Annotated in this window: 426 protein-coding genes, 6 tRNA genes, 1 pseudogene and 1 riboswitch (2 of these 434 only partly in view); of the genes and pseudogenes, 231 read left to right on the top strand and 202 right to left on the bottom strand. The window is 69.7% G+C overall.

The window, feature by feature from the left end:
* Positions 1-74, top strand: partial view of an FG-GAP-like repeat-containing protein gene (locus ACGFNU_RS02935; RefSeq protein ID WP_392589605.1) — the 3' portion only. 1,369 nt of this gene lie to the left of the window's left edge; the window shows 74 of its 1,443 coding nt (coding positions 1,370-1,443); the start codon falls outside the window, past its left edge; its stop codon occupies positions 72-74.
* 534 nt (positions 75-608) lie between these two features.
* Here the strand turns inward: ACGFNU_RS02935 and ACGFNU_RS02930 are convergent.
* Positions 609-980 carry a hypothetical protein gene (locus ACGFNU_RS02930; protein WP_392589603.1) on the bottom strand — a complete coding sequence of 124 codons (372 nt, stop codon included), beginning with the start codon at positions 978-980 and terminating at the stop codon, positions 609-611.
* A gap of 322 nt (positions 981-1,302) precedes the next feature.
* On the opposite strand from ACGFNU_RS02930, the gene ACGFNU_RS02925 reads away from it, so the two are divergent.
* The 3 genes from ACGFNU_RS02925 to ACGFNU_RS02915 all read left to right on the top strand — a co-directional run bounded on the left by ACGFNU_RS02925 (position 1,303) and on the right by ACGFNU_RS02915 (position 4,280).
* Positions 1,303-1,638 (top strand): STAS domain-containing protein, encoded by a 336-nt coding sequence (locus ACGFNU_RS02925; RefSeq protein WP_392589601.1) that lies wholly within the window; start codon positions 1,303-1,305, stop codon positions 1,636-1,638.
* A gap of 78 nt (positions 1,639-1,716) precedes the next feature.
* Positions 1,717-2,448, top strand: a complete 732-nt coding sequence (locus tag ACGFNU_RS02920; protein ID WP_392589600.1) for a glycosyltransferase family 2 protein — start codon at positions 1,717-1,719, stop codon at positions 2,446-2,448.
* Positions 2,445-4,280 carry a hypothetical protein gene (locus tag ACGFNU_RS02915; RefSeq protein WP_392589598.1) on the top strand — a complete coding sequence of 612 codons (1,836 nt, stop codon included), beginning with the start codon at positions 2,445-2,447 and terminating at the stop codon, positions 4,278-4,280. Before ACGFNU_RS02920 ends, ACGFNU_RS02915 begins: the two co-directional genes overlap by 4 nt.
* On the opposite strand, the gene ACGFNU_RS02910 is transcribed toward ACGFNU_RS02915, so the two are convergent.
* Positions 4,162-6,255: a hypothetical protein gene (locus ACGFNU_RS02910; RefSeq protein WP_392589596.1), complete on the bottom strand. Its 2,094-nt coding sequence runs from the start codon at positions 6,253-6,255 to the stop codon at positions 4,162-4,164. The two genes, ACGFNU_RS02915 and ACGFNU_RS02910, sit on opposite strands and share 119 nt — an antisense overlap.
* Before the next feature lie 368 nt (positions 6,256-6,623).
* On the opposite strand from ACGFNU_RS02910, the gene ACGFNU_RS02905 reads away from it, so the two are divergent.
* The 10 genes from ACGFNU_RS02905 to ACGFNU_RS02860 all read left to right on the top strand — a co-directional run bounded on the left by ACGFNU_RS02905 (position 6,624) and on the right by ACGFNU_RS02860 (position 17,948).
* On the top strand, positions 6,624-8,030 hold the full coding sequence (locus ACGFNU_RS02905) for a glycosyltransferase 87 family protein (protein WP_392589595.1): 1,407 nt from the start codon (positions 6,624-6,626) through the stop codon (positions 8,028-8,030).
* Positions 8,030-8,485, top strand: a complete 456-nt coding sequence (locus ACGFNU_RS02900) for a DUF4446 family protein (RefSeq protein ID WP_392590980.1) — start codon at positions 8,030-8,032, stop codon at positions 8,483-8,485. Before ACGFNU_RS02905 ends, ACGFNU_RS02900 begins: the two co-directional genes overlap by 1 nt.
* Positions 8,486-8,563: 78 nt before the next feature.
* Positions 8,564-9,487 (top strand): prephenate dehydratase, encoded by a 924-nt coding sequence (pheA, locus tag ACGFNU_RS02895; protein ID WP_392589593.1) that lies wholly within the window; start codon positions 8,564-8,566, stop codon positions 9,485-9,487.
* 59 nt (positions 9,488-9,546) lie between these two features.
* On the top strand, positions 9,547-9,972 hold the full coding sequence (locus tag ACGFNU_RS02890; protein WP_392589592.1) for a hypothetical protein: 426 nt from the start codon (positions 9,547-9,549) through the stop codon (positions 9,970-9,972).
* Between the two features lie 97 nt (positions 9,973-10,069).
* Positions 10,070-11,980: a hypothetical protein gene (locus tag ACGFNU_RS02885; RefSeq protein ID WP_392589591.1), complete on the top strand. Its 1,911-nt coding sequence runs from the start codon at positions 10,070-10,072 to the stop codon at positions 11,978-11,980.
* Between the two features lie 65 nt (positions 11,981-12,045).
* Positions 12,046-13,977: a hypothetical protein gene (locus ACGFNU_RS02880; RefSeq protein ID WP_392589589.1), complete on the top strand. Its 1,932-nt coding sequence runs from the start codon at positions 12,046-12,048 to the stop codon at positions 13,975-13,977.
* Between the two features lie 69 nt (positions 13,978-14,046).
* Positions 14,047-14,850 (top strand): class I SAM-dependent methyltransferase, encoded by an 804-nt coding sequence (locus tag ACGFNU_RS02875; RefSeq protein WP_392589587.1) that lies wholly within the window; start codon positions 14,047-14,049, stop codon positions 14,848-14,850.
* A 27-nt stretch (positions 14,851-14,877) separates the two neighbouring features.
* Positions 14,878-15,519 carry a hypothetical protein gene (locus ACGFNU_RS02870; RefSeq protein WP_392589585.1) on the top strand — a complete coding sequence of 214 codons (642 nt, stop codon included), beginning with the start codon at positions 14,878-14,880 and terminating at the stop codon, positions 15,517-15,519.
* 73 nt (positions 15,520-15,592) lie between these two features.
* Positions 15,593-16,852 (top strand): serine--tRNA ligase, encoded by a 1,260-nt coding sequence (gene serS, locus ACGFNU_RS02865; RefSeq protein WP_392589584.1) that lies wholly within the window; start codon positions 15,593-15,595, stop codon positions 16,850-16,852.
* Positions 16,853-17,138: 286 nt separating this feature from the next.
* Positions 17,139-17,948, top strand: a complete 810-nt coding sequence (locus tag ACGFNU_RS02860; protein WP_392589583.1) for a Cof-type HAD-IIB family hydrolase — start codon at positions 17,139-17,141, stop codon at positions 17,946-17,948.
* A gap of 308 nt (positions 17,949-18,256) precedes the next feature.
* Here ACGFNU_RS02860 and ACGFNU_RS02855 read toward each other — a convergent pair whose 3' ends face one another.
* Entirely contained in the window at positions 18,257-18,790 is a 534-nt protein-coding gene (locus ACGFNU_RS02855; RefSeq protein ID WP_392589581.1) for a bacterial proteasome activator family protein, read from the bottom strand.
* Between the two features lie 13 nt (positions 18,791-18,803).
* Positions 18,804-19,760 carry an NAD(P)H-quinone oxidoreductase gene (locus tag ACGFNU_RS02850; RefSeq protein WP_392589579.1) on the bottom strand — a complete coding sequence of 319 codons (957 nt, stop codon included), beginning with the start codon at positions 19,758-19,760 and terminating at the stop codon, positions 18,804-18,806.
* 189 nt (positions 19,761-19,949) lie between these two features.
* Between ACGFNU_RS02850 and ACGFNU_RS02845 the strand changes: the two genes are divergently transcribed.
* From ACGFNU_RS02845 to ACGFNU_RS02810, 8 genes are all read left to right on the top strand, one after another.
* Positions 19,950-22,361, top strand: a complete 2,412-nt coding sequence (locus tag ACGFNU_RS02845) for an AAA family ATPase (protein WP_392589578.1) — start codon at positions 19,950-19,952, stop codon at positions 22,359-22,361.
* A gap of 67 nt (positions 22,362-22,428) precedes the next feature.
* A complete protein-coding gene (locus ACGFNU_RS02840) occupies positions 22,429-22,800 on the top strand; it encodes an SCO4225 family membrane protein (protein ID WP_392589576.1) in 372 nt (123 codons plus the stop codon).
* A 403-nt stretch (positions 22,801-23,203) separates the two neighbouring features.
* Positions 23,204-23,569, top strand: a complete 366-nt coding sequence (locus ACGFNU_RS02835) for a signal peptidase I (protein WP_392590978.1) — start codon at positions 23,204-23,206, stop codon at positions 23,567-23,569.
* 12 nt (positions 23,570-23,581) lie between these two features.
* On the top strand, positions 23,582-24,472 hold the full coding sequence (gene sigJ / locus ACGFNU_RS02830; RefSeq protein WP_392589574.1) for an RNA polymerase sigma factor SigJ: 891 nt from the start codon (positions 23,582-23,584) through the stop codon (positions 24,470-24,472).
* Positions 24,473-24,520: 48 nt separating this feature from the next.
* Complete coding sequence (locus ACGFNU_RS02825) at positions 24,521-25,684, top strand: NAD(P)/FAD-dependent oxidoreductase (RefSeq protein WP_392589573.1); 1,164 nt, start codon at positions 24,521-24,523, stop codon at positions 25,682-25,684.
* An 83-nt stretch (positions 25,685-25,767) separates the two neighbouring features.
* Positions 25,768-25,856 (top strand) — tRNA-Ser (locus tag ACGFNU_RS02820).
* Positions 25,857-25,957: 101 nt separating this feature from the next.
* On the top strand, positions 25,958-26,869 hold the full coding sequence (locus tag ACGFNU_RS02815; RefSeq protein ID WP_392589571.1) for a metal-dependent hydrolase: 912 nt from the start codon (positions 25,958-25,960) through the stop codon (positions 26,867-26,869).
* A gap of 33 nt (positions 26,870-26,902) precedes the next feature.
* Positions 26,903-27,070 carry a hypothetical protein gene (locus ACGFNU_RS02810; RefSeq protein WP_392589570.1) on the top strand — a complete coding sequence of 56 codons (168 nt, stop codon included), beginning with the start codon at positions 26,903-26,905 and terminating at the stop codon, positions 27,068-27,070.
* A gap of 73 nt (positions 27,071-27,143) precedes the next feature.
* Here ACGFNU_RS02810 and ACGFNU_RS02805 read toward each other — a convergent pair whose 3' ends face one another.
* Entirely contained in the window at positions 27,144-27,872 is a 729-nt protein-coding gene (locus tag ACGFNU_RS02805) for a M15 family metallopeptidase (protein ID WP_392589568.1), read from the bottom strand.
* Between the two features lie 200 nt (positions 27,873-28,072).
* On the opposite strand from ACGFNU_RS02805, the gene ACGFNU_RS02800 reads away from it, so the two are divergent.
* Positions 28,073-28,471, top strand: a complete 399-nt coding sequence (locus ACGFNU_RS02800) for a hypothetical protein (RefSeq protein WP_392589566.1) — start codon at positions 28,073-28,075, stop codon at positions 28,469-28,471.
* Positions 28,472-28,485: 14 nt separating this feature from the next.
* Here ACGFNU_RS02800 and ACGFNU_RS02795 read toward each other — a convergent pair whose 3' ends face one another.
* Positions 28,486-28,947, bottom strand: a complete 462-nt coding sequence (locus ACGFNU_RS02795; RefSeq protein WP_392589564.1) for a MarR family winged helix-turn-helix transcriptional regulator — start codon at positions 28,945-28,947, stop codon at positions 28,486-28,488.
* 157 nt (positions 28,948-29,104) lie between these two features.
* Here ACGFNU_RS02795 and ACGFNU_RS02790 point away from each other — a divergent pair, with 157 nt between their 5' ends.
* The 7 genes from ACGFNU_RS02790 to ACGFNU_RS02760 all read left to right on the top strand — a co-directional run bounded on the left by ACGFNU_RS02790 (position 29,105) and on the right by ACGFNU_RS02760 (position 36,728).
* Positions 29,105-30,115, top strand: coding sequence for a pirin family protein (locus ACGFNU_RS02790; RefSeq protein ID WP_392589562.1), 1,011 nt, complete (start codon positions 29,105-29,107; stop codon positions 30,113-30,115).
* Positions 30,116-30,646: 531 nt separating this feature from the next.
* The gene (locus tag ACGFNU_RS02785) at positions 30,647-31,840 is read left to right on the top strand and encodes an ATP-binding protein (protein WP_392589560.1); all 1,194 of its coding nucleotides are present in this window, start codon (positions 30,647-30,649) and stop codon (positions 31,838-31,840) included.
* 350 nt (positions 31,841-32,190) lie between these two features.
* A complete protein-coding gene (locus tag ACGFNU_RS02780) occupies positions 32,191-33,405 on the top strand; it encodes an amino acid ABC transporter substrate-binding protein (RefSeq protein ID WP_392589558.1) in 1,215 nt (404 codons plus the stop codon).
* Complete coding sequence (locus ACGFNU_RS02775) at positions 33,402-34,289, top strand: branched-chain amino acid ABC transporter permease (protein WP_392589556.1); 888 nt, start codon at positions 33,402-33,404, stop codon at positions 34,287-34,289. The genes ACGFNU_RS02780 and ACGFNU_RS02775 overlap by 4 nt, the downstream gene beginning before the upstream one ends.
* A 38-nt stretch (positions 34,290-34,327) precedes the next feature.
* Positions 34,328-35,266 carry a branched-chain amino acid ABC transporter permease gene (locus ACGFNU_RS02770; protein WP_392589554.1) on the top strand — a complete coding sequence of 313 codons (939 nt, stop codon included), beginning with the start codon at positions 34,328-34,330 and terminating at the stop codon, positions 35,264-35,266.
* A complete protein-coding gene (locus tag ACGFNU_RS02765) occupies positions 35,263-36,012 on the top strand; it encodes an ABC transporter ATP-binding protein (protein ID WP_392589552.1) in 750 nt (249 codons plus the stop codon). Before ACGFNU_RS02770 ends, ACGFNU_RS02765 begins: the two co-directional genes overlap by 4 nt.
* Entirely contained in the window at positions 36,012-36,728 is a 717-nt protein-coding gene (locus ACGFNU_RS02760; RefSeq protein WP_392589550.1) for an ABC transporter ATP-binding protein, read from the top strand. The genes ACGFNU_RS02765 and ACGFNU_RS02760 overlap by 1 nt, the downstream gene beginning before the upstream one ends.
* Here the strand turns inward: ACGFNU_RS02760 and ACGFNU_RS02755 are convergent.
* Positions 36,706-37,602: a MauE/DoxX family redox-associated membrane protein gene (locus tag ACGFNU_RS02755; RefSeq protein ID WP_392589548.1), complete on the bottom strand. Its 897-nt coding sequence runs from the start codon at positions 37,600-37,602 to the stop codon at positions 36,706-36,708. The two genes, ACGFNU_RS02760 and ACGFNU_RS02755, sit on opposite strands and share 23 nt — an antisense overlap.
* 3 nt (positions 37,603-37,605) lie before the next feature.
* A complete protein-coding gene (locus ACGFNU_RS02750) occupies positions 37,606-38,871 on the bottom strand; it encodes a hypothetical protein (RefSeq protein ID WP_392589546.1) in 1,266 nt (421 codons plus the stop codon).
* Positions 38,872-39,165: 294 nt separating this feature from the next.
* Between ACGFNU_RS02750 and ACGFNU_RS02745 the strand changes: the two genes are divergently transcribed.
* The 3 genes from ACGFNU_RS02745 to ACGFNU_RS02735 all read left to right on the top strand — a co-directional run bounded on the left by ACGFNU_RS02745 (position 39,166) and on the right by ACGFNU_RS02735 (position 43,485).
* Positions 39,166-39,687, top strand: a complete 522-nt coding sequence (locus ACGFNU_RS02745; RefSeq protein WP_392589545.1) for a SigE family RNA polymerase sigma factor — start codon at positions 39,166-39,168, stop codon at positions 39,685-39,687.
* Between the two features lie 111 nt (positions 39,688-39,798).
* Positions 39,799-41,421: a long-chain fatty acid--CoA ligase gene (locus tag ACGFNU_RS02740; RefSeq protein ID WP_392589543.1), complete on the top strand. Its 1,623-nt coding sequence runs from the start codon at positions 39,799-39,801 to the stop codon at positions 41,419-41,421.
* Positions 41,422-41,724: 303 nt separating this feature from the next.
* Positions 41,725-43,485: an RNA polymerase sigma factor gene (locus ACGFNU_RS02735; protein WP_392589541.1), complete on the top strand. Its 1,761-nt coding sequence runs from the start codon at positions 41,725-41,727 to the stop codon at positions 43,483-43,485.
* Between the two features lie 65 nt (positions 43,486-43,550).
* Here ACGFNU_RS02735 and ACGFNU_RS02730 read toward each other — a convergent pair whose 3' ends face one another.
* The gene (locus ACGFNU_RS02730) at positions 43,551-44,381 is read right to left on the bottom strand and encodes a MerR family transcriptional regulator (RefSeq protein WP_392589539.1); all 831 of its coding nucleotides are present in this window, start codon (positions 44,379-44,381) and stop codon (positions 43,551-43,553) included.
* A 39-nt stretch (positions 44,382-44,420) separates the two neighbouring features.
* Between ACGFNU_RS02730 and ACGFNU_RS02725 the strand changes: the two genes are divergently transcribed.
* Positions 44,421-45,524 carry an adenylate/guanylate cyclase domain-containing protein gene (locus ACGFNU_RS02725; RefSeq protein ID WP_392589537.1) on the top strand — a complete coding sequence of 368 codons (1,104 nt, stop codon included), beginning with the start codon at positions 44,421-44,423 and terminating at the stop codon, positions 45,522-45,524.
* Positions 45,525-45,599: 75 nt separating this feature from the next.
* Here ACGFNU_RS02725 and ACGFNU_RS02720 read toward each other — a convergent pair whose 3' ends face one another.
* The 3 genes from ACGFNU_RS02720 to ACGFNU_RS02710 all read right to left on the bottom strand — a co-directional run bounded on the left by ACGFNU_RS02720 (position 45,600) and on the right by ACGFNU_RS02710 (position 48,926).
* Positions 45,600-47,030 (bottom strand): hypothetical protein, encoded by a 1,431-nt coding sequence (locus tag ACGFNU_RS02720; protein ID WP_392589535.1) that lies wholly within the window; start codon positions 47,028-47,030, stop codon positions 45,600-45,602.
* Between the two features lie 127 nt (positions 47,031-47,157).
* Entirely contained in the window at positions 47,158-47,757 is a 600-nt protein-coding gene (locus ACGFNU_RS02715) for an NAD(P)H-dependent oxidoreductase (RefSeq protein ID WP_392589533.1), read from the bottom strand.
* A 38-nt stretch (positions 47,758-47,795) separates the two neighbouring features.
* Positions 47,796-48,926 (bottom strand): TDT family transporter, encoded by a 1,131-nt coding sequence (locus ACGFNU_RS02710; protein WP_392589531.1) that lies wholly within the window; start codon positions 48,924-48,926, stop codon positions 47,796-47,798.
* 336 nt (positions 48,927-49,262) lie between these two features.
* Between ACGFNU_RS02710 and ACGFNU_RS02705 the strand changes: the two genes are divergently transcribed.
* From ACGFNU_RS02705 to ACGFNU_RS02695, 3 genes are all read left to right on the top strand, one after another.
* A complete protein-coding gene (locus ACGFNU_RS02705; RefSeq protein WP_392589529.1) occupies positions 49,263-50,171 on the top strand; it encodes a LysR family transcriptional regulator in 909 nt (302 codons plus the stop codon).
* Between the two features lie 189 nt (positions 50,172-50,360).
* Positions 50,361-51,332: an anti-sigma factor RsbA family regulatory protein gene (locus tag ACGFNU_RS02700; protein WP_392589527.1), complete on the top strand. Its 972-nt coding sequence runs from the start codon at positions 50,361-50,363 to the stop codon at positions 51,330-51,332.
* A 35-nt stretch (positions 51,333-51,367) separates the two neighbouring features.
* Complete coding sequence (locus tag ACGFNU_RS02695) at positions 51,368-51,925, top strand: SMI1/KNR4 family protein (RefSeq protein WP_392589525.1); 558 nt, start codon at positions 51,368-51,370, stop codon at positions 51,923-51,925.
* A 53-nt stretch (positions 51,926-51,978) separates the two neighbouring features.
* Here ACGFNU_RS02695 and ACGFNU_RS02690 read toward each other — a convergent pair whose 3' ends face one another.
* Both ACGFNU_RS02690 and ACGFNU_RS02685 read right to left on the bottom strand, forming a co-directional pair.
* Positions 51,979-52,821 carry a hypothetical protein gene (locus tag ACGFNU_RS02690; RefSeq protein WP_392589524.1) on the bottom strand — a complete coding sequence of 281 codons (843 nt, stop codon included), beginning with the start codon at positions 52,819-52,821 and terminating at the stop codon, positions 51,979-51,981.
* A 40-nt stretch (positions 52,822-52,861) separates the two neighbouring features.
* Positions 52,862-53,323: an ATP-binding protein gene (locus ACGFNU_RS02685; protein ID WP_392589523.1), complete on the bottom strand. Its 462-nt coding sequence runs from the start codon at positions 53,321-53,323 to the stop codon at positions 52,862-52,864.
* A 111-nt stretch (positions 53,324-53,434) separates the two neighbouring features.
* Here ACGFNU_RS02685 and ACGFNU_RS02680 point away from each other — a divergent pair, with 111 nt between their 5' ends.
* Positions 53,435-54,265, top strand: a complete 831-nt coding sequence (locus ACGFNU_RS02680; RefSeq protein WP_392589521.1) for a helix-turn-helix domain-containing protein — start codon at positions 53,435-53,437, stop codon at positions 54,263-54,265.
* Entirely contained in the window at positions 54,256-54,558 is a 303-nt protein-coding gene (locus ACGFNU_RS02675) for a DUF397 domain-containing protein (RefSeq protein WP_392589519.1), read from the top strand. The genes ACGFNU_RS02680 and ACGFNU_RS02675 overlap by 10 nt, the downstream gene beginning before the upstream one ends.
* On the opposite strand, the gene ACGFNU_RS02670 is transcribed toward ACGFNU_RS02675, so the two are convergent.
* Genes ACGFNU_RS02670 through ACGFNU_RS02655 form a run of 4 tightly spaced genes read right to left on the bottom strand, consistent with a single transcriptional unit; the run spans position 54,555 to position 56,464 of the window.
* On the bottom strand, positions 54,555-55,052 hold the full coding sequence (locus ACGFNU_RS02670; protein ID WP_392589517.1) for a hypothetical protein: 498 nt from the start codon (positions 55,050-55,052) through the stop codon (positions 54,555-54,557). The genes ACGFNU_RS02675 and ACGFNU_RS02670 overlap by 4 nt on opposite strands.
* Positions 55,053-55,066: 14 nt before the next feature.
* Positions 55,067-55,651, bottom strand: coding sequence for a hypothetical protein (locus ACGFNU_RS02665; RefSeq protein WP_392589515.1), 585 nt, complete (start codon positions 55,649-55,651; stop codon positions 55,067-55,069).
* On the bottom strand, positions 55,644-56,138 hold the full coding sequence (locus ACGFNU_RS02660; protein WP_392589513.1) for a hypothetical protein: 495 nt from the start codon (positions 56,136-56,138) through the stop codon (positions 55,644-55,646). The genes ACGFNU_RS02665 and ACGFNU_RS02660 overlap by 8 nt, the downstream gene beginning before the upstream one ends.
* On the bottom strand, positions 56,138-56,464 hold the full coding sequence (locus tag ACGFNU_RS02655; RefSeq protein WP_392589512.1) for a hypothetical protein: 327 nt from the start codon (positions 56,462-56,464) through the stop codon (positions 56,138-56,140). Before ACGFNU_RS02655 ends, ACGFNU_RS02660 begins: the two co-directional genes overlap by 1 nt.
* A 114-nt stretch (positions 56,465-56,578) precedes the next feature.
* Between ACGFNU_RS02655 and ACGFNU_RS02650 the strand changes: the two genes are divergently transcribed.
* The 4 genes from ACGFNU_RS02650 to hisC all read left to right on the top strand — a co-directional run bounded on the left by ACGFNU_RS02650 (position 56,579) and on the right by hisC (position 61,942).
* Positions 56,579-59,725 carry a DUF4132 domain-containing protein gene (locus ACGFNU_RS02650; RefSeq protein WP_392589510.1) on the top strand — a complete coding sequence of 1,049 codons (3,147 nt, stop codon included), beginning with the start codon at positions 56,579-56,581 and terminating at the stop codon, positions 59,723-59,725.
* 19 nt (positions 59,726-59,744) lie between these two features.
* Entirely contained in the window at positions 59,745-60,437 is a 693-nt protein-coding gene (locus tag ACGFNU_RS02645) for an NUDIX domain-containing protein (protein WP_392589508.1), read from the top strand.
* Between the two features lie 113 nt (positions 60,438-60,550).
* Positions 60,551-60,823 carry a DUF6401 family natural product biosynthesis protein gene (locus tag ACGFNU_RS02640; RefSeq protein WP_392589507.1) on the top strand — a complete coding sequence of 91 codons (273 nt, stop codon included), beginning with the start codon at positions 60,551-60,553 and terminating at the stop codon, positions 60,821-60,823.
* 39 nt (positions 60,824-60,862) lie between these two features.
* Complete coding sequence (gene hisC, locus ACGFNU_RS02635; RefSeq protein ID WP_392589506.1) at positions 60,863-61,942, top strand: histidinol-phosphate transaminase; 1,080 nt, start codon at positions 60,863-60,865, stop codon at positions 61,940-61,942.
* On the opposite strand, the gene ACGFNU_RS02630 is transcribed toward hisC, so the two are convergent.
* From ACGFNU_RS02630 to murA, 4 genes are all read right to left on the bottom strand, one after another.
* The gene (locus ACGFNU_RS02630) at positions 61,907-62,362 is read right to left on the bottom strand and encodes a hypothetical protein (RefSeq protein WP_392589505.1); all 456 of its coding nucleotides are present in this window, start codon (positions 62,360-62,362) and stop codon (positions 61,907-61,909) included. The two genes, hisC and ACGFNU_RS02630, sit on opposite strands and share 36 nt — an antisense overlap.
* A gap of 57 nt (positions 62,363-62,419) precedes the next feature.
* A complete protein-coding gene (locus ACGFNU_RS02625) occupies positions 62,420-63,070 on the bottom strand; it encodes a hypothetical protein (RefSeq protein WP_392589504.1) in 651 nt (216 codons plus the stop codon).
* A 96-nt stretch (positions 63,071-63,166) separates the two neighbouring features.
* The gene (locus tag ACGFNU_RS02620) at positions 63,167-64,495 is read right to left on the bottom strand and encodes a transcriptional regulator (RefSeq protein ID WP_392589502.1); all 1,329 of its coding nucleotides are present in this window, start codon (positions 64,493-64,495) and stop codon (positions 63,167-63,169) included.
* 650 nt (positions 64,496-65,145) lie between these two features.
* Positions 65,146-66,432, bottom strand: a complete 1,287-nt coding sequence (gene murA, locus ACGFNU_RS02615) for a UDP-N-acetylglucosamine 1-carboxyvinyltransferase (protein ID WP_392590977.1) — start codon at positions 66,430-66,432, stop codon at positions 65,146-65,148.
* A gap of 426 nt (positions 66,433-66,858) precedes the next feature.
* Between murA and ACGFNU_RS02610 the strand changes: the two genes are divergently transcribed.
* Entirely contained in the window at positions 66,859-67,917 is a 1,059-nt protein-coding gene (locus ACGFNU_RS02610; protein WP_392589500.1) for a suppressor of fused domain protein, read from the top strand.
* Positions 67,918-67,929: 12 nt separating this feature from the next.
* Here the strand turns inward: ACGFNU_RS02610 and ACGFNU_RS02605 are convergent, their stop codons facing one another.
* The 4 genes from ACGFNU_RS02605 to purD all read right to left on the bottom strand — a co-directional run bounded on the left by ACGFNU_RS02605 (position 67,930) and on the right by purD (position 72,729).
* Positions 67,930-68,724 carry an MOSC domain-containing protein gene (locus ACGFNU_RS02605; RefSeq protein ID WP_392589499.1) on the bottom strand — a complete coding sequence of 265 codons (795 nt, stop codon included), beginning with the start codon at positions 68,722-68,724 and terminating at the stop codon, positions 67,930-67,932.
* 24 nt (positions 68,725-68,748) lie between these two features.
* The gene (gene purB, locus ACGFNU_RS02600) at positions 68,749-70,059 is read right to left on the bottom strand and encodes an adenylosuccinate lyase (protein ID WP_392589497.1); all 1,311 of its coding nucleotides are present in this window, start codon (positions 70,057-70,059) and stop codon (positions 68,749-68,751) included.
* Positions 70,060-70,243: 184 nt separating this feature from the next.
* Positions 70,244-71,401 carry a low temperature requirement protein A gene (locus tag ACGFNU_RS02595; RefSeq protein ID WP_392589495.1) on the bottom strand — a complete coding sequence of 386 codons (1,158 nt, stop codon included), beginning with the start codon at positions 71,399-71,401 and terminating at the stop codon, positions 70,244-70,246.
* A gap of 83 nt (positions 71,402-71,484) precedes the next feature.
* Entirely contained in the window at positions 71,485-72,729 is a 1,245-nt protein-coding gene (purD, locus tag ACGFNU_RS02590) for a phosphoribosylamine--glycine ligase (RefSeq protein WP_392589493.1), read from the bottom strand.
* A 358-nt stretch (positions 72,730-73,087) separates the two neighbouring features.
* Here purD and ACGFNU_RS02585 point away from each other — a divergent pair, with 358 nt between their 5' ends.
* Entirely contained in the window at positions 73,088-74,212 is a 1,125-nt protein-coding gene (locus ACGFNU_RS02585) for a magnesium and cobalt transport protein CorA (protein ID WP_392589492.1), read from the top strand.
* Positions 74,213-74,323: 111 nt separating this feature from the next.
* Here the strand turns inward: ACGFNU_RS02585 and ACGFNU_RS02580 are convergent, their stop codons facing one another.
* From ACGFNU_RS02580 to ACGFNU_RS02565, 4 genes are all read right to left on the bottom strand, one after another.
* A complete protein-coding gene (locus tag ACGFNU_RS02580; RefSeq protein ID WP_392590975.1) occupies positions 74,324-75,238 on the bottom strand; it encodes a glycerophosphodiester phosphodiesterase family protein in 915 nt (304 codons plus the stop codon).
* 159 nt (positions 75,239-75,397) lie between these two features.
* Positions 75,398-76,681 carry an adenylosuccinate synthase gene (locus ACGFNU_RS02575; protein ID WP_392589490.1) on the bottom strand — a complete coding sequence of 428 codons (1,284 nt, stop codon included), beginning with the start codon at positions 76,679-76,681 and terminating at the stop codon, positions 75,398-75,400.
* Positions 76,682-76,867: 186 nt separating this feature from the next.
* Complete coding sequence (locus tag ACGFNU_RS02570; protein WP_392589489.1) at positions 76,868-77,287, bottom strand: DUF3151 domain-containing protein; 420 nt, start codon at positions 77,285-77,287, stop codon at positions 76,868-76,870.
* A gap of 25 nt (positions 77,288-77,312) precedes the next feature.
* The gene (locus ACGFNU_RS02565; protein ID WP_392589487.1) at positions 77,313-77,891 is read right to left on the bottom strand and encodes a GNAT family N-acetyltransferase; all 579 of its coding nucleotides are present in this window, start codon (positions 77,889-77,891) and stop codon (positions 77,313-77,315) included.
* Between the two features lie 119 nt (positions 77,892-78,010).
* Here ACGFNU_RS02565 and ACGFNU_RS02560 point away from each other — a divergent pair, with 119 nt between their 5' ends.
* Positions 78,011-78,499, top strand: a complete 489-nt coding sequence (locus ACGFNU_RS02560) for a winged helix-turn-helix transcriptional regulator (protein WP_392589485.1) — start codon at positions 78,011-78,013, stop codon at positions 78,497-78,499.
* A gap of 94 nt (positions 78,500-78,593) precedes the next feature.
* On the opposite strand, the gene fbaA is transcribed toward ACGFNU_RS02560, so the two are convergent.
* Positions 78,594-79,616, bottom strand: coding sequence for a class II fructose-bisphosphate aldolase (gene fbaA, locus ACGFNU_RS02555; protein WP_392589483.1), 1,023 nt, complete (start codon positions 79,614-79,616; stop codon positions 78,594-78,596).
* Positions 79,617-79,928: 312 nt separating this feature from the next.
* Between fbaA and ACGFNU_RS02550 the strand changes: the two genes are divergently transcribed.
* A complete protein-coding gene (locus ACGFNU_RS02550; RefSeq protein ID WP_392589481.1) occupies positions 79,929-80,657 on the top strand; it encodes a DedA family protein in 729 nt (242 codons plus the stop codon).
* Between the two features lie 96 nt (positions 80,658-80,753).
* Positions 80,754-81,137 (top strand): hypothetical protein, encoded by a 384-nt coding sequence (locus tag ACGFNU_RS02545; protein ID WP_392589479.1) that lies wholly within the window; start codon positions 80,754-80,756, stop codon positions 81,135-81,137.
* Positions 81,138-81,214: 77 nt separating this feature from the next.
* Here ACGFNU_RS02545 and pyrE read toward each other — a convergent pair whose 3' ends face one another.
* A complete protein-coding gene (gene pyrE, locus ACGFNU_RS02540) occupies positions 81,215-81,751 on the bottom strand; it encodes an orotate phosphoribosyltransferase (protein WP_392589478.1) in 537 nt (178 codons plus the stop codon).
* Between the two features lie 91 nt (positions 81,752-81,842).
* Here pyrE and ACGFNU_RS02535 point away from each other — a divergent pair, with 91 nt between their 5' ends.
* Positions 81,843-82,382 (top strand): hypothetical protein, encoded by a 540-nt coding sequence (locus ACGFNU_RS02535; RefSeq protein WP_392589477.1) that lies wholly within the window; start codon positions 81,843-81,845, stop codon positions 82,380-82,382.
* Between the two features lie 222 nt (positions 82,383-82,604).
* Here the strand turns inward: ACGFNU_RS02535 and ACGFNU_RS02530 are convergent, their stop codons facing one another.
* From ACGFNU_RS02530 to ACGFNU_RS02505, 6 genes are all read right to left on the bottom strand, one after another.
* Entirely contained in the window at positions 82,605-83,246 is a 642-nt protein-coding gene (locus tag ACGFNU_RS02530) for a tol-pal system YbgF family protein (protein ID WP_392589475.1), read from the bottom strand.
* 75 nt (positions 83,247-83,321) lie between these two features.
* Positions 83,322-84,773 carry an NYN domain-containing protein gene (locus ACGFNU_RS02525; protein ID WP_392589474.1) on the bottom strand — a complete coding sequence of 484 codons (1,452 nt, stop codon included), beginning with the start codon at positions 84,771-84,773 and terminating at the stop codon, positions 83,322-83,324.
* A 411-nt stretch (positions 84,774-85,184) separates the two neighbouring features.
* Entirely contained in the window at positions 85,185-87,632 is a 2,448-nt protein-coding gene (locus ACGFNU_RS02520) for a sigma-70 family RNA polymerase sigma factor (RefSeq protein WP_392589472.1), read from the bottom strand.
* 343 nt (positions 87,633-87,975) lie between these two features.
* On the bottom strand, positions 87,976-89,601 hold the full coding sequence (locus ACGFNU_RS02515; RefSeq protein WP_392589471.1) for an alkaline phosphatase D family protein: 1,626 nt from the start codon (positions 89,599-89,601) through the stop codon (positions 87,976-87,978).
* A 104-nt stretch (positions 89,602-89,705) separates the two neighbouring features.
* Complete coding sequence (locus ACGFNU_RS02510) at positions 89,706-90,857, bottom strand: MalY/PatB family protein (RefSeq protein ID WP_392589470.1); 1,152 nt, start codon at positions 90,855-90,857, stop codon at positions 89,706-89,708.
* 42 nt (positions 90,858-90,899) lie between these two features.
* Positions 90,900-91,550 (bottom strand): class I SAM-dependent DNA methyltransferase, encoded by a 651-nt coding sequence (locus ACGFNU_RS02505; RefSeq protein ID WP_392589468.1) that lies wholly within the window; start codon positions 91,548-91,550, stop codon positions 90,900-90,902.
* Between the two features lie 90 nt (positions 91,551-91,640).
* On the opposite strand from ACGFNU_RS02505, the gene ACGFNU_RS02500 reads away from it, so the two are divergent.
* The gene (locus ACGFNU_RS02500; protein ID WP_392589466.1) at positions 91,641-92,378 is read left to right on the top strand and encodes a TetR/AcrR family transcriptional regulator; all 738 of its coding nucleotides are present in this window, start codon (positions 91,641-91,643) and stop codon (positions 92,376-92,378) included.
* A gap of 236 nt (positions 92,379-92,614) precedes the next feature.
* On the opposite strand, the gene ACGFNU_RS02495 is transcribed toward ACGFNU_RS02500, so the two are convergent.
* The 4 genes from ACGFNU_RS02495 to ACGFNU_RS02480 all read right to left on the bottom strand — a co-directional run bounded on the left by ACGFNU_RS02495 (position 92,615) and on the right by ACGFNU_RS02480 (position 96,160).
* The gene (locus ACGFNU_RS02495) at positions 92,615-93,973 is read right to left on the bottom strand and encodes an SPFH domain-containing protein (protein ID WP_392589464.1); all 1,359 of its coding nucleotides are present in this window, start codon (positions 93,971-93,973) and stop codon (positions 92,615-92,617) included.
* A 175-nt stretch (positions 93,974-94,148) separates the two neighbouring features.
* Positions 94,149-94,352 (bottom strand): hypothetical protein, encoded by a 204-nt coding sequence (locus tag ACGFNU_RS02490; RefSeq protein WP_392589462.1) that lies wholly within the window; start codon positions 94,350-94,352, stop codon positions 94,149-94,151.
* Positions 94,353-94,470: 118 nt separating this feature from the next.
* Entirely contained in the window at positions 94,471-95,181 is a 711-nt protein-coding gene (locus tag ACGFNU_RS02485; RefSeq protein WP_392589461.1) for a hypothetical protein, read from the bottom strand.
* A gap of 289 nt (positions 95,182-95,470) precedes the next feature.
* A complete protein-coding gene (locus ACGFNU_RS02480) occupies positions 95,471-96,160 on the bottom strand; it encodes a lysophospholipid acyltransferase family protein (RefSeq protein WP_392589460.1) in 690 nt (229 codons plus the stop codon).
* 398 nt (positions 96,161-96,558) lie between these two features.
* On the opposite strand from ACGFNU_RS02480, the gene ACGFNU_RS02475 reads away from it, so the two are divergent.
* Complete coding sequence (locus ACGFNU_RS02475) at positions 96,559-96,912, top strand: STAS domain-containing protein (protein WP_392589458.1); 354 nt, start codon at positions 96,559-96,561, stop codon at positions 96,910-96,912.
* 16 nt (positions 96,913-96,928) lie between these two features.
* Here ACGFNU_RS02475 and ACGFNU_RS02470 read toward each other — a convergent pair whose 3' ends face one another.
* The 7 genes from ACGFNU_RS02470 to ACGFNU_RS02440 form a co-directional block, all read right to left on the bottom strand.
* Entirely contained in the window at positions 96,929-97,753 is an 825-nt protein-coding gene (locus ACGFNU_RS02470) for a glutamate ABC transporter substrate-binding protein (RefSeq protein WP_392589457.1), read from the bottom strand.
* Between the two features lie 21 nt (positions 97,754-97,774).
* Positions 97,775-99,400, bottom strand: coding sequence for a hypothetical protein (locus ACGFNU_RS02465; RefSeq protein ID WP_392589456.1), 1,626 nt, complete (start codon positions 99,398-99,400; stop codon positions 97,775-97,777).
* A 13-nt stretch (positions 99,401-99,413) separates the two neighbouring features.
* Positions 99,414-99,818: an FHA domain-containing protein gene (locus ACGFNU_RS02460; RefSeq protein WP_392589454.1), complete on the bottom strand. Its 405-nt coding sequence runs from the start codon at positions 99,816-99,818 to the stop codon at positions 99,414-99,416.
* Positions 99,819-100,252: 434 nt separating this feature from the next.
* Entirely contained in the window at positions 100,253-101,617 is a 1,365-nt protein-coding gene (locus ACGFNU_RS02455; protein WP_392589452.1) for a VWA domain-containing protein, read from the bottom strand.
* Positions 101,614-102,876, bottom strand: coding sequence for a protein phosphatase 2C domain-containing protein (locus tag ACGFNU_RS02450; protein ID WP_392589451.1), 1,263 nt, complete (start codon positions 102,874-102,876; stop codon positions 101,614-101,616). The genes ACGFNU_RS02455 and ACGFNU_RS02450 overlap by 4 nt, the downstream gene beginning before the upstream one ends.
* Before the next feature lies 1 nt (position 102,877).
* Positions 102,878-105,394, bottom strand: coding sequence for a tetratricopeptide repeat protein (locus ACGFNU_RS02445; protein ID WP_392589449.1), 2,517 nt, complete (start codon positions 105,392-105,394; stop codon positions 102,878-102,880).
* Positions 105,391-106,602 carry a hypothetical protein gene (locus ACGFNU_RS02440; protein WP_392589447.1) on the bottom strand — a complete coding sequence of 404 codons (1,212 nt, stop codon included), beginning with the start codon at positions 106,600-106,602 and terminating at the stop codon, positions 105,391-105,393. The genes ACGFNU_RS02445 and ACGFNU_RS02440 overlap by 4 nt, the downstream gene beginning before the upstream one ends.
* A 530-nt stretch (positions 106,603-107,132) precedes the next feature.
* Here ACGFNU_RS02440 and ACGFNU_RS02435 point away from each other — a divergent pair.
* The 3 genes from ACGFNU_RS02435 (at position 107,133) to ACGFNU_RS02425 (ending at position 112,509) form a co-directional block, all read left to right on the top strand.
* Entirely contained in the window at positions 107,133-108,794 is a 1,662-nt protein-coding gene (locus ACGFNU_RS02435; protein ID WP_392589445.1) for a CNNM domain-containing protein, read from the top strand.
* The gene (locus tag ACGFNU_RS02430; protein ID WP_392589444.1) at positions 108,782-109,786 is read left to right on the top strand and encodes a hemolysin family protein; all 1,005 of its coding nucleotides are present in this window, start codon (positions 108,782-108,784) and stop codon (positions 109,784-109,786) included. Before ACGFNU_RS02435 ends, ACGFNU_RS02430 begins: the two co-directional genes overlap by 13 nt.
* An 806-nt stretch (positions 109,787-110,592) precedes the next feature.
* Positions 110,593-112,509 carry a hypothetical protein gene (locus ACGFNU_RS02425; protein WP_392589442.1) on the top strand — a complete coding sequence of 639 codons (1,917 nt, stop codon included), beginning with the start codon at positions 110,593-110,595 and terminating at the stop codon, positions 112,507-112,509.
* A 90-nt stretch (positions 112,510-112,599) separates the two neighbouring features.
* Here the strand turns inward: ACGFNU_RS02425 and ACGFNU_RS02420 are convergent, their stop codons facing one another.
* Together ACGFNU_RS02420 and ACGFNU_RS02415 are read right to left on the bottom strand one after the other, a co-directional pair.
* Positions 112,600-112,971, bottom strand: a complete 372-nt coding sequence (locus ACGFNU_RS02420; RefSeq protein ID WP_392589441.1) for a phage holin family protein — start codon at positions 112,969-112,971, stop codon at positions 112,600-112,602.
* A gap of 100 nt (positions 112,972-113,071) precedes the next feature.
* A complete protein-coding gene (locus ACGFNU_RS02415; RefSeq protein WP_392589440.1) occupies positions 113,072-113,611 on the bottom strand; it encodes a hypothetical protein in 540 nt (179 codons plus the stop codon).
* 198 nt (positions 113,612-113,809) lie between these two features.
* On the opposite strand from ACGFNU_RS02415, the gene ACGFNU_RS02410 reads away from it, so the two are divergent.
* On the top strand, positions 113,810-114,493 hold the full coding sequence (locus ACGFNU_RS02410) for an HAD family hydrolase (RefSeq protein WP_392589439.1): 684 nt from the start codon (positions 113,810-113,812) through the stop codon (positions 114,491-114,493).
* Here ACGFNU_RS02410 and ACGFNU_RS02405 read toward each other — a convergent pair.
* Complete coding sequence (locus ACGFNU_RS02405; RefSeq protein WP_392589438.1) at positions 114,478-115,431, bottom strand: SDR family oxidoreductase; 954 nt, start codon at positions 115,429-115,431, stop codon at positions 114,478-114,480. The genes ACGFNU_RS02410 and ACGFNU_RS02405 overlap by 16 nt on opposite strands.
* A 90-nt stretch (positions 115,432-115,521) precedes the next feature.
* On the opposite strand from ACGFNU_RS02405, the gene ACGFNU_RS02400 reads away from it, so the two are divergent.
* Both ACGFNU_RS02400 and recQ read left to right on the top strand, forming a co-directional pair.
* A complete protein-coding gene (locus ACGFNU_RS02400) occupies positions 115,522-116,115 on the top strand; it encodes a TetR/AcrR family transcriptional regulator (RefSeq protein WP_392589437.1) in 594 nt (197 codons plus the stop codon).
* Positions 116,116-116,155: 40 nt separating this feature from the next.
* Entirely contained in the window at positions 116,156-118,150 is a 1,995-nt protein-coding gene (gene recQ / locus ACGFNU_RS02395) for a DNA helicase RecQ (RefSeq protein ID WP_392589436.1), read from the top strand.
* A gap of 78 nt (positions 118,151-118,228) precedes the next feature.
* Here recQ and ACGFNU_RS02390 read toward each other — a convergent pair whose 3' ends face one another.
* Both ACGFNU_RS02390 and ACGFNU_RS02385 read right to left on the bottom strand, forming a co-directional pair.
* Entirely contained in the window at positions 118,229-119,008 is a 780-nt protein-coding gene (locus ACGFNU_RS02390; protein ID WP_392589435.1) for an MBL fold metallo-hydrolase, read from the bottom strand.
* A complete protein-coding gene (locus ACGFNU_RS02385) occupies positions 119,005-121,380 on the bottom strand; it encodes an alkaline phosphatase family protein (RefSeq protein WP_392589434.1) in 2,376 nt (791 codons plus the stop codon). The genes ACGFNU_RS02390 and ACGFNU_RS02385 overlap by 4 nt, the downstream gene beginning before the upstream one ends.
* A gap of 290 nt (positions 121,381-121,670) precedes the next feature.
* Between ACGFNU_RS02385 and ACGFNU_RS02380 the strand changes: the two genes are divergently transcribed.
* Both ACGFNU_RS02380 and ACGFNU_RS02375 read left to right on the top strand, forming a co-directional pair.
* Positions 121,671-122,210: a hypothetical protein gene (locus tag ACGFNU_RS02380; protein ID WP_392589433.1), complete on the top strand. Its 540-nt coding sequence runs from the start codon at positions 121,671-121,673 to the stop codon at positions 122,208-122,210.
* Between the two features lie 203 nt (positions 122,211-122,413).
* Entirely contained in the window at positions 122,414-122,611 is a 198-nt protein-coding gene (locus ACGFNU_RS02375) for a serine hydrolase (protein WP_392589432.1), read from the top strand.
* Between the two features lie 393 nt (positions 122,612-123,004).
* On the opposite strand, the gene ACGFNU_RS02370 is transcribed toward ACGFNU_RS02375, so the two are convergent.
* Positions 123,005-123,077: transfer RNA gene (locus ACGFNU_RS02370), tRNA-Arg, on the bottom strand.
* A gap of 210 nt (positions 123,078-123,287) precedes the next feature.
* On the opposite strand from ACGFNU_RS02370, the gene ACGFNU_RS02365 reads away from it, so the two are divergent.
* Both ACGFNU_RS02365 and ACGFNU_RS02360 read left to right on the top strand, forming a co-directional pair.
* Positions 123,288-123,737 carry a hypothetical protein gene (locus ACGFNU_RS02365; protein ID WP_392589431.1) on the top strand — a complete coding sequence of 150 codons (450 nt, stop codon included), beginning with the start codon at positions 123,288-123,290 and terminating at the stop codon, positions 123,735-123,737.
* Between the two features lie 114 nt (positions 123,738-123,851).
* Positions 123,852-123,943, top strand: a tRNA-Ser gene (locus ACGFNU_RS02360).
* 568 nt (positions 123,944-124,511) lie between these two features.
* On the opposite strand, the gene ACGFNU_RS02355 is transcribed toward ACGFNU_RS02360, so the two are convergent.
* From ACGFNU_RS02355 to ACGFNU_RS02330, 6 genes are all read right to left on the bottom strand, one after another.
* The gene (locus ACGFNU_RS02355) at positions 124,512-124,787 is read right to left on the bottom strand and encodes a hypothetical protein (protein ID WP_392589430.1); all 276 of its coding nucleotides are present in this window, start codon (positions 124,785-124,787) and stop codon (positions 124,512-124,514) included.
* Between the two features lie 144 nt (positions 124,788-124,931).
* Positions 124,932-125,270, bottom strand: a complete 339-nt coding sequence (locus ACGFNU_RS02350) for a hypothetical protein (RefSeq protein ID WP_392589429.1) — start codon at positions 125,268-125,270, stop codon at positions 124,932-124,934.
* 24 nt (positions 125,271-125,294) lie between these two features.
* Positions 125,295-125,969, bottom strand: a complete 675-nt coding sequence (locus ACGFNU_RS02345) for a Crp/Fnr family transcriptional regulator (RefSeq protein WP_392589428.1) — start codon at positions 125,967-125,969, stop codon at positions 125,295-125,297.
* A gap of 454 nt (positions 125,970-126,423) precedes the next feature.
* On the bottom strand, positions 126,424-127,203 hold the full coding sequence (locus ACGFNU_RS02340) for an ABC transporter permease (protein WP_392589427.1): 780 nt from the start codon (positions 127,201-127,203) through the stop codon (positions 126,424-126,426).
* Positions 127,203-128,165, bottom strand: a complete 963-nt coding sequence (locus tag ACGFNU_RS02335; protein WP_392589426.1) for an ATP-binding cassette domain-containing protein — start codon at positions 128,163-128,165, stop codon at positions 127,203-127,205. The genes ACGFNU_RS02340 and ACGFNU_RS02335 overlap by 1 nt, the downstream gene beginning before the upstream one ends.
* 28 nt (positions 128,166-128,193) lie before the next feature.
* Positions 128,194-128,862: a DUF4097 family beta strand repeat-containing protein gene (locus tag ACGFNU_RS02330; RefSeq protein WP_392589425.1), complete on the bottom strand. Its 669-nt coding sequence runs from the start codon at positions 128,860-128,862 to the stop codon at positions 128,194-128,196.
* A 273-nt stretch (positions 128,863-129,135) separates the two neighbouring features.
* Here ACGFNU_RS02330 and ACGFNU_RS02325 point away from each other — a divergent pair, with 273 nt between their 5' ends.
* A complete protein-coding gene (locus ACGFNU_RS02325) occupies positions 129,136-129,900 on the top strand; it encodes a helix-turn-helix domain-containing protein (protein ID WP_392589424.1) in 765 nt (254 codons plus the stop codon).
* Here the strand turns inward: ACGFNU_RS02325 and ACGFNU_RS02320 are convergent.
* The 8 genes from ACGFNU_RS02320 to ACGFNU_RS02285 all read right to left on the bottom strand — a co-directional run bounded on the left by ACGFNU_RS02320 (position 129,886) and on the right by ACGFNU_RS02285 (position 135,197).
* The gene (locus ACGFNU_RS02320) at positions 129,886-130,245 is read right to left on the bottom strand and encodes a hypothetical protein (protein WP_392590973.1); all 360 of its coding nucleotides are present in this window, start codon (positions 130,243-130,245) and stop codon (positions 129,886-129,888) included. The genes ACGFNU_RS02325 and ACGFNU_RS02320 overlap by 15 nt on opposite strands.
* Complete coding sequence (locus tag ACGFNU_RS02315) at positions 130,236-130,556, bottom strand: hypothetical protein (RefSeq protein ID WP_392589423.1); 321 nt, start codon at positions 130,554-130,556, stop codon at positions 130,236-130,238. Before ACGFNU_RS02315 ends, ACGFNU_RS02320 begins: the two co-directional genes overlap by 10 nt.
* Before the next feature lie 25 nt (positions 130,557-130,581).
* Positions 130,582-131,343 (bottom strand): DeoR/GlpR family DNA-binding transcription regulator, encoded by a 762-nt coding sequence (locus tag ACGFNU_RS02310; protein ID WP_392589422.1) that lies wholly within the window; start codon positions 131,341-131,343, stop codon positions 130,582-130,584.
* 288 nt (positions 131,344-131,631) lie between these two features.
* Positions 131,632-131,892, bottom strand: coding sequence for a DUF4235 domain-containing protein (locus ACGFNU_RS02305; RefSeq protein WP_392589421.1), 261 nt, complete (start codon positions 131,890-131,892; stop codon positions 131,632-131,634).
* Between the two features lie 5 nt (positions 131,893-131,897).
* Complete coding sequence (locus tag ACGFNU_RS02300; RefSeq protein ID WP_392589420.1) at positions 131,898-132,587, bottom strand: DUF3618 domain-containing protein; 690 nt, start codon at positions 132,585-132,587, stop codon at positions 131,898-131,900.
* Positions 132,584-133,018: a phage holin family protein gene (locus tag ACGFNU_RS02295; protein ID WP_392589419.1), complete on the bottom strand. Its 435-nt coding sequence runs from the start codon at positions 133,016-133,018 to the stop codon at positions 132,584-132,586. Before ACGFNU_RS02295 ends, ACGFNU_RS02300 begins: the two co-directional genes overlap by 4 nt.
* Positions 133,019-133,159: 141 nt before the next feature.
* The gene (locus ACGFNU_RS02290; RefSeq protein WP_392589418.1) at positions 133,160-133,345 is read right to left on the bottom strand and encodes a YegP family protein; all 186 of its coding nucleotides are present in this window, start codon (positions 133,343-133,345) and stop codon (positions 133,160-133,162) included.
* Positions 133,346-134,120: 775 nt separating this feature from the next.
* Positions 134,121-135,197, bottom strand: coding sequence for an RNA ligase (ATP) (locus ACGFNU_RS02285; RefSeq protein WP_392589417.1), 1,077 nt, complete (start codon positions 135,195-135,197; stop codon positions 134,121-134,123).
* A 227-nt stretch (positions 135,198-135,424) separates the two neighbouring features.
* On the opposite strand from ACGFNU_RS02285, the gene ACGFNU_RS02280 reads away from it, so the two are divergent.
* Together ACGFNU_RS02280 and ACGFNU_RS02275 are read left to right on the top strand one after the other, a co-directional pair.
* The gene (locus tag ACGFNU_RS02280) at positions 135,425-135,817 is read left to right on the top strand and encodes a nuclear transport factor 2 family protein (protein ID WP_392589416.1); all 393 of its coding nucleotides are present in this window, start codon (positions 135,425-135,427) and stop codon (positions 135,815-135,817) included.
* A 71-nt stretch (positions 135,818-135,888) separates the two neighbouring features.
* Positions 135,889-136,680, top strand: coding sequence for an SDR family NAD(P)-dependent oxidoreductase (locus ACGFNU_RS02275; RefSeq protein WP_392589415.1), 792 nt, complete (start codon positions 135,889-135,891; stop codon positions 136,678-136,680).
* Here ACGFNU_RS02275 and ACGFNU_RS02270 read toward each other — a convergent pair.
* Positions 136,607-137,233, bottom strand: a complete 627-nt coding sequence (locus ACGFNU_RS02270; protein WP_392589414.1) for an NAD(P)H oxidoreductase — start codon at positions 137,231-137,233, stop codon at positions 136,607-136,609. The two genes, ACGFNU_RS02275 and ACGFNU_RS02270, sit on opposite strands and share 74 nt — an antisense overlap.
* Positions 137,233-138,225: an NADP-dependent oxidoreductase gene (locus tag ACGFNU_RS02265; RefSeq protein WP_392589413.1), complete on the bottom strand. Its 993-nt coding sequence runs from the start codon at positions 138,223-138,225 to the stop codon at positions 137,233-137,235. The genes ACGFNU_RS02270 and ACGFNU_RS02265 overlap by 1 nt, the downstream gene beginning before the upstream one ends.
* A gap of 112 nt (positions 138,226-138,337) precedes the next feature.
* On the opposite strand from ACGFNU_RS02265, the gene ACGFNU_RS02260 reads away from it, so the two are divergent.
* Entirely contained in the window at positions 138,338-141,703 is a 3,366-nt protein-coding gene (locus ACGFNU_RS02260; protein ID WP_392589412.1) for a BTAD domain-containing putative transcriptional regulator, read from the top strand.
* 269 nt (positions 141,704-141,972) lie between these two features.
* On the opposite strand, the gene ACGFNU_RS02255 is transcribed toward ACGFNU_RS02260, so the two are convergent.
* The 3 genes from ACGFNU_RS02255 to ACGFNU_RS02245 form a co-directional block, all read right to left on the bottom strand.
* Positions 141,973-142,779 carry an SDR family NAD(P)-dependent oxidoreductase gene (locus ACGFNU_RS02255; RefSeq protein ID WP_392589411.1) on the bottom strand — a complete coding sequence of 269 codons (807 nt, stop codon included), beginning with the start codon at positions 142,777-142,779 and terminating at the stop codon, positions 141,973-141,975.
* Positions 142,780-142,900: 121 nt separating this feature from the next.
* Positions 142,901-143,092 carry a DUF397 domain-containing protein gene (locus tag ACGFNU_RS02250; RefSeq protein ID WP_392589410.1) on the bottom strand — a complete coding sequence of 64 codons (192 nt, stop codon included), beginning with the start codon at positions 143,090-143,092 and terminating at the stop codon, positions 142,901-142,903.
* A gap of 95 nt (positions 143,093-143,187) precedes the next feature.
* A complete protein-coding gene (locus tag ACGFNU_RS02245; RefSeq protein WP_392589409.1) occupies positions 143,188-143,406 on the bottom strand; it encodes a hypothetical protein in 219 nt (72 codons plus the stop codon).
* A gap of 264 nt (positions 143,407-143,670) precedes the next feature.
* Here ACGFNU_RS02245 and ACGFNU_RS02240 point away from each other — a divergent pair, with 264 nt between their 5' ends.
* Entirely contained in the window at positions 143,671-143,886 is a 216-nt protein-coding gene (locus ACGFNU_RS02240; RefSeq protein WP_392589408.1) for a hypothetical protein, read from the top strand.
* A 74-nt stretch (positions 143,887-143,960) separates the two neighbouring features.
* Here the strand turns inward: ACGFNU_RS02240 and ACGFNU_RS02235 are convergent, their stop codons facing one another.
* The 6 genes from ACGFNU_RS02235 to dnaK form a co-directional block, all read right to left on the bottom strand.
* Positions 143,961-144,152 (bottom strand): hypothetical protein, encoded by a 192-nt coding sequence (locus ACGFNU_RS02235; protein WP_392589407.1) that lies wholly within the window; start codon positions 144,150-144,152, stop codon positions 143,961-143,963.
* Between the two features lie 445 nt (positions 144,153-144,597).
* Positions 144,598-147,201, bottom strand: a complete 2,604-nt coding sequence (gene clpB, locus ACGFNU_RS02230) for an ATP-dependent chaperone ClpB (protein WP_392589406.1) — start codon at positions 147,199-147,201, stop codon at positions 144,598-144,600.
* A gap of 94 nt (positions 147,202-147,295) precedes the next feature.
* Positions 147,296-147,742: a heat shock protein transcriptional repressor HspR gene (locus tag ACGFNU_RS02225; RefSeq protein WP_392589405.1), complete on the bottom strand. Its 447-nt coding sequence runs from the start codon at positions 147,740-147,742 to the stop codon at positions 147,296-147,298.
* A 2-nt stretch (positions 147,743-147,744) separates the two neighbouring features.
* Positions 147,745-148,917 carry a molecular chaperone DnaJ gene (gene dnaJ, locus ACGFNU_RS02220; RefSeq protein ID WP_392589404.1) on the bottom strand — a complete coding sequence of 391 codons (1,173 nt, stop codon included), beginning with the start codon at positions 148,915-148,917 and terminating at the stop codon, positions 147,745-147,747.
* 102 nt (positions 148,918-149,019) lie between these two features.
* Positions 149,020-149,670, bottom strand: a complete 651-nt coding sequence (gene grpE / locus ACGFNU_RS02215; RefSeq protein WP_392589403.1) for a nucleotide exchange factor GrpE — start codon at positions 149,668-149,670, stop codon at positions 149,020-149,022.
* Positions 149,667-151,532, bottom strand: a complete 1,866-nt coding sequence (gene dnaK / locus ACGFNU_RS02210) for a molecular chaperone DnaK (protein ID WP_392589402.1) — start codon at positions 151,530-151,532, stop codon at positions 149,667-149,669. The genes grpE and dnaK overlap by 4 nt, the downstream gene beginning before the upstream one ends.
* Positions 151,533-151,988: 456 nt before the next feature.
* Between dnaK and ACGFNU_RS02205 the strand changes: the two genes are divergently transcribed.
* From ACGFNU_RS02205 to ACGFNU_RS02185, 5 genes are all read left to right on the top strand, one after another.
* A complete protein-coding gene (locus tag ACGFNU_RS02205) occupies positions 151,989-155,321 on the top strand; it encodes a S8 family peptidase (protein WP_392589401.1) in 3,333 nt (1,110 codons plus the stop codon).
* 107 nt (positions 155,322-155,428) lie between these two features.
* On the top strand, positions 155,429-156,040 hold the full coding sequence (locus tag ACGFNU_RS02200) for an RNA polymerase sigma factor (RefSeq protein ID WP_392589400.1): 612 nt from the start codon (positions 155,429-155,431) through the stop codon (positions 156,038-156,040).
* Positions 156,037-157,137, top strand: coding sequence for a hypothetical protein (locus tag ACGFNU_RS02195; RefSeq protein WP_392589399.1), 1,101 nt, complete (start codon positions 156,037-156,039; stop codon positions 157,135-157,137). Before ACGFNU_RS02200 ends, ACGFNU_RS02195 begins: the two co-directional genes overlap by 4 nt.
* A gap of 69 nt (positions 157,138-157,206) precedes the next feature.
* Complete coding sequence (locus ACGFNU_RS02190) at positions 157,207-157,800, top strand: RNA polymerase sigma factor (protein ID WP_392589398.1); 594 nt, start codon at positions 157,207-157,209, stop codon at positions 157,798-157,800.
* The gene (locus ACGFNU_RS02185; protein ID WP_392589397.1) at positions 157,793-159,097 is read left to right on the top strand and encodes a CU044_5270 family protein; all 1,305 of its coding nucleotides are present in this window, start codon (positions 157,793-157,795) and stop codon (positions 159,095-159,097) included. Before ACGFNU_RS02190 ends, ACGFNU_RS02185 begins: the two co-directional genes overlap by 8 nt.
* A 52-nt stretch (positions 159,098-159,149) precedes the next feature.
* Here the strand turns inward: ACGFNU_RS02185 and ACGFNU_RS02180 are convergent, their stop codons facing one another.
* Positions 159,150-159,923, bottom strand: coding sequence for a TetR/AcrR family transcriptional regulator (locus tag ACGFNU_RS02180; RefSeq protein WP_392589396.1), 774 nt, complete (start codon positions 159,921-159,923; stop codon positions 159,150-159,152).
* A 110-nt stretch (positions 159,924-160,033) separates the two neighbouring features.
* On the opposite strand from ACGFNU_RS02180, the gene ACGFNU_RS02175 reads away from it, so the two are divergent.
* From ACGFNU_RS02175 to ACGFNU_RS02165, 3 genes are read left to right on the top strand one after another with little or no spacing between them, the layout of a single operon-like run.
* Positions 160,034-161,557, top strand: coding sequence for an MFS transporter (locus ACGFNU_RS02175; protein WP_392589395.1), 1,524 nt, complete (start codon positions 160,034-160,036; stop codon positions 161,555-161,557).
* Positions 161,558-161,594: 37 nt separating this feature from the next.
* Positions 161,595-162,239: an RNA polymerase sigma factor gene (locus ACGFNU_RS02170; protein ID WP_392589394.1), complete on the top strand. Its 645-nt coding sequence runs from the start codon at positions 161,595-161,597 to the stop codon at positions 162,237-162,239.
* A 2-nt stretch (positions 162,240-162,241) separates the two neighbouring features.
* Positions 162,242-163,291: a CU044_5270 family protein gene (locus tag ACGFNU_RS02165; protein ID WP_392589393.1), complete on the top strand. Its 1,050-nt coding sequence runs from the start codon at positions 162,242-162,244 to the stop codon at positions 163,289-163,291.
* Positions 163,292-163,311: 20 nt separating this feature from the next.
* Here ACGFNU_RS02165 and ACGFNU_RS02160 read toward each other — a convergent pair whose 3' ends face one another.
* Both ACGFNU_RS02160 and ACGFNU_RS02155 read right to left on the bottom strand, forming a co-directional pair.
* Positions 163,312-163,422: an acyl-CoA dehydrogenase family protein gene (locus tag ACGFNU_RS02160; protein WP_392589392.1), complete on the bottom strand. Its 111-nt coding sequence runs from the start codon at positions 163,420-163,422 to the stop codon at positions 163,312-163,314.
* An 11-nt stretch (positions 163,423-163,433) separates the two neighbouring features.
* A complete protein-coding gene (locus ACGFNU_RS02155) occupies positions 163,434-164,984 on the bottom strand; it encodes a 3-hydroxyacyl-CoA dehydrogenase (protein WP_392589391.1) in 1,551 nt (516 codons plus the stop codon).
* A gap of 164 nt (positions 164,985-165,148) precedes the next feature.
* Between ACGFNU_RS02155 and ACGFNU_RS02150 the strand changes: the two genes are divergently transcribed.
* Positions 165,149-166,363 (top strand): acetyl-CoA C-acetyltransferase, encoded by a 1,215-nt coding sequence (locus ACGFNU_RS02150; RefSeq protein ID WP_392589390.1) that lies wholly within the window; start codon positions 165,149-165,151, stop codon positions 166,361-166,363.
* 135 nt (positions 166,364-166,498) lie between these two features.
* On the opposite strand, the gene ACGFNU_RS02145 is transcribed toward ACGFNU_RS02150, so the two are convergent.
* Complete coding sequence (locus ACGFNU_RS02145) at positions 166,499-168,034, bottom strand: MFS transporter (protein ID WP_392590972.1); 1,536 nt, start codon at positions 168,032-168,034, stop codon at positions 166,499-166,501.
* 195 nt (positions 168,035-168,229) lie between these two features.
* Between ACGFNU_RS02145 and ACGFNU_RS02140 the strand changes: the two genes are divergently transcribed.
* From ACGFNU_RS02140 to ACGFNU_RS02120, 5 genes are all read left to right on the top strand, one after another.
* Positions 168,230-168,586, top strand: coding sequence for an LLM class flavin-dependent oxidoreductase (locus ACGFNU_RS02140; protein WP_392589389.1), 357 nt, complete (start codon positions 168,230-168,232; stop codon positions 168,584-168,586).
* The gene (locus ACGFNU_RS02135; RefSeq protein WP_392589388.1) at positions 168,499-169,209 is read left to right on the top strand and encodes an LLM class flavin-dependent oxidoreductase; all 711 of its coding nucleotides are present in this window, start codon (positions 168,499-168,501) and stop codon (positions 169,207-169,209) included. The genes ACGFNU_RS02140 and ACGFNU_RS02135 overlap by 88 nt, the downstream gene beginning before the upstream one ends.
* A gap of 100 nt (positions 169,210-169,309) precedes the next feature.
* A complete protein-coding gene (locus ACGFNU_RS02130; RefSeq protein ID WP_392589387.1) occupies positions 169,310-169,876 on the top strand; it encodes an RNA polymerase sigma factor in 567 nt (188 codons plus the stop codon).
* Entirely contained in the window at positions 169,873-171,081 is a 1,209-nt protein-coding gene (locus ACGFNU_RS02125) for a CU044_5270 family protein (protein WP_392589386.1), read from the top strand. The genes ACGFNU_RS02130 and ACGFNU_RS02125 overlap by 4 nt, the downstream gene beginning before the upstream one ends.
* 405 nt (positions 171,082-171,486) lie before the next feature.
* Positions 171,487-173,643 (top strand): (Fe-S)-binding protein, encoded by a 2,157-nt coding sequence (locus tag ACGFNU_RS02120; protein WP_392589385.1) that lies wholly within the window; start codon positions 171,487-171,489, stop codon positions 173,641-173,643.
* An 81-nt stretch (positions 173,644-173,724) separates the two neighbouring features.
* Here ACGFNU_RS02120 and ACGFNU_RS02115 read toward each other — a convergent pair whose 3' ends face one another.
* Both ACGFNU_RS02115 and ACGFNU_RS02110 read right to left on the bottom strand, forming a co-directional pair.
* On the bottom strand, positions 173,725-174,864 hold the full coding sequence (locus ACGFNU_RS02115; RefSeq protein ID WP_392589384.1) for a glycoside hydrolase family 5 protein: 1,140 nt from the start codon (positions 174,862-174,864) through the stop codon (positions 173,725-173,727).
* A 14-nt stretch (positions 174,865-174,878) separates the two neighbouring features.
* Positions 174,879-176,027, bottom strand: coding sequence for a glycoside hydrolase family 5 protein (locus ACGFNU_RS02110; RefSeq protein ID WP_392589383.1), 1,149 nt, complete (start codon positions 176,025-176,027; stop codon positions 174,879-174,881).
* Positions 176,028-176,227: 200 nt separating this feature from the next.
* Here ACGFNU_RS02110 and ACGFNU_RS02105 point away from each other — a divergent pair, with 200 nt between their 5' ends.
* The gene (locus ACGFNU_RS02105; protein WP_392589382.1) at positions 176,228-176,977 is read left to right on the top strand and encodes a ZIP family metal transporter; all 750 of its coding nucleotides are present in this window, start codon (positions 176,228-176,230) and stop codon (positions 176,975-176,977) included.
* Between the two features lie 139 nt (positions 176,978-177,116).
* On the opposite strand, the gene ACGFNU_RS02100 is transcribed toward ACGFNU_RS02105, so the two are convergent.
* The 3 genes from ACGFNU_RS02100 to dcd form a co-directional block, all read right to left on the bottom strand.
* Positions 177,117-178,886: an ABC transporter permease/substrate binding protein gene (locus ACGFNU_RS02100; RefSeq protein ID WP_392589381.1), complete on the bottom strand. Its 1,770-nt coding sequence runs from the start codon at positions 178,884-178,886 to the stop codon at positions 177,117-177,119.
* Positions 178,879-180,078, bottom strand: coding sequence for a glycine betaine/L-proline ABC transporter ATP-binding protein (locus ACGFNU_RS02095; protein WP_392589380.1), 1,200 nt, complete (start codon positions 180,076-180,078; stop codon positions 178,879-178,881). The genes ACGFNU_RS02100 and ACGFNU_RS02095 overlap by 8 nt, the downstream gene beginning before the upstream one ends.
* Positions 180,079-180,241: 163 nt before the next feature.
* On the bottom strand, positions 180,242-180,817 hold the full coding sequence (dcd, locus tag ACGFNU_RS02090) for a dCTP deaminase (protein WP_392589379.1): 576 nt from the start codon (positions 180,815-180,817) through the stop codon (positions 180,242-180,244).
* Positions 180,818-180,928: 111 nt separating this feature from the next.
* Between dcd and ACGFNU_RS02085 the strand changes: the two genes are divergently transcribed.
* Positions 180,929-181,002, top strand: a tRNA-Gly gene (locus tag ACGFNU_RS02085).
* 88 nt (positions 181,003-181,090) lie between these two features.
* Here ACGFNU_RS02085 and ACGFNU_RS02080 read toward each other — a convergent pair.
* From ACGFNU_RS02080 to ACGFNU_RS02030, 11 genes are all read right to left on the bottom strand, one after another.
* Complete coding sequence (locus ACGFNU_RS02080) at positions 181,091-182,437, bottom strand: tyrosine-type recombinase/integrase (protein WP_392589378.1); 1,347 nt, start codon at positions 182,435-182,437, stop codon at positions 181,091-181,093.
* The gene (locus ACGFNU_RS02075; protein ID WP_392589377.1) at positions 182,437-182,694 is read right to left on the bottom strand and encodes an excisionase family DNA-binding protein; all 258 of its coding nucleotides are present in this window, start codon (positions 182,692-182,694) and stop codon (positions 182,437-182,439) included. Before ACGFNU_RS02075 ends, ACGFNU_RS02080 begins: the two co-directional genes overlap by 1 nt.
* A complete protein-coding gene (locus ACGFNU_RS02070; RefSeq protein ID WP_392589376.1) occupies positions 182,691-184,343 on the bottom strand; it encodes a replication initiator in 1,653 nt (550 codons plus the stop codon). Before ACGFNU_RS02070 ends, ACGFNU_RS02075 begins: the two co-directional genes overlap by 4 nt.
* A complete protein-coding gene (locus ACGFNU_RS02065; protein WP_392589375.1) occupies positions 184,340-184,561 on the bottom strand; it encodes a KOW motif-containing protein in 222 nt (73 codons plus the stop codon). The genes ACGFNU_RS02070 and ACGFNU_RS02065 overlap by 4 nt, the downstream gene beginning before the upstream one ends.
* A 145-nt stretch (positions 184,562-184,706) precedes the next feature.
* Positions 184,707-186,212, bottom strand: a complete 1,506-nt coding sequence (locus ACGFNU_RS02060; RefSeq protein WP_392589374.1) for an FtsK/SpoIIIE domain-containing protein — start codon at positions 186,210-186,212, stop codon at positions 184,707-184,709.
* 86 nt (positions 186,213-186,298) lie between these two features.
* The gene (locus tag ACGFNU_RS02055) at positions 186,299-186,583 is read right to left on the bottom strand and encodes a hypothetical protein (RefSeq protein WP_392589373.1); all 285 of its coding nucleotides are present in this window, start codon (positions 186,581-186,583) and stop codon (positions 186,299-186,301) included.
* On the bottom strand, positions 186,583-187,014 hold the full coding sequence (locus tag ACGFNU_RS02050; RefSeq protein WP_392589372.1) for a plasmid replication, integration and excision activator: 432 nt from the start codon (positions 187,012-187,014) through the stop codon (positions 186,583-186,585). Before ACGFNU_RS02050 ends, ACGFNU_RS02055 begins: the two co-directional genes overlap by 1 nt.
* Positions 187,015-187,136: 122 nt before the next feature.
* Positions 187,137-187,841, bottom strand: coding sequence for a GntR family transcriptional regulator (locus tag ACGFNU_RS02045; RefSeq protein WP_392589371.1), 705 nt, complete (start codon positions 187,839-187,841; stop codon positions 187,137-187,139).
* A gap of 332 nt (positions 187,842-188,173) precedes the next feature.
* Positions 188,174-188,425, bottom strand: coding sequence for a hypothetical protein (locus tag ACGFNU_RS02040; protein ID WP_392589370.1), 252 nt, complete (start codon positions 188,423-188,425; stop codon positions 188,174-188,176).
* Positions 188,409-188,588 carry a hypothetical protein gene (locus ACGFNU_RS02035; RefSeq protein WP_392589369.1) on the bottom strand — a complete coding sequence of 60 codons (180 nt, stop codon included), beginning with the start codon at positions 188,586-188,588 and terminating at the stop codon, positions 188,409-188,411. The genes ACGFNU_RS02040 and ACGFNU_RS02035 overlap by 17 nt, the downstream gene beginning before the upstream one ends.
* Positions 188,585-189,010 carry a hypothetical protein gene (locus ACGFNU_RS02030; RefSeq protein ID WP_392589368.1) on the bottom strand — a complete coding sequence of 142 codons (426 nt, stop codon included), beginning with the start codon at positions 189,008-189,010 and terminating at the stop codon, positions 188,585-188,587. Before ACGFNU_RS02030 ends, ACGFNU_RS02035 begins: the two co-directional genes overlap by 4 nt.
* A 282-nt stretch (positions 189,011-189,292) precedes the next feature.
* Between ACGFNU_RS02030 and ACGFNU_RS02025 the strand changes: the two genes are divergently transcribed.
* Positions 189,293-190,339, top strand: a complete 1,047-nt coding sequence (locus tag ACGFNU_RS02025) for a helix-turn-helix domain-containing protein (protein ID WP_392589367.1) — start codon at positions 189,293-189,295, stop codon at positions 190,337-190,339.
* Here ACGFNU_RS02025 and ACGFNU_RS02020 read toward each other — a convergent pair.
* A complete protein-coding gene (locus tag ACGFNU_RS02020) occupies positions 190,336-190,554 on the bottom strand; it encodes a hypothetical protein (protein WP_392589366.1) in 219 nt (72 codons plus the stop codon). The two genes, ACGFNU_RS02025 and ACGFNU_RS02020, sit on opposite strands and share 4 nt — an antisense overlap.
* A gap of 962 nt (positions 190,555-191,516) precedes the next feature.
* Complete coding sequence (locus tag ACGFNU_RS02015; protein WP_392589365.1) at positions 191,517-191,900, bottom strand: DUF5997 family protein; 384 nt, start codon at positions 191,898-191,900, stop codon at positions 191,517-191,519.
* A gap of 39 nt (positions 191,901-191,939) precedes the next feature.
* Here ACGFNU_RS02015 and ACGFNU_RS02010 point away from each other — a divergent pair, with 39 nt between their 5' ends.
* Entirely contained in the window at positions 191,940-192,623 is a 684-nt protein-coding gene (locus ACGFNU_RS02010) for a LysR family substrate-binding domain-containing protein (protein ID WP_392589364.1), read from the top strand.
* Between the two features lie 82 nt (positions 192,624-192,705).
* Here ACGFNU_RS02010 and ACGFNU_RS02005 read toward each other — a convergent pair whose 3' ends face one another.
* Entirely contained in the window at positions 192,706-196,752 is a 4,047-nt protein-coding gene (locus ACGFNU_RS02005) for a S8 family serine peptidase (RefSeq protein ID WP_392589363.1), read from the bottom strand.
* A gap of 147 nt (positions 196,753-196,899) precedes the next feature.
* Here ACGFNU_RS02005 and ACGFNU_RS02000 point away from each other — a divergent pair, with 147 nt between their 5' ends.
* Complete coding sequence (locus ACGFNU_RS02000; protein WP_392589362.1) at positions 196,900-197,916, top strand: helix-turn-helix domain-containing protein; 1,017 nt, start codon at positions 196,900-196,902, stop codon at positions 197,914-197,916.
* Positions 197,917-198,156: 240 nt separating this feature from the next.
* Positions 198,157-199,140, top strand: a complete 984-nt coding sequence (locus ACGFNU_RS01995) for a helix-turn-helix domain-containing protein (RefSeq protein WP_392589361.1) — start codon at positions 198,157-198,159, stop codon at positions 199,138-199,140.
* Positions 199,141-199,664: 524 nt separating this feature from the next.
* Here the strand turns inward: ACGFNU_RS01995 and ACGFNU_RS01990 are convergent.
* On the bottom strand, positions 199,665-200,429 hold the full coding sequence (locus ACGFNU_RS01990; RefSeq protein WP_392589360.1) for a phytanoyl-CoA dioxygenase family protein: 765 nt from the start codon (positions 200,427-200,429) through the stop codon (positions 199,665-199,667).
* A 126-nt stretch (positions 200,430-200,555) separates the two neighbouring features.
* Between ACGFNU_RS01990 and ACGFNU_RS01985 the strand changes: the two genes are divergently transcribed.
* Together ACGFNU_RS01985 and ACGFNU_RS01980 are read left to right on the top strand one after the other, a co-directional pair.
* On the top strand, positions 200,556-201,377 hold the full coding sequence (locus ACGFNU_RS01985) for an AraC family transcriptional regulator (protein ID WP_392589359.1): 822 nt from the start codon (positions 200,556-200,558) through the stop codon (positions 201,375-201,377).
* Positions 201,378-201,488: 111 nt separating this feature from the next.
* Positions 201,489-201,818: a VOC family protein gene (locus tag ACGFNU_RS01980; RefSeq protein ID WP_392589358.1), complete on the top strand. Its 330-nt coding sequence runs from the start codon at positions 201,489-201,491 to the stop codon at positions 201,816-201,818.
* A gap of 422 nt (positions 201,819-202,240) precedes the next feature.
* Here the strand turns inward: ACGFNU_RS01980 and ACGFNU_RS01975 are convergent, their stop codons facing one another.
* Positions 202,241-202,645: a hypothetical protein gene (locus tag ACGFNU_RS01975; protein ID WP_392589357.1), complete on the bottom strand. Its 405-nt coding sequence runs from the start codon at positions 202,643-202,645 to the stop codon at positions 202,241-202,243.
* 191 nt (positions 202,646-202,836) lie between these two features.
* Here ACGFNU_RS01975 and ACGFNU_RS01970 point away from each other — a divergent pair, with 191 nt between their 5' ends.
* The 8 genes from ACGFNU_RS01970 (at position 202,837) to ACGFNU_RS01935 (ending at position 209,769) form a co-directional block, all read left to right on the top strand.
* Positions 202,837-203,052 carry a helix-turn-helix domain-containing protein gene (locus ACGFNU_RS01970; RefSeq protein ID WP_392589356.1) on the top strand — a complete coding sequence of 72 codons (216 nt, stop codon included), beginning with the start codon at positions 202,837-202,839 and terminating at the stop codon, positions 203,050-203,052.
* Between the two features lie 96 nt (positions 203,053-203,148).
* Positions 203,149-203,676 carry a hypothetical protein gene (locus ACGFNU_RS01965; RefSeq protein ID WP_392589355.1) on the top strand — a complete coding sequence of 176 codons (528 nt, stop codon included), beginning with the start codon at positions 203,149-203,151 and terminating at the stop codon, positions 203,674-203,676.
* A gap of 23 nt (positions 203,677-203,699) precedes the next feature.
* Positions 203,700-204,026 (top strand): hypothetical protein, encoded by a 327-nt coding sequence (locus ACGFNU_RS01960; protein ID WP_392589354.1) that lies wholly within the window; start codon positions 203,700-203,702, stop codon positions 204,024-204,026.
* Positions 204,023-204,862 (top strand): hypothetical protein, encoded by an 840-nt coding sequence (locus ACGFNU_RS01955; RefSeq protein ID WP_392589353.1) that lies wholly within the window; start codon positions 204,023-204,025, stop codon positions 204,860-204,862. Before ACGFNU_RS01960 ends, ACGFNU_RS01955 begins: the two co-directional genes overlap by 4 nt.
* A gap of 177 nt (positions 204,863-205,039) precedes the next feature.
* Positions 205,040-205,606 carry a hypothetical protein gene (locus tag ACGFNU_RS01950; RefSeq protein ID WP_392589352.1) on the top strand — a complete coding sequence of 189 codons (567 nt, stop codon included), beginning with the start codon at positions 205,040-205,042 and terminating at the stop codon, positions 205,604-205,606.
* A 94-nt stretch (positions 205,607-205,700) separates the two neighbouring features.
* Positions 205,701-208,178, top strand: a complete 2,478-nt coding sequence (locus ACGFNU_RS01945) for a phage/plasmid primase, P4 family (protein ID WP_392589351.1) — start codon at positions 205,701-205,703, stop codon at positions 208,176-208,178.
* A gap of 311 nt (positions 208,179-208,489) precedes the next feature.
* Entirely contained in the window at positions 208,490-208,855 is a 366-nt protein-coding gene (locus tag ACGFNU_RS01940) for a hypothetical protein (RefSeq protein ID WP_392589350.1), read from the top strand.
* Between the two features lie 8 nt (positions 208,856-208,863).
* Positions 208,864-209,769 (top strand): hypothetical protein, encoded by a 906-nt coding sequence (locus ACGFNU_RS01935; RefSeq protein WP_392589349.1) that lies wholly within the window; start codon positions 208,864-208,866, stop codon positions 209,767-209,769.
* A 1,126-nt stretch (positions 209,770-210,895) separates the two neighbouring features.
* Here ACGFNU_RS01935 and ACGFNU_RS01930 read toward each other — a convergent pair.
* Complete coding sequence (locus ACGFNU_RS01930; RefSeq protein ID WP_392589348.1) at positions 210,896-211,030, bottom strand: hypothetical protein; 135 nt, start codon at positions 211,028-211,030, stop codon at positions 210,896-210,898.
* 356 nt (positions 211,031-211,386) lie between these two features.
* Here ACGFNU_RS01930 and ACGFNU_RS01925 point away from each other — a divergent pair, with 356 nt between their 5' ends.
* From ACGFNU_RS01925 to ACGFNU_RS01795, 27 genes are all read left to right on the top strand, one after another.
* Positions 211,387-211,980 (top strand): hypothetical protein, encoded by a 594-nt coding sequence (locus ACGFNU_RS01925; RefSeq protein ID WP_392589347.1) that lies wholly within the window; start codon positions 211,387-211,389, stop codon positions 211,978-211,980.
* Positions 211,967-213,241, top strand: coding sequence for a PBSX family phage terminase large subunit (locus ACGFNU_RS01920; RefSeq protein WP_392589346.1), 1,275 nt, complete (start codon positions 211,967-211,969; stop codon positions 213,239-213,241). Before ACGFNU_RS01925 ends, ACGFNU_RS01920 begins: the two co-directional genes overlap by 14 nt.
* A gap of 2 nt (positions 213,242-213,243) precedes the next feature.
* A complete protein-coding gene (locus ACGFNU_RS01915) occupies positions 213,244-214,752 on the top strand; it encodes a phage portal protein (RefSeq protein WP_392589345.1) in 1,509 nt (502 codons plus the stop codon).
* Between the two features lie 195 nt (positions 214,753-214,947).
* The gene (locus ACGFNU_RS01910; RefSeq protein ID WP_392589344.1) at positions 214,948-216,072 is read left to right on the top strand and encodes a phage minor capsid protein; all 1,125 of its coding nucleotides are present in this window, start codon (positions 214,948-214,950) and stop codon (positions 216,070-216,072) included.
* A 117-nt stretch (positions 216,073-216,189) separates the two neighbouring features.
* On the top strand, positions 216,190-216,519 hold the full coding sequence (locus ACGFNU_RS01905; RefSeq protein WP_392589343.1) for a hypothetical protein: 330 nt from the start codon (positions 216,190-216,192) through the stop codon (positions 216,517-216,519).
* 43 nt (positions 216,520-216,562) lie between these two features.
* On the top strand, positions 216,563-217,291 hold the full coding sequence (locus ACGFNU_RS01900) for a hypothetical protein (protein ID WP_392589342.1): 729 nt from the start codon (positions 216,563-216,565) through the stop codon (positions 217,289-217,291).
* Between the two features lie 20 nt (positions 217,292-217,311).
* On the top strand, positions 217,312-218,271 hold the full coding sequence (locus ACGFNU_RS01895) for a major capsid protein (protein ID WP_392589341.1): 960 nt from the start codon (positions 217,312-217,314) through the stop codon (positions 218,269-218,271).
* A 210-nt stretch (positions 218,272-218,481) separates the two neighbouring features.
* A complete protein-coding gene (locus tag ACGFNU_RS01890) occupies positions 218,482-218,856 on the top strand; it encodes a hypothetical protein (RefSeq protein ID WP_392589340.1) in 375 nt (124 codons plus the stop codon).
* Positions 218,853-219,164, top strand: a complete 312-nt coding sequence (locus ACGFNU_RS01885; protein ID WP_392589339.1) for a hypothetical protein — start codon at positions 218,853-218,855, stop codon at positions 219,162-219,164. Before ACGFNU_RS01890 ends, ACGFNU_RS01885 begins: the two co-directional genes overlap by 4 nt.
* Positions 219,165-219,206: 42 nt before the next feature.
* Entirely contained in the window at positions 219,207-219,557 is a 351-nt protein-coding gene (locus ACGFNU_RS01880; RefSeq protein WP_392589338.1) for a hypothetical protein, read from the top strand.
* Positions 219,554-219,985: a minor capsid protein gene (locus ACGFNU_RS01875; protein WP_392589337.1), complete on the top strand. Its 432-nt coding sequence runs from the start codon at positions 219,554-219,556 to the stop codon at positions 219,983-219,985. The genes ACGFNU_RS01880 and ACGFNU_RS01875 overlap by 4 nt, the downstream gene beginning before the upstream one ends.
* A gap of 107 nt (positions 219,986-220,092) precedes the next feature.
* Positions 220,093-220,545 carry a phage tail tube protein gene (locus ACGFNU_RS01870; protein WP_392589336.1) on the top strand — a complete coding sequence of 151 codons (453 nt, stop codon included), beginning with the start codon at positions 220,093-220,095 and terminating at the stop codon, positions 220,543-220,545.
* Positions 220,545-221,108 (top strand): hypothetical protein, encoded by a 564-nt coding sequence (locus tag ACGFNU_RS01865; protein WP_392589335.1) that lies wholly within the window; start codon positions 220,545-220,547, stop codon positions 221,106-221,108. Before ACGFNU_RS01870 ends, ACGFNU_RS01865 begins: the two co-directional genes overlap by 1 nt.
* 159 nt (positions 221,109-221,267) lie before the next feature.
* Positions 221,268-223,574 (top strand): hypothetical protein, encoded by a 2,307-nt coding sequence (locus ACGFNU_RS01860; protein ID WP_392589334.1) that lies wholly within the window; start codon positions 221,268-221,270, stop codon positions 223,572-223,574.
* Positions 223,574-224,443: a phage distal tail protein gene (locus ACGFNU_RS01855; protein WP_392589333.1), complete on the top strand. Its 870-nt coding sequence runs from the start codon at positions 223,574-223,576 to the stop codon at positions 224,441-224,443. The genes ACGFNU_RS01860 and ACGFNU_RS01855 overlap by 1 nt, the downstream gene beginning before the upstream one ends.
* Before the next feature lie 32 nt (positions 224,444-224,475).
* Positions 224,476-225,447 (top strand): hypothetical protein, encoded by a 972-nt coding sequence (locus ACGFNU_RS01850; protein ID WP_392589332.1) that lies wholly within the window; start codon positions 224,476-224,478, stop codon positions 225,445-225,447.
* A gap of 2 nt (positions 225,448-225,449) precedes the next feature.
* On the top strand, positions 225,450-226,436 hold the full coding sequence (locus ACGFNU_RS01845; protein WP_392589331.1) for a hypothetical protein: 987 nt from the start codon (positions 225,450-225,452) through the stop codon (positions 226,434-226,436).
* 22 nt (positions 226,437-226,458) lie between these two features.
* On the top strand, positions 226,459-227,424 hold the full coding sequence (locus ACGFNU_RS01840) for a hypothetical protein (RefSeq protein ID WP_392589330.1): 966 nt from the start codon (positions 226,459-226,461) through the stop codon (positions 227,422-227,424).
* The gene (locus ACGFNU_RS01835; RefSeq protein ID WP_392589329.1) at positions 227,424-228,401 is read left to right on the top strand and encodes a hypothetical protein; all 978 of its coding nucleotides are present in this window, start codon (positions 227,424-227,426) and stop codon (positions 228,399-228,401) included. The genes ACGFNU_RS01840 and ACGFNU_RS01835 overlap by 1 nt, the downstream gene beginning before the upstream one ends.
* A 14-nt stretch (positions 228,402-228,415) precedes the next feature.
* Positions 228,416-229,363, top strand: a complete 948-nt coding sequence (locus tag ACGFNU_RS01830; RefSeq protein ID WP_392589328.1) for a hypothetical protein — start codon at positions 228,416-228,418, stop codon at positions 229,361-229,363.
* Positions 229,363-230,562 (top strand): hypothetical protein, encoded by a 1,200-nt coding sequence (locus tag ACGFNU_RS01825; RefSeq protein WP_392589327.1) that lies wholly within the window; start codon positions 229,363-229,365, stop codon positions 230,560-230,562. The genes ACGFNU_RS01830 and ACGFNU_RS01825 overlap by 1 nt, the downstream gene beginning before the upstream one ends.
* A gap of 2 nt (positions 230,563-230,564) precedes the next feature.
* The gene (locus ACGFNU_RS01820; RefSeq protein WP_392589326.1) at positions 230,565-231,686 is read left to right on the top strand and encodes a hypothetical protein; all 1,122 of its coding nucleotides are present in this window, start codon (positions 230,565-230,567) and stop codon (positions 231,684-231,686) included.
* Positions 231,687-232,142 (top strand): hypothetical protein, encoded by a 456-nt coding sequence (locus tag ACGFNU_RS01815; protein WP_392589325.1) that lies wholly within the window; start codon positions 231,687-231,689, stop codon positions 232,140-232,142. It begins immediately after the preceding gene.
* Between the two features lie 6 nt (positions 232,143-232,148).
* A complete protein-coding gene (locus tag ACGFNU_RS01810) occupies positions 232,149-232,463 on the top strand; it encodes a hypothetical protein (RefSeq protein WP_392589324.1) in 315 nt (104 codons plus the stop codon).
* Positions 232,464-232,614: 151 nt separating this feature from the next.
* Positions 232,615-232,752: a hypothetical protein gene (locus tag ACGFNU_RS01805; RefSeq protein WP_392589323.1), complete on the top strand. Its 138-nt coding sequence runs from the start codon at positions 232,615-232,617 to the stop codon at positions 232,750-232,752.
* Positions 232,736-233,449, top strand: a complete 714-nt coding sequence (locus tag ACGFNU_RS01800) for a CHAP domain-containing protein (protein WP_392589322.1) — start codon at positions 232,736-232,738, stop codon at positions 233,447-233,449. The genes ACGFNU_RS01805 and ACGFNU_RS01800 overlap by 17 nt, the downstream gene beginning before the upstream one ends.
* Positions 233,450-233,459: 10 nt before the next feature.
* The gene (locus ACGFNU_RS01795; RefSeq protein WP_392589321.1) at positions 233,460-233,669 is read left to right on the top strand and encodes a hypothetical protein; all 210 of its coding nucleotides are present in this window, start codon (positions 233,460-233,462) and stop codon (positions 233,667-233,669) included.
* Between the two features lie 146 nt (positions 233,670-233,815).
* On the opposite strand, the gene ACGFNU_RS01790 is transcribed toward ACGFNU_RS01795, so the two are convergent.
* Positions 233,816-234,262: a hypothetical protein gene (locus ACGFNU_RS01790; protein ID WP_392589320.1), complete on the bottom strand. Its 447-nt coding sequence runs from the start codon at positions 234,260-234,262 to the stop codon at positions 233,816-233,818.
* Between the two features lie 135 nt (positions 234,263-234,397).
* On the opposite strand from ACGFNU_RS01790, the gene ACGFNU_RS01785 reads away from it, so the two are divergent.
* Positions 234,398-235,342 carry a TIGR02996 domain-containing protein gene (locus ACGFNU_RS01785; protein ID WP_392589319.1) on the top strand — a complete coding sequence of 315 codons (945 nt, stop codon included), beginning with the start codon at positions 234,398-234,400 and terminating at the stop codon, positions 235,340-235,342.
* Complete coding sequence (locus ACGFNU_RS01780) at positions 235,339-237,282, top strand: hypothetical protein (RefSeq protein ID WP_392589318.1); 1,944 nt, start codon at positions 235,339-235,341, stop codon at positions 237,280-237,282. Before ACGFNU_RS01785 ends, ACGFNU_RS01780 begins: the two co-directional genes overlap by 4 nt.
* Here ACGFNU_RS01780 and ACGFNU_RS01775 read toward each other — a convergent pair.
* The 4 genes from ACGFNU_RS01775 to ACGFNU_RS01760 form a co-directional block, all read right to left on the bottom strand.
* A complete protein-coding gene (locus ACGFNU_RS01775) occupies positions 237,279-239,195 on the bottom strand; it encodes an ATP-binding protein (protein ID WP_392589317.1) in 1,917 nt (638 codons plus the stop codon). The two genes, ACGFNU_RS01780 and ACGFNU_RS01775, sit on opposite strands and share 4 nt — an antisense overlap.
* On the bottom strand, positions 239,192-240,766 hold the full coding sequence (locus ACGFNU_RS01770) for a hypothetical protein (RefSeq protein WP_392589316.1): 1,575 nt from the start codon (positions 240,764-240,766) through the stop codon (positions 239,192-239,194). Before ACGFNU_RS01770 ends, ACGFNU_RS01775 begins: the two co-directional genes overlap by 4 nt.
* A 142-nt stretch (positions 240,767-240,908) precedes the next feature.
* Complete coding sequence (locus ACGFNU_RS01765; RefSeq protein WP_392589315.1) at positions 240,909-241,313, bottom strand: DUF4259 domain-containing protein; 405 nt, start codon at positions 241,311-241,313, stop codon at positions 240,909-240,911.
* Between the two features lie 60 nt (positions 241,314-241,373).
* Positions 241,374-242,606 carry an oxygenase MpaB family protein gene (locus ACGFNU_RS01760; protein WP_392589314.1) on the bottom strand — a complete coding sequence of 411 codons (1,233 nt, stop codon included), beginning with the start codon at positions 242,604-242,606 and terminating at the stop codon, positions 241,374-241,376.
* Between the two features lie 166 nt (positions 242,607-242,772).
* Between ACGFNU_RS01760 and ACGFNU_RS01755 the strand changes: the two genes are divergently transcribed.
* Together ACGFNU_RS01755 and ACGFNU_RS01750 are read left to right on the top strand one after the other, a co-directional pair.
* The gene (locus ACGFNU_RS01755) at positions 242,773-243,456 is read left to right on the top strand and encodes a TetR/AcrR family transcriptional regulator (protein ID WP_392589313.1); all 684 of its coding nucleotides are present in this window, start codon (positions 242,773-242,775) and stop codon (positions 243,454-243,456) included.
* A gap of 994 nt (positions 243,457-244,450) precedes the next feature.
* Positions 244,451-245,341 carry a DUF3455 domain-containing protein gene (locus ACGFNU_RS01750; protein ID WP_392589312.1) on the top strand — a complete coding sequence of 297 codons (891 nt, stop codon included), beginning with the start codon at positions 244,451-244,453 and terminating at the stop codon, positions 245,339-245,341.
* Positions 245,342-245,443: 102 nt separating this feature from the next.
* Here the strand turns inward: ACGFNU_RS01750 and ACGFNU_RS01745 are convergent, their stop codons facing one another.
* Positions 245,444-245,944: a MarR family winged helix-turn-helix transcriptional regulator gene (locus ACGFNU_RS01745; RefSeq protein ID WP_392589311.1), complete on the bottom strand. Its 501-nt coding sequence runs from the start codon at positions 245,942-245,944 to the stop codon at positions 245,444-245,446.
* Between the two features lie 107 nt (positions 245,945-246,051).
* Between ACGFNU_RS01745 and ACGFNU_RS01740 the strand changes: the two genes are divergently transcribed.
* Both ACGFNU_RS01740 and ACGFNU_RS01735 read left to right on the top strand, forming a co-directional pair.
* Positions 246,052-247,023, top strand: a complete 972-nt coding sequence (locus ACGFNU_RS01740) for an EamA family transporter (RefSeq protein WP_392589310.1) — start codon at positions 246,052-246,054, stop codon at positions 247,021-247,023.
* A 147-nt stretch (positions 247,024-247,170) separates the two neighbouring features.
* Positions 247,171-247,680, top strand: coding sequence for a hypothetical protein (locus tag ACGFNU_RS01735; RefSeq protein WP_392589309.1), 510 nt, complete (start codon positions 247,171-247,173; stop codon positions 247,678-247,680).
* Between the two features lie 58 nt (positions 247,681-247,738).
* Here ACGFNU_RS01735 and ACGFNU_RS01730 read toward each other — a convergent pair whose 3' ends face one another.
* Entirely contained in the window at positions 247,739-248,008 is a 270-nt protein-coding gene (locus ACGFNU_RS01730; RefSeq protein ID WP_392589308.1) for a carboxypeptidase-like regulatory domain-containing protein, read from the bottom strand.
* Positions 248,009-248,026: 18 nt separating this feature from the next.
* The gene (locus ACGFNU_RS01725; RefSeq protein ID WP_392589307.1) at positions 248,027-248,947 is read right to left on the bottom strand and encodes a trypsin-like serine peptidase; all 921 of its coding nucleotides are present in this window, start codon (positions 248,945-248,947) and stop codon (positions 248,027-248,029) included.
* Between the two features lie 371 nt (positions 248,948-249,318).
* On the opposite strand from ACGFNU_RS01725, the gene ACGFNU_RS01720 reads away from it, so the two are divergent.
* From ACGFNU_RS01720 to ACGFNU_RS01710, 3 genes are all read left to right on the top strand, one after another.
* Positions 249,319-249,807, top strand: coding sequence for a DUF5666 domain-containing protein (locus tag ACGFNU_RS01720; RefSeq protein WP_392589306.1), 489 nt, complete (start codon positions 249,319-249,321; stop codon positions 249,805-249,807).
* A gap of 94 nt (positions 249,808-249,901) precedes the next feature.
* On the top strand, positions 249,902-250,606 hold the full coding sequence (locus ACGFNU_RS01715) for a response regulator transcription factor (protein ID WP_392589305.1): 705 nt from the start codon (positions 249,902-249,904) through the stop codon (positions 250,604-250,606).
* Entirely contained in the window at positions 250,603-252,009 is a 1,407-nt protein-coding gene (locus ACGFNU_RS01710; protein WP_392589304.1) for a sensor histidine kinase, read from the top strand. Before ACGFNU_RS01715 ends, ACGFNU_RS01710 begins: the two co-directional genes overlap by 4 nt.
* A gap of 203 nt (positions 252,010-252,212) precedes the next feature.
* On the opposite strand, the gene ACGFNU_RS01705 is transcribed toward ACGFNU_RS01710, so the two are convergent.
* A complete protein-coding gene (locus tag ACGFNU_RS01705) occupies positions 252,213-252,518 on the bottom strand; it encodes a hypothetical protein (protein WP_392589303.1) in 306 nt (101 codons plus the stop codon).
* 169 nt (positions 252,519-252,687) lie between these two features.
* On the opposite strand from ACGFNU_RS01705, the gene ACGFNU_RS01700 reads away from it, so the two are divergent.
* Entirely contained in the window at positions 252,688-253,518 is an 831-nt protein-coding gene (locus tag ACGFNU_RS01700) for an NAD(P)H-binding protein (protein WP_392589302.1), read from the top strand.
* A 10-nt stretch (positions 253,519-253,528) separates the two neighbouring features.
* On the opposite strand, the gene ACGFNU_RS01695 is transcribed toward ACGFNU_RS01700, so the two are convergent.
* From ACGFNU_RS01695 to ACGFNU_RS01675, 5 genes are all read right to left on the bottom strand, one after another.
* On the bottom strand, positions 253,529-254,758 hold the full coding sequence (locus tag ACGFNU_RS01695; protein ID WP_392589301.1) for a PucR family transcriptional regulator: 1,230 nt from the start codon (positions 254,756-254,758) through the stop codon (positions 253,529-253,531).
* Between the two features lie 121 nt (positions 254,759-254,879).
* Positions 254,880-255,284, bottom strand: a complete 405-nt coding sequence (locus ACGFNU_RS01690; RefSeq protein WP_392589300.1) for a gamma-glutamylcyclotransferase family protein — start codon at positions 255,282-255,284, stop codon at positions 254,880-254,882.
* Positions 255,281-256,609: a pentapeptide repeat-containing protein gene (locus tag ACGFNU_RS01685; protein ID WP_392589299.1), complete on the bottom strand. Its 1,329-nt coding sequence runs from the start codon at positions 256,607-256,609 to the stop codon at positions 255,281-255,283. Before ACGFNU_RS01685 ends, ACGFNU_RS01690 begins: the two co-directional genes overlap by 4 nt.
* A gap of 261 nt (positions 256,610-256,870) precedes the next feature.
* Positions 256,871-257,260: a DUF3618 domain-containing protein gene (locus tag ACGFNU_RS01680; RefSeq protein WP_392589298.1), complete on the bottom strand. Its 390-nt coding sequence runs from the start codon at positions 257,258-257,260 to the stop codon at positions 256,871-256,873.
* Positions 257,247-257,651 carry a phage holin family protein gene (locus tag ACGFNU_RS01675; protein WP_392589297.1) on the bottom strand — a complete coding sequence of 135 codons (405 nt, stop codon included), beginning with the start codon at positions 257,649-257,651 and terminating at the stop codon, positions 257,247-257,249. Before ACGFNU_RS01675 ends, ACGFNU_RS01680 begins: the two co-directional genes overlap by 14 nt.
* Positions 257,652-258,009: 358 nt before the next feature.
* Between ACGFNU_RS01675 and ACGFNU_RS01670 the strand changes: the two genes are divergently transcribed.
* Both ACGFNU_RS01670 and ACGFNU_RS01665 read left to right on the top strand, forming a co-directional pair.
* A complete protein-coding gene (locus tag ACGFNU_RS01670) occupies positions 258,010-260,100 on the top strand; it encodes an RNA degradosome polyphosphate kinase (RefSeq protein ID WP_392589296.1) in 2,091 nt (696 codons plus the stop codon).
* On the top strand, positions 260,087-261,010 hold the full coding sequence (locus ACGFNU_RS01665; RefSeq protein WP_392589295.1) for an NUDIX domain-containing protein: 924 nt from the start codon (positions 260,087-260,089) through the stop codon (positions 261,008-261,010). The genes ACGFNU_RS01670 and ACGFNU_RS01665 overlap by 14 nt, the downstream gene beginning before the upstream one ends.
* Before the next feature lie 43 nt (positions 261,011-261,053).
* On the opposite strand, the gene ACGFNU_RS01660 is transcribed toward ACGFNU_RS01665, so the two are convergent.
* A complete protein-coding gene (locus tag ACGFNU_RS01660; protein WP_392589294.1) occupies positions 261,054-261,605 on the bottom strand; it encodes a hypothetical protein in 552 nt (183 codons plus the stop codon).
* 48 nt (positions 261,606-261,653) lie between these two features.
* Positions 261,654-262,238, bottom strand: coding sequence for an NADPH-dependent FMN reductase (locus ACGFNU_RS01655; protein WP_392589293.1), 585 nt, complete (start codon positions 262,236-262,238; stop codon positions 261,654-261,656).
* Between the two features lie 110 nt (positions 262,239-262,348).
* Here ACGFNU_RS01655 and ACGFNU_RS01650 point away from each other — a divergent pair, with 110 nt between their 5' ends.
* Entirely contained in the window at positions 262,349-265,633 is a 3,285-nt protein-coding gene (locus tag ACGFNU_RS01650) for a BTAD domain-containing putative transcriptional regulator (protein ID WP_392589292.1), read from the top strand.
* Here ACGFNU_RS01650 and ACGFNU_RS01645 read toward each other — a convergent pair.
* On the bottom strand, positions 265,523-266,986 hold the full coding sequence (locus tag ACGFNU_RS01645; protein WP_392589291.1) for a CHAD domain-containing protein: 1,464 nt from the start codon (positions 266,984-266,986) through the stop codon (positions 265,523-265,525). The two genes, ACGFNU_RS01650 and ACGFNU_RS01645, sit on opposite strands and share 111 nt — an antisense overlap.
* A gap of 136 nt (positions 266,987-267,122) precedes the next feature.
* On the opposite strand from ACGFNU_RS01645, the gene ACGFNU_RS01640 reads away from it, so the two are divergent.
* The 5 genes from ACGFNU_RS01640 to ACGFNU_RS01620 all read left to right on the top strand — a co-directional run bounded on the left by ACGFNU_RS01640 (position 267,123) and on the right by ACGFNU_RS01620 (position 273,459).
* The gene (locus ACGFNU_RS01640; protein ID WP_392589290.1) at positions 267,123-267,458 is read left to right on the top strand and encodes a PadR family transcriptional regulator; all 336 of its coding nucleotides are present in this window, start codon (positions 267,123-267,125) and stop codon (positions 267,456-267,458) included.
* Entirely contained in the window at positions 267,458-268,357 is a 900-nt protein-coding gene (locus ACGFNU_RS01635) for an HAAS signaling domain-containing protein (RefSeq protein WP_392589289.1), read from the top strand. The genes ACGFNU_RS01640 and ACGFNU_RS01635 overlap by 1 nt, the downstream gene beginning before the upstream one ends.
* A gap of 37 nt (positions 268,358-268,394) precedes the next feature.
* Positions 268,395-270,707, top strand: coding sequence for an ATP-binding protein (locus ACGFNU_RS01630; protein WP_392589288.1), 2,313 nt, complete (start codon positions 268,395-268,397; stop codon positions 270,705-270,707).
* Positions 270,708-270,850: 143 nt separating this feature from the next.
* On the top strand, positions 270,851-272,338 hold the full coding sequence (locus ACGFNU_RS01625; protein WP_392589287.1) for an aldehyde dehydrogenase family protein: 1,488 nt from the start codon (positions 270,851-270,853) through the stop codon (positions 272,336-272,338).
* A 17-nt stretch (positions 272,339-272,355) separates the two neighbouring features.
* On the top strand, positions 272,356-273,459 hold the full coding sequence (locus tag ACGFNU_RS01620) for an NAD(P)-dependent alcohol dehydrogenase (protein ID WP_392589286.1): 1,104 nt from the start codon (positions 272,356-272,358) through the stop codon (positions 273,457-273,459).
* A 133-nt stretch (positions 273,460-273,592) separates the two neighbouring features.
* Here the strand turns inward: ACGFNU_RS01620 and ACGFNU_RS01615 are convergent, their stop codons facing one another.
* Together ACGFNU_RS01615 and ACGFNU_RS01610 are read right to left on the bottom strand one after the other, a co-directional pair.
* Positions 273,593-273,883, bottom strand: a complete 291-nt coding sequence (locus ACGFNU_RS01615; RefSeq protein WP_392589285.1) for a hypothetical protein — start codon at positions 273,881-273,883, stop codon at positions 273,593-273,595.
* Positions 273,884-274,000: 117 nt separating this feature from the next.
* On the bottom strand, positions 274,001-274,471 hold the full coding sequence (locus ACGFNU_RS01610; protein WP_392589284.1) for a GNAT family N-acetyltransferase: 471 nt from the start codon (positions 274,469-274,471) through the stop codon (positions 274,001-274,003).
* A 111-nt stretch (positions 274,472-274,582) separates the two neighbouring features.
* On the opposite strand from ACGFNU_RS01610, the gene ACGFNU_RS01605 reads away from it, so the two are divergent.
* On the top strand, positions 274,583-274,903 hold the full coding sequence (locus tag ACGFNU_RS01605) for a WhiB family transcriptional regulator (RefSeq protein WP_392589283.1): 321 nt from the start codon (positions 274,583-274,585) through the stop codon (positions 274,901-274,903).
* Between the two features lie 16 nt (positions 274,904-274,919).
* On the opposite strand, the gene ACGFNU_RS01600 is transcribed toward ACGFNU_RS01605, so the two are convergent.
* Together ACGFNU_RS01600 and ACGFNU_RS01595 are read right to left on the bottom strand one after the other, a co-directional pair.
* On the bottom strand, positions 274,920-276,059 hold the full coding sequence (locus ACGFNU_RS01600) for a hypothetical protein (protein ID WP_392589282.1): 1,140 nt from the start codon (positions 276,057-276,059) through the stop codon (positions 274,920-274,922).
* Between the two features lie 82 nt (positions 276,060-276,141).
* Complete coding sequence (locus ACGFNU_RS01595) at positions 276,142-277,068, bottom strand: NADPH:quinone oxidoreductase family protein (RefSeq protein ID WP_392589281.1); 927 nt, start codon at positions 277,066-277,068, stop codon at positions 276,142-276,144.
* A gap of 155 nt (positions 277,069-277,223) precedes the next feature.
* On the opposite strand from ACGFNU_RS01595, the gene ACGFNU_RS01590 reads away from it, so the two are divergent.
* On the top strand, positions 277,224-277,835 hold the full coding sequence (locus tag ACGFNU_RS01590) for a rhomboid family intramembrane serine protease (RefSeq protein WP_392589280.1): 612 nt from the start codon (positions 277,224-277,226) through the stop codon (positions 277,833-277,835).
* A gap of 546 nt (positions 277,836-278,381) precedes the next feature.
* Entirely contained in the window at positions 278,382-278,729 is a 348-nt protein-coding gene (locus tag ACGFNU_RS01585) for a MerR family transcriptional regulator (RefSeq protein ID WP_392589279.1), read from the top strand.
* Between the two features lie 95 nt (positions 278,730-278,824).
* On the opposite strand, the gene ACGFNU_RS01580 is transcribed toward ACGFNU_RS01585, so the two are convergent.
* The 8 genes from ACGFNU_RS01580 to ACGFNU_RS01545 form a co-directional block, all read right to left on the bottom strand.
* The gene (locus ACGFNU_RS01580; RefSeq protein ID WP_392589278.1) at positions 278,825-279,592 is read right to left on the bottom strand and encodes an SDR family oxidoreductase; all 768 of its coding nucleotides are present in this window, start codon (positions 279,590-279,592) and stop codon (positions 278,825-278,827) included.
* Between the two features lie 27 nt (positions 279,593-279,619).
* Positions 279,620-281,077, bottom strand: coding sequence for a hypothetical protein (locus tag ACGFNU_RS01575; RefSeq protein ID WP_392589277.1), 1,458 nt, complete (start codon positions 281,075-281,077; stop codon positions 279,620-279,622).
* Positions 281,078-281,135: 58 nt separating this feature from the next.
* Positions 281,136-281,921 carry a sporulation protein gene (locus tag ACGFNU_RS01570; RefSeq protein WP_392589276.1) on the bottom strand — a complete coding sequence of 262 codons (786 nt, stop codon included), beginning with the start codon at positions 281,919-281,921 and terminating at the stop codon, positions 281,136-281,138.
* A 166-nt stretch (positions 281,922-282,087) separates the two neighbouring features.
* Positions 282,088-283,419, bottom strand: a complete 1,332-nt coding sequence (locus tag ACGFNU_RS01565) for a UDP-glucose dehydrogenase family protein (RefSeq protein ID WP_392589275.1) — start codon at positions 283,417-283,419, stop codon at positions 282,088-282,090.
* Positions 283,410-284,609, bottom strand: a complete 1,200-nt coding sequence (locus ACGFNU_RS01560) for a nitrous oxide reductase family maturation protein NosD (protein WP_392589274.1) — start codon at positions 284,607-284,609, stop codon at positions 283,410-283,412. The genes ACGFNU_RS01565 and ACGFNU_RS01560 overlap by 10 nt, the downstream gene beginning before the upstream one ends.
* A gap of 58 nt (positions 284,610-284,667) precedes the next feature.
* Positions 284,668-286,545 carry a right-handed parallel beta-helix repeat-containing protein gene (locus tag ACGFNU_RS01555; protein ID WP_392589273.1) on the bottom strand — a complete coding sequence of 626 codons (1,878 nt, stop codon included), beginning with the start codon at positions 286,543-286,545 and terminating at the stop codon, positions 284,668-284,670.
* Between the two features lie 113 nt (positions 286,546-286,658).
* Entirely contained in the window at positions 286,659-288,788 is a 2,130-nt protein-coding gene (locus tag ACGFNU_RS01550; RefSeq protein WP_392589272.1) for a right-handed parallel beta-helix repeat-containing protein, read from the bottom strand.
* A 1-nt stretch (position 288,789) separates the two neighbouring features.
* Positions 288,790-290,058: a glycosyltransferase family 2 protein gene (locus tag ACGFNU_RS01545; protein WP_392589271.1), complete on the bottom strand. Its 1,269-nt coding sequence runs from the start codon at positions 290,056-290,058 to the stop codon at positions 288,790-288,792.
* Between the two features lie 533 nt (positions 290,059-290,591).
* Between ACGFNU_RS01545 and ACGFNU_RS01540 the strand changes: the two genes are divergently transcribed.
* From ACGFNU_RS01540 to ACGFNU_RS01530, 3 genes are all read left to right on the top strand, one after another.
* Positions 290,592-292,427 (top strand): acyl-CoA dehydrogenase, encoded by a 1,836-nt coding sequence (locus tag ACGFNU_RS01540; RefSeq protein ID WP_392589270.1) that lies wholly within the window; start codon positions 290,592-290,594, stop codon positions 292,425-292,427.
* Between the two features lie 145 nt (positions 292,428-292,572).
* On the top strand, positions 292,573-294,135 hold the full coding sequence (locus tag ACGFNU_RS01535; protein ID WP_392589269.1) for an OmpA family protein: 1,563 nt from the start codon (positions 292,573-292,575) through the stop codon (positions 294,133-294,135).
* 90 nt (positions 294,136-294,225) lie between these two features.
* Entirely contained in the window at positions 294,226-294,468 is a 243-nt protein-coding gene (locus ACGFNU_RS01530) for a DUF6458 family protein (protein ID WP_392589268.1), read from the top strand.
* Between the two features lie 71 nt (positions 294,469-294,539).
* Here ACGFNU_RS01530 and ACGFNU_RS01525 read toward each other — a convergent pair whose 3' ends face one another.
* From ACGFNU_RS01525 to ACGFNU_RS01505, 5 genes are all read right to left on the bottom strand, one after another.
* On the bottom strand, positions 294,540-295,325 hold the full coding sequence (locus tag ACGFNU_RS01525; protein ID WP_392589267.1) for a hypothetical protein: 786 nt from the start codon (positions 295,323-295,325) through the stop codon (positions 294,540-294,542).
* Between the two features lie 146 nt (positions 295,326-295,471).
* A complete protein-coding gene (locus tag ACGFNU_RS01520; RefSeq protein WP_392590971.1) occupies positions 295,472-296,893 on the bottom strand; it encodes a dihydrolipoamide acetyltransferase family protein in 1,422 nt (473 codons plus the stop codon).
* Between the two features lie 5 nt (positions 296,894-296,898).
* Complete coding sequence (locus ACGFNU_RS01515) at positions 296,899-297,909, bottom strand: alpha-ketoacid dehydrogenase subunit beta (RefSeq protein ID WP_392589266.1); 1,011 nt, start codon at positions 297,907-297,909, stop codon at positions 296,899-296,901.
* Positions 297,906-299,051, bottom strand: coding sequence for a pyruvate dehydrogenase (acetyl-transferring) E1 component subunit alpha (gene pdhA, locus ACGFNU_RS01510; RefSeq protein WP_392589265.1), 1,146 nt, complete (start codon positions 299,049-299,051; stop codon positions 297,906-297,908). Before pdhA ends, ACGFNU_RS01515 begins: the two co-directional genes overlap by 4 nt.
* 347 nt (positions 299,052-299,398) lie before the next feature.
* Complete coding sequence (locus tag ACGFNU_RS01505; RefSeq protein WP_392589264.1) at positions 299,399-301,018, bottom strand: hypothetical protein; 1,620 nt, start codon at positions 301,016-301,018, stop codon at positions 299,399-299,401.
* 165 nt (positions 301,019-301,183) lie between these two features.
* On the opposite strand from ACGFNU_RS01505, the gene purS reads away from it, so the two are divergent.
* The 5 genes from purS to ACGFNU_RS01480 all read left to right on the top strand — a co-directional run bounded on the left by purS (position 301,184) and on the right by ACGFNU_RS01480 (position 306,699).
* Complete coding sequence (gene purS / locus ACGFNU_RS01500) at positions 301,184-301,426, top strand: phosphoribosylformylglycinamidine synthase subunit PurS (RefSeq protein ID WP_392589263.1); 243 nt, start codon at positions 301,184-301,186, stop codon at positions 301,424-301,426.
* Between the two features lie 330 nt (positions 301,427-301,756).
* Positions 301,757-302,203 (top strand): ATP-binding protein, encoded by a 447-nt coding sequence (locus tag ACGFNU_RS01495; RefSeq protein WP_392590970.1) that lies wholly within the window; start codon positions 301,757-301,759, stop codon positions 302,201-302,203.
* 122 nt (positions 302,204-302,325) lie between these two features.
* The gene (purQ, locus tag ACGFNU_RS01490) at positions 302,326-303,006 is read left to right on the top strand and encodes a phosphoribosylformylglycinamidine synthase subunit PurQ (RefSeq protein WP_392589262.1); all 681 of its coding nucleotides are present in this window, start codon (positions 302,326-302,328) and stop codon (positions 303,004-303,006) included.
* Between the two features lie 916 nt (positions 303,007-303,922).
* Positions 303,923-306,199, top strand: coding sequence for a phosphoribosylformylglycinamidine synthase subunit PurL (purL, locus tag ACGFNU_RS01485; RefSeq protein WP_392590968.1), 2,277 nt, complete (start codon positions 303,923-303,925; stop codon positions 306,197-306,199).
* 161 nt (positions 306,200-306,360) lie between these two features.
* A complete protein-coding gene (locus tag ACGFNU_RS01480) occupies positions 306,361-306,699 on the top strand; it encodes a hypothetical protein (protein WP_392589261.1) in 339 nt (112 codons plus the stop codon).
* 56 nt (positions 306,700-306,755) lie between these two features.
* Here ACGFNU_RS01480 and ACGFNU_RS01475 read toward each other — a convergent pair whose 3' ends face one another.
* The 3 genes from ACGFNU_RS01475 to ACGFNU_RS01465 all read right to left on the bottom strand — a co-directional run bounded on the left by ACGFNU_RS01475 (position 306,756) and on the right by ACGFNU_RS01465 (position 311,215).
* Positions 306,756-307,691 carry a coiled-coil domain-containing protein gene (locus ACGFNU_RS01475; protein WP_392589260.1) on the bottom strand — a complete coding sequence of 312 codons (936 nt, stop codon included), beginning with the start codon at positions 307,689-307,691 and terminating at the stop codon, positions 306,756-306,758.
* A 2-nt stretch (positions 307,692-307,693) separates the two neighbouring features.
* Positions 307,694-307,880, bottom strand: a riboswitch (cyclic di-AMP (ydaO/yuaA leader).
* Positions 307,881-308,031: 151 nt separating this feature from the next.
* On the bottom strand, positions 308,032-309,207 hold the full coding sequence (locus ACGFNU_RS01470) for a S8 family peptidase (RefSeq protein WP_392589259.1): 1,176 nt from the start codon (positions 309,205-309,207) through the stop codon (positions 308,032-308,034).
* Between the two features lie 205 nt (positions 309,208-309,412).
* Complete coding sequence (locus tag ACGFNU_RS01465; RefSeq protein ID WP_392589258.1) at positions 309,413-311,215, bottom strand: serine/threonine protein kinase; 1,803 nt, start codon at positions 311,213-311,215, stop codon at positions 309,413-309,415.
* Between the two features lie 167 nt (positions 311,216-311,382).
* Here ACGFNU_RS01465 and ACGFNU_RS01460 point away from each other — a divergent pair, with 167 nt between their 5' ends.
* Together ACGFNU_RS01460 and ACGFNU_RS01455 are read left to right on the top strand one after the other, a co-directional pair.
* Positions 311,383-311,826: a sterol carrier family protein gene (locus ACGFNU_RS01460; RefSeq protein WP_392589257.1), complete on the top strand. Its 444-nt coding sequence runs from the start codon at positions 311,383-311,385 to the stop codon at positions 311,824-311,826.
* Between the two features lie 76 nt (positions 311,827-311,902).
* Positions 311,903-312,529 carry a LamG domain-containing protein gene (locus tag ACGFNU_RS01455; RefSeq protein WP_392589256.1) on the top strand — a complete coding sequence of 209 codons (627 nt, stop codon included), beginning with the start codon at positions 311,903-311,905 and terminating at the stop codon, positions 312,527-312,529.
* Here the strand turns inward: ACGFNU_RS01455 and ACGFNU_RS01450 are convergent, their stop codons facing one another.
* The 7 genes from ACGFNU_RS01450 to ACGFNU_RS01420 form a co-directional block, all read right to left on the bottom strand.
* Positions 312,530-312,907: a hypothetical protein gene (locus ACGFNU_RS01450; RefSeq protein WP_392589255.1), complete on the bottom strand. Its 378-nt coding sequence runs from the start codon at positions 312,905-312,907 to the stop codon at positions 312,530-312,532. It lies immediately after the preceding gene.
* A gap of 128 nt (positions 312,908-313,035) precedes the next feature.
* Positions 313,036-314,181, bottom strand: a complete 1,146-nt coding sequence (gene xerC, locus ACGFNU_RS01445) for a tyrosine recombinase XerC (protein WP_392589254.1) — start codon at positions 314,179-314,181, stop codon at positions 313,036-313,038.
* 205 nt (positions 314,182-314,386) lie between these two features.
* Positions 314,387-314,572: a helix-turn-helix domain-containing protein gene (locus ACGFNU_RS01440; protein ID WP_392589253.1), complete on the bottom strand. Its 186-nt coding sequence runs from the start codon at positions 314,570-314,572 to the stop codon at positions 314,387-314,389.
* A gap of 154 nt (positions 314,573-314,726) precedes the next feature.
* The gene (locus ACGFNU_RS01435) at positions 314,727-316,541 is read right to left on the bottom strand and encodes a cell division protein FtsK (RefSeq protein WP_392589252.1); all 1,815 of its coding nucleotides are present in this window, start codon (positions 316,539-316,541) and stop codon (positions 314,727-314,729) included.
* Positions 316,538-316,795, bottom strand: coding sequence for a hypothetical protein (locus ACGFNU_RS01430; protein ID WP_392589251.1), 258 nt, complete (start codon positions 316,793-316,795; stop codon positions 316,538-316,540). Before ACGFNU_RS01430 ends, ACGFNU_RS01435 begins: the two co-directional genes overlap by 4 nt.
* Positions 316,796-316,903: 108 nt before the next feature.
* Positions 316,904-317,095, bottom strand: coding sequence for a hypothetical protein (locus tag ACGFNU_RS01425; protein ID WP_392589250.1), 192 nt, complete (start codon positions 317,093-317,095; stop codon positions 316,904-316,906).
* Positions 317,096-317,281: 186 nt separating this feature from the next.
* Complete coding sequence (locus tag ACGFNU_RS01420) at positions 317,282-317,491, bottom strand: hypothetical protein (protein ID WP_392589249.1); 210 nt, start codon at positions 317,489-317,491, stop codon at positions 317,282-317,284.
* A gap of 176 nt (positions 317,492-317,667) precedes the next feature.
* On the opposite strand from ACGFNU_RS01420, the gene ACGFNU_RS01415 reads away from it, so the two are divergent.
* Positions 317,668-318,411: a helix-turn-helix domain-containing protein gene (locus ACGFNU_RS01415; RefSeq protein ID WP_392589248.1), complete on the top strand. Its 744-nt coding sequence runs from the start codon at positions 317,668-317,670 to the stop codon at positions 318,409-318,411.
* 3 nt (positions 318,412-318,414) lie between these two features.
* Positions 318,415-318,891 carry an NUDIX domain-containing protein gene (locus ACGFNU_RS01410; protein ID WP_392589247.1) on the top strand — a complete coding sequence of 159 codons (477 nt, stop codon included), beginning with the start codon at positions 318,415-318,417 and terminating at the stop codon, positions 318,889-318,891.
* Here ACGFNU_RS01410 and ACGFNU_RS01405 read toward each other — a convergent pair.
* The 3 genes from ACGFNU_RS01405 to ACGFNU_RS01395 all read right to left on the bottom strand — a co-directional run bounded on the left by ACGFNU_RS01405 (position 318,881) and on the right by ACGFNU_RS01395 (position 320,426).
* Positions 318,881-319,444, bottom strand: a complete 564-nt coding sequence (locus ACGFNU_RS01405; RefSeq protein ID WP_392589246.1) for an HD domain-containing protein — start codon at positions 319,442-319,444, stop codon at positions 318,881-318,883. The two genes, ACGFNU_RS01410 and ACGFNU_RS01405, sit on opposite strands and share 11 nt — an antisense overlap.
* Before the next feature lie 53 nt (positions 319,445-319,497).
* On the bottom strand, positions 319,498-319,968 hold the full coding sequence (locus ACGFNU_RS01400; protein ID WP_392589245.1) for a GntR family transcriptional regulator: 471 nt from the start codon (positions 319,966-319,968) through the stop codon (positions 319,498-319,500).
* Positions 319,969-320,096: 128 nt separating this feature from the next.
* The gene (locus ACGFNU_RS01395; protein WP_392589244.1) at positions 320,097-320,426 is read right to left on the bottom strand and encodes a MerR family DNA-binding transcriptional regulator; all 330 of its coding nucleotides are present in this window, start codon (positions 320,424-320,426) and stop codon (positions 320,097-320,099) included.
* Positions 320,427-320,478: 52 nt separating this feature from the next.
* Here ACGFNU_RS01395 and ACGFNU_RS01390 point away from each other — a divergent pair, with 52 nt between their 5' ends.
* Complete coding sequence (locus tag ACGFNU_RS01390) at positions 320,479-321,255, top strand: transposase (protein ID WP_392589243.1); 777 nt, start codon at positions 320,479-320,481, stop codon at positions 321,253-321,255.
* A 69-nt stretch (positions 321,256-321,324) separates the two neighbouring features.
* Here the strand turns inward: ACGFNU_RS01390 and ACGFNU_RS01385 are convergent, their stop codons facing one another.
* Genes ACGFNU_RS01385 through ACGFNU_RS01375 form a run of 3 tightly spaced genes read right to left on the bottom strand, consistent with a single transcriptional unit; the run spans position 321,325 to position 322,688 of the window.
* Positions 321,325-321,762 carry a hypothetical protein gene (locus ACGFNU_RS01385; protein ID WP_392589242.1) on the bottom strand — a complete coding sequence of 146 codons (438 nt, stop codon included), beginning with the start codon at positions 321,760-321,762 and terminating at the stop codon, positions 321,325-321,327.
* Positions 321,755-322,072 (bottom strand): hypothetical protein, encoded by a 318-nt coding sequence (locus tag ACGFNU_RS01380; RefSeq protein ID WP_392589241.1) that lies wholly within the window; start codon positions 322,070-322,072, stop codon positions 321,755-321,757. The genes ACGFNU_RS01385 and ACGFNU_RS01380 overlap by 8 nt, the downstream gene beginning before the upstream one ends.
* Positions 322,065-322,688, bottom strand: a complete 624-nt coding sequence (locus tag ACGFNU_RS01375; protein WP_392589240.1) for a hypothetical protein — start codon at positions 322,686-322,688, stop codon at positions 322,065-322,067. Before ACGFNU_RS01375 ends, ACGFNU_RS01380 begins: the two co-directional genes overlap by 8 nt.
* Before the next feature lie 533 nt (positions 322,689-323,221).
* On the opposite strand from ACGFNU_RS01375, the gene ACGFNU_RS01370 reads away from it, so the two are divergent.
* The 3 genes from ACGFNU_RS01370 to ACGFNU_RS01360 all read left to right on the top strand — a co-directional run bounded on the left by ACGFNU_RS01370 (position 323,222) and on the right by ACGFNU_RS01360 (position 327,813).
* A complete protein-coding gene (locus tag ACGFNU_RS01370) occupies positions 323,222-323,959 on the top strand; it encodes a multiprotein-bridging factor 1 family protein (protein ID WP_392589239.1) in 738 nt (245 codons plus the stop codon).
* Between the two features lie 95 nt (positions 323,960-324,054).
* Positions 324,055-326,193 carry a pentapeptide repeat-containing protein gene (locus ACGFNU_RS01365; RefSeq protein ID WP_392589238.1) on the top strand — a complete coding sequence of 713 codons (2,139 nt, stop codon included), beginning with the start codon at positions 324,055-324,057 and terminating at the stop codon, positions 326,191-326,193.
* Positions 326,194-326,517: 324 nt separating this feature from the next.
* Positions 326,518-327,813 (top strand): hypothetical protein, encoded by a 1,296-nt coding sequence (locus ACGFNU_RS01360; protein ID WP_392589237.1) that lies wholly within the window; start codon positions 326,518-326,520, stop codon positions 327,811-327,813.
* Between the two features lie 441 nt (positions 327,814-328,254).
* On the opposite strand, the gene ACGFNU_RS01355 is transcribed toward ACGFNU_RS01360, so the two are convergent.
* Together ACGFNU_RS01355 and ACGFNU_RS01350 are read right to left on the bottom strand one after the other, a co-directional pair.
* Complete coding sequence (locus ACGFNU_RS01355; protein WP_392589236.1) at positions 328,255-328,863, bottom strand: DUF2637 domain-containing protein; 609 nt, start codon at positions 328,861-328,863, stop codon at positions 328,255-328,257.
* The gene (locus ACGFNU_RS01350) at positions 328,856-329,158 is read right to left on the bottom strand and encodes a hypothetical protein (protein WP_392589235.1); all 303 of its coding nucleotides are present in this window, start codon (positions 329,156-329,158) and stop codon (positions 328,856-328,858) included. The genes ACGFNU_RS01355 and ACGFNU_RS01350 overlap by 8 nt, the downstream gene beginning before the upstream one ends.
* 263 nt (positions 329,159-329,421) lie before the next feature.
* Between ACGFNU_RS01350 and purF the strand changes: the two genes are divergently transcribed.
* Genes purF through ACGFNU_RS01335 form a run of 3 tightly spaced genes read left to right on the top strand, consistent with a single transcriptional unit; the run spans position 329,422 to position 332,611 of the window.
* Positions 329,422-330,876, top strand: a complete 1,455-nt coding sequence (purF, locus tag ACGFNU_RS01345) for an amidophosphoribosyltransferase (RefSeq protein ID WP_392589234.1) — start codon at positions 329,422-329,424, stop codon at positions 330,874-330,876.
* Complete coding sequence (gene purM, locus ACGFNU_RS01340; protein ID WP_392589233.1) at positions 330,873-331,898, top strand: phosphoribosylformylglycinamidine cyclo-ligase; 1,026 nt, start codon at positions 330,873-330,875, stop codon at positions 331,896-331,898. Before purF ends, purM begins: the two co-directional genes overlap by 4 nt.
* A 23-nt stretch (positions 331,899-331,921) precedes the next feature.
* Positions 331,922-332,611: a vancomycin high temperature exclusion protein gene (locus tag ACGFNU_RS01335; protein ID WP_392589232.1), complete on the top strand. Its 690-nt coding sequence runs from the start codon at positions 331,922-331,924 to the stop codon at positions 332,609-332,611.
* Positions 332,612-332,825: 214 nt separating this feature from the next.
* On the opposite strand, the gene ACGFNU_RS01330 is transcribed toward ACGFNU_RS01335, so the two are convergent.
* Together ACGFNU_RS01330 and ACGFNU_RS01325 are read right to left on the bottom strand one after the other, a co-directional pair.
* Positions 332,826-333,041, bottom strand: a complete 216-nt coding sequence (locus tag ACGFNU_RS01330; RefSeq protein WP_392589231.1) for a DUF3073 domain-containing protein — start codon at positions 333,039-333,041, stop codon at positions 332,826-332,828.
* Positions 333,042-333,464: 423 nt separating this feature from the next.
* Positions 333,465-334,550, bottom strand: coding sequence for a Glu/Leu/Phe/Val dehydrogenase (locus tag ACGFNU_RS01325; RefSeq protein WP_392589230.1), 1,086 nt, complete (start codon positions 334,548-334,550; stop codon positions 333,465-333,467).
* A 136-nt stretch (positions 334,551-334,686) separates the two neighbouring features.
* Between ACGFNU_RS01325 and ACGFNU_RS01320 the strand changes: the two genes are divergently transcribed.
* Positions 334,687-335,634, top strand: a complete 948-nt coding sequence (locus ACGFNU_RS01320; RefSeq protein ID WP_392589229.1) for a hypothetical protein — start codon at positions 334,687-334,689, stop codon at positions 335,632-335,634.
* A 236-nt stretch (positions 335,635-335,870) separates the two neighbouring features.
* Positions 335,871-336,074, top strand: a complete 204-nt coding sequence (gene bldC / locus ACGFNU_RS01315; protein WP_012850682.1) for a developmental transcriptional regulator BldC — start codon at positions 335,871-335,873, stop codon at positions 336,072-336,074.
* A gap of 433 nt (positions 336,075-336,507) precedes the next feature.
* Here the strand turns inward: bldC and ACGFNU_RS01310 are convergent, their stop codons facing one another.
* Complete coding sequence (locus tag ACGFNU_RS01310; RefSeq protein WP_392589228.1) at positions 336,508-337,224, bottom strand: TetR/AcrR family transcriptional regulator; 717 nt, start codon at positions 337,222-337,224, stop codon at positions 336,508-336,510.
* Positions 337,225-337,501: 277 nt separating this feature from the next.
* Here ACGFNU_RS01310 and ACGFNU_RS01305 point away from each other — a divergent pair, with 277 nt between their 5' ends.
* From ACGFNU_RS01305 to ACGFNU_RS01290, 4 genes are all read left to right on the top strand, one after another.
* Positions 337,502-338,518 carry a LacI family DNA-binding transcriptional regulator gene (locus ACGFNU_RS01305; RefSeq protein ID WP_392589227.1) on the top strand — a complete coding sequence of 339 codons (1,017 nt, stop codon included), beginning with the start codon at positions 337,502-337,504 and terminating at the stop codon, positions 338,516-338,518.
* A gap of 392 nt (positions 338,519-338,910) precedes the next feature.
* Positions 338,911-339,147 carry a hypothetical protein gene (locus tag ACGFNU_RS01300; RefSeq protein ID WP_392589226.1) on the top strand — a complete coding sequence of 79 codons (237 nt, stop codon included), beginning with the start codon at positions 338,911-338,913 and terminating at the stop codon, positions 339,145-339,147.
* A gap of 171 nt (positions 339,148-339,318) precedes the next feature.
* A complete protein-coding gene (locus ACGFNU_RS01295; RefSeq protein WP_392589225.1) occupies positions 339,319-340,131 on the top strand; it encodes an N-acetylmuramoyl-L-alanine amidase in 813 nt (270 codons plus the stop codon).
* Positions 340,132-340,188: 57 nt separating this feature from the next.
* Positions 340,189-341,682, top strand: a complete 1,494-nt coding sequence (locus ACGFNU_RS01290) for a methyltransferase (RefSeq protein WP_392590966.1) — start codon at positions 340,189-340,191, stop codon at positions 341,680-341,682.
* A 50-nt stretch (positions 341,683-341,732) separates the two neighbouring features.
* On the opposite strand, the gene ACGFNU_RS01285 is transcribed toward ACGFNU_RS01290, so the two are convergent.
* Together ACGFNU_RS01285 and ACGFNU_RS01280 are read right to left on the bottom strand one after the other, a co-directional pair.
* Entirely contained in the window at positions 341,733-342,965 is a 1,233-nt protein-coding gene (locus ACGFNU_RS01285) for a sodium:proton exchanger (RefSeq protein ID WP_392589224.1), read from the bottom strand.
* 239 nt (positions 342,966-343,204) lie between these two features.
* On the bottom strand, positions 343,205-344,281 hold the full coding sequence (locus ACGFNU_RS01280) for a quinone-dependent dihydroorotate dehydrogenase (protein ID WP_392589223.1): 1,077 nt from the start codon (positions 344,279-344,281) through the stop codon (positions 343,205-343,207).
* 253 nt (positions 344,282-344,534) lie between these two features.
* Here ACGFNU_RS01280 and ACGFNU_RS01275 point away from each other — a divergent pair, with 253 nt between their 5' ends.
* Positions 344,535-346,070, top strand: a complete 1,536-nt coding sequence (locus ACGFNU_RS01275; protein ID WP_392589222.1) for a hypothetical protein — start codon at positions 344,535-344,537, stop codon at positions 346,068-346,070.
* A 56-nt stretch (positions 346,071-346,126) separates the two neighbouring features.
* On the opposite strand, the gene ACGFNU_RS01270 is transcribed toward ACGFNU_RS01275, so the two are convergent.
* Positions 346,127-347,311: a hypothetical protein gene (locus ACGFNU_RS01270; protein ID WP_392589221.1), complete on the bottom strand. Its 1,185-nt coding sequence runs from the start codon at positions 347,309-347,311 to the stop codon at positions 346,127-346,129.
* Between the two features lie 142 nt (positions 347,312-347,453).
* On the opposite strand from ACGFNU_RS01270, the gene ACGFNU_RS01265 reads away from it, so the two are divergent.
* Entirely contained in the window at positions 347,454-348,467 is a 1,014-nt protein-coding gene (locus ACGFNU_RS01265; RefSeq protein ID WP_392589220.1) for a hypothetical protein, read from the top strand.
* Positions 348,468-348,572: 105 nt separating this feature from the next.
* On the opposite strand, the gene ACGFNU_RS01260 is transcribed toward ACGFNU_RS01265, so the two are convergent.
* Entirely contained in the window at positions 348,573-349,880 is a 1,308-nt protein-coding gene (locus ACGFNU_RS01260; RefSeq protein WP_392589219.1) for an ammonium transporter, read from the bottom strand.
* A gap of 340 nt (positions 349,881-350,220) precedes the next feature.
* On the opposite strand from ACGFNU_RS01260, the gene ACGFNU_RS01255 reads away from it, so the two are divergent.
* Genes ACGFNU_RS01255 through ACGFNU_RS01235 form a run of 5 tightly spaced genes read left to right on the top strand, consistent with a single transcriptional unit; the run spans position 350,221 to position 355,895 of the window.
* Positions 350,221-351,531 (top strand): extracellular solute-binding protein, encoded by a 1,311-nt coding sequence (locus tag ACGFNU_RS01255; protein ID WP_392589218.1) that lies wholly within the window; start codon positions 350,221-350,223, stop codon positions 351,529-351,531.
* A 51-nt stretch (positions 351,532-351,582) separates the two neighbouring features.
* Complete coding sequence (locus tag ACGFNU_RS01250) at positions 351,583-352,515, top strand: carbohydrate ABC transporter permease (protein WP_392589217.1); 933 nt, start codon at positions 351,583-351,585, stop codon at positions 352,513-352,515.
* Positions 352,515-353,345, top strand: coding sequence for a carbohydrate ABC transporter permease (locus ACGFNU_RS01245; protein ID WP_392589216.1), 831 nt, complete (start codon positions 352,515-352,517; stop codon positions 353,343-353,345). The genes ACGFNU_RS01250 and ACGFNU_RS01245 overlap by 1 nt, the downstream gene beginning before the upstream one ends.
* Before the next feature lie 2 nt (positions 353,346-353,347).
* Positions 353,348-354,655, top strand: coding sequence for an ABC transporter ATP-binding protein (locus ACGFNU_RS01240; protein WP_392589215.1), 1,308 nt, complete (start codon positions 353,348-353,350; stop codon positions 354,653-354,655).
* A 4-nt stretch (positions 354,656-354,659) separates the two neighbouring features.
* Positions 354,660-355,895, top strand: coding sequence for a DUF4032 domain-containing protein (locus ACGFNU_RS01235; RefSeq protein ID WP_392589214.1), 1,236 nt, complete (start codon positions 354,660-354,662; stop codon positions 355,893-355,895).
* A gap of 12 nt (positions 355,896-355,907) precedes the next feature.
* Here ACGFNU_RS01235 and ACGFNU_RS01230 read toward each other — a convergent pair whose 3' ends face one another.
* A complete protein-coding gene (locus ACGFNU_RS01230; protein ID WP_392589213.1) occupies positions 355,908-356,516 on the bottom strand; it encodes a TIGR03086 family metal-binding protein in 609 nt (202 codons plus the stop codon).
* A gap of 129 nt (positions 356,517-356,645) precedes the next feature.
* Between ACGFNU_RS01230 and ACGFNU_RS01225 the strand changes: the two genes are divergently transcribed.
* The 4 genes from ACGFNU_RS01225 (at position 356,646) to ACGFNU_RS01210 (ending at position 362,524) form a co-directional block, all read left to right on the top strand.
* Entirely contained in the window at positions 356,646-359,408 is a 2,763-nt protein-coding gene (locus tag ACGFNU_RS01225) for an ATP-binding protein (RefSeq protein ID WP_392589212.1), read from the top strand.
* A gap of 109 nt (positions 359,409-359,517) precedes the next feature.
* Positions 359,518-360,741 (top strand): FAD-dependent monooxygenase, encoded by a 1,224-nt coding sequence (locus tag ACGFNU_RS01220; protein WP_392589211.1) that lies wholly within the window; start codon positions 359,518-359,520, stop codon positions 360,739-360,741.
* Between the two features lie 47 nt (positions 360,742-360,788).
* A complete protein-coding gene (locus tag ACGFNU_RS01215; protein ID WP_392589210.1) occupies positions 360,789-361,739 on the top strand; it encodes an ATP-binding cassette domain-containing protein in 951 nt (316 codons plus the stop codon).
* Positions 361,736-362,524 (top strand): ABC transporter permease, encoded by a 789-nt coding sequence (locus ACGFNU_RS01210; protein WP_392589209.1) that lies wholly within the window; start codon positions 361,736-361,738, stop codon positions 362,522-362,524. The genes ACGFNU_RS01215 and ACGFNU_RS01210 overlap by 4 nt, the downstream gene beginning before the upstream one ends.
* Here ACGFNU_RS01210 and ACGFNU_RS01205 read toward each other — a convergent pair.
* From ACGFNU_RS01205 to ACGFNU_RS01185, 5 genes are all read right to left on the bottom strand, one after another.
* On the bottom strand, positions 362,502-365,690 hold the full coding sequence (locus ACGFNU_RS01205; protein ID WP_392589208.1) for a BTAD domain-containing putative transcriptional regulator: 3,189 nt from the start codon (positions 365,688-365,690) through the stop codon (positions 362,502-362,504). The two genes, ACGFNU_RS01210 and ACGFNU_RS01205, sit on opposite strands and share 23 nt — an antisense overlap.
* Before the next feature lie 150 nt (positions 365,691-365,840).
* Positions 365,841-367,058: an Ig-like domain-containing protein gene (locus tag ACGFNU_RS01200; protein WP_392589207.1), complete on the bottom strand. Its 1,218-nt coding sequence runs from the start codon at positions 367,056-367,058 to the stop codon at positions 365,841-365,843.
* Positions 367,059-367,166: 108 nt separating this feature from the next.
* A complete protein-coding gene (locus ACGFNU_RS01195; protein ID WP_392589206.1) occupies positions 367,167-368,930 on the bottom strand; it encodes an FAD-dependent oxidoreductase in 1,764 nt (587 codons plus the stop codon).
* 102 nt (positions 368,931-369,032) lie between these two features.
* Entirely contained in the window at positions 369,033-370,169 is a 1,137-nt protein-coding gene (locus ACGFNU_RS01190) for a glycerate kinase (RefSeq protein ID WP_392589205.1), read from the bottom strand.
* Positions 370,170-370,187: 18 nt separating this feature from the next.
* Complete coding sequence (locus ACGFNU_RS01185) at positions 370,188-371,846, bottom strand: L-lactate permease (protein WP_392589204.1); 1,659 nt, start codon at positions 371,844-371,846, stop codon at positions 370,188-370,190.
* A gap of 120 nt (positions 371,847-371,966) precedes the next feature.
* Here ACGFNU_RS01185 and ACGFNU_RS01180 point away from each other — a divergent pair, with 120 nt between their 5' ends.
* Both ACGFNU_RS01180 and ACGFNU_RS01175 read left to right on the top strand, forming a co-directional pair.
* Positions 371,967-372,617: a GntR family transcriptional regulator gene (locus tag ACGFNU_RS01180; RefSeq protein ID WP_392589203.1), complete on the top strand. Its 651-nt coding sequence runs from the start codon at positions 371,967-371,969 to the stop codon at positions 372,615-372,617.
* Between the two features lie 22 nt (positions 372,618-372,639).
* Positions 372,640-372,951, top strand: coding sequence for an L-rhamnose mutarotase (locus tag ACGFNU_RS01175; RefSeq protein WP_392589202.1), 312 nt, complete (start codon positions 372,640-372,642; stop codon positions 372,949-372,951).
* Between the two features lie 30 nt (positions 372,952-372,981).
* Here the strand turns inward: ACGFNU_RS01175 and ACGFNU_RS01170 are convergent, their stop codons facing one another.
* Both ACGFNU_RS01170 and ACGFNU_RS01165 read right to left on the bottom strand, forming a co-directional pair.
* Positions 372,982-373,419: an SRPBCC family protein gene (locus ACGFNU_RS01170; RefSeq protein WP_392589201.1), complete on the bottom strand. Its 438-nt coding sequence runs from the start codon at positions 373,417-373,419 to the stop codon at positions 372,982-372,984.
* 389 nt (positions 373,420-373,808) lie between these two features.
* Positions 373,809-374,498: a sulfotransferase family protein gene (locus ACGFNU_RS01165; RefSeq protein ID WP_392589200.1), complete on the bottom strand. Its 690-nt coding sequence runs from the start codon at positions 374,496-374,498 to the stop codon at positions 373,809-373,811.
* Positions 374,499-374,590: 92 nt separating this feature from the next.
* On the opposite strand from ACGFNU_RS01165, the gene ACGFNU_RS01160 reads away from it, so the two are divergent.
* The 7 genes from ACGFNU_RS01160 to ACGFNU_RS01130 all read left to right on the top strand — a co-directional run bounded on the left by ACGFNU_RS01160 (position 374,591) and on the right by ACGFNU_RS01130 (position 383,384).
* Complete coding sequence (locus ACGFNU_RS01160) at positions 374,591-376,084, top strand: class I adenylate-forming enzyme family protein (protein ID WP_392589199.1); 1,494 nt, start codon at positions 374,591-374,593, stop codon at positions 376,082-376,084.
* A gap of 114 nt (positions 376,085-376,198) precedes the next feature.
* Entirely contained in the window at positions 376,199-377,764 is a 1,566-nt protein-coding gene (locus ACGFNU_RS01155; RefSeq protein ID WP_392589198.1) for an NAD(P)-binding domain-containing protein, read from the top strand.
* On the top strand, positions 377,748-378,791 hold the full coding sequence (locus ACGFNU_RS01150; protein ID WP_392589197.1) for an alpha-hydroxy acid oxidase: 1,044 nt from the start codon (positions 377,748-377,750) through the stop codon (positions 378,789-378,791). Before ACGFNU_RS01155 ends, ACGFNU_RS01150 begins: the two co-directional genes overlap by 17 nt.
* On the top strand, positions 378,788-380,107 hold the full coding sequence (locus ACGFNU_RS01145; RefSeq protein WP_392589196.1) for a cytochrome P450: 1,320 nt from the start codon (positions 378,788-378,790) through the stop codon (positions 380,105-380,107). The genes ACGFNU_RS01150 and ACGFNU_RS01145 overlap by 4 nt, the downstream gene beginning before the upstream one ends.
* Entirely contained in the window at positions 380,070-381,416 is a 1,347-nt protein-coding gene (locus tag ACGFNU_RS01140) for a cation:proton antiporter (protein WP_392589195.1), read from the top strand. Before ACGFNU_RS01145 ends, ACGFNU_RS01140 begins: the two co-directional genes overlap by 38 nt.
* A 67-nt stretch (positions 381,417-381,483) precedes the next feature.
* The gene (locus ACGFNU_RS01135) at positions 381,484-382,167 is read left to right on the top strand and encodes a response regulator transcription factor (RefSeq protein WP_392589194.1); all 684 of its coding nucleotides are present in this window, start codon (positions 381,484-381,486) and stop codon (positions 382,165-382,167) included.
* Positions 382,164-383,384 (top strand): sensor histidine kinase, encoded by a 1,221-nt coding sequence (locus ACGFNU_RS01130; RefSeq protein ID WP_392589193.1) that lies wholly within the window; start codon positions 382,164-382,166, stop codon positions 383,382-383,384. Before ACGFNU_RS01135 ends, ACGFNU_RS01130 begins: the two co-directional genes overlap by 4 nt.
* Positions 383,385-383,388: 4 nt before the next feature.
* Here the strand turns inward: ACGFNU_RS01130 and ACGFNU_RS01125 are convergent, their stop codons facing one another.
* The 4 genes from ACGFNU_RS01125 to ACGFNU_RS01110 all read right to left on the bottom strand — a co-directional run bounded on the left by ACGFNU_RS01125 (position 383,389) and on the right by ACGFNU_RS01110 (position 387,836).
* A complete protein-coding gene (locus ACGFNU_RS01125; RefSeq protein ID WP_392589192.1) occupies positions 383,389-384,951 on the bottom strand; it encodes an FAD-dependent oxidoreductase in 1,563 nt (520 codons plus the stop codon).
* A 133-nt stretch (positions 384,952-385,084) separates the two neighbouring features.
* Positions 385,085-386,257: a hypothetical protein gene (locus ACGFNU_RS01120; protein WP_392589191.1), complete on the bottom strand. Its 1,173-nt coding sequence runs from the start codon at positions 386,255-386,257 to the stop codon at positions 385,085-385,087.
* Between the two features lie 141 nt (positions 386,258-386,398).
* Positions 386,399-386,851 carry an ATP-binding protein gene (locus ACGFNU_RS01115; protein ID WP_392589190.1) on the bottom strand — a complete coding sequence of 151 codons (453 nt, stop codon included), beginning with the start codon at positions 386,849-386,851 and terminating at the stop codon, positions 386,399-386,401.
* 502 nt (positions 386,852-387,353) lie between these two features.
* The gene (locus ACGFNU_RS01110) at positions 387,354-387,836 is read right to left on the bottom strand and encodes a MarR family transcriptional regulator (RefSeq protein WP_392589189.1); all 483 of its coding nucleotides are present in this window, start codon (positions 387,834-387,836) and stop codon (positions 387,354-387,356) included.
* 94 nt (positions 387,837-387,930) lie between these two features.
* On the opposite strand from ACGFNU_RS01110, the gene ACGFNU_RS01105 reads away from it, so the two are divergent.
* Positions 387,931-389,136: a PP2C family protein-serine/threonine phosphatase gene (locus ACGFNU_RS01105; RefSeq protein ID WP_392589188.1), complete on the top strand. Its 1,206-nt coding sequence runs from the start codon at positions 387,931-387,933 to the stop codon at positions 389,134-389,136.
* Here ACGFNU_RS01105 and ACGFNU_RS01100 read toward each other — a convergent pair.
* Genes ACGFNU_RS01100 through ACGFNU_RS01090 form a run of 3 tightly spaced genes read right to left on the bottom strand, consistent with a single transcriptional unit; the run spans position 389,111 to position 392,506 of the window.
* Positions 389,111-389,548, bottom strand: a complete 438-nt coding sequence (locus ACGFNU_RS01100) for a response regulator (protein WP_392589187.1) — start codon at positions 389,546-389,548, stop codon at positions 389,111-389,113. The genes ACGFNU_RS01105 and ACGFNU_RS01100 overlap by 26 nt on opposite strands.
* A complete protein-coding gene (locus tag ACGFNU_RS01095; RefSeq protein WP_392589186.1) occupies positions 389,541-391,337 on the bottom strand; it encodes an ATP-binding protein in 1,797 nt (598 codons plus the stop codon). The genes ACGFNU_RS01100 and ACGFNU_RS01095 overlap by 8 nt, the downstream gene beginning before the upstream one ends.
* Positions 391,334-392,506 carry a PP2C family protein-serine/threonine phosphatase gene (locus ACGFNU_RS01090; RefSeq protein WP_392589185.1) on the bottom strand — a complete coding sequence of 391 codons (1,173 nt, stop codon included), beginning with the start codon at positions 392,504-392,506 and terminating at the stop codon, positions 391,334-391,336. Before ACGFNU_RS01090 ends, ACGFNU_RS01095 begins: the two co-directional genes overlap by 4 nt.
* Positions 392,507-392,935: 429 nt before the next feature.
* On the opposite strand from ACGFNU_RS01090, the gene ACGFNU_RS01085 reads away from it, so the two are divergent.
* The 3 genes from ACGFNU_RS01085 (at position 392,936) to ACGFNU_RS01075 (ending at position 394,950) form a co-directional block, all read left to right on the top strand.
* Positions 392,936-393,457 (top strand): hypothetical protein, encoded by a 522-nt coding sequence (locus tag ACGFNU_RS01085; protein WP_392589184.1) that lies wholly within the window; start codon positions 392,936-392,938, stop codon positions 393,455-393,457.
* Between the two features lie 86 nt (positions 393,458-393,543).
* The gene (locus ACGFNU_RS01080; protein ID WP_392589183.1) at positions 393,544-394,626 is read left to right on the top strand and encodes a hypothetical protein; all 1,083 of its coding nucleotides are present in this window, start codon (positions 393,544-393,546) and stop codon (positions 394,624-394,626) included.
* A gap of 84 nt (positions 394,627-394,710) precedes the next feature.
* On the top strand, positions 394,711-394,950 hold the full coding sequence (locus ACGFNU_RS01075) for an EF-hand domain-containing protein (protein ID WP_392589182.1): 240 nt from the start codon (positions 394,711-394,713) through the stop codon (positions 394,948-394,950).
* A 50-nt stretch (positions 394,951-395,000) separates the two neighbouring features.
* Here the strand turns inward: ACGFNU_RS01075 and ACGFNU_RS01070 are convergent.
* Positions 395,001-395,258, bottom strand: a pseudogene (locus tag ACGFNU_RS01070) (DUF4328 domain-containing protein); the annotation flags it as partial.
* A gap of 240 nt (positions 395,259-395,498) precedes the next feature.
* Here ACGFNU_RS01070 and ACGFNU_RS01065 point away from each other — a divergent pair.
* A complete protein-coding gene (locus ACGFNU_RS01065) occupies positions 395,499-396,362 on the top strand; it encodes a peptidoglycan-binding protein (RefSeq protein ID WP_392589181.1) in 864 nt (287 codons plus the stop codon).
* 176 nt (positions 396,363-396,538) lie between these two features.
* Here ACGFNU_RS01065 and ACGFNU_RS01060 read toward each other — a convergent pair whose 3' ends face one another.
* Positions 396,539-400,099: a protein kinase gene (locus ACGFNU_RS01060; protein WP_392589180.1), complete on the bottom strand. Its 3,561-nt coding sequence runs from the start codon at positions 400,097-400,099 to the stop codon at positions 396,539-396,541.
* A gap of 110 nt (positions 400,100-400,209) precedes the next feature.
* Here ACGFNU_RS01060 and ACGFNU_RS01055 point away from each other — a divergent pair, with 110 nt between their 5' ends.
* Positions 400,210-400,404, top strand: a complete 195-nt coding sequence (locus tag ACGFNU_RS01055; RefSeq protein ID WP_392589179.1) for an SRPBCC family protein — start codon at positions 400,210-400,212, stop codon at positions 400,402-400,404.
* Between the two features lie 331 nt (positions 400,405-400,735).
* Here the strand turns inward: ACGFNU_RS01055 and ACGFNU_RS01050 are convergent, their stop codons facing one another.
* The 3 genes from ACGFNU_RS01050 to ACGFNU_RS01040 form a co-directional block, all read right to left on the bottom strand.
* A complete protein-coding gene (locus tag ACGFNU_RS01050; protein ID WP_392589178.1) occupies positions 400,736-400,972 on the bottom strand; it encodes a hypothetical protein in 237 nt (78 codons plus the stop codon).
* Entirely contained in the window at positions 400,973-401,284 is a 312-nt protein-coding gene (locus tag ACGFNU_RS01045; protein WP_392589177.1) for a DUF6247 family protein, read from the bottom strand.
* A 689-nt stretch (positions 401,285-401,973) separates the two neighbouring features.
* Positions 401,974-402,444 (bottom strand): hypothetical protein, encoded by a 471-nt coding sequence (locus tag ACGFNU_RS01040; RefSeq protein ID WP_392589176.1) that lies wholly within the window; start codon positions 402,442-402,444, stop codon positions 401,974-401,976.
* A 1,030-nt stretch (positions 402,445-403,474) separates the two neighbouring features.
* Here ACGFNU_RS01040 and ACGFNU_RS01035 point away from each other — a divergent pair.
* A complete protein-coding gene (locus ACGFNU_RS01035; RefSeq protein ID WP_392589175.1) occupies positions 403,475-404,128 on the top strand; it encodes a GntR family transcriptional regulator in 654 nt (217 codons plus the stop codon).
* Positions 404,129-404,145: 17 nt separating this feature from the next.
* On the opposite strand, the gene ACGFNU_RS01030 is transcribed toward ACGFNU_RS01035, so the two are convergent.
* Genes ACGFNU_RS01030 through ACGFNU_RS01015 form a run of 4 tightly spaced genes read right to left on the bottom strand, consistent with a single transcriptional unit; the run spans position 404,146 to position 407,367 of the window.
* A complete protein-coding gene (locus ACGFNU_RS01030) occupies positions 404,146-404,952 on the bottom strand; it encodes a hypothetical protein (protein ID WP_392589174.1) in 807 nt (268 codons plus the stop codon).
* A gap of 47 nt (positions 404,953-404,999) precedes the next feature.
* The gene (locus tag ACGFNU_RS01025) at positions 405,000-405,821 is read right to left on the bottom strand and encodes an aminoglycoside phosphotransferase family protein (protein WP_392589173.1); all 822 of its coding nucleotides are present in this window, start codon (positions 405,819-405,821) and stop codon (positions 405,000-405,002) included.
* Positions 405,818-406,501, bottom strand: coding sequence for an HAD family hydrolase (locus tag ACGFNU_RS01020; RefSeq protein WP_392589172.1), 684 nt, complete (start codon positions 406,499-406,501; stop codon positions 405,818-405,820). Before ACGFNU_RS01020 ends, ACGFNU_RS01025 begins: the two co-directional genes overlap by 4 nt.
* Positions 406,498-407,367, bottom strand: coding sequence for a GntR family transcriptional regulator (locus tag ACGFNU_RS01015; RefSeq protein WP_392589171.1), 870 nt, complete (start codon positions 407,365-407,367; stop codon positions 406,498-406,500). The genes ACGFNU_RS01020 and ACGFNU_RS01015 overlap by 4 nt, the downstream gene beginning before the upstream one ends.
* Before the next feature lie 135 nt (positions 407,368-407,502).
* Between ACGFNU_RS01015 and ACGFNU_RS01010 the strand changes: the two genes are divergently transcribed.
* The 17 genes from ACGFNU_RS01010 to ACGFNU_RS00930 all read left to right on the top strand — a co-directional run bounded on the left by ACGFNU_RS01010 (position 407,503) and on the right by ACGFNU_RS00930 (position 421,061).
* Complete coding sequence (locus tag ACGFNU_RS01010) at positions 407,503-407,646, top strand: hypothetical protein (protein WP_392589170.1); 144 nt, start codon at positions 407,503-407,505, stop codon at positions 407,644-407,646.
* Positions 407,647-407,747: 101 nt separating this feature from the next.
* Entirely contained in the window at positions 407,748-408,044 is a 297-nt protein-coding gene (locus tag ACGFNU_RS01005; RefSeq protein ID WP_392589169.1) for a WhiB family transcriptional regulator, read from the top strand.
* The gene (locus ACGFNU_RS01000) at positions 408,044-408,511 is read left to right on the top strand and encodes a transcriptional regulator (protein ID WP_392589168.1); all 468 of its coding nucleotides are present in this window, start codon (positions 408,044-408,046) and stop codon (positions 408,509-408,511) included. The genes ACGFNU_RS01005 and ACGFNU_RS01000 overlap by 1 nt, the downstream gene beginning before the upstream one ends.
* A gap of 1 nt (position 408,512) precedes the next feature.
* Positions 408,513-409,349 (top strand): NUDIX domain-containing protein, encoded by an 837-nt coding sequence (locus tag ACGFNU_RS00995; protein WP_392589167.1) that lies wholly within the window; start codon positions 408,513-408,515, stop codon positions 409,347-409,349.
* 1 nt (position 409,350) lies between these two features.
* Positions 409,351-409,569: a hypothetical protein gene (locus ACGFNU_RS00990; RefSeq protein ID WP_392589166.1), complete on the top strand. Its 219-nt coding sequence runs from the start codon at positions 409,351-409,353 to the stop codon at positions 409,567-409,569.
* Positions 409,570-409,655: 86 nt separating this feature from the next.
* The gene (locus tag ACGFNU_RS00985; protein WP_392589165.1) at positions 409,656-410,213 is read left to right on the top strand and encodes a hypothetical protein; all 558 of its coding nucleotides are present in this window, start codon (positions 409,656-409,658) and stop codon (positions 410,211-410,213) included.
* A 35-nt stretch (positions 410,214-410,248) separates the two neighbouring features.
* Positions 410,249-411,190 (top strand): DUF4097 family beta strand repeat-containing protein, encoded by a 942-nt coding sequence (locus ACGFNU_RS00980; RefSeq protein ID WP_392589164.1) that lies wholly within the window; start codon positions 410,249-410,251, stop codon positions 411,188-411,190.
* Between the two features lies 1 nt (position 411,191).
* A complete protein-coding gene (locus ACGFNU_RS00975; protein ID WP_392589163.1) occupies positions 411,192-411,590 on the top strand; it encodes an RRQRL motif-containing zinc-binding protein in 399 nt (132 codons plus the stop codon).
* Complete coding sequence (locus ACGFNU_RS00970) at positions 411,587-411,880, top strand: hypothetical protein (RefSeq protein WP_392589162.1); 294 nt, start codon at positions 411,587-411,589, stop codon at positions 411,878-411,880. The genes ACGFNU_RS00975 and ACGFNU_RS00970 overlap by 4 nt, the downstream gene beginning before the upstream one ends.
* Complete coding sequence (locus tag ACGFNU_RS00965) at positions 411,877-413,043, top strand: hypothetical protein (RefSeq protein ID WP_392589161.1); 1,167 nt, start codon at positions 411,877-411,879, stop codon at positions 413,041-413,043. The genes ACGFNU_RS00970 and ACGFNU_RS00965 overlap by 4 nt, the downstream gene beginning before the upstream one ends.
* A complete protein-coding gene (locus tag ACGFNU_RS00960) occupies positions 413,043-415,298 on the top strand; it encodes a cell division protein FtsK (RefSeq protein WP_392589160.1) in 2,256 nt (751 codons plus the stop codon). The genes ACGFNU_RS00965 and ACGFNU_RS00960 overlap by 1 nt, the downstream gene beginning before the upstream one ends.
* A 145-nt stretch (positions 415,299-415,443) precedes the next feature.
* A complete protein-coding gene (locus tag ACGFNU_RS00955; RefSeq protein WP_392589159.1) occupies positions 415,444-415,719 on the top strand; it encodes a hypothetical protein in 276 nt (91 codons plus the stop codon).
* Between the two features lie 486 nt (positions 415,720-416,205).
* A complete protein-coding gene (locus ACGFNU_RS00950; RefSeq protein ID WP_392589158.1) occupies positions 416,206-416,808 on the top strand; it encodes a DNA cytosine methyltransferase in 603 nt (200 codons plus the stop codon).
* Positions 416,808-417,827, top strand: coding sequence for a bifunctional DNA primase/polymerase (locus ACGFNU_RS00945; protein WP_392589157.1), 1,020 nt, complete (start codon positions 416,808-416,810; stop codon positions 417,825-417,827). The genes ACGFNU_RS00950 and ACGFNU_RS00945 overlap by 1 nt, the downstream gene beginning before the upstream one ends.
* Positions 417,824-419,443 (top strand): YfjI family protein, encoded by a 1,620-nt coding sequence (locus tag ACGFNU_RS00940; protein ID WP_392589156.1) that lies wholly within the window; start codon positions 417,824-417,826, stop codon positions 419,441-419,443. Before ACGFNU_RS00945 ends, ACGFNU_RS00940 begins: the two co-directional genes overlap by 4 nt.
* 14 nt (positions 419,444-419,457) lie before the next feature.
* Positions 419,458-419,655, top strand: coding sequence for a helix-turn-helix transcriptional regulator (locus tag ACGFNU_RS00935; RefSeq protein ID WP_392589155.1), 198 nt, complete (start codon positions 419,458-419,460; stop codon positions 419,653-419,655).
* Positions 419,655-421,061 carry a tyrosine-type recombinase/integrase gene (locus ACGFNU_RS00930; protein ID WP_392589154.1) on the top strand — a complete coding sequence of 469 codons (1,407 nt, stop codon included), beginning with the start codon at positions 419,655-419,657 and terminating at the stop codon, positions 421,059-421,061. Before ACGFNU_RS00935 ends, ACGFNU_RS00930 begins: the two co-directional genes overlap by 1 nt.
* Positions 421,062-421,151: 90 nt before the next feature.
* Here the strand turns inward: ACGFNU_RS00930 and ACGFNU_RS00925 are convergent, their stop codons facing one another.
* The 4 genes from ACGFNU_RS00925 to ACGFNU_RS00910 form a co-directional block, all read right to left on the bottom strand.
* Entirely contained in the window at positions 421,152-421,733 is a 582-nt protein-coding gene (locus ACGFNU_RS00925; RefSeq protein ID WP_392589153.1) for a hypothetical protein, read from the bottom strand.
* A 95-nt stretch (positions 421,734-421,828) separates the two neighbouring features.
* Positions 421,829-422,041 (bottom strand): hypothetical protein, encoded by a 213-nt coding sequence (locus tag ACGFNU_RS00920; RefSeq protein WP_392589152.1) that lies wholly within the window; start codon positions 422,039-422,041, stop codon positions 421,829-421,831.
* A 347-nt stretch (positions 422,042-422,388) separates the two neighbouring features.
* A tRNA-Phe gene (locus tag ACGFNU_RS00915) sits at positions 422,389-422,462 on the bottom strand.
* A gap of 18 nt (positions 422,463-422,480) precedes the next feature.
* A tRNA-Asp gene (locus ACGFNU_RS00910) sits at positions 422,481-422,558 on the bottom strand.
* Between the two features lie 507 nt (positions 422,559-423,065).
* Between ACGFNU_RS00910 and ACGFNU_RS00905 the strand changes: the two genes are divergently transcribed.
* Complete coding sequence (locus tag ACGFNU_RS00905; protein ID WP_392589151.1) at positions 423,066-424,475, top strand: amino acid permease; 1,410 nt, start codon at positions 423,066-423,068, stop codon at positions 424,473-424,475.
* A gap of 56 nt (positions 424,476-424,531) precedes the next feature.
* Here the strand turns inward: ACGFNU_RS00905 and abc-f are convergent, their stop codons facing one another.
* A complete protein-coding gene (abc-f, locus tag ACGFNU_RS00900; protein WP_392589150.1) occupies positions 424,532-426,169 on the bottom strand; it encodes a ribosomal protection-like ABC-F family protein in 1,638 nt (545 codons plus the stop codon).
* A 643-nt stretch (positions 426,170-426,812) separates the two neighbouring features.
* On the opposite strand from abc-f, the gene ACGFNU_RS00895 reads away from it, so the two are divergent.
* The 8 genes from ACGFNU_RS00895 to ACGFNU_RS00860 all read left to right on the top strand — a co-directional run bounded on the left by ACGFNU_RS00895 (position 426,813) and on the right by ACGFNU_RS00860 (position 434,011).
* Positions 426,813-428,654 (top strand): adenylate/guanylate cyclase domain-containing protein, encoded by a 1,842-nt coding sequence (locus ACGFNU_RS00895; protein WP_392589149.1) that lies wholly within the window; start codon positions 426,813-426,815, stop codon positions 428,652-428,654.
* Between the two features lie 101 nt (positions 428,655-428,755).
* Positions 428,756-429,664 carry a glycerophosphodiester phosphodiesterase gene (locus ACGFNU_RS00890; protein ID WP_392590964.1) on the top strand — a complete coding sequence of 303 codons (909 nt, stop codon included), beginning with the start codon at positions 428,756-428,758 and terminating at the stop codon, positions 429,662-429,664.
* A gap of 58 nt (positions 429,665-429,722) precedes the next feature.
* A complete protein-coding gene (locus ACGFNU_RS00885) occupies positions 429,723-429,986 on the top strand; it encodes a hypothetical protein (RefSeq protein WP_392589148.1) in 264 nt (87 codons plus the stop codon).
* A 52-nt stretch (positions 429,987-430,038) separates the two neighbouring features.
* On the top strand, positions 430,039-430,329 hold the full coding sequence (locus tag ACGFNU_RS00880; RefSeq protein WP_392589147.1) for an SH3-like domain-containing protein: 291 nt from the start codon (positions 430,039-430,041) through the stop codon (positions 430,327-430,329).
* Positions 430,316-430,915 (top strand): nitrile hydratase subunit alpha, encoded by a 600-nt coding sequence (locus ACGFNU_RS00875; RefSeq protein ID WP_392589146.1) that lies wholly within the window; start codon positions 430,316-430,318, stop codon positions 430,913-430,915. The genes ACGFNU_RS00880 and ACGFNU_RS00875 overlap by 14 nt, the downstream gene beginning before the upstream one ends.
* Positions 430,916-431,086: 171 nt before the next feature.
* The gene (locus tag ACGFNU_RS00870; protein ID WP_392590963.1) at positions 431,087-432,394 is read left to right on the top strand and encodes a sensor histidine kinase; all 1,308 of its coding nucleotides are present in this window, start codon (positions 431,087-431,089) and stop codon (positions 432,392-432,394) included.
* Positions 432,395-432,451: 57 nt separating this feature from the next.
* Complete coding sequence (locus tag ACGFNU_RS00865; RefSeq protein WP_392589145.1) at positions 432,452-432,823, top strand: hypothetical protein; 372 nt, start codon at positions 432,452-432,454, stop codon at positions 432,821-432,823.
* Between the two features lie 63 nt (positions 432,824-432,886).
* Positions 432,887-434,011, top strand: coding sequence for a M20 family metallopeptidase (locus ACGFNU_RS00860; RefSeq protein ID WP_392589144.1), 1,125 nt, complete (start codon positions 432,887-432,889; stop codon positions 434,009-434,011).
* Here ACGFNU_RS00860 and ACGFNU_RS00855 read toward each other — a convergent pair.
* The 4 genes from ACGFNU_RS00855 to ACGFNU_RS00840 all read right to left on the bottom strand — a co-directional run bounded on the left by ACGFNU_RS00855 (position 434,005) and on the right by ACGFNU_RS00840 (position 438,368).
* Positions 434,005-435,441, bottom strand: a complete 1,437-nt coding sequence (locus tag ACGFNU_RS00855; protein ID WP_392589143.1) for a hypothetical protein — start codon at positions 435,439-435,441, stop codon at positions 434,005-434,007. The genes ACGFNU_RS00860 and ACGFNU_RS00855 overlap by 7 nt on opposite strands.
* Positions 435,442-435,592: 151 nt before the next feature.
* On the bottom strand, positions 435,593-436,732 hold the full coding sequence (locus ACGFNU_RS00850) for a hypothetical protein (RefSeq protein WP_392589142.1): 1,140 nt from the start codon (positions 436,730-436,732) through the stop codon (positions 435,593-435,595).
* On the bottom strand, positions 436,725-437,228 hold the full coding sequence (locus ACGFNU_RS00845) for a SigE family RNA polymerase sigma factor (protein WP_392589141.1): 504 nt from the start codon (positions 437,226-437,228) through the stop codon (positions 436,725-436,727). Before ACGFNU_RS00845 ends, ACGFNU_RS00850 begins: the two co-directional genes overlap by 8 nt.
* A 150-nt stretch (positions 437,229-437,378) precedes the next feature.
* Positions 437,379-438,368 (bottom strand): ornithine cyclodeaminase family protein, encoded by a 990-nt coding sequence (locus ACGFNU_RS00840; RefSeq protein ID WP_392589140.1) that lies wholly within the window; start codon positions 438,366-438,368, stop codon positions 437,379-437,381.
* A 214-nt stretch (positions 438,369-438,582) separates the two neighbouring features.
* On the opposite strand from ACGFNU_RS00840, the gene ACGFNU_RS00835 reads away from it, so the two are divergent.
* The 4 genes from ACGFNU_RS00835 to ACGFNU_RS00820 all read left to right on the top strand — a co-directional run bounded on the left by ACGFNU_RS00835 (position 438,583) and on the right by ACGFNU_RS00820 (position 443,306).
* The gene (locus ACGFNU_RS00835) at positions 438,583-439,830 is read left to right on the top strand and encodes a branched-chain amino acid ABC transporter substrate-binding protein (RefSeq protein WP_392589139.1); all 1,248 of its coding nucleotides are present in this window, start codon (positions 438,583-438,585) and stop codon (positions 439,828-439,830) included.
* 61 nt (positions 439,831-439,891) lie between these two features.
* Entirely contained in the window at positions 439,892-440,791 is a 900-nt protein-coding gene (locus ACGFNU_RS00830) for a branched-chain amino acid ABC transporter permease (protein WP_392589138.1), read from the top strand.
* Entirely contained in the window at positions 440,788-442,587 is a 1,800-nt protein-coding gene (locus tag ACGFNU_RS00825; RefSeq protein WP_392589137.1) for an ATP-binding cassette domain-containing protein, read from the top strand. Before ACGFNU_RS00830 ends, ACGFNU_RS00825 begins: the two co-directional genes overlap by 4 nt.
* Positions 442,584-443,306, top strand: coding sequence for an ABC transporter ATP-binding protein (locus tag ACGFNU_RS00820; RefSeq protein WP_392589136.1), 723 nt, complete (start codon positions 442,584-442,586; stop codon positions 443,304-443,306). Before ACGFNU_RS00825 ends, ACGFNU_RS00820 begins: the two co-directional genes overlap by 4 nt.
* 250 nt (positions 443,307-443,556) lie before the next feature.
* Here ACGFNU_RS00820 and ACGFNU_RS00815 read toward each other — a convergent pair whose 3' ends face one another.
* From ACGFNU_RS00815 to ACGFNU_RS00805, 3 genes are all read right to left on the bottom strand, one after another.
* Positions 443,557-444,051, bottom strand: a complete 495-nt coding sequence (locus ACGFNU_RS00815) for a ricin-type beta-trefoil lectin domain protein (protein ID WP_392589135.1) — start codon at positions 444,049-444,051, stop codon at positions 443,557-443,559.
* 150 nt (positions 444,052-444,201) lie between these two features.
* Positions 444,202-446,334, bottom strand: a complete 2,133-nt coding sequence (locus ACGFNU_RS00810) for a thiamine pyrophosphate-dependent enzyme (RefSeq protein ID WP_392589134.1) — start codon at positions 446,332-446,334, stop codon at positions 444,202-444,204.
* Between the two features lie 133 nt (positions 446,335-446,467).
* Entirely contained in the window at positions 446,468-447,532 is a 1,065-nt protein-coding gene (locus tag ACGFNU_RS00805; RefSeq protein ID WP_392589133.1) for a hypothetical protein, read from the bottom strand.
* Positions 447,533-447,695: 163 nt separating this feature from the next.
* Here ACGFNU_RS00805 and ACGFNU_RS00800 point away from each other — a divergent pair, with 163 nt between their 5' ends.
* From ACGFNU_RS00800 to ACGFNU_RS00790, 3 genes are read left to right on the top strand one after another with little or no spacing between them, the layout of a single operon-like run.
* Positions 447,696-449,237, top strand: a complete 1,542-nt coding sequence (locus ACGFNU_RS00800; RefSeq protein ID WP_392589132.1) for an aldehyde dehydrogenase family protein — start codon at positions 447,696-447,698, stop codon at positions 449,235-449,237.
* 13 nt (positions 449,238-449,250) lie between these two features.
* Positions 449,251-450,396, top strand: a complete 1,146-nt coding sequence (locus ACGFNU_RS00795) for an NAD(P)/FAD-dependent oxidoreductase (protein ID WP_392589131.1) — start codon at positions 449,251-449,253, stop codon at positions 450,394-450,396.
* On the top strand, positions 450,389-451,540 hold the full coding sequence (locus tag ACGFNU_RS00790) for a Glu/Leu/Phe/Val dehydrogenase (protein ID WP_392589130.1): 1,152 nt from the start codon (positions 450,389-450,391) through the stop codon (positions 451,538-451,540). The genes ACGFNU_RS00795 and ACGFNU_RS00790 overlap by 8 nt, the downstream gene beginning before the upstream one ends.
* 11 nt (positions 451,541-451,551) lie before the next feature.
* Here ACGFNU_RS00790 and ACGFNU_RS00785 read toward each other — a convergent pair whose 3' ends face one another.
* Positions 451,552-452,481, bottom strand: a complete 930-nt coding sequence (locus ACGFNU_RS00785) for a LysR family transcriptional regulator (protein WP_392589129.1) — start codon at positions 452,479-452,481, stop codon at positions 451,552-451,554.
* A gap of 219 nt (positions 452,482-452,700) precedes the next feature.
* Between ACGFNU_RS00785 and ACGFNU_RS00780 the strand changes: the two genes are divergently transcribed.
* A complete protein-coding gene (locus tag ACGFNU_RS00780) occupies positions 452,701-453,543 on the top strand; it encodes a hypothetical protein (RefSeq protein ID WP_392589128.1) in 843 nt (280 codons plus the stop codon).
* 26 nt (positions 453,544-453,569) lie between these two features.
* Positions 453,570-455,384, top strand: the 5' portion of a protein-coding gene (locus ACGFNU_RS00775) for an FAD-binding and (Fe-S)-binding domain-containing protein (protein ID WP_392589127.1). The gene runs 1,095 nt beyond the window's last position; only the first 1,815 of its 2,910 coding nucleotides appear in the window; it begins with the start codon at positions 453,570-453,572; its stop codon lies beyond the right edge, outside the window.

Here is a 455,384-nt window from a genome sequence, read left to right as displayed (position 1 = left end):
CGTTCGCGTTCGGTCCTGGCTCGTTCAAGCTGGCAGGCAAGACCGCCCAGCTCGGCCTCCGCCTCGGCGACTGACCACAGACCTCGGCCCCTCTCCACGTCAGCACACTGTACGCGCATGTGGAGAGGCGGCCGGATCGTGTGGTCGGGCCCGCTCCAGATCTGCGCGCCCGACCGGATCGCTGCCCAGCCCCGGGCCGCCGAGGTTGGCCAAGCACGCGCCTCTGCTGTGGCACGGCGGGCCAGGTTGAGACCCTCAGTCTGCTGCGCAGCTTCAAAGGCCGCTGCGCCGACCGACTGTTTGCCTGTATCTACGTGCCTGGTGCCCGATCGTCTGCGTGTCCGCTTGAGTGTGGGGCCTGCTCTGCTGTGTGCCTGACCGACTGTCTGCTCGTCCAAGTTGCGTGTCGTCGACGTCGTGACCGGCTGACCGTATGCCTGCTCCGTCGCAGTTGCTTTCGTGTGGTTCCGCTGGCCGGGGTTGTTCGCGGCTTGCCCTGCTGCGGGGCCGTTTGCGGCTTGCTCAGTTATTGCTGGCGGGGCTGCTCGGCGAGGTAGGCGCTTGTGTCGGGGCCTGCGCGGGATGGCGTTGGAGTGATCCCGGACGGGTCAGCGGTCTACGGCTTCGTCTATTGCGCGGAACGTGGGGCAGGGCCAGCGCCACATGCAGGCTCGGCAGCGGCGGATCGGGCTGTCGGGGTTGCTGGTGATGCCGCCGGCGTCCTGCGGCTGGTGCAGGTCGAGGAGGCGGACGCCCAGTTCGGCGAATGCGATCACTTCGTCGCGGGCGCCGGCCAGAAAAGTGAGGTCTTCACGGGAGAGCCTGGTACGGATCGGGACAAAGCCGGTCTTATTGATGAGGCGGGACAAATACTGCGTGGACGAGCGCCACGAATTCGACTTCTCCGAGCGGACCCTGATCGTCTCCAGGCGTTCCCGGAGCCGGATCTCGCGCGGATCGGTGCGTCGTTCGGTCTTCATGTGCGGCGCACCCCCCGGTGTGCGACGGTCGCCGCGTGCCCTTGCCGCTGTTTCACCTGTTCAGCCTCCCTTACTCCGCGTCATCATGAAGGCGGAATCTCGCACTAGGGCGCGCCGGTGACGGTCAGCTGTCCGGGCGGTCAGTCGTTCGGGCGGATCGTGACCCGGATGCGGGCGTCGGCGAACGATACGGATGTAGTCGGGACGAAAAGGCGTGTAATCCGCGAAATGGTGCGGTGTTTCTTGCCCGGACGGCATCGTGCGTTACGGGAGTTGGCAAACTCTCTGGCTCGGTGGCCGTCGGCCCGATAGTGTGCCGAGCGTGGAGCTAAACGTCTCGACTTCGTCGCAGGGAGGTCACGCCGTCGTCACAGCGACCGGCGAACTGGACCTGTACACCGCGCCTCGGCTGCAGACCGCGCTGGCGGGGTTGCTACGCGATCAAGCCGACCGCATCGTGGTCGATCTGAGCGGCGTCGAGTTCTGTGACTCGACCGGTATGAATGTGCTGCTCGCGGCCATGAAGCGGCTCAAGGAGCGGGGTGGCACGCTCGAGCTCGCCGCGCCGCGTCCCGCCGTCAAGCGGATCCTGCAGGTCACCGGTCTGGACACGGTCTTCTCCGTGACCGACGCGGTGCCCGCGCTGGACGCCGGCTGACCGTTCACCCATCGATCCACGACCCGCGGGGGGCCCATCCCCTGCGGGTCGTCGTATGCCGTCGCTACGATCGCCACCATGCAGGATGTAGCGGTGATCATCCCGGCCAAGGACGAGTCGGAACGGATCGCGGCCACCGTCAAGGCCGCGCTCGAACTCCCCGGTGCCGACCTGGTCGTGGTGGTCGACGACGGGTCGGCCGACGGCACCGGCCAGGTCGCCCGGGAGGCGGGGGCCCGGGTCGTGCGGCACAGCCGCAACCGCGGCAAGGGCGCGGCGATGGAGAGCGGCGCCGAGGCCGTACGGCTGCTGGACGAGGGCCGCGACCAGCCTCGCCACCTGCTTTTCCTGGACGCCGACCTGGCCGCGACCGCGCGTGACGCCGCGCCGCTCGTCGAGCCGGTACGGGCGGGCGAGGCGGACATGACCATCGCGGTGTTCTCCTCGACGGTCAAGCTGGGCGGGCACGGCTTCGTCATCCGGCTGTCGCGCGACGGCATCCGGCGGGCGACGGGCTGGGAGGCGACCGCGCCGCTGAACGGGCAGCGCTGCCTGACCCGGGCCGCGTTCGAGGCCGGCCGGCCGCTCGCCGCCGGGTTCGGCGTGGAGACCGCGCTCACGATCGATCTTTTGCGCCAGGGCTTCCGGGTGCAGGAGGTCGAGGTGCCGCTCGCGCACCGCGCCACCGGTACCGACTGGCGATCCCAGGTGCACCGCGCGCGGCAGTTCCGCGACGTGGCGCGCGCGCTGGCCGTCCGTGATCCCGCCGTGGTCGGACGGGTGGGCCGGCTCCTCGGCCGCCGCCCGTGACCCCTGCCGAACGGGATCCCCGCAGCCTGGGCACGGCCGGGCTGATCTCCATCGGGGTGAGCGTCGGCTGCTTCCTGCTCACCGCGCTGCTGGGCCCGTCGGCGATGGAGCCCGCGCTGCCCGGCGAGGCGGGGCAACCTCCGTACGCGCTCGACGTCCACCCTTCGCCCTACCTGGTGATCGGCCTGGTGGTGGCGGGCATCGCGGCGGGGGTCGCGGGGCCGGGGCTCTGCTTCGCCGCCGTCCGGGGTGGCTGGCGGCCCCGGCCGTTCCCGCTGCTCATCGCGGGGCTGCTGGTGACCGCGGCGTTCACCCTCACGCCGCCCATCGGCTCCGGTGATCACCTCAACTACGCCGCGTACGGGCGGATGGCGGCCACCGGGCACGATCCGTACACGACGCGGGCGGTCGACCTGCCCGGCGACCCGGTGATCGGGGCGGTGGAGGAGTGGCGGACGACCCCGTCGGTGTACGGGCCGATCGCCACCGCGCAGGAGGCGTTCGCGGCCTGGATCGGCGGCGGGTCGATGCGGCTGACCGTGTTCGTGTTGTCGGTGACCAACGCGCTGGCGTTCGTGATCACGACCTTGATCCTCTACCGGAGCGCCGCGGGGCCGCAGGGGCGGCTGCGCGGCGTCCTCCTGTGGACCTGCAACCCGCTGCTCCTCTTCCACCTGGTCGCGGGCGCGCACAACGACGTCCTGGCGATCGCGCCCATGGTGGCCGCGGTGGCTCTCTTCTCGGCCCGCCGTCGCCGCGGGGGTGCGGCAGGCGTGCTGCGCGTGCTCGCCACCGGTGCCCTCGTGGGAGCCGGGGCTGCGATCAAGCTCCCCGCCGCCCTGGTGGGCGGCGGACCTGCCTGGGTCCTGGCCCGCCGCGCCGCACCGACGCGCGGCGGTCTTCTGGGACGCGGCGGTCTTCTGGGACGTGGCGGTGCGGGGCGTCGTGGTGTGGCGGACGGCGACGTTGCGGACGGCGGTGCGGCGGGCGGTGGCGGGACAGACGGCAGTGCGTGGGACGGCGGTGCGGCACGCGGTGGTGCGGAGGGGCGTGCTGGTTTGCGGTGGCGTAGTGGTGCGGCAGGCGGTGATCTGGCGGACGCCAGTGCGGCGGACGGCGACGTGGTGGACGACGGTCCGGCGGGGGGCGGCGGTGCTGCGCGCGCGGGGGACAGTGGTGTGGCGCGTGGTGGGGGGAGTGGTGGCGATCTTGGGGCGTTGCTTCGGGTGGTGGCGTTGTTCGGGGCGGCTGGGGGTGTGGCGCTGGTCTCGTTCATGCTGGCCGGGTCGCACGCGTTCGACCAGCTTGAGAAGGCCAGCAACATGGTCTCCTTCGCCACCCCCTGGCACCTCGTGGACACGCTGCTGGGCAAGGGCGGCCAGCGCACGATCATCAAGATCGGCTTCTTCGTCCTGGCGGTCGTTCTGGTCTGGCTGCTGGCTCGTGCTCTTCCGCGGGACGGTGGGGCGGACGAGAGCAGGCGGATCGCGGCCGCGCTCGTGCTGGCGTGGTTGTTCGCCGCGCCCTACGAGCTGCCCTGGTACGACGGGTTCGGCTGGGCGGTGCTCGCGTTCCTGCCGTGGTCGCGGTTCGACTGGATCCTGCTGGCGCACACCGGCGCGCTCAGCCTGGCCTATCTTCCCGCCCGCGACCCCAAGCTGATCGGGTTGCCGGACGGGCTGTCGTGGCTGTTCAGCGTGGTGCGGCCGGTGGTCATCCCGCTGGTGCTGACCGGGGTTCTGATCGTTCTGATTCGGGAGTGCCGGCGGTCTGGGAGTCCAGTTCGAGCGCCCGGACGGTCGCCGCGAGCATCAGCGGAATCGCGAGGCTGAACGCGACCGAGATGATCACCACGCCGGAGTCGTTCACCAGCGTGCCGATCACGCCGACGGTCAGCGAGCAGATCAGCGCCGGGCGCATGGTCCGGCTGCGCGCGTACGCCCGTTCCATCAGCGAGGCCTGGCGGCTCGTCGGCCGGATGAGCACGAAGAAGAGGAAGCCGACCGCGATCGCCACGGCGATCGTGTAGGGCAGGCGTTCGAGGCTGCCGAGCATGGACGTGAACTTGCGGGCGACGATGTCCCAGGCGTCCCCGTTTGCAAGGTCCTGCCAGAACCGCCCGAGATGCGTCGGGTTGGCGCTCTGCGCGTTCACGTACGAGATCAGCAGCACCAGCGCCGCCCCGGCCAGGCCGAACAGCCCCACCTTGAGCGCCGACACCCGGCGGCCCGAGATCATCAGGCCGAGGATCGCGAACGCGGGAACCATCGCCAGCACGCCGCCGAAGTCGGCGCCCCAGGCGGGCAGGCCGTCGACCGCGATCGCCGCCGCGCCGATCACCGCGACGAGGGCGACCGCGGCGAGCCTGCGTCCGGCGCGCAGCGGGCACTCCGCCAGCCAGGCCGCCGACAGGACGGACGCCACCGCGAACAGCGAGAACGCCTGGTTGCCGAAGCCGTAGAAGCGTCCCGCGACGGTGGCGGTGTAGCCCATCAGAGTGTCCATCTGCAGCCGCGACCCGGTCATCACGTCCAGCATCAGGACCAGCGCGGTCACCCCGGCGATCACCAGGCTGGGGGCCGTCACCGACCGCCGCCACGGCCCGGCCAGCGCGAGCGCCGTCAGCAGGCCGCTGAACGCGAGCACGGTCAGGACGAGGACGGGGGATGGATGGCTCACCTTCCACCACGGGACGAGCCCGGCGAGGAACGAGGCGCACGGCACCGACCCGCCGAACAGCGCCATGATTCTGGTGCCGCCCAGGATCTTGAGCCGGGTGCCGGGCGTCTGCCGTTGCCGCTGACGCCGCAGCGCCAGCGCCGCGAGCCCGAACACGACGAGTTGTGTGCCGCCCAGCACCGAGAAGTAGGAGCCCTGCACGTTGCGGATCGCCTGCGCCGCGACGTCCTGCTCGGTGAGCGCATCGATCTTCTCGGCGGCGGTGTCCTTGCTGGGCTTGTTCTTCCAGACCGACCCGACGGCGTCCTGGGGCTCGGGGAGCGCGAGGAGATCCAGCGTGGTCGTGGTGAGGTCGGTCAGCGTGACCAGGGCGGTCTGGCGGGTGGAGGGCGAGGTGAGGACGCCCGGGCCGTACGCGGGGCCGCTGGCGATGGCGACCCGCAGATGCGCCTTGACCCCCACGTCGGCGAGCCCGGCGACCAGCACCGTGGCGTTCGCCGGGAGCGCGGCGAGGACCTTGGCGATCTGCCGGTCGGCGGAGGCGGCGGCCGCGTTGCGCTTGCCGGCCGGCACCGGAACCTGGACGCCCTGGGAGTCGACCCCCGCCGACATGAAGACGCGGAAGACGTCGTCCACGTCCACGGCGGTGAGGGTGCATTTCGTCCAGTCGGCGGCGGCGGCCTTGTCGACGGAGGCCACGTAGTGATCGACCTTGCCGGAGCCGTCGGCCAGCCCGAACACCGCGCCCGGGCCGATCGCGGTGGTGCACTGGCCGCCCTGGTGGACGGCGTCGCCGAGGAGCCCGACCTTGGCGTGGTACGTGCTGTTCGCGTTGTCGTCCTTGATCGACGGCCAGCCGGGCGCGAGGGCCCCGCCCGCGGGCGGCGCCACGCCGCCGGAGGTCTGGGGGGCGACGACGGGAACGGAGGGGAGGGCGCAGTCGGCGTTCGCCAGCCTGGCCCGCTGCCCCGCGGACAGCGTCAGCCAACCGTCCATCGGGCACGTGTTGGGACGGGTCGTGCGGACACTGAGCGCGCCCGCGCCGCCCTTGCCGGTCAAGCCCCAGAGCGCCGGAGTGCCGCTCTCGGTGACGTCGTTCCACCGCAGCCCCGGAACCCCGATGATCACGGTGGGCGCCGGCGCCTTAGAACCGCCCGCCGCCCCTGAGGCGGCGGCTGGTGCGGCGGAGGTAGCGGCAGCAGGTATGGAGGTGGCGGCGCTGCCAGCGGCAGGTGCAACGAAGGCGGCAGCAACAGGTGGGGAGGCGCTGGTGGTGCCAGCGGCGGCGCCAGCCGGTGTGGTGGTGCCAGCGGTGGCGGAGGCGGCGGCAGGTGCGGCAGCGGCAGCAGGTGCGGCAGCTAGCAGCGCGGCCAGTGCGATCATGCACCTGACCACGGAGGCTCTGTACATGCCGATTTCCGCCCCCCGTTTCGCCATGCGTCAAGGGTAGTGGGCTGCTGTCTCAGGGAGTTGGCAAGTTGCGCCAGGATGGGAACATGCGTGCAGGCATCGGTGTCCGCGGGGAGGCCCCACCGCCCCGGGCATCTCGACGGCGGGGCGGCCCGGCGGATCTCGCGATCCTGCTGATCGGGGTCGCCGTCGCGGTGGCGGCGATCACCCCGATCGCCGTGCACTGGCTGACCAATCCGCCCGACCAGCGCATGGTCGACCTGGAGGTCTACCGGGACGGAGGGGCCGCGGTCCTGCGCGGCGCGCCGCTCTACGATGTGCTCACGCAGCCGCCGCAGTTGCTGCCGTTCACGTACCCGCCGTTCGCGGCCCTGCTGGCCGTGCCGTTCACGCTGCTGCCCTGGCGAGCCGCCCAGGGGTTGTGGACGGTCCTCATGTACGCGGCGTTGACGATCGTCATCTGTTACGCGTTCCGCGACCTGATCCGGCGCGCCGGCCGCTGGACGCCGGTCGCGGTGGGCGCGCTCGTTGGGGCGGCCGCGTGGATGTGGCCCTCGTACGACCAGATGCGGTTCGGGCAGGTCGGCTTCTTCCTGCTGGCGCTGTGCCTGGCCGACTGCGCCGCGCGTTCCGCCCGCTGGCCGCGCGGCATGCTCGTCGGCCTCGCCATCGCGATCAAGCTCGTGCCCGGCGTCTTCCTGATCTACTTCCTGATCACCGGTCGCTGGGAGGCGCTGCGCAACGCGGTGCTGACGGCCGTCGTCGCCACCGTCGGCGCGTTCGCGCTGCTGCCGGCCGACTCGGTCGACTACTGGTTCGGGGCGCTGCTGGAGGGCGGGGAACGGACCGGTTCGATCACCGCCACCACCAACCAGGCGCTCAACGGGATGATCGCGCGGATCGTCCCGGAGGGGCCCGTCCGGTCGCTGCTCTGGCTCGTCCTCCTGCTGGGCACGGCGTACGTGGGGTTCAAGTTCGCCCGGCGCGCCGCTCTCGCCGCCGACGACCTCGCCGCCGCCGGCGGTCTCGGCACGGCCGGGGCCTTGCGGCCGTTCAAGGGCACGGATCTGACGCGGGCCGCCGACCCGGCCGCAGGTCCCGCGGCCTACAGCCTGCTGCTCACGGGCATCGGGATCACCGGCCTGCTGTCGGTCCTGCTGTCCCCTGTCGGCTGGATGCACCATCTCGTCTGGATGATCGTGGTACTCGCGGCTTTGCTCGGGGACGGGCGGGACGCGCGAAGATGTCTGGTCACCGCGGCCGTCTGGATCTTCTTCCTCTTCCCGCTCCCCTGGTACGGCGCCGCGATGTCGGGCAGGGAGCATCGTCTGATCACACGTTTCTTCGGCCGGATCGTCCAGGACGCCTTCGGTCTGGCGGCCGTGGCAATGATCATGATTCTCGGGATCTGGCTGGTGAATCGGCTGGTTGCGGCCAAGGATCGGCCGGATCCTTCGCGTTCGGAGCCTCCTGTCGGTACGCTCGCCCCGTGATGCTTGTCGCGGTGGCCGTCGCCGGTTTGGTTGCCGGGGTGGCCGGTCTGTCCATCGCGGTGGTGGCCCATAACAGGGTGAACCAGGTCGTCGAGGAGTGCGCCGAAGCGCTCCGGCGGCAGTTGAAGGTCGCGAGCGGCGCGGTGGACAACCAGGCGCTGCGCGATCTCGCCATCGTGCACTACGACGCCCTCAAGGAGATGTCGGGGCACCGGTCGTTCTCGCTCGCCCTGATCAACGCCGCCGGTGACGGCATCGTGGTCAGCTCGATCAACGGCCGGACCGAGACGCGCACCTACGCCAAGGTCGTCCGGGACGGCCACGCGATCGAGACGCTCTCCCCCGAGGAGGACCAGGCCCTGCGCGCCGCCCGGCTCGGCAAGGGCCCGGTGGTCACGATGGACGACCCGTTGCCCGACTTCGGCGGCAATCGCACGACGTCCGCGCAGACCTGACGCGTACACTCGTTCATCTCGACTCGTTCCCCGCCTCAGACCCGCCGTGCGGCCGCACGGGCGGAGGAGTAGACGTTCATGCGATACGCGTACCTCGGACCCCAGGGCACCTTCACGGAGGCGGCGCTGCGGTCCCTCCCGGACGCCGCGGGCGCCGAGCACCTCCCCTACTCCACCGTGCCCGCCGCTCTGGACGCGCTCCGCCGCGACGACGTCGACGCGGCGGTCGTGGCCTTGGAGAACTCCGTCGAGGGCTCGGTCCCGACCACCCTCGACGAGCTGGCCATGGGCGACCCCCTGCAGATCGTCTCCGAGATCCACCTGCCGGTCTCGTTCGCCCTCCTCGTCCGGCCAGGCACGGGCTTCGGCGACGTCAAGACGGTCGCCTCCCACCCGCACGCCCAGCCGCAGTGCCGCCGCTGGCTGGCCGAGCACATCCCCGACGCCGAGTGGCGCGCCGCCACGTCCAACGCCGAGGCCGCCCAGCACGTCGCCGACGGCCACTACGACGCCGCCCTCGCCGGCTCGTTCGCCGCCGCCCGCTACGGCCTGGAGATCCTCGCCGAAGACATCCACGATGTCGCCGACGCCGTCACCCGCTTCGTCGAGCTCCGCCGCCCGTGCGCGCCGCCCGCCCCCACCGGCACCGACCGCACCACCGTCGCCGCCTTCATCGGCGAAGACCACCCCGGCGCCCTGCTGGAGATCCTCAACGAGTTCGCGATGCGCGGCATCAACCTGACCCTCATCCAGTCCCGCCCCACCGGCGCCGGCCTGGGCTCCTACCTGTTCTGGATGGACTTCGAGGGCCACGTCCAGGACGCCCGCGTGGGCGAGGCCCTGATGGGCCTCCGCCGCGTCGTCGCCGACGTCCGCTTCCTCGGCTCCTACTCCCGCGCCGACCAGGTCCGCCCCGAGATCCGCCGCGGCACCCACGACACCGACTTCACCGAAGCCGCCGCCTGGCTCACCGCCGTCCGCCAAGGCCACCCCGAACCCTAAGCGATCACCTCGTGATCATTTGGACGGTAAACCGGGCATAGCGTCCCAACGTCATCTTCGTGCCGCTCACGAGCATGGAGGTCCCGTTGCGGAGGCTCTTCGCCGTTCTCATCGCCCTGATCACGGCGACCGTAGCCGTCGCCGCCCCGCCGGCGTCCGCCTCCGCTGAGGACCTGGCCATTCACGCGGTGATCCGGGACCACAGCGGCGCCAACTGGTCCGACCACCTCCTTGTCCATGTCACTTCCGGTCATGACGTGACCCAGGTCAAGGTCTGGATGACGCCGGCCGGGGCCACCGAGCCCGTCACCTCCATCGATACCTTCCCCTTGTCCTCGGGCACCCCGCGTGACAGGTGGTGGAAGAGCAAAGAGAGGGTGGAACTGCTCAAGGCATCCCGGGACGGCACGTGGCTGGCCACCTACAAGGGCAACTCCGCCTACCTCGGCGCCTGGAGCCCCACCGACCACGTCGACGTCCGCTGACCAGTGATCATTTCGTGATCATTTCGACCATCCGGAACGTAAACCTGTGATCGGGCCTAACCGTCTTCTCCGTGCTGACCTGCATCGGAGGAGTCACATGCGTCGTCGTCTGGCTTGGATGTTGCCACCCATCGTGGCGGCGGCCTTGCTTTCCGCGGCTCCGGCGGTAGCTGACAGCGGCGTTCCCTACGTTCACTCCGAAGCGTTCTTCTACCGGCTCGATCCCGCACACCCGTTGAAGATCAGAGTCACGGCCCGGGCGGCGGCGGGGATCGACCGCGTCGAGGCCAAGTTGCGCCGCCAGAGCGAGGAACCGTACGCCACGGTCACCGGCTTCACCCTCGTCTCGGGCGACAACCGGGATGGGGTCTGGGAAGCCACCTACTCCGTGGACATCGACGCCCATACCGGCACCAACTACGTGCAGACGGTCGCGACCAGCGGCGACGCGTCAGGGACCTCCACCGCGGGCTTCACCGCCTGCTATCAGGCGACCTACGCGGACCTGACCATGACGCCCGAGACGGTCGACACCGACCACAGGGACGTCACGGTACGCGGACGCCTGCTGATCCAGAAGAGCCGGGACGCAGCCCCCGAACCCGCGCGCGGCACCGAGCTCAGCGACGGCGTCAACGAGCCGAGCGCCGTCACCGCCGCCGACGGCACCTTCGCGATGCCCACGAAGGCCAAGCCGCAGGTCGTGATCCAGAGCCGGTCCTCGCCGGTCGCCGCGTGCCGGGTCGGCCAGGGGCTGACCCCGAAGATCACGGTGCAGAACTCCGAGCTGACCGAGGCACGCCTGGTCGGTGCTGCACAGCCGGTCGAGGTCGGTACGGAGGTGACCGTCGAAGGGCACGCCACCCGCCAGGCGCCTTCCGGATGGGTGTCCGCGGGCGGCTCCCACGTCACCGTCTCCCTGGACTCCGGGGAGGGCGCTTCCGAGCTGGCCTCCGGGCAGGCCGACGCCGACGGAACGTTCCGGATCACGTTCCAGCCCCCGAGAAGCGGCCGGATCGTGGTGGGAGTGCAGGACGAGGGCTGGCTGACGCCGAGTTCCCGTGAAGCGGGCGGCCTCACGCTCTTTCACCCCAGCCAGATCGACGACTTCGCCCTGGAGCCCTCCGGCAGGTACTACATCAACCTGATCGGCGCGCTGCGGCGGAGCGAGCTCAACGGCACGACTCCGATTGCGAACGCACCGATCGAGTTGGAATGGTCCCCCGACGGCAAGAAATGGACGCGGAGCGCGACGACGACCACGTGGGGAGACGGCAGGTTCAGCGGGTCCGTGGAGCTCGAGCAGAACGGCTACTGGCGAGCGCGTTACCGGGACGACGGCACCCAGCCGGGCACCGTGAGCGAGGCTCGCTGGTATCGCGCCATCACCCCGACCCGCCTGGTCGAGTTCGACGCGTCCCCCGAACCCGTGGGCCGCGGCAGGCCGGTCACTGCCAAGGGACGCCTGCTGTACCAGCGCGCCGACGGCACATGGGCTCCCCTCGCCAATGAGTACGTTTCGCTGGAGAGCCGCATCGGCAAACGCGTCTCCGGTGCGGCCTCCGGGTGGACGCGCGCTGATGGGCGCGTGACGATCAGCGCCCCGGCGCACGCCGACGGCCACTGGCGGCTCACGTTCGGTCCCGGCAGGGGATACGGCGCGGCGAGCACCGCCGAAGACTTCGTGGACACGAAGTACAAGACCAACATCAACTCGTTCGACGCCTCCCCGGAGCCGGTCAAGAAGGGCCGCACGCTCACGGTCAGGGGCAGGCTCAACCGCGATCTCGGCAAGTGGCAGGGCGCTCCCCGCACGACGGTCCACATCTACTTCAAGCCCAAGGGCTCCTCGAAATGGGCCCGCATCGGCGCAGTGAAGACCGATGGCTACGGCTGGTTCCGGAAGGCGTTCAAGGCCTCTCGCGACGGCACGTGGCTGGCCACCTACAAGGGCAACTCGGCCTATCTCGGCACCTGGGGCCCCACCGACTACGTCGACGTTCGCTGACGCTTGATCATTGGTTAAAGGACGTGTTGAACCTCCGACTTTCACTGCCCGGTGTGGTGGGCGTCGTGGCGTCGACCTTGGTCGCCACGGTCCTCGGGCTGACGTCTCCGGCCGCGGCCGACGCCGCGGTGAACATCTCTGTGGTCGGCATCGCACAGCCCGACGCGCAGGGCATGGCCAAGGTCGGCCTCAGGGCCGCCTCCGCCGACGGCATCGATGAGATCACGATCAAGTTGCGCGGTCGTGACGACGCCGAGCCCTATGCGGTGCTGCGCGACTTCGTTCGAACCGGAGGCACCGACGAGGCGGGGACGTGGACGTCCCGCCAAGCGGTTCAACTGCGCCGGGGGCGGACGTACGCCGACGCCGAGGTCGTGGATCGCGCCGGTGACCGCACGAGCAAGGTTTCCGCGGCCTACGAGGACAACCCTCGTCTCCCGCCCTATGAGGTTCAGGTCGCCGGGGTGGATGCGGACAACGTGCCCCGCGAGATCGTGGGCGGCGGTTTCCGGCTCCGGCTACGCCTGTGGAGCGACTGGACGGTCGCGCGGGTGGTGGCGCGGCTCCGGCCCGCCGGACGTGACGAGGTCGTGGCCACGGTCGACGAGTTCGCCGAGGAGCAGACCGGATCGACCTGGCGGGCGTTCAGATCCGTCTCGGAACTCGACCTGCCGGTCGGCGACTACGAGGTGGACGTCAGCGCGTTCAACGGCGCCGGTGACGAGGCGGAACGGGCAGGGGCGGGCACGATCCGCCAGCGGCTGAGGACCGCGTTCGCCGATGTCAAGGTGAGTCCGAGCGTCAGCGACATCGAAAACCCCGCCATCGTGACCGGACGGATCGACTACTTCGATCGTGCAGGGACGCGCCATCCGTTGCCCAACGCCAAGGTGGACCTGGGCAGCCGGAGTGTGGTGGCGGGCCCGGACGGCGTGTTCACCGCGCGGTTCGAGGGCGACGTCCAGGGAACCTACGCCGCGGTACCTGCCGATGAGACCTACGCCCGTTCGGAGGCCTTCGTCAGGATCGCGTTCGCGTACCTCAAGACCCGGGTGTCGATCGGCGTCCCGGCTCGCACCATCGTCGGCGATCGGTTGACGGTGGCCGGACGGCTCGAACGTGCGGACCTCGCCGGACGCTGGGCGGGCCTCGCGGGCAAGCCGGTCGTCGTCGAGCATCTGCGGCCCTATCTCGGTGATCACATCGTCGACCTGACCTGGCAGGCACGGACGGGAGTCGACGGCTCGTACTCGATCACCACCGCGGCTCCGGTCTCCGGTGTCTGGCGCGTCCGGTTCGGCACCGAAGGAACCGCGAGTGCCACGGGCGGCTATCAGCCCGCACAGGCTGAGAGCACAAGCGTCGCTCGCCACCTCACCAGGATCAGCGATTTCGACGCCGGTCCCGAACCCGTCGGCAACGGATCGTTCGTGACCCTCAAGGGACGAGCCGCGCGACGCTTGGTGATGGGGGCCTGGGCCCCGGCGGAGTACAGGGTCGTCAAGTTCGAGTTCTCGCCGGACGGCAGGCGTTGGTCGGTGATGGCCAGGATCGACACGGATCGGCAGGGCACCTTCTCGAAGCAGGTGCGTGCGACGCGCGACGGTTTCTGGCGGGCCCGGCTCGTCGCGGCGGCGGCCGACCTCGACTCCGCCCCGTCGTCCAGCGATCATGTGGATGTCCGCCACCGGACGGCCTTCGCCTCGTTCAATGCGTCTCCGGAGCCGGTGAGGAAGGGCCGCACGCTGACGGTCTCCGGCAAGTTCAATCGCCACATCGGCTCCTGGAAACCCGGCGCCGGGGTCACGGTCTCCATCTACTTCAAGGCCAAGGGCTCGGGGACGTGGCGCCGGATGGCCGCGGTGCGGACGGGTCCTCAGGGCTCGTTCCGGCGCGTGTTCAAGGCGTCGATGGACGGGACGTGGAAAGCGTCCTATCGAGGTGGCACGACCTACTTGGGCGCGTCGAGTCCTGGTGACTATGTGGACGTTCGCTGAATGACCGTGGCCCGGGGAAGTCCCGGGCCACGGTCATTCTCCGGGGCACCGCAGGCTTAGCCTGCTGATGTGGTGGACTTTGATGCTTACGAGCGGGAGTTGTGGGACGGGCGGGCGTCGGCTTACGAGCGGGGGTTCGCGCGGCTGACCTCGTACACGGTCGGGCCGTTGCTGGACGCGGCGGGCGTCCGGGCCGGGGCTCGGGTGCTGGACGTGGGGACCGGGCCCGGGGTCGTGGCCGCGGAGGCCGTGCGGAGGGGCGCCGAGGTCTCGGCGATCGACGCGGAACCGGGGATGGTCGAGACGGCCGGACGGAACGTGCCGGGCGCGGACGTGCGGCTCGCGGTGCTGCCCGAGGTGCCGTTCGGGGACGAGAGGTTCGACGGGGTCGTGGGCAACTTCGTGATCAACCATGTGGGGGAGCCCGGGGCGGCGTTGAAGGAGTTGCGGCGGGTGGTGCGGCCGGGTGGGCGGCTGGCGCTGACCTGCTGGCGGATGCCGGGGAGCGGGGCGCTGGCGGTGGTCCGGGACGCCATGGAGGTTGTGGGCGTGCCTTGGCCCGACGACATTCCGGTCACGCCGTTCATGGAGTACGGCGAGCCGGAGGCGTTCAAGGAGCTGGTCGCGGGGGCCGGGTTCGGGGATGCCGGGGTTGAGGAGGTCGACTGGGAGCACGTCGTCGATCCCGAGGAGTGGTGGGAGACCGGCGCGCTGGCCAGGGTGGGGTCGAACGGGGTCATCCTCAGCCGGCAGAGTCCGGATGTGGTCGCGGCGGTGAAGGCGGCGTACGACCAGATCATGGCGCGGTACGCGGTGGGCGACGGCATGGTGTCCTTGCCCGCGTTCGCGTTGCTGGCGCACGGGACGCGCTGAATCGGGCCGGGGTGGCATGCTCCGATCATGGATAACGAAGCCCCCCTCGGCGGCGCCGACCTGTCGACGGTGTTGCCGATCATCACGACCGAGCATTTCAACCTGCAGACCGTCCGGTCCTCCACGACCTCGGAGGCGGTCGGGCGGGCCAGCATGTTCCTGGCGACGGTGTCGACGGCCCTGGTGGCGTTGAGCTTCGCCGGGCAGGTGACGGACTTCGGCGGATCGTTCGCCGTCTTCGGCGCCGTCACGTTCCTGTCGTTGTTCTTCCTGGGCGTGGTGACCTTCGACCGGACGTTGCAGGTCTCCATTGAGGACATTCAGGCCGCGCAGCGCATGAACCGGCTCCGGCGGCTGTACTTCGAGGTGGCGCCGGGCCTCGCGGACTATCTGGCGCCGCCGGCGGCCAGCGATGAGGTCGGAGAGGTACTGCGGAGCGGCGGTATGCGCGTGGTGCGGGGGCAGATGCTGCTCACCGTCGCCGGCATGGTCAGCGTGGTCAACAGCGTGATTCTGGGTGTGCTGGTGGGCACGCTCGTGGCCCGGCTGGATTCTGACCTGATGTGGCTGGCGGTGGCTTCCGGCGGGGTGGTCTTCGCCGGGAGCGTGGCGATCCACCAGCGCATCCAGCGCGTACGGCGTTCGCGCGCCGAACAGCTCGTGCCATAGCGGGCCGGACAGCTCGTGCCGTAGGGCGATACTCGCGCGCGGAGGGGGTGTCCGGGCCGGTAGCCTCGGGTCTGTGATTGACCTGCGAGCTCTTCGAGAGGATCCCGAGCGGTTGCGCGCGTCCCAGCGCGCCCGCGGCGAGGATGAGGCCGTCGTCGACACGCTGCTCGACCTGGACGAGCGGCGGCGTTCCGCGCTGAGCGGTTTCGAGTCACTGCGCGCCGAGCAGAAGAGTTTCGGCAAGTCGGTGTCCAAGGCGCAGGGCGACGAGCGGCAGGCGTTGCTGACGCGCGCCAAGGAGCTGGCGCAGCAGGTCAAGGAGGCCGAGGCCGGCGCCGACCGGCTGGCGGCCGAGCTCGACGCCGTGCTCAGGACGGTGCCCAACCTCATCGAGGAAGGCGCCCCGGCGGGCGGCGAGCAGGACTTCGTCACGCTGGAGTACGTGGGCGAGATCCCCACGTTCGACTTCGAGCCCAAGGACCACCTGGAGCTCGGCGAGAACCTCGGCGCCATCGACATGGAACGCGGCGCCAAGGTGTCGGGGGCACGTTTCTACTACCTGACCGGCGTGGGCGCGCGGCTCCAGCTGGCGCTGCTCAATCTGGCGATGGAGCAGGCGATCGAGGCCGGCTTTGTGCCGATGTACCCGCCGGTGCTGGTCAAGCCGGAGGCGATGGAGGGCACCGGGTTCCTGGGGGCCCACGCGTCCGAGGTCTACCAGCTGCCGCAGGACGACCTCTATCTCGTGGGCACCTCCGAGGTGCCGCTGGCGGCGTACCACATGAACGAGATCATCGACGCGCTGCCGCGACGGTACGTGGGCTGGTCGTCGTGCTTCCGGCGCGAGGCCGGGTCGTACGGCAAGGACACCCGGGGCGTCATCCGGGTGCACCAGTTCGACAAGGTCGAGATGTTCTCCTACTGCGACCCGGCGGACGCGCACGAAGAGCATCTGCGTCTCCTCAACTGGGAGAAGGAGATGCTCGCCAAGGTCGAGCTGCCGTACCGCGTGATCGACGTCGCGGCCGGTGACCTGGGGTCGAGCGCGGCGCGCAAGTTCGACTGCGAGGCGTGGGTGCCGACGCAGGACGCCTTCCGCGAGCTGACCTCGACGTCCAACTGCACCGAGTTCCAGGCGCGGCGCCTGGCGGTCCGGCACCGCGATGACAAGGGCAAGACCCAGCCGGTCGCCACGCTGAACGGCACGCTGGCCACGACGCGGTGGATCGTCGCCATCCTGGAGAACCACCAGCAGGCCGACGGGTCGGTGCGGGTGCCGAAGGCCCTGCAGAAGTACCTGGGCCTGGAGGTCCTGGAGCCCGTCAAGCGCTGACAGACGGACGACGGGCCCCGCCGAGCTGATCGGCGGGGCCCGTCGTCCGTTCCGGGACCGCGCACCGGGACCGCGCACCGGGACCGCGCACTGGGACCGTCCACGGTGGGAGCGCCCGAAAAGGCCTAGATGTGGCCTATGGGGCGATGGGGTCGCCTAGGGTGGGTTTTCGCTGCGGCGGAGTGCCGCGGGCGCGGCTTTGTCGGTCGAAGGTGGTTGGCTGGGGGATGGCTTTCCGCCGAGGGGATGCGGGGAAGATCAGTATGCGGCGAGACTGGTAGGTGTCATGTCCGACCTCACGCCGCGCTTGATCGCCACCGATCTCGACGGGACGATCGTGCGTTCCGACGGGACGATCTCCGCCCGTACCGTCGACGCCCTCGCCCGCGTCGAACGCGCCGGCGCGACCCTCGTCATGGTCACCGGCCGACCGCCGCGCTGGATGCACGAGATCGCGAACGCGGTCGACCACCACGGCATCGCCATCTGCGCCAACGGGGCCGTGGTCTACGACCTGCACACCGAGACCGTCGTCCGGGCCCGCATGATCGAGCCCGACGTGATCGCCAAGGCGGTGGAACGGCTGCGCGCCGCTGTCCCCGAGCTGCGGTTCGCGGTCGAATACCCCACCGGCTTCGTCTTCGAGGCCCGCTACAACCTGGGCCGCTGGGACGCCGAGGCCCTCGGCGGCCGCCCGGTCGACGGCGAGACCCTGGTCAGCCGCGGCGGCACCAAGCTGCTCGCCTTCCACCCGAACGCTGACCCCGACTCACTCGCCGAGAAGGCGGAGAAGGCCGTCGGCGAGCTCGTCACCGTCACCCACTCGTCCGGCCGCGGCCTGCTGGAGATGAGCGCCCAGGGCGTCACCAAGGCCAGCGCGCTCGCCGAGCTGTGCGCCGAGTACCAGATCGCCGCGGCCGAGGTCGTCGCGTTCGGTGACATGCCCAACGACCTGCCGATGCTGACCTGGGCCGGCACGTCCTACGGCGTCGCCAACGCCCACCCGCTCGTTCTGTCGACGGTCACCGGCACCACCGCCCGCAACGACGACGACGGCGTAGCCCAAGTCCTGGAACGCCTCTTCCCCGAAGCCTGACCCCGAACGGCAGACAGCGCAGACCCCAGCCCGCGGACGGCTGAGGCAGCGTGGCCTGGCCCTCGGACGGCTGACGCCGGGCACGCTCTGGTCTTGGCGGCTGGCCTGTGGCTTGGATCCTGGCTCTCAGTTGGCGGAGGCCGCGGGCGGCTTGGTCTTTGGACGGCTACGGCGTAGGTCCTGGTCCTGGACGGCCGAGGTTGCGCAAGCCCCGTCTACGGACGGCAGGGTTCTGCGGGGCGTGGTCGTCGAACGACCATGCCGTGATCATGGAGCGGAGGGCTCCATGATCACGGCGGTAGGGCCTTTTACAGGTAGGGGCCTGAGTGGCGGGGGTTCTCTTCGGCGGCTTCGGGCGGGAGCATGCCGGCGGGCAGGGCGCGGCGCATCTGCTCAAGTTGGGCGCGGGCCGCCATCTGCTGGGCGAACAACGTGGTCTGGATGCCGTGGAAGAGGCCCTCCAGCCAGCCGACGAGCTGGGCCTGGGCGATGCGCAGCTCCGACTCGCTCGGCACCGTGCCCTCGGTGAACGGCAGCGAGAGACGTTCGAGCTCCTCGACCAGCTCCGGGGCCAGGCCGTCCTCGAGTTCCTTTATCGACGACTTGTGGATCTCGCGCAGGCGGGCGCGGCTCGCCTCGTCCAGCGGAGCCGACTTCACCTCTTCGAGGAGCTGCCGGATCATGCCGCCGATCCGCATCACCTTGGCGGGCTGCTCGACCATGCTGGTGATCGACTTCTCGTCGCCCTCGCCCTCTCCGGGGCCCTCCAGCGCGATGCCGTTCGGGCCGATCACGAGAACCTGAGGCTCCTGCTCGGACTGGTTGTTCGAAGGCTCGTTCATGATGTCTCCAGTTTCACACGGTCAGCAGAATCTTGCCGATGTGGCCGCTGCCCTCGAGGATCCGATGGGCCTCGGCGGCCGCCGGCATGGGCAGCGTGCGGTCCACCACCGGCTGTACCTTCCCCGACTCGATCAAAGGCCACACGTGCTCGCGCACCGCGGCCACGATCGTGCGCTTCTGGTCCAACGGACGGGACCGCAGTCCCGTGCCGTGCACCTTGGCCCGCTTGGTCAGCAGGGCGCCCATGTCCAGCTCGGCCTTGGTGCCGCCCTGCAGCCCGATGACCATCAGCCGGCCGCCGGTGGCGAGGGCGGAGACGTTGCGGGCCAGGTACTTGGCGCCCATGTTGTCGAGGATCACGTCGTACGGGCCGGACGGCACGAAGTCGTCCTCCCGGTAGTTGATCACTGTGTCGGCGCCCAGCTCCCGGCAGCGGGCGGCCTTCGCCGCGGTGCCGACCGTGCAGGCGACCGTGGCCCCGTTCGCCCGTGCGAGCTGGATGGCCATGGTGCCGATGCCGCTGCTGCCGCCATGCACGAGGAAGGTCTCCCCAGCCCGCAGCTCGCCAAGCATGAAGACGTTGGACCAGACGGTGCACACGACCTCGGGCAACGCGGCGGCCTGAACGAGGTCGACCCCCTTGGGGACGGGCAGCACCTGACCGGCCGGGACGGCGACCCGTTCGGCATAACCGCCGCCCGCCAGCAACGCGCAGGCCTCGTCGCCGACCTGCCACCCCGTGACGCCTTCGCCGAGCGCCGCGATGCGTCCGGAAGCCTCAAGCCCCGGATACTCGGACGCGCCAGGCGGCGGCGGATAGAAGCCGAGCCGCTGCATGACGTCGGCCCGGTTGACGGCGCTCGCCACCACGTCGAGGAGGACTTCCCCAGGTCCGGGCTCCGGATCGGGCACCCGCGTCCACTCCAGAACGTCGGGATCTCCAGGCTCGCGGATCACGATCGCATGCATACGGAGCACGCTACCGGGGAGGGCGGGGACGGTGGTGACCGCGGCGGGCCGGGAAGCTCGACGAACAGGGGGGAAGTGGCCGCACGTCTGTGGATGCGTGGTATTGGCGCACAGGTATCCTGCCGTGAGGCTATTGCCGACCAAACTCCGGAATTGATCTACGTAGGCATGGCCGAGGGGAGAAATTCGGTGGCAAAGAACGAGCACGACGGGCGTTCGCTGGAGGAGCGCCTGGCCTCCCTCGACGCGATGAACAGCGAGGCCACAGGTCCTGCCGCCGCCGTGCCGCCGTCCCCCGCACCCGCGTCCGCGCCCGAGGAGGACGAGGCGACGCCGACGACGGTGGTCAAGCGTTCCGGCACCGCGCCCGCCCCCGCTGAGCCGGCCCAGTCCGACGCCGAACCCGCGCCCGGGCTCGAGACCACGCAGCCGCCACCGCCGCAAGGTGGGCAGGCGCCGCCGTCCGAGGCGGAGCTCAACCCGTGGCTGGCCGCGCCGCCGCCCTTCCAGGGGCCGAACGACCAGGCCCCGGCGCCCGGATCCGAGCCCGGTGCGGTGCCGCCGCCGCCCGGATTCCCGCCCTACGGCGAGTTGCCGGCGCCGCCTCCGTACGGCGCGACTCCTCCGCCGTTCGAGGGCCCGCAGCAGCCGTACGACGGCAGCCCCATGCCGCAGCCCTTCGACGGAGGCATGCTTCCCCCTCCGTACGGTGGCTTCCCCTCGTACGACCCCACGCAGATGCCGCCGTACGAGGGCGGCCAGCCCCCGCGGGCACCGCACCCGCAGCAGCAGCCGTATGAGAACGACAACCAGGCACCCCAGCCTCCTTACGAGGGCAACAGCCACGCCCCCCAGCCTGTGCAGCAGCCTCCGTACGAAGGCGCGCCGCAGCCGCCGTACGAGGGTGGCCCGCAGCCGCCCTATGAAGGAGGTCAGCCGTCGCCGCAACCTCCGTACGACGGTCCGGGGGCGCTGAAGCAGGACGGTTTCAGCCAGCCCGCGCCGCAGCCTGAGCCGCAACCCGGGCCTCTTCCGGCCTATCCGCCGGAGCAGTTCGGCGCGCCCGGTCCTCAGCCGCAGCCGTACCCCTACCCGCCCGCCGACCAGCCTCAGCCGCCGGTCGGCGAGCCCCAGTACGGACCGTCCGGCAATCAGGCGCCAGCACCGGGATATGGCGGTCCGGGCTACCCCGGCACTCCCGAGGGCTATCCGCCTGGCCCGCCGAGCCCGCCCGAGGGATTCGACGGTTACGCGCCTGCTCCACAGGAGGGTTACGCGCCCGGCCCGCCTGAGGGATATGCCCATGGCCCGCAGGAAGGTTACGCCTCCGGCCCTCAGGAGGGCTACGCACCCGGCCCGCCCGAGGGTTACGCGCCTGGTCCGCAGGAGGGCTACGCGCCCAGGCCCCAAGAGGGTTACGCGCCCGGTCCGCAGGAAGGTTACGCGCCTGGCCCGCCCGAGGATTACGCTCCCGGCCCCCAAGAGGGTTATGGGCCGGGTCCGGCTGAGGGGTATGTCCAGGGGCCGCCTCCGCCGCAGGGGCCGCCCGCCGCTTACCCGCCGCCTCCCGGGCAGCCGTACGGCCCGCCGCAGGGGCCTCAGCAGGGGCCACCGCCCGGATACGGGCAGGGCCACCCGCAGCAGCAATATCCCCAGCAGCCGCAGAACCCCGAGAGCCTCAGCTCCGAGAACCTCCTCGGCGAGCGTCGCATCGCGCCGTCGGCGGGCTGGCGTCGGGCGGTCTACAAGGCCACCGCGGGCAACATCCACCCGGGTGAGTCGCAGGCCGAGACGCGCCGCAAGGACCTGATCACGCGGGCCCGCACGAACGTGGCCGGGGGCCATCACCGGGTCGCGGTCATGTCGCTCAAGGGCGGCGTGGGCAAGACCACCACCACGACCGGCCTGGGCTCGATGTTGTCGTCGATGCGCGGTGACCGGGTGATCGCGGTGGACGCCAACCCGGACCGCGGCACCCTGTCGGACAAGGTCAAGCTGGAGACCGCGGCGACGGTCCGTGACCTGCTCAACAACCGCGACAAGATCAGCCGCTACGCCGACGTCCGCGCGTTCACCTCGCAGAACGAGGCGCGCCTCGAGGTGCTCGCCTCCGACCGTGACCCCGCGGTCAGCGAGGCGTTCAGCGCGGAGGACTATTCCGCGGTCGCGGTCGTGCTGGAGCAGTACTACTCCGTCTGCATCACCGACTGCGGCACCGGTCTGCTGCATTCGGCGATGGCCGGTGTGCTCGCGCTGGCCGACCAGCTGGTGCTGGTCAGCTCGCCTTCGGTGGACGGCGCCCGGTCGGCGAGCGCCACCCTCGACTGGCTGGAGGCGCACGACCACGGCCATCTCGTCCGCAACGGCGTGGTCGTGCTGTCCATGGTCCGCAACCGCACGCGCAGCCAGGTGGACCTCGACAAGCTGCAGTCCCACTTCGAGAGCCGCTGCCGCGCGGTCGTCCGGATTCCTTACGACGACCACCTTGAGGAGGGCGCCGAGGTGTCGCTGGAGCAGCTCGCTCCGGCCACCCGCGAGGCCTACCTCACGCTGGCCGCCGTTGTCGGCGACGGTTTCGCCTACCAGCGCCCGACCGAGTGATTTAAGGGCCCTCACCTGAGTATCCGTACTCAGGTGAGGGTCGCCGGGTCACCGGATCATGGGAAGCATGTTCAAACGTCTCTCGCGTGCCGCCGCCGCCCGTTCCACCGGATGGCTCGGGATCATCGTCCCGGCCGCCTACGCCGCGCTCGTGATCGTGGTGACCTTGGTGGTCATCGCCGACCGGGTGTTCGTCGACCATGAGGACGCGAGCCTCATCGGCGTCTGGCTTATCGCGGTGACGTTGCCGTTGTCAGGGGCAGGCCTGCTGGCTCTCGCGGGCCTCGAAGGGATCTTCGGCGAGATGCCCGGGCCGCTCGGCTTCGCGCTCTTCATCGTGGCCACGACCGGCCCCGGCCTCGCGCAGGTCTGGCTGCTCCGACTCGTCACCCGTGGCCGCCTCCGCGAGCCCACCGACCACCACGCGCCCGCGCCGTGACTCCACCCAGCCGCACGGCCCGTCCAGCGGAGTAACCCGCCCTGCGGTGCGGCGCGTCCGGCGTTGCGGTCCGTCTGGCGGCGCGGGCCCTGCCCAGCGGCGCGGCCTCGCGGAGTGGTGTGGCTCGTCTAGTGGCGCGGCCGCGCCCGGCGGTCCGGTCCGCCCGGCGGCGCGCCCCGTCCGGCGGTGTGGCTCGGACGGCGGTGGTGCGGTCCGTCTGGCAGCGCGGCCTGTCCAGTGGCGCGGGCCTGCCCAGCGGTGTGGCTCGTCTAGCGGTGCGGCCTGTCTGGCGGTGCGGCCTGTCCTGTGGTCCGGTCCGTCCTGTGGCGTTACTTCGGGCTGTGTTGCGGGGGCGGGGCGATTTACGAGGCGTTAGGTGGGTGGGCTAGCGTCACCGATCGTGATGGATGGGGTGTACGTGGGGAAGGCCGCCGTCGATGCCGGCGGTGACAGCGGGTGGTTGCTGGGCCATTTCAAGCCCGAGGGCGACATGCGGCACAGCGACGAGGTCGAGATCAAATGGGGTGTGCACCCTCAGGGGGAACGGCGCGCGCGATGGGCCACGGGTGAGAAGCGCACGGCCCTGCTGGTTCTGATCAGCGGCCGTTTCCGGATGGAGTTCCCCGACGGCGACGTTGTTCTGGCGAACCAGGGCGACTACGTAGTCTGGGCTCGCGGCGTTGACCACTCCTGGTGCGCCGAGGAGGAGTCGGTCGTGATGACGGTCCGCTGGCCGTCCATCCCCGGCTACAAGGTCCCCGAGATCTGAGGGGAGTTCGCGGTGACCACGGCGGCGCTCGAGGGCGAGTGGGAGCAGCACAGGTCGGCGGTCTTCGGCGTCGCGTACCGGCTGCTCGGCGGGGTGGCCGACGCCGAGGACGTGGTCCAGGACGTGTGGCTGCGCGCGTCGGCGGCCGATCTCTCCGCCGTCCGGGATCTGCGCGCGTGGCTGGTGACGATCGCCGCGCGCACCTCGTACAACATTCTCAAGTCCGCCCGGGTGCGGCGGGAGAGCTATGTCGGCCCGTGGTTGCCCGAGCCGCTGCTGACCGGGCCCGACGCGGCCGAGTCCGTGCTGGTGGACGAGTCGGTGAGCACCGCGATGCTCATCGTGATGGAGGAGCTGACGCCGCCCGAGCGGGTCGCGTTCGTGCTGCACGACGTCTTCGAGGTCCCGTTCGAGCTGATCGCCGAGGTCGTGGATCGGTCTCCTGCGGCGACCCGCAAGCTCGCCTCGCGGGCGCGGCAGCGGGTGGCGGAGGCCCGGGAGCGCCCGCCGGTGCCGCGGGCCCAGCGCGATCGGGTGCTCGCCGCGTTCCGGGCCGCGACCGAGGCCGGTGACCTGGACGCGCTCATCGGCGTGCTGCATCCCGAGGCCGTCTACATCGCCGATGGCGGCGGCAAGGTCCTCGCGGCCCGCAAGCTCGTGCGCGGCGCCGCCCGCGTCGCGGCCCTGCTCGCCAACGTGGGACGCCGCCGGATCGGCCGGGCGGACGAGGGCGACGTCGGCCGGGTGGAGATCGTCGAGGTGAACGGGGAGCCGGGGCTGGTGAGCTACGACCCCTCCGGCGAGCTCCTGTGGATCGACACGTTCGAGATCGTGGACGGCCGGGTGCTGACGATGTGGCGGCAGTCCAATCCAGAAAAGTTGCGGCACATCGGTCACACCTGACGCCTTCGTCCTGTCTCCCTGGCGAATTCCGAGCAGAGGGAGATGGGAATGTCCCACATCGTTGTCGTCGGGGGCGGTTTCGCCGGGATGTGGAGCGCCGCGGCGGCGGCCGGCGTGCGTGCCGACGCAGCCGCTGCCGCCGGTGAGCCCGCGGCTGCCAGTCCGAGCCTGGGCACGGACGGCGGGCTTCGGATCACGTTGATCGCGCCCAATGAGGATCTCGTGCTGCGCCCGTGGTTGCACCAGGCGGACCCGGATCGGGCGCGGGTCGCCCTCAAGCGCGTCCTGGAGCCGATCGGCGTCGAGCAGCTGCGCGCGGCCGTCACAGAGATCGACGCGGAACGGCGGCTGGTGACGCTCGACGACGGCCGGACGGTCGGCTACGACCGGCTGATCCTGGCGACGGGCAGCCGCCTTGTCCGCCCCGATTTCCCTGGCGCGGACCGGGTGTTCGATGTCGACACCCTGGCGGCGGCCGACCGGCTCGACGCCCATCTGCGTGCGCGAACGCCGTTCCGGGCGGTCGTGGTGGGCGCGGGTTTCACCGGCTTGGAGGTGGCGACCGAGCTCGCCGAACGCGGCGAGGTGGTGCTGGTCGATCTCAGTGAGGTCGTCGGTTCCGAGCTCGGGCCGGGCCCGCGCCCGCACATCGAGGCGGCGCTGGACGAGCTCGGCGTCGAGCGGCGGCTCGGCGTCACCGTGACCGAGGTCGGTGACGGATACGCGCGGCTCTCCGACGGCACCCGGGTGGACGCGGACGCCGTGGTGTGGACGGCCGGGATGCGGGCCGACTCGCTGACAGCGCAGGTCGGCGGCGCCCGGGACGGCCTGGGACGGCTGGAGGTGGACGCGGAGCTGCGCGTGTCCGGCGAGATCTTCGCCGCGGGGGACACCGCGGCGGCGCGTGTGGAGTCCGGCCAGGTGGCGGTCCAGAGCTGCCAGTACGCGATCCCCCTCGGCAAGACGGCCGGTCACAACGCGGCCGCCGACCTTCTCGGGCTGCCGCTCAAGGAGTTCGCCCCGTCTCCGTACGTCACGTGCCTCGACCTCGGAGCGGCCGGTGCGGTCTACACGCAGGGTCGGGACCGAGAAGTCCAGGTCGCGGGCGCCGAGGGAAAGGAGATCAAGAAGCTGATCCTGGAGGTGATCCGGCCGCCGCTGGACGACGCGGAGGCGATCTTCGCGGCCGCCGCCCAGGTGAGGACGCGGTAGCCCCGGACGGCCGACGGCCCTGGGCGTCACCTCATATGAGGTCGATGCCAGTCGCGTACGACCGCTATCGTGGTCTCCGGCCAGGAGGGTTCGCATAGTGGACTAGTGCAGTCGCCTTGAAAGCGACCACGGCTGGGGACAGTCGTCGTGGGTTCGAATCCCACACTCTCCGCAGGGCAGCGCGCCCCCGGCAGGCTCCGTGCCCGCCGGGGGCGTTCCGCGTTTCGGCTGGTAGCGTCGATGGACGTGGGGGAAATCGGGGGATCGACTCACGTGACCTTCCCGGCCGGGGCCGTGTCAGGGCACTCCACGGTGCTCGTGGTGGTGCCGCTGGACGGCGGCGGCTTCGGCGTGGTGACGGAGCAGACACCGTTCCACCCGCTCGATCACTCCTGGCCCGACCAGCCCGGCGACACCGGCCTCATCCAGGTGGACGACATCGAGCAGCGGGTCGTCGACTGCGTAACCGGCGGAATGCCTGCCGGGAGCGACAGGATGTCTGCCGGGGGCGAGGGAGTGCCCGCCGGGGATTATGGCGAACTGCTGCTTGGGGCCGATATTCCGGCTCGGCGGGGGGACCCGGCGTGGCACTGGCTGGTCGTTCATGTGGTCGAACGGGGGGTGCCGGTCCCGTCCGAGGTCGAGTTGATCGTGAACGCCGAACGGCGGCGGGCCTTCTCGGCGGGGCACACGGCCTGCCACCTGACGGCGCTGGCTTTGAACGCGGCGCTGGCCCCGCGCTGGTGCCTGGCTCCGTCCCGGATCGACGGCCTCGGGCACCCCGACTTCGACGCGCTGGCGATCGCGACGTCGCGGATCGTCCCCCACGGCAGCCGGGACGTCTACCGGATCGGCACGCCGCTGCGGGAGAAGGGGTTCACGGCCGGCGGCCTGGCGGGCGCGCTGCCCGAGATCACCGCTGAGGTGAACGGCCTGCTGGCCGAATGGATCGCCGCGGACGTTCCCGTCCGGATCGAGGTGCCGTCGCCGGAGCTGACCGCACGCCGGACATGGCATTGCGAGCTTCCCGGCGGAACGGCCGAGATCCCCTGCGCGGGAACGCATCTGAGCCGGGTGGGAAACCTGTCGTCGATCACCGCGGCACTCGAACCGTCGTCCGGAGGAGACGAGCTCGTGGTGGAAACGAAGGTCGTCGAGATGGAGCGATCGGGTTATCCAGCATGAAAATCGCCTAAATCATCCGTTACCCTCTGGGCCATGTCTCAGAATCCGCAAGATCCAGCCGGCACGACGCAGCAGTTCCAGCGCTTTCAGCAGCAGAGTCAGACCGAGAAGTCCGGCCCCAACATCGGCATGATCATCGGCGTCGTCGCCGTGGTGGCCATCGTCGCCGTCCTCGTGGTGGCCCTGCTCGCCCTCGGATGAGGGCAGGTCACCGCCCGGAGCGCACCGCCAGCCCGCCGCCCGCGTTCACGCGGGACCCCGTCGGCGGGGCGGCTCAGCGTCCGCTGCTGGAGAAGTGCTGGTAATCCTTCGTACCACTCCATTCGCCGCCCCAGCCCCAGTCGATCGCCGCGAAAGCCCGCACGACCTTGTCTCCCTTGTGGACGACCCCGGGATCGCGGTTGCCGCGGTTCTTGTATTTCACGCAGTCCTTGTGCGCGACCTCGCCGCTCGCCGTGACGTAGGGGTTCTCGCAGGGATTGATGTCGATCGCCAGGCCGTACGCGTGTTGTGACCAGTTGCCCGATCCGGTCGCGTTCCGGCAGTTGAACGCCGAGGTGTTGTCGGCCTCGATCGAGTCGAAGTCGCTGCCCTTGTAGACGTCCACCGGCTCCATGCGCCGGATCGGGTAGCGCTTGTCGAACAACGTCCGGAAGACTCCGACCAGGTCCTTGGCGGCCTTGGCGTTGACGACCAGCTTTCCGCCCTCGTGCGGCTTGCCGTCCATGCCCCAGTACGTCATCTCGATCATCCGCAGGCCGGACGGGCTCACCGGGCAGCCCTTGCGCCAGGAGTGCTTCAGATCCCCGGCCGTGACGGTCTTGATCTCGGAGCGGAATCGTTGCGAGGTCTCACTCGGCGAGGGTGCCGCGGGCGTGGCCGAGGTGGCGGATGGGGCGCCGGTGGCGGTGGGAGGCGTCGCGGAGGCGGACGAGCCGGATCCGGAGTCGGAGCCGTTGCCGCACCCCGTCGTCGCGGCCGTCACGGAAATGAATGCGGTCATGAACGCTACGGAGTGCAACAGCCGTCTGCCTGCCATTTCAGCAGGATCGCACGTCGGGCCGTCTTCGTGTTGGACCTTGGATTCGCTACGGTGCGTCTATGGGCATGTCCGTCGAAAAGGGACGGGGAGCGGACGTGCCACGCCGTTTGGCTGATCCCCCACCGGGCATCGTCCCGGCGTCCCCGGCCGAGGGAGTCGGCATGGCGGAGCCTGAAAACCTCCCGAGTCTCGAAGACGAGATCTTCTCGGTGGCCTCCAGGGTCGAGAGCGCGCAGGACTTGTCGCCGCGTATCCGACTGCCCCGGGACAAAGTTCCCCAGGTGCCCGGCGGCCGCTTCCTGGTCTTCGTCGGGGCCGGCTTCGGCACGTTCACGTTCGTCGACGCCATCATGATGTGGGCCCCGCTCATGATGGCGCGCCGCCCGAGCCTGTTGCCGCAGATGGTGACGCTGCTCCTGCTGGCCTTCGGCCTGGGCAGCCTGCTGATCTGGAAGGTCGGCGGCTCGTGGCGCCCCTTCGGGATCGGCATGATGCTCGCCTGGATCTTCCTGACCCTGGTCTCCGTCGGCTTCCTCACCGGTCTCCCCCTGGCCGGCTGAGGCCGGAGGCGCGGCTAGCCGGCTTCGCCGATGCGCTTGTTGACGGCGGTGAACGCGCGTCCGATGCTGGCCAGATCGGACGGGTCGATGATGTCGATGAAGAAGTCCCGGACCGTCTCGACGTGGTCGCGCGCCGCGCGGTCGAGGGCGTCGAAGCCCTCGTCGGTCAGGTGCGCGTAGACGCCGCGTTTGTCGTTGGGGCAGCCGCCGCGGAAGACGAGCCCCTTGGACTCCAGCCGGCTGCAGGTGTGGGACAGGCGGCTGCGTGACTGGCTCGCGTGTTCGGCCAGTTCAGCCATGCGCAGACGGCGTTCGGGGGCCTCGGACAGCCGTACCAGGATCTCGTACTCCGACACCGACAGACCATGCTTGGCCTTGAGGTCACGGTCGAGGAGTTCGGTGAGCCGGACGCTGCCGTCCACGAACGCCCGCCAGTCGCGCTGTTGGTCGGCATCGAGCCAGCGTGGTTCGCTCATGTCCGGCAGTATAGGGCACCTGTTGAAGATTCAACTAATTCTGCTACCGTGGGATCTACCAGGCATGGAGCGGCATCCCGGGCATCCGGAATAGTTTATCTTTCAACTACGTTCCCCCTGGCACACAGATCGGTCGGTCCCCTGAGGAGGAGACGAGATGCCTGCCGTGATGGCGGATCCGCTGACACTGCCACGCCTGCCGCGCCTGCCCGAGGAGACGACCGGCTGGCGCCGCGTCGCCAAGGTCGTCACCGCCCAGCGCCACCTCGAGGGCGAGGGATTCCAGGTGCGGCGCCCGTTCCCGAGCGTCGACCTGTCGCTCGCCGACCCGTTCCTGCTCCTCGACCAGATGGGCGAGGTCGAGTACGCGCCCGGCGAGGCCAAGGGCACGCCCTGGCACCCGCACCGCGGGTTCGAGACCGTGACGTACATGATCGACGGCACCTTCGCCCACCAGGACACCACCGGTGGCGGCGGTGTGATCACCGACGGCGCCACGCAGTGGATGACCGCCGGTGCCGGGATCCAGCACATCGAGCAGCCGCCACCCGAGCTGGTCACCAAGGGCGGGCTCTTCCACGGCGTGCAGCTCTGGGTGAACCTGCCGCGCGCCCAGAAGTGGGTCAAGCCGCGCTATCAGGACATCGAGGCGCGCGATGTGAAGCTGCTGGCCGCCGAGGACGGCGCCTCGCTCGTCCGCGTGATCGCCGGTTCGGTGGCGGGCTACCAGGGGCCGGGTTCGACGTACACGCCGATTACGTACCTGCACGCCACCATCGCTCCCGGCGCACAGCTCACGCTGCCCTGGCCGAGGGAGTTCAACGCGATGGCCTACTCCCTGTCTGGCCGCGGCACGGCCGGCGTGGAAGAGGTCGCCGTCGGCGACGGGCAGCTCGCCGTCTTCGGTGGCTCGCACCACAAGGGCGAGACCGACGGCCTGGTGCTGCGCGCGGCCGAGAGCCAGCCGCTCGCGAGCAAGAACGGCTGGGAGGTCCTCATCCTGGGCGGCCTGCCGATCCGGGAGCCGATTGCCCGGTACGGGCCGTTCGTGATGAACACCCGCGAGGAGATCGTCCAGGCGTTCGAGGACTTCCAGGCGGGACGGATGGGGACGATCCCGGCGGAGAGGGTCCCGCACCTCTCCACGGCGGACGAGTCGCTGGCCTGACGACCGTCCTTCGGCGAATCGGTGGTGCGTGAGGCTCCGTCCACCGGTTCGCCCAGCTCCAGGCCCACGCGCGGCCGAGTCTCGGGCACCCGCCGGTCCAGCCCGAGCGTGACCGTCATGTCCAGACCGTGCGCGACGTCGTGGATGAGGGCGGTATGTCAGGAGAGGTGATGGCGGGGCGTCTTTCTCTTCGAACGTATTGGCGAGAACCGCGTGACCGGAGTGATGCCGTGCGCTAGTGTGTTCGAATAGTCGAACAGAGATTCGACTTGTTCGTTCGAGCGCGCTCGCCCATGAGCCCAAGCGAAGCTTCTTCCTTGCCGGGCGGCGGGCCCGGGGTCGTGGGGAGGCGGCATGGTGGCGACGGTTTCCGCAGGCCGTCCGGTGGCCGGGGGCGGCCATGGCGACCTCGAAACGCGCGGTGCGCCCGCGTCCGCCCGGTGCGGGCCGGGACGCCCGAGCGCGACACGCCGCATGAGTTTCTACGCAAATCTACGGCCACAGCTATATCGCCTCATAGAGTCCGAGACCGTGGACCCCGTGCGCAATCCCTATGCCCCAGGCGCCGGGCAGCGTCCCCCCGAGCTGGCCGGCCGCGACCGCGAACTCCAGCAGTTCGAGGTGGTACTCGAACGGGTGGCCCGCGGCCGTCCGGAGCGCAGCATGATCATCACGGGGCTGCGCGGGGTCGGCAAGACCGTGCTGCTCAACGCGTTCCGCTCGATGGCGATCCAGCGGCTGTGGGGCACCGGCAAGATCGAGGCGCGTCCGGACCAGTCGATCCGGCGCCCGGTCGCGTCCGCGCTCCACATGGCCATCCGCGAGCTGGCCCCCCGGCATCGCGCCCCCGACCGGATCGAGGAGTTCCTCGGCGTCCTCAAGGCGTTCGCCCAGGCGGGCGAGGAGCCGGCCGGCAAGGGCAAGGCGCGGGTGCACCGCTGGCAGCCCGGCATCGACGTGCCCGCCGCGCGCGGCCGGGCCGACTCCGGCGATCTGGAGATCGACCTCACCGAGCTGTTCGTGGACGCCGCGTCCGTCGCCACCGATGTCGGCGTCGGCATCTCGTTGTTCGTGGACGAGATGCAGGACATCCCCGCCGACGACGTCTCCGCGCTCTGCGCCGCCTGCCACGAGCTGTCGCAGAACGGCGGGCCGCTGATCGTCGTGGGCGCCGGGCTGCCGCACCTGCCGGCCGTGCTGTCGGCGAGCAAGTCTTATTCGGAGCGGCTCTTCCGCTACGCCCGCATCGACCGGCTCGATCGCGAGTCCGCCGACTTCGCGCTGCTGGCCCCGGCGCAGCGCGAGGACGTCACGTTCACCGAGGAGGCCCTGGACGCGCTCTACGGGGCGGCCGACGGTTATCCCTATTTCGTCCAGGCCTACGCCAAGGTCGTCTGGGACGTCGCCCCCGACACCCCGATCACCGCCGACGACATCAAGGTCGCGGCGCCCGAGGCGGAGAGCGAGCTGGCGGTCGGGTTCTTCGGCAGCCGCTACGACCGCGCGACTCCGGCCGAACGCGACTACATGCGGGCGATGGCGACCCTCGGCGACGAGCCGGTGCCCACGTCCGCGGTCGCCGACGAGCTGGGCCGCAAGCCCTCCAGCCTGTCGCCTGCCCGCGACGGCCTCATCAAGAAGGGCCTGATCTACAGCGCCGAGCGTGGCCTTGTCGCGTTCACCGTCCCGCACTTCGGCAAGTTCCTGAGGGCCCAGCCCGCCTGAGCCCAGTTCACCCAGTCCCCACTCGTCCTCGACCGCCACTACCCGGATATACCGCTCTCTAGCGTCAGCGCTAGAGGCTCATATAAGGCTGCATCGAAGCGGCTTGTCACAGAAATCTACGGTTCTCTAGCGCTGTCACTAGAGACTCGTAGATTCGGCAAGCGTTGGTTCTCTCTTATTCTCTAGGGCTCTATGAGGCTGGAGCTAGAGAAGGCAATAGAGCTTCAGAGAGTGCCTCAACGTGACGCTGGCCACACGCGGACACTGCCGGAATCGGACAAACAGGCGATCTTCCGGCTTGCTTGAAACATCCTCGGAGAGCCGTCGCGCACGATCTCCCTGGAGGTCTCATGGTCAGGAACCTCTCGTTCGCCGCCGGCGCCGTGACCGTGGCACTCCTCGCCACCGCATGTGGTTCCAAGGGGGAGTCGGGGGGCTCTTCCGGGGACACGCTGGTGCTCGGCGCCCCCTACTCCAACACCGGCGCGCTCGCCCGGGAGGGCCAGCTGACCAAGCAGGGCTACGACCTCTGCAAGGAGACGATCAACGCCAAGGGCGGCGTGCCGGTCGGCGGCCGCAAGCTCAAGATCGACATCCGGTACTCCGACGACACGTCCAAGGCCGACGTGGCCGCCCGCATCGTCGACCGCCTCAACGACGACGGCGTCAAGCTCGTCCTCGGCCCGTACGGCTCGGCGAGCACGGCGGCCGCCGCACCCGTGGTCGAACGCAACAAGCAGGTCATGGCGGACGCGGCCGGCGCCGACGACAAGATCTTCCAGCAGGGCTACAAACGTTCGTTCGCCGTGCTCTCCCCCGCCACCGAGTACGCGGCGTCGATGGTCAAGGCGATCGACGAGCTCGCCGTCCCCAAGCCGAAGACCATCGCGTTCCTGTCCGCCGACGATGGCTTCTCCAAGACGGTGGCCGAGGGCGGCGTCGCCGAGGCCCGCACGCGCGGCTACACCGTCTTCCCCACCGAGTACTTCCCCGCCCAGGCGACGGACGTCAGCGCCGTGCTCACCAAGATCAAGGGCAAGAAGCCCGACGTCATCGTCGGCTCGGTGCACCTGGTCGAGGGCATCGCGATCATCAAGCAGGCCAACGAGCTCGGCGTGAAGCCCAAGATGTTCGCCGAGTCGGTCGCGCCGCCCACGCCCGACTTCCGCAACACGCTGCGCGGCCTGGCGAACGGCGTGATCGGCTCCAGCCAGTGGACCGCCGAGGTCAAGGGCTCCGAACCGTTCTTCGGCACCGCCAAGGACTACGCGGCGGCGATCCAGACCAAGTACGGGCATCCCGCGCAGTACCACAACGCCGAGGCGACGGCGGCCTGCCTGGCCCTCGCGACGGCGGCGCAGAAGGCCGGTTCCACCGAGCCCGACAAGGTCCGCGACGCGATGGCGGCGCTCGACACCGCGTCGTTCTTCGGCCGGATCAAGTTCGACGCGACGGGCCAGAACAAGTTCAAGCCCATGTCGGTGATCCAGGTGCAGGCGGGCAAGGTCGTGACCGTGTGGCCCAAGGACGCAGCGGCCGCGAAGCTCAGCTGGCCCGGCCGGTGAGTTCGTTCCTGCAGGCCACCCTGAACGGGCTGCTCCAGGGCGGCCTGTTCGCCCTGATCGCGGTCGGCTTCTCGCTCGTGTGGGGCGTCGTGAACGTGATCAACCTGGCCCACGGCGCGTTCGTGGTGCTCGGTGCGTACATCGCCCTGGGGCTGTCGAACGCGCTCGGCCTCGACCCGTTCGTCGGCATGTTCGGCTCCGCCGCCTGCCTCTTCGTGCTCGGGTACGCGATCCAGCGCGGGCTGATCAACCTCGTCGTGAACGCGCCCATCTTCATCACGCTCCTGCTCACGTTCGGGCTGGAACTCGTGCTCGTCCAGGGCATGAACATCGCCTTCACCGGAGACTTCCGGTCCATCCCCACCTCGTACGCCTCGCGCGGCATCGGGCTGCCTGGCAGCGTGCAGGTGCCTCTCGGCCGCCTTCTCACGTTCGCCGTCGCGGTGGTCGTGGCGATCCTCCTGGTCGCCTTCATGAACCGCACCCGCACCGGCCTGGCGATCATGGCCACCGGCATGGACCGCGGCGCCGCGCGGCTGATGGGCATCAAGGCCCGGCACGTCTACGCGCTCACGTTCGGCCTCGCCGCCGCGCTGGCGGGCGGGGCGGGCGCGATGGCAGGCACGATCGGCACCTTCCACCCCGCCGACGCCGGCCGCTTCACACTGTTCAGCTTCGTGATCGCGGTGCTCGGCGGGCTCGGCAACATGTACGGCGCGCTGGCGGGCGGGCTCGTCCTGGGGCTGGCCGAGTCGTGGGCGGGCCAGTATCTGTCCGGCACGTGGGCCAACGCGGTCGCCTTCGCCGTCCTCGTCCTGGTCCTGGCGACCCGCCCCTCCGGGCTCCTCGGCAGGGCGTTCTATGAGGCCAGGCAGGAGGTGTGATGGCCCGGGTGGCGCCTTGGGGCGCGGGCGGAGTAGCTGTGCTTGGGTGCGTTTTCCTGCAGACGCAGCTTTATACGGGGCAGGTACGGGTCGTCACTGCGGTGTTCATGTTCATCGTCCTGGCGCAGTCATGGAACCTCATCGGCGGCTTCACCGGGTACGCCTCGTTCGGCCAGGTCGTCTTCTTTGGGCTTGGCGGTTATACGACCGCGGTGCTGATGTCCCATGCCAAGTGGTCGTTCTGGCCCTCGATGGTGGTCGCGGGGCTCGTCGCGGCCGGTTTCGGGGCGCTCATCGGGTTGCCCTTGCTGCGGCTAAGGGGGCACTACTTCGCCATCGCGACGTTGGGCGTGGCAGAGGGAATGCGTGAGCTGGTCATCAATGCGCCCGACCTCACCGGCGGCGGCGCGGGCATCACCATTCCGACGTTCGGTGCAGACGTCCCGACGCCCTACCCAGGGGTGGACGGGTTCTACGTCATCTTCCTTGTGCTGGCCACGGTGACCGTGGTTGTCGCGGCGCTGGTCACGCGCGGCCGGTTCGGGATGGCGATGCGGGCGATCCACCAGGATGAGGAGGCGGCGGCCTCGATGGGGATCAACACCACCCGGACCAAGGTCGCCGCGTTCGCGCTCTCGGGGCTCTTCGCCGGGCTGGCCGGGTCGGCCTACACGTTCCAGCTGGTCACGGTCTATCCGGACCGGATGTTCGACGTGGAGATCACCGTCCTCATGGTGATCATGGTGGTGATCGGCGGTGCGGGAACCATCCTCGGGCCGCTGCTGGGCGCGGTGGGCCTGCAGTTCCTGTCGGAGTGGCTGCGGCAGTCCTTCACCGAGTACCACACGTTCATCCTCGGCACGATCATCATCCTCGTCGTCGTCCTCATGCCAGAAGGAGTGGTGACGTACGCACGGGACGCCTGGCGCACCCGCGACTTCTCCCCGCTGGCCAACGTCCGGAGGTACCGGCTATGACCCCGCCCATGCTGGAGGTGCGCGGGCTCACCCGGCGGTTCGGCGGCCTGGCGGCGCTGTCGGAGGTGAACGTGAGCGTGCCCGCCGGACGCACGCTCGGCGTCATCGGGCCGAACGGCTCCGGCAAGAGCACGTTCATCAACGTCGTCACCGGCCACCTGAAACCGTCGGCCGGGACCGTGGTCATCGGCGGCCGTGATCTCACCGGCGCCCGGCCGTGGACCGTCGCCAAGGCGGGCGTCGGGCGGACCTTCCAGGTGGTGAAGCCGTTCCGCGGCATGTCCGTCCGCGAGAACGTGTCGGTCGCCGCCACGTACGGAGCGCGCGGCCGGACCGCCGCCGGGGCCGCGAAGCTCACCGCCGACGTGCTCGAACGCGTCGGGCTCGCCGGCCAGGCAGAACGGGCGCCGGCCGAGCTCTCGGTCGCCGATGCCCGCCGGCTGGAGCTCGCCAAGGCGCTTGCCCTCGAACCCCGGCTGCTGTTCTTGGACGAGGTGCTCGCCGGGCTGCGTCCCGTCGAGATCGACCCCGCCCTGGCCCTCATCCGCGAACTGGCCGCCGAGGGCGTGACGGTCGTGGTCGTCGAGCATGTCGTACGCGCGATCGTCGAGGTCAGTGACGAGGTGCTCGTCCTGCACGAAGGCAAGGTCCTGACATCGGGGCCGCCCGATCGTGTCATGGCCGACCCGCAGGTGATCGAGGCCTACCTGGGTCATCGCTACGCGCGGCGCGGGGGCGAGGGCTGATGTTGGAGGTGCGGGGCCTCACGGCCGGCTACGGCCGTGTCCTGGTGGTGTGGGACGTCGACCTGAACGTGGGCGAACGTGAGATCGTCGCGCTGATCGGGCCCAACGGGGCGGGCAAGACGACATTGCTGCGGGCCTTGTCAGGTGTGATTCCGCTGGCATCCGGCTCGGCCGTGCTGGCGGACCGGCCGTTGGGCGGACGGTCGATCGAGGCGATCGCGGGCCTGGGGATCGCCCACGTGCCAGAGGGGCGGCGGCTCTTCCCGGGGCTCACCGTCCGGCAGAACCTCCTCCTCGGCGGCTGGCGTCACCGCAAGGGGGGCGCGACCGAGATCGGCCGCGTCCTGGAGCTGTTCCCGCAGCTCGCGTCGCGGCTGAACCAGGTCGCGGGCAGCATGTCCGGCGGCGAGCAGCAGATGTGCGCGATCGCCCGCGGTCTCATGAGCCGGCCCCGGCTCATGATGATCGACGAGCTGTCGCTCGGGCTCGCGCCGATCGTCGTGGACGAGATCGTCGCGCGGCTGCCCGCCATCGCCGCCGACGGCACCGCGGTGCTGCTGGTCGAGCAGGACGTCGACACCGCCCTGTCACTGGCGTCGCGTGCGTACGTCCTGGAGACCGGACGGATCGCGCTGGACGGCCCGGCCGCCGACCTGCTGGCCGACAGCCGGGTCCAGGAGAGCTACCTCGGCATCACCCCGCCGCCGCGGGCGTGACGCCGGCGGCCGACACCGCGGGCGCACCGCCCGCGACCGGCGTCTCGCCCACGGCGGAAGCCATGCCCGCCGCGGGAGGCGAGATGGCGGAGCGCACGGCCCTGTCGCGGGCGGCCGTGGAGACCGCGAACACGACCTCCACGTCCTGCCCGTCCACCCGCGCGAGGAAGACCAGGAATCGCCAGCAGCCCTCGCGCCAGACGTCCAGCGGCGCCGCGCTGGACACCGACTCCTCGTACCGCAGCCACTCGGCGCTGTCGTAGAGCGTCGCGTACGTCTCCGCGAGCGGGCTGCGGCGCCGCTCGCACGGCTCCGGGGACTTACGCAACCCGTGCCGTTCCAACAAAACGGACAGCTCGGGCGACAGTGCGGCGAACAGCGCCAGCTCCAAAGCAAGGATCAGCACGACCTGGGCCTGGCCGCTGCGCAGCACGTCCACTCCCGCGTGCGGCGCACCGAACGCGGCCACCGCGGCCGCGGTGAACAACACCGCGCGGATGACGCTGCGGCGCCCCACACGCTTGGCGCTCAGCCCGCCGAAACAACCACATCCCGCGTCCGGACGGCGGACGCGCAGCTCCCCGACCACCCACGTGGCCGCGGCGAACGTCACCGTCGTGGCGAGCCGCACGGAGAAATGCGAGCTCACCAGCAGGCCCAACCCGAGGACGCCCTCGGTGAGGCCGAGGCCGACGTTCACGGGCCTGCTCTGGCGCAGCGCCGTCGCCCGCCCGAGACCCGCGGGCACCGGAACGCCGTGCACATGCTCGGGCGCCGCCCCCACCGGCTCGCGGATCATCAACTTGGCCAGGCACGCCGCCAGGAGCACCGCGGCAAGAAGGAGAACCTGCGTGTTCTGGACGACGGTGACCACCGATCAACCCCCCATGCCCGGGCGCACGACCGCGTTGAAACATCCGGCCTCCAGGTCGCCGCCCAGGCTGACGAACGCGGCCGGCGTCAGCTCGACCACCCGTCCGCGCGGCGACGTGCCGCACTCCACGCACCGGTCGCAGTAGAGCGCCGCCGCGCACCCGCACTCGATGACCGGGACGGCCGCCGTACGCCCCGTGCACTCGCTGAGGACCGACAAGCCGCTGCCCAACGACAGATAGGGGAGAGCGACACAACCGGCAGGCGCCCCAGGACACCCGCCCGAATCCCCCTCAGAGTCCACCGCCGGATAAGCCGCCCCCACCACCCCGTAAGCGCCCCAACCCCCGCCAAACCCGCCACGACCCCCGCCGTAAGCGCCACCTGCCCCATACGCGCCGCTGCCTGCCCCATACGCGCGTCTACCAGCGCCGTACGCGCCACTACCCCCGCCATGCCAGTCGCTGCCCGCGCTGCCTGCGCCGTATGCGCAACTGTCCGCGCCGTATACGCCACTGCCTGCCCCATACGCGCCGCTGCCCCCGCCGTACGCGCCTCTACCAGCGGCGTGTGCGCTGCTGCCTGCGCCGTGCGCGCCGCTATGCGCGCCGCTGCCTCCGCCACATGCGGCCCTGCACGCGCTGCTGGCTTTGGTGTGCGCGCCGCCGAACCAGGTGGCGGTGCCGCGGATCGGGTCGGGGACGCGGGCGCCCGGTTCCGGGGCAGCCAGGTCGTCGGCGCGGTAGCCGGGCTGGGAGGTGCCCGGACGGACCCCGTGCTGGCCGTCGGCCGAACGGACGCAGATGACGTCGATGAGATAGCCGGGTTCGAGCCGGGGGTGGCGGACGAGGACGCGTCCGAGGGCGTGCGGGGGGAGCACCACATGGGCACGTCCGCGGTGAGGGCCCATGTCCACCTCCACGGTGTCCCGCCCGCACGCCAAGATGACGCCGCTCACCCTGCCGATGTCCACCCAGACGCGGTCGGCGCGCAGGCCGTCGGCGGCCGGTCGTACGATCGCCTCGCGGCCGGGCCGGAGGGCGGCGAAGGTCCCCCGGCCGCCGTGCCAGACGGCGGTGGCGTCGGTCATCGGCAGCCGTACCTCGCCGCCGGCCGTGTGCAGCACCAGGAGGTGCGGGCTGGCGTCGAGGATCGTCCCGGAGACGGGACGGATCGGGGCATGGCTCGCGTCAGCGGGAGCGGCGCGCCGGGTCGACGGCACCCCGAGCACGGCCTCCTGCTGGCGGAGGCGCCTGGCTCCAAGCGGCATGGCGGAACTCCGGCATCGAATCTTGACTCGTGGCCACGGCTGTTAGGGCAGTGAGTCAAGAGTCACGCGCGGTGACACCGCTGTCGACGGATTTATCCGATAAGTCATCCAGCGGGTTGAGATTTACGCACCGCGTTGGTGCATTCATCTCCTGGTTGACCCGAATATGCCTTTTTTGTTGGCCCGGAATTACGATCTCCGTGCCATCGTCGAGAGCGTCAGGATCTCGGGTCCGCAAGATCACAACATCGGCGGCCCGACGCGATCCCCGCCAACCCCTGGCTCGGTGGTGACTTGAACAAGACGCGGCACGAGGAGTTCCGTGAGTATGTCGCGGCTCGGGGCCCGGCGCTGCTGCGCCACGCGACGCAGCTGACCAGCGATCGCGCCGAGGCCGAGGACCTCCTCCAGGCCGCGCTCGCCAAGACCTTTCTCGCCTGGGAGCGCATCAGCGACCGCGCCGCCGTGGACGGTTACGTGCGGCGGGCCATGGCCAACACGCAGATCTCCTGGTGGCGGCGGCGCAAACTGGAGATCTATCCGACGGACGAGCTGCCCGACCAGCCCGTCGACGACCACACGCGGCGCAGTGAACTGCGCGACGCCCTGGGCCGCGCGCTCGATCGACTTCCGGCCCGGCAACGGCTCGCTGTCATGCTCCGCTATTACGAGGACATGCCCGAGTCGGAAATCGCAGAAGTGCTCGGGGTGAGCGTCGGCACAGTCAAGAGCACTGTTTCGAGGGCGATGGCCAAGCTCCGCGACGATGCCGGTCTGGGCACCGACTTCCCCGACGTCCCCCCGCAGCGCCCCTGATCTCGCCGGCGGCGGGCCCGCGAAAAGAGGGGCCACAAGTGCTGACAATTCGGGGCGATTGCGGCAAGAATCCCATTCTGGAATCCGCAGAGCTGCTGCTGGAGGCGCGCCGTGTGGAGCACGATGCAGGACTTCCCGCTGACCATCACCTCGATCATGCGCTACGGCACCGAGGTGTTCGGCGCGAGCGAGATCGCCACCTGGACCGGGGACGGCACCCGGCGCCGCACGTACGCCGAGGTCGGTGAACGCGCCGCCCGGCTGGCGGGAGCACTGCGATCCCTGGGCATCGACGGGGACCAGCGCGTCGCCACGTTCATGTGGAACAACACCGAGCACCTTGAGGCCTACCTCGCCATCCCCTCGATGGGCGCCGTGCTCCACACGCTCAACCTGCGGCTCTTCCCCGACCAGCTCGTCTACATCGCCAACCACGCCGAGGACGAGGTCGTCCTCCTCGACGGCACGCTGATCCCGCTCATCGCCCCGATGCTGCCGCAGTTGAAGACCGTCAAGCACGTCATCGTCGTCGGTCCCGGCGACACCGCCCCGCTCGCGGACGCGGGCAAGGAGCTCCACTCGTACGAGGACCTGCTCGCCGCCGCGCCCGCCTCGTTCGACTGGCCGGAGATCCGCGAACGCCAGGCCGCCGCCATGTGCTACACCAGCGGCACCACGGGCAACCCGAAGGGCGTCGTCTACTCCCACCGGTCCGCCTACCTGCACTCGATGGCGATCTGCGCCGGCAACGCGATCGGGCTGACCGCCGCCGACCGGGTGCTGCCGGTCGTGCCGATGTTCCACGCGAACGCCTGGGGCCTCCCGTACGCCGCGGTGATGGCCGGCGCCGATCTCGTCATGCCGGACCGGTTCCTGCAGGGCGAACCCCTCGTCCGCCTCATCGAGACCGAGCGGCCGACGGTCGCCGGCGCGGTGCCGACCATCTGGGCCGACGTCCTGCGCCACACGCGCGAGCACGGCTCGGACCTCAGCTCGCTGCGCCTGGTGCCCTGCGGGGGCTCCGCGGTGCCCGAGGCGCTGATGCGCGGCTTCGACGAGATCGGCGTCCAGATCGTGCAGGCGTGGGGCATGACCGAGACGTCGCCGGTGGCGACCGTCGCCCACGCGCCGGTCGGTGCCGAGGGCGAGGAGATGTGGCGGCGCAGGGTCACCCAGGGCCGGCTGCTGGCCGGGCTGGAGATGCGCATCGTCGGCGACGACGACACCGTGCTGCCGAACGACGGCGAGGCGGTCGGCGAGGTCGAGATCCGCGGGCCCTGGATCACCGGTGCGTACTACCTGGACGAGGACCCGGCCAAGTTCCACGACGGCTGGCTGCGGACCGGCGACGTCGGGACGATCTCACCCGACGGCTATCTCGTCCTCACCGACCGGGCCAAGGACGTCATCAAGTCGGGCGGTGAGTGGATCTCCTCGGTCGAGCTGGAGAACCACCTCATGGCCCACCCCGACATCATCGAGGCCGCCGTCGTCGGCGTCCCGGACGACCGCTGGCAGGAGCGGCCGCTCGCCTCGGTCGTCGTCCGCGAGGGCGCGACGGTGACCGCCGACCAGCTCAAGGAGTTCATGTCAGACCGGATCGCCAAGTGGCAACTGCCCGAACGCTGGACGTTCATCGCGGAGGTCCCGAAGACCTCTGTAGGAAAGTTCGACAAGAAGGTCTTGCGCCGGCGGTACGCGGACGGCGAGCTCGACGTGACCCGCGTGGACTGAGGGTTCGCGCGCGTGGACTCGGCGGCGGGAGACTTTTTCGGCGTGCGGTTGACCCATTGCCGTGCCGGAGTTGACTGATCACGTTGGGCATCGGCATCATCACATTTCGTCTTCGTCATGTCGTATTCCGTCATTGGCCACTGAAACAACGCGGGCAACACAGTGCTCACCACCTAGTCACCCTTCGTCGCCATTTCAGGGGATCATGTGGTGCACATGGGGCAAGTGGGTGTATGCAAGGTGGGCCGATTGTCCAGATAGCCCGTGACGGGGCAGACTCGCCCGTCAGTGCCGGGAGCTGAAATGCCGAGGTGGTCCTCCTTCGACGTCGCCGCCGACCGCACGCTGGTCCAGCGACTGAACGAAGGTGACGAGGGTGCGCTGGGCGCGCTGTACGACGCGTACGCAGAGCGTCTCTATGACTACTGCCTGACCATGACCGGCGAGCACAAGACCGCCGCCGACATCGTTCACGACACGTTCATCGACGCTTTTCGCCGGGCGCCGCGAATGCGCGATCAACTGCGCCTGCGACCCTGGTTGTACGCGGCGGCCCGGCGGCGTTGCCTGCAGCGTGGCCGGGCCCGGGGATTGACCTGGGAGAAGGACGGCGAATTTCCTGAGACGTCCCATCTCGAACTGCGCGAGTTGCTTGAGGCCTCACTGGCGCGTCTGGGCTTTTCCGACCAGGAGGCGCTGCTGCTCGCCATGCGGCACGGTTTGCGTTCGATCGAGCTCGGTGCCGCGCTGGGGTTGTCCCCCCGGCGCGCCACCGCCCGGCTGGCCCGTGCTCAGGCGCGGCTCCAGACCGCGGTCGAGGCGGAGCTCCTCGTCCTCGAACGTCGCTGCGCCCACGGCGAGCAGCCGATCCGCGCGCACGGCGAGCCGGCCAGCGCCCGCGAGCCGGTCGATGCCCGCGAGCTGACTGGAGCCCGTGAGCTGGCCGACGCCGAAGCGGAGCTCGAAGAGCACGCCGAGGCCCTCGAATCCCCGTCGGAAGAAGACGCGGCCGAGAGCGATGCGCCGTCCGGGGTAGAAGTGGTCCTGGCCGCGGCGCACCCTCAGGTGCGCCCGCAGGCCCGTCGCGCGCTCCCTGGAACGCTACGCCGGACGATCCGCCCGCGCGCCATGGTCCGGTTGGACGATTCCCCTGCAAGCCGCGTGGTCGAAGCTGAGCCGCTGGCGCGCACCGGCGAGGCGTCGTCGCGACGGCCCGCCGCCGACTGCCCGAGCTGCCTGGAGCGCGGCGAGCAGGCCCCGGTCGCGCTGCTCGTGATGGCGCCCGCTCCGGTACTGCCCGCGGCGTTGCGCCATCGCGTCATCCACACCGGCTCCGACCCGGAACTCGCCGGCTACCGCACCGACATCGTCGCCCGCGGCGGAACGCTGACGCCGGACGGGCTGCCCAGCCAGCCGGACGTGCCGTCGCCGGTGACCCGCCGCTGGCTGTTCGCCGGGGGAGGGATGGCGGGGGCGCTGGCCACCGCCCTGATCGCCGCGGTGCTGATGGGCCCGGGCAAGTCGATCATCCACTGGTCGCCGTTGGAGATGCGCCCGCAACCCGGGCTCACCGAGCAGCGGCCGCCCTCGGGAGGCGTGGCGCAGGGGCAACAGCCCGGGCAGGGTCAGGGTCCCGGCGACGGACGGGGCGGCGGAGGCGGATCGTCCGATTCGCCGCAGCTCGGCGGCCAGCGCAAGACCGTGCCCTCGCCCACCCCGCATGATCCCGGGACGCCGCCGCCGTCCCCGTCGCCGCCCGTCCAGCCGAAGATCCCCGGCCAGCTGACGGCCGCGCCCGGCAAGGTCGAGCTCTACGGCACCAAGACCGCCCGGGTGGTGCTGACCGCCCACCGCGGCCCGGTCACCTGGAGCTCGGCGACCTCCTCCGGACAAGTCACCGTCATTCCCTCCCAGGGCAGCCTCCCCAAGGGGAGCACGACCGAGCTGACCATCAAGCTGAGCACCGGCCTGGTCAACCTGCCCGGCCAGAGCACGCTCACCTTCACCGACACCGAGGGCCGCCGCCAGGAGGTCACCGTGGTCTGGGGCATCTCCCTGCTCTGACCGGGCTCCGGCCAGCGGCCGCCCGGAGCGCCTGACCGGAGCGGCCGCCCGGAGCGCCCGCCGGGTCAGCCTTCGGCGGCGGAGGGGTGGTTCTCGGCGGTCAGGTGGTCCCGGATGAGTTCGAGCTGGGTGCCGAGGGCGGCCTGGACGCGGGTCTCCATGGCACGGGCGATGAACGGGTCGACGACCATCTTGACCAGGGGGCGCATCCGGCGGACGACCGCGGCGATCTCGGAGACCTCGTCGGTGGTCGGGTTCGCCTCGTCGTGCAGGGGCGTGAAGACGTGGTCGTACACCAGGTTCACGAAGCGGCCCGCGATGACGTCGCAGTCGTCGCGGATCTGGGCGGCGATCTCCAGGACCGAGTCGATGGGGATCCCGGCCGCGACGAGCTCGGCGCCGACGTGCAGGAGCCGCGGGCTCGGGACGCGGTAGTGGTCGCCCTCGGGCTCGATCAGGCCGAGCTCGACGGTGCGCTGGAGCGTGCGCTCGACGGTCTCGTCGTCCGCCCCCGGGGTGAAGGTCGCGACCAGTTCCTCGACCCGGGCGGTGCCGGGGATCTCGTCCGACCAGGGGTCGGTGAGGACCTTCTCCAGCCCGAGGACCTCGCCCACGTCCTTGCCGGTCTCCCACGCCGAGATGAGGTCCTTGATGATCGCGAACGTGTAGCCCCGGCCGAGCAGCTTGCCGATGAGCCGCAGCCGCGCCAGGTGGGAGTCGTCGTAGATCCCGACCCGGCCTTCGAGCCGGGGCGGTGGCAGCAGCCCGCGGTCCTGGTATGCCCGGATGTTGCGCACCGTGCTGCCCGCCGTGTGCGCCAGCTCGTCGATTCGGTACTCGGCCATGCCCCCGCCCGCGGACTCGTCCACCTTGACCGGCACGATCTTACGCGCCACGATTGTGACATCAATCAATGTCACATAGAAGGCGGTTCCATGGCGGATCCCAGGCTCCCCGCGGATCTCGAGGTCACCCTGCTCGGCGGGCCCCTCCGGTACACGCGCGGGCAGGTCGAGGAGCTTTCCGGGATCGATGACGACCATGCCCGCCGCATCTGGCAGGCCCTGGGCTTCCCCACTCCCCCTGACGAAGAGATCGCTTTCACCGATGGCGACGTCGACTCGCTGCGCGAGATCAAGGAACTGCTCGACCACGACCTCGTCGACGAGGACCTGGTGCTGCAGCTTTCGCGGGCGGTCGGCCAGACCATGGGACGCCTGGCGAGCTGGCTGGGCGACGTCTGGCTGCGGCGCCTCAGCGAGCAGCTCCCCGCGGACGAGCCGATCACCCCGGACGCCGTCGTCGCCGCCCTCGCCGCCACCGAGGAACTGCGCGCCCCGTTCGAACGCCTCATGCTGCACGGCTGGCGCCGCCAGCTCACCGCGGCGGGCCTGCGCGCCGCCGCGAGCACCGCGGCCGCGAGCGCCGACCCGGTCGCCGGCGTCGCGCACCTCGCCGTGGGCTTCGCCGACGTCGTCTCGTTCACGCGCATGAGCAGGCGCATGGACGGTGACGCGCTCGCCGCGTTCGTGGAACGTTTCGAGTCGGTCGCCAGCGAGATCGTCGCCGAACTCGGCGGACGCATGGTCAAGACGCTGGGCGACGAGGTTCTCTTCACCGCCTCCGACGCCGTCGCCGCGGCCGAGATCGGCCTCCGGATCGCCGAACGTTGCGAGGAAGACCCCGACTTTCCGCGTGTACGAGTCGGACTGGCGTACGGCGAGGTGCTCCCGCGTCTCGGCGACGTCTTCGGGACGCCCGTCAACCTGGCGGCTCGTCTGACCGCCACCGCATACCCGGGCTCCGTCCTCATCGACGGTGCCCTCGCCGCCGAACTGGACGCTTCCGAAGTGGACGCCTCCGGCGCGTTCGACATCACTCCTCTGCGCCCGCGTCCGCTCCAAGGCCTGGGTCGCGTCCGGCCCCGCCTGCTTGCCAGGGCGTCCAGCGAGCAGTCGCCACGTCGCGGCAACTCGCGCGACCCGCGCTCACGCCGCGCCAACACCGTCCGCTCACGAAACCTCCCCCCGACCCACTGATCCATTTGGAAATGCGAAGGGGCCGCCTGGTCTCCGGAAGGGAGAGCAGACGGCCCCAGGTGTCTTGCTGAGGGGTCAGCCGATGCGGGTCGTGCCGCCGGCGTTGCCGGTGCCGCTAGGGGCGGGCACCGGGAGGGTGAACGGCGTCAGGAACGACTGGACGCCCGCCTGGCGCTGCGTGCCGGGAAGACCGTAGGTGTCCACGTACTTGTCGTTCGGCGTGCTGGTGGCCCAGTGGTACTGCGAGCCGTGGAAGAGCGCGGCGTAGTAGCCGTCGCCGTACGCGCGGACCTTCTTGCTGAAGCGGCCCTTGCGGTCGGTCTTGGCCCAGGCCAGGTGGTACCAGGTCTTCTTGCCCTTGTAGCGGAAGATGATCCGGACGTTCTGGCCGCTGTACCCCACGTACTTCTTGGACGTGGGCGAGTAGCGGACGAGAGAACCCTTGGCCGTCACGTACTTGAGCTTGCGGACCTTGCCGGGCGACACCGAGATCTTCGACATCTTGGTGGTCCAGCGCCAGGTCTTGACCGACTTGCCGGTGGCCGGCATCGCGTCCGCGGTCCCGGCGAAGCGGAACCGCCAGTAGCTCGACTGGTTGACGGTGAACTGCGCGTTGACCCAGCCGTCCACGCCTGCGCGCAGCGTCTTGTGCGTCCACCAGCTACGGCCGTTCCAAGAACGCTCGAGCAGGATCTGCTTGCCGCGGAAGTCGCGGTAGACACGATCGGTCTGGGCCGCGCCGGAGGCCTTCACGAGCCCGTACGGGTCCATGCTGACCTTGACGTCGTGGAAGAACGTGCGCGGCCGGACGATGACACCGTTCACCAGCTGGGCGGTGGTCGGGTCGAACCACGGCTCGGTGATGGTGGCCTCGGCGTTGACCGCGCTGCCGCAGGTCAGCGAGGTGCTCTTCGCGTAGCGGCCGTCCTTGTCCGTGGTGGCCGTGGCCGCGGGGACGTTCGCTCCGCACTCGCTGTCGTTGAACTCGATGCGGACGTCGGCACCGGCCAGCGGCTTCCAGCCGCCCGTCGTCTCGGCCGACTCGTACTCGACCACACCGCTCAGGGTGAACGGGGCGCCCACGTCCGGCCTGGGCTTGTCCGTGGCGAGGGTCATCCGGGTCTTGGACTTCACGGCCTTGATCGCCAGCGGCCCGGCCTGCCCGGCCTCCAGCTCCTCGGTCGCGGCGGTCTGGGCCGTGACCTGGCCGTCGACGCCGGTCGAGCTGTACTTGGCGGTGAACTTGCCCTCGGCGTCGGTCACCGGGTCGTCGATGGCCGGCTGGCCGGTCGCGGTGAGATCGACCTTCAGGCCCGCCACCGGCTTGTTCTCCGCGCCCGCGGTCACCAGACCGGTGATCGTCGCGTCGCGGTGGTCGGCGTCGACGGTGGTCCGGTCGGCGCTCAGCGTGATGGTCACCTTTTCGGCGGCCAGGGCGGGAGGCGCGGCGATCGCGGCGGACGCGAGGGTGAACGCGCCGGCGATGGCCAGGGTGGTACGTCTCAAGGAGTGTCACCTCAGGAAGATGTCGCATCGCGAAGAGATCATTCGCGTGAAGGGGAGACGCGCGGTTCGCCCGGCAGGTTGACCGCTATGAGATGCGATATCCAGGTTGAGACTGTTCTGTGATCTATCAGGCCTCGGCCAGGAGGGCGGCGGCCTGGTCGCGCGCCTCCTGGAGCCAGGCGGCCCGTTCGGCGCCGGTCGAGTCGGTGACCGTGCGGAAGACCACGCGCCTGACGTCGGTGACGCCCACGTACGGCAGCACGCAGGCCGCCCAGATCCGCTGCAGCGGATCGCCGAACTCATCGCGCTCGCGGTCGGCGGGCGTGTCGGAGGTGTTGAGCACGAGGGCACGGCCGGCGCGCAGCAGCCCGGCGGGCTCGCCGTCGGCGGTGCCGAGCTTGTACGCGACGCCCGGGGCGAGCACGCGCTGCACCCAGCCGGTGAGGATCGCGGGCGGCATGCCCCACCAGTTCGGGTGGACGAAGACGAGCGCGTCCAGGTCGGCGAGCTCCGCCTGGTAGCGAGTCACGAGGTCGTCGGCGGAAGGGGCGGCCGCGCCGACCGTGCCGGTCTCCACCCCGGTGAGCGCCGGGTCGAAGCCCTCGGCGTACAGGTCATGCGCGATGACCCCCGCCCCGCGCGTGCGCAGCTCGTCGATCACGGCGTCGGCCAGCGCGCCGTTGAAGCTGTCCGGCCGGGGATGGGCCAGGTAGACGGCGATGCGCATCGGCGAGCTCCGGGTTCGGTGGGAAATGTCGAGCTTGATCACGCTAGCGCGCGACCCCGGGGACCAGCGCCCAGCCTCATGCCGCCGTCGGCGGGCTTGGGCGTGGCGGCGGGCGGCAGAAGCAGCCTGCCGATCAGCACTCCGCGCAGCGTTCGCGTCGCGGTCACCGCCCAGGCGACCAGCAGGAGGACGTAGAGGCCGGCCGCGATCGCCGTCATCGCACCCAGATCCAGGCGCCGGGCGAGGGCGGAGGCGCCAGTGACACACGTGCCGAGCGGAAAGGTGTACGCCCACCAGGTCATCGCGAACGGCATTCCGCTGCGGAGAGCCCGTATGGACGTGGCCACGGCGATGGCCAGCCACAGAAGCGCGAAGCCGATCACAGGGACTCCGTAGAGGACGGCGAACGCGGCCATGGCGTCCGCGTACTGGGGCGCGGCGGCCGGTGCGGCGTCGGCGAGCTGGTTGACCGCGGTGACCGACTGCCCGAGCGGCCCGAGGACCAGGAACAGCGTGGGCACGAGAGTGATCGGGAACGAGCGGTCGTACACCAGCCGCGCCCAGACCCCCGGCAAGAGGATCAGCGTCGCCAGCAGGCTCCCGCCGAACATCGCGTAGCACGCGAACACCATCAGCGAACGCGGCTCGCCCGCCGGCAGGTGGGGGATCAGCGCCGGACCGAGCGCGGCGGCCACCATCGGCGCCACCACCGGCAGCAGCCAGGTGGGAGCCGCGCCGTCCCGGCCGACCGCATGCCTGGTGATCATCAGATAGGGGATGCCGAACGCGACGGCCAGGGCGTAGAGCGTCCCCGCCGTCCACAAGACCGCGTCCGTCCACACCGCGGCCGTGGTCCCGATGACATCGCGTCCGAGCACGAGCGTGCCGTATCCGACCGCGAGCAGCGCCATCGGCGGACACCCGTAGAAGACGGCGGTGGCCGGGTCGTCGAGAAGCTGGGCCCGAGCCTCGTCACGGTGCCGGACGAGGTGCGCGGTGCGGGCGGCCGCGACGACGACCAGGAGGCTGAACGACATCATCCAAACGACGACCGCGAACGCGTGGAGGCCGGGCACCCGGACCGGCAGCGCGTTGGCCCCACTGGCGACGATCGCCGTCCCCATCACGCACGCGTACCAGTTCGGCCCGAGATGCCGGAACGCCTCCAACGAAACCCATGCTGAGGCAGACCTCTCGCCGTCCGCAGTCAAGGACGCGGACGCCGTGAAAGACACATCAGCGACGGAAACCGCAGCCGGGGCCACCACTCCCTTGGACGCGGCAGTGCTGGACGCGGCGGTGCTGGACGCGGCATCCCTGGATGCTGCAGCCGCAGACGTTCCACCCACGGATGTTGTGGCACTGGGTGGGACGGGCGTGCGGGGCGGGGGAGCGGGGACCGTCGAGGGCATACCTCGACTCTCCCGGCGCCGCAGCGGCATCAGTAGAGGTCATTGCCCTATGGGTGCATAAGCTCAACTTATGGCTCTGCCTAGACTGCCAACATGACCCTGTCGCGTCGCGTTCCGGAGCTGAGCGCTCTGGAGCTGCTGCTGGCCGTCGTGCGGCTGGGCAGCCTGGGGCGTGCGGCGGACGAGCTGGGCATCACCCAGCCGGCGGCCAGCGGCCGGATCAAGTCGATGGAACGGCAGCTCGGCGTGAGCCTGCTGGAGCGTTCACCGCGCGGCTCGCGGCCCACCAAAGCGGGCTCTCTGGTGGCCGAGTGGGCCCAGCAGGTGATGGACGCCGCGCACGCCCTCGACGCCGGGGTCGAGGCTCTCCGAGAGCATCGCGACAGCCGCCTGCGGGTGGCCGCGAGCATGACGATCGCCGAGTACCTGGTGCCGGGCTGGTTGCTGGCCCTGCGCCAGGCGCTCCCGGAGACCGCCGTCACGCTTCGCGCCGCCAACTCCGCGGCCGTGGCGGAGCAGGTCCTGGCCGGTGAGGCCGATCTGGGCTTCGTCGAGGGCGCGAACATCCCCGAGGGGCTCGGCGGCTCCGTTCTGACCACGGATCGGCTCCTCGTCGTGGTCTCCCCCGCCCATCCGTGGGCCCGTCGCCGTCGAGGTGTCGCCGCCACCGAACTCGCCGCCACTCCGCTGCTGCTGCGCGAGGAAGGTTCCGGAACGCGCGAGGTGATCGATCGCGCGCTCGGCCCGTACGGCGGCACCGCCCCGCCGCTCCTCCAGCTCGGCTCGACCACCGCGCTCAAGGCGGCCGCCGTCTCCGGCGCGGGCCCGGCGGCCGTCAGCGAACTCGCCGTCGCGGAGGAACTGAGCGACGGTCGTTTGATCGCCGTGCCGGTACCGGAGCTCGACCTGAGCCGTCCCCTGCGCGCCGTCTGGCCGTCCGGGCAGCGCCCCACCGGCCCCGCGCGCGACCTGCTCGCATTGTCGCGCCGCCCACGCCGCTGAATCCCGCCCGCGGTCCAGATATCCAGATGGCACGCTCAGTTAAGCCCGGACGTACCGCCGGCCACCCGCTGTATTCGCCGGTTGGCCGTTGGTTTATTTCGTCTTGTGGCAACTCGGGTTATTACTCGACGCAAAGTCGGTGCCGTCTTACAATGCGAGACGTGAGCGCCGATCGTGCGAGGATCTGCAATGGTCGCCACGCGGGTCTCTGAGGCAGACGGCTTCGGAAACAATCGCCGGTTCGTTCACCAGGCGTTCCTGTACGACTCAGACGAATTGTTCGCCGAACGGGCGAGTGCCTTCCTGCGTGACGGTCTGGCCTGCAGTGAGCCGGGGTTCGTCGTCGTCACCCCGTACAACATCGCACTGCTCAAACATGCCCTGCGCGATTCACGCGACATCGTCTACGTGAACTCGGCGGACTGGTACATCTCGCCTGGCCGAACGCTCAGCGCCTACCTTCGCCGCGTTCGCGAACACACCGGTCCTGGCCGGATCCGAGTCATCGGTGAGCCGATGTGGGCGGGCCGTACGCCATCTCAGATCCTCGCCTGGCAGCGCTACGAGTCGGTCATCAATCTGACGCTGGCAGAGAGCCCCGCCTGGATCCTGTGTCCGTACGACACCCGCGTCCTCCCCCGTGAAGTCGTCGAGGGCGCCCGGCGCACCCATCCCGAGGTCATCGATGCTCAGCGCACCATCCCAAGCAGCGCCTACATCGAGCCCGCCGCGTTCTCCGCCGAGTGCGACCAGCGGCCCCTGCCGCCGGCCCGCCCGCCGGTCATGACCTACCGCATCAGCCGTCCCGAGCTGCGGCGAACGCGTCGGCTGGTGACGCTGGCCGCGCTCGACCACGGCCTGATCGGTGATCGGCTCGACGATCTCGTCGCCGCCGTCCAGGAGATCGCGACGAACGTGGTCGAACACGGCGGCGGCCACGGGTCGGCGAACGTCTGGCTCGACGGGAACGACGTCGTCTGCGACGTGATCGACAGCGGATCGGCGTGGAACTACCACCTCATCGGCCACCGTCCACCCCCTCCCGACTCGACCAGCGGCCTCGGAGTGTGGATCGCGCGCCGCCTCTGCGATCAGGTGGAGATCCGCAGCGGCCCGCACGGCTCCATGGTCCGCCTCCGCATGGGCCTTCCAGATCGGTGATCCGCCCTGGGCGCGTGGTGATACCTCTGGTCCGCATGGACCCCGACCCCGCTGATCTGACCGCCCTCCAGGCAGCCTTCGACATGGACTCCCGCCAAGCGCCGCTGGGGTGGAAAGCCGTGCGCGCCTTCGAGGCGGAGCACGGAATCGTCCTGCCCGAGCCGTATCGAACCTTCGTTGCGGAAATCTGCGACGGCTATGCCCCAGGACCGCCGTTCTACGGACTTCTGCCTTTGGCGGAGGAGCCTGATTACTGGGGAGATGACCGCCCCGAGCGGACGCTGGCCGAACCGTTCCCGCTGACCACGGCGTGGCTGTGGGAGGGAGACGAAGACGACCCGCGGTCAGCGGAGGAACTCGACGCGGCGCTCGGCCAGGTCTTCGATCATGGTTCGATCGTTCTGGGTACCGACGGCTGCGGCATGGACTGGCATCTCATCGTCACCGGGCGGCACCGCGGACATGTCTGGAACATCAGCGGCGAGGGCGCCGCGCCCTTCGGTACCGAGTTCGGATACACGACGGGCTCCCCCGGATTCGCCGGATGGGTAGCGCACTGGGCCGCCGGCAAGCCCTGGTTCGACGTCACATGAAGCCGGCCAGAGGCCTTCAGCGCTCCACAGTGCGCAACGGCTGTCGTGGCCGTTCAGCTGAAGACGTCGGCGGTGGCTTCCGCCGTGACCGCGCGTTTAATCCAGTCCCGAAGCTGCGCGACGTCGGAGCACGAGGTGATGCGCTCGCGCTCCGCAGCACTCACTTCCATGCCGCGGGCGTTCAGAACGGTCAACAGGGATTGCTGCGCTTCCGACACCTTGCCGCGGCTTTGTTGTTCTTTAGCCCACGGGCTGGTCGCAGGCCAGGGAGTGGATTTCATGATCTTCTCCAGGAGGTGTCGGACCGGTGGCGTGGCCAGGCTGTAAGTGTAATCGTAGTATCGCTGAGCGTCATGATTCTTCTCTAGCCCGCTGACGAACGCCTCAGCGGCTTTCTCGTCGGGGTCATGCGCCATGATGCCCAGAACTGCCAGCTCCGGATGTGCGGCCACCTCGCTGGGGTCCGTGATCACCGGGATCTGATGTGGACCCAGGACGTGCGGCCTGCATACATAGCCGGGCAGATCGGTCTCGATCGGTTCGGTGTAGCGGGTGGCGACGGCGGCCTTGGGGCAGATCACCAGAAGGGTGACCGGGCGCTGCAGTCTCAGCCACAGCGCCGCGGCGTATCGAGGTAGCTGATCACGCTTGCGCGCGTCCCATTCCTGCTGGAATTCGATGATGATCGCGTGAACTGGGTCCTGCGGGGGGCCGAGCGCGACGACCTTGTCGGCTTGCAGGTCGGACGAGGGGCGGGTGTTGAACGTCCGATCCACCACGTGAGCCGAGACGTCGGCGGGGAGCTCGACTCCCAAGAGGTCGGTGAGGATTTCGGCGGCGAAGGCGGGGTGGTCGTCGAACAACGTTCCCAGCGCATCATGACGATTGGAGGGCATGTCGCGGAAAGTTATCATTTGTGTACGCATAGTGGTGAATCTATTGAACGGTCGGCCAGGCGACGAGCTCGAACCACACGACCTTGCCCGCCCCCTCGGTCAGGTGGACGCCGTGGTCGTGCGCCACCGTCGCGACCATGAGGAGTCCCCACCCGGATTCTCGGAGCTCACCGATCTCGTCCTGCGCGCACGGCATCTCGCGGCTCGGATCGTGCACTTCCGCCAGCAGGCGATCGCCGTCACGGATGAGCGACAGTCCAAGCTCTGTCCCGGGACGTTCGCGGCCGACGTGCACGACTCCGTTCGTCACGAGCTCCGACGTGAGCAGCTCGGCGTTGTCCATCGCCGTCGCGTCCGCCTCGTACAGTGCCAAGACGCTCCGCACCTGATGCCGCGCCACCTCGACCGCCGCCGGGCGTGCGGGCAACCGCACGCTGAGCAGGACGGATAGTTTTTCGCTGTGGCAGCGCCTTCGCTGCCCCGCACCATTCACGTCGTACACCGCCGGGCTCCCTTCGGATGATTTCCGAGGCTTCCCAGCCTGACCGCCACCGATTACCGTGGGTGCTCGGATCATTACACGACCAACAACCTTGAAGAACACCGCGCGCTCTTGAAGGTCGTTGAACTCCACCCCCGGGAGCTGACAATGACCGACCCCTACAGCCCGAAAGCCATCTGGGGCCGCGAGCTCCGCCACCTCCGCGAGGCCGCCGGTCTCACCCAGACCCAGCTTGCCGCACTGATCAACTTCGCCCCGTCGCTCATCAGCGGTATCGAGAACGGCCACGTCCCCGCCGTGCCCGAGTTCGCCGAGGCCTGCGACCAGGCCCTCAACACCGGCGGCACGCTGATTCGCGGGCTCGACTATCGCAAGTCCAAGGCGGAGCGCTACCCACCCTGGTTCGGCGAGTGGCCCATCATCGAGACGAAGGCCACGGTCCTCCGCAGCTTCCAACTGGCAGTAATCGACGGTCTGCTCCAGACCGTGGCATACGCGAGCAACTTGCTCGGGCACAACGAGGACGCTGTGGCTGGTCGAATAGAGCGGCAACATGTACTCACTCGCGAAGAGCCGCCCCCACCCAAGCTACGTTTTGTCATGGACGAAGGCGTCCTCCACCGACCAGTCGGAGACGCAAAGGTCATGTATGAGCAGCTCATCCATGTCGCCGAAGCCGTAGAGACCTCACCACGGGTCAGCGTTCAGGTCCTGCCGTACGGAGTGCATACCGGTCTCCCAGGATCTTTCGTCATCGCCTCACTTGGGGCCGGGAACGGGGAGGTAGCGTACGTGGAGACGGCCCTACGAGGCGAGATCAGCAGAAGCCCCGAAGCCCTCGAGGACCTCACCGACGTCTGGGAGTCAATTCGGACGGACGCACTCTCCGAGCGCGATTCCCTTGAGCTGATACGAAGAACGGCGGAAGAACGATGGACCTGACCGGCGCCATCTGGCGCAAGAGCAGCCGCAGCAGCTCCAACGGCGGTCAATGCATCGAAGTGGCCGCGTGGCGCAAGAGCAGTCACAGCGGGCCGAACGGCGGTGACTGCGTCGAGGTGGGCGTGTGGCAGACGAGCAGCCACAGCAGCTCCAACGGCGGTAACTGTGTTGAGGTGGCGCCGTTGGCTGGGGTTGTCGCTGTGCGCGACTCGAAGGACCCCGACGGGCCGGCGCTTGCGTTCAGCCATGAGGCTTGGCGCGCGTTCACCAGTCGGCTCAAGGACGCGGGCTAGATCAGGCCGAGTCGCCGGAGCGTCTCCTTGTCCCAGGGGAGGCCCGGCGAGTCGGTGAAGAGGGCGTGGAAGACCTTGGTGGAGCCCCATTCCACGTTGAAGAGCCGGAGATCGATCGGGCGTTCCAGTTCGTCCTGCGTGAGCGGCTTGAGACCCGCCTGCGAGACCTTGTGCACGAGCCAGCGTTCCTCGTCCGACAGGTCGGGGGTCGCCTGGGTGAGGATCGTGTCCCAGGCGTTGGAGACGCGGGCGAACGCGGCGTACGGGCCGACCAGGGAGAGCCACAGCACCCAGCGGCGGCCGCCGCGCTCTAGGCCGTACATGAAGCCGTGGTCGTCGTCGGGGTCGACGTCCTCCGCGACCTTGAAGACCGTGCCGATCTCCTCGGCGAGACGGTCGTAGGGCCGCGACTCCAGCCCGGCGGCGACCGAGCTGAAGTTCGGCTCGGTCAAGGAACCGTAGGTGTCCTCGATGCGCCGCAAGATCTCATCCACTGGTCTGACGCTTCCTACTTCGGATGCCCATGGATCGTCCCGTCGTCGTCCATGTGCACTCTGACTTTGCGCTGCGGCTGTCCCTGCGGGCTGTAGCCGGTGGTGTGGCCCGGCCCGAAGTCGTAGTCGCGCACGCGCGGCCGGTTGGGGTCCGGTGTCCCCTTGTACCACGCCTCATAGGTGTGGGAGTTGGCGAAGCTTTCGTCGCCCGCCCATGTGGACGTGGGTTTGTTCGCTCTCCTGCGGTTGTCGTACTGAGGGGTGCCACGGACGTGCCCCCTCTGCTTCTGCTGGTTGATGCCGGTCGGATGTTCTTTGGGCGCGCCGCGGGCTCCCGGCGGCGTGCTGGGCCGCGCGCCGCCTCCCGGGGCTCCCTTGCCCGGTTTGAACATGCCCATCCGGAGCGGCCGTGCGATCGGTCCCCGGCCGCCCTTCTTCCCGCCGTGGCCACCGCCGCGCCGTCCACCGCCGCGCCGTCCGGCTGTCTGGGCGGTCGGTGCGGTTGGTGCGGTGGGGGGAGTGGCGGCGTGGACCGCGCCCGGCAGGAGGAGGACGGCGGTCAGGAACGCGGCCGGGATCCGCCGTTTGAGGTCAGTCATTGAGCAGCGCATTGATGGCCTGGTCGATCAGGAGGTCGATGATGGCGCCGACGATGGTCTTGAAGATGGGGATCTCGGCGAGCGAGGCGCCGAAGGTGACCGGGGCGGTCGCGATGGCCTGGGCTATCTGGATCGCCAGCATGATCAGCTGCACGATCACCTGGATCTTGAGGGCGAGGACGATGGCGGCGGCGACCATCAGGCCCGCCGCGACCATCAGGCAGCCGTCCGCGGCTCCGGCGAGGTTCTGGGCGGCGGAGTCCTCGCCGGTCCACTCGGTGCGGAACGCGTCGAAGTCCTCGCCCTTGTTGTCGGTCCAGACCCGTTGCGCCACGGCGTCGGCCTCGGCGACCCCGGACCGCAGCGTCGAGGAGAGGCCCATCCACGTGTTGCCGAGCTCGAAGAGCTTCATCTCGTCGGCCTCGGGCCAGGTGTAGCCCAGCATGCCGAGGAGGCCGATCAGCTCGCCCGGCAGTTGCAGCCCCATCAGAGGACCTCGTTGATCTTGTTGACGTACAGCGTGTTGGTGTCTTCCATCTGCACGTAGTTGTCGGCGACCTGCCCCAGCACGTCGGCGCGGTCGGTGATCTCCGCGACGTTCGTGCTGAAGCACTCCATGGCGCCCTCGAACACCGCGGCGTGCGCCTCGCCGATGATCATCCCGATGTCGTCCCCGCCGAACGCGTCGCCGACGCCGCTCACCTCGGACTGGAACGACTGCACGGCCTCCGCCAGCCGGTCCGCTATCGCCCGGAGCGCGGAGGCCGACGAACGGACACCGTCGGCCGCGACCTCAAAGCCGCTCCCGGTCACCGGACACCTCCATCGCCGCCCTGCTGGCCCACCTGTCTCAGACGCCGCGTGCGCCGCCGGGGTTCACACAAGATCAGGGAATTGTGTCGGACACGAGCCCTACGGTGTGGCGGCATGGACGAGGACACATTGGTCGTCCCGCCGGCGTGGCGGCGGCGGTTGCATCCGCGGCGCGGCGGGACGCCGGTGGCGGTCACTCTCGACGCGGGGGCCGGGGCGGCGCTGCGGTCCAGGATCGGTGACCAGGCGAGCGAGATCGAGGAGCTGCTCGCGAACGCGCGGAGCGACCCCGGGCTGGTGGCGGCGGGGCGCCGCTATCTGGCCGGGGAGGACGACCCGCTCGGGGCCGCGGTGATCGGGCAGATCGTGATCCGGCGGGACGACTGGCGGGACGACCCGTACCCCTGGCTGGTGGACGCTTGGTGCGCGGAGCGCGGGCCTGCCTTCGCGGCGGCGGCGGTCGCAGGGATCAGCAAATGCGAACCCACCTGGCATTGGATCGAGATGGGCAAGGTGATGGAGGCGTGGGTGCGTCTCCGCGATCCCGAGGAGGTGCACGGCCATTGGTGGTCGACGCGCAGTGCCCTCCGCCGGATCAGGGCCGTGCTCGCAGGTGTGGACGACGCTGAGTACGAACGGGCCGTCGACCGTCTGGCGGAGTGCCGGGACGACTTCCGGCTGCGAAGGGTCACCGCCTACATCGTCCCCACCCGGCAGGACTGGGTGAACGAGTCGCTCGCAGAGCCGGGCCCCTTCACGTACATGTACGACTGGATGTTGTGGTGCTCTGTTCAGTCCGCTGAACAGTTGCCGGCCCTGGGGCCACTGGAGGGGACGGCCATGCAGGCCGACCTGCTGACGACGGCCGTGGAGGGTGTCGGTGTCGCCATGGCGCCTTTGCTGGCCCAGGCCTATGACTCCTTTTACAGGGCCGCCGGGAGACGGCACGCCGCTGAGCTTCTCGCGATCCTTCCCAGCGATGAGGCCTTTCAGGCGCTCATCGATCGCGCCGACAAGGATCGGGTGCGCCCGGCGCTGGCCGCCGCGATGAAACGTTTCCCTGACCGTGCGGCTCGATTGCTGCCGCCCGCCGCGGCGGGGCAGGGGAAGGCGGCCGCAGTCGTCGCCGAGTTGGTGACTCCGCGAGCCGCCTCAGCCGGGGTCGCGGAGGCTTCGGCGGCCGAGATCCCCCGGCTGCTCGTCGATCCACCGTGGACGCGCGAGGTGCGCGCACGCGAGCCGGTCGTGATCAAAGGCCTGGTGGCACCGGACTTCAGCGCCGTCAACTGGGCGTCGGGTGAACGCCATGCCGGGTCGTCGGACGCTCCGGGGGAGTACTGGGCCGAGCAGATCGCCGAGTTCGAGGCGGGCAGGCTGTCGGATTGGGAAGCCGCCATCCTGCTCACGGACGGGCCCGAGGCGCTGGTCCGGCCGCTTTTCGCTCACTGGCGGCCGAACAACCTTCGCACTGTCGAATGGCGGGCCAGGCAGCTCGGGGCCCGTTACGAGCTCGACGCCGTCCCACTGCTGATCGATATCGCCGTCAGCAACCCCGGCGGCAACGGCGAGGTGCTGCTTCCGTTCCTGACCCCCGAGATCGTGACCCTGATGGCGGACTGGGCGCTCCGGCTGAAGTCGGCGCGGCACATCGCGTTCCGCTGGTTCGATCGCCACCGGCTCGCCGCCGCACCGGCGCTGATACCGGCCGCGCTCGGCCAGGCCGGGCGGCAGCGGCAGGCCGCGGAGGGGGCCCTGCTGCGCATCGCCGGCGGTGCGGGCGCCGAGCCGGTCGTGGAGGCCGCCCGTCTCCACGGCGAACGGGCCGCCGCCGCGATCGCCGATCTCATGAAGGCCGATCCGGCCGACCTTGCCCCCGTCCGGGTACCGAAGATCGCGGACTGGGCCGACCCGAAACTCCTCCCACAGGTGCTTCTGAGCAGCCGCGACCGGGCCCTGCCTGAGGCGGCGACGCGTCACCTGTTGACGATGCTGGCGCTGTCGGAGCCCGGCATGCCGTACGCGGGCGTCTCCGAGGTCCGCGCGGCCTGCGATCCGGCGTCGCTGGCGGAGTTTTCCTGGGCGGTCTTCGAGGGCTGGCAGGCGGCCGGGGCTCCGGCCAAGGACGGCTGGGCGCTCACCCAGCTCGGCGTGATCGGCGGCGACCTGGCCGTCCGGCGGCTCACGCCGTTGATCAAGGTGTGGCCGGGGCAGAGCCGCCACAAGAACGCCTCGGCCGGGCTCGACGTGCTCGCCGAGATCGGCACCGACCTCGCACTGACCCACCTGCACGGCATCGCCCAGAAGTTGAAGTTCAGGGGCCTCAGGCGGCAGGCCCAGGAGAAGATCGACCAGATCGCCGAGGAGCTCGGCCTCTCGCCGGAGGAGCTCGCCGACCGGCTCGTGCCGGATTTCGGTCTCGGCCCCGACGGCGGTCTCGTCCTGGATTACGGGCCGCGAAGCTTCACGGTCGGCTTCGACGGGTTGCTGAAGCCGTACGTCCGTGACGAGCGGGGCAAGCCGCGCCAGACGTTGCCCAAGCCCGGCACGAAGGACGATCCCGTGCTGGCACCCGCCGCGTACAAGGCGTTCGCGACGCTCAAGAAGGATGTCCGCACGGTGGCGGCCGTCCAGATCCAGCGGCTGGAGACCGCGATGATCGAACGCAGGCGGTGGACGCTCCCGGACTTCCAGCGCCTTCTCGCGTCCCATCCCCTGCTCCGCCACATCGTCCGGCGGCTGGTCTGGCTCGCCGATGACGGCACCTCGTTCCGCGTCGCCGAGGACGGCACGTTCGCCGACTCCGCCGACGACGCCTGCACGCTGCCCGCCGCCGCGTCCGTCCGCGTCGCCCATCCCCTCGACCTGCCCGACTCCCTGACCGCCTGGGCGGAGGTGTTCGCCGACTACGAGATCGCCCAGCCGTTCCCGCAACTCGGCCGCCCCGTCCTCGCCCTCACCCCGGCCGAACGCGAGAGCGGCCGCCTTGAGCGATTCGAGAACGCTCCGGTCCCACTGGGGCGGCTTCTGGAACTCGAACGGCGCGGCTGGAAGCACGGCGACCCGGCCGACGCGGGCATCGTCGTCGGCATGTCCCGGCAGTTGCCCGGTGGCGCTCTCGTCGAGATCGGCTTCGACCCCGCCGTCGCCATCGGCGGCCGCGACCCGGCCCAGAAGGTCACCCTCGCCGTATGGGTCACGGGCGAACTCGATCCGATCATCGCCTCCGAGCTCCTCGCCGAGCTCACCGCTGTGACGGGCTGACGGCGGTAACGTTCATGCCATGTCCGTGCCCCGCCTCGCCGTAGTCGTCGACCTCGTCGTCCTCACCGTGCGGGAGCAGCGGCTCTGCGCGCTGATGTGGCGGCGTGACCGGGCGCCCTACGACGGCTGCTGGTCGCTGCCGGGCGGGTTCATCCAGTTGGACGAGGACCTGCCGGTGGCCGCGGCCCGGCTGATGGCGGAGCGGGCGGGCCTGGCGGACGTCCGGATCCATCTGGAGCAGCTGGCCACCTACGGCTATCCGGACCGCGACCCGCGGCAGCGCGTGGTGAGCGTCGCCTATCTGGGCCTGGCGCCCGACCTGCCCGCGTCGAGCCGGGCGCAGGTGCTGTGGTCGGCCGTGAGCGAGCTGATCAACCACGATCGGGCGGCGTTCGACCATCGCCGGATCCTGTGCGACGGGGTGGAGCGCGCGCGGGCCAAGCTGGAGTACACCTCGCTCGCCGCCGCGTTCTGCCCACCGGAGTTCACCGTGGCCGAACTCCGCAGGGTGTACGAGATCGTCTGGGGCACGCCGCTCGACCCTCGGAACTTCCATCGCAAGGTCACGGGCGCCGACGGCTTCCTGGTGCCGACGGGCCGGACGACCACTCGCGACGGGGGCCGCCCCGCGCGCCTCTATACGCGTGGCGACGCGGAACAACTACGCCCGCCGATGCTCCGCCCCTCCCCTCACGCCGTCGCAACGATCTGAACCCCCTCAAACGATCTTCCGACGCCGAGGTGGCGGCCGGACGTTAAAGAAATGGGCCCGGCGGACGGGGCATTCCGGGGGCGTTGCTAGTTTTTTGTCCTATGGATGGCGATATGTCCGAGGAGCTGACCCTCCTCGTCCGCGACATCGGGGACGCCGGGGTGGCCGAAATGGCCGGTGCGCCAGGGCTCGCGGCGGCGGTCGACCAGCACGTGGCCGCCGTCCGGGACCACATCGGGGCACGCCGGCCGCCGCAGGACGCGCTGATGGACTACCTGCACGGCTTCGCCGAGGACGCGTTCCGGCGGGGCTGGTGGCCGGGCAGCACCCGCGACTGGGAATTCGTGCGCATCGTCGCGATCTGCTGGATGATGCGCGAGAACTAGGCTGGGGCCCACCCACCCTGTACGACTTGGAGGACAACGGTGTCCGAGGCAACCACTCCGCGCTTCCGCTCCGTCCTCGACCGGTTCGTGGCCTACAAGCCCGGCAAGGTCGTGGTGTCGCCCGAGGGCCGCTCCTACAAGCTCTCGTCGAACGAGTCGCCGGACGGACCGCTGCCCTCGGTCGTGAACGCCATCACCGAGGCCGCCCGCACCGTCAACCGCTACCCCGACAACAACTGCACCGCCTTGATCGGGGTCATCGGCGCGAAGTTCGGGGTGCCGGACGATCACATCGCGGTGGGCTGCGGTTCGGTCGGGGTCACCCAGATGCTGCTGGAGGCGGTGGCCGAGCCCGGCGCCGAAGTGATCTACGCCTGGCGCTCGTTCGAGGCCTACCCGCTGCTGGTCTCGCTGTCCGGCGCCACGTCCGTCCAGGTGCCGCTGCGCGACGAGACCCACGACCTCGAAGCGATCGCCGCCGCCATCACCGAGCGCACCCGGCTGATCTTCATCTGCAACCCCAACAACCCGACCGGCACGATCGTCCGGCGCGCCGAGCTGGAGGCGTTCCTGGACCGTGTCCCGGCCGACTGCCTGGTGGTGCTGGACGAGGCCTACCGCGAGTACGTGCGGGACAAGGACGTGCCCGACGGCCTGGAGCTGTACGGCGACCGTCCGAATCTGGCGATCCTGCGTACGTTCTCCAAGGCCTACGGGCTGGCCGGGCTCCGGGTCGGCTTCATGGTCGCGCACCCGGTCGTCGCCGAGGCCGTCCGCAAGACCTACCTCCCGTTCAGCGTGAACGCCATCGTCCAGGCCGCCGCGATCGCGTCGCTCGCCGCCACCGACGAGCTCATGACGCGGGTCGACAACGCCGTCAAGGAGCGCGACCGCGTTCGCGACGCCCTCCTCGCCGACGGCTGGTCCGTCCCGCCGACCGAGGCCAACTTCGTGTGGCTCCGGCTGAACGAGCGGACCATGGAGTTCTCCGCCGCGTGCGACGCCCAGGGCATCAGCGTGCGTCCCTTCCTCGACGAGGGCGCCCGCGTCTCGCTGGGCACCCCCGAAGAAAACGACGCGTTCCTAGCCGTCGCCAGGGCCTTCCCCCACCGCAACTAGCCCATTCACGCCCCACACGGCGAGGCCGTAGGGGATTCCGCTCAGAGCCATGGTCATGAAGGTGCCGTCGGTCGTACCGGGGCCGAGCCAAGCGGTGATCAGGGCGGCGCTGAGGCCGTACACGCCGAGCATCCAGCCGGCGAATCCGGCCGCGAACACCATGGCGCCCCATGCCGTCCAGCCGCATGGCGTATGGCCCGACGCCCGGGAGCCGGTGAGACAGCCCGCGAGTGAGAACGCGAGGGTCACCACAGCCAAGGCTCCCAGGACGACGGCGGCCGACCGGATTTCGCCGCCCAGCGCCGTCCCCGCACCCATCAGCAGCGCGTGCGGAACATACGGCCCGACCAAGCCGCCGAGGACGTAGCCGGCGATGGTCTGGGCGATCCTGTGCCGGCATCGTGTGGCCGCGTCGCTCATCCGGACCTCCTGAACGCGTTCAAAACGCTACCTCAGGTTCGGGTGCCGCGGGAGAGGTCAGCTTCCGCCGGTCGGGTCTGCGGCGGGATCGCCGACGATGGGAAGGCCGGGCGGGATGATCACCGGTGGAGTCGTCGGAGCCGGGGCCGTCGTCTCGGGCGGATCCGGTGTCGTGGCCGGAGGTGTCGCCGGTGGCTTGGTGGTCGCCGGTGGCTTCGTGGTCGCTGGGGGCTTGGGCGTCGGGGTGGCTGAGGCTGAGGGGCGTTTGGTCTTCGGGACCGTACGGAGGCGGCTCGGCTTGGGGGTGGGCGCGACCGTGCGATAGGTGCGTGGTGCCACGGCGGGCGGGGGCGGCTCGACGTCGGGGGCGGTGCCGCCGACCTGGGTCTTGCGCGGGGGCTTGGGCTTGTCCTTCGCGGCGGGCGCGGGGCTCGGGGAGAGCTGGAGCAGGGTCGGGAGGCCGTTACGGATGGGCTGGTAACCGACCATCGCGGAGACGACCGCGCCGGAGCCGAGCACAAGGACCGCGACCCCTGCGGCGGCGACGATGCGCGCGCGTTCCGTCGTGAAGCCGTCCTTCGGATGCCAGGCGAAGATCTGGCCAGGCCGGTGAGAGTCGAGCTGCTCGCGTCGCGCGGACGCGGCGAACGACGTTCGTGTCGCTTCGGTCGTGAAGGGTTTCGGGGTCTTCGATCCGCCGCACCTCATCGGGTGCCCGCCGAATCACATGTCTCCATGCACTGTCCGACGCGGGATCAAGCGGCCGGGTTTGCCCCGGCCGCCCGATACCCAGCGGAATGTGCCTCAGGTGCTCGCTTTCGGCCCCAGCTTCTCCACGATGAGGCGGTAGAGCTGGCGCGGCCGGCCGGGCTGCGGCGTGCGGTTGGGCGGGAGGGGCCAGGCGAGGCCCTCCTCGACCAGCGTGCGCAGCAGGCGCCGGGCCGTGCGGGGCGTGACACCGAGCATCTTGCCGGCGTTCTCCGCGTCCACGATGAGGGGCTGGTCCTGGTCGCCGAGCTTGTCGGCCAGGCGGGCGAGGATCTCCAGGCCCTTCGGCTTGGCCTGCGGCTGTGCCCGGGGCGGCGTGCGCGGCGCGGGCACCAGGGCCCGGCCGTCGCGGTCGAGGGCGAAGCCCTGGGCGCGCTGCGAGCTCTGCGAGCGGGCCAGCGCGGCCCGGGCGTGGGTCTCGGCCTCGTGCGCCGTCCGGCCCATGCCGATGCCGACCTCGATCGCCAGCCCGAGCTCCTCCCGGACGCGCTCCACGAACGGCGGCGTACGGAAGCCCTCGGTGGACGCGGTGACCGACCCGCGCGTGGCGATCACCAGGTAGCTGTGGTCGTCCAGCGGCCACACCGACGCGTTCATCCGGTGCGCCTCCTGGAGGAGCACGCGGTGCAGCGCCAGCTTGAGCTCGTCGCGCCAGTAACGCGGCGTGACCCGGCGCGGCGTCTCGCGAAGCGTGGGCACGTCGACCAGGACGGTGACGAGCTGCGACTCTTCGAGACGGTGGTGTGCGCCCAGGAGCGCGGCGGTCTGCAGCGAGCTGCGGATCGCGGCACCGGTCGGCCGTACCCGGATGGTGGGCACGCCGGCCATCTCCATGCGCTCGGCGGTGGCGTGGACGCAGGTCATCGCGACCGTGGTCGCCCCGCGCCGCCACAGCCGCTCGTGGAACGCGGCCAGGGTGCCGGGCCCCGCCGCCTCCTCGCGCAGATGGACCTGTTCGGTGGCCAGATTGATCTCGGCGTACGCCTCCTCGACCTCGGCGCGGCCGAGCACGTCGATGCTCACCCGGGCCGGATCGAAACGTTCGTCGAGTGAGGCGCGCAGCAGCGCGCCCTGGAGTGCCGCCCCGTTCAGGGGCACGTAGGTGGCGGGCATCGTGAGCACGCCCGCCTTACGCGCGAAGTCGTACGGAACGGGGCTCGCGAACAGGCACACGTCCACGCCCGAGCCCAGCCGTACGACCTTGTCGGCCGCTTCCTGCTCATCGCGATACGCGGCGGCCACGAGCCGGCTCGGCACCGGCGTCGGGCCGTGGCCCATCAACATGACCCGTTCCACCAGGTCATGGGGACCCACGACGCCGATCGTCAGGTCGGGGGTCACCGACCCCGTCCTCGCTGCCGTCATCAGCGCCCGCTCGCTTCCCGGTCTGCCCTGTGTCGGGGGCCCGGCCCCGGCCATGCGTTCGCGCACGCTCCGCCCAACGGTTGACTCATGGCTTGTCGCCCCTGCCTTCTGACCCAGCACCGCAGTTCCCGTGCGATCGCCTTCCCGCAGCCCCGCCCAGCCATCCCTTTCGCTGGACGAGCTTCGCTCGGCGTCCTCCTATTGGACAGATCGGGTCAGGGCGACGATGTGTGACGCCCAGACGCGAAATCGAATCAAGAGTGCGGCGAAAAAGTAACCTACGCGACCCCTTGGTCAGTAATTTGTCACCATTCGGTCAGTCTTGATTCTGCATCTTCGGACGTCCGAAGCCTAAAAACAAGACCCGAAAACACCGCAGGGGTCTCCTCATGGCGCTGATGCGCATTGAGGAGACCCCTGCGGCGTCCGTTTGGTTTACGCGCGGCCCGAAAATCGACCGTCCCGGTAGCCACTGCACGGGAGCTGACCGTATCGGCTATGGGTTAGACGTTTGTCCGTGATTCGGGCCGGGTGTCCGGATGAAGATTGACCGTTTACGGTCAGATCGGCGACTCGGCCTGTCAGCCCGGCTTGTCAAGGCGGGCTGTCAGGCCACTCGGCTCCGGCGGCCGGCTCCGTTACCCGGACCGTTACTCGGCTTCGCGGACGATGTCGGCGCCCAGTTGCGAGAGCCGCTCGGCCGTGTGGGCGTGGCCGCGGTCGAGGTAGTAGGCCGAGGTGATGGTGGTCTCGCCCTCGGCGGCCAGCCCGGCGAGCACCAGGGCGCTGCCGCAGCGCAGGTCGTGCGCCTCCACCTCGGCGCCGCGCAGCGCGTTGGGGCCGTTGACCTTGGCCCGGTTGCCGTTGACCTCGATGTCGGCGCCCATCTTGGTGAGCTCCTCGGCCAGCTTGAACCGGCCGTCGAAGATGCGCTCGTAGATGTAGGACGGGCCGTCGGCGAGGCAGGACAGCGCCATGATCGGCGACTGGAGGTCGGTGGCGAAGCCGGGGTACTCGTCGGTGATGACGTTGATCGGCCGCAGCGGGCGCTCGCGGCGCACCTGCAGCACCGCGCCCTGCTGGTGGAACTCCACGCCCATCTGCTCCAGCTTGTCGGCCGCGACGCCCAGGTGCTCCAGGGACGCGCCGACCAGGCTGAGCTCGCCGCCGGTGATGGCGGCGGCCATGACGAACACGCCCGCGTCGATCCGGTCCGGCATCACGGTGTGCTCGATGCCGTTGAGCTCGTCGACGCCCTCGACGGTGATGAAGCCGGTGCCGCCACCGCTGATCCGCGCGCCCATGCGCTGCAGGATCTCGATGTTGTCGAGCACCTCGGGCTCCAGGGCCGCGTTCTTGATGAGCGTGGTGCCCTGCGCGAGCGCGGCGGCCATGATCAGGTTCTCGGTGCCGGTGTGCGACGGGGTGTCACAGTAGAGCGTGCCGCCGCGCAGCTCGCCGGCCTTGATGTGGATGATGCCGTCGCCGTTGTCGGCGATCTGCTCGGTGACCGTGGCACCCATCCGCTTGAAGCCGTTGTAGTGGAAATCGAGGTTGCGGCTGCCCAGATTGCAGCCGCCGACGCCCTCGATCACGGCCTCGCCCAGCCGGTGCAGCAGCGCCGGCACGAACAGGAACGAGCCCCGGAACCGGGAGGCGATGTCGGCCGGCAGCACCGGGCTGCTGAGCGTCGACGCGTCGATGACGAGCGTGCGCTCGGCCTCGTGGAGCTCGGCCTTGGCGCCGATGGCCCGGGCCAGCTCGACCGCGCGGCGCACGTCCTCGATGATCGGGACATTGCGCAGGACCGTCCGGCCCTTGGCCGCCATCAGCGAGGCGCCGATCATCGGCAGGACCGCGTTCTTCGCGCCCTGGATGAAGACGGTGCCCTGCAGAGGCCGGCCCCCGCGCACGCGGTAACGAACGTCTTGGCCCATGCTCATGCCGACTGACTCCTTAACTGCGGAAAGGGTGCTACCGGTTCAAATTGGGACTACCGACCCGACCGTTCACTTCCGGTCCAGCGGGTCACAAGGGCCGAGCACGCCGAACGGGTCCCTCCATCCGAAACGCGACCCCCAGTAAACCATCGCGCCGGGGGTGAGATGTTCGCCGCTCTCCCCTCCTGGCGGCGGTTTGGTCCCTCTTCCCGACACGTTCACTTGGACTGCGGCAAAGGCGGGAAAGTTCACGATTTGCCGCACTCGGAGTGCGGGTCCCGCCGCACGCGTCGTCCGCGTTCGGCCGGACGTGTCCGAACGTAACCCCTGTGACCAGGGTGGATCGTCACGCCACGCCCCATGGCAGGGTCCGAATCTCATTTACGTCTTGTGCGGTTACGGGTGCCTCTAGGGTGATCGTCCATGGGGATCGACGAGACGGACGAGTCGCCTGGCTGGGCGGCGATCGATGGGGCGCTGGCGGGCCTCTACGGCGACACCGAGCCGTACCACTGGGGCACCCTCCACAAGTGGGTGCTCGGCGGCCCCGACCCGCTCGACGGGATCAGTGTCTACGCGCGCGACGAGCCCGTCCCGCACTGGCACTTCGTCTCGTACGGCATGACCGAGCTGTACGAGAAGCAGTCCGAGAATCCGGAGGAGTCCGGCTGGGGGTTCGAGTTCACGTTCCGCCTGGCCCGGGATCCGGGCGAGACCGAGCCGCCGGTGTGGGCCGCGAACCTGCTGCAGAACCTGGGCCGGTACGTCTTCAACAGCGGCAACTGGTTCGCGTCCGGGCATCACATGAACGTCAACGGCCCGATCGCCGCCGACCGCGACGACTCGGCGATCCGCGCGATCGCGTTCGTCCTCGATCCCGAGCTCGGCGAGATCGCGACGCCGCACGGGAGCGTGCAGTTCTTGCAGGTCGTCGGGCTCGCTTCCGAGGAGTACGAGGCCGCCCAGCGATGGCGGACCGAGTCGCTCCTGGAGGTGCTCTCGCCGCGGATGCCGCTCTACGTCACCGACATCGACCGCGGCTCGCTGCTCGATGATCCGGAACTGGCGGCGACCGTGGCGGCGGGCGTCGAACGCGACGGTTCGAGCGTGGGCGTGCTGTACGTGACGACGGCGCACTGGGAGGTCGACTCCGGCACGACCACCCTCCGCGTCGGGGCGCTGCAGGCCCCGTCGATCGCCGAGGCCCTGCGCGGTCGGCTGGCGCACGGCAACGATCTGATCCTCAAGGCCGACGACACGATGTTGCGGTTCGCGCCGGGCGACACGTTCTCGGTGGAGGAGGACGGGCCGGAGTCGCTCGTCGTCGAGGTCCCCCTCACGGCCCTCGACGATCTCACCGCCGCCCTCCGCCCCGAGGCGGGCAGCAGGCCGGTCGCCGCCCTGCCCGGCCTGGTCGTGGAGGTCGTGCCCACCGCGATGCGCGACGAGTACGGCAACGAGACCGGCGAAGTGATCGGCTGAGCCTCCGGCCGCTCAGGCCCTTTCCAAGATCTCTACCGGGTCTCCGACGGAGAGCGTTCCGGTCGTCCGGGGGACGCCGTTCACCCCGAACCGGATGCCGCGGTCGATGGTCCGGTAGCGCGCCAGCGTCCGCAGCGGCTCGCGGCCGCGTTCGCCGCTCTCCTGGTCGGTGGTGGTGATCACGCACCGCGCGCAGGCCTTGACCAGCTCGATCTCGGTCGCGCCGATCCGCAGCCGCCGGACGGCGTCCTCGCCGAACGCGCCGAGCCCCGACACGACGAGGTTGGGGCGGAAGCGGTTCATCGGCAGCGGGTCGTCCAGCCGTCCGTTCAGGTCGGCCAGTGACTCCGCCGAGATCAGCAACAGGGGATAGCCGTCCGCGAAGGCGACCTCACCGCCGCCCCGGCTCGTGGCGCGGTGGCCGGTGAAGCGCACGAGGCGCACCTCGGTGTCGAGCAGCGCGCCGAACCAGCCGGCCGCCTCGTCGCCCTGGTCGATGCCCTGGCACTCCTTGCGGTGCACGGTCACGTCCAGCACCGGCCCGTCGTCCACAGGCTTGTGGAAAAGTGGCGTGAGCGCGAACGCCGGATCCGCCACCTCGACGTTCAGCTCGCTCCCGTCGTACGACGGCCGCAGCAGCGCCATCCGCGCGTGGTCACGCTGCGACAGGAACCGCCCCTCCGGCGTCGCCAGCATGAACTCACGGTCGTACAGCAGGCCCTTGGGCGTCAGCCGGGCGGTGCGAAGCGGCGTGCCGCCGCCGCTCTTGAGGGGAAAGACGTTCAGCTCGGTGAGGACCGCGCCCAAAGAGATCTCCCGTGGGATTCCGGCTCAGGTGAGCGCCGAGAGCTTGTCGAACATCGGGCGGAGGCGCTCCACGAACCGCTCCGGGCGGCACACCCCGTCGAGCCGCGTCTCGTCCAGCGTCAGCCCGGCCTCGGCCGCGTGCTCGCGGAGGGTCTCGCGGAACGTGACGCCGGTCTGCCAGGTCTCCATCGCGGCCTTCTGGACGAGCGGGTACGCCTCGTCGTCACGCGACATCCCGGCCTCGACCAGCTCCAGCAGCACCGTCGAGGTGTAGATCAGGCCGCCGGTCGACTCCAGGTTGGCCCTCATCCGGTCGGCGTCCACCACCAGACCGGACATCAGCCGGTTGGTGAGGTTGAGCATGTAGTCGAGCGCGATCGAGGCGTCCGGCAGCGCGATCCGCTCGGTGGACGAGTGCGAGATGTCGCGCTCGTGCCAGAGCGGGATGCCCTCCATGACAGGGACGATCTGCGCGCGGACGACGCGGGCCATCCCGGCCAGCCGCTCGGAGATGATCGGGTTCTTCTTGTGCGGCATCGCCGACGAACCCTTCTGGCCCTTGCCGAAGGGCTCCCAGAGCTCGCGGACCTCGGTGCGCTGGCCGTGCCGCACCTCCAGCGCGATGGCCTCCAGGACCGTCGCCATGATCCCCAGGCTGGACACCCACTCGCTGATGCCGTCGCGGAGGACCACCTGCGTCGACACGTCGGCCGACTTGAGCCCCAGCTTGCGCGCGACGTGCCGTTCGACCTCGGGGTCGATGTTGGAGTACGTGCCGACGGCGCCGGAGATGGCCATCACGCCGACCGCCTCGCGGGCCTTCTTGAGCCGGTCGCGGGAGCGCGCCGTCGCGAACGCGAAGTCGGCCACCCGGTGGCCCCAGACGTCGGGCTCGCCGTGGATGCCGTGCGTGCGGCCGACGCGGAGGGTGGCGCAGTGCTCCAGCGCGTGGTCGCGCAGGGTGGCGACGAGCGTGTCGGCCTTGGCGAGCAGGATGTCGGTCGCCTCGACCAGTTGCAGCGCCAGTGCCGTGTCGAGCAGGTCGGACGAGGTCATGCCGAAGTGCACGTAGCGCGCGGCCTCGCGGGGCTCGGTGTTGTCGGCCCAGGCGGAGAGGAACGCGATCACGTCGTGCTGGGTGACCGCCTCGATCTCGTGCACCGCCTCCGGGGTGGGCGGCGGGGCCTTGCGAACAGGCTCGACCACCTCCGCCGGGATCGTGCCGGCCTCGGCGTGAGCCTCGACCACCAGGGTCTCGACCTGGCACCAAAGCTCGTACTTGTGCGCGTCACTCCAGACGCGGCCCATCTCCGGAAGGGTGTACCGCTCAATCACAACCCGATTGTCCCAGGTGGCCCCGCGTACTCCCGCCGCCGGGGCCGAGTGTGACGAGAAAAACAGAAAGGTTTGTTATCAGTTACGCCTGGCGTGCCGTAGTGTTCTCCTGCCCAGGTGACCGTGAACTGCGGAAACAGGCCGTCGGCACGAGCGGGGGCCGTGCCGGCCAGGGCGGCTTTGGCTAGGACGACGCAGGCTTGGGTCCTTCGATTCGCGCGCGGGTGCGGTATTCGAGCAACAGTGCCGCCGTGATGACGAGGATCAGCGCGGCGAGCTCGGCGGCGGCCAGCCAGAGCCCCAGCGGGATGGCCGCCAGGGAGACGACGGCGGCGGCCAAGCGGATGCGGGACGGGCCGATGCGGACGATCCGGCGGTAGAGGACGTCGCCGGCCAGGTAGAGCGCGACGCCGCCCGCCAGAGCGACGGCGGGGCCGGTGGCAAGGCCTTCCCACGCGTGACCGACCGCCTTCTTCAGGCCCGCCGCCATCACGATCACGCCGACGATGACCGGCATGTGCGCGTAGAAGTATCCGAACATCGTCATCTGGGCGCGGCTGGGATCGTCCGCCGCGGCCAGGGACTCCTCCGCGCGCTCGTCGTCGCCGACGAAGTACGTCCACCAGATCGCCGCCGCCAGCGCCAGCCCGAGCAGCACGGCCACGACCAGGTCGGCGTCCAGCTCGACCCCCTCGGCGCCGATGCCGATCGCGATGATCGACTCCCCCAGCGTGACGATGACCAGCAGGCCGTGCCGTTCGACGATGTGCGCGGCCTGGATGATGAAACGGCCGCCCGGCGCGACGATGTAGGGCTGCACGATGGGCACGATCAGCGCGATCGTCCACAGCACGTACACCGTGACGCCGTCGAGCAGCCCGGCGACGATGATCAGCGCGGCCGCGAGCAGGTTGGCGGGCAGCACGCGCAGGATGTTGGGGTTGCCCTGGGCGAAGAGCGCGACATGGGCGAGGACGAGCACGAGATAGCCGAGCCCCCACACCACCCCGCCGTCCTTGAACGCGGTCGGCGTGGCCAGCGCGACCATGAAGAAACCGCCCATGCCGGTCAGGATCAGCAGCCGGCGCCGGGCGGAGGACGGGGCCAGCATGTTCGTCAGCCAGGCGTACCCGCTGTACATCCACCACAGGACGCCGAACATGAGGACCACCTGGAACAGCCCGAGCAGGCTGAGCTCCTTGACGAAGACGCCGGTGAGCTGCGTGACCGCGAAGACGAAGACCAGGTCGAAGAAGAGCTCCAGGGTCGTGACGCGGTAGATCTCCTCGCCCGGGGACGGCGGAACGGATGCTGGAGTGGTCGGCGAAGAGGAGGAAGACATGTCAGCCTCTCAAGAACCCGGACGCGAGGGGGGTAAGGCGTCCAAGGGTGTAATCAAGTAATCATACGCCCCCGCACGCTGCGCTAGCCCTGGGCGGCCTTGAGGGCGATGTCGGTGCGGTGGTGTGAGCCGCGGAGCTCGATCCTGGCGGCCGCCTCGTAGGCGGCGGCGCGGGCCGCGGCGAGATCGTCGCCTGTGCCCACCACGTTCAGGACGCGGCCGCCGGCGGCGACCAGGTCGCCGGCCTCGCGCTTGGTGCCCGCGTGCAGCACGTACGCGCCGGGTACCTCGGCGGCCGCCTCAAGGCCGGTGATCACATCGCCCTTGACCGGTGCGGCCGGGTAGTTCTCGGCGGCGATCACGACGGTCACGGCGGCACCGGGGTGCCAGGCGAGGCGGGTGTCCTTGGCCAGCCCGCCGATGGCGCACGCCTGCAGCAGGCCGCCGAGCGGGGTCGCCAGGCGGTCGAGGACGACCTGGGTCTCCGGGTCGCCGAAGCGCGCGTTGAACTCGACCACCCGCACGCCCTTCGATGTGAGCGCGAGCCCCACATAGAGGACACCCACGTACGGCGTCTCGCGGCGGCGCAGCTCGTCGACCGTCGGCTGGACGACGGTGGTCATCACCTCGTCGACCAGGCCCGCCGGGATCCACGGCAGCGGGGTGTAGGCGCCCATGCCGCCGGTGTTGGGTCCGGCGTCGCCGTCGTAGGCGCGCTTGAAGTCCTGGGCGGGCATCAGGGGCACCGCGTCCTGCCCGTCGCAGAGGGCGAAGAGCGAGACCTCGGGGCCGTCGAGGTAGTCCTCGATCACGACCCGTTCGCAGGCGCCGGCGTGGTCGAGCGCGGCCGTCCGGTCGTCCGTCACGACGACGCCCTTGCCCGCGGCCAGGCCGTCGTCCTTCACCACGTACGGTGGTCCGAACTCGTCGAGGGCCGAGGCCGCCTGCGCGGTCGTCTCGCAGACCCGGGCGTCGGCGGTCGGCACACCGGCGGCGGCCATGACCTCCTTGGCGAACGCCTTGGAGCCCTCGATCCGGGCCGCTTCCTTGTCCGGGCCGAAGCAGGGGAACCCCGCCGCGCGCAGCGCGTCGCCGACCCCGGCCACCAGGGGCGCCTCGGGGCCGATCACCACGAGCCCGGCGCGCAGCCGGCCGGCGAGCTCGACCACCGCCGTCGGGTCGGCCGGGTCGAGCGTGTGGTTGTCGGCGATCTCGGCCGTTCCGGGGTTTCCGGGCGCGCAGTGGAGCGCGGTGACGGACGGGTCGCGATGCAGGGCGCGGGCGATCGCATGCTCACGGCCGCCGGATCCAAGGACGAGTACTCGCACGTCGGAGGAGCCTAGTCGGCCGGGCGCCGGGACGGGCGGCCCGGGCGGGCTTTCCGGGGACGGCCGTGTGATCGGCGCCACCCGCCCCGGACGTGAACTTGGACGATGTCCACAACGTCATATATGTCGGCTGGTAAGCTCAACAGGCTTGCCGGCCTTGACGCCTAGGGGTGAAGGGAGGTGGTCGGGATGAGTCCTGGTGATCCTTGCAGTTCTGCGGAGCCCCCTCACAGTCCGAGCGGGACTGTTCATCCGACCGCCTCTACACGGCGTCCGGCCGCCGCCCTCGCGCGTTCCCCACGCTGACCGCATGGGTTGAGCGCGCTGCGCGCGTGTGGCCGGGGCAGAGGAGCACCTCATGGCCATGACACGAGTCCGCCCTGGCCGGGCGACCAAGTCGTTGTTCAAGACGCGCGGGCGTCCCGCCTCCATGACCGCCGCCGTCGCCCAGCGCGATTCCGCGGTCATCGACTGGGCCGCCTACATCGACGGCCATCGTGTGTCGACCGACACCATCGAGGACGCGGTACGCCTGATCCGTGACGGCCGCCTCCAGCCCGCCGCCGAGGCCGGCCGCCGGGGCGCGGAGGCGAGCGCCGGCTTCGTGTGGGTCGGCCTGCACGAGCCGTCGGAGACCGAACTCGCCGAGCTCGCCGAGGTCTTCGGGCTGCACGAGCTCGCCGTCGAGGACGCCATCAACGCCCATCAGCGCCCCAAGCTGGAGCGCTACGACGACGTGAACTTCTTCGTCATGAAGACGGTCGGCTACGTGCGGCGCGGGCCCGACGGCGCCGAGGTCGTCGAGACCGGCGAAGTGATGATCTTCTGTGGGCCGGACTTCGTGGTGACGGTGCGGCACGGCACGCACTGTGAGCTCGGCTGCGTCCGCAACGATCTCGAAGAGGACCCGGCCCGGCTGAGCCTGGGCCCGAGCGCGGTGCTGCACGCCGTCGCCGACCGCGTGGTGGACGGCTACGTGAACGTGGCGGACGCCGTGCAGGAGGACATCGACGAGGTCGAGGAGGCGGTGTTCTCGCCCGAGCGCACCGACGAGTCGCGGCGGATCTACCGGCTCAAGCGCGAGGTGATCCAGCTCAAGCGCGCCGTCGGGCCGCTGTCGGGGCCGCTGCGCAACTTGTCGGGCCGCCGGTTCGTGCCGACCGAGATCAAGGAGTACCTGCGCGACGTCGAGGACCACCTGACCCGCGTCCGCGATCAGGTCGAGGCCTACGACGAGCTCCTCAACCCGATCCTCCAGGCGCACATGACCCAGGTGACGGTCGCCGACAACCAGGACATGCGCAAGATCTCCGCCTGGGGCGCGATCTTCATGGTCCCCACCGCGATCGCCGGCATCTACGGGATGAACTTCGACTTCATGCCCGAGACCCAGTGGGAGTTCGGCTACCCGATGATCCTGGGCGTCATCGCGACCGCCTGTTTCTCCCTCTACCGTGGCTTCCGCCGCAACGGCTGGCTCTGAGCCACCCTCTGCCGTCCCTGGCCGTGCCAGCATGCCTGGGCTCGCGCCAGCCTGCTGCCTCTTGCCCGGCTGACCTTTGCGTGGGCTGGGTTTGAGGGCTGGGACGGGTTGTCAGTGAAGGATCGGGGTGGTGAGGGGTTGCGGCAGGGGGAGGCCGTGCTGCCGGAGGACGGTCCGCAGACGGTCGGGGTAGTCGGTCACGATCGCGTCCACGCCGTAGGAGACGAAGCGCGCCATGTCGGCGGGCTCGTTCACCGTCCACACCACCAACGGCAACGCCAGCGAGTGCGCGGCGGTGACCAGCTCGGGCGTGGTGAGGGTGCGCTCGGGCGAGAGGACCGTCGCGCCGACGTCGAGGGCCGCTCGCGCCGGGTCGTCCGGGGACTGCCCCGCGAGCCAGCGGGTGCCGAGGCCGAGCGTCTTGGCCTCGATCAGGGCCACCCGGCCCGCCTCCGGCGCGTACCGGCGCGCCTCGACGAGCACCCGCCAGTCGAACGCGAGCAGCCGGCTGCGGCCGAGCAGGTCGAACGCGCCCAGCACCTGCGCCACGGCCGCGGCGAAGAGCGCCACGTCGGAGTCGGGCCAGCCGGGATCGGTCTTGAGCTCGACCGCGAGTTCGACGTCCGGCACGCGTGACATCAGCGCGCACATCTCGGCCAGCGTCGGCAGCGGCGTCCGGCCGAGCGGCAGCTGGGTGAGCACGAACGGGTCGTCGTCGGTCGCGGGCCGCCGCACCCCGGCGTCCAGGGTCTTGATCTGGTCGAGCGTCAGATCGCGGATCGCCTTGCCCACGTACGGGTACATGGGGTCACCGGGACGGGCGGGGCCGGTGTCGGCGAGATTGACCGGGGAGAGCACCTGATCGTGGTTGAGCACGACGACGCCGTCCGCCGTCAGCCCCACGTCCAGCTCGATCGCGTCGACGCCGATCTCGAGCGCGTGCACGAAACCGGGCAGCGTGTTCTCCGGCCGCAACCCCCGGGCACCACGATGACCGTGGAGCTCAACGGGCCCCCCGTTGGACATCACGCCCTGGAGGCTACAGGCAGTCACCGATGTCCCGGTGGCCGATCGGTGAGAACCGGTTGAACGTTGGACGAGCCGAGCGCCGGTGAACCGGCGTTCACCGAGCCGACCTCAGCCGAGCCGAGCGTCCGGCGAGCCGAGCGTCCAGCGAGTGGACCGTCAGACCAGCGGCCGGAGCTGGAGGGTCTGGTCGCGGCCCGGTCCGACGCCGATGGCCGAGATCTGCGCCCCGGACATCTCCTCCAGCGCGCGGACGTAGGCCTGCGCGTTCTTGGGGAGGTCGTCGAACGTCTTGGCCCCGGTGATGTCCTCCTGCCAGCCGTCGAGGTGCTCCAGGATCGGCTTGGCGTGGTGGAACTCGGTCTGGGACGCGGGCATCTCGTCGTGCCGGACACCGTCGATCTCGTACCCGACGCAGACCGGCACCCGCTCCAGCCCGGACAGGACGTCGAGCTTGGTGAGGAAGTAGTCGGTGATGCCGTTGACCCGGGTGGCGTAGCGGGCGATCACCGCGTCGAACCAGCCGCAGCGGCGGTCACGGCCGGTGGTCACGCCGTACTCGCCGCCGGTCTTGCGCAGGAACTCGCCCTGCTCGTCGAGGAGCTCGGTGGGGAACGGTCCAGAGCCGACGCGGGTGGTGTAGGCCTTGAGGATGCCGATGACCCGGGTGATCTTCGTGGGCCCGACGCCCGAACCGGCGCAGGCGCCGCCGGCCGTGGGGCTGGAGGACGTCACGAACGGGTAGGTGCCGTGGTCGATGTCGAGCAGGGTGCCCTGGGCGCCCTCCAGCAGCACGACCTTGTCGTCGTCCAGCGCCTTGTTGAGCACGAGCGTCGTGTCGGCCACGAACGGCTTGAGGCGCTCGCCGTACTCCAGGTACTCCTGCACGATCGGCCCGGTGTCGATGCGGCGCCGGTTGTAGACCTTCGTGAGGACCTGGTTCTTCTCGCGGAGGGAGAGGTCGAGCTTCTGGGTGAGGATGTTGGGGTCGAACAGGTCCTGGACCCGGATCCCCATCCGGTTGATCTTGTCGGCGTACGCCGGGCCGATGCCGCGGCCGGTGGTGCCGATGCGCGCCTTGCCCAGATAGCGCTCGGTGACCTTGTCGAGGGCCCGGTGGTGGGGCATGATCAGGTGCGCGTTCGCCGAGATCAGCAGGCGTTCGCAGGAGATGCCGCGCTCCTTGAGCCCGTCGATCTCCGTCAGCAGCACGGCCGGGTCGATCACGACGCCGTTGCCGATCACCGGGATGACGTCGTCGGAGAGCACCCCGGACGGCAGCAGGTGCAGGGCGTAGCTCTTGTCGCCGATGACCACCGTGTGGCCGGCGTTGTTGCCGCCCTGGTAGCGGACGACGTAGTCGACATCTCCGCCGAGCAGGTCCGTCGCCTTGCCCTTGCCTTCATCTCCCCATTGGGCTCCGACAAGAACGATGGCCGGCATGCCACTTTCCTTCCCACGACGAAGGCCCCTGATCGCAAGCGCGAAGGGGCCTCTTGCGATCAAATCGTACCCATAGCCGGGGACTGAAGAAACCGCGCGCCGGTGTCACCAGCACATAAGTGACGAGTAAGCCCATATGGGTCAGGCGTTCAAAGCTCCCATGGTCAGGCGTTCAGGCCTTCAGGGTCAGGCGTTCAGGACGTCCGCCGCGGTGGCGCTGCTGTCGCGCAGGAAGGTCTTGCAGCGCTCGGCCTCGGCGTCCTCCCCGATGGCCGCCGCCGCCCGTCCCAGGGCGTGCAGGGCGCGCAGGAAGCCCCGGTTGGCCTCGTGCTCCCAGGGAACCGGGCCCTGTCCCCGCCAGCCCGCCCGCCGCAGCATGTCGAGCCCGCGGTGGTAGCCGGTGCGCGCGTAGGCGTAGGAGTCGATGACGCCGCCCCGGGCGAACGCGCGGTCGGCCAACTCGGCCCACACCCCCGGGTAGTCGGGATGGCGGGCCGCCACCTCGAACGGGTCGACGCCCTTTTCCAGGGCCTCGCGGGCCTCCGCGTTGTCCGGCAGTTCGGTCGGAGGCGGGCCGCCGAGCAGGTTCTGGGTCATGCCGGTCATCGTAAGTGTGCGGCCCCGGTGCGCATCAACCCGGGACCGCCGACCCGTCTCTCGAAGGGGCCGGAGCGGGCACGGCGAAGGCCGGTGGGAGCGGCAGCCGGTAGTGGACGGATCCGCCGTCGGCGGCGGGCTTCGCGGCTGGCCAGGCCGCGCGGATGGCGGACATGGCCGTCCGGTTGGCGAGCACGACGTCGGCGCCGAACTCGGTGATGCCGCGCCGTTCGGCGAGCCGGGACAGGAAGGCGACCATCCTGCTGCCCAGCCCGTGCCGCTGCCAGGGGTCGGTGATCATGACGGCGATCTCGGCCCGCCGGGGCTCCTCGCGGTCGCGCACGTACTCGGCGATGCCGAGCATCCGGCCGTCCAGAAGCGCCACCAGCGCCTCGCGGTCCCAGTGGTCGAGCCGATGCAGCGCGCGCACGTACGCCTCGGGGATGGCCGGCGTGCCCGAGAAGAACCGGGTGTACAGGCTCTCCCTGGACAGGCGGTCCGACATCTGCCGCAGAGCCTGCTCGTCGCCGATCCCGTACGGGCGAATGCGCACGTCGTGGACGGTCGCCGGAAGGTCAACGCGAGCGACGCCGCCCACATCGAGTTGTTTCATAAAACCCATTGGACCGTACTCGGTTGTGTGAAGCAACCCTGTAGCCGGCCCTAGGGCCGGGCCAAGCCTCACCTTGGAGGGGGTTCGTTGTGTGACACTACTCAGGTACTGTCGAGGACGTGTTGCCCCGCACGTACGAATCCCAGAACTGCTCGATCGCCCGGGCCCTGGAGGTGATCGGCGATCGCTGGACGATGCTGGTGATCCGCAGCGCCTTCGAGGGCGTCCGGCGCTTCGACGACTACCAGGACGGGCTCGGCATCGCCCGCAACGTCCTCACCGACCGGCTCACCCGGCTCTGCGACGAGGGCCTGATGCGCCGCGTCCGCTACCAGGAGCGGCCCGAGCGCTACGAGTACCGCCTCACCCGCAAGGGCGTCGAACTCTGGCCGGCCATGATGACCCTGATGCTCTGGGGCGATCGGCACTACGCGCCCGACGGCCCGCCCCTGGTGGTCGCCCACCGCGGCTGCGAGGGCGTGCTCACCGACCACCTCACCTGCGACTCCTGCGGCGCCCAGCTGGGCCCCAAGGACGTGGAGCCCCGCCCCGGCCCCGGCGCCCACATCGAGGCGGAACGCGCCGAGGCCGCCACCCAACGCACCTGACCACCCAGCGCACCTGACCACCCAGCGCGCCCCGCAAAGCGGCGCGCGGCCGCCGAGGGGTCGGCGGCCGCGCGGATGAACTTCGGCTGGGGTGTTACTTGAGCTTCTTGCCGGCGGAGAGCAGGTTCTCGCAGGCGGTGACGATGCGGGTGGCCATCGCCTCTTCGGCGGCCTTGCCCCACGAGCGCGGGTCGTACTTCTTCTTGTTGCCGACCTCGCCGTCCACCTTGAGGACGCCGTCGTAGTTGGCGAACATGTGCGCGGCGACCGGGCGGGTGAAGGCGTACTGGGTGTCGGTGTCGATGTTCATCTTGACGACGCCGTACGAGAGCGCCTCGCGGATCTCCTCCAGCGTCGAGCCGGAGCCGCCGTGGAAGACCAGGTCGAACGGCTTGGTCTTGTTGTACTTGGCGCCCACCGCGTCCTGGAGCTCCTTGAGCACTTCGGGGCGGAGCTTGACCGCGCCCGGCTTGTAGACGCCGTGCACGTTGCCGAACGTCGCCGCCAGGATGTAGCGGCCCTTCTCGCCCAGGCCGACGGCCTCGACGGTGGCCAGGGCGTCGCCGGTGGTCGTGTAGAGCTTCTCGTTGATCTCGTTCGCGACGCCGTCCTCCTCGCCGCCGACGACGCCGATCTCCATCTCCATGATCACGCGGGCCTTGGCGCACTCCTCGATCAGCTCGGCGGCGATCTCGAGGTTCTCCTCCAGCGGTACGGCGGAGCCGTCCCACATGTGCGACTGGAACAGCGGCTCCTCGCCGCGGGCGACGCGGTCCTGGGAGATCTTGACGAGCGGCCGCATGAAGCCGTCCAGCTTGTCCTTCGGACAGTGGTCGGTGTGCAGCGCGATGTTGACCGGGTAGCGCTCGGCCACCACGCGGGCGAACTCGGCCAGGGCGACCGATCCCACGACCATGTCCTTGACGGGGGCGCCCGACAGGTACTCGGCGCCGCCGGTCGACACCTGGATGATCCCGTCGCTCTCCGCCTCGGCGAAGCCGCGCAGCGCCGCGTTCAGCGTCTGGCTCGACGTCACGTTGATGGCGGGGTAGGCGAAACCGTCCTGCTTCGCACGGTCGAGCATCTCCGCGTAGACCTCGGGGGTCGCGATGGGCATTTGATCAACGTCCTTTCGTACGCGTGGTGCCGCCGGCATCCGGCCGGGCGGTGTGCTCCCGGCCGCCTGCCCGCACGGACATGCTTCCGGACCAGGTCAGGGCGCCGAGGAGCGCGAGGGCCAGGGATGGGATGTCGCCCAGGCCAGTATCTCGAATTTTTCCCGGCGGGCCAGCCGGGGACGGAACCCAGCGCGTCCGTGCCGGCCGATCATTTGGGGTGGATTCGGTGGAGAGTGACTGAGGAGCGCAGAGGAGCCCGCGAGGAGTCACTTCTCACGGAAACGTGACGCTGAGACAGGTACGCTCACGGTGTGGATCTCGCGCTCATTTCTCTCAACGTCACCGAGTGGCTGCACCCGACCGCATGGCTGCAGTTGTTCGGCACCTTCGCAACGATCGGCGTCATCGCGATCATCTTTGCGGAGACCGGACTGCTGTTCGGCTGCATCCTGCCCGGCGACTCCCTGCTGTTCACGGCGGGGATCCTCACCGCGGTCAGCACGGTCAACGGCCAGGAGTTCCAGCCGCTGTCGCTGCCCTGGCTGCTGATCGGCGGCCCGATCGCCGCGATCATCGGCGCGCAGCTCGGCCACTGGCTCGGCGCCCGGTACGGCCGCAAGCTCTTCGACCGCCCGGACTCCAAGATCTTCCGTCAGGAGTGGGTGGAGAAGGCCGAGTACTACTTCAACCGCTTCGGCCCGGCCAAGGCGGTCGTCCTGGCCCGCTTCATCCCGATCGTGCGGACGTTCCTCAACCCGCTCGCCGGGATGCTCGGCATGGACAGCCGCAAGTTCTTCATCTGGAACACCGTCGGCGCCGTGCTCTGGACCGACTCGCTGTTCCTGCTGGGGCACTTCCTCGGCGCCAAGGTGCCCGACATCGAGCGCTACATCCTCCCCGGCGTGGCCGTGATCCTCATCCTGTCGGTCATCCCAATCGTCCGGGAGGTCCTGAAGGGCCGCGGTGGTCAAGGCAACGGTCCGAATAAGAATGACTCTGAAGCGTCACGTCCGTCGCTCAGCGGTGACAGTTATCGCTAACCTCCCCATGTGGGACGTCATCGGTCGGACCCTAGGGGTCTCGCGCGCATATTGATCGCGGCCATTGCCGTGGTGCTCGCTTTAGCGTTGCTCATCGTGGGCGCCATCTCGTTGGTCAACGCTCTGACGTCCGACTCCTCCCAGCCCGGCCCCACCGGAACCGCCACCGAGAGCACCCGTGGCACCCGGTCCGGAAGCGCTCCGTCGAGTCAGGCACCGAAGTCGGCGACCGCGACCGCGGCGACCCCCCTGGTGATCCGTGTGGTCGGTTCCCCGACCACCGTGACGGTCACCGTCGCCGGTACGGGCGAGGTACTGCAGAACGGCGTGCTCGACACCAACGAGGCCCGGCAGTACGAGCAGGCGCCGCTGAGCGTCGTCGCCGCCGACGCCGGCTCGGTGGAGGTCACGATCTATGGGCAGCTGCAGCCGCGCGGGCAGGTCGGGCAGCGGGGCGAGTGGCGCGTGCCAGAACGCTGACGCGGACATGGAGAGGGCGGGGGCGCCCGATGACCCTGAGGGGTGCATCGGGCGCCCCCGCCCCTTGCCGCGCCGTCTCAGTCGAGGCCGAGGTCGGTGACGCTGTAGGGGTGCCGGTACTCCAGGCCCTCGGCGGCGATGCGCTCGGCGGCGCCCCGTTCCAGGATGGTGGCCACGGCGACGACCTCCGCTCCGGCGGCGCGCAGCGCCTCCACGGCGGTGAGCACGGAGCCGCCCGTGGTCGAGGTGTCCTCGACGGCCAGGACGCGGCGTCCGGCCACGTCGGGGCCCTCGACGCGGCGCTGCAGCCCGTGCTGCTTGTCGGCCTTGCGGACGACGAACGCGTCGAGCCGGCGGCCGCGCGCCGCCGCCGCGTGCAACATCGCGGTCGCGACCGGGTCGGCGCCGAGGGTGAGCCCGCCGACGGCCTCGTAGTCGAGCTCGGCGGTCTCGTCCAGCATCACCCGCCCGACCAGCGGCGCGACCGCGCCGTCCAGGGTCACCCGGCGCAGGTCGACGTACCAGGACGCCCGCTTGCCCGACGACAGCACGAAGTCGCCGTGCACGACGGCCTTCTCTTTGATCTCTCTCAGCAGGTCATCACGATCGCTCACATCGAGAACCCTATTCACCGCCGGTCCGTGCCCGCGTACGGCATCCCCGGTACGGTAACGGGGCGGATCCGACCGGCAGGAGGGCAGTGACGTGACGCCCGGCACGCTCGTCCTGCTGCACGCGCCGCAGGCCTCGTCCGTCGCGTGGGGCGACCTCCCGGAGATGTTGCGCTCGTACGGGATGGACGTGATCGCGCCGGACGTCCCCGACGGCGGCACGCGGTACGTGGCGCGGGCGTCTCTGATCATCGCCGCGACGGCGCCGTCCTCGCCGCTGGTCCTCGTCGCGTACGGCGCCGCGGGGCCGCTCCTGCCCGCGGTGGCGCTCGCCCAGCGGGCCGCTCACCGCAAGGTCGGCGGCTATGTCTTCGTCGACGCGGAGCTGCCGCGGCTGCGCCGCCAGCACGATCACGATGAGGCCGAACCGCCCGCGCCCGTCCCCACGGACTGGCCTGACGCCCCCTGCGGCTATCTGCTCACCCACGGCACCCGCAAGGACGGCAGCATCGCGCAGCCGGACGAACGTGAGCAGGCCATGCGAGAAGCGACGCTCCGCGGCTGGCCGGTGGTCGAGCATCGCCCGCCCTCGGCCGCGGCCCAATCCCTCAGCGAGCTGATAGCCACCCTCTGAGCCCCACCCCAGGCATCCTCGACACCCTCGGACGGAGCCTCAGGGAAATCACAATCCCCGAGGGTGTGCCTTCCTGGCCTGTCCCACGGCGCCTTGCGGACGGTGCGTCAGGCGTTCTTGTGCGGGGTGGTCTGGCCGCTCTCTGGGCGGTGCTCCGGACGTTTTCAAGGGCGGTGTCGTGTGCGGCGCCCTGGGGCGCCTCGGGCGTGCTGAGGCGGGGCCTCAGGCGTTCTTGAGGAGATCGTCCAGGAGGGCGTCGTAGTCGTCTTCGGCTTGGCCCAGGTCGATACGGGCGCGGTAGCGCAGCCTTAGGAGGGCCTCCAGGCTGTCTTCGGCCAGGGCCACGTCGTCCGGGCCAGGCGTGAAGGAGCCCGGCGCGTCATCGGCGGCCTCGCCGGAGACGATGCCGGTGCCCACGGCACGGTCGCGCAGGGCCAGGACCACATCGGCGCCCGTGGTGGCCCATTCGTGGGCCCCGGTGGCGTCACCCTGGGCGTACAGGACCTCGGCCACGGCCCGGTAGACCTCCGGGTCGCGGGGCGCGTCGGCGCGGATCGCCTCCACCAGCCGGCGGGCCTCGTCGGCGTCGCCCAGCTCGAAGAGCGCGTCCGCGAGGTAGGCGCGGGCGTCACCGTAGGTCTCGCCGCCGTCCTCGATGGCCTGGCGGTACAGCTTCGCGGCCCGGTCGTGATCGCCCGCGTGCTGCCACTGCTCACCGGCGCGCAACAGCACATTGGCACGTGACACCCCTCCGGACACCGACTCGGCCAGCTCGGAGAGCCGCCGGGCAGCCGAAGTGTGATCGCCCGTGCGCAGGGTGTCGAACTCCAGATCGTCGAGATCGTCTTCCGTCACATGCGTCACGCTTCAACGCTACCCGCCGCTCGACGGCCGAAGCGGGTGAATCGAGGATGATCGTGAATTACCTACACGTACGCGCTATCGGCGTGAGCGTTCGAGGGCGTCCCAGAAGCCGCGGCGCAGGGCGTGCCGGACCTCGTCGTGGAGCAGGAAGTCGATCGGCAGCGACGACCCCTGGAGGAGGCGTGCCTCCAGGTCAGAGGGCATCCGCGGCTTGCGGGCCAGGACCGCCTCCAGCCAGAGCGCCGGGGCGTCCCGCGCCACGGACTCGCCGAAATCCTGCCCCTCCTGGTGGGCCGCCTTGACCGCGTCCGACAGCGACGGCGCCGTCTGCTGCTGGACGGGCAGCGGCGAGATCTGCTGGGGCCCGGTGTACGGGCCGTGCGGCTGGCCGGGCGGCGCGGCGGACGGCGAGCCGTATTGCGGGCCCCCGCTCGGCATCGGGGGCGACGGGGTAGGCGTCGGCGCGGCCTGCAACGGGCTCGGCAACGGCGACTGTGGCGGTGTGGGCGGCGCCTGCGGCGGCACGCTCGCGCCGGCCCCGGTGTTGCCGCCGAGGCCGGGCGGCATGCCCGAGCCCAGCCCGTTCGAGCCCAGCCCATTGGAGCCGAGGCCGTTGGAGCCCAGCCCGTTCGACGCCAGACCGCTCGATCCCAGCCCGTTCGATCCGAGGCTGCCCGAACCCACGCCGCCGGCGCCGAGGCCGCTCGAGTTCAGACCGGACGAGCCCAAGCCGCCCGAGCCCACGCCGCTTGAGCCGAGACCGTTCGATCCCGCGCCCCCACCGGTGAGCCCGGCGGGCGAAGGGGCTCCGGTCGACTGCGCGCCCGTGGACGAGCCGGCCGACAGCTGCGGCTGACCGGTGATCGGGGACGAGGACGGCGGGCCGTTGTGCTGGCCGGACGTCAGGGCGCCGATCGACGCGCTGGTGTGCGTGCCGTGCCCGTTGGACAGCGGGCTCGTCGAGTACGAGCCGCCGACGGTGCTGTCGAGGCCGGAGAGCAGGTTGACGAACGGGCGCAGGTGGCCGGTGCCGATCTCGATGAGGTCGTCGCACTCCTGGCGCAGCACGCGCGAGATGGTCCAGTTGCCGTCGACGGCGACGTGCACGACGGTCACCCGGACCCCCAGGTCCTGGGCGTCCGCGACGACCTGGGCGAGGTCCTCGTCACCGCTCACCACGACCGCGTCCGCCAGCGCGCCGTTGCGGGCCAGCGCCATCAGGTCGCGGTGGATCTCGGTGTCGACGCCCTCGCGGCGGCCGGGCCGGATCCGGCCGAGCCGCAGCTTGAGGCCGGGCAGGTCGGCCAGCGCCTCGTGCTCGGGGGATCGGCGTCCCTCGACGGTCGCCTCGTACCAGTAGCACCGCAGAAGCGGGAGCCCGGTGCGCTCCCGCGCGAGGTTGCTCAGCAACTGGAGCAGCCCGCCGAAGTCCCAGGAGACGGTCTCGCGATGGCGGGTGCCGTGCACCGCCATGGCGCCGTCCGCCAGCAGGTAGCCGGCGTCTACGAACAGCGCGCAGCGATCCATGCGACACCGCCTTTCCTCAACACGGGACCTCTCCGGGTGCCCACTCCACGATCAGGGTGGTGAGGGGGACCATTTGCTGGGTGGCCTGCCCTTCATGCTCTCGGGGACGCGGTCCGTCAAATTGACCCCGGGCCTCTATAGCGTAGTGAAGCCCGTTAGTCCCGTAGGCCAATACGGCGATTCGCCACTCTTTCACGAGAGTAAGCCACGTGTAACCCTCGTCCTCGCGCTTCGCCGTCACGTCCGGTTCGGTGGTGTCCCATGCCGAAGGCCGACAGACGACAGCGCGGACGCTACCAGTCGTTCCGGTCTGTCCATAATGCTTCCTCATGATCTTTACGAGAAGAATCGGTGACCCGGTTCAGCCGTGGAGAGTGCCGAGGGGCCGGGCAGCACTTCGCGACCTGCGCTTCAGCTCCGCTTGGGCGCGGTGACCGTGACGACCCCGGCCAGGTAAGCGTCCCGGCGCGTCGTCAGGCTGAGTGTCCCGCCGCTGTGGAGTGGCGCCGCGAAGTTATCGACATCTATCCCGAAGGTGAGTTCCGTATCGATGGCGCCGTTCGCCGAGCCGTCGGCGATGTTGCGGGCCGACCGGTCGCCGCCCGCCGGAGCCAGCGGCCGGCCGTCGAGCAGCAGCCGGTCCCCGGTGAGATCGGCGTCGCCCTCCCAGAGCACGAGGCCGATCTTGGCCAGTTCCGTCGTGGTGAGCAGGCCGTTCACCGGGACGTCCACCCGGCTGGACGTGTGCGGCCCGAGCGACCGTGCGCCGTCGAGCACCATCGCCTGCTGGTAGGGCGCCTTCGGATCCGACACGACGACCACCAGGCTCCAGCCCGCGTAGCGCGACGCGCCCGGACTGGTGGGAACGTCGGCGCCCCACCATCGTCCACCGCCGTTGCGGCGCACGATCGCGGTCACGTCGGCGAACGCCTGGTAGACACCGAAGTGCGGAAGCCGTCCCCGCTGGATCGCCGCGGGCCGGACCTGCTGGTACGCACCGCCCGGCGGCCGGAGCCTCGCCGGGCCGCCGAGGCCCACACCCGACCAGTAGAGCCCGGCCCATCGCACCGTGCCGCCGGCGGGCAACTCCAGCCTGGCCGCGCTCGACGTCCTGGTCGAACGATCCTGGTCCAGATCGGACGGAGCCATCTCCCAGAGGTCGTTGTCGCGGCGGTCGCCCTGCCTGTGCAGCGCCCCGGCGCAACGTTCCTGGCCCTCATCGCAGCTGAGCAAGGCATTCCCCACCTGCACGACCCGCAGGTTGCCGTCGGCCGCGAACCTCGCGGGCATGCCACCGGCGACGACCCCGCCCGCCGCCCGGGCGCTCGCGCCGACACCCCCCGCCCGCAACGTGACCTGCGGCGCCGCGTTGAACGGAGCGTTCCCCGCGACGACGACGCGCAGATACGCCGAACTGGAAACCCCAGCCGACAACGGCCCATGCGTACACCGCACCTGGTTGCTCAATGCTCGCTGCGCGGCAGGCGCGACCGCCTGCCCAGCCGACCCGACGCCGGCGGGCCGGCAGCTCCAGTTGTTGCCGGGTGGCCGCCGGGGCTTGAACACCGCGTTGGGACCGGTGACAGCACCCGCGTAGGTCACCCCAGGAGGCAGGTCCACATTGGCGATCACGCTTTGGGACGTGCCGATGCCGTAGTTGGCGACCGACATCGCGACGATGCCGGACTGCTGCCGCACGAGGGCGCCGACCGTGGCTATGCGGGCCGTAAGCCGAGCGGGCAGGGGCAGAGGCACTAGTGGCTGGCGAGCAGGAGAAGCAGGCTTGAGCGAACGTGCGGCGGGCTTCGGCGGTAGGGGAAGAGGTGGCTTCTGCTTGGGCGCCACGGAGGCAGATGCTTGTGCCACAGGTGACGGCTGGCGTACCGGCTCAGGCGGTGGCTTGTCGGAGACGAGGACGAACCCGCTCACCACGGCGACTCCCAAGGCCGCCATGCCGCTTCCCAGTACTTGCTGCTGCCGCTTGGGCAGATGGTGGAACCAGTCGAGGACCTCGGCCGCGATGCCGCCCTTGGCCGCCATCCCCAGGTAACCGGTGACGGCGGCGCCGAGGATCAGCGGGCCGAGGGCCTCGCGCAGTGTGGTGTTGACGTCGGCGAGTTCGAAGTAGATGCCCTGGCAGCGTTCACACTCGTCGAGGTGGTGCTCGACGGCGCGCGTATCGCGTCTGGCCAGGCCGCCCCGTACATAGGAGCCGAGCTTGCCGAGGGCGGGACGGCACTGGTCATCGGCGGCCTCCGTTCCGACCAGCGCCAGACCGGCGTCGGATGGCTCCGCCAGGTGCATCTGGAGGTAAGCCTGGCGCAGGCCTTCGCGGGCGCGGTAGGCGAGCGCGGCGACCCCGTTCGCCGTGAGGCCGAGGAGCGGCGCGATGTCGGCGGGCTTGGCGCCCTCGACCTCGGTGTGCCAGAGAACGGCGCGCCAGCGTTCGGGGAGGGACCGGTAGGCACGGACGATCATCGTTCGTTCGAGGCGCTCCAGGGCGGGATCGGTGACCGGCATGCCCGGGTCGTACAGCTCGATCCGGCCGGTCGGCCGCAGCCGCTTCTCGGCGCGATGGCGGTCGTAGACCGTGCGGCGCACGGCGGTGAGGAGGTACGGCCGGAAGTCCGACCGCGGGCCGCCGCCCCGGCTCAGCACGTCCAGGATCTTGGTGAACGTGTCCTGGACCGCGTCCTCGGCGCGATCACCCTCGACGAGGCTGCCGGCGAGCTTGCGGGCCGCTTCCCGGTGCCGTTCGTACAACGTGCCGTACGCCGAGGCGTCGCCCGCACGGATGCGTGCGATGAGTACCGCGTCGCTGGACTCCTCCAGAGCCATGTCGGACGCGGCCTCGCCCACGGGACCCCCTGTTTTGCCTGCACATTGTGATCACATGACCACTGATTGTCACGGATGATGATTCCGCAACGCGCGGCATGGCTAAACCGGCTCGTCCGTCAAAGATCTGGGAGGACGCGTCGTCCGGGACAGGTCATCCATGCTTCCCCGGACGGCGAATAGTCACGGGAGTCGACGGATCATCCCCGATCAGCCGTCAGCCCAGCCGTCCGCCGGATCCCGGCCGCTTCACAGGGGCGTGGCCGAGAGCGGCGGCGGCCGACGGCTCAGCTCGGGTATGCCGTCCGTTCCGCCGAGAGGGCGGAACGGACGGCATCCCGCAACGGCATCCCCACGGCATCCCTCAGCTGATGTCGGCGCGGCCCATTTCGGTGAGGGAGGTCTCGCTCTCCGGGCTCTCCCAGCGGACGCGGCAGTCACGGTCCTTGAGCTCGACCGTGCAGATGGCGTTGTCGAACCACGGGCCTTCGGTGCGCTTCCACGACAGCGGCGGCTTGGGCACCTTCGAGAGCTTGGCCAGCAGCCGGAACGGGGCGCCGGTGGCCCGCACGGAGGCGAACCTGTTGGCCATGCGGAACTTCCCGACCAGCGGGTTGCGGAGCGGCGAGCACACGATCTGGGAGATCACCGACTGGGTGTGCGGGGCGGTGACCCGGGCCCGGTAGGAGTAGTGGATGTCGCCGGACAGGAACGAGATCGTCGCCGGCGCCGTGCCGCGCTGCCCGTTGCCGACGGCGACCACGTCCCGCGCCACCTCGCGGAACGACGTGTCGAACGCGGCCCAGTGCTCCAGGTCGGCGCCCTGCCGCAGCTTCTCGCCGAGCCGGGCGGCGCGCGGCCCCCAGGCGCCCTCCGCCATCGCCTCGTTCCACGCCTCGGCGTGGTGGATGGCGCGGGGCAGCAGGTACGGCAGCGAACTGGCGATCAGCAGGTGGTCCACGTCCCCCTGGACCTGCTCGTCCAGCCACTGGAACTCGCCGTCGTCGAGCATCCCCCGCCGCTCCTTGGTCAGCAGCCGCGAGCAGCGGCTGTCGACGACGATCAGCCGGGTGTTGTTGAGGTCGTGCGAGTAGCTCCAGCGGGCGGTCGCGGGCTCCTTGTCGGCCCGTTCGGCGAACTCGTCGAGGATCTTGCCCGCGTCCCCGCCCTCGGCGGACGCGGCCCGTACCGCCTCGTAGATCGGGTCGCTCGCCCGTTCCTCGGGCGACAGGTTGCCCAGGTGCTGGTAGACCCAGTACGCGCCGATGCCGCCGGTGATGCGGGCGCGCCACCACGGCTCGGCCCACATCTGCTGCCGCCAGGTGTAGGAGGTGTTCCAGTCGTCCCGGATGTCGTGGTCATCGAAGATCGCGAGCGTCGGCACCGTGGACAGCAGCCACCGCACCGCCGGGTCCTCGTGCCAGGCCAGCTTGTAGAGGTAGGTGTAGTCCTCGAAGTCGGCGAGCTCCCCGACCGGCGGCTCCGCCGGGTCCCGCCGGCTCCGGATGAACGCGCGCATCTCCTCGCTGAGCTCGTCGGCGTACACCTGGTCGCCGACCATCAGCAGCACGTTCGGCCAGTTCCCGGCCGAGTCGTCCTCGGCGAGCCGGTGCGCGTACGCCGCGAGCGCGTCGAGCCCGTGCTCGTTCACCTTGTCGGGCGAGCGGCGGCACGAGCCGAACGAGATCCGCAGTTTCCCGGCGGGATCCAGCGTCCGGATCCGGCTCCGCGGGAACCGCGTCACCTCCTCCGGCCACACCGTCTCACCGTCGATCGCCACCGAGTACGGCGTGTCCGAGCCGGGTTCGAGCCCGTCGATCTCGACGAGCGCGTAGTGGTGGCCGTGCACCGTGAACGTGCGGGCGGAGGCGTCGAGGCCGCGTTCCTCGTCGAAGACGCGGACCTCGCTGGGCCGGTCGGCCTCCACCCACACCGTCGCCGTCCGATCGCCGACGTGACGCAGCAGGGGGCCGAGAACCAAAGCGGTCATACTCCGCATCATTAGCGGAACGGGAGCCTTCCCGTCCATCGTTTCAACGGTTCGGCCCCCGTATGTCACCCCGCTCAGCCCCCGCGAACCGACGTCGGCGCTCGCTACAGGGATTTGTGATCTGCGGCTTTACGGATGCGGTGCAGGATCTCCTCCAGAACGGGGGCGGAGGTGGCGAAGTTGAGGCGGGCGAAGCCTTCGCCGCCCGGGCCGAAGCTCGGTCCTGGGCTGAGCAGGACGTCGGCGTGGTCGAGGAAGAACGTGCTCGGGTCGGCGCCGACGTCGAGCTTGCGGCAGTCCAGCCAGGCCAGGTAGGTCGCTTCCGGCACGTGAAGCCCGATGCCGTTCGGGAGGCCGTCGGCGACGAGTTGGCGGTTGCGGGTCAGGGTCTGGCGTGTCCTGGACAGCCAGTCGTCGCCGCGTTCCCACGCGGCGAGCGCGGCGAACACGCTGAGGAAGCTCACTTCTCCGAAGAGCGCGGGCGGCTGGGCGTCCAGGGCCTGGCGTACGCGGGCGTCGCCGATGTGGGCCACCGAGCAGCGGAGTCCGGCGAGGTTGAAGCTCTTGCTGGCCGAGGAGAGGGTCACTGTGCGGTCCGGAGCCAGGGAGGCCATCGGGATGTGCTGATGTGGCGCGTAGGTGAGCTCGGCGTGGATCTCGTCGGAGATGATCAGGAGGTCGTGGCGTTCGGCGAGCTCCGCGATCGCGGTCAGCTCGTCGCGGGTCAGTACGCGGCCGGTGGGGTTGTGGGGGTTGACCAGCACGAGGGCGCGGCAGCCCGAACGGGCGACGTCCGCCGCGAGGCGCTCGGTGTCGAAGATCCAGCCGTCCGGGTCATCGAGCATGGGGATGGGCACGAGCCGGCGTCGCATGTCGGTGAGCGTGCGCAGGAACGGCGGGTAGTTGGGGGTGTGCATCGCCACGGCGTCGCCCGGCCGGGTCGCGACGTGGAGCATGACCTGCAGCGATTGGATCAGCTCGGTGTGGACGCGGACGTGGGCCGGCTCGAACGTGAGGCCGTGGAGGCGGCGCATCCGTTCGGCGAAGGCCGCCTTCAACGGATGCGCCTCCGGTTCCTCGATCCAGGTCGGGTAACCGAGCGTGCCTCTGACGCTCTCTTCCAGCACTTCCCTGATCGGGGCGGCTACAGGGAAGTCCATGTCGGCGACCCAGGCGGGCAGCACGTCGGGCCCCGCCTTGGCCCATTTCACTCCGGGGCGGCTACGGAGGGCTTCGATGTCGAGATCGTCGAACATGGTGCTGAGTGTTTCCCTGGGCGCCGCCCGCTAGTCCCTGGCTCAGGCCTCGGGTTTGCGGGCCAGGAGGAAGGCTTGCGGCGTGGTTTCGACTTCGGTGATCGGCTCTCGTCGCGTGCGGGCGACCATGCCGAATCCTGCTTGTCGCAGAAGGTCGGTGATCTGGTCTGGCAGCAGGCGGTTGAAGTCGAGCGACACCTGGCGTCCGAACGGCTCCGCGAGGTGCATCGGCTCCTCGCCGACCTGGAAGGCGACCAGTAGATGGCCGCCGGGGGCCAGGACCCGATGGAACTCCGTGAACAACCCCGGCAGCCGTTCGGCCGGTGTGTGGATGATCGAGTACCAGGAGACGGCACCGGCGAGAGAGCCGTCCGCCGCGTCCAGCTCGGCCATGGAGCCCTGGACGAACCGCAGCCCCGGGTTCTCCCGCCGCGCGACGCCGAGCATCTCCGCCGACAGATCGACGCCGAAGACGTCCAGGCCGAGGGCGCGCAGATGCGCCGTGACGCGGCCAGGGCCGCAGCCGAGGTCGGCGACGGGCCCGGCGGTGTCTCCGACCATCTCGGCGAACGCGTTGAGGACGGCCACGTCCAGCGGGGAGTGGGCGATCTTGCCCTTGAAGTGCTCGGCGTAGTCGGCGGCGATGGCGTCATAGAACATGCGGGTGGTGCTCACGAAGATCGGCTCGGTCATGGGCGACGACCCTAGCGACCGGAAGAAGTGTGCGCAGTTGCGAACAGTGTGCGCTATGGTGGTGGAACCAGGAACGTCGAGGAGGTCACCGTGCCAGCTCCCGGGAAGCCGATCCCGTCCGTGTGGACGCGTCCGCGCAAGCAGAAGGAGCAACCGGCGCTGAGCCGGGAACGGATCGTCGCCGAGGCCGTCGCGCTGCTCGACGCCGAGGGCATCGACAACCTCAGCATGCGGAGCCTCGGCACCCGGCTCGGCGCCGGAGCCACCTCGCTCTACCGGCATGTCGCCAACAAGGACGAGCTGATCGAGCTGGTCGTGGACGAGGTCTACGGCGAACTGGAGGTGCCGGCCGCCGGCGGCCCCGAAGAGTGGCGCGCGGCGGCGGCCCGGACCGCTCACAGCGTGCGGGCGATGGCGCTCCGGCACCCATGGGTCGTCTCTCTCCTCGGCCAGGCCGGGCTGGCCTACCTGGGCCCGAACATGATGAGGCTGAGCGAGCGGATGCTGGCCGTCTTCGAGGCGGCGGGCTTCGACCTGGCCGAGGCCGACCAGGCGATGAGCACGATGTTGTCGTACGTCATCGGCCTGGTGACGAGCGAGGCCGCCTACCTGTCGGTGCTCGCCCGCAGCGGCCAGAGCGAGAAGGAGTGGCTGGAGAGCCTCCGGCCCGCCGCCGAAGAGGCCACCAAGGACTACACCCGCGTGAGCGAGGGGTACGACGCCCACCGCGACAGGGATCCCGCCGAGATCCGCGAGGAGACCTTCGTCTACGGCCTCGACCGCGTCCTCGACGGACTGGAGGTCCGACTGAGGTCCACGAACACCTGACGGGTCGGTGGAGGGTTTCGGGCGACCGAAACTAGTGCGCCTAGACGGGCGGGCATGCCGAGGGCCGTGGGCTACATGCCCACGGCCCTCGCGCGATCAGTCTCCGGACTTCCCGTCAGCCTCTGGCTTTCCGTCAGCCCTGGCCTCCCGTCAGCCTCGGGCTTCCCTCAGCCTCGGCTTTCCCTAGCCTCGGGCTTCCGGTCAGCCTCGGGCTTCCGTCAGCCTCGGGCTTCCGGTCAGTCTTCGGGCTTCTTGGGCGTCGGAATGACCACGGCCTCCTCGATGGGCTTGGGCGTGGCGCCGTTCGCTCCGTTCGCCCCGTTCGAGCCGTTCATGTTGTTGAGGAGCGTGCGGGCGACGCCCAGGCCGGTGCCACCCAGGGTGAGCGCCTTGGCGAGCATGTCCTCGATGCCCTCGGCGCCGTTGAGGACGACCATGTTGTCGACGTTGCCGAACACCTGCGCGCCGGCCTCGACGATCTGCGGCCACTGCTCGGCGAGCTGCTGGGCGATGACCGCCTCCTGGTTCACGGCCAGGGCCTCGGCGCGGGCCTTGATCGCCTCGGCCTCGGCGAGACCCTTGCGCTGGATCGCGTCGGCCTGCGCCTCACCGAGCAGGCGGGTGGCCTCGGCCTCCCGCTGCGCCTTGAGCTGGACCTCGGTCGCGGCGGCCTGCGCGTGCGCGATGCGCTCCTCACGCTCGGCCTCGGCCAGCTTCACCTGCTCGTACGCGCGGGCGTCGGCGGGCTTGCGGACCTCGCTCTCCAGGCGCTTCTCGGTGCGCTCGGCCTCCAGCTCGGCGTTGCGGGTCTCCTTGAGGATGACGTCCTGGCGGGCCTGCTGGGCCGCCTGCTGGACCTGCCCCTCGTACTCGGCCTTCTTCATCTCGGTGTCGCGGATCACGGCCGCGTTCTCCCGCATGGCCTCCTGCTCGCGCTTGGTGGCCTCCTGGTCCCGCTCGGCCTCGGCGATACGGGCGGCTGCGGCGATCTTGGCGGCGTGCGGCCGGCCCAGGTTGGTGATGTAGCCGGTCTCGTCGTCGATCTCCTGGATCTGCAGCGAGTCGACCACCAGGCCGAGCTTGTTCATCTCCTCGGCGGCCGAGCTGCGCGTCTCGCCGGTGAGGCGCTCGCGGTTGAGGATCAGGTCCTCGACGGTCAGGTTGCCGATGATCGAGCGCAGGTGGCCGGTGAACAGCTCGTGGATCGCGCCGTCCATCGAGCCCTGCTGCTCCAGGAAGCGGCGGGCGGCGTTGGCGATCGAGACGAAGTCGTCGCCCACCTTGTAGATGACCACGCCGCGCACCTTGACCGGGATGCCCTGCTGGGTGACGCAGCTGACCTCGAGGTTGGCGGCCCGGCTGTCGAGGCGCAGGCGGCGGGCGACCTGGAAACCGGGCAGCACCGAGGTGCCCTTGCCCGTCACGATCTTGAAACCGAGACTGTCCACCCCGTCGATCGGCTTGGACTTGGCCCCGAGCCCGGAGATGATCAGCGCCTCGTTCGGCTCGGCCACGCGCCAGACCATCTTGAACAAGATGATGAGGATGACGATCGCGGCGACGGCGGCGATCGCCACGACGAAGATCAAGGGCATAGAGGCCTCCTACATGACCGGGCTGGTGCGATGAGCGACCGGGTGCGCAAATCGACGTCGCACAATAGACGCAGAAGCGGTCTCACCGGTTCGCATCGTCGCAGGACGAACGATGTGGCCACCTGAGGCCGCCCGGAGCAGGCAACCGCCCAGAGGGGGCGACCGCCCGGGGGCGTCAGCCGCCGAGGGCCTGCGCCACGTAGACGGTGCGCGGCGGGTGGTATTCGACAACCACGACGATGGTGCCGACCGTGATCTCGTCCCGGGGGTCGACCGGATGGGCGTAGAACGCCTCGACCCCGCCGCGGACCGGGATCATGACCTCCCCGACCAGGCCGGGGCCGATCCTGCCGGTGACCCGGCCCTCCTTGCCGATCAAGGCCTCTCCCGTCCCCTCCATGGACCGCCCGCGGGCCGTGCGCGCCGCGGTGCGCGACGCCGGCGAAGCCCGCAGCTGAACGGTATCCGCTGGACGCGCCCGCCCGCGACCACGATCGTCAGGGCAGGATCCGCTGCGCCTGGTCGTACGCCTGGCGGGCCAGCAGTTCGGCGTCGGAACGGGTGGCGTTCGGGCCGTACAGGCTGACGGTGGCGAGGTAACGGCGGCCGTACAGCACCACGTACCACGCCCTGGTGTGCGAACTGCCCGACACGGTCGTCACCCCGACGGTGCGCGATCCCTCGCCGATCGTGCCGGGCGGCACCTCGACGACCTGATGGTCGGACCACTGCGCGCCGACCCGCGTACGGAACGTCGTGCACCCGACGGGCACGCGGTTGCGCACCAGGCGCTCGGCGGCCTCGGTGGGCATCGCCACCAGCGTCTGCGTCGCGATCTGACCGCTGCCGCGCGAGAACGCCGCGACGGCGGCCGGAAGGCCCGGGTCGACGGCGCGCATCGCCCCGCCCACGGCGTTCGCGCAGCGCGGCTTGTCGAGCCTGACCTGGCGCTGGAGCTGCGCGGAGTTCTGGACGGCCTTGAGCGCCCCGTACTCGCCGGAGTCGGGCTCGCCGGTGCGCTGGTAGCCGGCCACGTCGAGCAGCAACGCCTGCTCCAGCTGGTCGGAGGTGTAGCCGGTGCCCGCCAGCGCGGCCCGCCCTGTCGCCCGCACCGGCTCGAAACGTTCGTCCCCGCCGCCGCTGCACGCGGACACCGCCGCAGCCGCCGTCAGGATTACCGCGATCGGAAGAACCCTCTGCGCCGCCATGCGGGTGACCTTAGGCGCAGTCGGTGCAAGCTGGTGCAGACGACACGCCCTTGGTCCAAGTCGCCCCAGACACTCACGAACGGACCGCGGACATGGACCATCCAGGAAGATCATCTCGACGGGGACGGTCAGACCCCCGCAGGCGCGCCGCAGTCTGATGCGAGCGCTGCCAGCCACCCGGGTCGGTGGCCCGGGCCAGTCGGCGGCCGAGCCAGCGGCCGGGGCGGCCGGGCGGTGGCCGGGGCGGCCGGGCGGCGGTCGGGGCGGCCGGGCGGCGGTCGGGCTGGAGTCAGCCGTTGGTGGGGTTGGTCGAAGCGTTGGCGCGGTCGTTGTAGACGCCGGTGTACTCCTGGCCGGAGAGCTTCTGGATCGTCTCGACGACCTCGTCGGTGATGGCCCGCCGGGCCTTGGCCGGAGCCATGTCGCGATAGTCCGTGAAGTCCATCGGGGGACCGATCCGCACGGTGGGGCGCGGGCCGAAGAATCGCGGCAGCGAGGCCCCGATCGGCTGGATCTTCTCGGTGCCCTCGAGCCCGACGGGCAGCACGCGCGCGCCGGAGGCCAGCACCAGCCAGCCGAGGCCGGTGCGGCCGCGATAGAGCCGCCCGTCCGGGGACCGGGTGCCCTCCGGGTAGACGGCGAACGCGCCGCTGTTGTCGAGGATCTCGACCGCCTGCTCCAGCGCGCCCATCGCGGCGCGCTGGGCGCCGCGCCGCACCGGCACGTGCCCGAGATTGGTCATGAACCAGCGGACGAAGCGGCCCTTGACGCCCTTGCCGGCGAAGTAGTCGGCCTTGGCGATGTAGGTCACCGGGCGCGGGATGGCCAGCGGGATGATGAAGCTGTCGATGAACGACAGGTGATTGCTGGCCACGATGATCGGACCGTAGTCCGGAACGTTCTCGCCTCCGATGACCCGGGGCCGGAAAAGCACCCACAGGATCGGACGGACCACGCGGGTCATGAACGTGTAGAACACCCAGCCTCCTGAATTCGGCACCGACACTGTAACGCCCGCGCCGATCCGGGCCCGCTCCGCCTTCCTCCCTTTCCGCGTGACCGGACCACCAGGAATGGACCAGTCGCAGGTCAGGAGCGTTCCTCGAAAGATATCTCACACCAAGAACCGGTCATGAAACTTGTTCAATATTGGACCTCAGATCCAATCCGGCCCGCCATTTCCTACCCTTGAGTAAGTTTCTGGCGCGTAGGTTTTCGAGAGCGCCCCGGCGCCGTCCGTCCTCTCACGACCGTTGCCCAGAGGACCCGGACCTATTCCCTGGAAGCGCTTGGAAAGCGCCGGGGGGTGCGCAATCCTGAGGAGTCACGGGGCAGGGTCGCAGGTCCACTCCTGGCTAAGGGTGTGAGGTAGACCCCATGGACTTCGACGTAAATCTGATGCATCACGACCGTTGCACGCTCGTCCGGGTGCAGGGCGAGATCGACGTGGTCTCCCGCCAGCAGTTCGAGAAGGCCATGTTCGACGTGATCGACACGGGCGGGCCGATGGTCGTCGACATGCGCCAGGTCACCTTCTGCGACTCGACGGGGCTGAACGCGATCGTCGCGGCCAACCGCCGGGCGGGAGAACGCGGCACGGTCATCGCGCTGATCGCCCTGCCCGAACGCGTGCAAAGGGTGTTCCGCATCACCGGCATCGACAAGTTCGTCTCCGTCTACGAGACGCTCGGCGACGCCCTCAACGCGCTCCCCTCCAACGCCACGCCCTGACGACCGGCGGGTCCGGTCAGGTGCAGCCCTCGAACTGGGGGACGCTGGCCGAGATCCGCAGGCCGGACTTGCTGAACCACTTCTCGAGGAACTCCTTGGCCTTGCCCTCCTGGTACATCTGGATGACGGCCCGGTTGACGGCCTCGCAGGCGGCCAGGTCCCCCTTCTTGAGGCCGATGCCGTACTTCTCGTCGGTGAACGGCGAGTTGATGATCTTGAGGGGGCGGCCGACCGCGAAGCCCGCCAAAATAAGATCATCCGTCGAGATGGCGTCGACCTGCTTGGCGAGCAGCTTGGTCAGGCATTCGCCGTAGTTGGCGGCCTCGACCGACGTGGCGGCGATCTTCCGCTCCTCGGTGACGCGCTTCCAGGAGTTGGACCCCTTCACCGCGCACAGCCGCTTGCTCTTGAGGTCCCGCACGTTCTTGATCGAGGAGTCGTCGGCGCGGACCAGGGTGTCCTGGTGCGGCACGTAGTACGGCCCGGCGAACGTGACCTTGGTCTTGCGCTGGGCGGTGATGGAGTAGGTGGCGAAGATGACGTCGACCTTGCCCGAGGCGAGCGCGGTCTCCCGTACCGACGACGGCGTCGTCCGGAAGGTGATCCGGCTCGCGGGGAAACCGAGCTTGCCCGCGACGTACCTCGCCACGTCCACGTCGAAGCCCTCGTACGTGCCGTCGCTCCGTTTGAGGCCGAGGCTCGGCTGGTCCTCCTTGACGCCGATCACCAGCGACCGCTTGTGGAGGATCGAACCCTCGTCGGCCTCGCCGCTCAGCCCGCAGCCGGCCAGGCCGGTCGCGGCGATCAGGGTCGCGGCGGCGGCGACGCGTGACGTGCGCATGATTCTCGTCTCCTCGTCGCGTCAGCGGAACTCGGCGAGCCGGGGCCGGACCCCGGCGAAGATCAGCCCGGCGATGACGACGGCCGCGCCCGCCGGGATCACGTTCCAGCCGGCGAGCCCGCCGTCGCCGTCCTTGATGGCCTGGTCGAACGCGGTGCGGTGGGTCTCCGACAGCCGGTCCAGCGCCTTGTCGTAGTCGTCGAAGTCCTTGATCGCACCCGACTGCCGGCCCATCCGGAGCGAGATCGCCCCGTTCCGGTCGTCACCGGTGGCGAGCCGCCGCATCTTCTGGTCGTTCTCGATGACCTTCTGGTACGCGCGGAGCGTGTCGTTCAGCGCCGCCGTCTGCGGCCCGGGACGGACACGGTCGGTCTCGTCCCCGAAGAACCCGAGGAACGCGTCGCGGTCGCGGGCCGGGTCGAACGTGCGCAGCACCTGCGGCAGGCGCGTGTAGTACGTCTCCAGGTTGACCGGCTTGCCCATCGGGTCGACGAACAGCACGGCGAGCGACTTGTCGAGATAGGTCTGCTCGTAGGTGTCGGCCCGGCCGGGGTCGAGGAGGTACCGGCTCTCGTCGGCGAACGCGCTGTGGCTGATCGCCCGTGCCCGCGACAGCGCGAGGATCGAGTCGAACCCGTCCTCCTTGGCCTTGCGGAGATGGTCGGCCTGCGCCGACAGCAGGCCGACGCCCACCGCGACGAGCGCGAACGCGACGACCGTCGCCAGCGCGAGCGCCGGGTTGACCAGCCGCCGGAACCGCCCGGCGAGGTAGACCTGGACGACGATGAGCGCCGCCAGCAGCAGGGCGCCCGTGACCGCGACCCACGTGCGGCCGGACTCGATGGCCGTGCGCTTGCTCTCGTACGACTGCCGCACGGTCGCGCCGCTGTCCAGCGTGAGGTTGTACGCCTTGGGCAGCAGCTCCATCTTCATGAGATCCGTCGCGCGCCGGTAAGTGTCGACGACCTGCTGCGGAAGCTGCCCGGCGGCGTGATTGGCCTGCCTGTCGAGGAGCATGGCCTCGCCGACGAGCCGCTCGTACTGGCCGAGCCCGTCGAGCACCTCGCGCACGGTGCGCTGCATGTTGACGTTGTCGCCGGCGAGCTGCGCCGCCTGCACCGCCGCCTGCCCGGCCTCGACGCGGCGCACCTCGTACCGCCGCAACGCCTCGTCATGCCCGATGCCGAGATCGTGCTGCCGTCCGATCAGCAGGATGTTCGCCACCTGGGCGTCCATGTCGCTGAGCGCGAAGTAGAGCGAGCCGGTGGCCACGACCCGCGGCCCGGCGTCGTGCCCGATCGTCTGCACGCCGTCCCGCGCGTTCCCGATGGCGACGCTCAGCACCGCGAGCAGGAGGGCGACGGCCAGCAGCGCCAGGGCGGCGTACGCGCGGATCCGGCCCGGAATGGTGCCGAGCCATCGGGCGCGCAGGAACGTCTTCAGCCGCCCGGTGATCCCCGTCGGTCGCCGCAGATCAGGGAGTTGCTCGCCTGAGCCCGCACCCCCACCCGCCCCCGCGCTCGCACGGCCGCGGCGGCGCGCGGCGTGGCGGCCGGTGGGCGCGGAGGGCGGCGTCGCCGGGACGGTCGCGGACTCCGGCCGGACCCGGCTCTCGGGCTTCAGCTGGCTCTCGGGCTTCGTGGTCATGGGCGGTGCTCTGTCATCGGCGGTTCTCTCCTTCGAGGAACAGCGTGATGGTGGTCCAGGCGCCGACGTGGATCCGGTCGCCGTCGCCGACCGGGACGGGCACGTTGAGGGGGATCGGGTCCGTGGCGCCGTTCACCGACGTGCCGTTGGTCGAGCCCGGATCGACCAGCACCCACGTCCCGTCCGGCTGGGCGAGCAGGACCGCGTGGATGTGCGAGACCCCGGGATCCTCGGGCGGCGCCGACAGATCGATCTCGGGGAAGAGCGCCCGCGACGTGCTCCGCCGGCCGATGCGGATGTGCTCGCCGATCAGCGGGACCCAACGTTCGGGACAGTACGGGGGGAAGGTGAGAGCCGCCGCCTCAGGCCCGCCCAACGCCATCATCGCCTCGTAGTAGTCCCGGTCTGCGGCGACCAACGCCAACCAGCCCGTCGGCGACGAGATACCGATCGCAGGCCGCTGCCCACCAGAACCAGCCTCTTCCCTGAGCGCGGCCTGTGCCGCGGGCTCACGCTGGGCGGCTTCCTGCGGTGTGGGTGGTTTTTGTGGTGTCGGTGAGGGGGTCGGGGGAGCCGGAGGAGTTGGGGCGAAGGATGCCAATGGGTCCTGCAAGAGTTGAGTGGTCTGGCCAGTTCCTCCGGGCTCCGGGAAGGCAGGACGTGGAAGCGCCTTGTGTTCGAAGTCGTATCCGTCCTCCTCGCAGAACCGTCCGTTGCGAGGCGTACCGCAGTGCGGGCACGCTTCGGCGGCACCGGACGCGGCGGGTGGCGCCGCCGACATCAGGTCGCCGCAGACGTCGCAGTAGTCGTCGGCGTCCGAATTGTGTCCGCGTGGACAGACCGGCATGGTGGTCAGCCTCCGCCCTGCTGCTCGCCCGTCGCGGACTCGCCGCCCTGGCGGGTCCGCACCGTTCTGACCGAACGCGTGTCGAGGGACATCTCGTCGGCCTTCGACACGTCCTTCTTCAGGCGCACCGTCCCGGCCTCCGGATCGAGGACGTCGACCACGCGGTCGAGCAGCCCGGCGATCTGGTCGTTCCCGATCCGGTTGGCCAGCACCACCGCGCGCCCGAGCCGGGCGGTCGCCGTCTCCTCGTCGCCCGTGCGGCGGGCTTCGAGGCCTTCCTGGATCGCGTCGGCGAGCTCCGACTGGCCGGTGTGGATCGCGACGCGGCCGTTGATGCGGGTGGACTTGGCCTCGTCGTCGGTCCATTCGGCGAGCACGTTGCCAGACGCGAGCACCTGTTCCGCCGGCGCTCCCCCTCCGCCGCCGGTCGCGGTGCCGCCGCCTGGCACGACGAGCTTCACCCAGGCCGCGCGCATCTGGCGCCCCACGTCCCCTGGCTCCACCTCGACGCACAGGTGATATTCGCGGTCCTCGGCGCCCCAGGCCCCGAGCGGGTAGTCCGCCGTCTGCGTGCCGGACCGCCGCTGCCGTTCGGTCAGGTCCTCGACGGTCGGCGTCATCTGCTTGAGGAACTTCAGCTGGGCGAACTGCGGCGTCCACACCCGCAACATGACGTCGGCGACCTCCTTGCCCATCGCCGCCTCGGTCATCTCCAGGAAGTCGCGTTCCAGGTCACGCGGGTCGGGCACGTCCAGGAAGGTCCCCAGCAACGCCGACGCGATCTTGCGCAGCTCGGCGACCTCCCAGTCCGTTCCCACGCCGCGCGCGTCGCAGACGAAGCTCCCGGTGCACTGCGCCAGCGCCGCGTCGAGTTCCTCCGCCGGCTCGTGCTGGTTCTTGCCGTCGGTGAGGAGGATCGCGTGCCGGATCGCGGAACGGTGCTCGGCGAACAGCCGGTCCGCCATCCTGAGCCAGGTCCCGATCGCCGTGCCGCCGGCGGCGTCCAACTTGGCCACGGCGGTCTGCGCGTCCTGCCGGGTCTTGTCGGTCACTTTCACGAGTCGTTCGCCCAAGGGATAGACCATGCGCGGCTGGTTGGCTCCTGCGACGACGGCGAAATGCACGCCGTCGCGAAGCACGTTCAGCGCCGCCTTGGCCGCCCGCTTGGCGGCGGCCATCTTCCCGGAGTACGACATGGACCCCGAGGTGTCGATGATGATGATCTCCGCGGCCTCGGCGGCGGACGGCCGGGGGGAGCCGGGCGACCCGCCGATGGCCTCGACGGTCACGACGGCGTGCATCTCCCGGCCGCCGTCGGGGAGGAAGGGATTCTGGTCGACTTTGATCGTGAACTCGGGAAGGTCGCTCATGAGAGGGGCTCCCTGGCAGGTTCGGTCGGCGTCCTCTGTGATCGGTGGCCGGTGGCCGGCGGGTACGGGATGAGCGCCACCGTGACGTTGTCGTGCCCGCCGGCGTCCAGTGCGGCCTGGACGAGGCGCCGCGCGGTTCCGAGCGGATCGCCGCCCGCCTCACCCGACGCGGTGGCGGCGAGGGCGGCCGGCTCGGGAAGGTGGTTCCACAGGCCGTCGCTGCACGCCACGATCAGCCCCGGGCCGGCCGGCTCGAACGTGGTGAGGTGCGGCTGGACCGACGCCACGTCCGCCCCCAGCCAGCCGGTCAGCAGATGCGCCCGGGGATCGGCGAACGCGGCGTCCTCGGTCAGCTCACCGCGGGCCACCATCTGCACGGCCCACGAGTCGTCCAGCGTGAGCAGCGAAGGCAAGCGCGCGGGATCCGATCCGTTCGACGTGGCCGGAGGGTTCGGTTCGTCCGCCTCGCTTGCCGCCTTCGGTAGCCAGTAGGCGCGGCTGTCGCCGACCCAGCCGACGGTGACGGCGTCCTGCCCGACGACGAGCGAGACGTACGTGCAGGCAGGGGAGTTGTGGTCGGAGCCCGGGAGCCCCGCGACCGCTCGGGCGGATCGGGTCACCGCCGCGCGCGTGGCGTTCTCCGGGTCCGCGCCGAGCGACAGCCGGCGTACGAGCGTGGCGATGCCGGTGTCCGCCGCGATCTGCGCGGCCTCCTCGGATCCCGGCGCGGACGCCACGCCGTCGCAGACGACCGCGCAGACGAACCGCTCGGTGGGCGCCTTGTCCCGGGGCATCGAACCTCGCGCCGCCAGTTGCCCGCCGGGCGCCGGAACGGGCTGGGGGAGGACGAGGCAGGCGAGGGCGAGGGCGTCCTCGTTCCGGCTCCGCCGCAGGCCGCGGTCGCTGATCCCCGCCGCCGATCCGCCGGGCGCGGGATGCGCCGAGACCGTGCCGTCCCGGGACACCGTGAGCTCGATGCGCTCGCGGCCGCTGGGCTGGCGCAGCCCGCAGCCGCCGCAGTAGCCGTCCGCGTCGACCGTCGCGGCACCGCAGTCGGCGCAGGTCCGCCGTGGGGCACCGGCCGGCCTCCGGCGCGCGGCACCGGCGACCACGAGATCGCTCGGCCGGCCGCAGGCCTCGCAGAAACGGTCGCGGGCGTTCAACGGCTCGCCGCACTCCTGGCAGGCGGAACCGGCCGCGCTCGCCCGTCCTGCGCGGCCGTCCTCGTCGCCCCCGGCTCGCCCGGTGCCCGCCGCCATGTCAGAACAGCGTCCTCGGCCGTACGGAGTTGGCCCGTTTGACCAGCTCGTGGCGGTCGCCCGGCCCCTCGGCGAGCTTGGCCAGCATGCGGTACGTCGCCTCCAGCTTCTGACGCAGCGTGATCTCGGCGAGCGGGGCCCCGAGCAGCTCCGGATGCGCGGCGGCCGCTCGGGTCCGGTTGGCCCGCACCCAGGCGAGGCCCGCCTCCAGGACCTCGGCGGCGAACCTCGCGTAACGCTCGGTGTCGAGCCGCAGCGTCTCCAGCCGCCGTCCGGCCTCCACGAGTTCGTCGCCGCCGAGCTCGCCCGCTCCCCTGCCGCGCACGGCGGTCGCGACCGCGGCGAGCTGGGCGTTCAGGTAGTTGCTGGAGATCGGCGGAACGGAGTCGAGCACCTGCTCGGCGCCGGTCCGGTCACCGGCGGCAAGGCGTACGCGGGCCAGCCCGAACGCGGCGCTCACGTAGGTGGGATCGGTGCGCCAGACGAGTTCGTAGTAGTAACCGGCGGCCTCGGCTTCGGCCTTGCACTCGTTGGCGAACGCGAGGGCGAGTTTGGGTGCCGTCTCCCCCGGCATCAGGTCGTACAGCCGGTTGAACGTCCTGATCGCCTCGTCGAACCGCCGTCCGGCCAGGGCCCCGACGCCCCGGTACCAGTCCACTCGCCAGTCGTCGGGATTGTCGTCGGCGATGCCGTCGAGCATGCGGGCGGCCTCGTCGAGCTCGCCGAGCTCGATCCGGACGCGGGCCAGCGCCAGCGTGACCTCCAGCGATGGAACGGACGGAGTGGCCAGCGCCGCCGCCAGCTCAGCGGGATCACGTGCCGTCAGGCCCGTCAGGAAGCCCGCCGCCGGGTCGGCGCTGTTGACGAGCGGCACGGGCAACGCCGCTGCCGCCGCTCTCGGATCCAGGGCCGCCAATACTCGGCCTGATCCGTTGGGGCTCTGCGGCCCCTGGGCGGTCACACCGCTCTGCGGTGCCGTCCCGGTCGCAGTGCGGGGGGTCGCGATCGCGGCTACCTGAGCGGTGCCGGGGAGTTCAAGGGAGAACGCGGCGGCGGTGAACGCGTCGACGATCTCCGTACCGGCGACGGATTGCTCGGGGCCGAAGAGCGTCGAGGGCGCGGGACGCGGCCGGTCGTCCTCGGTGGCCAGAACCTCGCGGAGGACGCCGGTCAGCTGCTCGGCCATCTCCGGGGCGCTCTGGAACCGGCCGTCGGGATCGGGGTGGGTGGCCCGGCGCAGAAGACGGTGGAACGACTCGTGCCGCTGGAAGATCGGCACGTCGTGCCGGGGCGGCAGGCTGCGCAGATGGCGGCCGGTGTAGCCGCGGAAGGGGAAGCTGAGGACCGCCAGCGTGCGCCCGACCGTGTAGAGGTCGGACGTGATGGACGGGCCCCGGTCGGCGATCTCCGGAGCCTGGTACCCGGGCGTGCCGAAGATCGGGCTGTTGACGTCGAACGCGCGGCGGACCCCGCCCAGGTCGATGAGCTTGAGCTGCTCCTCGGACTGGATGGCGTTGTCGGGCTTGAAGTCGCAGTACAGCAGCCCCACGCCGTGCAGGTAACCGAGCGCCCGCAGCACTTCCAGGCCGTACGCGATGACCTGGCCGAGGGGGAGCGCCGCGTCCTCGCCCTCCCCGTGACGGCGGCGGACCAGGATGTCCTTGAGGGACTCGCCGCCGACGTACTCCATGACGATGTAGCCCGTGCCGCCGTGCTGCACGAAGTTGTAGATCTTGACGATGTTGGGGTGCTCGACCTCGGCGAGGAACGCGCGTTCGGCGGTGGCGGCGGCCAGCGAATCGGCGTCGCCGGTGTCGAGCAGGCCCTTGAGCACCACCCAGCGGGCGCTGACGTTGTGGTCGCGGGCCAGGTAGATCCAGCCGAGGCCGCCGTGCGCGAGGCAGCCGAGCACCTCGTACTGGCCGCCGATCAGCTCGCCCTTCCGCAGCTTGGGCGCGAACGAGAACGGATGGCCACAACTCCGGCAGAAGCCCTCCGTACGGCCGGGACGCCCGTCGCGGCCACGGCCGACCGGCTCGTCGCAGCGGCTGCAGAAGCGGCGGCTCTCCGGCACCTCGGCCTTGTCCATGACCGCCGAGGCCGGGTCGCGGTACGGGACCGGCGGCACCTCGACCAGTCCGGCGCCGAGCATGCCGCGTCTGGCGGAGCCGCTGGATCCCGTTCCCCGCGTCGCCCAGGAGGCTCCCGTACGTCCGGAGGGGCCCGAGCCGGTGCTGCCCGAGGCCCCGGAGCCTGCGCCGCCGGAGCTTGCGTCGCCCGCGGAACCTCCGGAATCCGGCGACGCCCAGCCAGGGATCACCGAGCCAGCGGCCACCGAATACGGCTTGGGGGCGCTCGCCGCCGCCATCGTGGGCGCATGGCCCACCGACGACGAGGAGATCTCGGCGGGGTTCGCGGGCGGCGGCTCCGGAAGGGGCGCCATCCCGCAGGAGGTGCAGAAGCCGTCCTCGTCTACCGTCCCGCCACAACCGGGCGAGGTGCACGACGTCGTGGTCATCGGGCCCTCCGCGTCTCGCTTTCACACGCCTTGATCGCACGCTGGTACTCCGCCACCGCGGCGGTCGCCCGCCGCAGGTCGCAGGGTGCCGTCCAGAGAAGTTCGCGGGCCTCCCCGTACAGTCGCGTGAGCAGTTCGTCCTCGGCGAATCCGAGCCGCGCGGCCTTGGCCCGGTAGGCCATCAGCCGCCCCCTCAGCTCGCCTCGCCGATCGAGCAGTCCGGTACTCAGACGCAGGGCGGCCCGAGCCTGTTCCAACGCCGCCGCGGCGGCCCGGTCGAGCTCGCCGGCGCGTTCGGCCAGCTCGGTCCAGCGGCAGGATTCGCGGAGCGCGTCGAGGCCCGCCAGCCGGTCGCGCAGCGCGGCGCCGGACTCCGGCGGCGCCGGCAGGGCCGTGCCGTCGATCTTGAGGAAGGCGGTCTCCCGCGCCTCGCGCGCGTCCCGTTCGGCCGCCTCGACCTGCGTGATCGACTCCGCCAGCCGGGCCGCGTGCTCGGCGTACCCGTCGCGGATCCGCGCCGCGTTCGCCAGCCCGGCTCGCAGCGCGTCGAGCCCCTCGCGCACGCGGTCGAGGCGCCCGGCGTCGGCCTGCCCGCCCCGGACCAGCGACAGCGGATCGGTGCGGACGAGGCGGCCGAGAGCGGTCAGCTCCCGCCCTAGGCGATCGAGCTCGACGTGCCGGACGTCCTCCAGCGTCTGGACGAGGCGCGCGGTGTCGCGCCAGCTCTCCTCCGCCTCCTCCAGGGGGACGAGCAGCGCCGTCCACGCCGCGTCCGCAGCCGCGATGACGCTGGCGGCCTTGTCGTAGGCGTCGGCCATCAGAGTGACCGTCTCGTCCAGCGTGAGTTTTTCCTTGGCGGGGCCGAGGAGCGTGCGCTTCTCCAGGGGAATCTCGCCAGGGAGCTCTACCGAGGGGCCGGACAGTAGCCGTGTCAGTTCGGCGAGGGAATCGTGGTCGGGACGGCGGCCGAGCCCGGCATGGAGCGCCGCCGCGGATTCGAGGACCCGGCTGTACTCGTCGAAGAGCCGCCAGAGCAACGTGAGCCGCTCCTGAGTCTCGCTCCACCGGTGCCAGGTCTCCCCGGCCAGCCGGGCACCCGCGAGCAGCCGGTACCCGTGATGGTCGTCGACGGCGAGCAACGCGGCCAAGATCCGGTCCTTCTCCTCGCGCAGGCCGTCCAGGGCGTGCTCGATCCCCTCCCGACTCATGGGCGCGGCCGCCCCGGCCCCGCTCTCACTCACCTTGGCCCCGCGTTCGCTCTTGCCATGTCCCCGCAGCCGTCACCCCGTCTTCGTCGCGGTGCGCCCCGGCCGCTGTGCCGTGATCGTCAGCGCCGGCGACCGGGCGGCGCGGACCTTTCCAGAATCAGACGTATGCCCTGTGAACAGTGTGATCGGTGACACTTTCCCCGACAAGACCACCGCACGACCGCTTGCCGGCCCCGCCGCAGGCGATCATCCGCCGCTGATCGCTCCGGACGGCCACCATCGGCCAGTTTCGTGGGGACGCCGGAAAGGGAACCGGTACGGGGCGTCCACATCCGCACGCCCCGAGGAGGACCTACCGCGCCGTTCAGCTCTGACCAGGCACTTCTAGGGCAGGATGAGGCGATCATCACCCGGGGGACCCTTGTGTCACGGGAACGTCCTGGTGTGAGGTGACGTTGCTCAGATAAGTCGTCGATCGAGAGGAGTTGAGAGTCCGCAGTGCCGGACCCTAGTCATAGACCCGGTGCCCCGTGCTGACCGCGGCATTCGGCGTCCTCGCCGTCGTCCTTCTCACGGCGGCGACCGGATACTTCGTAGCCCAGGAATTCGCCTATGTCGCCGCCGATCGCGCGCGGCTGACCCAGGCCGCCGACCAGGGCGACACCGGTGCGCACCGGGCGCTCAAGGTGATCGGCCGGCTGTCGTTCATGCTGTCCGGAGCCCAGCTCGGCATCACGATGACCACGCTCGTCGTCGGCTTCATCGCCAAGCCCGCGCTGGCCGAGCTGATCGAGCCCCTTCTGGACGTCGCGGGCGTCCCCGCCGGCGCGACGGGCGCGATCGCGCTCGCCACCGGCTTCGTGCTCGCGACCTTGATCCAGATGGTCCTCGGCGAGCTGTTCCCCAAGAACCTGGCGCTGGCCCGGGCCGAATGGCTCGCCCGCGTCCTCGCCCCGTCCACCCTGCTCTACCTGACGGTCGCCGGCCCGCTGATCCGGCTGTTCGACCGCACGGCCGAACGGCTGCTGCGCGCGGTCGGCGTCGAGCCGGTCGAGGAGCTCCAGGGCGGCGCCACCCTGGAGGACCTGGGCGAGATCATCGGCCGGTCGCACAACGCCGGGCACCTGCCCGCCGACCTGTCGGGCCTGCTCGAACGCGCCTTGTCGTTCGGCGACCTGACCGCCGACGAGGTGATGGTGCCGCGGCCCCAGGTCAGCACCCTCCACGCCGACGCCACCGTGGCCGAGTTGGTGGCGTTGATCCGCGAGACCGGCCACACCACGTACCCGGTGTACGGCCAGGAGGTCGACGACGTCATCGGCTTCGCCGGGGTCCGCGAGGTCGCCGACGACACCCTCGACCAGGACGCCCCGATCCGCCGGTTCGCGCGGCCCGCGCTGCTGGTGCCCGGCAGCCAGCCGCTGTACGGGGTGATCGAGCAGATGCGCGACTCCGGCGAGGAGTTCGCGTGCGTGGTCGACGAGTACGGCGGCCTGGCGGGGATCCTCACGTTCGAGGACATCGCCGAGGAGCTCGTCGGCGAGATCACCGACGAGGTCGACGCCCGCGACGCCGTGCCCTGCACCGAGGCCGACGGCTCCTGGCTGCTGGACGCGAGCCTGCGCATCGACGAGGTCGGCCGCATGACCCGCCTGCCGCTGCCCGAGAGCGACGCCTACGACACCCTCGCGGGACTCGTCATGGCCGAACTCCGACGCCTTCCCGCACGGGGCGACCGGCTCATCGTCGGCTTCGACCCGGAGTCCGGCGATACGGGCCAGGTAGAGCTGGAAGTGGTGAGCCTCGCGCGCCGCGTGGCGAGCCAGGTAAGGCTGCGCACACTGCCGGCCGGCGAGTCACCGGAGCTGCCGGCCTGCGATCCCCCCGCCGCGAGCCCAGTGCCCGAGCAGGCCCCCGCCATGACGTCCGACCAGACGCCAAAGCAGGCCGCGCAGGCGCTCAAGCACCTCGCTGAGCAGACATCGGAGCATGCCGGTCAGCAGGCGTCCGGGCAGGCGCCAGAGCACGCGGTTGAGCATGCCGCTGAGCGGGTCGCTGAACATGCCGCTGAGCGGCCGCCAAGGCAGGCGCCGCCGGACCAAGGGGCTGAGCGGGCGGGCGAGGAGTCGCCGGAGCAGGCGGCCGCCGTCGTATCCGCCGCCGCGGGCCAGGAGGTCTCATGGACCCGATGACCTCGTTCCTGGTGACAGTGCTGCTGCTCGTCGGCAACGGCTTCTTCGTCGCCGCCGAGTTCGCCCTGGTGGCGGCCAACCGTCCGCAACTCGAACGGGCCGCCGCTCGCGGCAGCAGGACCGCGGGGGCCGCGGTCGCCGGTGTCAAGGAACTGTCGCTCATGCTGGCGGGCGCCCAGTTCGGCATCACCATGTGCTCGCTCGGCCTCGCCATCGTCACCGAACCGGCGTTCGAGCACCTCCTCGAACCGCCCCTGCACGCCATCGGCATGCCGGAGGCGGGCACCAAGGCCGTCGCGCTGGCCACCGCGCTCGCGGTGATCACGTTCCTGCACATGGTCGTCGGCGAGATGGCGCCCAAGTCCTGGGCCATCGCGCATCCCGAACGCGCGGCGTTGATCCTCGCCCTGCCGTTCCGGGCGTTCGCGAAGGTCTCCCGGCCGGTGCTGTCCGCGCTCAACACCACGACCAACGGCCTGCTCCACCTGATCCGGGTCACGCCCCGGGACGAGCTGGACAGCCACGCCGACGCCCAGGGGCTCAACCACCTCCTCGGCGAGTCCCGCCGGCTGGGCCTGATCGGACGGCACGACCACGAGCTGCTCCGCCGGGCCATCTCGGCGCGCGAGGTCACGGTCGACCATCTGATCATCCCGGCGGGCTCGGTGACGACGATCGACGCCGACGCCACCGCGGCCCAGGTCCGCCGCACGGCCACCGCGCGCGGGCACAGCCGCCTGGTGGTCCGCGACGGCACCGGCGTCGTGGGCATCGTGCACGTACGCGCCGCCATCACCAGTGACCGCCCCGCGCGGGAGCTCGCCACCCCGGCACCGGCCCTGACCGCGGGCACCACGGTGCTGGACGCGGTCAGCCGCCTCCGCCGGGCCCGCGCGCAACTCGGGGTGGTCACCGACGTGAACGGCGACCTCGCCGGCATCGTCACCCTCGACGATCTGCTCGCCGAGCTCCTCGCCACCAACCCGCACTGATCGCGCATCGGTGTCCCGCCCTCGCGCGGGACACCGATGATCGACGACCTGTGAGACGTTATTCCTGGGCAGGAATGGAGACGACGGCCACGAGCCGACAAAGAACGGGGATGGCCGCGGTGCAGCATCCGGGAGACACCAACGAGACGGGCGACGAGCCGGCGACCGACGAGCCCCGCCCGAGACTGACCGCCCGGTCAGGCCGAGCGGACACCGCTGACCTGGTCCTCCCGCCCGACCCCACAAAGCCGCTCCCCACCCTGGAAGAGCCGGCCTCGGCCCGAACAATGGCCCTCCCCACCCTGGACGACCCAAGCGCAAGCGAACTCGACACATCTGAGCCCGCTCCCGCCACGTCAAACGACGACGAGCCCAGCACGAACGTCCCCGATGCCAGCGAGTCGAGCGCAGCAGTCTTGCCACAGCAAGACACGAGCGACCCAGCCCCGGCCGAGCCGGACGCGAGTGGTTCTATCTCGGACGAGGCAGACGCAGGCGGACCTGCCCTCGGCGAGCCCAGCATGGACGAGCTCAGCGAAGCCTTGCCCGAGGCAGGGGTGAGTGAGTCAAGTCCTGATCAGCCCAGCGAAGTCGATGGGGTTGGTGCGGATGAGCTTGCGCCTGGCTCTGACGGGAGTGACGTCGGAGAGGGCGACGCGGTCGCGGAGGGGCCGGAGCGGCTGAGGGAGCTGGTCGATGGGGCGTACGGGCCCCTGATCGGGATTTATGAGGAGCTGGAGGGCCGGCTTCGGGAGAGGTCGGTGCGCGGGGGCAGGCCGGTCGGGTGGGCGGCCCACCTTGAGGCGATGCGTTCGTTCCGGGAGGGGCGGGTCAGCGGGGATTGGGACGAGCTTGCCCGGTTCCTGGTGGAAGGCCTGGTGGGCCCGCAGATGCGGCTGGTCGAGGTCGATGACGACGAAGCTGCGGTGGTGGCGGCGGCCGAGGCCGTTGCTGACGGGCCGGTGCTGCTTCTCGCGCCGACCGCCGAGTTGGTCGAACGGGTCGTGCGGGCCGTCGGGAATGAGCGGTTCGTTGTGACGGTCGAGGCGGCCGAGCCCGTTCAGGCGGACGTCGGAACGGTCGTCGACCTCGAGTCGCCGACCAGGCCCGAGGCCGAGCCCGCGCCGGTGGGCATCGTCCAGGGCGCCGTGGTCAAGCCGGGCGGCGAGGCCTGGCGCAAGACGTGGCGGGCCGAGGCCAAGCAGCTCCAGCGCGAACTCCTCTGGCTCGAACAGTGGCCGCGCGACACCGAGGTCCTCGACAAGGTCAAGGCGGAGCGCGAGCGGCTGGACGAGCAGGCGCGGGCCGATCTCGAACGGCTGGAGCAGCAGCTCACGGACCTGCGTACGGAGGCCGCTCTCGCGGAGCACGCCATCGCCGAGATCCACGAGGAACGGGAGCGGCTCGCGGCCGAGGAGGAACGCCTCGCCGGGGAGACGGCCGAGCCGCGCGCCGAGGCCGGACGGCTTCAAGCATTGGCCGATGGGGCGGCGGCGGAGGCCGGAGAGCACACCCGCACCGCCGACGAGGCTTACGCACGCTGTGTCGCGCTCGACCAGGAGGCCGCCCGTTGCCAGGCAGAGCTTCAGGAGGCGCGCCAGGCGGAGGCGTCGCTCGTCCAGGAGCTCGCCAAGGCACGGGAGGATCTGCCCCGCGCGACAGAGGAGGCGGAACGCCTCAATGGCGCCGCCACAGACGCGGAGGCGGAGTGGCACACCCGCTACTACCGTCTCAAGTCCGCGGAGTCCGCCCTCGCCGCGCAGCGCCGCAAGCTGACCCTCGGCCAGCGCCTTCACGTCTCGGCCCCGCCGGCCAGAGTCGAGGAGCTGCGCATCGAGATCAAGGCCCAGACCCGTGAGGCCGAGGACGCGTCCATGCGCGCCCGGCAGGCGCACGAGGCGGCGGAACGGGCCGTGGTGCAGCACGCGGGGCTGGTCAGGTTCATCTCGGAGGGCGGCTCAGGGCTCGCGGCGGCTCAGGCCGCGCAGGAGCGGCTGACCGCCGATCTCACGCGGCTCGCCGCGGAACGAGAGACCGCCACCGCCGCGCACCGCGAACAGGCGCAGCAAGCGGCGGAGGCCGTCGACGTCGCCACACAGGCCGGCATGGCGGCACGCCAGGCCCAGCAGGTGGCCCGGGAGGCCGAGGAGAAACTGGCCGTCGCGTACCGCGCGCACCGGGACGCCGTGGCGGCAGCCGAACACGCTGAGCAGCGGGCCGAGACCGCGGCACACCAGGCCGCCGCGGCCGCGACAGAGCTTGAACGCCGCCGCGCCGAAACCGAGAGCGAGCTGGCCGCCCTCAGCACGGAGATCGACACCGCCGCCGAGGCCGAGGCCCGTTCCCGCGAGAACGTGCGGCAGATCTGCGGCTCAGAGTCGACCGAGGCTCACCAGACCAAGGCGATGGCGCGAATCGAGGAGCTCTCCGGCTTCCTCGAAGCCACCGAGTTCCCACTCCGCCTCCTCGACAAGGCGGAGCTGGTCTGCGGCACCCCCGAAACGATCGGCGCCTCCCCGGTGGTCACCACGGCCTACGACACCCTGGTGGTCGTCGGGGCCGGTCGCCTGAACGACGCGGACCTCCTCATCGGCGCCGTCCACGCACGCAACTGGATCCTGATGGGCGTCTCAGACCAGGCACCGCCCAAGTACGCGGAGTACGCCGACGTCGAAGCCAACGAGCGCCTGACGCAGAGCCCATTCGAACGAGCCATCACCTGAAGCGCCGCGGCCCCCTCTCGTCGCTGTCGGGGCCGCGGAGCTGCGGGGCCGCGGGCGGCGGGTGGCGGGTGGCGAGACGGGTGGCGGGCTTTAGTCGTCGTTCAGCAGAAGGTTGAGGATCCAGCCGACGACGCCCACCACGATCGCGCCCCAGAACGCGGGCCAGAAGCCGGCGACGTGGAAGGGGAGTTCGAGGCGTTCGGCCAGGTTGCTCGCGAGCAGCAGCAGGAGGGCGTTCACCACGAGCCCGATCAGGCCCAGCGTGAGCACGTAGAACGCGCAGCCCAGGGTCTTGACGACCGGCTTGATGATGACGTTGATCAGACCGAAGATCACCGCGACGCCGACCAGGGTGGCCGCGCGCCGCAGATCGGTGTCGCCGGCGACCGAGATGCCGTCGATCAGGACGGTGGCCACCCAGAGCGCCGCCGCGGTGATCGCTGTCTTGACGAGTATCCGCACACAACGATCATGCGTCGGGGCCGGCTGCCGTCCCATCGCACTGTGTGGCGATATCTCCCCGGCCGGTCTCATCTCCAGGGACCAGCGGGCGTCGTAGAGATCAGTCCGTGCGGTCGAAGAACGAGGAGTTGGCGGTGACCTGCGAACGGCTGGCGCGGGCGACGGGAGCGGGAGTCCCGGAGGTGGGGGTGGGGGGCAAGGCGGGGGCGGCCGGGGCGGCTGGCGCGACCGGCGCGTCCGCGTGCGGCTCGCGGCGGGCGGCGGCGCCTCGGCGTTGGCCCGAGGCGTCCGAGCGTTGCGCACGAGTCGCGCCGCCGGCCTGGCGGATGCGGGCGAGCTCACGCTGGAGTTCGCGCTTCTCCATCTCCAGGGTGGTCAGCGACTCCTCGTGCTCCTCGCGCAGGTAGCGGAGGTCGCGGCGGGTGCGGATCATCCTGCCCATCCCGACGAACGTGAACGTCAGCCCGAGGACGAAGACGACGGCCACCACCACGCCCGCGAAGAACACCTGCCAAACGTTCGTCACACCCGGCACCGTTTCGCCGAAGACGACCAGTTCGGCGGGGCCGGAGTTCTCCAATGCGATGCCGACACCGAAAACGGCGGCGGCGACGGCCAGGACCAGTCCAAGGAACACCATGGGCAGTCTCCTCTGCGGTACTCCGGAGGCGGGGGTCGGAGCGTCACCACCATGCCAGACCCATGGACCGTTCCGCCTTATTTGGCAAATATCTGCAGGTAGGCAGGGGTTCATCCGGAAGTGGGGTGGAGGTTCCGCCCGGTTTCGCCGGGGTAGTGATCGTGGCCAGGGGCACCCCGCCGTCCACCAGGAGGAACCATGTCCGTACAGGCCGTCGTGTTCGACCTGGATGGCGTCCTGATCGACACCGAACCGGTCTGGGAGGAGGTCCGCCGCGCCTTCGTCGCCGACCACGGCGGCCGCTGGCTGCCCGACACCCAGGACCGCCTCATGGGCATGAGCACTGAGGAGTGGGCGGACTACCTCGCCACCGACCTCATCGGGGGCCTCACCGCCGACGAGGTCGCGTACGGGGTGATCGACCGGATGAGCCGGCGATACGCCGAGGAACTGCCGTTGATGCCGGGCGCGGTCGAGACCATCCGCCGGACGGCTGAGCGGTACCCGCTGGGCCTGAACAGCTCGTCCCCGCGTGCCCTGATCGACCTCGTCCTCGGACGGCTCGGTGTGGACGGCCTGTTTCGCGCGACCGTCTCGACCGAGGAGGTCGACCGAGGCAAGCCGGCGCCCGACGGCTATCTGGCCGCCGCCGCGCGCCTGGACGTCCTGGCGGCGGAATGCGTGGCGATCGAGGACTCCAGCAACGGCCTGCGCTCGGCGTACGCGGCGGGCATGCGGGTGATCGCCGTTCCCCACCCGCGCTACCCGCCCGCCGACGACGCGCTGGCCCTGGCCTCGTACGTGGCCCCGGATCTCGACGCCGTGACCGCCGATCTCATCGCCAAGGTCGGCGCCGCGGAACGCCCTCAGCCGAGCGCGTGACCACCGTCGATGGTCAGCGCCGTGCCGGTGACGTAGTTGTTGGCCATCAAGAACAGCGCTGCCGAGGCCGCCTCTTCCGGCGTACCGAAGCGTCCTAGCGGCAGCGTTGCGCCTGCCTTCCGTACGGCCTCGTCGCCTTCCGCGCCCGCACCCTGACCGATCGCGCCGCGCGACAGCGGAGTGTCGAAGATCCCGTACCGCACCGTGTTGACGCGGAGGCGGCGCGGTGCGAACTCCACGGCCAGCGCGCGAGTGAGCCCCTCGACCGCGCCGATGCTCGCGATGCCGGCCGCCGCGCCGGGCACCGGACGCGTGAGGTAGGCGCCGGAGCTCAAGGTCAGCGAGCCCCCGGGGGGAAGGTGCTCGGCCGCCACCCGGGCCGCGGCGTACGCGCCCCAGAGCCTGGCGTTCACCGCGTCCTCCACGGCCGACCGCGGCGTCTCGCCCAGCGGCCCGCCGCCATAAGAGCCCGCCGTCACGAGAACGTGGTCCACCGAGCCGACCTGATCAAAGATCGACCCAAGCCGCCCCTCATCCCCGCCATCCGCAGCCACGCCGATAACGCGCTCAAGAGCAGCCACGCCGACACCCCCCTGATCAGCGCCCGCGCCGACACCACGTCCACGAGCGGCCGTGTTGTCAGCGGGTTCATAGGCTGGCACGCCGATAGTGCGTTCGTTGGAGAGCTGCGCTGCCGTTGATGAACTCTCGCCTGCGTTGCTGAAGGCAAGTGTCTCGGTGGCGGCGCGAACCTTCTCGGTGGCGGCGGCAAGGCGGTCGGGGTTGCGGCCTACGAGAACGACTCGGGCGCCGATGGCGTGGAGCAGTTGCCCGGCGGCGAGGCCGATGCCGGAGCTGCCGCCGATGATGACGACCGTCCCGCCGGCGAGCGCCTGCGGGAGGGGAAGACGGGTCGGAACGGGGGACGTGCTGCTCATCGTTGTGCCCTTCAGTGAATAAACCATCTGGTTGTTTTAGATCCTGGGCCCGTTCACGCCAAAAGTCAACTGGCTGGTTTAATTGGTGGCATGACGTACGACGCGGAGGCCACCAGGCGGCGGATCTTCGAGGCCGCCACGGCCGAGTTCGCCGAGCACGGCCTGGCGGGCGCGCGGGTCGAGCGCATCGCCGCGTCCGCCAAGGCCAACAAGCAGGCGATCTACCTCTACTACGGCGGCAAGGACAAGCTCTTCGGCACCGTCGTCCGCGCGAAGCTCGAAGAGATCTGCCACGCGGTCCGGCTCGACCAGGCCTCGCTGCCCGAGAGCGTCGGCCTGCTCTTCGACTGGTACCAGGAGCACCCGGAGCTGATCCGGCTCCTCCTGTGGGAGGCGCTCGAGACCGGCGGCGGACCGGTGGCCGGCGAGGACGAACGTCGCGAGGCCTACCGGGAGAACGTGCGGGAGATCCGCGACGGCGGCTTCGGTGCGGGGCTCGACGAGCCTCGCCGCACCCAGGAGGCCCAGGACTGGATGTTCACCATCCTCGGCCTCGTGGCCTGGAACTTCACGGTCCCGCAGTTGCGCCGCCTCGTCCTCGACGAGCCCGACGACGCGGTCGCGATCGCCCGCCGCCGCGCCGCCGTGATCGAAGCCGTCCGCCGCCTCACCCGCACCCCGTAACCCCGGCCCGCGCCAGATGGAGAGTCACTAGGATGAACCGGTGGCTTCCCCCGAGAGCGGACCCGACGTGAACGAGGCGTACGCACTGCCCGAGGAGCCGCCGCCGGACCCCTGGTTCGAAGAGGATCTTCCTCCGGACGACTACGACTACCAGGTGCCGGAGCAGGCGGGCGGGCAGGCCTCGGGCGAGCTTCCGCCGCTGGCCGCGCAGGCGCCCGGCTCGCCGCTCGAGGCGTTGCAGCGGATCTTCGGGTACGACGCGTTCCGCGATGGCCAGCAGGAGATCATCGATCACGTCGTCGACGGCAACGACGCGCTCGTCCTGATGCCCACCGGCGGCGGAAAGTCGCTGTGCTACCAGATTCCCGCGCTCGTGCGTAAGGGCGTCGGGGTCGTCATCTCGCCGCTCATCGCCCTCATGCAGGACCAGGTGGACGCGTTGCAGGCGCTCGGCGTCCGCGCCGGGTTCCTCAACTCCACCCAGGATCTCGACGAGCGGCGGGTGGTGGAGGCGCAGTTCGCTTCGGGCGATCTCGACCTGCTCTATCTGGCCCCCGAACGGCTGCGCGTCGAGTCGACCGTTCGCCTGCTCGAACGCGGCACGATCGCGCTCTTCGCGATCGACGAGGCGCACTGCGTCTCGCAGTGGGGCCACGACTTCCGTCCCGACTATCTGATGCTGTCCGAGCTGCACAAGCGCTGGCCGGACATTCCGCGCATCGCGCTGACGGCGACGGCGACGCAGGAGACGCGCACCGACATCGCGCGGCGGCTCGATCTGGAGGACGCGCGGCATTTCGTCGCGAGCTTCGATCGCCCCAACATCCAGTACCGCATCGAGCCGAAGACCGACCCCAAGCGCCAGCTCCTGCACCTGATCCGCAACGAGCACGACGGGGAAGCGGGCATCGTCTACTGCCTGTCGCGCAACTCGGTCGAGAAGACCGCGGAATGGCTCGTGCAGAACGGCGTCGAGGCCGTCCCCTATCACGCCGGCCTCGAAGCGCGGGTGCGTGCCACGAACCAGTCGCGGTTCCTGCGTGAGGACGGTCTGGTGGTCGTGGCCACCATCGCGTTCGGCATGGGCATCGACAAACCGGACGTACGCTTCGTGGCGCATCTCGACCTGCCGAAGTCGGTCGAGGGCTACTACCAGGAGACCGGTCGTGCCGGACGTGACGGGCTTCCGTCTACGGCCTGGCTCGCGTACGGGCTGCAGGATGTCGTCAACCTGCGCAAACTCATCGACGGGTCGGAGGGCGATGACGCCCACCGGCGCCGGCTGAGCACGCACCTCGACGCCATGCTCGCGCTTTGCGAGACCGTCGAATGCCGCCGCGTCCAGCTGCTCAACTACTTCGGCCAGTCCGGCGAGGCCTGCGGCAACTGCGACACCTGCCTGTCGCCGCCCGAGGCATGGGACGGAACGGTCGCCGCACAGAAGGTGCTCTCGGCGGTCGTACGGTTGGACCGGGAGCGGCGCCAGAAGTTCGGTGCCGGACACATCATCGACATTCTGGTCGGCAAGAAGACCCCCAAGGTGATCCAGTTCGACCATGACGCGCTGAGCGTCTTCGGGGTGGGCGCCGACCTGCGCGACACCGAGTGGCGGGGTGTCATCAGGCAGTTGCTGGCGCAAGGTTTGCTGGCCGTCGAGCCGAACTACGGGGCGCTCGTCCTCACCGATGACAGCAACTCGGTCCTGCGCAAGGAACGCCAGGTCAGGCTGCGTCGCGAGCCCGAACGCGCCGCGGCGACGGCCAAGACCGCGAAGGCGGCCAAGTCCCGCAAGGCACCGGTGGACCTCCCTGCCGAAGCCAAGCCGATCTTCGAACGGCTCCGGGCCTGGCGCGCCGCCACCGCCAAGGAGCAGGGCGTCCCCGCGTATGTGATCTTCCACGACGCGACGCTGCGTGAGATCGCGACCCTCGGCCCGTCCTCCCTGTCCGAGCTCGGCAAGGTCAGCGGCGTGGGCGAGAACAAACTGGCCAAATACGGCGAACAAGTCCTGGAGACCCTCGCCGCCGACTCCTAACCGCCACCGGCATCCGTCTGGCGGCGGGGCGTCTCGGGTTGCGTCTCTGGACGTCGGTAAAAGGCGTGAAGCTGGCGATCAATCGAGGGTCACGGCGGTGCCGGGATCGAGGACGTGGACGGCGATGTCCGGCGCGACGGCCTTGGTTCGCCGTTCGAACTCGCGTTCAGGCCCCAGGAAGAGCTGGGGCCGGACGCGGTTGAGCCCGACGGGCCAGAACGTTCCGTAGTGAATGGGGATCACGACCCCGGGCGTGGTCCGCCGCACCGCCTCGGCGGCGCGTTCGGGATCCAGGTGCCCAGGGCCCAGCGACGGCCCCCAGCCACCGATCGGCAGGAGCGCCAGGTCGAGACGTCCAAGGTCCGCCATGCCTTCGAACAGGTCCGTGTCTCCCGCGAACCACGCGACATGGCGCGGTCCCGTGACCACATACCCGAGCGCAGGGGCGCGATGTGACGACCACGGGTGCCGACGGCCGCTGTGCTTGGCCGGCACCGCCCGTACACCCGCACCCGCCGCCTCGATCTCCTTCCCCGCCACCATCTCCACGCACCGATCAGCGAGATCGTCGTGGTGCGCCGCCGCCAGCATCGCCCGGGTGCCCTGCGGCACCACCAGCATGGTGCTCTCCGGCAGGAGACGCAGAGACGGTATGTGCAGGTGATCGGCGTGAAGGTGAGAGATCAGAACAGCGTCGGCGTTCCGCGCGTCCGCTGCGGGAGTGGGCCCACGCCGCCGGTGCAGGTGGCCGACCCGGTTGGTGAGCAAGGGATCGGTGAGCAGCCGCACGCCGCCGTCCTCCAAGGTCACCGTGCTGTGCCCCCACCAGGTGACCCGGAACGAGCCGTCGCCGCTCATGCTCCTCCAGACTTCTCTGGCAGGTCGGTGCGGTGGCCGAGATGTTCCAGCCAGCGGACGAGCTGACGATGCACCGCCTCGGCTCCGACGAGGGGCTCCGGAGTGAGCGGCCAGTCCGCGGGATGGACGATCATCGCCTCCGTCTGCCAGCCGCCGAGACCGCCATGGCAGCCGACGAGCTCCTCGAACGCCGCGACCTCCGAGGTGACGGGATCGATCATGCTGTTCACATAGATGTCGGGCGCCTGCTCAAGGCAGGCGACCCGCAGCAGGTCGTCGGCGGCATTGGCGGCGAGCGCGGCGAGGGGATCGTCACCGTCGATACGGCCGTCCTGGAGGTGATGGATGCCCTGCCGGCCGATCGCGATCGGCCCCCACTCCTCGGAGGTGACGACGGCGAACGCGATGCCTGGATGGTTCGCCAGTGCTCCGACGAGGTCGGGCCAGTGTTGTTCGATCTCCTCGTAGGTGAGCCTGCCGGGATGGCGCGGGAAGTAGACGAGCCCCAGGTTTCCTGAAGCCGCGACCAGAAGCTCTGGCCGTTCCTCCGTTGGGACGGGAGCGTCATTACGTCGTCGCTTACGTTCGGCAGGCCCGTCCACGCCACTGGCAGTGGAACGAGCTTCAACGGCGCGTTCACTGGGCGCGCCTCCGTCGAGCTCAAGTTCGCCCGCCTCCGCCTCTGCATCGCCGCCCGAGTGAAGGCCGACCGCCTGCGCCTCGCCGTCCGAGCGGTCGTCTTGGCGGCCTGCCGCCTCGCCGTCTGAGCGGCCTGTCGCCTCGCCGTCTGAGCCGCGGCCTTCCGCCGGACGGCCTTCCGCTTGGCGGCCCTCGCGTTCGGAGGGGCCGAGGCCGGTCGCCGCGCGCTCGCGAAGAACGCGCCGGGCGAGGCCGGCGCTGACACTCTCCTGCTGGGTGAGCTGGCTGAGGAACGTGTTGACCGGCCCCCATTCTTCGAGGGGGCTGGTCACGGCCGCCACCTGCGCGGTTCCGCCCATGAGCTCACGGACGAGATCTTCCAGGCGCAGCCCGTACCGCTGGGAGAATGTGGCCCCCTGGCTCTGCCCATGATCGGACAACACCACGAACTCGTAGGGCCGGGGCGCCTGCGCGGCAACACGTTCGAGCTGCCCGACGACCTCGTCCAGCCCTTCCAGCGCGCGCAACGACTCCGGCCGGACGGGTCCCGCGTGGTGGGCGATCTCGTCGTAGTCCACGAAGTCGACGTAGATCGACTTGGCGCCGCGCATGAGCTGCTCGATGACCAGCGCCACGTTCAGGTCGCGGAGCATCACGTTCGTCACGCCGCGCAGCAGCACGTACGACCCGAGCCGCCGAATCCGCGGCTCCACCCCCCGGACGCGCTGCCGCCGAGCCTGGTACAGCTCTTTGATCATCTCGCCCACGGTGAGGATCAGTGCCCGGCTGAAGCCGAAGGGATGCGTGAAGAACGAGGCGTACGAGGACGACGGCCCGATCCCGCCGCTGCTCCTCGCGCCGCTCATCGACAGCAGCCGGACGGCGGCGTCGCCCGAGAACAGGTTGGCGATGCTCACCCCGTCGTCGGCGAGAAGCCCTCGGCCGTCGGACATCCGGGACTCGATCTCGGCGGCGTCGGCGGGACGGTTGGCGACGAGCATCCGCCCGGAGTCCTTCTCGTACCACCGGAACGCCGGGATGCCCTCGGTGGAGCCGTGCAACAGCCCCGCCTGCGAGACCGGCGTCGTCGACGGCACGCGCGCCGTCCAGCCTCGAACGGTGTGCCGCCCCGACCGGACCCACCGCGACAGCGTGGGAAGGTTGCCCGCGTTCAAGGCCCACTCCAGGACGGGGCGCGGCACCCCGTCGAGCTGGACGAACACCACTCCGGGCACAAGGTCGTCGCCGGCACGTCCGCCACCGCCGCGCGTCGCCTGCCGGACGCAATGGCCGATGAACGCGTCGTCGGTGTCGACCGCGAGGAGCCAGCCCAGAACGGTGGCGACCAGGGCGTACAGCCACGAGGCGACGAACGCGTCCAGGAATCTGTCGACGGTGATGCCCGGCGCGATCGCCAGTCCGATATAGGTGACGATCGCCTGCGCCAGCAATCCGATCACGAAGACGCCGAACCACGACAGCGCGATCGCCAGGGCCGTCAGCAACGGCCGCAGCACGGCATCGACCACGGCCACCACCAGCACCGCGACCGCCACACTGCCGAGGCCGTGCGCCTCGATCCCCCCGTGGACCGCGATGATCAGGCTGAGCGCCAGGATGCCGAGCAGCCAGGCCCACAGCAGGTTGAGGGCCTGCCGCCACCGCGGCCGCCAGCCACGCAGAAGCCAGCGGACGAGCCGATGCCTCCTGCCCTGCGCGGACGCCGGGACCATAAATTCGATCAGAACAGATCGGCCGAACGAAGTAAACCCATCGGGCACATGAGCGGCCTCCACCGCGGACCTGGCAGGAATCCGGCGAAGATTGGCAGCCCTCCGGCGGTTCGGGCCATTCCACATATGCGAGGATCGCTCACGCCCTGACACAGCCGCCGTTGTCACGATCATGGAACCGGCCGGCCCACACGTACGTCTAGGGTGCGACGAGGCCCAATGAGCCCGTCTCTGATTCATCCACAGTGGAGGACTCTTCAATGGTCAACCGAGTCCGCGTAATCGGCGCGGTGTCCGCGCTCACAGTCGCGGGAATCACCCTTACCGCTTGCGGAAGCGCCGAGCCGCAGGCAAAGAAGGTGTCCGCGAGCGACAACGCGGGCACCGTCGCGGCGGCCGCGAGCACTCGCGCGAAGATCTACGAATTCACCACCAAGAAGAAGCAGGGCTACTTCTATACGACCAACCGCAACGAAGCGGAGCAGGCGAAGAAGAAGTACAAGTTCACGCCGACCAACCGCAACCTCGGGTACGTCTCCACGAAACGCTTCAAGGGCGCGCTCACCCTGTACCGGCTGCGCTACAAGACCCGCTCGGCCTACCTCGTGACACTGTCCGCAAAGGAACGCGACAAGCTCGTCGCGTCGAAGCGCTTCGTCTACGAGGGCGTCCTGGGTTATACGTCCAAGGGCAAGGGCGCGGGCAAGTTCCAGATCTGGCGGGTGTCGAAGAACGGCTGGCGCGCCGTCAACACCGCCCAGGCGAAGGCACTGATGAAGCAGGGCTGGAAGCTGGACGGACCACTCGGCTACGTCTGGAAGAAGGCCTAACGATGGTGGGGAGGACACGTCCTCCCCGCCATTCCGCTCCTCTTCAGGAGCGAGCGCGTGCATGACTCAAACGACGGATGTACCGGTATGCCGCTACCTATCGTGACGATCCATAATCACCAAAAGCGTGCTGGCATCGATGGCGCTGACCCCAACGAGCCCCAGCAAGCTAAGTGTGACGAAATCCTTTTGTCGCCACCGTCGTGCTCCAGTTCGTCGACGAAAGACGGATCAAACTCGACGCTCCGGTGGAGCGATACGTCTCCAAGGTAGTGCGCGGTGACAACGACGGGCGGCAGATCACCATCCGCCAGCTGCTCCAGCGGTCTGCCGGACATCCTGAAGCATCAGCCCCCAACGGAGATCCTCAAAGACCCGCTCCGGCACTGGGAAGCACATGACCTAATAGGCATCGCCCTGCAGCGCCCGCGCGAATTCGACCCGACCGACTCACCCGACATCCCCAAGCCGCATCCCCAGGGATACGTACGGCCGGAGTCCGACCTTCTGGACATCACCCGCCTCAACCCGACCGTCGCCGGAGCCGGAGGCGGCATGATCTCCAGCACCTCGGACCTCAACCGCTTCCTGGAGGCGCTCCTGCGCGGACGTCTCCTAAACCAGCGCAACCGCGGGAAATGATGAGGACCCGTCCCACCGAAGGTCGTCCTGCCACAGCACGGCCGCCCACAGCTGCTGGCGATCGTCCACGCCGCGCAGTACACCGGGTCGGCACAGCCGCGAGCCAACGCAAAGACCCCCTCGCGATGATCGCAAGAGGGTCTTGACCTGTGCGCACCCGAAGGGATTCGAACCCCTAACCTTCTGATCCGTAGTCAGATGCTCTATCCGTTGAGCTACGGGTGCCTGCCGGGGATTACTGTACCGGCTGATCGGACCTAACCGCGAATCGGTTACCCGAAGTCGCGTCTGCGGGCTCCTGACGACTTGATCGAAGCTGTGACGCGGGTCATGGAACCGTTCGCTCGGCCAGAACGCCAAAGGGGTAACTGAGACGCCAGTGACCCCTGAGGTCTACTCTCGTCCGGATCAAACCCCCCTCAAAGGAGAACTCCCATGCGCATGTCTGCCACCAAGCTGGTCGGCGTCCTTGCCATCGGTGGCGCGATGCTCACCTCCACCGCCTGCGGCCCCCTGGACGCGGTGACCGGCGGCGGCGACAAGAAGGCCGCCTGCGACAACATCAAGTCGGCCGCCGAGCAGTTCGCCAGCTCGGGGATGGCGCAGCCGGACATGAACAACCCGACCGCCAGCATCTCGGCGAACGCGCAGAAGCTCAGCGACTTCGCGTCCAAGGTCCGCAGCGAGGGCCAGAACGCCGGTGGGGACGTCGAGTCGGCCGCCACCAAGTTCGCGGCCGACGTCGACGGTGCCGCCAGCGCCATGCGCCAGATGGCCTCGAACCCCAGCAGCGCCTCCAGCAGCATGTCCAGCATCAGCTCGATGCAGCAGAGTGGCCAGGCCCTCTCCAAGGCCTGCGGCATCGCCGGTTTCCGTCTCGGCTGACGCCTCGGCCGGCCGTCTTCCGTCGTGCGAGGACGGCCGGCCGTCGCTATGCTGGGCTCGCTTTGCCGGGTGATGCGAACACCCGGTAACCTGTTCTCGGCCTGTTGGCCTCCTGGAGGATTCGCCTAGTCCGGTCTATGGCGCCGCACTGCTAATGCGGTTTGGGTTCACGCCCATCCGGGGTTCAAATCCCCGATCCTCCGCCACCTGACCAGCCGGGTTGCGCCTCGTTGCGCAGCCCGGCTGATCTTGTTCTGACACCCCTAGTTGCTGTTGATTGCCCAGAGGGTCGTACACGAGGGGCGAAGTGAGCAGGGTGTAGCGTTCGGGCCCAGTTACCCAAGGTCCGGATCACCTGCATGTGCGCGGCCGCGAGAGTCGGCGGTGTGCCGAGCCTCATACAGCCGTCGGTCGTGGACACGGCCCGGCTCAGCCTGCTGCTGGGCGTTCTTGCGCAGCTGCGGCAGCCTGCTCATCAGGGTCGGCTTGTGCGGTCGGAAGACCGGTTCGCCACCAGAACGCTTCGGGAAGCGGTGGGCGGGGCCGGTGCATTCTTTCGCGCGCGGCCGTTATGGCAGGTGTCCAGGGCTGTTCATTGAGGTCTAGGCAGACCCGTTCTCGCAGGAACTAGCGCGCCCTGATCGTGTTTGGTTTGAGGTCACGCCCATCCGGAGCCGCTCCTGCTGCCGACGCGTGAGCGCTGCTGGGAACGTCAACCGGTCAGGACCTCTGCCGACCGGTACGCGCGGCCTGGCAGCCGGGTGGTTGTCACGCTCAGTTCTGCTGATCCTCACCAGGATCAGCTCGCTGGTCTCCCTCGGAATCTGCCGGCTCGTTCTCATCGGAATCGATCTGCGCAGGTCTGCTGGTCACGGCATACAGGGCTGCGAGGACTGTTGCGCCGACGTTGAGCGAGAAGCCGATCGCAGGGTGGGTGGCGGCGATGGCGGCTGCCCCGCCGGCACCGACGACGACCAGGACCGTCTCGAGGGGCCGGCCTCGGTGCCTGGACGGTTCAGGGTCGCCGTTTCGGAGGCGTAGTCTCAGCATGGTGGATACTCCAGATCCTTCATTCGCATGTGGTGGGCTGGGTGTCCCGGGCGGCTCACCTGTTGGCGCAGGTGGGCCGCCACCTTCTTCGTCTGGGCCTAGCGCCTCCTTCATCGGTTACGTGTAGGCAGCGGCTTGGGTTGGTCAGATTCTGTAGACCTGGTGGTACTTCTCCAGAATCTCTGGCGTTTGGCCCTGCATTCGCTCGGCAGCACGGGACCGTGCGATGTCGCTGATCTCGGCCGGGGTGTATTCGAGCCATCGCAAGAGGTTCAATGCGATGCTGATGACGTCGGTCGCCTCCCTGGCCGCCGCGGCGCGGTCGTCCATCCCCAGATGCTCCTCCAGCTCGTCGAACTGGATCTCGGTCGCCCGCCGATAATGGGAGAGCGGCTTGTTGAGGAGTTCCCCTCGTACTTCCTCCCAGGCATCCCACATATCCTGGAATGGGCCGAGTTCGGGAGTCGCGATCGCCTTCTCCATGCCATCTCCGTTCATGCCGCTACTTCAGAGGAGCGAGATCTGTCGCAGTGCTTCAAGGTCATGGATAACGATTTTCCTCCGACCTGTGGAGACCAGCTTCTGATCGCGGAACCGGCGCAACTCGATGGCCACAGCATCGCGGGAGGCCCCGATCCGCCCGGCGAAGTCCTGCTGGGAAAGCGCAGCGCCGATCGCCCAGCCGTCCTGGACTTTTTCACCGAGCTCTGCTTCGTCCGCCAAGGCCACGAGCCAGCGGGCCAGTCTGCTTCTGACATCCAACCGCGCGAGCATGGCGTAATGATCTGACTGGCGCCGTCGGCGAACAGCCGCGCGATACATCACCACCCACAGGTCGTAACGCTTGACGAACTCGATCAGGTCAGCGGCGCGGATGTCCAGAGCCGTCACAGGCGTGATCGTCGTGACGGTGGCCGACCGAGGTTCATCCATCAGGACGCCTTCCTCGCCGATGAGCTCGTCCTCACCGCGGATGGCGAGTATGACCTCACGGTCGGTGTCGCGTTGCGTCACCTTGAGATGGCCCTCCTGGATGAAGAGCACGGAGTGGGACGGTTCCCCTTCCAAGAAGATCGTGTGCTCGGCGGGGTACCGGACTTCGCTGCCCAGAGCCCTCAAGGCCTCTCGCTGCTCGTCATCGAGGACGTCCATGCGGATCGAGGCTTCATCAGCGTCTGCCATGATCGTGATTGTAATTTTCTACATATGAGTATGGATAGGTCCGTGTAGAAATAGGTATGAGTCCGCCAAGCTAGATCTTAGAAAACGCGTTCAGCTGCGTAGTCGGTTCGCTGCACGGTGTTGGACGGCTGGGAAAGCACGCAGGAAGAGATCTGCAAGGGGCGAGGACGCAAGATCGCCGCGTCCTCGTTGAGGTTGATCACTTCGGCGGGGTGTTCTGGCTTTGAGTGGCTCTGCCTTACGAGGCCTACGCCCCAGGCGTGCCTGGTGTTGGTGTTCACTCCATGGTGCGACTGGAGTGGTTCTTTCGGTTGAATGCTCGGTGTGGGGAGGGCGAAGCTGGCTCGTTCGGCAGACCGATCGCCTTCTTGGCGCCGAGTTCTCCGAGGGGGCTGTGGAAAGGCTTAGGGCCGTCGGACTGGGAGTCCGACGGCCCTGTCGGGGCGGTTCATGGTTATGCCTTGTTGAAGGTGTTCTTGGCCCAGAGGTAGGAGGCGGCGGTGATGCCGGCGCACCAGGCGGTGGCGATGGCGGCGCTGTTGCCGATCGGGGCGCCGAGCAGGAGGCCGCGGATGGTCTCCATGATCGGGGTGAAGGGCTGGTATTCGGCGAACCAGCGGATGGCGGTGGGCATGGAGTCGGTGGGGACGAAGCCGCTGCCGAGGAAGGGCAGCAGGATGAGGGGCATGGGCGCGTTGCTGGCCGCTTCGGGGGTGGGGGACTTCAGGCCGAGGGCGACTGACAGCCAGGTGATGGCGATCGCGAACAGGGTGAGTAGTGCGACGGTGGCCAGCCATTCGACGGCGGAGGCGTTGGGGCGGAATCCGATCGCCAGGGCGATGCCGATCAGGACGGCCATGCCGAGGAGTTGCTGGATGACGCTGGCGACGACGTGGCCGGTCAGGACGGCGGGCCGCCAGATGTGCATGGTGCGGAAGCGGGCGATGATGCCTTCGGTCATGTCGGTGGCGACCATCACGGCGGTTCCGGTGGCGGCGGTGGCGGCCGCCATGAGCAGGATCCCGGGGACGACGTAGTTGACGTAGGCCTGGCGGCCACCGGATCCGCCGAGGCCGTTGCCCAGGGTGCCGCCGAAGACATAGACGAACAGCAGCAGCAGGATGACCGGTGTGATGACCAGCTGGATGGTCATGGACGGGTAGCGGATCAGGCGTTTGAGCTGCCGGCGGATCATGGTGGAGGAGTCGCGGGCGGCGAGGGTGAGGGTGCTCATCAGGCTGCGTCCTGGGTGTTCTTGTGGCCGGTGAGGGTGAGGAAGACGTCGTCGAGGTCGGGGGTGTGGATGCTGAGGTGGGCGGGTTCGATGCCTGCGGTGTCCAGGTGGCTGAGCAGTTCGCGTAGTGAGGTGACGCTGCCGTCGGAGGGGGTCTGCAGGGTGAGGCGGTCGTCGTCGGCGGGGTCGACGAAGCCTTGGCCGAGCACGGTGAGCGCGTGGGTGAGGACGTCTTCGTCGGTGAACTTCAGTGACACGTGGCCGCCGGGGATGAGTTGTTTGAGTTCGTCGGAGGTGCCTTCGGCGATCAGCCGTCCGTGGTCGAGGAGGGCGATGCGGTCGGCGAGCTGGTCGGCTTCCTCCAGGTATTGGGTGGTGAGGAAGATGGTGACGCCGTCGGCGACCAGCTCGCGGACGATGCCCCACATGGAGCGGCGGCTGCGTGGGTCGAGGCCGGTGGTGGGTTCGTCCAGGAAGATCAGGCGGGGGTCGCCGACCAGGGTCATCGCCAGGTCCAGGCGGCGGGCCATGCCGCCGGAGTAGGTGGACGCGGGTTTGCGGGCCGCGTCCACCAGGTCGAAGCGTTCGAGGAGTTCGGTGGCCTTGCGCTTGCCGTCGCGGCGGGGCAGGTGCTTGAGGTCGGCCATGAGCAGCAGGTTCTCTTCGCCGGTGAGGAGCTTGTCGACGGCTGAGTATTGGCCGGTGACGCCGATGGCGCCGCGGACGTCGTCGGGCTGGCGGGCCAGGTCGAACCCGGCGACCTGGACCTGGCCGTCGTCGGCGTTGATCAGGGTCGACAGGATCTGGACGGTGGTGGTCTTGCCGGCGCCGTTGGGGCCGAGCAGGGAGAAGATCGTTCCTTCGGGGACTGCCAGGTCGATGCCGTCCAGGACGACCTTCTCGCCGGTCTTGTCGCGGTAGGACTTGCGCAGTCCCGTCGCCGCGATGGCCAGGTTGGTCATGGTGGTGCTCCTTGCGAGGGCTGCGAGGTCAGAGGCTGCGGGCGGCGATGTCGCCGTGGGAGGTGGTGGCGTGGATGGCCAGCTCGGCGGCACCGTCGTTCTTGAGGGTGTTGGTGATGCGGCCGTAGCCGGTGCCCGCGTCCAGGGTGGCCGAGAGGCCGGTGGCGGCGGTGACGGAGATGTCGCCGGACTGGGTGGACAGCACGACCTTGCCGCCGCCGGTGGCCTCGGCGATCTGGATGTCGCCGCGCTGGGTGCTGATCTCGGCGGGGCCGGTCAGGCGGCCGACCTGCACGTCGCCGTCGGTGGCGGTGAGGTGGACGCTGGTGGCCTCGTCCAGCTTGATCTGCCGGTAGGCGCCGTCGAAGGCGACCTCGCCGAGGCGGCCCACGCCGCGCAGCTCGGTGGCGGCCGCGGTGCCCTCCACCCTGGAACCGGCCGGCAGCTTGACCGTCACCTCGACCGAGCCCGACGAGCCCAGGTACTGGTTCTTGCCTGCCGGGGCCTGGACGCGCAGGACGCCGTCGGCGTACTCGACGCTGGTCTGCTCGGCGGCCTTCACATCGCGGCTCTTGCCGGCGTTGGCCGGCAGGACCTCGACCGCGGTGTCGGCCCGGTCGGCGGCGATGACCTGCACCCGCCCGGCGGGGATGTCCAGGACGGCGGTGATCGGGGCGGGGGTGTCGAACTTCTGCATCGTGCTCTCCCTTGCGGTTCGCCTTGCGGCTCGTCGTTTCGAACAACGCAAAAGCTACGTTGCATTCCGGAATCACGCAACAAGATCTTTGCTTAGGAAGCACATATATGCAGGTAGAGGTGCAATAATCATTGCAACGTCCTCCCACCTAACGCAACACAATGAGCGCTGGTCGTTGCAATACAGTGAAGGTGAACGCTAGGGTGAAGGCGTCGAGGAAGACCGAGCAGCACCCATGGAGCACATCCGCGGGGGCGTGAAAAGGGGATCGCAGTGCCCGGAGGCAGACTCACCCAGCAAGAGCGTCAGCAGATCGCGGTGGGGCTGGCCGACGGGCTGGCCTACGCCGAGATCGCCCGGCGGCTGGAACGGCCGACCTCGACGATCACGCGGGAGGTGATGCGCAACGGCGGCCCCACCGGCTACCGCGCCGACCTGGCCCACCGCGCCACCCAGCAACGCACTCACCAGCGCCGCCAGACCGCCTCACCAGGAGCGCGGGCGGAACCGCAGCCGTACGGGCGTGACGCCCAAGCCGTCAGTGACTACCAGGAAGCCCTCACCACCGTCTTCATGACCTCGGGCCTGCCCAAGATGATGGCCCGCGTGCTGGGCTGCCTGTACACCACCGATTCGGGCAGCCTCACCGCGTCCGAGCTGGCCCAGCGTCTCCAGGTCAGCCCGGCCACCATCTCCAAGGCCATCACCTTCCTGGAAAGCATCGAACTCGTCCGCCGCGAACGCGACCCCCACCGCCGCCGTGACCGCTACGTCGTCGACGACGACCTGTGGTACCAATCCATGCTCCGCAGCGCCCGCGACAACGCCCAGCTCGTCGACGCCGCGCGGCAAGGGGTCAACGTCCTGGGGGCCGGTACCCCCGCCGCCACCCGCCTGGAGAACATCGCCCGCTTCCTGGACTACGTCACCGAAAGCCTCACCCGCGCCGCCGAACAAGCCCGCGAGATCCTCTACAGCAAACCCCAGCCAGACACAGACAACACCGCCGCCGCCAAGCCGAGTTCAGACCGCGAGTAGCTGACCGCCTCGACGGCCAGAGCCATGAATTGAAGCCGCCCCGCCCATGTTGTCGGACCGGTGCCCACAACGGATCTGTAGGCGACGACGACTTGCATGGTGGTGACGGCCTGCGTGGCGACGCGCGGCCTGCGGACGTGACGACGGCCTGTATGGCGACGACGGCGTGCGTGGTGACGGCGACTTGCGTGGCCACGACGGCGTGCGTGGTGGTGACGGCCTGCCGGTGACGATGGCCTCTTGGGGGTCGTCGCCGTCCAGCAGCCCGCCTGGAGTTTCGATGAGCATTCCGTCGGGGTGCTCGTTGACGTAGGCGGGGAGACGGAATTGGCGCGTCAGCAACACGGTCTGCTGGTCGGTGTTGTAGAGCAGGATCGTCGCGCCGTCGCGGCGTCGCAACGAGCCAGCAGTCGTTCGGCGATGGGGTGGAAGATCTCCTGGAAGGCGGTGTCTCCGGGATGCGTGCTTCCTGCCGTCTCCAGCAACGGAAGGGCCAGAGCTTCCCCGGTGACCGGCAGGTGCCCGGCGCGGAACAGTTCGAGGGCCACCTGGTTCATGGCCTGGACGTTCGCCTGGAGCTTGCGGGGGTCGTCGCCGGTACCCGATCGGTAGGGGCCGGCGACCAGGATCATCAGTGAGCGCGGAACGGTGGTCATGGCAGGGCACTCCTTGGTGGTCGGTTCAGGCGAGGAGGACCTCTACGCCCGCGTCTCGCAGGGCGTCCAGGGTTTGCGGGCCGCTGGGGTGGGTGGCGGCGTCCTCGGCGGTGGTGTCGGTGACGAAACCGTTCACCGCGCTGAGGGGGGCGACGTGGCTGAACGCGCGCACGCCCAATTTGGTGGCGTCGGCGACCGTGATGGTGCGGGCGGCCTGGGCGAGTCCGGCTTGCTTGACGGCTGCGTCGTCCAAGGAGAATTCTGACCAGCCGTGTTCGGCGTGCACGCCGCCGATGGACATCACGAAGCAGTCGAAGACCAGCGATTCCAGCATGCGCAGGGCCAGCGGGCCGACCAGGGACCGCTCGCCCGGCCGGGAACGGCCTCCCACGACCAGGAGCTCGATCCCGGGCCGGTCGGCCAGGCGCGCCGCCGTCTGCAGGCTGAGCACCGCGATCGTCAGGGGCGCCCGAGCGGCCAGGTGATCCGCGACGTGCACCGTCGTGGTCCCCGCGTCCAGCAGGACGCGCGAACCAGGCTCGATCAAGTCGGCCACGGCCGCACCCAGACGGGTTTTGGTGGCGGCTTGCCATGGCTCCCGTGCGGAGAAGCCCGCGTCCTCCTCCCGTGCTCGGGCCGGGACGGCGCCGCCATGGACCCTGCGGATCAGGCCCTGGCGCTCCAGGGCGTCCAGATCTCTGCGGACGGTCATTTCCGACACGCCGAGACGCTGCGACAGCTCCGATACGGAGACCCGGCCGGAGCCCTGTACCAGGCGCAGGGTCAAGTCCAAACGGTTGGCGATGCCCACTCGCACTTTCTAGCACATTGTGATGTTCGTTCGAACTTTCCCAGTGTGCGAATAAGTGATCACGGGGCGTTTTCTCGGCGTAGAGTGCCCGGTCGATGGCCATGAACGGCCTGCTCGCACTGTTGGGCCGCGGTACGCGAGGTCGCTGATTGCCGCGCGAGAGGGCCTTTCTGGGTGCGGAAACACCACGAAGGCGCCGACATCGTTGTCGGCGCCTCTATGGTCGTCGCTACCCGGGTCCTTGCGGCTCCCGGCTCGTCCGGTCTACTTGCCGGGCCAGTGGCCGGTCGCCTTCCGTACTCCGTGGGCTCCGGCGCGCTGCGTGGCCGCCTTCACCAGGGCGAAGATGGCGCCCTGGAGGGCGGCGGCGGTGAGCACCTCGGCCCAGCTGCGGTCCGGGTCGTCGGCGTCCGGAGCGTCGTCCTCTCCGGCGGCCACCTTCCAGACCTGCTTGAACAACACTCCGGCCAGCAGGCCGCCCAGCACGCTGAAGAGCAGCGAGAGGACCTTATAGGTGATCTTCACGTCGCTCACCTCCAGCGTCGTCGTGCTCGGCCCGCCACCATCATGAGCGCCGCGGCCGCGGCGGCGCCCTGAAGGCGCGGCTTGGTGTCCGGAGCGGCGGCCGCCTGCCGTACGCCGGAGGCGACCTGCGATGCCGCCGCCTGCCCACGCTCCGTCGCCTGGGCGGCGAAGTCACTGTCCTTGAACTCGGTCGCCTTGGCGCGGAAACGGTCCGGCATGTCACTCGTCTTGGCGCGAAGCAGATCCGGCATGTCGCTCGCCCTCGCGCGGAGGCGTTCGGACACGGTGGGCGGGACCTGGCGCTTGCGGCGCGCCCGCCACACCAGCAGCCCGGCAGCGGCCAGGGCGGCTCCGGCGATCACGATCGCGCCGCCGCGCCGGGCCTTCTGGTTGTCCTCGGCGGTGGCGGCCTCGCGGGCCTTGGCGCCGAGCCGTCCGGCCTTCTCGCGGGCCTGCCGTCCGGCCGGAGCGGCCTTCTCTCGGACGGTCTGCAGCTTCTCGTGCGCCAGCGTCGTCGTGTCCTGCTTGATCTGTCCGGCCTTGTCCTTGACGCGGGACTTGACGTCGGCCTTGGCGGCCAGCGCCTCGACCGTGTCGCCCAGCTCGGCCCGGGTGCGTTCGATGTCGGACTGCAGCGCCTCTTCCTCGCCCCGGGCCTGGCCGGTCTGAACGCCTGAGCGGTCCTCGGTGGTCATCGGTGCGCCCTCTCTTTGATCGTGTTGACGTCTTCCTTGATGCCCTCGGCGGCCTCCTGCGGGACGGGAGGTGTGGCCTGCGACGTCTCCTGGCGGCCCAGCAGCGCCAGGACGGCCGCCACCGCGAACAGCACCCCGGCGACGATGAGCGCTGAGGCCCACACCGGAAGGACGAGTGCCAGCGCCGCGATCACCGCCGCGATCAGCGCGCCCGCCCCGTACAGCGCCACCATCCCGGCGCCGCCGAACAGCCCGGCGCCCTTTCCGGCGTGCCTGCCCTTGTCCTTGATCTCGGTGACCGCGAGCCGCAACTCGGCCCGCACGAGCTCGGACACCTGCTGGGCGGCCTGCTTGACCAGCTCAGCGGTGCCCTGCTCGGTGGCCTGCGCGTCCCGCTCCGCCGTAATGCGACCGTCTGCGGACGGACTCATCGTGGTTCACCTCCCACCCTCCATGGCTCGCGTCGATGATCGATCGCACTCGCCGGTATGGACATCGGAAACCAGTCCGTGCCCTGCGGTGGCGGAGTAAACCTCACCCGGAGGATCGGCGCGGGAAGCGTCGCCCGGCGGTCAGCCGCTGGTCTGATCGACCAGCTCGGCCTCGGCGGCGTTCTTGCGGACGGACTCGATGCCCTTCAACGCCGCGGCCTTGCTCTCGTAGCTCTCGCTGGTGGCGATCACCTGCCCGTTGGTGGCCACCAGGTTGAAGTGGTACTTGCCCGTGCTGCCCTTCTTGAGCATGAACTTGCCGGCCATCGTCGCTCCTCTCGAACGTCGCGTACGGCCCATCCGCACGCTCTGTGGCTGCGCAAGTAGTGCCCCTGAGCGAATGCCTTATTCGAGGAACAATCACCCCAAATAGCACTCTTTTGCTCTCGAGAGCAGGTTTCACCTCCGGCACAGGGGTAGGGCCGAGCAGGCACCCGCACGGGACGCCAACGACCGTGCCAGACACCACCGTCTTGGCTGGAGGCGAGACCGATCGTCGCAGCACTCTTCACCCCGGCAGCCGGCCTGCTCTTGCTGCTCCTGATGCAGCGCCTGGAATCGACCATGCTCCCCACCTCGAACGACACCAGATCCGACGGTGCCGACCCGCCGGCAGACGATCGGCCGGCCGCGACCAAGCCAGCGCACCAAGCCACCGCTCGTTCGCATCCCCGTATCGCCCGGCCACAGCAGCGGGCACGCCGGTATCGGCTCGAATCCGCGCCCATTGAACTGCGGACCATTCCGCATTGCCCCGTCGCGAACGCCCCTGCGCGTCCTCCAGCTGGTTGCGCCGCAAGCACGAAAACGGCTGCCCCCTCAACCCCAACCGAATCAGCGCCTACCGAGACAACGCCCGCAGAAGCAGGACATGCGGAGACCGCACCCGCAAAGGCCGCGCCTGTGGAAGCCGCGCCGGGTTGAGACCGCCCGCGAGGGCAGTGCGCGGAGAGATGGCGCCTTGGGAATCGATGCCTGCGCGGTCGATTGCGCAGGCATCGATTCCTGCGGCCTCGAAGAGCGTCAGCGGCTGTTGTCTCGCCTACTCGTATTCGGTGCCGCCCTTGCGGGTGAGGTAGGCGGGTGAGACGAACTTGCCGATCGCCCGGCCGCCGGTGATGGGGCTGTAGCGATCGCTTGCCGTCCGGACGACCAGACCTTCGCGCAGGTGCGCGTCCTTGCCCGAGACGGTTTCGCGGCCGTTGGCGAGGGCCATCAGCGCGTCGGCTTCGTACAGGCCGGTGTAGAGGACGGGGACGGACGGGAGTCCGACGGTGGCGAGGATCTCGGTGAGCTCGGTCGGCTCCAGCCAACGGACACGACCGCCGTCGGTGGAGACCGCGACGTCGAACACCGCGTAGCCGGGGCGCTCTCCCTTGCCGTTCGCTCCGTACGCCAAGTCCTGCACGCCCTGCCCGAAGACCTCGCCGAAGATGGCTACGCGGGTCACGCTGAGGAGGTCCGCGATGCGGGCCGCGGCCTCGGGGACGCCATGCCCTTCGACCGCCCTCCAGTAGAGATTGGACGGGTCGTGCTTGATGGCCAGGCGCTTGGAGCTGAAGCCCTTGGACGAGACGTAGGCGTCGGTGGAGGTCAGGGTGAACGCGCAGGCGGTGCCGTGGATCTTCTCGGTGGCGACCACGGGCTCGCCGGGCTCGAAGAGTGCCGGGTAGCGCTTGATGTCCTCGATGTCGATCCACGGGACGAGATCGGGGGCCGCCACCATCTCGCCCGCCATGTGGACGGGGATCGGCGGCACCCACTTGGTGACGCCCAGGTCGGCGGCGAAGTCACGGTCTTCGGCGTGGGCCGCGGCGAGGTCGGCCCCGTTCACGAGGGTGGGTGAGCAGACGATGCCCTGCGACAGCTCGCCGCGCAGGCGCACGGCCTTGACGCGGTTCTTCGCGGATCCCGCGAGCTTGCCGGTGAGGCCCAGCTCCTCGATCAGCGCGTCGGGGAGCAGGGAGCCCTCGGGGATGTAGAGCGCCCAATCGCCCGTCTTGTACTGGCCCTTGGCGACGACGGCGCGGTAGAGCCCGACCTGGGCCAGCTCCAGCGCGTCGGCGTTGTCGTGGGGATGGATGGTCAGCCGCTCGGCGGTGACCCGCAGCGTGGACATCGCAGCCCTTCCTCGTGAACGTGATCGTTGTTCAGAGTCCCAGCGCCGCGGCGGCGCGGGCAAAGCCTTTTCTGCGGGTGGAGCTTCTACGTGGGCAGAGCTTCCGTGGCGGAGCTCTTGCGCGGGTGGAGGTCTTGTGTGGGCGGAGCTGTTTGCGCGGCTAGAGGCTTGCGTGGGTTGGGGGCTTGCGCGGTAGACGTCTTGTGTGGGGGTGGCAGCATTCGGGGATGGACTTGCGTGAGGTTGCTGAGCGGTTTGCGAGGGTTTGGGAGATGGCTTGGGGGCGGGCCGACGTTGATGCGATCGCTCAGTTGTACGCGGAGGACTGCGTTCATCGGTCGATGCCGTTCCGGCCGTTGCATGTGGGGCGGGCTGAGCTGATCGCGTACCTGCGGGAGAGCTTCGCGGAGGAGCCCGCGTTGGAGGTGCGGTTCGGGACGCCGATCGTTGACGGTGATCGGGCCGTGGTCGAGTTCTGGGTGCTGGCTGAAGGGCCGGTCACTCTGGCGGGATGCGCGTTCGTTCGGTTCGGGCCGGACGGGCTGGTGGCCGAGGTGCGCGATTACTGGCATGCGGTCGAGGGGCATCGCGAGCCGGCGGGCACGCTCTTCTTCGGGTGACAACCGGCGGTTGTCGAGGCCGCTCAACGGCTGTTGGACGGTGGGGACGGCCTGCGGGTTTGCTGGGGGGCATGCTTCAGAACAAGACCGTTCTCATCACCGGTGCGACGCAAGGGCTGGGCAGGCAGATCGCGCTGGATCTGGCGGCGCTGGACGTCGGCACGCTGTTGTTGCACGGGCGGGATCAGGCTCGGCTCGATCGTGTCGCTGGTGAGGTGGGTGGTGCCGTTCGTACCTATGTCGCCGACCTGGCCGACCTTGATGCGGTGCGGGACATGGCGGGCCGGGTGCGGGAGGCGGAGGGGCGGCTCGACGTCCTGATCAACAATGCGGCGGTGGGGGGTGGGCCGGACGCGTCCCGGCGGGAGGTGAGCCGGCAGGGGCATGAGTTGCGGTTCGCGGTCAACGCGCTGGCCGCGGACGTGCTGGCGCGTGAGCTGGTGCCTCTGCTGGCGGCGTCGGCCCCGGCCCGGGTGGTGAACGTGGCGTCGATGGGTCAGGAGGCCGTCGACTTCGACGATCCGATGATGGAACGCCGGTACGACGGCCTCTCGGCGTACTGCCGCAGCAAGCTCGCGATGATCATGATGACGTTCGAGCTGGCCGCCGAGCTGGCGGATCGGAAGGTCACGGTGAACGCCGTGCATCCGGCGCATCTGATGGACACCCGTGCCGTGCGCGAGTACGGACTGACTCCGGAGGCCGGGGTCGAGGAGGGTTCGCGGCCGGTGGTGCGGCTCGTCACGGATCCTGAGCTGGAGACGACCACCGGCCGCTACTTCGATCGGTTCACTGAGGCGCGAGCCCATGATCAGGCGTACGACCCGGTTGCTCGTGGCCGTCTCGCGGCGCTCCTCTCGTGAGCTCGGCCAGGGCGTTGTCTGCGGCCGCTAGGGCGGCGCTTCCGTTTTCTACGGTTCCGTAGATGAATCGCACTGAGACGTCTTCGATCCCGCAGTAGTTGGAAATTCCTATTTGGAGTTGGCGGCTGAGCATGTCGTTCAGGCCGTGTTCGGCGTACGACTCTTGCGACTCACCGGCCAGGCCGAGCCAGAGCATGCGCTTTTCGCCTAGGCGCGCCTTGCTGCGGCCGTACGCGAAGCCGTAGTTCCAGACGCGGTCGATCCAGCCCTTGAGGATGGCCGGGAGGCCGTACCACCAGACCGGGAAGACCACCACGATGAGGTCGGCCGCGTCGATCCGCCGCATGTGCTCGCGGACCTCGGCGGAGTAGACCTTGTCGCGGTCGGTCCAGTCGGGCTCGTCCGGCGGGGTCAGGCGCGGGTCGAAGCCCTCGGCGTAGAGGTCGAGCACGTCGACGTCGTAGCCGGTCAGGCGTTGACTGGTTCGTCCGGCCACCTCGGCGGTGAGGGAGTCGCGGCGGGGATGGGCGACCACCAGGAGTGCGTTCTCCATCAGAGGCGCACCAGCATCTTTCCGGTGTTGGCGCCGCGGAGCACGCCGAAGAAGGCTTCGGGGGCGTTCTCCAAGCCCTCGACGACGGTCTCCTCGGTGTGCAGGGTGCCGTCGGCCAGCCAGCCCGCGGCCTTGCCGATGTACTCCGGGAAACGGTCGAGGTGGTCGCTCACCAGGACGCCGCGCAGGGTGAGGCGCTTGGTGACGGCGCTGTAGATGTTGCGCGGGCCGGGCACGGGGGCGTTGTATCCGCTGATCATGCCGACCAGCGCCGCGTGGCCGTGGACTTTGAGCGCGTCGATGGCGGCTTCGAGGTGGTCGCCGCCGACGTTGTCCACATAGACGTCGACGCCCTCGGGGGCGTGCTCGGCGAGTTGTTCGGCGAGGGCCCCGGTGCGGTAGTCGATCGCGACGTCGAAACCGAAGTCCTCGACCAGGCTCCTGGTCTTTTCTGGGCCACCTGCCGAGCCGATCACCTTGGCGGCGCCGAACCTGCGGGCGAGTTGCCCGGCGACGCTGCCCACGGCGCCGGCCGCGCCGGAGACGAAGACGATGTTTCCTTCCTTGACCGGAGCGATCTCGGTGACGGCGAGGTAGGCGGTCAGCCCGGTCGTCCCGAGCGCCCCGAGGTAGTCCTGCGGGCGGGCGATGGCGGTGTCGATCACGACGGCGTCCGCCGCGTCCATGAGCACGTGCTCGCGCCAGCCGAGGAAGTGCGTCACCGTCGCGCCGGCCGGAATGCCCGGGTCGTTTGAGGCGATCACCTCGCCGACGGCGCTGCCTTCCAGCGGAGCACCGATCTGGAACGGCGGGATGTACGACTCGGCGTCGTCCATGCGGCCCCTCATGTAGGGATCCACGGACATCCAGGTGTTGCGGACCAAAATCTGGCCCTCGGCTGGCTCCGGCAGATTCACCTTGGCGAGTTCGAAATTCTCCTGGCTCGGCTCGCCGGTGGGCCGGGACGCAAGGCGGATCTCACGGGAAATCATCTTCGGTGCCCTTCGCAGTGTTTTCGCTGGTGACTTCACTGTGCTGATGGGCGCTTCAGGTCTTCTTCAGGTGTGCTGTAGGTCGATCCACAGGGGCGGTTAACCTGCGTCCATGCGATTCGGGGTGCTCGGTCCGCTCGCCGCCTGGACCGACGAGGGGCGGCCCGTCCGTCTCCCTGAACTCAAGGTCCGTGCGTTGCTCGCGGATCTCCTCACGCACGAGGGACGGCCGGTGTCGGTCGACCGGTTGATCGACGACCTGTGGCCCACGGGCGACCGGCTGCCGCGCAACCCGATCAACACGCTCCAGACGCGGGTGTCGCAGCTGCGGCGCGCCCTGGAGGAAGCCGAACCGGGTGGACGGGAGCTTGTCGTCTCGCAGCCTCCCGGCTACCTGCTGGCGCTTCATCCACAGGCTGTGGACAGTGGACGCTTCCGCACGCTCGTCGAGCAGGCCGGGGCGACGGACGATCTCAGCGGTAAAGCGGGTCTGCTGGCCGACGCGCTGGAACTGTGGCGAGGTACCGCGTACGCCGATTTCGCGGACGAGGCGTTCGCCCGGCCTGCGGCGATCCGCCTGGAGGAAGAACGGCTCGCAGTGCTGGAAGAGCACGCGGAGGTCCGGCTGGAGCTTGGCGACCACAGCCTGCTGGTCGGCGAACTGGGTGATCTGGTGGCACGGCACCCGCTCCGGGAACGGCTGCGGGGCCTCCACCTGCGGGCCCTCTACCTGGCCGGACGGCAGAACGAGGCGCTCGCGAGCTACACCGACCTGCGCGAACGGCTGGCCGACGAACTCGGTCTGGATCCGAGTCCAGACCTCGCCGCCCTGCACGAGGCGATCCTCCGACAGGATCCGGCCCTCGGAGCAAACCGCTCAGCCGCCGCACCCTGGTCACCCGCCGCGTCCCACCCAGTCACCCCATCTCACGCGGCCGGCTCACCCGCCGCACCCCGCAAGTCCCCCGCATCTCGCTCAAGCCCCACGTCGGACTCGGTCACGCCGCCGCGTTCGGCTGCCGCGTCTAGTTCGGCTGGCGCCTCTCGCCTGGCCGCCGCGTCCGGTTCGGGCGCTCTGCCTCGCTCGGCTGGCACGTCTGGCTTGGCTGCCTCACCTGGCTTGACTGGCGCGGGTGGCGCTTCTCGCCCGTCCGCTGCGTCTGGCTTGTCTGGGCGGGGCGGGGGCAACTTGCCTGCGGCGTTGACCGAGCTCGTCGGACGTGACGAGGCGTTGGCGCGGGTGCGCGGGCTGGTGGATCGGGCGCGGCTGGTGACGCTTACCGGGCCCGGTGGCGTTGGGAAGACCCGCCTTGCTGTGGAGACGGGGAGGGCGGCGGCCGGGGCGTTCACCGATGGTGTGTGGCTCGTCGAGCTGGCCGCGCTCGAACCCGCGTCCGGTGCGACGCCGGCCGATGTCGTCGCGACCGCGCTCGGGATCCGCGATGACGAGGCCGGGGACCTGGCCGGTCAGCTGGCGAACGCCCTGCGCGGACGCCGGTTGCTGCTGGTGCTCGACAACTGCGAGCACGTGATCGAGCCCGTCGCGGCACTGGTCGAATCGTTGCTCAAGGCCGTGCCGGAGCTGCACGTCCTCGCCACGAGCCAGGAGCCGCTCGGGATGGGCGGCGAGACGTTGTGGACCGTGCCGCCGCTCGCGGAGCCCAGCGCTGTCGAGCTTTTCGTGGCGAGGGCGACGGCGGCCGCGCCCGGGTTCGCGCTGACGTCCGGCAACGCGGAGGTCGTGGCGGCGATCTGCCGGCGGCTGGACGGGATTCCGCTGGCCTTGGAGCTGGCCGCCACCCGCGTGCGGGGGCTGGGCGTTCAGGAGCTGGCCGAGCGCCTGGACGACCGCTTCCGGGTGCTCACGTCCGGGCAGCGGGGCGCGCCGCCGCGCCAGCAGACGTTGCGCGCCATGATCGACTGGAGCTGGGAGCTCCTGACCGAGCCCGAGCGGGCCGTGCTGCGGCGCCTGGCGGTGTACGCCGGTGGATTCACGCTGGCGTCGGCGGAGCGGGTGACCGGCCTGGACGTGCTCGACGTCCTGCCGCGCCTGGTCGATCGGTCGCTCGTCCTCATGACCGACGGGCCGCGTTACCGGCTGCTCGAATCGGTCAAGGCGTACTGCGTCGAGCGGCTGCGCGAAGCGGGGGAGTACGAAGAGGTCCGGCGCGGGCATCTCGCCTTCTACACCGAGCTGGCCGAACGAGCCGAGCCGCATCTTCGCGGCCCGGGCCAGCGGGAATGGCTCGAACGGCTCGACCGCGAGACCGCCGAGCTGCGCGCCGCGTTCGAGGGCGCGACGACAGCCGAGAGCGCGTTGCGGCTGGTCAACGCGCTCGCCTGGTACTGGTACCTGCGCGGCCGGTGGACGGAGGCCCAGCGGTCGCTGGAATGGGCGCTCGGGCTCGACGGCGGGTCGGCGCCGGCGCGGGCGCAGGCCCTCGTCTGGCAGGCAGGGCTCGCGCTGCTCGGCAGCGACGGTGCCGAGCGGAGCGACGCGGCGTACGAGCGCATCGACGATCCGGTGGCGCGTGCGCGGGCCCGATGGTTTCTCGGATTCGCACAGCGCGGTTTCAACGACCTCTCCCGGACGACCGAGCTGGTCGGCGGGGCGCTCGACGAGTTCCGCGCGCTGGACGACCGCTGGGGTGTCGCGGCGGCGCTGAGCGTGCGGGCCACGGTCGGCAGGGCGCGCGGAAATCTCGCGCAGGCGCGGCTGGACGCCGCCGAGAGCGAGGCGGGGTTCCGTGAGCTCGGCGACAGCTGGGGGCGGTTGAAGGCGACCAACACCCTCGGCGAGCTGGCCGAGATCGCCGGCGACTACGACCTCGCGGCCCGGCTGCACCGCGAGGGCCTGCGCATGGCCGAGGAGCTCGAACTCTGGACCGACGCCTCGTTCCGCCTCTCCGGGCTGGGCCGGATCGCGCTGCTCACCGGCGACTTCGCGGCGGCCGACGAGTTCCATCGACGGGCGCTGCGGCTGGCCGCCGGGCAGTCCAACAAGGTGGCCGAGCATTTCGCCGAGGTCGGCCTCGCGCTGAGTGCCCGGCGGCAGGGCAGGTTCGACCTGGTCGAGGAGCATCTGACCAAGTGGGTCGGCTGGATCCGCGGAGTGGACGGCGAGCCCGGCCTGGCGCTCGTCCTGGCCGAGCTCGGCTTCGCGGCGGAGCGACGCGGGGACGCCGAAGCCGCTCTCGCCTTCCACCTGGACGGTCTCACGGCCGCCCGCAAGATCGGTGACCCGCGTGCGGTCGCGCTCGCGTACGAGGGGCTCGCCGGTGCGCGTTCGCTGGCCGGGGAGCCGGGACGGGCCGCCCGGCTGCTGGGCGCGGCGGCCGCTCTCCGCGAGTCGGTCGGCGCTCCCCTGCCCGAGGCCGAACGAGGGGACGTCGATCGCATCTCCGCCGCCGTCCGCAAAGCCTTGGGGGACGAGGCCTCCACCGCCGAGTTCGAACGCGGAGTCAGCGACGGCCTATAGCGCCAGGAGCTCGTCGGAGCCGCAAGCTCGCCGCTGACCTCTCGCGACGATCAGTTCCGTCCGGCCGGCCCGCGACCAGGCCCGGTGGTCGAGTTCGCGGCGCCGGGGGCCTGTCCCGGCCCGGGGGCGTGCGGCCGGCCGATGCGACCGGGCCGCCGGCCCTCCGGGCCAGTGACAGGCTCTTCCAGCTCCCCGCGTACGGGGAGGCACGGGCTTGATTGTGCCCGCCCGAATGCCAAGACGAATCGTTCAGGCGCGCAAAGAGGTCGTCAGAGCTCCTTGAGGAACCCGCCGTCCACGACCAGGTCCACACCGGTCGTGCTGCCCGAACGCGGAGAGACGAGCAGCGCGACCGCGTCGGCCACCTCCTGCGGGTCGACCAGCCGGCCCGTGGTGAGGCTCATCATCTCGGGGGCGACCTTCTCCAGCACGGCGTCGCGGTCGGCACCGGTCGCACCCGCCAGGATGTCGGCCGCGCCGCCCTCCTTGGTCCACCAGTCCGTGAGCACCGGGCCGGGGGAGACGGTGTTCACGCGGATCCCCTGCGGGCCGAACTCCTCCGACAGCCCCTGGGCGAGGTTGTTCAGGCCGGCCTTGGCGGCGTTGTAGTCGAAGTTCATCGGGGCGGGCCGCCGGGCGTTGGTCGAGGAGATGTTCACGATCGAGCCGCCGCCGCGCTCCAGCATCGCCGGAATGGCGGCCCGGGTCGCCCGGACGGCCGAGAAGAGGTTGAACTCGAACATCTGGCGCCAGTCGTCGTCGTCCGGCGTCAGGAAGCCGAAGCGCGGCAGGGACGCCCCGGGCGGCGGGCCGCCCGCGTTGTTCACCAGAATGTCGAGGCCGCCGAACTCCTCGACCGCCCGCTCGACCACCCGGCCCGGTGCCTCCGGGTCCATGAGGTCGACCGCGACGTGGACCAGGTTGGGCCCGGCCAGCGCGTCAAGCTCGGGGCTGCTCTTGCGGGACGCGGCGACCACGCGGGCGCCCTCCTCCAGCAGAGTGCGGGTAATGGCCAGGCCCGTCCCCTTCGACGCACCTGTGACGACGGCGACGCGGCCGGAAAGTTGCAGATCCATGGTTTCCACCTAGCGAGTTACGATCCCGCCTCAGCAAACGGGAGAGAGCACTTCGGTGAGCTCTCACTAGGTCGAACCCCGCCGGACCTACGGTGGTTGCAGTTTCAACCAGACGGCTTCGTCAGGAGCGGTGACGCAGGGCTTGGAGCAGGACGCGCCACTCATCGTCCGCGAGGGAGAGGGCCGGTCCGCCGGGATCGTTCTTGGAGTCCCGGAGCGCCACCAGACCGGGCAGCCGCGCGACTTCCACGCAGTTACCGCCGTTGGGGCCGCTGTAGCTGCTCTTGCGCCAGACAGCGCCGGTCAGGTCCATCGAATCCCACCGTTGGTCGCTCGCGCCATGAACAATGTACGACGTACGTTACATGCCCTTCAGGCCGGAAACATGCCACGGGACCGCCGATCTGATCAAGCGCTGGTAGACGGCCCGCGGCGGTTCCGGTCCGGGGCGTGCCGCCAGGAACGGCGGCTGCGGGTGCGGAGCATCACCAGGCCCGCGATGGCGGCGAGCACGAGCACGCCCGTCGTGATGTTCACGGCGATCTTGACCGCACCGTCGTCGGTGAGGCTGAAGAAGACGTTGGTGGCGAGGCCGGCGGCGAGCACGAGCCAGAGCAGGGCTTTCACGGATTTCCTCCACGGTCATGGTGATCTCTCGGGGTGTGCTCCCACTCTGCTGAACGGAGATCGCCGGAACGAGCGAGCAGGCTCCCGAAACCGGGGTGTAGCCAGCTACACCCCCAAGATGTCCCTGTGCCTGGACGCACGCCGCGTGGCCGGGCGCAGCTGATCGCGCATGAGTGCTCGTACCTAGATCGGGGTGGGGGTAGCCCCACCCCGATTTGGGGAGTCTGGCCGATAGTGGTGCCCTGTGCCCGTTCCGTAGTTTCGATGGGAGAGAACGACCATCTGGAGGAACAGGCGATGAGCCGACATGACGTGCAAGCCCTCGGGACCGCAGGGGGAGGCCGGCACAAGCTGCGCCGGCGCATCACCGTGGCCGCGCTCCTGGTCGGGCTGGGCGCGGCCTCGTCGGTGATCCAACCTCCGGCGAACGCCTTCGAGAAGCTCGCCGGCTCCGAGAGCGGACAGCACGTGACGCCGTAACGGCACGACAAGCGGAGCGGGCCTGGCCTTCGGGGGCCAGGCCCGCTCGTCGTGTCAGCGGCCTCGATCGAGTGTCAGCGGCCCCGGTTGAGCTGCCGGGTGGGCATCTGCCGGGCGTTCCGGCGCCCCGCTCCGCCGCGCGCGAAGGCCGCGGCGGCCTTGGGGTCGACGTTGCGCCGCTGCTGCTTCTTGTTCTTCTTCTTGCCGTTCTCGCCCAGGTTCTTGGCGGCGAGGATATTGGCGAGGTCCTGATTTTCGGTACGCATAAGATAAACCTCCGAGCAGGCTCATGAAACGGTCGCCGAAAAGGGGTCATGGCGGACCGGTGAATGGATGAGGAATGCTCGCCGGAGCGTGCAGAAGGACGTCACGTCCGCTACGGGCACGGGAACGTGCCGACGTGTGGACGTGGAACACCAGAGCTGACAGGCCGGGAGCTATGCGCTGGGAGCGGGCCGCGCGAGGCGACGACTGTGCTCAACCGTGAGGATCAGGACTCCATGCGTGAGACTTTATAAAGGAGTCGCGCACCCGTCAACCCCTAATTTCAGACAGTTGGCGGGCATACGAAAAGACCGCCGCCCAGAGCTCTGGACGGCGGCCTTCGCCGAATTCAGCCAACCGGCGTATTCACCCGGCCGGTCTATCACCCGGCCGGTCTATTCGCCTGGCTCGTGTGTCACTTGGCTCGTGTGTCACTTGGCCTGGGTGTCACTTGGCCAGGGACAGGCCCTTGGCCGGGGTGACGGTGAGGGCGTCGGCGGCCTCGTCGAGATCCACGACCACCCGGTCGCCGTCGCGGACCTCGCCCGCCAGCAGCTCGCGGGCGAGCTGGTCGCCGATCGCGGTCTGGACGAGCCGGCGCAGCGGCCGCGCCCCGTACAGCGGGTCGTAGCCGGTCAGCGCCAGCCACTCGCGGGCCGCGTCGGTGACCTCCAGCCCGAGCTGCCGGTCGGCCAGGCGCGCGGCCAGGTTGTCGACCTGCAGGTCGACGATCCGGGTCAGCTCGTCGGTGGTCAGCGCGTCGAACAGGATCACGTCGTCGAGCCGGTTGAGGAACTCCGGCTTGAAGGAGCTCCGGACGGCGTTCATGACCGCGTCGCGCTTGGCCCCGTTCTCCAGCGTCGGGTCGACCAGGAACTGCGACCCGATGTTGGACGTCAGGATCAGGATCGTGTTGCGGAAGTCGACCGTGCGGCCCTGCCCGTCGGTGAGCCGCCCGTCGTCCAGCACCTGGAGCAGGATGTCGAAGACCTCGGGGTGCGCCTTCTCCACCTCGTCCAGCAGCACCACCGAGTAGGGACGGCGCCGGACGGCCTCGGTGAGCTGGCCGCCCTCCTCGTAGCCGACATAGCCGGGAGGGGCGCCGACGAGGCGGGCCACCGAGTGCTTCTCGGAGTACTCGCTCATGTCGATGCGCGTGATGGCCCGTTCGTCGTCGAAGAGGAACTCCGCGAGCGCCTTGGCCAGCTCGGTCTTGCCGACGCCGGTCGGCCCCAGGAAGAGGAACGAGCCGGTGGGGCGGTCGGGGTCGGAGATGCCCGCGCGGGCGCGGCGCACCGCGTCCGAGACCGTCTTCACGGCGGCGCGCTGCCCGATGAGCCGCTTGCCGAGCTCGTCCTCCATGCGGAGCAGCTTGGCGGTCTCGCCCTCCATCAGGCGTCCCGCCGGGATGCCGGTCCAGGAGGCGACCACGTCGGCGATGTCGTCGGGGCCGACCTCCTCCTTGACCATCGCGTCGGCGTTCTCGGTCTCGGCCTGCTCGGACGCCTCGGCGAGCTGCTTCTCCAGCGCCGGGATCTCCCCGTACGACAGGCGCGCGGAGGTCTCCAGGTCGCCGTCGCGCTGGGCGCGCTCGGCCTCGCCGCGCAGCTGGTCGATGCGCTCCTTGATCTCGCCGACCCGGTTGAGCCCGGCCTTCTCGTGCTCCCACCGGGCGTTGAGCGAGTCGAGGTGCTCCTGGCGGTCGGCGAGGTCCTTGCGGAGCCGGACGAGGCGCTGCTTGGACGCCTCGTCGGTCTCCTTGGCGAGCGTCAGCTCCTCCATCTTGAGCCGGTCGACGGCGCGCTGCAGCTCGTCGATCTCCACCGGCCGCGAGTCGATCTCCATGCGGAGCCGGGACGCCGACTCGTCCACGAGGTCGATCGCCTTGTCCGGCAGGAACCGCGCGGTGATGTAGCGGTCGGAGAGGGTCGCGGCGGCGACGAGCGCGGCGTCGGAGATCACCACCTTGTGGTGCGCCTCGTACCGGCCCTTCAGCCCGCGCAGGATCGCGATGGTGTCCTCGACGGACGGCTCGCCGACGAAGACCTGCTGGAAGCGGCGCTCCAGCGCCGGGTCCTTCTCGATGCGCTCGCGGTACTCGTCGAGCGTGGTCGCGCCGATCATGCGCAGCTCGCCGCGCGCCAGCATCGGCTTGAGCATGTTGCCCGCGTCCATCGCGCCCTCGGCCGCGCCCGCGCCGACGACCGTGTGCAGCTCGTCGATGAACGTGACGACCTGGCCGTCGCTCTCCTTGATCTCGGTGAGCACCGCCTTGAGGCGTTCCTCGAACTCGCCGCGGTACTTGGCGCCCGCGACCATCGAGCCCAGGTCGAGCGAGATCAGCCGCTTGTTGCGCAGCGACTCGGGCACGTCCCCGGCGATGATGCGCTGGGCGAGTCCCTCGACGACGGCGGTCTTGCCGACGCCGGGCTCGCCGATGAGGACGGGGTTGTTCTTCGTGCGGCGGGAGAGCACCTGCACGACGCGGCGGATCTCGGTGTCGCGGCCGATGACCGGGTCGAGCTTGCCCTCGCGGGCCGCCGCCGTCAGGTCGACGCCGTACTTCTCCAGCGCCTTGTAGGTGTCTTCAGGGCTCTCACTCGTCACTTTGGCGCTGCCGCGCACGTCCTTGAACGCGTCGAGCAGCGCCTGCGGGGTCGCGCCGAACTCCTTCAGCAGCGCGGCCGTCGGGCCCCCGTCGGCGGCCAGGCCGACCAGCAGGTGCTCGGTCGAGACGTACTCGTCCTCAAGCTCCTCGGCGCGGTGCTGCGCGGTGTTGATGACGCGCTGGAGCTGGCCGGAGAGGCGCGGCTCGGGAACGGTGGAACCGGAGGCCTTGGGCAGCTGGGCGATCTGCTCGTCCACCCGGCGGCGCACCGCCTGCGGGTCGGCGCCGACCGTCTTCAGCAGCGGCACCGTGGTGCCCTCCGGGACGGTCAGCAGCGCCGCGAGCAGATGCAGGGGCTCGACCTGCGGGTTGCCCTCGCCCGCGGCCTGGCGGAGCGCCACCGTCAGCGCTTCGCGGCTCTTCAGTGTCAGCTTGTTTTCCATAGGTCTTCGTTCGCCCCGTGATCTGTGGTGGTCAGTCAGATCTGTGGTGTCAGTCCAGTCGGTGGTGGTGACGAGGTCGGTGGTGGTGACCCGGTCAGTCGGAACGGCGTTCGTGCCAGATCACGACGCCGGTGTGGCGGATCGGCACGAGATCGGTGCCCGGCGAGTCCGGGACGTCGCCGCGCCGGCGCTGCTGCGCCAGCCGCGCCGCCACGGCCCGGGTCGACTCGAGTTCGTTGGCGAGGTCCTCGATGGCCGCGTGCGCCTTGGCCAGCTCTTCGCGGAGGTGGATGTTGTCGCGCTGCAGTTCGAGGATGTGCTTGATGCCGGAGAGGTTGATGCCCTCTTCCTGGGAGAGCCGCTGGATCTCGCGCAACAGCACGATGTCGCGCATGGAGTAGCGGCGGCCGCGGCCCGCGGTGCGGCCGGGTGAGACCAGTCCCATCCGGTCGTAGGTCCGCAGCGTCTGCGGATGGAGGCCGGACAGTTGCGCCGCCACCGAGATCACATAGACCGGGGTGTCGTCGCCGAACGGGTCCATGATCACTCCTCTCGGGCCTGCTGGAGCAGCTCGCTGCGCAGGTCGTCGCCGTCGCCGGCGGCGCGCAGGCGCTCCAGCGCCTCGCGGGTCGTGTCGTCGATCTTCTGCGGCACCTGCACGTCGATCGTGACGAGCAGATCGCCCTTGCTGCCGTCGCGGCGGGGGGCGCCGCGGCCCTTCACGCGCAGGGTGCGGCCGTTGGGCGTGCCCTCCGGCAGGCGCAGCGTCACCGGCTGGCCCTGGAACGTGGGCACCTTGATCTCGGCGCCCAGCGCGGCCTCGGGGAACGTCACCGGGACCGTCAGGGTCAGGTTGTCGCCGCTGCGGCCGAACGCCTTGTGCGGCAGCACCTTGATGTTGACGTAGAGGTCGCCGGCCGGGCCGCCGTTCTCGCCGGGCGCGCCCTTGCCCTTCAGCCGGATCTTCTGCCCGTCGGCGACGCCCGCCGGGATGCGGGCCTGGATCGTGCGGGTGCCGGTCGCGCGGCCGCTGCCGTGGCAGGTGGTGCACGGGTCGTCGACGACGAGCCCGCGGCCGCGGCACTCCTTGCACGGCTCCTGGAAGCCGAAGTTGCCCAGGTTGCGCGTCTCGTGGCCGGTGCCCTCGCAGGACGGGCAGACCCGCGGCACGGTGCCGGCCTTGGCGCCGGTGCCGCGGCAGGTCGGGCAGGCGGCCTCGCTGGTCAGCTTGATGGGGACGGTCACGCCGTTCATCGAGCGGCCGAACGACAGCGTCACCTCGGTCTCGACGTCCGAGCCGCGCCGTGCGCGCCGCGTGCCGGTCGTCCGGCCGCCGGCCCCGCCGCCGCGGTTGAACAGGCCGCCGAAGATGTCTCCTATACGCTCGCCCGCCCCGCCCGCGGCGCCCCCGGCGCCCGGCTGGCCGAAGAGGTCGCCCAGGTCGAACCCGAAGCCGCCGCCCTGCTGGCCGCGGAAGCCGCCGGGCATGGCCCGCATGGAGTCGTACTCCTTGCGGCGCTTCTCGTCGGAGAGGACGTCGTAGGCCTCGGAGACCTCCTTGAACTTCTCCTCGGAGTCGGTGTCGCCCTTGTTGGCGTCCGGGTGGTACTTGCGCGCCAGCTTGCGGTAGGACTTCTTGATCTCGTCCTGCGAGGCGGACTTCGAGACACCCAGGACCTTGTAGTAGTCCTTCTCCAGGTAGTCCTTGGTGCTCACGGCGCCCCGCTTTCTGCTAGTGCCACTACGTCTTCGTCTACTGCGTCCCGGCCCGGGTGGTCCCCTTCCCCGCAGGAGGGAAAGGGACCACCCGGACGCGGGTCACTCGCCTTCGCCGCCGGTCTCGGCGTCGCCGCCGCCCGGGTCGGGCTCGGCCACCGCGACGCGCGCGGCCCGCAGGACCCGCTCGCCGATGCGGTAACCGGGCTGGAGCACGTCCGCCACGCTCGTCTCGGTCACGTCGGCCGAGTACGCGTGCATGAGCGCCTCGTGCACCACCGGGTCGAAGGGCTCGCCCTTCTCGCCGAAACGTTCCAGCCCGAGCTTGCCGGTGACCGCCTCCAGCGCCTCGCCCACCGACTTGAAGCCGCCGGTGAGCTCGTCGTGGTCACGGGCCCGGCCGATGTCGTCGAGCACCGGAAGGAGCTCGCTGAGCACGTTGGCCAGGGCCTGCTCGCGAACCGCCACCCGGTCGCGCTCGACCCGCTTGCGGTAGTTGTCGTACTCCGCCTTGAGCCGCTTGAGGTCCGCGGTGCGCTCGTCGAGCTGCGTCTTGAGGGCCTGTGTCTGAGGGGCCTGAGACTCGTCGCTGGTCGTGGTGCCCGCGGCGGCCGCGGCGGCCTCGCCCCCCGGCGATCCGGGGGCCGGCTGCTCCGCCGGCTCCCGGACCTGGCCGGTCTTGGGATCGATGCGCCGCTTGTCGCGGATCACCGGACCTTCGCGCTCCTCGCCCTCGGCAGGAGGCTTGGTCACGCGGCACCGCCCTTCGGCTTGTCGTCGTCCACGATCTCGGCGTCGACGACCTCGTCGTCCTGCGGCTGCTCGCCCCCCTGGGCGTCGGCGGTCGGCCCGGCGTCATCGGCGGCCGCGGCGCCCTCGGGGTTCTGCGCGTACATCGCGGCGCCCATCTTCTGGCTGACCTGGGCCAGCTTCTCGGCGCTGGTGCGGATCGCGTCGACGTCGGTGCCCTCGAGGTTCTTCTTGACCTCGGCGACCGCGTCCCCGACCTCCTTCTTGAGCTCGTCCGGGACCTTCTCGTCGTTCTCCCGGATGAACTTCTCGGTCGAGTAGGCGAGGGTGTCGGCCTGGTTGCGGACCTCGGCCTCCTCCTTGCGCTTGCGGTCCTCCTCGGCGTACTCCTCGGCCTCGCGCATCATCTTCTCGATGTCGTCCTTGGGCAGCGCCGAGCCGCCCGTGATGACCATCGACTGCTCGCGGCCGGTGCCCTGGTCCTTGGCGGAGACGTTGACGATGCCGTTGGCGTCGATGTCGAAGGTGACCTCGATCTGCGGGACGCCGCGCGGCGCCGGCGGCAGGCCGGTCAGCTGGAAGGTGCCGAGCTTCTTGTTGTACGCGGCGATCTCGCGCTCGCCCTGGAAGACCTGGATCTCCACGGACGGCTGGTTGTCGTCGGCGGTGGTGAACGTCTCCGAGCGCTTGGTCGGGATCGTGGTGTTCCGCTCGATGATCTTGGTGAAGATGCCGCCCTTGGTCTCGATGCCCAGCGACAGCGGGGTCACGTCCAGCAGGAGGACGTCCTTGACCTCGCCCTTGAGCACGCCCGCCTGGAGGCTGGCGCCGATGGCGACGACCTCGTCGGGGTTGACGCCCTTGTTGGGCTCCTTGCCGCCGGTCAGCTCCTTGACCAGCTCGGAGACGGCGGGCATGCGGGTCGAGCCGCCGACCAGGACGACCTGGTCGATGCCCTCGACGGTGATGCCGGCGTCCTTGAGCACGTTCTTGAACGGCGCCTTGGTGCGCTCGAGCAGGTCGGCGGTGAGCCGCTGGAACTCGGCGCGGCTGAGCTTCTCGTCCAGGTGCAGCGGACCCTCGGACGACGCCGTGATGTAGGGCAGGTTGATCTGCGTCTCGGTCGAGCTGGACAGCTCGATCTTGGCCTTCTCGCCGGCCTCGCGGAGGCGCTGGAGGGCCATCTTGTCCTTGGACAGGTCGACGCCGTTGGCGTTCTTGAACTTCTCGACCAGCCAGTCGACGACCTTCTGGTCCCAGTCGTCGCCGCCCAGGTGGTTGTCGCCGGAGGTCGCCTTGACCTCGACCACGCCGTCGCCCACCTCGAGCAGGGAGACGTCGAAGGTGCCGCCACCGAGGTCGAAGACGAGGATCGTGGCCTCGTTCTCCTTCTCCAGGTGGTAGGCCAGCGCCGCGGACGTCGGCTCGTTGATGATGCGCAGGACGTTGAGGCCCGCGATCTGGCCGGCCTCCTTGGTGGCCTGGCGCTGGTGGTCGGAGAAGTACGCCGGGACGGTGATGACCGCGTCGGTGACGGTCTCACCGAGGTAGGCCTCGGCGTCCCGCTTCAGCTTCTGCAGCACGAACGCGCTGATCTGCTGCGGGGTGAAGTCCTTGCCGTCGAGGGTGGTCTTCCAGTCCGTGCCCATCTCGCGCTTGACCGACCGGATGGTGCGGTCAACGTTGGTCACGGCCTGGCGCTTGGCCACCTCGCCTACCAGGACCTCGCCGTTCTTGGCGAAGGCGACGACGGACGGCGTGGTCCGCGACCCCTCCGCGTTGGCGATGACGGTGGGCTCGCCACCCTCAAGGATCGCGACGACCGAGTTGGTCGTCCCGAGGTCGATGCCGACCGCACGTGCCATGTCTCTCGTCCTCCGTCGTGATGCTGCTGCGTCGGTGTTCGTGTGCCGTTGGTGTTCGTGTGCCGCTCGGTATGTGACCCGGCCGCCGTCGCCCCCGGAGGGCGGCCGGCTGAGTCTCTGGTTCGCAAGGTTGCCTGGTACGGATCAAGTTGTCAAATGACTTGAGTCGACCAGACTCAACTTTGCTGCTGTCCTCTCCAACAGGACGAATGAGCGGGGTATTCCCGTTCCCTCCTGAGCCCTTCCCAGGGCCGTTTTCCTCACGCAGGACGACCTCCGCCCCCGCCGGCTCCGCCTCAAGCAGGAGTCGCTCCCGCCTCCTGCGAGAGGCCCGCCGCAGAAGCCCGCCCGTAAGAAGTCCGCCCGGGGCGGGACTTCTTCTTGATCAATGCCCGCGAAAGCGAGACGGGGCTTCGGGTGATCAAGAGAGATGCGAATGATCAAGAGGAGGTTCGGGTGAGACGAACGCACAGGGTGCTGCTCTGCGCGGCGCTGGCGGGCGGCGGCATGGCGGTGCTGCCCGCGATGACCGCGCACGCCGGCCCCGGCACGCCACCGAGCGTGCTGCCGGCCGGCAAGTCGTGGACGGTCACGCTGGTGACGGGTGACGTGGTGAAGGTCAGCACCGTCAAGGGACGACTGCCCTTGGTGTCGGTGAAGCCAGGCAAGGACCGGGCCGGCAAGCTGTTCCACACCTCGATCCGGCCGGACGGGCATGTGGTCGTGACGCCGGTCGATGTCGCGTCGCGGGTCGGACGGGTCCTTGATCCGAAGCTGTTCGACGTGACGACGCTGATCCGGCAGGGATACGACGACGCGCGGAGCAAGGAGCTGCCGCTGATCGTGGCCGGGAACGGGGGCGTACGGACGCTCGGTGCCCGGCAGGATCGCGAGCTGTCCAGCATCGGAGCGGTCGCGGTACGCCAGCCCAAGGGACAGGCGGTGAAGCTCGGCACGGCGCTCAAGGCCGCCCGGTCGAGCGGCATCCGCCACATCTGGCTGGACCAGAAGATCAAGACCTCGTCCTCGCCTTCGTCCGCCGTCCGGGCGCCCAAGCAGGACCGGAACCTCACCCAGGTCGGGGCCCCGGCGGCCTGGAAGGCCGGGTTCACCGGGCGCGGAGTCAAGGTCGCCGTGCTCGACACCGGAGTGGACGCCACGCACCCGGACCTCGCCGGGCGCATCGCCGAGACCCAGAACTTCAGCCAGTCGGCGGACGTCGTCGACCGTGTCGGTCACGGCACGCACGTCGCCGCCACGGTGGCGGGCACCGGCGAGGCGGCGGAGGGCGAGCGCAAGGGCGTCGCGCCGGACGCGTCGCTGCTGATCGGCAAGGTCCTGAACGACGAGGGCGAGGGAGAGCTGTCCGACCTCATCGCCGGGGCGGAGTGGGCCGCTCCGCGCGCCAAGGTCGTCAACATGAGCCTGGGCGCCTCCGAGCCCTCCGACGGCACCGACCCGGTGTCGCAGGCCCTGGACAAGCTGACCGCCGCGCACGGCTCGCTCTTCGTGGTCGCGGCCGGCAACACCGGGGGCCTGGCCGACATCTCGACTCCGGCGGCAGCCGACTCGGCGCTGACCGTGGGCGCCGTCGACGGCGGCGACACGCTGGCGGACTTCTCCTCGCGGGGACCGCGTCCCGGCCGGTACGCGGCCAAGCCCGAGATCGTCGCACCCGGCGTGGACATCGTCGCCGCCCGCGCGGCGGGCACCACGATGGGCGAGCCTGTGGACGCCCGCTACACCGCGTCCTCCGGCACGTCCATGGCGACACCGCACGTCGCGGGAGCCGCGGCCCTCATCGCCCAGCGGCATCCGGACTGGAAGCCCGCGCAGATCAAGGCCGCGCTGACCGGCTCCGCCGACCCCGCCAAGGGCGGCGACGCGTTCGAACGCGGCACCGGCCGCCTCAACGCCGCGACCGCCGTCACCGCGCCCGTGGTGTCATCGACGGGCGTGATCCACCTGGGCACCGCCGCGTACCCGCAGACCGGGACGCTGACCGCCGAGCTGAGCTGGACGGGCCGCGAGGCCGCGGCCTTGCCCCTGTCGGTGCGGCTCGTCCGCCGCAACGGCGCGGGCGTCGTCGACGGCGCCGCGAAGCTGTCGGCCACCAAGGTCGACGTCCCCGGCAACGGCACCGCCACGGCGACCCTGGACATCGACGTCGCCAAGCTCAAGAGCAAGCCGGGACTGTACGCGGCGGAGGTAGACGCCAAGGGCGGGCCTCGCACGCTCGTCACGTTCTTCGTCGAGCCGCCCACGCACACGCTGACGGTCAAGGCGACCGCGTTGCCGGGCACCCCGGAGGGCGCGTTCTCCTCGTACACCGGCGTCATCAACCTGGACGACGCCGTGCAGTACACCGGTGTCACCGAGACCGACGCGGACGGGAACGCGAAAGTGCGCGTCCCGGCCGGCCGGTACAGCGTCATGGGCACGGTGACCGACGGCACCGAGGGCAAGCAGCGCGCCGCGCTCGTCGGCGACCCCGAGGTCGTGGTGGACCGCGACGTCACCGTCACCCTCGACGGCGCCGGGGCCAAGGAGGTCAAGGCGAGCGTCCAGGGCCGGGAGACCGACATGCCCGTGTCCGCCGTTCAGTACATCCGTGGCACCGGGCAGGGCCTGTGGGGCGATGCCGTCTACTCGTTCAGCTCCACGGACAAGGTGTACGCGCAGCCGACCGAGCCGGTCACCACGGGCACGTTCAAGGCCTACGGCGCGTTCCGGCTCACGGCGCCGGGCAACGTGTGGGACCTGGTCGAGCCCATGGAGGGCCGGATCCCCGCCGACCCCACGTTCGTCGTCACCCCCGCCGTCCAGGCGCGGCTCGCCCGGATCGACCAGCGTTTCGCCGCCCTCGACGGAGACACGACCAAGCCGGTCGGGCAGAAGCGCTACGGCATGATTTCCGAGGGCGTCCTGCTTCTGGAGGCCGGCGGCGACGCCCCCGCGGGCAGCACCCGCACGGACTACCTCTCCACCGAAGGCGGGGTCCTGTGGAACGACGAGGCGTTCCCCGGGAGCATGGACGGCTGGGTGGACCAGGAACCGTTCTCCACGCTGGAGCCCGGCAGCCGGGTCACCAAGACCTGGGGCCGTCAGCCGATGCGTCCGGGCCCCTACTCGGCGACCACTGTGGGAGGGAGCTTCTGCGCGCCGCCCCCGTCGGCCCGGTCGCGCGGCGTCATGACCGTCGTCCTGGTCGACCTGCAGACCCGGCCGGACGGCTTCGACTGCGACCTCCCGCAGGAGCCGGACCCCACCAAGCGGAAGATGACCCTGTACGCGGGTGACACCAAGATCCGCGAGGTGGCCGCCCGGGGCGCCCGCTTCACGGTGCCGAAGGAGGCCGCGACCTACCGCCTCGAATACGAGAACGACAGCTCGGCCGTCCTGCCCGTCTCCACCCGGACGTCCACGACATGGACGTTCAAGTCGAAGGCCCCGGCAGGGACCGGCACCGAGCGGCTGCCGCTGTTGACCGTGGACTACGACCTCGGCCTCGATCTGCGCAACCAGCCGGTGGGCAAGCCCGCCGTCTTCACGGTGGCGCGGGTCAAGGGCAGCGGCACCGCCAAGGTGACCGGCTTGAAGTTCTGGACGTCGATCGACGACGGCACGACCTGGACGCCGGTGAGCGTCAAGGCGCTCGGCGGCGGTCGTTTCTCGGCTCCGCTTCCGGCGGCGGTCAAGGGCCGGTCGGTCTCGCTGCGCGTCGCCGCCCGTGACGCGGGAGGCAGCGCCATCGACCAGCGGATCATCAAGACCTACAACGTTCGCTGACCCCCAGAAAACATCCGGAAAAATGGAAGGGACGGGCGGGCTTCGGATGAGAAGGGGTGAAATCTGTCCACGCCGATGGACGAGGCCTCATCTTGAAGGAGCCACGCATGACCGCTCCCCCCGATGTCGCCACCCCCTCACCCGAGGGGGTGGACGACGCGTCGGTCATCGAACGGTCCTGGCATGAGCCCGAGCGGTTCGGCGCGATCTTCGACGCGTACTTCACGGAGATCCACCGGTATGTGGCGCGCCGTCTCGACGCGCATGTCGCCGACGACATCGCCGCCGAGACGTTCCACGCCGCGTTCCGCAAACGCCGGAGATACGACCTGACCCGCGGTGACGCCCGGCCCTGGCTGTACGGCATCGCCACCAACCTGATCGGCCGGCACCGGCGCGACGAGCGGCGCAAGTTCCGCGCTCTCGCGCGGTTGCCGATCGACGGTGGCGCGACCGCGCACGAGGATCGGATCGCGGCCCGGGTGAGCGCGGAACAGCAGGTCAGGGGCCCGCTGGCCGACGCGGTCGCGGGCCTGCCCGCCAAGCAGCGGGACGTGCTGCTGCTGGTGGTACTGGCCGAGCTGTCGTACGAGGAGGTCGCCCAGGCGCTGGGCGTTCCGCTCGGCACGGTCTGCTCACGGTTCAACAGGGCTCGGAAGAAGATGCGCGAGGCACTTGGCGGGACCAATCCACTGCGCGACGAGGAGAGGACCCGATGACCGACCTGAACGAGCTCACCCACGTGCGGGCGCTGTTCGACGACCCGCCCGAGCCGAGCGCGCACACCGTGGCGACCGCTCGGCGGCGCATGACCGAGGACGACCGGCCGCGGCGGCCCTGGCGGTCGCAGGCCGGGCTCGCCGGGCTCGTGGCCGCCGGCGCGGCGGTCACGGTGGCCGTCGCGACGATGAGCGGAGGCGGGTCGAAAACGCCTGAAACGGCCCCGACCACGGGCAACAAGGTGGGCGGCAACAACATTCTGCTCGCCGCCGCGGCCCAGGCGGAACGCGAGAAGGTGGGCCGCTACTGGCGGACGCGGACGGTCGCAGAGCCGGTCGTGTACGCGGCATCCGGCGGCTATGTCGTCGCCCGCAAATCGGAGGGCGACGAGTGGGTTCCGCGTTCCCTCGCCGACCCGCTGGTCTCGTACAACCGCCCGCTGGGCATCGGCCCGGCGACCGACGCCGACCAGGCGGCCTGGCGCGAGGCGGGGTCACCGCGGACGTGGCGGGTGCGGACGGCCGACGACCCGCGCACGATCACGCTGACGGCGTCCGGGCCGGGCCGATGGGACACCTACCGGACGTCCGGCGCCGAACGGAAGCGGATGTGCAAGTGCGAGGTCGAGCCGTGGCTGGAGCGCGAGAAGCTCGCGTCCCGGCCCGGCGGGCTGGAGCGGCTGCTCTTCCCGGAACGGGAGCAGCGGGCGAAGGTCGGCGGCCGCACGGTGCGGATCGACCCGGCCAACCGGTTGCTCGCCAGCTATGACCTGCTGACGCAGGCGGCCTCGCCCAAGGTGCGGGCGGCGGTGTTCCGGCTGTTGGCCGGGCAGCCGGGGATCCGGCTGGTCGAGGGCGTGCGCGACATGCGCGGCCGCGCCGGGATCGCCCTGGTGGGGCGCGGGACGACGATCGGCGGGGCGAGCGGCGTCTTCGACGTCCAGGTGATCCTCGATCCGGGGACGCACCAGGTCCTGGGCAGGCAGTATGTCGTCGTCACCAAGGGTGGCCGCTTCCCGGGCGTGCGCCCGGGCGCGGTCGTCGAGCGCCGGGCGGTGCTGTCCGCGGGCTGGACGAACGAGAGCCCGCACCGCTGAGGTGAAAGTGATTCCGGGCATCGGGTGATACGTCCTGTGACCGCCACCCGTGCCACGGAAAGGCATCAGATGACGACAGGGAAACCCCTCGCCGCCGCGCCGCCACGCGCGGCGGCGTCCCTGCGCGACCCCGCCCGGTTCGGCGAGGTCTTCGACGCGTACTTCGAGGAGATCCACGGGTACGCGGCGAAGCGCCTCGGCCGGGACGCGGCGTACGACGTGGCCTCCCAGACGTTCCTGGAGGCGTTCAAGAAGCGCCACCGCTACGACAGCGCGCGGGCGGGCGTCCGCACCTGGCTGTACGGCATCGCGACCAACCTCATCGGCAAGCACCAGCGCAGCGAGGTACGCGGCCTCCGCGCGCGGGCGCGGCTCGGCTCGGCGGCCGACCGCGCCGAAGGGCATGCCGACCGCGTCGACGACCAGGTGAGCGCCGAGGGCCTGCGCGGCGCGCTGGCCGCCGCCATCGCGAGGCTGTCGCCGGGCGACCGGGACGTGCTGCTGCTCGTCGCGCTCGCCGAGCTCAGCCACGAGGAGGTCGCGGCGGCGCTGGGCATCCCGTACGGGACGGTCGGGTCGCGGCTGAGCAGGGCCAGGAAGAAGGTGCGGGCGGCGCTGGGCGGGACCAACCCGATGCTCGATCTGGAGGACGACCATGGATGAGACGCGGATCGTCCGCGAGGCGTACGGGAAGCCCGCGCCGCCCACACCGGACGAGATCGCCCGGGCCCGCGCCCTGCTGCTCGACGGACCGGACCGCCTCGACTTCGCGGGACCCTCAGGCGATGCCGGCGACGACGTACCGCTGATCACCGTGGGCCCGGCGGCACCGGTGCCGGCAGCCACCCGCCGCCGGTTCGGATGGTGGCCGCAGATCGGGCTGGGCGCGGTCGCGGCGGCAGCGGCGGTGGTCACCGGCATCACGCTCCTGAGCGGCGCGCCCGCCGAGACGGAGCGCCGCCCGGCGGCGGGGCCGAGCCCGAAGGCGGCGCGCGATCTGCTGCTCGCGGTGGCCGAACGGGTGGAACGGCTGCCCGCGACCGAGGGCCGGTACTGGTACACCGACCAGATCTCCGGGCAGTCGTACATCATGCGCCCGAAGACCGGCGCCTACGCGATCGTCGGCGCGCACATCGAGACCTTCACATGGTCGGGTGCCAGGGCCGGTGACGGTACGGCGTTCCACGGCCGCGATCTCCCGGCCAGGCCGCTGACCCCGGCGGACGAGATGGCCTGGCGGCGCGCGGGCGCGCCGGAGAAGTTCCGGGTCTGGTCCAATGACCATTTCTGGACCTACGTCCGGCGGTCCACGCCATGGAAGGCCGATGACGTGGACCCGCGCGCCGGCGGATCGTTCTTCGTGCGGGGCTTCGGCAAGAAGGTCACCACCGAGCAATTGCGCGAACTTCCCACGGATCCGGCCAAGCTGACCCACATGTTCCTCCGAACCGAGACACTGCGTCCTCCGAAAAGTGCGGAGCGGGAGGAAAAAGCGGAGCTGGCCCGGAGGTTGAAGGGGGGCTTCGGGTCGCTGACCACCGCCGGGAAGCTCGGCAGCATGGGCGGCATGCTGAAGAACGTGCCGGTTCCGCCCAAGGTGCGGGCGGGGCTGATCCGGGCGCTGATCCAGCAGCCGGATATGCGGGTCGTCGGCGAGGTGACCGATCCGCTCGGGCGGCGGGGCGTCGCGGTGACCGCGGACGAACCGCGGCCGTCCACCGATGACGCGGACTCGGTCTACCCGGGCGAGCCTGAGGAGGAGAAGGGGACCTTCGGCTCCCGGCGCGAGATCATCATCGATCCCCGGACGGGTGCGCTGCTCGCGGACCAGACCGTGCTGACGGAGCCGGGCGGTCCGTACCGCGCGCAGCGGCCCGGGTTCGTGATCAACTACTGGGTCACCCGGGAGTCCGGGTGGGCCGACAGCCGTCCCGAGCCTCCGGCGAAGCTGCCCTTCTGATCGCGGTCGGCGGCGTGCCTTCAGATGGCGCGCTCAGGCCGCGCCCCCGGAGTCAGCCGGCTCCGGGGGCGCGGTCTTTCGCCCCGTCGCCCGCCAGGCCCTCCGCGCGGTCTCCCGCCAGGCCCTTCGAGCGGGCTTCGAGGCCGTCGAGGAGGCAGCCGAGCCCGAAGGTGAACCGGCCCTCCATGACGTCGCGGCTCTCCTTCGCCCACACCTCCCGCAGGTGGGTGGCCAGGCGCGGATGCCGCTCGGCGGTCGTCTCCAGGTAGGGCCCCATGGCGGCCATCCAGTCGCCGGTGCTGAACTCCGGCTGCGCGGCTCGCCAGCTCGCCTCGCTGCCCGCGGCGCCGATGACGTAGTCGTTGACGACCGACTGCGCGTACTCCAGGTCGTAGGCGGTGAACCCGGCCTGGCCGCAGGCGCCGAGGAGCTCGTCCATCGCGCGCGCGGCGTTCGGGCCCAGCATGGGGCGGCTGCCGAACAGCGGCACCGTCCACGGGTGCCGGTGGATCATCGTGCGCAGGCTGGCCGCGTACCCGGTGACGGCCATCCGCCAGCCGTGCTCGGCGGCGTCCGGGGTGCGGACCTCGGCCATGACGTGGTCGAGGGCCAGTTCGAGCAGCTCGTCCTTGTTCGTCACGTGCCAGTAGACGGTCGTGGCTCCCGCGTTCAGCTTGGTGCCGAGGCGGCGCATGCTCAGCCGGTCGAGCCCTTCGGCGTCGAGCAGTTCGAGTGCCGCCGCCACGATCTGGTCGCGGGTGAGGGTGGGCTGCTCGCGCCGCGCCTTCTGTGGCCGTGTCCAGACCGACGTCGGTCGCTCCGCCATGCGTCGTCCTCTCTCGCGATCTCGTACAGGGTACCGGGACTTGAACGTCGTGCGATTCGAGTCGTACAGTGTGCGAGCCAACTCGAACGTTGTACGAGAACGGAAATCGGATGACCTCCCCGGAAACCTTCGTCCCGCATCCGCGCCGCTGGCAGATCCTCGGCGTGCTGTGCCTCAGCCTCTTCGTGGTCGTGGTGGACAACACGATCCTGAACGTCGCGATCCCGTCGCTGCTCGCCGACCTGGACGCGACCACCGCCGACGTGCAGTGGGTGATCGACGCCTACTCGCTCGTCTTCGCGGGCCTGCTGCTCACCGCCGGAAGCCTCGGCGACCGGTACGGCCGGCGGCGGGCGATGCTCGCCGGTTTCGCCCTGTTCGGCACGGGCTCGCTCCTGGCGGCGTTCGCCGAGGGGCCCGGGACGCTCGTCGCCATGCGCGCGCTGATGGGCGTGGGCAGCGCGTTCCTCATGCCCGGAACGCTGTCGATCATGGCCCAGGTCTTCGGGCCGGACGAGCGCGCCAAGGCGTTCGCGATCTGGGGTGCCACCTCGATGGTCGGCGTCGCGGCGGGTCCGGCGCTGGGCGGCCTGCTCCTCGAACACTTCTGGTGGGGCTCGGTCTTCCTGGTCAACGTGCCCGTCGCCGTGGCGGCCGTGATCGGGCTCCTCGTCCTCGTGCCGGAGTCGCGCGGGCCGCGCCGCCGCCCCGACGTGCCGGGCGCCCTGCTGTCGACGCTCGGCATGTCCGCCCTCGTGTGGGCGATCATCTCCGGCCCCGAGCACGGCTGGACCGGCGCCCGGACGGCGGGCGGCCTGATCGTCGCCGCCGTCGCGCTCGCTGGTTTCGTGGCCTGGCAGGCGCGCAACCCCGAGCCCATGCTCGACCTGCGGCTGCTGCGGCAGCGCGAGTTCAGCGGCGCCGCGACGATGATCGCGCTGTTCTCGTTCTCGATCGCCGGGACGCTCTTCGCGCTGACACAGTTCTTGCAACTCGTCCTCGGATACGGGCCGCTCAAGGCAGGTCTCGCACTGCTGCCGGTCGCCCTGGCAGCCGGGACGGGCAACGGCCTGGGCGCCGCGCTGGACGCCCGGATCGGCAGCCGCGGCGCCCTCAGCCTCGGCTTCTTCGCGCTGGCGGCCGGCTTCGGGCTCGTCGGGCTGGTCGGGCCGGGTGACGGCTACCTCACGATCGTCGGCGGGCTCGTCGTGCTCGGCTTCGGCGCGGGCATGGGCTCGCCGCCTGCCTACGGCACGCTCATGGCCGCCCTTCCGCGCGAAGAGGCCGGGATCGGGTCAGCCGTGAACGACGCGGGCCAGGAGCTCGGCAACGCGCTCGGCGTCGCGGTGCTCGGCAGCGTCATCTCCGCCGCGTACGCCCGCGAACTCCCCGGCGACGCTCCCGCCGCCGCACGCCACTCGCTGGGCGAGGCCCTGAGCATCGGCGACGCCGGGCTCGCGGACGCGGCGCGCGACGCGTTCGTGCACGGGCTGTCGGTCGGTACCCTGTCGGCCGCCGGCGTCACGTTCGCCGCCGCGATCTTCTCCCTCGTCGTCTTCCGTCCCCGCTCTGGAGATCCGGCGAAAATTGAGGGGCTCAAGGAGCGAAAGGGACCGGTGGCCGCGACGGAGTAAGGGGGACAGCCGGACAAATGATCCCGGAGGGTTCCCCATGACCTATCCCGTGGATGCGCCGCCCGACGACGATCGAACGTCGGATTCCGGAGCGGCGCATCACGCGCGTCGAGCACCGCACGCGCGGAACGCGGACGACGCGGACGACGCGCGGCTCATCAGCGAGTCGTTGCGCGACCCCGAACGTTTCACCGCCGTCTACGACCGTCACTACACGGTCATCTATCGCTATGTCGCGGGCCGCCTCGGCCCGCAGCCCGCCGACGACATCGCCGCCGAGACCTTCCTGGTCGCGTTCCGGCGGCGGAAGACCTTCGACGCGAGCAAGGGCACGTTGCGGTCCTGGATCTTCGGCATCGCGACGAGGCTGGTGTCCCAGCACCGCCGCGCCGAGACCCGCCGCTACCAGGCCCTCGCCAAGGTCGGCACCGATCGCGCGGCCGGCAGCCATGAGGACCGGGTCGTCACGTGGGTGACCGCCGAGGGCCTCCAGCCGCAGCTCGCCCGCGCGCTCGCCGCGCTGTCGGCGAAGGAGCGCGACGTCGTGCTCCTCGTGGCGCTGAGCGGGCTCGGCCACGACGAGGTCGCGGCCGCGCTCGGCATCCCGTACGGCACGGTCGGCTCCCGTCTCAACCGAGCGCGCCGCAAGCTGCGCGCCGCCCTCGATCTGGAAGGTCTGTAGCGATGGACGAGATGCGCATGATCAGCACGCTGCTCGACGAGCAGCCGTCCGAACGATCGATCGAGGAGGGGCGCGCGCGGCTGGAGCGTGAGGTCCGCTCGCCCGGGCGGGCACCGCGCTTCTCGATGCCGCGCTGGAAGCTCGCGGTCCCGGCGCTGGCGGCGGGCGCGATCGCCGCGGTGACCGCCGTCGCGGTCGGGGTGTCCTCCGGCACGACGCCGCGCGCACCCGACACGACCGTTTCGGCGGTGCCGATGTCGGCCCGCACGGTCCTGCTCTCGGCGGCGACGAAGATCGAGGGGACGCCGCTCGCCCACGGCAGGTACTGGCACGTGGTGGCGCAGGAACGGTTCACCATGACCTCGGGGAAGAGCACGTACGACACGAGCCTGCAGAACGGATGGTGGGATGCCGGTCCCGGCCGCGAGGCCTGGTCCGCCGAGCGCAGTCTCGGCAGCCGCTATCTCGGTCCCGCGAAGCACGGCCCGAGGACCTTCGGGAAGGGCGGGAAGCCGCAGCCCGAGCGCACCACCGACAGCGGCCCGACCGGCTGGACGAAGGTCAAGGTGCCCGGCGGGCACGCGTTCCGGCTGCAGGAGTGGGGCGGCCTCACACCGCCGGACGTGCGGAAGCTGCCCGAGAACCCGCAGGCGCTCAAGGCCTTCCTCGCACGGGCGCTCAAGCGGCTGGAGAAGGCCGAGGGCGGCCCGATCGATCCGGCGGAATGGCTGTTCGGCAACGCCCAGAAGATCGGCATGACGCCCGCGTCGCCGAAGGCCATGGGCGCGACGTACCGGCTGCTCGCCGCCGATCCCGGCCTCCGCGTCGTCGGCCAGGTCACCGACCCGCTCGGCCGGAAGGGCACGGCGATCGCCCGTCCGGTGGTCAAGGGCGGCCGGCACGAGGAGTGGCTCGTGCTCGACCCGGCGACGGGGCGGGTGCTCGCGCATGAGGACGTGCAGAAGCCCGCGAAGGTGACCGGCTACCGAGCGATCGTCTCGTACGGCTGGACGAACACGGTGCCGGACTACCCGCTCGGCAAGCTGGGCTAGACCGTCCTGTCGGTGTAGCCCTAGCCGCCGAAGACCTGCAGCGCGTTGTCGGACACCTTCACCGCCGTCTCGCCGGCGTGGTACTTCGCCATCGAGGCGGCGGTGGCCAGCTCCTCGCGCGCGGCGTCCATGTCGTCCGTCCTTAGCGGTAGAGGTCGGCGGGGGTCGTGCCGGTGGAGGTCAGTGGCAGTCCCGCCTCCGCGCGTTCGCGCAGCCACTGGCTCGGCCGGTAGCGCGGATCGCCGGTGCCTTCGTAGAGCCTGGCCAGGATGCGCCGCACGGTCTCCGCGCCGACGTGGTCGCCCCACTCCAGCGGCCCGCGCGGGTAGCCGAGCCCGAGCCGTACGGCGGTGTCGATGTCGCGGGGATCGGCCAGGCGCTGCCCGGCGATGTCGCACGCGACGTTCACGATCGAGGCGAGGAGCCGCTGGGCCACCGAGCCGGGAGCGTCGCGGACCACGGTGACCGGGCGTCCCGTCGAGGCGAGGGCGGCGAGGGCGGCGCGGCCGGCGGCGGGGTCGGCGCCGGGATGGACGGCCAGCGTGAGGCGGGACGCGAAGCCGCCCAGCGGGTCGACGCCGAAGGTGCGTTCCAGCGGCAGGCCCCAGGTGCCGCCGTGCTCCGTGACGCTCGAACCGTAGGGAGCGGTGAGGACGATCGCCTCGTCGGACGGCTCCTGGCCGAGCTCGACCGTGACGTCGGTCTCCAGCAGCAGGGAGGTGAGCTGGTCGCGCACCCGCTTGTCGGTCTCGACGTCCACCCAGATCGGACGGGGCTCGGCGGACGGCGGGGTGGGCTCCGGGGGCTGCTGCTTGGCGCGGTCCACGTAGGTGTAGAAGCCTTCGCCGGTCTTGCGGCCGAGGAGTCCGGCCTGCATTCGAGTGCGGGTGATGTGGGACGGGCGGAGGCGCGGCTCGTTGTGGAAGCCCGACCAGACGGTCTCCAGGACGGGATGGGAGACGTCGAGGCCGGTCAGGTCCATGAGCTCGAACGGGCCCATCCTGAGGCCGAGGACGTCGCGGGCGATGCGGTCGATGTCCGCGGGCTCGGCGATGCCCTCGGAGAGGATCTGCAGCGCTTCGGTGGGGAGACCGCGTCCGGCGTGGTTGACGAGGAAGCCCGGGGTGTCGGGAGCGCGCACGGGCTCGTGTCCCATACGCCGTACGAGGTCGGTCAGGGCCTCGGTGATCCAGCCGGCCGTCCGGGCGCCCCCGATGACCTCGACCAGGCGCATCAGCGGGACCGGGTTGAAGAAGTGCAGCCCGGCCAGGCGGGACGGGTCGGTCAACGCGGTGGCGATCGCGGTGACCGAGAGGGAGCTGGTGTTGGTGGCGAGGACGGTCTGCTCGCCGACGACCTTCTCCAGCGAGGCGAAGAGCTCCCGCTTGGTCTCCAGGTCCTCGCGTACGGCCTCGATGACCAGGTCACAGCCGGTGGCGGGCGCGAGCGGATCGCCGAGGGGACGCAGCCGGGCTTTGGCAGCGGTCGCCTCCGCCTCGTCCATGCGGCCCTTGGCGGAGAGCTTGCCGTACATCCCGCCGATGTAGGAGATGGCCTCGTCAACGGCCTCGGCGCGGGCGTCGGCGAGCTCGACGGTGATCCCGGCGGCCGCCGCGAGCTGGGCGATCCCGCGGCCCATCACCCCGGTACCGATCACCCGGATCGCCGACACCTGGCGCGCCCACTGCTCCATGCCCGTCCCCTCGCCACGCTAGAAAATCATTCTAGAAATATATTCATCCCGGGCGCGACGCGCCCCCGGACTCCTGCCACTCAACCACTCAGCGGAAGGCCGCGGGGAGCGCGGGCGCCCGGACGCGTAGCCTGCGACTGGACCACGGCGTGAGGAGCGGAACGATGCGGGATGCGGTGATCTGCGAGCCGGTGCGGACCCCGATCGGCCGGTTCGGTGGGGTGTTCGCCACCGTGTCGCCGGTCGAGCTGGCCGCGACCGTGATCAAGGCGGTGCTGGCGCGGACCGGACTGCCCGGCGAGGCGGTCGACGAGGTGATCCTCGGCCAGTGCAACCCCAACTCCGACGCCCCCGCGATCGGCCGGGTCGCCGCCCTGGACGCCGGGCTGCCGGTCGAGGTCGGCGGCAGCCAGGTCGACCGGCGTTGCGGATCCGGGCTCCAGGCCGTGCTGAACGCCGCCATGCAGGTGCAGGCCGGGGTCAGCGAGCTCATCCTCGCCGGCGGCACCGAGAGCATGAGCACCGCGCCGTTCTACACGACCGAGGCGCGCTGGGGCATCCGCGGCGCCGGGCTGGAGCTGCACGACGCCCTGGCGCGTGGCCGGGTGACGGCGGGCGGGGTCAACCACCCCGTGCCCGGCGGGATGCTGGAGACGGCCGAGAACCTCCGCCGCGAGTACGGCATCGGGCGGGAGGAACAGGACGAGCTGGCCGTACGGTCGCATCAGCGGGCGGTCGCCGCGCAGAATGAGGGCCGTTTCGCCGACGAGATCGTGCCGGTGACCGTGCGTTCGCGGAGGGGCGGCACGGTCGTCGACACCGACGAGCACCCGCGTCCTGACACGTCGCTGGCGGGGCTGGCCAAGTTGAGGCCGGTGCTGGGCAAGGCCGACCCCGAGGCGACGGTCACCGCGGGGAACGCCAGCGGCCAGAACGACGCCGCCGCCGTGGCCGTGGTGACGACCCCCGAACGGGCCGCCGACCTCGGGCTGCGTCCGCTCGTCCGGCTGGTGTCGTGGGCACATGCCGGGGTGCCGCCGCGCACGATGGGCATCGGGCCGGTGCCCGCCACGGCCAAGGCGCTGGAGCGGGCCGGGCTGACGCTGGCCGACCTGGACCTCATCGAGCTCAACGAGGCGTTCGCCGCGCAGGTCCTCGCCGTCACCCGCGAATGGGGCTTCAAGGACGCCGACTGGGACCGCACCAACGTCAACGGCTCCGGCATCTCGCTCGGCCATCCGGTCGGCGCGACCGGCGGCCGCATCCTCGCCACGCTGGCCCGGGAGATGGACCGGCGCGGGGCCCGCTATGGCCTGGAGACCATGTGCATCGGCGGCGGCCAGGGACTGGCCGCCGTCTTCGAACGCGTGGACTCCTGAGACGCATGGACCGCTAGAACGCGTGGCCAAGCAGAACGCGTGGACTCGCAGCCACTCGGCAGGAGCCCACGCGTTCGAGGAGCCGCCCCGCCGATCGGATCGGCGGGGCGGTCTCCCGGAGGAGGGGCCGGGCGGTCAGACGGTCAGGGCCGGCGCGGGCTTCTCGCTCGTGGCCGTCTCCTCCACCGGGGCCGGGGCCGTTTCGCCGGAGGCCGCCTTCTTGTCGCGCATCACCACGAAGGCCAGGATCGCGGCGGCGATGACACCGGCGGCACTGATCATGAAGGCGCTGGACATCGCCGTGGTGAAGGCCTCGCGGGCGGTGTGGGCGAGCCCGGCGTCGCCGAGGGCGAGCGCCTCGCTGATGTCGCGGCGGGCGCCCTCCGGGGCGTCCGCGGGCATGGCGCCGGTGTAGGCGCCGGCGACCACGCTGCCGAGGATGGCGATGCCGAGGGCGGCGCCGGCCTGCTGGATGGTGTCGTTGAGCGCGGAGCCGACACCGGCCTGCTCGGCCGGGACGGCGCCCATCAGCGCGGCGACGATCGCGGGCTGGGCCAGTCCGGCACCGGCGCCGAAGACGAAGAGCGCGAGGGCGACCTTGGTGAAGCCGTCGCCGGGCGACAGCGTGGCGAGCATCCCGAAGCCGGCGGCGACCCCGAGCATGCCGAGCGCGGCGGGCGCCCGGTTGCCGATCTTGTTGCCGAGCGCGGCGCCCAGGCCGTTGAAGAACAGGGACGAGACGGCCATCGGGATGAACGCGAGCCCGGCCTTGGTGGCGGAGAAGCCGAGGACGAACTGCAGGTACTGGGTGAGGACGAGCAGCAGGCCGCCGTTGCCCACCTGGACCAGGGTCAGCGAGAGGCTGCCGCCGGAGAAGTTGCGGTCGCGGAACAGCTTGAGCGGGACCATCGGGGCGTCGGTGCGCATCTCCCAGATGACGAACGCGGCCAGGGAGGCCACGGCGATGCCGGCGGCGGCGAGGGTGAGGGGCGCGGTGAGGCCGTGCTTGGGGTACTCGATGATGGCCCAGACGAGCGAGGTCATGCCGACGACCGACAGGATGGTGCCGACCGGGTCGGGCTTCTGCCACGGACCCTTGGACTCGGGCATGAGGACGACGGCGGCGACGATGGCGGCGGCGGCGATCGGCACGTTGATGAGGAAGACCGCGCCCCACCAGAAGGCGGAGATGAGCGCGCCGCCCAGGATCGGGCCGCCGACCAGGCCGAGCATCGCGACCGCCGACCAGACCGCCATCGCCTTGCGGCGCTCCTCGTCGTCGAACACGGTGATCAGAATCGACAGCGTGCTCGGCATGATCAGCGCACCGCCGACGCCCATCGCGAACCGTGCCGCGATCAGCTGCTCCGGATTCGTCGCGAAGGTGGCCGCCAGCGAGGCGATCCCGAAGAGCGCCAAGCCGATGATCATTATCTTCCGGCGGCCGAACCGGTCGGACAGGCTGCCCGTGGTGAGCAGCAGCCCGGCGAACACCAGGATGTAGGACTCCAGGATCCACTGCGCGTCCTGCGCGGTCGCGCCGATGTCCTCGGCCAGCGGCGGGATCGCCACCGTCAGGACCATGTTGTCGATGACCAGCACCAGCGTGCTGAGGCACAGCACGACGAGGATCCACCAGCGCCGCGGGTGGCGCGCCTTGATCGCTTCCATCTGGAACACCCCTCACTCCTTGGGAACGACGTTCCCGTCATGCGAACACTGTACGCAGGAGGATTGGTGTTTGCAAGTGCGCACAGTGTTCGCACACACCGGACGGCTTGCAGGGGTGGATAGATCACCGTTTGGAGGCTGTCTCGCCGAAATCCTTTCTGCGATGATGCGAATCTCCAGCGGATGAGACGGCAAATGACCATCGGGCTCGGGCTCTCCATCGCCTCCCACAGCGGGCTGCCGCCCGCCCGCATCGGCGAGATCGCCGGTCTCGCCGAACAGGCCGGCTTCACGTCCGTCTTCGTGGCCGAGGGGAACGGCGACGCGCTCGCGCTCTGCCACCCGGTCATCGCCGCGACCCGGCACGTCCAGGTCGGGACGGCGATCGTGAACGCCGCGCTGCGGCCGCCGGTGCTCGCCGCCAAGACCGCCGCGGCCTGGACGACGCCTCCGCCGGCCGGTTCGTGCTCGGGCTGGGCAACGGCGACGAGGTCGGCGGCCTTTCGCCCGCCGAGCCTCCGTCGCGCCCCGATCAGAAGTCGAGCTCGCTGATCTCGATGACCGAGGAGTACGTGGAGGTCGTCCGGGCCGTGCTCGCCGGCGAGGAGCACGAAGGCGAGCTCTTCCGCACCGGCCGGATCGCGCTGGACCGGCCGCCCCGCGCCGGCATGCCGATCTACCTGGGCGCGCTGGGCCCGCGCATGCTCTCGCTCGCCGGCCGGATCGCGGACGGCGTGATCCTCGACCTGATGTCGCCCGAGCAGGCGGGCGAGGCCGCCACCGCCGTCCGCGCCGCCGCCCACGACGCGGGCCGGGACCCCGGATCGGTCCAGGTCCTCGCGGTGATCCACTGCTGTCTCTCCGACGACGCGGCGCTCGCCGCCGAGGCGGCCCGGGCGGTCGTCCCCCGGTACGCGCTGCGTCCCGGCGCCGACCGGCTCTTCGGCGCCCGGCTGGACGAGGCCCGCGGGCACGCCCGCGCCGGCGATCACGAGGCCGCCGCCCGGCACGTGCCGCAGCGGGTCGCCGACCGGTTCGTCGCGCACGGCGACGCGGTCGCCTGCTCGGCGCGGGTCGCGGAGTACCGGGCCGCCGGGATCGACCTGCCCGTGCTGTTCCCGATGCCGGTCGCCGGCATCTGGGACCTTCCCCTGCTGATCAACGCCTTCGCCTGACCCCGCGCTCGCTTCGCGCGGATTGATCGGTAACGATGGGCGCCCCCGTTCCACTTCCTGGTGATGGAGAACACGGGACGGATGGACGGAGGTGCGGGCGATGGCCGACGAGGCCGGTGATCCCGAGAGCGCGCGGCGCTTCACGGCGATGTACGACGCCTGTCGTCAGAACGTGTGGGCCTATGCGGTCAGCCGTGCCGGGCACCACGCCGCCGACGAGGTGGTGAGCGAGACGTTCGCGGTGGCGTGGCGGCGGCGGGGCGAGGTGCCCGAGCCCGCCCTGCCCTGGCTGCTCGGGGTCGCCCGCAACGTGCTGCGCGACAACTACCGGGCGCAGGCCCGGCGTGAGGCGTTCAACGCCGAGCTCCGGCGATGGAGCGACGCGGCCGAACGCGACGTCGCCGAGGGGGTGGCCGAGCGGCTCGCGGTGCTGCGGGCCATGGGCACGCTCTCGGAGGACGACCGGGAGATCCTGCTCCTGGTCGCCTGGGAGGGATTGTCGCCGCGTGACGCGGCGCGCGTCGTGGGATGTTCGGCCGCGGCGCTGCGCGTACGGCTGCACCGGGCGCGCAAGCGGCTGCTGCGCGCGGTCGAGGAGCCGGGGTTCGGCGCCCCCGCCCCCGCCGTCCGTGCCCGTGTCGGGATCACCAGTAAGGAGTTGTCATGACGCGAGACGTGCTGCGCGTGCTGGCGGACGCCCGGCCGCGGGAGCTCGACCCGGAGGCGAGGGTCGACGAGACCACGCGAAGCGCCGAACTGGCACGGGCGATGACGGTGCCGCCCCGTTCGGCGGGGCGTTCGGCGGAGCCCGCCGTGCGGCGCCGCGTCCGGCCGATGTGGGGGCTCGGCCTGGTGGGGGCCGCGGCGGCCGCCGCCCTGGTCGTCGCCACGACGGCCACCGGTCCAGGGGACCCGGGGAAGCCGGGGCCCAAGGCCGGCGGAGCGCCGAGCGCGGAGACCGAGGCCCCGGTCACCATGAACGCCCAGACCGTGCTGCTGTCCGCCGCGGCGGGCGCCGACCGTGAGGCCTTCGCGTCGGGCGCCTACTGGCACGTCGCGAGGACCAGCCGCGGGCATCTCCAGGTGGGCAAGGGCGCGAACCGCTATCTGATCGTCACCACGGAGAGGGACGAGGCCTGGACGCCGGCCAAGCCCGGCGGCAAGGCCTGGGGGCGGCAGCAGCGCCTGGGCGCCAAGCCGCTGACCGCGAAGGACGACGCCGCCTGGCGGCGTGCGGGTTCGCCGGCCAGGTTCAATGTCGAGATCCCCGTCTCCCCCAAGGGCGGGATGCTGAAGCCGATGCCCGTCGACGTCGCGCCGGGCAGGCCTCACACCAGCAGCTCGAAGCTGGTGAACGGCGACAAGGTCTTCTGGCTGGGGCGCAACGTCACCATGAAGGACCTGCAGGGGCTGCCCGCCGACCCCAAGCGGCTGAAGGCCTCGCTGCTGCGGTGGTACGACGGGCACAGCACCGAGTCGTTGAGCGAGCCGATGAAGGCCGACGACTGGCTCTGGCAGGTGACCAAGGGCCTGATCACCGACATGCCGGTGACGCCGAAGGTCCGGGCGGGCGCCTTCCGGATGCTCGCCCAGCTCAAGACGATCAAGGCGGTCGGGCCGGTGCGGGACGGCGCGGGACGGATCGGGACCGCCCTGATCCTGACCGAGCGCACGCCGTCGAACGGGACGCTGGAGCACCGGCTGATCATTGATGAGAAGCGCGGCCGGGCGCTGGGCTACGACATCGTGATCGTGAAGCCGGCGGGCGTCAACGCGAACCTGCCCGCCGGGGCGCTGCTGTCCGGGTCGACCATCGACGAGGCCGGGTGGACGGACACGGCACCGACCAAGGCCGACACGCAACGAGGCTGATCACGGATCGTCCGGGATCGTCCGGGATCGTCGGGTCGTCGGGATCGCCTGCGGGGCGTCCTCCTTGCCTTCGGGTGAGGAGGGCGCCCCGTTCGCCGTCTGAGGTTCGCGTCGGCGCGCGTCCGTCATACGCGTTCGCCGTCCGCGGCCGGTGAGTTCGGCGTCGGAGCGTTCACCGAGGTTGCGAGGGCATTGCGGCGGGCATCGGTAGGCGTATATATAGCGGTCGGAAGATCGTGGACGCGCCTGAAGCCGCTGAGCGGAGCGAAGCCATGAGACACCGCCGGGCGGGGACGGCTATGAGGCATAAGCTACTGCCGAGTAGTATTCGGGGCCCGGATGAAGTGCAGTCTGTCGCGAGCCCTACGCTGACAGCCAACGCCCGTACCTCAGGAGGACGGAACAGTGTTCTGGCTCACATTGATCATTGGGCTCGCCGGAACGGCGGTCGCGTTGGCGCTCGCCGGCCGGCGGGTGCTGTTCCTGTGGAAGTGGTTCCAGACCGGCCAGCCCGACCCCGAGCGCGTCCTGCAGGTCAAGCGTGACCCCAAGGGCGACGTCGAGAGCCAGGTCGTCGAGGTCATGGGGCAGCGCAAACTGCTCAAATGGACCGTCGCGGGCCTGGCGCACGCCGCCGTCATGTGGGCCTTCATCCTGCTCGCCACCGTCTACCTGGAGGCGGGCGTCGCCCTGCTCTTCGGGCTCGACAAGCACATTCCGGGCCTCCAGACGTGGGGGCCGATCGGGTTCGTCCAGGACACGATCGCGCTGCTGTGCACGCTCGGCCTGATCGTCTTCGCGATCATCCGCTTCAAGAACTCGCCCAAGAAGCTGGACCGCAAGTCGCGGTTCAAGGGCTCGCACCTCGGTGGCGCGTGGCTCATCCTCTTCATGATCTTCAACGTCATCTGGACGATGTTCTTCTTCCGGGGCGCCGAGTGGGCCAGCGGCAACCTCGCGTACGGCAAGGGCGCGTACTTCTCCTACGCGGTCGGCCAGCTCTTCAAGGGCATCGGCCACGACACCCTCGAGGTGATCGAGTCGATCGGCCTGCTGCTGCACATCGGCGTGGCGCTGGTCTTCCTCGTCATCGTCGTCAACTCCAAGCACCTGCACATCTTCATCGCGCCGCTCAACGTCATGTTCAAGCGCCGTCCCGACGGCCTGGGCGCCGCGCAGCCGATGATGAGCAACGGCAAGCCCCTCGACTTCGAGGAGGCCGACCCGGACGAGGACACCTTCGGCCGCGGCAAGATCGAGGACTTCACCTGGAAGGGCCTCCTCGACATGGCCACCTGCACCGAGTGCGGGCGTTGCCAGTCGCAGTGCCCCGCCTGGAACACCGGCAAGCCGCTGTCGCCGAAGATGGTGATCCTGGAGCTGCGCGACCACGCGTTCCACAAGGCGCCGTACATGATCGCCTCCTCCGAGGAGCGGGAGAAGTTCACCGACGAGCAGAAGCTCGCCATGGAGGTCGACAAGGAGCTCGTCGGCGAGGACGGCGTCATCCATCCGGACGTCCTCTGGTCCTGCACCAACTGCGGCGCGTGCGTCGAGCAGTGCCCGGTCGACATCGAGCACATCGACCACATCCTCGACATGCGCCGCTTCCAGGTGATGATCGAGTCCTCGTTCCCGAGCGAGGCCGGCGTCATGCTGAAGAACCTCGAGAACAAGGGCAACCCGTGGGGCATGTCCGAGATGAAGCGCCTCGAGTGGATCGAGGAGCTCGACTTCGAGGTCGAGGTCATCGACGAGAAGATGCCCGAGGACGTCGAGTACCTCTTCTGGGTCGGCTGCGCCGGCGCCCTGGAGGACCGCGCCAAGAAGACCACCAAGGCGGTCGCCGAGCTGCTGCACATCGCCGGCGTCAAGTTCGGCGTGCTCGGCCCGATGGAGGCCTGCACCGGTGACCCGGCGCGGCGCCTGGGCATGGAGTTCGTCTTCCAGATGCTCGGCCAGCAGAACGTCGAGACGCTGAACGAGGCGGGCGTCAAGAAGATCGTCGCCACCTGCCCGCACTGCTTCAACACCCTGGCCAACGAGTACCCGCAGATCGGCGGCCAGTACGAGGTCGTCCACCACACCCAGCTGCTCGCGCACCTGGTCGACGAGGGCAAGCTCACCCCGGTCACCCCGATCGAGGAGAACATCACCTACCACGACCCCTGCTTCCTGGGCCGGCACAACAAGGTCTACAAGCAGCCGCGCGACATCATGGCCAAGGTGCCGGGCGTCAAGACCCAGGAGATGCACCGCCACAAGGACCGCGGCTTCTGCTGTGGCGCCGGCGGCGCGCGGATGTGGATGGAAGAGCGCATCGGCAAGCGCATCAACACCGAGCGGGTGGACGAGGCGCTGGAGACCAATCCGGACACCGTCTCCACGGCCTGCCCGTTCTGCCTGGTGATGCTGGGCGACGCCATCAACGAGAAGAAGAACGAGGGCGCAGCCAAGGAGACGCTGGAAGTCGTCGACGTCTCCCAGCTGCTGATCCGTTCCATCAAGGGCGAGGGCGCCGCCGGCGCGGCTCCGGGCAAGGAGCCCGTCGCGGCCGAGTAGGGCTTCTCGGCTTGAGGAGCTGAGCCTGAATGGTGACGCCCCGGCGATCCTGGACGGATCGCCGGGGCGTTGTCGTGCGGGCTACTTGACCCAGGCGGCCCAGGGCTTCCAGCTGTCGTTCGCGTTGATCATGCTGAACGCGCCGCTGCCGTCCTGGTACTCCCACCAGGAGTAGCCGATGCCCTTGGACTTGTAGAGGGCGACCTTGTCCTTGATGAACTGGTCGTGGCCGGTCGCCTTGGCGCCGATGCCGAACTCGCCGATCCAGACCGGCAGCTTGACCGACTTGGCCAGCGCGAGCTGGACGTTGAGGTGCTTGGCGAGGTTGGCCTTGTTGGCGGGCTTGTAACCGGTCTTGCCGTCCGAGGCGTTCGGTGAGACGCCGATGCCGTCGCGGTTGTAGCCGGCGCCCGCGTTGCCCACGTAGTAGTCGTGGATCGACCAGACGAGGTTGTTTCGCTTGGCGGGCTTGAACGAGGCGAACGCCGAGGCCGGGACCTTCGCGTCGCCGTAGGTGGGCTCCAGGACGATGTTGGTCTTGGCGTCCTTGGCCCGGATGGCGTTGACGATCTTGGCGTAGTCGGCGAGGACGCTCTTGTGGTTGACCGGCCAGCGGTACGGCTCGTTCACCGGGTCGTACGCGGCGAGCGCCGGGTTCTTGCCGTAGCGGGTCGCGAGCTGCTGGAGGAAACGGAGGCCGTTGGCGGCCACCGCGCCCATGCCGTCGCTCTTGCGCGCCCAGGCGGGGACCCGGGACTGGCCCTCGGGCTGGCCGTACAGGTGGACGCTGTCGAGGACGACGTAGAGCCCGGCGGCCTTGGCGCGGGCGAGGGCCGTGGAGAGCGTCTTGAAGGCCTTCTCGTTCCAGGCGCCCTTGCGCGGCTCGAAGTCGTCCCAGAAGAGGACCATCCGGACGCCCTTGAAGCCCTTGGCCTTGATGGCGTTGTAGGTGGCCTGCCCCCAGGTGTTGCTGGAATTCGGGTCCCAGATGGGCTGGAGGTTCGGGCCGTTCAGGCGGACCGCTTTGCCGTTGGGGAGGACGAAGGCCTCCTTGGCGGTGGCGTGCAGTTTGCTGAGCGTCGGAGCGGCTTGGGCGGCGGCGTTGGCGTCGGCGTCGGCCGCGGTGAGGCCGGTGGGACGTTCGGCGCCGGAGCAGGCGGTCGCCGTGACCGCGAGGGCCGCGGCGCCGGCGAGGGATATGGCTATGCGGTGCATGAGCATCCGTTCATTGATTATCAGAAGAGAAGACCGACCCAGGGTCGCCAGGAGTCGTCCTCGTGATCGATCATGCTGAAGGCGCCCGAGCCGTCCTTGTACTCCCACCAGGAGTAACCGAGACCCTTGGACTTGTAGAGGGCGACCTTGTCCTTGATGAACTGGTCATGGCCGGTCGCGTCGGCGCCGATGCCGAACTCTCCGACCCACACGGGCATGCCGGCCTTGGCCGCCGTGTTGAGCTGCACCTGGAGGTGCTTGGCGAGGTCGGCCTTGTTGGCGGCGTTGTAACCGGTGGTGCCGTCAGAGGCATTGGGGCTGACGCCGATGCCGTTGGCGTCGTAGCCCTCGCCCTTGCCGCCGACGTAGTAGTCGTGGAACGACCAGATCAGGTTGGTGCGGTTGGACGGGGTGAGCGCGGCGAGGTCGGCGTCCGGCACCTTGGCCGCGCCGTAGGTCGGCTCGATCATGATGCTGGTCGTGGTGTCCTTGGCGCGGAGGGCGTTGACGATCTTGGTGTAGTCGGCGAGGACGGTCCGGTGGTTGACCGGCCAGCGGTACGGCTCGTTCACCGGGTCGTAGGCGGCGAGCGCCTCGTTGCCGCCGTAGCGGGTCGCGAGCTGCTGGAGGAAGCCGAGGCCGTTGGCCGCGACCGCGCCCATGCCGTCGGTCGTCCGGGCCCATTCGGGGACGCGGGACTGGCCCTCGGGCTGGCCGAAGAGGTGCACGCAGTCGAAGATCACGTAGAGTCCGGCGTTCTTCGCGTGGTCGAGGGCCGTGGAGAGGGTGCCGAAGGCGGTCTCGTTCCACTGGCCCTTGCTCGGCTCGAAGTCGTCCCAGAACAGGACCATCCGGACCGCGGTGAAGCCCTTCGCCCTGATCTGGTCGTAGGTGTCCTGGCCCCAGGTGTCGGGGTCGTTCGCGTCCCAGATGGGCTGCAGGTTGGGGCCGTTCAGCTGCTCGGGGCCGCGGGTGCCGACGAAGGCCTGCTTGGCGGTGGTGCGCAGCTTGCCCGCGAGGGCCTTGGACGTGGCGCTCGTCTTGGCGCGCGTGAGCGCCGTGCTCTTGGCACCCGCGAGCGAGCCCTCCTGGCTTGGGGCGGTCGCTGAACAGCCGGTGACGGCGGCGATCGCGAGGGCGGCGGTGAAGGTGATGGTCAGCCGGCGCATGGGCGGGGGTTCCCTTCGGGGCGGCATGAGAGAGCGGCGTCGAAGATCAAGATCGTTCGCGGGAGGGGACGCTACCCTCATGATCACGTCGCGCGGGGGGCGGGCCGGGGAGATCGTTACCGTTCCGTTGTTCGTGATCGGCGGGCTTTCTTGGCCCCCGCCTGGACGTCGGGTGGGGCGGCGGTTGATAGGACCTGATCATGGTTGTGGTCCTGGCGGTGGTGTCGTGCCTGATGACGCTGGTCGGCGGCGTGGCCGCGATGCGCGTCCACGAGCACCGGCATCTGGTGCTCGGGCTCGTCGGCGGGCTGATCCTCGGCGTCGCCGCGTTCGACCTCGTCCCGGAGTCGCTGGAGCTGTCGGATCTGACGGTGCTGGGTGTGCCCGCGCCGATGGCCGGCTTCGCCTGCGGGTTCCTGCTGCTGCACGTCATCGAGCAGGCGACGGCGATCCACCAGGAGCACGAGGACGCTTACGCGCCCCACCAGCACCGTCACTGCGCGGAGCCTGGGCAGGGCAAGGTCGGGCTGGCGGCCGCGAGCGCGCTGGTCGGGCACAGCTTCATCGACGGGCTGAGCATCGGGCTGGGCTTCCAGTCCGGCTCCTCGGTGGGGATCTTCGTGGCGATGGCCGTGATCGCGCATGACTTCGCGGACGGCTTCAACACGTTCACGGCGGCGTCCCTGGACCGGACGGACCGCCGCCCGGCGCTCGTGCTGCTCGTCGCGGACGCGCTCGCGCCGGTGGCAGGGGCCGCGGTCACGTTGCTGGTGGACGTGCCCAAGGCGGCGCTTGGCCCGTACCTCGGCTTCTTTGCCGGAGTTCTGTTGTATCTGGCGGCGGCAGAGATCCTGCCGGAGGCGCACAGCCGGAATCCGCGCGTGCTGACCCTGTGCGCGACGGGCCTCGGGGTCCTGGCGGTGATGTTCATCGTCGGCGCAGGAGGGTGAGAACGGCCGAAGGCCGCTCGGACGCGGTGGTCCAAGCGGCCCTCGTCACGTCCACCCGGCACGGTGGCCGGAGCGGCGTTCGTCACGTTCGCCCGGCGGGGGTGCGCCGGGCGGCGGCGTCAGATTCGTCCGGGGGCGATCAGCCGGTGATCTTCTTCATGAAGCCGGGGTTGGCCTTGGTCCACTCCTCCACGGCCTTGGCCTCCTGACCCTTGTACTTGTTCATGATCAGGTCTTCCAGCGGGAACAGCTGCTGGTCGGCCATCCTGAACTTCTTCAGCCAGCCCGTCAGCTCCGGGAAGTCCTTGCCGAAGCCGTCCCGGGCGAGCATGTGGAGCTTCTCGGCGGAGCCGAAACTGCCCTTCGGGTCGGCCAGCGGCTTGATCGGGAACTTGGAGTACGCCCAGTGCGGCTTCCACAGCGTGACCACGATCGGCTGCTTGGCGCTCGTCGCGCGCGTCAGCTCGGCCAGCATCGCGGGGGTGCTGCCCTGGATGAGCTCGTACTTGCCCTTCAGTCCGTAGCCGGGCATGACCTTGTCCTTGACGATCTTCATCTCGCCCGCGCTGGGCTCGATGCCGATGATCCGGCCCTTGTACCGTCCGGGGTTCGCGGCCAGGTCGGCGACGCTGTTGGCCGGGTCGTCCTTGGGCACGGCGAGCTGCATGCTGGCGTTGTCGTACCAGGCGCCCAGGTCCTCGATCTTGTTCTTGTACCTGGCGTAGTAGTCGGCGTGCGTGGCCGGGAGCCAGGCGTCGAGGAACAGGTCGATCTGGCCGCCGGCGAGGCCCGAGTAGAGCGGGCCCGCGTCCACCTGCTGGAGCTTGACGGCGTAGCCGCGCTTCTCCAGTTCGCTCTTCCAGAGGTGGCTGACGGCGATGTCCTCGTCCCAGGGGATGTAGCCGATGGTCAGCTGCTTCTTGCCGCCGTCCTGCCCCCCGTCGTCGCCGGCCAGGCCGATCCCGGCCGAGACGAGCGCGAGGACGAGCACACCGGCCAGCGCGAACACGGGCCGTGGCCGGTAGTGCAGCGCTCCCCGCCAGCCATGGGTGGCGGGGGCCGCCGCGGCCCGGGCGCGCGTCACCGGGCTCAGCCGGACGCCGAGCGCGCCGGTCAGCCGGTCCAGCGTGATGGCGAGGATGACCACCGAGAGCCCCGCCTCGAAGCCACGGCCGACGTCCAGCTGCGTGATCGCGCCGAACACCTCGCCGCCGAGACCGCCCGCGCCGACCATGCCGGCGATGACGACCATGGACAGCGACAGCATGATCACCTGGTTGACGCCGGTCATGATGGTGCCCAGCGCCAGGGGGAGCTGCACCCGCGTCAGGGTCCGGCCGGGCGGCGTGCCGAACGCGTCGGCGGCCTCGACCATCTCCTTGTCGACCTGGCTGATGCCCAGCTGGGTGAGGCGCACCCCGGGCGGCAGCGCGAAGATCACGGTGGCGATGACGCCGGGCACCTCGCCGACCCCGAAGAAGAAGATCGCCGGGATCAGGTAGACGAAGGCGGGCATCGTCTGCATGAAGTCCAGGACCGGCTGGACGACCGCCGCCACCCCTGCCTTCCGGGCCGCCAGAATGCCGAGCGGCACTCCCACGACGAGCGCCGCGATGCTCGCCACCAGCACCAACGCCAGCGTCGACATCGCCGACTCCCACTCACCGAGATTGTCGATGAGCGCGAGACCGAGGAAGCTCAGCACCGCGAACAACGGGCCGCGCAGCCACCAGCCCAGCACCGCGACGATGCCGGCCAGGGCCAGCGCGGGCGGGCCGCCGAGCACCGACTCCAGCCCGTTGACCAGGGCGCTCACCGCGTCGGTGATCGCATCGAAGACCGGCCTGCCGTGGTCGGTCAGATAGTCGACGGCGTCGTTCACCCAGTCGCCGATGGGGATCTTACGCACTGGTCATCACCGCCTCGTCGGCCGAACCGTTCAGGCTGCCGAGCGCGGCCAGCAGCGTGACGCGCGGGATGACGCCGAGCAGCCGCCCGGCCCCGTCCACGACCGGCACGGGCAGCGCGCTCTCGGCACTCCGGCTGAACAGCTCGGCCAGCGGGGTGTCGGGGCTGACCACGTCCAGCTCACTGATCAGCCCGCTGAGAGAGTCGACGCCCTCCCGGACGGCCTGCGCGGCCTGCTCGGCGTAGACGCCGCCGATCAGCCTGCGGTCCCGGCCGACCACGAACGCGCCGGCGGTCTGGTTCTCCCTCATCGCCCGCACCGCGGCGCGTGGACCGTTCCCGGGATCGACGACCGACAGCGGCTTCTCCATCACAGAGCTCGCCGTCAGCACCCGCGTGCGGTCCACATCCGCGACGAACTGGGCGACATAGTCGTTAGCCGGATCAGTCAGAATTTCTTCCGCCGTCCCGATCTGCATGACACGCCCGTCCCGGAGCATCGCGATCCGGTCGCCCAGCCGCATCGCCTCGTTCAGGTCGTGCGTGATGAAGACGATCGTCTTGCCGAGCTCGTTCTGCAGCTCCAGCAGCAGCTCCTGCATCTCCCGCCGGATCAGCGGGTCGAGCGCGCTGAACGCCTCGTCCATGAGCAGGACGTCGGTGCCGGCGGTCAACGCCCGCGCGATCCCGACCCGCTGCTTCATGCCGCCGGACAGCTCGTCCGGGAACTTGTCGCCCCACTCTTCGAGCCCGACCAGACGCAGAAACTCCTTGGCACGCTCCAACCGCTCCCGCTTAGGAACGTTCTGTACTTCCAAGGCGTACGCCGCGTTCTCCAGCACCGTCCTGTGCGGGAACAGGGCGAAGTGCTGGAAGACCATGCTGACCTTCTTCTGCCGGAGCTCCCGCACCGCCTTGGGCCCGAGCTCCGTGAGATTGGTACCACCGATCAAAATGCTGCCCGACGTGGGCTCCAGCAGGCCGTTGAGCATCCGGATCAGCGTGGACTTCCCGGACCCCGACAGGCCCATGACCACGAAGATCTCGCCCTGCCGGACCTCGAACGACACATCCACGACAGCGGCCGTGACGCCCAGATCACTGATATCGGTCCCCGAGGCGAGCCTCCGGGTGGCCTCGGCCGTCCTGCGGCCGAACAACTTGGTGACGTTTTCCGCGCGGAGTATGGACACGGTCTCCTTTCGGGTCTCCGCGAACACACCTCCGCGGAAACTACTTCGTGAGCGTGTTTCCCTGGCGCGGCATCCGGCAAAGTAAAGGGAGCGTCACCGAACGCCAACGCTCCGGGGCAAACTACCTGTACTCACCAGATGTTTCATCTTTTGGTGACCCGGGTCATACCTTCGTGCGGTGGAAGTTGAGGAAGCTCCGCGACGGCGTGGGCCCCCGCTGGTCCTGGTACCGCGACCCGTACCGCTCCGACCCGTACGGAAACTCGGCAGGCGAGCTGGTCCTGAACAGACACATCTGCCCGATCTTCATCCCGGGCCACAACTTGATCGGCAACGTGGCCACATTGGAGAGCTCCAAAGTCACATGCCCGTTGAACCCAGGATCGATCCACCCCGCCGTCGAGTGCGTGAGCAGCCCGAGCCGCCCCAGACTCGACTTGCCCTCCAACCGTGCCGCCAGGTCCTCCGGCAACCCAAAGACCTCATACGTAGAGGCGAGCACGAACTCCCCGGGATGCAGCACGAACGCCTCGTCCGACTCGACCTCCACCAGCCGAGTCAGGTCACCCTGCTCGATCGCCGGATCGATATGCGGATACTTGTGGTTCTCGAAGACCCGGAAGTACCGGTCCAGCCTGACATCCACACTGGACGGCTGAACCATGCCCGGCTCGTACGGGTCGATCTTGACCCGCCCGGACTCGAGCTCGGACCTGATATCGCGATCGGAGAGCAGCACGCCAGAAAAGCTACCGTGCCGAGCCCCCGCCCGCGCCCGCCACACACCCGTCTCCCCAACCCCCGGGATTCCGGTACGATGACCGAACGGCCGTCCCTCCAGACGGCCCGCGCGAGTGTAGTTCAATGGCAGAACTCCAGCTTCCCAAGCTGGTAGCGCGGGTTCGATTCCCGTCACTCGCTCCACCACAAAGGCCCAGGCCAGGGACAAGATCCCCAGCCTGGGCCTTCATCGTTCCTGGCGCCCGTGGCACCGCGTGCAATTAGCGTGCAACTACGCCACGGGGACGAGGGCGCCCGCCGTGCCGTCGTCATCGTCGTCAGGCTTCCGGTCGGCCTCCACCAGGGCGTTGAGACCGTCCGCGATCTGCCGATCAGCCCTGTTGGATCGCTGCTGGTAACGCAGCGCGGCCCGCTCATTGTCGTGGCCCATGCGCGCCATCAGGTTCTTGAGCGAGACGCCCATGTCAGCGGCAAGGGTGTTGCCCGTGTGCCGGAGGTCATGGAAGTGCAGGCCCGGCACGCCGAGCAGCTCAACCGCGTACTTCCATCGGGTGATCTTGTTGAAGCCACTGCGCCGGAGCGGCCCGCCCTTGATCCCCGTGAAGACGAGAGCATCAGGCCCCCGCTTCGTGTACTTGGTCAGGTGCGCGATCAGGTCCGGGACGATCGCATCGGGGATTGCCACCGTACGCAGGCCAGCGCGGGACTTTGGCGGCCCGAGGACCATCTCTCCGTTGTCACGCTCGACGAACGCGACCCGGACCCGGACCGTGCGGTTCTCGACGTCGATGTCACGGCGTCGAAGGGCAGTCACCTCACCCCAGCGCAGGCTTGCGAACGCAGCGAGGAGGACCAGCGCACGCAAGCGGTCGTCTTGGGTCACATCCGCGTGACCGTCCTCAGCCAGCCGGTACAACACCCGCTCGGCCTGCTCACGTGTCGCGAAGGTCTGCGGGAAGCGCCGCATCACTCCGTCCTTGACGCGATAGCGGAGCCGGTATTCCCCCGAGTCCAGCTTGCGGAAGTTGCCGACAGGTCGGACTCCCACGCGTTCGGCCAGCTCGAAGACCTGCGCCACCGTGAGAACGGGTCGTTCGGCCTCCGGCTCGGTTCCGGCTCCGCGTACCTTGCACGGGTTGCGGGTGAGGATCTTGTCTTCATCGACCGCCGTCATGAGCACCGCGCGCAGCAGCCGGTACGCCTTGGCCGCCATGGTTGCCGAAACCCCGGAGTCGAGGAGGGTCGTACGCCACTCACGGATCATGGACGTGCTGAGCTTGCCGAGCGGAACGCCGCCAAGATGCGGATCGATGTACCGCTTGAGCAGCCAGGCATAGAGCTCGACCGTGCGGGGTCGAAGGCCGGGACGTTGTTCGATCCACTTCGCGGCATAGTCGCCGAGCTTGATCTTGCCCCGCTCTGGGTCGGTCCACTCACCGTTGATGATCTGAGCCTCAGTGAGCGTCAGCCACCGCTCAGCATCGGTCTTGCGCTCGAACGTCCGAGGGGCATACCGGCGTCGTCCATCTGGCCCCAGGTAGCTCGCCTGATAGCGACCTGAGGGCAGTTTGCGAATGTTGCCGAAACGGCGGTGTCCGTCCTTATTCCCCTTTGCCATTAGGCAGCCCTCCAGACGTCGGATGTGGTCATGGGCTCGACGAGCCCAGCGGCGATGAACTCGCGAAGTGCGGATTCCGGGATACGGACAAGACCGCGCTTGCCGGGTTCGCCCAGGCGGACGAAGCGGATACGCCGTTCGGCGATGAGCCGTCGAGGGAACCGCTCAGAGGTGCTGAGCAACTCGGCCGCTTGCTCGACGGTCAACAGACGCTCGCCAGCAGGGAGAGGCGAGGAGTCCTTACGTTCGCTGGTCACGCTGCCTCCGCAGTTGCCGAGGTGTCGTCGAGGGCTTGGGCGAGCTGTGCGCGTCGCCGGGTGCGTTCCTCGATCAGGAGAAGCAGCCGATGTGTGATCGGCTTGACGTCCGGGTCACCGGGCCCGGCGCGTTCCCATAGGAACCGTCGATCACCCGCCGCAGGTCCGGTTGCCGAGATACCGGCCTCTGCCAGCCGGGCGAGCACCCAGGCGGTTCGGTCGGCTTTGTGATCGGCCATGGTCTTGCCCGACCACTTGCGCGACACCAGCACGCGACGGCCGCCGTAGCCGAGGTGTTCGCGTCGGTGTGCCTTGCCCTTGCAGAACCCCGGCACCAGGCCCTTGCGGGGGTTCTTGGGCTGGATGCCGTAGCGCAGCCAGTTGGCACAGGTAGGCGAGCACGGCTCGTACCGCAGCGCTTCGGCCATCCGCTCCACATGGGCCTGTTGGCGGTCGGTCTCGGTTTCGTGGCAGTCAGCCACGCTCTTGACCAGGTACTTAGTCAGGTAGCGGATACAGCGCTTGCTATCCGCGCCGCCCGCCATGACGCCCTGTGCGTCGACCTGACGGCCGAAGCTGACCACGTGCAGCGGTTCGGCCTCCTCGTCCTGGCCGAGCTGGTCGAGCGCGTCATCCCACGTCGGCAGCACCGCACCGGACTCAGGATCGAGGTAGCCGCCCTGCCCATCGTCTCCGGCCGAGTCGTCCCAGACCGGCAGCCGGTCACCGCCGTAGACGACGCGATCGGTCGAGGGCCACCACACTTGGTGATAGGTCGCCGCCACCACCTGTCGCAGCTCAGCGCGTGAGATGGTCCCGCGGATTGCCATGTGCAGATGCGGCGCCAGCCGCCGTTGCGGTTCGACGGCCGCGAAGTACTGCACCTCATAGCCGACGAACCGGCGCAGGTTCTGCACGAACCGATCGATCAGCTTGCCGAAGTGCAGCGCGTCCCGAGCGGCCCGCCGATAGTCGTAGGTGGACGGGTCAACCGGGGTGCCATCCGAGCGGACCCGACCGTAGGAGTCCAGCGTGAGCGTGAGGAACAGCGAGGGCCGGAAGGTCTTGCCGTCCGCGCTGGTGTAAGTCTTGCCGATGGTGCGTTTCTCGACGGTCCGCCGAGGCAGGTCCGGGACGTCTTGGCGCCGTCGTGTGGACCGGGTTCGCCGTCCGGGACCGTCTTGTCCGTCCGCCGTCTTCAAGGTGCCCGCCACGCCGGACCGCTCGATCTCGTTGTCCAGGTCCCGCAGCAGCCGATCCCAGAACTCGACGTCTTCCCCGTCCGCGTCTCCGTGCTGCGCCGCAGCGTCGCGGCGTTCCTGGGCTTGTGCACGCAGCTCGACCAGGTGCCGTTGCGTCTCGTCGGGCTCAGCGCGTTGGATGACCGGCTCGGTTTCCAGGTGCCAGCCTTCCCGGCACTGCTGCGCACGGATGCGACGCTTGTTCTCCGCACACGGCGGGCACACCGACGCGAGGGTGTGCCCGCACGGCACCGAGATGACCTCAGACTCGCCGGTCTCCAGGTTGACGCGCCGCATGGGCACGGGGCGGATGCAGACGCCGTGATCGATGGCGACCGCTTCCACCACGCCTTGCGCGAGCGGCGGGAGGGTCTTGACGACCGGCGCGGCCGGTTGGGTCTCGGTCATGCCTCCTCCGTGACGTCGAAGGCCAGTTGTACGGCGCGCACGGTCACCGACCGCAGCGGATATGGCCGTGCTTTCTTCTGCTTGGGCGGACGGACTTGGACCACGGTCCGGCCGTCGGTCTTGTCGATGGCGGTGACCTGTCCGTGGGTGCCCTTGTCTGGTCCGCTGGTGACCTCGACCCAGTTGCCGACCTCAGGGCGGAGCTTGCGCGCGGTCATGCGATCACCTGACCGTCGATCGATTCGGCCGTCACATCGCTTGGAGTTGACGGGCGCAGGCCGCCGGCCAACTCGCATTGCTCGCCCTTCGGGTGCCTACGGCATTGGACGGCAGCCCGCTCACGTCGCTGACTCTTGGGGGCGTTCACGCTGCCTCCCCGAAGTTGGCCGTGCCGAGCGCGACCATCTCGTCAATGTCGGCATCGCAGACATAGGCCGCCCGGACGCGGACCGGATCGGGAGTGGTTTCGAGCTTGATGTAGCCGACCCCGGCGCCGATCTCGGGGATGGAGGAGATCTGATCGGCCAGCGCACCCCGATCCCGCGCCCCGTCGCCCAGGACCATGTCGACTTGCTCGGACTCATCCAGCCGCAGCGCGATGCGGTCGGGGAACAGGTTGCGCAGGTTGTTGACCTCTTTGCGGGCATCCTGCTGAGCGCCAACCAGGCAGTACCCGACCGACCGGCCCTGCGTGGCCAGCACCGCCAAGGCTTGCTCGGCCCGCTTGCGCAGATCCCGGCTCGGGCAGTAGGCGGTCAGGAACGCCAGCTCATCGACGATGATGACGCGGAACGGGTGCTCCAGCGAGGGCAGGAACGAGCGCCGCTTTCCGGCGAACATGGCGGCCCGCTGGTTGAGGTCTTCGGCCGCCTCCTCCAGCAGCTCGACCATGCCGCCGTTGGGGTCATCGGAGTACCGGCCGTAGCGTTCGAACAGCCGCCGTCCATACGACAGCTCCATGCGCTTGGGATCAACCGCCCAGACCTCGACCAGGCCCAGGAACATCCAAGGCAGCAGCGCACGGACGATCGACCACAGCACCGACCCCTTACCCGACCCCGTCGCCCCCGCGATCAGGACATGCGTCCCCAGCAGCCGCAGCAGCCACGGCTTACCGTCTTCACGGGCACCGACCGGGACCGCCTCCAGGTCAACGTCATCAGCCAGCGGCAGCGCGGCCAGCGGAGTCTTCAGCGCGTCCTTGCGGACGAACTCCAGCCACACCGAGCCCGGACGCGGTACCGTCCGCCGGACCGGCCGACCACCAGCCCACGACCACCGGGACCGGGTGCCTTGCCGGACGCGGACCAGCTCTGAGCCGAAGCCGTGCGCGAGGTTGACCGCCACGCGTTCCCAGGCGTCGGGCGCCTGTCCTTTGAGCATGCGGACCAGGACGCGATCGGCGGTCGGACCGCAGCGGACGCGGACGATCGAGGGCAGGTATTCGCGGCCCTTGTGCATCTTGGTCAGCCCGGCGGTGACCAGGACCGGTTGCCAGTCCCGCCGGTAGACCGCCAGATACCGCCACTTGGCGCGGGCCGGACGAGCCACCCCCAAGACGAAGGTGTCCCAGTCGGCCAGCGCCCACACCCCCAGGGCGAATAGTGCCGCAGCGACGACCAGCGCCGGAGCAGGCCAGCCGAAGCGATAGCCGAGCCAGCCCAGGCCGGACAGGACCGAGAGGGGGACGATGTTGCGGACGGTGAAGCCGACCAGGACGACCAGGCCCCGGACCAGGTTGACCAGCAGAACGAGAATCTCCGGCATGTGCCACACCGGAGGCGCCCACTTGGGCATCGAGAACGGATCTTTCTGGGCCTCGACCGCGACGTTCTCGCCCGGCCCGACCTTGCGGAACTCCCATGCCATGATGAAGACACCTCTTCGCTTGAGGGATTTCGAGGGGAGAGACAGCGGGGCGGCCGGAGGTACCAGCTCCAGCCGCCCCACCCAGGTCAGGCAGCCCGCCGCTTGCCCGAGGGACGACGGCCCGAGCGGAACAGCCGCTCAACCTCGGTCGCGTACGCCGCCGCCCGCTCAGCCAGGCCACGCGCGAACTCCACGTCTTCGGCCCGCAGCCGCTCGGGAAGCGTCAGGGTGACCAGCACCCCGCCCGCCGACACCGAGAACAACGGCGTCCGAGCCGCGAACGAACGGAACTCGCTGGTCGCGGTGTGGTCCAGCGGCAGCGACAGCGCCGACATGCGCGCCGACGTTCGGACCGTGTTCCGCGCCGCCATCAGGCAGCGTCCTTAGCCGGACGAGCAGCCGGAGCGCCCTTGCCCGCACCACCGGCCGCGCGGACACCCGTCGCACGGAACGAGTAGGCCACCCGCGTTCGGGGGATGCCGTTGTCGTCGCGGCCCATCTCCTCCACATAGGGAGTGACCGACAGGCCGGAGAACTCGACCGGACGGAACGGGCCCCACGCCGGTTCCGGCAGGACCGGGCAGACCTGCGCCATGACCTTGATGCGGATGGCCGCCTGCTTGCCTCCCGCGTCCGGGTCAGCGTCGTAGACGTCGACCACCCACACCGGCAGGCCGGTCACCAGGTCCTTGTCCTGCCGCTTGGTCTCGTAGTTGGTCGACGGCTCAGCCGGACCCGTCGCGAACACGCCGTGCGGGAACACCGCCCCGAACTCCACCGGGATGCGTCCTCGAATCGCCATGCACGATCACCTTCTTCCGTTCGACTTCTCGATAAGTCGTCTTATCGAGTAGTTCGAATGTAAGCGATCGCCCGTAACTCGACAAGTCGAGTTTCCGAGATTGGCGTGTGACTTAGGTCACGTCACAGAGGGTAGCTATCGGTCAGCTCATGCAGTGTCCCCGGCAGCAGCACCTCAACCACCAGCACCACACGCCCGGACGCATCCACCACCGAGGACGTGACGGCCAAGACCGGCTCACCAGCATCCAGCTCCAGTGCTTCGGCCTCTTGGCGAGTCGTCTGCCGGGCGGACAGCCGCTCATCCACGCGCGCCAACCGCTGCTCCGCCGCCGCCGTGATCAGACGTCTCACCGGCACCGTGAGCGGCCCCGGCTGATCCAGGCCAGCAGCGCCCACGAGACCCAACGGCGTCCACAGCGACACCAGCTCACTAGCAATCGAGTCATAGAGCCCCACATACCGGCGCAGATGCACCGGGGCTGACTCCGCCACCATCAGCAGCGCCGCAACAGCCGGGGGAGCGCCCTGGCGGCCAACATGCAAGATCTTGACCGTCTCGCTGGTCTCCTGGCGATCCAGCACGGCCAGGCCAGGGCGCTCGCGTTCCACCGTGGACGCGGGTTGTTCTCTCACGAACGTGCCCTTGCCGTGCTCGCGGACGACCTCCCCGAGCGTCTCTAGCTCGTTCAAGGCGCGGACGACCGTGGGGCGCGAGGTGCCGAACTCTTTGATCAGCGCGCTTTCTGAGGGCAGCTTGCCACCGGTCTGGGTGTACTGGCCCGCCGCGATCCGCTCGCGAAGCGCCTCCATGATCTGGACGTACATCGGGGGGGCGTACGCATCGCGACCGGACATCATGACCTGCCAACAGCTCGACAACACAAGTTGTCCAAGCCTAACCAGCGCCCTAGGCCCGTGTCACACCTACGACCTACTCAGACTCTGCGTTCGGCTGCTCTCGCCTCTCGCCGTCCTTGATCGCACCGCGCTTGAACATGCGGTCCACCATGCGCAGCTCACGCCACAGCCGCTCAGAGGGGACATCCCGCGCCACGGGCGACCTCCGCAGCCGCCACCACCCCGGCTGCCCAGCCCCGACGATCTCCCACTCCGGGTATAGCAACCACAGGGCCCACACCTTCGGCCACGTGATCCACCTACGCAGCATCGCCATCACTCCCGCCCTTGGTCTTCGTGCCTTGCCGCTCACGCTCTTGTTGCCGGGCGTCGGCGCACTCGATGATCGACCCGTACGCCGCGATCCGGTTCAGCGTCCCCTCGTCCGGCGGAACCCCCGAGTACTGCGACGCCGGAACGATCTCGTCCAACAGCCGCAGATACGCCCACACCGCCTTACCGATGTCCTCCCGCCGCTCCGGGCACATCGGGTCGTCAGTCCCCCCGGTCATCGCCCATCTCCTCATCACCGCGACCCACGTCACCGCGACCCACGACGGCATCGGCGCGCGCAGACGCGCAGATCAAATCCCAGAACGCGACCGCGTCATCAACGACACGTTGCGCGTCCCGCTCGCTCATGCCCTCGGGGAAGTACGAGCCGCTGCTACTCACCACGCCCCCTCACGGGCAACCAGCGCCCCCATGAGCCGCGATCCGACACCGCGCGGCGCCCGGTGTGCGTGCCGTCCCGACCGACGCGGCGGGTTGGAAGGCACGGAGACGCAGGACTGCGGGGAAGGCATCGACCACGCCCCCGTGCCGGTCTGTACGGCCGCCGGAATCCACTCCGGCACCCCCTGCTCGATCGCGGCGGGAGTCGGGAGAGAGGGCGCGCTGAGCTCGGCCAGCCGCCGCCCCAACGCCGCCGGGGACCTGGCCTCGATCAGCCGCGTACGGTCCCGCGTGACCGCCCACCACCGGCCCGTGAACTCCCCGAACCACGCCCACACCCCAGGGAACCGCCGCCGCAACTCCTGCGCGAACACCTCGGGATCGACGTCCGTGCCCGCCCACGGCGATTCCCCCACCGCCATCACGCCGCCACCGATCGACGTGTACCGGCACACAGACCACAGGGGTCTTTCTTCCGTTCGGGGCCCGGCTCCAGACCCGGCCGCCTGAACAACAGGTCACGCCGAGCAGAGACCCACTTCCAACCGCGCCCGTTGCACGACACGCAACCGTTAGTGTCGTTCCCCTTGCGCACTGCGCCTCCAAAGCACTCCGACCCCGACCCAACGAACGGGCTCAACTGTGCGCGAGAGACATGCCGAAGCCGATATACAGCGGATATACACAGGCGATATCGTCAAGCCGTGAGTGATCACGGACCCTGGGCAGATCAACGCCTACGAGCGGCGTGGGCACGGCAAGACTGGGCAGCGATCTTTCGCGAGTACCGGCGCGCAGCAGGCGGATTGTCACAGCGGGACCTTGAACCCCTGACTGGATTTGCGCAGCCGTACATTTCCCTCATTGAGAACGGGAAAAGGCAGATCACCAGTGCCGAAGTAGTGGATCGGATCACTCGGGGGCTGAAGGTGCCTGAAGAACTGGGCGGAGTGCCCGAACATCGACATGAGCTGTCCGACTGGCAACCGCCCTCAGAGCTCCGGGACCGCATCGCGCACGCGCACTCCACCGGCCGGGCAGACCTCGGGGTCGCCAACTGGATCAAAGATGTGCTCAGCCAGCACCGGCGAGCAGAGGACGAGGTAGGAGGACGCGAGCTTTGGCCCGTTGTCCGCAGCCAGCTCGATGCCGTGACTCGACTCCTGCCCAATGCATCGGGACAGGCAGCAGATCAACTACTCATTCTCGCCGCCGAGCACGCGCATTGGCTGTCGTGGGTCGCGGCCCAAGAGGACCAGCAGGGGGCGGCGCTCTCCTGGCTCGACCTGGCCCACGGATGGGCGATCGAAGCAGGATCGGCCGACCTCACGTCATGGGTCACACGGGTCCGATCTCACTACACACTCAGACGCCAGGACCCGATTCGGGCTCTACGTACTGCCGAGAGCGCAAGAGACGTGCCCGGACTCTCGCCAGCCGCCGCAGCGATCGCAGCCCACGCGGAAGGAATGGCAGCGGCCGCAGTTGGTGAACGAGAGCGAGCCCGTCGCCTCAGCGACGAAGCGTTTAATCTGGTCCTGCAAGTCCCCGACGAGGGAGACCGGCCGGGATGGCTCTACTGGCTTGACCCCGTGCGCGCCAGGCTTCAACGAGCCGACATGGCGTACTCGGTTCGCGACTGGAGCGACGCCGCCGCCCTCTACGCCGAGAGTCTCGACCAGCTCAGAGGCTTCCCACGCGACCACGCGTACTACACGGCCCGCTACGACGACGCGCGCAGCCGCATCTAACTCGCGATCTCTTCAGCGTCCGTAAGGATGGCTGCCTCGCCCGCCTTCTCACGGACCGCCGCCCGCATCATCTCTAGGATGCGTTGCTCGTCCTCGCCTGTCCTGGCCAGATCCTCCGTGGGTAGCTCGACCTCTACCGTGTGCGGCTTGGCAGGTTCCAGGCCGAACATGCCGCTTCCATCGTTGACCGCGTAGGTCAGCCTCCAGGTCTGCACATGCGCTCCTTGGTTCCAGGACTACCGGCCGCGAGCATACCTATCAGGTGCGACGGCGCAGCCAGCGATCATTGCCGAATTGAGCTTTTAGGTATCAAGGGCGGCGGCGCTCGCGCCGTTGGCGCGGCCCGCCGCCAGCGCCGCCGGAGCGTGCGGCGTGGGCGCCGGTCTCCAGCGGCGCGCGCCCGGCCGCGCATCGGCGACGCCCCGACTTGCCGCCCGGCTCAACGGCAGTCACGGGGTCGCGCCACCGCTCAGAGTTGACGGGCGCAGGCCGCCGGCCAACTCGCGTTGCTCGCCCTACGGGTGCCTACGGCATTGGACGGCAGCCCGCTCACATGGCCACAGGGCACAGGTTCGAACAGTGCCTCCGGCGGGGGCCTCTGACTCTGGGAAGCTCAGCCCGCACACAGCGGTTGTCAGGGGGTTGGGCTGGAAGCCTGATCGTCCCGTCTGCCGTCGTCCCGATCAGAGATCTACCAGACCTGGGGAGGGGCTGTCTCGGTCGTTCGTCCAGTGGGGCGCTCCACCGAGACAGCCCCTCCCCAGGCCCGGAAGCGCGGAGCGCGGGACGACGGCAGACGGGAAGATCAGGCGGGGGGTTGATGTGCGTTGCACGGACGAGGAGCCGCAGGCCAGCGACCCGGCCGCGTGCAATTAGCGTGCAATTAGAGGCGGTGATCAAGGGGCAATGGCGGTCACTCGCGGATCACCCGCCGAGCAGGTCAGGGCCCGTACGGGGGTAGATCGGTCTGATTCCCAAGCTGGTAGCGCGGGTTCGATTCCCGTCACTCGCTCCAAGATTTCCCGGCTCGGAGTGCTGCTGTGACCAGCATCAGATAGCCAGATCGAGCGTCGCGGGGCGCCAGTCGATCGCGGTCGCCAAACATAAGGACTGGCTGCCCTCGATTACCAGGTAGGCGAAGTCCGGCCACGTACCTGTGGCCGGCGCATCACGTGAGTCAAGCCTTGGTGCGCTGGTGTTTTAGGCGGAGCTCTTCTTTGCGGACTTCGGTTTGGGTGGCTTGCTCGCGTTCTAGCCAGTCCGGGTTTTCGGCCTTCAGGTTCTCGATCTCGGCTGTGGTGAGGGGGCCCGTGATGCCGGCGCGGGCCAGGCCTGAGATGGAGACGCGGAGCTTCGCGGCGACGACCTGGCGGGGGTGGGGGCCCTCGCGGCGCAGGTCGGTGAGCCACGAGGGCGGGTCGGCTTGGAGCGCGTTCAATTCGTCCCGGGAGACGGGGCCTTCCTGGAACTCGGCGGGCGCTGCCGAGAGGAGGATCCCCAGCTTCTTGGCCGCGGTCGCGGGCTTCATGGTCTGCGGGGTCTTTGCCTTGGACGCGCTCATGACCTCAAGGCTAGCGGCAGGGGTGACTAGGCTGAGGAGGTGACCGATGGTGAGTTCCGGCTGGCCTACGTGCCGGGGGTGACGCCCGGGAAGTGGGCCGGGGTGTGGGCCGAGCGGGTGCGGGACGTGCCGCTTCGGCTGGTGCAGATGCCCGCCGCCGAGATTGTGCCTGTGCTGCGGGACGGTGGTGTGGACGCGGCGTTCGTACGTCTGCCCGTCGACCGCGAGGGCCTCCATGTGATCCCGCTGTACGTGGAGACGACCGTGGTGGTCGTGCCGAAGGATCACGCGGTGGCCGCGGTGGAGGAGGTCGAACTTGCCGATCTCGCCGACGAGGACGTGTTCGAGCCGCTCGACGAGGTCTTGGTCTGGGACGACCGTCCCGGGCAGCCTGCCTTCACTCGTCCCGAAAGCACGGCCGGCGCGATCGAGTTGGTGGCGTCGGGGGCCGGCGTCCTGCTGCTCCCGCAGTCTTTGGCCCGGCTTCACCACCGCAAGGACCTCACCTACCGCGCCGTGACCGATGCTCCTCAATCCCAGATCGGCCTGGCCTGGCTCGATGCCGTGACGACCGACCTCATGGAGGAACTGATCGGCATCGTCCGCGGCCGCACCCCCAACAGCTCTCGTGGCCGGAACGCCCAACAACAGCCCGCCCGTAAGAAGGCATCGCAACAGCGCTCCGCTCCCAAGCGTCGCCGCCAACCGCGTCGCCGGACGTGAAGTACCGACATCGCGTTCCAGTAGTCCGAACGTCCATGCGGTGCACAGGTCGCCGTTTTGGGACGAGGGCCTGGGCACGTTCTTACTGTTTGGTGCCGTAGGCGCGGGTGATTGTTTGGTCGATTGTGTTGCCTTCGGTGTCGCGGGCCTGGGCGCGTAGGCCGACTTTGGTTCCGGGGGTGGGGTGGGTGATTGAGGCGGTGAAGCCCGATTTTGATTTGGTGGTTCTGATTTGTTGCCAGTGGGCTCCGTCGTCGAAGGTCGTCCAGAGCTTGAGGCTGGTGAGCCTGGCGGTGGAGGAGTCTGTTGAGCCGTGGTAGCCGCTGATCGTCACCTTGTGCGTGCCGGATGCTGGGACCCGGTTGTCCAGGTCGAGGCCTAGGTCGTAGCGGAGGTGCAGCATTCGGATCGGGGCGCAGGGTTTGACGGTTTGATTCTCGACTAGCCAGCCGTAGCACAAGCCGTCTTTCAGTGAGGTCATGCCGTTTTGAGGGCGAGTCGAGTTGAAGGCCCACTCGGTGCTCACGTCAGTGGCGAACTGCTGATTCGGGATCGGCGAGTGGTACTTGTCCGTGAGGCGGTAGCGGGCCTTATGGTCTGGCAGCGTGAAGGTCGGGACGGGGATCTGGAAGATGAAGATGATGGCGTTCCGGACCACTAGCGGCACCTCTGTGTTGTTGCGGTAGAGGTGCATCTCGTCCTTGCCCTTGGAACCGACGTTCGCGCTCCACGTGAACTGGCTGGTGCCTCCCGGGGAGGCACCAGAGCCGACGACCGGGATCGCTCCGGTGAACAGATCGCCGTTCCGGCAGGGGAGGCAGTCCCTGGCCACGGCGAATTCTCCGGAAAGCTCGGGTGAGGGGACTCCGTCGCCGGGGACCATGGGCTGCGCGCCCCACTGCCTGGACATGCGGGTGGGTTTGCTGTGCACCTCGACCAGAGAGAAGGTCCGCCCCGCCCGCTCGAACTGGTCTCCGTCGCCGTTGTAGGACGACTGGACCCTCTTCTGCCACAGCGTCTCGGACGAGGTGGGGCCCACGTACTGGGTGAGCCGACTGGGGGCTGGGCGGACGAGGCCGGTGTCGATGGAGCCAGGGTCTCCGTGGGACTTCGCGGCCCAGGTCTCCGCCACCTTGCCAGGTTGGTCGAGGTGGAACTGGTCGTCGATCTGGACGAGGTTTTTGGCGTTCACGGAATAGGTCAGGCGAGCAGGAATCCTGTCGTACTCGTAGAACTTCAGCGAATAGACGTAGGGGGTGTCCGGGGTGCCGTTGACGTCCAGGTCAATTTGCCCCTTGCGAAGCGCGGCGGCCAGCGCCCGTCCCTCTTCGCCCGTCAGGCTCATCGTCGGGACGGGATAGCGCGGCCACGAACGCGCGGGATCGAAGAACGACCGTCCGGTGGTGCCGAAGGCGAGTACGGCCGAGGCGCCGCCCTGCGCGGCGCTCTTCATCCGGTCGAGTGCGTCCTCCGTGCAGGTGGACGTGCAGATGTCGTCCAGGGAGAGCAGGACGAGTTTGCCGCGCATGTCGATGTTCTTGAGATCCGCGGACGTGCCGCGTCCTCCGTAGACGAGGGGGAGCCGGCGCCGGCCGGTCAGTTTCGCGAGGCCTGGGTCCTCGTTGATGTCGGTCTGACGCCAACCCGGCTGGTACTGCGGGTGCAGGGACGGCAGGCCGGGCCCCCGCATGGTGACTGGCGAGGCGCCTAGCAGGTGTTGGCTGAACGCCAGGAAGGAACCCTGGGTGACCTTCTTGGTGGGCAGCATCCACATGTTCAGAGCGCCGTACGGCAGGTCGCTCGTCAGGTCCAGGTAGCCGTCCTTGGTCGCCGGGATCCGGCGATATCCGAAGTTCCCGGCGAAACCCTCGGCCTGCTTGGGCGTCCGCACGCTGACCTTCGTGGCCTTGCGCAGGTCGAGGGTGACGGTGGTGTCGCCGTCCGCCTTGACCTCGGGGGAGGTGACCAGCGCCGAGTTGAGCGTTCCGCCGGCGTCCCGCCAGGAAACGTAGGTGTTCAGGCTGAAGGTGCCCGGATAGACCTGCGCGGAGGCGTCCTGGCCGACGTCGGTGGAGACCCCGTAGTCGAGGTCGTCACGGTCGTCGACGCGCAGGAATCCCCAGCCGCTGTACCAGATCTCCGTGGCCCCGCTAGGCGGGATCACATGCCCGCTCAGCGAGACCTTCTTGGCCTCCTTGTACGCGCCGACCGCCGTGGCGACGCTCACGTTCGGGGCGGAGGCGCGCACCGCCCCCTCGTACCAGGTCGCCGGGCCCTTCGCCGGGTCGAGCGTCACCTTGACGGGAGTGGTCCCGCCGGCGGGCACGGTGATCTTGTCACGGTCGAGCGTGAGCATGCCGTCCGCGGCGCTGCCGCCAGCGTGCGGCTTGAGGGTGGGGGTCAGGCTCAGCGTGACGGGCGCTTTGGTGTCGTTGACGTAGGTGATGGTCCTGGTCACCGGCTCGTCCTGCGGGAAGGACAGGAATCCGAAGTCGAGGTCGCCCTCCGCGTGCACCCGCTGGCTCACGGCGCGGCCAACGTCCACCCGGCCCGCGCCCTGCTCGTAAGAGCCATAGCCGCCGTCACGGCTGGTGGAGGTCAGCACCGACTTGAGCCAGGCCGCCTTCCGCCCGGGATTCTGCTGGACCAGGATGGCGGCCGCCCCCGCGACGTGCGGGGTGGCCATCGAGGTTCCGTCGAGGGTGGTGTAGCTGTCGTTCACCGGCGTACCGAGGCTCGTGCCGCCCGCGCGGGCGGCCACGATGCTCACCCTGGGGGCCGTGATGTCGGGCTTCAGGCCATAATCGCCAGGACGGGGACCGCGGCTGGAGAAACCGGCGAGCTTGTCCTTCTTGTCGACGGCGCCGACGGTGATGGCCGCGCGGGCGGTACCCGGTGTGCCGACCGTCTGGGGGCCCGGGCCCTCGTTCCCGGCGCCGATGACGAACAGCGCGCCGTACTGCTCGGTGAGGGCGTCGACCGCTTCGCTCGCGGGGTCGGGCCCGTCCTCCACCTCTCCGCTGAGGCTCATGCTGACCACGTCGGCGCCCCGCGCGGCCGCCCACTGCATCCCCTCGATGACCTGGGACGTGGCGCCGGAGCCCCGATTGTCGAGCACCTTGCCGATCATCAGCGTGGCCCCCGGGGCGACGCCCTTGTCACGGCCGCCGGACGCCGCGCCGCTGCCCGCGATGGTGGACGCGACGTGGGTGCCGTGCCCGTTGCCGTCCTGAACGGCCGGGTCGGTGCTGAAGTTGGCCGTCGTGCCGATCTTGCCGGACAGGTCCGGGTGGCCGAGGTCGGCGCCGGTGTCCAGGACCGCGACCTTGACGCCCTTGCCGTCCAGGCCCGCCTTCCACGCGTCCGGCGCGCCGATCTGCGGCACGCTCTCGGCCAGGCTCGCTCGCAGCTTCCGGTCGAGCCAGATCTTGCTCAGGCCGCCGGTCAGCTCGTTCGCGCGGGCCGCCTTGCTCGCGCGAGCTCCGCCGGGCGCATGGGCTCCGCCGGGCGTGCGAGTTTCGCCGGGGGCCGGGCCGACCGCGTTCCAGAACGATCCCGTCGCGGACTTGGTCACGCCGAACGCGGCCCCGTGGATCGCCGCGAGGGGGCGCGCGGCGGTGTTGCCGGGCAGCGCATCGGCTTGCCGGGACAGCGTCTTGGCGTCCCGCGTCGCGGCGCCGTACTGCACGATCAGCGGAATGCGCGGGGACGCGTCGTCGGCGTAACCGTTGCGGGCGAGGTAGGCGACGTCGAACAGGCCCTTGTCCAGCCGGCCCGTGCCGACCAGGCCCAGTACGTCCGAGGGAATGACGTAGCGGGCGTCGCCCTGCTTGCGCTGGTGGAACGCGACCGGCCGGCCGCCGGGCCGCCGCGCGGCGGTGATCTTCACGTCCGAGCCGTCTGACGCGCCGCCCGAGCCACCGCTGGCCGAGCCGCCGCCGTAGGTGACGATGTCGCCGGTGATCAGGGTGATCCGCTTGGCCGGCGGGGCGCCGCCCGCGGGAGATGGCGGGGAGCCGGACGGCGGCGTGGGCTGGGACGAGGCGACCGGGGCGCCCAACGGGCTGATCGCCATGGCCAGCGCTCCGGCCGCGAGAGTCAGGCGGACGTACCAGCGGTGTGGGGTCATTCGGTTCTCGTTCCTTCGCACCCGGGGCCTCGGCAATTGGAATGATCAACTGCGGCGCGGGCGCGGGGTAAGGGCCGGGCGTGGCGCGTTCGCGACATTGACGTACTTTGGCCACCGCCGCGCGCCTTCTGAGGCAAGATCGTTTCTGTGCTGGATGCCCTCGGTCTCGACGCCGCCGATCAGGCCGTCTACCGCGGACTGATCGACGGGCCCGGCGCGTCCGCCGACGAGCTCGCCGCCCGGGTCCGGCTGGCGCCGCGGCAGATCGGGCGCTCGCTGCGCGTCCTGGAGTCCGCCGGGCTGGTCAGCCGGAAGCCGGGCCCGCGGGAGGTCTACCTCGCCGCGGCCCCCGATATCGCGCTCGAGGCGCTGATCTTGGAGAAGGAGGCGGAGCTGAGCCGGGCGCGGGCGACCGCGCGGCAGTACGCCGAGAGCTACCAGCGGGCGCTGGGCTCACGGCATCCGACCGAGCTGGTCGAGATCGTGGTCGGCCGGGACGCCGTCGCGCAACGGTCCGACCAGCTGCAGCGCGGTGCCCGGCGCGAGGTGCGCGTCTTCGACCGGCCCCCGTACGTCCACGATCCGAGTGTCCCCAACGACGTCGAGCTGGAGGCGCTCGCCAGGGGAGTGGCGTACCGGGCGGTCTACGACCGCGCCAGCCTTGAGATGGACGGCTGGTGGCAGGGCCACTACGAGCCCATCAGCGCTGCCGGAGAACAGTCCCGGGTCATGTCCGGCGTGCCGATGAAGATGGTCGTCGCGGACGACCGGCTCGCCATCGTCCCGCTGCGCATCACGCACTCGGTCATCGAGAGCTGCGCGATCGTCCACCCCTCGGAGCTGCTGGACGCCCTGAGCGCGCTGTTCGAGACGCTCTGGAGACTCGGGATGCCCCTGCCGCCGGCCGGTCAGGACATCGTCCCGGCGGAGCACGCGCCGACGCCCTTCGAGGCGCAGCTGGTCGCGCTGCTCACCGCCGGGCTCGGCGACGAGGCGATCAGCCGCCAGGTCGGGCTGAGCCATCGCACGCTTCAACGCCGCGTACGCGAGCTGATGACGCGGCTCGGCGCGCAGACCCGGTTCCAGGCGGGCCTGCAGGCGGCCTTCCTCGGCTGGGTCAGCCCGCCCGCGGAATCGTCCGGCCAGAAGGAAGCCCGCCCGTAACGGCCAGCGACGGCCGCGAGGGAGCCCGGTCCGATGCTCCACATCGACCGCTACGCCGGCATGCGACTGGCCACCTGTGCCGCCGACGGCACACTGGCCTGAATGAGCGGTTTGGACAAGTTTTCGGCGTGGATCGGTCGGTAACGTGGCCTTCATGCGCACCACGATTACGCACTTACAGATTTGCATGCACCGGGCTGAAGCGGACCCGCCTCCGCGGCGACAAGGGGGCTGGTGGTCATGAACGTGATGAGCACGGCCGAAATCCCGACGGGCGAGCGGTTCGCTTTCTGGCGCGAGGTGACCTCGAAGGTCTGGGTGCCTCTCGATGCGCGCTGCGAGCCCGACTTGGAAACTGGATTTCAGGCTCAGGTGGGCGTCGGCGGGCTCGGCCCTGTGCAAGTGACCTTGATGACCGCGACGCCGCACTCGGTCAGCCGCACCCCCAAGCTGATCCGCCAGACCGATCCCGAGACGTTCTTGCTGACCTGCGCGGTGCGCGGGCGCGGCATAAGGGGCGAGCAGGACGGTCGGCGCACGGATTTCCATGTCGGAGACCTGGGCCTGTATGACAGCTCGCGCCCCTACGTCGCCGGACATATACCGGGGGTTCCAGTGAGCCAGCACCTGGGGCTCCAGTTCCCGCGCTCGTTACTGCCGTTGCCTCCACGAGACCTGCGGCGTCTGACCGCCGTTCGCATCCCGGGCGACCGGGGGATCGGTGCGCTGTCTTCATCGTTTCTTCTTCAGCTGGCCCGGCACATGGACGAGTTCAGCCCGGCCGACGTCGCCCGGCTGTCCACCCTGACGCTGGACGTGTTGACCGCGGCGCTGGCCGGCGCACTGGAGGCCGACAGCCAGGTACCGCCCAACACCAGGCGGCGAGCGTTGATGGCCCAAATCCACGCCTTCATCCGGGACAACCTGGGCGACGCGTCCCTGACCCCGGACGCGATAGCCGCGGCGCACCATATCTCCGTGCGTTACCTGCAGAAGCTGTTCCAGCAGGACGGGCACACCGTCTCCGGCTGGATCCGCGAGCGTCGTCTGGAACAGTGCCGGCGTGACCTGGCCGATCCCCGGCTTGCCGCCCAACCCATCGGCGCGATCGCGGCCCGGTGGGGCTTCCCCAGTCCCCCGCATTTCAGCCAGGCCTTCCGCGCCGCCTACGGCCTCTCGCCCAGCCAGTTCCGCCAGCAGCAGGCGACAGCGCAGGCAGGCTAAACACGCGCACGGCGTAGCGGCGGCCCGCTCAACGTTGGCGCGGCCCCCGCCCGCGCTGCTGGGACGTGCGGCCCGGGGCCTCCTGGTGAACCGGCCGCCGGAGGCCTAACGCCGTCCTCACCACTGAACGTCAAGTCGGGCGAGGAGTGCCCTGAACCTTCGTGCGTCACGGGGAGGGAGGGTGTGCGCCACGGCTTGCAGGATTAGACGGACTTCCGCCGGGTCTGGGCAGCAGCGCATGACCCCGCATCCATACGCTGGATCGAACAACCGGTGATATGGATCCCGCAGGAACCACGTCCAAGAGATCAACGCCTCGGCGGCGGCGCCTGGCCAGAAACGCGCACGCTCCAAGCGCGCGACCACGAGCCGGCCATGCGGCGAAAGGCCGGGAATCGTTGAGACAGAGCACTCGTCGCCAGCTTCTAGCCAGTTGCGGGGAAGCCGTTCGGCGCGGAGCTGAGCTGGCCGTCTACGCGGCATAGCCCTTTCGTGTGAGCTGCATGAGCGCATTCTTCCACGCGTCAGGTGGTGAAGCGAGGGAAGTGTTTGTCGGGGAGCGGGCTGCCTACGGGCAGGGCGAGTGGGTCGGTTACCGGGTGCGAGGGCTCGGCTGCCAGGGTCAGGTCGGCGTCCACGTAGATGATGACGTGGGCGATGCGGGGGTCGTCAGTGAAGTTGGGTGTGGCGCTGTGCGCGAGGCGGGAGTTGTGGAACGTGCAGTCGCCTGCGCGGAGGGGGACGGTGACGCGGTGTTGCCATTCGAGGTCGGGTGCCACGGAGAACATGTCGGCGTGGTCGGCCAGGTCTTGTGGCCGTAGTCCGTCCAGGTGCTGGGAGCCCGGGATGAACGTCATGCAGCCGCGGTCGACCGGGACGTCCACCAGCGCCACCCAGGCCGACAGCGCGTGTCGGGAGCCGGCGTGCGGCCAGTACGGCTGGTCCTGGTGAAACTCGGTCGCGGCCCCGTTGTGCGGGTCCTTGATCAGCAGTTGGTCGTGCCAGAGGCGTAGCGGGATCCCCGCGAGGCGGGTCGCGATGGCCGCTAGGTTCGGGTGCAGGGTCAGCTCGCGCAGCGTTTCGTCCTGCTGCCACAGCTGGAGCAGCTGGGTGAAGATCATTCCCTCGTGGTTGTCGGCGAGGGTGTGCCGCACTGACTGTGCGGCTTCGGCGAACCTGGCGGCGTCCGTGCGGGAGATGACTCCGGGAACGTGGACGAAACCATCACGGCGGTAGGCGGAGATGGTGGCTGTGGAGAGGGTCTCTGGCGTGGTCGCGGCGACAGTCATTCTTGATCTTCCTTGTCGTGCGGGGTCTTGTTTCAACAACTGTCGCGATCGCGCAGGTGCCCGGGCTAGCACAGGAGCTCGGCAGGTGTAGCACAATATTGACATCGAGGAGGTCGGGTGCATCGCGTGCGGAGAGCGGAGGTCTTCCCGCCGGGCGGGCCGCCCATCGTCGCCGAGCGGTACGAGTTGCGGAGCGGCACCTCGGCCCACAGCCATGACTTCATCGAGCTGGCGGTGGTGACCGGCGGCGCGGGGACGCACGTCTCCGCGGCGGGCGAGCGGGAACTGGACCGCGGTTCGGTGACGATGCTGCGGCCGGGAGACTGGCATGGTTACCGGGATTGCCGGCGGCTGATCGTCCACAACCTCTATGTCGGCCCTGAGGTCTTCCAGCGCGAACTGGCCTGGCTACGCGCTCACCCGCAGCTTGGACGGGTCCTGCACAGCGCCGGCCACCTGCTGCGGCTCGACCCCGCCACGCTGCGCGTCGTCGAAACCGGTCTCACGGCGATCGCTGATCAACCGGAACCGGCTCACGCCGTGCGGGTAGGGATGCTGCTCTGCCTGCTGGGCGGCGCGCTGGCATCCGTTCCCGCTGACCTGCCCGCGCAGACCCATCCTGCGGTAATGGCTGCGGCGCAGCTGTTGGAGACCGACATTCAGCGCGCCTGGAGCCTGGACGAACTCGCTGCGGCCGTGAACATGTCGCCGGCATATCTGGCGCGTCTGTTCACCGCCCAACTCGGCGTCCCGCCCATGACCTATCTCGGCAGGCTGCGTGCCGAGCGCGCCGCGGCACTCCTCATCGAGACCGACCTGTCCGTCGCGGCGGTCGGACGGCTGGTGGGCTGGACCGACCCCAATTACGCCAGCCGCCGTTTCCGGCACTTCTTCACCCTCAGCCCGGCCGTCTACCGCACCCGATACCGCCCCGCCGAGCCGGACTAGACGCGTCCCAGATCCAGATCGTCCACTCGCGCACTCTAGACCTCGCCGGAGCTCAGGAGGTGGCCTGGCAGGGGCGGCTGGCGAGAGCATTGAGCCATGACAATGTCTGTTGTGGCGGTGACGGTCGATTGCGCGGAGCCGCGGAGGCTCGCGGAGTGGTGGGCGACGGCGACGGGCGGTGAGATCACCGTTGACTATGAGTTCTACGTCGCGGTGGGCACGCCGGGCGGGCCGGTCCTGGGCTTTCAGCGCGTGACCGAGCCGACTCCCGGCAAGAACCGTTGGCACCTCGACTTCAAGGTCTCCGACCGCGCGACCGAGATCGACCGGCTGACCGGCTTGGGCGCCACGGTGGTCGACACCCACACGGTTCCCGGTCTGACCTGGACGGTGCTCACCGATCCGGACGGCAACCAGTTCTGCATCTCCGCGGACCATTGAGTCCGGTCAGGGTGCCGGGCATAGGGCGACCGTGTATTTGGACTGTCCAATTTCTCGGTGCGCTTTGAGAACGCCATGGCCGGTGCCTTGACACGATCGACCTGACTGACCGAAATGAGCCGCTGTGCTGGGGGTCACCGGGAGCGGAGGGGCGCTCCCGGCCCGTCAATCTTCGCGGGGGATCGGATCAGGATTGGGTCAGCTCACAGGATCCCGTGAATTCGGAGATCCGGAGCGGTTGCCGCAGCCGACGCATGCGGTTCGGGTGCACCAGGACCACGGTGACGCGACCGCGGAGCACGACGACGACCTCGTCTTCCATCAGATCGAGGCTGGCTCTGTAGCGCACGGCTCGGCAATGTTGTAAGCGCAGGACTTCCTCTTTCTTACCCAAGGTTACCTTGGGATCGCATTGTGTTCATTTAACCCCGCTCTTCCTCGATCAACTCTGCGACCGTTTGATTGACTAGACGCCTAAGGATCTCCAGTCGTTCCACTGTAGGTCGCCCTCTGAGCTTGACGAGAAAAGCCTCGACATCCGCGTCTTCGGTTTTGATTTCCGTGACGTCGGAGCCGTCCCAGGGGCGGCCGAGTTCGGCGAAGAGGCGTTCGGGGTCGAGGCCGATCGCGTGGGCGATGGCCGCCCACGTCTCGTCACTGGCGGGGTCCGGCCGGCGGCCTTGCACACCCAAGGTGACCCTGCGGTACCAGATCTCGGAGATGCCCGCCTGGCGGGCCACTTCCCGCTTGGTGAGCCGTGGACGACGTTCGCGGCGGATCCGTTCTACCAACTGGCCGGTCCGAAGCCGTGTTTCAGGTGTCTCCATGCTCCTCTGGTCCTACGCGTAGATCAGCACTCTGAATCTGGTTGCTACGCGTTACTACGCAGCGCCACCCCCGCTGCGCCCATAACATACCCGCTCAGCGCGCTGACGCCAGTGTTTCCCGTGCGTACCCCCGCGGTTGTCGCCCCGGGGCAAGGCTTGTGTGGCTGCGTAGGAGTGCGTAGCCTGCGTACGTGATCAACGTTGCGGCATTGACCGCCATCCGAAGTAAGGACGGGCAGTCCAAGAAGGAACTCGCCCACCGCGCCGGCATTTCCCTGCAGTACCTGTGCGATATCGAGGCGGGCCGCCGCGGCTGCCGCCCGGCCGTCATCGCGCGCCTGGCCGAGGCACTGAACGTGCCGAAATCGGCGATCGAGATTCCCTGCAACAACATCCACGCCGCATGAGACGAGGGGGACCGTGCGATGCCGTCGACGAGCACGCGCCGAATGATCAGAGATCATGCCCAAAACGTCGTGACCAGGCTTTATCCAGCACGAGTCGTGGCACTCGACCTGTCGCTGACCCGGGTCGGCGTGGCGGGCACGGGAGCTGACCCGAAAGAGATCTGGGTCGGTTCGATCGTGGTGCGGGAGACGGCCTACGCACGGCTGCGCGCCATCCGCACGGAAATTCTGGACCACTGCTCGGGGGCCGAGCTGGTCGTCGTGGAGGGTCCCTCGTACGGCTCCGGTACCGGCCGGCGGGAACGAGGGCACCACGAACGGGCGGGCCTGTGGTGGCTCGTCACCTACGGCCTCTGGGCGCGTGACGTGCCGTTCGCGGTGGTGCCGCCCGCCGCGGTCAAGCGCTACGCCACCGGCCGGGGGCAGGCGACCAAGGACGCGGTCCTGCTCGCCGCCGCCCGCCGCTATCCCCGGGTGCCGATCGAGAGCAACGACGAGGCCGACGCCCTGATCCTGCTGGCCATGGGACTCGATCACCTCGGCCGGCCGCTCGCCGAGGTGCCCAAGAGCCACCGGGCCGCCGTGGCCTCGGTGGCCTGGCCCGAAGCCGCCGAGTCCGCCTGACTTCATCCCGTGGAGGACCAACGATGACAACTCCGCCAGAGCGTCCCAGCGTCGACCTCGGTGAGCAGCGGGCGTGGATCGACGCGCTCCGCAAGGTCGACCTCGAGCTGGCCCGGCTGACCGAGGTCCGCGGCTGGATCGTGCACCGGCTCCAGGAGAGCATGGGCGACGCCGAGGAGGCACGGGTGGACGGCCGGGCCGTGATCACCTGGGCCTGGACGAAACCGGCGACGTACCTGGACCGCAAGGCCCTGGAGGACGCCCATCCCGAGATCGCCGCCCGGTTCGTCAGGACGAAACGTCCGGCCCGTCCCTTCCGGCTCGCCGCCGACGAACGGAAGGCGGCATGACCGCGCCGCCGGAGGTCGGGTTGAACGCGGCGGCGGAGGCCCCGATGACCGCGGCGGAGGTCGCGGCGTTCTCGCAGCCGGGCGGACCAGGCGGGCCGGGGGCGCAGGGCGGGCCGGGCTCGCCCGGCCCGCTCACCGACACGCTCGTCCAGGGCATCCGGCGGGCGGCCGCGAACGCCCCGCGCAGCGGCCAGACCGCGATCGGGCCGTCGGAGGTCGGACAGCCGTGCGTCCGCCGTCTGGCCTATCGCTGCCTGGATTGGCCGAAGACGAACACCACCGGCGATCCATGGGCGGCGGTGGTCGGCACCGCCGTCCACGCGTGGCTGGCCGCGGCGTTCGCGGCGCCCGAAGAGGGCGGCCGATGGCTGGTCGAACGGCGCGTCGAGGTCGCCCCGGGCCTGTCCGGATCCTGCGATCTCTACGACACCGAGACCGACACGGTCATCGACTGGAAGGTCGTCGGCGCCACGACGATGCGGACGTACCGCTCGCAGGGGCCGCGGCGCCAGTACGTCGACCAGGCGCAGCTGTACGGCCGGGGCTTCGAGCGGGCCGGGTTCTCCCCGAAGACGGTCGCGCTGGCCTTTCTGCCGCGCGCGGGCAACCTCGGCGGTCTCTGGGTCTGGTCGGCCCCTTATGACCCGGAACGTGCCAAAGCCGCCGTCGGACGGCTGGACGTCGTCCGCGATCTCGTCGCGAGGGTCGATCCGGAACGGCATCCGCGGAACTGGTCGATCATCCCCGCGAGCCGGGGCCACGAATGCACGTACTGCCCCTGGTTCTCGCCGGGCTCGACCGACCTGAGCCGCGGCTGCCCGGGCCACCTCGACTGACCCGCACCACACCGAAGCCCGCACCACACCGAAGCCCGCACCACACCGAAGCCCGCACCACACCGAGATCCGCACCACACCGAGATCCGCACCACGCCGAAGACCCGCACTCACGCCGAGACCCGCACTCACGCCGAAGACCAATCGCCCACAGGGGCACAAGGAGAGGGGACGACCATGTTCCAGTTCAACCAGCCGAGCAGCGGCGCCTGGCTCAAGCCCGCCGAGCACTCCGGCCATCTGCTGCTGATCCTCAAGGTCCACGAGGTCGGCGAGCGGTTCGACCAGCTCAAGGGCCGCGACGTGCCGGTAGCGCGGTTCGACTTCGTCGACCTGGACGAGGCCGACCCGGCGCCGCGCCGGCATGTGTCCGACAGCCACCCCGGGATCGTCAACAAGCTCCTCGCCGTCGCCCATAGCGGCGGGATGGTGCTGGGCCGGTGCGGCCAGGTCGCGACCGACAAGGGAAACCCGGCCTGGGTGCTCGGGCCGTACGCCGAAGGCACCGACGACCAGCGCGCGGCGACCTGGCTGACGGCGAACCAGCCCGTGGCGCCCGCCCCCGCGGCTGCGCCTCCGGCTCCGGCGGCCCCGGCCGCCGCTCCGGTGCCCCAGCCGGCCGCGGCTCAGTCGGCCGCGGTTGCGGCTCCGGCCGGCCAGGCCGCCGCGGCTCCGGTGACGCGGCTCGACCCGGAGGCGTTGCCCGCCGAGGTGAAGGCTCTGCTGGCTCAGTTGAACGGCTGACCCAGCAGCACCCCCGGACCAGCGGCATCCGCGGTGCGAGCCCGCGGCGGGGGACGTGACCACCGGTTTTCAACTCGATATGGAGGGACTGCGCGTGTCCGATAACAGCGGGCCCGATGGGGTACTCGATGATCAGCCCTCCTCACTGGACGCCGCGCTCGCCCTGCACGCCGCCGGGCTGTGCGTCGTGCGCGCCGCGACCGACGGCAGCAAGGCACCGCTGGGGACGTGGAAGACCCATCAGAACCAGCGTCCCGGCGAACAGGACATCCGAACGTGGTTCGGTTCCGGGCATCCGGGCGTCGGAGTCGTCACCGGCGCCGTCTCGGGCGGGCTGGAGATGCTGGAGCTGGAGGGCCGCGCCGTCACCGCCGGGCTCCTGCGCGAACTGCGCGAGGCGGCCGACGCGAGCGGATTAGGCCCGCTGTTCGCCCGGCTGATCTCCGGCTATGCCGAGATGACTCCGAGCGGCGGCCTGCATCTGCTCTACCGGGTCGCCGGTACGGCCAAGCCGAGCGTGCGGCTGGCCCGCGACGCCGCGAGCGCCGTGCTCATCGAGACGAGAGGCGAAGGCGGCTTCGTCGTCGTCGCCCCGTCCCACGGACCGGTGCATCCGACCGGACGGCCCTGGGCGCTGCTGCGCGGCGGCCCGGACACCATCCCCGTCATCACCGAACCGGAGCGGGACGCCTTCCACCAGCTCGCCGCCACCTTCGACCGCACACCACGACCGGCGGCGGCCGGGCCCGGCGCCGGTCGTCCGGCTGGGGCGCCTGGGTCTGGTGCCGTCCATCCGATCGCGGCGGCCGGGGCCATGCGGCCGGAACGGGGCGGCGGTGGCGTCTCGCCCGGGGACGCCTTCAACGAGATCGCGACCTGGGACGAGATCCTCCAGCCGCACGGCTGGACCAAGGTCCACACGCGCGGCACGGAGACCTTCTGGCGGCGCCCGGACAAGACGTTCGGCATCTCGGCCACCACCGGGTACGGCGACGGCGACTGGTTGTACGTCTTCTCCACGAGCACCCCCTTCGAGCCGGAGCGCACCTACACCAAGTTCGCCGCGCACACGATGCTGGAGCACGGCGGCGACTACTCGCGTGCCGCCCGCTTCCTGTCCGGCCGCGGGCTCGGCCAACCGGCCCCGGAACAGCCCAGGCCCGTCCCGCACGCGGTGCTGTCGGTCGTGGGCGAGCCGCAGACCTACTCGCTGTCCGACGACGGCAACGCGCTCCGGCTCGTGGACGCCAACACGAGCACCCTGCGATACGTCCCGCAGCGCGGCCAATGGCTCACGTTCGAGGGCCATCGCTGGCGCTGGGACCACGCCGAGCACGTCCGGGAGCTGGCCCGCACCATCGCGCGCGGCCTGCCGGACGGCGAACGGGCCGAGCAGCGGCACCGGCGGCGCAGCCTCTCGGCCAACGGCATCGCGGCCATGGTCCGGCTCGCCCAGTCCGACCCGCGGGTCGTGGTGGATCTGGGGTCCCTCGACGCGCGGCCGTTCGAGCTCAACACGCCGGCCGGCACCATCGACCTGCGGACCGGGACGCTGCGCGCGGCCGACCCGGCCGGGCTGCACACCCGCTCGACGAGCGTCGCCCCCGTCGACGCCGAGCCGCGGCGCTGGCTGGAGTTCCTCGCCACGACCTTCGCCGGGGACCCGGAGCTGACCACGTTCGTGCACCGGCTGCTCGGCCTCTCCCTGGTCGGCCGGGTGATGGAGCAGGTCCTGCCGTTCTGCCACGGTGCCGGCGCCAACGGCAAGACCACGCTGCTGAGCGTCGTACAGCGGGTGATCGGCATCGGTGACACCGGATACTCCATCTCCGCGCCGGCCGAACTCCTGCTGTCCACGACCATGGCCGGCCACCCCACCGAGATCGCGCGACTGGCCGGGGCCCGGCTGGTGGTCACCAGCGAGCTCGACGAGGGACAGCGGTTCGGCGAGGCGAAGGTGAAGCTGCTGACCGGCGGCGACACGCTGAGCGGCCGGTTCATGCGCCAGGACTTCTTCAGCTTCACGCCCAGCCACACGCTGTGGCTGCTGGCCAACCACCAGCCGCAGGTGCGCGTGGGCGGCCCGGCCTTCTGGCGGCGGCTCAAGCTGCTGCCGTTCCTGCACGTCGTCCCGCCCGAGGAGCGGGACGCGGGGCTGGAGGACCGGCTGGTCGAGGACGAGGGCCCGGCGATCCTCAACTGGCTGATCCAGGGCGCGGCCGGCTACTTCGCCGAAGGGCTCCCCGAGCCCACGTCCGTCCAGTCCGCCACCCACGCCTACGCCAGCGACCAGGACTCGATCGCGCGCTTCGTCGAGGAGCGCTGCGAGACGGGCGAGCACACCGGGCAGCACATGCGCGTGAGGGTCGCCGAGCTGCGCGCCGCGTACGAGACGTTCTGCCGTCAGGAGGGCGAGGCCCCGGCCTCGGCGAAGGCGTTGACGCTGGCGCTGCGCAGCCGTTACGGGGTGGCCTCCGAACGTTCGCCCAGCGCCCGCTACTACGTCGGCGTCCGGCTCACCGACGCCGTCGACGCCGGATCCGGCCCCGAAGCGCTCGGATGGGCCTCATGAGTGCCCGTTCTGCGGCTCGAAGTGGCCGTCCGCACGTCATGCGTGACCGTTGCGCGGCCCGAAGCGCCCCGACGCGCGTCATGCGTGACCGGTCCCCGGCCTGGCCCGTCATCAGCGACACCCCGCGCACGGCACCTGTCACACCTGTCAGACCGCACGTTCCAGCCCGCCACCTGTACATCCCTGGAGCACGCCATGACACCTCGGACGGATATGACGGATTCCTGTCTCGAACCAAGCCCAACGCGCACACCCAAGGGACGTCCTTACCGGGGCCCGTCATGTGTCACGACCGTCATCGAGAGCCGCGCGTGACCCGGCCTCGCTGGCTGCCCGACGTTCCCGGCCTCGCGATCCGGCTCGAACGGTGCCGGTCCTGCGACGCGCTGGTGATGCGCGCCCTGGACGCCCCGGTCGCCGGGATCGACACCCGATGCGATCCCGTCCCGCTCGACACGCTCGGCGAACTCTCCGCGCTCGTCCAACGCCGCCGCACCTTCGACGCCGTACCGATGGGCCGCCATTGCGAACTCGTCCACCGCGACCTCTGGCGCATCGAGCATCGCCGCCATCCCGTGGTGGCCGAGCACCGTTGCCCCGGGCCGGTCCCCGGCTCCGCCCTGCGCTTCCGGCCGCGACGGCCGGCCCCCGCGACCGATGACACGCCGCCCTTCTAGGAGTTTCGATGCCCGTCTTCACGCACCGCGTCGCCGAGCAGCTCAACGAGGTCCGCGAACGCTGGGGCGATGTCCTGACCGCCCGCCATCCGGGCACTCCCCGTCCCTGGGCCGAGCTCGCCATGACCGCCGAGGAACGCGAACGCAGAGACGCACTGGCCCGAGCCGAACGAGCCGAGCGCCTGATGCTGACCCGGCAGGGCATCGACCCGCCCGGCTACACCAGGTCGGCGGCCCGCGACGACGTCCTTGATGTCATCGAGGAGGTCGAGCGCGGAATGTTGCTGCTGGAGGACGCCGTCCGGGACCGCCTGGGCTATTCCCGGCTCTGCGAGCGCTGCCGCCACGAGGCCGACGCGCACCTCGACCACTGCGCCATTCCCGGCTGCGATTGCCCGGACTACCGCCTGACCCGCCGGCCGACCGCGGAACCGAGCGTTCGCTACCTCACCATCACAGGACCTGAACGAGCCCAGGGAGAATTCCGGCCCGCCGAACGCCATCGCATCGAGTACGTTCCTGAAGGCTCGCTGCACTGGGCCAGCGTTTGGCTGGAGGACCAGCTCCCCGCTATTACGACGGACGAGACGCTCGCCGAACACTTCGCCGCCGAGGTGGCGCGCCTGCACCGCCTTGTCGTCCGCGTTCTCGGTCTGGTCGAGGACGGCACTCTCATCAAGGCTCCCTGCATCGGCTGCGATGGGGCGACGCCCGAGCAACCGGAGGGCGGCGCGCTCACCCTGCGCCTCTACGCGGACGGCTACGTCCTCTGCCACAACCCCCTCTGTGACCCGCCCACCGACCTGTGCGGTTCTCGACTACGCGGAAAGCCGATGTGGCCGTACGAAGAATTGGAATGGCTAGCGGCACGCCTGGACGACCGCGCCGCAACCGCACGCAAACGCGCCGGATAAACACCTCGGGCGACCGGTCCCCGAATCCGCCACGCGCGTGGGGGCCGCCCGCCGGTCCGGACATGCCGGTACCCCCGGCTCCAAGACTCGGAGCCGGGGGTACCGGGTTACGACAACGGCCCCTGAGAGGGAGAACCTCTCAGGGGCCGTTGCCTCAGAAATCAGCTTGGATCGGACCTGTCAGCGGCCGGGTGGCCTGGTGGGGTCCTTGTGCGGGTCCGGCTTGTTCGGTGGCCGCTCGGTGGGGCCCGGTGGCTTCGGGTAGGGAGGGCCGCTCGGCTTCGGTTCCTTCGGCTTATCAGGCATTGCAGACTCCTCGGTTAGTTGGCCTTGCATTTCTCACTTTGTCGGTTCCGGGCTTCCCCTGAACCCGACAACCACAAATTTACGGATCAACCTCTCTCCCTCATACCGCCAAACGGGTGAATTGTTCGCACCACTTTCCGGCCTGTGTCGCCGACCGCCGAGAGTGCGCCCCGCCGAAAAGCGCGTATTCATGTGGCGGCGACGCATTTAGGTGGTCGCGCGCGCGGCAGGGGACAGAGGCACCGTTCCAACGACGCGTGCACGCCGCCGCCAGCATTCCGCCCATGGCTCCACCAGTTCCGGCCGTGGCCGGATGCACACATGCGACAACGGTCCTTGAGAGGGGGAGCCTCTCAAGGACCGTCGCCTTATCCGCTATTTCGCGTTACGGACGAATCCGATCACTCGTCGTCCTGGGGCTTGCGCGGCTCCGGGATCACCGGGATCGGCGTGGTGGGCGTCTCGTCCGGCGGAGGGTTGTCGTCGGGCTGCTGCCCGTTCTTCTTGGGGTCACCCATTTTCTATCTCTCCTCACATAGTTTCCAATTCGGTCGAGTCCCTTTGTTTCCTCCGAAACCCGACACCAATGAATCTACGGATGAGAAAGCGCCTGTCATACCGCCAAACGAGTGAATCCGGCACACGCTTTTCCTTGCCGAATCACCAGCCGCACCTGCCGGAAAGCGCGGTCGTTGGTGGCGGGTGCGCACTTACGGGCTCGCGCGCGCGTCAGGTGGCGAGAGGAGCGGATATACAAAAAGGGCGATGCCCCCGAGGTGCATCCCGTCGGGGGCATCGCATCATGCTGTCGGCTTGTCGGTCAGCCTTTCCTCTCCTCCGCCCAGCACTTGGTGCAGGAGCGAACGAAGCGGACCTGGTCCTCGCTGACGTACTCCTCCGTCCAGTTGGACCAGTCGTGGTCGCACTTTTCCTGCTGTGAGTCCTTCTTGCCCATCTCATCTATCCCTTCAAGCGGACTGTTGTTAGTTCCTGCCGTTCCGCCGTGGCGGCCCGACAACAAGAAAGTTACTCGCGCCATTTCTGCCGGACAATCCGCCGAACGGGTGAAAGGTGCATCGCCTTTTCCGTTGCGGCTGGCAGTGCGGGAAAGGCTTAACTGATGCGATGGCCAGGGCGGCATGGCGGAGCGCCGGACGGGCCTTCGCCCCCGGGTCAGGCGTACGCGTGCGGGCGGTAGGGGCCGGGGCCGGGGTTGACAGGACGTTATCCACAGGCGATCATTGAGGTGTCTGGCTTCGCATGCCCGAAAACGGGTGGGTGCGGGGCCTTTTTGCTTTCCCGGAGGTGACGATGCCCAAGCCGGTCACCCAGCGGGACTATCAGCGCGTCCTGGAGCTGCACGGCCGGGGCATGTCCCGGAACGAGATCGCCCGGGAGGTCGGCCGCTCCGGCTCGACCGTGTCCCGGATGGCCCGCGAGCTCGGACTCTCGTTCGAGCACGGCGGCAAGGTACAGGCGGCGACGCAGGCGGCGCAGGCGTACAACGCCGCGCGCCGGGCCGAGCTCGCGAGGACGTTGCTCGATGACGCGCTGCGGTTGCGGCGCCGGCTGTGGGAGCCCAGCACGGTGCACGCCTTCGGCGGGCGCGACAACACCTTCACCGAGGCGCGGCTCGCGGAGCCGCCCTACCGGGACAAACGCGAGATCATGGCGGCGGTCGGCATCGCGGTCGACAAGAGCCTGCGCCTGGACGAGTACGACGCCGATGGCGGGGTCGAGGAAGCCCGGAGCATGCTCACGGCCATCGCCGAGGGGCTGCGGCACATGGCCCGGGCCACCCCGGCCGGATCCCCCACCACCTCGTCCGCAGCGCGCACCACCCCGTCCCAAGCGCGCACCAGTCCGGCCGAAGCGCGCACCGCTCCGTCCGATGCCGGGGACTGAGCCGCTCACGGCGCTGTCGCCGGCGCAGTTGCGTTCGGTGGCCGGCGCCGGGTCCAGGATCAACGTCTGGCACGGCGCCATCCGCTCGGGCAAGACCGTGGCGAGCCTGCTGCGCTGGCTGATCTACCTGAGCGCGCCACCCCCGGGCGGGCTGTACGTCATCGCCGGCCGGACGATCACCACGGTCGAGCGCAACGTGCTGGAGCCGCTGCGCGACGAGCGGCTGTTCGGCCCGGTGGCCCGGACCGTGCGGCACTCGCCCGGCGCGGCCACCGCGACCATCCTCGGTCACAAGATCCATCTGATCGGGGCGGGCGACGCCCGGGCCGAGGAACGGCTGCGCGGGATGACCTGCGCCGGGGCCTACCTCGACGAGGCGACCCTGCTGCCCGAGGCGTTCTGGACGCAGCTGCTCGGCCGGATGTCGGTGCCCGGCGCGCAGCTCTTCGCCACCACCAACCCCGACAGCCCGGGCCACTGGCTGAAGCGGCGCTGGCTCGACCAGGCCCGCGAGCTCAACGTGGCCGCCTTCCCGTTCACCATCGACGACAACCCGAGCCTTTCCGCGTCCTACGTCGAGACCCTCGGCCGGGAGTACACCGGCCTGTGGCATCGGCGGTTCATCCGCGGGGAATGGTGCCAGGCCGAGGGCGCCGTCTACGAGGCGTGGGATCCCGGTCGGCACGTCGTGACCGAGCTGCCGCGGATCGTCCGCTGGCTGGCGGTCGGCTGCGACTACGGCACCGCCAACCCGTTCTCCGCGCTACTGCTCGGGCTCGGCGAGGACGGCCGTCTCTACTTCGTGTCGGAGTACCGGCACGAGGCCGGCCGGGCCCGCCGGCAGCGCACCGACGAGGAGTACTCGGCGGACCTGCGGGCCTGGCTCGGCGGCGTGCGGCGCCCGCATGAGAGCGGCAACGTCCTCGGCGTGGAGCCCGAGTGGGTGTACGTCGATCCCTCGGCCGCCTCGCTCAAGGTGCAGCTCTGGCGGGACGGGCTGACCAACGTGACCGACGCCGACAACCGCGTCCGCGAGGGCATCCGGCTGGTGTCGTCGCTGCTGGCGACCGACCGGCTGCGGGTGCACGCCGACTGCGCCGGATGGATCGGCGAGGTGGGCGGCTACTCGTGGGACGGCGGCGCCGCGGCCAAGGGTCAGGACGCTCCAGTCAAGGTCGATGACCACTCGTTGGACGCCGGACGATACGCCATCAAGTCAGCGGAGTGGGCCTGGCGGCCCCTCATGATGTCTACGGAGTGAGCGTGCCACTGCCCGAGGAGAACACGCCGTGGCCGCCCCCGCAGCTGACCCGGCCGTACGCGGTGATGCGGGCGCACGACGCCTGGTACGCCGGTGACCGCGCCGAGCTGATCGAGTCCGGCCGGCGGCTGGCCGAGGCGAGCCGCCATCCGGCGCACGGCCGCCGCAGGCGGTTCTGGACCCGCGATCTCCCCGCCGGGCAGCGCGACACCCGCGTCCACGTGCCGCTGGCCGCCGACATGGCCACCACCAGCGCGGACCTGCTGTTCAGCGAGCCGCCCGCGCTCACCGTCGACCATCCGGCGGGTCAGCGCCGCCTCGAGCAGATCATCGAGGACGGCGGCATCCACAACGTGCTGCTGGAGGCGGCCGAGATCTGCGCCGCCCTGGGCGGCGTCTACCTGAAGGCCGACTGGGATCTGTCGGTGGCACAACGTCCCGTGCTGGCCGTGGTGCACCCCGATTCGGCGGTGCCGGAGTGGCGCTGGGGCGAGCTGGTCGCGGTCACCTTCTGGCGAGTCGTCGCCGACGACACAGGCGAGATACTCCGCTACCTGGAACGGCACGAGCCGGGCCGCATCGAGGCCGCGCTCTACCAGGGCACGCACGACGACCTGGGCGAACGCGTGCCGCTGACCGAGCACCCGGCCACCGCGCCCCTGGCCGACGGCGATCCGGCGACGGCCGTGGTCAAGGCGACCGGCATCGACCAGCTCACCGCCGTCTACGTGCCCAACATGCGGCCCAACCGCCGCCTGCGCGGCGAGCCGCACGGCCGCAGCGACTACGACGGCGTCGAGGACCTGTTCGACGCGCTCGACGAGACGTGGACGAGCTGGCTGCGCGATCTGCGGCTGGCCCGGTCGCGGATCATCGTCCCACAGGGCTATCTCCAGTCCCGGGGGCGCGGCGAGGGCGCCTTCTTCGACCTCGACCGCGAGGTGTTCGAGGAGCTCAACATGCCGCCGACCGGATCTCCGGGCACCGGCGGCATCACCGTCAACCAGTTCGCCATCCGGGTGACCGAACACGCGGCCACCGCCGAGCAGCTCGTCCGGCAGGCCGTCGCCGCCGCGGGTTACTCCGCGCAGACCTACGGCCTGCTCGGCAATGTGCAGGCGACCGCGACCGAGGTGATCGCCCGTGAGCGCCGCACGTTCCTCACCCGCGATCGCAAGGCCCGCTACTGGCGCCCCCAGCTCGGCCGTGTAGGCGAGGTCCTGCTGGCCCTGGATCGCGCGCTCGGCTTCAGCACCGTCGTCCCGGCCCGGCCGAGGGTCGAGTTCGGCGACTCGGTGTCGGAGGACCCCAAGACCGTCGCGCAGACCATCGACCTGCTGCATCGAGCCGAGGCGGCGTCCACCGAGACCAAGGTGCTGCTGCTGCACCCCGACTGGCCCCGCGAGCGGATCAAGGACGAGGTCCGGCGGATCCTCGCCGAGGCCGGCCGCCAGGTCCCCGACCTGGACGACGCGTTCCGCGTCCCCCCAGACGCCCCCCGCGCCGCATGACCCCGCATCGAAATGCGCACCGCATAACGCCGCGCCGGACCGCGCGCTGTGTGACGCCGCATCTCGTGTCGTCGCATCGTGTGATGCCCCACTGCGCCGCGCGCCGCGTGATGCCGCGCCGGACCGCGCGCTGTGTGACGCCGCATCTTGTGTCGTCGCATTGTGTGGCGTTGCGTTGGGGCGTGTGACGTTTCCATGGCGCTGGATCCTGATGTCGTCGAGCAGCTTGCTGCGGAGCCGATCGAGCTGTACGCGCAGGCCGAGCTGGATCTCATCGCCGACCTCGCGCGCAGGCTCGGCGCCGACGCCGAACTGCCCGACTGGGCCGAGCGCAAGCTCGCCGCGCTCGGCGCGCTGCGCCGCCAGGCTGAGCAGACCCTCGAACGGCTGAGCCGGGAGGGCGAAGAGGCCGCCCGCCGCGCGCTGGCCAGGGCGTACGAGCGGGGCGGCCAGGCCGCACTCTCGGAGATCGCCCGCCTGTCGAGCCCCCGCTCGCCGCGCGGCCGCCGGGACTTGGCCGTCAACGCACCGGACGTGCCCGGCGCGGCCGCCGTGCTCCGGCTGATCGCCGAACTCGTGGCCAAGCTCGGTTCCCTCCAGGCGCCGATCCTGCGGACCGTCGAAGACGTCTACCGCGAGATCGTCGCGCGGGCCACCACACCGGTATTGCTAGGCGTGGCCAACCGCCGGCAGGCGATCGAGAAGGCTCTTGCGGACTTCGCCGGTCAAGGAGTCACCGGATTCCGGGACAGCCAGGGCCGCGACTGGGATCTGGCCTCGTACACGGAGATGGCCATCCGGACGGCGACCGCGCGGGCCGCGGTGCAAGGTCACCTCGATCGGCTCACCGAGTCCGGCGAGGACCTGGTCATCGTGTCCGACGCGCCCGGCGAATGCGTCCGGTGCCGTCCCTGGGAAGGCAAAGTCCTCTCGGTCTCGGGCGACACCCGGGGCGAGGTCGAGGCGGCCGGCCCGCTCGGCGGCACCGCCTCGATCCGGGTCGAGGCCACCGTCGCCGAGGCCACGGCGGCCGGGCTGCTGCACCCCAACTGCCGACATGCCCTGTCGCTCTTCATCCCCGGCGTGACCCGGCCGATGGAGTCGACGGAAGATCCCGAGGGCGAGGCCGCCCGCCGCGAGCTCAGACATCTCGAACGCAAGGTCCGGGAGTTCAAGCGCCGCGCCGCGGCGGCCCAGACCGACACCGAACGCCGGCGCGCCGAGCAGCGGGTGCGCGACTACCAGGCACGCATCCGCGAGCACGTCGACGCCACGGGTCTGCTGCGCCAGCGGCAACGCGAACGACTTCCCGCCGGTTAGAGCGGGGCCGACTCGCTCCCCCGCCCGCGACGCACGTACCTGGCCGCCGCTCGCCATGGGCGCCGATTTCGAGTCACGCCCTCACCGGCGTTCATCCTTCAGCAACGGAGCCGCAGAATGCCCAGAGTCTCCCTCCCCGTCACGAAGCTCACCCGCGACGGCGTGCCCCCGGCCGCCGAGCAGAGCGGCGACCCGGCCAACGGGCACGCCTGCGTCAACAGCGGCGAGACCATCATCGAGGTGCGCAACGCGCACGCCTCCGCCCTGCAGTCGGTCACGTTCGTCACGCCGGGCACGGTGGACGGCCTGGCCATCGCCGACCGCAAGGTCGACGTGCCCGCCGGGCAGGCCCGCAGGTTCGGCGGCTTCCCGCCGGCGGTGTACGGGTCGGTGCTCAACATCGACGTCACGACCGCGGATCTCAAGCTGACCGCCTACGAGCCCTGATCGTCCGTTGTCCATCACGACCGGGCCCCGGGAGGGCGACGTCATGACCGACCAAGCCGAAGACCAGCCGAGCGCGGCCGGGTCGCTTGAAGGCCCCGAGGCCGTCCAGGCTCCCGAGCCGGAGCCCGGCACGGCCCTGCCCGAGCCGAGTCCCGGCGCCACCATGCCCGAGCTGCGTCCCGGCGACGCCGCGTCCGAGCCGGTGGCAGGGGAGGAGGCGGCGAGAAGCTACGACGTCGCCTACGTCGAGCAGTTGCGGCGGGAGAACGCCTCCTGGCGTCTCAAGGTCCGGGACCTGGAGTCCCGGGGACGTGAGACCGAGGTGCTGATCGTCGCGCTGGGCCGGGACTTCGGCATCGTCGACGCCCCGGAAGAGACGGGCGAGGAGGGCGAACCGCCCGCGCCGGACGTGGCCCGCGTGCTGTCCGAACTCCGGGCGCGGTTGACGGCGCGGGACGCCGAACTGCGCACCCTGAAGATCGAGCAGGCGCTCGAACGCGCCGCCGAACGGCACGACGCCGATCCCGAGCTGGTCGTGCCGGTGCTCGCCCACTCCGGCGGCCTGGCCGGGCTCGACCCGGACGCCGACGGATTCCAGGCGCTGCTGGACGACCTCGTCGAGCGCGCCGTCGAGAACAACCCCAAGCTCCGCGCGACCCAGGTGGCGCAGCGGGGCGGCGCCGAGTTCCCCGGCCGGTCCGGGACCGCCGGATCCGCCGTGGCGCCGGGCATGGACCGGCTCCGGCACGCCTACGCCAACCTCTCCACCTGACAAGAACGGAGCACGCCGCCATGGCGGTCACCCTTCCCGAGTCCGCGAAACTGTCCCAGGACGAGCTGCAGCGCAGCGTCGTCGAGATGTTCGTCCTCGAGTCCAGCGTGCTGGACCGCATCCCGCTGCTGAGCGTGGAGGGCAACAACTACGCCTACAACGAGGAGGCCACCCTCCCGGGCGTGAAGTTCCGTGACGCCAACGAGGCGTTCGGCGACGAGACCGGCACCGTCAACCAGCGCACCGAGAAGCTGGTGATCCTCGGCGGCGACGCCGACGTCGACCGGTTCATCGTCCAGACCCGCGGCAACCTGATGGACCAGCGCGCCATCCAGACCCGGCTGAAGGTCAAGGCCGCGACGCTGGCGTTCCAGGACGCGTTCATCAACGGCGACACCGCGGTCAACGCCAAGAGCTTCGACGGGCTGAAGAAGCGGCTCACCGGCCCGCAGGTGATCACCGCCGCGCCCAACGGCATGCCGATCATCGGTGGCTCCGCGAACGAGCAGCACGCCTTCTTCGACAAGCTGGACGAGGTCGTCAACGCGGTCGTCGGGGACGTCGGCGCGCTCTACATGAACAAGGCCATCCGCGCCAAGATCATGAGCGCCGGGCGGCGCACCGGCGGCACCGACTGGATCACCGTCCTGTTCGGCGACAACCCGACGATGTCCAAGCGCATCCCGACCTACAACGGCATTCCGATGCTCGACATCGGCACCAGGGCGGACGGCTCGTCCATCATCGGGCTCAACGAGACCCAGGGCACGGCCTCCAACGCCTCCAGCATCTACGCCGTCTCGTGGGCGGGCGACGAGTCCAACCCGGGCGTCGCGGGCCTCACCAACGGCGGCGTGCAGGTGCGCGACCTGGGCGAGATCGCCGAGAAGCCCGTCTACCGGACGCGCATCGAGTTCTACTGCGGGCTCGGCGTCTTCGGCAAGGGCGCGGCCCGGCTGGCCGGCGTCCTCAACAACTGACGGGGGACGCGACGTGCCGAAACGTACGGCGCCGAACGCGCCGAAGCATCCACGGGGCTGCCCCGCGGACCGGGTGGAGAGCTATCCCGCCACGCGGGAGGACGGGGCGCGGATCACCGTGACCCGCTGCGTCGACTGCGGCGCCTCCACCACCACCGGCTCCTCCACCGCCTCTGCCTCCACCACCACCTCCGCGGCGAAAGGCTGACGATGGCCCGGTACGCGACGGTCCAGCAGTTGCAGGCATTCAGCGGGAACACGCCGCCCGCCGACGCGGAGCGGCTGCTGGACCGCGCGGCCGAGTTCGTCGACGACCTGCTGCTGACCGCCCGGTACGCGACCGACGCGGCGGGGCTGCCTGCCGACCCGAAGATCGCCGAGGTGCTGTCCCGGGCCACCTGCGCCCAGGCTGCGTACTGGCTGGAGACCGGTGACGCCGAGGGCGCCGGCGCGCACTACCAGTCGGTCCACATCGGATCGATCACTCTGACCCGGGGCGCGGGCGGCTCCAACGGCCGGGTGGCCCCGCAGGCCGCGACCATCCTGCGGACGGCGCGGCTGCTCCGAGGGGCGATCTACACGTGAGGCTGCCGCGCTGGCTGCTGCCGCACCAGGTGACGGTGCGCGCCTACCGCGGCGAGGGTTCGTCCGGGCCCATCTACGCCGCGCCGGTCACCACCGCCGCCCTGATCGACGACAAGCAGCGGCTGATCCGCGGCCCGAACGGCGACGTGCTGGTCAGCGCCACCACCCTCTTCCTGCCGATCGACGTCGAGGTGGCGCCCGAGTCGCTCGTCGAGGTCAAGGGCCGTACGGCCACGGTCATGACGGTGGCCCGCCGGTCCGGCGATGGGCTGCCCACCCCTGACCACATCGAGGTCGCACTCACCTAGCACTCGTCCAGCACTCGTCCAGCACTCATCTAGGAGGGTCGCATGGGAACGGTCAGGACCGACCTGCGCTGGCACGGCGCCAAGGTCAAGGGCGCCGAGCGCGCGGCCGCCGTCCGCGGCCTGCGCCTGGCGGCCGAGCATCTCCTGGAGGAGTCGCGCCGCCTGGTGCCGATCCAGTCCGGCGACCTCGCCCGTTCCGGCGTGGCGTCCGTGGACGCGGCCCGGCTCACCGCGGCCGTCTCCTACGACACCCCGTATGCCGTGCGCCAGCACGAGGAGCTGAACTTCCGGCACGACCCCGGCAGATCGGCGAAGTACCTGGAGATCCCGGCGACGACCGAGGCCGGGGAGATCGCCCGCCGGTTGCAAGAAGAGCTGCGCAGGGCGCTGTGAGCCTGCTCAGCGGCCTGGCCCAGCAGCTGTCCGAACGAGGGCTCGGGGTCTACCGCTCCGACGGCTCGCCCTATCAGCCCGGCGAGGTCGCCATCCTGCTGGAGCACGTGCCGCAGACGCCCGACCACGTCGTGGTGCTCACGCTGTACGGCGGTGCCGAGCCGGACAGCAGGCTCGGCTATGACGAGCCGTCCTTGCAGGTCCGCACCCGCGCCTCCGACACGGTGACCTCCCGCGCCCGTTGCGAGGCGATCCGCGACCATCTGCACGGCCTCGGCCCGGTGACGCTCCTGGACGGGACGCTGCTGCTGTCCTCGGTCTCGATCCAGGCCGTCCCGGTCTCGATGGGCCAGGACGCGCGCGGGCGCCACGAGCACTCCTGCAACTTCCGCCTCACCGTCCGATCGGTCACCGAACACCGCGTCTGACCGGTCCCCGCGCTTGATCACCACGTCCTTCCGTCCCGCATCGTCGTGCCCGGCCGCCGAGCCGGGTCGTTCGCACGCCCACTCGTACCGCACCGCAAGGAGCACGCATGGCACCCGTTCAGGTCAACGCCCGCGACTGGACCTTCCTGATCAGGGATCCCGCCGTCCAGGACCCGGCCAGCGCGAGCTACTGGGTGGAGATCGGCGGCATCACGTCGATGGAGATCTCCCCGGACGCCGAGGACGTCGACACGACCACCTTCGCCAGCAAGGGCGCCGCCGAGCACCAGATCATGCAGCGCAGCCTGGAGATCACGCTGGAGGGCCGGTACCTGGAGGACGCCACCGGCAAGCGCGACAAGGGCCAGGAGCTGGTGGAGAAGCTCGCCGACCAGCTCGGTGAGGCGTCGCTGGGCCAGCTCCGCGTGGTGCGTCCGTCCGGCCGCAAGCGCGACCACATCGTCTCGGCCAAGCTCGGTGAGGTCAGCGGCGAGAACAACGACAAGACCGCCTGGTCGGTCACCCTCACCCGTTCCGGCGCCTCCGTCGAGGTCGCCTGATGAACGAGCGCGACCGTTTCGCCGAGCCCGACGAGGTGCCCCGCGAGGACTTCGGCCGGGACGTCGAGGACGAGCGGTACGACGACTTCGACGCGTTCTGGGCCGAGCAGCGGCGGCACACCGGCGGTCACCAGATCAAGGTGTTCGGCGAGCTGGTCACCCTGCCCTCCGAGTTGCCGATGGACGTGGAGTGGCGCCTGGAGGCCATCCGTGACCTCCCCGCCGGCGAGGTGCGGGCCGAGATCGAAGACCTCGTGGGCCTCCTGTACGGCGACGGCGTCCTGGACCGCTGGCGCGCGCACGGCATCACCGGGCAGCAGTTCCAGGTGCTGCTGGTGTACGGCATGGCCCGCGCCTCGGGCCGCGAGGTCTCGTTCGAGGAGACCCTCGCCGAGGTGGCCCGCGCCGATCAGGGCGGCAACGTCCCTTTTCGGACCGGGCGGGGTCGCCCGGACGGGCCGGATCGTCGGTCGTCGGCCACCTCGTCAAGAAGCACTGGTGGGCGATCGAGGCCGACTTCCAGCGGGAGTACGGGCTCGACGCGGCACGGTTCGCCGCGCTGAGCGCCCGCCGTTTCTACGTGCTGCTGCGCGGCCTGTCCCCCGAGTCCGCCTGGGCCCGGCTGAGCCAGGACCAGCTGCGCATGGTCCACGACCCCGATGAGGCCGAACGCGTGGCCGAACGCTATGGCGTCTGAGATCCCGGATCGGAGCTGATCGGCGATGGCGTTGACGGTCGGGGAGCTCATCGCCGTCGTCCGGCTGGACGATGACGACCTGCACCGCAGCCTGGCGTCGGCGCACGCCGCTCTCGACCGCCTCGGCGGCGGGATGCGCGGAATGGGCGACAACGCCAGTTCCGGGCTGTCGAAGGTCGGCTCGGCGGTCGGCACCGTGGAGAAGGGGCTGAACGGCCTGTCGCTGGCCGGTGCGGCGGCGTTCGCCGGCGCGGGTGCCGCGGTGGCCGGTCTCGGCGTGGCGGTGGCCGGTGCCGGCGTCGCGCTCGCCGCGATGAGCCCGCAGGTCAAGAGCGCGTTCTCCGAGCTCGGCAGCGATGTCCTCGCCCAGTTGCAGGGGCTCGCCGCGCCGATCGTGCCGGTGCTGACCGAGCTGGCCGGGGTGTTCCGGCAGACGTTCGCGCAGATCGCACCGGCCATCGGACAGATCTTCACCGCGCTGGCGCCGGTCGTGGGCTCGCTCGGCCAGGGCCTCGCCTCGGCCGTCGGTGGCTTCGTCACCTCGCTGGCGCCGATCATCCAGTCGCTCGTGCCGGCGCTGAACGCGCTGGCGGGCGGGCTGGCCCCGCTGTTCCAGGGGCTGGCGGCGGGTCTCGCGCCGATCGCGGCGACCGTCGGACGGCTCGCCCCCGCGTTCGGCGAGATGTTCGCGGCGGTGGGCGCCGCGCTCGGTCCCGTCGGCCAGCTCATCGCCGCGTTCATGGAGCTCGGCGCCGCGGTCATCGGGCCGCTGCTGCGCGGCTTCGCCGAGCTGGCCGGGACGCTCGCGAGCGCACTGGCACCCGTGTTCGCCGAGCTGGGCCCGATCCTCGGGCAGACGGTGAGCGCCTTCGGACCGCTGCTGGGCGTGCTCGGCCAGGTGGCCGGAGCGATCGCCCCGCTGCTGCCCCCGATCGCCCGGCTCATCGCCCAGCTCAGCAGCGAGCTCGTCCCGATCCTCACCCCCGTCATCTCATTGCTCGCCGAGGTGGCCGCGGAGGCCGGCGGCTCGCTGATCCAGGCGCTGAGCTCGCTGGTCCCGCTCGTCGCCGCGATCGTCGGCGCCTTCGGCCAGGTCATCACGGCGATCGCGCCGCTGCTGCCGCCGCTGGCCCAGCTCATCGCCCAGCTCGTGGCCGGGCTGGTGCCCGCGCTCACCCCGATCATCCAGCTCATCGGCCAGCTCGTGGCGCAGATCGCCGGGTCGCTGGTCGCGGTCATCCAGCAGTGGATCGCCGCGATGGTGCCGCTGCTGCCGCCGCTGACCCAGCTCATCACCACGCTGGTGACAGGGCTGCTGCCGGTGCTGACGCCCATCATCTCGCTGCTCGCCCAGGTGGTCGCGCAGGTCGGCACCGCGCTGCTCGGGGCGTTCACCACGCTGATGCCCGCGTTGCTGCAGATCGTCACGGCCCTGCAGCAGCTCTTCACCGCGATCATGCCGCTGCTGCCCCCGATCGTGGAGCTGATCGGGCAGCTGATCTCCGGGCTGCTGCCCGCGCTGACCCCCGTGATCACGCTGGTGGCCCAGCTCGCGGCCACCATCATCGGCGTCCTGGTGCCGGTGATCACTCCGCTGATCCAGCTCATCACGCAGGTCGCCCAGGTCATCGTCGGCGCGCTGTCGGGCGCCGTGAACTGGGTGATGTCGGCGGTCCCGGCCGCCTGGAACACCATCAAGAGCATCACCGAGACGGTGTGGAACGCCATCGTCGGGGTGATCCGCGGGGTGATCAACGGCATCACCACCGCGATCGGCTGGCTCGCCGACCTGCCCGGCAAGGTGATCGGCTGGTTCGGCAGCCTCAAGGACGGCGCGATCTCGGCGGTGCAGGGCCTGCTGTCGTGGCTCGGCGAGCTGCCCGGCAAGATCCTCAACGCGCTCGGCGACCTCGGCAGCCTGCTGCTGGACGCCGGAAAGGCGATCATCCGCGGTCTGCTGGACGGCCTCAAGTCCATGTTCAACGCGGTCAAGGACGCCTTCAACTGGCTGACGAGCTGGATCCCCGACTGGAAGGGCCCGCTCAGCACCGACAAACGGCTGCTCACCCCGGCCGGCCGCGCGATCATGGGCGGGCTGATGGCGGGCATCGGCGCGGAGGTGCCCGCGTTGCGCCGCCAACTCGGCGACGTCACCGACACCATCGGGGCGACCACCGGGCTGCGCGGCTCCTGGGCGGTGCGCGGCGCGGGCGGGCTCGCCGCTGGAACCGGCGGCGCCGCGGTGCACATCGAGAACTTCCACGCCGCACCGCTTCAGGACGAGAACGTGATCGCCGAACGACTCTGGATGCTCACCAAGGCGAGGGGCTGATGGCGGCCGGAGATCTCATCACCGACGACGGCCAGCTCGAATGGAACGGGCTGCTGCTGGGCGGCGGGACCCCGTACGGCTGGCGCGAGCTGGCCGGCTGGGACGACCTGCCCGGCCTGGACGGCGGCTCGGTGTCCCGGCCCAGCAGGCACGGCCGCTGGCCGGGCCGAAGGCTGGCCGGGGAGCGCACCGTCACCTACAGCTGTCTGGTCCGGGCGCCCCGCGAGGCGATGAGCGCCACGGTGCGGACGTTGCGCGCGGCGACGGCCGTCCCCCCGGACGAGTCCGAGCAGCCGCTGGTCATCCGTACGCTCGACGAGACGCTGCTCGCCTACGCCCAGGTCGCGGGCCGGATCCTCACCAATGATCTGAGCTACGGAACGGGGCTCGGCCGCGCGGTCGTCCAGTGGGCCTGCAGCGATCCGCGCCGCTACTCCCTCACCGAGTACACGGTGTCGATCCAGCCGCCCACGCCCGGCTCCGGCTTCCAGTACCCGCTGACCTATCCGCTGGACTACGGGACGGCCGGATCCTCGGGCGGCGCGAGCGTCGTCAACGCCGGCGACATCGCGACCAACCCCACCCTGGTCATCACCGGCCCGTGCGCCAACCCGGTCGTCATCAACCAGACCGCGCAGCGCCAGCTCCAGTTCGGCGTCACCCTGGCCGCCGAGGACACCCTGACGATCGACACCAAGCGGGGCACGGTCCTGCTGGGCTCGGCCGACCGGATGTACACCCTCACCGCGGCCTCGGTGCCCGTCGAGGACTTCGAGTTCGCGCCGGGCGCCAACGCGATCGCGTTCCGCACGGCGAGCTCCTCGCCCGGCGCGGGCCTCACCGTGTCGTGGCGCGACGCCTACCTCTAGGACCCGCCGATGACCTCTCCAGGGGGCCGCCCATGAGCGTTCGGGTGCTGGGATTGACGTCGGGCGTCACGCCGGAGGACCACCGGCTGGGCCTGGCGGCCTTCCTCCCGCCGCAGAGCGGGGCGCTGGAGCGCCGGTCGGGCGTGGTCTACCACCCGGGCGCCTGCGATCTGGTGAGGACCGGGCCGATGACGGCGACGCTGAGTCCCTTCCTGGTCCTGGTCGACGGGACGTCCGCCCGGACGCAGGGCGCCTACCCGGTGGTGTCGGACGCCGCCGTGACGATCTCCTTCGATCCCGGCGAGGCGATCACGGACCGGGTGGACCGGGTGATCGTGCGGGTCCGTGACGATCCCTACGACGCGTCCGGCGTGCAGGCCGGCGGCGTGGAATATCTGCGGGGACGGCCCACGGGCATGCCCGCCGAACTGCCGCCGTCGGCGCTCCTGCTCTGGGAGGTCACGGTCAAGGCCGGCGCGTCCCGTGCCGTCACCGTCGGGGGCACCCTGACCGACCTCGTGCGCAGGCATCCGTACACCACGGGTCTCGGCGCGCCGATCCCCGTCGCGGGCCGGGCGGAACGCGACGCGCTGCCCGCTCTCGACACGCTCAGCGTGCTGCGGCTCGACACCGGCGACATCGAATGGCGGTGGCGAGGCGCGTGGCGCCGCCTGGACTGGCGGCTGGACACGGGCTGGGTGGACATCCCGGCCGTCCTGACCGACTGGCAGATCCAGACGACGCCCCGGGTGCGCCGCATCGGGCCGCTGGTGGAGCTGCGCGGAAGGGTCCTGAGAACCCGATCCAACTACCAGACCCGCGACATCCTGCAATTGCCCGCGGGATTCCGGGCGGACGGTTTCCACTGGGTGGCGCCCTACTACCCGCCCAAGAACGGTCTCGTGCACCTGGGCAGCTATGACAACGGCAGCGTCGGAGTGGCCCGGGAGGACGTCGACTCCAACACCGCGATCCCGCTCGACACCCGATGGATGGCGCTCTGACCATGGCCGTCCGAGTCCTGGGATTGACGTCGGGCACCACGCCGGAGGATCACCGGCTGGGCTTGGCGGCGTTCTCGTCACCGCTCGGCGGTGTCCTCGACCGGGCCTCCGGCGTGGTCTTCCATCCCGGCGCCTGTGAATTGCGGGCGGCCGGGCGCCTGGAGGCGCGGATCACGCCGTTCACGGCGCTGGTGGACGGCACGTCCCATCCGCTGCAAGGCGCCTATCCCGTGGTGTCGGACGCCGAGGCGAGCATCGCGTTCGATCCGGGCGAGCCGTCCGTCGAACGCGTGGACCAGGTGATCGTGCGAGTCCGCGACGGCGCCTACGACGGCTCGGGCGCCCAGTACGGCAGCGTCGACTACCTCAAGGGCCAGGCGTCGGGAGCCGCCGCGCCGCTGCCCTCCGGCGCGCTGGCGCTGTGGCAGGTCAGGGTCCCGCGCGGAGCTCTCGCCATCGACTTCGCGGCCTCGTCCGTCCGCGCGCACGGCTACACGACCGGACCGGGCACGCCCTTGCCGGTGGAGAGCCAGGCGGCCAGGGACGGGCTGCCGGCGCATCCCGGCCTCGCGGTGATCCGGCTGGACACCGGCGAGTGGGAACAGTACTGGCAGGGGGCCTGGCGCCGGCTCGGCTGGAGCACCGACACCGAATGGACGCCGATCACCGAGTTCAACCCCGTCTGGAGCTCGTCCTGGAATCCCAAGGTCCGCCGGATCGGTCCGTACATCGAACTCACCGGATACACGGCACCGGCTTCCCGCGCGCCCGCGTCAGGCAGCCGTCCGGCTGACCCGCTGGTCCTGCGGCTGCCCTCCGAATTCACCCCGCAGACGCCGGTCCGCTGGCCGGCGCCCTTCTCTTACACCTCGTCGGGACGGATCAACCTGTCCGTGGAGCCCAGCGGCTGGCTCCAGATCGCCACGGACTACGCCGACGTGCCCGTCGGCAGCACGATCACTCTCGACACCTTCTGGCTGGCCGGCTGAACGGGCCGGACGAGGAGCGACCTTGACCGTCCGCGTGCTGGGCCTGACCTCGGGGACGACGGCCGAGGACCATCGGCTGGGGCTCGCCCTGCTGAGCCAGCCGATGGGCGGGACACTGCGGCGAGCGTCGGGGGTGCTCTACCAGCCGGGCTCGTGCGATCTGGTCGCCGTAGCGGCCCGGCAGGCCGAGATCACCCCCTTCACGGCGCTGGTCGGCGGCACCTCGCATGCCCTGCAGAGCGCCTATCCGGTGGTGTCGGACGCCCGGGTGCCCCTCACGTTCGATCCGGGCGAACCGTCCGTCGAACGCGTGGACCAGGTGATCGTGCGAGTCCGCGACGGCGCCTACGACGGCTCGGGCGCCCAGTACGGCAGCGTCGACTACCTCAAAGGCCAGGCTTCGGGAGCACCCGCGCCCCTTCCCGCCACGTCGCTGCCGTTGTGGGAGGTTAAGGTGCCGCCCGGGAGCGCCGCGATCGATTTCACGAAGGCCGTCCGCAAGCACTCCTACACCGCCGCTCTCGGGGCACCCGTCCCCGTGGACGCGGCGGCCGCCCGCGACCGGCTGCCCGCCCACGACACGCTGACGGTGCTCCGGCTCGACAACGGAGACATCGAGCAGCGCCGGCAGGGCGCCTGGCGGAGCGCGGACTGGCGCGCCGACACCGGCTGGACGACCATCCCCGCCGTTCTGACCGGATGGCAGATCCAGACGACGCCGCGCGTGCGCCGGGTCGGCTCCCTAGCCGAACTGCGCGGCACGGTCCTGCGAAAGCAGACCGGCACCGCGAACCCCGCCATCGTCAATCTGCCCGCGGCGTTCCGGCCGTCGAGCTACACCCCGTGGCTCGCGGCCCTGCCCCGCGTTCTGGACCGGAGCGTGCTCATGAAGACCGACTCGGGAGGTGCCGTGGCCGTCGAGCTGAACCTCGCCGACCTCGCTTTGGACACCGTGCTCGACCTCACCGCGCGCTGGACGGTGGGCTGATGACCGTCAGAGTGCTGGGCCTGAAATCGGGCGTGACGGCGGAGGACCACCGGCTGGGCATGTCGTTGTTCAGCCCGGCGCTCGGCGGCGTTCTGGAACGGCGCTCGGGTGTGGTCTACCACCCCGGAAGCTGTGAGCTCGTCACCGCCGGACTGCCCCGGATGCAGGCCCGGCTGTCGCCCTTCCTGGCGCTGGTCGACGGCACTTCCGCACCGCTCCAGGGCGCGTATCCGGTGGTGTCCGACACCGACCTGACGATCACCTTCGACGCCGGCGAGGCGTCGGTGAGCAGAGTGGACCGAATCATCGTGCGCGTTCGCGACGACCTGTACGACGCGTCCGGAGAGCAGTCGGGGAAGGTGGAGTACCTCAAGGGACGCCCGACGGGGGCGGCCTCGGCGGTGCCGTCCTCCTCCCTGCTGCTCTGGGAGGTCACCGTCGCCGCCGGCGCCTCGGCGGGATCCTCGGGGCCGACCTTCATCAAGGTCGAGCCGAAGTTCCCTTACACCGCGGCCCCCGGCGCTCCGATCCCGGTCACCGGCCAAGCCGAACGCGACGCGCTGCCCGCGCAGCCCCTGCTGTCGGTGCAACGGCTCGACACCGGGGACGTGCAGCAGTACTGGAACGGCTGGCGGTCGGCCGACTGGCTGTACGACACCGGCTGGGTGCCGATCACCACCTTCAGCACCGGCTGGCAGCCCTCCGCCACGGCGCCGCCGCGGGTACGGCGCGTGGGCTCGCTCGTCGAGATGCGCGGCGTCGTCGTCAAGAAGGCCGGTGCCTTCGCGCCGATCCTGGCGCTCCCGTCGGAGTTCCGGTCACCGGAGTACCTGCTGTGGCCGGCGCCCTACGTGAACGACTACCGGCAGGCACACCTCACCACCGGGCCGGGCAATTCCGTCGCGATCGATGTCGGCCATACCGACATCCCGGCGGAGAGCAGCCTGCAGCTCGACAACATCTGGCTCATCGGCTGAGGGGAGCGGACACGATGACGGTACGGGTGCTGGGCTTGAAGTCGGGCACGACCGCCGAGGACCACCGGCTGGGTATGTCGATCTTCACTCCGCCACTGGGCGGGGTGCTGCAACGCCGATCCGGGCTGATCTACCACCCGGACGCGTGCGTTCTGACCGGTGTCTCGGCCATGCAGGCCAAGGTGTCGCCGTTCATCGCCCTGGTGGACGGCACCGCGCACCCTTTGCAGAGCGCCTACCCGGTGGTCTCGGACGCGGACGTGACCATCACCTTCGACGCCGCCGAGGCGAGCGTCGACCGCGTCGACCGGATCATCGTCCGCGTGAAAGACGGTGCCTACGACGGCTCCGGCGCTCAGGAAGGCACCGTCGAGTACCTCAAGGGCCAGCCGTCGGGCGCGGCCGCCGACCCGCCCCCCTCCTCCCTGGTCCTGTGGGAGGTCAAGGTCGTCAAGGCGGTCACGACGATCGACTTCGCGACGGCCGCGACCCGCGCGTTCGTCCACACGACGGGGCTGGGCTCGCCGCTGCCCGTGCGGGACGTCGCCGAACGCGACCGGCTTCCCGCCTACGACACGCTCACCGTCCTGCGCCTGGACACCGGCGCCCTCCAGCAGCGCTGGCAAGGCGCCTGGCGGACCATCACCCTCAACCCTCCCGATCCCAACCAAGGGAACTGGATGAACCTCCCCAACCAGCCCGGAATGACCTACCCGATCACGCCGAGGGTGCGGCGGCGGGGCAAGATCGTGGAACTGCGCGGCAGCGCCGACCCGGTGGACACCGCGACGGTCATCAGCCGGCTGCCGTTGACGGTCGCGCCCGCCCACGAGCTCCGCTGGGCCGCCCCGGCCGCGGGCGCGACCGTGGCCCACCTCGTGCTGGCCACCGACGGCACGCTGTCGGTGCCCCGGGGGCAGCGCAACGAGGTCCGGATCGACGCGACCTGGACGGTGGGCTGATGACGGTACGGGTGCTGGGCCTGAAGTCGGGCACGACCGCCGAGGACCACCGGCTGGGCCTCTCGATCTTCACTCCGCCGCTGGGCGGCGTGCTGCAACGCCAGTCCGGGGTGCTCTATCACCCCGATGCATGCGTGCTGACCGGCGTCTCGGCGATGCAGGCCAAGCTGTCGCCGTTCGTGGCGCTCGTGGACGGCACCGCGCATCCGTTGCAGAGCGCCTACCCGGTCGTCTCCGACACCGATGTGATCATCACCTTCGACGCGGGGGAGGCGGGCGTCGACCGCGTCGACCGTGTCATCGTCCGCGTCAAGGACGGTGCCTACGACGGCTCCGGCGTCCAGGAAGGCACCGTCGAGTACCTCAAGGGCCAGCCGTCGGGCGCGGCCACCGACCCGCCTCCCTCGTCGATGATCCTCTGGGAGGTCCGGGTGCCCGCCGGCGTCTCCGCCGCCAACGGAAAGATCAATTTCCCGACCGCGCAGGTCCGCCGGTTCACCTACACCTCCGGCGTGGGCACGCCCATCCCGGTGTGGAACCAGGCCGACCGGGACGCCCTGCCCGCCTACCCCGGAGTGACCGTCGCCCGGCGCGACACCGGCGACCTCGAGCAGTTCTGGGCCGGGGGCTGGCGGACGACCGCCTGGTTCTCGGACACGGGCTGGCTCCCGATCACCGACCTCTACAACCGCTGGGAGACCTACGTGGGCCTGGCCCCCCGCGTCCGCAGATACGGCTCGGTGGTGGAGCTGCGCGGTACCGTCCGCAAATCGGTCGTCGCCCTCGCACGCGAGCAGCTGGAGCTGGAGACGGCCGATGCCGCGGCGGCCGATGCCGCCATGAGCGAGGCGACCGCGAGCGAGGCCGCCGCGAAGGCCGCGGCGAAGGCCGCGGCGACGGCGGCGATCGACACGGCCGTGGCGGCGACGGCGCCCAACGCCTGGGAGGTGGCGGCCGCGAAGAGGATCACGGCGGTGCCCTTCAGGAGAACGGTGGCGTCCGTGCCGAGTCCCGAGATCCTCCGGCTTCCCTCCGGGTTCGCGCCGACCGCGCCGATCCAGTGGCTGTCGGCGGACTACATGACCGTCCGGCAGGCGGCGCTCCTGGTCGACGAATTCGGGTGGGTGGAGACGGTCGACGCGAGCAGCGTGGCCTCCAACGCCGTGCTGCAGCTCGACGCCATCTGGCAGGTGGGCTGACGGTGACGCGGTACCGCTACGTCTTCGCCGACCTGCTCACCGATCGGACGATCACCGAGCTGGATCTGAGCGGCGTGTCGTACGACCGCCGGATCATCCAGCCCGGCAGCTTCCGGGGCTCGGTGGGCGTTCCCAACGGCGAGATCGCCGAACGGGCGCGCAAGATCCAGGCCGGCCGTACCGTCTGCCACGTCTACCGCGACGCCGACATCTGGGGCACGTACCTCATCTGGCAGGTCGTGCCCCGTTCCGATGAGCGGGGCCGGATCACCCTGGAGCTGCGCGGCGCCACGCTGGAGAGCTACTTCTACCGGCGCGAGATCCGGACCAATCTGAGCTTCCAGCGGCAGGGCCAGCTCGCGGTCGCCCGCGGCCTGATCGCCGACATGCAGTCCCGGCTCGCCGGGCACATCGGCCTCACCACCCCGGCCGCGCAGGGCGGTGACGGCGTCCTCATCAGCCGCGCCTACCGCCGCTCCGAGGCCGCCACGTTCGGCAAGCGGCTGGAGGAGCTGGCCTCGGCGGACGGCGGCTTCGAATACATGATCCGGACCTATCTCGATCCCGACACCGGCCGGCGCGTCCGGGCCTGGACCGCCGCGCGGCCCCGCCTCGGCCAGGCCAGCAGCGATCACGTGTTCACCCAGCCCGGGGACGTGATCACCTGGTCCTATCCGGCCGACGCCACCCAGGGCGCCACGAGCTGGCAGACCCGCGGCGACAAGGTCCAGGGCTCCACCGGCGAGGGCGAGCCGCTGATGTCGGACATCGTCGAGTCGTCCACCTTGCTGTCGCAGGGCTGGCCGCTGCTCGACGCGACGCGCGACTACACCTCCGAGCGCGACCGCGAGTCGCTGAACGGCTATGCCCGCTGGTGGGCGGCGTCCCGCTCCGGAGTGATCGGCATCCCGCAGGTGACGGTGCGGCTCGGCGAGCAGGTCAGCTTCAGCCCGAACGCGCTCGGCGACCGGGCCCGGCTGGTGCTGGTGAATCCCTGGTTCCCGCTGCTGGACCGCGCGCCCACGTTCAGCAAGTCCTGGCGGGTGGTCGGCATCGAGGTCACGCCCGTCTCCCGGCAGGACGGCCAGGAACGGGCCACGTTGATCTTCGAGGAGGCGAGCTGAATGGGCATGCCGCCCTACCCGCATGACATCGCGGCCGAGCTGCGCGAGCTGCGGGCCATGGTCACCGACGCCTGGACCGCGGCGCAGTCGAGCGCCCGCCGGATGCCGTACGTGCCGATGACGTTCGCGGCCGCCGACATCTCCAAATGGCCGAGCACGGCCTCCGCCGACTTCACCGGCCTCTGGGTCGCCGTCCCGTACCGGCAGCATCCCCTGATCCGGGTGGCCGTCTGGGCCTACGGCAGCACTGCTTCGGGAAGCCTCCGGATCAAGGTGGGCGATACCTACAGCGACAGCGAGTCCATCACCGACGGTGCTCTGGTGCTGCGCGAGTTCTCCATTCCCGCGCCGGGCGAGGACCTGTCGAGGGCGAACGTCACGGTGGAGGCCTGCCGCACCTCCGGCAACGGCACCGTCTCATGCGCGCCCGTCTGGGCGTACGGCGTGGAGTCCTGACCGCCGGTGAACGCGTCCGACGATCCCAGCCTCGGCGAACTCGCGCGCACCCTGGCGCGCGTCGAGTCGTTCATGCGTGAACGTTTCGCCGAGCTGGGCAACCGGCTCGACCGCATGGTGACCGCCGAGCTGTACGCCGCCACCCAGCAGACCGTGCAGCAGCAGATGGACGCGCTGCGCGAGGACGTGGAAGAGCTGAAGGCCGCCCGCCGCCGCGATGAGGACCGCCGCTCGGCCGACCGGCGGCTCGCGCTCTATTCGGCCGTGGTCCCTGCCCTGCTGCTCACGGTCAACCTCGTCGTCGTCCTCGTCAGCCGCTGAGTACCGCCGCCCCGCGCCGCTGACGCGCGCCTGCCTCGCCAAGCCCTTCCACGCTGCTGACGCGCCTGCCTTTGCCGCGCCTGCCTTGCCGCGCCCGCCCCGCGCCGCTGACGCCTGCCCCGCATCGTTTCCGATCTCTGGAGGGATCTCCATGCCCACCCATGACCCGATGCCGCCGCGCCCGCTGAACGGTGCGGCCGCCAGGCCGGAGGACGGCCCGCAAGACGTGCCGCAAGAGCCCGGCAGCGTCGTCGAATCCGAGGAGGCCACTGATGGCGACGACCGCTGATCTGCTGCGGGTCGCGCGCGGCCAGCTCGGTTACCGCGAGCGCGGCGACGGCTGGACGAAGTTCGGCGCCTGGTACGCCGAGCGCCATCACGACGGCGGTTTCGCCCGTGCCGCCTGGTGCGACATGTTCGTCGGCTGGTGCGCCGCCCAGGCCGGGGCGCTGAAGGAGGTCGGCGACTTCGCCTACACCCCCTCGCACGCCGGATGGTTCAAGGCCAACGGCCGGTTCGACCGGACCCCCAAGGTCGGCGCGATCGTGTTCTTCGACTGGGGCGGTTCGCACTCCATCGGCGCGATCGACCACGTCGGCATCGTCGAGGCGGTCCGCGGCGGCGGCGAGGTGGTGACGATCGAGGGCAACACCAGCAACGCCGTCATGCGGCGCGTTCGTCGCGGCGGTATCGCGGGCTACGGCCATCCCGTCCTCACCGGTGGCGGCTCGGCTCCGGCGCCGGGCGCCGGCGCGCCCGCGTGGCCCGGTCGCTACTTCCGGTATCCGCCGATCACGAGCGGCGCGGACGTGCGCCGGTGGCAGGGGCGGATGCGCCAGCGCGGCTGGCGGCTCGACGCCGACGGTCAGTACGGCCCGAGGTCGGCGCAGGTGTGCCGTGATTTCCAGGCCGAGAAGGGCCTGGAGGTGGACGGCGTCGTCGGACGCGACACCTGGGCGGCCGCCTGGACCGCGCCCATCGGTTAGGAGACCGTTCATGATCGAGACCAAGGTCAAGGCGGCCGCCTCCGCGTCCGCGCTGGTCACCATCATCGTCTGGCTGATTCAGACGGCCACCGACATCACCGTCCCCGCCGAGGTCGCCGCCGCCGGCGCCACGGTGGTCATCTTTCTCGTCGGCTACCTGACTCCCACCCGTGGGGCCACGTCCGGCGGAGACACCGCGGAAGATCCAGGGAGTGAGTAGGGGGCGCTCCCCGCTGATTCTGGTATTCGCTCTTCTGAACTCCAGCCCAGAGCACTGGTCGCTTCGTTGCGGTCAGGGCTCTGGGCTGGGGTTCGTTCTCGTTCAGCGGCCGAGTTGACGGCATCGGCCGGTGGGTTGAGGCGGTACTAGCACTTCTGGAAGGTCAGGCGCTTGGACACGCTGAAGTCGTAGTCCTTCTCCGGCAGGCTCGGCTTGATGAATCCGACGCGGAACAGGTACGTGTAGGTGCCCTTCTTGCAGCCCGTCAGGGTGACTTTCTTGGCGCCCTTCCAGCACGCGGTGGCGATCGAACGCGGGCCGCTCCACGAGGAACGGTTCAGCCCGACGCAGAACTCACGGCTCTTCTTGCAGCCCTTCGACGCGGTCGCCACGGCGACGACTTTGGTCTTGGCCTTGTTCTTCTTCAGGGGAGCGAGGCGCAGCGTGCACTTGGCCGCCGCCTCGGCGGTCGGAGCCGCCTGGACGGCGGACACGGGCGCGGTGCTCGTGGTCTCGGCAATGGCCGGGGCGCCCGCGCTCAGAGCCACGACGGTCGCTCCGGCGACGGCGAGACCCATGAGTTTCATTCTCATGGCATTTCCGTTCTGTGGGGGGAGGCGAATGCGGGCATCGTAGAAAACCGGGTCGGCCGGCGAATAGGTCCCGTGGAGCCAATCGGCCGCGCGGATCCGTAGGCCCTTGGCGCTAATCGGCGAGGGCGGGGCCGGGTGTCGGTGCTTGATCATAAGATGCTTTGGATGGACATTGCGGCTCTTGAACAGAGGCTGCGGGATCGTCCCGGCGATCTGGCCTCGTGGCGTACATATGCCGACTGGCTCAGCGAGCAGGGCGACGCGCGGGGCGCGCTGATCCGCCTTGAGCAGCGTCGCGAGCGGGTCGCTCCTTCTCGGCGTGATGCTCTGGAGCGCGAGTTCGCCGAGCTTGTGGGGGCGCATCAGGACGGCTGGGACGCGGCGCTGCCGGAGGGGGCGACCGTGCTGGAGCGCCGGTACGGGTTCGCCACGAAGGTCGCCGTCGAATGGTCAGATGACGCGCCCGTGGTGATCGAGCGAGCTCTGCGGGAGCCTTTCGTGACCGCGCTGCACGTCGCGTCGCCCGAGAAGGAGTACTACTGGGAGGGCGAAGACGTCGTCGACGCCGACGGCGAACCGCTCCCGGACTCCGGCGTCGACGCCGGCGCTCTCGCGACGCTCAACCTCGGCCGGCTCGTCGAACTCGACCTCTCGTACCTGCGCATCGGTGCGCTCGGCGCCAAGGCCCTCGCCGTGTCGATGTTCCTCCGCGGCGACGAGGCCTCGGCTGAGGGAATCGCGACGCTCGACCTGCGGTACAGCGGGGTTGGCAACTCCGGCCTGGCGGCTCTCGCGGCGTCCCCGAGCTTCGGCGGTGTTCGCCGTCTGCACCTTCAGAAGAATGCGATCACCGCGCAGGGCATGCCCGCGCTGCACCGTTTCGCAGAGTTGACCGAGCTCGACCTGCGTTACAACGAGATCGGCGCGGAGGGGGTGCGGGCTCTGCTCGACGCACCGTTCATCGGTTCGCTCAAGCGGCTGCTTCTGTACCGCGCGGATGTCGGAGACGACGGCGCGAAGATGCTCGCGCACGCCCCCCAGCTCCCACCCGCACTGCGCAGCTACTGGAGAAGTGTATGAGCACCGAGCTCCGTGACCGTTTCTTCGCCCTGTCGACCAGCGAGGCTCTTGCTGAGGAGGTCGAGCGGTATCGCGCGGAGGTCGACGCCACCGAGGGCGAGCCTGTCGCGACGGTCGACGGGCTCCTTGTCTCCTGGCATCCGACGGCGCGGTTCAAGGTGGTGCGCTTCGTCGATGCCGAACGTATCGACGCGGACGTGCGTGAACTGTTCGCCAGGCCGATCGAGGACGCGCCGTACCTCGCGGCCGTTTTCGCCGATCCGCAAGAGCTGTCGTTCCGTACGTTCGAGAACATCCTCCCGCTCGACCGTCTTTTCGCGGACGTTCCGCTGGAGGTCGAGCTCACCGCGGGCGACGAGTTCGCCAAGGACGCGTACTCCTTCTCGCTGCGGCTCCCGGCCGCCGCGCGGGCGCGCATCGAGGGCCTCGACTCGCTGGATCTTTACGTCCCGCCGCTCAACGCCGCCTCGCGGGGCGGCGACCGGTTCATCTTCCACTCGGCGACGCTCGCCGAGGCGCTCACCATGGCGGTGCGCGAGGCGATGCCGCAGCTCGACGGCTTTTCGCACGTCAACCCCGTGTTCCGCTGCAATCGCTTCGAGCCCGGTGACGCCAACTTCCACCGTCACCGCGACACGCCGTACTACGATCGCGCGCGCCGCCTCGTCTCCCGCTACACGGTCCTGCTCTACGTCACCGGCGGCTCGGCGGCGCCCGCGCCCGTCCTCGACCTCAGCGACGGTGCCTCGCTCACGGAGATCGGGCCCTTCACCTGTGTGATCTTCGATCAGCGGTACGAGCATGAGGGCGCGCCCTACCACGATGGCCGCAAGGTCTTTCTGCGCACCGAGCTGGTCTTCACCGATCCCGACGTCACGCACGATCCCGAGATCGGCGCGATGTTCAGCAAGGCCTGCTATTGGACGGGCGAGAGCGTCTTCGCGCCCGAGCTCTCCCGCCATGCCGACGCCTACTACAACCAGGTGAACGCGGCGCACTGGAACGGGCTCGTCCCGGGTGCCGCCCGCGAGCCGTTCGTCCACAAGCAGTTCCGCGGCGTGCACTTCGTCGCCAACGGTTACGACTTCTGGTTCGCCAAGAACGACGACCTCTCGCTTGCCGAATGCGCCGCGATCACACTTCTGGACTACTTCAACTGCAAGCTCGGCGACACCGCGTTCCGCACCCTGTGCGAGTCAGAGGTGATCGAGGCCGACGGCACCGACTGGATCCGCGACTTTCTCCAGGACAAGCGCGGCGGATCGGTGGTCCTGCCTTTCGACAAGTCGATGCTGTTTCCGGAGCCGGAGAAACCCGCCACCCACAATTTGCCCGATTGCGCATGCGGTATCTGCGGTGGGGAAGTGTTCAGCCCGCTTTTCGACACCACCCGCAACGCCGACGTCATCGAGCACTACACGCGCGCACAGGACTCCGCGAAGGCGGACATCATGCCGGCGCCGATTCTGATGCTCGGCGAGGACGTGGTCCTCGACCCGGACATGTTCGTCGTCGAGGGCGACCGCATCCACGTGCTCGGCAAGGAGTCGCTGACGCCGGTGAACTTCGCCGCCTGCCAGGGCGGCCCCCCGCTTCCCTCGGCCGAGAGCCTCATCACCACCGCGACCACCGTCGACGTGGCGCACTTCCTCGTCCCGCCGATCCTGTTCGCCGAGACCGCCGACTGCTACCACCTGAAGTTCGACTTCTTCCGGAACACCTGGATGGTGAAGCACGAGCGGTCCACCGTGCCGGTCCCGAAGATCCGCTTCTTCGGGTTCGACGATATCGACGAGAACTGGGAGGACCACCTCTGCGGTTGTTATTGCGACTGCGATTGTGACTGCGATGAGGACGACTGTCTCTGTGGCGGCGCCGACGCCGATGCCGACTGTGAGTGCGATTGCGATTGCGCCGAGGAGGAGGACGAGGAGGACTAGCGCCTAGAGGAGGCCGCCCGCTGCCGGCGGCGTGCGGACGAGTGGGCGGACGACTCGGCGGACAACTCGGCCATCCGGGTCAGTGCGGCCACCCAGAAGCGTTGCCGTTCCGGCGTCTGCCCGACCATATAGGTGGCTCTCAGCTTGGGCGGCAGGTGCGGCAGCAGCCGGGCCACCACGTCGAGATGCTTCTCCAGCTGGGAGACCTCGGCGTTGGAGAACACCTGGTGGATCATGTCGGTGTCGTCGGTGCCCTCCGTGCTCGTCTCGGCCGCGGCCGACAGCCGGGTCTCCCAGCTGTCGCAGTTGCCGGCGATCTCGGCCAGGCCGACGCTCGGCCGGCCGGTCAGCCGGGCCTCCAGCCCGGACAGCGGCACCGGGGCGTACTCGCCGTCGCCGAGATAGATCAGGCCCGACTGCAACGGCAGGTCCGCCCGGTGCAGCTTGATCAGCCGTTCCAGCGTGCGCTTGGTGATCCAGTCGCGGCCCTCGTCGTCGATGTCGTTCTTCCACCAGTCCAGGACCGTCTCGGCCGTCTCACCGTAGGTCGAGATCAGCCATTCGTTGGCCGGGATGTCGTCCGGATGCACCTCGTAGCTGATCGTGAACCGGCTGGCCTGGGCCACGTTGTTGCTGGAGACGAGCATCTTGCGGCCCAGGTGGTACGACGGATTCTGCAACGCGACCTGCGCCCGCAGGCCGGGGATCGGGCGCCCGGCGAGCGTCCACTCCTGGGTGATCTCCATCAGCTTGGCGAAGGTCGCCTTGTCCTTGGGCCGGTTGTACTCGTCCCAGACCAGCACCTTGGGCTCCGGGGCGAGCAGCGACCGGGCGAGCATGGCGTCCAGTGACCCGTCGGGAGTGGGCACCGGGACGCACAGGTCTTCGACGTTGGTCACCGGCAGCGAGAAGTAGACCGGTTCGCGGCCGGTCTCCTCCCGGGCGATCTGCTTGGTGATCTCCGTCTTGCCGCATCCGGGCGGCCCCTGCAGCAGGACGGCCCAGCGGTGGGTCATCGCGGCCCGGAGGATGCGGCGGACCGGGTCGGTGACGGCGGCGGGATTCCGCGCCCCGACCGCCGCGGCGATGCCGTCGAGCACCTCGGCCGTCCGGTCGCGGCCCGTTTTGCCGTCCTTGCCCTCCTCGGCCAGTGCCAACCGGCCGCCGTTCAGCAGCGGCAGCCCCCAGGCCAGCGGGAACCCGGCGCGGGCGCAGTCGAGCACGTGCTGCAGGGTGCGCGGGGAGAGCAGGTGGCGCAGCTGCGGGCTGAGCGAGGCCCACTGCCGGAACACCTCGCGCAGATCCCAGTCGGGGAACCGCTCGGCCAGGGCCAGCCGCCACGCGGTGTCGTTCGCGGTCAGCCGCAGGGTGACCATGCGGTCGAGGATCGCCAGGTCGGACCGGCGGACGCTCGTCTCGGCCAGCGACTCGTTGTCGGTGAGGAAGACCCCGACGCAGCCCAGCTCGCGCAGGTCGTATTCACCGAGGGTCCAGTCGCAGGCGATCTGCATGAGCTGCGACTGCACCGTGGGGCCGGCCTGCAACGAGTCGTCGATGAGCAGGACGAACGGCCTGCCCGGGACGAGCTGCCGCATGACGAGCTGGCGGAGCACCAGCTCCCCGCTGCGCTCGTCGCGGACCGGCGCGTTGACCAGCAGGTCGTCCGGGGTGAGGTTGGCCGAGGGGACGACCACCAGGGCCGTGCCGGGAAACCGTTTCGGGACGTACGACACGAACGTGGACGTCTTGCCGATGCCGTGCTCACCGAAGATCTGCCCGGTCTGGCCCATGGAGATCATCGCGTCGATGAACTTCTCGAGCTTCGCGGCAGGGCCTCCGTCCGGCGGGTCCGGATAGGTGGCGGTGGCTTTCCACAGTTCCGCAGGGGGCACTGGTGACTTCTCCTGGGTCATCGTCCGGACGTGACGCGGTGGCAGGCCATCGGGGGATGATGCCGGTCCGGCCAGTCGTCGCCGTCATCGGTGATCAGCCAGATCCATCGGCCGGGATCGGCGGGCGTGACGTGGGGCGCGTACCCGTCGGTCACCATGATGACCGCGTCGGGCTCCTCCTCGAAGCGCTTGCCGTCGACCTCGAGCCCGCCCTCGGCGTAGTCGACGACGTTCTGGAAGTCGGTGCCGCCGCCGCCCGTCACCCGCTCGCCGGGGACGAACGGCATCACGACGCCGTCGAAGCTGAGCCAGTGGCTCTCGACCCCGTCGGTCCGCCCGACGAGGGTGGTCAGCCACTCGACCACGGAGTCGGGCATCGATCCCGAGGTGTCGAAGGCGATGAGGACGACCTTCTTCCGCTCCGGGCCGCGCCGGGTCAGCATCGGGTCGTGGCCCAGCGCCAGCAGGATCGCGCCGTGCTTCTTCGGGTAGACCAGGCGTTCGCTCTCGTCCAGCTTCGAGGCGAGCACGTCGATCAGCCAGCGCTGCCACCAATCGACGCGGCGCGTCTTGGGGGTGGTGCCGCGCAGCATGTCCAGCCCCAGATCGCCCCACAGCCGGTCGAGCCGTTCTCCGCCGTCAACCGTGCGACCGGCGAGATCGAGCACCTCGTCGCGCGCCGCCGGATTGCCCCGCAGCGCGGCCTGGACCACCTGGCGCAGCACCTCATCGCCCAGCCCCTCCACGGCCTCGGCGTCGAGCGGTATCTCCCCGTCTAGCGGAACGCGGTCGTCCGCCTCGCCGCCCGCGTCACCACGCAGGTGGACGCAGTATCCGACCATGGGCTGGTCGAGCGTCTTCATCCGTCGCAACTCGCCGTACACCGTGAGGTCGGTGTAGATGAAGTCGTCGTATGACAGCGGCGTGAGCTTCTGCTGCCGCAGATCGTCCTGATATGCCTGGTAGACCAGCCTGGGATCGACGCCGACCGGCTCGCGCGATTCGGCGACCGTAGGCAGGCCGGACCGTCGCAGCCGTTGCAGGGCGACGTGGTTGATGGCCACCTCGGCGGCGAGCGTGAACGCGGGATCGGTACGCAGCTCCTCTTCCACGTACAGATGCCGATGCATCAGATGCCGCGCCTCGTGGAAAAGGACGAACTTGACCCCTTCGAGGTCCAGCTCCAAGAAGAAATACGGGTTGTAAAGCAAGGCACAGCTACCGTCGCCGGTGGCCACGACCGCGGCGGTGGGGATCGCGGTCGTCGGAATGTGGTGATGGCACTTGGCGTAGAGCCAGGACGCCACCGCGCTCTGCCCGACCCCGAAGTCGAGCAGCGCGGCCTCCTTGCGCCGCCGCGCCTCGTCCACGACCGCGGGCTCGGCGGGCTCGTCCGCCAGCAGCCGGCGCAGATCCGACAGAACAGGCCCACCCCACCGCCGCCCACCCGCCCAGGCGCGCCCACCCACCCGCACGTGCCCACCCGACTGGACGGGCTCATCGCGATGGACGCGCTCATCGGGGCGGACGTGCCCGCCGCCGATCGGATGATGACCGGCGGAACCGAGGCCCGCAGTGGTGCCATGGCTCATCGGAGCGACGACACCTCCCCACTCCACCTTGCGTCATGCGACGCCCACGGACCGTACCGACCGCAGGCACGCTATCGCGCCGCTACGACAAAGCAGGCCGAAACGATCAAGAAGAGATGCCGCAGGCCAGGCGCCGTACGACTCAGGTGGTGGTCACGGCTTGCCGGAACGGCTCCAGCTCTTGAGCCACCTTGCCGGCACTGTCTTCCCAGATTTCAAGCCATTCGTTGTTCTCGGCTTCCAAAGCGTGTGTGAACGCCTTCGACGCCAATGTTCGCATTTCGTCGTCCCACGCGAACGGGTGGGACTCCAGGAAGTCTTGGACGGTGCCTGAGACCGAGGCGGCGGCTCCCGCCCGCATGGCTATCAGGGCCGCTGCGGTGATCGCTTGGTCTGCGCTCTTGGCCTCGACCGTCTGAGAGGCCAAGAACGCCGTGAGGGTTCGTCGCAGCGCATCGGGGACGGCTGTCGTTCCGCCGTCTCTGAGATCGGCCAGATAGTCGTATGCGGCATCGTTCTCAAAGGGTCCGTGGCCCCATGCGCCCATCTACATTCCTCGATTCATGCCCGGAATGCGAACACGATAGCGGTGCGCTCGCGGTCGCCGTCAGTAATGCGGGTTGTTGGTCTGCGGGATCTCGATGCTGATCGGCACCTTTCCTTCGGACAGGAAGAGCAGGGCCCCGATGCGCAGGATCTCGTCGAAGGCCCAGTAGGCCTTCTGGAGGGCGCCGGGCGCCTTCTCCAGCGAGAGCAGCCCTTCGCGGACGGCCACGAAGGGCTCCCAGGCCGTCTGGAAGAGCGAGTCCCACAGCGGGTCCTTGCGGATCTTCAGCCAGCCGGCGATCTCGTCCCCGAGCACGTAGCGGGTGAGCGAGCCGAGGATGGGCTTGGTGAGAAGGCCGCCGTCGATCGTGGAGCCGAGGTTGAGGAGGATGTCGGCCAGCTTCACGCCCTCGGGCGTCGGGGCCAGCACCGGTGTCAGGACCTGCTCGGCCTGGGCGTTGGCCTCGCTCCACGATGCCGGGATGTACTCGTCCTTGATGCCGAGCATGTGCGCGGCCACCTGCCACGAGTGCAGGAAGGCGCCGGACTCGGCGGCCGGGATGGGCACCTTCCACTTGACCAGGTTCTGCATGACGGTCGTGGGCAGGCTGTGCCACGTGACCATCATGTCCCGCTGGCTGATGGGGATCTCCTCGTCGGCGACCTTCGTCCAGTACGGGGATTTCGGCAGCAGGTGGCGTACTCCCGCGTGCGCCAGCCGGGTCTTGACGCAGGTGACGATCATTTCGCCGTCGGCCTTGTAGGCGTTCGACGTCCCGATGTCGTATCCGAGCTTGGCGGTCTTGGTGATGCGGTCCTTCATGTCCGCGCCGCCCTTGGAGTAGTAGACCGCGCGAGCCTCCCGGGGGATGACCGTGCTCATCATCCCGCTGGCGAAGCCGTAGGTCACACCGAGGTACAGCCCGCGCTTCTCGTTGAAGTCGACGGCGGTGGCGAGCTTGCCCTGGTCGGCCCACGCAGGCAGTTGACGCGCGCGTTCCATGAAGTCCCGCAGGTCCGCTGGCAGCCCGGCCGGCAGCGGCTGACCGTTCTTGGTCCACGTCCGCAGCAGCTTGTTGACCTTGGGCACGTCGCCGCGGTCGAGCAGCGAGGCGACCAGCGGGTCGGCCTCCTCGTCCCATACCCAGCGCGGGTCGGCGCCCTCACCCGCGCCCGCCACCGAGCCCTGCGGCGACCACGTCCACGCCCGCGCGGGCGTCGCGGCGCTCAGCGCACCGAACGCGCCCAGCGTCCCCCCCGCCGTCAACACGTTGCGCCTGCTTGGAGTCTCCATGCGTTCGCTCCTCCTCGGGGTCGAGAGCGCCGTCCTGATACGATGAAACGCAATCTGCATCTGCGTATCATCGACGGTGAGTCCAATGAGAGCACACTGTGTCGGGCATCACAAGACCTCTTCCGCCCGGCTGCCGGGGCAGAATGAATCCTCTTAGGAGGAGAACGTGGAACAGCCCTTCCTCAGGACGTCCCCGGGCGAGGAATCACTGCTCGACCGCGCGTACATCGACGCCGTCGAGCAGGTCGACGACCGGGACGAGAGCCGGGCCCGGATACTCGACGCGGCCTATGAGCAGTTCTGCCGGATGGGCATCCAGCGATCGACCATGGACGACGTGGCCCGCCGCGCCGGCGTCTCGCGGATCACGGTCTACCGGCGCTTCGCCACGAAGGACGCGCTGGTCGAACAGGTCGTCCGCCGGGAGTTCCGCCGCTACTTCGACCAGTTCCTCATCGACATCGAGCGGGCCGCCACCGCCGCGGACCGGGTGGTGCTGGGCTTCGTGAGCTCGTTGCGCGCCATCCGGCGCAACCCGCTGATCGGCGGCCTGATCACCACGGAGCCGGACCTGCTGGTGACGTCCCTGATCAGCGACGGCGGCCGGACCGTCGCCACCGTGCGCCAGTTCGTCGCGGGCCAGCTGCGGCACGAGCAGCGCGCGGGCAACGTGCCGGCCGACCTGGACATCGACCACGTCGCCGAGCTGATGGTCAGGGTCTCCGCCTCCTTCCTGGCCATCCCCAGCCATCTCATCGACCTCGACGACGACGAGCAGCTGGCCGCCGTGGCCCGGCGGTTTCTCGTTCCCATGCTGGAGCCGCCGGCCCCGGGGATCTGGCCAGGCTAGGCACGTCCGCACGCGTTGAGCATGGCGTGTGTCGGTCACGGAGATCGCGAAACGGTGATCGGCTTCGATAATCGGCGCATGGCACGGATCGCGCGGGGGAGCGCTGGTCGTCGCGTTGAGCGGATCGCTCGTCACCGCCTGAGGCGGTGACGATGCCGGGAAGGCCACTCCCACGACGGCACCGCAGGCCGCGCCCACGTCGCCCGGAACCGCTCCCCCTTCGGCGACCGCCGCGATGCGACGTGCAAGGACAGGCGCCTCACCGCGCCGCTGGCCAAACTGATCAAGGGCAAGCGACCGGGTGCTCCGGGGACCGGCAAGGATCAGCTGACCTGTACGTGGGGCAAGGGCATTCCGCTGGTCGCCATGACGGTCGGCCAGCCCACGGCGGCCGCGCAAACGCAGGATTCCTCCTGGCCCGTGGTGAGCGAGCCGAAGCTCGCGAGGTTCGGTGGCGTGGCGCGGGGACGGGTGGGAGTGTGGACGCGGGTTTGGGAACGGCGGGGTGAGCAGGGTCGACGGCGGCGTCCCCGCGTCCCTGGTCCATGATCCGGTAGACCACGTCCTGCGCTGTCGGACGGCGCGCCGGGTCCTTGCTCAGGCATGACTTCACGAGTTCCCGGAGCGGCCCGTCGAGAAGATGGGCCGGGCCGAGGCGCTCGGGATCGCCTGGGATCAACGGTTCGGCACCGGATCTGGCCACGCCCAAAGTGGAGCGATCTCACTTGATTTAGCCGATAGGTGAGTTTTCGATGAAAATGATCATTGGCGGTGAGAATTGCTCTCCGCAGGGAGTTTTTGTATTTGGGCAGGTCAGAGCCAGAGATGGAGGAGAGGGGATTCAAAGTAGTACGGGATGAGTGGCGTGCGGCGTTCAGGAAATTTGCTGTGATTCAGCTCTCTTTCGGCAGCTTGAACGGGGGTGTACGAAGGGCCGTGTATGGCCTGACGGGTCCGGTGCAGGGGGCACCGGCCTTCGAGGAGAGGGTTCTCCATGAATCGCATGATCACGATCGCGGCCGTGGCGGCCGCCGGGCTGGTGTGCATGGCGGCGCCGGCGGCCGGTGCCACGGCGGACGGCGAGCCGGCGGCGTTCTTCGCCACCAGCCTCAACGGGGCCAACGTCGTGTCGGGAGGCGACGCGGACGGGAGCGCGGTCGCGTATCTGGGAGTCAAGGGCGATCAGGTGTCGTTCGCCATCCAGTTCCGTGGCATCGGCATTCCGGCGAGCGGTGATCTCCACCAGGGCGCGAAGGGCGCCAACGGGGACGCGAAGATCTCGTTCTTCACGACGACGAGCGGGCTCGACTCGGTGCGCGGGACCGTCCGGGTCACCGACCGGAAACTCCTGGACCAGCTGCGGAACGATCCCGGGAGTTTCTACATCGATCTGCACAACCGGCAGTTCGCCGGGGGAGCCGTCCGCGGGCAGGTCCACAAGCTGACGAGCGTCATCGACATGCGGCGCGCGCTCCAGCAGAACTTCAAGGCGTCCGTGCTCCAGGGCGTCCAGATCTACGCCTGCACGCAGCAGGCGGACGGCACGTTCGCGTTCACCCAGGACAACGTGCGCGCGTCACTGCAGCGGGGCATCTCGCACTTCTTCGTCAACCCCGGACCGGCCGGACCGCCGAAGTGGCAGGCCCCGGACGGGTCCGCCGTGACCGGCAGCGTGATCTCCCGGACGCCGAACGGGGCCGGCAACATCGCGGAGCTCGACCTGGCCGCGACGCAGGCGGGCGAGCCCAAGGGGCTGCTGTCCCGGATGAACGAGATCCTGCGGCTCAACACGGTGGGCGGGGTCGCTCCGGCCGGAACCTGTGAGCCGGGCAGCAAGGCCGAGGTTCCGTATCGCGCCGACTATCTCTTCATCGACGCCGTGTAAGTGAAGCGGGGGCCCAGGCGGTGCGTCCTTGTCGGGCGCACCGCCTGTTCTTGTCCAAAGGCGGCGATTCAACTCCCCGGCTGCCGTGTCTCTCTCGGGCGGCTACTCCAGGGACTTGTCTCCCAGTGATTCGAGGACCTTTCGGAGAGTGCCCTCCAGTTGGCTGCGTTCGTCGGGATCGAGGCCGCCCAGCAGGCGCGCCTCGTTCTCCACATGGGGGCCGACGATCTCGTCGACCGTGGCATGGCCATGGTCGGTGAGGCGGACGCGGACGGACCGGCGGTCCTGGGGGTCGGGGACGCGTTCGACCAGGCCCTTGGCGGCGAGGCGGTCGATGCGGTTGGTGATGGCGCCGGAGGTCACCATCGCGGCCTTGTTGAGGTCGCCCGCCGTGAGGCCCTCCGCCGCGCCGGCGCGGCGGAGGGTGGCGAGCACGTCGAACTCCCAGAACTCCAGGCCGTGGCCGGCGAAGAACTCCTTGAGCTCGCGGTCCAGCAGGCGCGACAGCCGGGAGATCCGGCCGACGATGCCCATCGGCCAGGTGTCCAGGTCGGGACGCTCCCGGCCCCACTGCGCGCGGATCTCGTCCACGGCGTCGGTCATCGCCCACTCCTCTCAACGGAAATAATCTCAACGTTCATCTACTTGACGTTGAGGCGACGTCCATGATGTTATCTCAACGTTGAGATTATCAATGAGGAGTGATCGACATGGCCAGCATCGCCGTCTCCCGCCCCGCGTCCTTCCCCCACGTCCGGGACCTCGCGCTCACCGCCTACGCGCCCGCCACCTGGGGGACCACATACGTGGTCACGACCACGATGCTGCCTCCCGATCGGCCGCTCCTGGCCGCGACGCTGAGAGCCCTTCCCGCCGGGCTGATCCTGCTGGCGGTGACCCGGCGCCTCCCGTTCGGCTCCTGGTGGTGGAAGTCGGCGGTCCTGGGCCTGCTCAACTTCGGCGCGTTCTTCCCGCTGCTCTTCTTCGCGGCCTACCGCCTGCCCGGCGGGGTCGCCGCCACCATCGGCTCGGTGCAGCCGTTGATCGTCGCGTTGCTCTCGCTGGGTATCCTGCGGCTGCGTCCCACGCGGAGGGTGCTGGTCTCGGCGCTCGTCGGGACGGGCGGCGTCGCGCTGCTGACCTTGACCTCTGAGGCCCGGATCGATCCGCTCGGCATCGGGGTCATGCTCGTCGCCACGTCCCTGATGGGCCTGGCCGTCGTGCTCACCAAGCGCTGGGGACGGCCCGACGTCCCGCTCCTGGCCGTCACCGGCTGGCAGCTGACCTTCGGCGGCCTGATGATCGCGCCGTTCACCCTCCTGAACGAAGGACTGCCGAGCACGCTCACCGCCGAGAACATCGCCGGCTTCACCTACCTCGGCGTCATCGGCACGGCCATCGCCTACGTCCTCTGGAACCGCGGCATCGGCAACCTGACCCCCACCTCGGTCTCTCTCCTCGGCCTGGTCAACCCCCTCGTCGCCACCCTCGCCGGGATCGTCTTCCTCAGCCAGACCCTCACCCCGTGGCAGACGCTCGGCCTCATGATCGCCCTCGGCGCCCTCGTCGCCGGCCAGGCCCGCCGCCAGGCCCCGTCATCAGCGCAGACCTTCACCGCCGACGCTGACTCCACCGCCGGCGCCAACCCTGCCGTCACCGCTGACCTTCACCGTCAACACTGACCGAACACCGCACAGCCCACTCGCGACCAAGGCCGGGACCGATCCCGGCCTTCGTTGTGTTATTCGAAGGATGTCCAAAAGGTCCGTCCACCCCTTACGGTGGACCCCGGTTGATCAACGTCGGTTCTCGCCGCAGGGGGCGATGGCATGCGGATCCAGGGCAGGGAAACGCCCGACGCGGACGCGCCGTGGGACGAGATCGTCCCCGGCCTGTGGATGGGCGGGCACGTGTACCGCGACGCCGCCGGCGTGCGGGCGCGCGCGGTGGTCGCGGCCGAGTTCGACCTCGTACTGAGCCTCTACCGGCGGGACGGGCACGGCCCCGACGTCGGGGTCGTGCAGCACTGCGTCGAGGTCCCGGACGGGCCGCTGGTGCCCGAACAGATCGAGGCGGTCTGCGGGCTGGCCGACACGGCGGCGGAGGCCGTGCGGGACGGACGCCGGGTGCTGGTGCGCTGCCACTCGGGATACAACCGCTCCGGACTCGTCATCGTGCAGACCCTCGTCAACCTCGGCTACTCGACCGAAGACGCGATCTTCCTCGTCCGCTACCGGCGCTCCAAGTGGGCGCTGAACAACCCGCTCTTCGTCGACTACCTCACCTCCGGGCTCGACGTCGCGCGGCTCCTCACCGGGCTCGGCGCACTGGACGGCTGATCCGCGCGCTGGACGGCTGATCCGCCCGGCTGAGCTCAGCCCCCTGGCCCGGCCCCTGTCAGCCCTGGCCTGGCGCCTCGGGAGACAGGCGCAGCTCGACCTGGGTGTCGTCGGCCCGCACTGTCACGGTGGTTCGGGCCGCCTGGCCGTCGTCCGCCTGACTCTGCACCGTGTAGTCGCCGGGCGACGGCGCGGTGAGGACGAACCGTCCGTCGCCGTCGGTGACCGCCGCCACGTCCGGGAAGGAGCCGGGACCGGCGGTGAAGAAGACACGCGCACCCGGCGCCGGGTGCCCGGCGCGGTCCCGGACCACTCCCTCGATCAGCAACGTCCCGACCCGTCCTCGCTACGCCTTCCAGGCCACGAAATTATCGTAGACGGGCTGGATGATTCTCGTTCCGGAATTCGTCGTCGCACCGCCGTAGGCGTGCACACCGAATCCATAACGGCCGCCATTGTAGAAGTGATAGACCGAGCTTCCGCTCTGGCCGCCCGCCGTGTCGATGTCATAAAACACCTTGCGGGCGTTGACCGAGGCCACGCCGCGGGCGTCGTACCACAGTGTGGCGCCCGGCTTGTCGCCCGGATATCCGGCGATGTTGCCGGTGGTCTTGAGCAGGTCGCTGTCGGACCAGATCCCGATGCCGAACCACCCGGTGGTGGAGCCGAGGTCGGTCGGCAGGATGATCGCCCCGTAGTCGAAGTTCTCGTCGCCGGAGTTCGTCCAGCCCGTCACCGAGCGGAAGCTGGTGGACGTGACGGACCCGTACGGGAGGCTGGTGCCGTTGCGGCCGGGCATCACGCTGATGGACTTGACCCATCCGTCGCGGCCGGGGACGCCGCTGTTCTTGATGTGGACCACGTGGCCCGCGGTCGCCACGGTGTGCGGGCCGATGAACCAGCCCGTCCCGCGCCACTGGCTGTTGTCCGCGGCGGTGATCTGCAGGTAGCAGTGGACGCGCCACGGGTAGATCGACGTGTTGGTGATCTGCACGCGGTCGTCCGGGCCGTGCACGATCTCGGTCAGCGGCGGCGGCCGGCCGAAGGACGCCTCGCCGATCTCGGGCGGCTCGACGGGCGGCGTCACCCATGTCATGGCGGACGCGCCGTCAGGACGCTGGTAGCCCTCGACCTGCTCGATGTCGCTCGTCGCGGGCCCCGCGGCGGCCTGCCCCGTGCCCTCTGACGGCTCCTGGACGACGGGAGACTCCTCGGCTTGCGGTGCGCGCGGCTCCTCCTCGGGCACGTTGGATACGGGAGTGTGCATGTCTTGCGGCATGTCGTGCCTCTTTCTCGTTCGCCGACGAATGATGGAATGGCTGACGCAGGGCAGGTGGGCGCCTATAGCAGCGAAAAGCCGTGCGGCGCTTAAGTGTTTTCCGCCGGGAATTCCCGCGGCGGTGCGGGTGCCGAAATCCGTTGCAGTCCGGCACTTCCGGTCTACACCCGCCGTCTCGCCGATGTCCACCACGTCAATTGTCCGGATCGGGACGCGCGGTGAATGGCCGATCTCTGTGAGTGGGCGGGGATTCGCGGTGCCGGTGAGGCCGGACGGACTCGGGAAAGATCGAGCCGGTTCCCAGGGATTTCCCAGGCGGCTCCATGGGGATTGGCAGCAGCCCCCGCTTGGCTGGAGCCATGAAAATCAACAGGAAGACCGGCGTGGCGGCGGCCGGCGCGGCGGGACTGCTCGCCCTGGGCCTCTCCTTCGCCGTTCCGGCGGCCGCGGCCAAGCCGTCGCCCTCGCCCTCGACGTCGTCCTCGGCGGCACCGGACCGCCAGAAGCACAGGCATCCGCGGCTCCACGCCGCACGCGCCGCGCGCGGCGTGCACGGTGAGATGACGGTGCGCCGGGACGGCAAGTTCGTGGAGATGGCCTGGCAGCGGGGCCAGGTCACGGCGCGTACCGGCACGAGCCTGACCGTGCGCAGCGCCGACGGGGTGAGCTGGACGTGGAACACGAACGGCGACACCAAGGTGCGCAAGAACCGGGCCAAGGCCGCGCTGGACAAGGTGGCCAACGGAGACCAGGTGATGGTGTGGGGCGATCAGAACGGCACGACGCGCACCGCCAAGATCGTCCGCGTGCCGGGCGCGAAGGACAGGCCGCGGGCGACCCCGAGCTGACCGGCGGCAGGGCCGGGCGGCCGCGCGGTTCTCCTCACCGCCAGGCTGCAGTAACGTCGGTTTCCCGAGGGTGGACGGACGTGGCGGGGAGCCCATGAGCGAGGACCGGCAGCGCGTTCTCGTCGTGGACGACGAGGCCAACATCCGTGACCTCATCGAGGTGGCGCTGCGCTTCCACGGGTTCCGCCCCGCGACGGCCGGCACCGGCGCCGCCGCGCTGCGCGAGGCCCGCGACCGGCCGCCCGACCTGATCCTGCTGGACGTGATGCTGCCGGACCTCGACGGGTTCGAGGTCTGCCGGCGCCTCCGGGCGGGCGGCGACCAGGTGCCGGTGATCTTCCTGACCGCCCGGGACACCCCGTCGGACACCGTCACCGGCCTCACGCTGGGCGGCGACGACTACGTGACCAAGCCGTTCTCCATCGACGCCCTGGTGGCCCGTGTGCGCGCCGTCCTGCGCCGCGCGGCGCCCGGGCCGGCCGCCGAGGGCGCGCCGGCCGCGGACGGGGTGCTGCGCGTCGGTGACCTGGAGCTCGACGAGGTGCGCTGGACCGTCCGCCGGGCGGGCGTGGAGGTCGATCTCTCGCCCACGGAGTTCCGCCTGCTCGCGCACCTGATGCACAACGTCGGCCGCGTGCTCACCCGCGCCCAGCTCCTGGAGGCCGTCTGGGGCTGGGAGCACCACGGCAACGGGCAGGTCGTGGAGACCTACATCAGCTATCTGCGGCGCAAGCTCGATCCGCTCGGCCCGCCGCTCATCCACACCCGCCGCGGTGTGGGTTACGCGCTCCGGCCATGACGCTGAACGCGCGGCTCACGGCCGGGTTGCTCGCGGTGACGCTCGCCGGGCTGCTGATCACGGGCCTGGCCAGCGCATTCTTCCTGCACAGCTACCTCATGGGCCGGGTGGACGACCAGCTGCGTTCCGCGCGTGACAGGGCGGTGGCGCGGCTGATCCGGCCCGGGCTCCCCGGCGAGGGGGCCGCGCCGGCGCCGTTCATCGTGCTGTCGGTGACGCCGGAAGACAAGATCCGCGTGCTCAGCGACGACGAACCGGATCCCGCCCCGGCCATCGCCGAGGTCCGGCGCCTGGGGTTCGCCGGGCTCCACGACCACTCGTCCACCCTCGAACCGTTCTCGCTCGCCGACATGCGCGCCGTCGCCCGGCCCGCCCCCCGCAACGGCAATCTGATCGTGGTCGCGACGCCGCTGGACGAGATCAACTCGGAGGTGCGCAACCTCGTGATCGCCGAGCTGGCCAGCGCCGCGGCACTGATCGCGCTGCTGGCGCTGCTGGGGCGGAGCCTGATCGCGCGCGGGCTCCTGCCGCTGGGGCGGATGGCCGAGACCGCGCACGGGATCGCGACCGGCGGCGACCTGCGCGCCCGCATGCCGGACGTGGACGCGCGCACCGAGGTCGGCCGGCTGGCCGCGGCGATCAACGTGATGCTGGAACGCATCGAGCAGGCGTTCTGGGCGCGCGGCCGCTCCGAGGCCCGCGTCCGCGAGTTCGCCGCCGACGCCTCGCACGAACTCCGCACGCCGCTCACGACGATCCAGGGGTACGCCGAGCTCTACCGGCACGGCGCGCTCGGCCCCGAGGAACTGCCGGACGCGATGCGCCGCATCGAGGAGGAGGCACAGCGGATGAGCCGCATCGTCGGCGATCTGCTGGAACTGGCCCGTCTCGACCGCGGGCAGTCGTTGCAGCCGGCCGAGACCGATCTGGCCGCCCTGGTGCGGGACGCGGTCGCGGACGCCTCCGCCGTCGCGCCGGATCGTTCGTTCGAGGTGGACGTGCCGGGCACGCTGGCCGCGATCGTGGACGAGGCCCGCATGCGCCAGGTGCTCGCGAACCTCCTGGCCAACGTCCGTGTGCACACCCCTGACGACACGCCCGTGACCGTCCGCGCGGCCCGTGCGCCCCACGGCGTGCTGCTGGAGGTCGCCGACCGTGGCCCGGGCATGAGCGCCGAGGACGCGGCCCGCGCGTTCGAACGTTTCCACAGCGCGGAGAAACACGGCGGCGGCGCGGGTCTCGGTCTTCCGATCGTCGCCGCGATCGCCGCCGCCCACGGCGGGCGCGCGGACCTGTTCTCCAAGCCCGGGGCGGGCACCACCGTCCGCGTGACGATCCCGGACGGCCGCGCGCCGCATTCGCCCGGCACCGGGAATTCACCGGCCCTCGAATCTCCGCGCTGACGAGCCGGCCCCGGCAAGCGACATCACGCGGCCGCGCATGGACCCGCGGACCCATTTACCTGCGGACCCATCTACCTGCGGACCCATCTACTTGCGGGCACGTTTACGTGCGAGCACGTTTACCCGCGGCCGCGTTTACCTGCGGCCGCGAGTATCTGCGTATCCGCGGATTCGCGTCGGCGATCTGACGCAGCGGGCTCGGGTCAGGCGCTGCGGAAGGTTTGGCGGGCCGCCTTTTGCGCTGAGCGCCGCTGCGATCCGGCTTGCCGGGCACGGTCGAGGCTGGCCCGGACCTTCGCGGCGCCGCGCAAGGCGGTGGTGGAGTCTTTGACCCGGCCCGCATAAGGGGCCAGGACCTCGGCGATGGGCGGCGGTGACTCTTCGCGGACGAGCACGAAAGGCGTGCCGGACGGGACGGTCGTCGCCGGATGGCTCCCCGCGGCGGGGACGAGCGTGAGAGCCGTTTGGCAATGCGGGCACCGCAACCCCGGATGGGAGTCTCTGCTCATACCACGGATCATTACCCGAAGGTCTGACATTTGAGCCCGCGAGAGGTCTGAACGGCGTCTTAACTGCGGGAAGAGTGCCCAGTGTCGAAAAGATGATCAAAAGGCTCGACCCGGACCGGGGTCTGTGGAACCTTCGGGATGATCGTGGTTCCGAGGGAGGGACATCCTTGTGATCTTGGTGTCGGGTGCGACCGGGAACGTCGGCGGGGAGTTGGTGCGGCGGCTGGCCGAGACGGGCGTGGCGGTCAGGGCGCTCGTGCGGGATCCGGGGAGCGAGCTGCCGGCCGGTGCCGAGCCGGCCGGCGGGGACCTCAACCATCCGTCGACGCTCGCGGGCGCGCTCAAGGGGGTCGAGGGCGTCTTCCTGCTGAGCGGATACGCGGACATGCCGGGACTGCTGGCGGAGATCGACCGCGCCGGGGTGGGACGGGTCGTGCTGCTCTCGGGCGGCGCGGTGCTGGCCTCCGACACCAAGAACGTCATCTCCCGCTACATGGCCGAGTCCGAACGGGCCGTGCGGGAGTCCGGTGTGCCGTGGACGTTCCTGCGTCCCAGCGGCTTCATGTCCAACACCCTGCAATGGGCCCCGCAGCTCCGCGCGGGCGGTGACGTGGTGCGGGCGCCCTTCCCGAACGTACGGGTCGCGATGGTCGACCCGTACGACATCGCGGCGGTGGCGGCCGAGGCGCTCGTCGGCGACGGCCACGAGGGCAACGTCTACAACCCGACCGGCCCGGCCCCGCTGCTGCCCGCCGAGCGCGTCCGCGTCCTCGGCGAGGTGCTGGGCCGGGAGCTGCGCTTCGAGGGGCAGCCGGACGCGGAGGCGCGGGAGGACATGCTCGGGGCCATGCCGGTCGAGTACGTGGACGCCTTCTTCGGCTTCTACGCCGACGGCAAGCTCGACGAGTCGCACGTCCTGCCGACCGTCCGCGAGGTCACGGGCAACGAGCCGCGCACCTTCCGGCAGTGGGCGACCGCCCACGCCGACGCCTTCCGCTGACCGCCGGTCATCAGGCGGACTCGGCCGGCGCGGCGGCCGCCTCCTGGGGCGAGTGGACCCGGATCCAGGTGTGGAGCAGGAGGAGGAGTTCGACCCTGCGGTCAGGGTCGTAGAGCGCGTCGCCGAACATCTCCTCCAGGCGCCGGATCCGGTAGCGGACGGTCTGCTCGTGCACCAGGAGCCGTTCGGCCGCCGCGACCGCGTTGTCGTGGCACTCCATGTAGGTCAGCAACGTCCGGGCGAGCGGCTCGCGCCGGTGCCGCGGGAGCTCCATCAGGGGCGCGAGGCGGGTCCGGAGCGCGACGTCGATCAGCTCCTGGCTCATCGCCGTGACCAGGGTGGGAACGTGGTCCAGGCAGCGGACCGGCTCGCCCGCCGGCACCACTCCGCGTTCGATGAGCCGCAGCGCCTGGCTCGCCCAGCGAAACGACAGGGCGCCACGCGTGATCGGGACGGTCGGCCCCACGGCCGCCTGGCAGCCGCGGACGAGGGAGGCGATCAGCCGGTCCTGGCCGGGGCCGTCGGGGTCGGGCACGATCAGGTACGGGCTCGGACCGTGCCAATCGGCGAGGACCGCCGGCGGCAGGACGGGGGCGGTGTGCGTCTCCGGCGGCCGGACGGCGATGACGGCCAGCGTCCGCGGGGGATCCCAGCGCGCCGGACGGGCCAGGTCGATGATGGCTTCGCGGCTGGCGGGCGGGTCGACGACGAGCAGGTCGCGCAGCCGCCAGCGGAAGCGTTCGCGCTCGGTGGCCAGCAGTTCCTGCGCCTCCGCGTAGCCACGGGCGGCCGCCCCGGCGATCTTCTCCAGGAACACGAACAGCGACTCGGTGATCTCGCCGAGCGTCTGCAGCGACCAGTGCAGGCGCTGGGCCTCCTTGATGAAGCGGCGGCAGGCCACCTGGCCGCTCACCCTGATCGCGCTCTGCAGGCCGTCCAGGCTGCGTCCCTTCCGCGCCTCGTACGCGCCGATGCCCGCGAAGATGTCGGTCACGGTGGCCCAGGAGATGTCCTTGTTGCCGAAGGCCTCCACGAAGTGCCGGACGCTCTCGGTGACGGCCCACTGCATCCGCTGCCCGTACGGGCTCTCGGTGGGCCGGGCGTACTCCGGAACGAGTGCCTTGATCTCCCGCACCATCTCCTCGGCGGCGGCCTCGAGGTGGGGACGGAGCGGCTCGGCGAGGTCCGCCGAGATCTCGGTGAGCGGCTGGCGGATGAGCGTCGCGGATGCCTTGCTCATGCAGACCTCCCTGGAACGCAGGTGCCCTCTGGCGTTCCAGGATTGACCGACACAACCGGTGTCAGAAGTGGCTGATGGACGAGTTTGGGGAACACGCGTTGTCACACTTTTAACAAAAACGTCATGTGGCCGGTTGGTTTCGCCGCCACGACCTGCAGTCCTTGGCATAGGTGTCCAGTTCGTGCTCGGCGAAATATTCCGGGTCCCAGTCGTACGGTTCGGTGGCGTCTTTCCAGACGTATCCCCACGCTTCCCGGCCGTCCTCCAGAGGCAGTGGCGTGAGCTCGTATAGGCCGCTCTCGTATTCGTCCAGCAGGCGTTGTTCCGCAGCGGTCAATCCGGTCATCAGCAGGCCCTCGGCCACGGATTCCGGGTCTGCGACGAGGCCGGGATAGACGACGCCAGGCAGGGCACGCACGCGCCAGCCGATCGCGGTCGCCGGGGTGAGGTCCGGGACACGGCCGAGGAGAACGTCCAGCACGGCAGGGAAACGCAGAGTCCCGTAAACGAAGAGTCCGGCGGTCATGCCCTCGCAGCGTACGCGGCGAAGAACGCCCTGGGCGCACCAGCATGCCTGGCAGGCGGCTCAGAATGCCGATGGATTCGCGGATGGGCCGTTGTCATGTGATGGCCATGCCTGGCGAATGCCAAGCCGCCTATGAGGATGGCCATGCCCACGGTGAGCCATGCGGCCGCGCGTCCTGCCCGCAGCCCGTATCCACAGGTGATCCAGAGCAAGTGGAGCAGTCCGCGGCGCCAGTGGTCGGGGTCCGATCGGCGCTGGATCTCCAGCGCGCGGTAGCGGAAGTCCTGCGACAGGCAGCCGTTCGTCGCCCGTGCAAGTTGCCGGTAGACGTCCTCCATGTCGGATGTGCCGTCGGCCAGGTAATCCTCGGCCAAGACCGCGTGCGGACGGCTGTGCCAGCGTGGGTCGTGCCACCAGGGGTCACGCTTCATGGCGAAGGTGCACTGGCCGTTCAGCCGTAGTTGCTCCAGGCGGGTCCCCTGGAAGCGGCACCTGCTCAGGTCTACGTCGGCCAAGTCCAGACGAGGTCCCTTCACGCGCCGGAACGAGAGCACGTGCACCTCTGAATGCTCCAGCGACCGGACCGTCACCGGCCCTCCGAACGTCGAGCCTTCCAGGTCCAGGGACGCCTCGCGCAGGCGAAACTCCGCGACGCCCCGTACGGCCGCGCCCCGCGCCGTCACCTCGCGCGCGGTGGCGTGGACGTGCAGCCCGCAGTGCGCGACGGCCGCGCCGAGGTCGAGGCGCCCGCCGACGGTCATGGGCCCCAGCCACACCGCGTGCCGGAACCGTGCCCGGTCGAACCGCGCGGCGCGTGCCACCCGCACGCGCCGCAGTGACACGGCCCCGCCGAAACAGGCCCCGCGCAGATCCAGGTTCCGGTCGAACCGGACCCGGTCGAACGCCGCCGCCTCGAAGAAGACCGACCGGCCGAACGAGGCGTCCGCGTGCCAGCGGGTCTCCCCGAACAGCGCGTCCCCGACGAACACGGCCTCGTCGAACGAGGCGTGCCGCTGGAAACGCGCCTCGTGGAAGGACACGTTGCCGGCGAACCGCACGCCCCGGAACGAGACGTTCCCCAGGAACCGCGCGTCGTAGAACGAGACACCCCCGGCGAAGCACGTTCCGTCGAACGAGCTGTCACCCTCGAAGCACACACCCCGCAGCGAGACCCCCGCCGGAAGGAACGCGCCGTCGAAGCGGCTGCGCCCCAGATGAGGGCGTCCATCGGGACCGGTCATGGCCTCCAGCAGCCCCTCCAGCACACCGGCCGGCAAGCTGCAGCCGCGCAGGTCCAGGTCGGCCCCGGGTCGCAACGTGGCCACGAACCGGTCCAGCTCCTCCCCCCGCAGATGAGCCGCACACCCCCGGAACCGCTCGACGGCACGGCCCGAACAGCCGTACACGGCCGTGCATCGCGGCCAGGAGACAGCGGTGAGGGACGGACGGGCAGCCTTGTGTGGTGTCACAGGGTGTTTGTACCCCGCGTGCTCGGCGCACCTCTCCCCGTCACCACCTTGTCCCCTTGGCGGTAAGGCTTTCGCGCCTCCCCTTGACGAGCCCCTCCTGCGGGTGCCTGCCTCGGGCTACTTCTTGCGTAGTGGGCTCTTCTTGCGGAACGTCCGGGCGAGGTTCTTCGGCTTGGCCTTGGCGGCGGCGCGCGAGGCGCGGGCGGTGCGCGTGTCGCGGGCGGCGCGGCGGTCGCGCAGGACGCGGCGGGCGACGATCAGGGCGACGGCCACGGCGGCGGCGCCTCCGGCCGCGGGAGCCGGGCGCTTGCGCACCTGGCCGACCGCCTTCGTGGCCGCGTCGGGCGTCACCTCGCGGGCGCGCTCCTTCAGCTCGCCGGCCTTCTGCTGGGCCCGGGCCTTGACGTCCGCGCGCGAGGCGAGCTCGCCCACCGTCTCGCCCAGGTCGTTGCGGGCCTGCTCGGTGCGTTCCCGCTGCGCCTGGAGCTCTCGATCACGGTCGGTCATGGTGGCCCCTGTTCTTGATCTCCTGGACATCGGCCCGGACGCTCTCGGCGGCCTGCTCCGGTTTCGCCGGCGTGGCCAGGGCCATCTCCTTCTTGCCCCGCTGCGCGAGCACGGCCGCCACGACGAACAGGACGACGGCCACGATCAGCGCGGCCGCCCAGGTGGGCAGGGCCAGTGCCAGCAGCGCGATGACCGCGGCGATGAGAGCACCGCCGCCGTAGAGGGCCGTGATTCCGGCTCCGCCGTACATCTTGGCGCCCTTGGCCGCGCTGCTGCCCTTCTGGCGCAGTTCGAGCTGGGCCAGGCGCAGTTCTTCGCGGACCAGCCGGGCACTCTGCTCGCTCAGCTGCTTGACGAGCTCCGACGTCGGCGCGTCCGTTTTGTCGCTCATCGGTTCTTCCCCTCGATCAGACTGTTCGGATACCCGCTGACCCGGCGTCCTAACAGGCCGGACGACTCCGGTCGGACGATGCGCGGGGCGATGCGCGGGCGAGGCGCGGGCGGCGGGCGGGGCGGCGAAAGGGGAAGTGCGTTTTATGGGCCAATAGTGGAGAATGGGCAGGTGACGCGCGCCGTGAGGTGCGAACCGGGCCGCACGGCGGACGTCGGCGGGTCCGGCGCCCCGATCCCCGAGTGATCATCGGGAACCGGGGGCATGATCGAGGTGTCTGACGTAGATCGATGTATCTGACATAGCCGAAACACCTCCGTTCGACTGTTGTTCATCTTGGCCAGGGAACATTAAGACCATGAGCGTCAATCCAGGACATTTCCCCCTCAATGAGGAGTCACTGCCCGACGACCGGTTCTTGGATCGCGAGGAGAGCTGGCTCCGCTTCAACCAACGTGTCCTGGAGCTCGCCGAGGACCCGGAGCTGCCGCTCCTCGAACGGGTGCGCTTCCTGTCGATCTTCGCCAGCAATCTCGACGAGTTCTTCATGGTGCGGGTCGCCGGGCTGACCCGCCGGATGGCGACCGGGCTCGCGGTCCAGTCCGCCAGCGGCCGCCAGCCCCGCGAGGTGCTGCGCCGCACCGCCACCGTCGCCCATGAGCTGGCGCTCCGGCACGCCGAGACCTTCCGCGACGACCTGTGCCCGGCGCTCTCGAAGGAGGGCATCGAGATCCTCCGGTGGGCCGACCTCGCCGAGACCGAGCAGGAGCGGCTGCGCCGGCTGTTCCGCGACCGGATCTACCCGGTGCTGACCCCGCTGGTCGTCGACTCCGCCCACCCGTTCCCCTACATCTCCGGCCTCTCGCTCAACCTCGCGGTGATAGTGCGCGACCCGGAGACCGAGGCCAGGATGTTCGCGCGGGTCAAGGTGCCGCCGGTGCTGCCGCGCTTCATCGAGGCCTCGCCCGACCGCTTCACGCCGCTCGAGGACGTCATCGCGGCGCATCTGAACCAGCTGTTCGTGGGCATGGAGGTCGTCGAGCACCACGCGTTCCGCGTCACCCGCAACCAGGACCTGGAGATCGACGACGACATCAGCGAGGGGCTCCTCCAGGCGCTCGAACGCGAGCTGATGCGCCGCCGCTTCGGGCCGGTCGTCCGGCTGGAGGTCGAACACTCGATCTCCGACGCCGTGCTGGAGTTCCTCACCGAGGAGCTTCCCGTCGACGAGGGCCAGGTCTACAAGGTGGACGGCCCCCTCGACCTGGCCGGGCTGGCCGCGATCGCCGACCTCGACCGGCCCGAGCTGAAGTACCCCCCTTTCGTCCCGTCGAAGGAGGCGATCCCGGAGGACGCCGGGATCTTCGCGGCGATCCGTGAGCGCGACATCCTCCTGCACCACCCGTACGACTCGTTCACCACGACCGTCCAGCGCTTCATCGAGGACGCCGCGGCCGACCCGCGCGTCCTGGCGATCAAGCAGACGCTCTACCGCACCAGCGGCGACTCGCCGATCGTCAACGCGCTGATCAACGCGGCCGAGGCGGGCAAGCAGGTCGTGGTCGTGGTCGAGCTCAAGGCGCGCTTCGACGAGCGCGCCAACATCGCGTGGGCGCGCGAGCTGGAGAAGGCCGGCTGCCACGTGGTGTACGGGTTCGTCGGGCTGAAGACGCACTGCAAGCTCGCCCTCGTCGTGCGGCAGGAGCGGGACGGCACCCTGCGTCGCTACTGCCACATCGGCACCGGCAACTACCACCCCAAGACCGCCCGGCTGTACGAGGACTTCGGCCTCCTCACCGCCGAGCCCGAGATCGGCGAGGACGTCAGCGTCCTGTTCAACCACCTGACCGGGTACTCGCGGCAGAACTCCTACGGCCGCCTGCTCGTCGCGCCGCACAACCTGCGCTCCGGCCTCGTCCTGCGCGTCGAACGGGAGATCGAGAACCACCGGGCCGGGCGGCCGGCCCGGGTACGGGTGAAGTGCAACTCGCTCGTCGACGAGGTCGTCATCGACGCGCTCTACCACGCCTCCCAGGCCGGCGTCCCGGTCGACATCTGGGTGCGCGGCATCTGCGCGCTGCGGCCGGGTGTCGAGGGCCTCTCGGAGACCATCCGCGTCCGCAGCGTCCTCGGGCGCTTCCTGGAGCACTCGCGGGTGTTCGCGTTCGAGAACGGCGGCGAGCCGGAGGTGTGGTTCGGCAGCGCCGACCTCATGCACCGCAACCTCGACCGGCGTGTGGAGGCCCTGGTCAGGGTGACCGAACGCACGCAGCGGACCGAGCTCGTCGGGCTGCTCGACCGCGCCATGGACGACGGCACCCAGGCGTGGTGGCTGGACGGCGACGGCACGTGGACGCGGCGGGCGGCGATGACCGGGGAGCCGCTCATGGACATCCAGAGCCATCTGGTGAAGAGCCGGCGGTGGAGGACCGTGGATGCCTCAACATGATCCGCCCGATACCGGGAGGGACGATGTGATCCGCGCGGCGGGCGCCGTGGTGTGGCGTGAGGGCCCGGACGGCCCCGAGGTCGCGCTGGTCCACCGGCCCAAGTACGACGACTGGTCGTTCCCCAAGGGCAAGCTCAAGGGCGGCGAGCACGTGCTGCGCGCCGCCGTGCGCGAGGTGGAGGAGGAGACGGGGGTCGTGCCGCGGCTCGGCCGCCGCCTGCCGACCAGCTCGTATCCCAAGGACGGCAAGACCAAGCGGGTCGACTACTGGGCCGCGCGTGCCGCGGCGTCCTCGGCGTTCGTGCCCAACGGCGAGACCGACCGGCTGGAGTGGCTGCCGATCGCCGACGCCTACGAACGGCTCAGCTACTCGCACGATGTCGATCTGCTGCGGGAGTTCGAGGCGGGCCCGCCGGACACGTGGCCGCTGGTGATCCTGCGGCATGGTTCGGCGGGGGAGAAACGCGAGTGGGAGGGGCCCGACGAGCTGCGTCCCCTGGACGAGCTCGGCCGCGCCGAGGCGTCCCTGCTGGCGGGGCTGCTGCGGTCGTACGGGCCGGCTCGCCCGATCAGCTCCGCGACCGCGCGGTGCCTGGAGACGCTCCTGCCCTACGTCCGGCGCGAGGCCGTGCGGATCGTCACCGACGACGCCTTCACGGTCGGCGCCACCAGCGCCGGGGAGGCCTGCGACCGGCTCTTCGAGCTGGTGACCGACGGTGCTCCGGTGATCGTGTCAACGCACGGCGAGGTCGTCTCCGATCTCGTCACCGGGCTCTGCAAGCGCCTGGGCGAGAAGGTCCCCGACGATCCGAGCCTGCGCAAGGGATCCTTCTGGGTCGCGCACATCACCGCGGGCGAGCCCGGCATCGCCGCCCTGGAACGCCACGCCCCCACCGCCGGCGACTCCTAGCGCCGCTAAAAGGACGGCGGGCTCCGGACGAGTCCGTGATTCGTCAGACGGCTGCTCCGTTGATCGCGTTGTCCGCCGGGGCGGCAGGCGTGGCCGGGTCGACCGGCGCGACCGGCGCGGTCCGGAGCCTGGGCAGTGCCAGCGCGCCCAGCAGGCCCAGCAGCGTGAATCCGGCGGCGATGTAGACCGCTGTGCGCAGCCCGCCCGCGGTCGCGACGCGGAGCGCCTCGCCGGTCAGATCGCCCAGGCCCGAGTTGGCGACCCCGACGAGCACGGCCAGGCCCGCGCTCGTGCCGATCTGCAGGGCGGTGTTGGCCATGCCGCCCGCCGTGCCCTGTTCCCCGGCCGCGACACCGGTCCCGGCGGCGCCGAACATGGTCGGGAAGATGGTGCCCATGCCGAGGCCGTAGACCAGGATCCCGGCGAGCACGGTCCAGTACGAGCCGTCCGCCAGCATCCCGGCGCCCAGCAGGGCGCCGCCGCCCGCGCCGAGCAGCAGGGCGATCATCATGGTGGGCCGGGCCAGGGCGAGGCCAGGCCATCTGCGGGCGAGCGGCTTGGTCCAGAGGGGTGGCTGAACGGAGGCGGAGGTCATCGCAAGCTCCTCAAGGTCATTGCGGGATCAGAGGGGGGCACTACGGGATCAGGCTGCTTGGAGGAGTTCGGCGCGGGCCGCGCGCAGTGCGCGGGCCCACCAGGTGAGCTGGTCGAGCAGGCCGCCGGCGGCGGCCGCGGCGCCCGCGGCGTCGATGGGCCGCCCGCGGTCGTCGAACCTGTTCCAGCACGAGTGGAAGCTGACCGTCTCCCGGATCGTGACGGCCTGCAGCTCCGCGAAGACCTGCCGGAGCTGTTCCACCGCGCGCAGGCCGCCGGACGCGCCGCCGTAGGAGACGAAGTCGACCGGCTTGGCCTTCCACTCGTCCACGTACCAGTCGATGGCGGTCTTGAGCGGCGCCGGGAAGCTGTGGTTGTACTCGGGCGTCACCACCACGAAGGCGTCCGCGGCGGCGAGGCGCGGCGCGAGCGCCCGGACGGCGGCGGGCTCGGTCCCGTCGAGCTCGCCGAGCGTGTCCGGGAGCCGGGTCTCGGCCAGGTCGATGACGTCGAGTTCCAGATCGGCGCGGCGGGCGGCCAGGGCCGCGAACCAGCCGGCCACCGTGAGGGCGAAGCGGCCCTCACGGGTGCTGCCGATGATGATCGCCGTGCGCGGGGGGCGGGGCTCGGACATCGTGTTCCTCCTTCACTCTTCCGGTGACTCAGAGAGTGCGGGAGGCCGCTTACCGCCTTCTTACGGACCGCTTTCGATCAAGGCCGCGGGGCGGCCGTTATCGTGGCGCCATGCGATTCGGGGTGCTCGGGCCGCTGGCGGTGTGGACGGCGGCGGGCCAGCCGGTCGCCGTGCCCGGGGCGAAGGTCCGGGCGCTGCTCGCCGATCTGCTCCTCCAGAACGGGCGGGCCGTGTCGCCGGACCGGCTCATCGACGACCTGTGGGGGGCCGAGCCGCCGCGCAACCCGGCCGGGGCGTTGCAGGTCAAGGTGTCGCAGCTGCGCAAGGCGCTGGAGGACGCCGAACCCGGAGGCCGGAAGCTGGTCGTCTCCGAGGCGGCCGGCTATCTGCTGCGGGTGGACGAGGACGCGGTGGACGCCGCGCGGTTCACGGCGCTCCTGACCCGCGCGCGTGCGGAGCCGGATCTCCGGCGGAAGGTGGACCTGCTCGCCGGCGCGCTGGCGATGTGGCGGGGCGCGGCGCTCGCCGATCTGGCCGATGAGGAGTTCGTGCGGGTCGGGGTCGCGTCCCTGGAAGAGCAGCGGCTCACCGCCGAGGAGGAACGGGCCGAGGCACGGCTGGCGATCGGCGGCGAGCACGGTGCCGTCGCCGCGGAGCTCGGTGATCTCGTGAATCGCCATCCATCGCGTGAACGGCTCCGGGCCGCGTACATGCGGGCCCTCTACGGCGCGGGGCGGCAGAGCGAGGCCCTGGAGACGTACGCGGAGCTGCGGGATCGTCTGCGTGACGAGCTCGGGCTCGATCCAGGGCCCGACATCGCGGCCCTCCGCCAGGCGATCCTCGAACAACGTCCTGACCTGAACGCCCCGGCCCCTCCCCCGACCGCCGTCCCGGCGACGGAGCCCATCTCCTCGCCTGGACCTCGCACCAACCTCCCGGCTTCGTTCAGCGAGCTCGTCGGACGTGACGAGGCGGTGGCGGAGGTGGCGGCTCTGCTGGAGGCCGGCCGGCTGGTGACGCTGACCGGGCCCGGCGGCGTCGGGAAGACACGGCTGGCCCTGGAGACCGCCGGTCGGCTGGTGGACGGGCAGCCCGACGGCGTGTGGGTCGTGGAGCTGGCCGGTCTCGACGGGTCGTCGCCGTCGACGGACGACGTGGCCGAGGCGGTCGCCGCCGCCCTCGGCGTCCGGGACGACGCCGCTCCCGGACTCCCGCAGGCCAGCCGTCCGATCGAGCCTTCGGGACGGCTCGCCGAGGCGTTGCGCGATCGGGCTCTGCTGCTCGTCCTGGACAACTGCGAGCACGTGATCGACGCGGTCGCGCGGCTGAGCGAGCTGCTGCTGCGGGCCGCGCCCGGCGTCCGGATCCTCGCCACGAGCCAGGAGCCGCTCGGGCTGGCCGGTGAGGCGGTGCGGGCCGTACCGCCGCTGGAACTGCCCCATTCCCCGGCCGAGACCGAACCCGCGGCGCTCCTGCGCTTCAGCGCCGTACGGCTGTTCGCGGCGCGGGCGGCCTCGGCGTCGCCGGGCTTCGAGCTCGACGGCGGCAACGCGCGGGCGATCGCGGCGATCTGCCGGCGGCTGGACGGCATCCCGCTGGCTCTGGAGCTGGCGGCCACGCGCGTGCGGACCCTGGGCGTGCACGGGCTCGCCGAACGGCTGGACGACCGGTTCCGGGTGCTGGCCGCCGGACGGCGGCGCGGCGGGCCGGCCCGGCAGCAGACGTTGCGCGCGATGATCGACTGGAGCTGGGAGCTGCTGTCCGAGCCGGAGCGGGCGGTGCTGCGGCGGCTCGCCGTGCATCTGGAGGGCTGCACGCTGGAGGCCGCCGAAGCGGTGTGCGGCGATGAGGACGTCCTCGAACCGCTGGCCCGCCTGGTGGATCGTTCGATGGTCGTCATGTCGGACGGAGGTCCGGGCGGCCCGCGCTACCGGCTGCTGGAATCGGTCTCCGCCTACGCGCTGGAGCGCCTGGCCGAAGCGGGTGAGAGCGACCGCGTCAAGCTCCGTCACGTTCACTACTACACCGCGCTGGCCGAGCGGGCGGACCCGCGATTGCGAGGCCCTGAGCAGCGGCGATGGCTCCAGCGGCTGGACGCGGAACACGCCAACCTGCGCGGCGCGCTGGACGAGGCCGTGCGCGTCGGTCACGCGGATGTCGCGCTGCGCCTGGTGAACGCGCTGGCCTGGTACTGGTTCGTGCGAGGCCGCATCGGGGAGGGGCGGCGCGCGCTGGAGCGGGCGTTGTCCCTGAGAACCGAGGACACCGCCGGACAGGCGCTCGCTGAGGCTTGGCGGACGGGGCTGGACCTGCTGGGCCGGCGAGGCTCGGGCGCCGTCGAGCCGATCCGGGCGGTACCCGGCTCGTTCGACCGGATCTCCGACCCTGGCATCCGGGCAACGGCCGAGTGGATTCTGAGCGAAGTGCTGCTGGGCGCGGGCGAGGTCTCCACCAGCGCGCTGCTGGCCGGCCGGGCGCTTCCGGTCTTCCGCCGTCTGGGCGACCGGTGGGGTGAGGCGGCCGCGCTCGCCACCACCGCCAACCTCGCGCTGGTGAGCGGAGACATCGCGGGCCTCGACCGTGCCGGGACCGAGAGCCTGGCGCTCTTCCGCGAGCTCGGCGAACGCTGGGGACAGGTCCGCGCGATCGAGCTGCTCGGCAAGCACGCCGAGATCACCGGCGACCACGCGCGCGCGGCCGGCCTCGTCCGGGACGGGTTGCGGCAGGCCGAGGAACTGGGGCTCTGGCTGCAGGTGTCCCTGCTGACCTCCGGCCTGGGCAGGCTCGCCCTGCTGGCGGGGGACCACGCGGAGTCCGAACGGCTGCACGAGCGCGGCCGCGGCCTCGCCGCCGACCACGGCTACAAGCCCGGCGAGGCGTTCGCGCTCACCGGCCTGGCGCTCGCCTCGCGCCGCGCCGGCCGCCTCGACGCCGCCGAGTCGTACATGCGCCAGGCGCTGGAGTGGGAACGCCAGGTGAGCTACGCGCCGGGCATCACACTCGCCCTCGCCGAGCTGGGTTTCGTCGCCGAGCTGCGCGGTGACGCCGACGCGGCGCGTTCACTGCACCAGGAAGCTCTCGACGTGGCGAGGGACAACGGCGATCCGCGGGCGGTGGCGCTCGCGCTGGAAGGCCTCGCCGGAGCCGAGGCCCTGGCGGGCCGTCCGGATGACGCCGCCGCGCTCCTGGAAGAAGCGGCCGCCCTGCGCGAGTCGGTCGGCGCGCCATTGCCACCGGCCGAACGCGGCGACGTCGACCGCATCACCAAGGCGATCGCATCCGTTCTAGAAGGACGGCGGGGAGGTGTTGTCCCAGGTCTCCGCGAGAGTGCTGATGGTGGCCTTCGCCTCGCTCCGCTCGATGCCATAGAGCACGCCGAGGATGAAGATCTCTGACGCGTCGCTCGTGCGTTTGAGCGCGGTCTTGAGGTGTTCCATGGCGATGACACCGTCCTGGTAGCCGCCGAGCACCTCCTGCACCTTTTTGGCGCGCTTGGAGGTCTTCTTGGCCGGCTTGCCGAGGACGGGCCTGGCCAGATCCGCCGCGTACCGGGCCCGCTTCCCCGCCTTGCGCGTCTCGTGCCGCGCGATGTCGGGCTCGTCCGCGCCGTCGATCTCGTCGTACGCCTTGGCGAGCTTCTTCCAGGCGCGGGTGACCAGCCGGGGCAGCTCCTTCCCGGCCTCGCGCCCCGCCCGATCGGTCAGCGGGGGATCTGCGGCCAGCGCGTCCAGCGCGTCGAGGAGGGCGAAGTACCGGGGCTGCTTCAGCGTGACGTTCAGCCGCCGGTAGGCCGCCGTCTCCTGGCGCCAGATCTCCGCCAGCCAGCTCTGCGACGTGCTCTCGCCGATCTCTTCCAGCCGCCCGGTGAACCGCATCCGGAGGACTTCGAGGTCGCGCACCTCGCCCAGCGCGTCCGCCAGCCACTTGAGCTCCGCCCTGAGCGGATCGGTGCGCTCGCGGTCGAGGACCGCCCGGTAACTCTGCAACGCGCTCCGGATCCGGCGCGTCGCCACACGCATCTGGTGCACCGCGTCGTCCTCGGCCAGGCGTGCCCTGGGGTCGTACTTCAGCACCACCTCGATCTGGCCGCGGATGTAGCCGACCACCGCGTCTCCGGCGGTGCCCCTGGGCTTCGCCGGTACGGGCCGTTCGATGGCCCCGTTCAGGACGCGGCCGAGCTTGGACGACGACTCGGCCTTGCGCGCACCGGCCTTGATCAGCCGTTTGCCCGCGGCCTTCAGCAGGTCGCCGCCGCCGTCGACCAGTTCGACCTCGATCTCCCGCCAGCGCTGGTCGCCGGCGCCGTCCGTCACCTTCCCGATCACCGCGTCGTCCGCGATCTCCGCGAGGGCCCCGCCGTTCTCGCCGAGCAGCCGGACCACGGTCCGCGACGTCTCCAGCGTGGCGACCGGCGCCAGCCGGCCGCCGCGTGTGTAGGCGGCGACCAGGGAGGCCAGCCTGGCCGGGACGATCTGCGCCCGCCCCAAGGGAGCGCGCAGCTCGTTCTTGCTGTCCGGGCCCGCCGGGATCTTCAGATGCCAGCCGGCGTCCTCGCCGCCGCGCCTGCGCCGGAGCGTGATGCCGTGCGCCGCGAGGCGCAGGTCGTCGGTGTCGAAGTAGGTCGCGATCAGATGATGGGTCTCCGGCGCGCCGATCCCCGTGACACCGGGAAGCCCGGTGAGGTCGGGGACGGCGAAGTCCGGCTCGGCGTCGTATTTGCGTTCGACCTCAAGGTGGTTCACGGCCATGCTTTGCGGCTCCTTCACGCCCAGGTGGCCAGCATTCCACGATGAAGTGAACAGCAGAAGTAGAGATCGCCTACTACGGGTGACCCAGAGCACTCGCGAGTGACAATAGTGTGTGTCACACAGTATCGTGTGACGCGTGTCCTCTGAAGAACTGATCCTGAGCCAGGCGCAGGAGCTGCGCCGCGGCACGGTCGTCCTGGCCTGCCTGGCGTTGCTCAGGGAGCCGCAGTACGGCTACGCGCTTCTGGAGACGCTCAATGACGCCGGAATCACCGTTGACGGCAACACCCTGTATCCCCTCCTGCGCCGGTTGGAGAAGCAGGGCCTGCTCACCAGCGAGTGGAACACCGACGAGTCCAGGCCGCGGAAGTTCTACCAGGTCAGCCCCACGGGCGCCGAGGTGCGCGACGGCTTGGTCCGCGAGTGGAGCGATCTGGTGGCCTCGATCTCACGACTGACCATGGAGAACTGATGACCCCCCTGACAGACCGTTATGTGCACGAGGTGGTCCGGCGGATCCCCGCCGGGCAGCGCGACGACATCGCCGACGAGTTGCGCGCGACGATCGCCGACACCGTCGAGGCGCGCGGCTCGGCCGAACGCGAGGTGCTCATGGAGATGGGCGACCCGGTCCGGCTGGCCGCCGGCTACTCGGGCCGGCCGCTCGCGTTGATCGGGCCCGGCCTCTACCCGGCGTACCTGCGGTTGCTGAAGCTGCTGTTGTGGACCGTGCTCCCGTTGATCACCGCCGCCTCCGTGGCGCTCGACGTTCTCGACGACAAGGACGCCGGCGCCGCGATCGGCACGGGCATCGGCACCGTGCTCGTCGTGGGAGCCCAGATGGTCGCTTGGCTCACCGTCGTGTTCGCCCTCATCGACCGTTTTCCGCGACGTGCCGCCGTGAAGACCTGGACTCCCGACGACCTGCCCGACGTCCGGGACCCGGAGAAGGGAGGGCTCGCCGCGGGCGCGTCGGTGGCCTGGAACGTCCTGCTGATCGGCTTGATCGTCTGGCAGCACGTGGCGGAGCCCTTCCGGACCGAGTCCGGCGAGCGGACGCAGGTGCTCGACCCGGCCCTGTGGTCGGGGTGGATCTGGCCCGTTCTCGCGGGGCTCGCCGGGCTCGTGGCCCTCGAAGTGGTCCGGATCGGCGTACGTCGCTGGACCTTCCCGCTGGTCGCCGGATACGTCGGCGCCACGGCGGTCTACGCGCTGCCACTGGCCTGGATCGTCTACCAGAAGGAGTTCTTCTCTCCGGCCTTCCTGGCGGACGTCACCGTGCTGGACTCGTTCTACACCGTCACCGCCCTGGGCGTGCTGGCCGTGAGCGCCAGCAACGTGATCAAGGCTTTCCGGGCCGTTCTCGGCTAGCCCGCGACCTGGGTGCGGTCCTTATGATGGAGGTCTGATGACCGCACCGGTTCCGACGGGTAACCTGCCGGTCGCCGTCACCACGTTCGTCGGGCGCCGGCGCGAGCTCACCGAGGTCCGCCGGCTGATGTCGGTCTCGCGGCTGGTGACGCTGACGGGGGTCGGCGGCGTGGGCAAGACGCGCCTCGCGCTGGAGGCCGCAGCCCAGTCCCGCCGGTCCTTTCCCGACGGCGTGTGGCTGGTCGACCTGGCGGCCCTCGAGGACGGTTCGCAGGTGGCCCAGACGGTGGCCAACACGGTCGGGGTGCTCGACCAGTCGACCCGCCCGCCGGCCGCGAAGGTGGCCGAGCTCCTGCTGCGCCGGCAGACGCTGCTCATCCTGGACAACTGCGAGCACCTGCTCGACGACTGCGCCGCGTTCGCCGACGGGCTGCTGCGGGCGGTGCCCGGCGTCCGGGTGCTGGCCACGAGCCGGCGGCCGCTGGCGATCACCGGCGAGCATCTGTTCACGGTGCCGCCGCTGTCGGTGCCCGAGCACGCCGTGGACGCCGCGGCACTCGGCCGGTACGACGCGGTGAGCCTGCTGGTCGAACGGGCGGCGGCCGTCCATCCCGGGTTCGCCGTCACCGAGCGGAACCAGGCCGCCGTGGCCCGGCTTTGTGCCCGGCTGGACGGCATCCCGCTGGCGATCGAGCTGGCCGTGACGCGGCTGCGGGTGCTGTCGGTGGCGGAGCTCGTCGATCGGCTGGAAGACCGGTTCGCGCTGCTGACCAGCGGCAGCCGGGTGGCGCTGCCCCGGCAGCAGACCCTGCGCGCCCTGATCGACTGGAGCCACGCCCTGTGCTCGGAGCAGGAGCGGCTGCTCTGGACGCGGCTGTCGGTGTTCTCCGGCGGGTTCGACCTGCCCGCGGCGGAGGGCATCTGCTCGGGGGACGGGCTGGAGCCCGCGGCCATCGTCGATCTCGTCGATCAGCTCGTCGCGCAGTCGATCGTGATCGGTGAGCACCGTGACGCGGGGGTCAGGTTCCGGCTCCTGGAGACCATCCGGCAGTACGGTCGGGAACGGCTCGCCGCGTCCGGTCAGGAGACCGCGCTGCGGCGGCGGCATCGCGACTTCTATCTGGCGCGCGCCCAGCGCGTGGCCGACGGCTGGTGCGGCCCTGGCCAGGAAGCGGCCCTGGCGCGGCTGCGCGCCGATCACGGCGACCTGCGCGCCGCGCTGGAGCTGTGCATATCCGATCCGGAGGGCCCGCGGGCCGCGCTGCTGATGACGGCGGCGTTGCGGCAGCACTGGTACGCCGACGGATTCCTCCCCGAGGGGCGGCGCTGGGTCGACCGGGCGCTGGACCTGCCCGGCCAGCCGGTCGCGGAGCGGGCCACGGCGTTGTGGGTCGCCGCCTGGGTCTCCCTCCTGCAGGGCGATCTCGACGTCGCCAAGTCCCGGCTGGCGGAGTGCGAGGCGCTGGCCAAGGAGGTGGACGACCGGACCGCCCAGGCGGTCGCCACCAGCCTGCGCGCCACCGCGGCGCTGTTCAAGGGCGACCTGCCGGAGGCGATCGCGCGCTTCGAGGAGTCCGTCGTGACCCTGCGGGAGTCGGGCAACACCCATGGCTCCCTGATGTCGATGTTCCAGCTGGCGATCTCGCTGGCGCACGCGGGGGAGCTCGGCCGCGCCGCGGAGACGTGCGAGCGGGCGCTGGCGATCAGCCAGGAGTGCGGCGAGCGCTGGGTCCGCTCGTACATCCTGTGGGTCATCGGCTTCGGCACCTGGCAGCGCGGTGACCCGGCCGCCGCGACGGTGCGGACCCGCGAGGCCCTGTCGATCCAGCGCGGCTTCAACGACCATGTCGGGGCCGCGCTGATGATCGAGCTGCTGGCCTGGCTCGCGGCCGCGCGGGCGGAGTTCACCCGCGCCGCGCACCTGCTCGGCGCCGCGGGCTCCATCTGGCAGAAGGTCGGCACGACGATCGCCGCGTTCGGCCCGCACCTCGCGGCGCACCATGGCCGCTGCGAGCAGGCGGCGCGCCGGGCGCTGCGCGACGCCCAGTACCGCGCCGCCGTCGCGGGCACCGAGAACCTCACCGTCGCGCAGGCGATCGCGCACGCGCTCGACGAAGAGCCCCAGGCCGCGGCGGCCTCTGGCGGCGAAGCGGAACCGGCGCTGACCCCGCGCGAACGGGAGGTCGCCGACCTGGTCGCCCAGGGCATGAGCAACCGGGCGATCGCGGAGGCGCTGGTGCTGTCGATCCGTACCGTGGACGGCCACGTCGAGCACATCCTGGCGAAGCTGGGCTTCACCGGCCGGACTCAGATCGCCGCCTGGGTGGCCGAGCAGCGCGCCCGCTCCTGAGCTGTCGAGGGAACCCACCCCCTGCGGGCCGGACAGGTACCCGAAGGGGTATTTCTACGCATCTCCGCGATATGCCCGGTGTGTGAATCTGCCGTGAGCACCGACTGATCGCGACGATCGCGGTGACGGAGGAGGTGGACGACATGACGGCGACTCGGACGCCGGCGACCGCTCCGGGTGGACGGGACATCGACGTCGCACCGGGACGGCTGTTCATCGGCGGTGAGTGGGTCGAGGCGGCGGACGGAGCCACGCGCGAGATCCTCGACCCCGCGACCGGCGCGGCCATCACCACGGTCGCCCACGCGGGCACCGAGGACGCCGCCCGTGCCGTCGCCGCGGCGCGCACCGCCTTCGACGACGGAGGCTGGGCGAACCTCCATCCCCGGGAACGCAGCCGGATCCTCCTGCGGGCCTCGGAGATCCTCTGCGCCCGCGCGGCGGAGTTCGCCGAGCTGGAATCCCTGGACGTGGGCAAGCCGGTCATGTTCACCCGGACGGCCGACATCCCCACGGCCGTCGAGACCTTCGAGTACTACGGCAACCTCGCCGCCGGGCTCGCGGGCGCCGCCCGGCCCACGACCGCGCCGGCGCTGGCCTACACGCGCCGCGAGCCGATCGGCGTGGTCGCGGCGATCACCCCGTTCAACTTCCCGCTCATCCTGTCCACGACGAAGATCGCCCCCGCCCTGGCCGCCGGCAACACGGTCGTGCACAAGCCCGCCGAGGAGACCCCGCTGACCGCGCTACGGCTGGCCGAGGTGCTGCGCGACGCGGGCGTTCCCGACGGGGTGTTCAACGTGGTGACCGGTGACGCCACCGCCGGGCAGGCGCTGGTGGCCGACCCCCGGGTGGACAAGGTCGCGTTCACCGGCTCCACCCTCGTGGGCCGGCTGGTCGCCCAGGCCGCCGCCCAGAACCTCACGAAGGTCACCGTCGAGCTGGGCGGCAAGGGCGCCGACATCATCTTCGCGGACGCCGATCTGGAGGCCGCGATCAACACCGCGGTCTCGGCGTTCGTGTTCAACACCGGGCAGTTCTGCATGTCGGGCAGCCGCCTGCTGGTGGAACGTCCCGTCTACGAGGACGTACTCGAAGCGCTCGGCCAGGCGTGCGCCCATATCCCCGTCGGCGACCCGTTCGCGGAGGGCACCGTGGTCGGGCCGATGGCAGGTCCCAAGCATCTGGCCAAGGTCAGATCCTATCTGGACCGCGCCCGGGCCGAGGGCGTGCGCGTCCTCGGGGGCGGGACGGTGCCGGGCGGCTCGGGCGGCTTCTTCGCCGCCCCGGCGGTGCTGGCCGGTGTGGAGCAGTCCTCGCCGTACGTCCAGGAGGAGATCTTCGGGCCGGTGCTGACGGTGCAGCCGTTCGACACCGAGGAGGAGGCCGTCCGGCTGGCCAACGACACTCCCTTCGGCTTGGCGGCGGGCCTGCAGACCCGCGACATCGGCAGGGCCCACCGCGTCGCGGCGGCGCTGCGGGCGGGGATCGTCTGGGTCAACGCGTGGGCCGTCCTGGACGTCGCGATGCCGTTCGGCGGCTACAAGCAGTCGGGCTACGGCAGGGAGAACGGGCCCGAGGGGCTCGACGAGTACCTGCAGACCAAGTCCGTCGTGGTCTCGCTCGCCTGATCACTGGAGGAAACCGCATGATCACCACCACGGCCGCGATCGTCGAGGAGCCGGGCGCACCGTTCACCGTGCGGGAGGTGTCCCTGGAGGAACCGCGCGCCGGCGAGGTCCTGGTCCGCATGGTCGCCGCCGGGCTCTGCCACACCGACCTCACCGTCCGGGCGGGCGGCATCCCGTTCCGGCTGCCCGGCATCCTCGGTCACGAGGGCGCGGGCGTGGTCGAGCGGGTCGGCGCGGGCGTCACCAAGGTCAGGCCGGGCGACAAGGTGCTGCTGAGCTTCACCTCGTGCGGGCACTGCGGGGCCTGCCGCGGCGGGCATCCCGCGTATTGCGACAGCTGGCTGCCGAGCAACCTGATCAACGGCACTCGTGACGATGGCAGCCCCACGGCGCACCGCGATGGGGACCCCGTCGGCGGGCACTTCTTCGGCCAGTCCTCGTTCGCGCGGCACGCCCTCGCCGACGAGCGCAGCACCGTCCGAGTGGATCAGGACGCCCCGCTGGAGATCCTGGCGCCGCTCGGCTGCGGCGTGCAGACCGGCTTCGGCACGGTCTGGAACATCCTCGGCCCCGCGCCCGGCTCGACGCTGGCGGTGTTCGGCGCCGGCGCGGTCGGCCTCGCGGCGATCATGGCGGCGACCGAGCTGCCCCTCAAGGCCGTCTTCGCGATCGACCGCGTCCCCGCCCGGCTGGACCTCGCCACCGAGCTGGGCGCCACCCACACCATCGACGTGGGCTGGGTCGACACCGCCAAGACGCTGCTGGAGCTCACCCACGGCCGCGGCGTCGACCACGCCATCGACACCACCGGCAACCCGGGCGTGCTGCGCACCGCCGTGGACACCCTCGCCGCCCGCGGCACCTGCGCGGTCGTCGGTGCCCCGCCCGCGGGCACCGAGGTGTCCCTGGACGTCCAGGGCCTGCTCACCGGCAAGAAGATCGTCGGTGTGACGCTCGGCGACGGCGAGCCCGAGACCCTGCTGCCCCAGCTGGTGGACCTGCACCGGCGCGGCCGGCTCCCACTGGAGAAGCTGGTCCGGCACTACCCGCTGGAAGGCCTGGACCAGGCCGCCGACGACATGCACCAGGGCCGGACGATCAAGCCGGTGGTCTGGTTCTGAGCGCGCCCGGCGCCTTCGTCACCTCGGGAGGTCGCCGGGCGTTGGGGGGAGATGACGCCCCGGCTCTGAGTTCCCCAGTGCCGGGGCGTCGTCGCGCCTAGTGAGGGTGGAACTTCATGCCCATGGCCCACATTCAGGGGGTTGTCGCGTTCGTGGGCGCGGGCATGGGCGTGTCCGTAGGTGCTGGTGTGCCCACGACGGGAAGGCCATCGACAAGATCACCGACGGTGCTGCCAACGCTGCCGACGGTGTCGCTGAGGGAGTCGCCGACGCTTTCGGTGGGGGCGCTCTGGGGCCGCTTGGCGTGCGTGTCGGGCGCGGCCGTCTGCTGGGAAGACAGAATCGTGCCGACGGTGAGGGCCGCGAGCGCGATGGTGCCGCCGACGGCCACGATCAGTGCCGCCGGGCGGATGGGGAGGTTCATCCGTGCTCCTTGAGGGTCGGAACCGGTCACCCATCTAGTAGCCATCTGTAATCGAACAATGACAGCAGGCAAGTAGATTCTTGGGAGATCTCGCCGCCCCTGGAGGCGTGGAAACCCTCAGCCGTCCTTCAGGTGGTACTTCATGCCCATGTGGGAGGGGCGGAAGCCGATCTTCTGGTAGAAGCGGATCGACTCGGGGCGCTGGCGGTCGGTGGTGAGCTGCACCACGCGGCAGCCGCGGGCGCGGGCCTGGTCGATGGCCCAGTCGATCATGGCTTGGCCGACGCCGTGGCCGCGCTGCTCGGCGGCGACGCGGACGCCCTCGATCTGGGCGCGCTCGCCACCGGTGTAGGTGAGGCCGGGGATGTAGGTGAGCTGCATCGTGCCCGCGATGTCGCCGTCGATGACGGCGACGACGAGGGTGTTGCCGGGATCGTGCTCGATCGCGTCGAAGGCCTTCCAGTACGCGTCGGGGATCTCTTCGCCGAGGGTCTCGCGCGTGGCGCCCAGCGGGTCGTCGGCGAGCAGGCGCACGATCGCGGGGACGTCGTCCCTGGTCGCGGCGCGGAAGGTGACTTCGGGGTGCACGGCCACAGGGTATCCGGACGTTGTGTAGCAAATGTCACCGTGGCTTGTAGTACTACGGGTTGTAGTACTACGTTGAGTGGACAACCACCCCGACTCTCCGCGAGGCGTGTCATGAAAGCCACCAACGAGGACCACTGGACGGACCGCGCCATCTGCCGTGGCGCCGACCCGGACCTCTTCTTCCCCATCGGCTACTCGGCCGAGGTGCTCCAGGACCAGCAGCGCAAGGCCAAGGAGATCTGCGGTAACTGCCCGGTGACCACCGACTGCCTGTCGTGGGCGCTGCGGGTCGGCGAGCCGGACGGGATCTGGGGCGGGACGACTCCCGAGGAACGCCGGCACCTGCGCCGCCGGGCCGACGCCCCGGCACGGCGCCGCCTGCCCGTGATCTCCGTACGCGACGACGTCGAAGAGCACGAGCAGGCGGCCTGACCTACCGCGGCTTGATCTACCAGGGAACGGCCATCACGTTCACGTGGTCGTTGGCCGGGTCGTAGTAGGACATCAGAAGATTGGCCGAGGTGCTGAGTGCCGGGTGGCCGAAGTACGCCCGGCACAGATCGAGGCCCGACTGGTCGCCGCACGGTGCCGTGCCGGTCCGGGTGACGCTCCAGCCGCCGGTGAGCGAACTCGAACGCCAGATCCGGAAGTTCCCGCCGATGTCGGTCTGCTCGACGATCACGAAGCCCTTGCCGAGTGCCCCGAAGTTCTCGGCGTGCACCGCCAGGGGCTTCGCGCCGGGAAGGATCGACGTCGCGGCGTTGTGGTCGGCGACCCAAGCCGACCCCGTCCAGTACCGGTAGTTGGTCCCCGTCCCCCACGAAGAGGCGGTCGCGTTCACGCGGGCGAGGGTGACGCGGCCGCTCCCGCAGGCACCGAAGGCCTGCGAGTCGCAGATGTAGCCGAAGAGGTAGAGGAAGCCGCCGGAGAAGATCGGCGAGCCGAGGATCTTCTGGAACGGCAGCTGCGTCGTGGACGAGAAGACCTGCTTCTGCCCGCTGAGGGTGTTGGTCGACGGGTTGTACTCGACCAGGCCGTAACGCTCGGCGGTGATTCCGCCGCCATGGACGCAGACGTCGGCGTACGGGATGAGCACCTTGGCGCCGCCGGACGGCTGCCCCGCCACACCCGAGGCCCACGACGCCGGGTAGGACGAGCCCGGTACCTGGCAGTCGTCCCCGTTCGGCAGGACGAGCCCGGCCGGCACGGGCAGCAGCCCGGCGGGCGGACGGTTGCTCGGCGCGTTGATGGGGGCGGTCGGGGTCGGGATCTCGGTCAGCGTCGTGGGGACCTGGCCCGCGGTGTACGGCCCGATGGCCGCCGTGACGCCCAGCCAGAAGCCCGAGAACGTCCCGCTCCAGGAGGAGTCACAGAAGATCCACAGGGCCTGGTCGGTCGTGCCGGGCGCCTTGGTGCTGTAGCCGCAGTCGCGGCTGACGACGTTGCCGGCGGCGGCGGTCTCGTAGCGGGACAGGACCTTGGACGGCGGTGGCGCGTTGGCGGCCAGGACGGCGGTCGGCGCGAGGAGGAGGGACGCGGCGCCAGCCGCGCACGCGAGTCTGCGGAGAACGGAGGGGCGGAGCTTCACCGGCGGCCTCCCGGAGTGGAAGTGAGCTCGCCCCAAGGTAAAGCCGCGCCGATCTTGAGGGGGAGGCCGTGACCGAGGGCGGTCAGGGGAGGAGGGCGACCTTGCCGATGACCCGGCGATTGAGTAGGTCGTCCAATACCTTGCCCGCTGCGTCCAGTGGCTCGGTGTGGGGCGGAACCGGGTCCAGATGGCCGTCCCGCACCTGTCGCAGCAGCTCGTTGAGCAACGCGCGCTGCGCCTGCGGGTTGGACCCCGACCACGCGCCCCAGTCGACGCCGACCACGGCCCGGTTGCGCAGCAGGACCTGGTTGAGCGGCAGTGCCGGGATCGTGCCGGACGCGAAGCCGATGACCAGGTACCGGCCGTTCTCGCGGAGCGCCCGCAGGGCAGGATCGGCCAGCGCGCCGCCGACCGGGTCGTACACGAGGTCGACCCCGCCCTCCGACCAGGCCCGCGCGGCGGACTTGACGTCCGTGGAGGTGTCGAGCACCGCGTCGGCACCCGCCGCGAGGGCCGCGTCGCGCTTGCCCTCGGTCGAGGCCCCGGCCAGGACTCTGGCTCCCAGCGCCTTCGCCACCTGGACCGCCGCCAGGCCGACGCCGCCTCCGGCCCCGAGAACGAGGATGTTCTCGCCTGGCTTCAGGCCGCCTCGCTCGCGGAGCGCGGAGAGCGCGGTGCAGTAGCTCTGGGTGAACGTGGCGGCCCGTGCGGCGTCGAGCTCGTCCGGGATCGGCACGGCCGCCGCCGCGGGCACCACGACCTGCTCGGCGAAACCGCCGAGACCGCAGCCGGCCAGCACCCGGGTCCCGACGGCGGGCCCGGTGACGTCCGGCCCGACAGCGGTCACGGTGCCTGCTATCTCGGAGCCGGGGACGAAGGGGAGGGGCGGCTTGATCTGGTACCTGCCGTGCACGAACAGCCCGTCCACATAGTTGACCCCGGCCGCCTCGACCGTGATGACCACCTGTCCGGGGCCCGGTTCGAGCGGCTTGATCTCGGTCACGGTCACGGAGCCCGGCTCTTCACACCGCACAGCGCGCATTGGCCCAATATGGCCGAAACCGAATCTTGTTCGCCAGGTATGAAGGAGATCGGCCCGGGCACCAACGCGGGCGGGCGTACGTTCAACTTTTGACGGCAGGGCCACGAGCACGGGCGGCACACATGAGTTATCCGGCGGTCCCCGAGAGGCATCGCTCCGAAGGACTGGCGACCCACGGCATGCGCGCCGTCTCCGCACTCGCCCTGGTCGGCGCCATGACCGCCGTCATGTGGGTGCTCGAGATCGCCGACTACACGATGAACGGCGCGCTCGACCGGTTCGGCATCCAGCCCCATGACGTCGACGATCTGCCCGACATCTTCACCGCCCCGTTCATGCACGGCGGGTTCGAGCACCTCGTCGGCAACACCGTCCCGTTCGTGATCCTGGGCTTCCTCGCCGCCGCCCGCAGCGTCGCCAAGTTCCTGGCGGCCAACCTGCTGATCATCGTGGTGGGCGGCCTCGGGGTCTGGTTCACCAGCTCCGCCAACACCCTCGGCTCCAGCATCCTGATCTTCGGCTACTTCGGCTACCTGCTGGGGCGCGGCCTCTTCGAACGCCGGCTCCTCGACATCGCCATCGCGATCGGCGTCGTCCTCCTCTACGGCGGCATCATCGTCGGAGTGCTGCCCAGCGACCCCAGCATCTCCTGGCAGGGCCACCTCTTCGGCCTCATCGGCGGCGTCCTGGCCTCCTGGACCCTTCGCCGTCGCCGCACTCCCGTCGAAGCCTGACGCCGCCCCGCACCGGCCCGGCAGTCTGAGGCAGTCCCTCAGCGCCCGGTCGCTCCACCGGATCGAGTCCTGACCTCAGCATGCCCAATAATCTGCAACCGCCCCGGTAGATATTCCAGCGGGATGCAGGTATAGTTCTTGTCATCGACGTGGAACAAAGTCCATGAGACGTGGCAGAGGATGAACTGCCCGGTGATGGATGGGTCCAGGTCAGGCGTACGGGAGCCAGCGCAAGGCAAGGGGCTTCCGTAGCTGACCGGAGTGGGCCCGGAGCGGCCAGACGGGCCGCCGTTTGAAAAGGAAAAGTAGGTAGGCAAGAGAAGGGAGTGTTGAACGCCATCAGGATCGCCCGCTGCAGGCTCCAGTCACGCCGCGCGGGTACCGCAGTCACAGATTGGACGGTGGTCTACGGTCACGCATTCGCGATCCCCGCGTTTCGTACGCGGTACAGACGCCGGCCCGAAGGCCGGCAGATGGTGTTGAACCTCATCGGGCCCCGGTGCCGCAGTTGGCGCCGGGGCCCCCGTTGGCGTTACGGAAGGCTTTATGAACCAATCCGAACCGGTCGCTCCCCATGGCGACACCTTTGACGACAAGCTCGACGACGACGATTACCCGGCCTACAGCATGGGCCGTGCCGCGGAGATCCTCGGTGTCACCCCCGCGTTCCTGCGCAGTCTGGACACCGCCAAGCTCATCGCGCCGCAACGTTCAGGCGGCGGGCACCGCCGCTATTCCCGCTACCAGCTCCGCCTCGCGCAACGTGCCCGTGAACTGGTCGACCAGGGCACCCCGCTGGAGGCGGCCTGCCGCATCATCATCCTCGAAGACCAGCTCTCCGAGGCCCAGCGCATCAACGCCGAACTCCAGCGACGGCGGGCCGCCGACCGCTGATCGTCCTGCCGGGCGCTGACGCTCGCGCGGCAGCGCCCGGGTGTGGAGGGCGGCAGCCGCGGTCCCGGAGGCGGGCGGCGCGCCGGATACGGGGCTCAGCTCGGACGGACGGTGATGTCGGAGACGACGGCGTCGCGCGGCATCTCCAGGGCCGCCAGCACACCGCGCGCGATCGACATGGGGTCGGCGTAGTCGGCGGCGTTGTAGGGCTCGCCTTCCTGTGCGCGGACCTTCTGCTGCATCTCGGTGGCGGTGCGGCCCGGGTAGACCGTGGTGACCTGCAACGCCGTCTCTTCGGCGCGCAACGAGTCGGCGAGGGCGCGGAGCCCGAACTTGCTCGCCGCGTAGGCCGACCAGTTGGGGTGGGCCTGGAGCCCGGCGGTCGAGTTGACGAAGACGACATGGCCCTGCGCGGCACGCAGCGCGGGGAGCAGGATGCGGGTCAGCTCGGCGGCCGAGACGAGATTGACCATGAGCTGGTCGATCCAGTGGTCGGCGTCCTGCTCGGCCACCGGCCCGAGATCGACGACTCCGGCGCTGTGGACGACGCCGTCCAGCCGGTCGGGCATGGCCGTCTCGGCCAGGGCGGCCTCCAGGCGCCGGGGGCCGGTCAGGTCGAGGGTGATCGTCTGGACCGTGGCGCGCCCGGGCGCCCCGGTGCGCACCGCGCCCGGTTCGCCGTTGTGGTCCCGGATGATCATTTGGGTCTGCGCGTGCGCTCCGCTGCCGAGCGCCTTGGTGAGCGTGGCGAGCCGTTCGGGGGAACGACCGGTCAGGATCAGGTCATGGCCCCGGTCGCGGAGCAGCTCCGCCACCGCCTTGCCGATGCCGCCGGTAGCGCCGGTGATCAGATAGGTGCCCATGGCGCCCCATTCTCGCGGATCTCTCGGTCAGTTAGGGCGTAGAACGCGGGTCACGCCGGCGATCAGCGCGGTCGCCAGCACCCAGCCGACCGCGACCAGGCCATAGGCCACCCAGCGAGACCAGCCGGTCGGGTCGAACGCCTGCTGCTGGCCGAACGTGTCGATCGGGATCAGCAGGTCCAGGGTGTAGACGAACGCATGGAACGCGGGCTGCTCAGCGGGCTGTTTGATCCCCCGGGGATGGTGGATCGAGAACACCGTGGTGCCGACGGCCACCAGCGTCCCGAACCACGCGAACGCCAGCCATGGGCGGTAGCCGTAGCCCACCGTCCAGTCGAGGAGGAGGTTCCACGCCTTGCCGATCGGGTTGAGGGCACGGCGGCGGGCACGCAGCTTGGCCAGCTGGATGCGGCGGGCGAGGTTGTCGTGCCCGATGGCGTGGTACCAGGCGGCGAGCTGCTCGTACGGCTGCAGGTGGAACTGGTTGTCCCGGTCGACCCAGCGAAGGCGGTCCTTGAACTCGCCGCCCTGGAGCGAGTCGTAGACCAGGCCGTTCAGCCAGATCTTCTCGGGATAGATGTCAGGCGAGTCCATCAGCACGCCGACGCGGGAGTCGGCGAGGCTCACTGTCCCCTTGACGCGTTCCTCCGGCCAGAGGATGAGCTCGTCCACGTGCATATGGCTGCCGTGCAAGGCCATGCGTTCGGGATCGCACGAGTCGAGGTACGCGCGGGAGAACGAGAGGGTGCCGTTCACCCGCATGCCGCGCAACCGCATGGTGCCCTCGGCGCGGAAGTACCGGCTGAACTCGGCCGCGTCGTCGACGATCATGTTCTGGGCGTCGAGGGCGAGGCGACCCGGGTTGCGCAGGACCGTGCCCTCCATGAAGAGGCCGCCGCTCATCCGCGCGCCGACGAGCCGCATCCCGCCGGTGATCTCGGCGTCCCGGATGAAGCAGCCGGCGTCGACCACCAGCCCGCCGCTGAACAGCGCCCACTTCTCCGGGTCGGTCTCGGTGACCTTCGTGCCGTTCATCCGGAAGCCGCCGGTGAGGTGCGCGCGCGGCAGCCGGATCTGGCCCTCGACCACCGTCCCCGACAGGCTGAGGTAGCCGTCGGCGTGCAGCCCGCCGCCGTCGAAGCCCGGCATCCGGCAATCCGACAGCCGTAGCTGGCGGGTCGTGCAGTTGGAGAACTTCGGCGCCTCCAGCAGCCGGCAGGACTCCAGCCGCAGCTCGTACTCGACCGTGCCGCCGCTCACGTCGATCCGCCCGATGACGTACGCGCCGCGCAGCCGTACCGCGGGCACGAAACCGTCGCGCGTCCCGCACGCGCCCAGCAGCAACTGGGTGATCACCTCGGCGCGGACGATCCGGTCGGGGTCGGGCCCGGCGGGGACGTCGTCGCCGAGGACGACCTCCGCTCCCGTCGGGAAGGCCCGCCAGAGCCGTCGTTCGGTAGCGCTCAATCCAGGGGGTTCGGCCACGGGCTCACTTTCTATGGTGGATCCCCCTCGCGATCAAGTGCGTCGGCGCGATTTCGATCTAGAAGAACCCCCGGCGGCGGCCCGCCTGCTGCAGGAAGCCGTCGAGCTGCTGCTCCCAGTTGGTGTGGTCGACGGTGGCGAAGTCCACGGTGAAGCGGGAGAACGCGTCGTGGCCCTCGGAGATGAAGCCGCCGCGCTTGTCGAGCTCCAGCACGACCTCCATCGAGGTGGGGTAGGAGACGAACGTCACTTCGAGCTGCTTAATGCCGCGCGCGTACTGCTGCGGCGGGTAGAACTCGATCTCCTGGTAGAACGGCAGCTCCTGGTGGACGCCCCAGATGCGGCCCTTCTCGCAGTCGGCGTTGCGGAACTGGAAGCCCAGGTTGGAGAACGCCGCCAGGATGCGCTCCTGCGCGGGCAGCGGGTGCACCGCGATCGGGTCGAGGTCGGTCGCGTCGACCGCCTTCGCCACTTCGAGCTCGGTGGCGAGGCCGACGGTGGTGCCGTGCAGCGCGCGGCCGTAGAAGTGCGTGAGCGGCGCCTCCCACGGGATGGGGAACTGGAACGGGACGGTGTGCCGAGCGCCGTCGTCCAGCCGGAAGCTGCCCGCGACCGGCAGCTTGGCGTACTCCAGGTTGGAGGTGTACTCGTTGTCGCCGGACTCGACCTCGACGCGGGTCTTGAGCGCCAGGTTGACCGCGATGATGTCGGAGTCGTGCTTGCCACCGATGATGGTGATCTCGCCGGTGATGGTGCCGCCAGGCGTCGTGTTGGGGTTGTGCAGGACGGTCTCGATCTCCGGACCGCCGACGCCGGCCGCCTGCAGCAGCTTCTTGAAGACCATGTCGTTCCCCTCCCGTGTCGGGCGTGATCACGCCCTCGTCCACTAGACGCCCGTACCGGAGGTTACGTTCCCGCAGGTGCCCGGCGCATCAGGATCGCTTCGCGCGGGCCGGTCCGGTAGCGGACAGCGCGGCCGCGGAAGCGGCCTCAGGCGCACCCCAGGAGCCTCAGGCGCGGCCCAGGGCCCGGTACTCCCAGCCGGCCTCGCGCCATTGCGTCGCGTCCAGCGCGTGCCGGCCGTCCACGATCCGCTTGTGCCTGACGACCGTGGCCAGCGCGTCCGGGGCGACCTCGCGGAAGTCGGCCCATTCGGTGAGGAGCACCACGACGTCGGCGTCCTCGGCCACGTCGAGCGCGCTCTCCCCGTACCGCAGCTCGGGGAAGGCGCGGCGGGCGTTGTCGAGCGCGGCCGGGTCGTAGACGCGCACCCGCCCGCCGAGCCCGTGCATCGTGCGCGCCACGTCCAGGGCGGGCGCGTCGCGGATGTCGTCGGAGTTGGGCTTGAACGCGGCGCCCCAGCAGGCGATCCGGGCGCCGGAGATCGTCCCGCCGAGCAGCTCGCGGACCAGGTCGACCGTGCGGGCCCGGCGGCGCCGGTTGATGTCGTCGACCTCGCGCAGGAACGCGACGGCCTGGCCCACGCCGAGCTCCTCGGCGCGGTGGGCGAACGCCCGGATGTCCTTGGGCAGGCAGCCGCCGCCGAAGCCCAGGCCCGGCTTGAGGAACTTGCCGCCGATGCGGTCGTCCAGCGCGAGCGAGTCGGCCAGGTCCTTGATGTCGGCGCCGACCGCCTCGCACACCTCCGCCATCGCGTTGATGTAGGAGATCTTGGTGGCGAGGAACGAGTTGGCCGCCACCTTGACCAGCTCAGCGGTGGCGAGGTCGGTCCGCACGACCGGGGTGCCGAGGTCCAGGATGGGACGGAAGGCGTCGTGCAGCCGTTCCTCCGCCCACGCGGAGGGGACGCCGAAGACCAGCCGGTCGGGACGCATCGTGTCGTCGACGGCGAAGCCCTCGCGCAGGAACTCCGGGTTCCACGCGAGCTCCACCTCCGCCCCGGCGGGAGCGAGCTCCTGGAGGACGTCGGTCAGCCGGGCGGCGGTGCCGACGGGGACGGTGGACTTGCCGACGACCAGGGTGCGGCGGTCCAGATGCGGCGCCAGGGACCGGACCGCGGCGTCCACGTAGGTGAGGTCGGCCGCGTCCGATCCGGGCTGCTGCGGGGTGCCCACACAGACGAAGTGCACGTCGCCGAACTCGCCAGCCTCGGCGAACGAGGTCGTGAAACGCAGCCGTCCCGATTCGAGGGCCTTGGCGAGCAGCTCGGGCAGGCCCGGCTCGAAGAACGGGACCTCACCGGAGGCGAGTCTGGCGATCTTTCGTTCGTCCACGTCCACGCCGAGGACGTCGTAGCCGAGCACGGCCATGCAGATCGCGTGGGTCGCGCCGAGGTAGCCGGTACCGATCACGGTGAGGCGCGGGGTTTCGTTCATGAGCACGTGCCCTTCTTGGTCAGCCGGCCGCCCTTGACCTTGTTGTCGCAGGCGATCGTGTTGCCGCCGGCCGTGTCGTTGATGCCGACGCCCTTGCCGCCGGCGAGGTCGATCGAGTTGTCGCGGAAGGTGTTGCCGGTGCCCCAGCCGTCGACGATCTCATGGGTCTGGAAGCCGTCCACCGGGGTGCCGACGCCCGTGTTGCCCTCGATGAGGTAGCCGTTGCCCTTGACGTCGATCCACGAGTCGTTGTGCTTGCTGCCGCCGGTCTTCGAGCCGTCGAAGACGTTGCCGGTGACGCGGCCGCCGGTGGTGCCCTCCTTGATGTCGATCGCCTCGGCGGTCGCCCGGATCACGTTGCCGCGCACCACGTTGCGGTCGCTCCTGTCGACCTTGCCGCCGGAGAACTGCTCCCAGTTGGACTCGGCGGTGCCCAGATAGACGCCCTCGCCGAACTTCTCGCGGCGCAGCCCGGTGTTGAAGATCTTGTTGTACTGGACGGTGTTGCCGGTGGAGAAGTTGCGCAGGTGGATCGCCTCGTCCCCGATCTCGTGCACGGTCAGCCCCTGGATGATCGACCCGTTGCTGGTGTCGGCCATCACACCTTTCTGGCTGTCGCGCACCGTGAACCCGATCAGCCGCCAGTGGTTTGCCCGGTTGAGGTGGAACGCGTAACCCTTCTTGACCCCGCCGCCGTCGAGGACCGCGTCCGGGCCGCCGCAGAGGAAGATGGGCTTGGCCGAGGTGCCGGATGTCCGCGCCACGAACTGGCCCTCGTAGGTGCCCGCGTCCATCTTGATCACGTCGCCGGGTTGCGCCGCGGCCAGCGCCTGCTCAAGTTCTTTGGCGTCGCCGACGGTCGTGGTCGCGCCGGGGCATGAGACCTTCCCTGGACCGCTGGGCACCGGGAGCGTGAACGGCTCGCCCGATGGCGCGCCACCGCCACCGTCGCTGCCTCCGTCCCCACCACCGTCATCCCCTCCGTCTCCGCCGCCGCCCTCGGTGATCTCGGGCGCCGCACCCGGCACGCCGCCCGTTCCGGTCGTCGCGCCACCCGCGGCGTTGCCGGGATCCCCGCCGTCGCCGCTCAGCCCGGCCACGAAGATCGCGAGCACGGCCATGAGCACCGCGCCGATCGTCAGCCCGGCGATGAACTTGAGATCGAGCCTGGACCTCAGCTCGAGCATGGACTTCATCCCTGGACTTCTCCTTCCGGGCTCCTGAAGATCATCTCTGATCCGGCCGGGCGCCCCGTCATGACCCCGTGGAGGCGCGCTCCAGCCGGCGGGCGGGGCGTTCTTCGAGCTTCGCCTGCTGCGCGTACGGGTGGACGCCCCGGCGGCCGACGCGGAGCCCGGCGGTGGCGCGCGACCGGTACATCGAGACGCCCACGAGCATGAGCACGCTGAACCAGATCACGTTCATGGGCTTGAACACGCGCTTGACCCACGTCCAGAAGCCCGTGGTCTTGTGCCATCCGGCGACGTTGTTGTTGACGTTGGCGTAGCGGCCCTTGGCGAGGTCGACGTCCATCACGCTGAGCCCCGAACCGCTCAGGGTGTTGCCGGCGATGCGCGTGCCGGCCACGTTCCCCTTGAGCGTGAGCCCGTGCCGGTGCGCGGACTGCACGGTGTTGCCGCTGATGGTGGTGGCGGCGTCGCGCAGGTACAGGGCGGTCTGGGCGCCGGTGATGATGTTGCCGGAGACCGATCCGCCGTCGACGCCGTCGCGCAGCACGATGCCCTGCCGCCCCGGCCGGCTGATCTGGTTGCCGACGAGCTGGACGCCGGCGGCGCGGTCCCGGACCACGATGCCCATGTCGCCGCCGCTGATCCGGCTGTTCTGCACCTGGACGGTGTCGCCGCCGAGGATCTCGACCCCGTTCCGCCGGTTGTTCCTGATCGTCGCGCCGCTCACCAGGTTGTTGCCGAACGCGGTGATCGTCTCGCCGGACGCGGAGGGGCCGTCCGCCAGCGGCTGGCCGTTGAGGGTGAACCCGTTGCCGCCGTTGCCGCCGGACGTGCAGTTGGTGACGCGCACGCCCTCGGTGCCGCGCGACAGCACGAAGCCGTCGCCGCGGCTCCGCGTGACCGTGGTGTTCTCGATCACCGCGTTCTTGGCGAACCGATGCAGCAGCACGCCGTGCACCAGGCTGCCGGTGATCGACACATTGCTGATCTGCGCCTGATTGGAGGCCGTCACGAAGATCCCGTACGCGTTGCCCGCGACCGTGGTGTGGTCGATCGTCCCGGTGACGAGGTTGGCCGCGGGCACGTAGAAGCCGGTGGCCTTGCCCTTGGGCACGCCGGCCGGGACGACCTCGATCTCCTCGCGGCCGCCCGTCGTGGTGTCGGTGCCGCCGTTCGGCAGCCGGATGCCGCCGTGCACGCCGCCGGTGCCGGGGAGCTGCTCGGCGGCCGTGTCGGGCCGGTCGGAACCGGTCAGCGCGATGCCGCCGGTCCGTCCGCTCCAGAACCCGAGGTCGGAGATCTGCGCGTACTTCATCGTGAACTCGCCGCCGATCGCGCGCACGTACGCGCGGCCGTCGGCGACCTGCGTGTCGGGTTTGCGGGTCTCGCTGTTCCAGCTGGTGAAGCGCACCGGGTTCTGCGCCGACCCGTTGACCCGGACGCTGCCGCCCGCGCTGACGATCGAGACGAACGAGCCGGGGACGCTGCGCATCCGGATGGTCAGCGGTCCCGAGGCGCTCTGCAGAATCAGCTTGCCTCCGCCCGCCAGGAAGATGTTGACCCCCAGCAGGTAGGAGCCGTCGCTCTGGCGTTGGAAGTCTTGCCCGGCCAGGCGTGCCAACTCCTGGACGTAGTAGGGCTGGCGTCGCTGAGGCAATACCAGCGTCCGCCCATTGGCAGAGCTGAGGATTCTCGGCTGGCGTGCCTGGGCCGCCTGCGAACCGCCCGCCGCCAGGTCCGAGTCCTGCTTGGCGCGGACCTGCATGACCCGCAGATCCTCGGCGTCGACGAGCGTCGCCTGCTGGCGCGCGGCCTCGGGCGCGACGTCGTTGACCGCGGGCAGGTCGGGCGTGCGGCTGGCAACGTAACGCTCGTAGGTGTACGTGCCGCCGCCGACCAGCCCGAGCACGAGCACGGTCGTCAGGACCTTGCCCTTGCGCATCTTTCTGGGCGGCGGCTCGTCCAGCGACGGTGCTTCAGGCCGAGGTTCGGGTCGAGGTTCAGGTCGAACTTCAGGCTGAGGTTCAGGCTGGGCCGGATCCCCCGGGTGTTCGTTCATTCGAGCCCCTCACCTTCGGGGCGGGGGGCGCTCTGCCGCGTCGAGGCGCGGACCAGATCAGATCCGGTCAGATTGAGCAGGTCGGGCAGGTGGTGATGGGATCCGTGCAGCGGTCGGGAGCCGTGTGCGGGTGAGGGGCCGTGCAGCCGGTGGGAGACGGCCTGCGCCGTGGCCCTGGCGGCGGCCTCGACGCGGCGGGGCAGTGCGATCACCGGCCGTTCGTCCAGCGGCCGCTGGAGCTCGTACGGGTGAACGCCGACGCGGCGGACGCGCAGCCCGCCGTTCCCGCGGGCCCGGAGCATCGAGAGGATCACGAGCGACAGGACACCGAACCAGATGAGGTTCATCGGCTTGGCATACCGCTTGGCCTTGGTCCACAGCGAGGCGGTGTCGTTCCAGCCCTCGGTGTTGTTGTCCGCGCGCTTCACCTTGCCGTGGGCGCGCGACGCGCTCACGGCGCTGGTGCCTGACCCGCTGAGCGTGTTGTCGCGCACCTGCGAGCCCTTGGCGTCGCCGACGAGCGTGATGCCGTGCGCGCTGGCCCCCTTCACCACGTTGCCCACCAGCGTTCCGCTGGCATTGCGCAGGTAGATGCCGGTGCGCGCGCCGACCACGGTGTTGCCCGCCAGGCTGGCGTCGCGGACGCCGTCGCGCAGCGCGATGCCCTGCTCGCTCTGCCCGCTCAGCTGGTTGCCGGAGATCTGGACGCCGGACGCGCCGTCCCGGACCACGATGCCCATCGCGCCACCGATGATTTTGCTGTGCTGCACGGCGAGCTTGTCGCCGCCTAGCAACTCGACGCCATAGCGGCCGTTGTCCCTGGCCACGCTGTTGTTGACCGAGCTGTCACCGAAGCGCTCCAGCGACTCGCCAGAGGCGGAGGGGCCGTCGGCGAGCGCCTGGCCGTTGACCGTGAAGCCGTTGCCCTCGTTGCGTTCGGCCGTGCAGTCGGTGACCCGGATCTTCTCGGTGGCGCGCGACAGCACGAAGCCGTCGCCGCCGCTGCCGGTCACCGTGGTGCCGTGGACGTTGGCGTTCTTGGTGAACCGGTGCAGCACCAGCCCGTCGACCAGGCTGTCCTTGATCGTGTCGCCGGTGATCTGGGTCTGGTTGGAGCCGGAGACGAACAGCCCGAACGCGTTGCCGCTGATCGTGCTGTGGTCGATGGCGCCGGTGACCAGATCGGCCGCCGGGATGTGGGTGGCGGTGCCGCGGGGCTGCTCGGTCTCGAGGTCGCCGGGCCCGCCGCCGCCCGTCGTGCCGCCCTCCTTGTTCTTCTGCAGCCGGCGCTGCTTGGCGGCGTGCCGCTGCTCCTTGCTCAGCCGCTTGACGGCACTGGCGGGCCGGTCGGTGCCCGTCAGGGCGATGCCGCCGGTGCGGCCGGAGTAGAAGCCGAGATGTGACACCTCGGCGTACTTCATCTTGAAGTCGCCGCCGACCGCGCGGATGTAGGCGCGCCCGTCGGACACCTGGGTATCGGGCCGCCGGAGCCGCGCGTCCCAGCTGGTGATCTTGACCGGCTGGCGCGGCGTGCCCTCGACCTTGATGCTGCCGCCGAAGCTGACGATCGAGCTGAACGCCCCCGGCAGGCTGCCCATCCGGATGACGAGCGGCCCCGCGGGGTTGCTCAGGACCAGCTCGGCGCCGTCCGCGAGGAAGACGTGCACCCCCAGCAGGTACGAGCCGTCGGACTGCTTCTGGAAGTACTTGCCCCCGTACTTCTCCAGGTCGGCCACCGTGTAGGCCTTGCCGCTGATGGACGGCGGCAGGACCAGGGTCTTGCCGTGGGCGGAGCCGAACAGCTGCGGCCGCTTCCACTGCGCGGTCGCGTTGCCGCCGATCTGCAGGATCGCGGTGAGCACGGACCGGGTCTGCATGATCCGCTGGTCTTCCTGGTCGACCAGCGCGGCCTGCTTCGCGTAGTCCGGCTGCTGCTCCGCGGTACCAGGCGGGCTCGGCTGTGACCCGGCGGTATGGCTCGGACTCGGCTGTGGCTCCGCGGCCGCGGCAGGGCATGCCAGGATTCCGGCGCCGAGGGCCGACGTCGCTCCCAGCGCGGACCCCAGGCGCAGGAAACGGCTCAGCGAGTGGTGCGAAGAGCGGCTCAGCGAGTGGCGTATCCCCACGTCACGCAACTCCCTGCAAGGACTGGGCGTTCTGGCCGGCACCGCCCACCTGGTCGGACGTGCGGGTCAGCCAGCCCTGCCTGTTCATGGTCATGAACGCGTACAGCTTGATGGGCAGCGAGATCATGATGATCACCAGCGCCGTCAGCGGCAGCAGCAGGACCTCCGCGGGGTGGCGCTTGAGATGCGACCAGCCGCGGACGCCCCGGCCGAGGATGACCCAGCCGATCGCCAGCGCGATGCCCAGCGGGTGCAGGTTGTCCAGGGTCCGGCTGAAGATCAGGTAGGCCAGCGTGACGCCCATGGTGACCGGGGTGAGCAGGATCTGCAGCACGGTGACCTTGGTGACGAACGGCGTCTTCCACAGCCAGCCCTTCCACAGGGCCGTCAGGTAGCAGCGGTAGGAGTTGCGGCTCCACCGCACGCGCTGCTTGACGAACGCGCTGAACGTGTCCGGGAACATCGAGATCGCGCGGGCCGACGACTGGTGCACGGTCTTGTAGCCCTGCGACAACGTCAGCCAGGTGAGGCGGCCGTCGTCACCCGCGACGCACCGGCGGCCCAGGAAGAACTCGTTCTCCAGGTTGCCGACGACCGGCAGGATCACCGAGCGGCGGTACGCGGCCGTGCGGCCGGACAGGCAGGCCACGCCGCCCTTGCTCCCCATGGCGGGCACGTAGTCGTAGTAGCGCAGGTTGACCAGCCAGTCGGCGATCCGGCGCCAGACGCTGGTGGTGCGCTGGTAGACGTTCTGCTGCGTGCCGACGCCCCCGACCTGCGGGTCCTCGAACGGCATCTGGACCGCGTCCAGCAGGCCGGGCTGCCACCAGGTGTCGGAGTCGGCGAACACGACGAGCTCGCCGCGCGCCGCGCGGATGCCGACGCCCAGCGCGGAACGTTTGCCGGAGTGTTCGTAGACCAGCACTTCCAGCCGCGGATCGGTGAGCTCCGCGAGCCGCCGCTGCAGTTCGTGATCACCCACATCGACGACCATGATGATCTCGGTCGGATTCTGCGCCAGCCAGCTCTCCAGGCATTTCAACTGGATATCTGGATCTTCGCGATAAGACGGCACGACCACCGAGACGGTGGTGCGGAAATTGTTGACGACCGGCTTGTCCATGCGCGACAGGACCACCCGGTAGAGCCAGAGCGACCACACCAGCAGGCCCGCGAGCCCGAGCGGCACGAATCTGCGCCAGTCACCCCCGGCCGTCGCGTCCTGGATCGTCTCCCAGGCGTCGTTCAGCCACCCCGTGACAGCCGACAACTGCGTCCCCTCTCCCGTCGCACGGCGTCGGGAGAGGGGCGCACACCCCTGCGCCCTCCAATGGCCCCGAGCCAACCCAGCAAGACTGGGGGGTCGCAGGTCCAATTCTCAATTGCCACATCTGGCCACTCCTGCAACAGAGGCCCGGGGAGTTGCCGATCTTTCACCGAGCGCGTTGAGTGACGAAGGGAAAAAAGCTCCCGTGTGACCGTCCTGCAATCAAGTGGACCGTTCTCCGCCACGTGCTCGAAACATTGTCATGGTGGGCCGAGGGGAAATTTGGACCTCGGTGCCGCCTTGAGACTTGGGTGTCCGTTTCTCGAAGGCTCACCGAATGTCGTTCGAGAACGGGCTGTGATATCCGTCACGATCTTTCCGTCCATGGCGTCCGGTGTGATCCGCCGGTAGCGAAATCGGGTGTTCGTGGTGGGTTGCGCCTGGTTACCAGCGGGTAGCATGATGGTGAGTTACTGACCAGTACGTTGAGCGGGGTCGCGCGGCGCCGCAGGATCTGATGACGGAGTGTTCAGACGATGGGGCACTACAAGAGCAACCTCCGGGACCTGGAGTTCAACCTCTTCGAGGTGTTCGGCCGCCAGGACCTGCTCGGCAGCGGACCCTACGCGGAGCTGGACGAGGACACCGTGCGGAGCATCCTGGACGAGGTCAACCGCCTCGCCGAGGGCCCGCTGGCCGACTCGTTCGAGGACGCCGACCGCAACCCGCCGACGTTCGACCCGGCGACCGGCGACGTGACGATGCCGGAGAGCTTCAAGAAGTCCTTCAAGACGTGGATGGACGCCGAGTGGTACCGCGTCGACCTCGCTCCCGAGTTCGGCGGTACCGGCGCGCCCCGCAGCCTCACCTGGGCGATCGCCGAGCAGGTGCTGGGCGCCAACCCCGCCGTCTACATGTTCTCCTCGGGCCCCGGCTTCGCCCACATCCTGTGGAACATCGGCACCCCCGAGCAGAGGAAGTTCGCCGAGCTGGCGCTGGAGCGCCAGTGGGGCGCCACGATGGTGCTGACCGAGCCGGACGCCGGCTCCGACGTGGGCGCCGGCCGCGCCAAGGCCGTCCAGCAGCCCGACGGCACCTGGCACATCGAGGGTGTCAAGCGCTTCATCACCTCGGCCGAGCACGACATGTCCGAGAACATCTTCCACCTGGTGCTGGCCCGTCCCGAGGGCGCCGGCCCCGGCACCAAGGGCCTGTCGATGTTCCTGGTGCCCAAGTACCTGGTGGACGTCGAGACCGGTGAGCTGGGCGAGCGCAACGGCGCCTACGTCACCAACGTCGAGAAGAAGATGGGCCTCAAGGTCTCCACGACCTGCGAGCTCACCTTCGGCGAGAAGCACCCGGCCATCGGCTACCTCGTGGGCGACGTGCACGAGGGCATCAAGCAGATGTTCATGGTCATCGAGTACGCCCGGATGATGGTGGGCACCAAGGCCATCGCCACCCTCTCCACCGGCTACCTCAACGCGCTGGAGTACGCCAAGGAGCGGGTGCAGGGCGCCGACCTCACCCAGATGACCGACAAGACCGCGCCGCGGGTGACCATCACCCACCACCCCGACGTCCGGCGCAGCCTGCTGACCCAGAAGGCCTACGCCGAGGGCATGCGGGCGCTGGTCCTGCTGACCGCCTCCTACCAGGACGCGGTGCAGATCGCCGAGCACGAGGGCCGCAAGGACGAGCTCGCCGAGAAGATCAACGACCTGCTGCTGCCGATCGTGAAGGGCTTCGGCTCCGAACGCGCCTACCAGCTGCTGGGCCACGAGTCGCTGCAGACCCTGGGCGGCTCCGGCTTCCTGCAGGAGTACCCGATCGAGCAGTACATCCGGGACTCCAAGATCGACACCCTGTACGAGGGCACCACGGCCATCCAGGGCATGGACCTGTTCTTCCGGAAGATCCTCCGGGACAACGGCGAGGGCCTCAAGCACCTGGCCGGCCAGATCCAGGCGTTCGCGGCGAGCGACGCCGGCAACGGCCGCCTCAAGAACGAGCGGGCGCTGCTGGGCAAGGCGCTGGAGGACGTCCAGGGCATCCTCGACCCGATGATCGGCTGGGCTCTCGGCTCCATGGAGAACCCGAAGGAGCTCTACAAGGTCGGCCTCAACAGCAGCCGCCTCCTGCTCTCCCTCGGCGACCTGGTCGTGGGCTGGCTGCTGCTCCGCCAGGCCGAGATCGCCCTCGGCAGGCTGGCCGGCGGCGACATCTCCGACACCGACAAGAACTTCTACACCGGCAAGGTGGCCGCCGCGCAGTTCTTCGCGCAGACCGTGCTGCCGAAGATCGCCGCCGAGCGCGCGATCACCGAGACCACCACGCTCGACGTGATGGACCTGCCGGAAGAGGCCTTCTAGCACCCACGCCACTCCGTCTCCCGCGGACTGGATGAGGCGGCCCCCGTCACCCCTGTGGTGGCGGGGGCCGCTCGCTTCTTCGGAACGCGGGCGGTCACTAGGGTTGGGCGGTACCGTCGGCGCCTCCCACCGAACGGAGAACTCGATGTCGGCCCGCAGGCTGTCACCCTCTCCGCAGCTGCTTCCCGCCCCCCGTCACAGGGACAAGCTGCGGTTGGCCGCTCCGCTCGCCCTCCCGCTCGCCGGGGTCGTGCTCGTGGCCGCGGGCTGTACGGATTCGGGGCCGACGCAGAGGGCGGAGCCACCGCTCGCCAAGCCCGGGGCCTCGTCGGTGCCCACGCAGCCGCCACCCGGCGCGGGCCTCGTCAAGGAGGGCTGGTTCGGCGGCGGGGACGCGCTGCACGCCAGGGTCGAGATCAGGGGGGTCGAACGGCAGGGCGCCAAGTCCGTGCTCAGGCTCAGCGTCACCTCGCTGGACGGCGCGGCCAAGTCGATGGCGTTCCCCATTCCGCTGCTCGACCCGGTCGCCCGGCGGCTGTACCGCCCGGTCAGTCCCAACACGGCCGTGCAGTTCCAGCCGAACGTGGCGCGCGAGGTCGCCGCCGAATACCCGGCGATCCCGCAGAGCGTCGAGAAGGTCACCGCGCTCACCCCGGGCACCGCAGGGGAGTACACCGGCGTCCCGGTCACCGGCGTCGTGGCGTCGCCCGCCGCGGACGCCCGGCCCGACGCGGCCAACCCGGTCGATCTCTACGACATCACCGAGGGCGAGACCAGGGACGTCACGTCCAGCGGGTCGGACGTGACGGTCAACCTGCGCACCGATGTGCTCTTCGCGACCGGCTCGGCCAAGCTGTCCGACCGTGCCAAGGCGGTGCTCGACCAGGCGGCGCAGGAGATCAAGGCCAAGGCCGACCCGGCGAAGCCGCTGACCATCACCGGCCACACCGACAGCAAGGGCGCCGACGACGACAACCTCAAGCTCTCCCGCGAACGTGCCGAAGCCGTGGCCAAGGAGCTGAAGACCCGGCTCGGCGAGAGCTACCGGTCCACGACCGAGGGCAAGGGCGAGACGGCCCTGATCGCGAAGGAGGGCGCCAAGGACGACGCCCAGGCCCGTTCCCGCAACCGCCGGGTGGAGATCTCCTACGTCGTCAAGCAGGAGACGCAGGGCGCGACCACGAGTGCGACGGCCTCAGCATCCGCCTCAGCCTCAGCCTCAGCATCCGCCTCCGCCAGCAGCCGCGGCGGTACGGGCGGCACTGTGCGGCCCGCGACCTTCCGGGCGCAGGACGGCAAGACCGTGGCCAGCCGTTACGGGCGCTTCGGGACGGAGAAGCGACGGCTGGACGTCAAGCCGTTCTACCGGGACGGCGCGTACATCGTGGCGGTGTTCGACCTGGTGAGCGAGGGGCCGGGAACGACACCGGCGAACGCGGCCTATCCGCACAAGGACTACCCCGGCGGCGCGTTCACGTCGTTCTCCATCGTCGGCGCGAACGGCAAGGACGTCTATCGCGCGGTGCGCGTGGGCCAGCCCGCCGGTGAGGCGACCGTGTACGTCGACCCCGGCCGCGCCACGTTCCGCACGGCGCAGAACCAGCCGAGCCGCGCGTTCGTCTACATCCCCGCCCCGCCCGGCAGCCTCACCACGGTCGTCTTCGACGGCGGGCCCTTCGGCAAGGTCGACAACGTGCCCGTCCGGTAGCCGCCGCGATGCGGCGATCAAATCGGGTGTGATGACCGAGCCGAGCGGATAATTAAAAAGCACGACAACGGATCGTCTGGCGGAGGTCACATGGGTGTCGGCGTCAGTGTTTTCACGATCACGCTCGGACTGATCCTCAAGTTCGCGATCAGGTCGGACGCGATGAAGGATCCGGTCGACATCCATGTGATCGGGGTCATCCTGATCATTGTCGGCGGGGTCTCGTTCGCGTTGCAGCTGCTGATGATGGTGCGGATGCAGCAACGCAGCGAGCGTAATCCCGAGGGCAACCGCGACCGCCTCTACAACGGGGACAACCCGCCCCCGGTCTGATCGACGCGGTACCGGACGCCCCCGGCCGCCCGCGCGCGGCGGCCGAGGGTGTCCGTACGTCCGCCAGGCGGTCAGCGGCCGCCGGTGCCGGTCGACCAGAGCGGGGTGCGGCCCTTGAGGAGCACGACGTTGCCGTCGTTCTGCACGGAGAGGTAGGCGCCCGGGCGGTGGCCCGGGTTGATCGCCCAGAGCACCTTGCGTCCCTTGTAGGTCACGAGGTTGCCGTCCTTCTGCATGAGCGTGAAGGCGCCCGGGTGGCCTCCCTGGGCGTTGTGCCACAGAACCTTGCGTCCCTTGTAGAGGACCAGGTTGCCGTCATGCTGCTGCGCGAGCATGTACTTGCGGTTGGGCGAGACGACGATCTGCCCGGGGCTGAGACGGTGCGGCGCGAAGAGCATGCCGATGTACATGTGGCGCGACCAGATCGCCTTGCGCCCCTTGTAGAGCACGAGGTTGCCGTCGTTCTGCACCGCCAGGAACGCGCCGGGGTAGCGGCCCGGGTTGACCGCCCAGAGCGGCTTGCGGCCCTTGTAGACGACGAGGTTGCCGTCCTTCTGCATGGCGGTGAAGGCGCCCTTGTGCCCGGCCGTGATCGAGCTCCAGAGCGCCTTGCGGCCCTTGTAGAGGACGAGGTTGCCGTCCTTCTGCTGGATCAGCCGGTACTTGCCGTTCCGGGACTTGCGGTACTGCCCGGGTTTGAGGATCTGGCCGGGCTTGAGCAGATCCCCGGCCGCGCGGGTCGCCTGGGCGGCGGGGGCCGCCGTCGTCCCGGCCTGCGCGGCGACGGTGCCGGCGACCAGCGGCGCGACGACGATGCCCGTGGCCGTGGCCACCACGGCGAGGCGCATTTTGTTCATGAAGGTCTCCCTTGACTCACAAGAAACGATGAACTCGTCCGGTCTCGGACGTCACATCAGATGCCGCCGTGATCGATCAGGTTCCACTCCGAAACGTGACGAGGGCCGCCCCGGTGGAGTCCGGGACGGCCCTCGCTACCGAGCGATCAGCTCCAGGCGAGCATGCGCATCGGGTCTTCGAGCATGTCACCGATGTCCCGCAGCACCCGCGAGCCGAGCTCGCCGTCGATGATGCGGTGGTCGAACGACAGCGCGAGCGTGGAGACCTTGCGGATCGCCAGCTCGCCCTCGTGCACCCACGGCATGTCCCTGATCTGCCCGAACGCGAGGATGGCCGCCTCGCCCGGGGTGATGATCGGGGTGCCGGTGTCGATGCCGAAGACACCGATGTTGGTGATCGTGAACGTTCCGCCGGAGAGGTCGGCGGGGGACGCCTTGCCCGCCCGCGCGGTCTCGATCAGCCCGTTCAGCGCTTTGGCGAGTTCGGGCAGCGACAGGTCCTGCGCCTCCTTGAGGTTGGGGACCAGAAGCCCGCGCGGGGTGGCGGCCGCGATGCCGAGGTTCACGTAGTTCTTGACCACGATCTCGGCGCCGGAGTCGCCTTCGGCCCAGGACGCGTTGGCGCCCGGGTTGCGGCGCAGGGCGGTGAGCACGGCCTTCGCGGCGAGCAGCAGCGGCGAGACCTTGACGTCCGCGAACTCGGGGAGCTCGCGGAGCCGCCGGACGGTCTCCATCGTGCGGGTCACGTCGATCTGGAGGAACTCGGTGACGTGCGGCGCGGTGAACGCCGAGCCGACCATGGCCGTGGCCGTGGCCTTGCGCACGCCCTTGACCGGGATCCGTTCCTCGCGCACGCCCGGAGCCGTGGCCGTCGCCGGAACGGCAGCCGGAGCCGGAGCTTCGGCGGTGAGGGCCGACTGGACGTCCTCGCGGGTGATGGAACCGCGCGGCCCCGATCCGATGAGGGTGGTCAGGTCGACCCCGAGGTCCTTGGCCATCTTACGTACGGGAGGCTTGGCCAGCGTCCGTTTATCCACAGGCTGTGGATGGCTGGCCACCTCGTCCCGTACGGGCTGAGGCGTGCGCTTGGCAGGCGCCGCCGGAGCCGCTGCCGGGGCGGCGGAGGGCTTGCGCGCGCGACGCTTGGTGGCGCCGGGCTTCACCCCGTATCCCACCAGCACCGGCTGCCGCTTCGGCTCGTCCGGCGCGACCATCCCCGGCTCCTCGACCCGCGGGACCATGTCCTGCTTCAGGGCCGCGGACTGCGCCGGAGGCTCGGACACGGGCGTCGAGACCGCGGCCGAGGGGGGTTCCTCGCCCTCCGCGGCCACGTCCACCGAGATGATCGGCACGCCCACGTCCACCGTCTCGCCCTCGGTGACCATGAGCTCGGCCACCACGCCCTCGAAGGGGCAGGGCAGCTCGACGATCGCCTTGGCGGTCTCGATCTCGACGATGGTCTGGTTGACCTCGACCTGGTCGCCGGGCTGCACATGCCACTTGACGATCTCGGCCTCGGTCAGGCCCTCGCCCACGTCGGGCAGCTTGAACTGCTTGCGGTCGGTCATCGGGGTCACCAGGCGAAGGTCCGGTCGACCGCGTCGAGGATGCGGTCGAGGTCGGGCAGGTAGTGGTCCTCGAGGCGGGACGGCGGGTACGGGGTCGAGAAACCGCCGACCCGCAGCACCGGCGCCTCCAGCCGGTAGAAGCACCGTTCGGTGATGCGCGCGGCCAGCTCGGCGCCGTAGCCGGAGAAGACCGGGGCCTCGTGCACGACCACGCAGCGGCCGGTCCGGTCGACCGACTCGGTGACGGTGCCGATGTCGAGGGGGTTGAGCGACCGCAGGTCGATGACCTCCAGCGAACGCCCCTCCTCGGCGGCCGCCGCGGCGGCCTCCAGGCAGGTCTTCACCGACGGCCCGTACGCGAGGACGGTCACGTGCTCGCCCGGGGCGACCACGCGCGCGTCGTGCAGCGGGCGCCAGCCGTCGGGGGCCGCCTCGACGTCCACCGGGGCCTTGTCCCAGTAGCGGCGCTTGGGCTCGAAGAAGATCACCGGGTCCGGCGAGGCGATCGCCTGCTGGATCATCGTGTACGCGTCGGCGGAGTTGGAGCACGCCACCACGCGCAGCCCGGCGGTGTGGGTGAAGTAGTTCTCGGGCGACTCGGAGTGGTGCTCGACCGCGCCGATGCCGCCGCCGCACGGAATGCGGATCACGACGGGCAGTTGCAGGGCGCCCAGCGACCGCATGTGCATCTTGGCGAGCTGCGTGATGATCTGGTCGGCGGCGGGGAACACGAAGCCGTCGAACTGGATCTCCACGACCGGCCGGTAGCCGCGCAGGGCCAGCCCGATCGCGGTGCCGACGATGCCCGACTCGGCCAGCGGGGTGTCGATGACCCGCTCCTCGCCGAAGTCCTTCTGCAGGCCGTCCGTCACCCGGAACACGCCGCCGAGCTTGCCCACGTCCTCGCCCATGACGAGGACCTTGGGGTCGTTCTCCATGGCCTTGCGCATGCCCTCGTTGAGCGCCTTGGCCAGCGGCAGGTCCTTCGCCGGCTTCGTCTCCGTCGACTGCGTCACGACGACACCCCCTCAAAGGTCTCCAGGTAGGCGGCGAACTGCTCTTGCTCCTCGGTCATGAGCGGGTGCTGGTCGGCGTACACGTGCTCGAACATGGCCAGCGGCCCCGGGTCGGGCAGCGCCAGGCAGGCCTTGCGCAGCTCGGTGGCGAACTTCTTGGCCTCGGCGTCGAGGTCCTCGAAGAACGAGGCGTCCGCGAGGTCGTTGCGGACGAGGTACGCCTTGACCCGCTCGATCGGGTCCTTGAGCTTCCACGCCTCTTCCTCGGCCTTGAGCCGGTAGCGCGTGGGGTCGTCGGTCGTGGTGTGGGCGCCCATCCGGTAGGTGTAGGCCTCGACGAGCGTGGGGCCCTGCCCGGTGCGGGCCGCCTCCAGCGCCTTGCGGGTCACCGCCAGGCAGGCGAACACGTCGTTGCCGTCCACCCGCAGCCCGGGGAAGCCGTAGCCCTGTGCGCGCTTGTAGAGCGGGATGCGGGACTGCTTCTCCAGGGGCTCGGAGATGGCCCACTGGTTGTTCTGGCAGAAGAAAACCACGGGCGCGTTGAAGACCGAGGCGAAGACGAACGACTCGTTCACGTCGCCCTGGGAGGTCGCACCGTCGCCGAAGTAGGCGATGGTGGCGCCGGCCTTGTCGGTGCCGAGCACACCGTCGCGCTGGATGCCCATCGCGTAGCCGGTGGCGTGGAGGGTCTGGCTGCCGATGACGATCGTGTAGAGGTGGAAACCGTGCTCGGCCGGGTCCCAGCCGCCGTGGTTGACGCCGCGGAACAGGCCCAGCAGGTTGAGGGGCTCGACGTCGCGGCACCAGGCGACGCCGTGCTCGCGGTAGGTCGGGAAGACCATGTCGTTGGCCGTGAGGGCCCGGCCGGAGCCGATCTGAGCGGCCTCCTGGCCCAGCAGCGAGGCCCAGATGCCGAGCTCTCCCTGGCGGGTGAGCGCCACCGCCTCCAGGTCGATGCGGCGGGTGATCACCAGATCGCGGTACAGGCCGCGGACCTCGTCGGGGGTGAGGTCCAGGGGGTAGTCCGGGTGCTCGACGCGCTCGCCCTCGGGGGTGAGCAGCTGGACGAGCTCGGTCCGGTCGTGATCCGACAGGGCGGGCTCGGGGGTGTCGGGCGCGCCGCGCACGGAGTCAATCGTCATCGATGACACTCCTCGTTCGGGGCCGGTACGCGGGATCGCCGCGATCCGACCGGCGTCAGTGACATGCGTCCCCAGGTAGGGGGACGAAATGCCGCTAATGCCATCGTGGCAGACATCACACCCAGGGACGCAAGTCCCCGATTACCGCTCTCCCTACCCAGCGGGAGGCGCGACCCACCGGATTCCCTGCGTGGCTTGGGCTGCCGGGCCTCCGGTGCGGCGAGTCAGCTTTTCGCGAACGCGGCGACCGGCGCGGGCCTCCGTGGGAGCCGACGCGGGCTTCCTGGGGGAGTCGGCGCGGGCTTCCTGGGGGAGCCGCGGACCTTCTCGGCGAGCTCGGCGAGCGTTCATTCGCGGGAGAGGGAGCGGGTGGCGCCCGCGGCGACGGTCAGGCCGAGGATGAAGCCCGAGACCACCAGGAGGTTGGCGATCCACTGGTAGACGCCCTCGGGCGAATACACCCGTTCCTGGCCGAGGTCGCCGATCGGCAACAACAGGTCGAGGGTGTAGAAGAACGCGTTGAAGTGCGGCTTGTCGTCGGAGTTCAGGACGTCAGGCTGGTGCAGGGAGAAGACGATCGTTCCGAGCGCGAGCAGCCCGACCAGCCAGCTGGCGGCACGGAACGGCCGGTAGCCGTAGCCGACCAGCACGTCCTGGGCCCAGCCGACGATCTTGCGGGGCGGGCCCTGGGTCTTGCGGCGGTCGCGGGCCTTGGCCAGCAGGACCGTCCGGCCGTCGGCGTCCAGCCCGAGCGTCCGGTAGGCCTGGGCGAGCCGCTCGTACGGCTGGGGCGCGTAGCCGTCGGTGTCGCGGCGAAGCCAGTCCAGCCGTTCGCGGGCGGTCATCGGCGGGTCGAGCGTCTCGTACTGCAGGCCGTCCAGCTGCAACCGGGCCGCCCAGGTCTTCTTGTCGTCGCGCAGCAGGCCGATCTTGGCGTACGACAGGTCGGTGGTGCCCTCGATCGGCTCCGCCGGGGTGAGCAGGACCTCCTCGGCCTGGAGCCGCTGGAGGCTCAGGGCCGTTCCGGAGGGGTTCTTGAATTTCGCCCCGCGCAGGCTGAGCTGGCCGTTGACGTGGGCGCCCGCGAAGCTGACCGTGCCGTCGGCCGAGAAATTGTCGGAACAGTAGACGTCGGTCTCCACTGAGAGGTCGTCGGCGTTCAGCGCGGTCCGTTCCGGATGCGAGAGGTCGGCGCCGACGAACGACAGGTAGCCCCCGACGCGGGCGCCGCGCAGCCGGATCTCGCCCTGGGCCGAGAACCCGCCGTCGCAGAACACGTTGGCCGCCACGTCGAGGCGGCTCGCGTACAGAGCGGCCCCGGACGGGTTGTGCAGCCGGGCCTTCCGGAAGATCAGCTGACCGCCGACATGGGCGCCGGGGAGCCGCACCTCGCCGTTGGCCATGAAGTCGCGGTCGCAGTAGACGTTCGCGTCGACGGTGAGGCGGTCGGCCAGCAGCGCGTCCCCGCCCGGGTTGATCAGGTGGACGCCCGACATGTTGAGGATGCCGGTGATGTGCGCCCCGTCCAGCCACAGCCCGTTGGCGACGCGGCTGCCCTCCAGCCACAGGTGCCCGTCGATCCGCGTGCCGGAGGCGACCAGGCCGGGCAGGCGGCAGCGCATCATGTGGACGCTGTTCATGTTCGCCCAGTAGAGGTGCGGCGGCTCGTCGAACGAGCAGCCGGTCAGGGCCAGCGGCACGGTCACCTCGGCGTGCCCGAGGTTGAGGGCGCCGGTGATCCGCGCGCCCGTCAGCCGGACGGCCGCGACCTGCCCGGGCTCCTGGCCGACGGCGCCGGCGAGCAGCGCGACCAGCACCTCGGCGCGGACGAGCCGCTCCGGTCCCCAGTGCTCGCAGAAGGCGGGATCGTTCTGCGACGGATCGACGCTGGACAGGTCGACGGACTCGCCGCGCGGGAACGCCTCCCAGAGACGGCGCTCCTGCGGTGACAGCTCCTCGATGTTCACGGGACGGCTCCGTTGCGACGAAGGGTGGAGATCTGGGCGGTCATGGTGTGGCTGGGTCTGGCTGCGGGCTGGGTCTGGCGACGGGCTAGGTTGATGGGCTGCAAGAGGTAATGGTGCCGTACGCTTCAGCCGTACGGGAAAGCGCAGATCAGTGAGGGGGCGGTCGTGGCGCGTGTCGTCGTCGACGTCATGCTCAAGCCGGAGATCCTCGACCCGCAGGGGCAGGCGATCGCCAGGAAGCTCCCGCAGATGGGGTTCGACGGTGTCGTGGGCGTCCGGCAGGGCAAGCGGTTCGAGCTGGAGCTCGACGGGCCCGCGGACGAGGCCGCGCTCGAGCGGGCGAACAAGATCGCCGAGACTCTGCTGGCCAATCCGGTCATCGAGAGTTACGAGGTCCGCGTTCTCTGAGGTTCGCGTTCACCAGGGCGATAAGAGACGTCACCGAGTGTGCGCGCGACAGTAGTCACTCCGTGAATGACCGGGAAATTCGCGGAGTGGTGCGAGTGTGATGATTGACACACTCTTGGTGCGTTCCAAAAGGTCTAGACCTTAAGCCGGAAATCCCGAAATCCTCGCGTCTTCGAGCATCGACATCCGGGGTTCATAGGAAAGACCCGGCACTGTAACGATTACGGAAGTAATCGCCGGGGAAGTGTTAGCTGCGTCGAGTCGTCCATGCGACCCGCACGGGGGTCGGCCAGGGGAGCGCCTGGAAATGACACGAGGTGGCCGGTGGACATGAAGTTCTCCCTCGCGCTACCCCGCGAGGCACTCAGCATCCCAGTGATTCGCCGTGTCCTCGGCGACGCGCTGCGTGGCCTCGGCGTTTCCGACGAGTGCGTCGCGGATATCCTCGTCGCCACTTCGGAAGCGTGCACGAATGTGATCCAGCACGCGCACTCCAGCGGAAATTACGAAGTGGTCGGCTGTGTCGACGACGACGCCTGCGTTCTTAAGATCATGGATTGGGGACGTGGCCTCCGAAGGACCCGCGCCGAAGAGGACCGCGGACTGTTGAGTGAATCGGGCCGCGGGATATTGATCATGCGGGCCCTGGTGGACGAGATCGACATCGAGTCCGTTCCCGACGCCGGCACGGTCGTTCACCTGCAGAAGCGCCTGACCTGGCGCGATGAGGCACTGATCCGCCGCCTCGAGCGGCAGCTCATGCACAGCGCCGGGTAGATTGGTACGCGCGCGGGGGGATCCAGGCGCGCATCGCGAGGCGGGGCGGGCTCCCGCCAGGGCCGAGACCGGCGGGCAGTGCCGCCTGTCCCGGCCGCCCTCACTTCGGAGGAACAGAAGAGATGGACGCTGCCCGGGTAGGGGTCATCACCTTCCCTGGTTCGCTTGACGACCGGGATGCCGCACGGGCCGTACGACTCGCCGGGGCCGAGCCGGTGCCGTTGTGGCACGCCGACCACGATCTGCAGGGCGTCGACGCCGTCGTCCTTCCCGGCGGGTTCTCCTACGGGGACTACCTGCGGGCGGGGGCGATCTCGCGGTTCGCGCCGATCATGACGGAGCTGGTGGCCGCCGCGGGCGACGGCCTGCCGGTCCTCGGCATCTGCAACGGCTTCCAGGTGCTGTGCGAGTCGCATCTGCTGCCGGGCGCCCTGCTGCCCAACGCCGGCCTGCACTTCGTCTGCCGCGACCAGCGGCTGAAGGTGGAGAACGCCGACACCTCCTGGACCGCCGAATACCGCGAGGGCCAGGAGCTCGTCATCCCCATCAAGAACCGGGACGGCCGCTTCACCGCCGACCCCCATGTCGTCACCGAGCTGGAGGAGAGCGGCCGGGTCGTCGCGCGCTACCTCGACGTGAACCCCAACGGCTCGCTCAACGACATCGCCGGCATCAGCAACGAGGCCGGCAACGTGGTCGGTCTCATGCCCCACCCCGAGCACGCCGTGGAGTCCCTGACCGGCCCGTCCACCGACGGGCTCGGCTTCTTCACCTCGATCGTCAAGAGACTGGTCAACGCATGAGTGAGCAGCCGTGGCGCGGCGTCGCCTGGACCGAGGAGCGCCGGGAGCGCAGCGACCAGAGCGACGAGGGAAGGCGGCGCCAGAAAGCGCCGCGGAAGCGAATGGACAGCACAGCATGAGTGAGCAGCCGCCCAACACGCCCGGCGCCTCGCAGGGACGTCCCCGTTCGCGGGAGGACGAGCCGAGCCTCGAGTGGCTCGCCGACCTCAAGTCGGACGCCGACGATCCCGAGTTGCAGCCCGTCGACCCCTCGGTCACCCAGGCCTTCGAGGCCCTCGCCGAGGAGGCCGAGGCGGAGGCCGCGGCCGGCACCGGTCCCCTTCCGGCCGTGTCTCCCGGCGAGGGGAGCCCGGTCCCGCAGGGCATCCCGATCCCGCCGGTGCAGCCGTCCGTCGAGCCCACCCCCGAGGCCGTCCAGACGTTCTCCCAGGCCGCCGCCGAGAGCGGCGACGTGACGCCCCCTGCCGAGCCCGTACAGGCCGGAGACGAGGCTCGCGCCGCCAAGCCTGGTCAGAGCCCTGCCGAGCCCGGAAAGCCCGCTCAGAGCCCTGCAGAGCCTCTCCAGGAGCCCGCAACGGCCCAGGGGTCGGCTGCTGGAGCGCCGGCCGAGCCGAAGCCCACCGTCGACACGCCCGCTGGCGACACGTCCGACAGCAACGCGCCCTCCGGTGAAGCACTCGCAGGCGACGCCCTCGCCGCGCTGACCGGCCTCGCCAACGCCGAGCCGCCGAGGCCCGCCGCTGAGCAGGCCAGGTCCACTGCCGAGCAGGCCAGGCCCGCCACGCCGCGGGTCAGGCCGGCCACGGAGGCCGAGGCGCAGGCCGACGCGGCCCTGGTCGCCGCCGCCACGACCGAGGAGACCGCCGTCCCGGTCGCCGCCACGGGCGAGCAGCCCGCTGTGCGCGAGCCCGCGGCGATGACCCCGCCCGTCGTGCACGAGACCGACACCGTCGCCATCGCGGCGGCGACGCCCGACCGGCCGCAGCCGTTCGCCGAGCTCGGCATGAAGGACGAGGAGTACCAGCGGGTCCGGGCCATCCTGGGCCGCCGTCCCACCTCGGCCGAGCTGGCGATCTACTCGGTCATGTGGAGCGAGCACTGCTCCTACAAGAGCTCCAAGGTGCACCTGCGCCAGTTCGGCGACAAGGCGCCCCAGACCGAGGCGCTGCTGGTCGGCATGGGCGAGAACGCCGGTGTCGTCGACATCGGCCACGGCTGGGCGGTCACCTTCAAGGTCGAGTCGCACAACCACCCGTCCTACGTCGAGCCCTACCAGGGCGCGGCCACCGGCGTCGGCGGCATCGTCCGCGACATCATGTCGATGGGCGCCCGGCCGGTCGCCGTCATGGACTCGCTGCGCTTCGGCCCGGCCGACGCGGCCGACACCCACCGGGTGCTGCCCGGCGTGGTGGCGGGCGTCGGCGGCTACGGCAACTCGCTCGGCCTGCCCAACATCGGCGGCGAGACCGTCTTCGACGCCTGCTACGCGCAGAACCCCCTCGTCAACGCCCTGTGCGTGGGCGTGCTCAAGCACGACGAGATCAAGCGCGCCATCGCGCCCGGCCCGGGCAACCGGGTGATCCTGTTCGGTGCCGGCACCGGCCCCGACGGCATCGGCGGCGCCTCCGTGCTCGCCTCCGCGACGTTCGACGAGGAGTCGCAGGCCAAGCGGCCCTCGGTCCAGGTCGGCGACCCGTTCATGGAGAAGCTCCTGATCGAGTGCTGCCTGGAGCTGTTCCGCGAGGACCTCGTGGTCGGCATCCAGGACCTCGGCGCCGCGGGCGTCTCCTGCGCCACCACCGAGCTCGCCGCGGCCGGCACCGGCGGCATGCACGTCGAGCTCGACACCGTCCCGCTGCGCGACGCGACGCTGCTCCCCGAGGAGATCCTCATGAGCGAGTCGCAGGAGCGCATGATGGCGGTCGTGTCGCCCGACAAGGTCGACCGGTTCATGGAGATCTGCGGCCGGTGGGAGATCCCCGCCACCGTGATCGGCGCGGTCACCGACACCGGCCGCCTGGTGATGACCTGGCGCGGCGAGACGATCGTCGACATCCCGCCGGGCACCGCCGCCGACGAGGGGCCGGTCTACGAGCGGCCGTACGCGCCGCCCGCCGACCTCGGCTCGCTCCAGGCCGACACGCCCGGCCGCCTGACCCGTCCGGCCAACGCCGACGACCTGCGCAACACCGTCCTGTGGCTCGCGGGATCGCCCAACCTCGCCAGCAAGACCTGGGTGACCTCGCAGTACGACCGGTACGTCCTGGGCAACACCGTCCTGGCCATGCCAGAGGACGCGGGCGTCGTCCGCATCGACGACGAGAGCGGTCTGGGCATCGCCCTGTCCCTCGACGGCAACGGCCGATACACCCGCCTCGACCCCTATTCCGGCGCCCAGCTCGCACTCTCCGAGGCCTACCGCAACGTCGCGTCCACCGGCGCCCGCCCCCTGGCGGTCACCAACTGCCTCAACTTCGGGTCCCCCGAAGACCCCGGCGTCATGTGGCAGTTCGCCCGCGCGGTCGAGGGCCTGGCCGACGCCTGCCAGTACCTGGGCGTCCCGGTCACCGGCGGCAACGTGTCGTTCTACAACCAGACCGGCACCACCCCGATCAACCCGACCCCGGTCATCGGCGTCCTGGGCGTCCACGACGACGTCCGCCGCAGGGTGAACATGTCGTTCACCTCCGAGGGCAACACCATCGCCCTCCTCGGCGAGACCCGCGAGGAGTTCGGCGGCTCCGAATGGGCCCACGTGGTCTACGACCACCTGGGCGGCCTGCCGCCCCTGGTCGACCTGAAGGCCGAGGCCGCGCTGGCCTCCGTCCTGGTCAATGCCGCCCGCGAGGGCCTCCTGACGGCCTCGCACGACCTCTCCGACGGCGGCCTGTCCCAGACCCTCGTCGAGTCCTGCCTGCGCGGCGGCCTGGGCGCCCAGATCACGCTGCCGGGCGACCCCTTCGTGTCCCTGTTCAGCGAGTCCGTCGCCCGCGCCGTCGTGGCGATCCGCCCCGGCGGCGAAGCCCGCCTGGCGGTCCTCTGCGAGCAGGCCGGCGTCCCGGTCACCCAGATCGGCGTCACCGGCGGCGACGCCCTCACCATCTCCCAGGCGGACGCACAGGAGCTGTTCTCCGTCCCCCTAGCCGAACTACGCGAAGCCCACGAACGCACCCTCCCCAGCTACGCCGACTAACCCACCCACATCACCCACGCGTGCGCCCGGCCACGTCAGTGGCCGGGCGCACGCGTATTTTTTGGTGGTATCAGCAAAAGGGCGGTTTCTCGTGGCTCGATCAGGGCATGAAGTGTGACGTTTAGTAGTTACTCACTCACATAGTGTGATTGGAGTGTGTTGTGAAACGTCTCCTCATGCCGGTGGCCGCCTGCGCTGTCGCGGCGAGCGCCGTGCTGGCCGGGGCCGGGACCGCGAACGCCCGGAACGGCGTCTCTGACTGGGACTGCGTCCACAAGGGCGGCTCGGTGATGCCCGTCGGCGACGACTACGTCTGCTACGGCGGGTACTTCAACGGCGAGCCGGTCTACAAGCACCACAAGAAGTACTGGCACGGCGACAAGTACTGGCCCAAGAAGCACGACTGGAACAACGGCAACTGGCACGACGGCAACTGGCACGACGGCAACTGGCACCACGGTGGCTGGGGCGACCACGACGGCTGGGGCGACGACGACTAGGCGTCGACCAGCGTGAGGGTGGTGCCGGGCGGCCTTCTGGCCCCCGGCACCACTGTCTAGAAGACCGAGATGTGCACGTGGTCGTAGTGGTTGGCGGTCACGCCGCCTCGGTCGCTCATCGAGTTCCAGCCAGGGCTGCGCATGTCGTAGATGCGCTGGCGCCAGATCACGTACTTGACGCCGAGCTTGCTCGCGTTGGCGATGGCGTACGCGGCGGTGCGGTCGCCCAGGGTCTGGGCGCTGCCGCCGGCCATCCGGCCGCCGGTGGTGACCATGAAGTCGCAGGCGTGGCCCGTGCCGTGGTCCTGCGGGTCGCCGGTGGAACGGACGCAGCCGATGGTCGGGTAGGGGCCGAACTCGGTGTCCAGGATGTCGTGGACCTTCTTCATGCGGGGGGTGACCCCGTTCATCCCGGAGCTGGGCGACTCGGGCTTGTACTTCTTCAGGAGCTCCTTGACCCGGGCCTTCTCCTTGACCAGGTCCCTGATCTGCTTCTCCAGCTGCTTGATCTTGCCCTGCGCCTCGATGCGGGCCTTCTCCTGCTGGGTGACCAGTTGCTGGATCTGCTGGACCTTGGCTGCCTGGTTCTGGGCCACGTGGCTGACCAGGGAGGCGTTGTTGAGGTACGTGGACGGGTCGTCGCTGGCCAGCACGGCCACGGAGGGGTCGGCGCCGCCCGTCATGTACTGGGTGGCGGCGATCTGCGCGACCAGCCCGCGCGCCACGACCAGATCCTGCTTGAGGTCCTTGGCCTTCTGCAGGGCCTCCTTGACCTCGTGCTGGGTGTCCTTGAGCTTGGCCAGGTCGCCGCCGTACGCCTTGTCCAGCTTCTCGATCTGTTTGTTCAGCTTGGTCACGCGGCCGGTGTCGCCGGGGTCGGCCTGCGCCGACGGGCCGGTGACCGTGGCGCCCGCCACGAGTGGCACGACGCCGGCGACGGCCACGAGGGCCAGCCGTGCGCGGCGCCAGCGAGTCGACGTGGGGCTGTCCACGTATCTCCTCTCCTCGATCGCCTGCCGGGTTAGCTGACGGGTTCGGGCCGGGAGTCAGCCCTATCGGGTCCGCTGGATGCGGATCCGGATTCACCCCGGTCGGGTCCGCCCAGGGACGAGCCTGGAGCGTCCGACATGTGGGTCCCCGGTTCCCGCGTGGCATGTCGCGGGATTCGGCGGGTCCGGCCGGCTCGCTCGTCGAGCCGAGGCGCGTCACCGACCGGATGCCAATGAACTGTAAGGAACCTCGCCAAGATTAAACCCCTGGCGGGGGTGTGGCGCCTGCCGGTCCCGCCTGCAGACCGCCACGTGGGAGCCGGGCCATCCTACGGGACCAGGTTCACAGCTTCGCCTTGAACAGAAGCTTGTTGGGAGTGCCAGTGGGAAGACCCTTGAGGCGTCCAGAGACGGCGTTGGTCTTCAGCCACTTTTCGACCGCCGCGAAGTTCGCCTTGCGGTGGCTGGTGAGGTAGAGAACGGCCACGCCGGCCACGTGCGGGGAAGCCATCGAGGTGCCGTCGAGGACCTCGCGCCCGTTGTTCGGGAAGGTGGAGGGCACTCCCACACCCGGGGCATGGATGTCCACGCACTTGCCGTAGTTGGAGAAGCCCGCCCGGCCGTCGCGCGGGCCGCTCGCGCCCACGGTCACGACCCCGGCGGCGCCCGCGGGCGAGGTGTTGCAGGCCGGCTTGTTGTCGTTGCCGGCCGCGACGGCGACGAAGACACCGGACTTGGAGAGTGCGGCGACGGCGGTGTTGAGCGCCGCCGACTTGGGCCCGCCGACGGAGATGTTGGCCACGGCGGGCTTCGCCGCGTTCGTACGGAGCCAGCGGACGGCGGCGACCACGTTCGACATCGGGCCGGTGCCGTCGCAGCCGAGGACGCGGAGGGCGCGGAGCTTGACCTGCTTGGCCACGCCGTATCGCTGGGAGCCGATGATGCCCGCCACGTGGGTGCCGTGACCGTTGCAGTCGGCGCCGTCGGCGTACTGGGCGGCCTTCCAGACGATCGAGGCGCGGCCCTGGAACTGCGGGTGCTTCACGTCGATGCCGGTGTCGATGACGTAGGCGTTCACACCGCGGCCCATGGAGCTGTAGGTGTACGACTTGGAGAGCGGCAGCTTGCGCTGGTCGATGCGGTCGAGCCCCCAGGGGAGGGGCGAACGTTGCGTGCCGCCGGCGACCTTCACGATCTGGTCCTGCTCGATCGCGGCGACGCGGCTGTCCCGGCGGAGCTTGTCCAGCTGGGAGGCGTCGAGCTTGGCCGCGAAGCCGTTGAGCACGCCGTCGAAGCGTTCGACCGAGGAGGCCTTCACCTGCTGCGCGGCGGCGGCCGTCGAGGCGCCGTCCTTCAGCGTGACGATGTACTTGCCGGGGATCGGCGTGCCTTCGGCGGCGGTGACCTGAACGAGGGCCGCGGGGTCGGGGTCGGCGGCGAGCACGGGGAACGCGGCGGCGGCGCCGACGCAGGACACGATCGAGCCGGTGATCAGCAGCCTTCGGGGGACAGCCCGCACGAGGGACTCCTTCTGTCGCGGCCACGAGCGGGGGCCCGGGCGGGGCGACCATGATCCAGGGGGAACCGACAGAGGGGTACCTTATTGGATCTCTGGCGATATCTGCAGCTAGAACAGACAATTCGGTCGAGCCGGGTCGGGTACGGACGAGATCGGCTCTTCTCGATCGGCTCCTCTTGGGCTGATCAGCTGATCTCGATCTTGATCAGCTCTTCCTGAGCTTGCCCTGATAGCCCGGCTGGGCGTTCGGCGCGTGCATCCACACGTACTGCAGCGTGCCGTCGGACTGGCGCACCACCCGCACGTTGCCGCTCGTGCAGGGCTTGGCCACGGTCAGCGACATCTCCAGCCGCTGCGTGGTGCCGCTGGTCAGGGCGAGCGTGCCGACGCAGTTGTTGAGCCGCGCCTGCGCGACCTTGCCCCCCGCCTGGAACGTCACCTGGATCGGGAACGTGGCCGAGCTCTTGGAGTTGACGGCGGTGCCCTTCCACGTGCCCGCGAAGACGGCGGGGATCGTCGACACCGGGCGGTCGTCGTTCGCCGGCCGGGCCTGCGGCTGATCGTCGTCGGAACCGCCGTTCAGCTGGGGCCACAGGACCAGCGCGATGATCGCGATGCCGACCAGGACGCCGATGGTCAGGGACGCCGCGACACCGAGCACATGGTTGTCGGGACGCCGGAGCTTCGGCATCCACGGCAACCGCGGCAGCCGGGACCCCTGGGAGACCGGCGGAGCCGCAAGCACCTGCGTGTGCTGCCGGTGGTAGCCCTCCGGAAGCTGCTGGGCGCCGGTGTCCATGCCGGGGATGAGATGCGGCGTCCGTCCCGAGGGCTCGGCGGGAGCCGGGCCGGACGCCGGAGGAGGCGGCGGCGGTCCGGCCGGGCCGGCCGTGGGAAGGGCCGGGAGTGCGGGCATGGCCTGGGTGGCCTCGTCGGTCCGCGTGCTCTCCACCGGACGAGGGGGCGTCCGCTCGCTGCGGGCGGCGTGCCGGTCGCGGGACGCGGACTCAGGTCTTGTGACCTCCATCTCATTTCGCACGGTGACCGGAACGGAGATCGGCGGCCGCACCGAGATGGCGGGCTGGGGACGCGTCGCGGGAGCACCGAGCGGCGCCAGGCCGGGGACCGGCGAACCGCCGTCGGCGAGCGCGCGGCCCTCGGTCACCATCGGGTCCGGCAGCCGATCGGCCAGCGTCCCCTCCTCGCCGAGCAGGCGGTCGAGAACCTCGCCCGCGGACGGCCGGTCCTCCGGCTCCTTGGCCAGCGCGGCGCTCACCACGTCGCGCAGGGACGCGGGCAGCGCGGAGAGGTCGGGCTCGTCGTAGACGATGCGCTGCATCACCTCGGACTGGGAGTCGTCCCCGAACGGGGCCGAGCCGGTCACCGCGAACAGCAGCGTGGCCCCCCAGGCGAAGATGTCCGCGGCCGGGCCGATGCCCACCCCGCGGAGCTGCTCCGGCGACTTGTAGGAGGGGTCGTCGGTGACGCGGCCGGTCGGCGCGGCGGTGACCGCCTCCAGCGCCCGCGCGACACCGAGATCGGTGACCCGGGGCCCGTCCTTGCCGAGCAGGACGTTGCCGGGCTTGAAGTCGTGGTGCACCGAGCCGGCGCGGTGCGCCGCCGCGAGGGCGATCGCCATGCCGGCCGCCAGCCGTTCGGTCACCGCGGCGCCGCGCGGGCCCTCCTCGGCGACCAGCTGGTGCAGGGACGGGCCGGCGACGTACTCGCTCACCACGTACGGGCGGTCGCTCTCGACATCGGCGTCGATGATCGCGGCCGTGCAGAAGCCGCTGACCCGCTGGGCCGCGGCGAAGGCGCCGGCGAACCGGGACCGCGCGGCGGGCTCGCCGCTCAGCCGCAGGTGCAGCAGCTTCACCGCGACGGTGCCGCCCGCCGGGCTGCGGCCCAGGAAGACGGCGCCCTGTTCGCCCACGCCAAGCCGGCCGGTGATCTCGTAATCGCCGAGACGCCGTGGATCACCGGGCTGCAGGGGCAGCGCGTCGGCCATCTAACGAACCTCCGTGTCCTCCCGCCGGGACCTCGTCCCGGCCGGCCCCCCGAACCTTGCTCTTCGCCCCCGCGTTGGCAACCGGTCCTTTTTACCGGGTGAAGCCCGATTGTGGCGGGTGAGGTGGTCGGACGACCACCGAACGTCACGCGATAGCCTCGATTCCGATGTCGCGTACCCGCCTTACCCGTGCCGTGCTGGACGAGCAGCGAGCCGAACTCGGCCTTGACCCCCACACCGGCGACGACGAAGCCCGATCGCTCCGCCGCGCCGCGTTCGACACCGTCGTGGCCGCCTATGACGCGGGCGTCACCGAGCCCGCCAAGCCGGTCCTCAAGGGGGCCGTGCGGTTTCTGCTCGACCGGCTCGCCGAGCTCGCGCCGGGCCGTTCGGTGGAGGTCCGGGTCCCGCCACACGCCGCGGTGCAGTGCATCGACGGCCCGCACCATACCCGTGGAACGCCACCCAATGTGGTGGAGATGGACGCGATCACCTGGATTTCACTCGCCACCAACCGTCTGACCTGGGAAGGCGCGCTAAAGGATGGCAAGGTACGCGCCAGTGGCTCGCGAGCCGACCTCTCCGCATATCTCCCGCTGCCCGTGGACTGACCCCAAGGTCTTGCCTCACCGGCGGCGCGCTGGAAACGTGGGGGATCGGATCGGGGCACGGCATGGAGGTGATGCCATGCTCATCGCGCACTGGACGTTCGACGTCGAGGACATCGACGGTTCGCGGGTGAACGACACGACCGGCGGAGGCCTGCCGGCCGCCCTGGACGGGGGCGCCGAGATCGTGCCCGGCCGCGACGGCGAGGCGCTCTCCCTGGACGGGGGCACGCGGGCCGTGGTCCCGGCGGCACCCCAACTCGTGCTGAGCCAGGTCTTCGGCTTCGCCGTCGCCTTCTTCGTCAACGTGACCGCGGAGCCGATCGGCGAGTGGCGTGGCCTGTTCTACAAGCCGGTCGCCGAGCACGACGCCCGCGGCATCGGCATGTGGCTCTACCCGGACGCCCAGCGGCTGCGCGTCCAGTTGTTCACGGTCAAGGGCCCCGAGTACATGGACAGCCGAGCCGTCCTCTCGCCAGGTGAATGGACGCACGTGGCGTTCGTCGTCGACACCGACGGAATGTTCCTCTATATAAACGGCAAGCTTGATGTAGCCGTTCCGCTAGAACACGCCGTGGTGACACCGGCCGGCCCGATCTATTTGGGCGGCGAACCCGGCAAGCCGGGCCTCACCGGCCTCATGGACGACGTCCGGGTCTACGCCTCCGCACTGGACGGGGAGGCCGTACGCGCCCTGGCCGACTGATCAGGGAGTCTTCTGGGCGAACGGGAACTCCCGCTCGACGCACTGCCGCCGCGCCGGCTCGTCGGGGTAACGGCCTGGATCGGCGCACTCCGCAGCCTTACTCAGCAGGAAGAAAACACCAACCCCGCCTATGACCAAAGTCACGGCCGAGCAGACGACGCCCACCATCGCCGTGTGACGTCCGACACCCTTCGCCGCCGCGATGATCCCCACCACGAGTCCCGCCACGGCCAGCACCAGACCGAACCCGCAGAGCAGCAGCGCGGGCAACCCGACGACCCCGAGCACCAGTGACGTGACCGCCAGCCCCTTGCGCTCGGGCGGCGCCGGCGGCGAATAGGCCTGGTAGCCCGGCATCGTCATAGCGTCCTCCCCCATGTCGCCCCTCACACTCCCGCGCCACGCCCACGCCCCGCCGTTTCACCGGGTAAAGGTCGGTTGAAGAAACCTGCCTGGTCACGTCGCGATCAGAGCCCAGAGGAGCCGATCCGGGAGCCGCCGGGTGGTTAGGCGGACTTGGCGGTGCCGGTCTTGAAGATCACATTCATGTGCTCGGCACCGTCGCGGATCTCCGGCTTGAGTTGGTGCCGGTAGATCTCTTCGGTGATCTTCGTGTTCTTGTGCCCGACGAGCTTGCTGATCGTCTCGATCGAGACGCCGTGATCGCTCATGAGCGAGACGAACGTGTGGCGAAGCTCACGCGGACACCACTCCGCGCCGTTGAGGCCGGCCGCTGTCAGGATCTTCCTGAACCAATAGCGGACGGAGTTGGCGGTGTACGGCGTGCCGTCCTCGTGGCAGATCACTAGGTCGTGGTCTTGGTATGCCTCTCCGGCTTGCAGGCGCTCGGCTGCCTGCCGTGTGCGCAGGGCTCGCAGCGCCTCTATGGCCACATCGGCGAGCCCCAGGCCACGACGGCTGAGCTTCGTCTTGGTCTCACCGTTGTGACGGTCAGCGCGGAGTACGTAGACCGTCGCCGAGTCGAGATCGAGGTCAGCCCACTTGAGAGTGCGGAGTTCTTCCGTGCGCAAGCCGGAGGTGACCGCGAGCGTCACGTACACGCCTAGGCGGTGCTCTGGTTTGGCCGCCTCCTCCATGAGCGTGCTCGCCTGCTCCAGGGTGAACGACTTGGACGGTCGCCCTCCCTGGCCTGACGGTGTGTCCACGAGTTCGGCGACGTTGCGTCCGACCTTCTCGAACCTCATCGCGCGCCGCAGGGAGCGCCTGAGGAGGCTGTGGACGATGGCCAGGGTGGACGTGGAGAGGTGCTTCGCCCGTCCGTTGAGCCACTGGTCGACTTGCTCGGCCGTGAGGTCCGTGAGCGGCTGGTGGCCGATGAACGGGATGATCTGGTGAACGGTGAGCCTTCGATACGTGTCCTTGCTGGACTCGGATCGGTTTGACGTCGCGAACGCTTCGAGGAAGTCGTTCACGGCGTCTTGGACGCGGTAGTTGGGGGAGGACTTCACACCCTCCTCCAGCTCCGCCACTGCCTTCTTGAGCTTGTCCAGGACGATCGTCTTGTTCCGGCCCTTCCGCTTGAGCCGATCGCGCTTGCCGTCTGGCTTGTGGCCGAGTTCGAGAGCGCCGGTATAGCCATTGCCCTCCTGGTAGATCGAGCCTTCGTACTTGCCGATGAGGATCTTCGCCAAGGGATCACCTCCTTGTGTCGGGGTGGGGTTCTTGGTGTTCCGGACGCGTGACACCCGCGAGTCGATGCGCGGGGAGTGCCGCGCATCGCCCGACGGGTGCTGACGCAGATCGAGTTATCAAGAACCGGAGAGGCGCGGGATCTTCCGCGTGAGCGGCGCATCCCGACTCACTTGCGACGATAGCTCAAGACGTCCCTAGACGTCCCTAGTTCTGGCTTGCCTTCTCGGCTGTTTCGAGGGACTCGACGAATTCGGCCAGGTGCTGATCTGTGATGCGACGGAGTTTGCCGATCTTGATGCTGTGGAGTTGGCCAGTGCGGAGCAGGAAGTAGACCTTGTCGCGTCCGATCTGGAGGATCTCGGCGACCTGTTCGACGGTGTATGCCTGCACGCTCACCTCCTCGTCTCCGAGCCTTGCTCGGTCTCGTGTCGGGCGTGGTGATTGCCTCCGGGTTTGTGACGGTGCGTGATTGTCTTCGTCTTTGTCTATGTCTCGTCTATGGCCCATACGTGCAGGCGCGCGCGTGGACGTAGACGTAGACAAGTCACCGAGAGTCAGCAGTCGCCCGCCAACGGCCTCGCGAGACCTGAGTGACGCGACCGTCGTCGGACAGTTCGCGGAGCCGTTGGTAGATCCATGGGCGGCTCATGTCGGTCGCCTTGATCAGGTGCGAGACGGGGATCCCTTCCTCGGGCGCGCCACTCAACAGCGTCCACAGGATCGCCTCGGGACGGTTCTTGGCCTCCTCGTCGCGCCAGGCATCCGGCGTCCGCTCTCGCTCGTCTGCATGATTGATCGGGATGCCTGCTTGCGCTTCCTCGATCGCGACACGCGAGACCTCGTCCAGGGACGGACGGACGTTCACGTGTTGGCGGGCGGTGGAAGCCACAGCCTCATCTGTGAGGAGGTAGGCGCGGGCGCGCCGGGGTGTGTCGTGTTCGGGCGCGGACAGGAAGAACTTGCCGGGCGCGTTGAGTCGGTGAGCGTGCCATCCGGCGTCGAGCATCCCTTGCCCGAGAATGAGATCCACGTCTCTGCGTTCGCGGACGCGGAAGCTGACTCGCACGTCCATCTGTGAGCGGACGGCACCCTTGCCCATGGCTTTCTGTGTCGGGCGCTGAGTGGCGGCGAGGAGCGTGACGGCGACCGCTCGTCCTCGCCGCGCGATGGAGTCGGTATCGCGAGCCGACTCGGGGGCATCGTCAGCGAGTTCGGCGTACTCATCGATGACGATCACCAGCGACGGCAACGCCGGTGTTGGCTCCCAGACCCGCAGCCCTCGGCTGGCGAGCCACGCCGCACGGGCCTCTAGGACCGCCACAGCGTCGCGTAGGAGGACGCGGGCTTGTTCGGGGGTGGTGGCGAGTCGGTCGATGCAGGAGGCCCATGGTTGAAGCTCCATGCCTCGCTTGAGGTCGATCGCCCAGATCACCACGTCCGCACAAGCGGTGAGGTTGCCCATCAGGACATTGATCCCCCCGCTCTTGCCAGAGCCAGCGACTCCACCGAATAGACCGTGGCGACGCAGGAAGAGGACACGTGCGCTGGTGGCGTCCTCGAACGGCCCGAGATCGATCGGTTCGGTGATCGAGGAGACGGACGGCCCAGGCCACGGGATCGCGTCGGCGTGCGGATCGGTGTCCAGCACACGCAACTCGAACCGGTTTGCCCGGTCGTCCCTCGTGGGCTGCACACGCACCGCCCCCCGGAACGTACCGAGCGCGGATTCGATGGCGGGGACCTTGCCGATCACTTCCTGGATCGTCTGACCACGCGCCAGGGCAAAGCGAGCGCGCCATCCCCACACGTCCACGACGGCCGATTGAACGTGTGAGCCCGCAAGCCCGATCGACTGGGCGATCTCAGGCCACGCGGCGAGCTGGCGGTCCACGCGGACCTTGGCACGCCGTCGCCGATGCACCCACCAGGGCACGGCCAGGACGAGCCCGCCCCCGACGAGGAGTGACACGAGCGGCCGGAAGGTGATGCCGAGCGCTGTGACGGCGGAGAGCCATCCTCCGGCACTCATGGCCACGGCCGCCGCGTAGAAGCGTTCAGCGCGCAAGGTGAGTCCGGCCCGTTCACCGAACATCGCCAGAAGCCAGGCGGTGAGCGTGGCGGCGACCAGGAGATACACCCACCAATGGGGGTTGGTGAGGTGGAGGACCGTTCCTCCGCACGCGAGGGTGGCAGCGAGATAGATCGGAGCGAGCTCGGATCGGTATCGCCAGAGCGCTCGGCCGATCAGCGCTACGGCGACGTCCGGTAGCTGGTCGTTGTGGTTCATGACGATCATCGGCTGAAGGCCGTAGCGGCGCATCTTGCGGGCGTGCCGCCGCATCTGGCGCGCCCTCGTCATGTGCTCCCCCGTTCGTCCGGAGGAAGTTGTCCCTGCGCCCGTAGCTCGTCGCGCAAGTAGTAGAGGGGGTCGGGCTCGGAGTCGTGGGCGGCGGTGAGGGTGGCGCGTGCGGCGGCTGTCAGATTGGCGCTGTTGCGGCGAACCTGGGCCAGTTCGGCGAGGAGGTTCCGAACGGCGGAGATGAGGAAGGGGTTGTCATCGAGCGACTCGTTGATGGCGTCGAGACCGGGTGCCGTGTGCGGCAGCCTTGCCATGGCCTCTCGTGCGGTGCGGTTGCGGTGGCGTACCTCCTGCAGATTGATTTCGGTCGGTGGCGTCATTGGCATTGGCATCACTCCCTTCGAGCGGCGCGCAAGCCGCCATCACTTGGAATTGCCGAGGATGTTCAGAAGTCCGGTCACGACCCGGTTGATCTCCGGTGCGGCGCTGGTCGCTGCGAGGAAGAACCCGAAGAGCAAGCACACGGCCACATGCCAGGCGCGCAGGCCCATGTAGCGCCAGGCGACCCAGACGAGCGCGCCGAGGATCGCGACCAGCGGAATCGAGACGGTCATCGCGGTCTCACCTCCTCTCACCGAAGCGCAGCGTTCAGAGCCAGGGATCCGGGTGGTGAGACCCCTGCTGACGGCGGTGCCACCGCGCACGAGATCGGCACTTACGGCAACGGCGCTGGCCGAGATCTCGGCGAGCTCCACACGGGCATCGGTGGCCGGTGATGATGGTCGGCATCCTCATCCGCGTCACCGTCCCGCCTTGACGCGGGCGGGGAGGTCGTCGCCTGTCTGCGTGGACAGAAAGCATCGGGAGGTGGCGCCGGCCCGGCTGGGGCCGTTGCCGGCGCGGGTGACGCGGCGCTCCTCAGCGTGGATGCCGATGACGAGCATGGCGAAGATGCCGCAGACGGATCCGGCGAGGAACACGGCGATGATGGCGGCCAGGACGAGGATCATGGAGATCACTCCTTCTCGTAAGGCCCGTGTCTGTGGGGGCTCGGGCTGTTGTGGTGCCTTACGAGATCGAGAGTGCTCCTGAGCCGTGGGACGAGATCACTACATGACTGGACGTGTTCATGACGTCCTCATAGGCTTGCCGCGTCCTAGGACGTCCCGGGGATCTGGACTGGTGCATGCCGAACGAACGTCTCCGCGCGGTGCTGCTTGAGCAGGGCCTCACGGTCGCCGCGCTTGCTGAGGCCATCGGCGTGGATCAGAAGACGGTCGAACGGTGGATCACGAAGGACCGCACTCCGTACCGGAAGCATCGTTACGCTGTGGCTTCTCGCCTGGGCGTCGACGAGACCTACCTGTGGCCGAACGCTCTCTCGGACGAACAGATCACCTCTGCGTCCGGCAGTGAACTCGTCACGCTCTACCCGCACCGAACGTCAGTCCCTCGGGACGCTTGGGGACGTCTCTTCGCCAGCGCCAAAGAAGAGATCGGAGTCCTCGTCTACGCCGGTCTGTTTCTCTCCGAGGACCCGAACGTTCAGCGGATCTTCGCGGAGAAGGCCGGCGCCGGTGTACGAGTGCGGATCCTCCTCGGCGACCCCGAGAGTCCCCAAGTCGCCGAACGTGGCTCGGACGAGGGTGTGAACGAGGCCATGGCCGCCAAGATTCACAACGCACTCGTGCTCTACAAGCCACTACGCAAGATCGAGGGTGTCGAGTTCCGTTTCCACCGAACGGTCCTCTACAACTCGATCTATCGCGCGGATGACCAACTTCTCGTCAACACACACGTATACGGCGTGACCGCCGCTCTCGCGCCCGTATGGCATCTCCGCCGTGTTGCCGGCGGAAGCATCGTCAACACCTACGCAGAGAGCTTTGAACGCGTGTGGGAGAGCGCCTCACCACTACCGGGGGACTGAATCATGGGACGCAGGATCGACTACTACGACGACCCAGCAGCCCCCCAGGCCAACAGCCTCGTTCCATCGGTCAACGTCGTCGTGACGAACGAGTCGGGCGAGATCCTGTTGATCCATCGCACCGACAATGACAACTGGGCCCTTCCCGGCGGAGCGATAGATCTCGGCGAGTCGGTGGCTCAGGCGGCCGTACGGGAGACCAAGGAAGAGACCGGTATCGACTGTGAGATCACGGGCCTCGTCGGGATCTACAGCGATCCCAAGCACCTGATCCACTACACGAGCAATGACGAGGTGCGGCAGGAGTTCTCGATCGTCCTGACCGCACGCGCGACTGGCGGTGATCCCAAGACGAGTGACGAGTCTCGTGCGGTCCGGTGGGTGCCCGCTTCACAGGTGACGGAGCGCCAGATGGACCGATCGATGCGGCTGCGCATCCGCGATTACCTCGGGGAGCCGGAGAGCCCTGTCATCGGCTGAGAGCCGTTCCAAGCGCAAGCTGTCGCTGGATGCGGTGTACGGCGTCGATCAGATGCGGCGACGACTCGGAGATGGCGTTGCTGACCGGGTGTCCGTGTCCGTACCGGGAGAGGATCTCGGCGAGGCGTCTTTCCACCGGCAGAGCATCACCGTCCGGGCTTGTCGTCATGTCGCAGTAGATGAGCGCATCATCCAACTCCGGTGGCTCTGACCCGAACTCCCTCGCAAGGGCGTCCAAGAGCCCGCGTTCACGCGCCTCGATCCGTGCGCACGAGTGGTGAGCGACGAGACGACACAGATGATCATCCGCGTGGATGCCACGGAGGAACCGTGCTCCGTCGAGTGGATGGAAGCCGATGGACGCGAGGTGCGGTGCGTAGCCGATGTCATGGAGCCATGCGGCGGCCTCTAGGAAGTCGGCACGGTCACCGAGGATCGGGGCCAGCGTTCGGGCCTGGCGCGCCACGCCTTGCGTGTGCGCCCATCGGCGCGGAAGCGGGGCCTCAAGGTGGTGTCGCGCGGTTTCGCGTGCCCACAGGGCTGTGCTGTTCATGTCTCAGACGCTAGGTGCAAGGAGTTGGACGTCCACTGACGCCGTCGGAGCATCTACGGACGTCTTGACCTGACGAAACGTCCCTTGCCGTGGATGCACTCCACCAGACCCGCCCTTTCCAACATGATGAGGGCTTGCCGGGCGGTGAACCGCGAGACGCCGTAGCGCTCTCGGACGCGGTGTTCGCTTGGGAGCGCGTCTCCGGGAGCCAGGTCCCCACTCTCGATCTGTGCTCGAAGCTCGGCGGCGATCCGCTCGTACTGGAGTGCCGTGTCCTGAACGGATAGATCGACCTCGGGATCACAGACGTAGCGACCGAGGCCATCGACGACCTTGATCCATCCTTCGGACTCCAACTTCCCCAGGGCGTTCCTCACGGCGGTCCGGCCGACTCCGAATTCTTCCCCAAGCGCTATCTCACCGGGAATCCGGCTGTTGAGCGGATAGACGCCACTGGCGATCCGCGACCGAAGAACGCGGGCGATCTCAACGTATGCGCCCCAAGCCGTGCGGCGACGAGTCATCTCGTCTCCGCAAGGCCGTTCGGCATGGCACCGAATCCCCGTGCCTCTGAATTGCGCACGATCTAACTCCTGAAATCAGTGACGAATGATGTGCGTTCCGATGACAGTCCGGGCCAGCGATCGGCCCGTCACTCGTAAGGCCAGTCACAGAATCCGCAAACACCGAACATCAACACCGACCGCACATGCGCGTCCAGCAGTTGGGTAGTCGTCGTGCCCACCGCCCCGCCGATGTCGACGACCACCTCCAGCTCCGGACCGAAGTACCACCGATGCCTACGCGGCCGGTAGACCGAGGTGATCAAGCCACGCATAGCCCACCAGCGCAGCATCTCGGCGCTGACTCCTACGATTTGTGCCGCTTGACCTGGCCTCACCCACGGTCCGCTGCTCACCTCGCAGTGCAGGGCAGCCACCCAGCCCCATCGCGCATCCAGCCGACCATCGTCATTCAGCATTGGCCTAAAGGCTGTCCCGTAACGGTTGCTCGCCTGACCCGATGATCTTGTTGTGGGGCAGGTGATCAGTGCGGACCGGGTCGAGTGGGTGCCGGTGTTCACAGGCTTGTCGGTGCGTCAGTTCCGCAAGCTGGTGCGGATCGTGGCAGGTCGGGGTGGTGAGCAGACCGGCACGGGCCGCCGGTGGAGTCTGCCGCTGGCCGATCGGGTGCTGCTGATCGCGGTGTATTACCGCACCAACTTGACGGTCCGGCAGGTCGCGTTGCTGTTCGGAGTGTCGAAGTCGGCCGCGCATCGGGTGGTGGACCACTTGGCCCCATTGCTGGCGCTGGCCCCGGTCACCCGGCGGTACGGCCCGGACACGGTGCTGATCGTGGATGGCACGCTGGTGCCGACTCACGATCGGAAGGTAACCGCGCCCAGTAAGAACTACCGGTACTCGGTGAACATGCAGGTGGTCATCGACGCCAACACCCGCCTGGTCGTGGCGGTGGGCCGGCCGGTGCCGGGCAACCACAATGACTGCACCGCTTACCGTGACTCGGGCGTCGAGCGTTCCTGCCGCGGCGCGAGCGTGATGGCCGATGGCGGCTACATCGGAAACAGGCAGGTCATCATGCCCTACCGGCGTCCGCGCGACGGCGGCGAACTGCTCGCCTGGCAGGTCGAGCTCAACACCATCCACAAGAAGGTCCGTGCCCGCGTCGAGCACGCGTTCGCGCACATGAAGTGGTGGAACATCCTGCGCAACTGCCGCCGCAAACGCGACGGCGTCCACCACGCCACCCGCGGCATCGCCCTCATGCGCAACCTGGCCATGACCGGCTGAGCCAGTCCCGGGCCGGTGGTGACCGACGGCGCTCATGACCAGCACATCCTGCTCGTTACGGGACAGCCTTTAGAAAGGGCGTTTGCTGGGCTCGGCCGCCAGATAGGTCACCGACGCCACGACCATGCCCGCCAACACCACTGAGGGACACAACGCCGGATCTGCCGGAGCGCCCTGATCGCCGGGCAACTTCACTGTCAGGACCTTGATCAGCCACGGCACCAGTCTCCGATCGGCGGGACCCCATCCGCGTACCAACCGTCTGGCCACTGCCTTGCATGGCGCCCCCGACACCCGCGCTATCTCGGCCACACCCCCGGCCGCTCTTTCGCCCAAGTACCGCCGTACCGGTGCCGCCCCAAAGGTGTCTTCCAGTACCTCGATCGCCTCCATCGCCGGGAACATCGACTCGGGGTCGTCCGCCTCCTCACACATCGCCCAAATCAGCGCCCGCAGTTCCCCTTCGACCGCCACCACCATTTCCACGGACCGCACGGCATCACTCATCGCACGACTCTTCCCCATGACCGGAACGCGGCCGATCCGCCCGCTTCTCACGCTCCCGCTGCCGCGCGGCGGCCCGCTCGATGATCGACCCGTACGCCGCGACCGCTTCCTTGGCCGTGACGCCCTTCACCCCAGTGATGCCCTCCACCACCTCCTGGGGCGGCCCCTCACCACCCAACCTGGCCGGAAACTCACCAGGCATCCGCACGACCGGCACCAACGCCAGCAATTGATTGAAGGCCCACACCGCCTTACCGATCTCCTCGGCCCGATCACCATCGTGGGATCCATCGGCACCGTGCTCACTCATCCGAGCCGCCACCCCCAGCACTCGGCGCGCCGTGCTCGGTGTCTTCCGACAGCAGCCCCAACAACCCCAGCCGCCCCCGCACATGCGCCACGGTCAACCGACCGACATTGCGGAAATCGGTCAACTCACCCGACACCGCGAGTTTGGCGACCTCACCCACCGTGCACCAGTCCGACACTTTCGACGCCCCCTGGCACACCGCCCTTGCCGCACGCGCATCCAGCACCCACACCAGGCACCGCACCGGACAGCCCGCCGTGATCGCATGCGGCCCCTCATGGCTGATCTGCTCGCCCCGTGCCTCCAGCCTGCGCGCCGCCTCAGCGCTGACCGCCGCTCCCACCTCGTTCGACAGCCCGCGCGCTCGCATCGCGTCCTCAAAGGCTCCGAACACCAGCGCACGCGCCGCCTCCAGCGGCATCCACCGCACCCCACCGGGCCCGGCGCGCTCCAGCTCCTTATCCCACGCAACTGGAGCAGCCTTGAGCAGCTCATGCCGACCCGCCTCCCGGGCCTCCAAGTCACCATCCAGTCCCCGCACCAGCAAGGCCCACAACTCCCGATCAACAGCAACATGCCCGCTGCCCACCCAGGTGCCGTGATTCGACATGCTCATCACCGCATCCCCCGGCCCGCCGCGTGCGCACCCTGCCCACTACGACCCCGCCGCATCCACCAGCCACCATCCGACGCATCCGCCGGCAGCCCACATTCGCTCGTAGAGGACACCGCAGGGCGGAAACGAGGGACCGTCAGCCGCCGCGCCCCTACCTCATCCAGGCGCCTCCCCAACTCCGCGGGAGACTTCGCCTCGATCAGCCGTTCACCGTCCGGCGCCACCGCCCACCACAACCCGGTGAACTCCCCGAACCACGCACACACACCTGGGAACCGACGCCGCAACTCCGTGGTGAACCACTCCGGATCGGCATCCACGTTCGCCCACGGTCGAGGTTCGGCTATTTGGGGCCATTCGAGGGACATGACACCTCCGCAGATGACGCTGGAACAGGCCCGTGACGAGGCCTGATGGCTCTCTCACGTGTCACCGAGCCTTGCTTTCTCCCCGGGACCTCTCCACCGGCATCTAGGGACGTCTAGGGACGTCTTCTGTTAGCGTCATTCGTACTTGCATCCCCAGGAGGTCCGGTGAACGACTTGTTGCGGCGCGCCCTCACTGACGCACGGCTCACCGAATCCGATGTCGCCACGCATTTGAACGTGGACCCCAAGACGGTCCGCAGGTGGCTAGACGGACGCGCGCCCTATCCCCGTCATAGAAAGAGAGTCGCTGAGCTACTCAAGCTCGAAGAGATTGACCTGTGGCCTGAGCTAGCTCCGCCGATGCCAGCGCCCGAAGCGCCAAGCACCCAGATCATCGCCACCTATCCCCATCGGTGGGCCGTCCCCCGCGCCGTCTGGCATCGCCTCTTCGAGGGAGCCCAACACGAAATCGGGGTACTCGCCTACGCCGGCCTCTTCCTCGCCGAGGACAGCGGCATCATGCGAACCCTCACCACCAAGGCTCGCGACGGCGTCCCTGTACGCATCCTCCTAGGAGATCCGGAGAGCACACGCGTCTCCGAACGAGGTGCCGACGAGGGGGTAGGCGAATCCATGGCCGCAAAGATCCGAAACGCCCTAGTCCTCTACCAGCCGCTCCGGGCCATCGAGGGCGTAGAGATCCGCCTACACGACACCGTGCTCTACAACTCCATCTACCGCGCAGACGACGACCTACTGATCAACCCACACGCCTACGGCATCGCCGCATCCCACGCCCCCGTCCTGCACATGCGCCGAGCCGGAGACGGCGACATGGCCAGCACCTACCTGGAGAGCTTCGAACGCGTCTGGTCTAGCGTCACCGCTACACCGTCTCCATGAGGCGATGTGTCCTGCCAGGGGGGTGGCCAGGTGCGGACGGCACAGATCTAGAGAACCATTCGTTTAGCCCCCGCTGAATCCATAGCATCGAACTTATGAGGGAAGACGAAGGCGCGCTTCGCCACCGACCGGGCAAGGACGCCCATAAGGCATTGGGTCTGTGGTCGATCCGCCGTGCACTCGTATTCGCATTCACGAGCGCCATAGTACTGCTTGTGTCTGCTTGGTTCTTCATCTTCTGGCTATTGGGTTCACCTCCGCAAGCTAGTCCTAAGCCGCTAGACGCACCTGCACAATTGGATCTGCTGAAGTTGGTATTCGCATTGGTGGCCGGAGTTGGTGCTCTAGTGGCGTTGACCACCGCTTATCGCCGCCAGCGTGTTGAAGAGGCTGCGGGCGAGCGTGCTGAGCGGATCCAGTCCCACGCCGAACACGATGCCGCAGAACGACGGGTCACCGAACTATACGGTCAGGCTGTTGAGCACCTAGGCCATGAAAGGGCTGCCGTCAGGCTAGGTGGCCTGTACTCGTTGGATCGACTGGGCGATGGCCATCCGCAACATCGCCAAACCGTTATCGATGTCATCTGCGCCTATCTACGCATGCCGTTTGTATTTACCAGCGATGATTCGGAGTCCAACCTCGACCCTCAGCAAGTCCTAAACGACGACGCACTTCGGCAAGAATTTCAGGTTCGTCTTACGGCACAACGACTCCTTCATCGACATTTGAACAAACCAGGCTGTGATCAAGAAACCTTCTATTGGAATGGCATTTTGGTCGATCTGACCGGGGCTTATTTGGCTGATTTTGACTTCAGTTGCTGTCACCCGATCCAAGCTGTCTTCTCGGACGCTAGATTCAGTGGCCGAGCTAGCTTTGACGGAGCTCGCTTTGACGGTGCCGCTACATTCGAAAACGCGCGATTCCATGGGGACGTTTCATTCTGCGAGACTCATTTCAACGGCGACGTTCGATTTGATCAGGTTAGTTTCGGTGGAGCCGTTAGCTTCTACAAGTCCCAGTATGCTGGAAAGGTTGGTTTCGAAAGGGTCCGGTTCGAGAGAGAAGCCTTGTTTGACGAAGCCGAATTCTCCAATGACATTAGCTTCGCTGAAAGTCGATTTGGTGGACAAGTCACGTTTGGCGGAGTGCGGTTCGGTGGAACAGCGCAATTCGAGGAGGTCGAATTCAAAGAGGCGACCGATTTTGATAGGACTCAATTCAAGCGAAAGGCAAGGTTTGATAAGGCTCAATTCAGTGAGCAGGCGAAGTTCATTGGCGCCCGGTTCGATAACGAAGTCAGCTTTTGCGAGGCATACTTCAGTGGACCAGCCAATTTTGGGGAGACGCGATTCGCCGAGGATGCAATGTTCGGCGAAGTTCATTTTGGTAGCAACACCAGGTTCGTCGAGTCTTGTTTCGGTGGCAATGTGGAGTTCAACAAGGCGCGATTTGCCGGAGATGCCGGTTTCGGTAAGGCGCTTTTTGATGGGAGCACAAGCTTCGAGGAAGCTCGGTTTGCAGGAGTTTCTGTGTTTGGCCAGGCACGATTTGGCGGGACCTCCGCCTTTAGTAATAGTTTGTTTGAAGGAAACGTCTGGTTCGGCCAAGCCCACTTTTGCAACCAAGCCCTTTTTGCAGGGGTTAAGTTTGGCGGAAATGCAGGATTCGGTAAGGTCAAATTTGAGGAAGAAACTTGGTTTGACCATGCGAAATTCGGGAGGACCGCCACCTTTTTTAGAACTCAGTTCGGGAAAAGTACTAGATTTGCATCGGCTCATTTTAATAGAAAGGTTTCGTTCCGGGGTGCTGGGTTCGGGGGCGAGGTGCGATTCGCTAGATCGCAGTTTGATGAAGACGTTACATTTAGCGAAGCCAGGTTCGGTGGGGACGCCGGCTTCGGCCGAATGAAAGTCCGAGGGAAGGCTAGCTTCGGTAAAGCACATTTTTGTCATGCTGCCACGTTTGGCGCCGCTCACTTCACTGAAGATGTCGAGGTCAATCGAGCTCGGTTTGACAAAGATGTTACCTTTTCCAAGGCTCATTTCGAAGGTGCCGTTACATTTGCTGAGACTCAGTTTGGTGGAGTCGCAAGATTCGTTGAGTCCCACTTCCATTTCGATCCAAACTTTTATTCTGCCCTAGTCAGCCGTCCAGACGCCAATCATATATGGCCGAGGCCATGGCGGATTGAGTCGGGTTCCAGCGCCCCGGCATCACTTATCCGTTGATCTCGAAATGATGCCGTAATGAGGTAACTCTTGGCTCGCGTGGCGCGATATGGGAAGGCAACCAACGGATCACGCGAGCGCGGTTCAGTTTCAACTGAGGCGAACGTCCAGCGTGGACTGGAGCGCCGTCGGCTACTCCAGCGCCTCCAGGAAGAGGCGCAGCCCGTTCACAGGTCGACGAAGCAGGCTGTATCAGTGGCGTGAACCACCTTTGTCATGCAAACTTAGGACATGGAGCGTTTCGAGGACCATATGCTGCGGTCGTCCGTAGAGCATGATCGTGGAGAGCACACTCATTGCCCAGCGCATACCGCTCATAGTCGGATGGAAGAGGCGCATCGGTGGTGGCACGGCTGCCTAACTGACTACGACGATCCTGAAGGGTTCAGGGCAAATCTAAATGCCTGTATCCAAGCTCTTCGCAATGTGACATGGGTTCTCCAGAAGGAGAAGTCGCGAATACCTGCTTTTGATCAATGGTATCCCGCATGGCAGGAGAAGATGAAGGACGATGAAGTCATGCGTTGGGTGGTCAAATCAAGAAATAGGATCGTGAAGATGAGTGACCTTGAGCTTAAGTCGGTTGCCATAGCTCGTCTGATAGTCACCTATTTCGACACAGCGCCTAACAATAAAGAAGAGGGAGAGCGCAAGCAAAGTATAGTTGATAAGAAGATCTCCATGCCTCCGCGGTCAACATTGAGGGACTACGCAGAACGTATAAAGAGTCTTAGGATACCACCCAGCGTGATGGAAGACGCCGTACTCTCGATGGAAAGAAGATGGGTAGATCGAGCGCTCCCAACTTGGGAACTATTGAATGGCCTAGCTCATGCGTACGGGGTGCTTTCCGGCTTGATGGACGAGGTGCACATGCGCCTTGGAGTGGAGCACGGCATTTTTATGCGTACACCGGACGGTGCTGTGCGCTTGGAAGACAAGGAATATGCGAATGGTCGACTCCCATGCATGATTACGACTGAGTATTCGCGGACTACCTCCTATCGTATTAAGGATGGCAGTATAACGGGAGGTGGGCTGAGCTTTCCTATGGGTAAACCGCCGGAGAATTTCACAGCTCGTGCGGTACGTAAGTACAGGATGGATGAACTTGAACGCCTCCAGGGTCAACCAGAATCTATTATGGATTACGTGCCTCTATATGCTGAGATCGGAAAAAAGATACTGAAGAAGGATAAGCATCACGGATGGTTCATCTTCTACTTCCGTGGATTGACACCCTGCGGTGCAGAAGTTCTTGCTGCGCGCGACCGTGGCGACAAGATGCTATTGGCGAAAAAGATAGCTGATTCTGTCGCGGTGAACGAATTCGATGGCGTCATCATTACTGGCGAGATGTGGGTTGCTCCTATGTCTCATGGGCCTGATGGGGAAATAATACCTCCTGCGCAGTCGTCTGACAGGACTGAAGGGTTGATCGTCTATGCGGAGAATTCAGGCGGGGAGGTTCGAGACCTCCTCATTCCCTTCACGCGGCGATTTGGTCGAATCATCTATGAAGACTCCATCGAGCAAGTCAATGTTGTCCCTGAGGCGCGATACAATTTCCTGATACCGGTTCGAGCTATATGGGATAAATGGAATGCGGACTCTGATTAGCTCGCGCGTCCGGGGGCTCATCTGACGAGGATGCGTGTTCTGCACTCTCAGCAGTGTGACCGAAGGCATATATATCAAGTGGCCGTTCGAGAGTGAAGTGGGGGCTCACAACCCCGACCCGGCCAGAGGGCATGCCCCCACGGAATTGCCTATGGCAGCGTCTCGCGATCGCGCAGGCGCGCCTTCGGAATATTGTGCATGCTAGCGAAGTACTAACGATGAATCTGGATGGTTAAGGACGGTGGCAGAGTTGCTGAAGGGCTGTGCGCAGGTCGGAGACGTGCGGGTGCTGCAGTGGAGGTGGCTGATTCTGTTTGTATGTATGAGTTTGGGCAGCGCACGGACTGCCTGTTTAGGCTGCTGAGCCTCAACAGACCCGCATGTGCGAAGACCCCGCTGATCCGCTTTGGATCAACGGGGTCCTCCTTGTTCCACGTTGGTTCAGTCTTGCGCCACTGTGGCGATGATCTGTCTTATCTTGCGGCGATCGATGCCGTGTCGTTCTGAGAGCGCTCGTTGGGATATCGGTCTGCCTGGGCCGCTGAGGCTTGCGAGGTAGTCGGCGAGGACCGCGTCCTCGGAACCAAGCTCCACATTGGAGCGGTCGGAGTCGGCTTCGTCCGGCGTGAGGCTGTTGGGCTCGGCCCCAGGCTCAGCCTGAGCTGACGAGGCCACGTTGCGGGTCAGCATCATCAGGAGCTCGAAGGAGCCGACGAGAGCGAGTGCCGGCCAGGCGCTCACGAGGGAGCCTGTGGGGCCGTGGTTCAGGCCGTGTGCCACGTTGGCGCCGATGGTGGCCACGATGCCTACGCCCAGGCTCCACTTGGCCAGCGTTGGTACTGGCTGCTTCCGGCGACTTGCGTCGAGGACCACCATGGAGGCCGCCCATATGAGGCCGTCCACGGTGATTGGGACGAGGCGCGCTGTGATGCCGGTCTCGCCGTGTGTCCGTACCAACTCGTACGCGTGGCGGTACGAGATCACGGCGGCGACCGTTGCGACGAGCAGGACGGCGAGGGCGGTTGTGATCCGGGTGAGGCGATCAGCCATCGGCCGACTCCCCTCGAACGGTGCTTTGCTCCCATGCGCGTGTGGTGATCGTCCTGAGTTCGGTGGAGTCCCGGAAGCACATGGGGTAGAGGCGGCACTGCGGGTCGTGTGGGTCGGGCTCGGAGAGGTCGTCTCGGCCGTCGATCACTACGGACCACTCGTCTGGGCCGCAGCGTTCGAGGACTGTGCCGGGTAGCCAGGCCCAGGAGGTGCGGTCTTGGTCGTTGGCGCCTGGGGGCGGATACCAGACGAGTACGGGGGTGTCCTCGGGGAAGTTTGGCGTGTTGGTGATCATGTGGGGCCTCCCTTCTGGGAGGGGGAGCCAGGGGAGCCCGGGATGGGAGCCAATGCGTGTCGATCTGGATCGACGTGATGAGACTCACTCGGACTTGGTGCTGGCTCGCCCCTCCTTGGTGGTGCAGGTGGGCGGCTCCCGGTACGGCGTAGGCGGACTCAGCCGGACGTGGCCATGATCAAGGGGTCGGAATGACCCCTTAAAGGTCGGTTAAGGAGATGCGCTGATCGGAGCAGGTGAGGGGGGCAACTAGACTGACGTGTGTGCCTCTTCGTGACGGACGTCTGAGCCACGACATCGACCCCTCCGACCGCTCCCCGCAGGACGCCTGCGGGGTGTTCGGCGTCTGGGTTCCGCCGGGCGAGGCCAGCCGGGCGGAGGTGAGCAAGCTCGCCTACTACGGCCTCTACGCGCTGCAGCACCGCGGACAGGAGTCCGCGGGCATCGCCGTCAGCGACGGGTCGCGCATCGTCGTCTTCAAGGACATGGGGCTCGTGGCCCAGGTCTTCGACGAGTCGGTGCTCAACACGCTGCGCGGTCATATCGCCGTCGGACACTGCCGCTACTCCACGACAGGGTCGCCTACCTGGGAGAACGCGCAGCCCACGTTCCGCTCGACCGGGGCGGGCGGGCTGGCCCTGACGCATAACGGCAACCTGATCAACACGCCTGAGCTGGCCGCCAAGCTGCCCGAGGGGGTGCTGACGGCCACGAGCGACACCGAGGTGCTGACGGCGCTGCTGGCGACGCGTGAGGGCGGTCCGCTGTCGGCTGCCAGGGAGATTCTGCCGGTCACGCGGGGCGCGTACTCGCTGGTCTTCATGAACGAGAGCACGCTTTACGCGGCGAGGGATCCTGAGGGCATCCGGCCGCTGGTGCTGGGCCGGCTGGGCGAACGGGGCTGGGTCGTGGCCTCGGAGACCGCCGGGCTCGACATCGTGGGCGCGCAGTTCGTCCGGGAGATCGAGCCGGGCGAGCTGATCGCGATCGACGCCGACGGGGTGCGGTCCGAGACGTTCGCGGAGCCCCGGCCAAAGGGCTGTCTGTTCGAGTATGTGTATCTGGCCCGGCCGGATACGAGTATTGCCGGCCGCAGTGTGCAGGCCACCCGGGTGGAAGTCGGGCGGCGGCTGGCTCGTGAGCATCCGGTCGAGGCCGATCTCGTGATTCCCACGCCTGAGTCGGGGACGCCTGCTGCCATCGGGTATGCGGAGGCGTCGGGCATCCCGTATGGCCAGGGGCTCGTCAAGAACTCGTATGTCGGGCGGACGTTCATCCAGCCCTCCCAGACGATCCGGCAGCTGGGGATTCGGTTGAAGCTGAATCCGCTGCGCGAGGCCATCGAGGGCAAGCGGCTCGTGGTGGTGGACGACTCCATCGTGCGGGGCAACACGCAGCGGGCCATCGTGGGCATGCTGCGGGACGCGGGCGCGGCCGAGGTGCATGTGCGCATCTCCAGCCCGCCGGTGGCCTGGCCTTGTTTTTACGGGATCGACTTCGCCAGCCGGGCTGAGCTGATCGCCGGCAATCTGTCGGTCGAGGAGATCCGCGACTCGATCGGCGCCGACTCGCTGGGCTACATCTCGCTGGACGAGCTGATCGCCTCGTCCAAGATCGCCAAGGACCGGCTGTGCCGCGCGTGCTTCGACGGGGTCTATCCGATCCCGGTCGAGGAGGACGCCCGCGGCAAGCACCTGCTGGAAGTGACCGTCAAGTGACGTCCTATGAGGCCGCCGGGGTCGACATCGCCGCCGGTGAGCGGGCCGTCGAGCTGATGAAGTCGCGCGTGGCGCGGTCGCGGCGCCCGGAGGTCGTGGACGACGCGAGTGGCTTTGCCGGGCTCTTCGACGCGTCGGCGTTTCTGAAGTACCGGCGGCCGCTGCTGGCGACGTCCACCGACGGGGTCGGTACGAAGGTCGACCTGGCACGGCAGTTGGGCGTCTACGACACCGTGGGGCACGACCTCGTCGGCATGGTCATCGACGATCTGGCCGTCTGCGGCGCCGAGCCGCTGTTCATGACCGACTACATCGCCTGCGGCAAGGTGATCCCCGAGCGCATCGCCGACATCGTCGGCGGCATCGCGGACGCCTGCGCGCTCGCGGGCTGCGCGCTGATCGGCGGCGAGACCGCCGAGCACCCGGGCCTGCTGGGGGCGGACGAGTTCGACATCGCGGGTGCCGGCACCGGGGTGGTCGAGGCCGACGAGATCCTCGGGCCCGACCGGGTACGTCCTGGAGACGTCGTGATCGCCATGGCGTCCTCGGGCATCCACTCCAACGGCTATTCGCTCGTCCGCCACATTCTGGCGACCAGTGATCTGGCCCTGGAAACGCAGTTGGCCGACCTCTCCCGCCCGCTCGGCGAGGAGTTGCTCACACCCACCCGCATCTACGCCCAGGACTGCCTGACGCTCGTCCGCGCCGGTGGCGTGCGCGCGTTCGCCCACATCACCGGAGGCGGCCTGACGGCCAATCTGGCCCGTTCGCTGCCTTCCACGGCCGACGCCGTGCTCCAGCGGTCGTCCTGGGAGGTTCCACCGCTTTTCGCCGCTCTCCAGGCGTACGGCAAGGTTCCGCAGGCCGAGATGGACAAGACCTTCAATCTGGGCGTCGGCATGGCCGCCATCGTGGCCCCGGAGGCCGCCGACGACGCCGTGCGCACCCTCGCCGACCGCGGCGTTCCCGCCTGGGTCCTCGGCGAGATCGTCGAAGGCGGCGGCACCGCCAACTTCGCCTGACGATCGCGCGTCACATGGGTGTGATGATCTTTCGCGCGCCGGTCCGGGTCGCGCTCGCCCGCCTGCGCCGCCTCGCGCTGCCGCTGTCGGTCCTGGGCGCCCTGCTGGTGTACGGGGTCCTGGCGCCGCTGGGCTGGGCGTACGCGGACACGGCCCGCTACCGGTACGGGCCTGGGAACGTCCCGGTCAGCCCTGTGGCCCTGGTTCTGGGCGCGGGGATCTGGCGCGGCCAGCCGTCGATCCTGCTGGCCCGCCGCCTGGACGTCGCCGCGGACCTCTACCGGCGCGGCAAGGTGAAGGTGCTCCTGGTCTCAGGCGACAACCGGGTCAAGGGCTACGACGAGCCCACCGTGATGCGCGACTACCTCATCGCCCACGGCGTACCGGACCAGAAGATCGTCCGTGACTTCGCGGGTCTCGACACGTGGGACTCCTGCGCCCGCGCCAAGCGCATCTTCCAGGTGGAACGGCTCACCGTGGTGACCCAGAATTTCCACCTGCCCCGCGCCGTGGCCCTCTGCCGAGCCGCAGGGCTCGAGGCCGTCGGTGTCGGGGACGACAGCATGGCCGGCCGCACGGACGCCACCGTCAAGGGCTACGCCCGCGAACCCCTCGCCATGATCAAAGCCATGAAGGACCTCACGAGTCACCGGGATCCCAAGCTCCTGGGACGGACCGAACCCGGCGTCCAGAAGGCCCTGGCCACACCGTAAGCCGACGGCCCACCCGCGGCCACGCCGTGAGCCCACGAATACCGCGGCCACGCCGCGAGCTGGCGAACACCTGCAGCTACACGTGAGCCAACGAAGACCTGCGCGCCATGAGTCGGGGAACACCCGTGTTCATGGATCCGCTGGATCGGCGCTAACGCTCTTGGATACGAGAAGGCCCGCAAGCATTGCTTGCGGGCACTGCTCATCCCGAGGGTCAGCCTGAGGTGCCGTCCTTGCGGTCGTCCTCAGCCGCGCCATATTCCTCGGCGTAGTCGGCGTACTTGTCGGCGAGCTCGTCGTACGGGTCGGGCTCCGTCGACTCGGGGACTCCCAGCTCACTCTTCAGGCGGTCGAGGTCCGTGCCGCCGCTGTTGTATTTGAGCTGGCGGGCTACCTTCACCTGCTTGGCCTTGGCTCGGCCGCGACCCATTGGCTCGACCCCCTCGATGGTCAGGGCTTTCGTGGGCCCATCAACGCGCGCGTCCACCACACGAACCGGTGCCTGATGAGCCATGGTTCAGTCACGGACACAACCGTACCCGTTTTGCGCCCGGCTCGGTACATCGTCAGGACGGTGGCGGCAGGCTCCTTGCGGATAGCCCCAGTATATCGGGTGATTGCGAGTTCACAGACCTGGCCGACACGCGATCACGCAGCCCCGGCCCAACCGCCTCTGGCAGGGGCCAAGCCTCGCTTGTGCGCGTAACCGTAACCCTTACGGCGCAAGGACAAACCCGCCCAGCGGGGCACCAGGCGCTGGGCCGCCGGGTCGAGGTGTCGGCCCGGCGGCCGTTCTATGTCGCGTTCGTCACTCTTGTGGTTCGTCCCCGCGCCGCCAGGCGAACAGGAACGATCAACCGAGCCAGATGCCGCGGAGCCTGCCCACTGCTGACATCCGTTGCTCGGCCAGGCGGTCGGCGGCGACGGCCGGGGGGACGCCTTCGTCGGCGGCCAGGACGAAGATCTGCCGGGTGGTCTCGAAGATCCCCGTGGCCCGGGCCTTGGCGCGATCGAAGTTGAAGCCCTCGATCTCGTCGGCGACCTGGATCACCCCGCCGGAGTTGACCACGTAGTCCGGGGCGTAGAGGACGCCGCGGTCGGCCAGCTGCTTCTCGATGCCGGGGTGCGCGAGCTGGTTGTTGGCGGCGCCACAGACGATCTTGGCGCCGAGGGCGGGGACGGTGTCGTCGTCGAGCGAGCCGCCCAGCGCGCAGGGCGCGTACACGTCGATCTCGGAGTGGATGAGGGCGTCGTTGTCGGCGACGACCTCGACCCCCGGGTGGCGCTCCACGACCCGTTCGACGGCGGCCTCGCTGACGTCGCAGATCACCACTTCCGCGCCGTCCTCGCGCAGCAGGTCGACCAGGCGGTGGCCCACCTTGCCCACGCCCTCGACACCGACGCGGCGGCCGCGGAGGGTGGGGCTGCCCCAGATGTGGTCGGCGGCGGCGCGCATGCCCTGGTACACCCCGTACGAGGTGAGGATGGACGAGTCGCCGGCGCCGCCGTGCGCGACCGTGCGGCCGGTCACGTAGCGGCTCTCGCGGGCGACGATGTCCATGTCCTCGCTGTAGGTGCCGACGTCGCACGCCGTGTAGTAGCGGCCGTTCAGCGACTGGACGAACCGTCCGTACGCGCGCAGCAGGGCCTCGGACTTGTCGGTGTGGGGATCGCCGATGATGACGGCCTTGCCCCCGCCGTGATCGAGCCCGGCCAGGGCGTTCTTGTACGCCATGCCGCGGGACAGGTTCAGCACGTCGGTGAGCGCCTCCTCCTCCGACCCGTAGGGGTAGAAGCGGGTGCCGCCCAGCCCGGGGCCGAGCGCGGTGGAGTAGAGCGCGATGATGGCACGCAGGCCGCTGGCCTCGTCCTGGCAGAAGACGACCTGCTCGTGTCGGGGTTCTGTGCCCTTGTGGGGCGACCCGAAGACGTTAGGCACGGTAGTGCCCTCCTCTCAGTCTTAAGGATCAGACTAGAACCGCCCAGGGGGAGACGGGCGAGTCTGCAGGTAACACAGGGATCTCGGTGGGGTTGTCGGTGCCTTGTCCCCGCAGGGCTCATGTCACCATGCGAGGGTGCTTCCGTACGCCGCTTACCTACGGGTATATGAGCCGGTGACCGCCTTTCCGGAGCCGGCACGGACCCTCTGGACGGCCTACGCCGACTCCCGGCGGCGTCCGCGGCGGATCCACGCGCTGGCCGCCGAGCATCGCGAGGCCACGCTGCGGCTGGCCGCGTTCCCGCCGGAGCCGGTCCCGGAACGGGAGAGCCGGCACGCCTACGTGCGGCGTTCGGCGGACATGATCTATGTGAGCCCCTGGGAGACGCGGCTGCGCTCGTGGCTGGCGTTCGACCGGTTCGTCGCCGCGCTCCCGGCGGGGGCGGCCGAGGCCTTCGTGCCGTCGGCGGTGGCGGACGGCGTGGTGGACGAGTTCGGACGGTGGAAGGCCGCGGGCAATTCGCTGAACCCGCACATCCTCTCGAGCACCTGGCATGTCCCGCTGGCGTGGTTCGTGGCGTTCGGTGGTGCGGAGCGCTGCCTGCTGCTGGGCGAGCCCGCCACGGGTGAGGCCGCCACCGGTGAGGCCGCCACAGCGGAACGTAAATCCGCGACCTGCTTCGGGGAAAACCCAGGTCGTGGGCCTGCGACGGCGGCCGTGACGCGTACCCTCATCTACGTCACGGCGATGGCCGAGGCGCGGCGCCGTGTCGCCGCGGCCCTTCGCGTCGTCCGCGACAACCTCGGAGAGGGGACCGGCGAGACCACCGTGCTGGCCGCCGGACAGGTGGAGACGCTCGGCCGCTGGCTGGGCGGATTCCACCCCCGCGCCCTGGTGGAACTCGACTACGGCGGGCTCGTCCATCTGCTGGACGACCGGACGCTGCGAGCCGACGAGTCGGTCGGCGAGATCAGGGTCGCCCTCGAAGCGATGGAACGCGGTGAGGCTGAGCTGGCGGTCGCGATGTACAAGCGTCTCCTCGCCCGCTGGCGGCCTGTACGGGCCCTTGAATCGGCGAACTGAACAAATTTCCCGAATCAGCGCGCGATACGACTATACGTGTCGCTAGAATCACGCAGCGTGACCCAGTCGCCACTGAACACGCAACTACGCTCAGGGACTTGCTTGTTGCGTTGAGTGGTGGCAAGGTTACACGTTGTGATGTCATAGTGGCTCTTTCGGGCCATAGGGGACATCAGTGACCGCGCGAGGAAATCGCAGGATCGCTGTCATCGGTCCACGGAGGAGAGGCCGCACAAATGTCAGCACGTACGCCAGAGGCTGAGCCCCTGCTGACGCCGGCAGAGGTGGCGACGATGTTTCGCGTCGACCCCAAGACCGTCACGCGGTGGGCGAAGGCCGGAAAGCTCACGTCCATCCGCACCCTGGGGGGGCACCGGCGCTACCGCGAGGCTGAGGTTCGTGCGCTGCTGGCGGGTATCCCGCAGCAGCGCTCGGAGTAACGCACTCCGGCCGGCGAGTGACCAAGGGGGCCTCGCCGGGCGCACACAGAGAAATAGTGGGGGGCGACCAGGAGGCCGCTGAACAACCTCGCACCCGGCAGTGGGTCGAAGTCCTGTTCAGAAGCCCCCTGGACGAAGGTCCAGGACTGTGATGATCCGAGAATCGCCGTCCTGGGCCGAGCCACCGTCCAAACGAATGTCCCGCTCGTGACCATGCGAGCGGGACACTTCGCCCTCTCAGCCCACCCGCGCTCTCACCCCTGACCACACCATCCGGCCCGTCGCCGCACTGTCCGAACCTTGGCAGCACCATCCGGCCTTTGGCTGCGCTGCCGGTCCTTGGCCGCACTATCTGGCCTTCGGCCGCACCATCCGATCCTTGGCCGTACTGTCTGGGCCTTGGCTGCGCTGGCTGTGTTGGCCGTGTGGCGGCTCAGTCTTCGGTGGGGACCTCTTCGTGGGCGAGGCGGTCGAAGAGGGCCGCTATCGCCGGTTCGTGCTGGCCCGCGACGTCCAGCAGCACCACCAGATGGTCGACTAGGAGACGTTCGAGTTCCTCCCGGGTGACATCCCGGTTCTCCAGCCAGTCCAGGCCGGCGGTCTCGACGGACGCCATCCATGAACGCAGCGTGATGCGCAGCACGGGCGTGGGGATCTCCACGTCCATCGCGTGCAGGATCCGGCCCAGCAGCAGCTGCCGGATGCCGTCGACGATCTCGCCGACCTCGCCCGACCGGTCCGCGGGCCCGCCGCGCAGCAGCGCCGTGAACCCCGGTGCGTGACTCTCGACGAAATCGAAGTAGCGCTTGAGCGAGATCTGCAGGCGCTCGATCGGCGTGCCCTCGGTCGGCGGCTCCAGCAACACAGACAGCTGCCTGGCCGCGCTGCCCAGCGCCGCGATGTAGAGCTCGTACTTGCCGCCGAAGTAGTGGTAGACGAGCGCGCGGGAGGCGCCGGCGGCCGCGGCGACGTCGTCGATGGAGACGTCTTCCGGAGACTTGGTGCTGAACAGCTCCAGCGCGGCCTCGATCAGTTCGTCCCGGCGTTCGTCGACACTCAGCCTGCGTCTGCCACGCTGCTGGGAACGAGCGGCAGGGGCGGAACCCTGCCCGCCCCTGGCCTTGCCGCCTGCCACTGCACGATCTCCCACTTTGGCAGCGTATCCGAGCGCAGGCGTGAGATCGGCGCGCGCGGCGTCCCTGGAGTGTCCGTGGAGTGGTGGTTTGTGCCTGGATCCACCCTGTGATCCAGGACACCACAGGCAAGAACTGGCATTGGCGGCTGCCCGTTACTCGCTGTTGCGACGATATGGGGTGAAGGCGAGGCATCATGGCATCTCCCCCCGAGTGGGGAGGGTGTTCCGTCCCGTGGCAAAGGGCTCGGAACGCCCTGGCGGCAGGTCCTGCAGGCCCCCCGGACGGAGTGCCATGTCAGCTGGTGATGTAAGGCCCCCCAAGCCCACCATCCGCAATGTCGCCGAGAGGGCCGGCGTCTCGAAGTCGCTCGTCTCCCTCGTCATGCGCGGGTCGCCGCACGTCAGCGAACGCCGCCGGCAGGCGGTGCTCCAGGCCGCGCGGGAGCTCGGCTACCGGCCCAACGCCGTCGCGCGGAGCCTGGTGGAGGGCCGCACCCGGCTCATCGGCGCGATCGTCGCGGACCTGCACAACCCCTTCTTCGCGGAGTTCCTGGACGGCCTGCAGGAGAGCCTGCACGGCGAGGGCCTCCGCATGCTCGTCGGCAGCGGCCGATGGGACCCCCTCTTCGAGGCCGAGGCCGTCGAGGCCTTCCTGGAGATGCGCGTCGACGGGCTCGTCCTGCTGAGCGTGGTCCCCGAGTCCCTCAAGGAGGCGGCCGCCAGCGTCCCCGTCGTCGTGGTCGGTGAACGGGACGTCTCCGGCGTCGACATCGTCGTCGACGATGACGAGCTCGGCGCCAGCCTGGCCGTCGACCATCTCGTCGAGCTGGGCCACCGCCGCATCGCGCACATCGAGGGCGCCCCCTCCACCACCGCCCGCTACCGCCGCGCGGGCTACGAGAAGGCCATGGACCGGCACGGCCTCACCACCGAGGTGGTCGTGGAGGCCGGTGACTTCACCGAGGAGGGCGGCTACCGCGCCGCCCGCGCCCTCCTCACCCGGGACCACCGGCCCACCGCGATCTTCGCGCCCAACGACCTGGTGGCCACCGGGGCGCTCTCCGCCGCCGACGAGCTGGAGCTCACGGTGCCCGAGCACCTCTCGATCGTGGGCTACGACAACACCCACCTCGCCGCCATCCGCCATATCTCCCTGACCAGCGTCGACCAGCCTCGCCGCGACATGGGCCGCGTGGCCGCCGAGCTCCTCACCGCCCGCATCGACGACCCGGTCCGCGCCGCCCGGCAGAACCTGGTGGTCCCCCACCTCGTGGTCCGCTCCACCACGGGCCCCGCCCCCGCCGTCTGACGTCTGCGCCGTCTGGCGTTCGCGCCGTTTGGCGTCCGCGTTATCTGGCGTCCGCGCTGTCTGAGGTCCGCGCTGTCTGAGGTCCGCGTTGTCTGGCGTGTGCGTTGTTTGGCGTTCGCGGCTCTTGGCGGTGGCGGTCGGGCGGGGCTGGATGATCGTTCGGTCTGGGGGAGGTCGATCAATGGCCTGGACGGGCGGGGCTGAGGTAAGGGGCTGGCCAAGCCTGCCGCAATCGGCGGGCCGCGAGGCGGCCGTGGCGGGTTAATGGGTTCACCGTTCGGCGGGTCGGGGGAACCGCAGGACCGGGCCGGTCTCAGAGGAGACGGCCCGGCCGGGGACTCCGCCGAGTGGACACGGAGAAGGATCATGTTCACCCAGGGGGGTTTCATTCCGTGCGTGATCCGGAATTGGTGTCGTGCGCACAGCGCGCGGCTAGTGAGTTGGAACGCGCGTGGTCGGAATGGCGTCACGCGCGAGGACTGGCCGAACAGATCTCGGAGTCCGTCGCCAGCTACGTGGCCCACTCGATCGATCACCCGTGGGGGCGACCGCGCGTAGTGCTGGGCCTCGACGCGGACGAAGCGCGCGCTCTCGCCGCGCTCCTCGGCAAGGAGGACATACTCCGCTGATCTGAACGTCCAGCAGGGAGCCGCGGCCGTGTGACCTCATAGGGGAGGGCACGGCCGCGGCGTATTTGCGTGAACTTCGTTTGACGAACCCAGGCCGGTGTGCAGACTGTCAGGGTTGGTAACGAAGAAATCACAGGGGGACGGGTCTTGCTATTCCACCGGAGCGGCACGATGACGGCAGGCTTGCTCCTGTGCCTGGCGGCTCTGTCCGCGTGCGATGGAGGCTCGTCGCCCGAGAAGGGCGGCCAGACCGCGCAGCCGCCCGTGGCCGAGCCCTCGAAGCCCTCCGCCGGTTCCGGGGAGCCCAGGCAGGCGCAGGACACCGGCTCGCTCAAGGGCAAGGTCATCGTGATCGACCCGGGGCACAACGGCGGGAACGCCAAGCATCCGGAGGTCATCAACCGGCAGGTCGACATCGGCAACGGCCGCAAGGAGTGCGACACGACGGGGACGGCGACGGCGGCCGGCTACAGCGAGGCGGCCTTCACCTGGGACGTGTCCACCCGGCTGGCCAGGCTGCTGAGGGCGAAGGGCGCCAAGGTCGTCCTCACCCGGAACGACAACACCGGCGTCGGGCCGTGCATCACCGAGCGCGCCGCGATCGGCAACCGCGCCAAGGCGGACGCGGCGATCTCGATCCACGCGGACGGCGCCCCGGCGAGCGGCCACGGCTTCCACGTGATCGAGCCGCTGACGGTCAAGGGGCACAACGCCACGATGGTCCCGGCCTCCCGCAAGCTCGGCAAGGCCCTCCGGGACGCCTACAAGAGCGGCACCGGCATGCCGTATTCGACCTATGTCGGTACCAACGCGCTCAATTCCCGGGACGATCTGGGCGGGCTCAACATGTCGACGGTGCCGAAGGTCTTCGTCGAGACCGGCAACATGCGGAACGCCGGCGACGCCGCCAAGCTGTCGAGCGCGTCGTTCCGGCAGCGCATCGCGGCGTCCTTCGTCACGGGGTTCGTCCAGTACTTCAGCTGATCCAGTACTTCAGCCGACGGCGATCCGGGCTTCGCCGTGACCGCCTCGCCGGGCAGGATGGGGCGGGTGTCTGATTCGCTGAGCCGCGTTCGCGGCGCTTTCACGGAGTACACCGTCGCGGGTGTACGGGAGTTGCTCGGCCCGGTGGCGGGCGGCGCGCTGGCGCGGGACGAGATCGTCCCGGCGTTGCGCGCGACGGGCGGCGGCTCGCCGCTGGAGGCGCTCACCCGGCTCTTCTGGTTGCAGGTGGCGGTCGGCGAGGCGGCTTTGAAGGACGTCGCCGATGATCTGGTCGCGACCGGGCTGGCCGAACGTTCGGGCGGCGAATTGCGGGCCCTGGTGCACGTCGAGCCGTTGGAGTCGGTGAGCGGCACGGGCCATGCCGGGTACGCGGTGTCCGACCTGAAGGCACGGCCTGGAGCGGGCGTCCGTCTCAAGCCCGATCACGTGGTGGGGGTGGGCGGCGCGTCGGCGAATCTGGCGCGGCTGATTGTCCACAGGGCTGTGGACAGCGCACTCGATCTTGGGACGGGATGCGGCGTCCAGGCGTTGCATCTGGCGGGCGAGCCGGGACCGCGGCCGCGAGCGATCACGGTCACGGACGTCAACGCGCGGGCCCTCGAACTGTCGGCCCTGAGCTTCGCGCTCTCCGGGGTGGACGGGGTCGAGGCACTCCAGGGCTCCCTGCTGGAACCGGTGCGGGGACGGACCTTCGATCTGATCGTCTCCAACCCGCCGTTCGTGATCGCGCCGCCCGAGGGCGGCCTCGTCTACCGCGAATCGGGCCTGCACGGCGACGAGTTCTGCCGCCGCCTGGTCGTCGAGGGGCCGAGGCTGCTGAACGAGGACGGCACATGCCAGCTACTGGCGAACTGGCTGCATATCGAGGGTGTCCCGTGGGAAGAGCGGGTCGGCGCGTGGGTCCGCGAGTCCGGTTGTGACGCCTGGGTCGTGCAGCGCGACGTTCAGGATCCGGCCGAGTACGCCGAGCTGTGGCTGCGGGACTCGGTCGAGGTCGGGACGCCCGAGTACGTGGCGCGGTACGACGCGTGGCTGGAGTACTTCGAGCGGCAGCGGGTGACGGGGATCGGCTTCGGCTGGATCACCTTGCGGCACCCGGGCGCCGCCCGGCCGACCGTGCGGATCGAAGAGATGCGGCACGCCGTCGAGCAGCCTGTCGGGGCCTATGTGGACCGGGTCCTCGCCGGGCTGCGGGAGAGCGCAGAGTTTTCCACAGCCTGTGCACAAGAGGGGGCCTTGGAATGGCTCTCGCTCCGTGCCGCGGCCGGAATCGTCCAGGAGCAGATCGGGCCGCCCGGAGCCGAGGACCCGGAGCGGATCCTGCTGCGGCAGACGGATCGCCTGCGCCGCGCGGCCGGGGTCGGCACGGTCGAGGCGGGGCTGGCCGGCGTCTGTGACGGTTCGATGGCGCTGGAGCCCCTGCTGTCCGCCATCGCCCAGCTCACCGGGATGGACCCCGATCAGGTGCGGGCGCACGCCGCCGCCGTCCTCCCCGAGCTCATCGCCGACGGCTTCTTCGAGCTCGCCTGAGCCCCGACGGCTGACCGCCGCGACCGACGATCGACAGGCTGACCGTCGCCTTATCGGGGGCCGGGGGTCACGAGCGCCGCCATCGCCTTCCCGAGATCGCGGTGCCGCGCGATGAGGACCGTGAAGCCGATCGCCAGGTAGACCAGCGACAACCACAGGCGGGCCGTCTCGCCCGGCAGCACGAACTGGATCGCGAACAGGCCGAACAGCAGCGCCGCCTCCGTCCGCCTGAAGTAGAGGTCGATCAGCATGGCCAGGCCGAGCACGGTCTGGGAGGCGGTCAGCAGCACCTCTTCGGCCTGCCGGGAGTCCAGCGGGAGCGACCAGCCGCCGCCGCCCGCCTTGTAGGCCAGCGGCAGGCTGCCGACCAGCAGCGTCCACTGGTTCACCTTGCTGGACAGCAGCGCGCCGATCGCGTCGTTGTCCCGTAGCCGCCAGGCGAAGACGACCGCGACGATCAGCTCCGGTGCCTCGGACGCCAGCGGCGCCAGCCACTGCACCAGCAGGAACTCGTCGATGCCGAGGCTGCCGCCGGCCTCGACCAGCGACTCGGCGAACGGCTCGGCCGAGGCGAAGACGATCAGCGCCCCCAGCAGGAAACCGCCCCACGTGACCGCGCGGCGCCGCGTCGTGGGCAGCCGGGCCAGCACGGCCGGGACGCCGACCAGATCCTCGACGTCCTCGCCGCCGCTCCCGGCGATCCGGACGATGTACGCGACGTAGAGCGCGATGAGCAGGACGGAGACGTACCAGCCGATCTCGCCGACCAGCGCGGGCACGAACGCGATGACCGCCGCGACCGCCAGGAATCCGAGCTCGATGCGGTGATGACCGGACAGGTGGACGTCCCGGCGGTCCGGTACCGGTTCGCCGCGCGATGCCCGCCGCCGCACGCCGAGCGCGAACGCGAGCACCACCAGCGCCCAGCCGACGCCGACGAGCAGCCGGTTGGCCCCGGTCATGTTGGCGGCGGCGTACGCGGTGTACTCCGGCTTCGAGCCCGCCCGGAACGCGTAATAGAGATCGACCGCGTACTCGGGGAGCACCGCGATCAGCGCCAGCAGGGCCAGCGCCAGGGCCCCCGAGATGTCCGCGCGGGCCGTCTCGGCCGCCCACATCAGCACCACCGCGGCGGCGAGCACCCCCGCGCCGAAGACGATCATCCCCGCCACCGGCGCCGGATGGACCCCCGCCAGCCGGAGGACGATCGCCGGCAGCGCCAGGGCCAGCGCGGCGGCGACCCGGGTGATCAGGGTCCCGCGCGGCATCGTCTCCACGGACATACCTGCACGGTGCCGCCATTCAGGTCTGCGAACACCATCGCGCCCGTCGCCGAAGTGCAAAGAAAACCTCTGGCGCCCCCCACCATGTGCCGCTTGGCGTTCCGGGACCGGCGCCAGACGTAGTCTGACCGGCGCCCTCAACGGGTGAGCGGCCCGCTTGGCGAGCGCGTTCCGGGGTTGGGTGGCCCTCTGGTGGGGGCGTTCGGGGCGGTGGCCGTCTGGCGAGCGCGTTCCGCGGATCAGTGGGCGGGGAGGTCGGTGATTGTTTGGAAGGTGCTGCCGTGCAGGCGGCGGGACAGGTCGCGGTTGACGCGGTGCGCCCACAGGGGGCCGCCGTAGATCATTCCGGTGTAGCCCTGGACGAGGGTCGCTCCGGCGCGCAGGCGTTCCCAGACGTCGTCGGCGGTCTCGATGCCGCCGACCGAGATCAGTACCAGCCGGTCGCCGGTGCGGGCCCGGAGGCGCCGCAACACCTGGATCGAGCGCTCCTTGAGGGGTGCGCCCGATAGGCCGCCGGTTTCTTTGACCAGGTCGGGGTCGCTTGCCAGGCCGTCGCGGGCGATGGTGGTGTTGGTGGCGATGATGCCGTCCAGGCCCAGGTCGAGCGCCAGATCCGCCACCGCGTCCACATCGTCGTCGGCGAGATCGGGAGCGATCTTGACGAGCAGGGGGACCCGGCGTTCGGTCACCCGGTCCGCCGCCTCGCGGACGGCGGTCAGCAGGGGCCGCAGGTGCTCGACCGCCTGAAGGTCGCGCAGGCCGGGCGTGTTGGGCGAGCTCACGTTCACGACGAGATAGTCGGCATAGGGGGCGAGGCGTTCGGTGCTCGTCACGTAGTCGGCGGCGGCCTCCGCTTCGGGCACCATTTTGGTCTTGCCGATGTTGACGCCGACGATCGTTCCCGGCCGGCGTTGCCGCAGGCGTGTGGCCGCGGCCGCCGATCCCTCGTTGTTGAAGCCCATCCGGTTGATGACGGCGCGGTCCGGCACCAAGCGCCAGGACCGCGGTTTGGGGTTGCCCGGCTGGGCCTGCCCGGTCACCGTCCCGATCTCGACGTGGCTGAAGCCGAACGCGCCAAGGGCCTCGTATGCCACGGCGTCCTTGTCGAAGCCAGCAGCCAGGCCCAGGGGCCCGGCGAACTCCAGCCCGAGGGCGCGGACGGTCAACGCCGGGTCGCGCGGCGCCAGGGCCCTGCGGATCAGCGGCGCGGCGCCCGGCGTCCGCTGGAGCGCGCGCAACCCCCGCATGGTCGTGTGGTGCGCCGTCTCGGCATCCATGAAGCGGGCGATGACCTGGGTGAACAGCAGCTTGTACATCGTGGGCGATTGTCTCAACAGATCGGTCGAGCCCGCGCGCCGGGGGAGGTGAGGCTCACGAACATGCTGGTCAGCGCATGGTGGCCCACTCCGCAGCGCGTGGCCCGCGAGCGCCGTACGGCCGTGCCGCGATCACTGGCTGATCGCGCCGGCGCCACCGAATTCTGATATTGCCAGCAATTGCTGGCTATGATTTGCGGACGATCACTCCTCCCCCGCCCCGGAGCATCCGTTGTCCCTTGCCCTGCGCGCCTTGGCGCTTGCATCGGCGGCCGTGACGGCCGTCCCGCTCTTGTCCGTGCCCGCGGAGGCGGCCACGGTCACCTTGAAGGTCACCGGCGTCACCCGGAAGGGAAAGAAGGCTTCCTTCACCGCCTCCGTCCAGAACACGAAGACCGGCAGCGAGTTCCGGCTCCGCTCGGGCGTGAGCAAGAAGGTCGCCAAGGGCACCTACACCGTGCTGGCGGAGATCCCCTCTCTCGGCGCGGACGGCTACACCAACTCCACGCTCGGTGCCCAGGTCGTCTCACTGAGCCGCAGCCGGACGGTCGCCTTCGACGCCCGCAAAGGGCGGGCGCTGACCGTCGGCCTGGATGTCGACAAGGCGAAGTACTCGCAGTGGGGCCAGCGGGCGGCGGTCTGCACCTTCGGGGCCGGCAACCGGATGGAACTCGAAGCGACCAATTCCGCCGGCGGCCTCTTCGTCATCCCGAACGGGTCGGGCAAACTCGCCTTCTCCTATCTCAGCGAGTGGCACCCGCAGGTGTCCACGGTGGGTGCGCCTGAGACGTACGCGCTGACCGGCTACAGCAAGGGCATCCCGGCCAAGCCGTCGTACTCGTTCCGCCGGGCGTCCCTCGCCAAGACGACCCTGTACGTTCGCCGCGGGCCCGCGCTCTCCCGCGACACCGACGTCCGGCTGGCTCCGGCGCCCGCCCGCGGCAAGTGCGGACTGTGGGGCGTCACCGATCGCATCAGCGCGCCGTTCACGTACACCGCGCATGTCACGCCTGGCAGGTGGCAGTCCGAGACGTACTCCATGTACGGGCCGAACAGCATCGGCGTGGGCGGCTGGTCCTCGCCCGTCCGCTCGTACGCCAAGGGCAAGAGCTACGCCGAGGTGTTCAACCGCGCCGTCTGGGGGCCGGCCAGATGGTTGCCGAAGGTCTCGGGCCGCGCGCTCTCGTACTACCCGGACGACCTCTTCGCCGACCCGGGCAAGAGCGGCAGCGAGTGCTGCGCCAAGGCGGCCGTCACCTTCCGCAAGGGCAGCCGGACGATCAAGAGCAAGGTGATCACGCAGTGGGGCGGCACGCGTGACTTCAGTGCCAAGATCCCGTCGGCCGGGTGGTACACGCTCTCGGTGGACGCCCGCCGCTACCACCCGCAGGTCTCCACGCCCGCGGGCATCCTGTCGCCGCGCGCGACGATCAGCTGGAAGTTCTACGCCAAGCCGGCCGGTTCCGCGCGCATCCCGGTGGCGCTGACCCGCTACATCGCCTCCGGCCTCGACAGCGCCAACCAGGCCGCCCCCGGCAGCACCACCGGGCTGTCGATGTGGCTGAACGCGGTCAAGGGCGCCCCGAAGGTCCGTACGGCGACCGTCCAGGCCTCGTTCGACGACGGCCGGACCTGGCGCCGGGTGAGCGTCCGGAAGCGGGGGAGCGGCTGGGCGGTCAGTGTGCCCAACGCCTCCGCCAAGGGGTACGTGACGCTGCGTTCGACGATCGTCGACGTCAAGGGCAACCGGTCCGTCCAGACCATCTACCGGGCCTACGGCATCCGCTGATCCACGGCTCGCGATCCGGCCCGTTCCGCTCTGGCGGGGCGGGCCGGATCCGTTCGTCAGGTCCGGCGGAACGACCGGCGGAGCTGGAGCCGGACGTCGCGGCCGGTCTGGCGGACGGGGGCGACGATGCTCGCGTTCATCCAGCGGGCGGGTTCGAGGACGGTGAGCCGCCAGGTCTCGCGGATCATGTTCTTGACCGGGCGGAGCACGGCATCGCGGACCCAGCGGGCCGGGGTGGCGACGAAGACGTTCCAGAGCCAGCGCAGGAAGCGGCCCGCCATGCGAGCGCCTTCGGCGAGGCCGTGGAGGACGGGCCTCAGGACGAAGTTCCAGATCGCCAGTGCCGGGATCACGAAGAGAATCCGGGCCAGCCAGCGCAGGATGCGGCCCGCCGTGTGCCATGCCCAGGCCAGTGCGCCTGAGATGGCGCGCCATCCGGCCAGGAGCACGGTGCCGGTACCGCGGCCAAGGTAGGCCAGGCCAGATCCGATCAACCGGCCCACCCAGACGAGACCGGTCAGGGGCGGGCGAAGGATGTACTGCCACAGCAGCGTCAGTGGCAGCACGATGAGCACTGCGAACAGCCAGGCGATGCCCTGAGCGATGTACGCGATGACGCGGCCGGTGCCGAGCAGGAGCCGTTTGAGGCCGCCGCCGACGAAGCTCAGCGGGATGACGATGAGGATGTTGAGCAGCCAGAGGAGTCCCCGCCACGTCGCGAGGAGGCCCGCGCCGATGCCCCGGCCGATGGACGCGAGGAAGCGGCCGATCGGGGCGAGCACCGTCCGGTAGAACCAGCGGCCCAGCCTGCCGCTGCCCCGGCCGAACATCCGGAAGAAGCCCAGCACGACGACGTTCAGCAGCCAGCCGAGCGGCCTCACGATTGTGACGTTGAACACCCACGCCAATCCGGTGCCGACCCAGACCAGTCCGGCGGCGATGCCCAGGCCCACGGGGCGCAGCAACCACGTGTAGAGCTGCCGGAACGGCCACGCCATGGCCCGCATCAGACCGCCCAGCGCCGCCTTGAGCCCGCGCCCGATGACCCTGATCAGGTCGTACACGAGCCGGATCGGCAGCACGATGACCAGCGCGACGATCCGGGCCGGGATCACGATCCACGCCGGTCCCGCCGGGACCGAGGTGCTCACCGGCACAGCGGGACGCAACTGGGCGGTCTCCGCGGCCGGTGGTTTGGTCAGGATGACCGGGTCCTCGTCTGGCCGCCTCGCCGTGGTCACCGCCGTGCCCCCCTCTTCTCGCCTGCTCGAACTCTGACGCATTGAACCCGTTTGACGTTCACGCCCGTACTGCCCCTCGATCCGGGGAGAGCGGTGCGGCTGCTCCGCCTCGAGCGAAAGCGACTGACATGGAGGGCAAGACATGCGATTCCCACGCTGGGCGATCCCCGCGGCGGCCGCCCTGACCGCGTCCGGAGTTCTCCTCACCGCCTGCGGCCAGGAGACCGCCGGAAAGAAGCAGAATACGTCGGCCGGTTCCGCGCAGCAGGTGCAGCAACCGCAGGTCCCGGCCAACGAGCCCGCGGCGCCCGCCGAGACCGCCTCGCTGGAGGTCGCCAGCGTCAACAAGATCGGCAAGGTCGTCACCGACGGCGAGGGCCGCACGCTCTACCGCTTCGACAAGGACACCGCCCGGCCCCCGGCCTCCACCTGCGTGGAGGCGTGCGCGCAGGCCTGGCCGCCGGTGATGGCGGGCCAGCAGGCCGTGCAGGTGAAGGGCGTGGACGAGTCCCTCGTCGGCAAGGTCAAGCGGGCCGACGGCACGTGGCAGGTCACGCTCGGCGGCTGGCCGCTCTACCGGTACGCCAAGGACCAGAGCCCGGGTGACGTCAAGGGCCAGGCCGTCCAGGGCACCTGGTACGCCGCCGCTCCCACGGGCAAGAAGGCCGTGGCCAAGGAGGCCCAGCCGAGCCAGCCGCCGCAGCAGGGCAATGGCGGGGGCAATGGCAATGGCGGTGGTGGCTGGGCGGGCTGGACCACCATCAAGGTGCGGATGGACCAGAAGCTCGGCATGATCGTGACGGACGGCAAGGGCCGCACGATGTACCGGTTCGACAAGGACAAGCCGAAGGTCAGCAACTGCTCCGGCGACTGCCGCGCCAAGTGGCCGATCGTCACCTTCAACGGCTTCAAGAAGCTCAAGGTCAGCGGTGTCGACCGCAGCCTGATCAGCTTCATCGAGCGCTCGGACGGCAAGCCCGGTGAGTGCCAGCTCCTCATCAACGGCTGGCCGATGTACTACTTCGCCAAGGACGCCAAGGCCGGCGACACCAAGGGCCAGGCCGTGCAGAACGTCTGGTGGGTCGTCTCCCCGGAGGGCAAGAAGATCACCACGAAGGCCGGCGGCGGCGACGGCGGCTACGGAGGCGGCTACTGAGCCTGAGTCGGGCTCGTCCGTCCGTCCCTCTCGACTTGCGGCGTGTCGGCCATCCGGTGGGTCCCCGGATGACCGGCACGCCGCATCTCTTTGCCGGCCCGTCCGTCAGTCCGTGACGGTCTGACGGGCCGCGGCCGCCGCTCCTGCCGCACCGGGCGTGCCGATGGGCGCGGCGTGGCCGAGGACGCCGTGCTCGTAGGCGGTCTCCGCGTGCAGGGCGAGGTCGACACCGGAGGTCTCGTCCTCGGCGCTCACCCGGAAGCCCAGCACCTTGTCGATCACCTTGGCCAGGACGTAGGTGGCGGCGAACGCGTAGAGCGCGACGGCCGGTACGGCGATCGCCTGCTTGCCGAGCTGGGACGCGCCGCCGCCGAAGAAGAGGCCCTCCGGCCCGGAGGTCATCACGCCGGTGGCGAGCAGGCCGATGGCCAGCGTCCCGATGACGCCGCCGACACCGTGCACGCCGACCACGTCCAGCGAGTCGTCGTAGCCCAGCCGGAACTTCCAGCCGACCGCGTACGAGCACACGATCCCCGCGACCAGGCCGATGGCCAGGGCGCCCGGCACGTTCACCGAGCCGCAGGACGGGGTGATCGCGACCAGCCCGGCGACCACGCCGGACGCGGCGCCGAACGTCGTGGGGTGGCCGTCCCGGCGCTGCTCGACGAGCAGCCAGCCCAGCAGCCCGGTGCAGCCCGCGATCAGCGTGTTGAGGAAGACGGCGGCGGCGATGCCGTCGGCCGCCAGCGCCGAGCCCGCGTTGAAGCCGAACCATCCGAACCACAGCAGCCCGACGCCCAGCAGGACCATGGGCAGGTTGTGCGGGCGCATGGCCTCCGTCCGGAAGCCGATGCGCGGGCCGAGGACGAGCGCCATGGCCAGTCCGGAGGCGCCGGAGACGATCTCGACGACGAGCCCGCCCGCGTAGTCGAGGGTGCCCAGCTCGGCGATCCAGCCGTCCGGGCCCCACACCCAGTGCGCGACGGGCGCGTACACCGCCAGCGCCCACAGCGGCACGAGGATCATCCAGGCCGAGAACTTCGCGCGGTCCGCGACGGCCCCGCTGATCAGCGCCACCGTGATGATCGCGAAGGTCAGCTGGAACGTGGCGAAGAGCAGTTCGGGCACCTTGCCGTGCGCGGTCTCCGGCGAGATCCCGGCCATCCCGAGGTGGTCGAGCCCGCCCAGCAGCCCGGCGCCCACGTCGTCGCCGAACGCGAGGCTGTAGCCGGCGGCCAGCCACACCACGGTCACCAGCGCGATCGAGACGAAGCTCATCATGATCATGTTGAGCGTGCTCTTGGCCCGGACCATACCGCCGTAGAACAGCGCCAGGCCCGGCGTCATGAGCAGCACCATGGCGGTGCTCACGAGCAGCCATGCGGTCGCACCTGCGTCGATCTTGTCGGGCACGTCGTCTCCCGTGGTCGGGGGCCTGGGCGTCGATAGAGGATCACCGCCCTCCGTTTCGCGGCTGCTGCCGGTTTGTTTCGGATGTGTTTCATGTGTCCAATGGGTTTCTTTTTGCTCACCTGTCACGCCCTCGTGCTCGACAGCCTCCGAGTCCGGTGTTTGAGTGGAGATCAATCCGCCCGCACGGCCGCGGCCTCGGAGAGGCGAGGCCCGCACGTCGGGCGGAGCTTCGGGAGGCCTGATGGGCAAGGTCGAGCGAGCACGAACCGGACGAGGCCGGGGGCGCCGGGGCGGCGGCCGCCGGCGAGCACGCGCGGGACGGACGGGCCCCGGTGGGCGGATGGGCCGCAACGCCTCGCTGTTGGGCCGCAACGCCCCGCTGCGCGGGGCGCTGGCGCTCGCGCTCCTCGCGGGCGGCCTGACGGCCTGCGGCGGTGAGAGCGGCACGCCGACCCTCACCTGGTACACCAACCCCGACAACGGCGGCCAGGCCAAGCTCGCCGCGTCCTGCACGCAGGCCGCGGGCGGCAGGTACCGCATCAAGACCTCGGTGCTGCCGAACGACGCGACCCAGCAGCGCGAGCAGCTGGTCCGGCGGCTCGCCGCCAAGGACTCCGGGCTCGACCTGATGAGCCTCGACCCGGTGTTCATCGCCGAGGCCGCCAACGCCGGCTTCCTCCGCCCGTTCACCTCGGCGGAGGAGGGGCAGTTCACCCAGGGCGTCTTCCCCGCCGCGGTCGAGAACGCGCGGTGGGAGGGCAAGCTCTACGCGGCGCCCTTCTGGGCCAACACGCAGCTCCTCTGGTACCGCAAGTCGGTCGCCAAGAAGGCCGGCGTCGATCCGGCCGCCGCCGACTTCACCTGGGACAAGCTGATCGACGCGGCCGTGCGCAGCAACACCACGGTCGCGGTCACCGGCAACAAGTACGAGGGCTACATGGTGTGGATCAGTGCCCTCATGGCCTCCGCGGGCGGCCGCATCATCGTCAACCCCGAACGCGGCTCGGACGCCACCGTCGACTTCGAGAGCCCGGCGGGCCGGGCGACGGCGACGATCATCTCCAAGCTGGCCCGGTCCAAGGCCGCCAGCCCGACGCTGTCCACCGAGATCGAGGACCAGGCGCGCAACACCTTCAACGCCGGCAACGGCGGCTTCATGATCAACTGGCCGTACATCTACGCCGCCGACCTCGCCGACGCCGAGGCGGGCGTCATCGACAAGGGCATTCCCGCGGACATCGGCTGGGCACGCTACCCGCAGGTGACGGCCGGTCAGCAGAGCAAACCGCCGCTGGGCGGCATCAGCCTGGGCATCGGCGCGTACGGCAAGCACGAGAACGAGGCGGTCGAGGCCGCCCGGTGCATCACCACCGAGCCGAACATGAAGGCCTACATGCTCGGCGAGGGCAACCCGGCGGCCCGCCCGGCCGTCTTCGACGATCCCGAGATCGTCAAGCAGTTCCCGATGGCCACGCTGATCCGCGACTCGATCAACGCCGCCGCGCCGCGCCCGATCACGCCGTACTACCCGGACGTGTCGAGCGGCGTGCAGAGCAAGTGGCATCCGCCGGCCTCGGTGAACCCCCTCACCACGCCGAAGATCACCGACGAATTCATCCCCAAGGTGCTGCGCGACCAGCGACTGCTGTGACCGGAGGAGGGCCATGAACGACAGACCGGCCATGAGTCACAGGAGAGAGCCATGACCGTCACCGTGGACAAGCCGCTGCCCGCCGGGGCCGGCCGGGCCGAGATCACCGACCGGGCGAAGGCCGAGCGCCGGCTCGGGCTGATCCTGTCGGCCCCCGCCATCGTGGTGATGTTGCTGGTCACCGCGTATCCGCTGCTCAACGCCCTCTACCTGTCGATGTTCAGCTACCGGCTGACCGCCCCGGACGACCGGCGCTTCGTCTGGTTCGGCAACTACGTCACCGCGCTGACCGACGTCCTGTTCTGGCAGGACGTGTTCACCACGTTCATCGTCACGGCGGTGACCGTCGGCATCGAGCTGGTGCTGGGGTTCGCGTTCGCGATGGTCATGCACCGCGCGATCTTCATGCGGCGGACCGTCCGGACCTCGATCCTCGTCCCGTACGGGATCGTCACCGTGATCTCGGCGTTCGCCTGGCGGTACGCCTTCGACCTCAACTCGGGGTTCGTCAACGGCTGGTTCGGGCTCGGCGACTACGCCTGGTTCACCGGGCGCTGGTCGTCGCTCTCGGTCGTCATCCTGTCCGAGGTGTGGAAGACCACGCCGTTCGTGTCGCTGCTGCTGCTGGCGGGGCTGGTGCAGGTGCCGCGCGACCTCGGCGAGGCGGCGACCGTGGACGGCGCGACCGCCTGGCAGCGGCTGTGGCGGGTGACCATCCCCAACATGAAGGCCGCCATCCTCGTCGCGGTGCTGTTCCGGACCCTCGACGCCTGGCGGATCTTCGACAGCATCTTCGTGATGACGGCGGGGCAGAACAAGACCGAGAGCCTGTCGTTCCTCACCTACCGGCAGACGATCACGCGCACGGCGATCGGGCTCGGGGACGCGGTCGGGGTGCTGCTGTTCCTGTCCGTGGTGCTCATCGCGGCGGTGTTCATCAAGGGCTTCAAGGTGGACCTGGCGCAGGCGAGGGGAGAACGCTGATGGACACCGCACGTTCCCGGTGGCTGTGGCTCGCCGGCGCGCTGCTGATCCTGGTCTGGACGATCCTCCCGACGCTGTGGATCGTGTCGCTGTCGTTCAAGCAGCCGGGCGAGGTCGGCAACGTCAAGGGCTTCCTGCCCAAGGACTGGACCTGGCAGAACTACGAGACGGTCTTCGACACCAGCATCTTCACGTCCGCGCTGATCAACTCGATCGGCATCTCGCTGATCGCCACGGTCGTCGGGGTGACGTTCGCGACCCTGGTGGCGTACGCGATCGCGCGGCTGGAGTTCCCCGGCAAGCGGGCGATCCTGTCGTTCGCGCTGGCCATCGCGATGTTCCCGGTGGTCTCGCTGGTCGGGCCGCTGTTCGACCTGTGGCGCAACATCGGGCTGTACGACACCTGGCCCGGCCTGATCATCCCCTACATCTCGTTCGCGCTGCCGCTGGCGATCTGGACGCTGTCGGCGTTCTTCCGCGAGATCCCGTGGGAGATGGAGCAGGCCGCGCAGGTCGACGGGGCGACCACCTGGCAGGCGTTCCGCAAGGTGATCGTGCCGTTGGCCGCGCCCGGGGTGTTCACCGCGGCGATCCTGACGTTCTTCTTCTGCTGGAACGACTTCGTGTTCGGGATCTCGCTGACCTCGACCGACAACGCCCGCCCGGTCCCGGCGGCGCTGGCGTTCTTCACGGGGGCCTCCCAGTTCGAGCAGCCCACGACGGCGATCTGCGCCGCGGCCGTCGTGGTGACCATCCCGGTCGTGGTCATCGTCCTGCTGTTCCAGCGCCGCATCGTGGCCGGGCTGACGTCCGGCGCAGTGAAGGGGTAGCCATGGCCGCCATCACCATGAAGAACATCGTCAAGCGGTACGGCGACGGCTTCCCGGCCGTGAACGACGTCAGCCTGGACGTGCAGGACGGCGAGTTCATGATCCTCGTCGGGCCGTCCGGCTGCGGGAAGTCCACGTTGCTGCGCATGATCGTCGGGCTGGAGGACATCACCTCCGGCGAGATGAAGATCGCCGACCGGGTGGTCAACAAGATCGCGCCGCGGCAGCGCAACCTGTCGATGGTCTTCCAGAACTACGCCCTCTACCCGCACCTCACCGTCTTCGAGAACATCGCGTTCCCGCTGCGGCTCGCCAAGAAGCCCGACGAGGAGGTGCGCCGCCGCGTCACCGAGACCGCCGAGCTGCTGGAGCTGACCGAGCACCTGGAGCGCAAGCCCGCCAACCTGTCCGGCGGGCAGCGGCAGCGGGTCGCGATGGGCCGCGCGATCGTCCGGCAGGCCGACGCGTTCCTCTTCGACGAGCCGCTGTCCAACCTCGACGCCAAGCTGCGCGGCCAGATGCGCGCCGAGATCTCCCGCCTCCAGCGGCGGCTGGGCGTCACCACGGTGTACGTGACGCACGACCAGACCGAGGCGATGACCTTGGGCGACCGTGTCGCGGTGCTGCGCAAGGGCGTGCTCCAGCAGGTCGGGAGCCCGCGCGAGCTGTACGAGCAGCCCGCGAACCTCTTCGTCGCGGGGTTCATCGGCTCGCCGTCGATGAACTTCCTGCCCGCCACGCTCGACAGCGCGGCCGGGGGCACGGTCCTGGAGACCCCGCTCGGCCGCTTCGAGCTGCCGGACGAGCGCCTGGCCGCCACGCTGGCCGGCCGCGACGTGGTGCTGGTCGGCATCCGGCCGGAGCACTTCGAGGACGCCTCGCTCGTCAGCGACGACAAGCGCGCCCGCGGCACCGTCGTCCAGGCGCACGTCGACGTCACCGAGTGGCTCGGCAACGAGCAGTACGCCTACATCCCGTACGAGGCGCCGGAGGATCTCGCCGCCCAGCTGCGCGAGCTGTCCCGGGAGCTCGACAGCGACCAGCTGCGCACGCAGGCCGTCGTCGCGCTCGACCCGGCCAGCATGATCGGCGAGGGTCAGGAGGCGGAGCTCTGGATCGACACGGGCCGGGCGCACATCTTCGACCCGGCCACCGGCGAGAACCTCACCCGGGACGAGGAACGCGTCGCGGCGCTGGGCCGCCAGGCCGAGCAGGCCCGGTTGCGGCAGCGCCGGGCCCCGGCCGGCCAGACCGGCGACGGCGCGGCGCAGCCCGAGTCCGGCCAAGAGTCGCCCACCAGCCCCGACTGACCCGATGCATTTCGTCTTCAGACCGCCGGGGCAGGCGGCCGCGGGGCTCCTCACCCTCCCGTGGCGGCTGCCGCTGGAGCACTGGACCGACGAGAGGCTGGTGGAGATCCGGCAGCGCGGGCTGTCGCGGCACGTGGTGCGGTTCGTCGCGGAAGGCGGGACGCTCTACGCCCTGAAGGAGCTGCACGAACGGCTGGCGCGGCGCGAGTACGGGCTGCTCCGCGAGCTCCATGGGCTCGGCCTGCCCGCGGTCGAGGCGGTCGGGGTCGTGGTCGATCGCGGTGAGGACATGGACGCGATCCTGGTGACGCGCTATCTCGATCACGCGATCGCCTACCGGTCGCTGTTCGCCAATCCGCGCGGCGGGCAGCACCCCACCGACCGGCTGCTCGACGCCCTGGTGGAGCTGCTCGTACGGCTGCACCTCGCGGGCTTCATGTGGGGCGACTGCTCGCTGTCCAACACGCTGTTCAGGTTCGACGCGGGCGCGTTCGCGGCGTACCACGTCGACGCCGAGACCGCCGAGCTGCACCCGCAGGGCCTCAGCGAGGGCCAGCGGCACTACGACGTCGACCTGGCGCGCGAACGCATCGCCGGGGAGCTCTTCGATCTCTTCGCCGCCGGGCAGCTCCCGCCCGAGGTCGATCCGGTCGACGTCGCCGACGACGTGGTGCGCCGGTACGAGGGACTCTGGGACGAGCTCACCCGCGAGGAGATCCTGCACCCCGACGACCAGCGGTACCGCATCGCCGAGCGGCTGCGCCGGATCAACGAGCTCGGCTTCGACGTCGACGAGGTGGAGCTCACCGACGCCGATTCCGACGCCGGCGCGGGCAAGGGCGTCCGCATGCGGGTTCGCACCCGCGTCGCCGAGCCGGGCCACCACCGGCGGATCCTCTACACCCGCACCGGGATCGACGCGCAGGAGAACCAGGCCCGCCGCCTGCTCAACGACATCGCGGCCTTCCGCGCCCATCTCGAACGCGAGGTGGGCCATCCGATCCCCGAGGTCGTCGCCGCCAACCGCTGGCTGGCGGAGGTGTACGAGCCGGTCGTCCAGGCGATCCCGGGCGAGCTCCGCGACCGCCTGGACGAGGCGGAGATCTTCCTTGAGGTCCTGGAACACCGCTGGTTCATGTCCGAGCGGTCGGCCAAGGACGTCGGGACCATGGCCGCCGCGCTCGACTATTTCGAGAACGTCCTTCCCCACGTCCCCGAAGACCTCACCGGCACCCCGTGATCGGTCCCCGGCTCAGGCGGCGGTCCAGTGGGGGTCGCGGCCGAGGAAGCGCAGCAGCGCGGCCACGTCGTCGTCGCCGTCCCGGGCCTCCTGCGCCGCGGCGTACATGCCGTACTGCCGGATCGGGTCGGTGACGGTCGCCTCGGCGGCGGGCATGAGCGCGCGGGCCAGCTCGGGGGTGAGCGGCGACGGCTGGCCGGTGGCGACGGCGATGTCCCAGGCGTGCACCGCGGCGTCCAGCGCGCAGGCCCCGGCGCCGATCTCGGCGGACATCTTGTTCGGCGGGATCGGCACCGGCACCTCGGCCGCGTCCGCGGCGACGGTGGACCAGGCGGCGGCCGCGGCCTGGAGGGCGCTCTCGACAACGGCCTCGGGGCTGCCGGAGAGCGTGCCGGACGGGGCGAACGGGTTCTCGTCCGGGCCGGGCCCGCCGGTGATGAACGCGGCGTAACCGAGCTGGTCACCGGCCGCGTGCTGGAGCACCTGGGTGACGTTCCACTCCGAGCACGGGGTCGCGCTGGTCCAGGCGTCGGCAGGGACACCCCGGACGGCCGCGCGAAGGATCTCGTGCGCCTCGTTCAGTACCGGCCACTGGGTCGTGTCGCTCTGGTTCTGAGTCATCGTTACGGCCTCTCCATCGTCCCGTTCGGTGATGCCTCCACTATAGCAGAACGGAATGCTCTATTCCAATTGGAACGCAAGTGACCCCTGCGGGGGATATCTCTCAGGAGACATCTTTAGGGTGGTGTGGTGTTGTACGGCAGGGAGACCGAGGTCGCAGCGATCAACCGGCTGCTGGCCGCGGCGCGCGCGGGCCGGAGCGGCGCGCTCTGCGTCCACGGCGAGGCCGGGGTCGGCAAGTCCGCCCTTCTCGACCACGCGGAGCGGGCCGCGGCGGCGGAGGGGCTGCGGGTGCTGCGGGCCGTGGGCACCGAGACGGAGGCCGAGCTGCCGTTCGCCGGGCTGCATCTGCTGCTGAACGCCTACGACGGCCGTCTCGACGACCGGCTGGACGAGCTCGCGCCGCCGCAGGCGGCCGCGCTGCGCGGCGCGCTCGGCGGGACGCTCGGCAGGGCGCGCGGCGGGGCGTCGCCGGGCGAGGACCGGTTCCTCGTCGGCCTGGCCACGCTGACGCTGCTGTCCGACCTCGCCGAGGACAGGCCGCTCGTCTGTCTCGTCGACGACACCCAGTGGGTCGACCAGGCGTCGGTCGAGGCGCTGGTGTTCGCCGCCCGCCGGCTGCGCTGCGAAGGCGTCGTCCTGGTGTTCGCCATGCGGGACGACCCCGAGGTCCCGCCGATCCGGGGCATCCCGGAGCTGCGCGTCGCCGGCCTCACCGAGCGGGACGCGGCGGCCCTGCTCGCCGACCTCTCCCCGGACCTGCCCGCGCAGGTGCGGGCCCGCGTGCTCGCCGAGGCGAACGGCAACCCGCTGGCGCTGATCGAGCTGCCGCGCTCGGCGGGCGACGAGGTCTGGTCGCCGGTGAGCCCGCTGCCGATCAGTCACCGCGTCCAGCGCGCGTTCGTCAGCCAGATCGAACGGCTTCCGGCGCGCACCCGCAGCCTGCTCACGGTCGCGGCGGCCGACGACTCGGGCGAGATCGGCGTCGTGCTGCGCGCCGCGCGCATGCTGGCGATCCCGGTCGGCGCCATCGAGCCCGCGGAGCGGGCCGGCCTGCTCACGGTGACCGGCGGCGTGCTGCGCTTCCGCCACCCGCTGGTGCGCTCGGCCGCGTACCAGCGCGCGGTCCTGGGCGAACGCAGCGCCGCCCACCAGGCGCTCGCGCGGGCCTGGGACGAGGACCAGGACGCCGACCGCCGGGCCTGGCAGCTGGCCGCCGCCGCCACCGGCCCCGACGACGAGGTGGCCGACCTGCTCGAACGCACCGCGCGGCGGGCGGCCGAACGCAACGGTCACGCCGCCGTGGTCGCCGCGTACGAACGTGCCTCGCAGCTCACCACCGACCCGCGGGAGATGGTCCGCCGGGCCGCCGCGGCCGCGCTCGCCGCGACCGACGCCGGCCAGTTCGCACGGGCGACCGCGCTGACCGAACGAGTCGCCAAATCCGCCGAGGACCCGGCCGACAAGGCCCTGCTGTCGGTCGTCCGCGGCCTGGTGCACTTCGAGTACGGCTCGCCGCGCGAGTCGGGGCGCGCGCTCGTCTACGGGGCCGGGCAGGTCGCCGAGATACAGCCCGGCTGGTCCGGCAAGCTGCTGGTGATCGGAGTGCACAACGCCTGGCACGGCGCCGACGGCCAGGTGGTCGCCGACGGCGTCGCGCGGCTCCGCGAGTTGCGGCTGCCCAAGGACGACCCGATCGTGCCGTACATCGGCGGGCTGGAGGCACTCAACCGCCTGGTGAACGGCGATGTTCCGGGCGCGTATCCGTTGCTGCGCGAGTTCGCCGCCAGGGCCCGCGACGTCGTGCCGGAGACCGACTGGCTGCGGCAGTTCACCGCGCAGCTCCTGCTCATCGCGGGCCAGGACCCCGCGCTCGTCCACGACCTCGCGGCCGCCATGGTCGCCGACTGGCGCGTCACCGGGCAGATCGGGCACCTCACGACAGGTCTCCACCACCTCGCGTACGCGCAGATCCTGCTGGGCCGGCACAAGGTCGCCGCGGTCACCGGGGCCGAGGGGCTGGAACTGGCCACCGACATCGGGCTGCGCCCCATCGCGGCGCATTTCAGCAGCTGGCTCGCCTGGCTCGCCGCCCTCGAAGGGGACGAGGAGCGGTGCCGCGCTCTGGCGACCGAGGGCATCCGGTACGGCGAGGATCACAAGAGCCCGCACAGCGTCCTCAGCGCCCAGTGGGCCCTCGCGCTGCTCGACCTCGGGATGGGACGGCACCGCGCGGCCTTCGACCGGATGTCCGAGCACTGGCGCGGCTGGTCGTTCGTCGCCAGCCGGAGCGTCGCGGACCTCGTCGACGCCGCCGTGCACATCGACGACCTCGACGCCGCCCGGGGGCCGCTGGCCCAGGTCGAGGAGTGGACGGCCGGTTCCGAGGAGGAGTGGGCCGTCGCGATCCTGCTGCGCTGCCGGGCGATGCTCGGCCCCGCGAGCCGCGCCGAGGAGCTCTTCCTGGAGGCCCTGGAGCTGCACCAGAAGAGCGACCAGCCGTACGAGCAGGCCCGGACCTGGCTGGCGTACGGCGAGTGGCTGCGCCGCCGGCGCCGCAAGCACGAGGCCCGGACGCCCCTCCGCAACGCGCTGGAGAGCTTCGAACGCCTGGGCGCCCGGCTGTGGACCGAACGGGCCCGCAACGAGCTGCGCGCCGCCGGAGACCGGACCGCCTCGCGCAAGCCCGAGGCCGAGGCGGCGACGTCCCTCACCCCGCAGGAGCTGCAGGTCGCACGGCTCGCGGCGACCGGCGCGACCAACCGGGACATCGCGGCGCAGTTGCTGATCAGCCCGCGCACGGTCGGCCGGCACCTCTACAACGCGTTCCCGAAGCTCGGCGTCTCGACCCGGGCCGAGCTCGCCCGTCTGGATTTCGACGTCGCGCTCTAGCTCCTCGGCTGGTCGAGGTCAGCGACCATCAGCCGATGGTGCGCCGCCGGTCAGCGCGGTCAGCGAGTCTCTGCGCATCGACGAGAGACACCTGACCGAGGAGCCCGGCATGACGAACACCCCCGACCTGAAGAACACCTCTGACCTGAAGAACACCAACGTGCTGATCTCCGGCGCCAGCATCGGCGGACCCGCCCTCGCCTACTGGCTGGCCCGGTACGGCTTCAACGTGACGATCGTGGAGCTGACCCCGTCGCTGCGGGCCGGCGGCCAGGCGATCGACGTGCGCGGCCCGGCGCTGGAGGTCGCCGAGCGGATGGGCGTGCTGGCCGAGATCCGCGCCGGGCGCGTCGAGATGCGCGGGATGTCGATGGTGGACGCCGAGGGCAAGGAGCTGTTCAGCACCACCGAGCGCACGATCACCGGCGGCGATCTGGACAGCCCGGACGTCGAGATCCTTCGCGACGACCTGTCGTTCGTCATGGCCGCGGCGGCGGAACGGGCCGGGACGGTGGAGTACCTGTTCGGCGACTCGATCACCGCGATCGAGCAGGACGACGACGGTGTCCGCGTCACGTTCAGGAACAGCCCGCAGCGGACGTTCGACCTGGTGGTGGGCGCCGACGGCCTGCACTCCAACACCCGGGGGCTGATGTTCGGCCCGGAAGCGGACTACATCAGATACATGGGGACCTACCTGGCGGTGTGGAGCATCCCCAACTACCTGGAGCTCGACCGCTGGCAGATGTTCCACCAGGTCCCGGGCGGCTCGTGGGGCGGCGGCGTGATGAGCGTCCGCGACAACACCGAATGCCGCGTCTACATGGGCTTCGAGACCGAGACGACGCTGGACTACGACTACCGCGACATCGAGGCGCAGAAGCGGATCCTGGCCGAGCGTCTCGGCGGTGAGGGCTGGGAACTGCCGCGGATGCTGGAGTACATGTGGGAAGCCAAGGACTTCCACTTCGACGCCATGGCGCAGGTCCACATGGACACCTGGTCCAACGGCCGGGTCGTGCTGCTCGGTGACGCCGCCTACTGCGGCTCGCCGCTTTCCGGCCAGGGCACCACGATGGCGATGGTCGCGGCGTACGTCCTGGCGGGGGAGCTGAAGGCCGCCGGCGGCGACCACGTGAAGGCGTTCGCCGCGTACGAGCGGGAGCTGCGCGAGTACGTACGGCGCAACCAGGAACTCGCCTACACCAACAAGGCGAGGGTCGAGGCGCAGGCGGCCGTCGACATGGGCGGCGACGTCGAGCTGGACGAGGCCGTGCCCGACTTCCAGGAGGCGGGCGGCATCATCAACGGCCTCACCCTCAAGGAGTACTGAAACCGGGGTGAAACCGCCGTGAATCCGGCCGCCCGCATGCTCTGCGCATGACTTCGAACCCTTCGCGATCGGCGATCCATGTGGCCGGCCTGCGGAAGTCGTTCGGTGACAAGGTCGTGCTCGACGGCGTCGACTTCGACGTCCCGCGCGGAACGATCTTCTCGCTGCTCGGCCCCAACGGCGCCGGCAAGACCACCGCCGTCCAGATCCTGTCCACGCTGATCGGCTTCGACGGCGGCGAGCTGTGGGTGGCGGGCCACGACGTGGTGGCGAACCCCGACGGCGTCCGCGCCGCGATCGGCGTCACCGGGCAGTACTCGGCGGTCGACAACCTGCTGACGGGCGAGGAGAACCTGCGCCTCATGGCCGACCTCTACCACCTGGACAAGCGGCGGGTGCGGCCGCGGGCCGCGGAGCTGCTCGAACAGTTCGACCTGTTGGATGCGGCGGGGAAGACGGTCGCCACCTATTCGGGCGGTATGCGGCGGCGGCTCGACCTGGCGATGACGCTGATCGGCGACCCGCGGATCATCTTCCTGGACGAGCCGACGACGGGGCTCGACCCGCGCAGCCGCCGGAGCATGTGGGAGATCATCCGGCGGCTCGTCGCGGACGGCGTGACGATCTTCCTGACCACCCAGTATCTGGAGGAGGCCGACCAGCTCGCCGACCGGATCGCGATGCTCGACCACGGCAGGTTCGTCGCCGAGGGCACCGCGGACGAGCTCAAGCGCCTCGTACCGGGCGGGCACGTCCGGCTGCGGTTCGCCGACCTTACCGGGCTCCGGGCGGCCGCGCGCGTCCTCGGCGGGGTGCCCCAGGCCGAGGACGAGCTGACGCTGCAGGTGCCGAGCGACGGCGGCGTGAAGTCGTTGCGGCTCCTGCTCGGCGCGCTCGACGCCGAGTCGATCGAGGTCGTCGACCTGTCGATCCACAAGCCCGATCTCGACGACGTCTTCCTGTCCCTGACCGGCCGGCCCAAGGAGAGCGTGCGATGAGCACCATGAAGTACGCCGCGCGTGACACGTCCACGATGTTGCGCCGGAGCCTCAAGCACATGCTGCGGTACCCGTCGATGACGCTGGTGCTGATCGGCATGCCCGTCATCTTCCTGCTGCTCTTCGTCTACGTGTTCGGGGCGACCTTGGGCGACGGGCTCGGCGCAGGGGGCGGCAGGGCGGCATACGTCAACTACATGACCCCCGGGGTCTTCCTGTTCTCCGTGGTCGGCACGGCGACCGCGACGGCGGTCCTGGTCGCGACGGACGTGACCCAGGGCATCATCGCCCGGTTCCGCACCATGGCGATCTTCCGGCCGGCGATCCTCACCGCGCACGTGATCGGCAGCATGATCCAGACGATGGCCGGCGTCGTGGTGGTCCTCGCCGTCGCCCTGCTGATCGGCTTCCGGCCCGACGCGACGCCGGTCGAGTGGCTGGCGGTGATCGGCGTGCTCCTGCTGTTCGTGTTCGCCATCACCTGGCTCGCGGTCGGGCTCGGGCTGGCGGCCGACAGCCCCGAGACGGCCAGCAACACGCCCATGCCGCTGATGCTCCTGCCGTTCCTCGGCAGCGGCTTCGTCCCCACCGACTCGATGCCGGCGTGGCTGGGCTGGTTCGCCAAGTACCAGCCGTTCACGCCGGTCATCGAGACCGTGCGCGGGTTGCTCCTCGGCACGCCGATCGGGAACAACGCGGTGATCGCGGTGGCCTGGTGCACCGGGATCACGGTGGTGTGCTTCCTCTGGTCGCGCAGCCAGTTCAACCGCGAGCCGAAACGCTAGGGCGCGGCCGATGCGGGCGGGCTTCGATCGCCGTCAGGGCGACGGCGCGCAGTTCGTCGCGTCCGAGACCGGCGTACGCCGACACCGCGTCGGCGTACGCCGGTCCGTCCGCCTCCTCGGCGGCGCGGCGGGCGCGCGCGGACGACATGGTCGGATGGAAGCGCCGCAGATACCCGAACCGTTCGGCCAGCGCGACGAGCCGGACGCCGGAACGCGCCGCGGCCGCGTCGCCCTCGCGCGCCCCGCGGTCGAGGTCCACCATCGCGAGCGCCAGCAGGCCCGCGCCCCAGATCGGAAACTGGACGAGGTACGACGGGGCGTTCGGCAGGGGGTCGGCGATGAGCGCGGCCACGCGCGACGGCAGGTCCGCGACGATTCCCGCGATGAGGTCGAGCCGCCGGTGCTGGGCGTGCGCGATCACGGCGGCGGCGAGGGTCTCCATGCTCCACGGTTCCCGGCCGGCCTGCGCGGTCTGGTAGAGCGGCTCCAGGCTGCGCTCCCACTCCTCGACGGCCGTCCGCCACAGGCGCAGGCCCGCCTCGACGTCGCCGCGCATGAGCTTGATCTCGGCTCGCAGGCTGAGCATGGCCGGAAGGACGCCGAAGTCCTCCTCCGAATCGTGCGTCACCGCGTCCAGCCGGCGTTCCGCCTCGTCGACATCGCCGTACAGCAGGTCGGTCTGCACCAGCCCGAGGCCCAAGCCGTCCACGTCGGGCTCGGGACGCACCCTCGTCGCCGCCTCCAGCGCCGCGCGCACGTGATTCCTGGCCTGTTCGCCCCGTTCGACCTGGGCCGACAGCTCGGCGAGCCGGGAATGGCACTGCAACTGCATCCACGGGTGCGCGGCCCGCTCGGACGCCGCCAGCGCCCGGTAGGCGGCCTTCAGCGCTCGCTCAACGTCGATCTCGTGTTCCGAGACGAAGCTCGCCCAGAGGTTGGCGACACCGGCCAGCAGGGGCTCGTCGCTTTCGCAGAGCTCGGCCAGGGCGCGGTGGCCCGGCATGCCGGGGGCGGTGGTCAGCACGACCGTGAGGGCGCCGACCAGGGTGTCCGGTGACGCGGGCGGCAGCCGCCGCCGCAACGCGGCCAGCGAGCGCAGCTCGTGCGGGCCCTGCATGAACGCGCTCACCGCGCAGATCGTCAACGCGGTACGGGTGACGTCGACCAGGCCTGGCTCGGGCCGGTAGGACGCGAGCACCCGGGCGCTTCTCCCGGCGAGCTCGGCCAGCCGGGTGTACTTCGACTCGACCAGCCACATCCCGCCGAGAACGGCGAACGCCGCCGCGACGGTGGCGCCGTCGGACCGTTCGAAGCCGTGCCGCAGCGCCTGCAGGAGATTGTCCTGCTCGGCGCGGAGACGTTCGACGGAGGCCTCCGTCACGGTCGCTTCGAAGGCCACCTCATGCTCGGCCGCGCCGAAGTCGCGGGCCCAGCCGAGGAAGCCCTCCAGCGCGCGGCCGGTGTCCCCGGCGGCGTCCCGCCGCTCCGCGCTGAACTCCCGGACGGTCTCCAGCATCCGGAACCGGGTGCCCGCCAGCGTCTCGGTGACCTTGAGCAACGACTGGTCGACCAGGTGCTCCAGTACGTCGAAGACACCGTCCCCGAGGAACCGTCGCGCCGCGTCCGCCGTGAAGCCGTCCGGGAAGATCGACAGGACCCGCATCGCGACCTGCTCGTCCGGGGTGAGGAGGTTCCAGCTCCAGTCGACGACGGCATGCAGGGTGTGGTGCCGCTCCGGCGCGTCCCGCGCACCACCCCGCAGGAGGGCGAAACGGTCGGCCAGGCGGCGGGATATCTCGGCGACCGACATGACGCGGACGCGCACGGCGGCCAGCTCCACCGCGAGCGGCAGCCCGTCCAGATGCCGGCACACCTCCGTCACGTCCGCGCCGGGCAGGTCGGCATCGGGACGTACCGCTCGCGCTCGCTGTTCGAAGAGCTCGACGGCCGTGGGGAGGCTCAGCTCCGGCAGCGGGTGGACCGATTCCGACGACAGGCCCAGGGGAGCGCGGCTGGTCGTGAGGATCTGGAGGTTGCGCGACATCGACACCAGCGCGTGGACGAGGTCGGCGACGCCGCCGATGACCTGCTCGCAGTTGTCCAGGACGAGGAGCACGGAGCCGGGACCGAGCGCGCGCAGGATGCCGGCGAGGGCCTCCGTCGTCGCCGGCCCCGGCAGGCTCCAGGAGTCACCGACGCCGAGGGCCGACGCGACCTCTCCGGCCACGTCGGCATCCGTCCTGACGCCGGCGAGCGGAACGAAGTGCACGATCCGCTGCTCGGCCTCGCGGCTCACGGCGTGCGCCAGGCGGGTCTTGCCGAGGCCGCCGGCTCCGACGATCGAGGTGACCCGGGAGGTCCGCAGGAGCCTCGCGACCGCGGCGATGTCGCCGGCGCGGCCGAGCAGCGGGTTCGGCTCGTGCCGGACGCCGTGCCGGACCGGTGGTGACTCCGCCTCCAGCAACCTCCGATGCACTTCCCGGAGTTCGGATCCGGGGTCGGCGCCGAGCTCGTCGCGCAGGTCACGCCGGTAGGCCTCATACCTCTCCAGCGCCGCGGACGGCCCGGCGGCCGCCGCCTCGCACCGCAGCAGCTCGGCCAGCACCTCCTCGTCGCGCGGATGGTCGCGGAGCAGCTCGGCCAGCGGCCCCACCGCCTCCGCGCGCCGTCCCACCCGGCCCAATGAGAGCGCGTGTACCCGCGCCAGCGATCGCCGCGCGGGCTCCCGCTCCGCGCGCAACGCGGACACGGGATCGTCGGAAGAGGCGTCCTCAGCGGCCCCTTCCCACAGCGCGAGCCCCTCTTCGGCGCACCTCAGCGCCCCTTCGTGGTCGCCGGCACCGGCGAGCCGTACGGCCGAGGCGGAGAAGACCAGCGCCGCGGACGCGTCGACACGCTCTTCGTCGAGCGTCAGCCGATAGCCGGTCGGGGTGCTCTCGATGAGATCGGCGCCCAGCTGCGCCCGCGCCCGCGACACGATGATCTGGAGGGCCTTGTGCGGGTTCTCGGGCTGCCTGCCTGGCCAGAGCCCCTCGACGAGCCGGGCGGCGCTCCGGCCCGTACGCGGCTCACCGGCAAGGAGGGCCAGCAGGTCGCGCACCCGCGGGCTTGTGATCTCCCGCCCGCGGCAGACCACCCGCGTCAGCACCCGCAGCTCGATGGTCACCGGCCCAGATTAACCGGAACCTGCGGAACAAAGTATTCCGTTCTGGGGGCGGTGAGATCATCGTGGCCGGTGGTGCATGCCGGCCGACGAGGGAGAAGATCGTCATGGTCCTGGTCATCGGGGCCGGCGACCTCGCGCGAGCTCCAGCGATCAGGTCAGCGGGGACGTGGTGACCGGCTGCTTGAGGGCGCCGCCCTGCGTCCACTTGGCGAAGGACATCTGCCAGTAGCCCCAGCCGTTCCACCACTCCAGGGAACGGGCCGTGCCGGTGATCGTGACGATGTCGCCGCGGTAGGCCCAGTTGTAGAACCACTGCGCGTCGTCGCCCGGTGAACGCACGCAGCCGTGGCTGCAGTTCTGCCTGCCCAGGCAGTACGGCTGGGACGTGCCCTCGTGGATGTACTCGCCGCTGTTGGAGATGCGGGTCGCCCACGGGATCTGCTCGTCGTAGTAGCCGGGGTCGCCCTTCTTCTTGCCGGGCGAGATCATGCGCTCCATGCGGCTGCGGTCCATGGTCAGATGGACCCCGCTCGTGGTGAGCAGCCGGTCGACCCCGTTCACGACCTCGCCGCCGGAACCGAGGCTGACGCCCCAGCTCCGGACCGTGCGGCCGTTCTTCTTGGCCACCAGCCGGTGCGTCTTGGAGTTGATCGTGACGGTGTGCGAGTCGCCGACGCGGAACTTGCGCGTGACGTCCTTGTCGCCGAACACGTTGTCGCCGATCTTGAGGCCGGCGTAGTGCACGGTGACGGCGACCTTCTGGCGCGGCTTCCAGGGCTGGCGGGGCCGGAAGACGAGGGAGGGCAGGCCGTTGAACGACTCACCGGAGGACAGCCAGCGCCAGGCGCCCTCGGTGGGGGTGGTCGAGGAGATCTCCACCGCGCGCTCCACCGCCGCGCGGGCCTTCTCCGGCACCGGCTTGGTGAACTGGATGAAGATCGGCATCCCGGTGCCGACCGTCTCGTTCGCGCTCGGGACCACGTTGTTGATCCTGGTGGCCGCGGTCTCCTTGGTCGTGCGGAACGCGGCGGTGGCCGTGGTCGTCTTGCCCTTGGGCGAGGCCGCGGTCGCCGAGACCTGGTAGCGGCCGCCGGGGACGAGCGTCCACGTCGAGCGCCAGCTGGTCTTGTCGGGCGACAGCTTCCCCGGCACGTCGACGCCCTTGAGCTTCACGGCGACCTGGCTGAGCGTGCCGCCCGCGGCCGTGATCGCGACGCCGGCGTCCGGCCGGGCCTTGCCGTTCCCGTGGGCGGGGGTGATGGTCAGCTTGGGCGCGCCGTCCTCGCCGCCCTTGCTGGTCGACTTGGCGCCGCCATCGCCGCCGCCACCGCCGCAGGCCGCCGTCGCGAACCCCACGACGAGCGCCATCACCAAGGCTCTACCGCGCACCCGATTCCCCCTCGCTTCCACCTCAATCCTGATCATGTGATGCGGACGGGAGGGGAAATGTTTGTCACAATCAGGTAACAGTCGACGTTAGGGGGTTTGTCGTTCTTGTTCGGGTGACGCCGTGGCCACGGGGGGTGCTGATGCGGGAGCGTGCGCGGGGACCGCTGGGGTTCGTGGCGGCACCGGACTGAGACGCTGGTATGGCGTGCCGAGCGTCGGTCTCGCGTCCTCGTCACCTCGGTTGGGCCAGAACGACATCGCGCGTTCCGCCTGGGCGGTGATGGTGAGCGAGGGATTGACGCCCAGGTTGGCCGTGACCGCCGAGCCGTCCACGATGTGCAGGCCGGGATGGCCGTAGACGCGGTGGTACGGGTCGATGACGCCTGTCTCGGGCGAGTCCCCGATGACGCAGCCGCCGAGGAAGTGGGCGGTGGTCGGAATGTTGAAGAGGTCGAACCACGTGCCGCCCGGCTGCGCGTCCAGTTCCTCGCCCAGCATCCGTACCGCGTCGTGGGCGATGGGGATCCAGGTGGGGTTGGGCTCGCCGATGCCGTACTGCGCGGTGAGCCGGCGGCGCCTGAGCAGCCCGCGCCTCTTCTGGGTGACGGTGATGGAGTTGTCGGCCGTCTGCATGACCAGCGCGATGATCGTTCGCTTGGACCAGTCGCGGATCGAGAGCGCGCGCAGGATGAGTCCCGGCCTGCGGAGCGCCTCGCCGAGGAACTTCGCCCAGCGCGGGGCACGGCCGCCGCCGTCGATGAGCAGGGTTCGGATGAGGCCCATCAGGTTGTCGCCGGGGCCGTAGCGCGTCGGCTCGATGTGGGTCTTCTCGTCCGGATGGAAGGACGAGGTGATGGCCAGCCCCGAGCTGTGGTCGACGTCGCCCTTGCGATGCCAGCCGGTCATCCGTTCCACGCCGAGCAGGGCCTCGGAGTTGGTGCGTGTCAGCTCGCCCAGGCGGGACGAGAGGTTGGGCAGGCGGCCGCTCGCACGCATGCGGTGAAGGAGTTGCTGCGTGCCGTACGTCCCGGCGGCCAAGACCACGTGTTCGGCGGTCAGCCTGCGGGGCCTGCGCAGCGGGATGGCCTGCGTCCGTATGGTCTCGACCTCGTACCCGTCGCCTTCACGTGGTGTGATCCCGGTGACCGTGGTGTCGGGGAGGACCTGCACACCGGCCTGTTCGGCGAGGTAGAGGTAGTTCTTGACGAGGGTGTTCTTGGCGCCCACCTTGCAGCCGACCATGCAGGCGCCGCAGGCCGTGCAGGCGCTCCGGCGCGGCCCGGCACCGCCGAAGTACGGGTCCTCGGTCTCCTCTCCAGGGGCTGTCCTGTCATCGCCGAAGAAGACGCCTACCGGGGTCACGTGCCAGGTGTCGCCCACACCCATGCGCTTGGCGACCTTCTCCATCGCCTCGTCCGCCGGTGTCACGAGCGGGTTGAGCGTCACGCCCAACATGCGCTTGGCCCGGCCGTAGAAGGGTGCGAGCTCCGCCTGCCAATCGGTGATGTGCCCCCACTGCCGGTCCGTGTAGAACGGGCGGAGCGGCTCGTAGAGCGTGTTGGCGTACACCAGGGAACCGCCGCCGACGCCTGCCCCGGCCAGCACGAGCACGCCCGCCTTGCCGCCCACCAGGTGCATGCGCTGGATCCCGCGCAGGCCCAGGCGCGGCGCCCACAGATAGCGGCGCAGCCGCCAGGACGTCTTGGGCAGGCTGCTCTCGTCGAACCGGCGGCCGGCTTCGAGCACCGCGACCCGGTAACCCTTCTCGGCCAGGCGCAGCGCCGCCACGCTGCCGCCGAACCCCGAGCCGACCACGATCACGTCGAAGTCGTACGAACGCCCCTCTGCCATGCCACACCTCCACGCATGCCCTTGGAGAGGGCCCCTACGATCGGGTGTTCCGGGACTGAGGCGCTATTGAGTTGGCTTGATAGTTTTCGCCGGTTTTATCACTCAGGTGACAATCGAGCCGGGGCGCATCATGCGGCAGACGGCGTAGGCGGTCGCGGTGAGGTCGGCTCCGGCCTCCCGCAGGGCGGTGCCGAGGTCGCGCGGGCCGGGGCCGATGGAGAGCACGGCGGTGGCGCCGCGTTCGTACAGCCGCTGCGCGTCCGGGGTGAGGGTGCCGCCCAGGACGACGCAGGGCACCCCGGCCTCGGCGCACGCGTCCACCACGGCGCGGATGGTCTTGCCCGCGTCGGTGCTCGCGTCGACCTTGCCTTCGGCCGTGAGACAGAGGTCGGCCCCGGCGAGGAGATCGTCGAACCGGGTCAGCTCCCGGATCAGCCCCGCGCCCGGCACCATCCGCGCGCCGAGCGACAGCAGGGCCGCGCCGAGTCCGCCCGCCGCGCCGCCGCCGGGCGCCGCGTCCGCGCCGTCGCCGGTTCCCGAGCCGACGCCCAGGAGCGGGGCGAGGCGGCGCAGGCCGTCGTCCAGCACCTCGACCATGTCCGGGTCGGCGCCCTTCTGCGGGCCGAAGACCCGGGCGGCGCCCTGCGGCCCGTACAGCGGGCTCACCACGTCGGCGGCGACGACCAGCTCGACGCCCTTCAGCCGTTCGCGGGCCGGCGCGAGATCGACGGAGTGAACGTGGGCCAGATCGGCTCCGCTCCCCGGCAGTCTCCGTCCCCCGGCGTCCAGGATCTCGGCGCCGAGGGACGCGAGGAGGCCGGTCCCGCCGTCCATGGTGGCCGTGCCCCCGAGAAAGACGACGACGCGCCGCGCGCCCCCTTCGGCGGCGGCCAGGAGCGGGGCGGCGAGGCCCGCGCTGGACGCGCGCATCGGGTCGCGCTCGCCCTCGGCCAGCGCCCCCCAGCCGACCGCCTCGGCCGCCTCGACGATCGCGGTGCCGTCGTCGAGGCGGCCGACCTTGGCCCGCCAGGGACGCCCGAACGCGTCCACGGCGTCCACGTCGAGGACCGTGCCGCCGCGCGCCTCCTGCACGGTGCCGCGCGAACCCTCGCCGCCGTCGGCGAGCGGGTGCTCGACGGGCTCGCCGCCGGCGGCGCGGACCCCGGCGGCGAGGGCGGCGGCGGTCGCGGCGGCGTCGAGCGAGCCGCGCAGCTTGTCAGGAGCGCAGATGACGCGCACAGTCGATGTTCCCTTCGGTTAGACGGTCATCCAGCCGAGGACCGGCGTGGACTGGAGATAGATGAAGACCGCGAACGCCGCGGTGAGGCCGAGGCTCCAGCCGATCACCCGGCGGAAGATCGTGCTCTCGCTGCCGGACATGCCGATCGCCGCGGCGGCGACGGCCAGGTTCTGCGGCGAGATCATCTTGCCGAGCACGCCGCCGGTGGAGTTGGCGGCGGCGAGCAGGACGGGATCGAGGCCGGTCTCCTTGGCCGCCGTCACCTGGAGTACCCCGAACAGCGAGTTCGCCGAGGTGTCCGAGCCGGTCACCGCGACCCCGAGCCAGCCGACGATCGGCGAGAGCAGGGCGAACGCCTCGCCGGACTGGGCGAGCGCGGTGCCGAGCGTGGCGGTCTGGCCGGACAGGTTCATGACCCAGGCCAGCGCGAGCACCGACATGACGGTGACGACGGTCCAGCGAAGCTGGTGCAGGGTGGCGCCGTACGCGCGAACCGCCCGGCCCGGGCCGACGCGGTAGAGCGCCATCGTGATCAGGCCCGCGACCAGCAGAATCGTGCCCGCCGCCTTGAGGTGCTCCAGCTTGAACGTCATCGCGCTCGCGGGCTTGCCCGAGGGCGACACCACGTCGAGTCCGGGCCAGGTGAACTGGTAGACCCCGTTCGTCGCCAGCCAGTCCTTGATCGGGCCGAGCTGGGTGAACGAGAAGAGCACCACGATGACGAGGTACGGGGCGAACGCCATGAGCGCGCTGCCCTCGCCGGTCTCCCGGCGCCGCATCTCGGCGTCGAACGTCTTGCTTTCGGCCTCGTCCTCCACCGATCCGCCGCCGACCGTGGCGACCTGCGTGCCCTGGTGTACCTCTCCCGGCGTCCAGACACGCAGGAAGCCCAGCACCGCCACGACCGCGACGACACCGGCGATGATGTCGGTGACCTCGACGCTGACGTAGTTGGCGGCGAAGAACTGGCCGACCGCGAACGCGAGACCGGCCACGACGGCGACCGGCCACGTCTGCTTGACGCCGCGCTTGCCGTCCACCAGGAAGACCAGGACGAGCGGGATGAACGCGGCGATCACCGGCGTCTGGCGGCCCGCCATCGCGCCGAGGTCGTCCAGCGGCAGCCCGGTCACGCCCGCCATCGTGGTCAGCGGGACGCCCATGCTGCCGAACGCGACCGGCGCGGTGTTGGCGACCAGCGCCACGGTCGCCGCCTTGATCGGGTCGATCCCGACCGCGATCAGCATGACCGCGGTGATCGCCACCGGCGTGCCGAAGCCCGCCAGTGCCTCGATCAGCGCGCCGAAACAGAACGCGATGAGGATGGCCTGGATGCGCTGGTCGGGGGAGACGGTGCGGATCGACCGCCGCAGCACGCCGAACCATCCGGTGACCTCGGTGAGCCGGTAGATCCACAGCGCGTTCACCAGGATCCACAGGATCGGGAACAGGCCGTAGAAGCCGCCTTCGGCCGCACTGGACATTCCCTGCGACAGCGGCATCTCCCAGACGCCCACGGCCATGGCGATGGCCAGCACGAGCGAGGTGATCGCGGCGATATGGGCCTTGACCCGGAAGACGCCGAGGAGCACGAACAAGGTGAGCAGTGGCACCGCCGCGCAGAGCGCGGAGAGTGCCAGCGACCCGGCGAGCGGGTCGAGGACTTGGCGGTACACGAATCCTCCTGGAGGTGGGAGCCCGCTTGGCGCGTTCCAGAACGAGGTTCGTATACTTGTAAGACAAGTACGCACGACAGTCAAGGATGCGCGTGGAATAATCCTCCGGCAGGGGGTGCCATGGGCGTGAGATTGCAGGCGAGATCGCTCGTCGACGCGCTGGTCGGGGAGCTTCGCGAACGCATGCTCGACGGCCGGCTGCCCGGCGGCACCGTGCTGACCGAGACCGAGGTCGCCGGGGAGTACGAGGTGGCCCGGCCCACCGCCAAGGCCGCCATCGAACGGCTCGTCAGCGAGGGGCTGCTCCGCCGTGGCGCGCACAGGAGCGCGCGGGTCCCGGTCTTCGACGCGGCCGATGTCGCCGACCTCTACTTCTCTCGGACGCTCCTCGAACGCCAGGTCATGCGCGAGCTCGCGCAACAGAAGCTGGTGCCGGCGGCCGCTCTGCAGGCCCAGGCCGAGATCCGCGTGCTGGGCGAGCCCGGCGGGTCGAGCACCGCGATCGTCGAGCCCGACGTCCGGTTCCACCGATCACTCGTGGCCGCCCTCGGCAGTCCCCGGCTGAGCCGCGTGCACGACTCGATCATGGCCGAGATGCGGCTCTGCATGGCGCAGGTGCAGGCGTACGAGCTGCTCCGCATCACCGAGATCGCCGACGAGCACCAGGCCGTCCTCGACGCCATCGCCGCCGGCGCGCCCGGCCGCGCCGACGAGGCCCTCGCGTTCCATCTCACGAGGGCCCGCCACCAACTGCTCGCCAAGCTCACCTGAAGCCCAGCCGATCGGGAGATCCATGCGCGTCGCCCTGCACACCCGCCTGCGCCCCGGCAAGGAGGCCGAGTACGAGGCCGCCCACCGCGAGGTGCCGCCCGAGCTGACCGCGGCCATCCGCGCCGCCGGCGCCCGCGAATGGACGATCTGGCGCAGCGGCCTCGATCTCTTCCACGTGATCGACTGCGAGGACTACGCCACGCTGCTCGCCGAGGTCGGCCGTCTGGAGATCAACACCGTCTGGCAGGCCCGCATGGGCGAGCTGCTGGACGTCAAGCACGACTACTCGGCCGAGGGCGGAGACCAGACACTGCCCGTCGTCTGGCAGCTCTGACGTCGGGCGGCTCTTGAGGCCGGGTTCTCGTCAGGAGAGCTCGGTCTCCAGCTTCGCCAGCTGGGCCTCGTAGATGCCGCGCAGCCCGCCGGGGGCGAAGCGGCGCTCGAAGAAGCCGCCGACGCCGCCCGCGCCGTCCCAGGTCGTCGTGACCTGGACGCGTGAGCCCGTGCCCTCCGGCACCACGGTCCAGGTGGTGACCATGGTGGAGTTGGCGTCGCGTTCGACCAGGCTGTGCTCTCCCGGGACGCTGGCGGAGATCAGGCAGTCGCGCACGCGCTTGCTGGTCGCGGCCAGCTTCCAGTGCACCACCGTGCCCTCGCCCTGCCCGCCCTCCCGCACCTCGTACTCGCTGAAGTGCTCGGTGAGGATCCTGCTCCGGACGCCCGTGTAGTCGCCGAGCGCGGCGACCACCTTCGCGGGGCCTGCGGTGAGCGTCTTCTCTGCGGTGGCGGTGACCTGTCCCATGACGCCATCCTCTCGCACCCGTGCCGCTGTCAGCGCGCGATCAGAGATCGTCAGCGGATTGTGCGATGAGTGTCAGGGGGTCCGCCGAGTCTGCATTGCATGGACGCATCGGTGGTGATCGGACGGCTGGCGCTGCGGCTGGGCCTGGGTGCCTGGTCGGTCAAGCTCTGGTGGGACCTGCTCGCGGCTTCGCTGGTCACGGGCACCGCCGGGCTGGAGCCCCTGTTCGTCGGCGGGCTGATGCTGTTCCTCACCGACCTGGCGTTCAACGTGGTGATGGGCCTGGCGCCAGGCCTGGTCGCGCGGACGCGGCTCGCATGGGCGCGGGTTGCGCGGACGTGGGTCGCGCGGGCGCGAACCGCGCGGGCGCGAACCGCGCGGGCTCGGCTTCAGCGGCCTCGGATGATGAGGTTGAGCAGCCTGCGGGGCCGTTTGCGCTGGAACGCGGCGCGTTCGTTCACCTGCGGGTACGGCTCGGCGGGCACGGGGACGCCGAGGAACGCGCACAGCGGGCCCCAGCCGTCGCGGGCCTCGAAGACCAGCAGGCGCTCGGGCGGGATCGTGGCCTTGACCTCGGCGATGTGGCGTTCGAAGACCTTCATGACATGGTCGCGGTCGTCGATCCGGCCGTCGAAGATCCGGTCCATGACCGTGGCCCTGGCCATGCGCGGGTAGAGGGCGAAGTCGGGCGACCGGCGGCCTACCAGCCAGCGGACGACGCGGCGGCGGAGCGGGAGCGGGCGCCGTTCGGCGAGCGCGCTGGCGAAGATGGTCTCGCTGACGCTGTCGTACCACCGCGCCGGGTGGCGAACGGTCAGGATCACCTTCGACTCCGGATAGTGCTCGGCCAGCTCGCGCCAGTAGGAGGCGGCGGGCCAGTCGACCGCCGCCTGGTAGCCGTCGAAGATCTCGTCCCAGCCGGAGGCGCGCCCCTCGCCGACGTCCAGCCACTGCCGCACCCGGAACGGCTCGGCGATGACCTCGGACATGTGGTAGCAGGGCCCGAAGCCCAGCATCTCCAGGGCCGCCTTCAGCGATTTCGTGCCCGTCCGGCCGAAGCCCGCGCCAATGACCTTCACAGTCTGATCCGTCTCTGATCTGTGCCGTCTACCTTGCAGGGCGATGAGCCGGTTGTATGTCGTTACGGCCGCTGTGGCAATGGAGCTGAGCCATGGACGATGAGGGATTTCCAGGATGTGTCATCGCCGCGCTGCGGAGTTCGCCTGGCCGGGCGGTGTTCGAGCAGGGCGGCCGGAGCGTCTCGCGAGGCGAGCTGCTGGAGATGATCTGGGGCTGGGCGGGCGCGCTGCGCCAGGCCGGGCTGGGGCCTGGGCAGGGGCTCGCCATCTGCACGGCGGTCTCGCCCGAGGCGTTCGCGGTCCAGATGGGTGCGCACGTCCTGGGATGCAGGGTGGTGGGAGTCCGGCAGGGGTACGCGGGCGGGCAGCTCGCCCATGTCCTCGGGATGGGCGTCGAAGCCCTCGTGGTGGATCGCTCGACCGCGACGCCGGACCTGCTCGCGGCGGCCGGGGCGATTCCGGTGATGTCGCTTGAGGAGTGTGGTGGCGCAGGGCGGCCGGTCGAGGTGACGGCCCGTCCAGACGACGTCGCCGCCCTCAACTTCACCAGCGGCAGCACGGGACGGCCGAAAGGGTGTGCGATCACCTATCGGGCGCTGGGCGAGCACTGGACATGGCAGCCGCGCGTGTGGTCGCCGCTCGCGCGGGAGCTCTCCGGCGCGTTCGAGCGCTACCTGGTGTTCGGGACGCTGGCCAGCATGGTCGTCATGGAGTTCCTGGCGCTGTGCGTGCTGGGGGAGGGCACGGCGGTGATCCCGGCGGACGACGGGCGGCCGCTGTTCCCGTACGCTATCGAGCGCTACGGGATCACCGGCTCCATCATCACCGTGCCGCGGTTGCGCGGGATGCTCGATCTGCTCGCCGAGGAGCCGGTGGACGTCGGCAGCCTGCGCGGGCTGATGGTCTCCGGGTCGCCGCTCAGCCCGGACCGGCTGGCGGCGGCGGTGGACCGGCTCGGACCCGTGATCTACCAGGGGTACGGGCAGACCGAGGCGGGCAACGTCTCGATGCTCACCCCCGCCGACATCGCGCGCGGGCCCGGCCGCGTGCTGGCCTCGGTCGGCCGCCCGCATCCGCGCGTGGAGCTCAGCGTGCGGGACGGTGAGATCTACGTGCGCAGCCCGTACCTGATGGCGGGCTACTGGGCGGACGAGGCGGAGACCGCCGAGACGCTGCGGGACGGCTGGCTGCGGACGCGCGACCTCGGCCACCTGGACGACGACGGGTTCCTGTACCTCACCGGCCGCACCCGCGACGCGATCATGGTGAACGCGATGGTGGTGTACGCGGGGCCCATCGAGGGCGTGCTGGCCCGCCATCCGGACGTCATCGAGGCGTACGTCGTCGGAGCGCCCGACGACCGGACGGGTGAGGCCGTCCACGCGTTCGTCGTGCCGGCGGGCGGGCGGGAGCCGGACCGAGAGGCGCTGCGCGCGCTGGTCCGCGCCGAGCTCGGCGCCGACAGCGTGCCCCGGACGATCACGACCGTGGCCGGGGTGCCGGTCGCCGCGAGCGGCAAACCCGACAAGGCGGCCCTGCTCGTGTCCCATCCCGCGCCGCTGCCCGACCCCCGGACGGCTTTCTGATCCCGGACGGGGTTTCCGATCCCCGGCTCGGCTTTCTGATCGTTCTCTGAGGATTGCCCGCGAACATCGAGGTTGTCCGTTCAATCACATCGCATCGCTCCCACGGAGGCGACCGTGCCGGACAACACCCTGGACTACCTGGTGATCGGAGCCGGGCCCGCGGGCCTTCAGCTGGGGTACTTCCTCAACCGGGCCGGGCGGAGCCATCTGATCCTCGAAGCGGGACCCGCGCCGGGCACGTTCTTCCGGACCTTCCCCCGCCACCGGACCCTCATCTCGATCAACAAGAGGCACACCGGCTACGACGACCCGGAGCTCAACCTCCGGATGGACTGGAACTCGCTGCTGTCGGACGACCCGGACCTGCTGTTCACGCGCTACAGCGACCGGTACTTCCCCCACGCGGACGACATGGTGAGCTACCTCGGCGACTACGCCCGCGCGTGTGAGCTGCCCGTGGTCCATGACGCGCGCGCCGTCCAGGTCGCCCGTCCGGACGGCGCGGGCCCCTTCCGGGTGACCGACCGGCACGGCCGGACGTACGAGGCGCGGCGGCTGGTCGTCGCGACCGGCGTCAGCCGGCCCAACCTCCCCGCCATTCCGGGCATCGAGGCGGCCGACGTCTACAACACTGCCTCCACCGACCCCGCCGACTACATCGGCCGCCGCGTCCTCATCATCGGCAAGGGCAACTCGGCCTTCGAGACCGCGGACAACCTGGTCGCGACGGCCGCCGTCATCCACGTCGCCGGGCCGAACTCGGTCCGGATGGCCTGGCGGACCCACTTCGTCGGGCACCTCCGCGCGGTCAACAACAACTTCCTCGACACCTACCAGCTCAAGTCGCAGAACGCGCTCCTCGACGGCGACGTCAAGCGCGTGGACCAGCAGGCGGACGGCTCGTTCCTGGTGACGGTGAGCTTCGCGCGCGCCAACGAGGTCACCAAGGACATCCCGTACGACCGGGTGATCGTGTGCACCGGCTTCCGGTTCGACGCGTCGATCTTCGAGCCGGACTGCCGGCCCGCGCTGACGATCCGGGACAGGTTCCCGGCGCTGACGCCCGCCTACGAGTCGGCCGACGTGCCCGATCTCTACTTCGCCGGGACGATCACGCAGTCCCGCGACTTCAAGCACGGCACCAGCGGGTTCATCCACGGCTTCCGGTACGGCGTCCGCGCGCTGCACCGCGTCCTGGAACACCGTTACCACGACGCCGCGTGGCCGTCCCGCGACCTGCCGGCGGTGCCGGAGGCGCTCGCGGCGGCGGTGATCGAACGCGTCAACCGCACGTCGGCGCTCTGGCAGCAGTTCGGGCTGATGGGCGACGCCATCGTCCCGGACGGGCAGGGCGGGGCGCGCTATCTGGAGGAGCTGCCGGTCGATCTCGATCCGCCGGTCCCGCACGACTTCGGGTGCTTCAGGATCACGCTGGACTACGGGCCCGAGCACGACCAGGTCGACCCGTTCGACATCTCGGTGGGCAGGATCCGGCAGAACGACGCCGCACGGGCGGCCGAGGGCCACTACCTGCACCCGATCGTCCGGTATCACCCGCCGGGAGGCGCGCCGCCGGTCGTTCACCACGTCACGGAGAACCTGGAGAACGAGTGGACCTCCCAGGAGGTGCACGTCGAACCCCTGCGCGCCTTCTTCGCCCGCCATGTTCAGCCTGCGTGAGTTCGAGGCCCTGGCTCGCGAGCGGCTCGACCCGGCGCACTACGATTACTTCGCCGGGGGCGCCGGCGACGAGGTGACGCTGCGGGCCAACGAGGCCGCGTTCGGACGGCTGGCGCTGCTGCCGCGCGTGCTGCGCGGCGCCGGGAAGCTCCGGTCGGACGTCACCGTGCTGGGTCATCGGGCCGCGACGCCGGTGCTGGTGGCCCCCACCGCGTTCCACCGGCTGGCCGATCCCGAGGGAGAGCGGGCGACGGCACGGGCGGCCGCCGCGGCCGAGACGATCATGATCGTGAGCATGGCGTCGACGGTCGCCGTCGAGGAGGTCGCGGCGGCGGCGCCCGAGGCGGCGCTGTGGTTCCAGCTTTACATCCAGCCGGACCTGGCCTTCACCGAAGCGATCGTGCGGCGGGCGGAGGCGGCCGGTTGCCGTGCCCTGGTCGTCACCGCCGACTCGCCGGTGCATGGCGTGCGCGAACGGGAGCTGCGGCACGGCTTCGACGACCTGCCGGACGGCATGTGCTGCGAGAACCTGCGGGACGTGAACGGGGACGGCGGAGTCCGGCCGATCGTCATGTCGCCCTCGATCTCGTGGGACCACCTCGACTGGCTGAGGCGGATCACGGCGCTCCCGATCGTCCTCAAGGGAATCCTGCGTCCGGAGGACGCGCGGGCGGCGATCTCGCACGGGGCGGCGGCCGTGATCGTCTCCAACCACGGCGGTCGCCAGCTCGACACCGTCCCGGCCACCATCGAGCTGCTGCCCGAGATCGTGGCGGAGGTCCGCGGAGCCGTCCCGGTGCTGCTCGACGGTGGCGTGCGGCGCGGCACGGACGTGCTGAAGGCGCTGGCGCTCGGGGCGTCGGCGGTCGCGATCGGTCGTCCGGTCGTCTGGGGGCTGGCGGCCGACGGTGAACGCGGTGCCCGCCGGGTGCTGGAACTGCTGCGCGCCGAGGTCGAGCAGGCCCTCACGCTGTGCGGCTGCGCGTCCGTCGACGACCTCGAACCGGGCATGGTGCGGCGCTCATGATGGTCGACCGCGTCGCGGCGCTGCGCAGCCGGATCTTCGCCCGGGTCAACGGGGACGCCGCCATCCCCGTCCCCGGAGATCTCGTGGACGTGGAGCACTTCAGGGAGCTCTACTCCCATCCGGCGGCCAATGGCCGGAGCAAGGGAGCCGCTCTGTCGGATCTGTTCTGGTACTGGCTGTCTCCAGGTGCCGAGGTTCACCAAGAGCATCTTGAGGCGGGCGAACGGTACGACGCTGTGGCCAAAGCGACGCGCACCTTTCTCGCCATGCCTCGGAGGGAGGCCGAGGAGCTCACCCGCCGATGTGTCGCGAGCGAGGTGCGGGCGGGCTCGGGGTTCGTCCGGTTGCGCGATCTGATGATGCCGGTCTGGGCCGCGTTCTACTACGAGCTCGCGTTCGGCCGGCCGTGCCCGCCCGAGGCCCGCGACCTGATCGTGGGGAACGCGAACGACGTCGTCACCGCGCTCAAGTGCTCCGGGCTGCGGCACATGAAAAAGCGGCACCGGCTGACCGCGTACCTCTCCGGACGGCTGGACGAGGCGCGATGCCCACTCCCGGAGGGCCTGCCGGCCGAGGAGCAGGCGTTCTACCTGCAAGGCACGTTCTTCAACACCGCGGTCGTCCAGATGTCGGAGGCGATGGCCCATCTGCTGATGGTCTTCGCCGAGCGTCCCGACCTTCAGGACAGGGTGCGCGCCGACGACGACGATCACTACCTCGACCAGGTGATGGCGGAGACGTTCCGGCTCTATCCGCTCTTCGGCATCGCCCACCGCGTCACCACCGGCGACATCGAGCTCGGCGACTCGGGGATCCGCATCCCCGGAGGCTCGGTGGTGTGCTTCAACTATCCCGAGTTCCACCGTTCGGGCTTCGCCGAGCCCGGCCGGTTCGACCCCGATCGATGGTCGGAACGGGCGAGCACCCGGGACGCGAACCACATCCCGTTCGGTGTCGCCGCCAACCGGCCCTGCCCGGCCTGGCGGCTGGCACCGATCACCATGCGCGTCGCGGCGCGGGAGATCCTGCGGCGCTACACGCTCATCACCACCGCCTCGCACACCCGGTCGCTGCCCAACCGCGGACCGGCCCTGCTCATCCCTCGCGACGGCCAAGCCGTTTCGGCCCACAGACCAGCCCTGTTGTTCATGCGCGTGCGGGATCGGTGGGAGGACGTCTGGCGCGGCCTCGTCCAGTTCGTCCTCGGCACCGTCATGGTTCTGCACGCGCGCCACCTGCGGCTCTGCGAACGTCACTTCTCAGGAGCGGAGACTTCCCATGCCCTCACTCACCCTGGCAGCCGGGGTCGGCGGTGACCCCAACCTCCAGTTGATGCTCAAGGTCTTCCCCGCGATCGTCGTGATCCTGCTGACGGCCGGAATCTGCGGCCGACTGGCACTGATGGTGATGCAACCGCGGGTCCTCGGCGAGATGGTCGCCGGCGTGCTCCTCGGCCCGACACTGTTCGGCGCGCTGTTCCCGGAGGCGCAGAAGGCGCTCTTCCCGACGCAGGTCAGGCCGATCCTGTATGTGCTGAGCACGATCGGGCTGACGCTCTACATGTTCCTTGTCGGCGCCGGGCTCGACCATGGCGCGCGCATACCGGGAGAGGAGCGGCGGGCCGGAGTGCTGGCGGCGTCAGGCGTCATCCCGTCGCTGACCCTGGGTGTCGGCGCCGGGCTGTTCCTGTGGGGCACGCTGTCGAAGCCTGACGTGAGCCGGCTGGAGTTCGCCTTCTTCGTGGGAGGCGCCCTGTCGCTGACCGCGTTCCCGATGCTGGCGAGGATCCTGTACGAGCGGGGGTTGCAGAACACCGCGCCTGGACGGCTGTCCCTGCTCGCGGCGGCCGTGGACGACGCCCTCGCCTGGTGCCTGCTCGCCCTGCTGACGGCCGTGCACCTGGGATCCGGCCTGACCGGGGCGTTGCGGACGATCGTGCTGACCGCCGGGTTCGCCGTGGTGATGCTCGTCGTCGTCCGGCGGGCGTTGCGGCCGCTGGGACGGGAGTTCGCCCGGACCGGCGAGTTCGGGCCGACGGCGATGTACGTGGTCGTCCTCGTGCCGCTCGCGGCCGGCTGGCTCACCGACTGGATCGGGGTGTACGCGGTGTTCGGCGGCTTCCTCGCCGGGCTGGCCATGCCGCGCGATCCGGCGTTCCGCGAGGCGCTGCACACCCGGATGATGGGCGTCGTCTCGACGTTGCTGCTGCCCGTCTTCTTCACGTTCTCCGGGCTCAACACCCATCTCGACGGCATCACGGGCGGCACGATGCTGATGGCCCTGTTCGTCATCATGGCGGCGGGCTTCTGCGGCAAGTACTTCGGCTGCGCGCTGTCGATGCGGACGATGGGGTTCTCCTGGCGCGAGTCGTACGCGGTGGGGGCGCTCATGAACGCGCGCGGGCTGATGATCCTGATCTTCATCAACATCGGCCTGTTCCACGGGATGATCACGCAGGAGCTGTTCGCCATGCTCGTGCTCGTCGCCATCATCACGACCGCGAGCGCCCTGCCGCTCTACAAGGCGGCCCTGCCGGAGCGGCTCGAACCCGGCCGGGAAGCCGGGCGGCGCGAGCCCGGCGGCGAGGCGGCATCGGACGTGTCAGTCGCGGGGCCGGTTCAATGACCATCCGAATTGTCCACAATTGCCCCTATCTCTGGCGACCGGTGGACCCGGATGCGACTGTGGACGCGTGGCCGAAAGATCAGCCGACCGATCCGCCCGGCGGCTACTGATCGTCGAGGACGACCGTGATCTCGGACAGATGCTGGCCGGTCTCTTCACCGGCCAGCGCTACACCGTGGACCTGGCCCTGGAGGGCCAGCGCGGCCTCCATCTGGCGCTGACCCGGGGATACGACGCGATGATCATCGACCGCGGCCTGCCGGTGCTCGACGGCGTGGAGCTCATCCGCCGCCTGCGCCGGCGGGCCGTGACGGTCCCCGCCCTGGTGCTCACCGCGTTCGGCACCGTCGCCGACCGGGTCTCCGGGCTCGACGCGGGGGCCGAGGACTACCTGGTCAAGCCGTTCGAGATCGACGAACTGCTGGCGCGGGTCCGCGCACTGCACCGCCGCCACCTGGACCACGCGCCGCTGCTGCCGCTCGGTGCCGGCTGGCTGGACTCCGAGGGCCAGGTCGTCCGCCTGCCGACCGGCGAGGACGTGACGCTCTCCGGCCAGGAGTGCCGCCTGCTGCGCGCGCTCGCGGCCCGTCCCCGGCACGTGCACACCCGCGCCTCGCTGCGGCACGGCGTGTTCGACGGCGCCCGGGCCGAGTCGATCGTCGACACCTACGTCTACTACCTGCGCAACAAGCTGGGCCCGGACGTCGTGCGCACCGTGCGTGGCGTCGGCTACCGCGTGGGCGAGCTGTGAACGCCGGAGGCCACTCCGATCCCGAGCGGCGCCTGCTGCTCCGGACCCGGCGGGTGGTCACCCTCCAGATCGCCGGGGTGATCTCCCTGGTCATCGCGCTGGCCGGAACGCTGGTGTACGCCGTCACCGTGAGCGGCCAGGACGCTGCCGCGCGCAGGGACCTCGCGTCTGCGACGCGCAGTGCCTCCCTTGCCCAGCATCCGCACTGCGTCTGGCTCTTCGAGGTCCGCGGAGGCGTCGTCCAGCGTTCTCCGGGCGCCCCGGCGGAGCTGCCGTTCACGCCGGCCTTGAGCCGTGTCGCCGGTGGCGAGCAGACCGACCAGGCCGCGCTCGGAGGCCACGACTACCTCGTGCACACAAGGTGGCGTGGGGGCACTGTGGTCCAGGCGGCCATGGACCTGCGGCAGCAGCACGCGGAACGGCGGCGGCTCCTGCACACGCTGGCCGCCACGGAGGTCACCGGCCTGCTCGGCTCGCTGCTGATCGGCCAGGTCCTGGCCCGGCGGGCGATCGCGCCGCTGGGCGAGGCGCTCGTACGGCAGCGTCGTTTCGTGGCCGACGCCAGCCACGAGCTGCGCACGCCGCTCACACGTCTGCACACCCGCGCCCAGCTCATCGCCTACCAGCTGCGGCAGGGCGACGACGTGACCGAGGAGGTGGACCGGTTGATCGCCGGGACCCGCCAGTTCGGCGAGGTGGTCGACGACCTGCTGCTGTCGGCGCAGTTCGGGCGGATGCGACGGCCGTGCCGTCCGGTCGACCTCGCCGCGCTCGCGGACGAGCTCGCCGTGGCCGAGGCGGCGCGGGCCAAGGCGAGCGGGGTGACGATCGAGGTCCGGCGGCAGGGGCCCGGCGACCACATCGTCCGCGGCGCGGAGTCGGCGCTGCGCCGCGTGGTCTCCGCCCTCCTCGACAACGCGCTCGGCCACACCGGCAAGGGAGGCCACATCAAGCTGACCCTGGCGGGCGGTCCGACGGTGACGCTCACCGTCCAGGACGACGGCGAGGGCCTCGACCCACGCGACGCGGAACGGCTGTTCACGAGGTTCGTCGGCGGCCCGGGAGGCTTCGGCCTGGGCCTCGCCCTCGTCCGCGAGGTGGTCGACGGTCACGGCGGCACGATCACCGCGGACGGCCGCCCCGGAGCAGGCGCGACCTTCACCGTCCGCCTCCCCGCCGCCCCAGAGACCGACCTCCCACCCGCCGCTCCGTCGTAGCGGGCTAGGGCGATGTGTTTGGGGGGTTGGATGCTGAGGGATCGTCGACCTCGATGGGTTTGAGGGGTTTGGTTGCTGGGCCGTGGCGGACGGAGCCGTCGACGGCGAATCGGGAGCCGTGGCAGGGGCAGTCCCAGGTCTGCTCCGCGTCGTTGAAGGCGACGAGGCAGCCCAGGTGGGTGCAGACCGCCGAGACCGCCGTCAGCCGGCCTTCGGTGTCGCGGTGTGCCGCTACTGGGTGACGGCCGACGTGGGTGACGGTGCCCTCGCCGGGACGCAGCTCCGCGATCTTGTCGCCGGGTGCGAAGGCGCGGGGGTAGTCCGCGGTGTAGTGACGTCCGGTCTTCAGGCCGAGGCTCGCGAGTTCGGACGCCGACTGGCGGACGTTGAGGCGTGCCGGGTCGTACAGCTGGGACCAGGGGTTGTCGTTGCCGTTGACCAGGTCGGCGAGCAGCAGCCCGGACATGGTGCCGTTCGTCATCCCCCACAGGCCGAACCCGGCGGCGACCCACAGGTGCTTGGCCAGCGGGTGGTAGCGGCCGATGTAGGGGAGCCTGTCGACGCTGCTGTTGTCCTGCGTCGCCCAGCGGTGGCTGAAGCGGCTTACCTTCAGGCGGTCCTCGCCCCAAGCGGCCAGCTTGCGGAACCGTTCCTCGACCTCGGGATCCTCGCCCGGGTGGTATCCCTCGCCCCCGAGCAGGAGCATCTCGCCGCCGTTGCCGTTCGGTGTCGTGCGCATCGAATGGCCGGTGTCGGCAGAGATGTACATGCCTTCGGACAGGGTGCCCGCTTCGGCGGGGGCCGCCATCAGCAGGACGCGCTTCGGAATGAGCCGCGAGAAGTAGGCGCCTCTGTCGTAGACGGGGTAGTGGGTCGTCACCACGACATCACGTGCCCGGACGTCTCCGGCGCTGGTGTGGACGAGGGACTCGTCCGTACGGCCAAGGCCGGTCGCCCGTACGCCTTCCAAGATCTGCCCGCCCGCTTCGTGGATGGCGTCGGCGAGCGCGAGCAACCATTTACGCGGATGGAACTGCGCCTGGTCCCTGAATCTGACCGCGCCCGCGACGGGGAACGGCAGGGCGACATCTGACACGAATTCGGCGGGAAGCCCGAGCTCGGCGGCGGCCTCGGTCTCGCTTCGCAACGTGTCCAGGCAGGACGGGTCTTCGGCGTAGACGTGGTTGTCGCGCCGCCGGAAGTCGCAGTCGACGCCGAGCTCTTGTACTTGGGAGGTGATCCAGCCGAGCGCGGCCTGCTGGCTCTCCCCGTACAGCCCCGCCTTCTCGCGTCCGTACCGCTCGGTGAGGTCGGCGTAGATCAGGTTGTGCTGGGAGGTGACCTTGGCGGTGGTGTGGCCGCTGACCCCTTCGGCGATCCGGGCCGCTTCCAGGACCGTCACCGACCGGCCCGCGCGCGCCAGCAGATACGCGGTCGTCAGCCCGGCGATACCGGCGCCCAGCACGAGAACGTCCACCTCGCCGGGCAGTGCGGGCTGGTCGAGGTTGGACGCGCCAGGTGCGCTGTCCACCCAGTAGGAAAGCGTCGCTTCGGGTAGTACGTCCACGCTGATCCTCCGCAACCGGGCAAGGGTTCCCGCTGTGGGTCGCCTTGCCCTGCCTGGAGCGGGCTAACCACGCCGCCCAGGCGGACCGCCACTACCTCCGGTGCTTCAGTTACGTGCCGATGGCGGCCTTCCGCTACCAGTCGCGCGCGGACTCGGCGCCCGATGCCAGTGCCTCTCGGGCCAGGGTCAGATCCGTCCCGAGAGACCGCTCGGCGTCGTCCATGATGACGTAGAGAGCGGAGAAGAGCTCCTCGCGCTCTACCGTTTCGATGAATCCGGTGCGGGTGTCCAGCCGGTTGAACGCCTCGGCGTAGTCGCGTCCGATCTCGTGCAACCGGCCGGGCAGATCGTCGGCGTCGGCGTCGGACGCCGCCGCCAGGGCCGCCCTGCGGGTGAGCTTGTACTGGGCGATGGCTTTCTTGTACGTGGCGTTGCTGATGTGGCGGCGTCCGTCCCAGTCACGCAGGGGGTTGTCCCGGTTTTCGGTGACCCACTCGGGCTTGCGGCCCTTTCTGATCTCGACGTAGGTACCGAACGGGATCTCGGTGTGCCAGCTCGACCGCATCGCGGCGGCGTAATCCGCGGGGATGCCGCTCAGATAGAGCGACTCCAACTCGGGCAGACGCCGGGGCAGCAAGCGGTCGTCCTTGGTCATTCCGAAAAGGTCGACGATGAACACGTGCCTGAGTGAGGTGAGCTCGTTGAGACTTGACGCGTTAGAGAGCACACCCAGATCACCTGACATCGAGAGCGCGGTCAGCCGGGGAAAATGGGCCACCAGCCGGGCGCAGTCGAGGGCATCGATATCTGACACGGTCAGGCCGCGGACATCCGAACGGGGCTCCGTGTCCTCGTCGAAAAGCCGGGTGATCTCCTCGCCACTGGAGCGCAGGGCATGCGGGGTGGGCAGCGACTCGCGGTGACCGGCGTCCCAGTGCCGCTGGCGCGCGAGGTTCGCTCCGATGTGCCAGCCGCCCGAGTAGCTCGAACTCTGTGCCGGGCCCAGCAGGGGCAGGTTGCCGATGACCTTGTAGCTGCGCGGAAGGACCCACTCGAAGTTGCAGTGGGACACCCTCCCGTTCCAGCTGTGGTGGGTCAACCGGAGCGCCGAAGGCGAACCGAGGTCCGCGACGGAGGACGGCTCGGGGCCTGACCAGTCGAGTTCGAGCACCGCCGCCAGCTCGTTGTCGGCGTCGACGTGCGTGATCTGTGCCGCCGTCCACTCGCCGAGGATCTCGGAGTAGGTGGTCACCACGTCGCCCGGCGCGATCGGCCTCGGGGGTGTGGAGTGCTTGCGTCTGGCCATGCGCAGACGGTAGCCACCCGCACTGACAATCCGAGCTCGCCCACATCGATCCAGGGCCGGCAGGGGCCGGTGCCGGCGGCGGCAGGGAGGCGCCGGCGGCAGATACCGGCGGTAAGTGGCGGCGGTAGGTGGCGGCGGCGGTCAGTGGCAGTTTCCGGTGGCCAGTGCCTCGCCCGGGGAGCCGGGCTCCCACTTGAGGGGGATCTCGAAGCGGATGATCGCGCCATCCTGATTGCGGTTGACGATCTGGAGGTTCTCGGCGATCGCGTCGATGATCTGGAGACCGCGGCCGTGCTCGTCGGTCGCGGTGGCGTCCGCGGCGGCCCGGTCCAGCATCACCGCGTCGAAGCCGCGGCCGGTGTCGATCACCTCGATCTGACATCGTGAGTTGTAGGTATGGACGCGTACCTCGTATTCGTCGCTGGGATCGGCGTGCTGGATCACGTTCGCGCACGCCTCCCCGAGGGCCAGATTGACGTCGTCGCAGACCTGTTCGTCCACCCCCAGTTTCGTGAGCGACGCGTCCAGCACCTCCCGCGTCAGGTGGGCCGTCGCGGCGTCCCGGGGCAGGCAAAGCACCAGTAGGAGCTCCATCGCGGTGTCCTCCGATCAGTCAGGGTCGCCTTCGTGCCATGCCCGCCAGATCGCCAAAAAATCACTCGTGTGGGGCGGGGAGCCGTCCGGGGGTGCCTGACCGCGACGATGAGCCAGGGTAGTTGCCATGCAGCAACTATGAATTCGGTGGGAAAGCTCGGCTTTGCCAAGCCTGAAGCCCCATAGGCGTTTCGTTCGTATTCCAGGGATGGCTATTCGGGTTCTCATGATTCGGCTCGGACCAGCAGCGATGCCAGAGAATGCCGTTGCGGGCGGTGCGGATACAAGGCCGCCGGGCCAACGTGCCGTGCCGGGTTCCCGCGTCGGTCAGGGTGTGCGCGGTGCTCGCGCGCACGATCGACGTCACCTGCACGTTCCGGCTCCTCGGACCGTCACGGACGGGTATATTTGTCGCACGACAACTAGCTTGACCCGGGGGTGGGGATTGGGCCGTACGACGGTGTGTCCGCTCCCGGCGGAGCGAGGGCGGGCCCGCCGCCTCTCAGGCCGGCAACGAGAACGACTTGTCGGCCGAGTCCGGACCCGACTCGACCGTCGCCGCCTCGCGGAACTGGGTGAGCCCCCAGATCAGCGCCGCGCGCGCGGGCGACGACATGGTGGCCAGCACCCGGGCGAGATCGTCCTGGCGCCGCACCTTCAGCCGGTCGAGCAGCGCCTGCCCGTCGGCGGAGAGCCGCACGGTCACCTCGCGCCGGTCGCGGCCCGGATCGCGCAGCAGCAGCCCCGCCGCCTCGAGCCGGTCGCAGAGCCGGCTCGCGGACGAGACGAGCGCGTCCATCTCCGCCGCGAGATTGCTGACGTTGACCGGGCCGTGCTCGAGGATGAACAGGACGCGCAGCTGGGTCGCGGGCACGGGGACGTCGGAGGCGTTGTGGGCGAGCGACCACAACGTCACCAGGCTCTCGGCCACCTCGTCGAGAGCAGCCGCGGACTCAGCGGCTCCCTCCTCCGGTGTGACGCCCATGCTTCCCACTGTTACATACCGCGCGCTCTGCGGCATCCAAGCCCCCTAGTTCGTCCGGGCACTCCCAGACGACGATCACACCAGAAGAGGTCCCGTGCACGCTGACCTGTTGCAGGAGCTTGAGCATGCGATCTGGGACGCCCGGCCCCACGAGCTCATCGACACGGTGACCGACCGGATCAAGACCGACCTCGACGTGATCGACGTCGAGCTCCTGCTCGTCGACTACCACATGGCCTTCCTCGTCCCTATCCGCCCGGACTTCGAGCCGGTGCGGCTGGACAACACCTCGGCCGGGCACGCGTTCGCCGCCCAGCAGATCGTCGGAGAGCCGCTCACGCCGGGACCCGGCGACGCCCACCTCCTCCATGTGCCGCTGGCGGTGCACGGGGACCGGCTCGGCGTGCTGACCGTCCACCTGCCCGGCCCTCCCACCGAGACCCGGCTCGCCGCCGTCACCAGGGTCGCCACCGTCGTGGCGCGCGCCCTGACGATCGCCGACCAGCACACCGATCTCTTCCGCCGCGTCCGCCGCCGCTCGCGCCTGACCCTCGCCGCCGAGATGCAGTGGGAACTCCTGCCCGGCAGGGCCTGCGCCACCGACGAGTTCCATCTGGCCGGCCAGCTCGAACCCGCCTACTCGGTGTGGGGCGACAACTTCGACTGGTCGGTCTCCGCCGACCGCCTCACGCTGACGGTGACCAACGGCATGGGCGCTGGCACCGAGGCGGCCGCCCTCACCCACCTCGCCATCAGCGCCCTGCGCAACGCGCGGCGGTCGGGCGCCGACCTCGTCGAGCAGGCCGCCCTGGCCGACCAGACCGTGTACGCCCAGCACCGGGGCACCCGGCACCTCGCCACCCTCCTGCTGGACTTCGAGCTCGCGACCGGACGCGTCCGGACCATCGACGCCGGTTCGCCGCACATGTACCGGATGCGGGGCAACGTCACCGAGATGGTGCACTTCGAGGCGCAGCTGCCGCTGGGGATGTTCGGGGACGCCCAGTACACCGCCGAGGAGTTCTTCGTGGAGCCCGGCGACCGGCTCGTCGTCGTCAGCGACGGCGTTCACACCGCCGAATCTCCGATCGGCGAACTGTACGGCGCCGTGGCGCTGATGCAGACCCTGCGGGAGACCCGGCTGCAGAGCCCCTCCGAGGCCGTGCGGACCTTCATCCGGCATTTCCTGGAGTATCACGAGGGCGACGAGCCGCTGGACGACGCGGTCGTGGTCTGCCTGGACTGGACGGGAAAGACGTCCGCGGGCCGGACGCTCAACGGGGGAGCTTCACCACGGTGACGAAGAAGTCGTCGATCTGGCGCACGACGCGAATGAACTGATCGAAGTCCACCGGCTTGGTGACATAGGCGTTCGCGTGCAGGTGGTAGCTGCGCAGTATGTCCTCGTCGGCCTCGGACGTGGTGAGCACGACGACCGGGACGCTGCGCAGTTCCTCGTCGTTCTTTATCTCCTGCAGCACCTCCCTGCCGTCCTTGCGCGGCAGGTTGAGGTCCAGGAGCACGAGGTCCGGGCGGGGGCTGCCGGCGTACGGCTCCTCGCGCCGCAGGAAGGCCATCGCCTGCTCGCCGTCGTTCACGACGTGCAGGTTGTTCTGGACCTTGTTGTGCTCGAACGCCTCGGTGGTGAGGAGCACGTCCCCCGGGTCGTCCTCGACGAGCAGCACCTCGATGGGGCGTGCCTGGTCATTCACCGTCATCATCTCCAACCGGCATGGTCCAACGTATGGTCGTGCCCGAGCCGCGCGGAGCCGCGGGCCCCTCGCCGCTCGCCGCGTCGGCCGCGGTGTCCGCGGTCGCGGTCTCCGCGATCTCCGCCGTCTCCGCGGTTTTCGCGTCATCGGCGGTGTCCGCGTCGGCCGTTTCGTCCGTGGTGTGTGTTTCTTCGGAAGTGTCCGCGTCGTCCGTGGAGGCTCCGGTATCGAGCCAGATGCGGCCGCCATGGTGTTCGACGATCTTCTTGCACAGGGCCAGGCCGATGCCGGTGCCCCCGTACTGGTCCCGCGGATGGAGCCGCTGGAAGATCAGGAAGACGCGGTCGGCCTGGTGGGGCTCGATCCCGATCCCGTTGTCCGAGCAGGAGAACTCCCACTCGTCTCCCACCCGCCGGACGCCGACATGGATCCGCGGGGGCTCGTCGCCGCGGAACTTCATGGCGTTGCCGATGAGGTTCTGGAAGAGCTGGGTGAGCTGAGTCCGGTCGCCCGGCACCGTCGGCAGCTCGTCCGAGGTGACCTCCGCCCCGGTCTCCTCCCGGAGCGTGGACAGGTTGTCGAGCGCCTGCCCCATCACCGCGCCGAGGTCGATCGCCTCCTCGGGCCGCGACATCCGGCCCACGCGGGAGAAGCTGAGCAGGTCGTTGATGAGCGCCTGCATGCGCTTCGCGCCGTCCACGGCGAAGTAGATGTACTGCCGGCCGCGTTCGTCGAGCTGGTCGCCGTACCTGCGTTCGATCATCTGGCAGAAGCTCGCCACCTTGCGCAGCGGCTCCTGCAGGTCGTGGCTGGCGACGTAGGCGAACTGCTCCAGCTCGGCGTTCGATCGCCGCAGCTCGACCGTCTGCTCGTCCAGGAGCCGGGTGGCCTCGGAGGTGGCGTGCCACTCGGCCAGGATGCGGCGGCGCATCGCGTCGATGATCGTCGAGAGCTCGGCGATCTCGGCGGCGCCCCGTACCTCCAGCGGGTGCTGGAAGTCGCCTTGGGAGACGGCGCGCACCCGGCCGGAAAGTGAGGCCAGCGGCCGGAGCAGGGTCCGGCGGAGGACGATGACCGCGATGAGGGCCCCGATCGCGATGACGCCCAGCGCGAGCCCCACCGACCAGGCCGAGAGCATCGCCCGGTTGCTCAACCGGTCGGCGGACGCGTGGTGCAGGGTGGTGAGCGCGGCGCGAAGCTCGGTTGCCGCCGCCCACGTGTCGGCGAGCAGCCGCTCCCCGTTCCGGGCGGTGGCGGCAGGGACGAGACCAGGGCGCTGCCTGGTCGCCAGCGGATCGGCATAGCCGGTACGCCACGCCGCGGACGCCTCCGCGAACCGGTCGAGCCGCTCCAGCGTGGGCGCCGACTCCGGCACATCGGCGAGCAGGCTTCGCAGGTCGGAGACGGCGGCGGCCTCCTCCCGCACGGCCGTGCGGTATTCCGCCAGGTCCCGGCCGGCTCCGGTCGCCGCGTACCCGCGTACGGCGGTGTCCTGGCTCCGCAGCGCCTGGCCGATCTCGAAATGCCGGAGGATCGCGGGATCGACCCGATCGAGGAGCGTCGCACGTGCCCGGCCGTTCGCCTGGAGGCTGAGCACCGCCTGCGCCGCCACGGCCATCAGCAACAGCGCCAGCAGGATCGCGCCCGCCCGGTAGAGCAGGGCCAGCCGGACCCGTGCCCGCCCGGCCGTCGCCTGCTGGAGCTCCTTCTCGCCGATCAGCTTCCGCGGCCGGTCGACCGGATCCGGCGCGGCTTCGCTGACCTCTGTTTCCTCCTGCGCGGCCGTCACCGCACGTCCCCCCGGCTCATCAGCAGCAACGCGAGGTCGTCAGCGAGCACCCCGCCGTTGAGCCGTTCGGCTTCGGCGATGAGACCGTCGAGCAGGGCGCTGCCGTCCTCGCCCCGGCCATGGGCCTGCTGGGCGAGACGGAGGAGCCCTTCCATGTCGAGCCGTTCGTTGCCATCGCCCACGAAGCCCTCGATGAGCCCGTCCGTGTAGAGCATCAGGCCCCAGGCATCGCCCAGCTCCAGCCGTCCGGACGGCCAGGTGCCGTCGGGCAGGAGGCCGAGCGCCGGGCCGCCCGGCTCGTCCGAGATCGCCTCGACTCCGCCGGCGGTGAAGAGCAGGGGCCGCGGGTGCCCGGCCCGGAAGACCTCGGCCGACCGCCGGTCAGGGGAGATCGTCAGCATGCAGACCGTCGTGAAGATCTCCTCCGACCACCGTTCGTGCCGCAGCACCGCGTCCAGCGTCGTCAGCAGCGGCCCGCCGACGAGCCCGGCGAGAACGAGCGCGCGCCACGCCATGCGCAGTCGCACGCCCAGCGACGCCTCGTCCGCTCCGTGCCCGCTGACATCGCCGATCACGACGTGGACCGAACCGTCCGCGGTCTCCACCGTGTCGTAGAAGTCGCCGCCCAGCAGCGCTCTCGCCCGCCCCGGCCGGTAGCGGGCGTGATGCCGCAGCGACGCGTCCGTCAGGATCGGCACGGGTAGCAGGCCGCGTTCGAGCCGGGCGTTCTCGCGGCTGACCGCCCGCGCCTCGACCAGCTGGCGTTCGGTCTCGTCGGCCCGTTTCCGTTCGATCGCGTAACGGATGGCACGCGTGAGCAGCGCGCCGTCCACTTCCTGCTTGACGAGGTAGTCCTGCGCGCCGGCGCTCACGGCGGCGACCCCGACGTGGGCGTCGTCGAGCCCGGTGAGCACGAGGACGGCGGTGTCCGGGGCCTTCGCCAGGACCTGCCGCAACGTCTCCAGACCCTGCGCGTCGGGCAGCGCCAGATCGACGAGCACGCACTGAACCTCGACGTCGAGCAGCTTCAGCGCCTCGCTCAGCGTTCTGGCCAGCGTGATGGTGACGTCCGGCTCCGACTCGCGAAGCAGTTCCTCCACCAGGAAGGCGTCTCCGGGGTCGTCCTCGACGAGCAGCAGCCGCAGCCGCTCGCTGTCCAGAAGCCCCACGCCGCCACTGTCGGCTGCGGTCACGGCGTCGGCACTCTCATGCGCCGGGACGCGTCCATGGGCGCGGCATGGTGCTTGTCATGGGGCAAATATTAGGCCACGGCGGCGATTACAGGCGGTGATGCACGGAAAACGAACACGTCACCGGCGTGTCTTCTCACGGTGCAGATCGTTGTGGACCGGTCCAGGCGAAACCCGGAAAATGTAAGCATGAGCAGTTCCCCCCGCCATGCCGGCGCCCGTCTCCCACGCCGAACCGGACCAGCGGCCGCCATCCTCATCCCCGCGCTGCTAGCCGGTTGTTCCGGAAGCGACGACACCGCACGACCAACGTCCACGCCGACCGTCATGACACCGGCTCCCTCTCCGACCCCGTCGTCGACCGGTGTGACGCGACCGCCGACGCGACCGCTGCGAGTGACCGGAAAGATGACCCGGCCAGGGACGCGGCTGCGGTTCGGGCAGAAGGCGATCGTGCCCATCCGCGAGTACAACCCCCTGCACAAGACCTACGACGAGGGCGTGCTCGGCATCACGGTACAGCGGATCAGGCAGACCAGCGGCTCCAAGGTCGCGGGAAACTTCGACGCCGACAGCAGGGCCATTCTGAAGAGGAGCACCGCGTACTACGCCGAGATCGTCATCACGAACGAGAGCGGCAACCCCCTGTCGCTGTCCGTTCCCCGGATGGAGTTCCGGCGCAGCGGCGGGGACATCACCAACGTGACCATGATCGGCGGCTCGCTGCCCGGCTGCCCGGAGAAACCCGTCCCGGACTCGTTCGACCACAAGGGCGCTCGATGGGTGACCTGCGAGCTCTCGGTCGCGACCACGCCCCTCCGGGAGGTCCACTACATCGCCCCGCCGTACGGCAAGAACGCGCAGCATCCCGACGATCGGGCGCCGAGCTTCAACGAGCACTACGAACGAGGCGCGATCATCTGGCGCTGAACTCGTGCGTCCACGCGCGTGGACTGAGACTCTCAACGGGTAACCGCAGGTTGCGCTCGTCGCGGAAATCCTGGAGGTCGCCCCCCGTGAGTACCGAAGTCGCCGCCGTCTTCTGGGCCGTCGTCGGAGCCAGGTTCCTGCTGCCGCTCCTGATCTTCCGCTTCCCGCTGCCCGCCATCATCGGCTGCCTGATCCTCGACGGCGTCGACCAGACGATCTTCCAGTCCCTCGGCTACGACCCGCCGGGCTACCAGGGCTACGACAAGGCGATGGACGTCTACTACCTCGCCCTCGCCTACCTGGCGACCATGCGGAACTGGACGAGCGAACCCGCCTTCCAAACGTCCCGGTTCCTCTACTTCTACCGTCTGGCCGGGGTGGTGGCCTTCGAGCTGACCCAGTGGCGGCCCCTCCTACTGATCTTCCCCAACACCTTCGAGTACTTCTTCATCGCCTACGAGGGAATCCGCAGCCGCTGGGACCCGGCCAAGCTCAGAGCGACCTTCTGGCTGGCGGCGGCCGCGTTCATCTGGATCGTCATCAAGCTGCCGCAGGAGTACTGGATCCACATCGCCAAGCTCGACTTCACCGAGACCCTGACCGAAGTGCCATGGTTCGGTCCCGCGATCATCATTGCTCTGCTGGCCCTGGCGGCGGTGTGCTGGTTCTTTGTACGCCCCCGCCTGTGGCCGGCCGACCGGCGGTGGCGGCTGGCCGCCGACCAGCTCCCAGAGCCGATCGACACCGCCGCCGAACGCGACGCCTGGCGAGCCCGGCACGCCCACATCTTCTCCCTGGTCACCGTCGAGAAGATCTTCCTGGTGGGCCTCATCAGCGTGGTATTCGCCCAGGTGCTCCCGGACCTGAAGACCACCAACACCCAACTCTTCTTCGCCCTCGCGTTCTTCGTCGTCGTCAACACCGCGTTCAGCCTGTGGGCGGCACGCAACCACCACGGCGTCCAATCAGCGATCCTCGCGTTCCTCGTCCGCCTGGCCTTCAACATCGGCCTGGTGCTCGTGGCCGGATCGCTGCTCGGGGAAGGCGACCTCAACCGGGTCGACACCGCCTTCTTCGTCCTCCTGCTCACCCTGATCACGTCCCTGCACGACCGCTACCGCCCCGTCTACGAAGTCAGATCCGCAATGCAAGAACGGGCCGCCCACTGATCCGGTCCGCCACGGAGACCGGCTTCGAGTTCGACGGCCGACGGCTACGATCAGGACCCACGGTTGCTCATGGGGAAGGGAATCATGTCCGATAAGTACGAGGCGGTGTTCGCTCGCTACGACACCGATGGTGACGGCCAGCTGACCGTGGACGAGGTGACCGCGGCGATCGCGGGAATGTTCCCCGCGGCCGAGGTGGACGACCTGTCGGGCATCGTCAAGGCGCTGTTCGCGGAGTACGACACCGACAACGACGGGCTGCTCTCAGTCACCGAGTTCGTGCCGCTGGCGCAGAACCTCCCCGAACTGGGCACCGAGGCCTGACCCGTCGCGGCCTGGGCCAGCGCGGTGGTCAACCGCCGAGCCCGTGCCTTCTGAAAGCCGTTGATCCTCCAGACGTCCTCGACCAGCTGCTTGGGGACCCACAGGTTCATGACCGGGATGATCCAGCCGAGGATCGGCCAGGGCCTTCCCCACCGCGGCTCATGGCCTCCGAGACGCCGTGGGCAAGCGCGGGCTTGACCGGTCGCAATGCCGCCGCATGGGAAGTGTCCGAGGCCACAGGTCAGCCGCCCCAGATATGAAGAATCCTCGGGATTGTGACCATGTCGGCGAGCTCCCGCGTTGATCATCTTCGGCGATCGACGGGCGGGCTGAGCGAGGGTGTGCCGTCACGCTCACTACCGTCTAGTCGTCACTCTGTGTGGCTGTTCTGCCGTGTATCCAGGCCGTCCAATTGTCCGGGCCCGCCCGGACGGGCACCGATTCGTCCGGAGTCGGCTGGACAATGTCGATCTTCTTGCGCACGGCTGATCGATCCGGTGGACTCAGCGTGGGCATCGCCCCCAAGTTCCTGCGACCTGGAGAAAATGATGAAGCTTCCCGTATACATCGCCACCGGCCTCGCGGCGGCCGGCGTGCTCGCCGCCGTGCCCGCATTGGCTGGCGCGTCCGAGTCACCGGCGGTCCAGACGGCCGGCGCCAAGGCGCTACCGAGCGTGAACATGGAAGCCACGCTCAAGGCCGCCCAGCTCGACCCGCGGCGGCCCGACAACAAGCTGACTCCGGGCGCCAAGGCCAGCGTGCTCCTCGTCGAGAAGGCGCTGAAGGACAAGAAGCTGCTCGCCGCGAAGTACGTGGACGGTTACTTCGGCACCACCACGATCACCGCCTTCAAGAAGTACCAGAAGTCGCTCGGCTACAAGGGAATCGCCGCCAACGGCCTGCCGGGCAAGGCGTCGCTCACCAAGCTCGGAACCGGCCGCTTCAAGGTCACCCACGTCATCGTTCCGGGCCCCCGGGTGAAGTACGGCAAGTACGTCGTCAACACCCGTACCAAGAAGATGCTTGCCGAGGCGAGCCGGCTGCTCGGCGGCCGCAAGATCGTGCTGGACCAGGGTTCGTACAACCCCGGCGGTGACCCCACGTCCGTGGGCACTCACGACGGCGGCGGCGTGGTCGACATCTCGGTGAAGGGGATGAACGCCGCCACCCGCACCAAGGTCGCTCGCGAACTGCGCCGCGTCGGCTTCGCGGCATGGGTGCGCAGCCCCAAGCAGGGCAACTGGCCGTGGCACATCCACGCGACCGCCATCAGCGACCCCGACCTCGCCGGCCAGGCTCAGCCCCAGGTCAGTGACTACTACTTCGGAAAGAACGGCCTGGCCAACCACGCCAAGGACGACGGCCCGAAGATGACCTTCCGCACCTGGGAGGAGTACCTGCGCCTGCGCTGACACCACCCGCGGGGCGACGATCAGCGGGGTGATGCCCCCCGACTGGAACCGCCGGCTCAAAGGAGAGCTGGCGTCTTTCCGGGAGTTCGTTAGGCACAGATGGCTCCGGGCAACCGCCCGGAGCCATCGCCGTTTGCTCGTTAAGCGATAAAGGCGGCCGGCGCTTTTGCGGATTCTCAGCAGGTGCGGCGGTAGGGGAGTTCTGGGATATATGTCTTCCAGTCGGCTTGGGTAAGGGGGCCTACCTCTTTGCAGAGGGCGGCCTTGATCTGGGTGGGGCCGACGAGGTGAGTGCGGAGGCGGCCTTCGAAGTCGAGGCTGAGGATGGCTGAGCCGTCGGCGGTGAAGGCGAGGGGTCCGATCTTGCCGCCGGGGGCCCCCTTGGGGACGTGGTAGCCGGTGAGGGGGAGGCCGAAGGGGCGGCGGTTGCGGACGTCCCAGAGGCGGATCACGCCGGCCGTCCTGTCGGCCGCGGCGAGGACCTGGCCGTCCGGGGAGTAGGCGACGGTCTCGTCGATCGCCAAGCCCAGCCGCATCTCGTATCTCGGCGCCAGGGTCCTGGCGTCCCAGATCTCCATCTTGGACGAGCCGTCGGCCTCGGCGACCAGGCCGTCGCGGCTGATCGCCTTGGGTTCGTTCAGCTGGGGGTTGGGCGCGACCAGGCGCTTGCCGGTGGCCACGTCCACGACGCCCTGGTCGCTGCTGGAGATGACGGTGCGGCCGTCGGGGCTGAAAAGGACCTTCGGGTAGTAGGCCTTGGGGAAGTTGCCGGGCTTGCCCCCGTCGGCTCCGGCCGACTTGGCCCGCAGGGAGCCCTTGGCCACGTCGAACAGTTCGAGGGTCTTGGGCCCTGTCTCGCCGGAGAGCACCGCCAGCGTGCGGGCGTCGGGTGAGAAGACGACCGGGTCGTAGAGGCCGATCTTGTGCCCGGTCCGGAGGGTGGTCTTCTTGGTGGCGGAGCGGGCGTCCCAGATCTCGATGTCGCCCGTGTCCCGGCGGGTGTTGGCCAGCAACCTGCCGTCCCTGGACAGGGAGTACTCCAGGTCGCTGGTGTCGTTGGAGACGCTGAGCGGCAGCGTCGCCTTCTCGACCCGCTTGATCGGATCCCAGATCGTCAGGCCGTTCGTGCTGCCGGCGGCGAGGGTCGAGCCGTCCTCGCTGATCACCGAGCTGTCGCCGACCCCGTCGGAGAGGCTGACCGGATCGAGGAAGGTCTTGAGGGACACATCGGTGATGAGGCCGTCGCCGTCGATGCACCTCAGCACGCGATCGCCGGGTCCGAAGGAGCAGCGCGTGCCCTCGTCGCTGGCGTAGGCGAAAACCGGCTCTTTCCGACTGCCGTTGACCTCCCAGATCGTGGCGTTGGCCGCGACGTACCGGCCGTCGGAACTGAAGCTCATCGAAGAGGCCCGGAAATCCTTGGAGACCGGACGCCACCACACCTCGTCACGGTCTAGACGGGCCAGCCAGAGGCGATCGCCCACCAGCGTGCCGAGCAGCTTGCCGTCCGGGCTGACCGAAAGCTCGTAGGCCTGCGGCTTGCTCTTCGGCAGCCGCGGAGCCGGTGCCTTCCTTCCGGTCGTGAGGTCCCAGACTTCGAGCTTTCCGCTGAGCCAGGCGATCAGGTACCTGTCGTCCGGCGTCATGATCGCGGATGCGTCCTGAGTGCGCTTGATCTTGACGATGGACCGGCCGGTCGCGACGTCCCAGACGATCGCCTGCTCGGCCTCGAAGCTCAGCAGGCGGGTGCCCTTCGGGCTGAGCTCCGCATAGGCCTCGGGCAGCCGGATCGTCACGGGGCCCGGCTGCCCGGTGGCGGTGTTCCATACCCGGACGGCGCCCCGAGGGGTTCCGTTCTTCTGCCTCCCGTCCTCCTGCGCCAGCGCCACGAATCGGCCGTCGTCGCTGATGGAAAGGGGATGGGACATCGCCCAGTTCACGACCGGCTGCCCAGGGATCGCGAAGTGCGCGGTCACCTTCCGGGCGTCGACATCGAAGATCTTCACCTCGTTGGGACGGGAGAAGACCCGGAGGTGACCGGTCCGGTCGCTGGTCTGCCGCCAGGTGCCGTCGATGCCCGGCGGCTTGTAGGTGGACTGCTCCCACTGGTTGTAGAGCGAGGTCAGCGCGCTGCGGGTGTCGAGGGCGTTCGGTGCCAGCGCCCCGGCGGCGATCGCGAGGCGCTTGGCGCTGACCGGGTCGGTGCGGCGCATCGTGGACGCCACGCCGGCGATCCGGGCGCCGTACGCCTCGTCGCGCTGCCGGGAGATCTCGCGGTTCCGGTCGGACAGCCTGCCGCCCTGCACCGTCGCGGTGGCGGCCGCGCCGATCGCGACGACCAGGAGCACCGCCAACGCGCCGCTCAGCAGGGTCCGGACGCGGGTGCGGCGGCGGGACGCGGCGACCGAGGCGTCGACGAACTCGCGCTCAAGCACGTTCAGCGTGAGATGGTGACGGCCGGCGATGGCCGTGGTGATGACCTCGTCGAGTGCGCTGCCCTGGAGCAGGTCGCCGCCCTTGCGTCCGTTCGCGGCCCACAGGCGGGCGGCGTCGGCCAGCCCGTGGTGGACGTTCAGGACGGCCCGCTCCTGCTCGACCCAGTCGCGCAGCCGCGGCCACGCACGCAATAGCGCCGGGCTGGCGAGGCTGAAGATGATGCCGTCCCTGATCACCAGTCCCGCCCGGGCCAATTCATCAAGCACCTGGCGCAGCAGCGGCTCAGGGGTCTCGGCATCGATGAACTCGTTGAACTGCACCTTGCGGAGCGTGTCCTGGGCGTCGGGGAAAGCGGCGATCATCCGCAACAGCACGCGCGGCACCGCGGCCTGCGCATCGACGTGGAGCCTGGCGTAGGCACGTTCGGCCTGCTGCGCCAGGGACGGCGGGATCGTCGCAGAAGGAAGGCCTCCGGCAGCCCGCGTGCCGGCCTTGAGCGGTGAGTGGCCGCCGATCAGCCCCTCCAGCAGTTCGCGTGCGTCCGGACGCGAGGCCGGGTCACGCGAAAGTGAACGCCCGACCAGCGAACGCAGTGGCTCGTGTAGCCGTTCGAGGTCGGGATCGCGGTTCTGGATCTGGTGGACGAGCGCCGGCAGGCTCTCCCCGTCGAACGGCGGCTTTCCCCTCGCCGCGAACAGCACGATCGCGCCCCAGGCCCAGATGTCGACGGCCGGGGTGGCGCGCTGCCCCTGGTAGAGCTCGGGGGCCATCCAGCGCGGCGTGCCCTTGAGGTTGCCGGTCGCGCTCCGCGACATCTCCTCGGTCCGCGCGATACCGAAGTCGATCACCCGCGGGCCGTCCGGGCCGAGCAGGACGTTCGCCGGCTTCAGATCACGGTGCATGACCCCGGCCTGGTGGATGGACGCCAGCGCGGTAGCGATGCCGATCGCCAGCCGGAACAAATCATCGGACCCATAAGCACCGTTCCGGTCGACCCATTCCTGCAGATCAGGGCCGGGGACGTATTCACTGACGAGATAGGGCGGCGCGTGCCCGAGATCGGTCTCGACGATGCGGGCAGTGCAGAAGGGAGCGACCCGGCTGAGCGCCGCGACCTCCCGGCGCAACTGCTCGCGATAGCCATCAGTGACGAAGTCGCCGTGCAACGCCTTGACCGCGACGCGTCCGCCCTGCTCGTCGTACCCCTCGTAGACGACACCCTGGCCGCCGGCACCGAGCCGTCCAGCCAGCCAATACGAACCCAGCTGCCGAGGATCGGCGGCAAGCAACGGCGCAACCATTCAAGACCTCATTCCGGACTCAAAAAAACGATACCGTCTGTTTGGATGCCAGAACCACGCCCCCGGTTCTGTGGAACTCTGGACGTCGCGCCATGACGGCAATCGCGAGGATGGTCACGCTGAACAGACTCTTCGCCAGCGACACAGTGACGATCAACGCTTCGGCGGACGAGGTGTTCGCCGTGGTCAGCGACCCGGTGGCCATGGCGGATCTCGCCGAGGAACTGGTGGCCGTCCGGTGGCTGGATGGGGCCACCAAGCTCAATGTGCGTATCGCGGACAGTTGCTCGTTCCCGCGAAGCTAGGTCCTGCATGGTGTCCGACCGCACGTGGCTCGGGAGACCGTCGGGCGCAGTGACGATGACGATCTACGTTCACCCGGCCCTCGACGAGGACCGGAAAGCGCTCGGGAAGCTAGCGAGGCCCTTTCGGCTAAGGCAATTGTCGTCAATAAAACCCCGAGCCGTTGGCTGCGGGGCTTCTCGCTGGTCGGCTGCGGCGAGCATAGGTCGAAACGCCGACCTTCCGCGCTTCAGGAGTAGCGATCACCCTGCCGGCACGGCGCCGACCGAGGTCAGACGGCGTCATATGTGCGCTCGTGGTGAGGGTCGGTTGCCGCCATGCTCGGCCGCGGGTTCATGGCCATTCGACGCGGATGAGGTAGACCTCTCGTTGCTCTTCCAGGACGACGTAGGTTGCCAGTCCGCGTTCGCCGAAGGTGTGAGTGAGCATGTTGGCAACGGGGGTTGAACGGGTGTCCGCTCCATGGTGCGGTTTCCAGCAGGGTGGACAGTTCAGCGAGGGGGGCAGCGCTTCTTCAGGCACTGTGTTTATCTGCTCTTCGGCGATCGGGTCGAGGATGAGCTTGTACACCTACCGCCCGCTTTCGCGCTCGGCGAGGACCTCGCGCCATGGCCTTCCTTGCGGGAGTGGCTCGCCGGCGAGTGCTCGCGCGGCCTGTGCGTGCATGCGGCGACGTCCCTCAGCATCCCTTGTCGAGTCGCAGGCAGTGATCCACCAGCGGTGGATGAAGTCGTTCAGCGCTGCTAGATCCAGGCTGATGCGGACCTCGTCGAGGACGGCCTTGAGCCCGATGTCGAACGCTCCCCGGTCTTGGGCGATCACGAGCGCGGCACGGATGGCACGCAGGCTGCCAGAACCGTAGTCGTGCGGCTGCGCGGTCATTGTGGCCTCCTCGCTCTCTTGGAGAGTACCGAGCCTGACATGGGCTGAGGTAGCAACCGGCGGGGGGATGCCCGGGTCCTGGGCAAGGTGACCGTCCGCTACCCGGTTGCCGTCAAAACGCCCCGGGCCTGTTGGCTTCGGGGCGTTCTGGCTGTTCAGAAGTGTGGGCAGGGGCGGGGGCGAACCGCCGACCTTCCGCTTTTCAGGTATAGCAGCCGTCATGGTGGGAGGTATCTGCCCGAGGCCAGCGGTGATTGACGTGTGTTGATGGCTGTCATTGGTGGCGGCTGTTGCTGTCACCGTTGCTGTCGCCTGCGCCGGTATCGGCGACACCTGTCAACGGTCGGTGTCCTTGGGGTGGCGGGGAGATGCGTAGACGATCCACACTGTACGGTCGGCATCGTTGATGACGTAACGGACGCGGCCGCCGCTTGTGACCTCGTATTCCCACTGCTCCAAATCTCGGCCGTTGTGCTTGTGGGTTGCGAGATCTCCGCGGAGGCGGTGTTGCCGATCGTGGTTGCTACGGGAACGTGGGTCGGAGCGGAGCGTCTCAAGGCAGCGGCGTGTATTGGCCAATGCGAGTCGGCATAGTTCCTCCCAGCCACGCACTGCGTCGCTGGTGCCGAATCGTACGTCCCATTCGTCGTCTGGTGGTGGGACTGTGACCCTGTCCCCTCGCTTGGGGCTCAAGGGTTGACCTCCACTGCACCGAAGTCTCCGGTAGTGGGCCGGATCGCGTCTTCGTACTGTTGGGGGTCGGCCTTGATACGCGCTGTGGCGCGCCAGCCGGCGATGACCTCGTGGGCGGATATGTCGAGATCAAGCTCTGCTGCGTCCGACAATGCCTCGACCAGTTCCACGGTGAATGCGCGGACCTCCTCGGTGCTGAGGTGACGCACCCAGGGGAACACGTCCGGCATGGCGAGAAGCAGGTTGAGAGCGCCGGGATCATGCTTCATGAGTGCGAGGAAGATCCGAGATGCGGTCACCAGCGTCTCGTCACGCTGTTCCTCGCGGTCGGCGGCTGTGAGGTAGAAGTCGGGAGCATCGCGATGGGTGACGCGCAAGCGCCCCAGCTGGGAGGCGCGCTCGGCCACGGCCCGGGGGTTGCGCGACAGATCAGAGAAGGTCACTGCGTCGGGGTGGCTGGTGCTCATACCCCCAGATTATCAGATCGTATTCTGAAGTCTCTGTCGGGATTCCGTCGGTAGTCATCACGAGGTCGCTCCGTGAGAGCCTCTCTGTAGGTCACCCTCAGCTGAGGTGAGGTGTCGACTGTCTTCCTTGGGTGACCGTCCGCTTGATGACGGCAGCGTTGCTGTCAACGACAAACGCCCCGAGCCGCTGGCTCCGGGGCGTTTGCGCTGCTTAGAGAGGTGGGCAGGGGCGGGGTCGAACCGCCGACCTTCCGCTTTTCAGTGAACCACGCTCGGTCAGGGGCGCACTCCGTCTGACCTGGTAAAACTTGCGGCATCCGTGATCCCAAACCGGCGACTTCCGCACATATTCCGCACGATCAAGCCTCAGGAGCGCTTTGACGAGATCGACTCGTCAGGCATCCCCATCTATCCCGGTGCACACCGAACGGCGCCGAGAGGCCGCCTCAGCACCTCGCTTCCGACCCCGGATCAACCGACCCTTGCCTGCGTGCTGCCCGCTTCGCATCGCAGCCGGCGCCCGGACCAGGGACCTGTAAGGCGCCGCACAATCCGCAGAATCCGCAGAAACCCCTTGCCGTGCATGGGGTCCCGCGTCGTCCCAGGTCACGGTGTCGCGGCGAACTGGCACATACCCCGCCGCACAAACCCCAGTGCCGCCCACGGATGACGGACATCAGCGCAGGTCAGCGAATTCTGCGGCATTCTGCGGCATTGCGCGGCACGACGTGCGCTCCGCGCGCCTGCGGTGCCGCACAACCCTGCCCCGTAGCACGGCGATGTGTGGTTTTGTCGCAGGCCAGTGGATTTTGCGGAGTTCTGCGGCATACTGCGGCGTCGCCGCTCACGAGGCTCCCCACCGTGCTCAGCGTGGCATCCCCGAGGGGTTCTGCGGATTCTGCGGATTCTGCGGCGGTCTGGGCGTCCGCCACCTCCCAGCGCGGCATCTCGCACACTTCTAGGTATACGATGATGCGTATACGCTGGTGAAGGTGGCCACCAAAGAGCGCTCGAAGGGATAGATCACGCAGTGGCAGAACCGGCCTACGTCCGCATCGCAGCCGAGTACGCCCGTCGCATCCGCGGTGGGGAACTCCCACCCGGCATTCAGCTACCGAGCTACACCGAGATCGCGCAGCAGAACGGCGTGTCGGACATCGTGGTTCGGAAGGCCCTCGAACTCCTCCAGAGTCAGGGGCTTGTTCGATCCGTACGACGGCGAGGGATCTTCGTCGCCGACCGCCCCAACCTCGTTCGCGTGTCTCCTGAGCGGTCGTTCCAGAACGAGTCCGATCAACAGATCCAAGTAGAACGTGAGACCGAGCAGATCCCCGCCACGAGCGAACTCGCGGAGGCTCTCGGTATCCCTGTAGGGGAGGAAATCAACCACGTCATCACCCGAGCCACCGAGGATGGGCGGCCAGTCTCGATCTCGGACACTTACCATCCGCTGGACGTTGCCGACACTTCGGGGGCCGCCTTCCTGGAAGAGACGATCTCCGACCGACTACCGACGATGACGCATGCCGACTGGCTGCGGACAACGCCCGGCGATCTCGTCAAGACGGTTCACCAGCGGTTCCTCTCGACTGAAAACCGAATCATCATGATCTCCGACGTGTCGTATCCCCGAGATCGCTACGACGCATTCGTGTTCCGCATGGCCCTCTCGTCGCTGGAGTGATCCGGATGGGGAGTGCTTCACGCGTGTGGGGAGCTGCTGCCCTGAAGTCCATCCACCAGGTCAGCAAGATGAGCGCAGGCTTCCAGGGCCGAGGCTGCCTGCTCCCATGCATAGTGCTCAGGCATACCCCAATCGTCCTCAATTGTCTTCAGTGCTGTGAACCATGCCCGATCGGCCGCCTCAACCGCGACCAGGGCGCCGACCAATTGGGGTTCGTGGCCAAATTCAAGAACCCTGGGAGTGATAATCTCACGGAGTCGCTCAAACGCTGGCCGTACCTCTCGGTAAAAGTCTCCCGTGGAGACTTCGTTCATCCACTCCCTTCGCAGCTTTTGGGCCGCCTCGCGGGTTCCTACGACGTATCTTGTCCCTCCGTCAGGATCCGGATGCGACATACTGGCGTCCCCTAGACGCGGGTCTATCCTCACTTCTTGGTTTTGGTATTCTGTACTGATCTCTTCGGCATTCTCGGCAAGGTGTCTTGAAAAAATTGCAAACGCCTGTCCGAGTGTTCTTCCAGTCTCAGAGCGCAAATTAGCTGCCTCAAGTTTCATTAGAGCTGGAGTTGTAATGCAGGCGAATTCAATATCTTCGAGATAGTGTCGTATTGAGGTCAGCGTGAAGTCGCTAACCCTGGCCCACCTTCGTCGCGCTTCACTTTCAATCAGTCGATCCACTAGCGCAAATCCGATAGCAATGCCGATAAATATCCCGGTGGCTTCGGCGAATAGATTTGAGGCGAAGGCCCAGCCGTCTCGCCAGAAGCCGATCCCGGAAAAGACTGCCGCAGCCAGTATGAGACCCACATAGGTGACGGGGCGCATCGTCCTCCTTCAATCACGGGATTCTGCGGATTCCGCGGCGGGGGGACTCATACCCGCGCCGCTGTCGCGATGGTGAGCCATGCTTCGACTCGCTGTAGCTCGACACCCACGAGCTTCGCCAGAGTGAGCGCGCGGCGGACGAGGCTCTCCTCGTCGCTGGCTGTCTTCCAAGCTGCCACAGCCACGTCATAGGCCAGCTCGCCACTTATTCCGCGAGGGTCGATCAGTTGAAGCTTGGAGTCGCTGTGAAGCACATTGTTGCTGGATGCGTCACCGTGGCAGAGATTGTTTGATGTTGTTGATTCTAGGCTGGCTAGCAGAGCTAGGGCTCGTTGTCTTTCCTGTGGAGAGGCGGGGCTGCGCCCTGGTGGGATATCTATCGGATTCTCGTCTGAGAGTCGGCCGCGTAGCCAGTCGCCTAGGGTAGGCATCTCCGGAATCGGTGCCGCTTGGCCTTGTAGCAGATTGAGCGTTGCCGCCAGGCTCTCGATGGACCCCGGACGGTAGTACAGGCTGTCGCCAGGGGAAATTCGATCGGCAACCGTCCATACTCCTATTGCTGTCTGGAGCACCTCGTGAACTTGTGGACCGGCGCCGACTTTAGCCAAGGACTGGGAGACCTCCGCCTGAAAAATCCCCAACGGATCGGGAGTAGAACGCATGACTAGTCTGGTTCCGTCGCCTCGCGCTGTCTCCACTACAAGGCTGTACCGAGCATCGAAAGTGTGAACCGGAGTCACTTTGTAACGCTGACACAGCGCTGCTAGTTCACTCAATACCTGCCCATGCCAAACGGTGCCGACGCTTGGCCAACGTGCCGATACACCTTCGGCTACTTCGCGAGGTACACGGACTCGATGCAGCGTCATCGGGCGACGGACTCTAGTGCATCGGCCAGAGCGCCCATGTCGTCGATCACGTTTTCCGCGCCCGCTTCGGTCAAGATAGAGAACTTGATTGGCCGTGTGGCGTAGCCAAGGCTGCGCGTTCCCACTTTCTTGGCAGTCTGGATGTCGGTATCGGAGTCGCCGATGAGTAGGCCGGCTTGAGGTGGCATATTGACCTCCCCGAGAGCCTTAAGAAGCGGATAAGCGTCAGGCTTCATCCGATCTGGCTGGCCGAAGGGGCGACCGACGATGGCACTGACGTCCGTCGATATCTTCTTGGATTCGAGATAGCGAGCGATGGCGCCCGTTGAGTTGTTACTTACGATCGCGACAGGGCGCCCGCTCCTGGCGGCTGCTGTGATAACAGCATCCGCCCCCGGCGTAGGTGCAGCGCTGTTGGCTGCCTCAAGCTCAGCGGAACACAGCATCTTCTCGACTTGGGCGAGTAGATGCGGCGCACCTTCGCTAGTCCACTTCAGGAGAGTTAGAGGTCCGTCCTGCTTAACCCGATCTGGAACGGTCACGCTGCGGCTCTGCAGAAAGTTGCGCATTTCGCCCGCGATTGTCGGCGCCGGGTAACCGGCGAATAGCCTACAGACCGGCCCGTCAAAGTCGAGCAGTACGGCGCTTGTCTCGTTGGTGAGGGTTTGCAGGGGGATCATTCGCTGTAGCTGCGGGCGATCGTGTTCCAGAGGGATTCGTACCATGCTTTCGCCTCTCGTACGAACTGCGGAGAGTTGGAGGTCTCTTCATCGTCGGCGGAGGAGAAGTGAAAGAGTGTGGTGTCCTTCCCCATGAGGTCGTATACCTCCACGGATTCGCCTCCGAGCCGGATCGAATGTGACACGACTGGATACAGTCCGTAGAAGACTTCCTCTGAGTTGAGGATGTAGAGCTTAAACGCAGGGGTTAGTTCATGGACGCGTACTTCAGCGCTTGCGGATTTCACTAGACCGAGGTCTGCGAGTTCGTGTACGGCTTCGGTAATGCCTTCCACGGCGCGCCGAGCGATGCGGTCAGCGCGCTTCACGATTGCTGGCTCTGCGGTTTCAGTGCCGACACGCCGCGGCAATGCCATCGCTGAGGACGTATCGGAGGTCATCAGTCGGATCCTGATGGACTCCGGAGTAAGACGGCCAGCGCGTACTTTGTCGAGCACCTCGGCCAGCATGTTGTTCAGGGTCTCGCCAGAGAACCCCGAGAAGTCGATCGAGACATGGGGGCGCTCGAAAGCGGCCTCGATATGAGGGCGAAGGCCGACCGGCCGCTCTGTCTGGGCACGCACGTACGAGCCACTGCCTTGCCGGCTGACGATCAGTCGCTCCGTCTGAAGCACCCGCAGGGCTGCCTTGACCGTCTCACGAGCCACGCCATAGCGCCCCGCGAGATCCGGCTGTGACGGGAGCTTGTCGCCGGCCTTGAGCTTGCCCGTCAGGATCGCGGCCCTGAGCTTGTTTGCGATCTGTTGCGAGGGAGTCCGCGGGTCATCGGGGTCCAGGTCACCGAGGTATTCGGGGTCCACGCTCATACCTCCAAGGGTAGCCCTGGCTAGCCAAGCCAGGGAAATTTTCCGGAAATCTCTTGACCTGACTAGCCAGGTTGGTCATGCTGTTGGCCAGTCGAGATGACTAGCCAAGTTGGTCAACCGCAGGAGGTCCGTCGGATGTTCCCGCAGCCCAAGAAGTATCCGCAGGTCATCGCCGCCGTGGTGTGCGCGGTGTTCGTGTTCAAGAACCCGGAGCAGGCCGCGAACGCGGTCAACCAGGCGATTGACGCGCTGGCCCGGTTCGTCGGCGCGCTGGGCTGACCCTTCCGCCGGTTCCGGCCGACAGCCACCAAGCACGGCGCCGGGACCTCACCTCCAACCGATCACGCCCCCGAACCCCCTCAGCACAGGAGATCGAAATCGTGAGTGACCGCATCGCCGAGATGTCCCTGTGGGACCTGTCGAACGAACTGATCGATCAGGCCGAGTGCCTGTCCCTCCCGGAGTTGCACGACGGCCCCAACAACCCCGCGTCCGAGACGATCGAGGACCGCGCCGCCCGCGAGGAGGTCGCCCGGCAGGTGTGCGCGGAGTGCCCCGTCCGGGCGCTCTGCGACGAGTACGCGTTCCGCACCCTGCCCAAGCGCGGTATCTGGGCCGGCTACCACGCCGACGAGATCACCGAGATGGCCGCGCGGAACCTCGGTGAGGTGGCCTGATGTTGGGCGCCGACGCCACGACGTTCGCCGCGGTGTTCGCGGCGCTGTACGCCGCCCACGAGGTGGGCGACCACTGGATGCAGACGCACGCACAGGCGTGCGGCAAGGAAGCTCCCGGTTGGGCCGGCCGCATCCTGTGCGCCAAGCACGTGGTCACTCTCGCCGCCACCAAGGCCGCCGCCCTGACGCTCATGGCCGTGGTGATCGGCATCCCGCTGCACCCCGCCGCGGTCGGCACCGCGCTGGCGGTGGACGGTGTGTCGCACTACTGGGCGGACCGGCGCGTCACCCTCGCCGCCCTGGCCGAGTGGCTCGGCCGCCGCATCATCCCCGGCAAGGGCGACTTCTACCGGCTCGGTAACGGCAAGGCCGCCCCGACCGGCACCGGCGCCTACGCCCTCGACCAAAGCTGGCACGTGGGATGGCTGTTCATCGCCGCCCTGATCGGCTGCATGGGGGTGGCCTGACATGACGATGACCACCCAGCAGATCACCGCCGAACTCGCCCAGATCACCGACCGCATCGCCGCGTCCTTTGACGAGTCGGCCGACAAGTGGACCGCCGACAAACACCTGACCCTGGAAGACATCGAACAGCGCCTCTTGACGCTCATGGAGCGCATCGAGGCGAACACCCCGACGACCGCCGACGCCGTGACCTACACGCACCCTGACGTGTTCACCATCGGTGTTCGTGACGGCTGGGCCGACCCCGAGACCGACCCCACTCGGATCGACTGGGCGCCGCGGCAAGCCGCCGCCGCCATCCCGTTCGAGGTGATCGACGGACGTCCCGTCAACCCCTGCGGCCCGACCGGTGTCCGGCACGGCCGCAACGAGCTGGGCCACTGGGGGGAGGCGCTGGCCGCTGACGCGCTGGTGTCGGCTCTCGACTACGAGGGTCGTCGCTGGATCGTCATGGTGGAGCGCGACGACGGGCACGGTTGGGCGCTGCCCGGCGGGCACGTCGATCCTGGCGAGAGTGCCCTTGAGGCCGCGATCCGTGAGCTGGCCGAAGAGACCGGCCTCACCGTACCCGGCGCGTCGTGGCAGTCCGGCCGGCCGCGGTATGTGCCCGACCCCCGCGCCAGTGACGAGGCATGGATGGTCACGGTGCTGTGCACCGCGCACCTGGGCACCCTCGTCCGATTCCCGGACGTGACCGGCGCCGACGACGCCGCCCGCGCCGCATGGATCCGCGCCGACTCCTACGACACCCTTACCGCCCGCCTCACCGAGACCTATGGCGGCGCGGTGTTCGCCGCGCATGTCGGCATGCTCCGCACGGCGCTGGGGGTGGCCTGAGATGACCACCCTGCGCAGGCTGCATAGCCGGCTACTTCACCTGGCCCTCCGGGTCATGCCCTGCATCTTCGTCTTCCACCTGGCGTGCTTCACCGCCTGCACCGTGATCTACCGGACCACCGGCCACGCAGCAATGCCGCTCCCGCTGATCTCGGGTCTCGGCATGGTGGCGTCGCTGTGGTGCGTATTCATCCAGCCCAACAGGGGTGAGTCGTCGTGAGTGCCCGTTTGACACCCCGCCCCCCGGACTCCTTCCCTGCCGACGCTCGGACCGGCCGCCGGTTGGTGTACCGCCTGGTGGCCGCGGTGGACATCGAGCGGTACAGCGCCCGCGACGTGTGCGGCCAGCTCGATGCCCAGACGACGCTTGACGCGGTGCTGACCGCCGCGGCCGGCGCCGCTGGGCTGGATCGGGCCGGTTGGTATCGGCAGGTCAACGGCGACGGTGAACTGTCGGTGCTGCCCGCTGACACCTGCCCCGCCGTGGTGGTCGGGGACTTCACCCGTCACCTGGCCGCCGCGGTCAGCGACCGCAACCAGGGCGCCGAGCGACCGCTCAGACTGCGGATCGCGCTGCATCACGGCACGTTGCTGCCCGGACCGTTCGGCCCGGCCGGAGACGCGCCGATCGTGGCCGCGCGACTGCTCAACGCCGCGCCCCTGCGCCGCCTACTCAGCGCACAGTCCGGCCACGACACCGCGCTCATCATCTCCGCGGCGCTGTTCCGCGACGTGGTGACCACCGGACTGTGCGCGCTGACACCTGAGCGCTTCCACCCCGCACGGATCACCGCCAAGGGCGTGACCTACCACGCCCACCTGCACCGCCCCCGGTCCACCCTCGCCGCCGTCGCGGCGGCATGACCCCCCTGCCTGCCAACACAGGAGGAGACAGCCAAGTGACAACTCGAACCCTGATCGCCGAGCGGCCTGGCCCGGTACTGGTGGTCATCGACCTGCCCGCCGGCGCCATCACGGTGACCGCCGAACCCGAACGCCGCACGGCGGAGATGACCATCACCGCCCGCGGGGATGACCCGGCGGTGGCTGACGCGGTGCGCCGCGCCGTGCTGCGCTGGAACACCAACTACGGCCGCGGTGGCGGTGCCCTGCTGGCCGCGGTACCGGAGGTGCGCGGCGGCGGTGTTCAGACCACCGTCCGCAATCACGGCGGCACCGTCATCACGCAGATCACGGGCAGCATTCCGGCTGGCGCGTCGGTCACCGGCGCCGTCATCGGCGCTGACGGTGCCATCACCATCGGTGGTGGCAAGGTCGTCATCGACGGTGTGACGGTCGTCGGTGGAGACATCGAGATCACCGCCCGCGTGCCGGAGGGCTCACACCTGGCGGTGCGTACCCGATCGGCAGATCTGGCCGCGCACGGCGAGTACGCCAGCGTGGATTTCGTCTCGGTGTCCGGTGGCCTGGCCCTTGGCGGAACCGTGCGCCTGACGGCGGAGACCACGTCCGGAGACGTGCGCGCCGCCGCGGTGGACGGCCCGGCCGAGGTCCGTTCGGTCTCGGGAGACATCCGGATCGACCGCGCTGACGATGTGCAGGCCCGCACGACGTCGGGAGCCATTGCGCTGCCCGACACGGGCGGGCTGATCGCCACGGCCACGGTGTCAGGTGACATCACCGTGCACGCCACCGAGGGCGGCACGGTGGGCGCCCGCTCGGTGTCCGGGGACGTCACCGTCACCGCCGCACCTGCCGCGCTGGCCGAGGGGCTGACCGTCCGCGCCGACTCGCGGTCCGGCACTGTGACCACGCCCGACGACACCCCCACGGCGGCGGCACGGCCGCGCCGCCCGCGTCGCGGAACGGGCGGTGCCTGACATGAGCCGCCGAACCGCCGCGGCGTTCTGGGACCCGCGCGGGGACCGGTACGGCATCCCCACCTACCCGTGGCGGATGGCGCCGCCGCACCTGGCCACGCGGCGCCAGCTCACCGCGATGGGGTTGCGCCCCGCCGGCCAGCAGGTGGCCGCGCAAGTGCTGTGGCGCTCACGCCGCTACCAGCGCCGCGGTGTCGGTGTCCGCGCCGCCTACCTGTACGACATCCGTCTCGCGCTGCCCAAGCGCACCGCCACCGAACGCCAGCGTGCCGCACTGGGCAAGGCCCTGGCCGCCCGGCGCACCTGCCCGGAGTGCGGCACCGATGCCGGCTATGTCCTGCCTCGCCATCTGGGCGTCTGCCTGGATTGCGCTACCGAAACGGAGGCCACCGCAGCATGACCATCCTCAAGCCCGTGGCGACCGGCGTACAGCCACCAAGCACGACGCCGGCCACCACGCTGCGACCGATCACGCCCCCGAACGAGCCCCCGATCCCGCCGCGGCGCTCGCCGTGGACGGCGAAGCACTGCCCGACCTGCCGCACCGCGTTGGACGGCGGCCCTGTGCACTTCCGGTGCGCCTCATGCGGCAAGGCGGTCATGGCCGCCGACCTGGACACCGAGTCGCACCGCCCCCTCGTACGCATCGACCGCCCCGCCGGGGTGTGGCAAGGGAGGGACGCCGCATGACCGCGACCTACGACACCCCGTCCTACGGGACCACGCCAAACGCCAACGGCCAGCATCCCGCCGTCGGTACCAACCGCTACGGCCGTCCGGTGCAGGTCTACAACCTGCGGTACCTGCCCAAGTGGCTCGGTGCCCGCAATGGCGACGACGCGACCGCCGACAAGGCGGGGGAGCGGCGCCCCGATCGGGCCGGCGCCTGGTTGCTGGCGACCGCGAGCGTTCTGCTGCTGCTGTTGGCCATCGCGCAGGGCTACGTCTCGTTCCGCGCGCAGTACGCGTTCGTGCACGCGGAGAAGGGCGAGAAGACCGCCTCCATGTTGGAGGCTCTCGGGTTGGACGCCGCCGCGGTCATCTTCGCCCTGCTGGCGCTGGCACAGGCCCGGCTCGGCCGCCCGGCGGTCGCCGAACGCGTGCTGAACCTGGCCTGCGTCGGTGGCTCTCTGGCGATGAATGCGCTGTCGGCCGACCCCGGCTCGGTCAAGTCGCTGGCCGCGTGGATTCTGCCCGCCGCGCTGTACGCCGCTGCCTCTGACCGGCTGATCGCCGTCGTGCGGCGTCGTGCGCTGGCCGGACGGCCCGGCGCCGACGACGACCGCTCGCCCCTGGCGGCGGCCGGCGCGCTGGCGCTGTGGGGGCTGCGACTGGGCATGGCGCCGGTCACCACGGTCAAGGGCTTCCGCGCATGGGTCCTAGATGAGGCGCCCATCGCACCCGGCCGCCGCGCCATCACTCAGCGGGACCTGCCCGCCCTGCCCGCCCCCGACTCCGCCACCACGGCGGACACGCGGCCGGCTGCGGTGGCGGACAACCCGTCGGACACCACGACCGACACCGACGCGGACAACGCCACGGCGGACGCGGCCGGCCGTAGGTCCGACGAACGCGCGGACAGCAAGACCGGCCGCGTGTCCGTCCGCAAGTCCGCCAAAAGGTCCGCCAACAAGAGCGACAAAACGACCGCCAGGGCGCGGGCACTGCTGGCCGCCAACCCCGAAATGTCCGGGGCGGACTTGGGCCGTCGGCTCAAGGTCTCCGAGCGGACCGGTAGCCGACTGCGCGCCCGCCTGCTCCCCGAGGTCACTGCCGCCCCGATCCCTGCCGACTCGACTCCGACCGCTCCGACCACGCTGGCCGACTCGACCGGCCAGGGAGGTGACGCCTGATGAGTTTTAGCAAGCCCATGGGCGAAGTCATCAAACTGCCCGTACGCCCTGACCTCGACGACACCGCCAACGACACCGCCGACACCCCCGCCGCGCTGGCCGCTGGCGCCGACGCCACGAGCGCGCCGACGGTGACGGACCGGCCCGACACCACGGCGGACCATGAGGCCGAGGAGGAGGTACTCGAAGGGCGCGTGCTGGTGGACCGGCCCACCGGCACCGAGCGGTCCGACATCCGCGCCCGGATGCTGGCCGATCAGGGACGGCGTCGCCCGATCATCGCGCCGTGGCTGCGTGAGGCGAACGAGGCCAAGGCCACCATGCGGTGGGCCGTCGGCTACGTCGGCCACGTCACCGGCTACCACGCCGCCCGCGTCCCGCTGTACGCGCTGCGCCTGACGCTGCGCTCACCGCTCGGGCTGTACCGGGTCACGGCCGCCACCTGGCGGTGGACGTTCGACGCCGAGGGCATGCCGCTGCGCACCTACGCGGTGGACCGCAACGACATCGACGGCTACCTCAAGCTGATCCGCGAACGCGACGACCACGTACGGTGGCGCCGCATCATCGCCCTGGCCGCCCTCGGCGGTGCCGGTCTGGCCGCCTCCGCTGTCATGGCGGCTGGCGGACTGGCCCAAGCCGCCGCACTGGCCGCACTGGTGGCGGTGCTGGGTTGGATCGGCACCCCGCAAGACAAGCGCGTCCTTGACACCGCTGTGGTGGCTACCAAGGCGCCCAAGCTGACCAGTGAGACCGTGGTCCGGGCGCTGTCGTCGCTGGGCATCGGCGAGATCAACAGGGCCGTCAAGGACGGTAGCGGGATCGCGTTTCCTGCGCCGATCACCCGCGACGGCCCCGGCTGGCGCGCCGACATCGATCTCCCGCACGGCGTCACCGCCAACGACATCATGGAACGCCGCGACAAGCTGGCCTCCGGGCTGCGCCGCCCCGTCGGGTGTGTGTGGCCGGAGCCTGGCGAGGAAGACGAGCACGCCGGCCGCCTGGTCCTGTGGGTCGGGGATCGCCCGATGGCCAAGGCCAAGCAACCCGCCTGGCCACTGGCCAAGGCCGGCAAGGTGGACGTGTTCGAGCCCGCCCCGTTCGGCACTGATCAGCGCGGCCGGTTCGTCACCCTGACCTTGATGTTCGTGTCGATCATCATCGGCTCGATTCCGCGGATGGGCAAGACGTTCATCCTGCGCCTGCTGGCGCTGCTCGCGGGGCTGGATGTGCGCAACGAACTGCACATCTACGACCTCAAGGGAACCGGTGACCTGTCCCCGCTAGCGCCGATCGCGCACGCCTACCGCGCCGGCGACGAAGACGAGGACATCCTGTACGCCCTCAAGGACATGAGGGCGCTTCGCACGGAGTTGCGGCGCCGCGCCAAGGTCATCCGCAACCTGCCCAAGGACCGGTGCCCCGAGAGCAAGGTTACGCCCGAACTGGCCTCCGACAAGTCGCTTCGCCTGCACCCCATCACCATCGCGGTGGACGAATGTCAGGTGTGGTTCGAACACCGCAAGCACGGCGCGGAATTCGAAGAGATCTGCACCGACCTGGTCAAGCGCGGTCCCGCGCTCGGGATGGTGCTGGTTCTGGCCACCCAGCGCCCGGACGCCAAGTCGCTGCCCAAGCCCATCTCGGCCAACGCCGGCATGCGCATCTGCCTCAAGGTCATGGACCACGACGCCAACGACATGGTGCTGGGCACCTCGGCCCACAAGAACGGCATCAAGGCCACCATGTTCAGCCTCAACGACAAGGGCATCTGCTATCTGCGCGGCGAGGGCGACGCCGCCCGCATCGTGCGATCGGTGTACGTGGACGCGCCCGCCGCGGAGACGATCGCGCTGCGCGCCCGCGCGATGCGCAAGGCCACCGGCTACCTGACCGGCTACGCCGCCGGCGCCGACCTGGCCACCGACGAGAGCGACGAGGCCACCCTGCTGGCCGACGTCATCGCCGTCACCACCGACAGCGAAGACAAGCTCTGGTCTCACGTGCTGGTGGACCGCCTCGCCGAACTGCGGCCCAAGGTCTACGGGCCGTGGGCTCAGCGCCCCGACGGCGCCAGCGACGCCGAGCACAAGACCGCCAAGGCCACCGCCCTGGCCAACGCACTCAAGCCGTACGGCATCCGCACCGTGCAGGTGAATCGGACAGCACCAAACGGCGAACGCGAGAACAGCCGCGGCATCGTCCGCGAACACATCCTCGCCGCACTCGACAAGGCCGACGACTCGACCGCCTGAGCCACGCCGTGGGGGTCTACGGGTAGACCCGCACCCCGCTACCCGTAGACCCCCCTCGTAGCCCCCAACCCACTCAGTGATCAGCGACGTAGACCGTAGCCCCGCCTTGCCCGAAAACCCCAGATCGGCCCTATGGAGGGCTCAAATGCCCACTGTGCTCGCCGCCGCTACCGACTCCGGAACCGGCCCCGGACCGCTGCTGTTGCTCGCCATCCTCGCCGCCACCGGCTACATGATCCACTGCCTGATCTGGCCGTATCGGTCATGCCGTTACTGCGAGGGCGGCAAGCATCGCTCCCCGTCCGGCCGCGCCTGGCGCTACTGCCACCGCTGCAACGGCAAAGGCGCCCAACTCCGCATCGGCCGCCGCCTGTGGACCTACCTCAAGAACACCCACGACCGCAACAGCCGTCACCGCTGAGCTACCGCCACAGGAGACCGCGCATGACGCACAATCCGCCGATCCCGGAATGGGAGCCACTCACCCCCGCCACATCCGCCGAGATCCGCGAGCGATGGGGCCTGGCCAGTACGCCTACACAGCCCCGCCCCACAGCTACCGCCCCTACTCGCGCCCGGCGCACGCCGACGAACGGCGCGACCTGCCCCGAGCACGGCGTCATGTGGTCGTGCGGCTGCGACGGATGCGCGGCGGCTCTGGACAGCCACCACTGACCCGCCGCCGGACATGGCGCGACCCCGGCGCACAGCCACCAAGCACGACGCCGGGGTCTTGCTCCAACCGATCACGTCCCCGAACGAGGACCCGAAAAGGAGCACTCTCATCATGGCGCACCATGCCCGGTACGTCTCGGCTCGCCTTAGGCACAGTCGAGTAGCCCTGCCCGCCCGTCCGTGGAACGGACTGCGCATCCTTGACGCCTTTTCCTGTGCCGGCGGCGCTGGCATGGGCTACCACCTCGCCGGATATGACGTCACCGCGGTGGACATCGCACCTCAGCCACACAACCCGTTCCCGTTCATTCAGGCCGACGCTCTCACCCTGCTCGCCGATCCGGCGTTCCTAGCTCGGTTCGATGCCATCCACGCCAGCCCGCCATGCCAGGCGTACACCCTCGCCCAGCGCATCCGCGGCAACGCCCATCCCGACCTGATCGCCCCCGTCCGCGCCCTGCTCCAGGCGTCCGGCCTGCCGTATGTGATCGAGAACGTGCCCGGCGCGCCGCTCCGGGATCCGGTCACCCTGTGCGGGGCGATGTTCCCCGGCCTGCGCGTCTACCGCCACCGCGAGTTCGAGACCAGCCACCCGATTCCCGTCATGCCGCACCCGGCGCACGCCGCGCCGCTGCGCAAGATGGGCCGCCCGCCCCAGCCCGGCGACTTCGTGCACGTCGTCGGCAACTTCTCCGGCGTCGCCTACGCCCGCGAGGCGATGGGCATCGCGTGGATGACACGCGACGAACTCCGTGAGGCCATCCCGCCCGCCTACACACGCCACATCGGCGCCGCCCTCGCCGCACACCTGACCGGCAGGGAGGTGGCCGCGTGATGAACCCGGCAAAGACCGATGCGTCGTCTCCCGCCGCGGGACGCAACGCGTCGGATGCAGCAGCACGCCCACGACTTGACGGAGAGCGCAGCATGACCACCCACGCCCCCACCCGGCCCATGTCCATGGTGGCGCTCGCACACGCCTCGCGCGGCTGGCACGTCTTCCCACTCAAGCCGCGCGACAAGGTACCCCTGCGAGGCTTCAAAGACTGGGAGCGCCACGCCACCACCGACCCCGCCAAAATCCGCCCGTTCTGGGCGCGGGCACCGTTCAACATCGCGGTGGCGTGTGGTCCGTCCGGACTCGTGGTGATCGATCTGGACACCCCCAAGCCCGGCCAGGTTCCGCCGCCCGAGTGGGCGGATGAGGCCGGCATCGGCGACGGCGCGGACGTGTTCGCCGCGCTGTGCGAGCGCCATGGGCAGCCGTTCCCGTTCGACACTCTCCAGGTGCGCACCCGCCGCGGTGGCCTGCACCTCTACTTCACGGCCCCTGATGGGGCGACGCTGAGTAACACCGCCGAACGGCTCGGATGGCTGATCGACACCCGCGCGGACGGTGGGTACGTCGTCGCGCCTGGCAGCTTTGTGGACCGGCCCGACGGTACCGGCCATTACGAGATCATCCACGACGCACCGCCGGCGCCGCTCCCCGCATGGCTAGCCGAACCGCTTACCCCTCGGCCGCGGCGCCAGCTCGACCCCGCCTCGCGTGACATCCTCCGCGCCCGCCTGGCCGGACTTGGCGCCGACCGGATCACCCGGTACGCCGATGCCGCGCTACGCGACGAGGTACAGGGCGTGCTCGACTCAGCCGCCCATCAGCACAACACCACGCTCTTTCGCGCCGCCATCCGGCTCGGCCAGCTTGTAGGCGCCGACATGCTGCCCCGTGATCTGGCAGAAGACGCCCTCCAGATTGCCGGGGAGACGGTCGGGCAGCCGCCCCGCGAGGCATACGGCACCATCCGATCCGGCCTCGACCGCGGCGCTCGCGAACCTCGGAGGGTCGCATGACCACGCCTCCACCCCGCACCGCCGCCGACATCCTTGGCCCGCTGGGCGCCGGGGAGCGCATCACCACCCATGCCGAACACGCCGCATGGGAAGACCCCGTGCCCGTCGGCGCGCAACGCGCGCTGCCTACCTTCCCGGCTACCGTCCTGCCCACGTGGGTTGCTGAGCAGGTAGCCGCGGTGGCCGAGTTCACCCAAACCCCGACCGATCTGGCCGGCTGCATCGGGCTGGCCGCGCTCTCCACGGCAGCCGGCGGACGCGTGATCGTCAACGTCCGCGGATCGTGGTCCGAGCCGGTCAACATCTTCACCGTGGTGGCCATGCCGCCTGGCTCACGCAAATCCGCGGTCTTCCGCGCCATGACTCAGCCGCTACTCAATGCCGAACGACAGCTTGTCGAGCGCACCGAACCCCACATCATCGAGGCCGAACTCGCCCGCCGCGTGGCCAAGGCCGCCGCCGACAAGGCCGCCAACATCGCGGCCAGCAAAACCGGCCCCGGCGGAGACCCCAACGCGCTGGTAGAGGCCACCGACGCCGCCATGGCAGTGGACGCGATCACCATTCCGGTCAAGCCGCGCCTGGTAGCCGACGACATCACCCCCGAGAAAGCCGCATCCCTGCTGGCCGAACAAGGCGGACGCCTGGCCGTACTCAGCGCCGAGGGCGGCATCTTTGCCACCCTGGCCGGCCGCTATTCCTCCACTCCAAACCTTGACGTGTTCCTCAAAGGCCACGCTGGCGACATGCTCCGGGTTGACCGGCAAGGCCGCACTGAGCACGTCGAACACGCCGCGCTCACCCTTGGCTTGGCGGTACAGCCCGAGGTCATCCTCGACATCGCTGGCATGCCGGGTTTCCGCGGCAAAGGTTTGCTCGGCCGACTGCTGTACGCCCTGCCCGCCAGCAACATCGGCCGCCGCAAAATCAACCCGCCGCCCATTCCGACCGACGTGGCCGCCGCATATGACGCCAACCTGCAACAACTGGTGTCCACCCTGCATGACTGGGACGACCCCGCTCGGCTGCAACTGAGTCCCGACGCCGACGCCGCGCTACTCGCCCTAGAAACCCGCCACGAACCTCGGCTTCACCCCGAAACCGGCGACCTCGGCCACCTCGGAGACTGGGCCGGTAAATACTGCGGTGCCGTTGCCCGACTAGCCGGACTTCTCCACCTGGCCGCCCACATCACCGACGGCTACCGCATCCCGATATCCGCCGACACCATGCACGCTGCCATCGCCATCGGCGAGTACTTCACCACGCACGCCATTGCCGCATTCGACGCCATGGGCGCCGACCCCGACCACGAGGCTGCCCGCCACGTCTACGCATGGCTTGAACGAAACCGCCCCGAGCAATTCACCGTCCGCCATCTCTTCAGCAAACTTCCGCGCAGCAAGTTCGGCAAAGTCGCTGAACTCGAACCCGCTCTAGATCTCTTGGAGCAATACGGATGGATACGCCGCCAACCCGATCCCGAACGGGTCGGCCCCGGCCGCCGCCCGTCGCCTACCTATCACGTCCACCCACGCCTACATAACCCGCGCGGCGAACAGCCACCAAGCACGACGCCGCAAGCGAAACAGCCAACCGATCGCAAGAACCCGTGAAGCGAGGGCAGAACGTGAAGCGTCCCGCCAACCGACTGGAATGGCTCACCCTCACCGAGGTGTGCACCGAGATCAAGATCTCACGATCCACCTTCTACGACTGGCGCGCCAAAGGTCTCGCGCCCGAGTGCACCAAGATTCCAAACGGCGAACTGCGAGTCAGTCGAGACGACCTCAACGCGTGGTGGGAAGCCCAGAAGGTGGCCGCCTGATGGAGAACATCACCTACGACGTCCGTATCTACAAAACCGAGGTCTACAAGGGAAAGAGTGCCACCACCTATACCGTCAGGTGGAAGGTCGGCCCCAAGGTGTGGCGTGAATCATTCCGCGTCAAAGCTCAAGCCGACAGCTTCAAGGCAGAACTACGCACCGCCGCCCGCAAAGGCGAGGCATTCGACGTCACCACCGGCCGCCCAGTCAGTTGGGGACGCGCCAAGAAAGACATGTCATGGTATGCGTTCTGCCTTGCCTACATGGACATGAAATGGAAGGGCATTTCGGGCAAGCACCGCGCGAACACCGTATGGGCGCTCGTCACCGTCACACCCGTGATGCTCGACTCCGAACGTGGAAAGCCCAAAGGCCAGGACATTCGCACCGCGCTTCGTCGATGGGCTTTCAACACCAAGAACCGTGCCGCGTGCCCGCCGCACGCCACCGAGGTTCTGCGCTGGGTCGAGAATCACAGCAAGCCCATGTCCACGCTGGCCGATCCCGCAGCAGTGCGCGAACTCCTCAACGCAGCCGCGACACGGCTAGATGGAGAACCGGCCGCGCCATCCTCCGTTCAACGCAACCGCGCGATCTTGCACCATGCGTGCGAATACGCCGTTGAGATCGGCGTTCTGCCCAGCAACCCAATCAAGACCACGAAATGGAAGGCGCGGAGCAAAGGATCCGCGGAAGTCGATCGCCGGTCGGTCGTCAATCACGATCAAGCGCGTCGGCTGTTCGAAGCAGTCCGTACGCAGAGGCCAAGCGGGGAACGCCTCGTGGCGTTCTTTGCCGTCATCTACTACGCGGCGCTTCGCCCCGAAGAGGCCGTGAACCTCCGCGTCGAGAACGTCACACTTCCCGCCCTGGTCTGGGACGACCACATCCAAAAGTGGCAGGAACCCGCCGACGACTGGGGAGAACTGCACTTCAACACCGCCAGTCCCGAAGTCGGAAGCGACTGGACCGACGACGGCGCCAACAGGGAACAGCGCCAGCTCAAGGGCCGCGCCGAGGGCGAATGGCGACGCGTACCCACCGCGCCACCGCTTACCCGCATCCTGCGCGCCCACCTGCGCGACATCGGCCCCGGCCCCGGCGCCCGGCTGTTCTGGGGAGTCCGCGGCGCTGAACTGGCCAGCATCACCTACCGGCGCGCATGGGACACCGCCCGCCAGACGGCGCTCAGCGAGGCCGAGTACGCCTCACCGCTCGCCCGAAGGGTCTATGACCTCCGCCACGCGTGCGTGTCCACCTGGCTCAACGGCGGTGTACCGGCTACTCAAGTCGCTGAGTGGGCCGGCCACAGTGTCGAGGTGCTGCTACGGGTCTACGCCAAGTGCATCGAGGGCCAGGACGAGACAGCCAAACGCCGCATTGAGCAGGCACTACGGAGCGACTGAGTTCAACGAAAGCTGGATGCGCCCATAGGTGAATCCTAAGCGAGCCCCTGACTAGCGGAATCGCCGGTCAGGGGCTCGTCTCTGTGCCCCTTATTTCAGTGAAGCCTCATCCCTCTCTATATTGCGAAGGAGCCGGGATTCACTGCGCTGCCTTGGTGAGGTGGAACCCCTTGAAGGGCCTCCGCCCTTCTTAGGGCGTCCACTTTTACGTTCCCACCGTCCTTGGAAAGCCGTCACGCTAGACCTTGTGAAAACTGGCCCCATCGCCAGCCGAGCCACAGGGCTAGGAAACTGTTGGTTCTCTTCGGCGAGCTGGCGCGCGCGCTGCCTTGAAACTCCCAGCAGGTCTGCGATCTCGATATATCCAACGAGATCCTGCCCTATTGGATTCTCGATCTCTGCGCGCTGCTCGGCGATGCTTAGCACTCGAACGCCTGTTGGCGTCAGCGCCTTATCAAGTACTTGGCGTGTTGCATCGGAAGCTGTCCGTAGGGAAGCTTCTACAGCCTTTCGCACCGTGCCAGCCTCAACCATCAGGTTGAGACGAAGGAGGCCGGTGTCATTATCGTGGCTGATTGTTGCGAATCCTGGCGTCACGATCATGAGCTTTTGCAGTTGCTCATCATCTAGGTCTTTAACTTCGTACGTGACTTCAGCGTGCCACTGATTCATAATCTCTCTTTGAGACCCTCTCTTACTCCGGGCTGGGGTTCGGGCGGGTGCTGGCGGGGGGCCGCGTTGCAGCGCGGCCCCCCGCACTTTGGCTCCTACGTTTCCTTGTCGCTCTGCTTCTCAGACAGGTTCAACCCAGCCCGCCGCAGGGTGCTGAAGAGGGTCACCCACTCGGTGGCGGTGGTGGGCTCGGTCGTCACTGTCCGAGAGGCTCCCTTCCGGAACAGCCAGCTGCCGTTGTCCGCCTGGCTGACGGTGAAACCCTGCTTCTCGGCTTCGTCAACCAGCTGTTCCATCCAGTCTGCCACCCGATTGTCCCTTCATACCCTTGTCAAAGTCAATGTTATCTAGATCAATACCCTTGTCGGGGACAAGAGTTTAGCGCATCATCGATCGTAACGCGGCGTCGGCCTCGCTGAGCGGACGTGCGGGAGCCCCCGGTGTGCGGGAAGCGTCACAGGCGGCAGGAGAGGTGCGAGGAGGCGCGCGCTCCTGGGCAGGCCGTTGAGGAGGTGCTGTGGGGCGACTGAGTTCCGCACGTATTCCGCACGATCAACCGCAAACCGCCGATGACAGCCGGACACAGCCGGACAGACGAGAACGGCCCCTGACCGCGTAAGCGCTGGTCAAGGGCCGTTCTTGCTGCTTAGAGAGGTGGGCAGGGGCGGGGTCGAACCGCCGACCTTCCGCTTTTCAGGCGGACGCTCGTACCGACTGAGCTACCTGCCCATGACGCGCGTGCGCGCCTGGCGGTCCTGACGGGATTTGAACCCGCGGCCTCCACCTTGACAGGGTGGCGAGCACTCCTAACTGCTCCACAGGACCTTGCTTGGTGTCTCCTGACCGGCTGAGCCGTTCTTGGCGACGTCCGAGAGCATACGCGATGGCTGAGGTGGGCGCCAACTTGATTCAGGGGAGGCGGGCGGTGCGGAGGGCGGAGCGCCTGATCTTGCCGGCGTTGTCGCGGAGGGGGTGGTCACTCGTTCGAAGGAGCGGGGGAGTTTGTGGGGGACAGGCAGGTCTTGAGGTGGGCCAGCCATTCGGTGCCGATGATGAGGGTGGACGCCTGGGTCTCGTAGAGCTCCCAGTTTTTGTCTGGGCCTGGCCTGGTCGTGATCCAGGAGGGTCGAGGTGACGCTGTTGGATATCTCGTCCAGTTCGCGCCGGGTGAGGGTGTGCTCGCCGCAGGCTCGGCGCGGTGCTGATGGGGGTTCCGGACGCGGGTGGCTCCCTTTGTGGTCATGCTCGTAGGGTGGGGCGTTTGGGGGGCTTTTTCGCTTTTGGGGTTGAGGTTCCTAATATGGCCCTGCTGTCGACTTGAGAAAGGCCTGTATGTCCGCGGAGGGGTACGAGCGGGGGCTTGGCACCCGGCAGATCCAGATGCTGGCCATCGGTGGGACGATCGGCACCGGGTTGTTCCTGGGGGCCGGGAAGAACATCGCCAAGGCCGGGCCCAGCTTGATCCTGACGTACGCGGTGGCGGGGCTGATGCTCTTCTTCGTGATGCGGGCGCTGGGCGAGCTGCTGACGTATCGCCGGGCGGAGGGCGGGTTCGCCGGGTACGCGCGGGAGTTCCTCGGGCCGTTCTGGGGCTACGCCACGACCTGGACGTACTGGATCATCTGGGTGACGACCGGGATGGCCGAGCTGACGGCGGCGGGGCTGTACGTCCAGAAGTGGTGGCCTGAGGTCGAGCAATGGCAGACCGCGCTGGTGGCGCTCGTGATCCTGTTCGTGGTGAACCTGATCTCGGTGAAGCTCTTCGGCGAGCTGGAGTTCTGGTTCGCCATGATCAAGGTCGCCGCGATCGTGCTGATGATTCTCGTCGGTGTGGCGGTGCTGGCGTTCGGGTTCGGCGACGCGGGCGAGACGGCCAAGGTCAGCAACCTGTGGTCGCATGGGGGGTTCTTCCCCGAGGGTGTCAGCCCGATGCTCATGACGCTTCAGATGGTGTTGTTCGCCTATCTGGGTGTCGAGCTGGTGGGCGTTACGGCTAGCGAGGCCAAGGATCCTGAACGGAATATCCCGAAGGCCATCAACGCGCTGCCGATCCGGTTCGCGCTGTTCTACCTGGGATCGCTCCTGGTGATCTTGTCCGTGGTGCCCTGGGGCGAGTTCATGGGCGGGGCCAGCCCGTTCGTGCTGGCATTCGACAAGATCGGCGTCCCGGGCGGCGCGGACATCGTCAACTTCGTGGTGCTGACGGCGGCGCTGTCGTCCTGCAACGCGGGCGGGCTCTACTCGACGTCACGGATGTTGCGGACGGCGGGCGTGAACGGGGACGGTCCGAAGGCGCTGGGCGAGCTGAACGGGCGTGGCGTCCCGGTGCTGACGGTCGTTATTTCGGCGCTGGTCATGGGCATCGGCGTTGTTGTGAACGCGATCGTGCCGGAGAAGGCGTTCGAGTACATCACCTCCGTTTCCACTGGGGGCGCCATCCTGATCTGGGGCATCATCGTGGTTTCGCACCTGGTCTACCGGCGCAGGGTGCGCGCCGGGGAGATCGAGGGCTCCGCATACCGGATGCCTGGCGCCCCGTACACCAACTGGCTGGTGCTCGCCTTCTTTGCCTTCGTCACGGTGACGATTGCCTGGGAGCACGACACCCGTGTCGCGCTGTACGTAATGGCTGGGTGGATGGTGCTCATCGTGATCGGGTGGCTGCTGCTGGGTGGGTTCAGTGGCAAGCGGACGGCGGCGGAACTTCCTGCGGTGGCTTCTGGCCGGGCTAGCCGCCGCTGATTTCGGCTGGACGTCGCGGGCGCCCCGGGTGATGATCCCCTGGGGCGCCCGCGGTGTCAGGCGGCTTTCAGGCGGCCTCCTTCCAGCTCCGTGCGCGTGCCGGTGAAGCCGCTCCGGAACCGCCGGTCGTGGGAGACCACCAGCAACGATCCCTTGTACGAGTCGAGGGCCTCTTCGAGTTCCTCGATCAGGGCCAGGGACAGGTGGTTGGTGGGCTCGTCCAGGATGAGGAGATCCGCTGGACGGGTGACCAGGCGGGCCAGTTCCAGGCGGCGGCGCTGGCCGACCGACAGTGCCGAGGCCGGCCGTCCCAGATCCTCCTCGCGGAAGAGTCCCAGCTTGAGCAGCGCGTCGGCGTGGTCGGCGGGTGCGCCTGCGAGGCCCTCGGCGAAGAGCGTCAGGACGTTGCGTTGTGATCGTTCTACCGGCAGCTCCTGCCGCAGGTAGCCGATTCGTTTCGGCCGCTTCACCTTGCCGTGGTCCTGGGCCAGGTCTCCGGCCAGGACGCGGAGCAGGGTTGTCTTGCCTGCCCCGTTCGGGCCGGAGAGCAACATCCGTTCGCCTGGGGCCAGCTTGAACTCCTCGATGTCGAGCCGCCCGGAGACCTTGACCCCGGCCAGCTCGGCGGTGAGGCCGTCGCCCTTGCCACCCTCGATCCGGGCGGCGAAGCGGAGGGGGTCGGGCGGCCGTGACACCGGGTTGTCGTGCAGGCGTTGCAGCCGTTCGCGAGCGTTGCGGATCAGCGCCGACACGCCGCCTTCGTGTGACCGGCGGTGGCGGCCCGACATGCGCTGCTCCCGGTTGACCGGGCCGAGCGAGCCGAGCCGTTCGGCGCCGGCCTCGGCCAGTTCGGTCTGCCGGTCGATCTCACTGAGCCATTCCGCGTACTCCTGTTCCCAGCGGCGGCGGGCGGCGGCCTTGCCCTTGAGGTAGCCGTTCCAGCCGTCGCCGTAGCGGGTGACCGTGCGCCGGTCCCGGTCGACCTCGAGGATCGCCGTGGCGAATCCTTCGAGGAACGCCCGGTCGTGCGTCACGGTCACGACGGTGCCCCGGTGCGCCCGGAGCTGTCCCTCCAGCCAGGTAACGGCCTGCTCGTCGAGGTGGTTGGTCGGCTCGTCCAGCAGGAGGAGTTCGGGTGCGGCCGCCAGGACGCAGGCCAGCCCCAGCCGGGACTGCTCGCCGCCGGAGAGGCTGCCCAGCACCCGGTCGCGGGTGATGTGCGCCAGCCCGAGGCCGTGCATCGCGGCGTCGACGCGGGCGTCGGCCTCGTAACCGCCGCGCGCCTCGTACGCGGTGAGCAGGTCGCCGTAGTCGGCCATTTCCTCGGGGGACGCCTCGGCCAGGGTGGCCTCCGCCTCCCGCATGCGCCGTTCGAGATCGCGCAGGTCGGCGAGGGCGTGGTCGATCGCGTCGGTCACGGTGAGCTCGGGTGCCAGATCGAGCGTCTGCCCGAGGTGGCCCACGCCGCCCGCGGCCATGACGGTGATCTCCCCGCCGTCGGGCTTCTCCTCGCCGGCGAGCATCCGGAGCAGCGTGGACTTGCCGGAGCCGTTCTCGCCGATCACCCCGACCTTCTCGCCGGTGCGTACGGAGAACGAGACCTGTTCGAGGACGATCCGGCCCTCGTACGCCTTCCCGACGTCCTTGAGGCTGAGCTGCGAGGTTTCGGTGTGTGGTGGGCGGTGGCGGGTCATATGCGTCGACCTCCAGAAGCTTGCTCCCGGCTCGCTGCCGCTATCGCCGCTGATGCCGCTGCCGTCGACTCCGCCGTTGAGCAGGCGGAATAGGTAGGCAGGGCAGAGGCAGGCAGGGCAGGGCTGAGCCAGGAATGTGTTGATCAGGGCTGATCCCGCTCACCAGAGCCTCGTTATGCGGCGTCCTGTGCAGCGCCATACGGCACAGAACGGAACTGCCTCAGGGCCTGTACCTGCGTCTGGGGTGCGTTTCTGCACTCTGAGCGCGCGTACCTGCCCTTTGAGCGCAGTTCCTGCACCTCGGGGCGGCGTACGGACGCCGCGTTGGCGCGCGTAGCTACGCAGAGAGATGCTTGGAAGGAACTAGGTCCTGGCAGCGGGGGTGAAGGGGACGCGACACGACGCGATGCATCGCGGGCATGCTCGACCGCGTCCGACGCGGGCGATCAGAACGCCGCGTCAGCGGGGGAGACTACAGAAACCAGATCCCCACGGGACCGACGCCAGAACAACTCATGATCGCGATTGTACCTGGCGGCGGGCTCCGCAACCTGTGACGGTGGTCATAACACCAGGGTGCACATGGGCCCCGGTGGGTTTCGCGTTCTATCGTGAGATCGTCCTGTGTTGTGACCGGCGTGGCATGACCGGCAAGGCGGTGACCGTGACGGGCAAGGCGGTGGCGCGCCGGCTGGACACTCTCCCCGGCGTCCCGCGCACGATGCTCGAAGTGCGCGTGCGCTGGGTGCTCCTCTCCGTCGTCGGCGTCGCCAACGTGGTCGGCGCCCTGGTGGTGCTGCTGTTCGCGCTGTTCGTGGTGCCCGATCCGCCGATGTCCGATCTCGCGTACGCGCGCCTGGTCAATGTGATCGCGTTCTTCAGCTATCCGGTGTTCGCGGTCCCCATCGCGCTGGCCTCGGGGTTCCGGCTGTGGCGTCCGGTCGTCCGCCTCGTCCGGGAAGGCGGGACGCCCGACCGGCGGCAGCGTCGCGCGGTGCTGCTCGGGCCGCTCCGGGTGACGCTCGTGATGGGGACGTTGTGGGCGCTCGGCGCCGTTGGCATCGCGGTTCTGGACCTGGTGATGTTCACCGCGCGGTTCGCGGTGAAGACGAGTCTCACGTCGCTTCTCGGCGCGGCCACCACCTGCACGATCGTCTATCTGCTGTCCGAACGGCTGCTGCGCCCGGCGGCCGCGCTCGTCCTGACCGCCGAGAAGCACCCGCGCCGGATCAAGCTTCCCGGCGTGACGACGCGGGTGATGCTCGCCTGGGCCCTCGGCACCGCGATCCCTGTCTTCGGGCTGGTCTGCGTGGCCGTTGGAGCTTTGGCCGCCGGCGGCATCGGCACCACCCAGCTGGCGATCACGATTCTCGGGCTGGGCGGTACGGCGCTGCTCGTCGGCATGGCGGTCACGTATCTGGCCACCCAGGCGATCGCCGATCCGATCAAGACGGTGCGCAAGGGCATGGCCATGGTCGAACGCGGCCATCTGGAGACCGAGATCGAGGTGTACGACGCCAGCGAGGTCGGGCAGCTCCAGTCCGGTTTCAACCACATGGTCGCCGGGCTGCGGGACCACGAACGCCTGCGCGACCTGTTCGGCCGGCATGTGGGCGAGGAGGTCGCGGGGCTGGCTTTGGAGAACGGACGCATCGAGCTGGGCGGCGAGACCCGGGAGGTCGCGGTCCTGTTCGTCGACCTGACGGGGTCGACGCGGCTGGCCGAGACGCACGCGCCGGGCGAGGTGGTGACGCTGCTCAACCAGTTCTTCGGCGTGGTGGTCGAGACGGTCAACGGCCACGGCGGATGGATCAACAAGTTCGAGGGCGACGCCGCGCTCGCCATCTTCGGGGCGCCGACCGATCTGGACGACCCGGCCGGTGGCGCGCTGGGCGCCGCACGCGAGCTCTCATTCCGGCTGCGCACGGAGGTTCCGCAGGTGGACGCGGGGATCGGGGTCTCCGCCGGGCCCGTCGTCGCGGGCTATATCGGTGCCGAGCAACGCTTCGAATACACGGTCATCGGCGATCCGGTGAACGAGGCCGCGCGCCTGAGCGACCTGGCGAAGGTCGCGCCGGGGCGTGTGCTCGCCTCGTCCACCGTGCTCGAACTGGCGCATCTCGCCGAGGCCGACGAATGGGATCTCGGCAAGTCGGTGACCCTGCGCGGGCGGAGCCGTCCGACCCGGCTGGCCGCGCCTCGCGGCCCGCTGCTGCCGAAGGTCATCGAGTCCGGTGTCATCGAGGCCGAACGGCTCCGGCGGCGGTTCCCGAGGCCGCGCGTAGGCAGGCGCCTGCGCCGGACGTTTCGCGCGAGCGACGAAGACGGAGCTTCCGCATCGTCGACAGTTTCTCCGGCGTCCGGAGATGCTCTGCCGCCCACGACCTCTCCGGGGCCGGTCGCTTCGCTGCCGCCCGCGGCTCCTTCTCCACCCTCCGGATCCTCAGAGCCGACTGACTCGGCGCCGGAATCGTCCGGCGCGTAAAGTCACCCGGATTACACGACCTGCTATCGGGTCGTTACTTCGCTTTCATCGAAGACCTCAAAGCTTGGTAGGTCAGTTCCCCTGCCATGTTCGAGGTGACAATGTTCCGACGGCTCGGTTTCCCCCTCGCCGCCGCCGTGGCCGCCACGACCATCCCGCTCCCGACCGCGGACGCCGCCCCCGACGCCGCCACCGCCAACGCTCCCGTCGCTCCTCCCGGCCTGGTTTCCACCGCTTCCGCTGCTCGCAGGACCGCCAACATCGCTCACCGTGGCGCTTCCGCCGCCGCTCCCGAGAACACGATCGCCGCGTTCAAGCTGGCCCGGACGAAGCGCGCCCACCTGTTCGAGATCGACGTGCAGCAGACCAAGGATCACAAGCTGGTCCTCATGCACGACACCACGCTGGCCCGCACGACCAACGTGGAGTCGGTGTACCCGTTCCGATCTCCGTGGCGGGTCTCAGACTTCACCCTCGCCGAGATCCGCAGGCTCGACGCGGGCTCATGGTTCGGCTCCAGGTACAAGCGCGAGCGCGTGCCCACCCTCGGCGAGACGCTGCGCGCCATGCAGAGCAGCGGCCTCGGGCTGCTGCTGGAGATCAAGGAGCCCGAGCGGTATCCCGGGATCGAACGCCGCGTCGCGTACGAGCTGCGCCGTAACCCGTCGTGGCTGCGTCCCGATCCGCTCGAACGGCGGCTCATCGTCCAGTCGTTCGACTTCGGTTCGGCGCGCCGCTTCAACCGGCTCCTCCCGAAGGTGCCCGTCGGGCTGCTCGGCAAGCCGTCCACCGCCCAGCTGCCCGCGCTCGCCAAGTGGGCCGATCAGATCAACCCCTCGTACAAGGGCCTCACCGCTTCGTACGTGAAGAGCGTCCATCGCTCCAAGATGGAGGTCTTCGCCTGGACCGTGGACGACTCCGCCAAGATGCGCATCACCCTCAAGACGGGTGTGGACGGCATCATCACCAACAAGCCCGACGTCCTCGATCGGGTGCTTCGCAAGCGTTAGACCCGCGACACGACGGCGGGCCTTCCGGTACGAGATCTCGGCGGTTAGCGTCGGGGGCATGAGCAGGGTGCACGACTTGGGCGGGCAACTCGGCTTCGGCCCCGTGCCGATCGTCGTGGGCGACGAGCCCGCGTTCCACGCCGACTGGGAGGCCCGCGTCTTCGCGTTGAGCTCGGCGCTCCTGCGCGCCGGCGCTTACAACGTGGACGAGTTCCGGGACGCCATCGAGCGGATCCCGCCGGAGACCTACCTGCACGTCTCCTACTACGAGCGCTGGCTCATCGCCATGGAGGACCTGCTGGAGGCGAAGGGCCTTGCCTGACCCCCAAGCCCAAGCCCAAGCCTCAGACCAAGCTCAGGGCCAAGGTCCGGCCTTGGCTCAGCCTCTCGCGCTGGCCGCGGCGTTCACGGTCGGCGATCGGGTTCGCGTTCGCGCGCTCGATCCCGAACATCACACCCGAGCGCCGCGCTACGTCCGCGGCCAGTCAGGCGAGATCGTTCACACGTACGAGGCCTCGGCGCTGCCGGACGACCGCGCCCGGGGGATCGATCCGCCTCGCGTCGAGACCGTCTATGTCGTGCGGTTCGCGGCCCGCGATCTGTGGGGCGTCGGTGACCACACCGTCGCCGTCGATCTCTGGGAGTCCTACCTTGAGCCATGCTGAGGGCCATGCCGACCTGCCGGTCGCGGCGCGCGTCCGCAGGCTGGAGGAACGCGCCGTCGCCGCGGGGCTGACGACCGACGACGAGCTCGACGCGTTCCTCACCAGGTTCCTTGAGAACGCCTCCCCCATGAACGGCGCCCGGCTCGCGGCGCGCGCGTGGAGCGACCCCGCGTTCAGGGAACGGATGCTCGCCGACGGGAACGCGGCCCTCGGCGAACTCGGGCTCGGCCCGGCCGACCCCGCCCGCCAGGGCTTCCGGCTGGTGATCGTCGAGAACACCGCAGCCACGCACAACGTGATCGTCTGCACGCTCTGCTCCTGCTATCCGGTGGCGCTGCTCGGGCCGTCCCCGTCCTGGTACAAGAGCCACGCCTACCGGGCGCGCGTGGTCCGCGAGCCGCGCGCCGTGCTGGCCGAGTTCGGGCTGGTGCTGCCGGACGAGACGGAGATCGCGGTCTGGGACTCCAGCTCGAAGGCCCGGTACATGGTGTTGCCGCGCCGGCCGGACGGCACCGCGGACCTGGACGAGGAGGCCCTCGCCCGCCTCGTCACCCGCGAGGGGCTCATCGGCACCGCGCTCGTCTGACGCCGTCCGCCGCGCTCGCCAGAACGCCTGCCACCGCGGCGTCCGACCGCTTCTTTGCCGTCTCCTGGCCGGTACGTGATCGGAGTCAGGTGTAGGCCTGCCAGCAGGGTGGTTATGTCACCCACGGGAGGTCGAGTGGTCGGAGAACGGCGATGGTCCATACGGGTGCGTATGACCCTGACGGCCGGGGCCATCGCGGCTCTGGTGTGCGTGAGCGTCAGCGCGCTGGTCGTTCTCGGGGTGCGTGGCCAGGCGGAGGGCTTCGAACGCGAGAAGACCATCTCGGCGGCTCTCGAGGTGGTGCACCTCATCAAGCGCGACCACCTCCGGCCGTTGCTGTCCAGGGGTGAGACGGCCGCGCTTCAGGTGCTCAACGCCAGGGGCCGGGTCGTCTCGTCGTCCGCCAACCTTCAGGGCGATCCGCCGATCGCCTCGTTCAAGCCCGGCGAGAACAACGTCTACGCGAGCCGGCGGCTCTGCCCGCCGGCAGGGCTGAAGGGCTGCATGAACGTGGTCGCGTTCCGCGTCTACCAGCCGGACGGGGACTGGACGGTCTACGCCGCCGCCGACGTCGTCCCCTGGTACGTCGGCTCCAACCTCCTCCTCTTCCTGCTCTGCGTGTCGCTGCTGGTGGTGCTGGTCGCGGTCGTCGGCTGCTGGCGGCTGGTGGACCAGACCCTCGCGCCGGTGGACGCCATCCAGGCGAAGCTGTCGGAGATCACCGCGACCGAGTCCGGCCGCCGCGTGCCCGTGCCGCCCAACCGGGACGAGCTCAGGGCGCTCGCCGAGGCCGCGAACGCCACGCTCGACCGGCTCGACGCCGCGCTCGAACAGCAGCGCCGCTTCACCTCCGACGCCTCGCACGACCTGCGCAGCCCGATCACCGCGGCGCGCGCGCAGGTGGAGGACGCGCTGCTGCATCCGGGCGACACCGACTGGCCGGAGGTCGGCCGGGCGGTGCTCGGCAGCCTCGACCGGCTGCAGGCGATCGTCTCCGATCTCCTCGAACTGGCCAGGCTGGACGCGGGGGCGGCCCAGGGCGGCACCGACCTGGTCGAGCTCGCCGGTCTGGTCGAGGCCGAGGTGGCGCGGGCGCCGCGCACCAAGGAGATCGTCACCGACCTCGACCCGGACGTGACGGTGCGCGGCGACCGGCTGCGGCTGGCGCGGCTGCTGACGAACCTCCTTGACAACGCCGAACGCCACGCGGTGCGCGGCGTGCACGTCGCCGTCCGGGCCGAGGAGGGCATGGCGGTCCTGGAGGTGGTCGACGACGGCGCGGGCATCGAGGACGGCGACCGGGAGATCGTGTTCCAGCGTTTCACCCGGCTCGACGCGGCCCGCAGCCGGGACGCGGGCGGCACCGGGCTCGGTCTCCCGATCGCCCGGCAGGTCGCCCGCGCCCACCACGGCACTCTCGGCATCGAGGACAGCGATCGCGGCGCCCGCTTCGTCCTCCGCGTCCCGCTCAGCGACTGAGCCGGGCCGCGACGTGGCTCACTTGACCCGGCCCGAACGGGGTGGTGGTCTCGGACCATGGCCGACAGTCCGACAGCCCAGGAACTCTTCGACGAACTCGCCGCCGAGCAGCTGGAACGGCCCGACGTCACCGTCGGCAAGATGCTGCGGAGCGATTCGCTCCAGCTCAACGGCAAGTCGTTCGCGTTCGTGTCCAAGGAGCGGCTCTTCGCCAAGGTGCCCGCGGCCCGCGTTGACGAGCTGGTCGGCAAGGGCGAGGGCGAGAACTGCGTGCTCGGCGGACGGCGCATGCGCGAGTGGATCGTGGTGCCGGCGACGGGCTCACCCGAGGACCGGACCCGCTGGCGTGCGCTGATCGCCGAGTCGGCCGCGTTCGTCGCCACCCTGACCGACCCGGCCCGGACCGACGAACCGGGCGATCTGCCGTAGGCCGGTTTCGCGCACCGTGTCTCGACCGCCGCTCCTGAAGCCACCTGGGGAAGGACGCCGCCTGTGAACCTCGAATCGCTCCTCGGCTCGGCGGACGAGCTGCTCGCCATCGCCTCGACCGCCGACCGGCCGGACGAGCGGCGCCGGGCGCTCGACTACGTGCTGGACTTCGTGGGCCCCGGTTTCACGGTCGAGCGGTTCGAGGCCGGCGGGTCTCCGAGCGCGCTGCTGTACGCGGGTGGCGGGGGCGGTGCGCGGCCGGAGTTTCGGGTGATCTTCAATGCCCATCTGGACGTCGTGCCCGGTGATCCCGGGCAGTTCGCGCCGCGCCGCGACGGTGATCGGCTGTACGCGCGCGGCGCGCAGGACATGAAGGTCTCCGCGCTGGTGCTCGCGCGGGTCTTCGCCGAGCTGGCCCCCGTCCTGCCCTATCCGATCGGTCTGCAGCTGGTCACCGACGAGGAGGTCGGCGGCCACCACGGCACCCGCCACCAGCTCGATCAGGGCGTGACCGGCCGGTTCGTGGTCATCGGCGAGTACAGCGCGCTGCGGGTGGTGACCGAGTCCAAGGGGCTGGTCAACCTCCGCCTGCACGCGAAGGGACGTGCCGGGCACAGCGCCTATCCGTGGCTCGGCGACAACGCCCTCGTCACGCTGAACCGCACGTTGAACGCCGTCTTGGACGCCTATCCCGTCCCGGACGGCGAGGTCTGGCGCACCACGGTCAACGTCGCCAGGATCGAGACCCCCAATGAGGCGTACAACCAGATCCCGGCGCGGGCGACGGCCTGGCTGGACGTCCGCTACCCGCCCGAGGACGCCGACCTCCCCGGCAGGACCCCCGCGCAGATCGCCAAGCATTTCGCCTCGTTCTGCGTTCCGGGCACCACCGTCGAGATCGGTGCCGTGGCTCCGCCGCACCGGGCCGATCCGGAAAGCGCGGAGGTGTCGGCCTTGCAGCGTGCGGCCCGTGCGGAGGGCCATTCCGGGGACTTCCTGCGAAAGCACGGCGCGGCCGATGCCCGTTTCTACTATCAGGACGGTATCGACGCCGTCATCTTCGGCGTCGGCGGCGACGGCCAGCACGGTCCGGACGAATACGTCGACGTCCGCACCATCGAACCGTATTACCGGGCGCTGACCCGGTTTCTCCGCGACCTGCCTGCCGGACCTCGACCCGATCACTGAGACCGGGGGATGAGGACCCAGTCGTCCTTCGGCGGGTCGGCCATCCCATGGCGTTTCGAGAGATCCCCGGGATCCACCTCGTGCTGGGCCGCGATCTGCTGCCAGGTCTCCGCGATGCCGCCGATCGAGGCGACGCGATGGCCGCGGAAGCCCTGCACGACGACATGGGCCGGAGCGGTCTTCTCGTCCACCCAGACCGGATACTCGCTCATGATCTCTTTCTTGTCGTGCCTGGTGACGTCCGCGAGCTTGGCCGGGGTGTCGAAGGCCCGTCCTACCGGGATGGCCTGCATCCCCTTGGCAGGGGACGGCGCGGCAGGCAGCCAGCCGGTGGCCTGGCGGCCCAGGAACTCGGTGTGCCCCTGGAAGAAGACGGCTCGGACGGCGTTCTCGTCGTGCTTGGCCGCGAACTCCTTGACGTGGCCGACCGCGGCGGCATAGTCCGGATTGGGCGCGTAGGTGTTGAGGAAGTGGTTCCAGCGCCCGGCGTCCGGATGGTTCATATCTCCTTCGACCTCAGCGGCCAGATCTTTCAGCGTGGCATCGGCGAAGCCCTTCACATGCGCGATGGTCTGGATGGTGAGGTGCTCACAGAAGCCCTCTCGCACCCTCGGGTTGTTCGCCGTCGCGTCCGGGACCAGTGGATGTTCCAGCAGATGCAGGTACTCGTGAACGATCTTTCCGAAGAGCTCCCACTTGCGATCGCGGACCTTCGCCAGCCGTGTGTCCTTGCCGTCCCAGTCCCGGACGGCACCGGACACGAAGATCTTTCCGGACGCCGGATCGGAGTACGCCGACCCGTACCTGTCGAAGACGTCGATCATGTTCTGGTTGGCCTCGGCATACTCCCAGAAGAGCTTGGTCAGGAAGAGGGCTTCCTCCTTCCGGTCGCCGTAGGGGTAGAAATGGTGCGTCTTCATGACCTTCTGGCAGGACGCCGAGAAGGCGACGAAGGTCTTGACCGCCTCGTAGATTCGCTTCTCCCACGTGTCCTTGCCGCGGGCCGCCTCGTCCGAGACCTCGATGACGTTCGCCCCGGCCCCTTGGTGCGTGAAGGTGCGTTGCGAACGCTCCCTCATCTGATCCAGCGTCAGAACCGCGTTGCCGAGCCACTCGGCGTAGAGGGTGTCGACGATGCGCTTTGCCGCGCGAGCGATGGGGACGACCTGTTCCATGGGAATGTGACTGGCCTTCGCTTTCCAGAAGACGTTCTTGTAAGTCTCCGAGAAGCCATTGGTCATCGCCGTGGTCAGTTCGGTCCGCAGCTCTTCCTTCTTTTGGTCGTCCCATTGTCCGCCCGCTAGACGGGCGTCCCACGGCAGCCGGGTGTCGCCGCTACTGGCCGTGATCGGCGGCAGTTCGAACCAGAGCCGCACCTGCTCCTGCTCATCTCCGGTCAGCAACCGTGTATTCGCCCGCTGGTCGGCCATGACGCGCTCCCCTGTGCCGGTGTCGGTGGCGCCACGGTAGGACGGCCGGTACCTGGCGTGCCGGTAAGGATTCACTGGCCGGACGTCAGCCCGTCACCGAGAGACTCGTCCCGTCACCGTGCTCATGGCCGTTACCGGCCGGGCCGGCTGGTCAGCGGTGGGCCAGGTGATAGGAGTCGCCTTCGCGCCACAGGAGCAGGTCGCCGGCCGTCCAGGCCTCGCCCGGGACCGTTGATCGTGTTCCGGTGCGCAGGTCATAGATCAGCGACCGGGCCTTGTCGGTGTCCTGGTGCGCCGCCGAATAGACGACGAGGCCGTCGCCCACGGTGATCCGGGCGCCGTACTCGGGGCTCCGCGCGTGGGGCAGCCCGTGGACGACTCGTCGCTCGCCGGAGCGGGCGACCCGCACGGTGAGCGTGTCGCCGGACGCCCACGCGAGCCCGCCCGGGCCCGCCCCGAAGACGGCGGCCATGTCGGCGCCCGTCGTGATCGAGGTCTTGGCGCCCGTACGAACGTCCACCTGCTCGACCAGGCTGCCGGACGCGGGGCGGACGAACGCGTAGGGGTAGGAGAACGCCTCCAGCGTCGCCTTCACCGGCAGCTTCCTGACCTGCCCGTCGCAGCCGTTGGCCACGATCAGTTCGGCACTGTCGGGATTGCTCCAGACGATCACGTTCTTGCCGGCGAAGAACGGTCCGCGGCCGTCCCAGACCGCCTTGAGCGTGCGCGCACCGCCGCGTTCACCGGCCGATGCCCCGCTGCTTCGCGCGGGCGGCAGGCACTTCAGCTTCTCGCGCTCCGGCCACACGCGGCCCGATTCGCCGACCACCATCAGCCAGAGGAACGGAAGCGACGCCGACCGGGTGTCCGCGACGCGCTGCGCGGACCCGCCGCCCGGCTCGACCTGCCACACTCCCCGGCGCGGTATGACGAAGCCGTCGCGGTCGATCGTCACGGCGCCGCCGAGCACCGTCCCGTCCGGGCCCAACGCCATGGCCCTGAACCGCTGGCCGCCCGGCAGGCGTCGCGAGATAGTCTCCGGCGGTCGCGGCGACACCGTGACGGCAGGGGTCCCCGACGAGCTCGGCGTGGGGGAGATCTGTTCGACCACGACGACGGCCACCGGCATGACCAGCACGCCGGCCGCCGCGGCGGCGATCAGACCCCGGCGGCGGCGACGGCGCTCCGCCGTCCGGGACACGATCCGGGCGCCCAGTCCGGGCGGCGGCCGCTCATCGTCGCCGGCGGCGGTCCGCAGGTGTTCGGCCACCTGAAGCTCGAACTCATCCACGCGACTCCTCCTCGGCGGTCATGGTGGCGCGCAACTTGGCGAGGGCACGGGCCGCCTGGCTGCGCACGGTGCTGGCGGAGCAGCCGAGAACCTGCGCGATCTCCGGATCGCTGAGCTGGTCGACGTACCGGAGCACGAGGACGCCGCGCATGCGCGGGCCCAGCCCGGCCAGCGCCGCCGTGAACCCGGCGTCGCCGGTCACCCGGTCGAGGCCGCGGTCGGCGACGGCCAGGTCCGGCGGGTCGGGGGTCAGCTCCTCGCGTCCCCATCGCCGCCGCCGGTTCGCCACGAGCCGCACCATCGTCATGCGCACGTAGCCCTCGGGGTCGTCCTTGCGCCGCACCCGCCGCCAGCTCGCGCCCGTACGGGTGAGCGCCTCCTGCACCAGATCCTCGGCGTCGTGCCGGTTGCCGGTCAGCACGCGCGCATACCGGTAGAGCGCGGGCAGACGGTGCTCGACGAACTCCTCGAACGGCCCTAGATCCGGCTGCGGCACGGCTTACCTCCCTACAACCAGGGACACCTGAAACCGCTGTTCTGCTGCATGCCATCTTCCGCATGCCATCTTCCGCCGGTTAGGAGCCGGACGCGTGCCGAGCACACGGGCCCGCGGGGATTCGCGCGCCCGATTACTGTGACCTTCTGGTCAGAGAGCTACGACGGTTCCGGCGCCCTTGGCGCGGGCGAGGTCGACGATCCTCGCGGCGGCCGCCGTGTCCTGGACGCCGAGCCCGACGCTGTTGAAGAAGATGATGTCTTCGGGGGCACTCCGCGCGGTGGTCAGGCCCGCGGTGATCCTGCCGAGCGGCAGCAGGTCCACCTCGGTCAACCGGCCGTCGCGCAGGGCGTTCACCACCGGGCCCGCCTGTTCGACGGCGGTGGCCACGTCGTCGACGACGATCGCGGCGGCGCGGGCCAGGACCTCCGCGTCGACCTCGGAGTGATCGGGCGTGAACGAGCCGACGCTGATCACGACGCAGCCGGGCGACAACCACGCGCCGCGCACCACCGGCTGCTCGCTGGTCGTGCACGCCGCGACGATGTCGGCTCCTTCGACGGCCTCCTGGGCGTTCCCGGCGACGACGAAGGGCAGTCCCAGCTCCTTTTCGAGGTCGGCGGCCAGCGCCGTGGCGGAGCCGGGCGTCCGGGAGTGGAGGCGGACCTCGCTGAGGGCCCGCACGGCGGCGATCGCCCGTACGTGCGCCCGTCCCTGCACACCGCAACCGATGATCGCCAGCCGGGACGCACCGGTGGGGGCGAGGTGGTCCACGGCGACCGCGCTCCCGGCGGACGTGCGCAGCGTCGTGACCGAGGTGCCCTCGATGATCGCCACGGGACGGCCGGTGATCTCGTCCAGCACGGTCACCATCGCCGAGACGCTCGCCAGGCCGCGCTCGCCGTTGCCCGGGTTGACGCTGCCGAACTTCGCGACCGGGCCCGTCCCCGGCAGCCGCGAGACATAGCAGAACGCGACATCGTCACCAGCAGGGCCGCCGGCGGGCAGCAGCGCCCGCGGCGCGAGGAGCGCCTCGTCCCTGCCCAGGGCGGTGAACGCGGCGCGCTGCGACTCGATCGCCGTGCCGACGTCGAACACCGCGTGCACGTCGGCCGCTGACAGCAGGAGTACGTCGGTCATACAGCGTCACCCTCGGTAATCCCGCATCACCATCGATCATCCCGCACCATCCTCACGATCCCGCGCCGCACTGCCAAGAGGGGGAGGCTAAGCGGTGCTTACCGATCTCTGTACGAGATCGCGCGCTTGGTGATCTCGACGGGCAGCACCCGCACGTCACAGGCTTTTCCAACACACGCCACCGGCCCCCCGACGAGTGACGGAGAAGCCAACGATGCCTCACTTCCCATCGCCGGAACGTTCGCCGCGGCCGGAACGTTCGCCGCGAACGAGCAACGCCAGACGATCCACCGTGTTCAGCGCGCTCTCCCTCGGTCTGCTCATGGTGCCGTTCGCGACCGCCTGCGGCGACGGCGGCGGGAGCGGCTCCGGTTCCGGCGACATCAAGATCGGGGTGCCGGTCCCGCTGAGCGGCGACTCCGCGTCCGCCGGGCAGGACATCCTCGCCGCCGCCAAGGTGGCCGCCGACGAGGTCAACGCCGCCGGCGGGGTGGACGGCAAGAAGATCAAGATCGTGGAGGCCGACGACGCGTGCAGTGCCCAGCAGGGCGCGCAGGCGGCGCAGAAGCTGCTCAACAGCGGCGTGGTGGCGGTGGCGGGCGGTTACTGTTCGAGCGCCGCGGTGCCCGCCGTGCCGATCTTCGGACGGCGGAGCGTGCCGTTCGTCCTCGACGCGTCCACCAACCCGGTGCTCACCGAGACCGGCAAGGGCAAGGTCTTCCGCACCTGCGGGCGCGACGACAAGCAGGGCCTGTTCGCCGCCAAGTTCATGACCGGGGAGCTCAAGGCCAAGCGCATCGCCGTCCTGCACGACAACACCACCTACGCCAAGGGGCTGGCGGACGCCGCCTCGGCGTCGGTGAAGCAGGCGGGCGGCGCGGAGGTCGTCTACAACGACGCGCTGCAGCCGGGCCAGTCCGACTACACGCCGGTGCTCACCAAGATCGCCTCCACGAAGCCCGACGTCCTCTACTTCACCGGCTACTTCGCCGAGGCCGGGCTGCTGATGAAGCAGCGCAAGCAGCTCGGGCTGAAGTTCACGCTCATGGGCGGCGACGCCACCACGGACGCGACCGTGCTGAAGACGGCGGGCGACGCGGCCGAGGGGTTCATCGCCACCACCGCGCCGCTGCCCAAGGACCTGCCCACCGCGGCCTCGTTCGTCACCGGGTTCAAGACCAAGACCGGCAACGACCCCGGGCCGTTCTCGGTGTACGAGTACGACGCGGTCAAGGTCATCGCCAAGGCCATCGGCGACGCCAAGTCGACCAAGGGCCCCGACATCACCAAGGCCCTGCACGCCATCAACGGCTACCAGGGCGTGACCGGCCCCCTCTCGTTCGACGACAAGGGCGACCGTGAGGGCCTGCTCTACATCACGGTGTCGGTGAAGGGCGGCGCGTTCGCGGGCTTCAAGAAGCTGGACGCGGCCGGGTCCACCTGGGTCGACGCCAAATCATGAGGGAGCGAAGCGACCGGACCGGGGGGTGTGGGGGGTCGTCCCCCCACAAGGAGCACGCGGCATGAACGATTTCGTCCAGTACCTCGTCAACGGCCTGACCATCGGGTCGTTCCTGGCGCTGATCGCGCTCGGCTACTCGATGGTCTACGGCGTGGTCCGGCTGATCAACTTCGCGCACGGCGACATCTTCATGATCGGCGCGTTCGCCGGGTTCAGCGTGCTGACCACGATCGGCGTCACCGGCGGCATGGCGTTGCCCGCCGTGCTCGCCGCCGTCGTGATCGGCGCGCTCACCACCGGCGTCGTCGGGACCGGCATCGCCCGCGTCGCCTACACCCCGCTGCTCAAGGCGCCGCAGCTGTCGCTGTTCATCGCCGCGATCGGGGTGTCGCTGGCGTTGCAGGAGGGCGTCAAGGTGCTCACCGACGCCCGGTTCAAGTCGTATCCGAACGCGCTGGACGGCGGGCAGATCCTCGGCGGCTCCGTCCGGGTCACCTACGGCCAGCTCGTCCTCGTGGTGCTGGCCGTGGTGCTCATGGCGGGCCTGTGGTTCTTCATCACGCGGACGATGACCGGCACCGCCATGCGGGCGCTCGCGATGGACCGCGACGCCGCCCGGCTGCAGGGCATCAACGTGGAACGGCTGATCCTCACGACGTTCTTCATCGGCTCGGTGCTGGCCGGCGCGGCGGGCGTCATGTACGGGCTCTACTACACGCAGATCAGCTTCGGGATGGGGTTCCTGATCGGGCTGCGCGCGTTCACGGCGGCGGTGCTCGGGGGCATCGGCAACCTGCCGGGAACGATGGCGGCGGGCATCTTCATCGGGCTCGTCCAGTCGTTCTCGGCGGGCTACATCTCCTCCCGCTGGACCGACGTCATCATCTTCGCCCTGCTGATCGCGGTGCTCGCGCTGCGGCCGACCGGGCTGTTCGGCGAACGGGTGGTGGAACGCGCATGAGCGCCCTCGGCGGAATCACGGCGAAGGCCCGGTCCGGCCCGGCGGCGCGGTACGCCACGTTCGCCGGGTGGCCGGTCCTGCTCCTGGTGTCGGCGCTGGTCGGGCAGCTCCTCGACGACTACGCGCTGACCGTCGCGGCGAGCATCCTGATCTACGCGATCCTCGGCCTCGGCATCAACATCGTCGTCGGGTACGCGGGTCTGCTCGACCTCGGCTTCGCGGCGTTCTACGCGATCGGCGCGTACGTGTCGGGACTGCTCATCCTCAAGCAGGAGTGGAACTTCTGGCTGACGCTGCCGGTCGCGATCGGTGCCGCCGCGCTCGCCGGGCTCATCATCGGCTACCCGACCCTGCGGCTGCGCAGCGACTACCTGGCCATCGTCACCCTCGGCTTCGGCGAGATCATCCGCATCACCGTCATCAACATGGACGTCACGGGCGGACCGAACGGGCTGACCGGCATCCCGCCGGTGATGCTCTTCGGCCGCGAGATCGTCACGCCGGTGGACTTCTTCTACCTGGTCCTCGTCGTCTTCGCGATCGTCCTCGCGGTCACCGGGCTGCTGGCGCGGTCGCGGCTGGCGTACGCGTGGCGGGCGGTCCGGTCCGACGACCGGGCGGCGGAGGCGGTCGGGGTGCCGACGCGGCGGGTCAAGCTGCTGGCGTACGTGCTCGGCGCCGCCGTCGGCGCGGTCGCCGGGCCTTTGAACGCGGCGCAGCTCGGCACCGTCGACCCGTCCAACTTCACGTTCCTCACCTCGCTGTTCGTCCTCCTGGTGATCATCATCGGCGGGATGGGCAGCCGCCCCGGCGTGGTGCTCGGCGCGATCGTGGTCGTGGCGCTGCCGGAGGTGCTGCGCGCCGTCCAGGACTACCGCGGGCTCATCTTCGCGATCCTTCTGATCATCATCATCCTGATCCGGCCGCAAGGGCTGTGGCCAGCGCGCCTGCGGCACCTCGAGCTGCCCGAGGCGCCACCCGACAAGTCACTCGAAAGCGCTCTGGAGAAATCCGATCCGGCGGCGGGCGGCCGCCTGCTGGAGGTCAACGGCCTCAACCGCAGCTTCGGCGGCGTGACCGCGGTCGAGGACCTGCGGCTCGAACTCAACGCGGGCGAGGTCATCAGCGTCATCGGCCCGAACGGCGCGGGCAAGACGACCGCGTTCAACTGCATCACCGGAATGATCGCCCCGTCCGCCGGCTCGATCGCGATCGACGGCCGCGACGTCGCCGGGCACGCGCCGCACCGGGTCGCCGCCGCAGGCCTGGCGCGCACGTTCCAGAACATCCGGCTCTTCGACGACATGACCGTCGCCGAGAACGTCCTCATCGGCCGCTTCGCCCGCGACCGAGGGCTCCTCCGCCCCCTGAGCTCCGCCGACCTCGCCGTGGTGCGGCGATCGCTGGACTTCGTCGGGCTGTACGAGGCGGCCGCGCGGCCCGCGAGCGCCCTCTCCTACGGCGACCGGCGGCGCCTGGAGATCGCCCGGGCGCTGGCCGCCGACCCGCGCGTCATCCTGCTCGACGAGCCCGCGGCGGGCGCCAACCCGACCGAGAAGCAGGCGCTGATGGACCTCATCGCCCGCATCCGCGCCCTCGGCGTCGCCGTGGTCCTGATCGAGCACGACGTCGCGCTGGTGATGTCGGTGTCCGACCGCGTCACCGTGCTGGAGTACGGCCGGACCATCGCGGCGGGACCGCCCGCCGAGATCCAGGAGGACCAGCGCGTCATCGCGGCCTACCTGGGCGTGCCCGACGATCCCGAGACCGACCTGGTGGCGGAGGTGCTGCGATGACCGCGCTGCTCGAAGTGTCGGGCCTGGTCAGCAGGTACGGACAGGTGGCGGCGCTCCAAGGCCTCTCGTTCGAGGTCGCCGAGGGCGAGATCGTGGCGCTGCTCGGCAGCAACGGCGCGGGCAAGACCACCGCCCTGCGCACCGTCAGCGGCCTCCACCGCGCGCACGCCGGAAAGGTGGTCTTCGACGGCCAGGACGTCAGCCGCCTCAAAGCCCACAAGGTCGTCACCCTCGGAATGGGTCACGTCCCGGAGGGCCGCCGCGTCTTTCCGGCCCTCACGGTCGCCGAGAACCTCCTCCTCGGCGGCTACCAGCGCCGCCGCGACCGCCGCGCGATCCAGGCCCGGCGCGAGGAGATCTACGAGATGTTCCCCCGGCTCGGGGAACGGCGCGACCAGCTCGCCGGCCTCATGTCCGGCGGCGAGCAGCAGATGCTCGCCATCGGCCGCGCCCTCATGCACCGCCCGCGCCTCCTCGCGCTCGACGAGCCGACCATGGGCCTGGCCCCGCAGACCGCCCAGCGCGTCCTCCAGGTCGTCCGCGACATCCGCGACCAGGGCACGACGATCCTCATCGTCGAGCAGAACGCCCACCAGACCCTCCGGCTCGCCGACCGCGCGTACGTCATGGAGACCGGCCGCATCGTCCTCGACGGCCCCGCCGCCGAACTGGCCCAAGACCCCCGAGTCAAAGCCGCCTACCTAGGCGGCTCTGTTTGAGGCTTTCGCGGCCTCGGGCCCTCGCCTGGAGGCTCGGACCCGAACCGCAAAAGCGGCGAGCGCGACTCGCTTCGCGATCTCTCGTGAAGCCTCGCCTTCGGCTGGCTTCACGACCCGGTCGCGCGCTCGCGTGACGGCTCAGGCCGTCGATTTGAGCCATCTTGTGCGGCCCCGGCCCTGGTCCTCCCGCTCGGGCCGGGGCCTTTCTTCGCGACTCGGACCCGGAGCCCGTTCCCCGCTGGTCAGGGCGTCAGCGCACGCGCCACTTGCTGTTCTTGTGGCTGCAGGAGCCGACCATCAGCCAGTCGTGGTGGTTGAGGGTGAGGCACTTCTTCTTGGCCACGTTCTTCAACCTGCCGCCGCTCCAGGTCCACTGCTGCTTCTTGGCGCGGCCGCACTTCTCCGAGACGACCTCGTTGGTGTTCTTCCTGAGGCTCAGGCAGTTGCCGGGGCTGATCAGGCTGTGGACGGTCCGGTCGTTGTCGAGGATCCACAGCTGGTGCTTGATGTCGCGGTGGCCCCTGTTGTGGCACTTGACCTTCCGGACGGACTGGTTGCCCGCCGCCTTCTTGGTGTCCAGGCACATGCCCGAGACCACGTTCTGGAACTGCTTCTGGGCGATCTGCGTGCGAGCGTCGGACGGCGCGGTCCGGACGGGGGCGGAGGCGGCGGAGGCGGCGGAGATCGTTCCGCCGAGCATCGCCCCGGCCGAGACCACGACGACGGTCATCTGCTTGAGGTTCACTCTGAATCCCTTTCTTGGCGTCCGAAGGTCGCGTTCTCGGAGGAAATGACGCGGCGCCAAGGCTAGGAGAATGCAAACGCGGAATCCTAGGGCGCATCAGCCTAGATTCCGGACCGGACGAGTAGTGCCCGAGCACTATTCACGAAAGGGTCAGCGGTGGAGCAGTTTGCGGGCGGCTTGTTCTATGTCGGTCTCGGACAGGAGGACGTGGTACGCGGCGTCGCCCAAGGGGATGATGCTGTCCTCGCTGGTCACTCGGGCCGTGCGGCCTTCGAAGCCTCCGTCGGACAGGGCCGCCAGTACGCCCTCTGAGACTCCGCCGCTGCGTCGTGTTTCGTCGGCGATGAGGACGTGGCCGGTGGCGCGGGCCTCTCGGAGCAGGTCCTCGGTGGGGAGGGGTGACAGCCAGCGGAGGTCCAGGACGCGGGCGTCGATGCCTGACTCGGCCAGGGTGCGGGCGGCGCGGAGGCTCATCGGCACGCCGTTGGCGAAGGTGACGATGGTGAGGTCTGCGCCGGAGCCGTAGGTCCGGCCGCGTCCCAGCTCGACTGCTTCCGTGGGCAGCGTGGCGAGCCACTCTTCGTCGCCCTCTTCGTGGAGATCGCGTGTGTGGTAGAGCGCGATGGCTTCCAGAAAGACGCAGACCCGGCCGTCCGCCTTGGCCGCGGCGACGCAGGTGCGCAGCATCCCCGCCGCGTCGTCGGGCCGGGCGGGGGACGCGATGATCAAGCCGGGGATGTCGCGGAGGGCGGCGATCGCGTTGTCGTTGTGGAAGTGCCCGCCGAACCCCTTCTGGTAGGCGTATCCGGCGATTCGCACGACCATGGGGTTGCGGTACTGCCCGTTCGAGAAGAACGAGAGGGTCGCGGCCTCGCCTCGTAGCTGGTCGGCGGCGTTGTGCAGGTAGGCGAGGTATTGGATCTCCGGCATCGGTAGGAAGCCGGAGAGGCTGGTTCCCAGCGCCAGGCCCAGGATGGTCTGCTCGTCGAGCAGGGTGTCGAAGACGCGGGCGGCTCCATGGCGCTTGAGCAGGCCGCGCGTCACTCCGTACACACCGCCCTTGCGCGCGACGTCCTCGCCGAAGATCAGCAGTTTCGGGACGTTCGCCAGGAGATCGTCGAGGCTCCGGTTGATCGCCTGCGCCAGGGTGACGGGTTGTTCCGAAGGTTCCCCCAGGCGACTCGCCTCCGACTTCACCGCAGAGGGCCGGGACTGCGCCAGCGGGGTCATGACTTCTCGCGCGGAGCCCAGGCGTGCTGCTGTTGAGACCTCCGCCGCGATCTCCATGACCTCGTCGCGCTTCGCGGAGTAGAGAGCGATGATCTCGTCAGGTGTGGCGATCCTGTGGTCGAGTAGGAGTTTGGCCGTTCGTACGAGGGGGTCTCCTGCTTGTGCGGCCGCGATCTCCGCTGGAGTCCGGTAGGCCGACTCGACGTCTGAGCCCGCGTGTCCCATCAGCCGCACGGTCTTCAGGTGCAGGAACGCGGGCTTCCGGCGTTCGCGGACGAAGCCGACGGCTTTTTCTGCGGTCGTGTAGGCCTCGGCCAGGTCGCATCCGTCGGCGGCGAAGTACTTCAGGCCTTCGCGGGAGCCGTACGCGGACCGGATCCATCCTTCCGGGGTTCGGACGCTGATCCCGATCCCGTTGTCCTCGCAGACGAAGAGCAGCGGCATCGGCAACCGCTGATAGCCACAATGCACAGCCGCGTTAATCGCTCCGGTGGCCGTCGAGTGGTTCGCCGAGGCGTCACCGAAACTGCACACGGCGATCGCGTTGCCGGTCCAGGGGCCTTCTATCTCTAGTCGCCTTGCCCGTTCGATGCCGAATGCCACTCCCATCGCCCGAGGCAGATGCGACGCGATCGTGGAGGTCTGCGGGATCACGTTGAGGGAATGGCTGCCGAAGACCTTGTGCCGCCCGCCCGCGATCGGCTCCTCGGCTGCCGCGACCACGCCGAGGAGGACGTCCCGCAATGGGTTGTGGCCCGGCACCTGCCGGGCCCGTTCCAAGAAGAACGCCCCCGACCGGTAGTGCAGCAGGGCCGGATCGCCTGGTTTCGACGCGGCGGCCACCGCCACGTTCCCCTCATGCCCTGCCGATCCGATCGTGTAGAAGCCGCGCTTCTGCGACCGCAGCCAGCGAGCGGCGAGGTCGAGGTGCCGGCTCCCGAGCTGGGCGTCGAAGAGTTCCAGGCAGCGTTCCTTCGAAAAGGGCAACTCGCTCTGCGGCGCGGCGGGCTCCAGAGCCGCGACCGTCTCCGCGAAATAGGCATCGGCAGACATGCTTCCGAGCATCGACCTTGTGCCCCGGACCGGCCAAGTGCGAGAGACCACGATCTTCTTAATGTCCCGGTAAGCAAGCCGAGCCCATGCGAAAAGGCCCCCGATCCGACTGGATCGGGGGCCTTTCGATGGGTCAGGAGACCGTCCAGATGGGGGCTGTCGGACCGGCCTGGCGCGTGAAGGGCAGCAAGCCCGCCTTGTAGGTGTTCACGTAGCGGATGTTGGGAGAGCCGGAAGCGAAGGTGCCGGAGCCCCCGGTGAACTCGGCGGCGAAGTAGCCGTCGCCGTAGGCGCGGACCTTCTTGCTGAAGCGGCCCTTGGAGTTGGTCTTGGCCCACCCGGCCAGGTACCAGGTCTTCTTGCCCTTGAAGCGGAAGAGGATGGCGACCTTCTGGCCCTTGTAGGCGCCATGGCGCTTCGTGCTGAACCAGCGGATGAGGGTGCCGCGGACGGTGACGTAGCGGTTCTTGCGGACCTTCCCCGGCGACACGCTGATCTTGGAGATTTCGGTGCGCCAGCGCCAGGCCTTGCGGACCGGGCTGAAGCCCTCCAGGTGGTCACGGTTGGCCTTGGTGTGGATCCGCCAGTAGCCGGAGCTGGCCCAGTTCGCGGTGGTGCGGAACGAATAGTTGTCGGCCGGGCGGAACTTCTTGACCAGCTTCCAGCGGTCGCGGCCGTTCGGCGAGTACTCCAGCTGAAGCGTGGAGATGTTCTCCGGATAGGCCTCGAAATAGCCGGCCACCGTGAGCTTGCCGTACGGGCTGTACTGGAACTCGTGGAACGAGATCTTGACGCGGGTCGGCACGGTGACGCCGACCTCGGTGCTGGTGGCGCCGTAGCCCACGCTGGAGTCGGCGGCCCAGTGCGCCGTGAAGGTCATGGTCTCGCGAACCGTGGTGACGAGGCGGTAGCGGCCATTGGCGTCGGTGGTCGTCGCCGGCCGCGCCGAGGCGTCCGTCGAGACGTAGAACTCGATCTCCTTGCCGGGCAGCGGGATCCAGGCCGACGTGGTCTGGTCGTAGCCCTCCAGGAGACCGCTCAGCGTGACCTGGCCGCCCGGCTTCACCCAGCCGGTGCTGGCGGCGAGCGAGATCCGCGCGGAGGTGATGTGGGGATCGGCCGCCGCGTGGGCGGGCGGGGAGAGCAAGGAGAGCATGACCGCGAGGGTGGTCAGCGTTCCGAGAACGATGCGGCGCACGGAGTCTCCCGGGAAGCCGGTGATCGGGGGGTCCAGGGAGTCTAGCGCAATCTCGCCAGTGACGACTGGCGCAGTGGAGGGCGTGAACTGCTTAACGTTGCGGTTAGGAGAACGTGTTCTCCCTGATCTTGGCGTCGGCGGGCGGTGGTCGCAGGCTGGGGGCATGCTGTCCTCCATCATCGCCGGGTCCCGAGTGGAGCCGGCCGCGCGTACGTATGTCTCCACGTCCCCGGGCCGGGCCGGTGAAGTGGTCGCCGAGGTGTCGCTCGGGGACGCCGGGGTGTTCGCGGATGCCTGCCGGGCCGCGCGCCAGGCCCAGGACGCCTGGCGCGACGTGCCCCCTCCGGTGCGGGGCCAGGTGATCGCGGGTGCCGGCCGGCTGGTCGAGGCCAACAAGGAGCGGCTCGCGCGGATCGTCTCGCGAGAGGTCGGGAAGCCGTACGGAGAGGCCCTGGGCGAGGTCCAGGAGATCGCCGACACGTGCGCGTTCTTCCTGGGCGAGGGACGGCGGCTCTACGGGCAGACCGTGCCGTCGGAGATGCCCGACAAGCAGCTGTTCACGTTCCGGGATCCGGTGGGCGTCGTGGCCGTCATCACGGCGGGCAACTTCCCTGTCGCGGTGCCGTCCTGGTACATCGTCCCTGCGCTGTTGTGCGGCAACACGGTGGTGTGGAAGCCCGCCGAGTACGCGGCCGCGTGCGCCGAGGCCTTCTACGAGCTCTTCGCGCACGCGGGCGTTCCGGAGGGCGTCCTGAACGTGGTGTACGCGGACGGGGCGGAGACCTTCCGGGGCCTGGAGACCGCGCTCGGCGAGGGCCTCGTCGACAAGGTCGGCTTCACCGGGTCCACTGAGGTGGGCGTACGGATCGGCGAGCTGTGCGGGCGGCACCTGCAGACGCCCTGCCTGGAGCTCGGCGGCAAGAACCCGATGGTCGTGACCGAGGACGCCGAGCTGGAACTGGCGGTCGAGGGCGCGCTGTTCGCCGGGTTCGGGACGGCGGGGCAGCGCTGCACGTCGCTGGGGACCGTGATCGTCCACGAGTCCGTGCACGAGGAGTTCGTGCGGGCGCTGGACGCGGCCACGCGGGCCGCGAAGATCGGCGATCCCATGGAGGAGGGCATCCTCTTCGGCCCGCTCATCAACGAGCGCTTCGCGGACGGTTTCGAGAAGTACCTGGGATGGATCGATCCGGGGCGGCATCGCGTCCACGGGTCCAGCGCGGTGGGACGGATCAGCGAGAGCCAGCCGCGGGACGGCTTCGTCGGCGATACCAGCGGCCTGTACTACCACCCGGTGATCGTGGACGGCGTGACCGCCGAGGACGAGCTGTTCCTGAACGAGACGTTCGGGCCGATCATCGGGGTCACGACGTACCGGACGCCGGACGAGGCGATCGCGCTGGCGAACGCGCCGGGCTACGGGCTGTCGTCGGCGATCTACACGACGGACCCGAAGAAGGCCTTCACGTTCCGGCGGGGCGTCCGGGCCGGGATGGTCAGCGTCAACAACTCGACGTCGGGCGCCGAGGCGCACCTGCCGTTCGGCGGCAACGGGCGTTCGGGCAACGGGAGCCGCCAGTCCGGGATCTGGGTGCTCGACCAGTTCACCCGCTGGCAGTCGATGAACTGGGACTACTCCGGCCGCCTCCAGAAGGCCCAGATGGACGTGCTGGAGATCGACGCCGACCTCGACTTCCGGCTGTAGGGAGGCGGCGGCGGTGGAGGTTCCGGAATCGGCCGACGTGGTGGTCGTCGGCGGGGGCGTGATGGGCACGAGCATCGCGTTCCACCTGGCGGAGGCCGGGGTGGACGTGGTGCTGATCGAGCGGGACGAGCTCGGCTCGGGCTCGACCTGCAAGGCCGCCGGGGGAGTGCGGGCGCAGTTCTCCGACGAGGTCAACATCCGGCTCGGGGCGCGCAGCCTGGAGGCGTTCGGCCGGTTCGGGCAGCGTCCGGGGCAGGAGATCGACCTGCACCGGGTGGGCTACCTGTTCCTGCTGTCGACGCCCGAGGACGTCGCGGCGTTCGAGCAGAGCGTCGCGCTGCAGAACGAGCTGGGCGTGCCCAGCCGGATGATCTCGGTGGCCGAGGCGAAACGCCTGTCGCCGCTGATCGAGACGGATGGGCTGCTGGCCGCCACGTTCTCCCCTGATGACGGGCACTGCACGCCCGAGTCGGTCGTGCTCGGGTACGCGACGGGCGCGCGGCGTCATGGCGCGCGGGTGCTGACCCACTGCGAGCTGCTGGACGTCGAGATGGGCGACGGCATCAGGGCCGTGCGCACGTCCCGCGGACGCATCGAGACATCGGCCGTGGTGTGCGCCGCCGGAGCCTGGTCGGCGGCCATCGGCGACATGGTGGGCGTGAACCTCCCGGTCACCCCGTTGCGCAGGCAGATCGTGTTCACCGAGCCGATGCCGGATCTGCCACGGCCCGTCCCGTTCACGATCGACTTCGCGACGACGTTCTACTTCCACGGCGAGGGGCGGGGGCTGATGCTCGGCATGTCCGATCCGGACGAGCGCCCCGGGTTCCGGCTGGAGCGCGATGACGCCTGGCTGCCCAGGCTCGGCGAGGCGATGGCCGCGCGGGCGCCGGGCCTGCTGGACGTGGGCATCGCGACGGGATGGGCGGGGCTGTACGAGGTGAGCCCGGATCACAACGCCCTCATCGGCGAGGCGCCCGGCGCGGGCCGTTTCCTCTACGCGACCGGCTTCTCCGGCCACGGGTTCCTCCAGGGGCCGGCGGTCGGCGAGGTCATCCGCGATCTCTACCTCGGCCGTGAGCCGTTCGTGGACGTGTCCCCTCTTGACGCCCGCCGCCTGGAGGGCGACCTGCTGCGACCGGAGATGAACTGTGTCTGACGTCTTCTCGCTGATGGACGAGTGGGGCCCCGAGCGGGTCGTCTGCGTCTCCGACACCCGCACCGGGATGAAGGGCGTGCTCGTCATCGACAACACCGCGCGCGGGATGGGCAAGGGCGGCATGCGCATGAGCCCCACCGTCACCGTGACGGAGGTGGCCAGGCTCGCCCGCGTCATGACGTACAAGTGGGCCGGCGTCGATCTCTTCTACGGCGGCGCCAAGGCGGGCATCGTCGCCGACCCCGCGTCGCCGGACAAGGAGGCGATCCTGCGGGCCTTCGTCCGGGCGCTGTCGAAGGAGATCCCGCACGAGTACGTGGTCGGCCTCGACATGGGCCTGACCGAACGGGACGCGGCGATCGTCCAGGACGAGCTCGGTGACCGGGGCGCCGCAGTGGGCACGCCGCACGCACTCGGCGGCATGCCGTACGACGAGCTGGGCGTGACCGGCTTCGGCGTGGCCGAGGTGACCGACGCGGCCGCGCAGGAGATCGGCCTCCCGCTGAAGGGGGCGCGCGTCGTCGTCCAGGGCTTCGGTGCCGTGGGACACGCGGCGGCCCGGCGGCTGGACGAGCTCGGCGCCACCGTCGTCGCGATCTCCACGGTCCGGGGCGGCCTGCACGATCCGAACGGCCTGGACGTGGCGCGCCTGCTGAAGCTGCGTGCGGAGGCGGGCGACGACCTGATCCGCGAGTACGGCGCCGGCACGTTCCTCGATCCCGGGGCCGAGCTGCGGGTGCCCGCCGAGATCGTCATCCCGGCGGCCCTCCAGGACGTCATCGACGAGGAGACCGCGGCCCGGCTCGAAACCCGGATCGTCGTCGAGGGCGCCAACCTTCCGACCACGCCCGGCGCGCGGCGCGTCCTGGCCGATCGCGGCATCACGGTCGTGCCCGACTTCGTGGCCAACGCGGGCGGCGTGGTCGCGGCGGGCTTCGCGATGGACGCCCGCTACTCCGCGTTCCGTCCCGAGCCCGAGGCCGTCTTCGCCACGGTCGCCGCCAAGCTGCGCGAGAACACCTCCACCGTCCTCGCCGAGGCCGCCAGGCGCGGCGCCACCACGCACGAGGCGGCCGTCGCGCTGGCCCAGCACCGCGTCCGCACCGCGATGGAGCTCAAAGGCCGCATGGCACTGACGGCGTAAGCCCGAACGGGTCAGGAGGCTTGGGCCGTCAGTTCGCACTCCAAGGCGTTGGCGGCCGCGGTGAGCTCGCGCATCACGACCTTGACGAGGGGATTGGTGTTGGTGCTGCGGCACAGCACGGTGACGTGCCGTTGGGGTGACCGCCGGCTGAGCCGCAGCATCCGCAGCCCCGGATCGGGCACGCAGCCCAGCGCCGGGACGAGCGCGATGCCCAGCCCTCGTGCCACCAGCCCGCACACGACCGCGTAGTCATTGCTGCGGAACGCGATGTCCGGCGTGAACCCGGCGCTCTTGCAGAGCCGCACCAGCGCCTGCGCGCCCGACGTCTCAGGGCGGCTGGCGATCCAGGTCTCGCCGTCGAGGTCGCGCAGCGGGACCGTGCGCGTCCCGTTTCCCGCGAGGGGATGCGCGGCGGGCACGCACAGCACGAGGTTCTCGTCCATCAGCGAGGTCTCGACGATCTGCTCGGGCCACGTGCGCGGGAACAGGTCGTAGCGGTAGACGAGCTGGAGATCGAGGTCGCCGTCCAGCAACTCGGGCAGCAGCTCGTCCGGCTCGCCCTCGGACAACGTGATCTTGGTGCCGGGCCGGTCGCGGGTCAGCTCGGCCAGCGCCCTCGGCAGGATCCGCGCGCTGGCCGTCGGGAAGCTCCCGAGCTGCACCGACCCCTTCTGCCCGGTCGCCATCGTCCGCAGCTCGCGCTCCAGCGAGCCGAGCGCGTCCAGGACCTCGTTGCCCTTCTTGACCAGCATGAACGCGGCGTAGGTGGGATGGACGCTGCGGGCCCTGCGCTCGAAGAGGAGCACCCCGCTGGTACGTTCCAGCGCCGCGATCTGCTGCGAGACCGCGGACGCCGTGTAGCCCAGGTTGCGGGCCGCGTCCGCGAACGAACCCGTCCGCACGACCTCGCGCACCGTCTGGATGTGCAGCGGACTGATCATGTCGCTCCCGGACTGCTCATGCGTGCTCCCGGCTGCCGTGAATGCCTACTTTCGCTGGTCCGCGGCCGTTTCGTCCAGACCTGGATCATGGAATCGCCAGGCCACGGTATGTTTCCCCTCGGTGTGTAACGTCCCGGTCCCAGGCGGCGCTGAGGTTCATAAGGATCGAAGCCGCTCCGGGGACGGCACGATCGCGTCCCTACATGAACGGGTGGCTTCATGTCAGAGCAAGGCACGCGGCCTTACGGCCGCGATCCTGAGGGCGTCGTCTGGCACGACGTCCTGGTCGTCGCCCGCCCTGGGGCTCCGGCCGGCGCGCCCGCGGGCGCGGGCGGCGTGCCCGGGCGGCAGGGCGGCATGCGGCGGAAGGCCAAGGGCCGGCGGCCGGTCTCGTGGCGGCTCGTGGCAGTCGGCACCGCGGGGGTGGTGACGTTCGCCGCCACGCTGGTGGGGATGAACCTCGTCTTCGGCAGCGACGACGCGCCCCCGACGCCCCAGGCACTGAAGGAGTGCGACGCGCCGGGATGCGCGGCGCCGGAGGTCATGCCGAGCACGGCCACGCCCTCCTCCTCGGAATCGCCCCTGAAGTCCCCGAGCGCCACGCCGACGAAGCGGTCCAGCGGCTCGCCCTCCCCGACCGCGCCGCCGACCGTGAAGCCGCAGGGTTCGAGCACGCCCGGGGCCCCGCCCCCGGCGCCGCGAGTCGCTCCCGTCCCGCCCGAGCAGCAGCAGCCGCCGACGACCGCCCCCCCGGCCGGGCCGCCGGTCACCGTCAGCTACTCGGGCTCCGGCAACGGCTACTGGGAGTATCGCGGCTCGTACACGGTCACCAACAGGAGCGGCGCCTCGCTTCCGTCCTGGCGCCTCGGGTTCGAGCCTTCGCGGCACAGCAGGCTGTACACGCTGTGGCCGCTTCCCTGGCGTCGTGAGGGCGGAACGGTCGTGGTCAGCGGCGGCCCGCTGGCGAACGGCGCCAGCTACACCGTGACGTTCCTCGCGCGTGGCCGGGGCGAACCGCCGACCGGCTGCACCCTCAACTACAGGCCCTGCGCCTGGGGCTGACCTGCCCGAAGCCCTAGCCTGGGTCGATGTCCGCCGCACATGACCCCGCCGCAGGTGAACTCGACGCGATCCGGCGGCGGTTGCCGGACGCCGGGTTCTTCCGCACGGATCTGACGGTCCGCGCGGCGTACTCCTCGGACGCCTCGATCTACCGGCAGGTCCCGGTGGCGGTCGCGGAGCCGCGGACGGCGGCCGATCTAGCCCTGACGCTGGAGCTGGCGGCCGAGGCGGGCCTGCCGGTGACGATGCGGGGCGGCGGGACGTCGATCGCGGGCAACTCGATCGGCCGCGGGATCGTGGTCGACACCTCCCGGCACCTCGACCGGATCATGTCGATCGATCCGGCGGCCCGGACGGCCGTCGTCGAGCCGGGGGTCGTGCTCGACGATCTACGGGCGGCGGCCGGGGCGCACGGGCTCACGTTCGGCCCCGATCCGTCGAGCCATTCGCGATGCACACTGGGCGGGATGATCGGCAACAACGCCTGCGGGTCGCATTCGGTGGCGTGGGGCATCACGGCCACCAACGTCGAGGCCCTCCGGGTGCTGCTGCCGGACGGGACGGAGCTCGCAGCGGGCAAGGGCACGAGCGGAGACGCCCGCGTCGATGCCGGACTGACGCGGCTGCGCGACGCCCACTTGGGGCCGCTGCGCACCGAGCTCGGACGGTTCAGCCGCCAGGTCTCGGGCTACGGCCTGCACCATCTGCTGCCCGAGAACGGCTTCGACGTGGCCAAGGCCCTGGTCGGCAGCGAGGGCACGTGCGGGCTGATCACCGAGGCGACGGTACGGCTCGTTCCGGTGCCGGCCGTGCGGGCGCTGGCCGTGCTCGGCTTCCCGGACGTCTACACGGCGGCCGAGGTCGCGCCGTTCGCGGCGCGGTGCGGCGCGCTCACCGTCGAAGGGATGGCGGCCGATCTGCTGACGGCGCTCCGCGCGCAACCGGGCCGCGGTGCCGCCGGAGCGACGTTGCCCGCCGGGGGCGGCTGGCTCTACTGCGAGGTCGGCGGCGACTCGCTCGCGGACGCGCAGGAGGCGGCCCACGCGCTGGTCGCGGCCGTCCGGGGGCTCGTTCCCGGGACGAGCGCGGTCGTGGTGGACGAGCCCGCCGAGATGCGGGCGCTGTGGTGGATCCGCGAGGCGGGCTCGGGGATCGTGACCCGGCTGCCGGACGGCGGCGAGGCGTGGCCCGGCTGGGAGGACTCGGCCGTTCCACCCGAACGGCTCGGCGACTACCTGCGCGAGCTGTACGGGCTGATGCGGAAGCGTGGTCTCAGGGGTGTCCCCTACGGGCACTTCGGGGAGGGCTGCCTGCACCTGCGCCTCGACTTCGGCCTGGACGCGCCCGGTGGCGTGGCGGCCTACCGCGACTTCATGGAGTCGGCCGCCGATCTGGTGCTCTCGTACGGCGGAACGGTCTCCGGCGAGCACGGGGACGGCCGGGCGCGGTCGGAGCTGCTGGCCAAGATGTACTCGCCCGAGCTGATGAGGGCGTTCGCCGCGTTCAAGGCCATCTTCGACCCGGCGGGGCGGCTCAACCCCGGCGTGATCATCGACCCGGCGCCCCTGGACGCGGATCTGCGGCCCGGGCCGGGACGCGACGCCCTGCTGGCCAAGGACGCCCTGCTGACCGAGTTGCCGATCACGCCGGTGCACGCCCTCACCCGTGACGGCGGCTCGTTCGCGGCGGCGGTGCACCGGTGCGTGGGCGTCGGTGCCTGCCGGAACCTGGAGACCGGGGCGATGTGCCCCTCGTTCACGGTCACCAGGGACGAGGTCCACTCGACGCGGGGCCGGGCGCGCGTGCTCGCCGAGATGCTACGCGGCGAGACGATCGCGGAC

Source organism: Spirillospora sp. NPDC048911 (assembly GCF_043198015.1).
In the GTDB taxonomy this organism is placed as follows: Bacteria; Actinomycetota; Actinomycetes; order Streptosporangiales; family Streptosporangiaceae; genus Spirillospora.
The sequence above is the reverse complement of the archived record's forward strand: the minus strand, read 5'-3'. Positions and strand labels throughout refer to the sequence as shown.

Coding starts and splice junctions, on each gene's coding strand:
- ACGFNU_RS02930 (WP_392589603.1), bottom strand. CDS start 980: ATGAAGACCGAACGACGCACCGATCCGCGCGAGATCCGGCTCCGGGAA.
- ACGFNU_RS02920 (WP_392589600.1), top strand. CDS start 1,717: ATGCAGGATGTAGCGGTGATCATCCCGGCCAAGGACGAGTCGGAACGG.
- ACGFNU_RS02905 (WP_392589595.1), top strand. CDS start 6,624: ATGCGTGCAGGCATCGGTGTCCGCGGGGAGGCCCCACCGCCCCGGGCA.
- ACGFNU_RS02900 (WP_392590980.1), top strand. CDS start 8,030: ATGCTTGTCGCGGTGGCCGTCGCCGGTTTGGTTGCCGGGGTGGCCGGT.
- pheA (WP_392589593.1), top strand. CDS start 8,564: ATGCGATACGCGTACCTCGGACCCCAGGGCACCTTCACGGAGGCGGCG.
- ACGFNU_RS02885 (WP_392589591.1), top strand. CDS start 10,070: ATGCGTCGTCGTCTGGCTTGGATGTTGCCACCCATCGTGGCGGCGGCC.
- ACGFNU_RS02870 (WP_392589585.1), top strand. CDS start 14,878: ATGGATAACGAAGCCCCCCTCGGCGGCGCCGACCTGTCGACGGTGTTG.
- ACGFNU_RS02860 (WP_392589583.1), top strand. CDS start 17,139: ATGTCCGACCTCACGCCGCGCTTGATCGCCACCGATCTCGACGGGACG.
- ACGFNU_RS02855 (WP_392589581.1), bottom strand. CDS start 18,790: ATGAACGAGCCTTCGAACAACCAGTCCGAGCAGGAGCCTCAGGTTCTC.
- ACGFNU_RS02850 (WP_392589579.1), bottom strand. CDS start 19,760: ATGCATGCGATCGTGATCCGCGAGCCTGGAGATCCCGACGTTCTGGAG.
- ACGFNU_RS02840 (WP_392589576.1), top strand. CDS start 22,429: ATGTTCAAACGTCTCTCGCGTGCCGCCGCCGCCCGTTCCACCGGATGG.
- ACGFNU_RS02835 (WP_392590978.1), top strand. CDS start 23,204: ATGGATGGGGTGTACGTGGGGAAGGCCGCCGTCGATGCCGGCGGTGAC.
- ACGFNU_RS02825 (WP_392589573.1), top strand. CDS start 24,521: ATGTCCCACATCGTTGTCGTCGGGGGCGGTTTCGCCGGGATGTGGAGC.
- ACGFNU_RS02810 (WP_392589570.1), top strand. CDS start 26,903: ATGTCTCAGAATCCGCAAGATCCAGCCGGCACGACGCAGCAGTTCCAG.
- ACGFNU_RS02805 (WP_392589568.1), bottom strand. CDS start 27,872: ATGACCGCATTCATTTCCGTGACGGCCGCGACGACGGGGTGCGGCAAC.
- ACGFNU_RS02800 (WP_392589566.1), top strand. CDS start 28,073: ATGGCGGAGCCTGAAAACCTCCCGAGTCTCGAAGACGAGATCTTCTCG.
- ACGFNU_RS02795 (WP_392589564.1), bottom strand. CDS start 28,947: ATGAGCGAACCACGCTGGCTCGATGCCGACCAACAGCGCGACTGGCGG.
- ACGFNU_RS02790 (WP_392589562.1), top strand. CDS start 29,105: ATGCCTGCCGTGATGGCGGATCCGCTGACACTGCCACGCCTGCCGCGC.
- ACGFNU_RS02780 (WP_392589558.1), top strand. CDS start 32,191: ATGGTCAGGAACCTCTCGTTCGCCGCCGGCGCCGTGACCGTGGCACTC.
- ACGFNU_RS02765 (WP_392589552.1), top strand. CDS start 35,263: ATGACCCCGCCCATGCTGGAGGTGCGCGGGCTCACCCGGCGGTTCGGC.
- ACGFNU_RS02760 (WP_392589550.1), top strand. CDS start 36,012: ATGTTGGAGGTGCGGGGCCTCACGGCCGGCTACGGCCGTGTCCTGGTG.
- ACGFNU_RS02750 (WP_392589546.1), bottom strand. CDS start 38,871: ATGCCGCTTGGAGCCAGGCGCCTCCGCCAGCAGGAGGCCGTGCTCGGG.
- ACGFNU_RS02735 (WP_392589541.1), top strand. CDS start 41,725: ATGCCGAGGTGGTCCTCCTTCGACGTCGCCGCCGACCGCACGCTGGTC.
- ACGFNU_RS02725 (WP_392589537.1), top strand. CDS start 44,421: ATGGCGGATCCCAGGCTCCCCGCGGATCTCGAGGTCACCCTGCTCGGC.
- ACGFNU_RS02715 (WP_392589533.1), bottom strand. CDS start 47,757: ATGCGCATCGCCGTCTACCTGGCCCATCCCCGGCCGGACAGCTTCAAC.
- ACGFNU_RS02705 (WP_392589529.1), top strand. CDS start 49,263: ATGACCCTGTCGCGTCGCGTTCCGGAGCTGAGCGCTCTGGAGCTGCTG.
- ACGFNU_RS02700 (WP_392589527.1), top strand. CDS start 50,361: ATGGTCGCCACGCGGGTCTCTGAGGCAGACGGCTTCGGAAACAATCGC.
- ACGFNU_RS02695 (WP_392589525.1), top strand. CDS start 51,368: ATGGACCCCGACCCCGCTGATCTGACCGCCCTCCAGGCAGCCTTCGAC.
- ACGFNU_RS02690 (WP_392589524.1), bottom strand. CDS start 52,821: ATGCCCTCCAATCGTCATGATGCGCTGGGAACGTTGTTCGACGACCAC.
- ACGFNU_RS02675 (WP_392589519.1), top strand. CDS start 54,256: ATGGACCTGACCGGCGCCATCTGGCGCAAGAGCAGCCGCAGCAGCTCC.
- ACGFNU_RS02665 (WP_392589515.1), bottom strand. CDS start 55,651: ATGACTGACCTCAAACGGCGGATCCCGGCCGCGTTCCTGACCGCCGTC.
- ACGFNU_RS02660 (WP_392589513.1), bottom strand. CDS start 56,138: ATGGGGCTGCAACTGCCGGGCGAGCTGATCGGCCTCCTCGGCATGCTG.
- ACGFNU_RS02650 (WP_392589510.1), top strand. CDS start 56,579: ATGGACGAGGACACATTGGTCGTCCCGCCGGCGTGGCGGCGGCGGTTG.
- ACGFNU_RS02645 (WP_392589508.1), top strand. CDS start 59,745: ATGTCCGTGCCCCGCCTCGCCGTAGTCGTCGACCTCGTCGTCCTCACC.
- ACGFNU_RS02640 (WP_392589507.1), top strand. CDS start 60,551: ATGTCCGAGGAGCTGACCCTCCTCGTCCGCGACATCGGGGACGCCGGG.
- ACGFNU_RS02630 (WP_392589505.1), bottom strand. CDS start 62,362: ATGAGCGACGCGGCCACACGATGCCGGCACAGGATCGCCCAGACCATC.
- ACGFNU_RS02625 (WP_392589504.1), bottom strand. CDS start 63,070: ATGAGGTGCGGCGGATCGAAGACCCCGAAACCCTTCACGACCGAAGCG.
- ACGFNU_RS02620 (WP_392589502.1), bottom strand. CDS start 64,495: ATGACGGCAGCGAGGACGGGGTCGGTGACCCCCGACCTGACGATCGGC.
- murA (WP_392590977.1), bottom strand. CDS start 66,432: ATGGGCCAAGACGTTCGTTACCGCGTGCGCGGGGGCCGGCCTCTGCAG.
- ACGFNU_RS02610 (WP_392589500.1), top strand. CDS start 66,859: ATGGGGATCGACGAGACGGACGAGTCGCCTGGCTGGGCGGCGATCGAT.
- ACGFNU_RS02595 (WP_392589495.1), bottom strand. CDS start 71,401: ATGTCTTCCTCCTCTTCGCCGACCACTCCAGCATCCGTTCCGCCGTCC.
- ACGFNU_RS02585 (WP_392589492.1), top strand. CDS start 73,088: ATGGCCATGACACGAGTCCGCCCTGGCCGGGCGACCAAGTCGTTGTTC.
- ACGFNU_RS02580 (WP_392590975.1), bottom strand. CDS start 75,238: ATGTCCAACGGGGGGCCCGTTGAGCTCCACGGTCATCGTGGTGCCCGG.
- ACGFNU_RS02575 (WP_392589490.1), bottom strand. CDS start 76,681: ATGCCGGCCATCGTTCTTGTCGGAGCCCAATGGGGAGATGAAGGCAAG.
- ACGFNU_RS02570 (WP_392589489.1), bottom strand. CDS start 77,287: ATGACCGGCATGACCCAGAACCTGCTCGGCGGCCCGCCTCCGACCGAA.
- ACGFNU_RS02565 (WP_392589487.1), bottom strand. CDS start 77,891: ATGAAACAACTCGATGTGGGCGGCGTCGCTCGCGTTGACCTTCCGGCG.
- fbaA (WP_392589483.1), bottom strand. CDS start 79,616: ATGCCCATCGCGACCCCCGAGGTCTACGCGGAGATGCTCGACCGTGCG.
- ACGFNU_RS02525 (WP_392589474.1), bottom strand. CDS start 84,773: ATGGATCGCTGCGCGCTGTTCGTAGACGCCGGCTACCTGCTGGCGGAC.
- ACGFNU_RS02515 (WP_392589471.1), bottom strand. CDS start 89,601: ATGACCGCTTTGGTTCTCGGCCCCCTGCTGCGTCACGTCGGCGATCGG.
- ACGFNU_RS02510 (WP_392589470.1), bottom strand. CDS start 90,857: ATGTTCGACGATCTCGACATCGAAGCCCTCCGTAGCCGCCCCGGAGTG.
- ACGFNU_RS02505 (WP_392589468.1), bottom strand. CDS start 91,550: ATGACCGAGCCGATCTTCGTGAGCACCACCCGCATGTTCTATGACGCC.
- ACGFNU_RS02495 (WP_392589464.1), bottom strand. CDS start 93,973: ATGCCCTTGATCTTCGTCGTGGCGATCGCCGCCGTCGCCGCGATCGTC.
- ACGFNU_RS02485 (WP_392589461.1), bottom strand. CDS start 95,181: ATGGCGGCGCAGAGGGTTCTTCCGATCGCGGTAATCCTGACGGCGGCT.
- ACGFNU_RS02475 (WP_392589458.1), top strand. CDS start 96,559: ATGGACTTCGACGTAAATCTGATGCATCACGACCGTTGCACGCTCGTC.
- ACGFNU_RS02470 (WP_392589457.1), bottom strand. CDS start 97,753: ATGCGCACGTCACGCGTCGCCGCCGCCGCGACCCTGATCGCCGCGACC.
- ACGFNU_RS02465 (WP_392589456.1), bottom strand. CDS start 99,400: ATGACCACGAAGCCCGAGAGCCAGCTGAAGCCCGAGAGCCGGGTCCGG.
- ACGFNU_RS02455 (WP_392589452.1), bottom strand. CDS start 101,617: ATGAGCGACCTTCCCGAGTTCACGATCAAAGTCGACCAGAATCCCTTC.
- ACGFNU_RS02450 (WP_392589451.1), bottom strand. CDS start 102,876: ATGGCGGCGGGCACCGGGCGAGCCGGGGGCGACGAGGACGGCCGCGCA.
- ACGFNU_RS02445 (WP_392589449.1), bottom strand. CDS start 105,394: ATGACCACGACGTCGTGCACCTCGCCCGGTTGTGGCGGGACGGTAGAC.
- ACGFNU_RS02440 (WP_392589447.1), bottom strand. CDS start 106,602: ATGAGTCGGGAGGGGATCGAGCACGCCCTGGACGGCCTGCGCGAGGAG.
- ACGFNU_RS02430 (WP_392589444.1), top strand. CDS start 108,782: ATGGACCCGATGACCTCGTTCCTGGTGACAGTGCTGCTGCTCGTCGGC.
- ACGFNU_RS02425 (WP_392589442.1), top strand. CDS start 110,593: ATGCGTTCGTTCCGGGAGGGGCGGGTCAGCGGGGATTGGGACGAGCTT.
- ACGFNU_RS02415 (WP_392589440.1), bottom strand. CDS start 113,611: ATGGTGTTCCTTGGACTGGTCCTGGCCGTCGCCGCCGCCGTTTTCGGT.
- ACGFNU_RS02410 (WP_392589439.1), top strand. CDS start 113,810: ATGTCCGTACAGGCCGTCGTGTTCGACCTGGATGGCGTCCTGATCGAC.
- ACGFNU_RS02405 (WP_392589438.1), bottom strand. CDS start 115,431: ATGAGCAGCACGTCCCCCGTTCCGACCCGTCTTCCCCTCCCGCAGGCG.
- ACGFNU_RS02400 (WP_392589437.1), top strand. CDS start 115,522: ATGACGTACGACGCGGAGGCCACCAGGCGGCGGATCTTCGAGGCCGCC.
- ACGFNU_RS02390 (WP_392589435.1), bottom strand. CDS start 119,008: ATGAGCGGCGACGGCTCGTTCCGGGTCACCTGGTGGGGGCACAGCACG.
- ACGFNU_RS02385 (WP_392589434.1), bottom strand. CDS start 121,380: ATGGTCCCGGCGTCCGCGCAGGGCAGGAGGCATCGGCTCGTCCGCTGG.
- ACGFNU_RS02365 (WP_392589431.1), top strand. CDS start 123,288: ATGCGCATGTCTGCCACCAAGCTGGTCGGCGTCCTTGCCATCGGTGGC.
- ACGFNU_RS02355 (WP_392589430.1), bottom strand. CDS start 124,787: ATGCTGAGACTACGCCTCCGAAACGGCGACCCTGAACCGTCCAGGCAC.
- ACGFNU_RS02350 (WP_392589429.1), bottom strand. CDS start 125,270: ATGGAGAAGGCGATCGCGACTCCCGAACTCGGCCCATTCCAGGATATG.
- ACGFNU_RS02345 (WP_392589428.1), bottom strand. CDS start 125,969: ATGGCAGACGCTGATGAAGCCTCGATCCGCATGGACGTCCTCGATGAC.
- ACGFNU_RS02340 (WP_392589427.1), bottom strand. CDS start 127,203: ATGAGCACCCTCACCCTCGCCGCCCGCGACTCCTCCACCATGATCCGC.
- ACGFNU_RS02335 (WP_392589426.1), bottom strand. CDS start 128,165: ATGACCAACCTGGCCATCGCGGCGACGGGACTGCGCAAGTCCTACCGC.
- ACGFNU_RS02330 (WP_392589425.1), bottom strand. CDS start 128,862: ATGCAGAAGTTCGACACCCCCGCCCCGATCACCGCCGTCCTGGACATC.
- ACGFNU_RS02315 (WP_392589423.1), bottom strand. CDS start 130,556: ATGACCACCGTTCCGCGCTCACTGATGATCCTGGTCGCCGGCCCCTAC.
- ACGFNU_RS02300 (WP_392589420.1), bottom strand. CDS start 132,587: ATGACCACCGAGGACCGCTCAGGCGTTCAGACCGGCCAGGCCCGGGGC.
- ACGFNU_RS02295 (WP_392589419.1), bottom strand. CDS start 133,018: ATGAGTCCGTCCGCAGACGGTCGCATTACGGCGGAGCGGGACGCGCAG.
- ACGFNU_RS02290 (WP_392589418.1), bottom strand. CDS start 133,345: ATGGCCGGCAAGTTCATGCTCAAGAAGGGCAGCACGGGCAAGTACCAC.
- ACGFNU_RS02285 (WP_392589417.1), bottom strand. CDS start 135,197: ATGTCCACGCTGCGGGTCACCGCCGAGCGGCTGACCATCCATCCCCAC.
- ACGFNU_RS02280 (WP_392589416.1), top strand. CDS start 135,425: ATGGACTTGCGTGAGGTTGCTGAGCGGTTTGCGAGGGTTTGGGAGATG.
- ACGFNU_RS02275 (WP_392589415.1), top strand. CDS start 135,889: ATGCTTCAGAACAAGACCGTTCTCATCACCGGTGCGACGCAAGGGCTG.
- ACGFNU_RS02270 (WP_392589414.1), bottom strand. CDS start 137,233: ATGGAGAACGCACTCCTGGTGGTCGCCCATCCCCGCCGCGACTCCCTC.
- ACGFNU_RS02265 (WP_392589413.1), bottom strand. CDS start 138,225: ATGATTTCCCGTGAGATCCGCCTTGCGTCCCGGCCCACCGGCGAGCCG.
- ACGFNU_RS02260 (WP_392589412.1), top strand. CDS start 138,338: ATGCGATTCGGGGTGCTCGGTCCGCTCGCCGCCTGGACCGACGAGGGG.
- ACGFNU_RS02255 (WP_392589411.1), bottom strand. CDS start 142,779: ATGGATCTGCAACTTTCCGGCCGCGTCGCCGTCGTCACAGGTGCGTCG.
- ACGFNU_RS02250 (WP_392589410.1), bottom strand. CDS start 143,092: ATGGACCTGACCGGCGCTGTCTGGCGCAAGAGCAGCTACAGCGGCCCC.
- ACGFNU_RS02240 (WP_392589408.1), top strand. CDS start 143,671: ATGGGAGAGAACGACCATCTGGAGGAACAGGCGATGAGCCGACATGAC.
- ACGFNU_RS02235 (WP_392589407.1), bottom strand. CDS start 144,152: ATGCGTACCGAAAATCAGGACCTCGCCAATATCCTCGCCGCCAAGAAC.
- clpB (WP_392589406.1), bottom strand. CDS start 147,201: ATGGAAAACAAGCTGACACTGAAGAGCCGCGAAGCGCTGACGGTGGCG.
- ACGFNU_RS02225 (WP_392589405.1), bottom strand. CDS start 147,742: ATGGACCCGTTCGGCGACGACACCCCGGTCTATGTGATCTCGGTGGCG.
- dnaK (WP_392589402.1), bottom strand. CDS start 151,532: ATGGCACGTGCGGTCGGCATCGACCTCGGGACGACCAACTCGGTCGTC.
- ACGFNU_RS02200 (WP_392589400.1), top strand. CDS start 155,429: ATGACCGCTCCCCCCGATGTCGCCACCCCCTCACCCGAGGGGGTGGAC.
- ACGFNU_RS02195 (WP_392589399.1), top strand. CDS start 156,037: ATGACCGACCTGAACGAGCTCACCCACGTGCGGGCGCTGTTCGACGAC.
- ACGFNU_RS02190 (WP_392589398.1), top strand. CDS start 157,207: ATGACGACAGGGAAACCCCTCGCCGCCGCGCCGCCACGCGCGGCGGCG.
- ACGFNU_RS02185 (WP_392589397.1), top strand. CDS start 157,793: ATGGATGAGACGCGGATCGTCCGCGAGGCGTACGGGAAGCCCGCGCCG.
- ACGFNU_RS02180 (WP_392589396.1), bottom strand. CDS start 159,923: ATGGCGGAGCGACCGACGTCGGTCTGGACACGGCCACAGAAGGCGCGG.
- ACGFNU_RS02175 (WP_392589395.1), top strand. CDS start 160,034: ATGACCTCCCCGGAAACCTTCGTCCCGCATCCGCGCCGCTGGCAGATC.
- ACGFNU_RS02170 (WP_392589394.1), top strand. CDS start 161,595: ATGACCTATCCCGTGGATGCGCCGCCCGACGACGATCGAACGTCGGAT.
- ACGFNU_RS02165 (WP_392589393.1), top strand. CDS start 162,242: ATGGACGAGATGCGCATGATCAGCACGCTGCTCGACGAGCAGCCGTCC.
- ACGFNU_RS02160 (WP_392589392.1), bottom strand. CDS start 163,422: ATGGACGCCGCGCGCGAGGAGCTGGCCACCGCCGCCTCGATGGCGAAG.
- ACGFNU_RS02155 (WP_392589391.1), bottom strand. CDS start 164,984: ATGGAGCAGTGGGCGCGCCAGGTGTCGGCGATCCGGGTGATCGGTACC.
- ACGFNU_RS02150 (WP_392589390.1), top strand. CDS start 165,149: ATGCGGGATGCGGTGATCTGCGAGCCGGTGCGGACCCCGATCGGCCGG.
- ACGFNU_RS02145 (WP_392590972.1), bottom strand. CDS start 168,034: ATGGAAGCGATCAAGGCGCGCCACCCGCGGCGCTGGTGGATCCTCGTC.
- ACGFNU_RS02140 (WP_392589389.1), top strand. CDS start 168,230: ATGACCATCGGGCTCGGGCTCTCCATCGCCTCCCACAGCGGGCTGCCG.
- ACGFNU_RS02130 (WP_392589387.1), top strand. CDS start 169,310: ATGGCCGACGAGGCCGGTGATCCCGAGAGCGCGCGGCGCTTCACGGCG.
- ACGFNU_RS02125 (WP_392589386.1), top strand. CDS start 169,873: ATGACGCGAGACGTGCTGCGCGTGCTGGCGGACGCCCGGCCGCGGGAG.
- ACGFNU_RS02115 (WP_392589384.1), bottom strand. CDS start 174,864: ATGCTCATGCACCGCATAGCCATATCCCTCGCCGGCGCCGCGGCCCTC.
- ACGFNU_RS02110 (WP_392589383.1), bottom strand. CDS start 176,027: ATGCGCCGGCTGACCATCACCTTCACCGCCGCCCTCGCGATCGCCGCC.
- ACGFNU_RS02105 (WP_392589382.1), top strand. CDS start 176,228: ATGGTTGTGGTCCTGGCGGTGGTGTCGTGCCTGATGACGCTGGTCGGC.
- ACGFNU_RS02080 (WP_392589378.1), bottom strand. CDS start 182,437: ATGGCAAAGGGGAATAAGGACGGACACCGCCGTTTCGGCAACATTCGC.
- ACGFNU_RS02070 (WP_392589376.1), bottom strand. CDS start 184,343: ATGACCGAGACCCAACCGGCCGCGCCGGTCGTCAAGACCCTCCCGCCG.
- ACGFNU_RS02065 (WP_392589375.1), bottom strand. CDS start 184,561: ATGACCGCGCGCAAGCTCCGCCCTGAGGTCGGCAACTGGGTCGAGGTC.
- ACGFNU_RS02060 (WP_392589374.1), bottom strand. CDS start 186,212: ATGGCATGGGAGTTCCGCAAGGTCGGGCCGGGCGAGAACGTCGCGGTC.
- ACGFNU_RS02055 (WP_392589373.1), bottom strand. CDS start 186,583: ATGGCGGCGCGGAACACGGTCCGAACGTCGGCGCGCATGTCGGCGCTG.
- ACGFNU_RS02050 (WP_392589372.1), bottom strand. CDS start 187,014: ATGGCGATTCGAGGACGCATCCCGGTGGAGTTCGGGGCGGTGTTCCCG.
- ACGFNU_RS02045 (WP_392589371.1), bottom strand. CDS start 187,841: ATGTACGTCCAGATCATGGAGGCGCTTCGCGAGCGGATCGCGGCGGGC.
- ACGFNU_RS02040 (WP_392589370.1), bottom strand. CDS start 188,425: ATGACCGGGGGGACTGACGACCCGATGTGCCCGGAGCGGCGGGAGGAC.
- ACGFNU_RS02030 (WP_392589368.1), bottom strand. CDS start 189,010: ATGGCGGTGGGGGAATCGCCGTGGGCGGGCACGGACGTCGATCCCGAG.
- ACGFNU_RS02015 (WP_392589365.1), bottom strand. CDS start 191,900: ATGAGCGCGTCCAAGGCAAAGACCCCGCAGACCATGAAGCCCGCGACC.
- ACGFNU_RS02005 (WP_392589363.1), bottom strand. CDS start 196,752: ATGACCCCACACCGCTGGTACGTCCGCCTGACTCTCGCGGCCGGAGCG.
- ACGFNU_RS01995 (WP_392589361.1), top strand. CDS start 198,157: ATGAACGTGATGAGCACGGCCGAAATCCCGACGGGCGAGCGGTTCGCT.
- ACGFNU_RS01990 (WP_392589360.1), bottom strand. CDS start 200,429: ATGACTGTCGCCGCGACCACGCCAGAGACCCTCTCCACAGCCACCATC.
- ACGFNU_RS01975 (WP_392589357.1), bottom strand. CDS start 202,645: ATGGAGACACCTGAAACACGGCTTCGGACCGGCCAGTTGGTAGAACGG.
- ACGFNU_RS01960 (WP_392589354.1), top strand. CDS start 203,700: ATGACAACTCCGCCAGAGCGTCCCAGCGTCGACCTCGGTGAGCAGCGG.
- ACGFNU_RS01955 (WP_392589353.1), top strand. CDS start 204,023: ATGACCGCGCCGCCGGAGGTCGGGTTGAACGCGGCGGCGGAGGCCCCG.
- ACGFNU_RS01950 (WP_392589352.1), top strand. CDS start 205,040: ATGTTCCAGTTCAACCAGCCGAGCAGCGGCGCCTGGCTCAAGCCCGCC.
- ACGFNU_RS01935 (WP_392589349.1), top strand. CDS start 208,864: ATGCCCGTCTTCACGCACCGCGTCGCCGAGCAGCTCAACGAGGTCCGC.
- ACGFNU_RS01930 (WP_392589348.1), bottom strand. CDS start 211,030: ATGGGCAAGAAGGACTCACAGCAGGAAAAGTGCGACCACGACTGGTCC.
- ACGFNU_RS01925 (WP_392589347.1), top strand. CDS start 211,387: ATGCCCAAGCCGGTCACCCAGCGGGACTATCAGCGCGTCCTGGAGCTG.
- ACGFNU_RS01920 (WP_392589346.1), top strand. CDS start 211,967: ATGCCGGGGACTGAGCCGCTCACGGCGCTGTCGCCGGCGCAGTTGCGT.
- ACGFNU_RS01910 (WP_392589344.1), top strand. CDS start 214,948: ATGGCGCTGGATCCTGATGTCGTCGAGCAGCTTGCTGCGGAGCCGATC.
- ACGFNU_RS01905 (WP_392589343.1), top strand. CDS start 216,190: ATGCCCAGAGTCTCCCTCCCCGTCACGAAGCTCACCCGCGACGGCGTG.
- ACGFNU_RS01900 (WP_392589342.1), top strand. CDS start 216,563: ATGACCGACCAAGCCGAAGACCAGCCGAGCGCGGCCGGGTCGCTTGAA.
- ACGFNU_RS01895 (WP_392589341.1), top strand. CDS start 217,312: ATGGCGGTCACCCTTCCCGAGTCCGCGAAACTGTCCCAGGACGAGCTG.
- ACGFNU_RS01890 (WP_392589340.1), top strand. CDS start 218,482: ATGGCCCGGTACGCGACGGTCCAGCAGTTGCAGGCATTCAGCGGGAAC.
- ACGFNU_RS01880 (WP_392589338.1), top strand. CDS start 219,207: ATGGGAACGGTCAGGACCGACCTGCGCTGGCACGGCGCCAAGGTCAAG.
- ACGFNU_RS01870 (WP_392589336.1), top strand. CDS start 220,093: ATGGCACCCGTTCAGGTCAACGCCCGCGACTGGACCTTCCTGATCAGG.
- ACGFNU_RS01865 (WP_392589335.1), top strand. CDS start 220,545: ATGAACGAGCGCGACCGTTTCGCCGAGCCCGACGAGGTGCCCCGCGAG.
- ACGFNU_RS01860 (WP_392589334.1), top strand. CDS start 221,268: ATGGCGTTGACGGTCGGGGAGCTCATCGCCGTCGTCCGGCTGGACGAT.
- ACGFNU_RS01855 (WP_392589333.1), top strand. CDS start 223,574: ATGGCGGCCGGAGATCTCATCACCGACGACGGCCAGCTCGAATGGAAC.
- ACGFNU_RS01850 (WP_392589332.1), top strand. CDS start 224,476: ATGAGCGTTCGGGTGCTGGGATTGACGTCGGGCGTCACGCCGGAGGAC.
- ACGFNU_RS01845 (WP_392589331.1), top strand. CDS start 225,450: ATGGCCGTCCGAGTCCTGGGATTGACGTCGGGCACCACGCCGGAGGAT.
- ACGFNU_RS01835 (WP_392589329.1), top strand. CDS start 227,424: ATGACCGTCAGAGTGCTGGGCCTGAAATCGGGCGTGACGGCGGAGGAC.
- ACGFNU_RS01830 (WP_392589328.1), top strand. CDS start 228,416: ATGACGGTACGGGTGCTGGGCTTGAAGTCGGGCACGACCGCCGAGGAC.
- ACGFNU_RS01825 (WP_392589327.1), top strand. CDS start 229,363: ATGACGGTACGGGTGCTGGGCCTGAAGTCGGGCACGACCGCCGAGGAC.
- ACGFNU_RS01815 (WP_392589325.1), top strand. CDS start 231,687: ATGGGCATGCCGCCCTACCCGCATGACATCGCGGCCGAGCTGCGCGAG.
- ACGFNU_RS01805 (WP_392589323.1), top strand. CDS start 232,615: ATGCCCACCCATGACCCGATGCCGCCGCGCCCGCTGAACGGTGCGGCC.
- ACGFNU_RS01800 (WP_392589322.1), top strand. CDS start 232,736: ATGGCGACGACCGCTGATCTGCTGCGGGTCGCGCGCGGCCAGCTCGGT.
- ACGFNU_RS01795 (WP_392589321.1), top strand. CDS start 233,460: ATGATCGAGACCAAGGTCAAGGCGGCCGCCTCCGCGTCCGCGCTGGTC.
- ACGFNU_RS01790 (WP_392589320.1), bottom strand. CDS start 234,262: ATGAGAATGAAACTCATGGGTCTCGCCGTCGCCGGAGCGACCGTCGTG.
- ACGFNU_RS01780 (WP_392589318.1), top strand. CDS start 235,339: ATGAGCACCGAGCTCCGTGACCGTTTCTTCGCCCTGTCGACCAGCGAG.
- ACGFNU_RS01775 (WP_392589317.1), bottom strand. CDS start 239,195: ATGACCCAGGAGAAGTCACCAGTGCCCCCTGCGGAACTGTGGAAAGCC.
- ACGFNU_RS01770 (WP_392589316.1), bottom strand. CDS start 240,766: ATGAGCCATGGCACCACTGCGGGCCTCGGTTCCGCCGGTCATCATCCG.
- ACGFNU_RS01765 (WP_392589315.1), bottom strand. CDS start 241,313: ATGGGCGCATGGGGCCACGGACCCTTTGAGAACGATGCCGCATACGAC.
- ACGFNU_RS01760 (WP_392589314.1), bottom strand. CDS start 242,606: ATGGAGACTCCAAGCAGGCGCAACGTGTTGACGGCGGGGGGGACGCTG.
- ACGFNU_RS01750 (WP_392589312.1), top strand. CDS start 244,451: ATGAATCGCATGATCACGATCGCGGCCGTGGCGGCCGCCGGGCTGGTG.
- ACGFNU_RS01745 (WP_392589311.1), bottom strand. CDS start 245,944: ATGACCGACGCCGTGGACGAGATCCGCGCGCAGTGGGGCCGGGAGCGT.
- ACGFNU_RS01740 (WP_392589310.1), top strand. CDS start 246,052: ATGGCCAGCATCGCCGTCTCCCGCCCCGCGTCCTTCCCCCACGTCCGG.
- ACGFNU_RS01735 (WP_392589309.1), top strand. CDS start 247,171: ATGCGGATCCAGGGCAGGGAAACGCCCGACGCGGACGCGCCGTGGGAC.
- ACGFNU_RS01725 (WP_392589307.1), bottom strand. CDS start 248,947: ATGCACACTCCCGTATCCAACGTGCCCGAGGAGGAGCCGCGCGCACCG.
- ACGFNU_RS01720 (WP_392589306.1), top strand. CDS start 249,319: ATGAAAATCAACAGGAAGACCGGCGTGGCGGCGGCCGGCGCGGCGGGA.
- ACGFNU_RS01715 (WP_392589305.1), top strand. CDS start 249,902: ATGAGCGAGGACCGGCAGCGCGTTCTCGTCGTGGACGACGAGGCCAAC.
- ACGFNU_RS01710 (WP_392589304.1), top strand. CDS start 250,603: ATGACGCTGAACGCGCGGCTCACGGCCGGGTTGCTCGCGGTGACGCTC.
- ACGFNU_RS01705 (WP_392589303.1), bottom strand. CDS start 252,518: ATGAGCAGAGACTCCCATCCGGGGTTGCGGTGCCCGCATTGCCAAACG.
- ACGFNU_RS01695 (WP_392589301.1), bottom strand. CDS start 254,758: ATGAGCAAGGCATCCGCGACGCTCATCCGCCAGCCGCTCACCGAGATC.
- ACGFNU_RS01690 (WP_392589300.1), bottom strand. CDS start 255,284: ATGACCGCCGGACTCTTCGTTTACGGGACTCTGCGTTTCCCTGCCGTG.
- ACGFNU_RS01680 (WP_392589298.1), bottom strand. CDS start 257,260: ATGACCGACCGTGATCGAGAGCTCCAGGCGCAGCGGGAACGCACCGAG.
- ACGFNU_RS01675 (WP_392589297.1), bottom strand. CDS start 257,651: ATGAGCGACAAAACGGACGCGCCGACGTCGGAGCTCGTCAAGCAGCTG.
- ACGFNU_RS01670 (WP_392589296.1), top strand. CDS start 258,010: ATGAGCGTCAATCCAGGACATTTCCCCCTCAATGAGGAGTCACTGCCC.
- ACGFNU_RS01665 (WP_392589295.1), top strand. CDS start 260,087: ATGCCTCAACATGATCCGCCCGATACCGGGAGGGACGATGTGATCCGC.
- ACGFNU_RS01660 (WP_392589294.1), bottom strand. CDS start 261,605: ATGACCTCCGCCTCCGTTCAGCCACCCCTCTGGACCAAGCCGCTCGCC.
- ACGFNU_RS01655 (WP_392589293.1), bottom strand. CDS start 262,238: ATGTCCGAGCCCCGCCCCCCGCGCACGGCGATCATCATCGGCAGCACC.
- ACGFNU_RS01650 (WP_392589292.1), top strand. CDS start 262,349: ATGCGATTCGGGGTGCTCGGGCCGCTGGCGGTGTGGACGGCGGCGGGC.
- ACGFNU_RS01645 (WP_392589291.1), bottom strand. CDS start 266,986: ATGGCCGTGAACCACCTTGAGGTCGAACGCAAATACGACGCCGAGCCG.
- ACGFNU_RS01635 (WP_392589289.1), top strand. CDS start 267,458: ATGACCCCCCTGACAGACCGTTATGTGCACGAGGTGGTCCGGCGGATC.
- ACGFNU_RS01630 (WP_392589288.1), top strand. CDS start 268,395: ATGACCGCACCGGTTCCGACGGGTAACCTGCCGGTCGCCGTCACCACG.
- ACGFNU_RS01625 (WP_392589287.1), top strand. CDS start 270,851: ATGACGGCGACTCGGACGCCGGCGACCGCTCCGGGTGGACGGGACATC.
- ACGFNU_RS01620 (WP_392589286.1), top strand. CDS start 272,356: ATGATCACCACCACGGCCGCGATCGTCGAGGAGCCGGGCGCACCGTTC.
- ACGFNU_RS01615 (WP_392589285.1), bottom strand. CDS start 273,883: ATGAACCTCCCCATCCGCCCGGCGGCACTGATCGTGGCCGTCGGCGGC.
- ACGFNU_RS01605 (WP_392589283.1), top strand. CDS start 274,583: ATGAAAGCCACCAACGAGGACCACTGGACGGACCGCGCCATCTGCCGT.
- ACGFNU_RS01590 (WP_392589280.1), top strand. CDS start 277,224: ATGAGTTATCCGGCGGTCCCCGAGAGGCATCGCTCCGAAGGACTGGCG.
- ACGFNU_RS01585 (WP_392589279.1), top strand. CDS start 278,382: ATGAACCAATCCGAACCGGTCGCTCCCCATGGCGACACCTTTGACGAC.
- ACGFNU_RS01580 (WP_392589278.1), bottom strand. CDS start 279,592: ATGGGCACCTATCTGATCACCGGCGCTACCGGCGGCATCGGCAAGGCG.
- ACGFNU_RS01570 (WP_392589276.1), bottom strand. CDS start 281,921: ATGGTCTTCAAGAAGCTGCTGCAGGCGGCCGGCGTCGGCGGTCCGGAG.
- ACGFNU_RS01560 (WP_392589274.1), bottom strand. CDS start 284,609: ATGAAGTCCATGCTCGAGCTGAGGTCCAGGCTCGATCTCAAGTTCATC.
- ACGFNU_RS01555 (WP_392589273.1), bottom strand. CDS start 286,545: ATGCGCAAGGGCAAGGTCCTGACGACCGTGCTCGTGCTCGGGCTGGTC.
- ACGFNU_RS01540 (WP_392589270.1), top strand. CDS start 290,592: ATGGGGCACTACAAGAGCAACCTCCGGGACCTGGAGTTCAACCTCTTC.
- ACGFNU_RS01535 (WP_392589269.1), top strand. CDS start 292,573: ATGTCGGCCCGCAGGCTGTCACCCTCTCCGCAGCTGCTTCCCGCCCCC.
- ACGFNU_RS01530 (WP_392589268.1), top strand. CDS start 294,226: ATGGGTGTCGGCGTCAGTGTTTTCACGATCACGCTCGGACTGATCCTC.
- ACGFNU_RS01525 (WP_392589267.1), bottom strand. CDS start 295,325: ATGAACAAAATGCGCCTCGCCGTGGTGGCCACGGCCACGGGCATCGTC.
- ACGFNU_RS01520 (WP_392590971.1), bottom strand. CDS start 296,893: ATGACCGACCGCAAGCAGTTCAAGCTGCCCGACGTGGGCGAGGGCCTG.
- pdhA (WP_392589265.1), bottom strand. CDS start 299,051: ATGACGATTGACTCCGTGCGCGGCGCGCCCGACACCCCCGAGCCCGCC.
- ACGFNU_RS01495 (WP_392590970.1), top strand. CDS start 301,757: ATGAAGTTCTCCCTCGCGCTACCCCGCGAGGCACTCAGCATCCCAGTG.
- purQ (WP_392589262.1), top strand. CDS start 302,326: ATGGACGCTGCCCGGGTAGGGGTCATCACCTTCCCTGGTTCGCTTGAC.
- purL (WP_392590968.1), top strand. CDS start 303,923: ATGACCCCGCCCGTCGTGCACGAGACCGACACCGTCGCCATCGCGGCG.
- ACGFNU_RS01465 (WP_392589258.1), bottom strand. CDS start 311,215: ATGGCCGACGCGCTGCCCCTGCAGCCCGGTGATCCACGGCGTCTCGGC.
- ACGFNU_RS01460 (WP_392589257.1), top strand. CDS start 311,383: ATGTCGCGTACCCGCCTTACCCGTGCCGTGCTGGACGAGCAGCGAGCC.
- ACGFNU_RS01455 (WP_392589256.1), top strand. CDS start 311,903: ATGCTCATCGCGCACTGGACGTTCGACGTCGAGGACATCGACGGTTCG.
- ACGFNU_RS01450 (WP_392589255.1), bottom strand. CDS start 312,907: ATGGGGGAGGACGCTATGACGATGCCGGGCTACCAGGCCTATTCGCCG.
- ACGFNU_RS01435 (WP_392589252.1), bottom strand. CDS start 316,541: ATGACGAGGGCGCGCCAGATGCGGCGGCACGCCCGCAAGATGCGCCGC.
- ACGFNU_RS01430 (WP_392589251.1), bottom strand. CDS start 316,795: ATGGCAAGGCTGCCGCACACGGCACCCGGTCTCGACGCCATCAACGAG.
- ACGFNU_RS01425 (WP_392589250.1), bottom strand. CDS start 317,095: ATGACCGTCTCGATTCCGCTGGTCGCGATCCTCGGCGCGCTCGTCTGG.
- ACGFNU_RS01420 (WP_392589249.1), bottom strand. CDS start 317,491: ATGATCCTCGTCCTGGCCGCCATCATCGCCGTGTTCCTCGCCGGATCC.
- ACGFNU_RS01415 (WP_392589248.1), top strand. CDS start 317,668: ATGCCGAACGAACGTCTCCGCGCGGTGCTGCTTGAGCAGGGCCTCACG.
- ACGFNU_RS01410 (WP_392589247.1), top strand. CDS start 318,415: ATGGGACGCAGGATCGACTACTACGACGACCCAGCAGCCCCCCAGGCC.
- ACGFNU_RS01405 (WP_392589246.1), bottom strand. CDS start 319,444: ATGAACAGCACAGCCCTGTGGGCACGCGAAACCGCGCGACACCACCTT.
- ACGFNU_RS01400 (WP_392589245.1), bottom strand. CDS start 319,968: ATGACTCGTCGCCGCACGGCTTGGGGCGCATACGTTGAGATCGCCCGC.
- ACGFNU_RS01395 (WP_392589244.1), bottom strand. CDS start 320,426: ATGCTGAATGACGATGGTCGGCTGGATGCGCGATGGGGCTGGGTGGCT.
- ACGFNU_RS01385 (WP_392589242.1), bottom strand. CDS start 321,762: ATGAGTGATGCCGTGCGGTCCGTGGAAATGGTGGTGGCGGTCGAAGGG.
- ACGFNU_RS01380 (WP_392589241.1), bottom strand. CDS start 322,072: ATGAGTGAGCACGGTGCCGATGGATCCCACGATGGTGATCGGGCCGAG.
- ACGFNU_RS01375 (WP_392589240.1), bottom strand. CDS start 322,688: ATGAGCATGTCGAATCACGGCACCTGGGTGGGCAGCGGGCATGTTGCT.
- ACGFNU_RS01365 (WP_392589238.1), top strand. CDS start 324,055: ATGAGGGAAGACGAAGGCGCGCTTCGCCACCGACCGGGCAAGGACGCC.
- ACGFNU_RS01360 (WP_392589237.1), top strand. CDS start 326,518: ATGGAAGAGGCGCATCGGTGGTGGCACGGCTGCCTAACTGACTACGAC.
- ACGFNU_RS01355 (WP_392589236.1), bottom strand. CDS start 328,863: ATGGCTGATCGCCTCACCCGGATCACAACCGCCCTCGCCGTCCTGCTC.
- ACGFNU_RS01350 (WP_392589235.1), bottom strand. CDS start 329,158: ATGATCACCAACACGCCAAACTTCCCCGAGGACACCCCCGTACTCGTC.
- ACGFNU_RS01335 (WP_392589232.1), top strand. CDS start 331,922: ATGATCTTTCGCGCGCCGGTCCGGGTCGCGCTCGCCCGCCTGCGCCGC.
- ACGFNU_RS01330 (WP_392589231.1), bottom strand. CDS start 333,041: ATGGGTCGCGGCCGAGCCAAGGCCAAGCAGGTGAAGGTAGCCCGCCAG.
- bldC (WP_012850682.1), top strand. CDS start 335,871: ATGTCAGCACGTACGCCAGAGGCTGAGCCCCTGCTGACGCCGGCAGAG.
- ACGFNU_RS01305 (WP_392589227.1), top strand. CDS start 337,502: ATGTCAGCTGGTGATGTAAGGCCCCCCAAGCCCACCATCCGCAATGTC.
- ACGFNU_RS01295 (WP_392589225.1), top strand. CDS start 339,319: ATGACGGCAGGCTTGCTCCTGTGCCTGGCGGCTCTGTCCGCGTGCGAT.
- ACGFNU_RS01290 (WP_392590966.1), top strand. CDS start 340,189: ATGGGGCGGGTGTCTGATTCGCTGAGCCGCGTTCGCGGCGCTTTCACG.
- ACGFNU_RS01285 (WP_392589224.1), bottom strand. CDS start 342,965: ATGTCCGTGGAGACGATGCCGCGCGGGACCCTGATCACCCGGGTCGCC.
- ACGFNU_RS01280 (WP_392589223.1), bottom strand. CDS start 344,281: ATGTACAAGCTGCTGTTCACCCAGGTCATCGCCCGCTTCATGGATGCC.
- ACGFNU_RS01265 (WP_392589220.1), top strand. CDS start 347,454: ATGCGATTCCCACGCTGGGCGATCCCCGCGGCGGCCGCCCTGACCGCG.
- ACGFNU_RS01255 (WP_392589218.1), top strand. CDS start 350,221: ATGGGCCGCAACGCCTCGCTGTTGGGCCGCAACGCCCCGCTGCGCGGG.
- ACGFNU_RS01250 (WP_392589217.1), top strand. CDS start 351,583: ATGACCGTCACCGTGGACAAGCCGCTGCCCGCCGGGGCCGGCCGGGCC.
- ACGFNU_RS01245 (WP_392589216.1), top strand. CDS start 352,515: ATGGACACCGCACGTTCCCGGTGGCTGTGGCTCGCCGGCGCGCTGCTG.
- ACGFNU_RS01240 (WP_392589215.1), top strand. CDS start 353,348: ATGGCCGCCATCACCATGAAGAACATCGTCAAGCGGTACGGCGACGGC.
- ACGFNU_RS01235 (WP_392589214.1), top strand. CDS start 354,660: ATGCATTTCGTCTTCAGACCGCCGGGGCAGGCGGCCGCGGGGCTCCTC.
- ACGFNU_RS01230 (WP_392589213.1), bottom strand. CDS start 356,516: ATGACTCAGAACCAGAGCGACACGACCCAGTGGCCGGTACTGAACGAG.
- ACGFNU_RS01220 (WP_392589211.1), top strand. CDS start 359,518: ATGACGAACACCCCCGACCTGAAGAACACCTCTGACCTGAAGAACACC.
- ACGFNU_RS01215 (WP_392589210.1), top strand. CDS start 360,789: ATGACTTCGAACCCTTCGCGATCGGCGATCCATGTGGCCGGCCTGCGG.
- ACGFNU_RS01210 (WP_392589209.1), top strand. CDS start 361,736: ATGAGCACCATGAAGTACGCCGCGCGTGACACGTCCACGATGTTGCGC.
- ACGFNU_RS01200 (WP_392589207.1), bottom strand. CDS start 367,058: ATGGCGCTCGTCGTGGGGTTCGCGACGGCGGCCTGCGGCGGTGGCGGC.
- ACGFNU_RS01195 (WP_392589206.1), bottom strand. CDS start 368,930: ATGGCAGAGGGGCGTTCGTACGACTTCGACGTGATCGTGGTCGGCTCG.
- ACGFNU_RS01180 (WP_392589203.1), top strand. CDS start 371,967: ATGGGCGTGAGATTGCAGGCGAGATCGCTCGTCGACGCGCTGGTCGGG.
- ACGFNU_RS01175 (WP_392589202.1), top strand. CDS start 372,640: ATGCGCGTCGCCCTGCACACCCGCCTGCGCCCCGGCAAGGAGGCCGAG.
- ACGFNU_RS01170 (WP_392589201.1), bottom strand. CDS start 373,419: ATGGGACAGGTCACCGCCACCGCAGAGAAGACGCTCACCGCAGGCCCC.
- ACGFNU_RS01160 (WP_392589199.1), top strand. CDS start 374,591: ATGGACGATGAGGGATTTCCAGGATGTGTCATCGCCGCGCTGCGGAGT.
- ACGFNU_RS01150 (WP_392589197.1), top strand. CDS start 377,748: ATGTTCAGCCTGCGTGAGTTCGAGGCCCTGGCTCGCGAGCGGCTCGAC.
- ACGFNU_RS01145 (WP_392589196.1), top strand. CDS start 378,788: ATGATGGTCGACCGCGTCGCGGCGCTGCGCAGCCGGATCTTCGCCCGG.
- ACGFNU_RS01140 (WP_392589195.1), top strand. CDS start 380,070: ATGCCCTCACTCACCCTGGCAGCCGGGGTCGGCGGTGACCCCAACCTC.
- ACGFNU_RS01120 (WP_392589191.1), bottom strand. CDS start 386,257: ATGGCCAGACGCAAGCACTCCACACCCCCGAGGCCGATCGCGCCGGGC.
- ACGFNU_RS01115 (WP_392589190.1), bottom strand. CDS start 386,851: ATGGAGCTCCTACTGGTGCTTTGCCTGCCCCGGGACGCCGCGACGGCC.
- ACGFNU_RS01110 (WP_392589189.1), bottom strand. CDS start 387,836: ATGGGCGTCACACCGGAGGAGGGAGCCGCTGAGTCCGCGGCTGCTCTC.
- ACGFNU_RS01085 (WP_392589184.1), top strand. CDS start 392,936: ATGACCCGGCCAGGGACGCGGCTGCGGTTCGGGCAGAAGGCGATCGTG.
- ACGFNU_RS01075 (WP_392589182.1), top strand. CDS start 394,711: ATGTCCGATAAGTACGAGGCGGTGTTCGCTCGCTACGACACCGATGGT.
- ACGFNU_RS01065 (WP_392589181.1), top strand. CDS start 395,499: ATGAAGCTTCCCGTATACATCGCCACCGGCCTCGCGGCGGCCGGCGTG.
- ACGFNU_RS01060 (WP_392589180.1), bottom strand. CDS start 400,099: ATGGTTGCGCCGTTGCTTGCCGCCGATCCTCGGCAGCTGGGTTCGTAT.
- ACGFNU_RS01055 (WP_392589179.1), top strand. CDS start 400,210: ATGGTCACGCTGAACAGACTCTTCGCCAGCGACACAGTGACGATCAAC.
- ACGFNU_RS01045 (WP_392589177.1), bottom strand. CDS start 401,284: ATGACCGCGCAGCCGCACGACTACGGTTCTGGCAGCCTGCGTGCCATC.
- ACGFNU_RS01040 (WP_392589176.1), bottom strand. CDS start 402,444: ATGAGCACCAGCCACCCCGACGCAGTGACCTTCTCTGATCTGTCGCGC.
- ACGFNU_RS01030 (WP_392589174.1), bottom strand. CDS start 404,952: ATGCGCCCCGTCACCTATGTGGGTCTCATACTGGCTGCGGCAGTCTTT.
- ACGFNU_RS01025 (WP_392589173.1), bottom strand. CDS start 405,821: ATGACGCTGCATCGAGTCCGTGTACCTCGCGAAGTAGCCGAAGGTGTA.
- ACGFNU_RS01020 (WP_392589172.1), bottom strand. CDS start 406,501: ATGATCCCCCTGCAAACCCTCACCAACGAGACAAGCGCCGTACTGCTC.
- ACGFNU_RS01015 (WP_392589171.1), bottom strand. CDS start 407,367: ATGAGCGTGGACCCCGAATACCTCGGTGACCTGGACCCCGATGACCCG.
- ACGFNU_RS01010 (WP_392589170.1), top strand. CDS start 407,503: ATGTTCCCGCAGCCCAAGAAGTATCCGCAGGTCATCGCCGCCGTGGTG.
- ACGFNU_RS01000 (WP_392589168.1), top strand. CDS start 408,044: ATGTTGGGCGCCGACGCCACGACGTTCGCCGCGGTGTTCGCGGCGCTG.
- ACGFNU_RS00995 (WP_392589167.1), top strand. CDS start 408,513: ATGACGATGACCACCCAGCAGATCACCGCCGAACTCGCCCAGATCACC.
- ACGFNU_RS00990 (WP_392589166.1), top strand. CDS start 409,351: ATGACCACCCTGCGCAGGCTGCATAGCCGGCTACTTCACCTGGCCCTC.
- ACGFNU_RS00975 (WP_392589163.1), top strand. CDS start 411,192: ATGAGCCGCCGAACCGCCGCGGCGTTCTGGGACCCGCGCGGGGACCGG.
- ACGFNU_RS00970 (WP_392589162.1), top strand. CDS start 411,587: ATGACCATCCTCAAGCCCGTGGCGACCGGCGTACAGCCACCAAGCACG.
- ACGFNU_RS00965 (WP_392589161.1), top strand. CDS start 411,877: ATGACCGCGACCTACGACACCCCGTCCTACGGGACCACGCCAAACGCC.
- ACGFNU_RS00960 (WP_392589160.1), top strand. CDS start 413,043: ATGAGTTTTAGCAAGCCCATGGGCGAAGTCATCAAACTGCCCGTACGC.
- ACGFNU_RS00955 (WP_392589159.1), top strand. CDS start 415,444: ATGCCCACTGTGCTCGCCGCCGCTACCGACTCCGGAACCGGCCCCGGA.
- ACGFNU_RS00950 (WP_392589158.1), top strand. CDS start 416,206: ATGGGCTACCACCTCGCCGGATATGACGTCACCGCGGTGGACATCGCA.
- ACGFNU_RS00945 (WP_392589157.1), top strand. CDS start 416,808: ATGAACCCGGCAAAGACCGATGCGTCGTCTCCCGCCGCGGGACGCAAC.
- ACGFNU_RS00940 (WP_392589156.1), top strand. CDS start 417,824: ATGACCACGCCTCCACCCCGCACCGCCGCCGACATCCTTGGCCCGCTG.
- ACGFNU_RS00930 (WP_392589154.1), top strand. CDS start 419,655: ATGGAGAACATCACCTACGACGTCCGTATCTACAAAACCGAGGTCTAC.
- ACGFNU_RS00925 (WP_392589153.1), bottom strand. CDS start 421,733: ATGAATCAGTGGCACGCTGAAGTCACGTACGAAGTTAAAGACCTAGAT.
- ACGFNU_RS00905 (WP_392589151.1), top strand. CDS start 423,066: ATGTCCGCGGAGGGGTACGAGCGGGGGCTTGGCACCCGGCAGATCCAG.
- abc-f (WP_392589150.1), bottom strand. CDS start 426,169: ATGACCCGCCACCGCCCACCACACACCGAAACCTCGCAGCTCAGCCTC.
- ACGFNU_RS00895 (WP_392589149.1), top strand. CDS start 426,813: ATGACCGGCAAGGCGGTGACCGTGACGGGCAAGGCGGTGGCGCGCCGG.
- ACGFNU_RS00890 (WP_392590964.1), top strand. CDS start 428,756: ATGTTCCGACGGCTCGGTTTCCCCCTCGCCGCCGCCGTGGCCGCCACG.
- ACGFNU_RS00885 (WP_392589148.1), top strand. CDS start 429,723: ATGAGCAGGGTGCACGACTTGGGCGGGCAACTCGGCTTCGGCCCCGTG.
- ACGFNU_RS00870 (WP_392590963.1), top strand. CDS start 431,087: ATGACCCTGACGGCCGGGGCCATCGCGGCTCTGGTGTGCGTGAGCGTC.
- ACGFNU_RS00865 (WP_392589145.1), top strand. CDS start 432,452: ATGGCCGACAGTCCGACAGCCCAGGAACTCTTCGACGAACTCGCCGCC.
- ACGFNU_RS00855 (WP_392589143.1), bottom strand. CDS start 435,441: ATGGCCGACCAGCGGGCGAATACACGGTTGCTGACCGGAGATGAGCAG.
- ACGFNU_RS00840 (WP_392589140.1), bottom strand. CDS start 438,368: ATGACCGACGTACTCCTGCTGTCAGCGGCCGACGTGCACGCGGTGTTC.
- ACGFNU_RS00835 (WP_392589139.1), top strand. CDS start 438,583: ATGCCTCACTTCCCATCGCCGGAACGTTCGCCGCGGCCGGAACGTTCG.
- ACGFNU_RS00830 (WP_392589138.1), top strand. CDS start 439,892: ATGAACGATTTCGTCCAGTACCTCGTCAACGGCCTGACCATCGGGTCG.
- ACGFNU_RS00825 (WP_392589137.1), top strand. CDS start 440,788: ATGAGCGCCCTCGGCGGAATCACGGCGAAGGCCCGGTCCGGCCCGGCG.
- ACGFNU_RS00820 (WP_392589136.1), top strand. CDS start 442,584: ATGACCGCGCTGCTCGAAGTGTCGGGCCTGGTCAGCAGGTACGGACAG.
- ACGFNU_RS00810 (WP_392589134.1), bottom strand. CDS start 446,334: ATGTCTGCCGATGCCTATTTCGCGGAGACGGTCGCGGCTCTGGAGCCC.
- ACGFNU_RS00800 (WP_392589132.1), top strand. CDS start 447,696: ATGCTGTCCTCCATCATCGCCGGGTCCCGAGTGGAGCCGGCCGCGCGT.
- ACGFNU_RS00785 (WP_392589129.1), bottom strand. CDS start 452,481: ATGATCAGTCCGCTGCACATCCAGACGGTGCGCGAGGTCGTGCGGACG.
- ACGFNU_RS00780 (WP_392589128.1), top strand. CDS start 452,701: ATGTCAGAGCAAGGCACGCGGCCTTACGGCCGCGATCCTGAGGGCGTC.